Here is a 457,970-nt window from a genome sequence, read left to right on the forward strand (position 1 = left end):
TGCCGCGCCGCCAATTCCCCGCCGGCGACGTCGTCCACCGACACCGAGCTGGCGTCCTCCGCGGGCACCTTGCGGTCCACGAACACATACGGGATCCCGCTGCGCCGGAACGCCTGCATCGCGTCGCCCGCCGTGTCGACCGGGCTCAGCAGCACCCCGCGGACCCGCTGCTCGGCGAGCATCGCGAGGTAGGACGCCTCGGTCTCCACCCGCTGGCTGCTGTTGCAGGTGATGATGTTGAGGCCCTCGTCGTGCGCGGCCTCCTCGGCGCCGCGGGCGACGTCGACGAAAAACGGGTTGCCGAGGTCCAGCACCAGCAGCGCCAGGATCCGGCTGCGGCCCGCGCGCAGCTGCCGCGCGGACTCGTCGCGGACGTAGCCCAGCTCCTGGATCACCGACAGCACGCGGTTGCGCGTGGCGGCGGCGACCACGTGCGGCCGGTTGACCACATTGGACACCGTGCCGATCGAGACGCCGGCCTGCCTGGCCACGTCCTTGATGCCGACCACGGCCCTCATCTCCCCTCGAGAACTCAAGGCCCAGCGTAACACGCATATGAAACGTTTCAAGGACGAGGGTTCCCGGCGCGTCGGCGAGGATTCCGCCCGAGTGCGGGGGCTCCGAAAGCGAGGCCTGGCGGCGACGGTTTCCCGACGGTAGCCGAAACGGCCGGGCTCGGCCAGATCCGGCCCGGCGTGGCGCGGCCGGGGGTTGATTCCCTACGCTTCGACTGGTTACGCTCGCCCGGCCCGGTGATTGATACGTTTCAAGCCGAGGGTGCCCGCCACTGGACGGGCCGCCCCGCGTCAAGGAGGACGCCTTGGCCGTCAGCGTCGTCGCAGCTGTCCGCTTCGAACACCTCGATCCCGCGCTCGGCGTCGGCACGGCCGAACCGCGGATCTCCTGGCAGGTCCGGACCGAAGACCCGGGCTGGGCGCAGACCGCGTACGAGGTGGAGCGAGACGGCGGCGCCCCCGTCCGCGTCGAGTCCGCCGAGCAGGTGCTGGTGCCGTGGCCGTTCGAGCCGTTGGCTTCACGGGCGCGCGCCGTCGTCCGCGTGCGCGTCGCCTCGGGGGAGAGCTGGAGCGATTGGAGCGAGCCGACGGCCGTCGAGGCGGGACTGCTCGACGCGGGGGACTGGACGGCCCGGTTCGTCAGCCCGCGCACCATCGGCGCGATCGGCGGGCGCGCGCCCGTCCTGAGTCGCAAGTGGACACCGCGCGCGACCGTCGCGTCGGCGCGGCTCTACGTCACCGCGCTCGGCGTCCACTCGGCCACGCTCAACGGCTCGCGGATCGGCGACGAGGTGCTCGACCCGGGCTGGACCAGCTACCGGAACCGGCTGCGGTACCGGACCCACGACGTCACCGCGCTGCTCGCCCAGGGTGAGAACCGGCTCGAAGTGCTGCTGGGCAACGGCTGGTACCGCGGCCGCCTCGGCTGGACCGGCAAACGCGGCGTGTACGGCGACCGCGTGGCCCTGCTGGCACAGCTGGAAGTCCGCTACGACGACGGCACCACGGAGGTCGTCGCCACCGACGAGCAGTGGGCCGCGCACGAGAGCGCCGTCGTCGACAACGATCTCTACGACGGCCAGCGCACCGACCTCCGCCCGCATGAGTCCGTTGTGGACGGTGTGGAGGTGCTACCGGGCCCGCCTGGCGCGCTCGTCGCCCCGGACGGCCCGCCGGTCCGCGTGACGCAGGTGCTGCCGGCCCTCACCGTCTCGACCTCGCCGTCGGGCGCGACGCTGGTGGACTTCGGGCAGAACCTCGTCGGCTGGGTGCGGCTGAAGGTCCGCGGTGCGCGGGCCGGCCAGGAGGTGACCGTGCGGCACGCCGAAGTGCTCGAAGACGGCGAGCTGGGCACCCGGCCGCTGCGCAGCGCGAAGGCGACCGATTCGTACGTGCTCGACGACGCGGCCGAGGTGGTGCTGGCGCCGGAATTCACCTTCCACGGCTTCCGCTACGCCGAGGTCACCGGCGTCGAAGGCCTCGCCGCGGCCGACGCCGAGGCCGTTGTGGTGGGCAGCGACCTGCGCCGCACCGGCTGGTTCGGCTGCTCGGAGCCGCTGCTGGAGCGGTTCCACGAGAACGTGGTGTGGAGCATGCGCGGCAACTTCCTCGACCTGCCCACCGACTGCCCGCAGCGCGACGAGCGGCTCGGCTGGACCGGCGACATCCAGGTGTTCTCGCCGACCGCCTCGTTCCTCTTCGACACCGCCGGCTTCCTGTCGTCGTGGCTGAAGGACCTGGCCGCGGAGCAGTCCGACGACGGCTCGGTGCCGTTTGTGGTGCCCGACGTGCTGCACACCGAAGCACCCGCAGCGACGGCGTGGGGCGACGCGGCGACCGTCGTGCCGTGGGTGCTGCACCAGCGCTACGGCGACGTCGAGGTGTTGCGGCGGCAGTTCCCCAGCATGCGTGGCTGGGTCGACCGGATGGCCGCGGCGACTACTGACGGCGTCTGGGCGGGCGGCTTCCAGTTCGGCGACTGGCTGGACCCGGACGCGCCGCCGGACAACCCGTTCGCGGCGAAGACCGACCCGGACGTCGTCGCCACGGCTTACCTCGCGCACTCGGCGGGCATTGTCGCGGACGCCGCGCGCGTACTGGGCTTCGACGAAGACGCGGCGACGTACGCAGACATCGCCGCGCGTACGCGGGAGGCCTTCGCGCGGGAGTACGTCACGGCCTCCGGACGCGTCGTGAGCGACGCGCAGACGGCGTACGCGCTAGCGTTGGAGTTCGCGCTCCTGCCGGACGCCGGGCAGCGCGCCGTGGCCGCCGGCCGGCTCGCGGATCTGGTGCGCGCCAGCGGTTTCCGCATCGGCACCGGGTTCGTCGGGACACCGCTGATCGCGGACGCGCTGACCGCCTCGGGTGGTCCCGGCCTCGCGTACCGGCTGGTGCTGGAACGCGGTAACCCGTCGTGGCTCTACCCGGTGACCATGGGCGCCACCACGATCTGGGAACGCTGGGACTCGATGCTGCCGGACGGCTCGGTGAACCCGGGCGAGATGACGTCGTTCAACCATTACGCGCTCGGCGCCGTCGCGGACTGGCTGCACCGGACGGTCGCCGGGCTCGCGCCGTCGTCGCCGGGCTACCGCTCGCTGGAGGTCCGACCGCAGCCGGACGCGGCGCTGACCCACGCGTGGGCACGGCACGAGACGCCGTACGGCGAGGCCTCGGTGTCTTGGCGGCGCGAGGACCGCCGGTTCACGCTCGACGTCGTCGTCCCGGCGGGCGCTTCGGCCACCGTGCACGTGCCCGGCGCGGAGCCCGTCCACGTGACGCACGGGCGGCATTCGTGGACGGTGGCGGACCCTTGTGCCGGCGGTGAGGTCAAGCCGCGGACGGTGCGGGAGCTGATCGACGCGCCGGCGCTGTGGGCTTCGTACACCGACGTGCTGGTCGGTTTCGAGCTGGCCACCGACGCGGCCGACCTCGCCCGCCAGGCCGCGCCTTATCTGGACTTCGCCCCGGCCGAGCTGCCGGAGTTCCTGGCGCGCAAGGACTTCGCCGGGGCCGGCGCCCAGGCCCGGGCCGCGGTGGAGGCACTGCTGCCCGGCTGAGACTCCCGGCCTCGCAGCGTGGTTCGCGCCGGCTGGGGGAGCGAGGGGTGAGGGCGAGCCGCACCGCCGTCGTGGCTCGCCCTCACCCCTGGCCCTGTCCGGTTTCTGTCCGCCTGACCGGGCTTTCCCGCCGTTCGTCGGACGGATGGGCGGCTAGCATCAGCGTGGTTTGCTCATTCTGGGAGGAGCCCGGGTGCGGATTCTCGTTTTCCTGTCGACGGTCCTGCTGGCCTGGTTCCTGACCGGGGCGGTGGCCTCGGCCGGCCCGGTGCTGGAGGGCGATACGGACAACCCGGTCTCGCCCGCGCCCGCGGTCAGCCGCCCGGACACCCCGCACTGCACCGTCTCGCTGGCGGACAAGTTCCCGTCGAACGCGGCCGACGGCAGCCCGCAGACGTTCTCCGGCACGTTGACGCCGCCGAAGAGCTGCCCCGGGCCGTGGGCGAAGGTCGTGCTGGACCAGACCGTGACCGTCAGCGGCCGCCAGTACGACCGGATCGGTGACCTCCTGATCGGCGGCACCGAGGTGTGGTGGGGCACCACCGAGGAGCCCAGCGGCGAGGGCCACCGCGCGATCACGTACCACTTCGACAAGGACCTGACGCCGTACACCGCGCTGCTGCGCACTCCGCAGCCCTTCACCGGCGGCATCGGCAACTACACCTCCGACGTGTACACCGGCGTGTACGCGCAGACCGTCACGCTCACCTACTACCGCGCCGACCACGCGCACCCGGCGCCCGAGACCGCGGACCGCGTTGTCGGCTTCCCGCACGCCGACGCGTCGCCGGGCGCCGCGACCGTCCACTTCGCCGCGAAAGACCTGCCGCGCAACATCACCCGCGCCCGGCTCGAGGTGACGCTGGAGGGCGGCGCCTGCGACGAGCAGTGGTTCGACGACGTGCCCGACGAGGTCGCGGCGAAGTACCCGGCCGCGAACATGTGCGGGCACGGCCCGTTCCGCGAGGCGAACGCGGCCCTCGACGGCGCCCCGATCGGCGGCGTGCAGACGTTCCCGCACATCTACTCCGGCGGCATCGTGCCCACGCTGTGGCGGCCGGTGGTCGCGATCGGCACGTTCAGCCTGCACGCCGAAACGCTCGACCTCACGCCGTTCGCCGGGCGGCTCGTGGACGGCGGCGCGCACGACCTTTCGTTCACCGTGCCGGACATCGGCGGCTCCTGGAGCGTGGTGGCGACCCTGCTGCTCGACACCGACCAGCACGCCGCGCGCACGTCCGGCGCGCTGACGCAGGACGACGTCGCCCCGGTGGCGGCGAAGCAGACGGCGGTGAAGGACATCGCGGGCGGGGTGAACGCCACCGTGACCGCGCACCGCGACGACGTGACGGCGGGCTACGTCGACACCTCCGCGGGCCGCGTCTATACGCGGGTGGAGCGGACGCGGGACTACCGCAACAGCGACGACGTGACGGCCGCCGGCCTGACCCAGCACGTGGTGCAGTCCGACGCCGGAAAGCAGACCTCGGTGTCCACAGTGGACGGCAAGGTGCGCGCGGCGGCGCGGCACGACTGGTCGTACCCGCTCACGGTGGACGCCTCGGCGGCCAACTACGTCGACGACCAGAACTTCCGGCTCACCGGCGCGGTGGACATGACCATGCAGCTGTCGGACCTCACGGAGGAGGGACGCTCGTGGCGCCCGGTCTCGGGCTCGCGCGAGTGGCTGAGCTCGTCCGGGGTGCTGGCGCGCACGAACGGCGTCAACACGGAGTCGGACGGCAGCTCCCGCACCACGTACGCGGGCGCGGACGACCGAGGGCGGCCGTACTGGCACGCCATCACGACTGATCACGGCCTGGTCACGGCGGATGTCGGGATGCCGAACCGCGGGTGACGGCCGTCTCCGCCGTCATCACTCGTTCGGTGCAGTGGGGTAGTCTCGCCGCCATGGGGAGTCTCCGTTCGCGTGTCCTCGCCTGGGTCGGCCGCCGGTATCTCGCCCGGCAGCAGAAGCGGGGTTTCGACCTCGAAAAGATGGCCTTCCTGCCGGACACCGCGCTGATGCCGCTGCGCCGTGACGGCCTCGACCCCGTCGCCGAGCTGGGCGCTGCGCGGGCCGAGGCGCCGATCCGGAAGCTGGACATGCCGTTCGGCCTGAACGCGTGGCTCGTCACGGGGTACGAGGAGTCCAAGGCCGTCCTGGGCAAGGTGTCGGAGTTCAGCAACGACTTCACCAACCTGGTCGGCAACGCCGGCGTCACCGCGGACCAGAACCCGGGCGGCCTGGGCTTCGCCGACCCGCCGGTGCACACGCGGCTGCGCAAGCTGCTGACGCCGGAGTTCACCATGCGCCGGCTCAGCCGGCTGACCCCGCGGATCGACGCGATCGTGAACGAGCAGCTCGACGCGATGGCCGCCACCGAGGGCCCGGTCGACCTGTGGGAGCAGTTCGCGCTGCCGATCCCGTCGCTGGTGATCTGCGAGCTGCTCGGCGTGTCCTATGAGGACCGCGCCGACGTCCAGCGGCTGAGCACCGCGCGGTTCGACCTGTTCGGCGGCGCGGGCGCCTCGCTCGGCGCGATGTCGGAGTCGCTGGAGTACCTGCTGGAGGTCGTCCGCAAGCAGCGCGCGGAGCCGGGCGACGGCCTGCTCGGCATGCTGATCAAGGACCACGGCGACGAGATCAGCGACCAGGAGCTGGCCGGCCTCGCCGACGGCGTCCTGACCGGCGGCCTGGAGACCACCGCCAGCATGCTCGCCCTCGGCGCCCTGGTCGTCCTGCGCAACCCGGCGGCCTTCGACGCCGCCAACGGCGACGAAGACGCGGTGCACCGTTTCGTCGAGGAACTGCTGCGCTACCTGGCCGTGGTGCAGATGGCGTTCCCGCGTTTCGCCAAGCAGGACATCGAGATCGAAGGCGTCCACATCGGCGAGGGCGACATCGTGCTGGCTTCATTGTCCGGCGCCAACCGCGACGCGGTCCTGGGCGCCGACATGGAAAGCTTCGACCCCACCCGCGAGCCGACCTCGCACCTGGCGTTCGGCTACGGCGCCCACCGCTGCATCGGCGCGGAGCTGGCCCGCATGGAACTGCGCACGGCTTACCCGGCGCTGGTGCGGCGCTTCCCGAAGCTGCGCTTGGCGGTGGAACCGGAGGAACTGACGTTCCGCAAGGTTTCGATCGTTTATGGGCTGGATTCATTGCCAGTACTGGTGGACTGAGTCCGGCTGTTCACGGCTTGGTGGCTCGCGGCCGGGTCGCTTCGCCCTTCGGCGGTTCGACTGGCCGGGCGAGCCCGCGTTGCCGCTGATCGGCGCAGGCTCAGCGGCCCCTGCGAGGTGGCGAACTCGGCCGCAGTGGAGCCTGCTGCGTGCGGCGCGTTCCGTTGCGGTGCCGAGGACAAATGCAGGTTCAGCGAACCCCACGAGGCCGGAACTGGATGCTGATCCGCGGTCCCACCCCCTTGGCCGTCTTGGGGATCGCGTGTTCCCAGGTGCGTTGGCAGGAGCCGCCCATGATGATCAGGTCGCCGTGGCCCAGGGGGTAGCGGTGGGATTCGCCGCCGCCGCGGGGGCGTAGGGCCAGGACGCGGGGGGAGCCGACCGAGAGGATGGCGACCATGGTGTCCTCGCGGCGGCCGCGGCCGAGGTTGTCGCCGTGCCAGGCGACGCTGTCGCGGCCGTCGCGGTAGTAGCAGAGGCCCGCGGTGCGGAACGGTTCGCCCAGCGAGGCGGCGTAGTGCGCGCTCAGCGCCTCCCGTGCCGAGGTCAGCACCGGGTCGGGCAGGGGCGCGTCCTCGCCGTAGAAACACAACAGCCGCGGCACGGCCACGACCCGGTCGTACATCTGCCGCCGCTCCTCCTGCCACGGGACTTGCGCGGCGAGCCGGCTGAACAGTTCCCCGGACCCGGACAGCCAGCCGGGCAGCACGTCGATCCACGCGCCGTCGCCCAGCTCCGTGCGCCGGACCGCGCCGAGCGGGCCCAGCTCGGCCGGCCCGGAGTCGCCGAACAGCGAACCCTGCAGTGCCTGTGTCATGACGAGCAGTCTACACGATCACTCGAACATACGTTCGGGTCGGCCGGACATGGCACCCGGCCGCCGCCGTGGTTCAGGCCGGCAGCCGGCCCGCGACGACCGTGGCCGCCTTCATCACGAGGTCACACGCCTTGGCCTGGTCTCCCTCGTGCGAGGTGACCCCGACCCGCACGTACTCGTCAGCGGTCACGTCCATGAACACCATGCAGCTCTTCGCGGTGCCGACCTCCATGGGCGAGGTCGCCGCGTGGTGCCCGGCGATGTCGGGCAGCGGCTTGGCCAGGGAGCCCTCGAAGTCCATCTCGTGGCCTTCCTGGTCGTTGTCGATGATCGTGACGCTGTAGTCGTTGCCCGCGCACACCGGGTGCAGGTCCGTGCGGCGCTCCGGCGTGACGGTGGGGTCCTGGTCGAGCTCCGGCACGTCGGCCGGCTTGAGCAGGGTGCACGGATCGGTGCCCGCGAGCGGCGTGCCGGTCTTGCCGGAGCCACTCGCGGGGGCCGCGGCGCTGCTGTCCCCCGTCGCCGGGCCGGCGGAGCCCTGCGGGGACTTGTCGTTGCAGGCCGAGAGCCCCAGCGCACAGGCCAGGACCGCGGCCGCCACCATCGCACGTCGCATTGAGTTTTCCCTCGAATCCGGTTGTGTCTTCGACGACGGGCGCGAAAGCGCTACTTCTTCACCGGATAGGCCATCGGGGTCCGGTTGTCGCCGTCGGAGACGCCGATCGCCGCGTACTCGCTCACCCAGTACGGTTCGACACCGACCTCAGTGGACAGATCCTTCCCGGTCTTGGCGTCGAGCGTGATCGCCTTCCCGCCCTGGGTGGTGCCGTACAGAACACCGTGCCAGGCAACGAGAACGCCGGGCGCGACCCGGTTGGCGGCCTGGTCGGGCAGGCTCCAGAGCTTACGCGCGGTCGCGGCGTCATAACCGGTCAGCACCCCGGATGCGGAGCAGGTCAACACGGACTGCTGATCGTAGAAGCAGTCACCGTAGCTGGAGGCCGCATAGCCGTAGTCGCCGGTGAGCCGGGCCTTTTCGGCGCCGGTGGCGGGGTCGAGGAACACCAGGAACGTACCGCCGTGGACGTTCTGCTCGATCTGCGCCTTCTGGTCGACCACGACCAGCGCGGGATCGGACGAAACGAGGTCGAGCGAGTAGGAATCCTTGGCAGCGGTCCATTTCTCCTGCCCCGTCACGACGTCGAGGGCGGTGATCTGGCTCGTGGAGCTGGTCTTGTTGTACTGGACCCCCGCCAGGACGTCGCCGTGGACGCTGCCGCCGGTGTAGTCCGGGCGAGTCCACAATGTCTTGCCGGTGGCCGGGTCCAGGCCGACCGTGATGTGGGCCTCGTCCTTTTCGTAACTGGCGACGACGGCCTTGTCGGTAACCCCGACGACCTTGGTGACCGCGTTGGTGGCGTCGGCGTACTCGTCGGTGGAGACCTTGGTGTCGGCCTGCCACGCCTTCTTGCCGGTGGTGGCGTCGGCGGCGAGCACCGTCAGCGCGACGTAGCCGGGTGTCGTCCCCTGCTCGGGGAACTGGACCGGGACCGCCGCGGCGGCGAGCTTGTCCGTGACCACGGGCGGCCGCGGCGCGCTGGTGTTGACGAACGGGCCGCTCTGGTTGTTCGGGTCGGCGGGTGCGCCTTCGATCGGCGCGGCCCACTGCTGCTTGCCGGTGAGCACGTCCACGGCGGTCAGCCCGGTCGGCGCCACGATGTAGGCCGTGCGGTCGCGCAGGGTGAGGAACCGCGCGGTGACGCTGCCCCCGATGTTGGTGCTGAACGCCGTGGTGGGCAGGGCGACGCCCGCGGCCGCGTCGAACGCGGTGGGCGGGTCGGCCGTCTTGGCCGCCGGGGGTTGCCTGGAGGGGGTGACCACATCGGACTGGGGAGACCGGGGTGACTGCGGGCTCGGCCCGCTGCTGCAGCCACCGGCTGTGATCACCACCGCCAGGCAGGTCAGGATGGCTGGTACTCGCCGCATCTGTGTGTTCTCTCCCCAAAAGTGCTGCTCCGGGCGACCGGCCCCACAGTAGGCAAACGGGTCAAACAGCTTTCTAACACTCGCGTAAAGTACCGATCGGTTATGGACTTCTCAGTGCTCGGACCGGTGCGGGCGTTCCTGGACGGGCGCCCCGTTCCCCTCGGCGTGCGCAAGCAGCGGTTCGTCCTCGCGGTGCTGCTGCTGGAGGCCAACAAGCATGTGCCCGCGGACCGGCTGATCGACCTGATCTGGCCCGAAGGCGAGGCGCCGAACACCGCGCGGGCCGTCATCCACACCCAGATCAGCCGCCTGCGAGCGACCTTCGCCGGGAGCCAGGACGTCACGCTCGTGCGTGAAGGATCCGGCTACGAATTGCGCATCGATCCCCTGCGGGTCGACGTGTTCCGGTTCCGCGCCCTGTGCACGCGCGCCCGGGCCGCCATCGGGGAACGCCGGATCGAGCTGCTGGAGGAGGCGCTGGCGCTCTGGGAGGGCCCGGCGCTCAGCGCGCTGGCGACCGAGGACGTCCGGCTCCGGGTGGCCGCGCCGCTGGAAGAGGAGCGGCTGGGCGCGCTGGAGGACCGGTTCGAGGCGTACCTGGGGCTCGGCCGCGAGATCGAGGTCATCCACGAACTCGCCGAAGCGGGCGCCGAGCACCCGCTGCGCCAGCAGCTGGTGGCCAAGCTGATGCTCGGCCTGCACCGCCTGGGCCGCACGCCCGAGGCGCTGGCCGCCTACCAGCGGCTCTACCAGCAGCTCGACGAGGAACTGGGCATCGAACCGGCGCCCTCGGTGCGTCAGCTCCAGGTGCGGATCCTGCGTGACGACCCGTCGCTCCTGCCGTTCACCGGGCCCCGCCAGCTGCCGCCGGACGTCGACCACTACATCGGCCGTGACGATCACCTGGACACCCTCGCGGGCCTGTTCGATCCCGGCCGCCAGGGCCTGGCCGTGGTCGCGATCACCGGCAAGCCCGGGCTGGGCAAGACCGCGCTCGCGGTCCGGGCCGCGCACCGCCTGGCTGCGCGGTTCCCCGACGGGCAATTATTCGTCGACCTGCACGGCGCCGGCTCCCGGCCGCGTGACCCGGCGGAAGTCCTCGCCCGGTTCCTGCGTGACCTCGGGGTGGCCGGCCCGGATCTCCCGGCGTCGCTGGAGGAGCGGATCGGGCTGTTCCGCGACCGCACCGCGACCCGCCGCGTCCTGGTGGTCCTGGACAACGCGGCCGGCGAGGAGCAGCTGCGCCCGCTGGTTCCGGGGAGCCCGGAGTGCGGGGTGCTGATCACCAGCCGCCGCCGGCTGACCGGGCTGGACCTGCGTGGCCTGATCGACCTCGACGGCCTGGCCGACGCGGACGCCCTCGCGCTGCTGGCCGATCTCGAGCCCCGGGTCCCGGCCGGGGACGAGGCCGCCCGCAAGATCGTCCGGCTCTGCGGCGGCCTGCCGCTGGCGCTGCGGATCGTGGGCACGAAACTGCGGTCCCGCCCGCACCAGACGGTCGCCGATCTGGCCGCGCGGCTGGCGGACGAACGCGATCGGCTGGACGAGCTGGTCGGCGGCGACCGGGAGGTCCGGGCCAGCTTCCTGCTCAGCTACACCGGGCTGGAACCCGCGCAGCAGCGCGCTTTCCGGCTGCTGGCGGCCATGCCGGACACCGGTTTCGCGGCCTGGGCGGCGGCCGCGGCGCTGGGGGAGGGCCTCCGGGCCACCGAACGCCTGCTGGAAAGCCTGGTGGACGTCAACCTGCTGGAGTGCGGACGCGGCGAGTTCACCCCGACCCGGTACCACTTCCATGACCTGATCCGCTTGTACGCCAAGGAAAAGCTCTCGTCACCGGATCGCGCGGCGGTCTGGTCGAGGCTCACCGACGCCTACCTGTACCTGGGGAACCGCGCGGACGCCCGGCTGGAGTTCGGCGGCCTGCACCAGTTCACCCCGCCGCCGCTGGCGCTGGACGCGCCCCGGCTGGTGGACGACGTGGAGCGGAACGCGGCGGCCTGGCTGGCGGACGAGCACGCCGCGATCGTCCACGCGGTGGAACTGTCGGCGGCGGCCGGCGACGAGCTGACGACCTGCCGGCTCTCGGCGACCGTGGCGGCCTTCCTGGAGCTGCGCGCCCAGTGGAGCGACCTGAAGCGCGTGGCGGAGCTCAGCCACGCCGCGGCGACCGGAATGGACAGTCCATACTGGACTGCGTACGCCCTGTTCGCACTCGGGCTGGCGGCCAGGGAGACGCGGGATTTCGCGACCGCGGAGAGTTCCTTCCGGGCCGGCCTGGCGATCCTGCCGCGCGCGGGCGACCCGTTGCTGGAGGTCGTCACGCTGTTGTCGGTGGGGGTGTCCCACCGGCTGCTCGGGCGCTGGGACGAGGCGGCGGGGTTCTTCACCGGCTGTCTGTCCAGATTGGACTCCCTGGCCGCGCCCCGGTGGCGGGCCTACACCCTGCGCGAGTACGGGGTGCTGCACCGTTACCGGGGCGAATGGGCGAAGGCGAAGGAGCTCTTGACCGAGGCCATCACGACGTACCGTTCGCTCGGCGACACCAGGTGGGAGGCGGCGAGCGGCCGCGAACTCGGGATCATCCACCAGGACGAGGGGAATCACGCGGCGGCGGTCGAGCAGCTGACGGCCAGCCTCGAAGCCCTTCGGAGCGTGGGCGACCACCGAAGGGAAGGCGCCACGCTGCGCTGCCTCGGCTGGGTGGCGCTGGAGGCGGGCAACCTTCCCGAAGCCCTCGCGTATGCCCGGCAGGCCCGCGAAACCCTCGGGCAGACGCTGGACACCCACGGCCTGGCCTGCGCGGAAGTCCTGTTGGGCGACATCCACCTCGCCCTGGGCGACCCGGCAGAGGGGCGCGCGCACCTGGACCGGGGCGTGGCCTACCTCGATACCTCCGGCGATCCCCGGTGGCGCGGAAAGTCCTTGCTCAGCCTGGGCCGCCACCTGGCCGCGGTGGGCGATCACGCGGGCGCCCGGGCGGCGTGGGAAAAAGCATCGGACGACCTGTCCCGGATCGGCGCCCACGAAGCCGCGACGGTGCGTGCCCTGCTGGACCGGTGACGCCGTCTCAGGCCAGCTTCTCGACCAGTAACAGCACGCCGATCCCGATCATCGCGATGCCGGAAACCCGGATGACCACGCGGGCCGCGGCGGGGCGGGTTTGCAGGACGGCCCGGGCGCCGGTCCCGATGCCGGTGTAGACGATCGCGCAGCTCGTCGTGTGCACGAGGCCGAGCAGCACGATCTGCGCGGCGACCGGCCAGCCGCCGTCCGGGTGGGTGAATTGCGGCAGCAGCGCCAGGAACAGCAGGAACACCTTCGGGTTCAGCCCACTGGTGCCGGCGCCCTTGAGGAGCTGCCGCGGCCACGACCCGGGCTCGGTTACGCCGGCCGTCACGGTCGCGGAGCCGGTGAGCGTGGTGATCCCCAGCCACAACAGGTACGCGGCACCGGCCGCGGTCAGCGCGGTCATCGCCCACGGCGAGTCCGTGACAACCGTCGCCACGCCGGCCGCCACTACCGCGGTCGCCGCGAGGTGTCCGAGCAGCAAGCCGCTCACCGCGGGCAGCAAGGTCCGGTGCCGCAGTCCCGCCGCGATCGCGTACGCCCAGTCCGCGCCCGGCGTCAGGATGAACACCAGCGACACCGCCCAGAACGCCGCGACCGTGCCGAACGCCATGGCTGACCTCCTGATTCGTGACCTCTCAGAAGGTTATGAGTGACAGCGCGAAATGTGCTGCCAAGTCGTGCCGGTATAGCCTCGGTCCGTGGAAGGATTGTGGTGATGGACGCCGTTGATCGAAAGATTCTTGCCGAGCTGCAGCAGGACGGCCGGCTGACGGTCACGGAGCTGGCCGAGCGCGTGCGGCTGAGCCTGTCCCCGTGCCACCGCCGGCTGCGCGCGCTGGAGGCGTCCGGGGCGATCAGCGGCTACCGCGCGCAGCTCGACGCCAACGCGCTGGGCCTCACCTTCGACGCGCTGGTGTTCGTCACCATGAGCCGCGCCGACCGCGACGCCATCGACGCCTTCGAAGGCGCCGTCGCCGAGGTCGTCAACGTCTTGCAGGCCCAACGCCTGTTCGGCGACCCGGACTACCTGCTGCGGGTGGTCGCCCGCGACCAGAACGCCTTCCAGGAGCTGTACGACACCAGCCTGGCCACCCTGCCCGGCGTCCTGCGCCTCAGCTCGACCCTGGTGATGAAGACGATCGTTGACAGCCGGCCGCTGCCCCTCTGAACTGAGGCGGAGCAAGGGAGATATACGTGGACATGCGGGCGATCAACCGGTCGGTGATCGAGGAGTTCCGGGCCGCGGGCGGCACGGTGGGCGGCCACCTGACCGGCAAGCCGATGCTGCTGCTGACCACCACCGGCGCGCGGAGCGGGCAAGCCAGGACGACCCCGCTGGCGTACGTGGCCGACGGCGCGGACCTGGTGGTGTTCGCCTCGAACCTGGGCGCGCCAAGGGATCCCGACTGGTTCCGCAATCTGGCGGCCTGCCCCGACGTCACGGTCGAGCGGGGTGACGAGCGGTTCGCCGCCCGCGCGACGCCCGCCGTGGGGGCCGAGCGCGAGCGGCTGTACGCACTGTTCGTCTCCCGCAACCCCGGCACCGAGGAACACCAGGCCAGGGCCGGCCGGCTGATCCCGATGGTCGTGCTGCGCCGAAGCGCCGGGTAACGGCTAGCCGGGTCCGTCGCTGGTCGCGGCGAGCAGGGGGACCACCAGCTCGCTGATCGGGGTCGGGATGCCATGCGCTCGCCCGCGGCGGAGCACGATCCCGTTCCGGACGTCCCATTCGAGCGGCCGGCCCGCCTCCCGGTCGGTCAGGATCGACGTGCCCATGTCGGCCGGGTAGGAGCGGAAGGCGTCGATCATTTCCCGGGGCAGCTCGTCGCCGAGGTCGGCGCCCTCGGCCCGGGCCACGGCGAGGCACTCTCGCAGGTACGCGACGCCGAGTTCGGCGAGGTCGTCGCGGGCGAACACTCCGGCGCGCCGGCCGGTGAGCGCCATCAGGCCCGCGACCGCGTTCTGCAAGAGCTTGCGCCACGCCGGCGTCGTGAAGTCGGCGGCCAGCTCGACCGTGCACAGACTTCCGGACAGCGCCTCGGAAACCGCGTGCGCCGGCTCGGTGTCCGGCACGGTCAGGCGGGCCTTGTCGCGCAGCCAGACGGAGCCGTCGGGCTGGGTCTGCGCCGGGAACCAGACGATGCTGGGCAGCACCCGGCCGTGCGCGATATGCGCGCCCACAACGGTTTCCTGCTCGACCCCGTTCTGCAGCACGCAGACCACGGTGTCCGGCCGGCACAGCGCGGCCAGCCAGGGCGCGGCCGCCTCGACCTGTGTCGACTTCACGGCCAGGAAAACCAGATCGGCCGGGTCAGCGCCCTCGGCCGCGTCAACCTGGACGGGGCCGGGCACCACGATCTGGTACGCGTCGGCGTGGAGCTCGAGCTGGGCACGGGCGGTGCGGCCGTACAGCCTGGGCGCGAGCCCGACCTGGTGCAGCGCCGCCGCGATGGTCGTGCCGATCGCGCCCGGGCCGACCACGGCGACGTTCGGGGTCGTTGTCATGGGGTGATTGTGCCCACTGACCGTGCGTGATTCAGGCCCCGGGGCGGTTCGCGACCGGGATCACGATCGGGGTCTGGGTCGGGGAGGTGCCGTTGTTGAGGAACAGCATCGCGATGGCCCGCACGAACTGGTCGAACGCGTAGAAACCGACCGGCGCGACGGGCAGCAGTCCTTCACGGAAGGCGATGTAGGCCGGCCAGCCGGTGCGGACCGCGGCGGCGGCCAGGTAATCGCGGGGCAGCTCGAGCCAGTCGGCGATCTGGTCGTTGAGCACGTAGCGCACGAACTCGTTGAGAAACCCGCGCGTGACGCCCAGATCGAGCTGCGCGGTGAGCCCGAGCAGTTCCTGGGCGAGGCTCTTGCCCTCGGTGGTCGGGGTGAGGATGGGGGTCAGGACCTGCGCCGACTGCGCGTCCGCGTCCGCCCAGGTCTTCGGGATGAACTCGTCCCGCACGCCGAGCAGGTGGATGGCGACCTGCCACATGTGCAGGAACGCCTCCTCTTCCGCGGCCGTCATCGGCACGTGCCATTCGAGCAGCTTCCGGTGCACGAAGGTGCCGAGGCTGTGGAAGGTGACCAGGATGTCGCCGTTGCTGATCGGGACCTTCTCGTCGGAGACCGCCCGCCAGTGCGCGGACTGCGGCAGCAGGTGCCGCACCCCGGCGTGCACCAGCCGGGTTTTGTTGGCCGTGACCACGAACTGGCCGGCCGGCTGGAAGGCGGTCAGCTCGCTGAGTGAGGTTCCCCCTTCGGGCCGGACACTCTGAGCCCAGACAGTGGTCTGGGGAAGGATGTCCTGGTGCCACGTCCGTCGAAGTATCCCGAGCAGTTCCGCAAGGACGCAGTCGAGTTGGTCCGCAACTCTGATCGTCCGCTGCGCCAGGTCGCCCGCGACCTGGGCGTGAACCACGAGACCCTGCGCAACTGGGTCAAGACCGCCGAGAAGCAGGCCGGGCAACCGTCCGCTGTGTCGGGCGCCGATCAGGACGAGCTGCGGACACTGCGTAAGCGGGTGGCGGAACTGGAGGTGGAGAAGGAGATTCTGCGGAAAGCGGCCGCCTATTTCGCGAAGGAGATGGGTCGTTGACCTGCAGCTACCGGTTCATCTCCGAACACCGCGCCAGCTTCGCTGTCGCACTGCTGTGCCGGGTCCTGGGTGTCCGCCGCCCCGGGTTCTACGAATGGATCGCAGCCGCCCCTGTCAGGGCCGCGCACGCCGCGACCGAGGAGGAACTGGCCACCGAGATCGCCGAGGTCCACACCGAGCACCGTGGGCGCTACGGCTGCCCGCGGGTCACCGTCGAACTGCGCCGCCGGGGCCGGGTGGTCAACCACAAACGCGTTGAACGGATCATGCGCCAGCGCCGGATCGTCGGGCTGACCCGCCGGCGCCGCCGGTCCCTGACCAAGCAGGACACGACCGCCGCACCGGCACCAGACCTGATCAGCCGGGACTTCACCGCCGACGCTCCCGGCGAGCGGTTCGTCGGCGACATCACCTACCTGCCCACCCAGGAAGGATGGTTGTATCTGGCGACCGTGCTGGACCTGCATACCCGGGAAGCGGCCGGTCACGCGATGGCTGAGCACATGCGTGCCGAGTTGGTATGCGATGCGGTCGATCTCGCCGTGGGACGTGGTCTGACCAGTGCTGATGCGATCTTCCACTCCGATCGTGGTTCCCAGTACACCTCCTCGACCTTCCGCGCCGCACTCACGGCGGCGGGTATGCGGCCGTCGATGGGGCGGGTCGGGTCGTGCTACGACAACGCCGTCGCCGAGTCGTTCTTCGCGACCCTCAAAACCGAGATCGGGACCCAGGTCTGGGCCACCCGCGACGACGCCCGCCGGGCAGTGTTCGCCTACCTCAGCTACTACAACCACGACCGTCTACATTCGACACTCGGATACCGAACACCCCACGAAACCCGCATCAGCTATCGTCAACCTATCGCCCTCGCGGCATAAAACCCCGGTGTCCGGATCCCGGGGGGAACCTCAGAGGTCGTAACCGAAGGTGAAAGTCTTGGCCGCACGGTCTTTCATGTTGGCACCGCCCGCGGACCAGTAGACCGATTTGGCCTCACGCGGGATCACCGTGCTCATGATGCCGCTGCCCAGGCCGTACAGCATGAACAGGTAAGTGTCCTTGCGGCGGTTGAAATCCGCGGCGAGGCGCAGCTTCGCGGGGTCGGCCCAGGACGGCAGCCGGTTGGCCTTGCCAAGCCAGCCGACGAGGTCGGCAGGCAGCCCGGACGGCAGTGGATCACTGTTGTTCAGCCACGAATGGAGCGCGGTGTTCACTGCCGGAACCTGGCCGTTGTCGATCAGCGCGGCCACCAGGTAGTCCACCTCGTCGTCCCAGACTGACCACGGATCGGTGCCCGTGCCGGTTCCGGCCACCGAGCCCGAAGCCGCCCAGGCCCACGTCGGGGTGACGCTCACGGCACCGGCGAGGCCCAGTGCGGCGCCGAGGGTGAGGACCCTCCTCCTGCTGAGATCTTCCATTTACTTACCTGCTTCCCTGAGGCCACGTTGCCTGAGCACCGAGCCGTTTCAGCTGATGCGAGGGTGTTGCGGGTTCGTCGTGAGATGTGATTCTCCATTAACATAGCGACCCGGGTCACGGCTCGGCAAGAGCTGCTCGGCCGGAACCGGTACCGGCGGTCCGGCCGGGACGATCCCGGGCGCCGGGCCCGGCTCGTGATTGACTGGCGCGCATGGCCTTGTCCGCTCCCGCGCCGGCCCGGGCGCCGTGGTGACCTCCGAGCCGGCCGCGGCCGTCCGGCCGCGCAACCGCCGGCAGCTCATCGTCGAAGCGGCCGGCCGGGTGTTCAGCACGCGCGGGTACCACGCGGCGTCGATGGAGGAGATCGCTTCCGCCGTCGGGATCACCGCCGCGGCGCTGTACCGGCACTTCCCGAACAAGTACGCGCTGTTCACCGAGTGCGCGAACGTGATGGCGGACCGGCTCGTCGCCGCGCTCGACGAGGTGCCGCCCGACGCGGCGCTGGCCGAGACGCTGGCCGTCGTCACCCAGGTGACCGTCGCCCATCGCGCGTCCGGCGGGGTGTACCGCTGGGAGGCGCGCTACCTCGAGCGTGAGGACCGGCAGCGGCTCAAGGCGAAGTTCGCCCACGTCGTCGGCCGGGTCGTCGAGGTGCTGCGGCGCGAGCACCCGAGGCCCGACGGGGATCTGCGGGCGGTGGCCGCCCTCGGCGTGATCGGGTCGATCACCATGCACCACACCTCGATCGCGAACCGCCGGGTGGAAAGCCTGCTGCTGACTTCCGCCGTGCAGGCGGCCACCAGCGAAGCCGCCGGGAGGGCGCGCCGCGTCGAACTGCCCACTCTGCCGGTGCCCCGGACCCGGCGCGCGGAGATCCTGGCGGCCGCGATCCCGCTGTTCGAACGGGACGGGTTCGCCAACGTCACGAACGGCCGGATCGCCGAGGCGGTCGGGGTGACCACGTCCGCGATCTACCGGCATTACCCCGGCAAGGCCGACATCCTGGCCGCGGCCTGCCTCCAAGCTGCGGGCCTGCTGGCGCAAGCGGTGGACCGGAACCTGGACGGAGTGGCGGATCCGCGCGCGGCCGTGGTCGCGCTGGCGGCGACGTACGTGGCGTACAGCTTCGCCCACACCGCGCTCACCAGCGTCGCCGAGGCCGAGATCATCGGCATGCCGGCCGCGTTGCAACGGCCGGTAGTGCGTGCCCAGCGTGAGCACATCGCGGTCTGGGAACAGCAATTGCGGCTGGCCCGGCCGGACCTCGACCCGCGCCAGGCCCGCGTCCTGGTGCACGCGGGCTTCGGTGTGGTGGTCGAAGCCGGGCGCCGGCTGCGGTGGTCGGACACCGAGGACCATCGCGCTGCCGTCACCGCGCTGGTGGTGGCCGCGCTGGGCCTCGCGACGGGCTGAGGCCGGTCATTCCTCAACGGGCGCAGCCGGTTTCGGATGCGCGGTCACCACCAGCCGGTGCGTGCGCGCGCCCGGGGCCGCTTCGTCGTGGTAGCGCGAAACGAGGCCGGCGACGAGCGCGGTCAGGTCCTCGGTGAACGCCGCGCGGTCGCGCGCCGAGCCGAACGCGATCTCGGTGTCGAGGGTCAGCGTCGGCAACGGCTGTTCCGCGCGCGCGGCGCGGCGGACCAGGCCCGCGACTTCCCGCACCGTGCGTCCCGCGACGGCGAGCTGGTAGGCCGCCGACAGCCGGTCCGGCTCGATCGCGCTCTGCCCGGCCTCGCCGAGGGCGGCGGGGGAGACGAGGTACGACGCGGCGGTGGCGGTGAAGAGCCGCTCGGTCAGCCCGCCCCACTGGCGCGAGCCCGCGGGCTCGACCAGGCCGTGGGTTTCCAGCGCGCGCAGGTGGTAGTGCACTTTCTGCCGCGTCAGCCCGAGGCGCGCGGCGAGCGCGGCGGCGGACGCCGGCTCGGTCAGCGCCGCGAGCAGCCGTGCCCGCACCGGGTCCAGAGCGACGGCCGCCGCGGCCGGGTCCTCGATCACCTCGACGTCATGCATGTCCTTGAGCCAAGCAGTGACAAACAAAGTCGTCAAGGGCCCCGGAACGGGTGCTTGTCTGTTTCCGCCCGTGCTCGTACAGTCATCACGCAGGTCCTGCAGTGGTCTGGACCTGTCCACTACCGCCGCCCTGATTTGCCTGGAGGTTGGCTAGTGCGCAGAAGACTTCGGATCGGCGGAGTGCTCGCCGGAGCCCTGTTCGGCCTGGCGGCGCTGACCCCGGTCGCGAGTGCGCAGGTGGGTACGGGGCCGTGGAACCCCTGGTCGCCGGGCTATGCGGAGCAGGAGCGCGGGTGCGGCCAGATCAGCGGCCTCACCTTCCAGCTCACCTGCTCCACCGGCAGCGGTGACCAGCGCGCCGAGCGGCGGTACGACACCTACACCGGCGGCACGCACCAGTTCGAGGGCTCGTTCAAGATCACCAGCATGAGCGGCGCGCGGATCAGCGTGAAGCAGACCTTCCGCGACGGCTCGAACGCGGGACCGTACTTCCTGCTGGCGGTCGAAAAGGGCGGCCGGATGTACGCGGTGGAGGGCGGGCAGACGCTGGCCAGCGGCGCCACCGTCGGGACCTCCGTGCGGGTCAACACGATCAACCAGGTCGGCAGCACGCACAAGGTCTACATCAACGGGTCGCTCAAACAGACCGTCGACAGCCCGAGCGGCAGCTACTACGACAAGATCGGCTCGTACCGGACCTCCAGCGGGGCCGGCCCGATCACCGTGCAGTGGAGCGGCGTCAAGTTCTGGACGAAGTGACCCCGCGGGCGGTGTCCCCGGTGCCCGCCGGGGGCGCCGCCCACGCCGCGGGGGAGTCCCATGAGGACAGTCGCAGCCCGCTGGTGAACCGCCGTGGCGCGCCGGTCAGCGGATCGTCGAACTCGAGCGTCTTCGCCAGCAGCTGCAACGGTTTCGTGAAGTCGTCGAGCGGGGTTTCGGTGAGCACGGGGTAGAAGCCGTCGCCGAGGATGGGGATGCCGAGCCCGTTCAGGTGCACGCGCAGCTGGTGCGTGCGGCCGGTGGCGGGCACCAGCCGGTAGCGGCCCAGCCCGTCGCGGTGCTCCAGCAGCTCCACGTACGTCTCGGCGTTCACCTCGCCCGGAACCTCTTGGGCGGCAAGCACTCCGCGTTCCTTGACGATCCGGCTCCGGACCGTGCGCGGCAGCTCCAGCGCCGCGTCGTACGGCGCGATCGCCTCGTACTCCTTGTGCACCAGGCGATCGCGGAACATCGTCTGGTACGCCCCGCGCGCGGACGGGGTGATCACGAACATCACCAGCCCGGCCGTCACGCGGTCGAGGCGGTGCGCGGGCGACAGCGCCGGCAGGTCGAGGTCGCGGCGCAGCCGGACCAGCGCCGTCTCGAGGATGTGCTGCCCGCGCGGGATGGTCGCGAGGAAATGCGGCTTGTCGACCACGAGCAGGTGCTCGTCGCGGTGCACGACGGAGATGCCGAACGGCACCGGCACCTCGTCGGGCAGGTCGCGGTGGAACCAGATGAACGTGCCGGGCTCGAACGCCGTGCCGACGCCGAGCGGGCCGTCCGGGCCGAAGATCCGCTCCTCCCGCAGCATTTCTTCGATCCGCTCGGGCGCGACGCGGGGCAGTCGTTCGACCAGGTGCTCCAGCAGCGTGCCCCACGGTCCCTCGTCGGGCAGCCGCAGCCGGGCCGGGTCGAGCCCGTGGCGTGGCGGCAGCGGGGCCGCGAGCTTGCGTCTCATCGGACGCCGAGTCTACTTGTGAGTGTTTGTGACGGTTCTAACCGTCATGAACACTCACGAGCCGTTTTGCCGGTAGATCGCGATGTAGCGGGCCTTCGCCTCGGCGTCCGCGGCGTCGAACGCCTCCTTGCGGATGCGCTTGCCGGTGCCCGGCGGGAAGCCGTTGCGCGAGAGCCGGTGGTCGATGCTCTCCTCCATGTACGCGCAGGAGTAGAAGTACGCCACCAGCGCGGCCATCAGCACGATCGCCAGCCGGAGCTGGATCGGGCCGGGCAGCAGCAGCCAGACCAGGCACAGCGGCGCGATGCCGACCGAGCTGCGCAGCACGTGCCGCGCCTTCCAGTGCTTCGACGTGGTGTCGTGCAGGACCCAGTCGCGGTACCGCTCGGGCAGCCGGCCGCCCACGGCGTACCAGAACCAGCGGAGCACTCCGGGACGTGTCATCTCGTCCTCCATCCTCGAGTTCCTCGGCTGATTACAGTGTACACTAATGATTAGTGCACTAACGATTAGTGTAGTCCAGCCCACTCCGCTAAGGTGGCGCGACGCGAGAAGGAGGACCAGTGGCCGAGATCGACCTGGGCGAGGACCCGTTGAAACTCGACCGTCAGGTGTGCTTCGCGCTGTCGGTCGCTTCGCGCAGCGTGATCGCGATCTACCGGCCGCTGCTCGAACCGCACGGGCTGACGCACCCGCAGTACCTGGTGATGCTCGCGCTGTGGGAGAAGGCGCCGAGGTCGGTGAAGGACCTCGCCGCGGCGCTGCGGCACGAGCCCGCGACGCTGTCCCCGCTGCTCAAACGCCTGGAAGCGATGGACTACGTGACGCGCGGCCGCAGCCGTGCCGACGAGCGGCAGCTGACCGTCGAGCTGACCGAGAAGGGCCGGGCGTTGCGCGCGGAGGCGGAGAAGATCCCGTACCGCGTGGTCGAAACGCTCGGCATGGAGCTGTCCGAGCTGGAGGCCCTGCACGCCGCGCTGGGCCGGGTGATCGCGGCGACCGCATAAACGTTCATGTACGGCTCTTGTACGGCGGTCTTCCACGATGAGCGGGCGGGCGCCGTCGCAGCGGCCACGGGTCCCGCGTTCCGAAGGCCTCCTTCCGGCCCCCATCCGGGAGGGGGCCTTCGTCTTTGCCCGCGGGAGTACCCGGCGGTCCCGCGGCGTTGCTCCAAGCAGACGGACACCGGTCGGAAGGAGCGAGTGTGGGCGAGGAACTGAAGGTCCGGCTGGGGGTCGCGCCGGCGCCGGGCACGGGTCCCGCGGAGTTCGCGGGGCTGGCCGAGACGCTGGAGGCGGCGGGGATCGACTCGCTGTGGCTGTCCGAGCTGGTTTACGCGCCGGAGGTCGACCCGTTGATCGGCATGGCGCACGCGCTCGCCCGGACGAGCAAGCTGAAGGTGGGCACCGGCGTCGCCATCCTGCCCGGCCGCAACCCCGTGCTGGTGGCGAAGCAGCTGGTCACATTGGCCGGGCTGGCGCCGAAACGGGTGCTGCCGGTGTTCGGCCTGCGCCCGGCGAACCCGGCCGAGCACACCCTGTTCCCGGTGCCGGAAGGCAAGCGCGCCAAGGTGTTCGACGAGTCCCTGACCCTGCTGCGGCTGTTGCTGGAACAGGACGACGTGTCGTTCGACGGCGAGTTCTTCCAGGTCGACGGCATCACCATCGGCCCGCGCCCGGCCAAGCGGCTGGACGTGTGGCTCGGCGGCAGCGCCCCGGCCGCGCTGCGCCGCGCGGGACGGCTGTCCGACGGCTGGCTCGGCAGCTTCCACTCGCCCTCGCAGGCGCGGGCCGCCCGCGTCGCCATCCAGGACGCCGCCGCCGAGGCCGGCCGCGAGATCGAGCCCGACCACTTCGGCCTGAGCCTGCTGGTGGCCACTGAGGGCGTGCCGGAGCGAATGGTGGCCGCCGCCGCGCAACGGCAGCCGGGCACGCCGATCACCGAACTCGTCGCGACGAGCTGGGCCGAGGCCCGGCGCCTGCTGGAACAGCACATCGACGCGGGGCTGTCGAAGTTCGTCCTGCGGCCCGGGCACTCGGGCGACTACCAGCGGTTCCTCGACGGCTTCCAGCGCGAACTGATGCCGTTGCAGAACTGATCAGTCCAAGAATTCCAGCTGGACCGTCTTGCGGGGCATCAGCACCAGCGCCACGACGCTGAGCACGGCGACCCCGACCAGCGCGAGGAACACGTTGTGCGTGGCGTCCGCGAGGGCGCCACGCACGAACCCCGCGGCGGCCGAATGGTCGGCGTGGCCGCCGAGCACCAGGCTCGTGGCGTCCACGCTGTCCGGCAGCTTGCCAGCCAGCTCCGCGGGCGGGTTCGCGAAACGGTTCGCCAGGGTGGCGTTGGCGATCGCGCCGAACAGGGCCGCGCCGACCGCGCTGCCGAGGGATCGGCTGAACATGTTGGTCGCCGTCACCACGCCGCGCCGTTCCCAGCCGACGGTGGACTGCACGGCCACCACGGTCGGGCTCGCGGCCAGGCCCAGCCCGATGCCGAGCACGAACGACGAGCCGGCCGCGGCCCAGATCGACGAGTCCGGCCCGAGGGTGGTGGTCAGCACCCCGCCGACGATGATGAACACGGCGCCGATCAGCGCCGTGTCGCGGAACCCGATCTTCATGTAGATCCGGCCGGAGAGTGAAGCGGCGAGCGGCCAGCCGATCGTCAGCGCGGCGAGGGCGAACCCGGCGGTGAGCGCGCCGGTGCCGAGCACGCCCTGGGCGTACGTCGGCAGGTACGAGCTCAGCCCCATCATCACCGCGCCGACCACCAGCGCGACCAGGCTGCCGCCGACGAGCGTACGCCGGGTGAACACCCACAGCGGCAGCACCGGCTCCTTCGCCCGTTGCTCCACCAGCACGAACGCGATCAGCGCCAGCGCGCCGGCGGCGAAGATCAGCAGGCTCGGCGCCGACGCCCAGCCCCACGCGACGCCGCCTTCCAGCAGCGCGAGGATCAGCGCCGTGCAGCCGAAGGTGAGCAGCGCGGCGCCGGCGTAGTCGATGCGGTGCCGGCTGCGCTCCACCCGCTCGGTGAACTTGCGGTAGAGCATCCAGGCGGCGATCGCGCCCAGCGGCAGGTTGACGAAGAAGATCCAGCGCCAGCTCAGGTACTCGGAGAACACGCCGCCGAGCGTCGGCCCGACCACCGACGCGATGGCCCACACGCCGGCCAGGTAGCCCTGGACCCGCGCGCGCTCCTCGACCGTGTAGAGGTCGCCGACCATGGTCATGCTGATCGGCTGCACCGCGCCGGCGCCGATGCCCTGCACCGCGCGCGCCGCGATCAGCACCGGCATGCTCCAGGCCGCGCCGCACAGCACCGAGCCGACCAGGAAGGCCGCGATGCCGAAGAACATCACCGGGCGGCGGCCGAGCACGTCGGCGAACTTCCCATACAGCGGGACGGTGACCGCCTGCGTCAGCAGGTACACCGAGAACAGCCAGGGGAACTGCGAGAACCCGCCGAGGTCGCGGACCACGGACGGGACGGCGGTGGCGATGATCGTGCTGTCCAGCGCGACCAGCCCGGTACTGAGCATGACTGCCGCCAGGACCGGTCCGCGCTCGGACCGCAGGCCGACGCCCTTCTTGGCCGTACTGGCCGGGACCGCCGTGTTCATGCGCCCAGCTCGGCGACGTCGGATGCCGCGGCGGCAGGCTGGTTCATCGGTCGTCTGCTCCTCGGGGTGCCCATGGCTGGCTTCAACTCCTTCGCGTCGACAAGCATTCCACGAACGAGTGAAGGGTTTTCGCGGACGCCCGGCCCGACATGATGGGGGGATGGACACGTGGGTGCGGCCGATCCGCCGCGGATGGGTGGTGCGCGGTCGCGTGCCCGGGCCGGATGTCGACGAGTTCGCGGAGCCGGACGCCGTCGTCGCCGCGCTGGCGTCCCCGGAGGCGGCGGGGGACACGCTGCTGGCCGTGCAGCATCCGGCGCGGACGCCGGCCGCGCTCGCCCGCGGGCTGGACCTGAACGCCGCGCTGCCCTCGGCGCGCGCCGCGCTGGCCCGGATCCGGGCACTGCATTACCGGTCGCTGAGCGGCTTCGTCGCGGCGTACCGGATCGACGGCCCGGACGGGGCGGCGTCCGGGGTGCTGTGCCTGGTCGACCTGAGCGAGCTGAACTCGGGCCGCGCCCACGTGCGGCACACGGAGGAGGTGTACCCGCACGTGGTCGCGGAGCGCGCCGCCGTGCTGGCCGGCCTCGGCTGCGCGACGAGCGCGGCGATGCTGGTCCCGGCCGAGGACGGGGCGCTGCTGACCGAGGCCGTCGAATCGGCGTGCGCCGGGCTCGGCACACCGGATGTGTCCACTGTGGACCTCGCCGGCCGCCGGCACGAGCTGTGGGCGGTGCCGTCCGGGACCGTGCAGGCGCGCCTGCTCACCGCCGTGGCCCGGTCGGACCTGCTGGTCGCGGACGGCAACCACCGGGTCGCGGCCGCCGCGGCCACCGGCCAGGGCGCTCTGCTCGCGCTGGTCACGGCCGGGCCGCGGCTGGAGATCGGCGCGATCAACCGCGTCCTCACCGGGTTCTCCGCGGCGGAGCTGGCGAGCGCCTGGCGCGGGGCGGGTCTGGAGGTCACCGCGACGACGGACCGGACACCGCCTTCGTGCCCCGGCACAGTGGTGGTCCTGGCCGGCGACGAGGCCCTGCGCGTCACCCTGCCCGTGGCCGGCTCCCTGATGATCGACCACGAGGCGGTCGAGCGGGTGCTGTTCGGGCAGGCGCTGGGCGTGGACCCGGACGGGCCCGCGGTGCGGCCGCTGCCGGAGGGCCGCCCGGTGCCGCCGGGCGCGCTGGTCCAGCTCGCGCCCGTGCCGTTCGAGACGGTGCTGAAGGTCCACGCGGCGGGCCGGCGCCTGCCGCGCAAGGCCACCTACTTCACCCCGAAACCCCTGGGCGGGCTGGTGCTGGCGGAGATCTGACGGCGGCCGCTCAGGGGATGATGCCGCGTGACTCGAGCGCGTCGGCCAGGCGCTCGCGCAGCTCCTGGGCGGTGGCCTGCGGGTCGATTTCGGCGGGCGGGGAAAGGACTTTCGAGATCACCGTCGACAGGTTCTGGTACGCGGGGGTGAGCGGGCGGACGGCGGCGTCGCCGAGCGCGGTGCGGATGTCGTCCTTCATCGGGAACTGTTGCGCCATCGTGGGATTCGCGGTCGCGTCGGCGGGTTTGGCCGGGTCCAGCGGCTTGGTGTCACTGTAGATCGAGGAGAGGCTCGGCGGCTCGCCGTCGAGAAGCGCTTGGTACTTCTGGCTTTCCTCGTTGCGGAGGCAGAGCGCGGCCTCGAACGCCTCGCGTTTGTGCGGCGAATAGGTGCTGACGGCGAGGTTGTAACCGCCGATCGTCCCGTGCGCCTCGCGTCCGGGCACGGCCGCCGGGTACGGCGCCCACTTGATGTGGCTGACGTCCTGCGGCTTCTCCTGCGCGTAGGCCGCGTAGACGAACGGCCAGTTCAGCTGGAACGCCGCCTGCCCGCGCTGGAAGGCCTGGCGGACCTCGTCCTCCTTCTGGTTGGTCAGCGAGGGGTCGGTGATTCCGGTGCTGGCCAGGGTTTTCAGCAGCTGCAGCGCCTGGACGGCCCCGTCGTCCATCACGACGGACTTGCTGTCGCCGGACAGGATGTGCCCGCCCTCGGAGGCGACGAGGGTGTTGTAGAAGACGACCAGCCCCTCGTACTGCGCGCCGGTGAACACCACCTGGTACGGCTTGCCGGCGGCCTTGAGCCGCCGGGCCTGCGCCATCATCTCGTCGAACGTCCGCGGCGGCGCCGGGGTGAGACGGTCGTCGTACCAGAGCAGCTGGATGTTGGTGTTCTTGGTGGCGCCGTACAGCTTCCCGTTCCACTGGGCGGTGGCGAGCGGCCCCGGCAGCACGTCTTTGGTAGCGGCGGCGCGGTCCGCCCCGGTCCACGGGTCGATCCAGCCGGCCTCGGCGAACTCGGGGATCCAGGTGACGTCCAGCCCGAGCACGTCCATGGAGTCGTCCCCCGCGGCCAGCCGCCGCACCATCTGCTCCCGCTGCCCGTCGGCCGCGCGCGGCAGCTTGTTGTAGACGATCCGGTACCGCCCGGCCGCTTCCTGGGTGCATTTGTCGACGAGCGTCTGCATGTGGTCTTCGGGGGAGAGGTAGAGGTTGATCGTGGTCCCGCTTTCGGCCGAACACCCGGCCACCAGCGCCCCCGCCACGATCGCCGCCCCCGCGAGGGCCCGCCCGCGCCTGGTCCCCTGCCGCATGAGGCCTCCTCGCACCGATCACCCGTCGTAGCCGAGAAGCCTCACATCGTGGCCGGTTGCCTCTTTCGAGTCAAGACGCGAAATCCTGCAGGTCAACGCTCCCGCGGCCTAGGATCCACTCGTGAAGCTGCCCGTGATGCCGCCCGTGCGGCCGATGCTGGCCAAGGCCGTGCACGAGGTGCCGCGCGCCGGGGGACTGTGGTTCGAGCCCAAGTGGGACGGGTTCCGCTGTGTCGTGTTCCGCGATCAGGACGAGGTGGAGCTGGGCTCGCGCAACGACCGGCCGTTGACGCGGTACTTCCCCGAGCTGGTGCAGCTGCTCAAGGACGCCCTGCCGCCGCGGTGTGTCGTCGACGGGGAGATCGTGCTGGTGACGCCGCGGGGGCTGGACTTCGGGGCGCTTCAGCTGCGGCTGCATCCCGCGGCCTCGCGCGTGGCGAAACTGGCTGAGGAGACGCCGGCCAGCTTCATCGCGTTCGACCTGTTGGCGCTGGACGACCGGGATCTCACCGGGGAGCCGTTCAGCGAGCGGCGGCGGCTGCTCGAAGACGCGCTCGGCGGCGATCCGACCGGCGCACTGCAACGCGTCCACCTCACGCCGCTGTCCACCGACCCGGACACGGCGCAGGACTGGTTCACCCGCTTCGAGGGCGCGGGTTTCGACGGGGTGATGGCCAAACCCGCCGATCAGCCGTACGAGCAGGACAAGCGCGTGATGTGGAAGGTCAAGCACGAGCGCACGGCGGACTGCGTCGTCGCCGGGTTCCGGTGGCACAAGGACGGCGCCGGGATCGGGTCGCTGCTGCTCGGGCTGTTCGACGAGCGCGGCGAGCTGCACCACGTCGGCGTCGCCAGCAGTTTCACCGCGAAGCGGCGGCGGGAGCTGGTGGACGAACTCAAGCCGCTGACCGAAAACGCGCTCGACGGGCATCCCTGGCGGACCTGGGCCGAGTACCAGACCGCCGATGAGGAGACCGGGAGGCGGCCGGGCGCGAACAGCCGCTGGGCGCCGCAGAAGGACCTGAGCTGGGAGCCGGTGCGGCCCGAGTGGGTCGCCGAGATCCAGTACGAGCACCTGCAGGGCGGCCGGCTGCGGCACGGCGGGCGGCTGGTGCGCTTCCGGCCCGACCGCGAACCCGCGTCCTGCACGTACGCCCAGCTCGAAGAGGCGCCGCCGGCCGAACTGGCCGCGTTGTTCCGGGAGGCGAGATGATCCTCGACGTCGACGGGGTCGAGCTGACCGTGTCCAGCCCGGACAAGGTCTACTTCCCCGAGCACGGCGAGACGAAGCTCGACCTCGTCCGCTACTACCAGGCCGTCGCCGGGCCGCTGCTCGACCGGCTCGGCGGCCGTCCGCTGCTGCTGGAGCGCTACCCGGACGGCGCGGGCGGCAAGTCGTGGTTCCAGAAGCGGGTACCGAAGAACGCGCCGGACTGGCTCACCACCACCGTCGTCTCCACTCCGAACGGCACGACCAGCGACGCGCTCGTGGCCGCCGACCTCGCGCACGTGCTGTGGGCGGTCAACCAAGGCTGCCTCGGCTTCCACGTCTGGCCCAACCGCGCTGCTGCGCTGGATATCGCCGACGAACTGCGGATCGACCTCGACCCGTCACCCGGCATCGGTTTCCCGCAGTTGCGTGACGCTGCCGTGCTCGTACGCGCGTTCCTCGGCGAGCTGGGTATCGAGGCGTACGTGAAGACGTCCGGCTCCCGCGGTCTGCACCTGTACGCGATCCTCGAGCCGCGCTGGGACGGCTACCAGGTCCGCGCCGCGGCGGTCGCGCTCGCGCGGGCGCTGGAACGGCGGCACCCGGACCTGATCACCGCCCAGTGGTGGAAGGAAGAGCGCGGCTCTCGCGTGTTCGTCGACTTCAACCAGAACGCGCCGCACAAAACGGTGTTCGGCGCCTGGTGCGTGCGCCCGCGCGTCGGCGGCCAGGTCTCCACGCCGATCTCGTGGGACGAGCTCCCGACGATCGAACCGGACACCCTCACACTGTCCACCGTCCCGGCCCGCGTGGCGGCCGCCGGCGACCCGTGGGCCGGCGCGAACGACCGGCCGCAGTCGATCGAACCGCTGCTGGAGCTGTCCCGCGAGGACCTGGCGAGCGGGCTGATGGACGCGCCATGGCCGCCGGTCTACCCGAAGATGCCGAACGAGCCGCCGCGGGTGGCGCCCAGCCGGGCCAAGAAAAGCTCGTGAGTGTTCATGCCGGTTAGAACCGGCATAGACACTCACGACAACGGCAGGTCGAACGCCAGCTGCTCGGTCCGATCCAGTGCGGCGGTCGAGCCGGACAGGGCGGCGGCGCAGGCCGGGCACGGGGCGACGTCGTCGCGGGCGCTGAGGTCGATCGGCGTCCAGGTGCGGGATTCGCGGTCGCCGCAGGCCGAGGCGCGGTAGCGCAGGTCGCCGGAGCGGGTCATCAAATGGGCGACGGGGGAGTCGTCCGGCAGCGCGCCGACGAGGTACCAGCGCGTCGCGCCGAGGAGCGTGGACGGATTCGCCATGGAACTGTTCCTCCTGGGGAGGGCGGTTCAGCAGCTTTCCTTACACCACGGCCAGTGTCCGTCCGCATGCACGTGAATCCGTGCGTTTGCGCTCGTTCGGCGTGGCGCGCTCAGCCGTCCGGCTCGTCGAGGTAACGCAGGATCCGCAGCATGCCGCGCTCGTCCGGCGTGCTGTCGTCGGACAGACAGGCCTCGAGCCGGCGGGTGAGATCGGCGGCGTCGAACCCCGCGCCGATCAGCACCAGCTCGGTGCGCCGCGGCCGTCCCGCGGGCCAGGCGGACCGGTCGAACGCGACGAACCCGCCGACGGTGTGCAGCCCGAACCGCGACCGGACGCCGTTCGGGCCCAGGTCGAGGTGGCCTTTCACGCGGTACAGCCCGGCGGGGCGCTGCTCCAGGAAGTCCAGGAACCGCCGCGGCGAAAGCGGCTGCTCCGCGGTGAACGTGACGCTCTCGTAAGCCGCGTGCAGGTGCTGGGAGTGGTCGTCGGGCTCCCGCAGATCGTCGAACGAGAGCTGGCCGAAGCGCTCGCGCGGCCGCGGGTCGAAGAACAGCTCCGGGTCGACGCGGCCGTGGTCGGTGACCAGCAGCGGGACGCCCGGCGCCAGCTCCTCGACAGTGCCGCGCGTCTTGGCCAGCTCCCCGGCCGTCACGCGGTCGGCCTTGTTGAGCACCACCAGGTCGGCGACGCGCAGGTGGTCGGCGAGCTCGGGGTGGCGTTCGCGGGTGGCCGCGAACTCGGCGGCGTCGACGACTTCCGCGAGCCCGCCGTAGCGGATGCCGGGGTTGTCGCTGGCGATCATCAGCCGCACCAGGTCACGCGGCTCGGCGATGCCACTGGCCTCGACGACGATCACGTCGATGCCCGCTTCGGCGTCGGCGAGCTTGCCGAGCATGGCGTCGAGGCCGCTGGCGTCCACGGCGCAGCACAGGCAGCCGTTGCCGAGCGAGACCATGGTGTCCACCTGGCCGGAGACGGCGAGCGCGTCGATGTTCACCCGGCCGAAGTCGTTGACCACCACGCCGACCCGGGCGCCCTGGCGGTTGGCCAGCAGGTGGTTGAGCATCGTGGTCTTGCCCGAGCCCAGGAAGCCCGCGACGAGGACCACCGGGATCCGCTGCCTGGCCACCCGCACCCCTCCCTGCCGTCGCCGGGACCTTACCTTCCGGGCCCGCGAATACACCGCCAGACCCGCGGAAAGAAGACCGTTCGCCGAATACGTTCGAAAAGACGCATGGGTCCGCCGGAAACAGCGCGCCGCCCGGTGAGTCACCATTCAGTGGTTGTTTCCGCAGCGTGGTCGGGTAATCTACGCCGTCTGACCGGATCCCTTGGGGCTACAGGGTTTCTGATCATGACAGCGGAGGAGCGGTGTACTTTTCCGGCGTTTGGCGGGTTGTGTTCTCGGAGAGTGGAGTAGCCCGGTGACCATGGTGTCCACGCAGGTGATGCACGGTGTTCAGCTCGCGGAGGCCGAGGAATTCGTGCGGCTCTGCCACGCCGAGGAGGCGGTGCCGCCGGGGCAGCGCCTCGGCGAGCGGCTGGCGCGGATAGCCGACGAAATCGCCGAGACCGGCACCTATCGGCACACCCCCGCCGAGCTGGCGTACGGCGCGCGGGTGGCGTGGCGCAACTCGGCCCGGTGCATCGGCCGGCTCTACTGGCGCAGCCTGCGGGTCCGCGACCGGCGGCACGTGCGCGACGCCGCCGGCCTCGCCGGGGAGTGCGTGGCGCACCTGCGGGAGGCGACGCGCGGCGGGCGCATCCGTCCGACCATCACCGTGTTCGCGCCGGACACCCCGGCCGGGCCGGGCCCGCGCATCCACAACGCCCAGCTGGTCCGCTACGCCGGTTACCGGCTGGACGACGGCTCCGTGCTCGGCGACCCGCGGCAGGTCGACTTCACCCGGAGCGTGCGGGAGCTGGGCTGGCGGGGCCCGGAGCGCCGCGGCTCGTTCGACGTGCTGCCACTGCTGGTCGAGGCCCGCCCGGGCGAGCGGCGGCTGTTCGGCCTGCCCGCCGATGCGGTGCTGGAGGTGCCGCTGACGCACCCGGACCACCGCTGGTTCGCCGGCCTCGGGCTGCGCTGGCACGCGGTGCCCGCGATCAGCGACATGCCGCTGGAGATCGGCGGCGTGCGGTACCCGGCGGCGCCGTTCAACGGCTGGTACATGGCCAGCGAGATCGGCGCGCGCAACCTCGCCGACCCCGGCCGGTACGACCTGCTGCCGGTGGTCGCCGACCTGATGGGCCTGGCCACCGGCGACGACCGCACGCTGTGGCGCGACCGCGCGCTGGTCGAGCTGACCCTGGCCGTGCAGCACTCGTTCGACCAGGCCGGGGTCACCGTCGCCGACCACCACTCGGAGTCGCGGCGGTTCCTCGACCACCTCGAACGAGAGGAGCGAGCGGGCCGTTCGTGCCCGGCGGACTGGAGCTGGATCGTGCCGCCGCTCTCGGGCGCGCAGACCGCCGTTTTCCACCGCTACTACGACGAGCCGGACCCGGCGGCGCGGCCGGCCTTCCTACCGCCCGGCTGAACGGGAACGCCCGTTCGGCGGATCGTGGAAGACCGGGGGAGCCGCCGGTCCGCAGCGGGCGGAGAATGGGGTCATGACCGCAGTCCTCGTCGTCCACGCGGGCAAGAACGGCGGCACCCGGGAAATCGCCGAGGTGATCGCCGACGAGCTGCGCGCGCAGGAACTGCGGGTGGACGTGCGGGACGCGGCCGACGTCGCCGGGGTCACCGAGTACGCGGCGGTGGTGCTCGGCAGCGCGCTGTACTACTCGCGCTGGCGGCCGGAGGCGGTGCGGCTGCTGGAGCGGCACGTCGAGGACCTGCGGGAACGGCCGGTCTGGCTGTTCCACAGCGGCCCGTGCGGCCCCGGCGCGGCGATGGTCCAGGTCAGCCTGCCGGCGAAGGTCGCCTTCCTCGCCGCGCAGATCGACGCGGAGCGGACCGCGACCTTCGGCGGACGGCTCGACCCCGCCCGCGCGAGAGGGCTGGTCGCGCGATTCATGGCGTCGGGCCACCGGGCGGGCGACTTCCGCGACTGGGACCTGATCCGGGCCTGGGCCCGCGACGTCGGCCGCCGGGTCCGCACCCGCGTCCTGTTGTGACGTCTGTGTCGCTTTTGCTTGGTGTGACTGGTTTTCCCGTTCTGATTCCGAGTGTTGCCGACGTGCTGGGCCGGGTGTAAACCAAGCGGAGGCCGATTCCGAAAGAGAACGACGGGGGCTCGTGTGTCGGACAGCGCGGACAGCGTGGTGGCGAAGCCGGGTAAGCAGAAACTGACCTCCGACCAGAGGAACTCCTTCATCGCCGCGTCGCTCGGCTGGAGCATGGACGCGTTCGACTACTTCCTGGTCGTGTTCGTGATCGCCGACATCGCCAAGGACAAGTCCTTCGGCGCGACCGCGACGCAGCTGGCGTTCATCACCACCGCGACGCTGGTGATGCGGCCGGTCGGGGCGCTGGTCTTCGGCCTGTGGGCGGACCGCGTCGGGCGGCGGGTGCCGCTGATGGTCGACGTGATCCTGTACTCGGTGGCGGGCGTGCTGTGCGCGGTGGCGCCGAACTTCACCGTGCTGCTGATCCTGCGGTTCATCTACGGCATCGGCATGGGCGGCGAGTGGGGCCTGGGCGCGGCGCTGGCCATGGAGAAGATCCCGGTGGAGCGGCGCGGGTTCTTCTCCGGGGTGCTGCAGGCCGGGTACTCGGCCGGCTACCTGGTCGCGGCGCTGGCGTACCTGCTGTTCCACACCGCGCTGGGACTGGACTGGCGGTGGATCTTCGCGCTGAGCATCTTCCCGGCGCTGATCAGCCTGCTGATCCGGTCGCGGGTGAAGGAGTCGGAGGTCTGGGAGGCCGCGCAGGAGAAGATGCGCGTCACCAAGACGTCGGTGAAGGACGTGCTGCTCAACCGCAAGGTGATCCGCCGGTTCATCTACCTGATCCTGCTGATGACCGCGTTCAACTGGATGAGCCACGGCACCCAGGACGTCTACCCGTCGTTCCTCAAGGCCACCGAGCACGGCGGCGCCGGCCTGACCGCGGCGACGAGCACGTGGATCGCGGTGATCTACAACATCGGCGCGATCATCGGCGGGCTGACCTTCGGCGCGCTGTCGGAGAAGCTCGGCCGGCGGCGCACCATCGTCACCGCGGCGGTGCTGGGGCTGCCGATCATCCCGATCTTCGCGTTCGACCACGGTGCGGGCATGCTCGCGCTGGGCTCGTTCCTGATGCAGATCATGGTGCAGGGCGCGTGGGGCGTCATCCCGGCGCACCTGACCGAGATGTCGCCGGACGCGGTGCGCGGGTTCTACCCCGGCGTCACGTACCAGCTGGGCAACCTGCTGGCCGCGCTGAACCTGCCGATCCAGCAGAGCATCGCCGAGTCGCAGGGCTACACCGCCGCGCTGCTGTGGACGGTCATCCCGGCGCTGGTGCTGGTCGCGGTGCTGACCTCGTTCGGCAAGGAGGCCAAGTCGATCCGCTTCGGCGGCGATGCGGCTACGACGGCACCGGTGAGTGGTGGTTGATAATGGGTTGTCGGCAAATCTCGGCACAATAGAGTAGCCCGATGAAATCCTGATGAAACCGAATCTCTTTCGAATTAAAGCTCTTCGGTACGGTTTTTCCGGTCTGGTGCGGTTGCGCGAAAACCGCTAACATCGGAAACCGTTCAGCACGCTTGGCCTTTCGGCCGTCGTGTGTTATTCGGACTGTGCGCTATTCGGGGAGTGAACATGAGAAAGCTCGCGGCCGTACTGGCCGGTCTGCTGATGTCGGCGGGAATCGTGCTGGTGGGCGCGCCTTCGGCGTCCGCGGCTTCGTGCGACGGCACTTACACGATCGTGGTAGGCGGCTTCACCGACCGCGACTCGACGATCTTCACCGGCGCCGGCATCAGCCAGCGCGTCGGCTACTCGGCCGAACTCAACAGCCAGAGCGCCCGTCAGGGTGTGGACGAGTTGAACCGGCTGATCCGCAACCAGCGCGCGGCCTGCCCCGGCCAGCACGCGAAGGCGGTCGGGTTCTCCGAGGGCGCGGCGGTCGTGCACATCTGGGTGACGGAAAACTGGAAGACCTTCGACAACGTCAACGCCGTCCTGATCGCCGACCCCAAACGCGACCCGCACGGCCTCGGCGGCCCCGGCCTCGCGGGCCAGGCGCCGTCGGTGATCTTCGGCCCGATCGTCGGCTACCCGCTAGTTGGAGTCGACAGCTTCTTCGGCAACATTCCGACTGTTTCGCTGTGTACGGACGACATCATCTGTGACGAGGCCGCGGCTTCGGGGTGGATCGGATACGCGCAGCACAAGCACACGGAAAACTACAATTTCAACGTCGATGTGTACTCGGACAATGGCGTGGGGCAGTGGTTCAACGGGCAGTATTTCCCGGATAAGTAGGCGGCTGGGTTTTTGCGTTGTTGTGTCGCTCAGGGGTCCCGGCATGGTTGCCGGGGCCCCTGGTGGCTTTTTGGGTATTTGGTTTTGCCGGTGATGGGGTTCTTGGTGGTTCCTGCTGGTTCCTGGCGGTGGGGTAGGCGTTTCGCCTCGCTGTGGCTGTGTCGGTGTCGGTGCGGCAGTGACCGTGAGCGCTGCCCGCCCCTCTGAATAACCTGCCGAACACCTCTGACCTGCAGGGTTGCGTGCCGACATGGCGACGATATATCGTCGAAGTGTCGGCGATAGAACAACCCTTCAGGAGGACCTCATGACCAGCACAGCAGGCGGCGCCCACATCTTCGACGGCTTCGGCCCCGAAGACCGACACGGCCCCGACGACCACCACCCCCCTCGCCACCACAGCTCTCACGACGAGCGCGGCGCCTACAGCCACCCCGCTCCCGGCGCCCGACCGGGTCCTGACCACCGGTTCGGCTTCGGCCACCAGCACGGTTTCGGTTTCACCATGGGCCACCCGTCCGGGCCGTTCGGCGCCCGGCGCGGCCCCGGCAGCCCCCCACCCGACCACGGCGAGCCCCACGACCACAGCGGGCACCATGGCCCGGGTGGATTCCCGTTCGGACCGGGCCGGGATCCCCGATCAGGTGGGTTCCCCTTTGGCTCCGAGCACCACAGTCCTGGCGAAGTCCCCTTCAGCCGCGAGCACCACGGCGCCGGCGAGTTCCCGTTCGGGCCTGGGCATCACGGTCCTGGCGGCGCTCCCTTCGGCCATGGCGGTCACCATGGGCCGGGCGGGTTTCCGTTCGGGCCGGGTGGCGAGGGAGGGCCGGGTGGGTTCCCGGTCGAGGACGGGGAGCACGAGGAGTTCGTAAGGCCCGAAGGCTTCCCATTCGGGTACGACGCGGCACGGGGGCCGGGCGGGTTTCCGCCGCCGCCTCCGCCCCCGCCGCCGCCGGGTGGGCCCGGGTTTCCCGGTTTCCCCGGGTTTCCGGGATTTCCCGGTGGGCCGGGTGGTCCGGGTGGACCGCGGGGGATGTTCGGCGGGGGAGGGGCGCCGTGGGGTCGCGGGGCTCGCGGCCCGGCCCGGCCGGTGCGGCCCGCGGTGCTCGCGTTGCTGGCCGAGGAACCCATGCACGGATACCAGATCATGCAGGAGATCCGCCGCCGCACCGACGAAGAATGGCGGCCCAGCCCCGGCTCGATCTACCCGATCCTGCAGCAGCTCGAAGACGAGGGCCTGGTCCGCACCGACGAGTCGGGCGGGCGCCGCGTCGCGCAGCTGACCGAGGCCGGACGGGAGCACGTCGCCGGGCGGGAAGAGGAGTTCGCGGGGTTGTGGGAGTCCCGCGCCACCGACGACGACCCCAGCGTCGACCGGGTCCACGCCCTCTACAAGCAACTCGGCGACCTCTCCGGCGCAGCAGGCCAGGTCGCCTACACCGGGACCGACGCGCAGTTCGCCGAGGTCCGCAAGGTCCTCAACGAGGCCCGCCGCCGGATCTACGGTGTGCTGGCCGAGGACACCGTAGACTGACCCGGCAGCACAGGGCGGCGAGTCCACGATGGACTCGCCGTCCTCTTTCTTTATGCGCCAACGGCCGACTGTGTCGGTGTCCATATGCGGCCCAGCGGGCTGGCCGAACCGCAGCCGAACTGCGCCGGCGGCCGAATCCAGCCAGTGTCCTCAAACGACACTGGCTGCCCGTTCCACCAACGCCCGATACACAGTCTCAACCGCCGGACTCTGTTTCCGCTCAAGCCGCGCGAGCACCAGCACCCGGCTCAGCGCAGGCGCCTCCACCACCACAGTCCGGATGTCGTGACGGCCCTCCGTCAGACGACGCGGGACAAAAGCGATCCCCAGGCCACCACGGACCAAATCCAGAGCCATAGCCGGGTCAGCGACCTCGATGGCGACGTCGCGCTCCACACCGGCCTCCGCGAAGAGCTGATCCGTGCGAGTCCGGTTGGCCCAGCCGACCGGGAAGTCGATGAACGGGAAAGCCGCGAGGTCCGCGCACTGCAACGGCCGGTCCGGCAGGGGAGTGTCCAAAGCCGCGGCCAGTACGAGGTCCAACGTGCCGACCGGACTCACCCTGATCGACGCGACGGTCGTGTCCGGTGAGGGAATCAGCGCCAGGTCGAACGTGCCGTCGGCGATGCGGTCCAGGTGACGGTCGAAAGCCAGCGGCGAGGACTGGACGCGCAAGGCGATGCCCGGGTGCGCACGGCGGATCGCGCCGAGCACCTCGGCCAGCGGGAACGTGCCGGTGGACAGCACTGTGCCGAGGGTGACGGTGCCGTGCAGGCCACCGTCGAGGGAGTCGAGTTCGCGGCGGACGTCGCGGGCCGCGGTCACGATGGCGCGGGCCCGCTCCAGCAGGAGCCCGCCCGCGGCGGTGAGTTCGATGCGGTGGCCGATCCGGCGGAACAACGACTGCCCGAGTTCGTGTTCCAGGCGCCCGACCGCGGCTGACATCGTCGACTGGACCACGTGTTCACGCTGGGCGCCGCGGGTGAAACTGCCCTCGTCGGCGACCGCGATGAAGTAGACCAGCTGCTGAAGCTCCATACAGGCCAGTATCGCCGACGCCGATGGAAGCAGCGGAATCGTTCGTTGGACGCGCCCGGCACTCCCGATCGACGATGGACGGGCCGGCCCCCACGACCATCCACAAAGGAGCAGCAGATGCGCCTGATCGCACTGGAGGAAGCGTTCTCGATTCCCCGGCTCACCGCCCGCCACCCCGGGCTGACCGACCTCGGGCCCATCCCGGTCAGCCGCGAGTTCGGCCGGCACGTCGCTCGACGGCTGCCCGACTTCACCGAGTTGCGGCTGCCCGAAATGGACCGTTACGGCGTGGACACGCAGGTCCTGTCGCACACCGCCCCGGGCATCCAGGCCGACCTGACAGCCGAAGAAGCGGTCGACGCGGCCAGGTTCGCCAACGACTACCTGGCGAAAATCGTGGCCGCGCACCCGACCCGGTTCGCCGGTTTCGCGGCGCTGCCCATGCAGGACCCCAAAGCCGCGACTGCCGAACTGCGCCGCGCCGTCGGGGAACTCGGGTTTCGCGGGGCCCTGGTCAACGACCACACCGGCGGCCGCTACCTCGACGACCCCGTCTACGAACCGTTCTGGACCACCCTCGAAGACCTGGACGTCCCGCTCTACCTCCACCCGGGCGCACCCGCCGCCGAACGGTGGAAGGTCACCGACGGCGCCGCCGAGCTGATCGGGCCGACCTTCACCTGGGGCGCGGAGACCGGCGGGCACGCCCTGCGCCTGCTGTACTCCGGCGTCTTCGACCGGCACCCCCGCGCGCACCTGATCCTCGGGCACATGGGCGAGTACCTGCCGTTCATGCTGTCGCGCCTCGACTCCCGCTACGCCACCCTCGACCCCGGGCGCACCCTGGACCGCGCCCCGTCGGCGTACGTCGGCACGAACATCCTGATCACCATCAGCGGCGTCCAGTCCCCGGCCGCACTGGCCGGCGCGGTGCTGGCCATCGGCGCCGACGCGATCATGTTCGCGATCGATTATCCGTACGAGTACACGGAAGCGGCCACCACCGCGTTTGCCACAGCTCCGCTCAGCGACGCCGACCGGCACAAGATCGCGCACGGTAACGCCGAACGGCTGCTCAAGCTCCAGCCCTGATCAAGTCAACCGCGTAGGTGACGGCCCCGCCGCCCAACCCAAGTGGTCCGAGACCGTCACCGCGGCGGTCGCCGTGGCGTGGCCCGCGGCGGTCAGGCGGGGAGCCACCTGGACGTGCGGCGCTGACACGTTCAGCGCCGCCGCCACCCGGCCCCGGAAGTCGCGGATCGGGGCGGAGACGCCGGAGAGCCCGAGCTCGAATTCCTCTTCCACCCGGGCAAAACCGAGCGCCCTGGCTTCCTGGATCTTCGTCCACAGAGCCGGCAAATCGGTCAGCGACGGGAAGCGCACGGACAGTTCGTCCGGCGTCGCGTCCAGCAATAGGACGCGCCCGGCCGACGTGCGGTCGGCCGGGACGCCGCGGCCCTCCCAGCCGCGGACGCGGAACGAGTGGCCCGAGACCGAAAGCAGCGTCAGCACTTCCTGATCCCGCAGCACACACAGGTGCACGGTCTCCTCCAGTTCGGCCGAAAGCGCGCGCATCACCGGCTCCGCGGCCCGCGTCAGCCGGTCCTCCACCGTCCTCGCGACGAGCGAGAACAGCCGTCGCCCCATGCGGTACTCCAACGTGTCCGGGTCGCGCTCGACCACGCCCTCTTCGGCCAGCGCCTTGAGCGCGCGCGAGACCTGGCTCTTCTCCCGGCCGGTCAGCTGCGCCAGCCGGACGACGCCGAGCCCGCCCGCGCGCTGCCCCTCCTCCGACGCCAGCGCTTCGAGCAGGTCGAGGTCGCGGCGCAGGCCGTGGCCGGGATGACGGTCCATGGGCAGCAGCGTAAGCGAGTTGGCCTGAGCGCAACGCGCATTGCGATCTCCCCGCGTGGCTTGCCGTGGCGAGCGGGCCGCTCGTAGCTTCGGCAGGGAAGCGAAGGGACACCATGAAGATCACCGACATCACCCTCGACCGCTTGCGGCTGCGGCTGGACCCGCCGTTGCGCGCGGCGTGGGACCCGGAGCCGCGCCGCCATTTCGACGCCACGATCGTGCGGGTGCACACCGGCGACGGCGTCACCGGCATCGGCTCCGGCGACACCATGGCGGGCTTCGAGGCCGTCAAGCACCTGTTCGTCGGCCAGGACCCGCTGGACATCGTCCGCCACGTCAAGGCCATCGAGACGGCCAACTTCCACGGCGGCAGCTACTGGCCGCTGGAAGTCGCATTGTGGGATCTCATCGGCAAAGTCGCCGGGCTGCGGGTCGCGACGCTCTTCGGCAACGCCGCGCGGTCGGTGCCCGTGTACGCGTCCACGGCGGAGCTCAAGCCGCCGGCCGAACGCGTTGAATCCGCGTTCCAGGCACGCGAGGCCGGGTTCCGCGCGATGAAGATCCGCATCGACCGGGACCGCGCCGCCGAGGGCGTGGCGACGGTCGCCGCCGTGCGGGACGCGCTCGGGCCGGACTTCGAGATCATGGTCGACCTCAACCAGTCCTGGCGGATGGCGGGCGACACCGCGCCCGCCACGGACCTGGCCGCGACCCGGAAGCTGGTCCGCGGACTGTCCGAACTGGACGTGTTCTGGGTCGAGGAACCGTTGCCGTATCACGATCTCGACGGCTTCCGCACCCTGCGCGCGGACAACCCGGGCGTCCGGCTCGCGGCCGGGGAGATGCACCACTCGGTGCCGGAACTGCTGCGCTGTCTGGAGCAGGACGTGCTCGACGTCTACCAGATGGACGTCGTGCTGGCCGTCGGGATGCACCGCGCGCGGACGCTGGGGGAGCTGGCCCAGCTCAAGCACCGCGCGTTCACCCCGCACAGCTGGACCAACGGCATCGGCGTGCTGGCGAACCTGGCCGTCGCGGCCGGGATCGGCGGCGGGCCGTACTTCGAGTTCCCGTTCGACCCGCCGGGCTGGACGCCGCGACGCCGCGACTTCATGCTGGCCGAGCCCGTGACGGTCACCGCCGCCGGCGAGCTGGCGGTGCCGTCACAGCCTGGGCTCGGTTTCGAACTGGACGAGCAGGCCGTTGCCCACTGGCGGATCCGGGACTGACCAGGCTCCGCTAAGGCCTCCTTACCAGCGTGCGACGCGGGTAAGGAGGCCTTGACGGGCTTCGGGCGGGCGAGGGGCGACAAGCAAGCCCCGCCGCGTCAGCTCTTCAGGCCGTGCTCGATCGCCTCGATGATCCGCGGCCGCAGCTCGGCCGCGCTGATGATCGCGTCCACCGAGCCGACCTCGACCGCGCGCTGGATGCTGTGCACCCGGTCGAACTCCGCCGCCACCTGGCCCAGCTTCTCGGCGCGCACGCCGGACTGGACCTCGGCCAGCTCCGCGGTCAGCGCCGCGCGCTCGGCGCCGCTGACCTCGGTCAGGCGGGCCTGCAGCGAGGCCACGCGGGGGTCGTTCGCCGTGCGGGTGTTCACCTCGCCGGCGAACACCACCGCCGCGGCGGGCGCCCCGCCGAGCACGGAGGCGAACGAGCCCTCCAGCGCCAGCACCGTCATCTTCGGGTTCAGCGCCTTGGAGAACACCACGAACGCGCCGCCGTGGTAGCGGGAGATCACGGTGAACACGATCGGGCCGTCGAAGTTGACGATGGCCCGGCCGATCTCGGCGCCGTACTCCAGCTGCAGCTTGCGCATCGACTCCGGGGAGCCGTCGAAGCCGGACAGGTTCGCCAGCACCACGAGCGGGCGGTTGCCGCTGGCCGAGTTGATCGCGCGCGCGGCCTTCTTCGACGAGCGCGGGAAAAGCGTGCCCGCGGTGTAGGTGTCCGGGCCGTCGGTGGGAGGGAAGCCGCGGCGCGGCACCGAGCGGGACTCGATGCCGAGCAGGCAGACCGGGCGGCCGCCGATGTGCACGTCCTGCACCGCGGCGGTGTCCGCGTCCGCCATGCCGGCCCAGCGCTCCAGCACCGGGTGGTCCTGATCGGACAGTGCGCGCATCACCGTGCGGATGTCGAACGGCTTCTTCCGGTCCGGGTTGTGCTCGGCCGAGAAGATCTGGCCCACGGTGGTGAAGTCGCTGCCGACGATCGCGTGCGGGTAGTCCGAGACGTCACGGCCCGCGGGGTCGGTCGTCACGGCCTGGCGTGGCGAGGACTCGCCCGGCACCACGTACGTGTGCTCGTAGTGCGCCATCAGCACGTCACGCGCCCCGGCCAGGTTCGGCGCCCAGTACTGCGCCTGCCCGTTCGGGCCCATCACGCGGTCGTAGCCGCCGATGCCGAAGTTGTCCTCGGCCGAGACGCCGCCGGAGAAGTCCAGCGCGTCCTTGCCGGTCAGGACCATCGCCGAGTCCGGCGTCATCACCAGGATTCCCTTGGTGTGCATGAGCATCGTGGCTTCGGCGTTCCAGTACGGCTGCGCGCCCACGTTGATGCCGGCGACCACGATGTTGATCTCGCCGCCGCCCTGGGTGAACTCGACGATCCGCTTGAGCGCGGCCGCCACCCAGTCCATGTTCTCGGTGCCGGAGTCCATCGAGATCCGCGCGCCCGAGGACAGCGAGAACCACTCCAGCGGCACCTGCTTGCGCTCGGCCAGGTCCAGCGCGGCGATCACGCGGGCGCACTCGGGCTCGGACAGCGCGCCCAGCGCCTTCGTCGGGTCGCCCAGCAGCACCACCCGCTCGACGCCCTCGGGCACCAGCTTCGACGGCGTGCGCACGACCCCCGCGACGATCGCGGCCTTGTTCCCGCCCCGCGGCCGGTCCACCGGGACCAGCGCGCCGGCGTCGTCGAGGTCGTGCTCGACGAAGCTGCCTTCGCCGGCCAGCATCCCGGTCAGCTCGTACGGGTAGACGGTGTCGCGACGCGCCGCGCGCAGCACCTTCTGCCGGTAGCCGTCGAGCGGCTGCACCGGCTCGGTCGAGGGCTGGCCGACCGCGAGCCGCACGCCGGAGCCGACGTCGTTGCGGATCGTGACGGCCACCTCGGCCAGCTCGCCGGTCGCCGAGTCGCGCCGCCGGGCCAGGAAGAGGATCTCCTCCAGGCCCGCGCCCGCCGTGCTCGGCAGGACGCGCCGGGCGAGGTGGTTCAGCTCGTCCATGGTCAGCTCGGTCGGCGGCCACACGTACAGCACGATCCGGTTGGTGTCGAAGCGCTTCTTGGCCGGCCGCTGCGCCTGGATGTTGCGGATGGCGTCGAGGCAGCCGGCGAGGGTGTCCTCGGCGGCGGGCAGCGAAACGAGCCGCCCGTCGGCCTCGCGCAGCGGGGTGAGGTCGCGGACCTGCGCCATCGCGACCAGCCGCTCGTCGGCCGGGTTGGCCTTGGCCACGCACTTGAACAGGTACACCTCCTCGTCCGAGGAGGGCAGCCGGGTGAGGTCGAACTCCTGGAGCCGCTGCAGCTGCATGCGCTCGGCCACGCGCGGGTGCAGCCCGCGGATCAGTCGGTCCTCCGCGAAGCCCTCGCTACCGCGACGGAAGGTGAAGTGGTGGTGGAACACCGCGCCGCCGCCCCCGGCGACGGTGGTGGTGATCCGGTCGAGGTGCTCGGGCAGCGGGTGCGCCGAGATCGCCGCGCCGAGGCGCTCGGCCATCGCGTCCGCGTCGGGCTGGTCGGCCCAGCGCACGTAGAGGTCGGCGACCACGTGCGCGCCGGCTGCGGCGTCCCCGGCCAGCTCGCCGGCCGCGCGCACGGCGTCGGGCAGCTGCGCGAAGTCGACGGCGGTGGTGACCACCCGCGCCGGCTCCACGTGCTCGGCGGTGACGAACGTGCAGCCCGCGACGTCGCGCGAGCGGATGCCGGACAGGCCCTTGTTGCCGTAGTACCGGCGGGTCAGCACTTCCAGCAGCGGCGCCGGGTCGGTGCCCGGCCGGCCGATGCGCTGGCCGAGCAGCCGCACCAGCGGCTCGGAGCCGGCCACCATGGCGGCGATGCGCTCGGCGCGGTCCGGTGCGTCCGGCTGCCGGTCGAGGTGGCGCAGGCTCTGCCGCACCCCGGCGTAGACCTCCGCGCGGGCCCGGCGCAGCAGCGGCTGGGCGAACCAGCGGAACACCACGCCGCGGGCGAGGTCGCTGACCGCGGGGTACCGCACCTGCGTGGCGGCCACGAGGTGCTCCAGCGCCAGGCCGGCCTCCTCGCGCAGCGACTCGACGGGCGGTGCCTCGGTGAGCCACTGGCGCAGCAGCGCCGAGACGATCGCGACGTCGGACGAAGCCCGTTGCTGGGCCAGGAAAATCCGGAAGACCGCTTCCTCCAGCTCCGGCGTGCGCTCGAGGTCCGTGACGCCGTAGTGGCCGAGCACGCGGCGCAGCCGGTCCTGGAACGCGTCCGGCAGCCCGGCGCGCTCCACGTCGAGGCTCTGCAGGTAGCTGTGGAAGTACTCGCGGGCGCTGTGCACCGGCCGCTCGGCGCTGATGTCCTCGCCGGCCGGCTTGTTGCGGGTCAGCTCGGACAGGTCGGCGAACGTGCCCAGCAGCCCGACCTCGGCGGTCAGCGCGCGGCCGGGCTCGCCCAGCTCTTCGCGTGCGGCCAGGTAGCCGGTCAGCACGCGGCGCTGGTCGTGCGGGTCCACGTCGAAGCCGAGCAACAGGCTGCGCAGGTCCTGCAGGCCACGCTCGGCGCGGTCGGCGGCCGAAGCGGCGGCGGGCTCGGCGGGCAGCTCGATCTCGACGACCTCGTCGGCGGCCGCGGCGGTGTCGCCGGCGTCCTCCTCGTCGGCCAGCGGCTCCAGGCGCAGCAGCGCCGCGCCCGTCTCCACCTGGCTGCCGATCGACACCGGCAGCTCCCGCACGCGGGCCCGGAACGGCGCGCGCAGCACCGTTTCCATCTTCATGCTCTCCAGCACCAGGATCGGCGCGCCGCCGTCCACCTCGTCGCCGACGGAGACCGGGGTCGCGACCACCAGCGCGGGCGCGGGCGAGCGGACCACACCGCCCTCGTCGCGGCTGACGCGGTGCGTGACGCCGTCCACCTCGACCAGGTGGACCGGGCCGTGGGTGCCGGTGACCAGGCGGAACCGCCTGCCGTTCACGGTGATCTGGCCGGTGTGGGCGTCGAAGCGGTCGATCTCGACGTCGGCCGGGCTGACCTCGCCGCCGCCGCTGATGCCGACGCGGAAGCGCTTCTGGCCCACGCGGGCCACGGAAACCCGGTAGCCGACGCCGCGGAGCTTGAGGTCCAGCGGGCGGCCGCTCTCGTGCTGCACCTGCGGGCGGCCGCCGTGCGCGGTGGCCAGCAGGCGCTGGCGGGCGATCTCTTCCTCGTCCTCGTACGCCTCGATGGCGGCCGCGGCGAGCGCGATCGCGGAGTGCTTGCTGGTGACCAGCCGGCCCTCGCCGCGGACCCGGTCGATCCAGCCGGTGTCGGCGGTGGCGTCGATCACCTCGGGCTGGTCGAGCAGGTCGAGCACGAAGCTCTTGTTGGTGGCGCCGCCCTCGATGATCACGGTGGTCTCGCCGAGCGCGCGGCGCAGCCGGGCCAGCGCCTGGTCGCGGTCGCGGCCGTAGGCGATGATCTTGGCGATCATCGAGTCGAAGTCGGCCGGGATGGTGTCGCCCTCGCTCACGCCGGTGTCGACGCGGATGCCCGGGCCCGCGGGCAGCAGCAGCCGCGCGATGTGGCCGGGGGAGGGGGCGAAGTCGCGGTCCGGGTCCTCGGCGTTCAGCCGCGCCTCGACCGCGTGGCCGGACTCGGCCGGCTGCGGGCCCTCGAGCTTGCCGCCGCCCGCGACGTGCAGCTGCAGCTGCACCAGGTCGGTGCCGGTGGTGATCTCGGTGATCGGGTGCTCGACCTGGAGCCGGGTGTTCACCTCGAGGAAGGCGAACAGCTTTTCCCCGGGGTGGTAAAGGAATTCGACGGTGCAGGCGCCGCGGTAGTCCACCGCCACGGCGAGCCGTTCGGCCGACGTCTTCAGCTCGGCGGTCTGCTCGGGCGAGAGCACCGGCGAGGCCGACTCTTCGATGATCTTCTGGTTGCGCCGCTGCACGGAGCAGTCGCGGACGCCGAGCGCCCACGCTGTCTCGCCGTCGGAGATCACCTGGACCTCGACGTGCCGCGCGCCGGTGACCAGGCGCTCCAGGAACACGATGCCGGAGCCGAACGCGCGCAGCGCCTCCTGGCTGGTGCGCTCGTAGGCCTCGGTGAGGTCTTCGGCCGAGGCGACCATGCGGATGCCGCGCCCGCCGCCGCCCGCGGTGGCCTTGAGCATCAGCGGGTAGCCGATCTCGTCGCCGGCGCGCAGGGCGGCGTCCAGGCTCGCGACCTCGCCGCGGCTCCACGGCGCGACCGGGACCCCGACCTCCTCGGCGATCAGCTTCGCGCCGATCTTGTCCCCGAGCTTGCGCATCGCCTCGGCGCTCGGGCCGACGAACGTGACGCCGACCTTCTCGCACAGCTCGGCGAACGCCGGGTCCTCGGCCACGAAGCCCCAGCCGACCCACGCGGCGTCGGCCTTGGTCTCGACCAGCGCCTTCTCCAGCACGGCCAGGTCGAGGTACGGGCGCGCGGAAGCCGGGCCCAGCGGGTAGGCCAGATCGGCCTCACGGACGAACGTCGAGGACCGGTCCGCATCGGTGTAGAGGGCGACCGTCTCGATCCGCGCCCCGGTTTCCGCGGAAAGGTCCCGGACTGCGTGGATCAGCCGCATCGCGGCCTCCCCGCGGTTCACGATGGCGACACGACTGAACACCGACTGAGCCTCCCATGTACCCACGCGCAGCAGGCGACGTCCGGCCCCCGGATCGTCGCCTGCACTTGCTTACACCCTGCTCCCTTACCGGCCGGTACACCAATGTCGTGCATGGCGCATGCCGGAGCACCTGGATTGTGGGAACCAGCCAAAAAGCGGCCTGGGCCACACGGGTCCGGTCGCCGATCGCGCGAGGTTCGCCACAAATCACATCGAACAAGTTAGCGCGGCCCGGGTGGGGAAACCCCGTGACTAAGGGGCGGACAGGGGGTCTTCGCCGCCACGCTGGGTGGCGGCCACCCGCCGTTCAGCCCGGCGCCCGCTTTTTCACCTTGCCCCGGCTGCCCGACTTCACGAACGTGTGAGGCGGCGGCTGTGGATCTCGGCGGGCGATTTCCGCGGGGCCTGCCGTTTTCCGTGGCCCTGGGTCCTTCGGGAGGTGACCCTTGACACACCCACCCGGGTGGACCTACGTTCACCGGTAATCGATTTCTCGACGAGGGCCGCTCGCGCCGGGACGGGCGCGGGCGGGCGAGGGGCGAGGGCGGGAATGGGCGACGAGGACGTCGCGCTGGTCGAGCTGGCCGGCGTCAGCAAGGCCTACGGCGGGGTGCGTGCAGTGCGCGGTGTGGATTTCACCGTGCGGGCGGGGGAGGTGCACGCGCTGCTCGGGGAGAACGGGGCGGGCAAGTCCACCCTGATGAAGGTGCTCTCCGGGGAAGTGGCCGCCGAGCAGGGGACGATCCGGATCGCAGGGGAGGCGGTCCGGTTCGCCCGGCCGGCCGACGCGCAGCGGGCCGGCGTCGCGATGATCCACCAGGAATTGGACCTCGTGCCCGCGCTTTCGGTGGCGGAGAACGTTTTTCTCGGCCGTGAGCCGCACGCACGCGGGGTGCTCGACCGCCGCCGGATGCTGGCCGAAACCCGGCAGCTGCTCGCGCGCACCGGCGTCGGCTTCGACGCGGCCACGCCGGTGGAGCTGCTGCGCACCGGCGAGCGGCAGCTGGTCACCATCGCCAAGGCCCTCTCGCTCGACGCGCGGATCCTGATCATGGACGAGCCGACTTCGGCGTTGTCCCCGCACGAGGTGACGCGGCTGTTCGCGGTGATCGACCAGCTCCGCCGCGACGGCGTGGCCGTGGTCTACATCTCGCACCGGATGGAGGAGATCGGCCGCGTCGCCGACCGCGCGACGGTGCTGCGCAACGGCGAGGTGGTGGCCGAGTTCGACGCGCGCGAGCTGACGGCGGCGCAGGCCGCCGAGGCGATGGTCGGCCGCCCGGTGCACCTGATGTTCCATGCCGAGACCCGCGCGACGGTGACCGAGGACGTGCTCGAGGTGGCCGACCTGGTGGTCCGGCCGCGGGCCGGTCGGCGCGAGCCCGCCGGGATCAGCCTGCGCGTCGGGGCGGGCGAGATCGTCGGCGTCGCCGGGCTGCTGGGCTCCGGCCGCACAGAGCTGCTGGAGGCGCTGTACGGCGCCGGGCCGAAGGGCGTGCTGAGCGGCACTGTTCGCCTGCGGGGCAAGGACTTCCGGCCACGGTCGCCGCGCGCGGCGCTGCGGGCCGGCGTCGCGTACGTGCCGGAGGACCGGCGCGTTTCCGGGCTCGCGCTGGAGCATTCGGTGCTGGCCAACACCGTGCTGTCTATTGTGGACAAGCTGGCGCGGTTCGGCCTGGTGCCCGCCGCCCGCGAACGCGGCAAGGCCCGGGAGGCCGCGGGGCGCCTCGGCGTGAAGCTCACCTCGCTGGCCGACCCGGTCGGCGCGCTGTCCGGCGGCAACCAGCAGAAGGTGGTGCTGGGCCGGGCGCTGCTGACCGAGCCGGCCCTGCTGCTGCTCGACGAGCCGACCCGCGGCGTCGACGTCGGCGCCAAGGCCGAGATCTACCGGATCCTCGGCGAGATCGCGCGGACCGGCGTCGGCGTGCTGCTGGCCTCGTCCGAACCCGCGGAGCTGGTCGGCGTGTGCGATCGCGTGGTGGTGCTGCGCGGCGGGCGCAGTGTGGACGAGCTGGACACCGCGCTGGCCGGCGAGGCGGAGCTGCTCGCGGCGTCGATGGGAGATGTGCAGTGAAGGCCGTCGCGGTGCTCTTCCGGTTCCAGAGCGTGTTCGGGCTGGTCATCGTGTTCGCCGCGGCCGTGGCGTTTTCCCCGTCGTACGGCGGGAGCCTGGTCTTCCTGGGCGCCGACAACCTGTTCAGCGTGGTGCGCGCGATCTCCGAGATCGGCGTGATCGCGGTCGGCATGACCCTGGTGATCCTGGTCGGCGGGATCGACCTGTCCGTCGGCTCGGTGGTCGGGCTGGCCAGCGTCGGCATCGCGGAGCTGCTCACCGCCGACGACTGGGGGCTCGTCCCCGCGGTGTTGCTGATCCTCGCGATGGGCCTGGTTTTCGGCCTGCTGCAAGGGATCGCGAGCGCGCGGTTCCGGATCCAGGCGTTCATCGTCACGCTCGCCGGCATGCAGATCGCGCGCGGGCTGGCCCGGATGTGGTCCGGCGGCGAGGGCGTCTCGATCACCTACGGCAACGGCCCGGGTCAAGCGCCGGTGCCGTTCTCGCTGCTGGGCGAGCGGACTTTCGGTGGCGTGGTACCGATCCCGGCGCTGATCTTCGTGGTGGTCGCCGTGCTGGCCGTGGTGCTGCTGCGGGTCAGCGCGTTCTCCCGGCACGTCTACGCGATCGGCGGCAACGAGCGGGCCGCGCGCCTGTCCGGCGTGCCGGTGGCCCGGGTGAAGGTGCTCGTGTTCGGCATCTGCGGGCTGCTCGCGGCGCTGGCCGGGATCGTCCACGCGGGACAGCTGAACTTCGGCGGCCCCAACGACGGCGTCGGCTACGAGCTGAACGCGATCGCCGCCGTGGTGATCGGCGGGACCAGCCTTTCCGGCGGGCGCGGGTCGGTGCTCGGCACCGTGGCGGGCGCGCTGCTGGTCGGCGTGCTGGACAACATCCTGCAGCTCAACGATGTCGACTCCAACGTACAGCTGATCGTGGTCGGTGTGGTGATCGTGTTCGCCGCCGGGCTGCAGCGGCTGCGGCCGGCCTCGCTCGGCGCGGCCGGTGCCCCACCTCCGGCTGCCGTTCCCGAGCCGCCGGCGGACTCTCAAGCAGATGTTCAGGCAGGGAAGGGGAGCTGATGTCCAAGAACACCCGCCGCCTGGCGGTTCTGGTGGCCGCCGGGATGGCGCTGGCGGCCTGCGGCACCACCCACGAGAATGCGCCCGGCGCGTCGTCCGGCACCGCGCCGGCGCCGAAGGCCTGCAAGGGGCCCAGCGGCAAGTTCACCATCGGCATGAGCCAGGCGAACCTGGCCGAGCCGTACCGCGTGCGGATGGACGACGACATCCGCAAGGCGGCGGCGAGCGTGCCGCAGTTCACCGTCCACTACTCCGATGCCGCGCAGGACAATTCCAAGCAGGTGGAGCAGGTCAACACGTTCCTGACGCAGAAGATCGACCTGCTGATCATCAGCCCGAACGAGGCGACGCCGCTCACCGGCGTCGTCAAGCAGGCCTACGACCAGGGCATCCCGGTACTGGTGCTGGACCGCAAGGTGGACGGCGACGCGTACACCTCGTTCATCGGCGCGGACAACGTGGACATCGGGCGTCAGGCGGGGCAGTTCTTCGCCGAGAAGCTGTTGCCGCAGGGCGGAAAGGTGGTCGAGCTGAAGGGTCTCGCCGGCTCGACGCCCGCCAAGGAGCGCAGTGACGGCTTCGACAAGGGCATCGCGGGCAAGAACGTGAGCGTGATCGCGACGGCGGACGCGGACTGGTTGCGGGACAAGGGCCAGCAGCAGGCCGAGGCCCTGCTCAAGGCCCACCCGGACGCGCAGGCGATCTTCTCCGAGAACGACCCGATGGCCGAAGGCGCCCGGCTGGCCGCACAGAACGCGGGCAAGGCGGACCTGCCGATCGTCGGCATCGACGGGCTGCCCGTGCCCGAGGGCGGCATCAAGGCGGTGGAGGCCGGCCGGCTGTCGGCGACGTTCGTCTACCCGACGGGTGGCGCGGAAGCCGTTGCCGCGGCGAAGAAACTGCTCATCGACTGCCAGCCGGTGGCCAAGACGCAGACCCTCGGCACCCGGCTGGTGACCAAGGACAACGCGGCTGCTGTTTACGAGGAGTACAACCGCGGCTGATTGGGCTGGGTAGGGACAACTGCGGCTGAGCAGAGGGGAAGACATGGCTCGAATCGGCGTCCTGGCCATCTCCGACGGGCGCGACCACGTGCACCGCCGCAACACCGGGTTCATCCGGTCCAAACGGGACAGTTTCACCGCGGCGCTGGAGGCGGCGGGGCACGAGGTGGTCGTCGGGGACCTGGTGGCCACCAACACCGTCGCCACGGCGGCGGCGCGGGAGGTCGCGGCCGCGGGCGTGGACGTCACGGTCTTCTACTACGCGGTGTGGAGCTTCCCGCACTTCACCATGCTCGCCGCGGACGCGACCACGAGCCCGTTGCTGCTGGTCGCCAGCACCGACCCGGCCGAGCCGGGGCTGGTCGGCATGCTCGCGGCCGGGGGCGCGCTGGACCAGATCGGCCGGGCGCACACGCGTCTGTGGGGCGCGCCGGACGACGCGTCGCTGATCGCGGAGATCGGCGTGCGGGCGCGGGCCGCTTCGGCGGTGGCGTCGCTGCGCGGTTCGACGTTCGGGCGGTTCGGCGGGCGGCCGATGGGGATGAACACGGCCGTCGCGAACACCGACCAGTGGATGCGGCAGTTCGGCGTGGACGTCGAGGAGATCGACCAGTACGAGCTGGTGCTGCGCGCCGAACGGGCCGACGCCGCGGAGGCCGCCGGCGCGCGCGAGTGGCTGGAGCGCCTGGCCACCGTGCACTACGACGGCGAGAAGCTCACGCCCGAGCTGCTGGAGCGGCAGATCCGGTCGTACCTGGCGGTGCGCGACATCGTGGCGGAGCGCGGCATCGACTTCTCCGGCATCAAGGGCCAGCCGGAGCTGACGGAGAACTTCGCGACGATGGACGTCACGGAGGCGTTCCTGAACGACCCGTACGACTGGAACGGGCCCAAGGCCGTGCACGTCACCGCCACCGAGGCGGACATGGACGGCGCGTTGACCATGCAGCTGATGCACCGGATCACGGGCACGCCGGTGCTGTTCGCGGACGTCCGCCACTACCACGCCGACCGCGACATCTGGGACCTGTGCAATTCGGGCCAGCACGCGACCTGGTTCGCGGCGCGCAGCTCGGACCCGGCGGTGAACCTGGCGAAGGTGCACCTGTACCCGGAGGTGTTCTTCTTCCCCGCGGGCGGCGCCTCGGTGCAGCACATCGCCGCCCCGGGCGCGATGACCCTGGCCCGCCTGACCCGCCTCTCGGGCGCCTACCGCCTCCAGCTCTTCCAGGGCGACTTCGAGTCCTACGACGACGCGACCAACGCCGCCCTGGCCGCCTCCTCGACCCCGGAATGGCCCCACGCCTTCGCCCGCCTCGACGTGCCCGCCCCGACCTTCCTGTCGGGCTTCGGCGCCAACCACGTGCACGCCGTCCCCGGCGACATCCGTGCCGAGCTGCGGGCGGCGGCGGAGTTGATGGGGGTACGGGTCGAGGAGTGGAGCCGCACGGCCTGACGTTGCTGCCTGACCACACGGTCTGGCCGCACGGCCTGATCGCACGGCCTGATCGCGCAGGCGGTCGGCGACCGGGCCGGATGAGGTCTGGACCACGGCCAACCCGAGCCCAGGCTGCTGGGACCGGCTCGCCGAGACGAGCCCGCTGGGCTGGCTCGCTGATGCCTGCACGCTGGGCTGGCGCACCAGGGCCGGCTTGCCGAGACCGGCGCGCGAATGGGTCTGGACCTCCGTAGAGGCAGGCTGGCGGCGATCGTGGCCACGAGGGCCTGCCGCCGACCTCGACGCGCCGGATGCCTGGCTCCACCTGGCATTCGGCACGCGGCGTCCGCAGCCCGGCCCACAGCAGCCGGCCCGTGGCCATGGCGCCCTGGCCTGCGGCATCTAGCCGTGGAACTGTTGCCCGGGCCCGGCCCCGGCATCCGGGCGGTCGGTGTGGCGCTGGCTGTCCCACCAGCGAGCGCCATCTAGCCCGTGGGGTTGTTACCGGCCCCGGCCTCCAGGCCCCGGTGCCCGGGCAGTCGGTGGGGCGCGGCCTGCTCCAGCACCGACCGGCACGTCTCGTCGGCCGTGGGCGCCGCGTCTTGCTCTGCCGTGCGTGCGGCGCGTCTTGCCGGGTCATTCGCTGCGGCCAGGTCGCGCGACGCGCGCGGGCGGGAGGGGTTTTTCCGGGGGCGGGTCCTGTGGCCCTCGTCGCGATCGCTTGGCCGGGCCGGGGGCGGGGCTCACCATGGCTGAAGTGCGGGTGGCCCGATGCGGCCGCCGCCGAGACTCCCTTTCGAGTGGTCACTAATGCCGATGAGTGAGCGTATGAGACATAGGTCTCCACCAAAGGGGTGAAAGATCGACTGTCGGGCAGCTCGTAGTCTTACGGCGCGTTACTCATAGAGGAACATTCACGTTAGACCCCGAGAACGAATCAAGGAGGTACCGCCATGGGCACCGAGAGCCCCGCCGTCCGCGCGACGGTCATCTTCGGACTGCGCACGTTCGGGGCCGTCCCGCTGCCGGTGCGCGCCGACCTCGAGTACGACCCGTCGGACCCGTACGCGATCGCCGTGGGCTATCACGCCGGTCCGGGTGTGGTCCGCTGGCTCTTCGGCCGCGACCTGCTGGCCGACGGCCTGATCGCCCCCGCGGGTGACGGTGACGTCCGCGTCCGCCCGGCCGCCGACCCCGCGCGCGTGATCGTCGAGCTGAACGCCCCCGACGGCTCCGCCGTGCTGGAAGCCCCGGCCAGCGAGCTCGCCGACTTCCTCGACCGCACCTACGACGAGATCCCGGCCGGCGACGAGGCCCGCTGGTTCGACTTCGACCACGAGCTGACCAAGCTCGCGATGCACGACTGACCTCCCTGCACGGTGGGCGCGAGTGGCCCGCCGTACGGGGCGGGTGCGATCGACCTGCCGTCCGCGGCCGGGTATGGCCGCCCGCTTCATGGCCCGCCCGCTGTGTGACCGGCCCGCTCGCTTCACAACCAGCCCGCCGGCCTGGTGACTGTCCCGCTCGCTTCGTGACCGGCCCGCTCGCGTCGGTGCCGGATCTGCTCGGTCCGCGGCGGGATCCGTTCGGTGCGGCGACTGGATCCATTCGACCGTGGCCGGAGATCGGACGGTCCGCGAGTGGACCCGCCGGCCCTCGAATGTCACCCACGCCGGAATCCCGGCTACCTCGGCCGGAGTACGGGCGACCGTGTGATTCTCTAACCCTGCATCGACCGGATGGCGGAAGCCGCGTCAGAACTCGTTGAATACCGCAGAAACCGCGTACAGCCGCGACGCGCCCAGTCCCGTGGAACCAGCACCGAAACGTCGATTCCCTTGTGGTAAAACGACTTTCCCGCTACCCCGAAGCCGCTCCGGCGCGCTTTTCGCAGCGCACCCCTCCTGCCGCGGGCATTCGCCCCTGCGAGTGGCCCGGGTTGACCTGTGACCTCAGCGGCGTACGGTCGTAGCGGTTGGCTGTTGTTCAAAACCTGTGCTCCGGTCAGCGCCTCCGGCAGAACCCTGCGGAAGGAGCGCACCATGACTGCCCGGTTTTCCGTGTTCTCCGCCCCCACCGAGCTGACGGTCACCGTCACCGCGCGCGATGGCGTGCTGGTGCTGACCACGGTCGGTGACGTCGATGCCGCCAGCGTTCCCGCGCTCGGCGAGGCGCTGGTCACCGCGCTGGCCGGTGGCGTGCCGGTGATCGTCGACCTTTCCCGGGTCGAATTCCTCGGCTGCGCCGGGATTCGCGTGCTCTGCGAGGCCGCCGAGCGCGCCGACTCGCTCACGGTGGTGTCCGGCACCGCGCACGGCGTGCGGCGCTGCCTGGAGATCACCGACGCCGCCCTCCACCTGGCGATCCACGAGACGCTGGCCGAGGCGATTTCCCCTGTCCGGGACGGGGAATCGGCCACCTGATCGGGTCACGGCGTTTCGCCGCCGGTGGTCCCGGGTAGGCCGGGATCATGACCGCCAAGACCGAAAACGTCCCGGAAATCGTGCTGAACAACGGCGTCGGCATCCCGCAGTTCGGGTTCGGGGTCTTCCAGATCCCGCCGGAGGACACCGCCGCGGCGGTGCGGACCGCGCTCGAAGCGGGCTACCGCCATTTCGACACCGCGCAGCTGTACGAGAACGAGCAGGGGGTCGGCGACGGCCTCCGCGAGTCGGGTGTGCCGCGCGAGGAAGTGTTCGTCACCACCAAGCTCGCCAACGACGCGCACGGCCACGACAACGCCATCACCGCGCTGGAAGGCAGCCTGCAACGGCTCGGGCTCGATCACGTCGACCTCTACCTGATCCACTGGCCGCTGCCGCACCAGGACAAGTACGTGGCCACCTGGCAGGGTTTCGAAGACCTGCTGCGGGCCGGGAAGGCGCGCGCGATCGGCGTGTCGAACTTCCAGGTCGCGCACCTCGAACGGCTGGCCGCGGAGACCGCGACGGTGCCCGCGGTGAACCAGATCGAGCTGCATCCCGCGTTGCAGCAGACGGAATTGCGCGCGTACCACCGAGCGCACGGCATCGCCACGGAGGCGTGGAGCCCGCTCGCGCAGGGCGAGCTGCTGCAGGACCCGGTGCTCACCGACCTGGCCGGGAAACACGGGAAGACCGCCGCGCAGGTGGTACTGCGCTGGCACCTGCAGCTCGGGAACATCGTGTTCCCCAAGTCGAAAACGCCCGAACGCGTCCGCGAGAACATCGACGTGTTCGACTTCGAGCTGTCCGGCGACGACATGGAGGCGATCGGCAAGCTCGACGACGGCCACCGCACCGGCTTCGACCCGGACACCTTCCGCGGATAGCGTGCCGGTTTCCGTCCGCGGCCGGGCGGGTACCCCCAGTGGGAACGAGCTAGGAAGGAGCGCCCGGATGAACACCAATGCGTACCTGTCTTTCCTCGCCATCGGGATCGTGCTCGTCCTCATCGACGGGCAGGTCATCTACCGCAGTGGCCGGGGCTACTTGGAGAGTTCGTACGGCGACGCGGGGGCCGGCGCGTCGATGACCCGGCTGGTGACCGTGCTGTTCCATTTGGTGGCGCTGGGGCTGCTGGCCCTGCTGTCCACGATTCCCTTGGGGGACAGCGATCTTCCGGGGGTGGTGGGCCGGCTCGGCGCGCTGCTGCTGGTGCTGGCGATCATCCACGCCATCACGCTCGGCGTGCTGAGCCGCATTCGCGGCGAGCAGGTCGGCGAGGCCGTGGTGAACCGGCGGATGTCCCGCAGCGAGGCCGAGCAGCGCGGCGCCGTCGTCACCCCGGTGCCGGGCCAGGAGGGGAGCTACCCCGACGTGAGCCCGTCGCTGGAGCACCGCGCGCCGTACTCCACTCCCTAGGCCGTACTCCACTCCCTAGCCTGAAAGGAGAAGGTCCGGATACCGTCGTGGGTGTCCGGGCCTTTTCCTTGTGCGGTAAGGAAAATGGTCAGTCGGGGTTCACGGCGGAGCGGATCTCGTCGACGAAGCCCGGGCCGGACATCAGCACCTGGCTGCCGGGCTGCCGGTCCGAGGTGGCGGGGTGGGGTGAGGTCGGGGCGGCGCGGCGGGCCTGGGTGGTCTGTTCGCCCAGCTCGCGCAGTTCGTCGGCGCTGTGGGCCGCGCGCAGGCTTTCCACGACGCCGCGCTCGTCTTCGCGGATGTGCCGCCGGACGGCGCGGATAAGGGCGCTCACCAGGCGTTCGAACTGCGGTTCCTGCGGGCCGGCCGTTTCCAGCCGCCGCATCAGGTCGTCGGCCTCGGCGAGCTGCCTGCTGCCCGCCGCGCCGGGCAGGTGCCGCTGCTCGGCGACGGTGTGCCGCGCGAGCGTGGCCAGCAGGTGGTCGGTCAGGTCCTTGCGGTTCTCGGGGCTGCCCTGCCCGAGGTCCAGCTCGGTGCAGAGCCGGTCCAGGATCCGGTGGTCCTCGACGAGGAGGTCGGTCAGGTCGGTGCTGCTCATGCGATCGGGGTACCCGGTTGCGGAAAGGCGAATCGTCGGTGTGCGGCTCACCTGATCGTGGGTACCCCTGGAGGAGCAGCCGCCGACGGAGACGAGGAGTCACAGCATGAGAGGTCCGATCGCGGGGATCGAGCGCGAGCGCAAGTACGAGATCGGCGAGACGACCGGGATCCCGGCGCTGGTGGGCACCGGCCCGGTCCGCAGCCAGGCGGCGCCCGCCGAGCACTTCCTGGACGCCACCTACTACGACACCATCGGTTTCGCGTTGGCGCAGAAGGGAATCACGCTGCGACGGCGGACCGGTGGCGAGGACGCGGGGTGGCACCTGAAGCTGCCGATCGGCCCGGACACGCGTGAGGAGCTGGCCGTCCCGCTCGGCGCCGACGAGCTGAAGGTGCCGAAGGAACTGTCGCGGCTGGTGCGCGCGTACACGCTGGGCCATAAGCTGGTGCCGATCGCGCACCTCAAGACCGACCGCTTCGCGCACCAGCTCACCGACGGCGAGGGGCACCCCGTCGCGACGCTCACCGACGACCACGTCACGGGCGAGGCCGGCGGTGAGTCCGCGCGGCTGGACCGGTGGCGGGAGCTGGAGATCGAGCTGGCTCCCGAGGTCGCGCCGGACGTCCTCGACAAGCTGGAACGCGCGTTGACCGGCGCGGGCGCCAAGGCGTCACCATGGCCCTCGAAGCTGCGACGGCTGATCGGGGACCGGGTGCCCGCGCGGAAGAAGCCCGCCAAACGCCCCGACGCGGGCACGGTTGTGGTCGGGTACCTGCAGGAGCAGGCCGCCCGGTTGCGCCAGGCTGACGTGGGCGTGCGGCGGGATGCCGACGATTCCGTGCACCAGATGCGCGTGGCCGTGCGGAAACTGCGGAGCGCGCTGCGGACGTTCGAGTCCATTGTGGATGGTTCGGCGACGGCGGAGCTGAGGGCCGAGCTGAAGTGGCTGGGACAGCGGCTCGGGCCGGCGAGGGATCTGGAGGTCTCCGCGGACCTGGTGGCTGCGGGCCTGGACCGGCTGCCGCCGGAGCTGGTGGTGGGCCCGGTGCGCCAGTACGTGACGCGGTATTTCGCGCGGGAGCAGACCGTGGCGCGCGAACGGGTCGTGGAAACGGTGGACGGCAAGCGGTACCTGAGGCTGCTGCGGTCGCTCGACGCGGTGCTGTCGGAACCGCCGTTGACTGCTGTCGCGGGGAAGCCCGCGCGCAAGGGGCTGCGGAAGCCGGTGCGCGAGGCCGTGCGGAAGATGGAACGGGCGGAGAAGGCGTCGCGCGGGCTTTCCGGGAAGGCGCGGGAGGTCGCGCTGCACGGCGTGCGGAAGAAGGCCAAGCGGGTCCGTTATGCGCTGGACGTGGTGCGGCCGGTGGAGAAGGTGGGCGGCTGGCGCAAGCGCGTGAAGAGCGTGCTGCGGGAGCTGGGGCAGCACCAGGACGTGGTGATGAGCCGGGAAGTGCTGTACCGCCTGGGGATCGCGGGATTCGGGGACGGGGAGAACACGTTCACGTTCGGCGTGCTGCTCGGGCAGGGGGACGGGCTCGCGATGGGGCATCGGGCCGGCTTTGCGCGGGCTTGGCGGGGGTTGCGGGGGAAGAAACGGCCGGGGTGGGTTTCCTGAGCTGGACGCCGGTGAGGGGTTTGCGGCGGGAGCGGCTGTGTGGTTGTAGGGCGAGGAACAGGCTCGCGGCGAGGCACGTGGCTGTGCTGCGCGAACGGGCTTCCCGAGCCCGGGAAGTCGCGGGTGTGACCGCAAAGCGGCGTGGCCGTGGAGTCCGGGCAGTGGCGGCCGGGCATCGAGGCGGGAAGGTCTTCCCTCGGCACCCGGCCGCCACCTGCGGCCGGGCGGCTGCCGGTGGTCAGGCACCACCGGTAGCGGCGGCGGGGCGGTGCCGAGCGGGAAAGGTGTTCCCCTCCGATCGGCCGCCACCGGTAGCCGGGGTGGCTGCCGATGGTCAGGCGGCCACCGGTAGCGGCGGCTGCTGGGCGTGTCGAGGCGGGAAAGGCGTTCTCTCGGCGATCGGCCGCTACCGGTAGTCCGGGCTGCCACCAGTGGCCGGGCGGCTGCCAGTGGTCAGGCGGCCACCCGGTGGCGTCGGCCGGGCGGCTACCTGCCCAAAGCCTTCTTCAGTTCCTGCTTCGACATCGTCGAACGGCCGTGGATGTTGCGCTGTTTGGCCTCGTTGTAGAGCTGGTCCTTGGTCGGGCCGCCGGGGCCCTGGCGGTTGCCCGAGCGTTTGCCGCCGCGGTGCTGGGGGCTGACATCCTGGGTGGAGGTGCGGCTGGCTTCGCGGGATTCGCCGGATCGGGCGCGGTTCTTGTTCACCGTGCGGGCGGCGATCTCCTCGGCGCGGCCGGTACTGGCGCCGCGCTCGCGTTGGGAGTCCTTGATGTGCTCGTACTGACGTTCACGTTTGGCGTTCCAAGCTTGCTGCGGCATGGCGCTCCTTTCCTCGACCCGGCGGGTACCCCCGGGCTGCCGGGGGCTAAACATGCTGGTCAAGCGCTCGGAAAGGTGTCGTTGAACCGGCGGGCCCGATCATCCGTGTGATGGGATGACGGCGAACGGGGCAGGGAGGCCAGGATGCGGTTCCACCAGGACGGGCCGGTGGTGTTGGTGCTGCCGGGCAACGTCGACGACCTCACCGAGCCCAGCGGCGGCAACACCTACGACCGCCGGATGTGCGGGAGCCTGCCGGGCGCCGGGACGGCCGTGCTGGAGCTGGCCGTGCCCGGGTGCTGGCCCGAGCCGGGGCCGACGGCGCGGGCACGGCTGGCCGGGGCGCTCGCCGACCTGCCGGACCGGGCCACCGTGCTGCTCGACGGGCTGGTCGCCTGCGGGGTGCCCGAGATCCTCGCCCCGCACGCGCGACGGTTGCGGCTCGGCGTGCTCGTCCACCTGCCACTGGCCGACGAAACCGGGCTTGACCCGGAGCGCGCCGCCGAGCTGGAGGGTCTTGAGCGCGAGACGCTGCGGCTGGCCGGGCTCGTCGTGGCGACCAGTCCGGCTGCGGGGCGGGACCTGGTCCGGCGGCACGAGCTGGACCCGTCCCGCGTGCAGGTCGTGGCGCCCGGCACCGACCGCGCGCCGCTGGCGTCCGGGTCCGACGGCGTTTCCCGCCTGCTGTGCGTCGCCGCGGTGACGCCGCGCAAGGCGCAGGACCTGCTCGTGGAGGCACTGTCCCAAGTGGACGATCTCACGGCCGAGTGCGTCGGTTCCCTCACCCGGGAGCCGGACTACGCCGATGAACTGCGCTGGAACGTCAAGCGGCTCGGCCTCGACGGGCGCGTGCAGCTGACCGGCCCCAGGTCCGGCGCCGCTCTCGACGCCGCGTACGACACCGCGGACCTGCTCGTGCTCCCGTCCCACGCCGAGACCTACGGCATGGTCGTCACCGAGGCGCTCGCCCGCGGCATCCCGGTGCTGGCCACCGACGTCGGCGGGGTCCGCGACGCGCTCGGCACCTCGCCCGGCGGCACCGTGCCCGGCCTGCTCGTGCCGCCCGGTGACGTGGACGCGCTGGCGAGCGCCCTGCGCCGCTGGGCCGACGACGCCGATCTGCGCGACCGTCTTCGCGCCGCCGCGCAGGAGCGCGCCGGCACCCTCGAGGACTGGGACGGCGCCGCCCGCCGGCTCACCGAAGTCCTCACCCATTTCCGTTCTGTGTCCGTGCGGGACACCCGCACCCGGCCGGGGTCATGAACACGCTGTCGCGATGGTGTGTCCACGACCCCTCCAACCCGATCGAGGTGGCCTGAGAAATGCGCACGTTCTGGGTGTGGTTCCGCATCCTCGGCGGCTTCGCCATCCTCGGCGGGCTGGCCTGGCGGCTGGGCACCGGCGCGTTCCTGGAGGGGTTGCGGGTGATCGGCCCGTGGCCGCTGCTCGCCGCGCTCGTGCTGGGCCTGCTGACCACGGTGGCGAGCGCCTGGCGCTGGCGGCTCGTGGCGTCGCGGCTCGGGCTGCGGCTTCCGCTGCGTGACGCGGTGGGCGACTACTACCGCGCGCAATTCCTCAACGGCGTGCTGCCGGCCGGCGTGCTCGGTGACGTCCACCGCGCCGTGCAGCACGGGCGCAAATCCGGTGACGTCGGCCGTGGCGTGCGGGCGGTGGTGCTGGAACGGACGGCCGGGCAGGTGGCGGTCGTCCTCGCCGGGGTGGCCGTGCTGGTCTTACGGCCGGCGGTGGTGCCACCGGTGGCGCACGACGTGCTCGTGGTGTCCGGCGCGGCGGTGCTCACGATCGCCGTGGTGGTGCTGGCGGTGGCGTTCGCCAGTGGGCCGCGGTGGCTGGAGAGCCCGTCACGGTGGCGGCGCGCGTTCGCCGTCTCGATGGCCGACGTGCGCGCCGGGCTGCTCGGCCTGGGCGCCTGGCCCCGGGTGACGGCGCTTTCGCTGCTCGCGCTCGCCGGGCACCTGACGTTGTTCGTCGTCGCCGCGCGGGCTGCCGGCGTGACGGCCTCGCTCACGACCGTGCTGCCGCTGCTCGTGCTCGCGCTGCTGGCGATGGGCCTGCCGGTGAATGTCGGCGGCTTCGGACCGCGAGAAGGCGTTGCGGCGCTGGCATTCGCGGCGGCCGGGCTCGGCGCGCAGCTGGGCCTGACTGTGGCCGTGGTCTACGGCGTGCTCGGCCTGGTCTCCAGCCTGCCCGGCGGCGTGCTGCTGCTCGGCCACTGGCTCGGCAGCCTGCGCCGGACGTCGGTGCAGGCGGTTCGGCAGGTAACCGCTCGTGAGTGTCTATGCCGGTTCTAACCGTCATGAACACTCACGAGCTCTGATCGGCCCCGGCCCGAGTGGATCAACACCGGCGCTCTACCGTGCTCCCGTGCGGTTCGTGGTGGTCGTCTTCCTCCTGCTGGCCGCCTCGGCCTGCGCTTCGTCCGATGCGGCCGTGGGCGGGGGAGCCGTCGTGCGGACGACGGCGGGGCAGGTGCGCGGCACTGTCACCGAGGATTACCGGCTGTTCCAGGGCATTCCGTATGCCGCGCCGCCGGTGGGGGAGCGGCGGTGGCAGCCGCCTGCGGTGCCCGTGCCGTGGTCCGGTGAGCTGGACGCGACCAAGCCCGGGCCGCGGTGTCCGCAGGACAAGCCCGTCGACGGGGCGGCGACGAGTGAGAACTGCCTGTCGCTGAACGTCTGGACGCCGAAGAACGCCGGCCGGAGCCCCGTGCTCGTGTGGATTCACGGGGGCGCGTTCGTGAACGGCGGCGGCGACCGTTACGACGCGCGGGACCTGGCCACCCGCGGCGACGAGGTCGTGGTCACCGTCAACTACCGGCTCGGCGCCCTCGGCTTCCTGGCCGACCCCGCGCTGGCGCCCTCGGGCGAAGCCGGCAACTACGGGCTGCAGGACCAGCAGCAGGCCCTGCGCTGGGTGCGCGACAACATCGAGGCCTTCGGCGGCGACCCCGGGGCGGTGACCATCGCCGGCCAGTCCGCGGGCGGCATGTCGGTCTGCGACCACCTGGTGGCGCCGGGCTCACGCGGGCTGTTCCGCGCCGCGATGATCCAAAGTGGACCCTGCCAGGCGCAGGCGACGCTCGCCGGCGCGGTCAAGTCCAGTGTGGACTACACCAGCCGCCACGGCTGCACGGACCGGGCGACCGCGGCGGCCTGCCTGCGCGCGCTGCCGGTGGCGGACCTGCTGGACGCGCCACAGTTCTTCGCGGTCGCCGGGATCGGCATGCCCGGCCCGGTGGTCGGCGGCTCGGTGCTGCCGGTGGCGCCGCTCGACGGGTTCCGCCGCGGCGCGGCCGTGCCCGTGCCGGTGGTGGTGGGTACGACGCACGACGAGTTCACGTACTTCCTCGCGGAGCAGGTCGCGGCCACGAAGAAACCCCTGACACCGGACGGTTACGTCGCGGCCCTGACCACCGTCTTCGGCGACGGCGCTTCGGTGGCTTCGCACTACCCGCTCGCGTTGTTCGGCGGTGACGCTTCGCGCGCGTACGCAGCGGCTGTCACCGACAGCGGCTTCTCCTGCGCCGCGCAGGACATGGCGACGGCGCTGGCCGCGCGGGCACCGGTGTGGGCGTACGAGTTCAACGACCCGACGTCACCGGCCGCCGCCACGATCCACGCGCCGTTCCCGCTCGGCGCTTCGCACACGTTCGAGCTGCCGTACCTCTTCCGGTTCGACGGCCAGACAGGCCCGCTCTCCCCGGCGCAGCAACGGCTTTCGGACCAGATGATCACCAAGTGGACCGGGTTCGTGCGCTCGGGCGCCCCGCCGGACTGGCCGCGGTCCGGCGCCGTGCAGACGTTCCGCGCGGACGGCGTCGGCGTGACGAACTCCTTCGCCACGGATCACCGCTGCGCGTTCTGGAGCGGCTTCCCCCGGCGCTGACCCGGTTCCGGCAGGATGTCCGCCATGACGGTGACCGCAGCGGATCTCGACGTCGTCCTCGGCTGTTTCGACCAGGCGCTCCGGCGGGTCGTCGACCGGGACTGGACTCGCCAGGCCGGGGACGTCGAGTGGGACTGCCGGCACACCGCCGAGCACGTCGGCGACTGCCTGCTCTCCTACGCCGCCCAGCTGGTCACCGCGCCGGTCAAGGGATACGTGCCGATGCTCGCCACCGTGGAGGACGGCGCCTCGAACGCCGACGTGCTCGACGTGGCGCTCACCGGCGGGCGGCTGCTTGCCGCGGCCGTGCGGACGACCGGCCCGGAGGTCCGCGCCTTTCACCCGACCGGCCTAGCGGACGCCGCGGGCTTCGCCGCCATGGGCTGCGTCGAGCTGCTGATGCACGGTGAGGACATCGCCACCGGCCTCGGCGTGCCGGAGCGGATCGACCCGCCGCGCGACGTGTGCGCCCGCGTGCTCACGCGGTTGTTCCCGGAACAGCACGTCGAAGGCGACGCCTGGCAGGCGCTGCGCTGGTGTGCGGGCCGGATCGAGCTGCCGGGACGGCCACGGCGTACCGGCTGGAAATGGCGCGGCGCCCCCTTCGATGAGTGACCGGCCGCCTCGTCGGGTGAAGACGAGCGGCGCGGCGCCCCCTTCGGCGAGTGACCGGCCGCCTCGTCGGGTGAAGGACGGGCGGCGGGGCGCCCCCTTCGACGAGTGACCGGCCGCCTCGTCGGGTGAAGGACGAGCGGCGCGGCGCCCCGCTCGGTGAGTGACCGGCCGTCTCGCAGGGTGAACGCGGCTGCCCCGCCACGGTCACATCCGGTAGTCTTGACAGCCAGGTCGAGAGGCGCTGCAACGGACCAGGCGGTCCGCCACGCTCGGCCGCTCCGTTCGTGAAAGGGCGCCTCCGTGACCGATACGGAGGTGGCCGGTATGACGCAGAGCCTGCGGGACCTGCTCGACGAGCGAATCGTCGTCCTCGACGGCGCTTGGGGCACGATGCTGCAGGGGGCCGGGCTCACCCCGGCCGACTACCGCGCCGAGTGGCTGGACGGCCACGAGAAGGACGTCACCGGCGACCCGGACCTGCTCAACCTGACCCGCCCCGACGTGATCCTCGACGTGCACCGCCAGTACCTGGCCGCGGGCGCGGACGTGACCACCACCAACACCTTCACCGCCACCAGCATCGGCCAGGCCGACTACGGCCTGCAGGACCACGTGCGCGAGATGAACCTGCGCGCCGTGGCGCTGGCCCGCGAGGCCGCCGACGAGTTCGGCGGCCGGTTCGTGGCCGGCTCCATCGGCCCGCTGAACGTCACGCTCTCGCTCTCGCCGCGCGTCGAGGACCCGGCGTACCGCGCGGTTACGTACGAGCAGGTGAAGGCCTCGTACGCCGAGCAGATCAAGGCGCTCGCCGACGGCGGGGTCGACCTGCTGCTGATCGAGACGATCTTCGACACCCTCAACGCCAAGGCCGCGATCACCGCCGCCCGCGAGGTCGCGCCGGAGCTGCCGCTGTGGATCTCGGTGACGATCGTCGACCTGTCCGGCCGCACGCTCTCGGGCCAGACGGTGGAGGCGTTCTGGAGCTCCATCGCGCACGCCGAGCCGCTGGTCGTCGGCGTGAACTGCTCGCTCGGGGCCCAGGAGATGCGCCCGCACGTCGAGGAACTGGCGAAGATCGCGGGCACCTACACCGCGTGCCACCCGAACGCGGGCCTGCCCAACGCGTTCGGCGGCTACGACCAGACGCCGGAGGAGACCGGCGGCATGCTCGGCGAGTTCGCCGGCGCCGGCATGGTCAACATCGTCGGCGGCTGCTGCGGCACCACGCCCGCGCACATCGCGAAGATCGCCGAGGCGGTCAAGGGGCTGGCGCCGCGCGAGGTGCCCAGCACCGGGCACCAGACGCGGTTCAGCGGGCTCGAGCCGTTCAAGATCAGCGCCGACACCGGGTTCGTGATGATCGGCGAGCGCACCAACGTGACCGGCTCGGCGAAGTTCCGCCGGCTGATCGAGGGCGGCGACCACCAGGCCGCCGTCGACGTCGCGCTGGAGCAGGTGCGCGGCGGCGCGAACCTGCTGGACGTGAACATGGACGCGGACCTGCTCGAGTCCGAGGAGGCGATGACCACCTTCCTCAACCTGATCGCCACCGAGCCCGAGGTCGCGCGCATCCCGGTGATGGTCGACAGCTCCCGCTGGCGCGTGCTCGAAGCCGGGCTGCGCTGCCTGCAGGGCAAGGGCGTGGTCAACTCGATCAGCCTCAAGGAGGGCGAGGGCCCGTTCCTGGAGCAGGCCCGCCGCATCCGCGACTACGGCGCGGGCGTCGTGGTGATGGCGTTCGACGAACAGGGCCAGGCCGACACCGCCGACCGCAAGGTCAGCATCTGCGGCCGCGCGTACGACCTGCTCACCCAGAAGGCCGGGTTCGCGGGCGAGGACATCATCTTCGACCCCAACGTGCTGGCCGTGGCCACCGGCATCAGCGAGCACAACGGCTACGCGAAGGCGTTCCTCGAGGCGCTGCCGCGGATCAAGGCGCGCTGTCCGGGCGCGCACACCTCGGGCGGCATCTCGAACCTGTCGTTCTCCTTCCGGGGCAACAATGTCGTGCGCGAGGCGATGCACTCGGCGTTCCTGCTGCACGCCGTGCGCGCGGGCCTGGACATGGGCATCGTGAACGCCGGCCAGCTCGCCGTCTACGAGGACATCCCGAAGGACCTGCTGGAGCTGGTCGAGGACGTGCTCTTCGACCGCCGCGAGGACGCGACCGACCGGCTGGTCGAGTTCGCCGAGACGGTGAAGGGCAGCGGCACCAAGCGCGTCGTCGACCTGTCCTGGCGCGAAGCCCCGGTGGCGCAACGCCTTTCCCACGCGCTTGTGCACGGCATCGTCGACTTCATCGAGGACGACACGGAGGAGGCGCGGCAGTCGTTCGAGCGGCCCCTCCAGGTGATCGAGGGCCCGCTGATGGACGGCATGAAGATCGTCGGCGACCTGTTCGGCTCCGGGAAGATGTTCCTGCCGCAGGTGGTGAAGAGCGCGCGCGTGATGAAGCGCTCGGTGGCGTACTTGGAGCCGTACATGGAGGCGGAGAAGGAGAAGATGCGCCTCGAGGGCCGCATCGACACCTCCCGCGGCCAGGGCAAGGTCGTGCTCGCCACGGTCAAGGGCGACGTGCACGACATCGGCAAGAACATCGTCGGCGTGGTGCTGGGCTGCAACAACTACGAGGTGATCGACCTCGGCGTGATGGTGCCCGCGGCCAAGATCCTGGACACCGCGGTGGCCGAGAGCGCCGACGCGGTCGGGCTGTCCGGGCTGATCACCCCCTCGCTCGACGAGATGGTCAGCGTCGCGACCGAGATGCAGCGCCGCGGCCTGAAGCTGCCGTTGCTGATCGGCGGCGCGACCACGTCCAAGCAGCACACCGCGGTGAAGATCGCGCCGGCCTACGACCACACCACGGTGCACGTGCTCGACGCGTCACGGGTCGTCGGCGTGGTCTCCGACCTGCTCGACACCGACCGCGCGGACGCGCTCGCCACCGCGAACCGCGCCGATCAGCAGCGGTTGCGCGAGCAGCACGAGAACCGGCACAGCACGCCGCTGCTGACCGTCGAGCAGGCCCGGGCGAACCCGGAGGCGGTCTCGTTCGACGAGATCCCGGTGCCCGACTTCACCGGCATCCGCGTGCTGGAGCCCTCGATCGCCGAGCTGCGCGAGATGGTCGACTGGCAGTTCCTGTTCCTGGCCTGGGAGCTGAAGGGCAAGTACCCGGCGATCCTGGACCAGCCCGTCGCGCGGGAGCTGTTCGACGACGCGAACACGATGCTGGACGAGATCATCGCGGACGGCTCGTTCACCGCGCGCGGCACATACGGCTTCTGGCCCGCGCACGCCGAGGGCGACGACATCCTGCTCGAAGGCGAGTACGCGGACTTCAGCTTCCCCATGCTGCGTCAGCAGACCAAGAAGCCCGACGGCCGAGCGAACCGCTGCCTGGCCGACTACATCGCGCCCGAGGGCGACCACCTCGGCGGCTTCGCGGTCGCCATCCACGGCGCCGACGAGCTGGCCGCGCACTACGAGGCCGAGCACGACGACTACCGCGCGATCATGGTCAAGGCGCTGGCCGACCGGCTGGCCGAGGCGTTCGCCGAGTACATCCACCTGGAGGCCCGGCGGCGCTGGTTCGAGCCGGACGTCCAGCCGGACCTGGCCGACCTGCACGCGGAGCGCTTCCGCGGCATCCGCCCGGCGCTGGGCTACCCGGCCAGCCCGGACCACAGCGAGAAACAGGACCTGTTCACCCTGCTGGACGCGGAAAACCTCGGCATCCGGCTCACCGAGTCGTACGCGATGATGCCGGCCGCCGCGGTGAGCGGGCTGATCTTCGCCCACCCGGACTCGCGGTACTTCACGGTCGGGCGCCTCGGCCGCGACCAGGTCGAGGACTACGCCCGGCGGCGCGGCCTGGACCTCGACGAGATCGAGCGCTGGCTGCGGCCGAACCTGGCCTACTGAGGCCCTTCACGGCGAAGGGGGCTCTCGTGGTGAGAGCCCCCTTCGCTCGTGCTTACTGACCCTGGTGCTGCTGCGGGTACTGGCCGCCCGGCGGCAGCTGCTGCTGACCCTGCGGGTACTGGCCCGGCTGCTGGCCCTGGGGGTACTGCGGCTGCGGGTACGGCCCGGACTGCGGCTGCTGCGGGTACTGGCCCGGCTGGCCCTGGCCCTGCTGTTCCAGCCCGCCCTGCTGCTGCGCCACGATCTGGTCGGCCTGCTCGCGGGTGATCCGGTTCTGGCCGCCGCAGAAGGTGCACTGCGTGAGGTACTTGACGCTGATCGGGAAGAGCGGGATGAAGAACAGCGTGAACTTCGTGACGCGCTTGAGCACCGCGTGCGCGGCCGGATTGCCGCACCGGCCACAGAGGAAGGTCGCCAGCACCAGCTGGAACATCCTCGTCCGGTAACCCCAGATCACCATCGTGCGCTCCTGTACTCGAAACAGTCCGGTGGACAGTGTCACAGAGACGTCCCGCGCTGCGCGGCGGTTCCCGGGAAATGCTCGTGAGTGTTTATGACGGTTCTAACCGGCATGAACACTCACGACCTGCGCGGCAGCGGGACGGCGGCTAGTTTCTCCCCGTGGTCGGAATCAGCGCGGTGAGGTTCGGCGCGGTGGCGCTGCTCGGGCTCGTGGCCCTCGGCGGCGTCGCGCTGGTGGTGGCGGTCTCGCCCTGGTGGTGGTTCCTCGCCGGGCCGCTGCTGGTGCTCGCGCTGACCGGGGTTTACGACCTGGCCCAGCGCCGGCACTCGGTGCTGCGGAACTACCCGGTGCTCGGGCACGCCCGGTTCCTGCTGGAGGGCATCCGGCCGGAGCTGCAGCAGTACTTCGTGGAGCGCAACTTCGACGGGCGGCCGTACGACCGCGATGTCCGCAGCATCGTCTACCAGCGCGCGAAGGGCACGGACGCGGAGGAGCCGTTCGGCACCGAGCGCGACGTGTACGCCGACGGCTACGAGTTCCTGGTGCACTCGATGGCGCCGGTCAAGGAGCCGGAGACGCCGCCTCGGGTGCGCGTCGGCGGGCCGGATTGCACGAAGCCGTACGACATGTCGTTGCTGAATGTCTCGGCGATGAGCTTCGGGGCCTTGTCCGCCAACGCGATCCTGGCGCTCAACCGCGGCGCGGCGCTCGGCGGGTTCGCCCACGACACCGGCGAGGGCGGGCTCAGCGAGTACCACCTGCGCGGCGGCGGCGACCTGATCTGGGAGGTCGGCACCGGCTACTTCGGCTGCCGCACCGCCGACGGGGACTTCGACCCGGGCGCGTTCGCGGACAAGGCCGCCCAGGACGCGGTCAAGTGCGTCTCGCTCAAGCTCTCGCAGGGCGCGAAGCCCGGCATCGGCGGGGTGCTGCCCGGCAGCAAGGTCAACGCCGAGATCGCCCGGGTCCGTGAGGTGCCGGTGGGGCAGACGGTGATTTCCCCGCCGTACCACCGGGTCTTCTCGACGCCGCGCGAGCTGGTGCGGTTCGTGGCGCGGATGCGGGAGCTGGCGGGCGGCAAGCCGACCGGGTTCAAGCTGTGCGTCGGCTCGCGGCGGCAGGTGCTGGCGCTGTGCAAGGCGATGGCGGACGAGGGCGTGACGCCGGACTTCATCATCGTCGACGGGTCCGAGGGCGGCACCGGGGCGGCGCCGCTGGAGTTCGCCGACCACCTCGGCACGCCGCTGACCGAGGGCCTGATCACCGTCCACAATGCACTCGTCGGGACGGGTCTGCGCGACCGGATCCGCTTGGGCGCCAGCGGCAAGGTGGCGACCGGGGCGGACATCGTCAAACGGCTGCTGCAGGGCGCCGACTACACCAACGCGGCGCGGGCGATGATGTTCGCCGTCGGCTGCATCCAGTCGCAGCGCTGCCACACGAACAAGTGCCCGGTCGGCGTCGCCACCCAGGACCCGCGCCGCGGCCGCGCGCTCGAAGTCGGCGACAAGTCCGAGCGGGTGCGGCGTTACCAGGCCTCGACCGTCGAAGGCGCCGTCCGGATCATGGCCGCGATGGGCGTCTCGGACCCGGCCGGGCTTTCTCCGCACATGCTGCGCCGCCGGCTCGACCCGCACACCGTCCGCTCGTACGGGGAGCTTTACGACTGGCTCGAGCCCGGCCAGCTGCTGGCCGAGCCGCCGCAGGACTGGGCCGGGGACTGGAAGGCGGCCGACCCGGACCGGTTCACCGTGTAACGCGCTCCGGTGTATCGGTCCGGATTCGGGGCATAGGCCGATCGTGGTCCCGGGGCTAGGCTGAGCTGAGGTTGACGGGACAGGGCATGGTCCGGAAAGGCTGGATGTTCTGTCGAACGATGCTCTGTGGAACACAGTAGAGCGGGATACCACGCCGATGATGTCCGCCGACCGTCTGGGCGCCCCGGGCTTCCGGCTGCGGGTGCTGCTGATCGAGGACGACGACGGCGACGCGCTCCTGGTCGAGGAGATGCTCGCCGACGCGAAGCTCGCCACCACGCTCGCGCGGGTGCGGACGCTGGCCGGGGCGCTGGCCGGGCCGGTCGCCGTCGACTGCGTGCTGCTGGACCTGCAGCTGCCGGACGCGATGGGGCTGACCGGGCTGACCCGGCTGCTACGGCACACGCCCGGCACCGCCGTGGTGGTGCTGACCGGCCAGGACGACGAGGCCACCGGGGTCGCGGCGGTCGCCGCCGGCGCCCAGGACTACCTGGGCAAGGGCCAGGTCGACGGGCCGTTGCTGGGCAAGGCGCTGCGCTACGCCTGGGAGCGCAAGCGCGCCGAATTGGCGGAGCAGCAACTGCTCCAGCAGCAGCTGCTGGCCAGTGAGAACGCGCGCCTGGAGCGCGGGCTGCTGCCGACGCCGTTGCTCGCCGACCGCCACCTGAGCCTGGCCGCGAAGTACCGGCCCGGCCGCAACGGCTCGCTGCTCGGCGGGGATTTCTACGACGCCATCGAGCTGCCCGACGGCCGGGTGCAGCTGGTGATCGGCGACGTCTGCGGCCACGGCCCGGACGAGGCGGCGCTGGGCGTCGCGTTGCGCATCGCCTGGCGCGCGCTGGTGCTGGCCGGGCTGCCGACGGCCGAGGTGCTGGCCACCGTCGAGCGGGTGCTGGTCCACGAGCGGATCCGGCCGCTGTTCGCGACGCTGTGCATGGTCGAGGTCGCGCCCGGCCGCGATTCGCTCCGGATGAGCCTGGCCGGGCACCCGCCGCCGCTGGTCGCCACGCGCGACGGCGGCGGGCACCTGCTGCCAGGGGAGAAGCTGGGCGTGCCGCTCGGCCTGATCCCGGACGCGCGGTGGGATCCCCTCGACGTGGCGCTGGAGCCGGGCTGGTCGCTGCTGCTCTACACCGACGGGGTCTTCGAGGGCCGGGTCGGCGAGGGCCCGGCGCGCCTGGGCCACGAGAAGATGGCGGAGCTGCTCCTGCGGCTGCTGCGCGAGGCCGGTCCGGATGCCGACCGCGGCGTGGTGCTGGACCGGCTGATCACCCGCGTCGAGGAGCTGAACGCGGGCGCCCTCGACGACGACGTCGCCCTCGCCATGCTCACGCACGTTCCGGAGGCGGGCGGATGAACGGGGGCGCGGAATCGTCGTGGCCGATCCGCCGCTGGGTCACGCTGATCGCCATGACCGAGGCCGTGCTGCTGCTCGCGGCGCTCGCCGGCGGCGGGGTCGCGCTCACCAACCTGAACGGCGCCCGCACCCGGCTGCTGGACGAGACCGGGCCACAACTGTTGCAGGCCAACGCTTTGGCGCAGTCGCTGCTCAACCAGGAGACCGGCATCCGCGGGTACCTGCTGACCGGGCAGCGCGATTTCCTCCAGCCCTACATCGACGGCCGGCAGGCCCAGACCGACGCGGCGGAGGCGATGCGCGGCCTCGGCGCGACACCGGGCACGGAGACCGGCAACGACCTCGAAGGCGTGCTCCGGGCGGCGAAAGCCTGGCAGGACGTGGCCGCCGCGCCCGGCCTGGTCGGCTCCGACCGGCCGTCACCCTCGCAGGCGGACCGCGGCAAGACGCTGTTCGACCAGGTCCGCGCGAGCCTGGCGACGCTGAACGCGCACCTGTCGGCCGCCCGCGACACCGGCCGTGACGCGCTGAACGGCGCGTCCCAGGTGCTCACCGTGGCGCTGGCCGTGATCACCGTGCTGGTGGTGCTCCTGTTCGTGCTGCTCTACCTGTGGCTGCGCCGCACCATCACCCGGCCGATCACGCGGCTGGCCGAGGAGGTGCGCGTGGTCTCGGACGACGACCTGCACCACCCCGTGCTCGGCAGCGGGCCGCGTGAGCTGGTGAAGCTGGGCGCGGACGTCGAGGCGATGCGGCAGCGGATCGTCGACGAGGTCAGTGCACTGGAGCGCGCACACGCCCTGCTCGACGTCCGGACCCAGGCGCTGGAGCGATCCAACTCCGACCTGGAGCAGTTCGCGTACGTCGCCTCACACGACTTGCAGGAGCCGCTGCGCAAGGTGGCGAGCTTCTGCCAACTGCTGGAACGCCGGTACAAAAGGCAGCTGGACGAGCGTGGCGAGCAGTACATCGCCTTCGCCGTCGACGGCGCGAAGCGGATGCAGAGCCTGATCAACGACCTGCTCTCGTTCTCCCGCGTCGGCCGGCGCACCGGCGAGCCGGTGGTCCTCGACTCGGGCCGGCTGCTCGACCAGGCGCTCGCCAACCTCGCGGCGGTGCTCGAGGAGGCCGGCGCCCGGGTCGAGCGCGGCGAGCTGCCCGAGGTGCGCGGCGAGGAGTCGCTCCTCACCGCGGTGCTGCAGAACCTGGTGAACAACGCGCTGAAGTTCCACGACGACGAGCCGCCCGTGGTCCGCGTCGAAGCCGAGCGCGACGGTGCCGTGTGGCTGTTTTCCGTCACTGACAACGGAATCGGCATCGAAGAGCAGTACGCCGACCGCATCTTCGTGATCTTCCAGCGGCTGCACAGCAAGACCGCCTACGCCGGGACCGGCATCGGGCTGGCCATGTGCCGCAGGATCGTCGAGCACCACGGCGGGCGGATCTGGCTGGACACCGCGTACACCGGGGGCAGCCGCTTCCGCTTCACCCTGCCCGTGGTGGCCCAGAAGTCCACAGTGGACTCATTGCCCGGGAGCCGGAAAGAGGACGCATGACCGAGAGCTTCGGCCCGATCGACATCCTGCTCGTCGAGGACGATCCCGGCGACGTGCTGATGACGCGGGAGGCGTTCGAGCACCACAAGATCCGCAACCCGCTGTACGTGGTGTCCGACGGCGTCGAGGCGCTGCAGTTCCTGCGCCAGGAGGACCCGTACGCCGACGCGCCGCGGCCCGGGCTGGTCCTGCTGGACCTGAACCTGCCCCGCAAGGACGGGCGCGAGGTGCTGGCCGAGGTCAAGGCCGCGCCCGAGCTGCGCTGCATCCCGGTGGTGGTGCTGACCACCTCCGAGGCCGAGGAGGACATCCTGCGCAGCTACGACCTGCACGCCAACGCGTACGTGACCAAGCCGGTGGACTTCGACCGGTTTGTCGAGGTCGTCCGCCAGATCGACGATTTCTGGGTCACCGTCGTCAAGTTGCCCCGCTGAGCCGGTGGCGTGCGCGCGGTTGTTGCTGCACGATTGACATTCGTGATGTCTTCCCGGGATATTCCCGCCGCCCGCCCGGACAGCGGCGAGCTCCAGGTCACCGTGCGCTGGCGCGGTGACGCGGCGGTGGTGGCCGTGGCGGGTGAGATCGACCTGGTCACCGCGCCGGAATTCGACGAGGTCGTGGCCGGCGTCGTGGACCAGGGCCCGGCGGTGCTGGTGGTCGACCTGTGCGCGGTCTCGTTCCTCAGCTCGGCCGGCCTGCAGGTGCTCGCGGGCGCCCACCGGCGGCTCGGCGAGCGCGGCCTGCGGGCGGTCACCACCTCGACCGTCACGTCGAGGCCGTTCACCAGCACCGGCCTGGACACCTGGATCGGGCTGTTCGGCTCGGTCGACGAGGCGCTGGCCGCCACCCCGGGAACGGGGGAGTGAGCGTGCCGGTGACCGACGACGGCGCCTTGCCGGTCGCGCCCTTGCGCTGCGACGGCGTGCCGGCCGAGCCCCGCGCCCTGCGCACTCTGCGCCACCGGCTCACGGCGTGGGCGCTGGCGGCCGGCATCGAGCCGGACCTGGCCCAGGACATCGCGCTGGCCGGATACGAGGCGCTGGCGAACGTCGCGGACCACGCGTACCAGAACAACCACGGCGGCCTGGTGGACCTGGAGGCCTCGCTGGACGGCGGCCGCGTCGAGGTCGTGATCACCGACCACGGCCAGTGGCGCCCGCCGGTGGCCGACTCGGCCCGGGTGTCCTTGCGCGGGCGCGGGTTGATGCTGCTGCGCGCGAGCGCGGACGCCGCGGAGATCACCCCCGGCGCGGACGGCACTGTGGTGACCCTGGGCTGGAACCTGCCGGTCCCGTCGTCACACTGACGGGCTCGGCACCCCGGCCGCGCGGCGGCGCAGCAGGTAGCGCTGCACCTTGCCGGTCGGATTCCGGGGCAGGGCCTCGACGAACTCCAGCCGCCGCGGGTATTTGTACGGCGCGGCAAGGGATTTCGCGAAGTCCTGCAGTTCCGTGGCCTTGGCGGGCGATGGCGTGACACCCTCGCGCAGCACGACGTACGCGGCCACCACCGAGCCGCGGGCCTCGTCCGGGGCGGCGACCACCGCGCACTCCATGACGTCCGGGTGGCGCAGCAGTACTTCCTCGACTTCGGGGCCGGCGATGTTGTAGCCCGAGGACACGATCATGTCGTCGCTGCGGGCGCGGTAGTGGAAGTAGCCGTCCTCGTCGCGGGTGTAGGTGTCGCCGGTGAGGTTCCAGCCGTCCTGCACGAACACGGACTGGCGGTCGTCGGCGAGGTAGCGGCAGCCGGTGGGGCCCTGCACCGCGAGCCGGCCCGCGGTGCCGTCCGGGACCGGGTGGCCGTCCTCGTCGACGATGCGGGCGCGGTAGCCCGGCACGACGCGGCCGGTGGAGCCCGGGCGCGCGTCGCCGTCGGCGGCGGAGATGAAGACGTGCAGCATCTCGGTGCTGCCGATGCCGTCGATCAGCCAATGCCCGGTCGCTTCGTGGAAGTCGGTGGCCACCGCGGCCGGCAGCGCCTCGCCCGCCGACACCGCGCGCCGCAGCCCGCGCAGCAACGGCTTTCGATCGGAAGCCAGGATCGCGCGGTACGCGGTGGGCGCGGTGAACAGCACCGTGACGCCGTGCGCGGCCGCCAGCTCGGCCAGCTCCAGGGGAGTGGCCCGCTCGACCAGCAGCGTGGCCGCGCCCGCGTGCAGCGGGAACACCAGCAGGCCGCCGAGCCCGAAGGTGAACGCCAGCGGCGGGGTGCCGGTGAACAGGTCGTCCGGCTCCGGCTTCACCACGTGCCGCGAGAAGGTGTCCGCGATGGCGATCAGGTCGCGGTGGAAGTGCATGGTCGCCTTCGGGCGGCCGGTGGTGCCCGAGGTGAACGCCAGGATCGCCACGTCGTCGGCGGCCGTGGCCACGTCGTCGAACGTCGGCGGCTGCCCGGCACAGCGGGCGGCGAGGTCCTCGGGCGAGTCACCGCCGTACGCGAGCACGGGCAGGTCGAACGTCTGCAATTCCCCGGTATAGCGGTGATCGGACAGCGCGAGCGCCGGCGAGGCGGCCTCGATGATCTTCGTCAGCTCGTGCGCGCGCAGCATCGGCATGGTCGTGACGGCGACCGCGCCCGCCTTCAGCACGCCCAGCCAGCACGCGGCCAGCCACGGGGTGTTCGGCCCGCGCAGCAGCACCCGGTTGCCGGGCACCACGCCCAGCCCGGCCAGCGTCCCGGCCACCTGGTTCGCGTGGGCCAGCAGCTCGCCGTACGTCCACGTGGTGTCCGCGGACAACACCGCGCGACGCTCGGCGCCCCAGCGCGCGCCGGCGCCGTCCAGCAGCCGGGTCGCGGCATTGAGACGTGCGGGGTAGGCCAGCTCGGGCAGGTCGAAGACCAGCTCCGGCCACTGTCCGGCGGGCGGCAGGTTGTCCCGGCAGAAGGTGTCCACGTGGGCACTGGGCGAGAGCGGCACGGTAAACCTCGCTTCCGGTGCAGTCCGGCACCAGAACGCCACTGTAATACAGTTTACGATCGTCAGGAAGACGCAACAACGCTCAGTCCGTGGCGGGTGGTTTCCACACGTTGTCGCCCGTTGTGGTGACCGGGACGGGTGCGGTTTCCGTTGTGCCGTAATGGCCTGGTGGCAGCTTCCGCCGCTGTTGCGCGATGATCACCGCGGCCTGGAGCGCGAGGCACAGTGCCACGTAGCCGACGATCAGCCCGGTGAAGGCGTGCGGCTGGCGGCCTTCGTTGATGACGTCGAAGATCACCGGCACCGAGTAGATCGCGGGTGTGCTGGCCAGGATCGCCTCGCGGCGCAGCAGTCCGTCCGCGGCGAGGGAGCCGTCGTCTTCGGCGAGCACCGGCTGGCGCAGCGTGCTGCGCAGCACTACGCCGGTGCAGATCGCGCCCACCGCGAGCAGGCCGAGCCAGCTCCACGCGTACGTCCGCGCCCCGGCGGCGAACATCGACACCGCCAGCGCGGCCCCGCCGGCGAAGGTGACGGCCGCCGTCGCGACGTACCAGCCGTCGACCACTCCCGTCGGCCGGGCGACACCGGTGAGGGGATGGGGCACCAGCTCGACGAGATTGCGCTCGCGGAGCCGGCGGGCCCGCCACAGCCCGACCTGGATGGCGGCGTAGATGAAGAACATCGGGACGCTCTCGGTCATCTCCTCCCTGCGCACGCCCGGCAGCCACTCCAGGCTCAGATACGCCAGGGTGCCCACGACGGCGAGTACCGCGTACACCGGAAATGTGCGGAGCCACGTGCCGGGCGCGAGGTGGGCCGCGATCCGGATGGACAGCAGCCGCGTCGGCCGGTCCACCTCGACCCCGTGCCGGCGCAGCCACCTGCGCCCGGCGTCGAGCTCCGCGGACGACGGTTCGGCCGGCAGTCTTCGCCGGCGCGCCAGGAAGTTGTTCATGGCCTCACTCCCCCAGAAATCGGCCATCGGATACCCGATGGTCACACGATGGCCGAAACCTCGTCAACCACGCGGATCGACCGGGATGCAAGCGTGACCAGCGGGTTCCGGGGGAGCGCCGCCACTCCCGCCGCCGGGCGGCGAGGGGAGTGGCGGGCCGGGCTCAGGAGCGGGCGTCGAGGTAGGCCGGGTCCGGCGGCGGGATCGGGATGTCGGGCTGGCCGGCCAGCAGGTTGCTCATCGAGCTGAAGTACGGCGGCGCGGCGACCGTGCCACCGAACGCGCCGTGCCCGCAGTTGCCGAGGTGCACCGGGGTGCCCGGGCAGATCTCCGCCGGGTGCGGGCCGTCGGCGAAGACCATCGAGGACACCGCGTAGTTGTCCACCCCGCCGACGAACGCGACCGACTCGCTCTGCTGCGTGGTCCCGGTCTTGCCGATGTCGGGCCGGGTCCAGCCGGCGTTGCGCGCCGCGCTGGCCGAGGTGCCGATGGTGGTGTCCTGGCTGAGCCCGGACTCCAGCGTGGCCGCGACGCCCTGCGGGATCACCTGCTCGCAGGCCGGCTGCTGGACCGGCACCGGCTGCCCGTTCCGGTCGGTCACCGACAGGATCGGGTCCGGCGTGCACCAGGTGCCGCCGCTCATCAGCGTGGCCGACACGTTCGCCATCTCCAGCGGGCTGACCGGGCTGTTGCCGAGCGTGAACGACAGCAGGTTCTGGAAGTACGACGACTGCGGCTGGTTGTACTGCGGGTTCTTCGACAGCGCGTTGCCGGGGTCGGTGATCGGCGGGTTGCCCGCGTCGTTGGTCGCCAGGGTGTTGCGCAGCCCCAGTTTCCGCGCCATGTCCAGCACCGCGGGCATGCCGACCTGGCTCTCCAGGCCGACGAACGCGACGTTCGGCGAGGTGGCCAGCCCGTTCGCGACCGAGATCGGGTCCGGGTAGTTGGTGCCGTCGTTGCTGACCGGGTAGCAGTGGGTGTACTGGTTCGCGTTCGGCGGGGTGAAGCAGTTGCTCATCGGGTTGGGCAGCGGGGTGTTCAGCCCGGCCTTGCCCGCCACCATCGCGGCGGCCGTGGTGAAGATCTTGAACGAGGAGCCCGCGCCGAACTTGTTGCTGGCGTCGGCCACGATGTCGGTGGAGGTCTCGCCCTGCGCCGGGTCCGTGCCGTAGTTGCGGTTCGCCACCATCGCGAGCACCTGGTGCTGGCTGCTGCCCGGCTGGATCACGGCGAAGGTGTTGGCGACGCCGTCCTGCGTGGTCGGCACGTTCGCGTCGACCGCGTCCTTCACCACCTGGCTCACGTGCGGGTCCATCGAGGTCTTGATGACGTAGCCGCCGGTGTCGATCTGGTCGGCGGTGAGGCCGGCCTTCTCCAGGTAGTTCACCGCGTACGTGCAGAAGAACCCGGCGTCCGGCGCCGCGCCCATGCAGGTGCTCGGCGGCGTCTGCGGTTGGGTGCCGACCACGCCCAGCGGGGTCGCCTTCGCCGTGGCCGCGTAGGCCGCGGGCAGCGAGTGCGCGGTCACCATGGAGTCGATGACCACGTTGCGGCGTTTGAGCGCCTGGTCCGGATGGCTGTACGGGTTGTAGACGCTCGGGTTGTTCACCATCCCGGCGAGCAGCGCGGCCTGCGGCACGGTCAATTTGTCCGCTGTGGTCCCGAAATACGCTTGCGCGGCGGCGCCGATGCCGTAGACGGTGCCGCTGAACTCGACCACGTTCAGGTAATCGGCGAGCACGTCGTCCTTCGACACGGTCTGGCTCACCTGCACGGCCATCTTCGCCTCGCGCAGCTTGCGCGCCAGCGAGTCCTCGCGGTCCTGCGCCTGCGCGTTCTTGTTCCCGCGGTCGACCACGTTGATCAGGTAGTTCTTCACGTACTGCTGGGTGATCGTCGACGCGCCCTGGACGTTGCCGCCCGAGCTGTTGTTGACCGCCGCGCGCAGCATGCCCTGCGGGTCGACGCCGCCCTCGGTGTAGAAGCGGCGGTCTTCGATGTCGACGATCGCGGCCTTCATCGTGGTGGCGATCTGTGCCGCGGTGACCGGAACGCGGTATTGCGAGTACAAAGTCGCGATCGCGCCGCCATTCCGGTCCGTCACCGTTGTCACCAATGGCGGATCCGCGTGCGCGAGATCGGCCGAAATGGTGTCGACCGAATCGCTGACCTGATTGGACAGAACACCGGCGCCGATCGCGACCGGCGCCATGGTGCCGGCGACCAGGATCCCGGCCAGCACACACAATCCGAGAAACGGGGCGATCCCCCTGCTGCGAGCCACGGATGCCACGCTAGAACCGCCCGGGTGAGAAGAGCGTGGGGTGAGACGTTTCTTTCATCGGGCCAACCTTCCCAGCAGAGCCGACGCTACGCCGATCGCAATAGCAGAGGCACCTACTAAGACGCCGAAGTCCAGCCCGAGGTTGGCCGGTGTGCCGATAAGCAACCCGCGCAGGGCATCCACCTGATAGCTCAGCGGGTTGGCGTGGCTGAGCACCTTGAGCCGGCCGGGCATCAGGTTCACCGGATAGAGGGCGTTGGAGCCGAAGGACAACGGCATGGTGATGGCCTGCCATGGCCAGCAGCCGCAGCGGGTCCGCGGTCGGCCCGAGGCCGAGGATCGCGGACAGGATCAGCACCATCAGCGCCTGCACGAGCGCGCGCACCCCGGCGGCGAACGCCTTGGCCGCGACCAGCGCGGCCGGTGATTCCCGGATGTCCGGTGGGGCGCTCAGGCGGGTGGAGCGGGTGGCGCCGGATCGGCTGGCTCGGCCGGCTGCCGTTTGCCCGCGGACCATTCCAGCGACAGCTTGAAGTTCGCCTCCGTGGCCGCTTTCGCGATGACCACCCCGGCCTCGGCGGTGAGCTTCACGCCGAACTCGATCTTCACCGTGTCCGGCGGGGTGGCCAGGTCACGGATCTGGTGCAGCACCGTGGCGACAGCCGGTTTCACCCGCCGCAACGCCTCCTCGAGCGTCTCGGCGGAGTCGCGCACCACCGAGCCGGCCCGGCCGACCCGCTGCAGGCGCTGCTCGTCCTCGGCCACCTCGACCAGCACGGTGCTGCCGTCTTCCAGCGGCATTTCCACGACGGTGCCCACGGATCCTCCTGGTGCAGTCGGTCTTCGCCTCATCCGCACAGGCCAACTTATTACCGGAAGTGCCGGACCGGTGGCAGAACCGGACCGCGGGGACCCGTTTGCCGGAACCGGACCGCCGAACCCCGTCAGGACCCGTTAGCCGGACGCAGCGACCCGTCAGGACCCGTTCGCCACAGCTGAGCGTGGCTTGATCCAGCGGGCGATCCACTGCGCGGCCGCGACCAACAGCAGCGCCCAATAACCGAGGTGGGGCCAGATCGCGCCCACGATGAAGGACACCAGGAACGCCGAGCTGGTCAGCACGGAGTTGATCAGCCCCTGGTCGTCGACGGGCGGGGCGTCGCCGCGGACTTCGGGGCTGCGGCGGATGACCAGCACCATCGCGGTGTAGCAGAGGCTGTTCACCAGGATGGTGCCGATGTAGAACAGCACGGCGAACCGGCTGGTCTGGAAGCCGCCGACGATCTGCGTCGGGAAGGGCAGCAGGGCGACCGTGAAGATCCAGCCGAAGTTCAGGTAGACCAGTGCCGTGTTGTAGGCCTGGACGTGCTCGAAGATCTGGTGGTGGGCGTACCACAGGCGCGCGATGACCGCGAAGCTCAGCAGGAAGGTGTAGATCTTCCACTGGTTGTCAGTGAAGACCTGGATCGCCTCGGCGTGCTCGGCGCTCAGCTCCGGCACCAGCTCCGAAAGCGGCAGCACCAGCAGGGTCAGGGCGATGGCGGCGACGGCATCGGTGAAGAACACCAGCCGTTCGGGGGACCTCGTCTTCTCCACCGCGCGATCCAACCACCCCGCGCCGCAGGCCCGTCCGCGGGGGTGGAGTGTCCACTGAGGACGTCGGTCAGCGGGCCAGCGCCCGGGCCGCCGCGCGGGTGACGGCCGCGGCCACCGCGGCCAGCGCCGGCGAGTCCAGCTTCCACTGCTGCCAGTACAGCGGCACGTCCACCGGCCGGTCCGGCGCCAGGTCCACCAGCGGGCCGCGGCGCGCCAGCTGGGCCTCGGGCACCATGCCCCAGCCGAGCCCCGCGGCCACTGCCTCGGCGAACGACTCCGAAGCGGGCACGTAATGCCGCGTTCCACCCGAGGTGGGACGGCGGGTGAGGCCGCGCAGGAAGCGGTCCTGAAGGTCGTCCTTGCGGTCGAACAGCACGGCGGGCGCGTCGACGAGCGCGCGCGGGCCGTCGCCGAGCCAGCGTTCGGCGAACTCCGGCGACGCCACGGCGCGGTACCGCATCCGGCCCAGCCGCGTGGCCGTGCAGCCCTGCACCGGGTGGGGCGCGGACGTCACCGCCGCCATCACCAGTCCCTCCCGCAACAGCGCGGCGGTGTGGTCCTGGTCGTCGCTGCGCAGGTCGAAGCACACCCGCAAGTCGCCGGGCAGGTCGGCGAGCGCGGGCAGGAACCAGGTGGCCAGCGAGTCGGCGTTGACCGCGATCGGCAGCGTCGTCGGCGCGCCCGCCTCCGCCAGGCCCAGCTCCGCCCGGGTGTCGGCCTCCAGACGCGTGAGCTGGCGGGCGAACCGCACCAGCACCGCGCCGGACTCGGTGAGCCGCACCGGTTTCGACCGCTGGACCAGCACCCGCCCGGTGCGCTGCTCCAGGGCTTTCACCCGCTGGCTGACCGCCGACGGCGTCACGTGCAGCGCCGCGGCAGCCGCGTCGAAGGAGCCCTCGTCGACGACGGCGAGCAGCGTCCGGACCTGGTCGAGCGGCAGATCTGACATCACGATCGCTAATACTACGTAAGAATCTTTAGCTGGCCTCATGAAGGGCGGCGCGCTTACGTTCGACGGCGTGCTTCCTGTCCTCGCCGCCGGTTTCGGCACCAGCCTGTCCCTGATCGTCGCCATCGGCGCGCAGAACACCTTTGTGCTCCAGCAAGGCCTGCGCGGTGCCGCCGTGGTGCCGGTCGTGCTGGTCTGCGCGCTGTCGGACGCGGTGCTGATCGCCGCGGGGGTCGGCGGGATCGGCGCCGTGCTGGGCCGCTGGCCGGCCGCCGTCGGCGTGATCGGCGTGGCCGGCGGGCTGTTCCTGCTGGCGTACGGCTTCCTCGCCGCGCGCCGAGCGGTCCGGCCGGGCGCGCTGACCACCGGCTCGACCGAGGTGAAGTCCTTGCGCCGCACCGTGTTCACTTGCCTCGCGCTGACCTGGCTGAACCCGCACGTGTACCTGGACACCGTGCTGCTGCTCGGTTCGGTGGCCGCGGGGCACGGCGACGGCCGCTGGCTGTTCGGCGTCGGCGCGGTGCTGGCGAGCGCGTTCTGGTTCTGCGCACTGGGTTTCGGCGCGCGCCGGCTCGCGGGCGTGTTCGCGCGACCGGGCGCGTGGCGGGTTTTGGACGCGCTGATCGCCGTCACCATGGCCGCGCTCGGCGTCACGATGATCGCGGGACAGCTGTGATCAGGTTTGGGGCGAAACCGGCCACATGTCGTCGTTCAGCAGCCGCTTGAGGATCTTGCCGGTCGCGTTGCGCGGCAGCTCGGTCACGAAGAACACGTCCCGCGGCACGGCGAAGCGCGCGAGCTTCTGGTGGATGTAGTGCTGCACGTCCTCGGCGTGCATCCGCGCGCCGTCGCGGAGCACCACGTACGCGGCGAGCCGCTGGCCGTACTCGTCGTCGGGCACGCCCACCACCGCGGCGTCGGAGACCCCGGGCAGCGAGACGAGCGCTTCCTCGACCGGCCGCGGGAACACGTTTTCGCCGCCGGAGACGATCATCTCGTCGGCGCGGCCGGTGATGAACAGCCGTCCGCCGGCGTCGGTGTAGCCGATGTCGCCGGTGGCCATCAGGTCCTGCGCGCGCGGCACGCTGGAACCGTTGGTGTAGCCGTCGAAGAGCATGTCGTTGCCGACGAAGATCTGGCCCTCGTCGCCGGGCGGCACGAGCTTGCGGTCCTCGTCCAGCACGGCGATCCGGGTGCCCGGCGGGCAGCGGCCCGCGGTGGTCGGCGCGGCGCGCAGGTCGGCGGGGTCGGCGATGCTCGCCCAGGAGACCTCGGTGGAGCCGTAGAAGTTGTAGAGGATGTCGCCGAAGGTGTCCATGAACGTGGTCACGAAGGTGCCCGACATCGCCGAGCCGCTGCTGGCCACGATCCGCAGTGACGACAGGTCGTACCGGCTGCGCACGCGCTCGGGGAGGTCCTGGATGCGCTGCAGCATGATCGGCACGGCGAACAGCGCGTCGCACCGGTGCTCGGCGATCATCCGCAGCGTCTGCTCCGCGTCGAACCGGCGGATCAGCGAAAGCTCCGCGCGCAGCGCCATGCCGACCTGCATCGCGGCCAGGCCCCAGCTGTGGAACATCGGCGCCGCGACGGCGATCTTGTCCCTGGCGCGCAACGGGATCCGGGCCAGGATGGTCGCGGCGGTGCCGAGGCCCTTGGGCGTGGGGCGGCGCGCGCCCTTCGGCGCCCCGGTGGTGCCGGAGGTGAGCACGACGATCTGGCCGGGCCGCTCGCTCGGCTTCGGTCTGGTGGACGGGGTGTCGTGGATCAGCTCCTCGACGGTGCGGTAGCCCTGATCCGCGTCGTCCCAGGTGCTCACGCGCGGGAAGTCGCCGCGCACGTCGGAGATGGTCCGCGCGAACTCGTCGTCGGCCAGCACCGCGGCGGGGCGGTGGTCGGCCAGCACGTCTTCCACGGCGCTGGGGGACAGGCCGGTGTTGAGCAGGATGACGTCGGTGCCGAGCTTGCTGCAGCCGACGAACGCCTCGATCATCGCCGCGTGGTTGCGGCACATCAGCGCCACCCGCTGGCCGCCCCGGACGCCGAGCTTGGCCAGCGCGTTGGCCAGCCGGTTGCTGCGCTCGTCGATCTCGCGGAAGGTGCGGGTGTTGCGCTCGTCGTGCACCGCGACCTCGTCGGCGCCGCGCGCGGTGGCGGCCAGGTAACCGCCGGCGACGGTGGCGCCCCACTGCGAGAGCGAGTTCAGCTGGCGGACGACCTTGTCCGGCCGTCCCGCGGCGATCACGCCCGCGCGGACCAGGACGTTCGCCGTGCGCAGCGCGGTCGCGCGGTCCTGCGGGGGCGGGTCGGCGGCCTCGCCCGCGAGCTGCTGGTCGATCCGCCGCGTCAGGTCCTTGAGCAGGCTCTTGACCGCGGAGCGGGAGAAGAAGTCCCGGCGCTCCGGCGGTAAGGAAGGAAGCATCAGGCGCAGCACGATCTCCGTGCGGCCGCCTTCGATCGCGCGCAGCTCGAACGAGACCCAGTTGCGCTCGTCGGGCAGCCCGCACCAGACCACGTGCTCGTTCGGCCGGTACACCACCGCGTGGATGGTGCCCTCCACCAGCGTCTCGCGGTCCGGGGCCAGCCGGATCAGGCATCGTGGGCCGCGGCCGCGCGCGGCCGGTTCGGTTACTTCGCACCAGCTGATCGCCGGCACGAACCTCGGGTACAGCTCGGGCGACCCGATGATCTGCCACACCTGGTCGGGCGGATGCCCGGCCATCGCGCTCGCCTCGACTACATCGTCTCGCATGCGATCCGCCTCAGTCGCCGTGCGCGTTCTGCTCCCCGGTTCCCACCGGACACGCGTTCAGGTCCGGGGCACGCTATCAGCAAATGGGGCAGCTCTGGTACTCCGAACGACCCCGGATCCGCTGGGTGGGAATTTTCCCTCAGCAGGCCATGATCACGCTGCGGGCCTGGGCAGAGTGTGCTGCCCGGACGGGTTCACCCGCGGGTCCCATAATGTCCGGGTGGAGCAATTGGTCGAGGAGTACGGCCCCCGCTGGGAGCCCGGGCCGTACGAGCGGGGAACCGACGGCCCGCGGGTGATCCTGGTCGGCGTGGACACGTCCCAGACGGGCCTGCGCGCGGCGTCGTACGCGGGCGGCCTGGCCCGCCGCCAGAAGGCGCGGCTGGTGATCGTGTACGTCGCGGCGCCGTCGGTGTGGGCCGGGCTGGCCGCGGCCGCCGTGGCCGACATGCAGCAGCAGACCTTCGAGGAGGAGATCGAGGAGCTGCGCACGGAACTGCGCAACCGGGCCCACGAGCTGGGCGTGCCGATCACCTTCATGGTCCGCCGCGGCGAGGCCTTCCCCGAACTGCAGCAGGCGGCCATCGACGAGAGCGCGGACATGGTCGTGGTGGGCGCTTCCGAGCAGGCCGGCCACCGGCTGGTCGGCTCGGTGGCCAACCGGCTGGTCCGCGCCGCGCAGTGGCCCGTGGTCGTCGTGCCCTGAGTTTTCCCGGCTGAACCGGCGGCGTTGACAGCCGCCCGAGGTGCGGTAAGAATAATGAACCGGTAAGAAATTTGAACCGTTTGGGGGCGTCGCATGGATCCACAGGACGAGCTGTCGGGTGCGGCGGCGAAGCTCGGCGCGCTGGCCGGGGAACACGCCGCGGAGACCGAGCAGCGGCGGGCGCTGGCCCCCGCAGTGGTCGAGGCGGCCCGGACTTCGGGCCTGTTCCGCACGGGGCTGCCCAGGTCGCTCGGGGGAGCCGAGCCGTCCGCGGCGGCGGTGCTGCGGGCCGCGGAGAAGGTGGCCGAGAGCGACGCGTCGACCGGCTGGTGCCTCTCGATCGCCGCGACCAGCAGCCTGCTCGGCGCGTACCTGCCCGCGCAAGGCGGCCAAGAGGTCTTCGGTGACCCGGCTTCGATCGCCGCCGGGGTGTGGGCTCCGCGCGGGAAAGCGATCCCGGCCGGTGGCGGCGTCACGGTTTCCGGGCGCTGGTCGTTCTGCAGCGGGGTGCCGCACGCGGACTGGGCCTTCCTCGGCTGCATCCGGCCGGAGGGGGACGGCGGCCGGCTGGTCGTCGCCGCGATCCCGACCGCCGAGCTGACGGTCCACGACACCTGGCACACCTCCGGCCTGCGCGGCACCGGCAGCCACGACACCAGCGCGGACGAGGTCTTCGTGCCCGCGCACCGCCTGCTGTCCGTTGTGGACGGACCACCCGCGAACGCCGGTACGCTGCACCGGTTCCCGCTCTTCGGGTTCTTCGCCGCGTCGATCGCCGCGGCGGCGCTCGGCAACGCCCGCGGCGCCATCACCGAACTCGTCGAGCTGGCCGGGGCGAAGAACCCGAGCGGTTCGCGGCGCACGCTCGCCGAGCGCTCGGCCACGCAGGGCGCCGTCGCCGGGGCCGAGGCCTCGCTGCGCGCGGCCCGTGAGTTCTACTACCGCGCCATCGGCGACGCCTGGCAGGCCGCCGCTGCCGGGTCCGCGGTGATCGCCGAAGAGCTGCGACTGGCGTTGCGGCTGGCTTGCACCCATGCCGTCCGGACGTCGGCGGAGGTCGCGCGGACGATGTACGACCTCGGCGGCGGCTCGGCGATCTACGAGACTTCGCCGTTGCAGCGCCGGTTCCGCGACGCGCACACGGCCACCGCGCACTTCCAGGTCAACCCCGCCACCTACGAGCTGGCCGGCCGGGTCCTGCTCGGCCTCCCGGCGGACACGGCGCAGCTGTGAGCGGAATCGGGGTGGTGACGCCGTTCTGGCTCGACCGGCCGGACGCCGAGGCGGTCGAGATCGCCGTGGAGGCCGACCGCAACGGCTTCGGCGAGCTGTGGATCGGCGAGATGGCGACGTTCGACGCGTTCGCGCTGGCGACGGCCGTCGGGCTGCGGACGGAACGGATCGGCGTGCGCGTCGGCCCGTTGCCGATCGGCGTCCGCACCCCGGTTTCGATGGCGCTCGGCGTCTCGTCGGTGGCGGGGCTGACGCGGCGGCCGGTTGGGCTCGCGCTCGGCGGCTCGAGCCCGGTGATCGTCGGCCGCTGGCACGACCGGCCGTGGGAGCACGCCGCGGGCCGGATGCGCGAGACGGTCGGGGCGCTGCGTTCGGTCCTGAGTGGACAACGGCTTTCCGTTGCCGGGGAACACATCCGCAGCGGCGGGTTCCGCCTGCGCCAGCCGGTGCCGGAGCTGCCGATCACGGTGGCGGCGTTCGGCCCGGCGATGACCCGGGTGGCCGCGGAGGTGGCGGACGAGGTCGTGCTCAACCTGGTGCCGCCCGCGCGGGTCGCGGCGGCGCGGAAGGTCGTGGACGCGCACGCCGCTGCCGCCGGGCGGACACCGCCGCGGCTGGCGGTGTGGATCCCGGTGGCGCTCGACCCTGGCGCGGCCACGCGACGTCAGCTGGCCGCGCAGCTCAGTGTCTACCTGAGCCCGACGGGTTACGGCGAAATGTTCGCGTCGCTGGGTTACGGCTCGCTGGTGGCTTCGGCGCGGTCCGGTGCGTCGCGTGCCGAGCTGGCGGCCGCCGTCCCGCCGGAGCTGGCCGCGGCCGTCGGCGCGATCGGTGACGTCTCGCAGGTTCGCGCGCGGATCGCCGAGTACCACGCGGCCGGCGCGGACCACGTCGGCCTGGTCCCGGCGACGGCGGAAGACCCGGCCGGCCGGGCGCTGCTGCGTGAGCTGGCGCCGTGATGGCCGCGGAACACGAGCTGCGCCACCGCTTCACCGCCGAATCCGTCGGCCGGTCGCTGGAGGTGCTGGGCGAGCGCTGGACCCTGCTGATCCTGCGCGAGGCGTTTTTCGGCGTGCGGCGGTACGCGCAGTTCGCGCGCAACCTCGGCATCCCGCGCCCGACCCTGTCCGCGCGCCTGAAAAGCCTGGTGGAGCTGGAAGTCCTGGACCGCGTGGTGTACGCGACGGACCCGGACCGCTTCGAATACCGCCTCACCCCGGCCGGCAAGGCGATCTTCCCGGCCCTGGTCATCCTGATGCGCTGGGGCGACGACCACCTCCCGGCTCCGGACGGCCCGCCGTTGGTCCTGCGCCACAACCCTTGCGGTGAACCGGTTTCGCCGTATCTGGCCTGCCGCCACTGCGGCGAGGAGGTCACCACGGGGAACGTGACCCCGGAGCCGGGCCCGGGCTACCACGGCGGGTAACCCGGGCCTGGGACTCAGGCGCGGGTGAAGATCTGGGACCACTCCCAGCCGCAGCTAGCAGGGGTCAGTCCTCGCCGCCGTCGACGATCGTGTCCCAGTGGCGCTGGGCTTCGGTGCGCCATTCGGCGTAACGGCGGTGGAACAGGTCTGCTGCCTGGGCGCCGCTCCAGCGTTCGGGCAGCAGGTCGGGCGGGAGGCCGGGGTCGAGGAACGGGAAGCGGCGCCATTCGTGGATCAGGCGGGTTTGCGCCAGCAGCACGGCCTCGCCCGAGCGGGGTGCGAGGCCGGTGAACTCGTCGATGAACCGCTCGTAGTGGCGGTCCAGCTCGCTGAGGTCCCAGGCGCGCGCGGCCATCTGGTGCTCGTCGCCGATGTCCGCGTAGCCGGCGACGAACGACATCGCCTGGCCGCTGTCGGTCAGGTCCCCGACCAGCCGCGCGGCCTCGGCCTGCGCGGAGGTGTCCGGGCTGATCCACACCCCCGGCGCGGGCGAGCCGAAGCCCGCCCAGCTCAGCCGCGTGCGCATGCGGTGGCGCAGGTCGCGCTGGGTCTCCGGCACGGACACCAGCAGCACGAGCCAGCGGCGGTCCCATTCCTCGCGGCCGCGGCCGAAGCTGTAGATCCGCTCGGCGCCTTCGGTCAGCAGCCGCCGCCCCGGCGGGGTCAGCGACCAGCGCACGCGCCGTCCGGCCCGCTCGGACTGCAGCCAGCCCTCGCCCGAAGCCCGGGCCAGCGCCTGCCGCGCCGACTTCTCCTCGACCTTGAACAGGGCCAGCACGTCGACCAGCGTGGAGGTCCAGACCGCGTCCTGGCGCGGCAGCACGTACTCGCCGAGCACCGTCATCAGCAGCGACCGGGCACTGGTGTGCGCCAGCTCGCGCCGGCGGGTCACAGTGGGCCGGATAGCCGCCACGAGCGGATCACCGCCTTCCGACGAGACGGGGACGGGCGTCCGGCCAGGTTACCGCTCCGGCCCGGCCCGGACGCCCGGTTCCGGGACAATCCCCGGCCCGTTGTCACGGCGGGAAAGCCGCGGCGGGAAAGTCACGGCAGGAAGACCGCGGCGGCCTCGTCGGCGAGCACGGCGGCGCGCGGGGCGTCCGGATCGGTCTGGGCCAGGTGCGTCAGCCCGAGGATGGCCGCGTAGGCGACCCGCGCCCGGGACTCCGCCCGGGCCGGTGACAGGCCGAGCTCGCGGTAAGTCCGGGCCAGCAGTTCCAGCCGGGCCCGGTTCACCCGTCGGACCACGTCCTGGACCCGGGCGTCGTTCCGGTCGCCGAGCAGGCTCAGGTGCACCGACGGCGCCAGCGGCTGGACGGCCTGCACGACCGCGGTGAGCAGGTCGCGCAACCGCTGTGCCGGATCGGTGATCGCGGCGAACGCGGCGAGGCTCTCTTCGCCGTGGCTCCGCCCCCATTCGGCGAGCGCGGCCGCGATCAGCTCGTCCCGGTTCCGGTAGTGCGCGTAGAAACTGCCCTTGGTCACGCCGAGCGTCCGGGCCAGCGGCTCGACCCCGACCGCGGCCAGCCCGCCGTCCGCGATCGCCTGCAGTGCGGCCCGTGCCCAGTCCTGGGCGGACAGCCGGGGCGGCTTGCTCACCATGGGCAGGAGGATACGCGGGCGTATTGACCGGTCCGCGGACGCCGGATACGGTGGCGTATCCATACGCCACCGTATCCACGTGTCAGGAGCTATCCGATGGAGCACACCAGAATTCGCCGGGTGGTCACCGGCCACGACTCCGCGGGCCGGGCCCGGGTGGTCGACGACAGCGCGGTCGAGCCCATCACGTCCGAGCTGATGCCCGGCGCCGCCGTCTACCGGTTGTGGGGTGGCGACGAGCGGCCTGCGTTTCCGGACGACGGCTCGCCGCACCGCACCGAGGCGTACTACCCGCCCCGGAACGGATCGCGCTTCATGATCAACACCGTCGAGCCGGGCGAGCCGGTGCCGGCGCCCGGGCTCGACCGGGCCGCCGCCCTGGCCGAGCTGGAGCGGCTGATGCCGGGCGCGACGGCCGCGATGGAGTCCGGCGCCCCGGGGATGCACCGCACCGACAGCCTCGACTACGTCCTGGTCCTCTCGGGCGAGGTCACGCTCGAACTCGACGACGGCGAGCAGACGGTGCTGCGGGCCGGTGACGTGGTCGTGCAGAACGGCACCCGGCACGCCTGGCACAACCACGGCACCGAGCCCTGCACGATCGCCGGCGTGGCCATCGGCGCGGACCGCGTGTGCTGAGTCCTCAGAGGACGGCCACCACCAGTCCGGCCAGCCGCCCGGGCTCGGTGACGATCTCGATGCCGGTGATCCGGTCGCCGTCGATGGTGAACGCCATCGACGCCAGCAGCCGGCCCCGCGGGGCGACGACGAGGCCGGGCTTGCCGTCGACCAGGGCCGCGCGCGCGAAGGCGGCGCGGTCGGAGAACCGCCGCGCGCCGTTCGCCACCTGCTCGGCGCCGTGGACGATCGTGGAGTCGTCGCCGTCCACGCGCAGCACGACGTCGGGGTCGAGCACCGCGACGAGTGCGGTGAAGTCACCTTCGCGCGCGGCGGCGAGGAAGGCCTTGACGACCCGGCGCCGTCGGTCGAGGCCGGCGTCGGAAGCGGTGGTGCCGCCGCGGACCCGGCGGCGCGCGCGGCTCGCGAGCTGACGCGCGGCGGCCGGGGCGCGGTCCACGATCGGCGCGATCTCCTCGAACGGCAGCGCGAAGATGTCGTGCAGCACAAAGGCCAGCCGCTCGGCCGGGGTCAGGGTGTCGAGCACGACGAGCAGCGCGAGCCCGACCGAATCGGCCAAAACGGCCTCGTCCTCGGGATCGGTGCCGCCCGCCTGGTCCGGCAGCTCGTCCCCGGCCGGCTCCTCGCGCCGCGACGCCCGCGAGCGCAGCACGTCGAGGCACACGCGGCTGACCACGGTGGTCAGCCAGCCGCCGAGGTTCGCGACGTCCTCGGTGCCGGCGCGGCTGAACCGCAGCCAGGCCTCCTGCACGGCGTCGTCCGCCTCGGCCAGCGAGCCCAGCATCCGGTAGGCCACCGCCCTGAGGTGCGCGCGGTGGGTCTCGAACTGCTGCGCCGCCAGGTCCCACTCGTCCACTGTGCTCCTCCGGTCCGGGTGCTCTCCCCACTCTGACGCGCGCGGGCCCGCGATTGTGACTCAGGTGCGCGCCGGTCAGTGAGCGATGTCGGCGTCGAGCTCGAGAATCGCGCTCGCTACCTCGGATGGGAACAGCGTCGACCAGATGATCTCGCCAGGTGAGGGCTCCATTGCCGCAAGCGGAGACGGCTCAGGCTGCCAGGCGTCGGTCGCGATGCCGGGAACACAGTCGAGGAGCAGGGCGAAGATGGCCGGGTCGGGGCTGCCTTCGGCAAGAATCGCCAAGTATGCCTCGTGTCCGTCGTTGACATGGACATAAGCCTTGACGCGATGGTGCCGGAACTCGGCTACGGCGAGACGTCCGGTTGTGAGAGGCATGGCGATGAGACGAATCACCATTCGCTTCATTTCACGTCGCCAGGTGAGGGCTTGCTCGGCTGTGACACGCTTCCAGTCCCAGTCGCCAGGGAGGAGGCAAACGGTCGAGACAGTCTTGCCAACGGTGCATTCGCGCCGGATCGATTCGTAGAAGTCACGTTGTGGGCTGTCCGCCTGACGGTGCCCGGCCGCGCCGATCCACCACGCACCGGTACCCGGCGGAAGCCCGTTCGGCAGGTCGTTACCATGCAGTTGGGTGACGATGGCTCGCTGATCGCCGGTCTTGGCCTTGAACCACACACGATCGCTCAGTGACAAGATCCGCCGGGCTCCGCCTGCGTCCCGCTTCGCCGGGACCGCCTGTGCGGTGACGACGACCGGGCTGTCAATCTCGTCGAGGGGATGGCTGAGGTCCGGCAAAGGCAGGCCGAGATCGGCAAGGCATCTTTTGGTCGGGCGTACATCGACTGGGGCCTGAGTCATATTCGAAATGCTAGAGAACGTTCTGGCGGCATGATCAACCGCCATGTGCTGAGCTATTTCGGCAGGCCGCCGAGGTTGTCGAGCTCATCAGCGTCGAATCCGGTCATCAGGGAGATGGCAGCAGTATCGGAGCCGTTGAGTTGGCCGAGCGCGGTTTTGATCCCGGCGTTGATCTCGTCCCGGTGAGCGTCGACGTATTCGCGCACAGCAGCATCGACGATGTCCTTCTTCGAGCGCGACAGGAAGTGAGCCGCGTGGGACACAAGTTCATCGGTCGCGACATCTACCTTGATAGGCGAGGTAGCGGCAGCCATGACCGAACTCTCCTTGGGTGATGCGAGTGACCTTCTCTGGTACCAGAGTACCAGCGACTACCTGGGAAGGGTAGTGAGAGCGTCTGCTGGCGTCCCCGCAATCACAGTCGGGTGGAGCCGGGCAGGTGCGCGCCGCGTGACAGGTCCGTGCGACGGTGGGCGCGGGGAGCGCGGTGCTCCCTGGTCACCGAGAGGCTTTCCCTTGCCGGATCCCGAGTCCGTTGTCCTCCAGCTGCGCGCCGCCGGGTGCGTGTTCGCCGAGGAAGAGGCGCAGCTGCTCGTCGAGGCCGCCGCCACGGCCGATGAGCTGAACGCCATGGTCAAGCGCCGCGTCGACGGCCTGCCGCTGGAGCACGTGCTCGGCTGGGCGGAGTTCGCCGGGCGGCGGTTCGTGGTGGAGCCGGGGGTGTTCGTCCCGCGGCACCGGACCGAGCTGCTCGCGCGGCTGGCCACCGGGTTCGCGCGGCCCGGCGCCGTGGTCGTCGACCTGTGCTGCGGGTCCGGGGCGCTCGGCGCGGTGGTCGCCGCGGCCGTGCCGGTCGAGCTGCACGCCACCGACATCGAGCCCGCGGCGGTCCGGTGCGCTCGCCGCAACGTCGCAGGCCACGTCTACCAGGGCGACCTCTACGCGCCGTTGCCGAGTGAGCTGCGCGGACGCGTGGAGGTGCTGATCTCCAACGTCCCGTACGTGCCCACCGGCGAGATCGCCCTGCTTCCGCCCGAGGCGCGCGAGCACGAGCCGCGGGTGGCCCTCGACGGCGGCGGCGACGGGCTTGACGTCCTGCGCCGCGTGGTCACGCAGGCCCCGGGCTGGCTCGCGCCCGGCGGCCACGTGCTGTTCGAGACGAGCGAGGCCCAGGCGGCCCGAGCGGTGGCCGACGTCGAACGCGCGGGGCTGAGCGCACGAGTCGAGGAGTCCGAGGAGCTGGGGGCCACCGTGGTCGTCGGGCGGCGGGTCAACCCGTTGCTGCACAAGGAGTAATCCCTCCACCGGCGGTTCGCCGAGGGCGCGCGCGGGTATGTCGCCGGGGCTCGCGAGAGAAGGGACCTCGATGAAGGTTTACGCCGACCGCCCGGCCCGCCGCGCCGCCCAGCTCCTCGCCGATCTCTTCGCCCTCGGCCTCACCACCGCCGCGGTGTGGCTCGCCGTGCAGGTGCACACCGAGGTACTGCGGATGCGCGCGCCCGGCGACGGCCTCGTCGACGCGGGTTCGGGCCTGCGCAGCACGTTCGACTCGGCCGCCGGGAAAGCCGGCGGCATCCCGCTGATCGGCGACGCGCTGGCCGGGGCGCTGCACACCGGCTCCGCCGCCGGCACCAAGCTCGCCGACGCCGGGCACTGGCAGATCGACGCCGTCACCGACCTCGCGTGGTGGATGGCGGTGTTCGTGGTGGCGCTGCCGGTGGTGTTCCTGCTGGTCTCGTGGCTGCCGCTGCGCTGGCGGTTCACCCGCGGCGCGACCGCGGCCGCCCGCCTGCGCAGTCAGGGCGAAGACGGTCTCGACCTGCTCGCGTTGCGCGCTCTCGTCACGCGCCCGCTGCCGCGAGTGGCGAAGGCGGGTGAGCTGACCGCCGGCTGGCGCAAGCACGACCCCGCCGTGATCGACCGCCTCGCGGGCTGGGAGCTGCGACGGCACGGGTTGCGCTGACTGGCATTCGTGGCGTTGTCGATCACGACACGGATTCGTCTTGTCCTCGCACTGCACTCAAGGTGCCGCGCCGTTTAGGGTCGGGTCATGTTGGTCGGCCTGCTCACCCGGGAGTACCCACCGGACGTCTACGGGGGAGCGGGGGTGCACGTCGAGTTCCTCGCCCGGGAACTGCGGTCGCTGGTCGACCTCGACGTCCACTGCTGGGGCCCGGACCGTCCCGACGGCGCGCACGGGCACCGGGACCCGCACGAGTACAGCCAGCCCGCGTTCGCGACGATCGACATCGCCGTCTCGATGGCCGAAGCGCTGCAGGGCCACGACCTCGCGCACAGCCACACCTGGTACGCCAACCTCGGCGGCCACCTCGCGAAGCTCACCCACGGCATCCCGCACGTGATCACCGCGCACTCGCTGGAGCCGTTGCGGCCGTGGAAAGCCGAACAACTCGGCGGTGGCTACCGCGTTTCGTCCTGGATCGAGCGCGACGCCTACGAGGCCGCGGACGCGATCATCGCCGTCAGCGGCGGCATGCGCGAGGACGTGCTCCGCGCGTACCCGGCGGTGGACCCGGAGCGCGTCCACGTGGTGCACAACGGCATCGACACCTCGCTCTACCAACCCGATCCGGGCCAGGACGTGCTGCGCAAGCACGGCATCGACCCGGACCGGCCGTACGCGCTGTTCGTCGGCCGGATCACCCGGCAGAAGGGCGTGCCGCACCTGGTGCGCGCCGGGTTCGACCTGGCCGAGGACGTGCAGCTGGTGCTGTGCGCCGGCGGCGCCGACACCCCCGAGCTGGACGCCGAGTTCCGCGGGCTCGTCGCGGAGCTGCAGCGCACCCGCACCGGCGTGCACTGGATCCCGGAGATGCTGCCGCGCCCGGAGGTCGTCCAGCTGCTCACGCACGCGACGGTGTTCGTCTGCCCGTCGGTGTACGAGCCGCTCGGCATCGTGAACCTCGAGGCCATGGCCTGCGGCACGGCCGTCGTGGCGAGCGACGTCGGAGGCATCCCCGAGGTCGTCGACGACGGGGTCACCGGGCTGCTCGTGCACTACGACGAGGCGGACCCGGCGGTCTTCGAGGCGGAACTGGCCCGGCGGGTCAACGAACTCGTCGCCGACCCCGCCCGTGCCACCGGGATGGGCCTGGCCGGGCGGGCGAGGGCCGTGGGAGAGTTCGGCTGGGCCGCGATCGCCGCTCGGACGGTCGCGATCTACGAGGCGTGCGGGAGGGTTTCGTGATCGACGGATCCGACGTGCTGGGCATCGTCCTGGCGGGCGGCGAAGGCAAGCGGCTGATGCCACTGACCGCCGACCGCGCCAAGCCCGCGGTGCCCTTCGGCGGGGTGCACCGCCTGATCGACTTCGTGCTCTCCAGCCTGGTGCACGGCGGCATCCGGCGGATCTGCGTGCTCACCCAGTACAAATCGCACTCGCTCGACCGGCACATCAGCACTACTTGGCGGCTCTCGTCGCTGACCGGCGAGTACGTGACGCCGGTGCCCGCGCAGCAGCGGCTGGGCCCGCGCTGGTTCCAGGGCAGCGCCGACGCCATCCACCAGAGCCTGAACCTGGTCTACGACGAGCAGCCCGCCTACATCGCGGTGTTCGGTGCCGACAACATCTACCGGATGGACCCGCGGCAGATGATGGACGCGCACATCGCCTCGGGCGCGGGCGTCACCGTGGCCGGCATCCGCGTGCCGCGGGCCGAGGCGAGCGCGTTCGGCGTGATCCACACCGAGGACGGCACGAAGATCGACGCGTTCCTGGAGAAGCCGCAGGACCCGCCGGGCCTGCCGGGCTCGCCCGACGAGTCGTACGTGTCGATGGGCAACTACGTGTTCACCACGCAGGTGATGATCGACGCGCTGAAGGAAGACTCGAAGAACGTCGGCTCCAAACACGACATGGGCCGCGACATCATCCCGGCACTGGTGGAGAAGGGCGACGCGGCCGTCTACGACTTCAACGGCAACGAGGTCCCCGGCGAGACCGAGCGCGACCACGGCTACTGGCGTGACGTCGGAACCATCGACAGCTACTACGACGCCCACACCGACCTGATCTCGACGTACCCGATCTTCAACCTGTACAACCGGAAATGGCCGATCCTGGCCCACCCGGGCCAGCGCGCCGCGGCGAAGTTCGTCGAGGGCGGCACGGCCAACCAGTCGATCATCAGCAACGGCTGCATCATCTCCGGCGCCCAGGTGGTCGATTCGGTGCTGTCGCCGGACGTGCTGGTGGAAAACGGTGCTGTCGTGCAGGGTTCGGTGTTGCTCGACGGCGTCCGGGTCGGCCGCGGGGCTGTGGTCCGCCGCGCGATCCTGGACAAGAACGTCGTCGTGCCGCCGGGCGCCCACATCGGCGTTGATCTGACCCGGGACCGGGAGCACTACCACGTGAGTCCTGGTGGGATTGTGGTGCTGGGTAAGGGAGAACGGGCGCTGTAGGCCTGGTTTTCGGACACGGCGGCGGGGCCGCGCCCGTCCTCACTGGACCGGGCACGGCCCCCGCGTCGGCCTTCGGGCTTACTTGCGGTGCTTCTTCGTGCTGTCGTCCTGGATGTCGAACTGTTCCTTGCGCACCTCGCCGGTGACGGTCTGGTCTTCGGTGACCGTCTCGGTGCTCATGCGGACCCGTTCGACCGGCACGGTTTCCTTGTGCACCACGGCCTTCTCGGCGTGCAAGGTGAGGTCCTGCTCCTGTTCGCCGAGCTGGCCGTCCGGGCGGGCGCGGCCGTCGGTGATCGGCTCGCGCTCGATGCGGACCTCTTCGTGGCTGACCGGGACGGTGACCTGCTGCTCCTCGGTGACCACGTACTTGCGGAGGTGGACGTGCCCGGCCTCGACCTGCTCGGTGCCGATGTTCAGCCGCTCCTCCGAACGGATCATCTCGTTGTCACCGGTGTTCTTGCCGCTCTTCGCGGCCTTGTCCCGCTCGCCGGAGCGGCCGGACTGGGCTGCCTGGCCGGACTGGGCCCGGCCACCGGCCATGCGGTCCGACGCCATCCGGTTGCCGCCGTCCATGCCGGTTCCCGCCCTTCCGCCGGCCATGCCGCCCGCCGCGGCCATCCCGGTCTCGGCCGTGCGGTCGTCGCGGCCGCTGCGGCCGGACTTGCCGCCCGGGCCGGTGGTGCCGCGGCCGCCGTTCGCGTCGGGGGCGGTGCGGGGCATCGGCAGGCCGTAGTGGCGGTAGAGTTCGGCGCTCTCGCTGGAGGAGAGGTGACCGTCGGCGTCGATGCGGGGTGCCTCGGAGACCTGGTCCTTCGCGACGTTCACGTGGACGCCGTCGTCATCCAGGTTCGCGCCCGACAGCGGCACGAAGCTCTCCTTGCTGCCGAACAGCCCGGTCTTGACCGTGATCCACTCGGGCTCGCGTGTCGCGTCGGCGAGATAGACGTTCCCCACCTTGCCGATCTTGTGTCCCTCGGGATCGACTACGGCGGTGTCCATCAGCTGCTGGGGGTGCATGGTGCCGGCCATGTCTCTCGCGTCCTTTCTCGATCGGTGGTGCGCGTGCTCGTCGTCGAGCACCACCACCGTCGGACGCGTGGATGATCATGGCAACTCTCCGGTGCGCCGGAGGGTGACCCCGGAAAGTGGAGGTTTGACGCCGCCCGTCCGGGTAACGCACGCGCTTCCCGGACGGCCGCCCGGGATCGGGCCGGGACCGGGGCTCACCTCATTGGGTAAACCGGGGGACGGGCGCGGGTGGCGGAACCCGGTGTCCGCGCCGCTAGCCCCCAGGTGGAAGGTTTACGCAGGTCAGAATGGGTGGCGTAACCCTGGCGTTGGTTCTGCATGACCCCTGGCCAGGGGGACACGACGGCGGTGTACGCGATCTCGGGAAGGAGAGCCGCCCCCACATCGAGGGTGATTTGCCGGGCCTGTGATCTGCCGGACAGCGATGTCTTGTGTTCCCATTTCCTCCACCCTGGCATCGCCTCGATCCAGTCAGCGGGGACTCCGGTCCGCCGGCAAGTCGCTGGGGCCCTCTGCGATCGTGGTCACGACGCCGACGTGAGAGACAGCCATGACTGCCGCATTTTAAATGCGGAATGGCAGAACGACTATCAGCCGGGTTCTTGGCCGCATGGTGCGACCATCGAACTTCGCTACGATTCTTTGCTCATCTGGTGAATCGACTGATGGATGATCTGGAATCGTGATCTTACATGATTTGCCTGGAAGAATTTAGCGATTCCACGAGCCTGGGCTGGTGATGGCTGCGCGCCGGTCGTGGCGGGGATTGCACGTGGGGCGCCTGGCGGCGGGGCGAGCGGGGCCTTGAGCGTCGGCAGGTTTCGGCCGTCCGCGTCCGCCGATGGACGGCGATGCCGTATGGGATGACGAGCTGCGCAGGTTCGTGACTCCGGCGCCGAGTCGGCTGGGGCATCCGCTGGACGAGAGCATGAAGACATGGCAGATCGACTGGCGGGAGTACGGGTGTCCGCAGTGCGTCGCTGAGGGTGTGGCCGATCCGTTCTTCCGGTTGCAGACGCCCGCGCGGATCTGAGAAGCGCCGTGTGTCGGCGGTGGCATGCGGCTTGGATGTCGGCCCAGGGGCGGGCCTTGTCTCGGCTTCTCGGTAGCGCGCTGCTCATCTAGCGTTGCGCTGTGCAGCTTCCAATCTCGCATCTTGCAGCCGCGCGGTCACCTATAGTGGCAACTGTGAGTGAGAGGGAGGCAGACGCGGCGCTGGCGGTCCTTGCCTGGGAGGTGTGGCAGGGGTATCGCGGCCCGGGTGATTTCATGGACGGCTTCGCCAGTGCTGTGGTGTGGGCTCGGCGGAGCGAGCAGCCGGGTTTGCTCGTGACCGACACGGGTTCGCGAGGGCTCTGGATGCCGGTGTTCTCGACGCCCGATCGGCTTGCCGCACACGTAGGCGACGGCTACTTCTTCTCCGCGACGGGTGCAGAACTTTTGAGCCTGGTGCCGCCGGGGATCGGCTTGATGCTCGATCCGGACGACGAGCACCGGTTCCCTGTTCTGGCTCGGGTGGCTTCGCCTAATGATATCGCCGGCGCGTGGGCAGAGTTTGCGGGAGTACGACGCCGGTAGAACGGGTGATGGTTTCGGCCTGATTCCGATCCGGCCGGGACGGGGAGGGGAGACATATGGACGGTCCTGGATTCCATGTCGACATCGAGGTCCTGGAAACCGCGTCGAAGAACATGCAGGACCTCTGGCACAGCCAGGACGAGTTCGAGTTGCGCGGTCTGTGCGGCGAGCCGGAGCTTTACGGTCACGGCGGGGTGCACGACGCGCTGGCCGATTTCTGCGGGCAATGGAGCGTGGGGATGGATGCTTTGTGTGACCGCGCAAATGATCTCAGCGACTTGCTGGGCAAGGCCGCGCAGGCGTATCGAGCCGTCGAGCACACGAATACGACCGCGTTGAAGGTGGATCCGGGCACGGATGCCGTCACGCCTGATCCACCGACGGCTGGTTACTGATGAGCGAACTCGGCCAGACCTCGGATCCGAAAGCGTTGATCCCCGGCGACCCCGCCGCGGTCTTCGAGAACGTCCGGGTGCTGAAGGGGCGCGCGAACACCGTCACATCGGTCGGAGAGGCGCTGCAACGTATCGACACTGGCAGCTGGACGGGGTCGGCGTCAGACAAGTTCCACGAAGACCACCAGACCGAGGTGCCGCGTTGGCTGGAGGGTTCGGATTCCTTCCAGGACGCTGCCCAGGCGCTCGAAGATTTCGCCAACACCTTGTCGTGGGCTCAAGGCCAGGCTTCGGAGGCGATTGCCAAGTGGCAGCAAGGCGACGCCGCGACAGCCCAGGCGAAGGCGGCCCATGATCGGGCCGTCGCCGACGCCGGGACCAAGACGCGCGCGAACCAGCAGCACGGGGACCCGACAGTGGTCCAGCCGCCGGCGTTCGCCGACCCCGGCGAGGCCCAGCGACAGGAAGCGCGGGAGATGCTCGGAAGGGCACGGCAGCAGCTTCAGGACGCAGGAAACGGCTGCGCGGAGACACTTCGTCTCGAAGCGTCCCTTGCTCCGCAGGACTCGCAAAAGAAATCAGACAGTAACTTTTTCGGCGGCATCTGGGACACCCTCTCCGGGGCGGGCGAGGGGCTGTGGACGCTGGTTTCCGATCCTGCCGAGACCGTCGTGGCGATGGCGGACAACATCGCGCATCCCGTAGAGACGTTCAAGAACATCGTCGCCTGGGACGACTGGGCGAACGGGCACGGCGATCGCGCCCTCGGGAAGATGGTCGGCGGTGTGCTCCTGTTTGGCGCAGGTAAAGCCGCCAAGGACCTGCTCGGCAAAGGAGAACATGCTGGCGGCGAGCATGTGCCCGAGACGAAAGTCGCGAAGACGCGTGAAGAGCGAACCGCCGCAGTCCGCGACATCGTTACCGATGACAATGGCTCAATCCGCGGCGACCGGGGGAAGAACAGGGGTGTCAAGGTGGTCAACCAGTCCGAGCTGGCCAAGATGATGGACACTGCCCGCGCAAGGCTGGGTCCGCCGGACAAGGTTGCGCACACGCCCAAGGGGACGGTGGAAACCTGGACTATCAGCGATGATCCGCGAGCGTCGGTGACATTCCGGACCTACAGTGGCTCGGGCGGCGACACGCTCGATATCAACCGCGTGGAGGGCTTGAATAATGTCAAGCGGTATCACGTCGAGAGCGAGGGAAAGTAGTGAATACGCCAGTCGAGTTCGCGGACGACGTAGAGTACCTGGTCGAGTATGCCGGGGAGGACTGGGTGGGAATGTCGCCGGTGTCCGCGGTGGCGTCTGCGATGGCGGGAAAGGGTGCAGCCTTGGAGCAGCAGATATCAGCGTTGCTGACGTTGATCGGAGATCTCATGGACCGGGGCGCGGTCCCAGGCGACCTCGTCGAAGGCTATCCGGACTTTGTCCCTTGGGGCGGGACGAGGGACGAGATCCTGCAGCGGATCGCGCGTGAGACCCGCGCTCTCGGCGAACTACCGGACTCCGGCGAAGTCACGTGGCTGCACGTGGTCGGTGGCGACTCTCGCGCTTAGTAGTGAGCACAGCCGACGTCCCGCCGCCGCGCTCATGGCCACGCCTGATGATCGGCACTGGGGCTACCAGCTGTCGAGAGCGTCCGGGGTTCGCTCCGGCGCGATGTACCCCCGCTTGACTCAGATGTTGGACGAGGGCTGGCTGGAGGATGGTTGGGAGTCGGTCGATGAGGCCGGCGGCAGGCCGCCGCGCCGCTACTACACGCTCACGGCACCGAGCTGGCCCGCCACGCCGAGATCACCCTGGCCACCGACCTCGACATCTACTTCTGCGACCCGCACTCACCCTGGCAACGCGGCACCAACGAGAACACCAACGGGCTGCTCCGCCAGTACTTCCCCAAAGGCACCAACCTCTCGATCCACAGCCCCGAGCACCTCGCGGAAGTGGCCGCCGAACTCAACGACCGCCCCCGCAAGGCACTCGGCTTCGACACATCAGCCGAACGACTCAATGCACTACTGTCCTAAACAGAGCACGTTGCAACGACCGGTCGAATCCACCCGGTTAGAACCGTCATAGGCACTCACGACCGAACCCGGTCGAAAGGCAGCTGCAGCACCGGCCCCGGCCGGACGTCAGCCCCGCGGCGAACCAAGTCCACTTCGGACGGTGTCAGCGCCCGCCGGTAGAGCCGCGTGTCGTCCAGCGCGCCATTCAGGTGATAAGCGCCGTCGAGCCGCGCGCCCAGCCAGAGCTGGAACGAGACCGTCTGGCTGACCGAGCCGGGGGAGTCCGGCCCGTCGGCCACCTGCACCCCGTCGACCAGGATCGTCAGCCGCCCCCCGGTGCGCTCTAGGGCCACGTGGTGCCAGGCCTGGTCGTCGTAGGCCTGTGCGGTCGTCACGGACTTCGTGCCCGCCGCCGTGGTCATGGTGGCGATCAGCCGGTGCGACGCGGGTTCGCCGCGCAGCCACAGCTGCGGCGCCGTCGTGCCCATGCCGCCCAGCCAGAACAGCACCTGCGGATCCTTCACCGCGCCGTACCGGAACCAGGTGGTGAACGTGAAGTCACCCGAGCCCGGCAGCTGCGACGGCGAGTACGGCACGCGGACGAAATCGTCGACCCCGTCCAGCTTCAGCGCCCCGCCGAAGCGGCCCGACGTCACCGTGGCGCCGCCGAGGACCCGCGCGTCGGCGTGCGTCGCGGAGACGTCGGGCGTGCTGGGCCCGGCCGGGTGACGCCCGAGGTAAGCCTCGTCGAAGCGCGCGAAACGGATCTCGTCACGGGCGTCCACAGCGCCGCCTTCGTACATCAGGCCGATCTTCGCGTCCGGGTCGCGCTGATCGCTGAGCTGCACCAGGTCGGAATAGCCCGACCAGTCCGTGGTCACCCGCGTGCCCTGCTCGGCGTCCTCCCAGGTGCGGCCGTTGTCGTAGGACGAGCGGATCATCATCCACCGCCGGCGGTCGGTGTCCGACGGCGACGCGAAGAGGATCCGCTCCCCGCCCGGGCGCTGCAGCCGCAGCAGTGAGCCCTGCACCATCGGCGTGACCAGGTCGGGGATGGTGGTGAACTGCCGGCTGAACGTCTCGCCGCCGTCCCGGCTCAACGCGTAGTCACGATTGCCGACGTCGGTGCCGCCCTGCTCCCGGCCACCGGCGTAGATCGTGCCGTCGGGCAGCTCCACCACGCTGACTTCGGACGGCTTCTGCGTGTACGTTCCGCCCACCGGGTGCGGATAACTGTCGACGGCGCCGACGTGCCAGCTGGTGCCGTGGTCGTCGCTGTAGATCAGAGCGGCGTAGTTCTCGATCGAGTTGGTCCCGTCACTGCGCTCGGCGTTGACGCCGAACACGAGCCGGCCCGCGTGACGGCCCTTGGTCAGCTGGATGCCGTGCACCGGGCCCGAGGCGTACCACGAATCCCACGCCGGCAGCTTCGCCTGCGCGCTGATGTCGACGGGCGCGGACCAGGTCTTGCCGTCGTCGTCGCTGTACTGCGAGTGCGGGGTCCGCGGGCACGGGACGTCACAGGCCCTGTCGTCGTCGCGGCCCTTGTTGTACGTGGTGATCAAGACGATCCGGCCGGTGCGGCTGTCCACAATGGGCACCGGGTTGCCGTGGGTGTCGCCGCCGCCGGGGTTGACCACCTGGAGCGGGGACCAGGTCTTGCCGCCGTCGGCCGAGCGCTTGAGCACCAGGTTGATGTCGCCGGTGTCGCCGCAGTTGTCGACGCGACCCTCGGCGAATGCGAGCAGGGTGCCGTGCGTGCTGCGGACGATCGCCGGGATCCGGAAGCAGGCGTACCCGGTTTCCTGGTGGGGGTTGAACAGGACTTGCTGATCGAATTGCGGGACCGGAGCAGTGACTGGCGCGCCGGCCGTCGCCGCGCCGGGCACCAGCAGCCCGGACAGCAGCACGACGAAGGCCAGCCCCCAGCGGGCTATCACTCTCATCAGACGGTTTTCCCTTCACCTCGGGTCAGGACGGCCACCCCGCGCGGCGCCAGCGGCACCGCTTCGAGCGGACGGCCGGGATCGGTGAGCAGGTCACGGGCGGGCTCGGGCAGTGGCACGGTGACCGCCTCCGCGCCGTGGTTGAGCAGGAACAAGTAAGCGCTTCCCCCGGGCGTTTCCCGGACGGTCGCCTGCACGCCGTCGGGCAGCCCCGGCAGCACCGGCGTGACCCCGGCTTCGGTGGTGACGCGGTCGAACAGCGCCCGCATGGCCACCGGGTCCGGCCGCGTCGCGAGGTACCAGGCGACGCCGTCGCCGAACTCGTGCCGGGTCACCGCGGCGCGGCGCGCCAACGAGCCGTCGCCGAACGTCGTGACCACCGAGGCGCCCTCGGGCTCCACCCACTCGGACCAGATCGTGCCGGTCGCCGTTTTCCCTGCCGTGTCAAGGCTTGTCGAGCCGCCTTCGGGCAACGGCCAGAACTCGTCCACGCGCAGCCCCAGCACTTCGCGCAACGGGGCCGGGTAGCCGCCGAGGTACGCGCGGTCGTTCTCGTCCACGATGCCGGAGAAGAAGGACACCACCAGGTGCCCGCCTCCGGCCACATAGGACCGCAGGTTCTCCGCGACCCCGGCGTCCAGCAGGTACAGGTTCGGTACCACCACGAGCCGGTAGCCGGACAGCTCCCGCGTCGGCCGCACGACGTCGCAGGTGATGCCGGCGTCGAACAGCGGCGCGTAGTGCGCGAGGTGGGTGTCGAGCTGGCGCAGGTCGTCGGACGGGTGGGAGTCCAGTTCCAGCGCCCACCAGCTGGGCCAGTCGTGCAGGATCGCGACGTCGGCCTGCACCCGGCTGCCCGCCAGCCCGGGCAGCGCGGCCAGCTCGTGGCCCAGGTCCGCCACCTCGCGGAACGTGCGGGTCTCGCGGCCGCCGTGCGGCACCATCGCCGAGTGGAACTTCTCGGCGCCGCCGGAGGTCTGGCGCCACTGGAAGAACAGGACGGCGTCCGCGCCGCGCGCCACGGCCTGCCAGCTGCCCAGGCGCATGGCCCCCGGTGGCTTGGGACCGTTGCGGGGGCGCCAGTTCACCGCGCTCGGCGCCTGCTCCAACAGCATCCACGGCTGACCGTCCTTGGTGGATCGGACGAGGTCGTACGCGAACGCCGCCTCGACATGGCTGCGCGGTTCGTGCGGATCGGGATACGAGTCGAGGCTGACGATGTCCTCGTGCGGCGTCCAGGTGTGCCAGTCGAGCGCCTTCTGCACCAGGCCGACGAAGTTCGTGGTCACCGGCACGTCCGGGGTCAGGCGGCCGAGCACCTCGCGCTCGGTCAGGTAGCAGCCGAGGGAGGCGTCGGAGGAGAACCGGTGGTAGTCCAGCTGCTGCGCGGGGTTCGGGAACGTCGGGGCGACGCGCGGCGGCTCGATCTCCGACCAGTCCTCGTACCGCTGCGACCAGAACGTGGTGCTCCACGCCGCGTTCAACGAGTCCATTGTGGAGTACCGGCACTGGAGCCAGTGCCGGAAGTGCTCGGCCGACGCCTCGCAGTAACAGGCGCGGATGTGGCAGCCGAACTCGTTGCCGATGTGCCACAGGGCCAGCGCCGGATGCCCGGCGTACCGCGTGGCCAGCCGGTCGACGAGCCGGGCCGCGTGCTCGCGGAACACCTGGCTGGACGGGCAGAACTGCTGCCGCGCGCCCGCCGAGAGCCGGGTGCCGTCCGCGCGGACCGGCAGGATCTCCGGGTACTGGTGCGACAGCCACGGCGGCGGCGACCCGGTCATGGTCGCCAGGCAGACCGCGACGCCGTGGTCCGCGAGCTTGCCCATCACGGTGTCGAACCAGCCGAAGTCGAACTCGCCGGGCCGCGGCTCCACCTGCGCCCAGGAGTAGATCCCCAGGGTCACCATGGAGACGCCGGCCTCGGCCATCAGCTTCATGTCCTGGTCCCACACCTCGGAGGACCAGTGCTCGGGGTTGTAGTCGCCCCCGTAGTGGATCCGGTCGAAGGGGACCATCTAGAGCAACCCCGTTTCCGCGAGCTTCTCCTTGATGCGCAACAGTTCGTCGTCGTTCAGCGGCAGCTGTGGCGGCGCCGTGACAGCGTTGTCGATGAATCCGCGCATCTTCATCGCCGCCTTGAACGCGCCGAGCGCCGCCGAGCCGCGCCCCATCCGGCTCGGCGGCGCCACGTCCACGATGCCGAACAGCGTGAGCAGGCGTTCCTGCTCACGGCGCGCGGCGAGCGGGTTGCCGGAGCGGCAGTGGTCGTAGATCAGCACGAAGCCGACGGGGTCGACGTTGCCGAGCCCGGGCACGGCGCCGTCCGCGCCCAGGGTGAGCGCCGCGTCCACGAGCAGCTCCGAGCCGGTGAACACGGAGAACCGGTCGAGCCCGCGCTCACGACGGCCCTTGAGCACGAAGCGGAAGCCCGCCTCGTCGCCGCTGGAATCCTTCAGCCCGGCCAGCACCCCGGCTTCGGCCAGGTCGAGCACCAGATTCCGGTCGAGCTTGGTGTGCACGGCGACCGGGATGTCGTAGGCGAAGATCGGCAGCGCGGTCTGCTCGTGCAGCAGCCGGAAGTGCCGGTCGACCTCGGCCACGTGCGTGCGGGTGTAGTACGGCGCGGTGATCACGACCGCGTCGGCGCCGGCAGCCTCGGCAGTCTTCACGTGCTCGGCGACGCGCTGGGTCGTCATGTCGATACAGCCCGCCAGCACCGGCACGCGGCCGGCGACCTGGTCCACGGCCGTCTCGATGACCACGCGGCGCTGGGCGTCGGGGATGAACGCGACCTCGCCGGAGGAGCCGAGCACGAAGACACCGTGCACGCCCGCGTCGAGCTGGAATTCGATGTGCCGGCGCAGCGATTCGGTGTCGACGGTGAAATCGTCGTTGAAGGGCGTGCACAGGGGCGGGATGATGCCGGCGAACTTCTTCGCGGTCATGAGGCGTTCACTCCGGTGAGGGTCTCTGGGTGGATGCAGCGGTAGGCGTGCCCGCCGGCTTCGGCGAGCGGCGGCAGCGCTGCCGCGCACTCGCCGGTGGCCTTCGGGCACCGGGTGTGGAACGGGCAGCCCGGCGGCGGTGCCGTGGCGGACGGGACGGGTCCACCCAGGACGATCGGCTCGACCGGGTGCAGCAGGCTCGGCGTGGCCGAGAACAACGCCCGGGTGTACGGATGCCTTGCGCCGTCAGGAAGATCGGCGGCCGGCGCGGTCTCGACGACGCGGCCGAGGTACATCGTGACGATCCGGTCGCTCATCCGTCGCACGGTCTGAATGTCGTGCGAGACGAAGACCATCGCCAGCCCGAGCCGCTCGCGCAGGTCGATCAGCAGGTTCAGGATCTGCGCGCGGACCGAGACGTCCAGCGCGGACGTCGGCTCGTCCGCCACCAGCAGGTCCGGGCCCAGCGCGAGGGCCCGGGCGATCGCGACGCGCTGGCGCTGCCCGCCGGACAGCTGCGAGGGCACGGCGTCGGCCACGCTGGAGGGCAGCCCGACCAGGCCCATCAGCTCGCGCACGCGTTCCTCCCGCTCGGCGGGTGAGCCGACGTGGTGCACGTCGAGCGGGTCGCGCAGGATCTTCGCCACCGGCAGCCGCCGGTTCAGCGCCGTGGCCGGGTCCTGGAAGATCATCCCGACCCGGCGCCCGACGTCGGCCGCGCGCAATTCCGCGAGCGGCTTTCCCTGGTAGCGCACGGTTCCCGAGGTCGGGCGTTGCAGCCCGACCAGCACCTTGGCGAGCGTGGACTTGCCGCAGCCGGATTCGCCGACCACGCCCACGGTCTCGCCCGCCGAGATGGTCAGGTTGGCGTCGGTGAGCGCGTACACGCTGTCGCGCCCGAACAGGCCGGCTCCGCGGATTCGGTGCACCACATGCACACCGTCGACTTCGACCAAGCTCACACCGGCGCTCATACCTGTGCTCCTTCCGCGATCGCCGGTGTGGTGCGCTCGGCCGGGTAATGGCAGGCGACGACGTGCTCGGCGCTGTCCCCGGCCCGTTCCGGGGCCACCTCGAAGCAGTGCCCGCGCGCGGCCGGGCAGCGGGCGGCGAACCGGCAGCCGGGCGGGAAGTCCGCGGGCGCCGGGACCACGCCCTTGATCTGGGTGAGCGTGGCCTCGTGCTCCTCCAGCGACAGCACCGCGCCGAGCAGGCCGCGGGTGTAGTGGTGCCGCGGCGAGCCGATCACCTGCGCGGTGGCCCCGGTCTCGGCCACCTGCCCGCCGTACATCACCACCACGCGGTCGGCGATGTCCGAGACCAGCGCGAGGTCGTGCGAGACCAGGATCAGCGCGAAGCCCAGCTCCTCCTGCAAGCGCAGCAGCAGCGCGATGATCTGCGCCTGCACGGTCACGTCGAGCGCGGTGGTCGGCTCGTCGGCCACGATCAGCTGCGGGCTGCGGGAGAGCGCCATCGCGATCAGCACGCGCTGGCGCTGGCCGCCGGACAACTCGTGCGGGTACGCCCGCAGCGTGCGTCCGGGGTCGAGGTTCACCAGCTCCAGCAGCTCTTCCGGGGTGCGCGTGCCGCCGCGGCGGGTGAACTGCTTGAGCTGCGCGCGGATCGTCATCGCCGGGTTCAGCGAGCTGAGCGCGTCCTGGTAGACCATCGAGATGTCGTGGCCGAGGTGCCGGCGGCGGGTGCCCGGCTTCATGGTGAGCAGGTCCTCGCCGTCGAACCGGATCTCGCCGGAAAGCCGCGCGGTGCCCGGCTGGAGCCCCATGACGGACAGCGCGGTGAGCGACTTGCCGCAGCCGGACTCGCCGATCAGCCCGAGCACCTCGCCGGCCCGGACGGTGAAGGACACGTCGTCCACCACGTTCACCCCGTTGTGCCGTCCGGGGAACGCGATGGCGAGGTTCTTCACCTCCAGCACCGCCGGCCGCCCGGTCAGGTCGCGCGCCTTGGCCGCCAGCCGTTCGCCGGCCTCCAGCAGGCCCGCGATCGGCAGCACGGGGGCGGGGTTTTCGGTGCCCGCTATGGCTTTCTCGATCTCCTGCGCGACCGCGCCCGCCTTGGCGCCGCGGCCCGAGGGCGCCGCCCACGCGTCGGAGATGCCCTCGGACAGCACGTTCAGCGCCAGCACGGTGATCAGGATCAGCAGGCCGGGGAACAGCGTGGCCCACCAGCCGCCGGTCAGCACCAGGTCCTTGCCGTCGGCCAGCACCGAGCCCCACGACGGGTCCGGCGGCTGGATGCCCGCGCCGATGAACGAAAGCGAGGCCTCGAACACGATCGCGTCGGCCACCGTCACCGTGCAGTACACCAGGATCGGCGCGGCGGTGTTGACCGCGATGTGCCGGGTGAGGATGAAGAGCCGCTTGGCGCCGATCACGCGCTCGGCGGCCACGTAGTCTTCGCCGTACTGCGCGAGCACGTTCGCCCGCACCACCCGGGCCACCGACGGCATGTTCAGGAAGCCGATCGCCAGGATCAGCACCAGGATGCCGTGGCCGAACACGGCGACCAGCACCGCGGCCAGAGCGATGCCGGGGAACGCCATGATCACGTCCAGCACGCGCATCACCACGGCGTCGGTCCGGCGCCCCGAGGTCGCCGCGAACGAGCCGATCACCACGCCGGTCAGGAGCGCGAGCAGCGTGGCGCCGAGCCCGATCGCGAGCGACCAGCGGGTGCCGGCCACCAGGCGGGAGAAGACGTCCCGGCCGGACTGGTCGGTGCCGAACCAGTGCGCGGCGCTCGGGCCGCCGGTGTCGGTGCTGAGCGCGTCCGGGTTGTGCGTGGCCACCACCGTCCCGAGGATCGCGACGAGCACCAGCAGCGCCAGCACGCCGAGCGCGACCCACGAGGTGGCCGGGAGCCTGCGAAACCGGATGCCCGGGCGGGACAGGCGCTCGGTCAGGTTGGGTCGGATCACCGGGCGCATCACGAGTGGCTCCTCAGCCGCGGGTTGGCGATCAGGTACAGGACGTCGACGATCAGGTTCACCAGCACGAAGCCCAGGGCGATCGTGATGACGAAGCCCTGCACCTTGGCGGTGTCGCCGTCCTGCACGGCCTGGATCATGTTCTGCCCCATGCCGGGCAGCGCGAACATCGTCTCGATCACCACGGCCCCGCCGAGCAGGTAGCCCACGCGCAAACCCAGCACGGTCAACGGGTTCACGAGCGCGTTCCGCAGCACGTTGCGGCCCACCACGACCACCGGCGGCAGGCCGCCGCCGCGCGCGGTGCGCACGTAGTCCTTGTCCAGCTCCTCCACCATCGACGTGCGGATCACGCGCGTCAGCTGCGCGGCCACCGGCAGCGACAGGGAGATCGCGGGCAGCGCCAGCGAGTTCAGCCAGCCGGAGAACGAGTCGGCCGGGCTGACGTAACCACTGGTGGGGAACAGGCCCTGGCCCACCGCGAGCCACTGCACGAGCAGCAGGGCGATCCAGAACGCCGGCGCCGCGAGACCGGCGAGCGTGACCACCCGGATCAGGTGATCCGGCCAGCGGTCGCGGAACAGCGCCGAGGTCACGCCGAGCACGATCGACAGGACCAGCGCGATCAGCAGGCCGAGCAGGGTCAGCTGCACGGTGAGCGGCAGCGCGGTGGCGATGGTCTGCCCGACCGGCTCCTTGGTGATCACGCTGGTGCCGAAGTCGCCTTGCAGCAGGTGCCAGACGAAGTGCACGTACTGCAGCGGCAGCGGGTCGAGCAGGCCGTTGTCGGCCCGGAACTGCTGCAGCTGCGCGGCGGTCGCGTTCGCCCCGTTGAACGCAGCCAGCGCCGGGTCGACGGGGGAGAAGCGCATCACGATGAACACGAACAGGATCACGCCGAGCAGCAGCGGGATCAGGGCGAGGATGCGGCCGGCCAGCATCCGCACGACAACGGTCACGGGGGTCTCCTAACTCGGACCGGGGAGAGGGCTCGTGAGTGCCTATGCCGGTTCTAACCGTCATGAACACTCACGAGCCGGGCGCTCAGACCGGCTTGGCCTGGTTCAGGTAGAGGCCGGGGTAGCCCTGCGCGCGCACCCCGGTGATGGCCTTCGGGTCCCACGCCGTGCCCAGCTGGGTGAAGACGATCGGGTAGATCACCGCCTGCTCGGAGATCCGGTCGAGCAGCTGCTTGTACAGCCCGTTGCGCTTGGCCTCGTCGGTCTGCTGCGCCGCCTGGTCCTGCAGCGCCAGCAGGGCCTGGGCGTCGGCGTTCGTCCAGCGCGCGTACTTGGTCATCATCAGCGACTGCGCGTCGTAGTAGTAGCGGATGAGCAGGTCCGGGTCGTTGCCGAACTGCATCGGGTTGTTCGTGGTGGACACGACCTGGAAGTCGCCGCCGTTGTCCAGCTTGGAGAACAGCGCCTTGGTGTCCTGGGAGTCCAATGTGGTCTGCACGCCGACCGCGTCCCAGCCCTCCTTGATCACCTTCACGCAGTCGAGCACCAATGAGGTGTTGGTGGTGGACAAGGAGATCTTCAGCCCGGTGACGCCGGCCTCGGCCAGCAGCTGCTTGGCCTTCGCCGGGTCGTAGGCGAAGTCCAGCGCGGCCGGCTGCGACTCCGGCAGCTTCGGGTTGATGAACGACGTGCCCGGCGTGCCGGTGCCGCGCAGGCCGATGTCGATCATCTTCTTCTTGTCGATCGCGTAGTGCAGTGCCTGGCGCACGCGCTGGTCGCCGAACGGCGCGTGCGCGGTGTTGAACATCAGGTACAGGTTGTTGCCGCCGTCGGCGAACTCGACCGTGCGCCCGGCCTGGCGCAGCTGGCCGGCGTTGGCGGCCGGGATGTTCTCCACGACCTGCGCGTCCGGCTTCGCGCCGGAGATCGCGGCCACCCGCGGTGCGGAGTCCACGATGGACTTCCACAGCATCTTGTCGTACGCGGCCGGCCGGCTGCCGTTGTAGCCCGCGAACTTCTCGAACGAGGTGTGGCTCAGCGGCGCCTGCTCGGTGATCTTGTACGGGCCGGAGCCGACCACCTTGCCGGCCGCGGCGTCGGCCCATTTGCCCTCGTAGACGTGGCGGGGGAGGATCTTGCACGACTGGATGCGCTTGAGCGCGTACGGGAAGGGGAACCTCAGCACGAACTCGACGCTCCGGTCGTCGACCTTCTTCACCTCCTTCAGCCACTGGGAGAAGAAGCTGTGGATGAGCACGTTCTCCTTCTCGTCGAGGGTGCGGGCGTAGGTGAACACCACGTCGTCGGCGGTGACCGGCTGCCCGTCGTGCCATTGGGCGCCGTCGCGCAGCTCGAACTTGATGCTGGTGCCGCTCACGTCGGCGGGCAGCGCCTTGGCCAGGCCGGGGAACGGGTCGCGGGTGATCGGGTCACCCTCCACCAGGGACTCGTAGACGTGCAGGAAGGCGGCCATGGAGAAGGCCGACGCGGTCTGCAGCGGGTCCCAGGACTGGTTGTTGCCGTAGCCGACCACCGCGGTGACCAGGCCGGTGGAGCTGCCGGTCTTGTTGGTCGAGGCGGGCCCGCCGCACGCGGCCAGCGTCGACGAGAACGCCGCCGCGGCGCCTGCCATGCCGGTGTAGCGCAGCAGCGCGCGCCGGTTGAACGAAGGGCCGGTCCCCATGGCGGTTCGGGACATAGCGTCTCCTGACTCGATGTTGGTTCGCCCACCAGTAAGCTTTCCCAGAAGTAGGACATGGGACGTCCTATGACTTGGCCGAACCCTAGAACCCGCGGGGGTACCGGTCAAGGGGACCGAAGCACTTTCGCAACCCGGGCGTCACCGCGGGGAAACAAGCCGGGCATGACGTAGGATGTCCTGGCGATGGCGACGGGCCAGCGACCGAAGGACAGCCGGGGAGAGATGTTTTGGCGCGCCCTCAACGCAGTGAAGAGATCACCAAGCGGATCATCGACCTGATCATCGAGCGGGACCTCCCGCCGGGCGCGCCGATGCCCACGGAGCTGAGCCTGATGGACGACATCGGGGTCAGCCGCAATTCGATCCGGGAGGCAATCAAGGCGCTGCAGGCGCTGGGCATCGTCGAGATCCGGCACGGCTACGGCACGTTCGTCGGCTCCGCGGGCTCCGAGGCGCTCCAGACCTGGCTGCTGTTCCGCACGCGCACCCGCGGCGCGAGCGACGCCGGCCGGCTGCGCGACCTGCTGGAGGTCCGCGAGATGATCGAGACCGAGCTGACCAGCCGCGTCGCGCTGGACCACCGGCCCGAGCTGATCGGTGAACTGCAGGCCCGCGTCGCCCGGATGCGGCGGAAAGGCCCCGACTCGGCGGTCGCCGACCGCGAGTTCCACGACCTCATCTGCGCCGAGGCGGGCTTCGACCTGGCTCGCGAGCTGACCGGCCTGTTCTGGGACGTCTACCGGGCCGCGGAGTCCGAGCTGGGCGGGCCGCCGACCTCGGCCGCCGGCACCGCCAAACGGCACCAGGCGATCGTCGACGCGCTGGTCAGCGGCGACGCCGACGCTGCCGCGGAGGCCGTCCACCGGCACTTCGACGAGGTCCGCAAACGCGCGAAGGCCGGCCGTTACGGCGGCTTCGGCGAGGCCCGCCCGGTGCCCGCGGACTCGGCGTGACGCCGGAGATCGAGCTGCTGCCGCCGTCAGCAGCTGCGGAGGAAGACCTTGTCGGCGCGGTCACTGCGCTGGTGAACCAGGTCTACGCGGTCGCCGAGAAGGGCCTGTGGGCCGGGCCGGCGGACCGGACGACGGCCGCCGAGGTGGCCGGTCTGGTGCGCGCCGGGGAGATCGCCGTCGCGCGGATCGACGGCCTGCTCGTCGGCAGCGTGCGCATCCACCGGCTGGACGACGGCGCCGGCGAGTTCGGCCTGCTGGCCGCCTCGCCGGAGGTGCAGGGCGCGGGCATCGGGCGGGCGCTGGTGCAGTTCGCGGAGCAGTTCTGCCGCTCCGGGAAGTGCGCCGAGATGCAGCTGGAGCTGCTGGTCCCACGCGGCTGGACCCACCCGTCGAAGGAGTTCCTGGCCGGCTGGTACGGCCGCCTCGGCTACCGCGTGGTGGCGACCTCGACCATCGAACAGGCTTACCCGCATTTGGCCCCGCTGCTGGCGACGCCGTGCGATTTCCTGGTGTACCGCAAGGATCTCCTGGCCTGAAGCGGGTTCAGCCCAGGTAGAACTGCTTGCGTGCGCAGGGTGACAGGCCCGCCGCGGCGAGCGTGGTGAACAGCGGGTTGTCGAGGAACGTGGTCGGCCGGACGTGCACCACCGGCAGCCCGGACCAGGCCGGCAGCCGGTCCGAGAGCCGGCGCCGTCGAGGGCGCGGGCCACCTCGAGCGGCCGGGGGCGGTCGCCGACGACCACCTCGGCGCCGAGCGCGCGCAGTTCTTCGGCCCGCTGGTCCTCCCGCTGCACCATGGCGCGCACCGGCCTCCCCTCGGCCCGAGCCGCTCTGCCGAACGTGCGGTTGTGCCAGCCCGCTCGCGTCAGCGTCTGGTGTGAATTTTGACCAGGTGGTAGAAATCTTGCGACGCCGTCCTTCGCGGCTGTCGAACCCCGCGAGGCAAGGGAGCAGGAATGGGCAAGGTCTCCGTGCAGCTGTACTCGGTCCGCGACGTGTTCGCGACCGATCCGGCGGACGTTCTGCGGCGGCTGGCCGCCATCGGGTTCACCCAGGTCGAGCCGTACGGCGTGGTCGAAAACGTCGAGGCGCTCGCCGCCGGGCTGCCGGCCAACGGGCTCACCGCGCCGACCGCGCACGCGCAGCTGCTCGGCGTCGACCAGGAGGCCGTGTTCACCGCCGCGAAGTCGCTCGGCATCGAGGTGGTGATCGACCCGCTGGTCAAGCCGGAGAAGTGGCAGGACCCGGCCGACATCGCCGCCACCGCCGCCGCGCTGAACGCGGCCGCGAAGGCCGCCGCGGAGCACGGGATCACGGTCGGCTACCACAACCACTGGTGGGAGCTGGAGTCCCGGATCGACGGGCGCAGCGCGTTCGAGGTGTTCGCCGACCAGCTCGACCCGGTGGTCGCGCTCGAGGTCGACGCCTACTGGGCCACCGCGGGCGGCGAGGACGCGGCCGGGCTGCTCAGCCGGCTCGGCGACCGCGTGCGCGCCATCCACGTCAAGGACGGGGCGCTGGCCACCGACGCGTCCGGCCAGGTCCCGGCGGGCCAGGGCGCCCTGCCGCTCGAGGAGATCCTCGCCGCGGCGCCGGACGCGCTGCGCGTGGTGGAGTTCGACCGCTACGAAGGCGACATCTTCGAAGCCGTCGCGGGCAGCTTCGCCTTCCTCGCCGACGCCGAGAAGTGAGCACCGGGCCGGTCGGCGTCGGCGTGATCGGCGCCGGCGTCATCAGTGACACGTACCTGGAGAACCTCACCGCCTTCCCCGACCTGCGCGTGCTCGCCGTTGCGGATCTCGAGGTCGGACGGGCGGCGGCGCAGGCGGCGAAACACGGTGTGCCGCAAGGGACAACGGTCGCCGAGCTGCTCGCGCACCCGGAGATCGAGCTGGTCGTGAACCTCACGATCCCGGCCGCGCACGTCGAGGTCGGACTGTCCATTCTGGATGCGGGCAAGAGCGTCTGGGCGGAGAAGCCGCTGGCGCTCGACCGGCAGACCGGACGCAAGCTGCTGGATCGCGCGCGGGAGAAGGGGCTACGCGTCGCGAGCGCGCCGGACACCGTGCTCGGCGCCGGGCTGCAGACGGCCCGGCGCGCGGTGGACGCCGGCCGCATCGGCGAGCCGCGCACGGCGTTGGCCCTGTTCCAGACGCCCGGGCCGGAGAGCTGGCACCCGGCGCCGGAGTTCCTGTTCCAGGCCGGCGGCGGGCCGCTGCTCGACATGGGCCCGTACTACCTGACCGAGCTGGTCCAGCTCCTCGGCCCGATCCACCGGGTCACCGGGGCCGGGGGACAGGCGCGGGCGACCCGCGTGATCGGGTCCGGCCCGCGCGCGGGCACCGAGTTCCCGGTGACCGTGCCGACCACGGTGACCGCGCTCGTCGAGTTCACCCGGGGCGGCAGCGCGCAGGTGGTGCTCAGCTTCGACTCGGCGCTGGCGCGCACGGGTTTCGTCGAGGTGTCCGGCACGCTCGGCACCGCCGTGCTGCCCGACCCGAACCGGTTCGACGGTGTCACCCAGCTGCACCTGCTCGGCGCCGAGGAGCCGGAAGAGCTTGCCGCGCAAGGACATGCGGCCTCGCGTGGCACGGGCGCGCTCGAGCTGGCCCGCGCGATCCGGGCCGGCGTGCCGGAGCGCGCGTCCGGCGAGCTGGCCTACCACGTGCTCGACGCGATGCTCGCCATCGACGAGTCGATCACCCGCGGCCAGACGGTCGAGGTGGCCAGCACGGTCGAGGTGCCGCCCGCCCTGCCGGACGGCTGGGACCCGTACGCCGCCACGCTGTAGCCGGGGTGGCCGGAAGCGCCCCAATGTGGCGTTGGGTGCGTTGAGCGCACCGAACGCCACATTGGGGCGCATCGCGCCGGGACGTCTCAGCCGAGTGGCACGGTCAGCAGGCTCTGCAAGTAGAAGCGCAGGGAGCCGACGAGGTCGACGCGGTCGGGGGCGGTGAGCCATTGGACCTGGAGCCCGTCCATCAGCGCGATGAACGTCAGCGCCGCGTACTCGGGGTCGGTGCCCTCGCGCAGTTCGCCGCTCGCGGACAGCACGCGGAACGATTCGACGACGCTCTCGCGGGCCTGCTCGTAGTGGCGCTCGAAGTAGCTGTGCGCCGGGTGATCGGGCGCCACCGCCTCGGCGGCCAGCCGCGAGTACAGGTCGACGATGCCGGGGTGGCGCACGTTGTGCCCGGCCAGCGCGACGAAGTGGCGCAGCACCTCCAGGCCCGGGGGCACGTTCAGCTGCTCGCGCTCGGAGTCCTCGGCGTCCCGCCGCACCAGCACGGCGGCGAGCAGCGCCTCCTTGGTGGGGAAGTAGTACAGCAGGCCGGCGTGGCTGATGCCGACGCGCTTGGCGATCTCCCGCAGCGACGAACCGTGGTAGCCGGCTTCGCCGTACACGGTGGCGGCCGCGGAAATGATGTCCTCGCGGCGGATCCGGCCCTTGAGGTAGCCCCCGCTCACGGGGTGTCGATCGGTTCGGCGGCGTGCACCCGACCATCATGCCGCAGACCTAAAACGAACAATCACAGTGATTGTTCGAACAATTAGGTTGTACGAACTACCGGGTTCCGTGGCATCATCGACAGGACCACATCCCAGGAGGAACCGCCCATCATGAACGATCGCCCCCAGCGCACCGGGCTGCCGCGCGCGGCGCGCGTCGCGACCTGGACCTTCTTCGCCCTGAACGGGTTCGCGGTCGGCATGTGGGTGGTGCACATCCCCGTGGTCGAGCGCTCCACCGGCATCTCGCACAGCACGCTCGGTGTGCTGCTGCTGGTGCTCGGCGCGGCCGCGTTCGCCGGGATGCAGGTGGTGGGCCCGCTCGCCGACCGGTTCGGCCAGCGGCTGGTCCTGCCGGTGGCCGGCGTGCTGCTCGGCATCGCGCTGATCGGGCCGGGGCTCGCGGGCAGTTGGTGGTCGCTCGGCCTGACGCTGGTGGCGTTCGGGTTTTTCAACGGCTCGATCGACGTCGCGATGAACTCCCACGCCGTGGTCGTCGAGCGCGCCTACCCGCGGCCGATCATGGCCTCGTTCCACGCCATGTGGTCGATCGGCGGGGCGATCGCCGCGTTTGTCGGCGCGGCGGTGCTGAAGGCCGGGATACCGACGGCCGCCGCGCTGGGCGGCACCGGCGCGCTGTGTGTGGTCCTTTCCTTGGTGGCCGGGCGGTTCCTGCTCAACGCGGAACCGGCGAAGTCCGAGCCGGCGGAGACGGAGAAGGCGCCTGCCGAGCGGGTCCGGCCGCCGATGCGCCTGGTGTGGCTGCTCGGCGCGCTGGCGTTCGCGCTGATGCTGTCCGAGGGCGTCGCGAACGACTGGGCGGCGCTGCACCTGCAGGACGTGCTGGGCACCTCCGCGGCCACCGCCGCGCTGGGCTACGGCTCGTTCGCCGTCGCGATGACCGTGGGCCGGTTCGCCACCGACCGGGTGGCCGCGCTGGTCGGCCCGGCCGCGATCGTCCGGTACGGCTCGGCGCTGGCCGCTTTCGGGCTCGCCGTCGCCTCGCTCTCGCCGTGGGTGCCGCTCGCGCTGGTGGGCTGGGCGCTGTTCGGCCTCGGCCTGTCCGGCGGGGTGCCGCAGCTGTTCACCGCGGCGGGCAACCTCGACACCCGCAATTCCGGCGCGCTGATGGCGAAGGTGGTCGGCCTCGGCTACGTCGGCCTGCTGGCCGGCCCGGCCCTGATCGGCGGCCTGACCCGGTGGATGCCGCTGAACGTCGCGTTCGCCGTGCCGTTTGTGCTCTGTGTGCTGGCCGTGGTGTTCGCCCCGGTGCTGACTCAGCGCCGCGACCGCGAGCCGGCCGAAGTGAGCTGACCCGGGTTCACGGCGCTTCGGGGCAGCCCAGCAGCTTCCGATAATGGCCGCCTCCGGTCAGGGTGACCGGGGGCAGGGCGGAGTCCAGGTGCCGGACGGTGCAGGCGATCTGCTGAGTGGCCATTGTGGACAGTGCCAGGACGTCGAGGCCCAGCGCCACCGTGACCCCCGAGGCATCCACCGCGACCGACAGCGGCGCCGCGTTCCCGGGCACCTCGGTGGTCAGGCCCGCCGCCCGCTCGGCGTCGTCCGGCCCCGCGGCCAGCAGCCTGAGCAAGCCGGCCGGATCCGTCGGCGCCACATCCCGTCGCGCCGCGGTCGGCTGGCCCGCCAGCACGAAGTAGAGCGCCTCGCCGCCCGGCGGGCCCGAGACGACCGCCCCGCTCGGCGCCGGGCCGCCGGGGATCACCGCGCTGGGCCGCACCCCGCAGCCGGCCAGCACCACGACCGCCACGGCCGACATCCCGATCAGCCGGGCAGCGCGGTTGCCGCAGGCAGCGGATGACGCTTCCACTGCGCTCAGTGCGGTGGAAGCGTCATCCGCTGCATCGCGCTGCGGCGCGATTCCCGGGCCGGACACAGCGCGCTTTCCGTTGCGCATCAAGCACCTCCTGAGTCGTGGGGGAGCCGGACGGTGAAAGCGGCGCCGCCCTCGGGCCGGTTGGCCGCGGTGAGCGTGCCGCCGTGCAGTTTGGCGTTCTCCCAGGCGATCGCGAGGCCCAGGCCGCTGCCCTCGGACCGCGAACGCGCCGTGTCGGCCTTGTAGAAGCGGTCGAACACGTGGGGCAGGACGTCGGGATCGAGGCCGGGGCCCGCGTCGGTGACCTCGATCGTCAGCTGGTCCGGCTCGGCCGAAAGCCGCACCGTGACGGGTGGGGCGCCGTGGCGCAGCGCGTTGCCGACGAGGTTCGCGACGATCACGTCGAGCCGCCGCGGGTCCAGCCGCGCTCGGACGCCGGACGGCAGCTCGGTGGCCACCTCCGCCGCCCAGCCGCGGGCGCGCAGGGTGGCGCCGACGGCCTCGGCGACGTCGACGTCGTCCAGCGCCAGCGCGGCCGAGCCGGCGTCGAACCGGGTCACCTCGATCAGGTCGTTCACCAGCCGGGTGAGGTTGTGCGTCTCCTGGCTGACCAGCCGCGCCGCCTGACCGGCGGGCCCGGGCAGGGCCGCGGCCTCGGCGTCGAGCAGGTCGGTGACGGCGATCATCGCGGTCAGCGGCGTGCGCAGCTCGTGCGAGACGTCGGCGACGAACCGCCGCGCGTCCGCCTCCATCCGCTCCAGCTCGCCGACGTGGCGCTGGAGTGATTCGGCGGTGGTGTTGAACGTGCGGGCCACGCCGGCCAGCTCGTCGGACCCGCGCACCTCCAGCCGGGTCGCCAGCTCGCCCTCGCCCAGCCGGTGCGCGGCCCGGCGCAGCTCCTGCACCGGCCGCAGCACACTGCGCGCGGCCAGCAGCGCCAGCAGCATCGCGAGCACCAGCGCGCCGCCGCCGGTGAACCACGCGCTGCGCGCCAGGTCCGCGATGTTCACGGCTTCGGGCTCCAGGCTGCGCACCACGTACACCTCGATCCCGGACGCCCGCGTGCCGCCCGGCGCCGAAGAATCCTTGACCAGCAGCTGGGTGCCGATCACCAGCCCCGGATGACCGGCGTACACGATCCGCTGCCAGGCCACGATGCCGGTGCGCACTCGCGTGTGCAGTTCCGTGCTGACCAGGGCGGGGTCCAGGCCGCCGGCGGACTGCCCGCCGCTCTCCGCCACGGCCGAGTCGCCCCGGCCCGAGACGTGACCGGCCAGCTGCTCCAGCTCCGCGCGGGTCGGCGTGAGCGTCGGCAGCGGGTACAGCTGCTCGATCCGGTTCGTCACCTCGATCACGGCCTTGTCCTGCGCGCTCTGCAGGATCGTGGTGCGGGCCTGCACGTACCCGAAACCGGCGACGGCGGCCGCGGTGACCACACTCAGCAACGCGAACGCGGACAGCAGCCGCGTCTGCAAGCCCCAGTCGGACCATCCCTTCACAGGGGGCCGAACCGGTAGCCGAAGCCCCGCAGCGTCTGCACGTACACCGGCGCCGCCGGATCGTCCTCGATCTTCGAGCGCAGCCGCTGCACGCAGGCGTCGACGAGCCGCGAGTCGCCGAGATAACCCTGGTCCCACACCGATTCCAGCAGCTGCTGGCGGCTCAGCACCCGCCCGGGCGCCGCGGACAGCTCCAGCAGCAGCCGCATCTCCGTGGGCGCGAGGCCGACCGGCTCGCCGTTCTTGGCGACGACGAGCCCGGCCCGGTCGATGGTCAGCGCCCCGTGCCGTTCGGCTTCCGCTTTCGCCTCGGCCGGCCGCGGCTCGCTCGCGGTCCGACGGAGCACGGCGCGGATGCGGGCCTCCAGCACGCGGGCCTGCGCGGGCTTCACCACGTAGTCGTCGGCGCCGGCCTCGAGCCCGGCGACCACGTCGATGTCGTCGTTGCGCGCGGTCAGCATGATGATCGGCAGGTCGCCGCCCGCGCGGATCCGGCGGCACACCTCGAAGCCGTCCATGCCGGGCAGCATCAGGTCGAGCACCACCACGTCGGCGACGTCGGCGGTCAGGCGCTCGAGGCCCAGTTCCCCCGTCTCCACGGCTTCCACCGTGTGACCTTGGTAGGTCAGCGCGAGCTGCAGGCCGTCTCGCACGGCCTGGTCGTCTTCGATCAGCAACACCCGGGGCATGGGCTCCACTATTGCAGCGGCGCCTACGACCCGGTCAGCGGAGTGTCATCGTTCGGTAACAAGAGGCGATGCTTACGCGGCTGTTACCAAGCTGTCGACGGATGCGGACGGAGCACGGGCCGCCCGCGCATATTGGCCGCCGAGCATGAACCGCATGATCTTCTCCCGAGCCCGGCTCTACGCGGTGATGACGCGGCTGCTGGCCGTCCTGCTGCTCCCGTTCGCCTGCCTGCGCTCGCCCGGGCGGGCCCGCTACCTGGCCTGCCAGTGGGCGCTCGGCCTGCGGTTCCCGGCGGAGGACCTGAGCGGCCTGGTGCCCGCGGTCCGCGAGGCGTTCACGGCGGCGCGCACCGAGGCGTTCTGGCGTGACGACCAGCTGATCGGCCTCACCTCCGGCCATCGCGACGCGGCCGAGCAGCACCGCCTGTTCACCGACGAGGTCCGCCGAACCGGCTCGGTCCGCGAGGCCTGCCGCCTGGTGCTGCCGCCCGCGGAGTCGACCCACGTCAGTGGCATCGCCCTCGACGTGCGCCCGACCGAGGGCGCCGCCTGGCTGGAGCGCCACGGCGGGGTCCACCACCTGCACCGCCGCTACGACAACGAGTGGTGGCACTTCGAGTACCACCTCTGCCCGCCGCCGCGGCTGCCGTACCCGGGGGCCGGGGCGCCGGCGGACGGCCGTCCGCGCGTCCGCACGGGGGAATGGGTGGTGTGATCCTTTGTGGACAGTCGCTCAGAACCGGCGCGTGAACGGCAGCGGCTTGCGCATCCGGATCAGCAGCAGCAACGGCACCAGCACGTACGGCAGGTTGAAGGCGAGGAACTTGCCCGGGTTCCCGGTGCGCATCGCCGGGTCGCCGAAGAACTCCACGCCGAACACCACCACGCCGGTGAGCGTGACGATCATCGTCGCGTAGATCACCGCGAACAGCTGGATCCAGTTCCGCCCGGTCAGCAGGCAGTAGACGAGCAGCACGTAGAACGGCATGTAGACGAACGCCGAGAGGCCGGTGACGATCCGCATCCAGTCCGGCGGGTGCATGAACAGCACGTCGGCGTCGTGGGCGTACCAGTAGTTGGACTGCACGAAGAAGTTGCCGGACGGCTGCGAGAAGTCCACGCCGACGGTCGGCAGCAGGTCGCTGATCAGCGACGTCACGGTGAACGCGGCGAACAGGACCGCGAAGAAGATGTCGACCCGGCGCGCGTTCAGCGGCAGGTTCGCGGGGGCGGTCATGGGCGGATTCTAGGCAGCCGGAGCCGGGCCTCCCGGGCGGCGCGCCAGTAGAGTGCCCGCATGAACGCGTTTCTGGTCTGCCTCTGGGTGTTCGCGGGGGTCTGCGCCGTCTGCTGGCTGTTGTCGGTGCTCACGCGGGAGTACTCGTGGGTGGACCGGATCTGGTCGCTGGTGCCGGTGGTCTACGTCGCGATCTTCGCCGGCGCCGCCGGGTTCGCCGACCCGCGGCTGGACGTGATGTTCGTGCTCGTGGCGCTGTGGGGCGCGCGGCTGACGTTCAACTTCGCGCGCAAGGGCGGCTACGCGCGCGGCGGCGAGGATTACCGGTGGGCGGTACTGCGCGCGAAGATGCGGCCCTGGCAGTTCCAGCTGTTCAACCTGTTCTTCATCACGATCTACCAGAACGCGATCCTGCTGCTGATCACCCTGCCCGCCTGGACGGCGCTGGAGAACCGCTCGCCCTTCGGCGTCTGGGACGTCGTGGTCGCGGTGATCGGCCTGGCGTTCCTGGTCGGCGAGACGGTGGCGGACCAGCAGCAGTGGGACTTCCACCAGTGGAAGGCGCGCGAGCAGAAGGCGGGCCGGACGCCCGACCCGCGCTTCCTGCAGCGCGGCCTGTTCCGCTTCTCGCGCCACCCGAACTTCTTCTTCGAGCAGGCGCAGTGGTGGATGGTGTTCTTCTTCGGCGTCGTCGCGGCCGCGGCGATCACCTGGACGATCGCCGGCGCGGTCCTGCTGACCCTGCTGTTCGTCGGCTCGACCGTGTTCACCGAGAGCATCACGCGCAGCCGCTACCCGGAGTACGCCGACTACCAGCACCGGACGTCGCCGATCGTGCCGTGGTGGCCGCGGCGGGCTGCCGTCGAGGCCTGAAGAGCGGCGGCCTGAAGCCGCTCGGGTGTTGCAGGGCTCAGGCGTTGCGGGGCTTCAGTTCCGCCATGTCACCGAAGTCTTCACCAGGCACCTGGGTGTTGATGATCCGTGGGGTCGCCGAGATCGCGTCCGGCAGCATGGCCATGGCGGTCTTGAAGTGCTCCGAGCTGACGTGCGCGACGGCCGCCTCCTGGTCGCGGTAGCCCTCGACCACGACCCACTCGTTCGGGTCGTCGGCGCTGCGGGACCAGTCGAAGAAGAGGTTGCCCGGCTCCGCGCGGACGCCGGCCGTGAAGTCCGCGACGATCGAGAGCCAGTCGTCGCTCTTCTCCGGCAGCACAGGGAACTTGACGACGATGAAGATCATGACGGGTCCTTTCGTGATCGGGAGTCCGGCGTCCCCATCCTCCACCGGCGGGCGCGGGGCCGCGATCGGACCGCGCGGGTGATCTGGCGCACATCGGCCCGGAAGAGGTGAACCAGACTCGGGTTTTCGCCGTCATACCGGTGATTTCCGGCAGGGGGGCGGAATCCATCACGAACTGGGGGTTTGACTCATGATCGGTTTCGAGACCGACCTCGGCGACCTGCGCGGCGCGTCGGGGCTTGTCGGCAAGGCGGCCGACGGCGCGGCGACCGCGCGCGAAGGCGTCAAGAAGCTGGACGTCCCGGGTCCTTCGGGGCCCGCGGACCTGATCGGTTCGCTGATGCCGTTCGGCGGCGGCGCGCCGAGCGCGTTCGGCCGCTCGCTCGGGATGGGCGACGTGAAGTCGGCGTACGAGTACCACCGGCAGAAGGTGGAGGAGGCGCTGGCGAAGCTGGCGTTCACCACCCAGCAGTCGAGCCGGGCGCTGCTCGAGGTCGCGGACCTGTACGAGGAGGCGGACGCGGACGCGAAGAACCGCGTGAACCGCGCCGCCGCGCAGCTGGAGGGGAACTGACGTGGGCGACGACTACTTCGGCATCCAGTCCTCCTCCGGCGACGACGACCGCACGGCCTTGCTCGAGGGCGTCAGCGACGACCTGCTCGACGGCGCCAACGATGCGCTTGACGGCCTGCTGGCCCTGAAATACGGCGACTGGGCGACGTACAACCTGATGGGCGGGCTCTACGAACAGCAGCAGGAGGCGATCGCGGACGTCTTCCGCGAGTTCTCCCAGGCCGACATCGAGCCAGGCTCGGCGGACGGCCTCCAGTCCATGATCAACAGCTATGAGCAGGTGTGGAAGACGTTCGGCAACGAGCCGCTGACCGACCTCACCCGGGCGCGCCAGCAGATGGACTCGTGGCGCGGCGCCGCCGCCGAGAACGTCAAGACCTACCTCGACGAGCTGCACGCGACCTACGACCGGATGGCGACCGAGATCTCGGTGCTGGAGAGCGGAGTCATCGCCGCGCGCGACGCCGTGTGGGGCGCCCGCTCGGACCTGAACAGCCTCGCCGCCACGTTCAAGGACACGGCCCAGAAGTGGGCGGAGGAGAAGTCGAAGCAGGGCGAGATCTCGTGGTCGCGCGTGCTGGCCGCGGCCTTCGTCACGACGCTGACGACGATGCTGGTCGTCGCGGCCGCGCCCGCCGCGGTCGGGGTCGAGGTGACGCTGGCCGCCAAGGGCATCCAGGCCGCGGCCGCGGGCGCCGGCGCGGGGCTGAACGAGCTGACCGCCGAGCAGGGCACCGCCGTCGAAGGGGACAGCTCCAAGGAGATCTACGAGAGCTTCTTGGAGCACGTCGACAAGATCCGGACCGGGATGCAGGACTCCTCCGGCCGGCTGGCCGCGAACATCCGCGCGCACGGCGACCAGCTGCCGAAGATCCCGGCCCCGCCGGACGTGAGCCCCGGAGAATCCTTCGATCCCAGCAACTTCGAGACCTCGAACACCCCGAAGGGCACGGAGGACAACGTCCGCCGCGAGAACGTCGACATCGCCCCGGACGGCGGCCTGTCCCGCCCGATGACCCCGGGCAAGCTCGGCTGATGGCTCCACCGCCGCCCCCGCCCCCGGACCGCGATTCGCTGGTGACCGCCCTGTCCGCGCTGTCGGCCGATGTCACGTCGCCCGACGGCGCGGCGGGCGTCTCGGTGAACACCGACGGCGTGCTGACCGCGCTGCACCTGTCGGACGCGGTGCGCGAGATGGCCCCGCACGAGATCGCGGAGCTGGTGCTCCGGACCTACGCCGAGGCGCAGCGCATTTCGGCCCGCCGCACGGGGGAGCTGCTGGCGCCGCTGGGCACCACGGGTTACCTGATGGACCGCCTGCGGTGGCGGGCCGGGTTTTCCCCGGAGATTCCCGAAAACGAGGCCGCCGCCGAGAGTCCGGAAGATTCCCGGCCGAAGCCCGCTGTCCCCGGCGAATACCTGCGCGACCGCTCGGCCGACGTGGCTCCGGCGCCTCCCGAGCCCGGACCGGTCGCGGACGAGGACTGGTACGGCAAGGGCGTGCGCTTCGACCCGGCCTGGTGACCGGAACCGGTTTCCTCGACCGGCGTAGTCCTCAAAGGACGAGCGGTGCAGCGGATGACGCTTTCCCCGCACTGAGCGCAGCGAAAGCGTCATCCGCTGCGTCCATCCGGTTGCCTCAGCGGTCGTAATAGGACGACGGCGGCTGCGGCGGCTCGTTCCACTGGCGGGTCGGGGCGTCGGGCGAGCGGGTCTCGCGGCGCTTGCGGTGGTGCAGCGTGCGGGCGTTCGCGGCCATGCTGTTCACCACGATCGCGATCACCAGCCCGATCACCAGGTTGATCACGGCGGTCGCGATCTTCGCGCTCGGCTCGACCGTCAGGGTCAGCGGCAGCACGACCGCGATGAGCGTCACCAGCACCATGATCCAGCCGAAGAACTGCCCCGGCGCGGGCGTCGCGACGCTCAGCAGGTGCATCAGCCCGGTGGCGAGCAGCGCGGCGATCGCGGCGGCGATCGCGTACGTGGTGGTGCTCGCGTTCCCCCAGATGCCCTCGCCCTTCGGCGCGAGCACCGGGACCGCGAAGATGCCGCGGGCGATCAGCAGGCCGACGATGGCCACGAGCGCGGCCACCACCGCCGTCGCGACGCCGCCCGCCCAGAGCCGGGCCGCGTCCACCCCCGTCCGGACGTCGCGGTCGTAACCGCCGTTCTGCGGGTACTGGGCCATCATCACGGATCCCTCCGTTGCGCGAGCCGTACCGGGCTATTGTCCCGCTATCCGGCCTCGGGCGCTTGCTCCGCGGCCACGGGCCCGGGCAGGCCGCGCAGGCGGAACGCCAGCACGATCAGCATGACCCCGTACAGCACCGCGTAAACCCCGATCAGCACGGCGATTCCGAGCACGCCGGCGATGGGGTGCACGAGCACCAGGATCCCGGCGATCACGCTCAGCGCGCCGGCGACGATGAGGAACGCCTCGCCGGTGATCTGCTTGCGCAGCCGCACCGCCGCGATGATCTCCGCGACGCCGGTCACCACCGCCCACGCGCCGACCAGCGTCGCCAGCACGAGCACGGTCGTGCCCGGCCAGACCAGCGCGATCACGCCCGCGATCACGCCGAGCGCGCCGAGCAGCCCGTACGCGGCCCGTTGCGCGCCGTCTCCGGGCCGGAACGCCTGCACGATCGCGCTGATGCCGTCGAAAAGCGCGTACACGCCGAAGACGATCGCCAGCGCCAGCACGGTGACGCCGGGCCAGACCAGGGTGAGGATCCCGAACAGCACGGCGAACGCCCCGCGGACCGCGACCAGCGGCCAGGCCCGGCGGGGGTCGAGGGCGGATTCGGCCATGAACGCGGACATGTGCGGCTCCCGGGATGAGGACGAAGACCTGCGAAAACGCTAGCAGCGCCCGGGGTCCGAAGCACGGCTCCGCTGTTCACCCGATAGGTGTCCGAAATGGACGTCAGCCGGTCACCGGCAGTGCGGTCAGGCGCCAGGTGCCGGGGTCGGGGGCCCGGTGCGCGCCGGGCTCGGCGATGGCGAGCGCGGGGAACCGCCGCAGCACGGCGCCGAGCGCGACCTCCGTCTGGACGCGCGCGAGCGAGGCGCCGAGGCAGAAATGCGGGCCGTACGCGAAGCCGAGGTGCCCGGCGGGGGCGCGGCGGACGTCGAGCCGGTCGGGGTCGTCGAAGACGCGCGGGTCGCGGTTGACCGCCGCGATCGACGCGGTGACGGGCTCGCCCGCGCGGACCGGCACGCCGTGCAGTTCGAGATCTTCCGTCGCCTGCCGCGGAATCGTCAGCAGCGCGGGGCCGCACCAGCGGATCAGCTCGTCGACGGCGCCGGTCAGCAGCGCCGGGTCCGCGCGCAGGGCAGCCAGCTCACCCGGGTGGGCCAGCAGCGCCTCGATCGCGTTGGCGATCAGGTTCGCCGGCGTCTGCCCGGCCAGCACGAGCTGCCAGACGAGCGTGACCAGCTCCTGCTCCGCGAGCCCGTCCACGGTTTTGAGCAGGGCGACCAGATCGCGGCCGGGCCCCGCGACGATCTCGCGCGCGCCGTCGATGATGCCCGGCACCGCGGCGGCGAACCCCAGGCCCGCGCCCGCGAGGACGGTCCGGCCGTACTCGTGCCAGCGCGGCCGGTCGTCCTCGGGGACCCCGACCAGCTCGCAGATGACCTCCATCGGCAACGGCTGGGCGAAGTCCCGCAACAGGTCCACCGGTCCGTCGGCGGGCAGAGCGGCCAGCAGCCGTTCGACGATCCGCTCGATCCGCGGCCGGAACTCCAGCGCCCGGCGCGCGCTGAACGCGGGGGAGACGAGCCGGCGCAGGCGGCCGTGTTCCTCGCCTTCCATCTCCTGCATGGTGCGCAGGTACGGCACGTAGTGCTCGGGCACTTCGGGCCGCTGGTAGCTGCCGGCGCCGAGCGCGAGCCGCGGGTCGGTGAGCATCGCGCGGGCCTCTTCGTGCCGCGTCACCACCCACATCGGTCCGAAGCCGGTCAGCCGCGCGACCGGTCTGCGCTCGCGGGCGGCGCCGTACGCGGCGAACGGGTCCCGCTGCACAGCCGGGTCGGTCAGGTCGATGTCGGGCACTTGCTGGACGGGGGGCATCGGGTCTCCATTTCAGATGTTCAAATCAGATGGTCTCATCATATGCATGGTGGCGGTATCTTGGGCAAGACTTTCCGGGTGTTCCCGGGACATTCCGAGGCGAGGAGGACGATGGCCCGGCTGACCAGGGCGGAGACCCAGGAACGCAACCGCGCGAAGGTGCTCGAAGCCGCCCGTGACGAGTTCGCCGAGCGGGGCTTCCGTGACGCCAAGATCGACGTCATCGCCGAGCGCGCGGAGCTGACGCGGGGTGCCGTCTACTCGAATTTCCCCGGCAAACGGGCGTTGTACTTCGCGGTGCTGGCCGCGGCGGCGGAGCGGGAATCGGCCGAACCGCGGAGCCAGGAGCCTGGGCTCAGCGCCGCCGAAGCGCTCGGCGCCCTGGCCGGCGCGTGGGTCGCCCGGTTGCCGCTGGCCACCGACCCGGGGGCGAGGTTGGGCGCCGACCTGATGCCGGAAATCCTGGCCGACGAGCTGACCCGCCGTCCGTACGCGCAGCTGATGCGCTTCGAAGCGATCGTGCTCGGGCTGGCGCTGGAACGGCTGGCATCCCGGGACGGGCGGCTCGTGCGCGTCGCGGAGGCGGCGCTGACCACGCTGCACGGAGCGAGCCGGCTCGCGGCCGTCGCGCCGGGCTTCGGCGAGCCGTTCAACGTCGTGCGGGTGTGCGAGTCCTTGCCGGGCCTGGGTTTGCCGGACGAATGGCCGTCGGAGCCGCCGATCGTGGCGCAGGCCCGCTCGGTGGACGAGCAATGGACGCCGCTGTCGGCCGTCGACTCACTGCGGAATTCGGCTGCGGCATTGGACGGCGACGGCGTGGTGGCGGTGCTGGGTTTGCACCGGCTTTCCGCGGCGGAGGAAGCGATCCGCGCGGCTCCGGCTGGGGATGCGGTCACGATCGCTGTCGTGACGGGCGAGCCCGCGGAGCTGTCGCCGTTGACGCAGCTGGCCTTTGCGGAGCTGCGTGGTCATCTGAAGCAGGCGTTCCCGGCCTCGACGTGGCCACGGGCCCAGGTTGTCCGAGACGACGCCGGGGTGCTCGCGGCGGCGGCCGGCGTGACGGCGGTGAGCGACGCGACCGAGACGGCCGTGCGCGTCCGGGGCGGGCGGATTGTGTTGCGGGCAGAGGGTTTCGGCGCCTGTCACGCCGTGGCGACCGGCGCGGTCCGCCCTGGCTGACCCCGGTAACGAGACCGGGCTGCCGGTCCACAAGGGACCGACGGTCCGGCCTGTCTGAGCCCGCAAGCGAGACCGGGGCACAGGGGAGCGACGGACCAGCCGGGCTGAGCCCGGGAACGCCTGCCATCGCGGCGCCGTTCTTGCCGCACGGCGTGATGGTCGCCGGGCCTGCCGTGCGCGTCCGGGGCGGGCGGATTGTGTTGCGGGCAGAGGGTTTCGGCGCCTGTCACGCCGTGGCGACCGGCGCGGTCCGGCCTGGCTGACCCCGGTAACGAGACCGGGCCGCCGGTCCACAAAGGACCGACGGCCCGGCCGTCAAACGGAACTACAACCTCAGCCGATCTGGTAGCTGTACGGCAGGGTCGCAAGAACCTCGCCGGTGCCTTCCTGCGGCAGGCCGGTCACGCCGGTCGGCAGGGTGGGCACGGTCACCAGGTTCAGGTGGCCCGTCACCGCGGCGCCGTGCTTGCCCGACGGCGTGATGGTCACCGAAACGGTGACCGTCTGGCCCGGCTTCACGATCGTCGGGGTGCCGCCCGTGCCGTTGGGGTTCACGGACTGGTCGTACGGGTCACCGGTGGACGACGTCACGGCCGCGTCGAAGCCCGCGGTCTGGATCGACGCCGTGTACGAGGAGTGCCCGGCCGGCGCGCCCGACGGGCCGAACGGCCCGATCTCCTGGACGTCGGCGAACCAGACGCCCTTCGTGACGTAGCCCTGCTTCTCGCCGATCGTCGCGACGGAGACCGTGCTGCCCGCCTGCGCGGACTTCAGGTCGCCGAGCACGTCGATGCCCGCGGCCGAGCCCTGGATCTCCACCTGGGCCGGCACCGTCGACGAGGTGGCGACGGTGAACTTGCTGGTGTCCGGCGGAATCGAGTACACCGGGGCGTTGACGTTCAGCTCCGGCAGGTCCACCTCGGTCGAGCCGCCGATCGGCTGCGGCTGCAGCGTCTGACGGCTGTTGGTGCGGGCGTCGACGCCGATGGCGACCGGCTCGATCCCGTTGTTGCGCACCGTCACCGGGACGGTCACGGCCTGGCCCGCGGCCAGCTTCTTCGACGCCGAGTTCGGCAGCGCCGGGGCGCTGACCGACACCTGGTCGAAGCCCACCGTGCCGGTGAACGGCTGGTTGATCTGCTTGCCGGTCACCGGGTTCTGCACCACGACCACGAAGTGCCAGCGGCCCGGCAGCGGGTTCGCGTCGGTCAGCTGGAGCCCGGTGCCCTGCGACAGCTTGTTCGGCGCGCTGAGGAACGCGTTGCTGTTCACGTCCGCCAGCTCGCCGTTCGGGTCGACCAGCACGCCGTCGACGAGCGTGCCCGGGTCCTGCAGCTTCAGCGCGACGTCCAGGTCCTTCTTGCCCTTGGGCACGTCGAACTCGTAGCTGAAGGTCTGCGCCGGCGAAACCGCCCGCGCGTTGCCGCCGGTGATCGTGCCGCCGAAGCCGCCCGAGCCGTTTTTGGTCGGGATCAGCGAGCGCAGCACCGCGGACAGCGTGGTCTGGTGGCCGTCGGAGCTGCCGAAGGTCACCGAGTAGTCCGCGTCGCCGCCCGTGGCCGGGGTGGTCAGCGAGACCTTGACCGGCTTGGTCTGGCCCGGGTTCAGGCTCAGCACCTGCGGCGAGACCTGGCCGTACGGGACGGCCCGCTGCGTGTCGTTGCTCAGCTGGATGTCACCGGTGTAGCCGGTCGGGCCGGACGCGGAGTAGAGCACCGCGGTCCAGGTGCCGGCGACCGGGCGGGTGACGTCCACGTTCGCGTAGTTCGCCGTGGCCGCGCCACCCTGCGGACGGCTGTTGGCCACGAAGGTGCCGTCCGGCGCGATCAGCGTCAGCCGCACCACGGGGGTGACGGACTGGCCGTTGACCGTCTTCGGGCTGCCCTGCCACGCCATCCGCGAAAGCAGGCGCTGAGCCCCCGCGGGCACGCTGAAGGTGATCTTCTTGTACGCCCAGTCCTTGCCGTTGTAGTAAGGGAAAGTCGGCAGCTTGGCCGAGTCGAACGCGGTGGTCTGCGTCTGCGAGGACTGCGGCGCGAAGGTGCGGGTGCCGGCGCTCACCGTCAGCGGCTTGCTGCCGACGTTGGTCACCTTCACCGTGGCGTCCTGCGTGCTGCCCGGCGCGCCTTCCAGGGTGAGCTGGTCGGTGGAGAGGGCGATGTTCGACGCGGCGCCCGCCGGGGCACCGGTGGTGCCGGGCGAGGTCAGCGCCGCTTCGACGGCCGCGCGGGCGTCGAGCAGGCCGGAGCCCTGCTCGTCGGCGGGCAGGCCGAGGTCGTGCGCCGTGCCGGTGATGAACTGCTTCACCTGCGCGGGCGTCGGCGAAGCGCCGTGGTGCGTGCCGCGGTAGCCCTGGATGACCAGCGCGGCGACGCCGGCCGTCAGCGGGGCGGATTCACTGGTGCCGCCGAAGGATTCGAGGTCCGTCGGCTGCGGCACGGTCTTGAAGTTCCGGCACTCGGCGTACGCGGGCGCGCAGTCGGCCCAGTTGCCCTCACCGGGCGCGACCAGGTCGATCGTGCGGCCGTTCTGCGTGATGCCCGAGGACGACAGCGCGGAGATGTTGTCGCTGACCCACTTGCCGTTGGAGAACGGGAAAGCGGCGTAGGTGGTCTGCGCGTACAGCCGGTTGTCGGTGGTCGCGCCGGCCGAGATCACCAGCGGGTCGGTGGCCGGGCTGCCGATCGTCGAGGTGATGCCCGCGTCGCCGCTGGAGGCGGTGACGGTGACGCCCGCGGCGACGGCCTGGTCGTTGAACACCTGGAACAGGTTGCGGGAGCTGGCATCCGGGTACTGGTTCAGGCCCAGCGACTCGTTGATCACGTCGACGTGGTCGACGGTCACCGCGTAGTCGATCGCCTGCAGCACCGCGGAGTTCGTGGCGGTGGAGCCGAAGACGTTCAGGCCCACCAGGCTCGCGCCGGGGGAGACGCCCTTGACCACGATGTTGCAGCCCGCGGGCAGCGGGTGGTTCTCGTTCACGAACTTCGACAGGTCGTGCACGACCGTGCCCTGCGCGGCGATCGACGAGGCGTCGCCGAAAGCCTCCGCGCCGGAGTCGGTGGTGGCCGGGCCGTCACCGGAGAAGTCCTGGTAGTCGGAGAACACGTGGGAGCCGTCGGGGCGGATGAAGTCCGCGTAGTTCGGGTCCATGTTGTCCGCGAGGAAGGCGACCTTCACGCCCGAGCCGTTCGCCAGGTCCGAGGCGCTCTTCGAGCCGTCGGTGCTGTAGGCGTGGATCGAGGTCAGCGCCTCGGGCTCCAGCAGCGGCTTGGCCGGGTCGGCCGGGCAGATCGTGCCGGGCGCCTGGGGGTTCGCCTTGTCCTGCGCCTTCGGGGCCTTGCTGTCCGCGCCGGGCGCGGGCGTCGCGTCGGGCAGCGTCACCTTGCTGTCCGGCAGCACCTGGGCGACGGCCGGGTCCTGCGCCAGCTGCGCGGCCTGGGCCGAGGTCACGGTGGCGGAGAACGCGTTGCCCAGCGCGAAGTGCTTCACCTTGGCCGGGGCCGCGCCGGTGAGCTTGGCGAGCACCGACTCCTGCTGCTGGGTGGCCTCGGTGCGCCGGGTGCCCGAAGCCGCCTTGGTGGGCGGCGCGTCGGGGAGCTGGTTGTTGAGGACCACGATCACCGACTGCGGTGCGGCCTCGGCCGCGGTGGGGCTCGGCGCGGCGACGGCGGCCTGGCCAGTGCCCAGCTGAGTCAAGCTGGCCAAGGCCAAACCGCCCGTCGCGGCTATGACGAGGGCGCGAACGGATCGCGAGGAACGCCGCATGTGCAGCTCCCACTTCCTACTCGGAGGGTTTGAAAGTTACTGGCCCCGACGAAATCGGGCGCGGTTGTGCCCGCCTGATTTCCCTGTGGGAGAACTATTTCGGACCCCTCGTCGATCCACAAGCGACAATAGTGGTGAAGAATTCCGACAAAATGACCGAATTCCGCCCCGGATCGCCCCGCGAGTCCCTTTTGGTTTTTATGCGCTGTTTTCGAGAATTATATTCAGGTCACGGGAAGGTGACTGCGGGAGTTCCGCGCGATCACGAGGGTGCCCGCGAGCGCCACGACGACGAGACAGCCGAGCAATACTGGGTAACCGGCCACCCCGCTGAGCGCCGCGAGTAACGAAGGCAGCAGAAAACCGATATATGCCAGCGCGTAGTAAATACCGGTCAGCTCGGCGATCTCGTCCGGCCGTGCCAGGCGTTGCAGTTCAAGCAGCCCGGACACGACCGCGATGCCGTACGCCGTGCCGAGCACCAGCGCGGTGGCGAGCGCCAGCCACGGCGAGCGCACGGCGGCCGCGACCGCGCTGAGCGCGAGCCCGGCGCACAGCACGGTCATGCCGGTGAGCACCGCGCGGGCGCTGGTGGCGCGGTCCACGCGTTTCGCGATCGGCTGGATGCCGACACCCGCGCCGACCGCGCACACCGTCAGCAGCGTCGAGTAGGCGAGGGACCACGAGCCCAGCTGATCGTCGACCAGCTGCGGCATGATCGCGTACGCCACGCCGCACGAGCCGAAGATCCACGGCGCCATCGGCAGGATCACCCGGCGGAAGCGGGGATGCCGGGTGGTGACCGGCCGGACGCGGGCGGTTGCTTGGCCCAGCGTTTCCCGGCCGCGCAAGGCGAATCCCAGCGCCACCACGGCGAGTCCGATGTGGACGGCGAACGGCAGCACCATCGGCCACGGCGCCCATTGCGCGAGCACTCCGGCCGCGCCGGGCCCGATGCCGAGGCCGAGCGTGAGGCACAGCGCGGCGCGGCGGGTGCCGAGGTCGGGGGCGCCGCCCGGGACGGCGTCGGACAGCTCCTTGATCCAGGTCGAGCCGACGGCCATCGCCACCGCGACGGCCACCCCGGTGGCGAACCGCCCGGCGGCGATCCAGGCGACGCCGAGCGGGCCGAGCGCGATCAGCGTGCTGGCGACGAGGGAAAGCACCGTGCCGGCCAGCATCACCGGACGGCGTCCGTACCGATTGGACAGACGGCCGGACAGCAGCAGTCCGGGGACGAGCCCGATCACGTACGCGCCGAGCAGCGCGTCGACCGTGAAGGTGGAGTAGCCCGCGTCCTTGTACATCACCAGCAACGGGGTGAACTGGTTGCCGCCCCAGCCGCAGGCGAAAACCGCTGCGGCGGCGGGAAACCAGGCCGGGCGGGTGGCCGTGGTGGCGCTGTCGGCAGCCCGGGCGGCGGTGGTCGTCATCGGCGGTGGACCCCGTCCAGGTGCGCGCGCAGGGCGGGGGCGAACGCGTCGGCGTCGGCGGCCTCGATGATCGCGATCAGCGCGGTGTGCTCCTCGACCACCTCGGGCAGCCGGGCCGGGATCGGGCGCAGCGCGTGCACGTTCATCCGGCGCTGGCGGTCGGCGAGCGTGGCGTAGAAGTCGAGCAGCAGCGTGTTGCCCCCGGCGGCGACGATGGTGCGGTGGAACAGTTCGTCGGCCTCGGCGAACGCGGGCAGGTCGCCGGCGTCGGCGTGCGCGCGCTGCGTGTCGAGCACGGTGTGCAGCTGCTCCAGCGCGTCGGGGATCAGGTCGGGCCGGCGCGCGAGCCGCCGCACGGCCGCGGCCTCGACGGCCTCCCGCGCGTCGAGCACGTCTTCGGCCTCGCCCGGCGGCACGGGGACCACGACGGCGCCGCGTTTCGGGATCAGGTTCAGCAATCCCTCGACCTGGAGGCGCAGAAACGCTTCCCTCACGGGCGTCCGGCTGACGCCGAGGCGTTCCGCGATCTCGCCTTCGCTGAACAGGTGCCCGCCCGGCAGTTCGCCGGTGAGCACCAGTTCCTTGGTCAGCTGGTAGGCCCGGTCGGCGGCGGCGGTCTTCGCGGGGGTCATGATCAGGGACGCTAACATGCATCTCAGCTTGTATCTATGATGGGAGACCGGGTTCACTGACACAGGAAGTCAGCGGACCCGGCTTAGCGTCGCCGTCATGACCGATATCAACGCCATCGTGAACGATTTCGCCGCCGTCTGGAACGAGCCGGACGCCGAACTGCGCCGCGCCGCCGTCGTCCGCCTCTGGGACGAGGACGCGATCGAGTACACCACCGAGGACACCTACCGTGGCCACGACGAACTGGAGAAGCGGGTGGCTGCCGCGTACGAGCAGTTCGTCTCGCCGGGCGAGAGCATCTTTGTCGCCGGCGACGACGTCCGCAGCCACCATGGTGCGCTGATCTTCACCACTCATCTGGTGCCGGTCGGCGGCGGGAGTCCCCAGTGGAGCGGAACGATTGTCCTGCTGCTGACCTCCGCCGGCCGGATCGAGCGGGACTACCAGTTCCCGCCTGCGTGACCCTGTTGCTCCGGTGACGCCGCCCCCTCGGCAGGAGGAACTGCCGAGGGGGCGGAGAGCGTGCCCACGGCTTGTGCAATGTGACATACTACTGCCGTGACAGTGCGAGAACACCCGGACGTGCTGGTCGTCGGGGCCGGGGTGGTCGGGGCCGCGTGCGCGTACTACTGCGCGGCGGCGGGGCTGCGGGTCGCCGTGCTGGAGCGCGGGGGCGTCGCCGGCGGGACCACCAGCGGCGGCGAGGGCAACATCCTGGTGTCCGACAAATCGCCGAGCCCGGAGCTGGACCTGGCGCTGCTGTCGGTGCGGCTCTGGGGTGAGCTGGGCGAGCGGTTCGGGCCCGGCGCGTTCGAGCTGGAGCACAAGGGCGGGGTCGTCGTCGCGCAATCACCGGAAGCTGCTCGCGGGCTGGCCACGCTGACGGCGGAGCAGCGCGGGTTGGGCGTCGAGGCGGTTGATGTTTCCGCGGCGGAACTGGCCGAACTCGAGCCGAATCTGACGCCCGAGGTGAGCGCGGGTGCTTTTTATCCGCAGGACATGCAGGTGCAGCCGATGCTGGCTGCGGCTGAGTTGTTGCGTGCGGCGCGGGCACTTGGCGCCACATTGCACACCGGCACCGAGGTGCTCGCGTTCCGGAAACGGGACGGGGTGGTCACCAACCGCGGTGAGTTCTCGGCGCGGTGGGTCGTCAATGCGGCCGGGACCTGGGGCGGCCCGGTTTCCGAACTGGCCGGGGCGCCGATCCCGGTGCTGCCGCGGCGCGGGTTCGTGCTGGTCACCGAGCCGTTGCCGCGGGTGATCCGGCACAAGGTCTACACCGCGGACTACGTCGCGAACGTGGTGAGCGGCGACGCCGGGCTCGAGACGTCCGTGGTGGTCGAGGGCACGCGCGCCGGCACGGTGCTGATCGGCGCCAGCCGCGAGCGCGTCGGCTTCGACCGGGAGTTCTCGCTGCCGATCGTGCGCAAGCTGGCCGCGCAGGCGCTGGGCGTGTTCCCGTTCCTGGCCGACGTCGCCTTGCTGCGCAGTTACCTCGGCTTCCGGCCGTACTGCTCGGACCACCTCCCGGTGATCGGCGCCGACCCGCGCCGGCCCGGGCTGGTGCACGCCTGCGGGCACGAGGGCGCGGGCATCGGCCTGGCCGCGGCGACCGGCCACCTCATCGCCCAGCAGCTGACCGGAGCGACGCCGGACCTGGACTTGACGCCGTTCCGCGCTGATCGTTTCACCGAGGAGGTGGCGTGAGCACACAATCGCGAACGCCGCTCGCGCCACCGACCCGGGTGCGGGTGTCCCGCAGAGCACAGGAGGTGGCGTGAGCTTTACCTTCGACGGCAAGGAAATCGCGGCCGAACCAGGGCAGAGCGTCGGCGCTGCCCTGATCGCCGCGGGCTACCGCTCGTGGCGGACGACGCGGCACGGCGCCGCGCCGCGCGGGGTGTTCTGCGGCATCGGCGTGTGCTTCGACTGCCTGGTGGTCGTCAACGGCCGGCCGAACGAGCGCGCTTGCCTCACCGAGGCCCGCCCCGGCGACGACGTGCGGTCCCAGGAAGGAGCGGGTCGCGGTGACCTCACCTGTTGAGTCTGCTTACGACCTGGCAGTGCTGGGCGCGGGCCCGGCCGGTCTGGCGGCCGCTGTCACCGCCGCGCGGGCCGGTGCCCGGGTCGCGCTGGTCGACGCGGGGGATCGCGTCGGCGGTCAGTACTGGCGTCACCGCGAAGGCGACGACGGTGCGGGCCACCACCACTGGCAGACCCTGGTTCGCCTGCGGGATTCCTTGCCCCAGCTGGACTTCCTGGCCCGGCACGCGGTCTGGCACGTCGAGCGGTCCGGCGGCGGCTTCACCCTCCACACCAACCGCGGCGAGGTCCACGCCCGCACCTTCGTCATCGCGACCGGTGCGTACGACCGCCAGCTGCCGTTCCCCGGCTGGACCCTGCCGGGCGTCTTCACGGCCGGTGGCGCGCAGGCGTTGCTCAAAGGCCACGGTGTACGGGCCGGGAGGCGGGTCGTGGTGGCCGGGACCGGGCCGTTCCTGCTGCCGGTCGCCGCGGGGCTGGCGCGGGCCGGGGCGGAGGTGGCGGGGGTGTTCGAGGCCGGGTCCCCGGCTGGGTTCGCCCGATCGCCGCTGGCTGTGCTCGGCAGTCTCGGCAAGCTCGCCGAGGGCGTCGGGTACCTGAAAACCTTGGCGCGGAAAAGGATTCCGTACCGGACGCGTACGGCGGTCGTAGCCGCGCATGGTGACGAAGAAGTCCGTTCGGTGACCGTCGCAGCGCTCGATCGAGACTGGCGGATCGTGGCGGGCAGCGAGCGCGAGATCGCGTGTGACACCGTCGCGGTGGGGTACGGCTTCACGCCGCAGCTGGAGATTCCCCTGCAACTCGGCTGCGAAACCCGGCTCGGCGCCGACGGCAGCCTGATCGCGGTGGCCGACCACCAGCAGCGCGCCACCGTTCCCGGCGTGTACCTGGCCGGGGAGGTGTGCGGCGTCGGCGGGGCCGAGCTGTCCCTTGTGGAGGGTGAGCTGGCCGGCTTGCACGCCGCGCTCACCACGGCCGGCGCCGAGCCGGACCGGACCGTGCTCACGCGGTTGCTGAACCGCCGCGCGTCGGCCCGCGCCTTCGCCGGGGCGATGCACGCGGCGCACCCGGTCCGTCCCGGCTGGCTGAGCTGGCTCGACGCACCGACGCTGCTCTGCCGGTGCGAGGAGGTGAGCGTCGGGACCGTCCGCGACACCATCGCGGACCTCGGCGCGACGGACGCCCGCACCGTCAAACTGCTGGCACGCCCGGGAATGGGCCTGTGCCAGGGCCGGGTCTGCGGTTACGCCACCGCCTGCCTCACCGCCGCCGAGCAGGGGCGCGAGCCCACGGCGGCCGACCTCGCCGGACTGGCCGCGCGGCCGATCGCGCAACCGGTGCGGCTCGGGGATCTGGCAGATGGCTGACCTGGCACTGCGGCCGGTGGGTCTGCGATTACCGGAGGTAGCGGGTGACGCTTGCCCCACGCTGAGCGCAGCAAAAGCGTCATCCGCGGCAACCACCACGCTGCTCGCCGGGCTGGCCACACGGCCCATCGCGCAACCGGTGCGGCTCGGGGACCTCGCGGATGGCTGACCTGGCACTGTCCGAAGAGGACGAAGCGATGCTCGACGGCGCGAACGGTCCCGCGGCGCAGCTGTGCCTGCGGATGGTCGTCGCGCTCGCGCGGGTGCGCGGCGCGCCCCGGCTGCTGAGTGTCGCGTCGGCGCACGTCGACGGGTGCCTTTACCACGGGCAGGCCGGGCTGGACTTCGTCGAACGGCTCGCAGAGCTGGGCGGCCGGGTCGCGGTGCCGACCACGCTCAACGTCGGCTCGCTCGACCTCCGTCATCCCGACCTGGTCCACGCCGACGCCGAGACGACCGCGAACGCGCGCCGCCTGATGGCCGGCTACACCGCGCTGGGCTGCACCCCGACCTGGACCTGCGCGCCGTACCAGCTCACGCACCGGCCGTCGTTCGGCACGCATGTGGCCTGGGCGGAGTCCAACGCGATCGTGTTCGCCAACTCCGTGCTCGGCGCCCGCACCGACCGGTACGGCGACTTCCTCGACATCGGCGCGGCCATCACCGGCCGCGCGCCGGACGCCGGGCTGCACCAGGACGTCAACCGGCGCGCCACGGTCCGGCTCGACTGCGCCGGCCTGTCACGTCGGCTGCTCGTCGAGGATGCCGCGTGGGGAGTGCTCGGCCACCTCGCCGGACGCGTCGCGGGCAGTGGCGTGCCGGTGCTCACCGGGGTGCCGGACGGCGTGACCGAGGACCAGCTGAAGGCGTTCGGCGCCGCGACCGCTTCCAGCGGGGGAGTGGGCCTGTTCCACGTCGTCGGCGTGACCCCGGAAGCGCCGTCACTTTCCGCGGTGGCCCCAGCGGGCATCCCGGTCCGCGAGGTCGCCGCCGCGGACCTGCGTGCGATCCGCGACGAGCTGACCACCGCCAGCGGCGCCGGGATCGACGCGCTTTGCCTTGGCACGCCCCACTTTTCGGTCACCGAGTTCGCACGGCTGGCCGCCCTGCTCGGCGACGGCCCGCCGTTCCACCCCGGCGTGCGAGCGTGGGTGACGACCAGCCGCGCGGTCCTCGCGGAGGCCGAACGGCTCGGTTACGCGGAAACCACGCGCGCGGCCGGCGCCCGGATCGTGGTGGACACCTGCAGTTACCTCACCCCCGTCCTCGACGAGGAAGTCCGCACCGCGATGACGAACTCCGGCAAGTGGGCCTGGTACGCACCCGGCAACATCGGCGTGGCCGTCACGCTCGGCTCGATGGCCGAATGCGTCGCCTCGGCCCGCGCCGGCCACCTCATCCGGGACGAGGAACTGTGGGCGAGCTGACCGGCCGGACCGTTTTCCCCGGTGAGGCAACAGGCATTCCGCTGGTTCTCGACGCGCCGCTGTCTTTCTGGGGCGGCACCGACCTGACCGGGCGCATCGTCGACGAGCATCACCCACAGCGGGGCGCCGTGGTCACCGGGCGGGTGCTCGTGCTGCCGAAAGCGCGCGGGTCCAGCTCGTCTTCGTCGGTGCTGGCCGAGCAGATCCGCAGCGGCACCGGCCCCGCGGCGCTGGTCCTCACCGAGCCCGACGCGATCCTGATGCTCGGCGCCTGGGTCGCCGCGGAGCTGTACGGGCATCGGCTGCCGATCGTCGTACTGTCCGCAGAGGACTACGGACGGCTGTGCGCCCGCCCCGGCCCGGTGACCGTCGAGGCCGGGCCGGAGCGAGCCACGATCACCGCTGAAGCCGCACGATTCCCGCCTGGATGACGGTCGTCACCCCGGCGGCGGGCTCGGCGAGCACGTCCAGATCCTCCAGCGGATTCCCCCGGGTCAGCACGACGTCGCCAAGGGCGCCCGGTGCCAGCACGCCCAGCGAACCCTCCTGACGCAGCAGCTCCGCCGCGACCGTCGTGGCCGAGCGCAGCACCGCGCCGGGCGCCTGGACCTTGCCGCGTAACGAAAACTCCTCCGACTGCCGCGACTGCATGGCGCCCAGCAGATCGCTGCCGTACGCGATCCGGACGCCCGCCTCGTCGGCGAGCCGCAGGGCCTGGAACCCGTTCTCGCTGACCTGCAGGACCTTCGCGTACTGCTCCTCGGTGAACCCAAGTGCGCGGCTCTGCTCCAGCAACGCCTGGTAGGTCACCAGCGTCGGCACGTAATAAGCGTTGTGCCGCAAGAACAATTCGATCGACGTCGCGTCCAGCAGGTTGCCGTGCTCGATGGTGCGGACGCCGAGCTCCAGGCCGCGGTTGACGGCCTCGGTGGTGTACGCGTGGCCGGCCGTGTAGAGCTTCGCGGCGGCGGCCTCCTCGACGATCGCGCGCACTTCCTCGTCGGAGAACTGCAGTGAGTCGACGCGGTCGGTGTGGCTGGCGCAGCCGCCGGAGAGCATGAGCTTGAGGTGGTGCGCGCCGCGGCGGATCTCGTCGCGGGCGGCGCGGCGGACCTCGTCGACGCCGTCGCACACGCGGCCCAGCCCGGGCACCGCGTAATGCTGGTCGTGGACGTCGCGGCCCGCGGGGCGCAGGTCGCCGTGACCGCCGGTCTGCGAAAGCGCCTTGCCACCGAAGAAGATCCGCGGCCCGGCGAACAGGCCCTGCTCAACGGCGGCGGCCAGCCCGAAGTCCGCGCCGCCGACGTCGCGCACGCTCGTGAAGCCGCGCGCGAGCATGTCCTCGAGCAGGTGCGACGCCTGAGCCGTCACGTACGCGGGGGACCGGTCGGCGACCGAGCCGAGGTCCGCGCTCACCGCGGTCACGTGCACGTGGCAGTCGATCAGGCCCGGCACGGCGAACAGCCCGGTCGCGTCGAGCTCGTCCGCGCCGGCCGGGCCGCCGGGGTCGGCCGACACCGAGGTGATCCGCCCGGCGGTGATCCGGATGGCCTGGTCGGCCGACGCCGTTTCGCTTATCGGGTCGACGACGGTCGCGTGCCGGAGCACGAGGTCGGCAGTCATGCGTTACCTCCAGGGGTGCGGGACTTGATCGTCTCCTGCCCGATGGTCTCCAGCGAGCGGCCGGTGGTGCGCTGGCCGAACACCGCCACCACCACCGCCCCGAGCACCAGCAGGATCAGCAGCATGGTGAACACCCCGCCGAAACCGACGTTGCTGTACGAGAAGCCGATCACGATGGGCGCGGTGATGCCGCCGATCCGGCCGACGGCCGAGGCGACGCCGAGCCCGGTGGTCCGGATCATCGTCGGGTAGATCTCCGAGGTGTAGGAGTATTCGAGCGCCGCGTTGCCGTTCATGAAGAACGACAGCACGATGCCCCAGACCAGGATCTGCGTGCTGGTGCCGGAAAAAGCCAGGCCCAGCGCCCCGACCGCGCCGCCGGCCAGGTAGATCACGATCGTCCACTTGCGCTCGATCCGCTCGCTGACGAACGCCGCCGAGTAGTAGCCGGGGATCTGGGCCAGGTAGATGAGGATGGAGAACAGGAAGCTCTTCGAAATGTCGAAGCCCTGCTTCACCAGTAGCGACGGGATCCAGGTGAAGAAGCCGTAGTAGGTGAAGATCGCGACGAACCAGTAGACCCACGAGGTGATCGTGGTCTTGCGCAGCCCGCTCGACAGCAGGGCCTTGAGGTTGTCCACCACGCGCCCGGACGAGACGTGTACCTCCTCGACCTGGGCGGACGGCTGCGGCGCCGGCAGCGGCCCGACGCGGGCGCTGACCTGTCGTTCGATGTCGGCCACCACGCGCTCGGCCTCGTCGACCCGGCCGTGGACGTGCAGGAACCGCGGCGACTCCGGCAGCGATCGGCGCCACCACAGCAACATCACGATCGGCACGGCGGTGAGCACCTGCACCCAGCGCCAGCCGTGCGGCACGTCGCTCACCACGAAGTAGCCGAGCAGGCTCGCGAAGACGTATCCGAAGGCGAAGAACCCGGCCAGGGAGCCGATGTAGCGCCCGCGCACGCGTGAGGGCACGAACTCCGAGAGGTACGGCGCGATGATCGCGCTCTCCGCGCCGGTCCCCATGCCCGCCACGACACGGGCGATGAACAGCACTGCGAAGTTCGGCGCGGCCGCCGCGACCAGGCTGGCGGCGGCGTAGATGACCAGCGCGCTGACCATCACCGCGCGCCGGCCGATCTTGTCGCCCAGGATGCCGGCGCCGAGCGCGCCGAACAGGAACCCGATCAGCAGGCTGCTGCCCAGGATCCCGGTGGCCCCGCTGGACAGGCCCCACTCCTTGGTGACCGAGGGGAGGATGAACGCGACGATGGCGCCGTCCATCGCGTCGAAGGTGTAGCCGAGGCCGCCGGCGAACAGCAGCTTGTAGTGGAATCGGGAAACGGGCAGGCGTTCGAGCCGGGCCGCCATCAGGTGCGAGGTCAGCTTCGGGGTCGCGCCGGTCGTCTCGGTCATGGTGCCTCCATCGGCGTGAACGAGGTCAGGCCACTGTACAATGTCACATGGCACATGACACGATGAACTTTGCTCATCAAGGCCTGGTTCGTCAACGCTGGGTAACATCGAAAACCTGGAGGTCTCATGACGGGGCGCGAAAAGCCGTGGCACGGGGTGCTGGTCGCGACGGCCCTTCCGCTGCGCGGCCCGGAGTCGGGCGCGCTGACCGCGGACTTCGACGCCTACGCCGAGCACATCGCGTGGCTGGCGGCGAACGGCTGTGACGGCGTGACGCCGAACGGCTCGCTGGGGGAGTACCAGACCCTGAGCGTCGAGGAGCGGACGCAGGTCGTGCGCACCGCGGTCGACGCCGCGCCCGAGGGGTTCACCGTGATGCCGGGGGTCGCCGCGTACGGCGCGGCCGAGGCGCGGCGCTGGGCCGAAAACGCGGCCGAGCTGGGCTGCCCCGCGGTGATGCTGCTGCCGCCCAACTCCTACCGCGCCGACGAGCGCGCGGTGCTCGCGCACTACCGCGAGGTGGCCAAGGCCGGGCTGCCGATCGTGGCCTACAACAACCCGTTCGACACCAAGGTCGACCTGGTCCCCGAGCTGCTGGCCGAGCTGTACGCCGAGGGCCTGATCCAGGGGGTCAAGGAGTTCTCCGGCGACGTGCGCCGCCCGTACCGGATCGCCGAGCTGGCGCCGGGCCTGGACGTGCTGTGCGGTGCCGACGACGTGCTGCTGGAGCTGGCCGTGGCCGGTGCGCCCGGCTGGGTCGCGGGTTACCCCAACGCGTTCCCGAAGGCCACCACCGAGCTGTGGGCCGCGGCCTCGGCCGGCGACCTGGCGAAGGCGGTGCCGCTGTACCGGCTGCTGCACCCGTTGCTGCGCTGGGATTCGCGGACCGAGTTCGTCCAGGCGATCAAGCTGAGCATGGACATCGCCGGGCGGTACGGCGGCCCGTGCCGACAGCCGCGCGTGCCGCTGACACCCGAGCAGGAGAAGGCCGTCCGCCAGGCGACCGAACGGGCACTCGAGGAAGGGCTTTCCTAGACCATGCGCGCGAAGCGGCTGTTCCACGCCGTCGACTCCCACACCGAGGGCATGCCGACGCGGGTGATCACCGGCGGCGTCGGCGTCGTGCCGGGGGCCACGATGTCCGAGCGGCGCCAGTACTTCGTCGAGCACCTCGACCACATCCGGCAGCTGCTGATGTACGAGCCGCGCGGCCATTCGGCCATGAGCGGCGCCATCCTGCAGCCGCCGACCCGGCCGGACGCCGATTGGGGCGTGCTGTTCATCGAGGTCTCCGGCTGCCTGCCGATGTGCGGGCACGGCACCATCGGCGTGGCCACGGTGCTGGTCGAGACCGGCATGGTGGAGGTGACCGAGCCGGTCACCACGATCCGGCTGGACACCCCGGCCGGGCTGGTGGTCGCCGAGGTCGAGGTCGCCGACGGGGCCGCGCGGGCGGTGACGATCCGGAACGTGCCGTCGTTCTCCGTCGGGCTGGACCGCGAGGTGGACGTGCCGGGGCTCGGCCGGGTGCGGTACGACCTGGCCTTCGGCGGCAACTTCTACGCCATCGTCCAGCTGGCCGAGCTGGGCATCCCGTTCGAGCGGCAGGAAAAGCAGCGGCTGCTCGACGCCGGACTGTCCATCATGGACGCTGTCACCGAGCAGGACCGGCCGGCCCACCCGGTGAACGCGGAGATCTCCGGCTGCCACCACGTTTACCTCGCCGCGCCGGGCTCGACGGCCCGGCACTCGCGGCACGCGATGGCCATCCACCCCGGCTGGTTCGACCGTTCGCCGTGCGGCACCGGAACCAGCGCGCGGATGGCGCAGCTGCACGCGCGTGGCGAGCTGCCGCTGGACACCGAGTTCCGCAACGAGTCGTTCATCGGCACGCACTTCCTCGGCCGGCTCGTCGAAGAGACCACGGTCGGCGGCATCCCCGCGGTGGTCCCGAAGATCACCGGCCGGGCCTGGCTGACCGGCACGGCGCAGTACTTTCTCGACCCGGACGACCCGTTCCCGGCGGGATTCCAGCTGTGATCGGCTCCGTGGCCGGGGCGCCGCCGATGCGGGACGCGATCGACGCCCTGCGCGCCGCCCTGCTCGACGGGCTCGACCCAGAGCAGGACCCGCCGCGGTCGGTGGCCGAGGGGCCGCACGGGCAGCTGCTGCTGATGCCCGCGTTCTGGGGCCGGTACGCCGGCGTCAAGGTCGCCTCCGTCGCACCCGGCAACCCGGCGCTGGGCCTGCCGCGGATCCAGGGCGGCTACCTGTTGCTGGACGGGCCGACGCTCAGCCCGCTCGTGCTGCTGGACGCGGTCGCGCTGACCTCGGTCCGCACCGCGGCGGTGTCGGCGGTCGCGGCGGACGCGCTGGCGGAGCCGGACGCCGCGCGGCTCGTCGTGTTCGGCACCGGGCCGCAGGCGCACAGCCACGTCGAGGCCCTGCGCGCGGTCCGGCCGGTGCGGGAGCTGATCGTGGTCGCCCGCGACCCCGGCCGTACCGCGGAGTTCGTGGCGGGCTACCCGGAGCTGGCCGCCCGGGCGGGCACGGCCGCGGACGTCGCGGGGGCCGACCTCGTCGCCTGCTGCACCACCGCCCGCACCCCGCTCTTCGACGGCTCGCTGCTGTCGGACCACACGACTGTGGTTGCGGTCGGCTCGCACGAGCCCGACGCGCGGGAGGTCGACGACGTGACGGTGCGGCGCTCCACTGTGGTCGTGGAAGCGCGGGCGGCCGCACTGCGCGAGGCCGGCGACGTCGTGCTGGCCGTGCAATCGGGTGCGATCGGACCAGATGCGCTGCACACGCTGTCGGACCTCGTGCGGGGGAAGGCCGACGTGCCCGCGGGGCGGCCCCGGCTGTTCAAGAGTGTCGGCATGGCGTGGGAGGATCTGGTGGTCGCCGCGACGCGGCACGAAACCGCCAGGGGAGACCGACGATGACGATGGACGGCCACCAGTCGCTCGCGCTGCCCTCGTTCGGCGTCCAGCGGAACCTGCGCGAGAAGATCACGCAGACCCTGCGCGCGGCGGTGATCTCCGGCGAGCTGCGCGCCGGCGAGGTGCATTCCGCGCCGAGCCTGGCCGCGCAATTCGGCGTCTCGGCCACCCCGGTCCGCGAGGCGATGCTCGATCTGGTCAAGGAAGGCCTGATCGACACGGTGCGCAACAAGGGGTTCCGGGTCACCGAACCGTCCGAAAAGGACCTCGACGACCTGTCCGAGCTCCGCGCGCTGATCGAGGTGCCCACGGTCCGCCGCCTCGCCGAGACCGGCGTCGACCCGGCGGTGATCGCCGAGCTGCGCCCGCTGGCGCTGGGCATCGAGCGCGCGGCCGCCGAGCACGACCTCATCGCGCACGTGGCCACGGACATGCAGTTCCACCTCCGGCTGCTGGAGCAGGCGGGCAACCCGCACCTGGTCGAGACGGTGCGCGCGCTGCGCGCCCGGTCCCGCATCTACGGCCTGCGCAGCCTCGCCGAGCGCGACGAGCTGATCCCCTCCTCGGCCGAGCACGCCGAGCTGCTGGACCTCATCGAGGCCCGCGACGCCGACGGCGCCGAGGCACTGATGAACCGCCACATCCGGCACGTGCGCGGCATCTGGGCCCGCTGAGCGCTCCGGTGTGGGTTGGGTGGGCCGGGTTCACCGGCCGGCGAGGGGAGCACGTGATGGGAGAGGACCGGGCGGTCACCGCGGCGGAGCTGTTCCACGAGATCGGCGCCGGCTACGAGGCGGCGTTCGGCCGTCCGCCGGTGGTCGACGCGGCGGTGCGCGAGCTGCTGGCGGTGCTGGCGGAGCACGCGCGGGTGCTCGACATCGGCAGCGGTACCGGGCGGCCGGTCGCGGCGGACCTGATCACCGCGCGGAAAGCCTGATCAGTCCGGCTACCCCGCGAAGGCCCCCGCACCACTTTGGACGGTGCGGGGGCCTTCGCCGCGGGACGGCTTACTGCTGCTGGTCGCCGCCGCCGTTGAAGCGCTCCTTGAGCTTGTCGGCGCCCTGGTTGATCTGGTCGCTGTGCTTGCCGCCGGTCTTCTCGTCGGCGAACTGCGCGGCCTTGTCAACGCCCTGCCCGGCCTTGTCGGGGTTGTTGCCGGCGAACTCCTGGATCTTTTCCTTCGCCTTGTCGAACATGCCGTCCATGTTCCGCTCCTTTCGTCGTACCGGAATCCTGCGTGGACTCTTTCCGGGTACCCACCGGAAGCGGGCCCGGCCCGGGGTTCGCCGGATCGGGTGAGACGGGGCGGGACACGGTGGTGAGGCCGTCGACGAGCAGATCGGTGATGCGGAAAGCCTCCTCGTGCCAGCCGGGATAGGTGCGGGCGCCGCAGATCCCGCCCAGCGCGCGCAGCACGGTCTGCCCGGTGATGTCGCCGCGGACCACCCCGGTTTCCGCCCCCCGTTCGAGTAGCAGGTCGAGTGCGTCGCTGAGCTGTTCGCGGCCGCCGGTGAACACGGGGGAGTCGGTCGCCATGATGCTCTCGAGCGCGGCCGCCATGCCCTTGCTGACCGCGGCGTGCTCGACCACCCGCCGGAGGTACGCCGCGAGCGCGGCGCGTGGTTCCAGCTCGTCGAGCAGCTGCTGCGCGCTGTCGCAGACCTCGGTGACCTCCTGCCGGTAGACCTCCTCGACGACCGCGTCGCGTGTGTCGAAGTGCCGGTAGAGAGTGCCGACCGAGACCCCGGCGCGCTTGGCGATCTCCTCGACGCGGATGTCGGCCTCGCCGGCCGCGAAAGCGTCCCGGGCGACGGTGATCAGCGCCTCCCGGTTGCGGCGGGCGTCGGCCCGCAGCGGACGTGACATAAATCCCTCCCGGCACCAAAGGTGAACCACCCTCCGTATATTTCCGGAGGCAGGTTCACTTTAGCGGAAGGCGACAGTCATGGACGAGGGACTGGCAGGCAAGCGGGTACTGGTGACCGGCGGGAGCCGCGGCCTGGGGGCGGCGACCGTCCGGCGGTTCGCGGAATCGGGGGCGACCGTGCTGGCCGCCGCCCGGAACGCGCCGGCCGAGCCGTTGCCCGCCACTTTCATCCCCGGCGACCTCGGCACCGCGGCCGGGGCCGCGGCACTGGCCCGGCGGGTGCTCGACGAGGTCGGCGGCATCGACATCCTGGTCGACAACGCGGCGGCGGCCACCGGCCCGGTCGCGACTCTGGACCGTACCGACGAGTCCTGGCTGGCCGACCTCGACGCGAACCTGCTCAGCGCGGTCCGCCTCGACCGCGAGCTGGTGCCCGGCATGGTCGAGCGCGGCACCGGGGTGGTCGTGCACGTGTCCTCGATCGCGAGCCGGCTGCCGCAGAACCAGGAGGTCTCGTACGCGGCGGCGAAGGCCGCGCTCAACGCGTACAGCCGTACCCTGGCCGCCGAAGTCGGCCCCCACGGCGTACGCGTGGTGTGCGTCCTGCCCGGATTCATCGCGACGGAGGGCGCGCTGTCGCACCTCCAGCAGTTCGCGGACCGGCAGGGGATCACCATCGAGGAGCAGACCCAGCAGGTCGTCGAGCACCTGAACCTGCCGATGGGCCGCCCGGGCGAGCCCGAAGACGCCGCCGAGCTGATTGCGTTCCTGGCCTCGGCCCGCGCGAAATGGCTGACGGGCGCCCAATTCCGCGTCGACGGGGGCATCGTTCCCACGGTGTAGGCGGGCTGGGCTCGACGGCCTCCGTGCTCTTCTGGGTATCGTCGCCCGGTCGGGTAGCCGAGCCGAGGAGGGCACGTGGCGGGACCGCTGAGCGGGCTGAAGGTCGTGGAGCTGGCCGGAATCGGGCCGGGGCCGCACGCGTGCATGGTGCTGGCGGACCTCGGCGCGGACGTCGTGCGGGTGGAGCGGCCGGCGGGCTCGCTCGACTTCAGCGGGGGCAAGCCCGACCCCTTGCTGCGCGGGCGCCGGTCCGTCGCCGCGGACCTGAAGACGGCCGAGGGGCGCGAGTTGGTGCTGCGGCTGGCGGAGAAGGCGGACGTGCTGGTGGAGGGCCTGCGCCCGGGCGTCACCGAGCGCCTTGGCGTCGGGCCGGATGACTGTTTCGCCCACAACCCGCGGCTGGTTTACGGCCGGATGACCGGCTGGGGACAGGAAGGTCCGCTCGCGAAGCGGGCCGGGCACGACATCAACTACATCGGGCTGATCGGCGTGCTGCACGCGATCGGCCGCGAAGGCGAGCGGCCGGTGCCGCCGCTGAACCTGGTCGGCGACTTCGGCGGCGGCTCGATGTTCCTGCTCGTCGGCGTGCTTTCGGCGCTGTGGGAGCGGGAGTGCACCGGTCTCGGCCAGGTCGTCGACGCCGCGATGGTCGACGGCGCCGGCGTGCTCTCGCAGATGATGTGGGCGCTGCGCGGCCTCGGCTCGTGGTCCGACGAGCGCGGCACCAACCTCCTCGACGGCGGCGCGCCCTTCTACGACACGTACGTCTGCGCGGACGGCAGGTACGTCGCGGTCGGCTCGCTGGAGCCGCAGTTCTACGCGGCGCTGCTCGCCGGCCTCGAGCTGGACCCGGCTTCGCTGCCGCCACAACTGGACCGCGCGGGCTGGCCGACCCTGCGCGCGACCTTCACAAAAGCCTTCCTGGCCCGCACCCGCGACGAGTGGACCGAGGTCTTCGGCGACGTCGACTCCTGCGTCACCCCGGTCCTCACCCCGGACGAGGCCGCCGCACACCCGCACATCGCTGCCCGCAACGGCCTGATCGAACTCGACGGCATCCTCCAGCCCGCCCCGGCCCCCCGTTTTTCCCGCACCGCACCGGATCTGCCCACCCCGCCGGCGAAACCGGGCGCGGACACGGAAGCGGTGCTGGCTGATTGGGGCGTCTGAGCCCGCTCCGGTCCAGCTAGCGCGGCGGGCTAACGTGATGCGCATGGACCTTCCCGACGGCCTCCGCGCGCTGCTGGAGCAGCCCAGCCTGTGCTTCCTCGCCACCACGATGCCCGACGGCTCGCCGCAGCTGACCCAGACCTGGGTCGACACCGATGGCGAGCACGTGCTGGTCAATACCGTTCAGGGGCACCAGAAAGTGCACAACGTCCGGCGCGATCCGCGGGTGGCGCTCAACATCGTGGACGCCGCGAACCCGTTCCGCTACTACCGCATCCGCGGCCGGGTACTGGACATCACCACCGACGGCGCCGCCGAGCACATCGAGAAGCTCGCCCACCGCTACACCGGCAAGCCCTACGCCTCGTACGGCGGCCCCGGCCAGGTCCGCCTCCTGCTGCGCATCGAAGCCGACAAGATCGGCAAGATGGGCTGAGGCCCGCGCGAAAAAACGCCTACCCGTACAGCCGCACCGGCAAAGCCTGGTGCCCGTTGGCGATGAACGACGCCACTGGCACCAACTCGTCCGGCGCCACGTCCAGCGTCAGCCGCGGGAAGCGGGAGAACAGCGCGGGCAAGGCGAGTTCCGCTTCCATCCGGGCCAGTTGCGCGGCCAGGCAATAGTGCACGCCGTGGCCGAAGGCCAGTGACGCCTTGTCCTCGCGGGTGATGTCGAAGCGGTCGGCGTCCGGGCCGTGCCGGTGCTCGTCGCGGCCGGCGATGCCCAGGGAGGCCAGGATCGCGTCGCCCTCGTGGATCGTGGTGCCCGCCAGTTCCAGGTCGGCGACCGCGAACCGCAGCGGCAGGTGGGAAACCGGGGACTGCCAGCGCAGCACCTCGTCCACGACGTCGCTCCACGGGCGTTCGCCGTCGAGCACCAGGCGGAGCTGCTCGGGATGGCCGAGCAGCGCGGCGACGGAGTGGTCGAGCAGGTTCACGGTGGTCTCGTGGCCGGCCGTGATCATCAGGATCAGCGTGTCGACCAGCTCGGTCTCGGTCAGCCGGGAGCCGTCCTCGTCGCGGGCCGAGATGAGGACCGTGGCCAGGTCGTCGCCCGGGTCGGCGCGCCGGGCGGCCACGAAATCGCCCAGCAGCGCGTACATTCCTTCGACGTTGGCGGTCGCCTCCGCCGCGGACGCCGAAGTGTCGAACATGCCCCGGACCGCCGCGCGCAGCCCCGGCCGCACCGCGTCCGGCACGCCCACCAGCTGGCAGATCACCTCGATCGGCAACGGATAGCAGTAGCGCTCGCGCAGGTCGGTCGCGGCGGGGCCGGCGGCCAGCCCGTCGAGCAGGCCCGCGGCGATCTCGGCGATCCACGGGCGCAGACCCTCGATCCGCGCCGGGGTGAACGCCCTCTGCACCAGGGAACGCAGCCGCCGGTGCTCGGTGCCGTAGGCGGTGAACATGTTCTGCACCGAAACCCAGATGTGCAACGGCCAGTCGTCGGAGATCTCGCCGGCGCGGTAGGGCGGCCAGTGCCGCCGCGCGTCCTTCGACACCCGCGGGTCGCTGAGCAGCTTCCTCAGCGCCTGCTGGTCCGTGACGGCCCAGGCGAGCACCCCGCCGGGCAGCTCGACCTGCGTGACCGGGCCGCGGGCGCGGAGGCGGGCCCCTTCGCCGTGGACGTCGCGCGCGGTCGCGTCGAGGACGAAGGGCGGGGCGGTGTGCTGCATCGGCGGCTCTCCTGACCGGCCACCGGCGTGTCCACAATGGACAGAGGGGGACGCCGGTGAGATCCGACCAGAACTGTAACGCGCGCACCGCATCGCCCCCGCGCTTGCAGGGGTGGAAGATCAAGAACGGGGAAAGGGGTTGACGGCCCCAGGGGCCTGTTCAGCCGTCGGCGCGCCGCCGGTGCAGGGAAAACCGCTCGAACACCGAAAGCTCCCCGCTCGGCTTGTTCACGTTGTAGTACGTGACGTGCATGGTGGTCGTGTCACCGCGGTGGCGACCAGGGTCGACGGTGAACGCCGCGAAGCCGTACGGGTGATCCAGGTCCCGCACCGCGCTCCACACCGCCTGCTCCCGGACGTAGGTCGGCACCCGCTTGCCGGTCGGGCCGGCCTTCGCGGAGACGGCGGTGAGGACCTTTCCGGTGCCGTCCTTGAAGAAGCTGCCGTTCGTGGTGCCCGAGACCCCGCCGCCGCCGAGGATCATGTGCACGGTGCCGTGCGTGGCGTCGATGTTGTCGGTGGCCGTCGAGACCGGGTTCGGCGTGAGCGTCTCGCTGCCGGAAACCACGCCGCGCACGGCGAGGGACCGCTCGTAGTCGTGCTCGTGCCCGCACAGCACCAGGTCCACGCCGTACTCGTCGAACAGCGGCCCGTACTTCTCGCGCAGGCCGAGGTCGGCGCCGTTGGCGTCGGAGGTGCTGATCATCACCTGGTGCATCGCGACCACGATCCAGTCGATGTCGCGGGACGCGCGGGCCGCGGCCAGCTCCTTCTTCAGCCAGGCGAGCTGACGGCCGCCGGAGTAGCCGTTGACGTAGACGTCGCCGCCGTCCTGCAGGCAGTTGTCGTCGTTCTGCAGCACGATCACGCGCACCGCGCCGACGGTGAAGCCGTACCAGAGCCCGGCCAGCTCGGCGTCGGTCTCGGTGGAGGGCAGCTCGAAGTAGGCCTGGTACGCGCCGAGGCCGATGGCGCCGTTCTGCTTCTCGATCTCGTGGTTGCCCGCGGCGGGCATCCACGGCCGGTACCGCGCCGAGCGGGTGTTGTTGGTGAAGAAGTTGTTCCAGGTGCGCACCCGGTCGAGGTCGAGGTTCGCGTAGCAGAGGTCGCCGTTGAGCAGGTGGAACAGCGGCGCGACGGTCTCGATGCCGGTGACGATGTCCTTGGTCGCCGGGGTCGAGTTCGCGTCCAGGCCGACGCCGCCCGCGGCGTTCCAGGTCACCTGCGGCGCGGACTGGTCGCCGAAGCTGGTGAAGGTGAAGGCCGAGCGGCCCGACGGCGCGGTGCGGAACGTGCCCGCGTCCGGCGTCGCGCCGTCGTGCTGGGCGGCGTAGATGTACTCGGTGCCGGGGCGCAGCCGGTCCAGCTCGGCGTGGTGCACCCAGACCGTCCGCCCGGACGTGCCGTCGACGTAGGTGCGGGTGTCCGCCGGCGTGATCGCGCCGAAGCCGCCGTCGAGCGTGCCGTAGAGCACCCGCGGCCGGGCCACCGAGCCGTCGGTGATCCACGAGACCACCATCTGACGCGCCGGGTCACGGCCGAAGGTCAGGTGCAGGCCCTGCACGGGCGTCGCGCCGGTGCCGATCGACGGCACGAACGCAGCGCTCTGCGGAGCGGCATTGGCGATGCCGGTGCCGAGCAGCGGGGCGGCCGCTCCGGCCCCCAGCAGGCCGAGCGCACCACGGCGGGTGACGGTGTGTTTGCTGCTCTCGGACAAAGGGGGCCTCCTCGGCTTCGGCGCGAAGCGAACGTAAGCGCGTTGCCCGACGCGGCGGTGAACGCGAACTGTCGCCCGCGTGAAGTCCGCCGCGCCGCTGGGCCGGACGGTCCAATCTGGACACTCACGCTCGGAACTATTCGGGCATAACGGAATTTGTCACCCGTGTTACGAGCCGGTCGTACGAGGCGAGCGCCTCGGCCGGTTGAGCACCGGGCCGTGCGGGTCTTTGGCGGCGTCGTCCGACCGGCGCAGACGTTCTCCAGCCCGGTCAGGCTGCCGATCAGGCGGCCCGGAAGAAGGCGGCGGCCACGCCGACGAACGGCCGCGGCCGTTCGCCGGGGGAGACGGGGCATCGGGGACTCTCCTTCCCGCCCGCTGCGGGCGGTGTCGTCGGATGCCCTGAGGGTTGTTCCGGCCGATGCAGCCGGGGCGACACCGTGGTTACGGGCGGGGGAACACCGCGCGTCCCTTGCCTTCACCCGACCGGAGGAGTGCTGTCCCGGTGACCGGTGCCTGCCGCACTGCCATTTGTCATTGGTTGTCGCGTGCCGTGCTTGGATCGGTGGCATGAACCTGGGGAACGACCGCTTCGCCGCCGAGCTGCTCGCGCAGGCCGAGAGCTTCGCCGCACTCGTCACCGGCGCCGACCCGACCCGGCCGGTGCCGACGTGTCCGGAATGGACACTCGAGGACCTGGTGGCCCACGTCGGGCGCGGCCTGCGCTGGGCGGCGGCGGTGACCGCGCAGCGCACCTTCGTGCCGTTCGACCTCGTGCCGGAGGCGGCGCTGCCCGATGCGCCCGTGCCGTGGGTGCGCTCGGCCGCCGCGCTGCTGGTGTCGGCCGTCGCCGCGAACGGGGCCGGCAATCCCGCGTGGACCTGGGTCGAGGAGCAGCGCGCGGGCTTCTGGCTGCGCCGCATGACCCACGAGCTGGTGGTGCACCGCGCCGACGCGGCCGCCGCGCTGGACGCGCCCTACGACGTCGAGCCCGCCCTCGCCGCCGACGGCGTCACGGAGTTCTTCGAGCTGATCCCCGCCCGGCTGCGCGGCAACCAGTCCCCGGCTCTGCGGAACCTGGCCGGCAACGGCGAGACCCTCCAGCTGCACGCCACCGACGTCACCGGCGACTGGCGGCTCACCCGCACCCCGGACGGCCTCGCCGTCACCGACACCACCGGCCCCGCCGACGTCACCGTCCAGGCCCCGGCGTCCGACCTGATGCTGGTGCTGTATGGCCGCCGTCCCGTGTCAGAGGTGGAAGTGTTGGGGGATATGGCTTTGTTCGAGCACGTCCGTTCGAATTCGGCGTTCTGAGCATGCGGACTCCCCGCGCGGTGGTGTTCGACTGCGACGGCCTGGTGATGGACACCGAGCCGTGCTGGACGGTGGCCGAGACCGAACTGTTCGCCCGCCGCGGCCTGCCGTTCGGGCCGAGGCGTTGCCCGGCGCGCGTGAGCTGGTGGACCTGGTCGCGGAGCGGGTTCCGTTCGCCGTGGCCAGCAATTCCCCGCGCGCTCTCCTCGATACAGCGCTGGCCCGTGGTGGCTTCACTGTTGAAGTCAGCGTCGCCGCCGACGAGGTCGCCGCGCCCAAACCGGCGCCGGACAGGTACCTCGCCGCCTGTGCCGCGCTCGACGTGGCGCCGGGTGAGTGTGCGCGGCTGGCGTCCCGGCCGGATTCGAGGCCCGGAGGTCGGGATCGATTCAGTGGATCTCTGCTAGCCTCGCCGTGATTCGCGGCTCACCGTGGTGCCGCCTGTTGCCGCAGTGCCCACGGTTGTGTCGAAGGCGCTCCGGCGCCGACTTTCCGAGGAGCGAAATGACTGCCATCGTCCGGGTCAAGGGCCGTGAGGTGCTGGACAGCCGCGGGAACCCGACCGTCGAGGTGGACGTGGTGCTGGCCGACGGGTCCGTCGGCCGGGCGGCGGTGCCTTCGGGCGCCTCCACCGGTACCCGAGAGGCCGTCGAACTGCGTGACGGCGACAAGAAGCGGTTCCACGGCAAGGGCGTGCGCAAGGCCGTCGACGCCGTGAACACCGAGATCGCCGAAGCCGTCGTGGGCATGGACGCCGAGGCGCAGGCCGACGTCGACCGCGCCCTGATCGCGCTCGACGGCACCGCCAACAAGGCCCGCCTCGGCGCGAACGCGACGCTCGGCGTCTCGCTCGCCGTGGTGAAGGCCGCCGCGGCCGCCAACACCCTGCCGCTGTACCGCTACGTCGGCGGCGTTTTCGCGCACCTGCTGCCGATGCCGATGATGAACATCATCAACGGCGGCGCGCACGCCGACAACCCGATCGACTTCCAGGAGTTCATGATCGGCCCGGTCGGCGCCGAGACGTTCGCCGACGCCGTGCGCATGGGCTCCGAGGTCTTCCACACCCTGCGCAAGTCGCTGCACGAGGCGGGCCACAACACCAACGTCGGCGACGAGGGCGGTTTCGCGCCCCAGCTGGGCTCGGCCGACGAGGCGCTCGAGTTCGTCGTGCGCGCCATCGAGCAGACCGGCTACACCCCGGGCGAGGACATCGCGCTGCTGCTGGACCCGGCGGCGTCGGAGTTCTACACCGGCGAGGTCTACGACTACACCGGCGAGGGCCGCAAGCGCAGCATCGAGGAGCACGTCGCCTACCTCACCGAGCTGACCACCCGCTTCCCGATCATCTCCATCGAGGACGGCCTGGCCCAGGACGACTTCACCGGCTGGAAGCAGCTCACCGACGGCATCGGCGACCGAGTCCAGCTCGTCGGCGACGACCTGTTCTGCACCAACGTGGACATCCTGAAGGACGGCATCGAACGCGGCATCGCCAACTCGATCCTGATCAAGGTCAACCAGATCGGCACCCTGACCGAGACCCTCGACGCGGTCGAGACCGCGCACAAGGCGGGCTACTCGGCGGTCCTCTCCCACCGCTCCGGCGAAACCGAGGACACGACCATCGCCGACCTCGCCGTGGCCACCAACTGCGGCCAGATCAAGACCGGCTCGCTGTCGCGTTCGGACCGCACGGCCAAGTACAACCAGCTGATCCGTATTGAGGAGGAGCTGGGGACCGAGGCGCGTTACGCTGCTCGGTCGACTATTCGCGGGCAGCGCTGAGTCTGGTTGGTGATGGCGCCGGCGGGGTCTTGGACCTCGCCGGCGTTTTCTCTTTGTTTTGCCGGGAATCTTGCTTGGACTGCTTGCTGGGGTGACCGGTGGATGACGTCGGTGTCGCCGGGACTTGGCCGGGGATCACGATGCCAATCCGCGACGCCGACCGATGCCGGCGTGACCCGCGGTGCAGACCCACGACACTGCTTGCCCCGCGCTGTCGATTCGCGCCGCGCTGCCGCCCTGCGACGCCGATCCGCGACGGCGACTCTCGATGCCGACCCGCGACAGCGATTCGCGGCAGCGTCCGGCGATAGGGATCCGCGATGACGACTCTCGACAGCGAACCGCACCGCCGCCTCACGCCGGCGTCCGGCGATAGCGACCCGCGGCGCCGCCCCGCGGCGCCGCCCCGCGACGTCGATCCGCGACGTCGACCGGGGATTCCGACCCGCACCGAGTTGCCTGTCACCGGCGCCCACCCCCCCAGGCGTTCAACCCGGTCGCAGCCGTCCCGCTGCCGTGCCATCTCCCGCCGCTGCCTGAGCTGTTCGTGTTGCGCCGTCAGCGAAGTCCGGCCTGTGCCGCGATGTCGTCGGCGTAGGCCGAGACCCGCGTGTACACCCCGGGCTTCCCGGGTTTCGCGCATCCATCGCCGTAGGAGACGATGCCGATCAGCCTGCCGTCAACGACCAGCGGCCCGCCGGAGTCACCCTTGCACGCGTCGATGCCGCCCTCGGGGTACCCGGCGCACAGCATGCTCGACGGGCTGTGTTCCGGGTAACCGGTGCGGCAGCCAGCGTCACCCATCACCGGAACCACGGCGCGGCGCAGGTAATCCGAACGCTCGCCGCCGTCGGCGACCCGGCCCCAGCCCAGCACCGTGGCCTTGGTTCCGGCGGCGTACAGCCCCTCGTCGCGGCCGAGGTCCGCCGCACTCCCCGGCAGACGCCCGCGCACGGTCATCACCGCGACGTCGTCGCCCTTCCCCACCGCGGTGAACCGGGGATGCTGCCAAACCCTTGATACCGCAAGGGAAATCCCGGTGTCGTCCCGTCGGTCCTCCCGCCCGGCGACCACGCGCACCTTCGCCGCGTCCACCGCCGTGGCACAGTGCGCGGCGGTCACGATCGCCGACCTGCTGATGATCGTGCCACCGCAGTACTGAGTGCCGTGATCGTCCTCGAGGTACACGGCGTACGGGTATTCGGCCAGCGAAGCCTTCTCCCCGCCGACGACCGCGCCGGCTGGTGCGACCGGCCCGACCACCGCTGTCGCCGCGGCGAGCACCGTGCCGGTGAGCACTCTGGCCGACTTCTTGGACATCAGGCGAAACTCCTCAATAGAACGAAAAGGATGACAACACCTTAGTCGACAAACGATCCTCGCGATGTCCCTGGAACGGGTGGAAGTCGGGCCCAGCGCGCGACGCAGCTGTCGCCGCCCGGCATCGACCCGCTCGACGAACCGACGCTCCGGAACCCGTGCCGCCGAACGACAGCCGCAGTCTCATCCAGGCTCGCTCTGACCAGGTGTTTCTGTTGCTGTTAAAGGGTTTCTGCTTAGGGTGGCTGGTTTCTGGTGTACCTGTTCGAGTGATGACTCGAACAGGCGTTCGAGATACTGTGGTGGTATGGAAAGAACGGAGCAGGTGCCGGTGTGGCAGCTTTCCGAGGAGGAGCTGACCACGGAACTCTTGGCTGTGGAACGGATGTTGTGCCGCGGCTACGCGCGGATGCTGGAGGTGGTCGGTGAGGTAGACCGGCGTGGTGTGGCTGTGGGCAAGGGTTTCCGCAGCACCGCGGTCATGCTCGTGCGTGCGCTACGGGTGTCGCAGAAGGAAGCTCGCGCTCGCGTCACCCAAGCAACCACTGCGCTGCCGGTGATGCGGGCCGCCCTGGCTGCTGGTGACCTCAACCGCGAGCACGCCGCCGAGATCGCTTCCGTGCTGACTCACGCCCCCGACACGGTCACCTTCGACGACTTGGCTGACACCGAATCCACCCTGGTTACCCTGGCCCGTCAAGCCCCGCCCTTCACTGTGCGGAAAACGGCCCAGCGCATCCGTACCTACTGGGACTTCGACGGTGTCGATCCCGGCAAACGCGAGCAGGACTTGGCCCGGCCCCGTCGCGAGTTCCGCTTTACCCGCACCCGGGATGGCCGTATGCGGTACTCCGGTGAACTCGACGCCGAAATGGCGGACCTGACCGAACAACTCTTCACCGTCCTGGCCAAACCCGCTCCCGTTGACCCGTTCGGCAACCCCGACCCCCGCACCCGCTCCCAGCGCCAGGGCGACGCGATCGCCGCCATCCTGGACCTCGCCGCCCGCGCCCCCGAGGTGCCGGTCAAGGCCGGTGAACGCGTCGTCGCCACCGTCACCATCCCCCTGGCTGACCTGCAACGCCGCGCCGGCACCGTCACCCCCGACGGCCACACCCCCATGACCGTCTCCCAGCTACGCCGCTTGTGCTGTGACGCGAAGGTCCTGCCCGCCGTCCTCAACGGCGCCGGCGAAGTCCTGGACCTGGGTCGTGCCGTCCGCACCGCCACCCCCGCCCAACGACGAGCCCTAGCCGTGCGCGACAAAGGCTGCACCGCCCCCTGGTGCACCAAAGGCCCCAAATGGACCACCCCGCACCACATCGAGTTCTGGGCCAATCTCCAGGGTGGCCCCGGCGGACGAACCGACATCACCAACCTGGCCTCGATCTGCGAAGCCGACCACCGCATCGCCCACCACGAAGGCTGGACCATCCGACTCCGCAACGGCACCGTCGAATGGCTCCCACCAGCCTGGCTCGACCCCCAACGAAGACCCCTCCACAACACCACCCACCACCCACCCCACGCCCAAGCCGCCTGATGACGCACCGAGCGATCCCAGCCCAGTATCTGTCCCATGTGGACCGCGCGACCGACAGCGCTCAGCCATGTCTCGGCGTGGACGGCTCCGATTCCGTTGCCCCGGAACCCGGAACCCGGTGCCCACGCGCTCGACGCGCTATGGCCGATGGCCGGAAGCGCTGCGTGCTGCCGCCGGACCGGCGATGCCACCGTTCCCGATGCACTCACACCCGCGACCTCAGGATCCGCAACGCTTGCAAAGAACCAAATCCACCCCGAAATCCTCAAACGACGCCGGACTTTCGAACGAGCCATCGCTCCGACCGCCCATCGCCACCGTCGCCACCGTCGCCGCCTGACCGGCCGCAGACCCGCTGCCCGCCACGCACGGGACAACCCCCGAAACGCGGCACTCCGGTTGCAGCGGTCAGACCAGACCACCGCAACCGGAGCACACAACCACCGAACAAGCCTCAGCGAACAAACGCCAGCCAAGAGAACCTAGGAGCAGAGCGGCGCAACCGGGTTGTCAGATCCGGTCTGCACGTACGTGTCCGAGATGTACTCCCCGGTGCCGATGCGGTCCCAGATCGTGCTGGTGCCGAGTTTGCCGGTGACCGAGTCGCCGTTGACGTAGCACTCGATGGGGACCTTGGCGTAGTTCGCGGCGAGGCCCTTGATCGCGCCGGAGGTGGTGGCGCTGGCCCGGACGTTCACCGGGTCGCCGGCGGTACTGACGGTGCCGGAGGCGGCCGAGGTGCCCGTCCAGAGGTAGGTGACCTTCACGTTCCCGTTGTCGCCCAGTCCCAGGCCGGTGCCGAAGGTGCCGTCGGCCAGGTCGATGCCTGCGGGGTTGCCGACGGTGTAGCCGAGGTCGTCCTTCTTGTTGTTGTAGCCGTTGTGGTACGCGGCGTACGCCTCAGGCTGGCCCTGCGGCAGGTCCTTGTACTCCGAGCGCACCGAGGCCGGGTTCCAGTAGTCGTCCTTGGTGTTCCACGGGCCGACGTCCCACACCGGCGCGTACTCGCAGCGGCTGCCGTCGGTCCGGCACACCTTCACGCTGTAGGTGCCGGTGCCCTTGGCCGAGGTCGCCTTGCCCGAGGGCAGGGCGACGAAGTGGTCGTTGCTGGTGATCACGTGCCCGTTCGCGGTGGTGTGGCCGACGAGGCCTTCGCGGGTGGCGTAGATCGTGTAGGTCAGCGGCGTGGTCGCGGCCAGCGCGTCCGCCTGCGGGACCAGGCTGCCGCTCAGGTCGACCTCGCGCACGGTCGGACGGACGCCGTCGGTCTTGCTGGACAACGAGATTCGCGTCTGGACCACGGTCACCGCGTGGCTGAACGTGGCGGGTTGGGCAGCGGCGGGGATCCACTCAGTCCAGGCGTCGGAGTCCGAACCAGAGCGGCCACGGACATCGACCTCGACCTCCGTGCCCTTGGGCAGGTCCGCGGTCACCTTCGCGGTGACGCGGTTGACCGCGGAGGCCAGCGGCTGCTCGGCCGAGATCAGAAACCCCTCGCTGCCCGCCGTCATCAGGTCCGTTCTGTGCCAAGCGGAATCACTCAGCGTGAGTGCCCCGCCCGAATCCTGCACGTTGACGTCGTCACTGTCCACCTTGGACAGGTCGGCGCGCCAGGCGGGGGCGCCTCCGGTGGCGCCGGCGGGCACCGCGAACGCCGTGCTCCCGGCCGTGACCGCCCCGGCGGCCAGCAGTGCCGCGACCGCGCGGCGGACCATCACATTCCCGACCACGACCGTTCTCCATTCACTCGTTCGACGCGAATGTGGTGAAGCCTCTGCGGCAGCCGTACACGATCCGTACAACGTCGTCCCGGGACCATGTACGGCAATGTCCGATAGAATCAAGAAAACACGATTTGCCCGTAAAGCAGCGGCTTGTCCCCGTATACATCGGACGGTCCGGAAGCCGGTAGCGCCGAAGGTAGGGACCTGGCCGGGCCGAAGATCACGAACCGGGACAGCGGAGGGCCAGTTTCCGTGGACCTCATGGACAGGTGAGCCGTCGCCGGTGTAGTTGTGGGCACGTCGGGTTCGGAAAGAAAACTGGGGGCTGGTGATGGCGGGGTACCTGGTGCGCCGCATCCTGCAGTCGATCGTGGTGGTCGTGCTCGTCGCAGTCGTCACGTTCGTCCTGTTGCAGCTCCTGCCCGGCGGGCCGGCGCGCGCGATCCTGGGGCCGAAGGCGACGCCGCTGCAGATCAGCACCTTCCTGCACGACAACGGCTACGACCGGCCGCTGCCCGCGCAGTTCCTGACCTGGGCCGGCCACGTGCTGACCGGCGACCTCGGCTACTCCTACAAGCTCAACCAGCCGGTCACCGCCGTGATCGCCGATCACCTGCCCAAGACGATCCTGCTCATGACGCTGTCCACTTTGGTCGCTTTGGTGGTCGCGGTGCCGCTCGGGGTGTACCAGGCGCGCAAGCGCAACACCCCGGGTGACTACGTGGTGACGGGCCTGTCGTTCGCGTTCTACTCGATGCCGAGCTTCTTCCTCGGCGAGATCCTGGTGCTGCTGTTCGCCGTGCAGCTGCAGTGGTTCTCGCCGCTGGGGCCGAGCGGGGACTCGATCGGCGAGATCCTCACGCAGGCGCCCGCGCTGGTGCTGCCGGTGCTCACGCTGGCGCTGATCACGGTCGCCTCGTTCAGCCGGTACGCGCGCTCGTCGGTGATGGAGAACCTGAGCCAGGACTACGTCCGCACGGCGCTGGCCGGCGGCGCGAGCGACGGCAAGGTGCTGACCCGCCACGTGCTGCGCAACTCGCTGATCCCGATCGTCACGCTGCTCGGGCTGTCGCTGCCGCAGCTGTTCGCCGGCGCGCTGATCACCGAGCAGGTGTTCAACTACCCGGGCATGGGCTTCACGTTCATCCAGGGCGCGCAGGTGCACGACTACCCGCTGCTGCTGGGCATCGGGCTCGTGGTCGCGCTCGCGACCGTGGCGGGCTCACTGCTGGCGGACATCGGCTACGCCGTGCTCGACCCGAGGGTGAAGTACTGATGACAACCGAGGTGCCCGACCTGAAGGACCCGCCGCGCTCCGCGGCCCGGATGACGCTCCGGGCGTTCCGCGAGAACCGGCTCGCGGTGGCCGGGCTGGTGCTGATCGTCCTGTTCCTGCTCTTCTGCTTCGTCGGCCCGCTGATCTACCACACCGAGCAGGTGGCCACGAACCTGTCCGGCGCCAACCAGCCGCCGGGCGCGGGCCACCCGCTGGGCACCGACGACGTCGGTTACGACGAGCTCGGCCGGCTGATGGAGGGCGGCCGGTCCTCGCTGGAGATCGGCGTGGCCGCGGCCGTGATCGCGACGGTGTTCGGCACGCTGTGGGGCGCGATCGCCGGTTACGTCGGCGGGTTCGTGGACGCGGTGATGATGCGGGTGGTCGACACCTTCCTGGCCATCCCGACCCTGTTCCTGCTGCTGATCCTGGCGGCCATCTTCACCCCGACGGTCAGCCTGCTGATCCTGGTGGTGTCGTTCGGCGCGTGGCTCAGCCCGGCGCGGCTCGTGCGCGGCGAGACGCTTTCCCTGCGCACCCGCGAGTACGTGCAGGCGGTGCGGATGATGGGCGGCGGCCGGCGCCGGGTGGTGCTGCGGCACATCATGCCCAACGCCATCGGCACCATCGTGGTCAACGCGACCTTCCAGGTGGCCGACGCGATCCTGCTCGTCGCGTCGCTGAGCTACCTCGGCCTGGGCATCGCCCCGCCGCACGCGGACTGGGGCAACATGCTCTCCAACGGCACGGAGTTCGTGCAGAACGGCTACTGGTGGATGATCCTGCCGCCGGGCATCGCGATCATGCTCGTGGTGGTCGCGTTCAACCTGCTCGGCGACGCCCTGCGCGACGCGCTCGAAGTGCGGCTGCGGAGGCGGTGACTGTGAGCCCGGTACTCAGGCTGGAAGACCTGCGCACCACCATCGACGTGCGGGACGGCGTGGTGCGCCCGGTCGACGGCGTCACGCTCGAGGTCGGACGCGGCGAGCTGCTCGGCCTGGTCGGCGAGTCCGGCTGCGGCAAGACGATGACCGCGCTGTCGATCATGCGCCTGCTGCCCCCGGGCGGGCGGGTGGAGTCGGGCCGGATCCTGCTCGGCGACGACGACCTGGCGGCGATGACCGGGCCGGAGCTGCGCGCGGTGCGCGGCAAGCGGATCGGCATGGTGTTCCAGGACCCGATGACCTCGCTCAACCCGACTATCCCGATCGGCAAGCAGGTCACCGAGCCGCTGGAGCTGCACGAGCGGGTGTCGCGGGCGAGGCTGCGGGAGCGGGCCGTCGAGATGCTCGAGCTGGTCGGGCTGCCGGACGCGCGGCGCCGCGTCGACGACTACCCGCACCAGCTCTCGGGCGGCATGCGCCAGCGCGTGATGATCGCCCGCGCCCTGGTCTGCGAGCCGGAGCTGCTGATCGCCGACGAGCCGACCACGGCGTTGGACGTCACCGTGCAGCACCAGATCCTGGAGCTGATCGACGACCTGCGGCGGCGCCTGGGCATGGCCGTGATCCTGGTGACGCACGACCTCGGCGTGGTCGCGGGCCGCGCCGACCGGGTCGCCGTGATGTACGCGGGCCGCATCGCGGAGCTGACCGGCACGCGCTCGCTGTTCGGCAACCCTCGCCACCCGTACACCGAGGCGCTTTTCGAGGCGCTGCCGGAGAACGCGGCTGAGTCGGGGGAGAAGCTGTACAGCATCCCGGGGCTGCCGCCGGACCTGAGCGACCCGCCGGCCGGCTGCCGTTTCGCACCGCGCTGCCGGTACGCCACCGCAGAGTGCGTCGCGACCGAACCGCCGCTGGACGGCGAAGTCAAAGGCCACGAATACGCGTGTTTCCACCCGGTTGGCGAACCCGGCTTGACCGAGCCGTCGCGGGTGGTCCGGGTGCACGAGCGCGGCGGGGCTCCGGCGGACGACGGCAGCGGGGTCGAGTCCGCGCCGCTGCTGGAAGTCGAGCACCTGGTCAAGGACTTCGCCGTGACACGCGGCGCGGTGCTGCGGCGGAAGGCCGGCACGGTGTCCGCGGTCGCGGACGTGAGCTTCACGGTGGCGGCGGGGGAGACCTTCGGGCTGGTCGGCGAGTCCGGCTGCGGGAAGACCACCGTCGGACGGTCGGTCGTCGGGCTGGAGGAGCCGACGTCCGGGCGGATCCGGATCGCCGGGACCGAGCTGACCTCGTTGCGGGGCAAGGAACTCCAGCGGCGACGGCGGGAGACGCACCTGGTCTTCCAGGACCCGTACGCCTCACTCGACCCGCGGATGCGCGTCGGCGCCGTGCTGGCCGAGCCGCTGGAGATCCACGGCGTCGGCACCCGCGCAACGCGGGCCCGGCAGGCCCGCGAGCTGCTCGCCGAGGTCGGCCTGCCCGCCGGCGCGGCCGACCGCTACCCGCACGAGTTCTCCGGCGGCCAGCGCCAGCGCATCGGCCTGGCCCGAGCGCTGGCGCTGGAGCCGAAGCTGATCGTGGCCGACGAGCCGGTGTCGGCGCTCGACGTGTCCATCCAGGCGCAGATCCTGAACCTGATGAACGACCTGCGCTCACGGCACGGCCTGACGTACGTGTTCATCTCGCACGACCTGTCCGTGGTGCGCTACCTCGCACAGCGGATCGGCGTGATGTACCTCGGCAAGCTGGTCGAAGTGGGCCCGGCCGCCGAGGTGCACGGGCGGCCACGGCACCCGTACACCCGCGGCCTGATCGACACCGTGCCGGTGGCCGACCCGTGGGCCGAAGGGCGCGAAGGCGGGGTCACCGGTGAACTGCCCTCGGCGCTCGACCCGCCTTCGGGCTGCCGGTTCCGCACCCGCTGCCCGTTCGCGCAGGACGTCTGCGCCGCCGAGGAGCCCGTGCTGCGGACCTTCGGCGACGGGCACCAGGCCGCTTGTCACTTCCCTCTCGGGAACAGTCCACTCGAGCACAGTCCTCTTGAACACAGCCCCCTAGAAGACGACCCGCTGGAACACGCGGAAACGACCGTCTACCAAGGAGAGAACGGATGAGAATCACCAAGGCACTCGTGCTTCCCTTGGTGCTGTTGGCCGGCTTGGCGACGGCGTGCAGCGGCAGCAGTGGCGGCTCCGGCGGCGGCACCCCGACCGAGGGCGGCACCGCGGTGTTCGCCGAGGCGCCCGGCACCCAGCCGAACTGGATCTTCCCGTTCGTCGACTCGGCGCACAACAGCGGCTACGCCACCGGCGACCTCGAGCAGCTGATGTACCGCGAGCTGTACTGGTTCGGCGACGCGAGCGGCAGCACCGGCGTGAACACCACCAAGAGCCTCGCCGACCCGCCGGTGTTCAGCGACAACAACTCGAAGGTCGTCATCAACGTCAAGCCGTACAAGTGGTCCAACGGCGAGACGGTGAACGCCAAGGACGTCGTGTTCTGGATGAACATGATGTTCGCGGAGAAGTCGAACTGGTACGGCTACGTGCCCGGCCAGTTCCCGGACAACGTCAAGTCCGCCACCGCCACCGGGCCGCAGCAGGTGACGCTGCAGCTCACCGACTCGTACTCGCCGACCTGGTTCACCGGCCAGGAGCTGGCGCAGGTCGCGCCGCTGCCGATGGCGTGGGACAAGACCTCGGACGCCGCGGCGGCGGGCAGCGGCGGCTGCGCGGACGACCGCGCGAAGTGCGACGCCGTCTACAAGTACCTGTACAACAAGAGCAAGGACCTCTCCACCTACGCCACCGACCCGCTGTGGCAGGTCGTGGACGGGCCGTGGCACCTCACCGCGTTCGACGCCGAGGGCAACATCAGCTACGACCCGAACCCGAAGTACAGCGGCCCGGACAAGCCGCACCTGGCGCACTACAAGATGCAGCCGTTCACCAGCACCAGCGCGGAGTTCAACGCGCTGCGCAGCGGCAAGACCGTGAACGTCGGCGGGGTGCAGGGCGCGGACCTGCCACAGAAGAAGGCGTCGGAGAAGCTGCCGGCCACGAATCCGTTGCAGGCCAACTACAATCTGGTGCCCGCGTACGGCTGGGGCTGGAGCACGACGCTGCTGAACATGGACAACCCGACGTTCGGCGCGGCGTTCAAGCAGCTGTACGTCCGGCAGGCCATGCAGCAGACGCTGGACCAGGAGACCGACGTGAACGTCGCGTTCCGCGGTTACGGCGCGCCGACCACGGGGCCGGTGCCGGTCAACCCGGACAACGAGTACGTGACCGCGGCCGAGCGCGGCGCCGGCCCGTACCCGTTCGACAAGACGAAGGCCAAGGGCCTGCTCACCAGCCACGGCTGGACCCTGCAGAACGGCGCGATGACCTGCACCAGCGCCGGCACCGCGCCGAACCAGTGCGGTGCGGGCGTCACGGCCGGCACGCGGCTGGAGTTCTCGCTGCAGTACTCCACCGGCAACCCGGCGTACGGCCGGATCATGCAGCAGTGGAAGTCGGACGCCGCCGAGGCGGGCATCGTGTTCGACCTCAAGGGCCAGGAGTTCAATGCCCTGATCAACGACATCAGCAGCTGCCACGGCTCGGGCCCGACCTGTGAGTGGCAGATGGGCTTCTTCGGCTACCAGCAGTACAACGCGGTGCCGACGGGCGACCAGCTGCTGCTGCCCGGCTCGACCGGCAACATCGGCAACTACGACGACCCGCAGCTCGACAAGCTGATCCAGGCCACCCTGCACAGCGACGACAAGAACGCCTTCGCCGCGTACGAGGACTACGCGGTGAAGACCTTGCCGGGGCAGATCAACATGCCGCTGCGCACGTACATCGAGGTGGTGGACAAGAAGCTCGGCGGCGTGGCGTTCCCCGCCGTGCAGACGGCCCGCAGCCCGGAGGAGTGGTACTTCACCAAGTAAGCCCCGTGGGCGATACGAGCGGGAGGGCCGGCCTCCCCCTTCCGGAGGCCGGTCCTCCCGCTCGTCTCTATTGGACACCGTGAGTGCCGGTACGCGGGAGAGATCACGAAGGGTGACACTCGAACGGGTTACGGGCGGCTCCGGTTGTCCTTCGTTCGGCGGCGTCGCTCTACTCCGGGTGGCAGTAGCCTTCGCGCCATGGACGACCGTAGGACCGCTCGCCGGACGGTCCAGATGGCGAGCCTCGGTCTGGTGGCCGGGCTGGGTTTCCTGGTTTCGAGCCTGTGGTGGGCGGCGGCGGTGTGGTGGACCTGGCTGGCCGGCAGCCTGCTGGTGGGGCTGCTGACCTGGATCCTCGTCTTCGAGCTGATGCGCCTGCGCCGCGGCGGCGACTGAGCGGCCCGGGTTGCCTGAGCGTCCACTGTGGACGGATCTCGCTGCTCGACCGCGCGTGGGGGAGACCGGCGCGGGTACGCTGGCGGGCATGCCCAGGATCAGCGAGGCGCATCGGGAGGAACGCCGTCGGCACGTGCTGGTGTGCGCCTGGCGGTGCTTCGCGCGGGACGGGTTCCACGTGACGTCCATGGACGACGTGATCGCCGAGACCGGGATGTCCGCCAGTGGCGTTTACCGTTACATCAGCGGAAAAGACGAGCTGATCGAGGCGGCCGGGCTCGAAGCGGCGGCGATGTTCCGGACCGTGTTCGAGCGGCTGCTGGCGGCCGACGAGCCGCCGCGCCCGGCGGAGCTGGTCGCCGCGCTGGCCGCGGAACTGGGCCGCGGGCCGAACTCCGACCTGTCGCGGATCGCCATCCAGGCCTGGGCCGAGGCGCTGCGCAACCCGGCGGTGAACACCAACGCGCGGGCGTTCCACCTCGAGCTGCGCGGGCAGCTGGGCCGGCTCGTCCGCCGCTGGCAGGAGAGCGGCGAGCTGCCGCCCGGCGCCGACCCGGACGCGATCGGGCTGGCGCTCGCCACGCTGTTGCCCGGGCTGCTCGTCGCGCACCACGTCCTGGGCGGGATTCCGGTGGACGCGCTCGTCACCGGGCTGCGGGCGCTGGCCGGGAGTTCGTCCACATAGGACCCGGCTAGCCCCGGTCGGCCAGCAGGTCGCGGGTCAGCTCGAGGTGGCCGCGGTGTTGCGCCAGCTCCTCATAGATGTGCTGCAACGCCATGCCCTGGCTCTCGCCGATCGGGGTGCCGCGGTACTTCGGCGGGACCTCGCCGCGGCAGGGATCGGCCGGGACCGCCGCGGCGACGTCCGCCGCGAACTGCTCGCGCACCAGGCGCAGCCGCGCCACGAGCTCGTCGACCGGGCCGGAAGCGGTGAACTCCGCCGCGCGGTCGCGGGGCACGGCGCGGCCCGCGACGACGTGTCCGCCCCAGAAGGAGACGACGCCGAGGCAGTGCGTGACGATCGCGTACGGCGAGTTGCCGCCGGGCAGGTCCGGGCTGCGGTTCGCCCGCTCGTCGCCGAGTCCGATGAGGACGGCGGCCATCCCGTCCAGCGCGCGGTCGACGAAGTACAGGTATCCCTCCGTGGTGATCACGCCGGTGATCGTAGCGCCCGGCCGGCCGCCGAACTGTCCACAAAGGTCAGTTCAGCACGAGGTAAAGACTAGGCCGTTCAGGCTAAGATCACTACCACTGGTGATCGAGGCGACACAAGGAGCGATATCTCACAGGCGTCAGCCCTGTAAGACAAAGGATCACCGAAGGTAAATTTAGTTGTCGTACTACATCTACGCCGGGGATCACTGCCGCTCCCACACGCGCGTAATCGAAAGCCACGGGAGGGCTGACCCATGACGACCGCAAGCACGGCCACCGACGAGCGGCAGGAGGAGCGCGCCGCGGCGCTGTACGCCGGTGACCAGCAGGTTCGCGAGGCCGCACCGCTGGACTCGGTCACCGCGGCGATCCGGCGGCCCGGGCTGTCGCTGCAGCGGGTCGTCGCCACGGTCATGGAGGGGTACGCGGACCGGCCGGCGCTGGGGGAGCGGGCGATGGAGCTCGTCACCGACCCGGCGACCGGCCGCACCACGCTGGAACTGCTGCCGCGGTTCGAGACGATCACGTACGGCGAGCTGTGGGACCGCGTCGGCGCCGTTGTCGCCGAATGGCACCACGACGCGCAAAACCCGCTGGCGGCCGACGAATTCGTCGCCGTCCTCGGGTTCACCAGCACCGACTACGCGACCATCGACCTGGCCTGCACACGGATCGGCGCGGTCTGCGTGCCGCTGCAGGCCGGCGCGACCGCGGGGCACCTGAAGCCGATCATCGCCGAGACCGGGCCGCGGATTCTCGCGGCCAGCCTGGAAAACCTGGACGTCGCCGTCGAAGCGATCGCGGAAAGCGAGTCGGTGCGGCGGCTGCTGGTGTTCGACTACCACGCCGAAGTCGACGAGCAGCGCGAGCAGTTCGAGGCCGCGCGGCAACGGCTCGCGGAGTCCGGCAGCGCGGTTGTGCTCGACACGCTGGCCGACGTGATCGCGCGCGGGCGCAAGCTGCCGCCGGCGCCGGAGTTCGACCCGGGCCCGGCCGGCGACCGGCTCGCCCTGCTCATCTACACCTCCGGCAGCACCGGCACGCCCAAGGGCGCCATGTACACCGACCGGCTGGTGTGCGGGCTGTGGTTCGGCTTCTGGCCGGTGAAGACCGGCCGCGCGGTGCTGAGCGTCAACTACATGCCGATGAGCCACATCGCGGGCCGCGCGCTGCTGCTCGGCGCGATGGCCGACGGCGGCACCTCGTACTTCGTCGCGAAGAGCGACGTGTCCACGCTGTTCGAGGACATCGAGCTGGTGCGCCCCACCGAGTTGATGATGGTGCCGCGGATCTGCGACATGCTGTTCCAGCGTTACCAGAGCATGCTGGACACCAGCTCCGGCACCGAGGACGAGGTGAAAGCCCAGCTGCGCGAGAAGGTCCTCGGCGGCCGGCTGATCTGGGTGGGCTCCGGGTCCGCGCCGCTTTCGGCCGAGATGACGGAGTTCGTCGAGTCCTGCATCGGGCTCCCGCTGCACGACGGCTACGGCTCGACGGAGGCCGGCGCGGTCCTGCTGGACCACATCATCGGCCGGCCGCGCGTCACCGACTACAAGCTCGTGGACGTGCCCGAGCTGGGCTACTTCACCACGGACTCGCCGCACCCCCGGGGCGAGCTGCTGGTCAAGTCGTCGATGCTCGTGCCGGGGTACTTCAAGCGGCCGGACGCCACGGCCGAGGTGTTCGACGAAGACGGCTTCTACCGCACCGGCGACATCATGGCCGAGGTCGGGCCGGAGGAGCTGGTCTACCTCGACCGTAGCAAGAACGTGCTCAAGCTGTCGCAGGGCGAGTTCGTCGCGGTCTCCCGGCTGGAGGCGGTGTTCGCGACCAGCCCGCTGGTGCGGCAGATCTACGTCTACGGCAGCAGCGAGCGCGCGTACCTGCTCGCGGTGGTCGTGCCGACGGCCGCCGCGCTCGAGCGTGGCGGCGACCTGAAGGCGGCGGTGGCCGAGTCGCTGCAGCGGATCGCGAAGGAGGCGGACCTCAACTCGTACGAGATCCCACGGGACTTCCTGCTCGAGACCGAGCCGTTCACCCCGGAGAACGGCCTGCTGTCCGGGATCCGGAAGCTGTTGCGCCCCAAGTTGAAGGAGGTCTACGGCGAGCGGCTGGAGCAGTTCTACCAGGAGCTGGCCGACCGCGAGGCGAACGAGCTGCGCGCGCTGCGCCGCACCGGCCGCGACGAGCCGGTGTTCGACACCGTGGTCCGCGCCGCGCTGGCCGTGCTCAGCTCCTCGGCCGGCGAGCTGGCGCCGGACGTGCACTTCATGGACCTGGGCGGCGATTCGCTGTCCGCGCTGTCGTTTTCCACGCTGCTCAAGGAGATCTTCGACGTCGAGGTCCCGGTCGGCGTGGTGATCAGCCCGGCCAACGACCTGCGGCACCTGGCCGCGTACATCGAGGCGGCGCGCGAGTCCGGCACGCAGCGGCCGACGTTCGCCAGCGTGCACGGCGAAGGCAGCACCGAGGCCCGGGCCGCGGACCTCACCCTGGACAAGTTCATCGACGCGGAAACCCTTGCCGCGGCGAAGGGTCTGCCGCACCCGACCGGTCAGCCGAAGACCGTGCTGCTGACCGGTTCGAACGGCTACCTCGGCCGGTTCCTGTGCCTGGAGTGGCTGGAGCGGCTGGACGAAACCGGCGGCAAGCTGATCTGCATCGTCCGCGGCAGCACGGCCGAGGCGGCGCGCAAGCGGCTCGAGGACGCGTTCGACAGCGGTGACGCGGAGCTGCTGCGGCACTTCCGGGAGCTGGCCGCCGAGCACCTGGAAGTGCTCGCGGGCGACATCGGCGACGCGGACCTCGGCCTCGACGAGCCGACCTGGCGACGGCTGGCCGACACGGTCGACCTGATCGTGCACCCGGCCGCGCTGGTCAACCACGTGCTGCCGTACGACCAGCTGTTCGGGCCGAACGTGGTCGGCACCGCGGAGCTGATCCGGCTGGCGCTGACCACGCGGATCAAGCCGGTCACCTACCTGTCCACGGTGGGCGTGTTCACCGAGGAGGCCGCGGGCACCGACGAGTACTCCGACATCCGCGTCACCTGCCCGGTGCGCGCGATCAACGAGGAGTACGCCAGCGGGTACGGCACGAGCAAGTGGGCCGGCGAGGTCCTGCTGCGCGAGGCGCACGACCTGGCGCAGCTGCCCGTCGCGACGTTCCGCTCCGACATGATCCTGGCGCACAGCCGGTACGCGGGGCAGCTGAACGTGCCGGACATGTTCACCCGGCTGCTGCTCAGCCTCATCGTCACCGGCATCGCGCCGCGCTCGTTCTACGCCAGTGACCGGCCCGCGCACTACGACGGGCTCCCGGTCGACTTCACCGCCGAGGCCATCACGACGGTCGGGCTGGCCGAGGCCGAGGGCTACCGGACGTACAACGTGATGAACCCGCACGAGGACGGCATCTCGCTCGACGTCTACGTGGACTGGCTGAACGAGGCCGGCTACCGGATCCGGCGGATCGACGACTACGCCGAGTGGTTCACCCGGTTCGACAGCGCCCTCCGCGGCCTGCCGGAGCTGCAGAAGCAGCACTCGCTGCTGCCGCTGCTGCACGCGTTCGCCCGGCCGGCCGAGCCGGTCGACGGGGCCGGCGACATCCCGACCGAGCGCTTCCGCACGGCCGTCCAGACCGCGAAAGTGGGCGCGGACAAGGACATTCCGCACGTTTCGGCGGAGCTGATCCGGAAGTACGCGGCCGATCTGAAAGGTCTGGACCTGCTGCTGTGACTCTGGCGTAGTCCGTCAAGGCCTCCTTGCCAGCGTCCGACGCGGGTAAGGAGGCCTTGACGGACGACGGGGCACGCGGCGGGGTCTTGACTTCGCTGTGTGCCGGGTCCTACCGTCTGAGTCACTTCGGTAGGAATCTTTCCTAACCAATGGGCTCCTGCCGGGCACCGCCGCCTCGGTTTCCCCGTTGTCCCCGGAAGGATGACCCATGGTTAGTTCCGTGCGCCGAGCCCTGACGATCGCCGCGGCGGCGCTGCTGCCCGCGGTGGCACTCGCGGCCGGCGGTGTCGCCCAGGCGGCACCCCAGTCGTTCCCGGCGAAGTTCGCCGCGCCCTACCTCGAACTCAGCAGCGGGACGGTCGGCGACATGGCCGCCGACAAGAGCGCGTCCGGCGTCAGCCACTTCACGCTGGCGTTCCTGATCCCGCAGAGCGGCTGCACCGCCAAGTGGGAGAACGGCGATTACCCGGTCGGCAACTTCAAGTCGCAGATCAGCTCGCTGCAGTCGTCCGGCGGTGACGTGATCATCTCGTTCGGCGGAGCCCAGGGCGGTGAGCTGGCGCAGACCTGCAAGTCCGCGAGCAGCCTGCAGGCCGCGTACGCGAACGTGGTGAAGACCAACAACGTGCACCGGCTGGACTTCGACATCGAGGGCGGCCCGCTGGACGACACCGCGTCGATCCAGCGCCGGGACACCGCGCTGGCGGCGCTGCAGAAGGCCGACCCCTCGGTGCAGGTCGACTACACGCTGCCGGTCGACCCGAGCGGGCTGGAGGGCAACGCGCTCTCCCTGCTCAAGGACGCCAAGAGCAAGGGCGTGAAGGTCAGCACGGTCAACATCATGACCATGGACTTCGGCGACGGCGAGAACGCGCTCAACGACGCCGAGTCCGGGGCGAACGCCACCGCGAAGCAGCTCGCCAGCCTGTACGGCGAGTCCTTGTCGGCGGCGTGGGCGCAGCTCGGGCTGACCCCGATCGCCGGCAAGAACGACGACAACGAGAACTTCACCCAGGCCAACGCCAAGACGCTGGAGTCGTTCGCGGCGTCCAAGGGCGTGTCGCTGCTGTCGTTCTGGGAGGTCGACTCCTACGACAAGAAGGTCGGCTACGCGTACTCGAAGATCTTCGGCCAGATCTGACTGAGCGGCACCGAACGGCCCGGCCGGGCGCACCTGGCCGGGCCGTTTCGCGTCTCCGGCCGGGCCGCCGAAGCCCGGGCCTCACGTTTCCGGCAGTCTGGACGTCTTCACGGTGGAGGGAGCGCAAGGCGACCACCGGGAGCGAAGGGACGAGGGACATGAGTGTCCGGCACACGGTCGTGGACTCGCCGGTGGGCGAGCTGACGCTGGTCGCGGACGGCGACGCGCTCATCGGCCTCTACTTCGACGGGCATCAGCGCAAGCCGCGGCTGGACGGGCTCGGGCCGCGGGACGACCGCGGGTTCGGCGATGCCACGCGGCAGCTGCGTGAGTACTTCGCGGGCGAGCGGACCGAGTTCGACCTGCCGCTCGCGCCGCGTGGCTCGGAGTTCGAGCTGAAGGTCTGGGCACTGCTGACGAAGATCCCGTTCGGCGAGACGCGCACGTATGGGCAGCTCGCGGCGGAGCTGGGCGACCCCGGCGCCGCGCAGGCGGTCGGGAACGCCAACGGCTGGAACCCGATCAGCATCGTCGTGCCGTGCCACCGGGTGATCGGCGCGAGCGGCGGGCTCACCGGCTACGCGGGCGGCGTCGACCGCAAACGCTTTCTCCTCGGCCTGGAGGAGCCGCCGGCGGACGAGGACGGCAGGCTGTTCTGACCTTGAGCAGCAATGAACGCGGGGGAGGGGAGCGATGACGGGCCGCAACCGGGTGACGCCGACCGGGGAGATCGAGGAGTTCGCGCTGCGCGGCGCGTGGACGGGCAACCGCGGCATCCTCCACCGTGACCGCGAGATCGTCCGGTTCCACGCGAGCGACCTCTGGATCACCTGCGCGCTGGAGTTCCGCGGCCGGTGGCGTGAGCAGTGGCTGCCGAACCGCTGGACGCCGCTGTACTTCCACGACGAGGCGGTGGCGTTCGCCGCCGGGCACCGGCCGTGCGGCGAGTGCCGGCACCAGGATTACCGGGCCTACCGCGACGCTTGGGCCGAGGAGCTGCGCGTGGCGCCGCCCTCGGCGAAGGAGATGAACCGGCAGTTGCACAGCGAACGCCTCTTCCGCGGGACGCACCGGCGGCGCTTCCACGAGCTGCCGTGGGCCGGGCTGCCCGACGGTGTCTTCGTGCTGCGCGACGGAGTTCCCGCGCTGGTGCTCGGCGGGCACCTGGCCGAGTGGACCCGCGAGGGCTACGGCGCCCGCCGGCCGCGGCCGAAGGCGGGCACGGCGACGGTGGTCACGCCACCGTCCACAGTGGCCGTTCTACGCGCGGGCTACCCCGTGCAGGTCGACGACGGGGCGCGCCGGTGAGCGCGCGGCCGTTCGAGCGGGTGGTGGACGAGCACGGGCCGATGGTGCTGCGCGTCTGCCGCGCGGTGGTCGGCCCGGCCGACGCCGAGGACGCCTGGTCCGAGACGTTCCTGTCCGCGCTGAAGGCGTACCCCGAGCTGCCCGCGGACGCGAACGTCGAGGCCTGGCTGGTCACGATCGCCCACCGCAAGGCGATCGACGTGCTGCGCGCGCGGGCGCGGCGCCCGGTCCCGGTGGACGCGCTGCCGGAGGAGCCGAGCCGCACCGGCCGCCCGGAGGACTGGGACGGCGACCTGTGGCACGCGCTCGCCCAGCTGCCGGACAAGCAGCGGGTCGCGGTCGCCTACCACTACCTGGCCGGCTTCCCCTACCGCGAGGTCGCCGCGATCACCGGCGGCACCGCCGACGCCGCCCGCCGCGCCGCCGCGGACGGCATCAAAGCGTTGCGGCTGAAGGACTTGAGCGCGGCGGAGCCGGAAGGAGCACGCCCATGACTGAGTATTTTCAGACCGCGTCGTCCAAGGCCGAGCTGCCCGACGCCGAGCTGTTCACGGCCAAGCTGCTCGACAGCGTGCCGGGTCCGGACGAGGACACCACAGCGAGGCTGCGCGCCCGGCTCGCCGGGCTGGCCCAGCGGGACGGCCTGCTCGACGTCGCCTACCGCACTGTCGACTCGCCGGTCGGCCCGCTGCTGCTCGCCGCGACCGAGGAAGGCCTGGTGCGCGTGGCGTTCAGCGTCGAGGGCCATGACGACGTGCTGGCGGAGCTGGCCGGCGCGGTCAGCCCGCGCATCCTGGCCGCGCCCGCGCGGCTGGACCCGGTCGCCCGTGAGCTGGACGAGTACTTCGCCGGGCGGCGGCGCGCCTTCGACCTGCCGCTGGACTTCCGGCTGTCCAAGGGCTTCCGCCGCTCGGTGCTCACGCACCTGGCCGAAATCCCTTACGGCACCACGGAAAGCTACTCCCAGGTCGCTGCCGCTTCGGGCAGCCCGAAGGCGGTGCGCGCGGTCGGCACGGCCTGTGCGACGAACCCGCTGCCGCTGGTCGTCCCGTGCCACCGGGTGGTCCGCTCGAACGGCACCTCCGGGCGTTACCGCGGTGGAGAGGCCGCGAAGCTCACGCTGCTCACCCTTGAAGGCTCGTGAGTGCCTATGCCGGTTCTAACCGTCATGAACACTCACGAGCGGTAAGTCGACGCGCGCACCACCAGCTCCGGGGTGAACGTCACCTGCTGGTGCTCGTGGCCGGGGTCGGCGGTCTCCTGCATCAGCAGCTCCGCGGCCGTCCGGCCGAGCCGGCGCCGCGGCTGGCGGACCGAGGTCAGCGGCACGGTGGCGGCCGCGGCGAACTCGATGTCGTCGTAGCCGACGATGGCGAGGTCGTCCGGGACCCGCAGGCGCAGTGCCGCGCACGCCTGCAGTAAACCCAGCGCCAGCAGGTCGTTCGCGCAGAACGCCGCGGTCGGGCGGGACGAGGCGGGCAGGCCGGCCAGGCGCTGGCCCGCGTTGCCCCCGTCGGCCACGCCCATCTGCGACGTGGTCAGGTCGACCAGGTGGTCCGGGCCGAGGCCGGCCGCGCGCAACGCCCGCAGCGCGCCCTCGCGGCGGTCGCGCACCTGGCCGATGCCCAGCAGCCCGCCCACGAACCCGATCCGCTCGTGTCCCTGCTCCACCAGGTGCCGCACCGCGATCTCGCCGCCCACCACGTCGTCCACGGCCACCGAGCAGTGGCTGGCCGTGGGCCGGGTGCGGTCGACGATCACCAGCGGCGTGCCGCGCCGGGCGATCTCGTCGAGCTGGGGCGAGCGGGGGTCGACGGGCGTGATCAGGATGCCCTGCACCCGCTGCTGTTCCAGCCGGCCGAGGTAGGAAGCCTCGCGTGTGGCCAGATTGGCGCTGTTGCACAGGAACAGCGAGAGGTCTTCCTCGTCGGCCGTGTCCTCCATGCCCGCGGCGACGTCGGTGAAGAACGGGTTGCGGCCGTCGAGCATCACGTACGCGAGCACGCGGCTGTGCCCGACGCGCAGCTGCCGCGCCGATTCGTTGCGCACGAACCGAAGCTCGGCCATCGCGGCCTCGACCTTCGCGCGGGTGCCGGGGCTGACCCGGTCCGGCCGGTTGAGCACGTTGGAGACCGTGCCGAGGGAGACCCCGGCCGCGGCCGCGACGTCCTTGATGCCGGCGGCGCGGGCCTCGGCGGGCCCGGGCTCGTGGGGGTCTTGCACCGTCATCGCGGCCCTTCGTGTCTTGCCTGCCGGCCGCGGCCCGCTGCCGGGCGTGCCGGTGAGCGGGAAGTCAAACCGGGAGAATTCGCCCGGGGCCGACTGAAAAATCGTTTCATTTACGGTTTTCTCGCGTCATTGACTTCACCTTCTGACGCATAGTAGCGTCACCGCGCCAGGTTTGTGAAACCTTTCAATCCGGAGGTCCGCGATGACGCGGCAGGAGCCGGGCCGCGAGCCCCTGTTGGAGGTCCGCGGCGTGACCAAGTCGTTCGGCGCGGTCGCGGCGGTGGCCGGGGTGTCGTTCCCGCTGTACGCCGGCGAGGCCCACGCGCTGGTCGGGGAGAACGGCGCGGGCAAGTCGACCATCGTCAAGATGCTCGCCGGGGTGCACCGGCCCGACGAGGGCACGCTGCTGCTGGATGGTGAGCCGGTCGCGTTTTCCTCGCCCGCCGCGGCCAAAGCGGCCGGCATCGCGGTGATCTACCAGGAGCCCACCCTGTTCCCGGACCTTTCGGTGGCGGAGAACATCGTGATGGGCCGGCATCCGCGCAAGGCGCTCGGGATGATCGACCGCGCCGCCGTCCGCGCCGAGGCCGAGCGGCTGTTCGCGCGGCTGGGCGTGCGGATCGACCCGGCCCGCCCGGCGCGCGGGCTGTCGATCGCCGACCAGCAGATCGTCGAGATCGCCAAGGCCCTCAGCGCGGACGCGCGGGTGCTGGTGATGGACGAGCCCACCGCGGCGCTGAGCCTGGTCGAGGTCGAGCGGCTGTTCTCCGTGGCGCGCGCCCTGCGGGACGAGGGCGCGGCGATCATGTTCATCTCGCACCGGTTCGAGGAGATCACCGAGCTGTGCCAGCGCGTGACGATCATGCGCGACGGCAAGCACGTCTCGACCGACCTGGTCGACGAGGTCACTGTCGAGGAGATGGTGCGCCGCATGGTCGGGCGCGAGCTGGACAAGCTGTTCCCCAAGCAGGACGTCGAGCCCGGCGCGGTGGTCCTCGAGGTGGAAGGCCTGGCGCGCGAAGGGGTTTTCCGCGACATCTCGTTCTCGGTGCGGGCGGGCGAGATCGTCGCATTCGCCGGGCTGGTCGGCTCGGGCCGCTCGGAGGTCGTGCAGGCGGTGTTCGGAGTGGACGAACGCGACGCCGGAGTGGTGCGGCTGAACGGGAAGAAGCTGCGCGCCGGCTCGCCGCGCGCCGCGATGTCCGCGGGAATGGCGCTGGTGCCGGAGGACCGGCGGCAGCAGGGCCTGGTGATGGACCTGTCGATCGAGCGGAACGTGACGCTGCCGCGTTCGCGCGCGCTCTCGAAACTCGGCCTGCTGCTGGGCCCCGGTGAACGGCGGGAAGCGTTGCGCTGGACCGAGCGGCTGCGCACGAAGTACCGGCGCCTCGGCGATCCCGTCGGCACGCTTTCGGGCGGCAACCAGCAGAAGGTGGTGCTGGCCAAGTGGCTCGCGATGGCGCCGAAGGTGCTCATCGTGGACGAGCCGACGCGCGGCATCGACGTCGGTACCAAGGCCGAGGTGCACCGGCTGATGTCCGCGCTCGCGGCCGAGGGCGTCGCCGTGGTGATGGTGTCCTCGGAGCTGCCGGAGGTGCTCGGCATGGCCGACCGGGTGCTGGTCATGCGCGAGGGCCGGATCGTGGCCGAGATCGCGCGGGCCGCGGCGACCGAAAGCTCGGTGATGTTCGCGGCCATGGGACAGGAAGCAGCAGCGTGAGCACGACCAAGACGGACCCGACGGGCGAGATGGCGGTGCCCCGCGAGCTGGCGCCCACCCGGAAATCCTTGCTGGGCGGCCTTTTCCGGGCACGCGAGTCGGGCATCGTGCTCGCGCTCGTGGTGCTGGTGGCGTTCACCGCGACGCAGAACCCGAGGTTCCTGTCCGGGCAGAGCATCCGCGACATCCTGCTGGGCACGGCGATCCTGGCGGTGCTGGCGGTCGGGCAGGCGGTGGTGATGATCACCCGCAACATCGACCTGTCCGTCGGGTCGGTGCTGGGGCTCTCGGCGTTCGCCGTCGGCACGCTGCTGCGCGGGAACCCGGGCCTGCCGGTGGTCGTGGCGCTGCTGGCCGGGCTCGCGGTCGGCGCGGTCTGCGGACTGGTCAACGGCGCGGTGGTCCGGTTCGGCCAGGTGCCCGCGCTGGTGGTCACGCTCGGCACGCTGTACGCGTTCCGCGGCGTCAGCTACTTCTGGGCCGGCGGCCAGCAGATCAACGCCGACCAGCTGCCGGGCTCGTTCCTCGGCTTCGGCGACTCCGCGGTGCTCGGCGTGCCGTGGCTGGTTTTGATCGCGGTGGTGGTGATGGTGGTGGCCGGCGTGGTGCTGCGGAACTACCGCGGCGGCCGCGAGCTGTACGCGATGGGCTCGAGCCCGCAGGCGGCCCGGCTGGCGGGCATCAAGGTCGGCCGCAACACCACCGTCGCGTTCCTGGTCAGCGGCGCGCTCGCGGGCCTGGCGGGGGTGCTGTTCGCGGCGCGGTTCGGCACCGTCGACGCGGCCGCGGGCACCGGGTACGAGCTGAACGTGGTCGCCGCCGCGGTGGTCGGCGGGGTCGCGGTGTTCGGCGGCAGCGGCTCGGTGTGGGGCGCGAGCCTCGGCGCGCTGCTGCTGACCGTGATCGGCAGCGCGCTGGCCGTGCTGGACATCAACCAGTTCTGGCAGCAGGCGATCGTCGGCGCGCTGATCCTGCTGGCGATCGGGGCGGACCGGCTGGTCGCGGTCCGCGTCGCGCAAGCACTGAAGAAGAAGGATTCCCATGTCTGACGCCGTAGTGCCCCGTGGCCGGCCGGCCTGGCTCTCGCGCCTGGCGAGCTGGGACGCCGCGGTCATCCTGGTCACGATCGTGGTGCTGCTGGTCGCCTCCGGCGTGGTCGACAACTTCGGCACCGGCCGCAACTACACCTTCCTGCTGCTGGACCTGCTGCCGATCGCGCTGATCGCGCTGCCGATGACGTTCATCATCGTCACCGGCGAGATCGACCTCTCGGTGGCGAGCACGCTCGGGCTCACCTCCGCGGTGATGGGCTCGCTGTGGAACGCCGGGCTGACGATCGAGTCGATCATCCCGATCAGCATCGTGCTCGGCGCGATTCTGGGCGCGGTCAACGGCTTCTTCGTCACGATGCTCAAACTGCCCTCGCTCGCCGTCACCATCGGCACCATGGCGCTGTACCGCGGCCTGGCCTTCGTGGTGCTCGGCGACGGCGCGGTGGCCGACTTCCCGCGCGCCTACACCTCGTGGGTCACCGGGACCCTCGGCGGCGGCCCGATCCCGAACGTGCTGGTGCCGCTGGCGGTGCTGGCCGTGGTCTTCGGCGTGGTCCTGCACGCCACGCCGATCGGGCGCGCGGTGTTCGCGGCCGGCGCGAGCGAGCAGGCCGCGCGGTTCGCCGGCGTCCGCACCGGGCGGCTCAAGTTCTGGCTGTACGTGGTGTGCGGCGCGATGTCCGGGCTCGCCGGGGTGCTGTGGACGCTGCGCTATTCCAGCGCCCGCGCGGACAACGGCTTCGGCATGGAGCTCGCCGTGGTCGCCGCGGTGCTGCTCGGCGGCGTGTCGATCTTCGGCGGCAAGGGCACGCTGCCGGGGGTGCTGGCCGGCGTGGTGCTGCTGGCCGGGCTGCAGAACGCGCTGCGGCTGCAGGACGTCTCGAACGAGGCGCTCAACATCGTCACCGGGGTGCTGCTGATCGTCTCGGTGCTGCTGCCCAACATCGTCTCCTCCGCCCGCGCGGCCCTGCGGCGCCGGCGAAGGCGATCCCCGTCCCCGGACCCCGGAGCGCTCGCCGGGATCGAGCAGTGATCAGAAAGGTGACGAAGATGTCCCGTCGATTTCTCACCGGCGCGCTCTCGGCGGCCACCGCGGCCGGGCTGGTGCTCAGCCTGACCGCCTGCGGTGGCACGACCAAGAACGACAACTCCGGCTCGGGGCCCGCGCAGTCCACCGCGGCCGCGAACCCCAATGCCGCGACGAAGCAGGGCGTCAAGATGGCGTTCCTGCCCAAGCAGCTGAACAACCCGTACTCCGACATCGAGGTGGGCGGCGGCAAGGCCGCGCTCGACGAGCTCAAGGGCGCGTACAAGCTGGTCGGGCCCAACGACGCCAGCGCCTCGTCCCAGGTCAGCTACATCAACACGCTGATCCAGCAGCAGCAGGACGTGATCGGCATCGCGGCGAACGACCCGAACGCGGTCTGCCCGTCGCTGAACCAGGCCCGCAGCGCCGGCATCAAGGTCGTCACGTTCGACTCCGACTCGGCGAAGGACTGCCGCGACCTGTTCATCAACCAGGCCTCCACGCAGGGCATCGGCGAGCAGCTGGCGAAGCAGGCCAAGGACCTCTCCGGCGGTTCGGGCGAGATCGCGGTGCTGTCCGCGACCCCCAACGCCACCAACCAGAACGCCTGGATCCAGGTGCTCCAGCAGCAGCTGGCCAAGCCGGAGTACGCGAACCTGAAGCTGGACAAGATCGCCTACGGCAACGACGACGACCAGAAGTCGTTCCAGGAGGCCCAGGGCCTGCTGCAGTCGTTCCCGAAACTGAAGGTGATCGTCTCGCCGACCACCGTGGGCATCGCCGCCGCCGCGCGTTACGTCAGCAGCTCGAGCTACAAGGGCAAGGTCGCGGTGACCGGGCTCGGCACGCCGAACCAGATGCGCGCGTTCGTCAAGGACGGCACCGTGAAGCAGTTCGCGCTGTGGAACCCGGCGGACATCGGCTACCTCGCCGCGTACGCCGGCGTCGCGCTCAGCTCCGGCCAGATCACCGGGGCGCCGGGGCAGAAGTTCAAGGCAGGCAAGCTCGGCGAGTACACCGTCGGGGCCAACGGTGAGATCGTCCTCGGCCCGCCGACCGTGTTCGACGCGAGCAACATCGACAAGTTCAACTTCTGACGCGGTGCCCCGGCCGGGCTCCGGCCCGGCTGGGGTCCACAAAGGACTGAAATGGCGCGTTACTGCTTCTGCCTCCAGGTGAAGCCCGAGCGGATGGCCGAGTACGCCGGACGGCACCGCTCGGTCTGGCCGGAGATGCGGGCCGCGCTGTCGGAAAGCGGCTGGCACAACTATTCGCTGTTCCTGCGTGAGGACGGCCTGCTGATCGGCTACGTCGAGGCCGAGGACCTGGCCGAGGCGCAGGCCACGATGGCCCGCACCGAGGTGAACGCCCGCTGGCAGGCGGAGATGGCCGGGTTCTTCACCGGGCTCGGCGGGCGGGGGCCGGATGAGGACCCGTGGCTGCTGACCGAGGTCTTCCACTCTGCTTGACAAAACAGCGCTTGAGGAAAGCAGCGCCCAGCAATCCAGCGCGTAAGCGCCAGACGAGGAAAGACGTGATCGACTTGTCCGACCTGACGGCCGTGAAATCCGCTCTGCGGGCGCAGCGGATCGAGACGCCCTCCTGGGCGTTCGCCAACTCCGGCACCCGGTTCAAGGTGTTCCCGCAGGCCGGGGTGCCGCGCACGCCCGAGGAGAAGATCGCGGACGCGGCGACGGTGCACCGGTTCACCGGCGCGGCCCCGAGCGTCGCGCTGCACATCCCGTGGGACCGGGTGGACGATTTCGGCGCGCTGACCCGGTACGCCCAGGACCTCGGGGTCGAGGTCGGCGCCATCAACACCAACGTCTTCCAGGACGAGGACTACAAGCTCGGCTCGGTGACCAACCCGGACCCCGGGGTGCGCCGAAAGGCCACCGATCATCTGCTCGAGGCGATCTCCATCATGGACGCCACCGGCTCGCGTGACCTGAAGCTGTGGTTCTCCGACGGCATCAACTACCCCGGGCAGGACGACATCCGCGACCGGCAGGACCGGCTGGCCGAAGCGTTGCGCGAGGCCTACACCCGGCTCGGCGAGGATCAGCGGATCCTGCTGGAGTACAAGCTGTTCGAGCCCGCGTTCTACGCCACCGACATCCCGGACTGGGGCACGGCGTACGCGCATTGCCTGGAGCTGGGCGAGCGGGCGACGGTGTGCATCGACACCGGGCACCACGCGCCGGGCACGAACATCGAGTTCATCGTCGCGTTCCTGCTGCGGGCGGGCAAGCTCGGCGCGTTCGACTTCAACTCGCGCTTCTACGCCGACGACGACCTGATGGCCGGCGCCGCCGACCCGTTCCAGCTGTTCCGGATCATGTACGAGATCGTCCGCGGCGGCGCGCTCGACCCGGCCTACGGCATCAAGTTCATGCTCGACCAGTGCCACAACATCGAGGCGAAGATCCCGGCGATCATCCGCTCGGTGATGAACGTGCAGGAGGCCACCGCCAAGGCGCTGCTGGTCGACCGCGACGCCCTGCGCACGGCCCAGCGCGAGGGGAAAGTGCTGGAGTCCAACGCGATCCTGATGGACGCGTACAACACCGACGTCCGCCCGATCCTGGCCGAGCTGCGCACCGAGGCCGGCCTGGACCCGGACCCGATCGCGGCCTACCACCGCAGCGGGTACCAGGAGAAGATCGTCGCGGAACGAGCCGATGGCCAGCAGGCCGGATGGGGGGCGTGAGGGTGACCGTGCCCGAAGAGCTGGTGGCGCGCAGCAACGCGCTCGGCGCCGATCCGCGCAACACCAACTACGCCGGGGGCAACACCTCGGCCAAGGGGTCCACAGTGGACCCGGTCACCGGCGGGCCCACGGAACTGCTGTGGGTCAAGGGCTCCGGGGGAGACCTCGGCACGCTGACCGAGGCCGGGCTCGCCGTGCTGCGGCTGGACCGGCTGCGCGCGCTCGTCGAGGTCTATCCCGGCGTCGAGCGCGAGGACGAGATGGTCGCCGCGTTCGACTACTGCCTGCACGGCCGGGGCGGCGCGGTCCCGTCGATCGACACCGCGATGCACGGGCTGGTCGACGCGCCGCACGTGGACCACCTGCACCCGGACTCGGGCATCGCGCTGGCCACCGCGGCCGACGGCGCCGCCCTGACCAAGGAGTGCTTCGGCGACCGCGTCGCGTGGGTGGACTGGCGGCGGCCCGGGTTCCAGCTCGGGCTGGACATCGCGGCGGTCAAGGCGGCCAACCCGCAGGCGATCGGCGTGATCCTCGGCGGCCACGGCGTCACCGCCTGGGGCGCCACTTCCGAAGAGTGCCGGCGGAACTCGCTGGAGATCATCCACACCGCGGAGAAGTTCCTCGCCGAGCGGGGCCAGGCCGAGCCGTTCGGCGCCGTCGTGCCCGGCTTCGAAGCACTGTCCGAAAAGGACCGCCTGGCCCGGGCGGCCGCGCTGGCGCCGGTGGTCCGCGGGCTGGCGTCGACCGATCAACGCCAGGTCGCGCACTACACCGGGAGCGAGGTGGTGCTGGAGTTCCTGGCACGGGAGAAGCTCGCGCCGCTGGCCGCGCTCGGCACCTCGTGCCCGGACCACTTCCTGCGCACCAAGGTCCGCCCGCTGGTGGTCGACCTGCCGGCCACCGCGCCGCTGGAGGACGTCGTCGCGCGGCTGAAGGAATTGCACGCCGAGTACCGCACCGAGTACCGCGCCTACTACGAGCGGCACGCGACGCCGGACAGCCCGGCGATGCGCGGTGCCGACCCGGCGATCGTGCTGGTGCCGGGGGTCGGGATGTTCTCCTTCGGCAAGGACAAGCAGACCGCGCGGGTGGCGGGGGAGTTCTACGTCAACGCCATCAACGTGATGCGCGGCGCCGAGGCGGTGTCCACGTACGCGCCGATCGCGGAGAGCGAGAAGTTCCGCATCGAGTACTGGGCGCTGGAAGAGGCCAAGCTGAAGCGGCTGCCGAAGCCGAAACCGCTGGCCGGGCGGATCGCGTTGGTCACCGGGGCTGGTTCGGGGATCGGGAAGGCGATCGCCGAGCGCCTCGCGGCCGAGGGCGCGTGTGTCGCGATCGCGGACCTGAACGCGGACGCGGCGGCCGAAGTGGCGCAAGGCATCGGCGGGCCGGACAAGGCCGTCGCGGTGACCGCGGACGTCACCGATGCCGGCGCCGTGCAGGCCGCGGTGGACGCGACCGTGCTGGCATTCGGCGGGATCGACCTGGTGGTGAACAACGCCGGGCTGTCCATCTCGAAGCCGTTGCTGGAGACCACCGAACGCGATTGGGACCTCCAGCACGACGTGATGGCCAAGGGCTCGTTCCTGGTCTCGCAGGCCGCGGCGAAGGCGATGGTCGCGCAGGGCATCGGCGGCGACATCGTGTACATCTCGTCGAAGAACTCGGTGTTCGCCGGGCCCAACAACGTCGCGTACGGCGCGGCGAAGGCCGACCAGGCGCACCAGGTCCGGCTGCTGGCGGCCGAGCTGGGCGGGCACGGCATCCGGGTCAACGGCGTGAACCCCGACGGCGTCGTCCGCGGCTCCGGCATCTTCGCCGGCGGCTGGGGCGCGCAGCGGGCCGCGGTGTACGGCGTGCCGGAGGAGAAGCTCGGCGAGTTCTACGCCCAGCGCACCATCCTCAAGCGCGAGGTGCTGCCCGAGCACGTGGCCGCCGCGGTCTTCGCGCTCACCGGCGGCGACCTGACCCACACCACCGGGCTGCACGTGCCGGTGGACGCCGGCGTGGCCGCCGCGTTCCTTCGCTGAGGCTCGCACCGCGGAGACTCCGCCCGCTGAGGCTCCGCCCGCGGGAGGCTCGCACCACCGGAACGCAGCGGATGACGCTTTCGCTGCACTCGGCGCAGGGAAAGCGTCATCCGCTGCAACAAGACACGACAGGAGAGAGGGCACCATGACCGACACACTCGACGGGATCGGCCGGATCACCCCGCGCCGCACCCGCGTCGGCCTGGTGGCCGGCGGGCTCGGCGCGTACTGGCCGCAGTTCCCGGAGCTGCTGCCGCAGTTGCAGGCCTCGGCGCGGCGGGTGTCCGCACGACTGTCCGATATGGACTGTGAGGTGATCGACGCCGGCTTCGTCTCCGACGCCCAGGAAGGCGCGGCGGCCGCGGAGAAGCTGCGAGTGGCCGATTGCGACCTGATCATCGGGTTCCTCACCACGTACCTGACCTCCAGCATGCTGGCCCCGATCGCGCAGCGCAGCGGCTCGCCCGTGCTGCTGCTGAACCTGCAGCCGACCGAGGCGATGGACCACGCGAGCTTCGACACCGGCGCATGGCTGGCATACTGCGGCGCCTGCCCGTTGCCGGAGATGGCGAACACCTTCCGGCGCGTCGGCGTCGAGTTCCGCTCGGTGTCGGGGTACCTGGAGGACGAGCGGGCCTGGACGCGGATCGGGCGGTGGATCAAGGCGGCGGGCGTGCGGGCGGCGTTCCGGCACGGCCGCCACGGCCTGCTGGGCCACCTGTACCCGGGCATGATGGACGTCTCCACAGATCCCACGCTCGTCTCGGCGCAGCTCGGCGGGCACGTCGAGATCCTGGAGGTCGACGACCTGCGCGTGCGCGTGGAGCAGGTCACCGAGGCCGAGACGAGCGAGCGGATGGCGCTCGCGCGCAAAGTGTTCACTGTGGATGATTCCGTAGCGGACGAAGACTTCGCCTGGGGCGCCCAGGTTTCCGTCGCGCTCGACCGGCTGGTGGCCGACTTCGGCCTGGACTCGCTGGCCTACTACCACCGCGGCCTCGACGGCGAGACGCACGAGCGCGTCGGCGCTGGCTTCATCCTCGGCGCCTCGCTGCTCACTGCGCGCGGCATCCCGGCCGTCGGGGAGTACGAGCTGCGCACCTCGCTGGCGATGCTCCTGATGGACCGCCTCGGCGCGGGCGGCTCGTTCACCGAGCTGCAGGCGCTCAACTTCCGCGACAACGTGGTGGAGATGGGCCACGACGGCCCCGCGCACCTGGCGATCAGCGCGAGCCGGCCGCTGCTGCGCGGGCTCGGGGTGTACCACGGCAAACGCGGCTGGGGTGTGTCCGTCGAGTTCGACGTGAAGCACGGGCCGGTGACGTTGTGCGGCCTCGCGCAGGGGCGCGACGGCACGTTCTCGATCGTCGCGTCGGAGGGCGAGGTGGTGCCCGGCCCGCTGCTGGAGATCGGCAACACCACCTCGCGCGTCGACTTCGGCTGCGACCCGGGGGAGTGGACCGACGCGTGGTCGGCCAGCGGCATCGCGCACCACTGGGCGCTGGGCACCGGGCACCGGGTCGGTGAGCTGACCGCGGTGGCCGACCTGCTGGGGCTGGACCTGACCGTGGTGCGGGTGTGAAACGGCTGGCCGCGGTCGACCTGGGCGCGTCCAGCGGGCGCGTGATGGCCGGCTCGGTCGGGCCGGGGCACCTGGCGATCGAGGAGGTGCGGCGCTTCCCGAACGGCGCCGTGCGCGCGGCCGGGACGCTGTACTGGGACGTGCTCGGCCTGCACCGCGAAATCCTCGCCGGCCTCGGCGAGGCGCACCGCGCCGGACCGCTGGACGGCATCGGCATCGACTCGTGGGCGGTGGACTACGGGCTGCTCGACGCGCACGGGAACCTGCTCGGCAACCCCGTGCACTACCGCGACGCGCGCACCGAAGGCGTGCTGGAGCGCGTCGTGCGGACGGTGCCGGAGCGGGAGCTGTTCGACGTCACCGGGCTGCAGCAGCTGCCCTTCAACACGCTGTACCAGCTGGTGTCCGAAGCCGACCGGCTGAACACCGCGTCCACCCTGCTGCTGATCCCGGACCTGCTGGCCTACTGGCTCACCGGGCAGGCCGGGGCCGAGCACACCAACGCCTCCACCACACAGCTCTACGACGTGCGAGCGCGGGCCTGGGCGGTCGAGCTGGCCGAGCGCGTCGGCATTCCGGCCCGGCTGCTGCCGCCGTTGCGCGAGCCGGGGGAGCGGATCGGCACGCTGCTGCCGGACCTGGCCGCCGAGCTGGCGCTGCCGGAGCTGCCGGTGGTCGCGGTCGGCTCGCATGACACCGCGTCGGCCGTGGTCGCGGTGCCGGCCGAGCCCGGCGCGAATTTCGCGTACATCTCGTCGGGCACCTGGTCGCTGGCCGGGCTGGAGCTGGACCGGCCGGAGCTGGGCGACGCCGCGCTGGCCGCGAACTTCACCAACGAGGGCGGCGTCGACGGCACGATCCGGTTCCTGCGCAACGTGATGGGCCTGTGGGTGCTCACCGAGACCCTGCGGACGTGGGCCGCCCGGGGCGAGCGGGCCGAGCTGGCCGAGGTGCTCGCCGAAGCCGCCGCCGCGCCGCCGCTCGCCGCCGTGGTGGATGTGGACGCGCCCGCGTTCCTGCCGCCCGGGGACATGCCGGCGCGCATCGCCGCCGCCTGCCGGGAGACCGGGCAGCGGCCGCCGGAAACGCGCGGCGAGGTCGTCCGGTGCATTGTGGACAGTCTCGCGCTGGCCTACCGCCGCACGGTCCGGCAGGCCGCGCGCCTGGCGGGCCGGACGGTCGACGTGGTCCATGTCGTCGGCGGCGGCGCCCGCAACACCCTGCTGTGCCAGCTGACCGCCGACGCGTGCGAGGCCCCGGTGCTGGCCGGGCCGGTCGAGGCAGCCGCGCTGGGCAACGTGCTGGTGCAGGCCCGTACGCTGGGCGCCGATCTGCCGGATCTGGACGCGATGCGCGAGTTGATCCGTCGGACACAGCCGCTGCGCCGGTACCTGCCTACGGGCGGGGACTGGGCCGCGGCCGAAGCGCGGCTGCACTCTGCGGATGCGTGAAGACCCGCCTGTTTCGGCGTGAGCCTGCCTCCTGCGCGGTGTTGTTCACGCGCGCCCATGCGGTGCTCGGCTGCCTCCGTCCACATCGGACGGAGGCAGCACGAGCGCACGAGAGGTCAGGCGCCGGCACTCATGGTGGTCAGCGTCTGGACCGCGCTCTTCGCCGCGGCTTCGTCGGCCGGATCCGGTTGCGCGAGGGTGTGCTGCGTGCAGCCCAGCAGCTGCAGCGACGCCCGCAACCGCAGCGTCAGGAAACGCAGCAGGCCGACGCCGGTCGCGGAGTCGGGGGACGGGGCGTTGCGCAGCAGGGTCCGGTCGGCCGTCAGCCGGGGCAGCCCGACGGTGCGCAGATCGCGGCAGTAGGCCCGGGTGGTGTCGGTGCGGGGGTTCAGCGCGGGCTGGTCGACCCCGGCCCGGTACAGGTTCGTCTTGCGCACGTTCGGGACCCCGTTGACGAGGGTCATCGGGTCCCCCGGCGGCACCAGCGCGACCGGCGCGGGCTGGTGCGCCGCGGCCTGCAGCTCGTTCAGCGCGAGTGAGGTCGTGCTGCCGGTTCCGGTGGTGAGGTCCTTCGCGGTGAACGGTGTGCAGCCGAAAGCCGGATCGACGAACGCGTCCAGCAGCCGGTTGTCGCTGCCGTTGGCCAGTGTCGTCACCGGGCCGAGCTGGGCGGAGCCCGCGGTGCCGTCCTGCGCGGTCCGCCCGTCCTGGGTGGCCACGTAGGTGGTCGTCACGTTGTCGCTCTGGTCCTGGTCGACGAGGGAGAAGTCCCGCGTGGTCGGGCAGGGGTGCCCGTCGCGGGCGACCCCGAGCGCGGGCACGGTCAGCTTGCCCGCGCGCTCGGCCGCGCCGGTGGCGGCGAAGAACCGGGCCGCCCCGCACTGCGCGAACTGACCGAAGGGGGAGCCCGCGACGCCGTTCACGCACTGGCCGCTGCGCAGGGAGCCGCCGGTGCCACCGAGGGTCAGCGTCCCGCCGTTGCTGCCGAACCACAGCCCGACCACGGCGCCCGCGGGCAGGACCGGGACCACGGGCGGGGCGGCGGGGGCGGTCCCGTCGTCGATCACCAGCGGCCGGTAGACCGACAGCGCGCCCGTGGCCGGATCGAGGACCGTGGCCTCGACGAACGCCGACTGCAGCGGGTTCGCCTCGGTGCAGGGCCCGTCGGCGGGGTTGGTCGCGCTGAGCCGGTACGGCGTCGCCAGGCCGTTCGCCGAAAGCGGGTTCGCGGGTACGGAAACGGTGCACGCCGGGTTCGGCACGGCCACCGTCGCCGGCGAGGGCGTCCTGGGTGCGGCCACCGCAACGCCGATCACGGCCAGTGACAAGGCGGCGACTGTCGCGCCCAGCCGGATCGGCGTGACCTGGCCGAGCAAGCGTGCTTTTCGATGATCAGGATAGTGTTTCGGCACCGTGCTGCCTTTCTGCGGATTGGGGAAGTCCCTCACCCGGCGAAGGACGCTAACACGGATAACGGAATGATCACATTGCTTCCGGTAAGAATATTTACCGTGACCTCCGAATAACGCTCCGGAGTCTATGAAGTCGGGACGGAAACCTTCCTAAGCACGGGTTTTGTGGTGTAACTTGGCTGCCCGTAACCCGTTAGTGATCTGCTGTGTCGCGTGGAGTCTTGTGTGTTTACTGATCTTTCACTCAGCGTCCTCGCGGACTCGCCACATGATCTCGGTGTGCACGAGGTCGCCGCGCTTTCGGCCCGGTTGTCCTTTGCGTTCCTTTGCCTCGGCCTGTCCTGGGGCGTGTTCACCAGTACCGGCTGGCTGGAGCGGCTGACCGGTCGGCAGGCCACTCGCAGTAGTCACCAGGTGCTGGTGACCACGGCGCTCGCCTTCGGGATGCTGCACGCGCTGGCCTTCCTGCTGATGTGGGACCGGCCGTTCTCGCTCGCCGCGCTGACCATCCCGATGTGGTTCGGCGGCTGGGGCGAGGCCGCCGGGGTCGCCGGGCTGGAGCTGATGCTGGCCGTCCTGGTGTCCACCGGGCTGCAGCGGTTCCTGCGCTACCGGCGATGGCTCGCGGTGCACCGGCTGGCCTACCCGGCGGTCGCGCTCTGCGTGGCGCACGCGTTCGTCGGAGCCTGGGTCGACGGCCACCTGGCCGGGTTGTGGCTGGCCGGGCTGCTGTTCGCCGTGCCCGCGGCGCTGACCGCCGTCCTCCGGTTCCTCTCGCCCGGCGTGCTCGCCGGGCTCGGGCTGCTGGAGGCGCGACGGTGACGGGCCGCGTACGGGTCAGCGTCGACAACCACCGGTGCCACCGCTACGGGCTGTGCCAGACCGAAGCGCCCGCTGTGTTCGAGATCGGCCAAGACGGGCGCCTGCGGTACCAGCGCCGTCCGGTGGACAGCGAGCGGGCGCCGGTCCTGATGGCGGCGCGCTGCTGCCCGATGCAGGCCATCACGATCGAGGAGCGGGACGCGTGAGCCGCGAGCGGATCGTCGTCGCCGGGGCCGGGCTGGCGGGCCTGCGGGCCGCCGAACGGTTGCGGGAGCTCGGTTTCGAGGGCGAGCTGGTGATGATCGGCGACGAGCCGCACCGCCCGTACCGCCGGCCCGCGCTGTCGAAGGAGTTCCTGCTCGGCGAGCTCACGGCGCGCGAGCTGGACCTGCGCAGCTACGAGGAGCTCGACGCCGTCTGGCGGCTCGGTGCGCGGGTCGAGGGGCTGGACCCCCGGCGGCGGACCCTCGAACTGCCGGGCGGCGAGCCGATGACCTACGACGGGCTGGTCATCGCCACCGGAGTGCAGGCCCGGCACCCGCCGGGCCTGCCGCTGCACGATCCGCGGGTCCGGGCCTTCCGGACGCTCGAAGACGCGCTGGCCCTGCAGCGTGCGCTGCGCGCGAGCGACCTCCCGGTCCTCGTCCTCGGGGGCGGGTTCATCGCGAGCGAACTGGCGGCGGCCCTGCGCGGCTCGGGCCGCGACGTGGTTTTGGTCTCCCGGTCCCCGGTGCTGATGGGCCCGGCCTTCGGCGACGAGCTCGGCGCCGCGGTGGGCCGGCTCCACGAGTCCCGCGGGGTCCAGCTGGAGCTCGGCACCCAGGTGTCCAACTGGCTGCTGCGGGACTGGGGAGTCGGCGCCCACCTGTCCACCGGAAGGCTGGTCGTCGCGGGCGCGGTGGTGATCGCGAACGGCAGCGTGCCCGCGACCGGGTTCCTGCGCGGCTCGGGCCTGGACGTGACCGACGGGGTGCTCGCGGGACCGGCCTGTCACGTCGACGGTGCCGAGGACGTCGTGGTGGCCGGTGACGTCGCGCGCTGGCCGAACCTGCGGTTCGACGAAGTGCCGCGCCGGATCGAGCACTGGCTCAACGCGGTCGAGATGGGCCGCGCCGCGGCCGACGGCCTGCTCGCGGGGCCGGCGTCCGCGGCCCCGTACTGCCCGGTGCCGCGGTTCTGGTCCGAGCTCTACGGCATTCGCTTCCAGTCCGCCGGCATGCCCGGCCTCGGTGACCACACCATCCCGCTGGGCGGCGACCCGGTGCGGCGCAGCGGGGTGCTGGGCTATCGCGACGACCGCGGGCTGCTCGGGGTGATCGGCCGCGACAGCCCCCGCAAGATGGTGAAGTGGACCAGCCTGCTCCAGCAGGGGCGGCGCCCGCGCGTCCGGCGGCACCCAGCGCGTTCCGCCGGCGTCGCGTGATCCCGGCCCCGGTGTGGCGTTGAGTGCTCCAGCCGGCCAGACCGGGCAGGCCGGGCGTCCGGAAAGACTTCGGCTTCCCGTCCGTTGTGCACGGAGCGGGCGTACTGGTTCCGGCCCGGTGCATTGTGGACAGTCTCGCGCCGGACCGTCCGCCAGGCCGTGGTGCGGGCGGCCGTGACCAGTAGCATCAGCGGCGACCGGTCACGAGAAAAGGGGAGCGATGCCCGCCGAACTGGAGCTGATCCGCGCGGAACTGGCAGCCGACCCGGACAACGCCTGGGCGCGGGAGCTGGGCTACGAGCCGGTGTTCGCGGCGGCGCCGGGCGCGCGGATCGCGCTGATCGGGCAGGCCCCCGGCCGCAAGGCGCAGGAGAGCGGCGTGCCGTGGGACGACGCGAGCGCTGTTGCCAATTCGACCGGAAGCAGGCGGACACGGGCTGCAGCCGATCGGCTTGCCGGAACCGTTTCCGCCGTGGCTGTAGTCGGATTGGCAACGAACTGCACAGTAAGCTGCGTGAGTGGCTCGGCGTGACCGACGAGCAGTTCTACGACCCCGCGCTGTTCGCCATCCTGCCCATGGACTTCTACTTCCCCGGCAAGGGCGCCTCCGGCGATCTGCCGCGCAAGGACTTCGCGCCCCGCTGGCACCCGCGGCTGCTCGGCCGGCTGCCGGACATCGCGTTGACGCTGCCGGTCGGCGGGTACGCGCAGAAGTTCTACCTGGGGGCCTCGGCCGGGACGAACCTGACCGAGACCGTCCGCGCGTACCGGGATTACCTGCCGTCGAAGCTGCCGCTGGTGCACCCGTCACCGCTGAACTTCCGGTGGCAGAAGAAGAATCCGTGGTTCGAGGCCGACGTCGTGCCCGCCTTGCGCGCGAGGGTGCGTGAAGTGCTCGCCTGAGGCGGTCCACTGTCCACTGTCCACTGTGAATAGTGGACAGTGGACGGCATCAGGCGCGGATCGGCCGGTGCAGCTCGTCCCAGGAAGGCACGCGCGGGGCGAAACGCAGTGACAGCCCGGCCTCGGCTGGGGTCCGGTCGCCCTTGCGGGCGTTGCAGCTGCGCGCCGTGCCGCCGCACGCCGCGACCGTGTTGAGCCAGCTGGTGCGCTCGCCGCCGCGGGACAGCGGCAGCACGTGGTCGACCGTGGTGGCGCGGCGGCCGCAGTAGGCGCACTCGTGGCCGTCCCGCTGCAGCACGCCCCGGCGCGACCAGCGCGGCGGGCCGGAGTAGCGCCACTTCATCACCACGTAGCGCACCAGCCGGACGACCTTCGGGCGCGGGAACAGCCCGCCGAAATCGGTGCCGTCGGTCTCGTGGACCACCGCCACGTCGCGCACCAGCATGCGTATCGCGTGGGCGACGGACACGGTGTGCAGGGGCTCGTAGCCGGCATTGAGGACCAGTACTCCCATGGCGACGGGCACCTCCCTTCGGGATTCGGGCGAGCGGGACTCGGGCGGGTGAAAACGAAAAAAGCCGCCCGGCTCGGTTTCCCGACGGGCGGCTCCCTGCGTGCGACGCGCTGGGCACGTCACGGCGGGGAGCCTGGGTTCGCTAGGGCACACAACGGGCAAAGCTCGTCGCACACGAAGGCGCGCGTGCGGCTGCGCGCCTGGTGCATGGCCTTGCCGGGCATCGGGGACTCCTCGTTCGCGGACGTGGTCATCATGACCGACGCCGGACCGGCCCGTCAACGCCGATAACGTTGCGGTTGCCAGGTCAGGCGCTCAGGCGGGGCCGTTGGCATCCATTGTGGACATCTCCGGCGTCAGCGCGGCACCGTGGACAGGAGCAGTGCGAACGCGTCCTCGACGGCAGGCGCCAGCGCCTCCGGGTCCGGCCCGGCGACGGCGCGGCCCGAGCGGACACACGCCAGCGCGAGGTGGGCGGCCACCGTCGCCTCCAGTTCGGGCATGCCCTGGGCCCGCAGCGTGCTGACCATCGCGTCGGCCAGGTTCAGCAGCTTGCGTTCGCTGCGGTCGTGCAGCTCCGGGTTGTCGCTGACGAGCTGCATGTGCAGGCGGTAGCGCTTCGCGTCGGCAGTGATCGCCTCGCAGATCGCGCGGACGGCGGCCCTCGACTGGTCCAGCGCCTCGCGCAAGGTGGGCGGGGTTTCGGCGGGCTCGGCTCGGAGGCTGAGCAGCCAGTCGGTCATCTCCCGCTCATCGGCGAACAGCACCTCCTGCTTGTCGCCGAAGTAGCGGAAGAACGTGGTGCGGCCGACCTCCGCGCGTTCGGCGATCTCCGTGACCGTCACGTCGGCGAAACCGCGCTCGGAGAACAGCGCGAAAGCCGCGTCGACGATGGCCTCCTGAGCTCGCCGGCGTTTGCGCTCACGGAGCGGGGGCAGCGGTGGCATCCGCCCAGGCTAGCCGATCCGGTCCTGGATCCTGTACGGTACTGAGTACCAATTAGTTCTCAGTGCCAGAGGTCGCCGTGGACACGAGCACCGTCCTGATGACGGGAGCGGGCCGGGGGATCGGGCGGGTCGCCGCCGAGCGCATCCTGCGCGCGCGGCCGGACCTGCACCTGCTGGTGACGGCCCGAGGCGACGGGGGCCCGGCGCTCGCCGCCGCATTGGCCGAGGCCACGGGCAATCCGAACGTCTCGGGGTTGTCCTGCGATCTGGCGTCGATGGCGTCGATCCAGCGTGCGGCCGCGGAGGCCGGCGCCCGGCTCGATGCCGGTGATCTGCCGCCGCTGAGCGGTTTCGCCGGCAATGCGGGCATGCAGCTGACCACCCGCACCCGGGCGACCGGGGACGGGATCGAGCCGACGTTCGCGGTCAACGTGCTGGCGAACTACCTGTTCGTCCGGCTGCTGTGGGACCGGTTCACCGTGCCGGGCCGGATCGTCGTGACCGGCAGCGACACGCACTTCGGCGACCTGCGGCACAACCTGGGGCTGGTGCCCGCCCCACGCTGGGAGAGCGTCCGCGAGCTGGCCACGCCGCGCGAGGGGGCGAAGGCGGACACCGCGCGCGAGGGCCGGGCCGCCTACTCGACCAGCAAACTGGCGGTGGCCTACCTGGTGCACGCGCTGGCGCGCCGGCTGCCGGACGGCGTCGACGTGTACAGCTTCAACCCCGGTTACGTGCCGGCCACCGGCTTGTTCCGCGAAGCCGGCCCCGTCGTCCGCTTTCTCTCGCGAACGCTGATGCAGGGCTTCACCGCCACGCCGTTCGCACACTCACCCGTCACGTCCGGCGCCCTGCTCGCGGAGGCCGTCGCCGGGCCCCGCCCGGGCGAGACGGGTGCGTACATCGACCGTGACGCCGTCGTCCCGTCCTCGGCCGAGTCCTACGACCAGGCCCGCGAGGAAGAGCTGTGGGCGACGGCGGCCGAGCTGTGTGCGCTGCCGGTCGAAGTCGCTTGATTTCTTGCCGGGCAAGGGATTCCGTCGTCAGCGGCCGTACAGCTCGGTCAGCAGCGCGACGGCCTCGGGGATGGCCGGGTGCGGGTCGCGGCGGGGCCAGGCCAGGTGCACCGGCACGGGCGCGGCGTCGCGGACGCGGCGGTAGACGATGCCGTCCCGGCGGTACTGCGTGACAGTGGCGTGCGGGGTGATCCCGACGCACCGGCCGGTCGCGATGGCGGCGAGCCAGTCGTCCACATCGTGGGTTTGCTCGACCCGCGGGCGCGCCTCCTCGGGCCACAGGTCGACCGTGGTGGTGCCGGTGCGGCGGTCGATCACCAGCTCGCGCCCGGCGATCTCGGCGAGCGTGACCGTGCGGCGGCGCGCCCACGGGTCGTCGGCCGCCATGGCGCAGTAACGGGCTTCGTAGCCGACGGTGCGGTGGGCGTAGTGGCGCGGATCGACCGCGGTGCGCAGCACGCCGACGTCGCACAGGCCCTCGGCCAGGCCGCTGGTCGGGGTGTTGGTGCGGACCACGAGGAGCTCGACGTCCGGGTGCCGCGCGGCCCAGCGCCGCTGGAACTCGGCGGTGTGGCGGCCCAGCGCCGACCAGGCGTGCCCGACCCGCAGCCGGGTGTGGCCGGTGCTGGCCTCGCGGACCAGTTCGTCGGCTTCGGCGAGCAGGTGCCGGGCGCGCGCGAGGACCTGAACGCCCGCGGTGGTCGGGACGACGCTGCGGCTCGTGCGGTGCAGCACCCGCACGCCGAGCACCCGCTCCAGTGCGAGCAGCGTCCGCGACACCGCGGCCTGCGACACCCCCAGCTCGACCGCCGCGTCGGTGAACGTGCCGGTGTCCACGATCGCGGCCAGGCACCGCAGGTGGCGCAACTCCAGATCCATGCGTTCAGCGTATAGGTGCGTCGTTTCATGCATTTTGCGCATGGACGGCCGGGGCGCACGCTCGAGCCATGACGACAACCGAACGCGCGCCCGCGACGCCGCCGCAGGAGCGCCGCGCCGCCGGGGTGGCGCTGATGCTGGGCAGCGCGCTGGCCAACCAGACCGGTGCGGCGGCCGGGGCCCTGGCGTTCCCGGTGGTCGGCCCCGTCGGCGTGGTGGCGGTGCGGCAGTGGGTGGCCGGCGCCCTGCTGCTGGCCGTCGGACGGCCGCGGCTGCGCTCGTTCACCGCGCGGCAGTGGCGCCCGGTCCTGGCGCTGGCGGCGGTGTTCGGCACGATGAACCTCACGCTGTACTCGGCGATCGACCGCATCGGCCTGGGGCTGGCGGTGACGCTGGAGTTCCTCGGCCCGCTCGCGGTGGCGCTGGCCGGCTCGCGCCGGAAGCCGGACCTGATCTGCGCGCTCGCTGCCGCCGGGGCGGTGGTGGTGCTGGCCCGGCCGCAGCCCACCACGGATTACGTCGGCATCGGCCTGGCGTTGCTGGCCGCGGCCTGCTGGGCCGGCTACATCCTGCTGAACCGGACCGTCGGCCGCCGCCTGCCCGGCGTCCAGGGCACCGCGGCCGCGGCCGGCGCGTCCGCAGTGGTCTATATCCCTGTGGGCTTGCTCGTCTTCGCGCACCACCCGCCGACGGCGGCCGCGCTCGGACAGGCACTTGTCGCGGGGGTGCTTTCCTCGGCCGTCCCGCTCCTGGTCGACCTGCTGGCGCTGCGCCGGGTGCCCGCCGCGTTTTTCGGGGTGTTCATGAGCGTCAACCCGGTGCTGGCGGCGCTGGTCGGTCTGGTCGTGCTCCACCAGCAGCTCGATTTGGCCGCGTGGGTGGCGACCGCGGTGATCGTGGCGGCCAACTCGGTGGTGGCCGCGAGACGAGCGCCGGCGGTGTCATAATCGACACAGTGTTGATTTAACCCGACGTGACGTAGAGTCGGGAACATGACCACTCGAACCTTCCTGATCACCGGTGTCAGCAGCGGCCTCGGCCGGGCCTTCGCGCAGGGGGCGCTGGAGGCCGGGCACACCGTGGTCGGCACCGTCCGCAAGGAGGCCGACCTCGCGGCCTTCGAGGCGCTCGCCCCGGGCCGGGCCCACGCGCGGCAGCTCGACGTCACCGACGACCACGCGGTGCCGGCCGTGGTGGGCGAGGTCGAGCGGACCGTCGGGCCGATCGACGTGCTGATCGCGAACGCCGGGTACGGCCACGAAGGCGTGTTCGAGGAGTCGCCGATCTCCGAACTGCGCGCGCAGTTCGACGCCAACGTGTTCGGCGTCGCCTCGACCGTGCAGGCGGTGCTGCCGTCCATGCGGAAACGGCGCTCGGGGCACATCTTCGCGGTCAGCTCCATGGGCGGGCTGATGACCGTGCCGGGGCTGGCCTACTACTGCGGCAGCAAGTACGCGGTCGAGGGCATGCTGGAAACCGTCGCCAAGGAGGTGGCCGGGTTCGGCGTGCACGTCACGATCCTCGAGCCCGGCTCGTTCCGCACCGACTGGGCGGGCCGCTCCATGGTCCGCAGTGAACGGTCCATTGTGGATTACGACGAGCTCTTCGAGCCCATCCGCGCGGCCCGGCAGGCCGCGAGCGGCCACCAGCTGGGCGATCCGGCGAAGGCCGCCGAGGCGGTGCTGCAGGTGATCGAGTCGGAGCAGCCGCCGGTGCACCTGGTGCTGGGTTCGGACGCGCTGCGCCTGGTCGCGGCCGGCCGCTCGGCCGTCGAAGCCGATTTGCGGGATTGGGAGGGCCTTTCGCGCTCGACGGACTTCCCGGACGGCCACGAGATCGCGTCGAACCGGCCGTGACCGGGCCGGGGAAACGGCGCTCGACACCGACCAAGGGGGACCGCCGGGAGCAGGCGATCCTCGACGCGGCCGAGGCGCTGCTGGAGTACGAGAGCGTCGAGCTGATGACGGTGGAGACGATCGCCAAGGGGGCCGGGATTTCGCGTGCCTCCCTGTATTTCTACTTCGGCTCCAAGCACGAGGTGCTCGCGGCGTTGGTGGCGCGCACGGTTGCCGTGCTGCGTGAAGACGCGCTCGGCGCGGCCGGCGACACCGTCTCCAGTCCGGAAGAGACGGTCCGCGAAGCCGTGCGGCGCACCGCGAAACAGTGGCGTGAGCACGGTTTGGTGATGCGCGCGGCGGTGGACTTTTCCGCCGCGGTTCCGGAAATCGCCGAGCTGTGGCAGGGCACGGTCGCCTCCTACGCCGAGGCGATGGCTCGCGTCATGGTGCGTGGCGGAGTTCCGGACGAGAAAGGCCCCGAAGGCGCGGCCGCGTTGGCGCGCGGCCTCTGCTGGATGACCGAGCGAACGTTCTACTGGGCCTCGGCCCGTCCGCGCGACCTCCGCGCGGCGACCGAGACCTGCGCCCAGATCTGGCTGCGGGTGCTGGCTTCCGCCGAAAGGGACTGAACAACGGGGAAATGTGTCCGTTCAGCCCTACTTTCGTGCTGGGAAAAGCTACTGTGCCGGTAGATACCAAACCGACCGGAAGTAAGCACCTGGGGCAGGTCTGTCGCCGTTGCCGGTCGGCTTACTTCCGGTCTTTTTGGTAATACGTATTAGCGTCTTGCCTTTGTCTCGCGTGGCTGCCTAACGTCGTGGCCACGCCGGACGAAGGAGTTCACCGATGGTCTTGTCGCGACGCGGGATGCTGTTCGGGACCGTGGGGCTGGGCGCCACGCTGGGGCTCGGGTTGACGCTGCCTGGCGGGGTCGCCGCCGCTTCCGTCGCTCCGCCGGCCGGGCCGTTCCCGGCTCTGCCGCCGCTGCCCGCCGGGGCCCCGGTGCGCAAGCTGTTCAGCCCGCTGGAGCAGCGTTTCGGGCCGTACCTGGCGATTCTGCCCGGCATGGTGAACGACATCGAGGTGACCGACCCCGCGACGCTCGGCTATATGGGCGGCGGCTGGTGGCGCACACCGAGCGTGCCGACGAACGCGCGGGTGCAGGAGCACGTGTTCACGCTGAGCTGGTTCCACGCGAACGCGCGCTCATGGAACCCGTACTCCGGCAACGCGGCGTTGCTGAAACGGCTTGACGCGGCCATCGCGCATTACCTGAACCTGCAGCACGCCGACGGGTCGTGGCCCGAGTACAGCGTGACCGAGCAGTCCAAGGCCGCCACCGGGTTCGGCCTCGGTTACCTCGCCAAGACGCTGGCCAACCTGCGCCAGGCGAACGCGCTGCCGACGCGCCGCGGTCAGATCGGCACCGCGCTGCACCAGGGCATGACCTGGTTCCTCGACCCGGCCAACCCGATCTGGGAATCGCCGATCCACTACGCCAACCAGAACACGTCCGGCCTCGCCAGTTCCACCCGCGCGTTGCAGCTGAACCCGGACGCGGCGATGCAGGCGAAACTGGCCGGCCGCATCGCCTATCTCGCGGCGCACGGGCAGAGCCCGGCCGGGTTCTTCTACGAGCCGACCGGGATGGACATCAACTACAACTTCGAGGTGATGATCCCGGAGCTGGCCGAGATCTACGTGCTCACCGGGGACAAGACCGTGCTCTCGATGGCTTCGAAGTTCGCGAGCTGGTTCGGCTACAACGTCGTGCGCGAGCCGGACGGCACCGGTTCGCTGACCTACGTCGGCATGTCCGCGCGCACCACGGTGACCGGCTACGACAACGTGATCCCCGACCCGGACCGGACCAACCTCGGCTCGTTTTTCGTCCCGGAGGTCCCCGCGCTGGCCCCGTTCTTCACCTCGGCCGAGGACCGCGCCGCGACGAGGGCGGAGTGGGCGGCCGCGTCCGGCCCGGCGCCGGGACTGGCCAAACAGGACACTTCGCCGCGCATTCTCGCGCACGCGCCGTACGGGGAGTCGTTGCCCTCCAAGGCGGCCAAACAGGCGGCGATCGCCCAACTGCCCTACCTGGCGAGCACGGACTTCGCGGTGCAGCGCCGGGACGACCTGACGAACCAGGCCTACACCTTCATCCGGCGGCCGGCGCTGTACCTCGCCGCGTTCTTGGGCACCCGTCCGTCTTCGGAGGTGCGCGGCTCGGCCGGGCTGCTCTGGCACCCGGCCGCGGGCACGCTCGTGCAGAGCCAGCAGGACGACACGCAGTGCTGGGCGAGCCTGCTGCCCAACGGGAATCCGGACGCGCGCAGCAACCTCGACGCCACCTACCAGGTCGGCGGCCGGGCCTGGGACGGGCAGCGGATCGTGCCCGGCAGCGCGCCGGTGGTGGTGGACTACGCCCTGCCGGACGGCCGGATCCACACCACGCTGACCGTCACGCCGAACACCGTCACCCGCGCGGTGCAGGGGACCAGCGCGCTCACCGAGCAGGTCCCGCTGGTGCTCAAGCCGGCCGACACGGTGTCCTTTTCGGACGGAACCCCGATCGGCTACGGCCGGAACTCCGCCGCGACCGCGACCGGCCTGACCATCCACCGCGGCAGCCAGGCGATCACCATCAGCTGGGGGACCGCCCTCGCCGCCTCGGTCACGGCGACCGCGGTCAACATCCTCTCCACCGGCGGCCGCCGTATCCACGTGCTGCGCGTCCCGCACGGCGGCACGCTCAGCACCGTGATCACCCTGCCCTGACCCGGCCCGCCGGCCCGCCGGCCGCCGCCCGCCGCCCGCCGCGGGCTATGCGGGCGGAAACAGCGGGGCCCGGCCCAGCGGCGTCAGCGGATGGCGGCGCGGTAGGAGTGGGTGCCCGGTGTCGCGGGGTGGGCCAGCCGTGCGCGGCTCCCGTTCAAGGGCTCGTGAGTGTTTATGACGGTTCTAGCCGTCATAAACACTCACGAGTCTACTCAGGCCGCGCCGGTGATCTGCTCGTTCAGGTAGAGGAACGTGCCGATGCCGTGGAAGTCGTTGGTGGCCCGGGGCCGCGCGAGGTAGAACGGCGCGTCGCCGACGTTCGTGCCGACGCCGATCTGGGTGATCTGCGTGGCGCCGCCGTCGGCGATCGAGACGCGGTCGCGCACGCCGGCGTACCCGGCGTCCACTACCGGCTGGTAGTCCTTGCCGAGGTAGCCGCGCTGGATCCCGCGGGAAAGCGTGTAGGTGAACAGGCTCGAGCACGAGGTCTCGGTCCAGTTGCCGGCCAGAGTCGGCTTGACCGGCAGCTGAAACCACCGGCCGGTCGCGGGGTCCTGCCACTTGCGGAAACCGTCGGCGAGGTAACGCACGATGCCGGCCAGCGCGCCGCGGTCCGGCGCGGTCTGGGGGAGCGCGTCGAGTACATCGACGGTCGCCGCGCCGAACCAGCCGACCGCCCGGCACCACACTTCGGGGGAGTTGCCCGTGGCCGGATCGGACCAGCTCGCTTTATGCGTTTCGTCGTAGGCGTGATACAGCAGGCCGCCGGGATTACGCAAGTGACTGAAGTAGGTAAGCAGTTGCTTTGCCGCTTGCGTGGTGCCGAAGGAATCGCCGGTGTCCGCGCCGTAGTGCGCGAGGAATGGGGTGAGCATGAACGCGCCGTCGGCCCAGAGCTGCCCGGTCAGGCCGGTGTTGTGGATGAACCCGCCGTCCGAGGTCTTCGGGTAGCTGTCCAGTCGCGTGCGGATGCGCTGCGCGGCCAGCGAATAACGCGGGTCGCCGGTCTGCTGCGCGAGGATCAGGAAGACGTTGCCGGCGAGCATGCTGTCGAGATCGTTGTAGGCGTTGCCGGTGCTGCCGTCCGGCTTGACCTTCGCGGCGCCCCAGTCCTCGATGTAGTCCACGTAGCGGGAGTCGTGGGTGCGCTGGTAAACGCGGTACAGGCCGAGCAGGAACAGGGCGTCGGTGTAGCCCAGTCCCAGCGAGGCGGCGGGATGCGCGCCGATCGTCGAATCCGCGACGGCGCGGGAGAGGTCGGCGCGGGTCGCGGCCGAGGCCGCCACCGGCGCCTGAAGCAGGCCGACGGCGACGAGAATGGTGCACAGTAAACGGAAAACGGTACGGGTCGCCAAGGGGAACCAGCTCCTTTGCCGGGGTACTGCGGTGATCTTCGGCGGGATTCGCCGAAACGGTCAACCGCCCGCCGGGGAAAAGAACCGGACAGAAAACGGGACTGATATATCGATGGGGGCGCCGTTTTCATTGACTTCCCCGGCCGCGGGCCGCTTCCCTGTTCGTGGTGCCCTGGTCGCGGGGCGCCTCGCTTCGGCTGGAGGAGCCCACCATGGTCCTGGCCCGGATCGCCCGACTGTCCGCGGTCCTCTTGCTGGCCCTCGCGGCGCTGATCGTCCCGGCCGCGACGGCCACGGCCGTCACCGCCACCGATGTCTCGGTGAACGGGACGGCGACCGGCCGGACCTTCGACGGCCTCGGCGCGATCAGCGGGGGCGGCGGCAATTCCCGGCTGCTGCGCGACTACCCGCCGGAGCAGCAGGCGCAGCTGCTCGATTACCTGTTCAAGCCTGGTTACGGCGCCGCGGTGCAGCTGCTGAAGCTGGAGATCGGCGGCGACGCGAACTCCACCGACGGCGCCGAGCCCAGCCACGAGCACGTGCGCGGCCAGGTGAACTGCGACGCCGGCTACGAGTTCTGGCTGGGGGAGCAGGCGGTCGCGCGCAACCCGGGGATCAAGCTGGTCGCGCTGCCGTGGGCCGCGCCCGGCTGGATCGGCGGCGGGAACTTCTGGTCCCAGGACATGATCGACTACGACATCTCCTGGCTCGGCTGCGCCAAGCAGCACGGGCTGACCATCAGCTACCTCGGCGGCTGGAACGAAAAGGGCCACAACACCGCCTGGTACAAGGATTTGCGCACCTCGCTCGACGCCAACGGCTACGGCTCGGTGCAGATCGTCGGCGACGACACCGACTGGGGGACCGCCGACGACATGCTGTCCGACCCGGCCTTCGGCAAGGCGGTCGGCGTGGTCGGCGCGCACTACCCGTGCGGCTACCTGTCCGACGCGACCTCGTGCGCGTCCAGCGCGAACGCGGTCGCGACCGGGAAACCGCTGTGGGCCAGCGAGTTCGGCTCCCAGGACCAGGACTCCGGCGCGCAGCCGCTGATCCGCAGCGTCACCCGCGGCTACCTCGACGGGCAGATGACCGGCTTCATGAACTGGCCGATCATCGCGTCGCTGTACCCGAACCTGCCGTTCGACACCGTCGGCCTGGCGACGGCGAACTCGCCGTGGTCGGGCTCCTACCAGCTGGGCAAGAACCTGTGGGCCACCGCGCAGGTCACGCAGTTCACCCAGCCCGGCTGGAAGTTCCTCACCGGCTCCGCGAGCGGCTACCTCGGCGGCGACCGCGCGAACGGCAGCTACATCAGCCTGAAGCCGGGCAACGGCACGGATTACTCGACGATCTACGAGACGACCAGCGCCACCAGCGCGCAGACCGTGAACGTCAAGGTCTCCGGCGGGCTGGGCACCGGCGCAGTGCACGTGTGGTCGAGCGACCTCGGTTCGAGCAACCAGGCGGACTACTTCGTCAAGCAGGCCGACGTGACCCCGCAGAACGGCTCGTACTCGCTGACGCTGCAGCCCGGCCGGGTCTACTCGGTCACCACCACGACCGGGCAGGGCAAGGGCACCGCGACCGCGCCGCCCGTGCACGGCCTGCCCCTGCCGTACGCCGACAATTTCGACGGCTACCCCACCGGCACCGAGGCGAAGTACTTCTCCGACATGCAGGGCGCCTTCGAATCCCGCCCCTGCGTCGACGGCCGCAGCGGGCAGTGCCTGCAGCAGGTCGCGCCGGTCAAGCCGATCGAATGGCAGGGCGACAGCGACGCGTACGGCCTGATCGGCGATCTGAACTGGCGGGACTACAGCGTCGCGGTCGACGTGGACCTGCGGCAGTCCGGCACCGTCACCCTGCTGGGCCGGGCGAACACCCAGAACCGGCCGCAGAGCCGTCAGGCCGCCTACCAGCTGCGCCTGGACGAGCGGGGCGCCTGGTCGATCGCGAAGAACGACAGCAACGGCCAGCTGACCACCCTGGCTTCGGGCACGGCCGCCGCGCCGGGGCTGAACTCGTGGCACCGCGTCGGCCTCAGTTTTTCCGGCGACGACATCACCGCGACGCTCGACGGCGCCACGCTCGGCACCGCCGCGGACAGCTCGTTCCCCGCGGGCCAGGCCGGGTTCGGCGTCGTCGGTTACCAGACCGACCTGTTCGACAACCTGTCGCTGGCCGCGGCCCCGCCCGGCAACCACAGTGGTGTCCTCAAAGGACTGGAGTCCGGGATCTGCGCGGACGTGCCGAAGGTGAGCGACCAGAACGGCACCGCGATCGCGCTGTGGGACTGCAACGGCGGCGTGAACCAGCAGTGGACGGCCACCCCGGCCGGGCAGCTGATGGTGTACGGCACCAAATGCCTCGACGGGACCGACCCCGCGGCCGCCCAGATCCAGGACTGCACCGGCGCGGCCGCGCAGAAGTGGGACCTGAAAGCCGACGGCACCGTGGTGAACGGCGGCTCGGGCCAGTGCCTGACCGCGTCCGGCACCGCGCCGGCCGACGGCCTGGGCACGGCGTCGTGCACCGGCGCCCCGAACCAGGGCTGGTCCCGCAGCCCGGCGCCGAGCATGCTCCAGGGCCAGGCGTCCGGCCGCTGCGCGGACGTGCCCGCGGGCGACTCGACCCCCGGCACCCGCCCGACATTGTGGGACTGCCACAACGGCAGCAACCAGGAATGGACGTCCACCGCGACCAACCAGCTGACCGTGTTCGAAAACCGGTGCCTCGACGTGGTCGGCGGCGGCACGGCCGACGGCACCCCGCTGCAGATCAGCGAGTGCACCGGCAGCGCGGCCCAGCAGTGGCGGGTCCGCTCGGACGGCGCCGTGGTGAACGTCGCGTCGGGCCAATGCCTGGACGCCGCGGGCGGCGGCACCGCGGACAGCACCCCGCTGGTGGTTTCCGGCTGCACCGGATCAGCGAGCCAGAAGTGGGCGCGCGTCTGAGCTGTTTCGTAACGCCGGGGGACCGGCGAGCGACCGCGTCGGCAAAGGGCTTGGCACAGCCGATCCGGCGGGAGTCGAACGATGGCGGACAACGAGCAGTCAGCGAACTACGAGACGGCGCCGCTGAACCTGGACGAGACCCTCAACCAGGGCACGACCTACAACCCCGGCGTCCCGGTCATCCGCACCGGGACGGTGCCCGATCCCACTGAACCGGAGCCCGCGGCCCCGGCCGCGAATCCGGAGCCGAAGCCGGAGACGAGCGGCGCGTAACCATGGTGCCCTCGACCTCCGGTGGCCTGGTCGGGCTCCTGCTGGTGCTGGCGCCGGGGATCTGGTACGAGCTGATCCGCCAGCGCTCCCGCCCGGGGCGAGGGGATTCCACCTTCGTGGAGGTTTCCCGCATCCTGCTGGCGGGGGTGCTCGTGAGCCTGACCGTGCTGATCCTGCTCGGCGGCTTCCGCACCATCGACCCGCGGCTGCTCGCCGACCCGCAGGCGCTGCTGTCCCAGCCGGGGTATCTGGCCGGGCACCTCGGCCTCCTGACCTGGACGTTGGCCTGCTTCCTGGTCCTCGCCATGACGATCCCCGCCGTGTGGCTGTACACCACGCCCGGGCGGAACGCGCACGCGGAGATCCGGCAGGAAAGCCTCTGGGTCTCCTACTTCGACCGGATACCGCGGCAGGACGCGCACGAGAAAGGCTTGCCACCGCCCGAATTCACCTACCTGCAGGTGCGCATGGCCAGCGGCGTGCTCTACCGCGGGCGCCTCGCCGCCTACGACAACGGCCTCGGCCTCGACGACCGGGAGCTGACTCTGAGCCAGCCGAATCTGATCACCAAGCCGGTCGGTGAACCCTGGTCGTCGCTGGCGCCGGACGGGTGGAGCGTGGTGATCATCCGGGGCACCGAGATCAAGGACCTCTGGGTCCTCAACTACGCCCCGGACGACGGTCCCGCTCCGGCCCGGCGCCGCCGGGTGCCGCGGATCCCGGCCCACTGGCGGCTGGTGGTCCTGCTGGCCCTGGAACTCCTGGCGCTGGGCCAGCTGGCAGTCCTCGGCCGATGAGCGCAAAACCCTGACCGCGCCGCAAATTCGCTGCTCAGCCCGTGAGCCAACGGCCGCCCTGACCGGCGGGCCGGCCCCGGACGGCACCCGCCTGCTGAGCGAGGGGAGCGCCGCGGCGATGGCCGCGTTCCAGGCCGACCTGCCCGACAAACACGCGCTGGGCGATTCGTGGGGCCTCGGCTGGATCCGGTACGACTGGGCCGGCCACCGGCTGATCGGGCACGACGGCAACACCATCGGCCAGTCGGCGTTCCTGCGGCTGCTGCCGGAGCAGGGCCTCGCCGTCGCGCTGCTCACCAACGGCGGCAGCCCCCGCGACCTTTACCAGGACCTCTACTGCGAGGTCTTCGCCGAACTGGCGGACGTCGAAATGCCGTTGCCGCTCACGCCGCCCGCGGAGCCGGTGACCGTTGACTTCGAACCGTTTCTGGGCACGTACGAGCGGGCCGGTGCGCTGGTGGCGGTGTTCCGCGGCGAGGACGGGGCGCGGCTGCGCCACACGGTCACCGGCGCGCTTGCCGAAATGCTGCCGGAAAAGGTGCAGGAATACGCGCTGGTGGCGGTCGAATCGGGTTTGTTCGTGGTCCGGTCCACGGTGGGCCGGGGCTGGCTCCCGGTCACCTTCTACGCCTTGGCCACCGGCGAGGAGTACCTCCACTTCGGCGGCCGCGCGACTCCGAAGGTCCATTAGCCCGCCCCGTGTACGCCTTGGAGGCCTTGTCACGTTTGCTCTAAAGAGTGATTTCGGTGGACACTTTCAGTGAGTGAACGTGGCACCTCGTAGTGACTTTCGGTCACTGTCGGTCAAAGCGAGCCTGTGACCACCGGGTATCCGCAGGTCCGGCGGCAAATCCCTAGTGCCCCTAATCGGCCGGGTGCCGAAGCCCCCTAGTGGTGCTCCGCAAAACCCGGGGTGGCCCCCGTTGGCCCCCGGATGGCGCCGCCCTAAGTTCGTCCCGGAGCCACCGGCTCGTCGGCATGTCCGGCGGTGCTGACCACGGTGCCGATCATTACCACTGCCGATCTGTTGTCATTATCAGGAGAATTGAACTATGGGCCCGGTGCAGACGCTGCACGAATTCGCGTTGAATCTTCTCAGCGACCCGCAGGCACTGGCGGAGTACAACGCCAACCCGCAGGCTGTGCTGAACGGCGCCGGTCTGGGGGACCTGAGCGCGGCGGACGTCCACGACATCATGCCGCTGGTCATGGACACCGCGCCGCTGCCGGCCGCCGGCTCGCCGGCCGGGTTCGCGACCGGTGACGTCACCGGCACGCTGGACCACGTCACCGCGTCCGCGCCCCAGGCGGCGGAAGCCGTCCACAGCGCCACGGGCGCCCTCGGCGGCGAGTCCGGCGTTCTGACCGGGGTCTTCGGCGCGGTCAGCGACATCGCCGACCAGACCGGCCTCAACACCGCCACGCACGGCGCGCTCGGCGACGTCTCCGGCATCGTGGACAGCGTCGCCGGCGCCACCAGCGGCGTGCCGCTGGTCGGCCCGCTGGTCGACGCCGGCGCCATCGACCTGCAGCACACCGTCGGCGCGGTGGGCGATCACCTCTTCGACGGCAAGCTGGTCGGCAGCGTGGTCGACGCCACCACCAACCACCTCGGCGACGCCCTGCTGTGGAAGGCCGCGGTCACCACCGTCGCCCAGGTGCCTGCCGTCGGCGGTCCGCTGAGCGGCGTGGTCGAGGACGTCCGCGTCGGCGGCAGTAGCCTGCTCGGCCAGGTCAACGGGGTCATCGGCTCCACGCCGGTCGGCGTCAACGCCGAGAACATCCAGCCGCACGGCGACTTCGGTGCCGCCGGCGACCTGTCCGGCTCGCTGGACCACGCCGTCTCGGCGCTGCCGGTCGGCCTTCCGGCGCTGCCCGCGGTCCCGGCCCTGCCGGCGGTCCCGGGTGCCTCGGTCCCGGGTGTCCCGGCGGTGCCCGGCGTCCCCGCGCTGCCCGCGGTTCCGGCTCTGCCGGCCATCCCGGGCACGCCGGACGTCTCGTCCACCGTCGGCTCGGTCACCCACACCCTCGCCGGTGCCACCGCGCACCTGCCGATCGCCGGCGACGCGGTGAACCACGCGCTGGCCGCGGCCGGCGAGCACGCTGACACGGGCATCCGCAGCGACGCGCCGACCAGCGACCTCACCAGCACCTCGCACACCGGCGACCTGGTCAGCAACGTGGAGAACCACGCGCACGACCTGACCGCCGGCCTCGACCTGCACCACGGCGTCGAGAGCGCGCTGGGCGACCTGCACATCGGGCACTGAAATCTCGGGCACTGATTCCTGAGTTCGGGCACTGGAACGGGCCCGGGCCTTCCGCCAAGGGAGGCCCGGGCCCGCTTTTGCGCTCGTTGCTTCAGCTCTCGCCGGCCGAACGCGGTTCGGCCAGTGCGTCGGCGCAGACGGTGAGATCGCGGCGCAGGCGGTCCTGCGCCGCGGTGGAGAGCGGCGTGAGCATCCGCTGTTCGACCGACTTCACGAGGGTGCTGGCTGCCCGAAGCTGCTCCCGGCCCGGCGGGGTGAGCCGGCTGGGCAAGGCCCTGCCGTGCGGGGTGCTCGCCGGCCGGGCGACCAGTCCACGGTCCTGTAGCCCGCGCAGCACCAGGTTCATCGACTGGCGCGAGACGAACACGGCACGCGCCAGCTCCGCGTTGGACAGTCCCGGTTGCCGTGCGAGCACTTCGAGGCACGCGTACTGCGGCACGGTCAGGCCCAGCGGACGCAGTTCCGCGTCCATGCGCGTGCGCAGCGCGGCGGCCGCCCGTTTCAGCACATAACCCACGACCTCGTCCAGTGGACCGTCCGGCTCGGCTTGACTCATGTCAACATGATGACATACAGTGACCTATGTCAGCACATTGACACCCATCGCGGAGGGCAGCATGAACGTGACCGGACCCGATTTCCTCGCCCCGCAGGTCCGCCTGGACGCCGCGTCCCCGCGCCCGGGAGCCGGGATCCTGCCGTGGCTGTGCTGCGATGACACGCAAGCACTGCACGGCGAGGCCTGACGGCGGAGGGAGCGAACCATGACCGGCCACACGGTGAACGTCGACGTACTCGGACCTTGGTCGCTCGAAACGTGCAAGCGGTTCTGGGAGGGCTTCGCCCCCGCCGCGCTGGCAGCCCAGCACGCTCCGGCCGAGCTGTGGACGGTGTTCTGCGTCGAGGGCGACTGGAGCCGCGCGGAGGCGCGGGTCGCCCAGCACGGCGGCTCCGCCCGGATCACGGTGACCGGCGACGGCGACCTCGACGCCGCAGTCCGGCAGGTTTGCCGGTTCCTGTCCCTGGACGTCGACGCCCGCGGCTGGCCCGAGGTGGCGCGCCGCGACCGGGTCATCGCCCACGCGCAGGAGCGGCTGCCCGGCCTGCGGCCCTGCGGTTTCCATTCCCCCTACGAGGCCGCGGCGTGGGCCGTGCTGTCCCAGCGGATCCGGATCGGCCAAGCGGCCCGGCTACGCGAGAACCTCATCCGCGACCACGGCCAGGGCGGCGCCTTTCCCACCCCCGGAGCGGTGCGCGGCCTCGATCTCGACCTGCCCGGCCGCAAGAGCGAATACCTGCACGCCGTCGCCGAGGCAGCCTTGGACGGACACCTCGACGGCGACCAGCTCCGGGCGATGAATCCCGACGACGCGGTCCGCCGCGTGCAGGAGGTGAAGGGCCTTGGGCCATTCGCCGCCGAACTGGTCGTCCTCCGCGGCGCCAACGCCCCGGACCTGATCCCGCACCATGAGCACCGGCTCGACAACGAGATCGTCCAGCAGTACGGCCCCGGCCACACGCTGGCCGAGGTGTCCGGCGCCTGGCGGCCGTTCCGCACCTGGGCCTCGGTCCACCTGCGCACCCTGCGCGAAGAACGGACCCACGAAATCGCCGGGCAGACGCGGGCCTGAACCGCACCACAGCCGGCCGCCTCAAGGTGCCGGGATCGCTTTTCCTTTCCTCGCACCGTGTTTGCGCAATGCATCCGAGTCTGCGCCTTCACCACCGTCCGTCGTCGGGCTTACAGCACGCCTGGGAACCGGCGGCGGTGTGGACGGCCAGGTTGCCGGGTACTGGTCCGGTGCCGGTGCGTACGACCGGGTCGTCGGATGCTGGGCCGACGGCGGTGCGCTTGATCAGGTCGCCAGGCAGCGAGACCGGTGCGGTTTGCGTGATCAGGCCGCCGTCCGCACCGGCCGACGTTGCGGCCGTCACGCCTCCGCTCACCACCAGTGCCGCAGTCAGGCCGAGGACCACCGGCCATCGCGTCCGCCTGATCACTGCTGGCCTCCCGTCGCCGATACCACGAACGGTAGCCGCGCGGACGCGGCCTGGCGTCATCAGAAAGGCGGACCGGCCGTCCTCATCGGGGCGGACCAGCGCGGCGTCTCAGGACCCGGGCTCACGCACCCAATGTGGCGTTGGTTGCGTCCAACGCACCGAACGCCACATTGGGGCGGTTCAGGCTCAGCCGAGGCGGCCCTGGCGGGCCCGGAATTCGTCCAGTTCACGACGTTCGCGCTTGGTGGGGCGGCCGGCGCCGCGTTCCCGGCGGGCGACGGGGATCGAGGCTTCCGGCGGCGGGGCCGGGGTCCGGTCGATCAGGCAGGTGGCGGCGTCCGGGGCGCCGACGCGTTTCTGGATCACCCGCGCGACCTCGACGATCCGGGTGTGCTGCCCGTTGCGCAGCCGCACCTCGTCGCCGGCCACCACGGAGGTGGCGGGCTTGGCGGGACGGTCATTCACCCGGACATGCCCGCCCCGGCACGCCGCGGCGGCATCCGCGCGCGTCTTGGTCAGCCGCACCGCCCACAGCCACCGGTCCACTCGGGTCGATTCCACTGGTCCATGATGGCCCGTTTCCGCGGGCGGCGCGCTGCTGGGGCCGGACGGGTCGGTGGCCCGCCCACGGATGCAGCCGGTTTCCGCGTGTGGTGCGCTGCCGGGCAAGGTCTCACACTGGCTCAGGTGACCGCACCCGACTTCGACGAAAACACCCTCCGCGCACTCGCGGACGAGGGCAACGAAACCGCGCTCGACCGGCTGGCCGACCTCGCCGACGCCCGCGGCGACCTCGACCAGCTCTCCGAACTCCTCGACGAAGGCAGCGAGCACGCCGGCCGCCTGCTCACCCGCCGCGCCGTCGCGAGCCGGGAGCTGCGTGAGCTCCAACGACTCTCCGACGCCGGCAGCAGCGAAGCCGAAACCGAGCTGGAACGGCTCCTCCGCGGCGAGTGATCAGGCTGGGCCCGCGATGGTGAGATCCGTGCGGTCCACCGCATCGAAGCGCACGAGGAACTGTTGCCCGACAAAGGGAAGCTCCAGCCGCGAGACGGTGTGGCGGGTCGTCGCGGTGAAGGCGGGAGTGCCGTCGGACGGGGTGACCTGGAGGGTGAACTCGACCTTCGGGTTGTCGTTCGTGGTGATGCCCGTGTCGCGGAACGCGGTGACGGTCGCGGTGCCGGGCACCCCGGCCCGCAGCAGCCGCTTGCGCCGGCGCGAACTCCGGACCACCCCGCGCACGACCAGCACGACGAGCCCGGCGATGACCACGGCCTGGCCGCCGATCCACAGCCCGAGGTTCGCGTCGAAGCCGAAGTACATCATCACTCCGCCGCCGATGAGGAGCAGCAGGCTGATCAGGCCCATCTCCGAAACCCGTTCCGCCCAGACCCGGTTCGCCACCGGGGTTTCGCGGCCGATGATAGAGGGACCGAACCGCGGCGAAAGTGAACTTTCAGGCCCGGGCCCGCCGCAGCCCGGCGATCCGGCGGGAGATCGGGTCGAACTCGCTGACCTTCAGCGCGGCCAGCAGCCCGAACGACACCCCGGCGCCGACCAGCCCCTCCAGCGGCAGCCGGACGATGGCCTGCCAGCTGGGGCCGAGCGAGGCGGGCACCCCGAGCCCGGCCAGGTACGCCGCGCCGGCGCCGAGCGCGCTGACCGCGGTGGTGACCAGGATGACGCGCAGCGCGCGCCGGCTGCGCAGGTGGCCCAGGCGCACCCACAGCCACACCTGCCCGACGACCGCGCCGATCACGTACGTCGCGCCGTTGACCAGCATCGCGCCGAGCACGATGTGCTCACGGTCGAGCACGCCCTGGCAGAGGAACAGCATCGGGATCTTCACCGCGGTCATCACGATCATGATCAGGGTCGGCGTGCGGGCGTCCTTCATCGCGTAGAAAACCCGCAGCTGCAACAGGACCATCGCGTACGGCAGCAAGCCGAGTGCGGAGATGGCCAGGGTCTGGCCGAGCCGGTCGGCGTCGGCGAGCGTGCCCCGGCCCCAGGTGAAGATCGCGATCCCGATCGGCGTGCCGATCACCGCGAGCACGGCGGTGCACGGCAGCAGCAGCACGGTGGAAAGCCGGGCGGCGTAAGAAAGATCGCCCACCAGGCGCGGGGTGTCGCCGTCCGCGGCGGCCCGGCTCATCCGCGGCATGAACGCGGTCAGCAGCGAGACGCCGATGACGCCGTACGGAAGCTGGAACAGCAGCCACGCGTAAGTGTACGCGGTGACGCCGCCGCTGGTGCCGCTGGTCAGCACGTTGGTGTTGACCACCAGCCCGATCTGGCTCACCCCGACGTAGCCCAGGATCCACGCGGCCAGCCCGCCGAACTCCTTCAGCCGCGGGTCGATGCCCCAGCGCCAGCGGAACCGGAAACCACTGCGCAGCAACGGCGGGATCAGCACCACGGCCTGGCAGACGATGCCGAGCGTCACCCCGAGCCCGAGCACCAGCAGCTTCGGGTCGCCCATCCGGACCGGGCTCAGCGAGATCTCGCCGGGCACCAGGTAGAACACGCCGAGCGTGACGAGCACAACGAGGTTGTTGAGCACCGGCGCCCAGGCCGGCGGGCCGAAGACGTTCTTGGCGTTCAGGATCGCGGCGAACAGCGCGAACAGGCCGTAGAAGAAGATCTGCGGCAGCACCAGGTAGCCCAGCGCGGTGGTCAGCGCCGGGCTGGTGTCGGGGGAGGAGCTGTCCACATAGAGCAGGGTGAACAACGGCGCGGCGGCGACGGCGCAGGCCGTGCCCAGCGCGAGCAGCACCAGCGCCATGGTGATCAGCCGCTGCGCGTACGCCTCGCCGCCGTCGGGGTCGTCGTGCGAGCGGACCAGCAACGGGATCACCACACTGGACAGCACCCCGCCCAGCAGCAGCTCGAACACCATGTTCGGCAGGGTGTTGGCGATGTTGAACGAGTCGTTGACCACCCCGGTGCCGATGATCAGCGCCAGCGCGATCTTCCAGCCGAACCCGGTGATCCGGCTGACCAGCGCGGCGACCGCCAGCCGGCTGCTGGACTGGGCCACCGAGCCGGCCGGCCCGATCGGCGACGGCGGCGCCTGCGGGACCGCGACCTGCACCGCGATCTCCGTGTAGGAGCGGGGCACGTCGAGGTCCCGCGTCGGCCAGTGCGCGCCGCCGGGCAGGCTGAGCTCGGACGCGTCGAAGGCGATGAACGCCGTCGCCTCCTCGGGGCGGGGCGGGGTCCGATCGTCTTGCTGCATGAGACGACCCTGCCAGCGGGCGTGACGGCTGTCGACGCCGACCGGCCGGGCCTGCCCGTTCCTGCCGTGCGCAGGGGGCCGCATCAGGGCATTCGTGCCCAGAAGTCCAGGCTGTGCGCTGTGACGTAGTCGACGCCGCCGATCCGCCCGGGCGCCAGCGCTTGGACGTGCCCGGCGCGGGGCCAGTCCGGCAGGCCCAGCAAGGCCGGGTCGCCATGGCGGGCGAAAGCCGTCCAGTACCGGTTCATCTGCTCCGCCAGTTCCTGTTGCGCCGCCGGCAACGCCGGGCCGCCGGGGAGATCGAACTGGTACGCCAGTTCGCTGCCGTGCTGGGCGCCGGAAGGAAAGCCGGGGAACAGCACGGGCGCGTCCTCGTCGGCGAACTCGTACAGCCAGGTTTCGGTGTGCGCGGCGAGGATGCGGCTCAGTTCCCAGACCGGCCCGGCCCAGGCGCGGTCGGTGCTGACCCGCGCCCAGGCGAGGCTCGGGGTGGCGAAACTGCCGACGGGATAACGCGCGGCGACCTCGTCCGCGGCGTCGCCGAAGGCCCCGGCCAGCAGCTGCGGGTAGCTCTCCGCGGTCACGGGATTACCGGCCAGCCCGGCGAAAAAGCGCGCTTCGTCCCGGGTGGTGCCCAGCATCAGCGGCATCCGCTGGAACCGGCCGGCGGCCAACGCGTCAGCGGGCGATTCGGGCAGGACACCGCCGCCGAACGCGGGCCGGATGAACGCGCCCGACACCGGGAGCAGGTCCGCCACCGGAACCTGGCGGAGCTGCGCCAGCGCCGATTCGGCGTCACTGCCCGGCTCGACCCAGCCGTGCTCGATCGCCACGGCGGCGCCGAGCTGCTCCAGCTCCGCCACCGGCGACCACATCGGCGGCAGCGCCGGGAGACCGGGCATGAACAGGTGCGCGGGCGTCGGGCCCAGCGCCCCGAACACGCTCTGCAGAACCGCGCGGTGGAACAGCCCGGCCGAGCCGGGCGCGGTGAGGTGCGCCGCGACGGTGAGCGCCCCGTGGGACTCGCCGACCAGCGTCACGTTCGCCGGGTCTCCGCCGAACCGCGGGATTTCCCGCTGCACCCAGCGCAGCGCGGCCTGCTGGTCCTGCAGGCCGAACGTGCCGCTCTCGTCGAGGCCGGGGTGCCCGAACCAGCCGAGCGCGCCGAGCCGGAAGTTCGGCGCCACGACCACGACGTCGCCGGTGACGGCGAGCCGCCGGGGGTCGTAGCCGGCCGCGGTCCCGTTCGTCCCGCCGCCGCCGTGCAGCCAGACCAGCACCGGGCGTCCGGCGCGCGGGGCGGCGGGCACGGTGACGTTCAGCGTCAGGCAGTCCTCGTCGAGCGAGGCGGCGGCGTCGAACGCCTGCGCTGTTTGCGGCGCGGGCGCTCCGGGCTCGGTCGCGTCGCGGACTCCGGACCAGGGCTCGACCGGCGCGGGCGCGCGCCACCGCCGTTCGCCGACGGGCGCCGCGGCGTACGGGATGCCCTGGAAGGAGTGGTGGTCGTCGCGCCGGAGGCCGCGGACGGTGCCGTCGGTCAACTGGACGGTCACGGGCTCGGTCATCGGGTGCGCTCCGTCGGTGACAATACGATCATATTGCTACCTTAGCCGCACGAGCTCAGTGCTGTCGCGGGGGTTTCCGCCGGCGCGTGGTGAACACCGTGCCGATGGCCTTGTCCAGCACCTCGCGGGCCGGGAACGCGTCCGCGCCCGAGAGCGCGACCTGATCGGCCAGGCCCTGGGTGGTGGCGAGGATCAGGCGGGCGGCGAGCGCGGAGTCGACAGTGGACTCGACTTCGCCGCTCTCCTTGCCGCTTTCGATCACCGACATGACGTACTCGAGCAGCCCGCCACCGGACCGCCGGGCGACGGTGGCGAGGCCGGGATCGTGGTGTGCCTGAGCCTGTAATCCTTGCCGTACGCGGTATTCGAGGTCCCGCTCCGCGTCGAGGGGCAGCAGTTCGACGAGGGTGTCGAGCAGGACCTCCGAGACCGGGCTCCCGGCCGCCTCGCCGCCCCGCACGCGGACCCGCACCCGCTCGCTCATCCGGGCCACGGCGTCCTCGTAGGCGAAACGCAGCAGCGCGTCCTTGCCCGCGAAGTAGTGCTGGATGAGCCCGACGGACACCCCGGCCTCACCGGCGACGCGAGAGAACGACACCGCGCCGAACCCTTCGGCGGCCAGTAACCGCTGGAACGCCCGCGCGATCTGCGCCCGCCGCTGGTCGTGATCGACTACTCGTGGCATGACGGAGATCATACAGTCATATGGGAACCACGCGGCCCGAAGACCCGCTGCGTTTGGGATACCATACGTCTGTGGCGGAACTGATTCTGGCGAATGTCCGCCCCTGGGGCGGCGAGGCTCGCGACGTGCTGGTCCGGGACGGGGTGATCGCCGAGGTCGTCCCGGCGGGGCAGGGGCAGGCGCCGGGAACCCGGGTCGACGGCGGTGGCCGGCTCGCGCTGCCCGGGTTCGTCAACGCGCACGCCCACGTGGACAAGAGCTGGTGGGGCCAGGACTGGGTGTCCTACGGCGGCGAGCCGACCACCCAGGGCCGGATCGCGCACGAGCGGGCCGAGCGGGACCAGCACGGCATCCCGAGCGTCGACGGGGTGGTGGCGGTGCTGCGGGAGTTCCTGCGGCACGGCACCACGGCCACCCGGTCCCATGTGGACGTTGACCTCGGCGTCGGGCTGACCGGCATCGAAGCGGTCGCTGAGGCGGCCGCGGTCCTCGGCGGCGCGGTCGAGGTGGAGGTCGTCGCCTTCCCGCAGGACGGGGTGCAGCGCCGTCCCGGGGTTCTCGACCTGCTGGACCGGGCGGCTGCCGCCGGGGCGGCCGGCATCGGCGGGCTCGACCCGGCTTCGATCGACCGTGATCCGGTGGCGCAGCTGGACGGGCTGTTCCGGATCGCCGAACGGCGCGGCGTCGGCCTCGACATCCACCTGCACGACAGCGGCGAGCTGGGCGCGTTCCAGTACGAGCTGATCATCGACCGGACCCTGCAGACCGGGCTGCAAGGCCGCGTCACGGTCTCGCACGGCTTCGCGCTGGGCGAGCTGCCGGAGCCGCGCCAGTCCGCGTTGCTCGACCGGCTGGCCGAAGCCGGCATCTCGTGGGCGACGGTCGCGCCCGTCCGCACCGCCCCGCTGCCGTGGCGCGGCATGGCCGAGCGCGGCATCCCGATCGGCCTGGGCACCGACGGCATCCGCGACCTGTGGTCCCCGTTCGGCGACGGCGACCTGCTCCGCATCGCGCTCGGCTTCGCCCGGCTCCACGGCCTGCGCACCGACGAAGATCTCAGCTACGCGGTCGAACTCGCCACCGTCCGCGCTGCCGGTTTCGTCCACCGCGCCCGCCACGGCATCGAGCCCGGCGCCCGCGCCGACGTGGTCCTGCTCGACGCGCAGAACGTCCCCGACGCCCTGGTCCGGGTCCCGCGCCGGGCCTTGGTGATGGCTGGCGGCGAGATCGTCGCGCGCGACGGGGAGTTGACGCTCTAGCAGTAGCCTGAGCCGAAACACCGTCCTGAGGGGGAACCGTGACGACACTCGAGAACCGGCCGAACACCGCGTTGCTGGTCATCGACGTGCAGGTGGACGTGGTGGCCGAGGCGTACGAGCGGGACAAAGCCGTCGCGAACATCGCCGGGCTGGTCGAGCGGGCGCGGGAGGACGGGGTGCCCGTTGTATGGGTGCAGCACTCCGACGAGGAGCTCACGCCCGGCAGCGACGGCTGGCGGATCGTCCCCGAACTGGAGCCGCGTGAGGCCGAGCCGGTCGTCGGGAAGCTGTACGGCGATGCCTTCGAGGACACCACACTCGAGACCGTGCTGGCGGACCTCGGCGCCGGGCAGCTGATCGTCACCGGCGCGGAGACCGACGCGTGCATCCGCTCGACCCTGCACGGCGCCTTCGCCCGCGGCTACGACGCGCAGCTGGTCTCCGACGCCCACACGACCAACGACCGCACCGCCTGGGGCGCGCCGTCGCCGGAGCTGGTCATCGCGCACACGAACCTGTACTGGACGCACCAGTCCGCGCCCGGCCGGACCGCCGGCACGGCCACGGCCGCGGACGTGCGGTTCCGCGGCTAGGACTCGTGAGTGGCTATGACGGTTCTAACCGTCATGAACACTCACGAGCTCAGGCCCGGAGTGCTCGGTACTCGTCGACCCGGGCCACCACCGTCGCGTCCACCTTGCTGGGGTGGCCCGCGTCGAACGGCGGCTCGGGGTCGTACTCGATCAGGGTCTGGCTGGCCTTCGCCGCGGTGGTGTCCACGAGCAGCTCCACCAGCCGCAGCGCCATGTCGATGCCGGAGGAGACACCCGCGGCGATGAGCAGGCGCTGGTCCAGGTGCTCGATCACGCGCCGGTGCACGGGTTTCGCGCCCAGCTCGGCCAGTTTGTCCATGGCGCCCCAGTGTGTGGTCGCCTCGAGCCCGTCCAGCAGGCCCGCGGCGGCGAGGATCAGGGAGCCGGTGCAGACGGACGTGGTGAAGCGGGCGCCGACGTAGGTGTCGCGGGCCCAGTCGACGAGCGGGCCGCCGTCGAGCAGCGACCGGGTGCCGACGCCGCCCGGCACGACGACCACGTCGGGGGAGGGCACCTCGTCGTAGGTGGCGTCGACGGTGAGCCCGAGGAAGCCGTTCTCCGTGCGGATTTCACCGCGCCGCTCGCCGACGAACACCAGGTCCAGCGACGGGATCCGCTGCAGCACCTCGTACGGGCCGATGGCGTCGAGCGCGGTCATCCGGGGGAAAGCGGCGATCGCGACCTGCATGGGCAGTCCTTTCAGGACGGTCCGGCGGCGAAGTGCCGCCGGTAGTGGGCGGGCGGCACGCCGAGGCGTCGCACGAACGCCCGGCGCATGGTCTCGGCGGTGCCGAAGCCGGTGCGGACGGCGACCACGGTCACCGGCGCGGGCCCGGACTCCAGGAGCCGGCGGGCGGCGTCCACACGCACCTGCTCCACGTAATCGCCGGGCGGGCAGCCGAGTTCGCGGGCGAACTCGCGGCTGAAGTGGCGCTCGCTCATGCCCGCGTGCGCGGCGAGGGCGGGCACCCGCAGGTCGGTGTCCGGATGGCCGTGGATCAGGTCCTGCGCCTCGCGGATGCCGGGCTTGCGGGCCGGCTCCGTCCACACTGGACCGGCGTACTGGCTCTGCCCTCCCGGCCGGCGCAGGGACACGACCAGCGAGCGCGCGACCTGCTGCGCGACGTCCACGCCGTGGTCGGCCTCGACGAGCGCGAGCGCGAGGTCGATGCCCGCGGTGACGCCCGCGGACGTCCAGACCCGGCCGTCGCGCACGAAGAGCGGGTCGGGCCGCACGTCGACTTCGGGGTAGGCGGCGCCGAGCTGCCCGGCGTACATCCAGTGGGTGGCGGCGGCGTGGCCGTCGAGCACCCCGGCGGCGGCGAGCGGGAACGCGCCGGTGCACACCGAGACGACCCGCGCGGACCGGTCGGCCGCACTGCGCAGCCAGCCGACCAGCTCGTCGTCCGGGGGCAGGTCCCGCGCGCCGGTCCCGCCGGGCACGAGCAGGGTGCCGATCTCGCCGGACGACGGCAGCGGGCCGTCCGGGACGAGCTTCAACCCGCCGTCCGTGGTCACCGGCTCCGGCGTGGCGGCGACCAGCCGCACGGCGTAACCCGGGGCGTCGCCGAGCCGCCGGGTGGCGTACGCCAGCACTTCGTGGGGCCCGGTGACGTCGAGCACCTGCACGCCGTCGAAGACGGGGATCAGGACCAGGTGTTCTCGCACCTCACCAGCGTCGCACCGGGCGGCGGTGGCAGCAATGACGGGTATCCCACCGATCCGGCCATGGGCGTGTCCCCTGCGGGCCGCCCCGGGTGGGGCCGTACCGTCGGGTGGGTCCCGAGGAGGTGCTGGTGGTTCGGATTTCGGACCGGGCGTGGCCGTCGACGGTGGTGCCGAGCGACGAGCACGAGCGCGCCCAGGCCACCGGCCTGCTGTTCCGCCGCATGGGCTGGGTGACCGAGCGGCTCACCCGCGACGAGCGCGAGGACGTCGACCGCCAGCTCGACTTCTGGTACGGCAACGGCTACTGCCCGGACGCGCTGCTCGTCGCGCTGGGCGCCCTGCCGGACGGCACCCGGCAACGGCCGCGCGGGGCGTCGGAGCGGCCGGGGGACTTCCTGCGCTCGCGGCTGAACGGCTGGTTCCGCGACGAGGCCCAGGCGTCGATGACCGACGTGCTGGAGCCGCCCCGGCAGGGCCAGACGTTCGAAGCCTGGTTCGCCGCGAGCCGTCGGCGGGCGCTCGAGGAGGGCAGCTACCGGCGGCGTCCGCAGCTGTCCGAGTCCGGCACCAAGGCCCGTGAGGAAGCGCGTGAGTTCGCTGCGTCGCGCCGGCGCGACCCGATCGCCCGGCTGCGCGAGAGCGAACGGCGGCGGGCGGAGGCGTTGGAGAGCCTCAAAGTCCCGGGGGTGGAGCCCGCGCGTGACGCCGTGGTCCCGCTCGCGCCGCCCGAGGTGCGGTCCACGCCGCGGATGGTCGCCAGCTTCGCCGGTCGCCAGTCCGTCGCCGCCCGCTCGCCCCAGGTCGTGCGGATCGTGGAACGGCTTCGCGCCGAGAAGCGCGGGCCGTCGAAAGCCGAGCTGGCCGTGCTCCGCAACGCGGTGCGCGACGCCCACCACAACGCCGGCATCGGCACGCTGGAGGCGGCGAGCGCCGAGGTGAGCGACGAGGCCGGTGTGCTCACTCCCGAGGGCGTCCGCATTCTGGCGTTCCTCGACCAGGCCAGCGCTTCCCAGCTGCCGCTCGACGCGATGGTCGCGATCCTGACGCTGGCCGTCGACTCGCCGTTCCCGCCCCAGGACTGAAAGAGGTTCTCCGCAGCCATGGATCAGCAGACCATGGTTGCGCCCTTCGGATCCCGCCACGCTGGGGGAGAACCGAAGGGAAGGACTACGAAGATGAAGCAGACTCCGAATACGGTTTTCCTGACCGGGGCGACCTCGGGCATCGGGCTCGGGCTGGCGCTGCGGCTGCACGACCTCGGCAACAAGGTGATCATCAGCGGGCGCCGCAAGGACCTGCTCGACCGGATCGCCGCCGAGCACCCGGGGATCGAGACCGTCACCCTCGACGTCGCCGACCCCGCGCGGATCGCGGAGGTGGCCGACGAGGTCACCCGCGCCCACCCGGAGCTGAACGTGGTGGCCACCGTCGCCGGGATCATGCTGCCGGAGCGTCTGCTGGACCCCGCGCACCTGGCGACCGCCGAGGCGACGGTGGAGACCAACCTGCTCGGCACGATCCGGGTCCTGTCGGCGTTCCTGCCGTTCCTCGCCGAGCAGCCGGAGGCCGCGGTGATCACGGTCAGCTCGGGTCTGGCGTTCGTGCCGCTGCCGTTGACGCCGACCTACGCCGCCACGAAGGCCGCGATCCACTCGTACACCGAGTCACTGCGCGTCCAGCTGGCGGACACGCCGGTGCGGGTCTTCGAGCTGGCCCCGCCCGCCGTGCAGACCGCGCTGATGAACCAGGAGAACGACGAGAACGCGATGCCGCTGGAGCCGTTCCTCAGCGAGACGATGGACCTGCTCACCACCCAGGAGGACGGCGAGCTTCTGGTCGAGACGGTGAAACCACTGCGCTACGCCGAGCGTGACGGGTCGTACCCGCAGATTCTGGCTCAGCTGAGCCACTACTGAGCTGCGTGTCTGCGGCGGCCCGGACTCCCGGCGGCTTCGCCTGTTTGCGCCCCAATATGGCGTTCGGTGCTCCGGCCCTGCCCCACCACCACCCTCAACGGAGGCGCTCCACGCCCAGCCTTGATTCCACGCACCGAACGCCACATTGGGGCGCATCGGGCCAAGTCGATCGGCGGCGGATCGGCGGGGATCAGCTGGGGCGGCAGCGGTCAGCGGCGCGGGCGCAACGCCGCCAGCACCGCGCCCAGGCTCGGCAGCCAGCGCTGGCGCGGGTCGGGGGCGGTGAGCCATTCCACGGCGACGCCGGTGGGGCGCGGGCCGATCGGCAGGGGGACCAGGGCGCCGCAGTCGAGCAGTTCCACGTCCTTGGGCAGGGTGCCGCGCGGGGGGACCAGGCCGTCGGTCTCGGCGAGCAGCGCGGCCCGCGCGCCGTGCTGGGTGGGCAGGGTCAGGGCCGGGCCCTGGCAGCCCGTCGCGGCCAGCCGCTGCAGCACCGGGGTCGCGGTCAGCTTCGGCAGGGTGACCGCGCAGAGCCCGTTTTCCAGCACCAGGAACAGCCCCTGCCCGCGCCACTGGACCGACCAGCCGAACAGCCGCCCGTAATACGCGTCGAAACGCTCGGACTCCGGCCGCGTGGCGCCGGTCGGCTGGAGCTGCTGGTCGAGGGTCATCGTCGACGCCTTCCACTCGGTGGGGAGGGCTCGGGCGGCCTGGCTCCCGGTACCCGTCGCCCAGTCTAACGGCACTCAGTGCCACTAGCAAGACGGGCTGCTACCGTTCCGGACCATGACGGAAACGCCGCGCCGCTCGCCGGCCACGCGGGTCGGGGCCACCGCCGCCGGCCGCCGGGAGCTGCGCCGGGCGCTGGCGGCGGCCGCGATCGACCTGTTCGTGGCCCAGGGCTACGAGGCGACGACCGTCGACGAGATCGCCGCCGCGGCGGGTGTCGGGCGGCGCACGTTCTTCCGTTACTTCGACGCCAAGGACGACGTCATCTTCGCCAACCACGACGAGATCGTGGCGGAGATGGAGCGGGTGTTCGACACCGCCGGCCCGGGCGGCGACCCGGTCGAGGTGGCCTGCGCGACGGTCGGCCTGGTGCTCGACTACTACGCCGCGGACCTCGACGTCTCGGTCAAGCGGTTCGCGCTCACCCGCACCGTGCCTTCCTTGCGGGACAAGGAGGTCGCGACCGTGGACCGGTACCAGCGCGTGCTCGCGCGCTACCTCCGGCGGCGGTTCGCCGAGCAGGGCGACGACTCCGCGGACCTGCGCGCGGCCGTCGCCGCCGCCGCGATCGCCGCGGCCAACAACCACGTGCTGCGCAGCTGGCTGCGCAGCGGCGGCGAGGACGACATCGCGGCCAGCGCGGCGCACGCGTTCGGGCTCGTCGCGGCCGCCTTCCGTCAGCCCGGAACTGCGGGCGGGCCGGGGAGCGAGGCCGACGGGACCGCCGGCGGGAGCGCCACCGTGGTCGCCGTGATGAGCACCGCGACGCCGCTGCACGAGGTCGTCGCGCGGGTCGGCGCGGCCCTGCGCAGCGCCGGCGCCGATCCGGGACAAGTGCACTCAGTGCCGTAAGACCCCGAGTCTCGAAACGACGGAAGCGCCGCCGGCCCGTGCGGACCGGCGGCGCTTCCGTGTTTTCTCGTCAGTGCACTGTGGACGGAGCTGGGGGAGCCGGGGTTACGGCGCCTGGTCCAGCTGGGTGGCCTTCACCGCGTTGCCGACCTGGGTGCAGTCGGCGGTGGTGGTGCCGGCGACGCCGGTCTGGGCGTTGGTGCTGCACGCGGAGTTCAGCGCCGTGCCCAGGTCCTTGAAGGTGGACGTCGGGCGGAGCAGGTTCTCCACCTTCCACCAGAGCGCGATCGCCTTGTCCTCGCCGAGGCCGGTGACGGTCTGGCCGTTGAAGCTGTCGCCGTCGGTGATCAGGTAGTCGACCTTGTCGACGACACCCGCGTCGATGTGCGGGTCGCCGTTCTCGTCGGTCCAGTACTGGCCGTTGACGCGGTCCGGCCCGGGGCCCTCGCCCGAGTTGGCGGGGTTCTTCATGTCACGCACCTGGCCGATGGACGAGCCCGCGCCCATCATCCAGCGGTTGGCGCCCTGCACGTTGGCGTCCTTGGCCTTGAACGCGATGAACTGGCCCATCACGTCGGACATGCCCTCGTTCAGCGCGCCCGCGTAGCCGCTGCCGAGCTGCGAGGTGTGCTGGGTGACGCCGTGGGTGAGCTCGTGACCGGTGATGTCCATCGTGGTCACGCCCTCGCCGAAGGCCATCTGCTCGCCGTCCCAGAAGGCGTTGGCCCACGGGCACTGCTGCTGGCCGTTCTGGGTCTCGCACATGCGGACGGTGCCGCGCAGCGCCTTGCCCTTGCCGTCGCCGTAGTCGGCGCCGATGTTGGCGGTCAGGTCGTACGAGGCGGCGCTGGTGTAGAAGTCCTGTGCCGCGCCGAAGAAGTCGTAGACGTGGTTGACGTCCTCGGTCGCGACCGGCGCCTGGCCCTCGGTGCGGGTGATCTTGAACGCCTGGCCGGCGCCGCAGCGGATGTCCTCCAGCGTGGCGGTGTCCAGGTCGACGACTTTGCGGTTGGCGTCGCAGACCTCGCGGTTCACGCCCGCGTGCTTCGTCTCGCCCCACACGGTCAGCACCTGGCCGCTGCCCGCGCCGACCACCGCGGTCCACTTGTCCTCGGGGTCGATCCCGTTGACGGGCACGAAGTAGGTGGGCACGGCGGTGGCGTCCTTGCTGTCGCCGCCGAGGCTCGCGTCGTACCAGTACGCCTGCTCGGCGCCGGCCTTGAGGCCAGCGACCTTGCCGGCCTTCTTCGTGACGGCGTCCAGCGCCGCCTTCGAGGCCCGTGCCTGCGCCCCGCGCGCGTCGGCGGGGAAGGCGCCTTCGCTGTGCTGGGTGGTCTTGCCGAGGGCGGCGAGCAGCGCGCCGCGGGAGTCGAGGTCCTGCACGATCTGCGCGCCGTACACCGGCACGCCGCCGATGGTCTGCTGCAGCCGCGCGACGTTGCCGCCCGGCAGCGCCTGCACGCCCGCCAGCTTCAGGTCACCGACGCCGAGGCCGAACTGCTTCGCCAGTCCCGCGATGTGGGAACCGGCCGCCGCGGCGACGTTCCCGGCCTGGGCCTGCGCGGCGGCCAGCGGCGCCGCCGGGCGGACGGCGATGACGTGGCCCTGCGAGTCGGTGCTCACCTGGTCGGTCTGCTGGGTGGCCGCGGTGGCCGCGCCACCCGCCGCCACCAGGAGTGACGACGTGGCCAGGGCCGTCGTCAGGACAGCCAGCCGTTTTGAGGACATGGATCACCTTCCGCGTAGTGGGTCATCCCGAGTGACCCGCTGCGGGCAGTTTCGATAACGGCGCGGCCGGTAATCAGGGCCGAAAGTAGGGAGTGGCGGCGAGACCAGCCGTTGGATAGAAACCGTATAAAACGGACAGTCCTAACCGGATTTCCCTGGTGTGGCACGAATTATTGCCGACTTGCAGTGGGAACCGTTGTCGGAAAGGTGATCATGCGGTGCTCCTTTGTGGACGCACCGGCGATGGGTCAGGCGCGGTGGTACTGGGCCGGGGTGGCCACTTCGCCGCCCAGCTCGGCCGCGGCGTGGCGAGCCCAGTACGGGTCGCGCAGCAGTGCCCGGCCCAGCAGGACGGCGTCGGCGCGGCCGTCCGCCACGATCTCGGCGGCCTGCCGCGGCTCGGTGATCATCCCGACGGCGGCGACCGGCAGGCCGGTTTCGGTGCGCACGCGCTCGGCGAACGGCACCTGGAAGCCCGGCGCGGCCTCGATCTTCGCGTCCGGCGCGTTGCCGCCGGTGGACACGTCGAGCAGGTCGACGCCGCGGGTCAGCAGTTCTTTGGCCAGCCGCACGGTTTCGTCGGCGGTCCAGCCCTCGCGGGGGTCGTCGGCGTTCTCGCTCAGCCAGTCCGTCGCGGAGACGCGGAAGAACACCGGCAGGTCCTCGGGCCACACGGCGCGCACCGCGTCGACGACCTCCAGCGCGAAGCGGATGCGGCCCTCGAACGAGCCGCCGTAGCCATCGGTGCGCCGGTTGGTGAACGGCGAAAGGAACTGGTGGATCAGGTAACCGTGCGCCCCATGGATTTCGGCGACGTCGAACCCGGCGGCGCGAGCCCGTTTGGCGGCTTCGCCGAACTGGCCGACGATCTCCGCGATTTGTTCCGTGGTCAGCTCTTCCGGCGTCGTGGAGGCTTCGGCGAACGGCACGGGGCTGGCGCTCACCGGCGTCCAGCCGTGCTCGGCGTCGGCCGGGATCGGCGCGCCGCGGTCGACCCAGGTGCGCTCGGTGGAGGCCTTGCGGCCCGCGTGTGCGAGCTGGATGCCCGGCACCGTGCCCTGCGTGCGCAGGAAATCGGTGATCCGCCGGAACGCGGCGACCTGGGTGTCGTCCCAGATGCCGAGATCGTACGGGCTGATCCGGCCCTCGGGGCTGACGGCGGTGGCCTCCGTGAGGATGAGCCCGGTCCCGCCGGCCGCGCGGGAGGCGAGGTGGGCGAAGTGCCAATCGGTCGGGACTCCGGCGAGCTCCCCGGCGGGCGCCGCGCTGTACTGGCACATCGGCGCCATCCAGACCCGGTTCGGGAAGGTCAGCGACCGGAGGGTGTACGGCTCGAACAGCGTGCTCATACGGGCGGCTCCGCGAAGTGTGCTGGGTGCGCAGCCGCTAGCCGCGACAGCGCTCTACCGGCTTCGACAATAATTGCCGACGCGAAGTATTTTCAAGGGATCAGCCCAGTGCTGTGGATCATAGGATGCCGGGCGGACGCTTCACGCAGGCGCCCGGGGAACGGTGGTCGCCGCGGGAAACGGCGGTCGCTGGGAGGAACACTCGCCGGATTGCCGCCAGCCGCTCGGTGACCGTGGCAAAACTGTGCGCCCCCGCCCCGTCCCGCCATCATTCGAGCGGCGCGTCCACCGGCTCCATGTAGAAGCGCGTCCGGGTGATCAGCCCGTCTTCGACCACCATGACGATCACGCCCCGCTGGTGGAACCGGGCGCCGTCCGGACCGGTGCCGTCGAACTCCCACTCCGCCCAGGCCTCGTCCCCGGCGTGGGCGCGGCCGGTCACCGTGGCCTGGATGTCCGGAAGGTCGCGAGGAGCGTCTCCCAGTTGCGCCGCACCTGGTCCCGGCCGGTGAACGAACGGGACGGGTGTGCCGGGAAGGTGCTCTCGTACACCGGCGCGAAACACGCGGTCAGCGCGTCGAGGTCGTGCCGGTTGATCGCGTCGGCCAGGCGGTCGGCCACGGGGAGTGTCATGCGTCCTCACCCTGGTCGCGCTGCCTGAGCCAAGATGTGCCCCGGGACACGGCGCCGGGCGTGAGTATCCACAAGGGACACTCACGACCGGCCGATCTGTGTCAGCGCAACGCGTTCACCGTCACGGTCAGCGTATCGGGGTCACCAGCCTGGACGGCGCCGCTGAAGTCCGGGCCGGGGGAGACGTCGTCGTACGGGAACGCGTAACCCCGGTTGTCCGGCAGTTTGCTGTGCACGATGCGGGCGTAGTGGTTGGTCTCGGCGGCCTGGTAGAACTTCGCCGGGTCCTCGCCGGTCGGCTGGTTCGCGTTGTCCAGCAGGGTGGTGCGGTTCAGCGCGGCGGCCAGGCGCGGGATGATCGCCTTGCGGGCGTCGCTGTCGCCGGCCTTGATCGCGAACGGGCCGCTGTCGCAGCTCCACACGTCGGCCGTCACCGGTTTGGTGAAGGCCTCGCCGTTGTTGAACGTCAGCACGCCGTCGGAGCCGACGCGGCCGGTGAACACGCCGAGGCCGGGCACCTGCGTGTCGACGGTCAGGTCCGTGCCGGTGTACTTCTGCCACGCCTGGTCGATGTAGCCGTCGAGGTACCCGCTGAACTGGTCCGCGCGGTAGTGCGCGCTCAGCGCCCGCACCGGCCTGCCGTCCGAGCCGGCCTCGATCAGCGAGCTCCAGGCGCCGCCCTGGGTCTTGAGCGCGTCGGCGATCGGGTCCAGCGATTTGGCCGGCAGGCCCGGCACGGTCTGGTCGCCGGAGCCGGCGGTGGTCAGGTGCAGGCCGAGCGGGATGGCGACGAAGTCGACGTAGCTGATGTTGGCGAACAGCACCGCGTCGTTGAAGGTGAACTCGCAGAACGACCAGTTGCGGTTGTAGTTCGCGTCGCCGCTGTTGAGGAAGCTCGGGTGCACGAGCGCGGGGCCGGGGTTGACGAAGAAGTCGAGCTTGTCGTCGGTGACGAAGTAGACCCGCGCGCCGGCCATCTTCGGCACGTTCACCTGCGAGAGCGTCTTGATCGGGATCGCGCAGTCCTCGCCGAGCGGCGTCTGCTCCGCCGACGGCGACGGCGGGTAGTACGGCGAGCCGTCGGCCTTCAGCACCACCAGCTTGTTGTCGGGCGTCGTGCCGGTGACGTAGGCGTAGGTGGCGCCCGCGCCGGTCTGATCGTCGAACGCCAGCTTGAAGGTGTCCGGGGTGGCCGCGGTGCGGTTCAGGGCCGCCGACGCAAGGCCGTTGCCCCACAACGGAAAGGTGGCCGCGGCCGCGGACGCGCCGAGAAAAGCTCGCCGGGAAATCAAGGAAACCGCCTCCAGGGATAGCGCTGTTGATCGGTTCAGTGCCGGGCACCGTAGCCACGCGTGGAAGCGAAGGTCAACGAATAACCGCGGGCTTGACCCTTTTTGTCAGTGAATTACGGACGGAAGTCGGTAGTCCCGCGAACCGGCCCGCAAGGTCTGGACCACCTGGGTGAGCCGTCAAGGACTCCTTGCCCGCGTCCCGCGCCGGTAAGGAGTCCTTGACGGCGCGGGCAGCGGCAGGTGGAGCCGCTGTCAAGGTGCTAATACGTATTAGTCCCGCCATCACCCAGAATCGGACAGAATCCGCCGCCGAGGTTGACGGAGACGGTCGCGTCGCAGAGCCTTCGCTAATCCGCATTAGCGACGAGGAGGTGCGCGCAGGTGGCAGCGCGAGGCAGGACGCCGCGGCAGGCGGACATCGCCCGGATCGCCGGGGTCTCCCAGGCGACGGTGTCCGTCGTCCTGGCCGGCAACCGCGGCGTGCGGATGGCCGAGGCCACCCGGCACCGGGTGCTGGAGGTCGCCGAACGGCTCGGTTACGTGCCGCACCCGGTCGCGACGCGGCTGGCGTCGGCGCGGTCGAACATGCTGGGGCTCTACACCTTCCGCACCACGTTCCCGACCGACACCGCCGACTCGTACCACCCGATCCTGGCCGGGGTCGAGGAGGAAGCCGCCGCGCTGGGGCAGGACCTGATCCTGTTCACCGGCACCGCCGGGTCCGGCGCGCTGCGCGAGGCCGCGATCCGCCGCACCCGGATGGCCGACGGCTGCCTGTTCTTCGGCCGGCACGTGCCGGAGGAGCCGGTGGCGCGGCTGGTCGACTCCGGCTTCCCGTTCGTCTACATCGGACGGCGGCCGGAGCTGGGCGGGCGGATCCCGTACGTCGGGGCCGATTACGTCACCGCGTCGGCGGAGGTGCTGCGGCGGCTGACCGCGCTGGGGCACCGCGAGATCCGGTACGTCCGCGAACTGGACGAGGCCCCCTCGTCCAGCGACCGGCAGCGCGGGGTGCTCGAAGCGGCGCCGCGCACGGAGATCGTGCGGGTCGGCGGGCCGGAGGTGCACCCGGACACGGTGCGGGGCTGGGTCCGCGACGGCGTCACCGCCGTGGTGGTCGAGGGCACCGACACCGGGGCCGCGCACGCCGCGGTGCGCACTGCCGTCAAGGCCGCCGGACTGTCCACTCCGGACGATCTCTCACTGGCCGTGCTCGGCGGCCCGCCCGGGGTGAGCGGGTTCGCGGTGCCGATGCGGGAGATGGGCCGGTGCGCGGTGCGCCTGCTCGTCGACCTCGTCACCGAGCAGGACACGACGCCGCAGCAGCTGCTGTGGTGCCCACCGGTGGCCGGCGACTCCGTCGGCGCACCACGATCCCGTTAGGACGGAGCATGGCTGAACTCGGCACCGAGATCCTCGTGGCAGGCGGTGGCACCGGTGGCGTGGCCGCGGCGCTGGCCGCCGCCGGAGCGGGGCATCGGGTCGTGCTGACCGAGGAGACCGACTGGGTCGGCGGCCAGTTCACCGCCCAGGCGGTGCCACCGGACGAGAACCCGTGGATCGAGCGCTTCGGCGGCACAGCCTCGTATCGGGGCTTCCGCGAAGGGATCCGCGACTACTACCGGCGGCACTACCCGCTGCGGGCCGAGGCCGCGCGGCTGGCGGACCTCAACCCCGGCGCGGGACGCGTCAGCAAGCTCTGCCACGAGCCGCGGGTCGCGCTCGCGGTGCTCGAATCCCTGCTGGCGCCGCACCGTTCGGCCGGGCGGATCACCGTGCTCACCGGGCACCGGCCGGTCTCGGCCGACGTGACCGGCGACCGGGTCGACGCCGTCACGTTCGAAGGCCCGGACGGAGAGCACACCACGGTGCGGGCCGATTATGTGCTGGACGCGACCGAAAACGGCGACCTGCTGCCGCTCGCGGGCGTCGAGTTCGCCGTCGGCGCCGAGTCGCGCGACGAGCACGGCGAACCGCACGCGCCGGAGCGGGCCGACCCGGGGAACTTGCAGGGTTTCACTTACTGCTTCGCGGTTTCCCACCACACCGGCCAGGACCACGTGATCGACCGGCCGTCGATGTACGGCTTCTGGCGCGACTACCGGCCGGAGTTCTGGCCTGGCCCGCTGCTCGGCTTCCTGGCGCCCGACCCGCGCTCGCTGGAGCCGGTGCCGCGCACCTTCGACCCGAATCCGGACACCGATCCGCTGGCCATCAGCGCCGACCAGAGCGCCGACGCGGGGGACAAGGAGCTGTGGGGCTTCCGCCGCATCCTGGCCCGCGGGCTGCACCGGCCCGGGGCGTTCGACTCCGATCTGACGCTGGTCAACTGGCCGCTCAACGACTACTGGCTGCGGCCCGGCCTGGAGATCGACGGCGTCAGCACGGCCGAGGACGTCACGCGCGCCCACTACGAAGCCAAACAGCTGTCGCTTTCGGTGCTGTACTGGCTGCAGACCGAGGCCCCGCGGCTCGACGGCGGCACCGGCTTCCCCGGCCTCAAACTGCGCCCGGACGTCGTCGGCACGAAGGACGGCCTCGCGAAGTCCGCGTACGTCCGCGAGGGCCGGCGCATCCGCGCGGTCACCACGGTGGTCGAGCAGGACGTGTCGCTCGACCTGCTCGGCGCGACCGGGCGCAAGTCCCATGTGGACTCGGTCGGCGTCGGCAGCTACCGGCTCGACCTGCACCCCTCGACCGCCGGTGACAACTACGTCGACGTGCCGAGTGTGCCGTTCGAGATCCCGCTCGGCGCGCTGCTGCCGCGGCGGATGCGGAACCTGCTGCCCGCGGGCAAGAACATCGGCACCACGCACATCACCAACGGCTGCCACCGGCTGCACCCGGTGGAGTGGAACGTCGGCGAGGTCGCCGGCCACCTCGCGGGCTTCGCGCTGCGGCGCGGCGGCGAACCCCACCAGGTTCGTGAAGACCCGAAGCTGTTCGACGAGTTCGCCCGCCTGCTCGACCAGGCCGGCGTCGAGCGGCGCTGGCCCGAAGTCCGCGGCTACTGAAGGCCCCATTCCCCAGGAGGTATGGACAATGACGGTCCATCCCGGTCCCGTGCGGATCGGCATCGACGTGGGTGGCACGTTCACCGACGCGGTCGCCGTGGACGCGCACTCGTTCGAGCTGCTCGGCCAGGTGAAGGTGCCGACCAGCCACGACCACGCCGACGGCGTCGCCCACGGCATCCTGGAGGCGCTGGAGAAACTGCAGGCCGAGGCCGGGATCGGCGCCGGGGACGTGTCGTTCCTCGCGCACGGCACCACGCAGGCGACCAACGCGCTGCTGGAAGGCGACGTCGCGACCGTCGGCATCGCGGGCATCGGCGCGGGCTTCGACGGCTTCGCCACCCGTCGGCTCGAGGCGCTCGGCAAGATGGAGCTGGCGCCCGGCCGTCGGCTGCCCCTGCGGTACGCGGCCGTGCGAGACCTCGGCGACGCCGACGCGGCCGTCACTTCGCTGGTCGAGCAGGGGGCCGAGGTGGTGGTGGCCGTCGAGCCGTTCAGCGTCGACGATCCCGAGGGCGAGCGCGCGGTGGTCGCCGCGGCCCGGGAGCGCGGGCTGCTCGCGACCGCGACGCACGAGATCACCAGCCTGTACGGCCTGACCAAACGGGCCCGGACGGCGGTGCTGAACGCGGGCATCATGCCGCGCATGGTGTCGACCGCCGATCTGGTCGAGGCCAGCGTGCAGCGGGCGGGCATCACCGCTCCGCTGATGGTGGTCCGCGGCGACGGTGGCGTGATGTCGCTGCCGGAGATGCGCCGCCGTCCGCTGCTGACGGCGCTGTCCGGGCCGGCCGCGGGCGTGGCGGGCGCGCTGATGGGGGAGAAGCTCAGCGAGGGCGTTTTCCTGGAAACCGGCGGGACTTCCACCGACATCAGCGTGATCCGCCGCGGCCGCGTGCCGGTGCGGCACGCTCAGCTCGGCGGGCGGGAGACCTACCTGCCCGCGCTGGACGTCCGCACGGTCGGCATCGGCGGCGGCTCGCTCGTCCGGTTCTCCGGCCGCGCCGTCACCGAAGTCGGCCCGCGCAGCGCGCACATCGCGGGGTTGCCGTACGCCTGCTTCGCGCCCGCTTCAGCGCTTACCGGCGCGAAGCTGGTGACGGTCTCACCGCGTCCGGACGACCCGGACGACTACGTCGCGCTCGAAGCAGCGGACGGCCGCCGGTACGCGCTCACGCTCACCTGCGCGGCCAACGCACTCGGCGTCGTGCCCGCCGGTTCCTACGCCCGCGCCGAGCCGGAAGCCTCGCGTCTCGCGGTGCAGCCGCTGGCCGAAGCGCTGGGGTTGCCCGTGGCGGAGGCCGCGCGGATTGTCTTGCGCCAGGCCGTGAAACCGGTGCGCGCGGTCGTCGAGATGCTGGTCCGCGAGTACCGCCTCGACCACCCGTCGCTGGTCGGCGGGGGCGGCGGCGCGGCGGCGGTGACGCCGTTCCTCGGCGAGGAGACCGGACACGACTGGCGGATCGCGGCGCACAGCGAGGTGATCAGCCCACTCGGCGCGGCGCTGGCGCTGGTGCGCGAGTCGGTCGAGCGGATCGTACCGGGTCCGTCCAATGCGGACATACTGGCCGCCCGCGCCGAGGCCGAGGCGGCGGTGGTCGCGCAGGGCGCGGACCCGGCCGGCGTCGAGGTGGACGTGACGGTGGACCCGACCCGCAACCTGATCCGCGCGGTCGCCACCGGGGCCACGGAGCTGCGCACCAAGGATCGTGCGTCCACTGTGGACGAAAAGGCGATGCGGGACGGGGTGGCGCGCAGCCTCGGCGTGCCGCTCGGCGAGGTGGCGGAGCTGGCCACGACGGCGCAGCATCGCGTGTTCGGCGCCCGCTCCCGGCGTCCGGGCTGGCTCGGGCGGTTCGCCGCGCCGGTGGAGCACGTGCGGGTGGTCGACGCCGAGGGGGTCGTGCGGCTGCACAGTGCCGGGGCGCTGGTCGAGAAGACCGACGTCGGCGCCGCGCCGGCCCGCCTCGCCACGCTTGTCGACAAACACACTCGGTACGGCGACGGCGGTTCGCGCGCGCCCGCGGTGTGGCTGCTGGTCGGGCCGAAGATCGCCGACCTGTCCGGGGTGCTCGACCGCGACCAGCTCGTGGCGCTGATCGGCGCCGAGCTGAAGACCCGGGCGGCGGACGAGCCGGTCGTCGCGATTCTGGAGGACCGGCGATGAACACCCCGAAGACTCGTGAGTGTTCAGACCGGTTAGAACCGTCATTGCCACTCACGACCGACCTGGACCTGGCCGTCGCCCTGCTGCGCGCGACGCCGACCCACGAGAACCGGTCCGAGGCGCAGTTGCGTGGTTGGGCTTCGATCGCACTGGCGTACGGCGACGAGCTGGCCGCTATGCCCGGCGACGAAGACGTCCGGATCGTCGAGCGCGACGGCGGTGTCCGCGACGGTGAGCTGCTGCTCGCCGAGTACCGCCGCGCCACCGTCACGCTGTACCGGGATGCGTTGTCCCGTATGGAAAAGCTGGCCGCGCGCAAGGGCTGGGACGTGACGCCCGAGTGCCTGCGCAAGGCCGCCGTGGCGCACGAGCTGGCGCACCACCGGCTCGACGTGCGGGAGCTGAACCGCCGGCTCGGGCACACCGCCGCGCGGCTCGGCCCGTTCCGCGTCCGGGGTCATGTGGCCGGCGCGGACGAGATCGTCGCGCACCGTTTCGCTCACTTACGCAGCGGCCTGGGCGTCAGCCCGCTGCGGCTCACCGCCGCGCTCGCCGAAGGGAACCGCTGATGGGTATCGCGATCCTGGCCCTGATGGCCGTCGGGGTGGTGCTGATGCTGACCCGGGTGCTGCCCACCGCGTTCGCGCTGGTGCTGCTGGCGCTCGGAATCGCGCTGCTGGCCGGGGCGCCGCTGTCCGGCGGCAAGAACGACATCCTCACCAGCGTGCTGCAGACCGGCTCCGCCGCGCTGGCCTCGACGATGATCGCGGTGCTGCTGGGCTCGTGGCTCGGCACGCTGATGGACGAGACGGGCATCGCCGCCACACTGGTGCGCAAGATCGTCGAGTTCGGCGGCGAGCGGCCTTCGATCGTGGCTCTGGGTGTGTTCGCGGTGTCGATCCTGTGCGGCAGTATCACCGGCTCCGCGCCGGCCGCGATGCTGGCCGGAGTGGTCGGCATCCCGGCGATGATCGCCGTCGGCGTCACGCCGGTGGTCGCGGGCGGCACGGTGCTGATGGGCATCTCCGCGGGCTCGCCGCTGGAGCTGCCGGTGTGGCAGTTCCTCTCCGACGCGCTCGGCGCCCCGGTCGGCGACGTCAAGGCGATCATGGTGAAGCTGTTCCCGATGGCGCTGGTCGTCGGCATCGCGTACGTGCTCATCGAGACCCGCCGCCGCGGCACCCGGCACGCCTGGGCGGTCCGCCTGGACCGGCCGAAGGCGCGGGTCCGCCGGGGCGACGCGCCGTGGTACGCGCTGATCACGCCGCTGGTGCCGATCGTGCTGGCGCTGGGCTTCGCGGTGCCGATCGTGCCGTCGCTGCTGGTCGGGATCGTTTACGCGCTGGTGACCACCACCAAGTGGGGCGAGCTGAACGGCCGCGCGCTGCGCTCGTTGTACAAGGCGTTCCATGTCGCCGCACCGCCGATCGTGCTGTTCATCGCGATCGGCATGCTGCTCGCCGCGGTGAAGCTGCCGGGCGCGAAGAGCGCGCTGACGCCGATCGTGTCCGCGATCAGCCCGGCGTCGGCCGTGTGGTTCGTGGTGGTGTTCGTGGTGCTGGTGCCGCTGTGCCTGTTCCGCGGCCCGCTCAACGTGTTCGGGCTCGGCGCCGGGGTCGCGGGCGTGCTGGTGACCGGCGGGATCTACCCGCTGTCCGCGGTGGTCGGGCTGATGGCCTCGTACAACCAGGTGTTCAGCGTGTCCGACCCGACCAGCACGCAGACCGTGTGGGCCGCGCAGTACTCCGGCGTCCGCCCGGAGAAGGCGATGATCTCGACGCTGCCCTACACCTGGGTCGTCGCGCTCGGCGGGATGGTGCTCACAGCGGTGCTGTACTTGTGAGTGCTGTACCTGTGAGCACCGCGTCCGACGGGGTGCGGCTCGAGTCGGCGTGGCACCCGGGCGGGCCGTCCGCGGTGGTGCTGGCGCACGGCATCACCGGCGATCTGACCGAGCAGGGTTTGTTCGTGACCCTGGCGGAAAAGCTTGTGGCGGCGGGGTTTTCGGTGCTGCGGTTCTCGTTTCGCGGGCACGGGGCGAGTGCGGGACGGCCTCGTGACATGACCGTGGCGGGGGAGTTGCTGGACTTGCGCGCCGCTGTTTCGGCTGCTGGGGTCGCTGGCGGTCCGGTGTCGGTGGTCGCGTCGAGTTTCGGCGCGGTGAGCACCACGCTCTCGCTCGCCACGCTGCCGGTGCGGTCGGTGGTGCTGTGGCAGCCGGTGCTGGACCTGCGGCGGACGTTCCTGGAGCCGGAGCTTCCGCGCGGGATCAAGCTGTACTCGGACCGTTCTTCGTTACGGGAGAAGGGTTTCCTCGACATCGAGGGCCGGTTCGAGCTGGGTGCGCCACTGTTCGAGGAGTTCACCCGGTTGGACCCGCGGGCCGCTTTCCTGGCTGCCGCCCAGCCCGCGCTGGTGATTCACGGCGACGCGGACGAGCACGTCTCACATGAAATCGCGCGCGCCACTGCGGCTGCCCGCCCCGGGACCGAGTGGCGGTCGGTTCCCGGTGCTGGACACGGTTTTCGCGGCCACGGCCCGGAAGTGATCGCGACGACGGTCACCTGGCTGGCCTCACGCGCCGGCTAGTGCTTTGCGCCCCAATGTGGCGTTCGGTGCGCTGGACGCACCGAACGCCACATTGGGTGCGTTCAACGCAACCAACGCCACATTGGGGCGCTCTGGCTTGGGGCGCGCCGGCTTCAGCCGACCTGCAGGTCGATGCAGGAGTAGAACGCGTTGGCCGTGTCGGCGATGTTCCACACGGCCAGCACGGTCTGCCGTCCGGTGTGGCCGCTGAGGTCCACCTGGTGCGAGACGGTCTCCGGCGGCTGCTGGTTGTGGCCGTCGAAGCTGGCCACCAGGTCGTTGCCGACGTAGTACTCGTAGCTGGCGGTGCTGTGCCGGGCGGTGAACGTCCAGGTGAACGTCGCCGTGGTGCCCACCGGGGTGGCCTGCCAGCCCTTGCTGTCGTCGTTGAGGTCGGCGAACTGGGCCAGGCCGCCGTTGCAGCTGTGCAGGCCCTTGGGGCCTTCGACGCTCTGGGGCTCGTAGGTGATCTGACCGCACGAGACCGTGTGCTGCGCGCACTGCGCCTGCCGGCTGGCGGGGGAGTTGACGTACCCGTGCGCACTCGCGATCCCGGCCGGACTGACCAGGACGAGCACCGGTGCGAGCACGGCGCCCGCTAGTGCGGGGAGAAGTTTCCGGTTCGCTTTCATACCAGCTCCTTCGGGGAAGGCTCGCTCCCCGCCACGGCGTTGTGGCACGGCGTTTCGGCAGGACAGACAACGGCACCGGGCCGGTTCGGTGGAGTGCCGGGGCGGGAAGGTGCTCGAGCGAAGGGGAATTTGTGGTCTAGACCATACGCCGTACGACCGGCAAAGGTCAACAGCTGGCAAAATACCCCCACTCGTTGGTAAGAAGCCAACCGGTGCCCGGGTCAGTCCTCCAGCAGGGTCCGCAGCGCCCGGCGGAACTGGCCGGCCGCGCTGGGGCTGAGCGCCGCGAGGAACGTCTTCTCGGCTTTCCGGTAGGCGACCGTCGCGGCGTCGTAGGTCGTCAGCCCTTGTTCGGTGAGCTCGACGACGTTCCGGCGCCGGTCGGCCGGATCCGGTTGCCGCCGGACGATGCCCTTGTCCTCGAGCGCGTCCAGCAGCGCGACCATCGTCGTGCGGTCGATGCCGAGCGTCTGCGCCACCTGCAGCTGGGACGCCGGCTCCCGGTGGGCCAGTACCCGCAGCGTCCCGAGGTCTTTGCCGTCGATGCCGAACGGGGCGAGCGCGGTGTCCGTCAGCGCCGTGAACTTCAGGTTGACGTGCTTGAGGAGGTAGCCCAGCACGTCGTGCGGGTCGGCGCCGGGGCTCGCTTCGGTGGACACGGGCGTCACTTTACGCTTAAGCTGATCGTCAGTAGTGCTGATGATCAGCGCTAAAACCAGATCGGCGACAACCCGGAAAGGCACGACATGATCCTCGTTACCGGGGGCCTCGGTTTCATCGGCTCCCACACCGTCCGCGCGCTCGCCGAGGCCGGGCAGGAGTGCGTCCTGCTCCAGCGCCGCGGCCCGCAGCTCCCGCCGCACCTGGCCGATTTGCCGGTGCACGTCGTCCAGGGCGACGTCGCCGACCTCGACGCGTTGCTCGCCGCCGGCAAGCAGTACCCGATCACCGGGATCGTCCACCTCGCCACCGCGCTGCCGTGGAAAACCACGGAGGCGGACCCGATCACCGACACCGGCCGGGCGCTCGAGGCGTTCCTCAACATCGTCCGCGCCGCGCAGACCCTGGGCGTGCGGCGCATCGTCACCGCGAGCACCATCGGCGTCTACCACGGCGCGGCCGAGGGGGCGCTCACCGAGGACCAGCCCCTCTCCTTCGACTACCTCCACGTGATCCCGACGTTCAAGAAGATCACCGAGCTGCTCGCCGGCCACCTCTCGCACGTGACCGACGTCGAGATCGTCAACGCCCGGATCTCCGGCACCTGGGGGCCCGGGGGACACCTGCCCGACCCGTTCTTCGCCGCCTCGGCGCTGGCGCTGGCCGCCGCCCGGCGAACCGCGCCCGATCTGTCCGGGCTCCTCGTGCCGCCGCACGCCGAGGACTCGCTCGACCTGCTCTACGTCAAGGACACCGGCCGCGCGCTGGCGCTCCTGCAACTCGCCGGCGAGCTGCGCCACTCGACGTACAACATCGCTTCCGGCCGTGCCACCAGCAATACCGACGTGCTCACCGCGATCGAGTCCGTCGAGCCCGGCTTCCACTTCGAGTTGCCCTCGGCCGGGCCGCGCCCGGTGAACTGGCTCGACATCACGCGGCTGCGCGAGGACACCGGATTCGAGCCCCGGTACGGCACCGCCGCCGCGGCCGCCGAGTACATCGCCTGGCTCTGCGCCGGAAACGAGCGGTGAAAGCTCACGCCCGCCCCGAAAGCAGCTCGAACGCCTGCCACATCCCGGCGTACCGGCCTTCGCGGGCGAGCAGCTCGTCGTGGCTGCCGGTTTCGGCGACGCGGCCGCGGTCGAGCACCACGATCCGGTCGGCGGTGCGGGCGGTCTGCAGGCGGTGCGCGATGACGATGGTGGTGCGGCCGTGCGCGAGGGTCTGCATGGCCGCGGCCACGCGGGCCTCCGCGGCGAGGTCGAGGTTGGACGTCGCCTCGTCCAGCAGCAGGATCGCCGGGTCGACGAGCTGGGCGCGGGCCAGCGCGAGCAACTGTCGCTGCCCGGCGGAAAGCGACCGGCCGCGTTCGGCGATCTCGTGCCGGTAGCCGCCGGACAGCGACGCGACGAAATCGTGCGCGCCGACCGTGCGGGCGGCCGCCTCCACCTCCGCGTCAGTGGCCTCGGCCCGGCCGTACGCGATGTTGTCGCGGACGGTGCCGGTGAACAGGAACGCCTCCTGCGGAACGTAACCCAGCTGGCCGCGGTAGCCGGCGAGGTCGAGTGAACGCAGGTCGTGCCCGTCGACCCGGACGACGCCGGCATCCGGGTCGTAGAACCGCGAAAGCAGCTTGATCACGGTGGACTTGCCCGCGCCGGTCTCGCCGACCAGCGCCACCGTCTCGCCCGCGGCGATGGTCAGATCGATCTCGCGCAACGCCTCCGGCGGCTTGGCCCCGGGGGCGAGCGAGCCCGCCATCAGCCGCGGGTCGGCCGGGCCCCGGCGTTCCCCGGTGGTCCGCGCGGGGGCGGTCGGGTAGGAGAACCGAACGTCGCTGAAGGTGATCTGCCCGTGCAACCGGCCCGGGTCGACCGGGTCGGCGGGCGGCGGAGTGAGTGTCTCCAATCGCATCAGCTCGGCGATGCGGTTGACCGAGATCCGCGTCTGCAGCCAGGAGTCGAACACCTGCGAGAGCTGCTGGATGGGGGAGAAGAACAGGTCGATGTAGAGGATGAACGCGATCAGCGCGCCCGCCGTCAAGTGTCCGGAGTGGATCATCCCGGCGCCGACGCCGAGCACGATCGCGTCGGCGCCCGCGGAGAGGAACTGCACGAACGGGAAGTACGTCGCGGCGAGCCGCTGGGCGGAGAACCGCGAGTCGAGGTAGTCGCGGCCGAGCCGGCGGAACCGGCGCACCGTCTCGTCTTCGTGCGCGAAGGCCTGCGATTCGCGGACACCGGAAAGGCTTTCCTGGAAGTCCGCGTTGACGATCGCGACGCGGTCGCGGGCCACGTCGTACAGCCGGGCCGCGCGGCGGCGGAAGATCACCGTCGCGATCGCCAGCGGGATCACCACGGCCAGCGTGCACAGGCCCAGCTCCGGGTTCACCACCACGAGCGTGACCCCGACCCCGCCGAAGGTGACCAGCGCGACCAGCGCCGAGAGCAGCCCGTTTTCGATCAGCGACTCGAACTGGTCGACGTCGGTGGTCATCCGGGTCATGATCCGGCCGGCCATCTCGCGCTCGTAGTAGTCGAGCGAAAGGCGTTGCAGCTGCGCCCAGATCCGGATCCGCAGCGACAGCATCACCCGCTGCGCGGTCCGGCCGGTCACGAAGGTCTCGGCGACCTCGTCCAGCAGCGCGGCGAGCGTGATCACCAGGAACAGCCCGGACGCGGTGAACAGCACCACCTGCGAGCCCTGCAGCACGCCGTCGTCGATGCCGGTCTTCACGAACACCGGACCGATCACGGAAGCGACGGCGTCGACGACCACCAGCAGCAGGCCGAGCAGCAGCGGCAGGCGGAACTGCCGCAGGATCGAGCCGAGCGAGAACCCGCGCTGCTGCTGGGATTCCTCGGCCAGATCGACGTCGGCGAAGTCGCGGATCGGCTTCAGCTCTTCGACGCGGGCGAGCAGGTCCGGCGTCGGCGGCAGCGCACTGCGCCAGCTGCCGCCCGCCGAGCCGCCCAGCCCGCTGCCGAGGCTCGGCGCGCGGGTGTTCGCGGTGGCCAGGCGCCCGCCGTTCCCTTGTGCCGCCGGGCTTTGCCACGCGGACTCGGTGATCGTGCTCAGCACTTCGATGCGGTCGCCGACCTTCTCCGCGGCCGCCTCGTCCAGCCCGGTCAGCAGGCTGCGGTAGAGCGCGCTGCGGGCCACCAGCTCCTCGTGGCTGCCCTGGTCGGCGACCACGCCGCCGTCCAGCACGACCACGCGGTCGGCCAGGTGCAGCGTCGAGCGGCGGTGCGCGACGAGCAGCGTGGTGCGCCCGGCCAGCACGGTGCGGAGCGAGGAGTTGATGGACTCCTCGGTGTTCGCGTCGACGGCGCTCGTGGCGTCGTCCAGCACCAGGATCCGCGGGTCGGTGAGGATCGCGCGGGCCAGCGCGATCCGCTGCCGTTGCCCGCCGGACAGCGAGAGCCCGCGTTCGCCGACCACCGTGTCGTAACCCTGGGCGAGGGCGGACACGAAACCGTGGGCCTCGGCCACTTCCGCCGCGGCGATGACCTCCTCGTCGGTGGCGCCGGGGCGGCCGTAGGCGATGTTGGCGCGGATGCTGTCGGAGAACAGGAAACTCTCCTCGAACACCACGCCGACCTGTGAACGCAGCGACTGGAGCTTCAGCGAACGGACGTCGTGGCCGTCCACCAGGACCGCGCCGGAAACCGGGTCGTGGAAGCGGGAGACGAGCATGGTCGCGGTGGTCTTGCCGCTGCCGCTCGGGCCGATCAGCGCGACGCGCTCGCCGGCGCCGATGTGGAGATCGAAGCCGCGCAGCACTTCCGCGTCACCGGAGTATCCGAAGTGGACGTTGTCGAAGCGGATCTCGCCGCGGGCCGGCGGCAGCTCCACCGCGTCCGGCGGGTCGGCGATGGCGGGCGGCAGGTCGAGCAGCTGGAAGATCCGCTCGACGCCGGCCCGGGCCTGCTGCCCGATCGACAGCACCGCGGCGAGCTGCCGCGCGGGCGCCATCATCTGCCCGACGTAGGTGGAGAAGGCCAGGAACGTGCCGAGGCTCAGCTCGTGGCGCAGCGCCAGCCAGCCGCCGAACACCAGGATCGCCACCTGCCCGAGCGACGGGATCGCTTGCAGCAGCGGCTGAAACCGCGCCTGCAGCCGGACCGCGCGCAGCTGCGTGCCGTAGAGATCGCCCGCGGTGTCCGCGACGCGCTTCAGCTCACGGTCTTCCTGGCCGAACGCCTTGACCACGCGGACGCCGTTCACGTCCTCGTCGACGATCTGCACCAGGTCGCCCTCACGCTGCTGCGCGGCCCAGGTCGCGGGGAAGATTCGCCGCCGCATCCGGTACGAGACGACCAGCAGCAGCGGCACGACCACCAGGCTGACCAGCGCGAGCAGCGGGGACAGGACCAGCATCACGCCGAGGGAAAGCAGGAGCAGCAGGATGTTCCCGCTCAGGATCGGCAGCAGCCCGAGCAGGCCCTGCACCAGTGCGGAGTCCGACGTCGCCCGCGCCACCAGCTGCCCGGTCGGCATCCGGTCGAGGTTCGCGAAGTCCATGCGCTGCAGGTGGGCGTGCATCTCGTTGCGCAGGTCGTACTGCACAGCCAGCGCCACCCGCCCGCCGCGGTAGCGCCGCTGGTACGCGAACATAAAGGCGGCCGCGGCGACCACGAGCAGCGCGACCAGCCACGGCCACAGCTCGGCGTTGTCGCTCAGGATCACCCCGTCGACGATCTGGCGCTCCAGCAGTGGCACCACGGTCTGGCACGCGCTGCCGAGCACGGCGGCGCCGAGCGCGATCACCAGCTCGCGCCGGTGCCGCAGCACGTAGCCGCCGAGCCGGCGCAGCCAGCGCGACTTTTCCGCCGGGGTGTCCGCTTTCGCGGTGATCTGGGAGGTTTCGGTGTCGGTGCTCACCGGGGCTGGGTCATCGGTGTGGTCCCTGCTTTCTCTGCCATGACTTCGTCGATCGCCGAGCCGAGCCACCCCAGCGCCTCCAGCAGCCGGTCTCCGTCCGGGGTGCGCGCGGCCAGGCCGGTGACGCGCTCGACCATCTCGGCCTCGGTCCGCGCGAGCAGCTCCTCGCCTGCCGGGGTGAGTGACAGCGCGGTCGCCCGCTGGTCGCCGTCGACGTCGCCGCGCACCAGGAGGCCGCGTTTCGTCAGCGCCTCCACAGCGGAGCTGATCGCCGGGCGCCCGAGTGCGAGCCGTTGCGCCACACGGGAAGCACGCTCGTCTCCCGAGGCGATGGCGGACAGCACGCGGTAGTGCGCCAGGTTCAGCTCGGCGGACGAGCGCTCCAGCACGCGCGAGGCGCGGGCCAGCGCCCGCACGGCCTGCACGGCCTTGGTCCCGGAGGGCGGGGTGATCGTCATGCCCTCGACGGTACCCCAGGATGGTTCGATCGTCGAACAAGTTTTCCGGGAGGGTGAAACCGAATCGAATTCGGTAGCCTGGCGTGCGCGCGGCGGTGTTGCCGTGTGGCAGAACGAGGTTCGGAGGTAGTACGGGCGATGAGCTTCAACCTGGCCACCATGCTGCGGGAGTCGGCGCTCGCCGAGCCGGGCAAGGACTTCCTGCGGTTCCCGACCGGCGCGCTCAGCTACGCCGAGGTCGACGAGGTGTCCGGCCGTGTCGCGGCGGCGCTGCGGGCGCGCGGCTACCGGCCGGGGGACAAGGTGGCGCTGCAGCTGCCGAACATCCCGGAATTCGTGTCCGCCTACTTCGGCATCCTCAAGGCCGGGCTGGTGCTGGTCCCGCTGAACCCGCTGCTCAAGGCCGGGGAGATCGCCTACCACCTGGCGGATTCGGACGCCCGGCTGCTGATCACCGGCGCGTTTTCCGCCGAAGAGGCCCGGACCGCGCTCGCCGAGGTGCCGGGGGTGGCCGCGGTGCTCGTCGGCGAGGTCGACGCGACCGGCTGGCCGGACGGCACCGGCGCGTTCGCCGAGCTGCTCGCCGCCGAGGGCGACGACGAGATCCACCCCGGCGCGGCCGACGACACCGCGGTGCTGCTCTACACCAGCGGGACCACCGGACGTCCGAAAGGCGCCGAGCTGTCCCATTTCTCGCTGTACATGACGTGCACCATCGGAGGCCAGACGTTCGGCACCGAGCCCGATGACGTGGTGCTCGCCGTGCTGCCGTTCTTCCACGTCTACGGCCTGTCCAGCATCCTCAACGGCGCCGCGCGGCACGGCCGGACCATCTCCGTCGTGCCGAGGTTCGAACCGAAGGCGGTGCTGGCGGCGATCGAGCGCGACCGCGTGACGATCATGGCCGGCGTGCCCACGATGTACCACGCGCTGGCCGCGGCCGACAGCTCCGGTTACGACACGTCCAGCCTGCGCATCGGCAGCTCCGGCGGGGCGGCGATCCCGGAGCAGGTGCTGCGCTCGTTCGAGGCGAAGTTCGGCATCCCGGTGCTGGAGGGCTACGGGCTTTCGGAGTCCTCGTCGACCGCGACCGTCAACCCGGGCGCGGACCGGCGCAAGCTGCTGTCCATCGGCAAGCCGATCTGGGGCGTGCAGCTGCGGATCGTCGACGAGGACGACCGCCCGCTGCCGCCCGGCGCGGAGCACGTCGGCGAGATCGTGCTGCGCGGGCACAACATCACCAAGGGTTACTACAAGCGCCCGGAGGAGACGGCGAAGGCGTTCCGCGGCGGCTGGTTCCACACCGGCGACCTCGGCTACGTCGACGAGGACGGGTTCGCGTTCGTCGTGGACCGCAAGAAGGACCTGGTGATCCGCGGCGGTTACAACGTCTACCCGCGTGAGGTCGAGGAGCTGCTCTACACGCACCCGGCCGTCGCGGAGGCCGCCGTGCTCGGCGAGCCCGACGACCGGCTGGGCGAGGAGGTCGTCGCGGTCGTCTCGCTGAAGCCCGGCGCCGTCGCCGAACCCGACGAGATCGTGGCCTGGGCGAAGGAACGTATCGCGGCGTACAAGTATCCGCGCCGGGTGCGGATCATCGACGAGCTGCCGAAGGGGCCGACGGGGAAGATCACGAAGCTGCTGCTGCGGGAGAAGTCTTGAGCGGTTAGGGCTGGTTCGCGCGCCGGCGGGCGCGGTAGGCGGCGGCCTTCATCTTGTTGCCGCAGGTGATCATGCTGCACCACTCGCGGCGGAACCCGCGGGAGCGGTCGAGGTAGACCTGGGTGCACTCGGGGCGGCCGCATTCCTTGAGCAGGCCGGCGTCGGAGCCGCCGAGGATTTCGACGCCGGCGCGCGCGATCGCGGACAGCGCCTGCTCGGTGGTGGCCGCGACCCGGCGGCCCTGGTGGGTGAGCCGGGGGACCACCGGCGGCCGGCTCGCCGCGCGGTTGACCACCGTGAGCGCCTCGTCCACATAGGACTGATGTCGGAGCCGGGCGGCGACCAGCGCGTAGATCGCCTCGCGCAGGCGCAACGCCGCCGCGAGGTCCCGGCTCGTCGAATCCGGGCGGAAGTCCGCCGTGCCGGATTCGACGAACCAGGCGTCCAGGCTGCTTGGTGAGCACAGTTTCTCCAGCGGGTCCGGGTTGCGCCGGGCGCGCAGCGTGCCGACGAAGTCCAGCGCCGGGTTCTCGCAGGGGAAGGCGTGCTCCATCGATTCAGGTTGGCAGGGGGTGAATCGGCGCGCAACAACCGTTCTGACCGGTTATGGTTTTCGCCAGTCTTTCCGTGTCATCCTGGGCCGGTGACCGCTCCTGATGACCCGGCTCCCGATGGCCCGGCTGCTGTGACCGGGCTGCGTCCGCGTGACTTCGTCGGTTATGGCCGGTACCCGCCGCAGGTGCGGTGGCCCGGCGGCGCGAAGGTCGTGGTGAACGTGGTCGTCAACTACGAGGAGGGCGCCGAATACTCGATCCCCGACGGTGACGGCCGCAACGACGGCTGGGGCGAGTACGCGTACGAGGTCAGCCCGGAGGTCCGCGACCTCGGCACCGAGACGCACTACGAGTTCGGCAGCCGGGTCGGGATCTGGCGGCTGGCGCGGATTTTCGACCGTTATGACGTTCCGGTGAGCGTCGGCGCGTGCGCGGTGGCGCTGGAGCGGAACCCGGCCGTGGCGGAGTGGATCCGCGAGCGCGGCCACGACGTCGTCGGCCATGGCTGGCGCTGGCTGGACTATTCCCGGATGTCCCTTCCGGACGAACGCGACCACCTGCGCCGCGCGATCGATTCGCTGGAGCGCACGATGGGCCAGCGTCCGCGGGGCTGGTACGTGCGGTCGTTCCCGAGCGAGCGGACGCTGGACCTGCTGGTGGAGGCGGGCGGCTTCCTGTACGACTCCGACCCGTGCAACGACGAGCTGCCGTACTTCACCGAGGCGGCCGGCCGTGAGCTGCTGATCGTGCCGTATTCCAAGGTGTACAACGACACCCGCTACCTGCTGAGCCCGACTTACGGCTCGCCCGCGCAGTTCTTCGAGAGCCTCCGCCTGGGCCTGGACTACTTGTGCGAGGAGGCCGACGACGGCGTCGGCGCCCGCATGATGACCGTCGGCCTGCACCCCCGCTGGAGCGGCCAGGCCAACCGCGCGGCGGCAATCCGTGACTTCATCGTGTACGCGGCGGAGAAGGAGGGCGTCCGCTTCATGCGGCGGCTGGATATTGCACAGTGGTGGCTGGATCATCACACGGAATGGACGTGACCCTTATGCGCAGCGACTTCAAGACGGTGCCGGTGGACGGTGGCTCCCTCGCCGTCGAGGTGGCGGAGTCCGATTCCGTGCCCGTGCTGGCGATCCACGGCGTGACGAGCAACTGCCGCCTGTGGAACTGGCTGCGCGCCTCGGCTCCGGACTTGTCACTGGTGATGCCGGACTTGCGCGGCCGGGCGGGGAGTTTCGGCGTGCGTGGCCGTTCTTCGCTGCGGCAACACGCGGAGGACATGGTGCGGGTGCTGGACGCGTTGGGCTTGGACGCGGTGGCCGTCTGCGGTATGTCGATGGGCGGTTTCGTGGCCGTCGAGCTGGCGACGGAGTGGCCGGACCGGGTGCGCGGGCTGGTTTTGGTGGACGGTGGGCTGCCGATGTCGGCGCCTGCGGGGCTTACTCCGGAGATGTTACCTGCTGCGTTCGCGCCCCAGCTGGGGCGGCTTGCTCGGTCGTTTGAGGGTGTTGACGAGTATTTGGCGTACTTCACGCGGAATAGTCCGCTGCTTGATCCTGCTGATCCGCTGCTGCGGGATAATCTTGCTCACGATTTGGTTGGCGGGCGAGTGCGGCTGAGTTCTGAAGCTGTGCTGTCGGATGCTGAGGATGTCTTTTTTGGCGAGTCCTCGTGGTTGGGCTTGGCTGGGCCGGTTGAGCTGGTGTGTGCTGAGTGGAGTGTTGGGCCGGATACTCCGCCTGCTTATCCGGATGGGGCTTTGGCCGGGTTCCGCTCTCAGCTGCCGACCCTCCGCGAGCCCCGGCGGATAGCAGGCACAGACCACGCGGCGACGATCATGACCCACGCTGGCGCCGCGGTGGTCGCCGACGCAATCCGCGATGTGATGGCTGACTAGCGTTTGGGCCGACGGATCCCGGGGCCGCATAGCGTGACACCCGGCCCGAGTTTGTCGGTACCTGTCACTACGACGTCTCGCTCAAGTTGAATGGTTATTTGCCGGTCGGTGAACGGAGTCGGATCGAGTTCGCCGCACGACCATGGTCGTAGCGACCATGGTCGTGCTAGCAAACAGCCTGGCCGATCAGTGCCCGACAGCGGCGCGCACGGTCTCCTTCAGCGAGCCCAGCGTGGCGATCACCGCGGTCGGCTCGTAGCCGCAGTGGGCCATGCAGTTGTCGCAGCGGGGATCCTTGCCGCGGCCGAACTTGTCCCAGTCGGTTTCCTCGATCAGCTCCTTGTAGGTCTTCGCGTAGCCGTCGTCGAGCAGGTAACACGGGCGCTGCCAGCCGAGCAGCGAGTAGGACGGGATGCCCCACGGCGTGCACTCCAGCTCCCGCTTGCCCTCGAGGAAGTCGAGGAACACGGGGGAGTGGTTGAGGCGCCAGCGTTTCCGGTTGCCGCCGCCGAACGCCTTGGCGAACAGCTCCCGCGTCGCCTGCACGCCGAGCCAGTGGTCCTGGTCCGGCGCCTTCTCGTAGGCGTACGCGGGGGAGATCTGCATGTTGTCCACGCCCAGCTCGTTCAGGTAATCGAGCACGCCGACCACGTCCTCGGCGGAGTCGCCGTCGAAGAAGGTCGTGTTCGTCATCACCCGGAACCCCTTCTCCTTGGCGAGCTTGATCGCGTCGACCGCGGCCTGGAAACCGCCGGCCTTGCGCACCGACTCGTCGTGGCGCTTCTCCAGCCCGTCGATGTGCACCATCCAGGCGAAGTTGTGGTGCGGCTTGAACTTGTGGATGTGCTTGGGCAGCAGCAGGGCGTTCGTGCAGAGGAAGACAATCTTGCGGCGGTCCAGCAGCTGCTGCACGATCTCGTCGATCTTCGGGTGCATCAGCGGCTCACCGCCCGCGATCGACACCATCGGCGCGCCGCTCTCCTCGATGGCGCCGACCGCCTGCTCCACCGGCATCCGCTGCTTGAGCAGCGTGTGCGGCTGCTCGATCTTGCCGCAGCCCGCGCATTTGAGGTTGCAGGCGAACAGCGGCTCCAGCTCGACCAGCAGCGGGAACTTCTCCTTCCGCAGGACCTTCTGCTTCATCAGGTAGCCGCCCAGCCGGACGGACTGACGCAACGGCATGGCCATCGCTCAGAGCACCTCCCGAGGTAGAGTGAAAGTGATTTGCTCCTCCGTCAGCCGGCGTTCGGCGACGGTCACCGGCCCCAGCCCGCCCAGCGCCGCCACGACCTCGTCCACGAGGTGCGGCGGGGCCGAAGCGCCCGCGGTGAGGCCGATCGTGCGGACGCCGGCGAGGCGGCGCAGGTCCAGGTCGGCGGCGCCGTCCACGAGCACGGCCGGGGTGCCCTCGCGCTCGGCCACCTCCACCAGGCGGCGCGAGTTCGATGAGGTGCCGGAGCCGACCACCAGCACCAGGTCCGTTTCGCGGGCGATCGCGCGCAACGCCTGCTGCCGGTTCGTGGTGGCGTAACAGATGTCGTCCTTACGGGGCGCGGAAAGCCCGGGGAACCGCTCGCGCAGCACGGACGCGATCTCCTCGGCCTCGTCCAGCGCCAGCGTGGTCTGCATGGTGTACGCGACGCGCGCGGGGTCCCGCGCGGTGACGGCGCGCGCGGCCGCCACGTCGCCGACCACCACCACGTCTTCCGGCGCCTCCCCGACGGTGCCTTCTACCTCCTCGTGCTCCGCGTGCCCGATGAGGAACACGGTGTCGCCGCGCCCGCTGTACCGGCGGACTTCGTTGTGCACCTTGGTCACCAGCGGGCAGGTCGCGTCGATCACCGCGAGCCCGCGGCCGGCGGCGTCATGGCGGACCGCGGGCGTCACGCCGTGCGCGGCGAGCACCAGCGTCGCGCCTTCCGGCACCTCGGCCACCTCGTCGACGAACACCGCGCCGCGCTCCTGAAGCCGCCGGACCACGTGGGTGTTGTGGACGATCTGGCGCCGCACGTACACCGGCGCGCCGTGACGGTCCAGCGCACGCTCGACGATGTCGATCGCCCGCTCCACCCCGGCGCAGAACGAACGCGGCCCGGCCAGCAGCACGTGACGGCCGCCGGTGGCCGAGGCCCACGCGGTGAGCGCGGGGACCGCCGCGCGCAGGCTGCGCAAACCGGCCAGGCCGTTTCCGAGTGTGGCGGGCCGTAACAAGGGTGCGCCCACGGTGTCCACGATGGACCGGACGACGGCGAACGGCTCACCCTCCGCCGCCAGCCGATGTGACTCCATGTCGACGGCGAGCGCCCCGGTTCCGCCCAGTTCCGCGCGTTCCCGCTCGGTGACGACGTGGTCGGTGCCCAGTATGGGTCCGATGTGTACGGTGAGGCCGAGTCTTCGCAGTGCACCGGACAGCAGGGGAGCGGACGGCACGGGCATGGTCCCGTCCGGGCCGCGGACCTCGTCGGCCACCACGAGGTCGCCGGGCCGCACATGCGGGACGAGCCCGCCGCCGATCCCGGCGACGATCCGTGGACCGGCCGGGAGCCGGGACGCCGTGGTCGCCGCCCGGCGCGGGCCGAGTCCGGTGTGGACGGTGGGCAGCTCGCGCCGGGCCGCGCGGAGAGCGGCCTGCTCGATCCGCAACGGCGCGCAGAGCAGGACTCGTGAGTGTTCATGACGGTTAGAACCGTCATAGCCACTCACGAGCCGCTCCGCACGTATCGGCCCAGCGCGGACAGCGGGAACACCACGCGGTAAAGGTGATACGACAGGTAGAAGTCGCCGGGGAAGCCGGTGCCGGTGTGCTGCTCCTCGTCCCAGCCGCCGTCCGCGCGCTGGCGTTCGACCAGCCAGTGCACGCCGCGCTCGGTCGTCTCGGCGTCCCGTTCGCCGGCCGCGAGCAGGGCCAGCAGGGCCCACGCGGTCTGCGACGGCGTCGACTCGCCCCGCCCGGCCCACGCCGGATCGCGGTAGGAGCGCAGGTCTTCACCCCAGCCGCCGTCGGTGTTCTGGTGCTCGGCCAGCCAGGTGACGGCGCGGCGGATCCGCGGGTCCGAGCCGGGCATTCCGGCGGCGACCAGCGCGGGCACGGCGGCGCCGGTGCCGTACACGTAGTTCGCGCCCCAGCGGCCGAACCACGAGCCGTCCGGCTCCTGATGGTCCAGCAGCCAGCGCACCCCGCGACGGCACTCGCGGCTGCCGGTTTTCCCTTCCGCCGCCAGCATTTCGACGACGTGCGCGGTCACGTCCGCGGACGGCGGGTCGATCACCGCGCCGAAGTCGCAGAACGGCAGTTTCGTCGCGAGCACCTGGGTGTTGTCGGCGTCGAACGCGCCCCAGCCGCCGTCGCGGGACACCATGCCCTCCAGCCACTCGACGCTGCGGTCGATCGCGCCGCGCAGCCGCAGGTGGTCCGGTTTGCCGAGGCGCCGCAGCGCGAGCACGACCTCGGCGGTGTCGTCGGTGTCCGGGTAGCCGTCGTTGGCGAATTCGAAGGCGAACCCGCCGGGCTGGACCGACGGGCGGCGCACCGTCCAGTCGCCGGGCACCCGGATCTCCTCGCCCAGCAGCCATTCCCCGGCCTTGACCAGCGATTCGTCTCCGGGGGAGACGCCCGCGTCGAGCAGTGCGGTCATGGCCAGCGCGGTGTCCCACACCGGGGACTGGCAGGCCTCCAGCCGCCGGACCCGGCCGGTGGCGGTCTCCTCGTGGATGGTGAACCCGTCGAGGCCTTCGAGCCCGGCCTTGAGCGCCGGGTGGTCCAGCGGGTAGCCGAGCAGGTGCAGCGCGAGGATCGAGTACACCCACGGCGGCTGGATGCCGCCCCAGGACCCGTCGGCCTCCTGCCGCGCCAGGATCCACTCCGCGGCCTGGCGCAGCGCGACCTTGCGGACCGGGTTGAACGGCAGTTTGGCGTACGCGTGCAGCGCGGTGTCGAGGTGCTGGAACACCCCGTCCCAGGTCCACGGCGGCGCGGTCTTGCGCGGCTGCTTCCCGGCCCGCAGCTCGTCCACGCCGAACGGCAGCTGCCGCACCGGCTTCAGCGTCGCGACGACGGTGAGGGGCACGATCGTCTGCCGGGCCCAGCAGGCGAAGTCGTAGACGTTGAGCGGGAACCACGACGGCAGGAAGATCAGCTCCGGCGGCAGGTTCGGCAGCTCGTCCCACGACCACAGGCCGAACAGCGCCAGCCAGATCCGGGTGAACACCCGCGTGCCCTCGAGGCCGCCGTGCCCCCGGATGAACTCCGCCGCGGGCATCAGCCACGGCGCGTCGGCCGGGTCGCCCGCCAGCCGCAGCGCGACCCACGCCTCGACCGTGGTCGACAGGTCGGCCGGGCCGCCGGGGAAGGTGGCCCAGGTGCCGTCGGCGCGCTGCTGCGAGCGGATCCACCGCGCCGACTCCTCGGCCACCCGCGGGGTCAGGATGCCGAGGAAATGGCGCAGCAGCAGGTCTTCCGCGTCCATCGTGACGTTGGTGGCCAGCTCGCCCTTCCACCAGCCCGCGGCTTCCTGCTCCCCGCGCAGGAAGCCGATGCCGGCGGCCACGGCGTCTTCGGCGGATCGCTTGGGCGCGGAGTCCGAAGTGGACGATTCCGGTACGGTCTGGGTCATCACGCCTCCCGGCCGACGATGAACCTGGCGATTTCGATCAGCTCGGCGCGCGGTCCGGCGGGCAGCCCGGCGATCGCGGCTTCGGCGGAGGCCACGCGGCGGGCGGCTTCAGCCATCGCCCATTCCCGTCCGCCCGCGGACTCGACCAGGCCGGCGACGCGCGCCAGCTCCGTGTCGTCGCCGGTTTCGGTCCCGGCCAGCCAGCCGGCCAGCTCACGCGCGGTGGCCCCGCCGTGCCCGGTCGCGTACGTGATCGGCAGGGATTTCTTGTGCGCCCGCAGGTCCGAGAACACCGGCTTGCCGGTGACCGCCGGGTTGCCCCAGATGCCGAGCACGTCGTCCACCAGCTGGAACGCGAGGCCGATCTCCTCGCCGTACTCCGTCAGCGCGGCGATCACAGCGGCGGGCGCGCCGGCGAGCACGGCGCCGATGGCCGCGCTGGCCGAGAGCAGGGCGCCGGTCTTGCCGCCGGCCATGGTCACGCACTCCGGCAGGGTGACGTCGTCGCGCTGCTCGAATCCGACGTCCAGGAACTGCCCGTGGATCAGCCGCCGGGTGGTCCCGGCCAGCAGCCGCCCGGCGGCGATCGCGTGCGGGGAACCGCTGTCCAGCACCACTTCCTGGGCCAGCGCGAGCATCGCGTCGCCGGTCAGGATGGCGCTGGCCGCGCCGTAGAGCGACCAGACGGTCGGGCGATGGCGGCGCTCGGTGTCACCGTCCATCAGGTCGTCGTGCACCAGCGAGAAGTTGTGCACCAGCTCGACGGCGACCGCGCCGGGCACCCCCGTTTCCGGGGACGCGCCGGCGGCCTGCGCGGACAGCACGGCGAGCGCGGGGCGGACGGCCTTGCCGCCGTTTCCCTGCACCGGTACGCCGTTCGCGTCGGTCCAGCCGAGGTGGTACGCGCTGATCGAGCGGCTGCTCTCGTCCAGCCGCTCGACGGCCGCGCGCAGGGCGGGTGTGACCGTGTCGCGGCACCGGGCCAGTGAGCCCGGGGCCGCGGGCGCGGCAGTGGGTCGCATGGTGGCGGTCATGCTCCGACTCCCTCCTTCACGTCATGGGTGTGCTCTTCGAGGAGGGCGGTCGCGGCGGCCGCACCGCTGCGCGCGGCGCCCTCCATGGTCGCGGGCCAGCCGGTGGCGGTCCACGCCCCGGCGAGGAACAGGCCGCGCTCGGCGGTCGCGGCGGGCGGCCGCAGCGACGCGGTTCCGGGGCTGGGCCGGAAGGTCGCGTGCCGTTCACGGGTGACGAAGAAGTCGAGCACCTCGGCCCGACCGGTTTCGGGCAGCAGGCCGGTCAGCTCGGGCAGCAGCCGCTCGCGCAGCGCCGCGGCCGGCAGGTCGATCAGGCCGTCGGCGGCCGAGAGCGACATCGCCAGGTACTGGCCGCTGTCCAAACCGGACTGCCGGGTGCGGTCGAACACCCACTGCACGGGCGTGCGGACCCCGGCCGCGAACGGCTCGTCCAGCACCCGGCGGTCGAGCACCACGTGCACGTTGACGATCGGGGAGCTGCCGAGCCCGCCGGACCAGCCGGGCGGCAGCTGTATGGCGCCGTCCGGGGCCAGCTGCTCGGTCACCGGCGGCGGGGTGGCCAGCACCACCTGCCCGAACCGGTCCTCGCCGCTGTCGGTGCGCACGCGCCAGCCGCGCCCGCACCGTTCGATCGACCGGACTTTGACGCCGGTGCGGACCTCCGCGCCGGCCTCGGTCAGCCGCGCCAGCGCCGGGCCGCCGTGCAGTTCGCTCAACGGCACCAGCGACCAGCCGATGTCGGCGGCGGCGGGATCGGTGAGCAGGCCCTCCTGGAACACGGTGGCGGCCAGGCTGAGCGACGCTTCGTCCGCCGTGGCGTTCAGCGTCGCGACGCCGACGAGGTCCCACAGCACCTCGATCGCGGCGGCGCTCTGCCCGTGCCGGCGCAGCCATTCGCCGAACGACTGGCGGTCCGTGCGGTCGTCGGCCGGGTCGACGCGCTTGAGCGCCAGCGCCGCCAGCGCGAACCGCGCGCGGTCCAGCGGGCGCAGATGTTCGTACCGCAGCAGTGAAGCGGCCAGGTGCAGGGGAGCGGGCAGGTCGCCGCGGCGCAGCCAGGTCGTCGCGGCCGAGCCCGGGGTGCGGATCGGGATCGCGAGGCGTGGCTGGAGCGCCACCCGGTCGGCGACGCCGAGCCGGTCCAGCAACGCGAGATAAACCGTGCAGCAACGCAGGAACACGTGCTGCCCATTGTCCACATGCAACTCGCCGCGGGTGAACGAGTGCGTCAGCCCGCCCAGGTGCGGACGCCCTTCGTACAGCGTCACGGACCGCCCCGCGTCCACGCAGCGCAACGCCGTGGCGATCCCGGCGAGACCGCCCCCGATCACCGCGACGGTGCCTGTTGCCGCCTCGGCGGGGTCATTCACCGCGGGCTCCCCAGCAGCGCGCGCACGGCGACCACGGCCTTTTCCCGCCCCGACAAGGAAAGCCGGCGGTCGAACACGCGTGAGGGCTGCTCGTCGATCCGGTCGAGCAGGGTGCGGTAGATGCCGGACATCGCCGTGCAGCAGGCCGCGCTGCGCCGGTCGAGCGACGGGACCAGGCGCAGGCCGTCGCCGTACCAGCCGCGCGCCCGAGCGGCGGCGTCGTGGACCAGCGCGGTCAAGCCGCCTTCAGGGTCCTGGAGCCGGCCGTCCTCGCCGACGGCCAGCTCGACGCCGAACCGGTCGAGGTCTTCCTTCGGCAGGTAGACGCGGCCGTTGAGCAGGTCTTCGCGGATGTCACGCAGGATGTTGGTCTGCTGCAACGCGATGCCCAGCTGGTCGGCGTACGTCGCGGCCTCGGGCTCGGGCAAGCTGCCGAACACGCCGAGGCACAGCCGGCCGACCGAGCCGGCCACACACCGGCAGTACTCCACCAGGTCTTCGAACCGCACGTAATGCCGGCCGGTCACGTCCATCTCGACGCCGTCGAGCAGCTCCTCGAACGCGCCCAGCGGGATCGGGTACCGGCGCGCGGCGTCCGCGACCGCGACGTACACCGGCTCGGTGCTGGCCCCGAGGTCGCCGAGCGACTTGCGGACGCCGGCCAGACCGGACAGCTTCTCCTCGGTCGGCAGGTCGCCGTCGCCGATGTCGTCGACGATCCGGGCCAGCGCGTACACCGCGCAGAGGGCGGCGCGCTTGTCCGGTGGCAGGAGCCGGATCCCGTAATGGAAGTTGCGCGCTTGCTCCTTGGTGACCTGCGTGCAGTACGCGTACGCGTCTTCGATCGTCGTGGTCATCCGGACCGCCTCCCCGCCTTCGGTTCGCGCTGTGATTTGCCGATTCCCAGCCACATCAGCCAGCCCAGGACCCCGGCCTTCGACGGCCGCGCCTGGGTGCCCAGCACGTCGCCGCCGGTCGCGCGCAGGGCGTCGACCGTCGCCAGCCCGCCGGCCACGAACCCGCCGACCGCGAGCCGCGCCCAGCCGTGGAGCTGCCCCACCAGCGGAGCGCCGCTGCCCAGGAGGGCGGCGGCGCGGTCGATCTCGAAGCGCATCAGCTCTCTGAACTCCCGGGAGCCGGGCGCCGCGCCCAGCTCCGCCTCCGTGACCCCGAACGCGGCCAGGTCTTCCTGCGGCAGGTAGACCCGGTCGTCGGCGAAGTCCTCGGCGACGTCCTGCCAGTGCTCCACCAGCTGCAGCGCGGTGCAGACCCGATCGGACAGTTCCGCGGCCCGCTCGTCGCGCACGTCGAACAGCCGCAGCACGATCCGTCCCACCGGATCGGCCGAGAGCCGGCAGTACGCCAGCAAGTCCTCGTACGCCGGATACCGCGTCACGTGCTGGTCCTGCAGATTCGCCTCGACCAGCCGGCTGAACGGCTCGGCGTCGACCCGTCCGCCGTGGATCGCCGGCAGCAGGCCGCGGATCACCGGGTGCGTGGGCTCGTCGTCGTCCCAAGCACCGGCCAGTTCCTCGCCGAAGGCCTTCAGCTGGGCCACCCGGTCGCCCTCGGCTTCGTCACCGAGGTCGTCGATCGTGCGCGCAACCGCGTAAACCGCGGTGAGGTCGGCGCGCAGTTCCCGGGGCAGCACACGCAGGGCGACCGGGAAGTTCTCGGCCTGCCGCTTGGCCCGCAGACCGGCGACTTCACGGCCTTCGGGTTGGTGACGTCCAGGTGCAGTGGGACTCATCCGCCTCAGTCTCGCTCGCTCGGATGGGCGGCTTCTGCGGCCGGGAGGAGAATTTTCCCGGCTTCGACTTGGCACGAACGGACAAAATGGGGCGAGGATAAGGCCGACCGAACCCGTTGACCTGCTATCACTGGGGAAGGGCGAGCTGCGCGCATGGGATCAGACCAGGTGGCCCTATTGGGTGAACTCGAAACCAAGGTGAGCAGGCGGCTGCCTGCCATCCTGAACGAGGTGCGGGACCTGCTCGTGGAGCAGCACCCCGACTACGCGGCGTTCCTCACCGAGGAGCTGGCGGAGGTCGTCACGGCCAGCGCGGGTTTCGTGAGCCGGCTGATCAGCGTCGCCGAGTCCCCTGAGGACAAGCTGCCCGAGCTGGGCTCCGGCGTCGAGCAGGTGGTGTTCGAGGAGATCGGGCGAACGCAGTACCGCCAGGGCCGCCGGGTGACCAGCCTGCTCGCCGCGTACCGGGTCGGCGCCCGCGTCGCGTGGCGGCACGTGTCCGAGGCGGCGCTGGAGCTGGACGTGCCGGCCGAGCTGTTCGCCTCGCTCGCCACCACGGTGTTCGCGCTGGTGGACCAGCTGTCCGAGTCCTCGCTCCACGGCTACCTGCAGGAGCAGTCGGACGCCGTGCGGGCGCGGGAGAGCCTGCGCGACGAGCTGAGCGAGCTGCTGCTGTCCGACCGCGCCGACCAGGCCGCGGTCCGCTCGGCCGCGGTGCGGGCCGACTGGCGGATCCCGAAGTCCGCGGCCGTCGTGCTGGTCGAGGGCGACAACGAGCTGGGCCGGGAGCTGGTGTCCCGGCTCGACGACACCTGCCTGCGGCTGCGGCGCCCGGGACTGTTGGTCACGATCGTGCCGGATCCGGCCGGCCCGGGGCGGCGCGCGTGGCTGGCCAGGGCGCTGCGCGGGGCGGGCGCGGTGGTCGGCGCGTCGGTGCCGGTGGACCGGCTGCCGGCCAGCCTGCGCGTCGCCGAGGTGACCGCCCGGCTGCGCCGCGACCACCTGCTCAGCGACGACCCGGTGTTCGCCGACGAGCACCTCGACGCCATCATCGTGCACCGCGACGACCGGCTGCTCGACGTGCTGCGCCGCCGCTGCCTGGCCCCGCTCGACGAGCTGAACGACTCCTCCCGCGAACGGCTTTCGACCACGCTCACCTCCTGGCTGCTGCACCTGGGCGACCGCAAGGCCGTGGCCGAAGACCTGCACATCCACCCGCAGACGGTGTCCTACCGGCTCGGCCGGCTGCACACGCTGTTCGGCCCCCAGCTGGACGACCCGGCCACCCGCGCGACGCTGATGCTGGCCCTGGCGTGGGGCCCGCCCGGCTCGGACTCGTGAGTGTTTATGACGGTTAGAACCGTCATAAACACTCACGAGTCCGAGCCGGGCGTCAGCTGGAGGCGCCGAACTTGGTTGCCAGGGTGCGGTAAACGCCGGGGACCGCGCCGCGCAGCGCGACGGGCAGGCGCAGCCAGCGGGGCACGTAGTAGTCACCGGGGCGGGCCGCTGCGCGCACCACCGCGGCGGCGACCCGGTCGGCGGGCACCGGCCGCGGGGTCGTGCGGGAGTAGGGCGTGCCGCGGCGCTCGAAGAACGCCGTCCGGACCACTCCGGGCACGACCACCCCGACGTCGACGCCGGTGCCGTGCAGTTCGTAACGCAGGCTGTCGGCGAAGGCGTCGAGGCCGGACTTCGTGGCCGCGTACACCGCTTCGCCCGCGACGCCGGTGCGGCCCGCGATCGACGTCACGAACACGATCCGGCCGTGGCCGCGCGCGAGCAGGCCGGGCAGCAGCGCGCGGGTCAGCTCCAACGGCGCGGTCAGGTTCACCGCGATCAGGCGTTCCAGCTCGGCGTCGGAGAGGCCCGGCAGCGGCCCGGCCCAGCCGAGGCCGGCGTTGTTGACGAGCACGTCCACCTGCCCGGTGACCGCCAGCGCGCGCTCCGCGAGCCCCGCCGCGGCGCCCGGCTCGGCCAGGTCGGTGTCGAGCGCGGTGCCTCCGGTTTCGGTGGCCAGCGCGGCCAGACGCGCACGGTCACGGCCATGTAGCAGGACGTGCGCACCCGCGGCGGCGAACCGCCGGGCCGCGGCCTCGCCGATGCCCGAGGACGCGCCGGTGACCAGCACCGTCCCGCCGGCGGGACCGGGCATCAGAGCCCCGGCACCGCGGCCGGGCGCGCCCCCATCCGCAGCACGATGCCCTCGGAGCGCAGCGACCGCCGGAACCACCACAGCGAGGCGGCGATCGTGATACCCACCAACGTGTAAGAACCGGCGGTGCTGACCATCAGGAAGTTGCCGACGGTGGCCTTGGCCAGCATCAGCAGCGTGCCCGCGCCGTTGACCGCGAAGACCAGGGCCCAGAGCAGCGAGACGCGCTGGAAGAAGCGGCGCATGCCGGGGTGGCCGGACAGCGTGTCCGGGAACGCGCAGAAGTCACCGGCCAGCCGCGCGAGCAGCGGCCGGTTGAACGGCGCGGACACCAAGAACAGGCTGGCTACCACGAAGTTCTGTAATGTCGGCTGCAGGAAGTAAAGAAAGGTGCTGCCGGTGGCCAGGCCGAGTACGGTCCTGGCGATCAGCAGCGCGGTGGTGAGCAGCAGGACCGCGGGTATGCGTTTGCGCAGGACCAGCCGGGCGATCAGCACGGTGGCCGACCAGCAGAGCGCCGCGAGGACCCCGCTGTCGAAGCTCACCAGCGTGAGGAGGAGGTAGAACAGCCCGGCCGGGATCAGCGTCGACTCCAGCAGATGCCGTCCCCCGCCGAACACGAGGTTGCCGAGCGAGGGGAGGTCGATCGTCATGGAGTGTCGCATGCAGCTGAAGTACCTCCGGTACGGGGCAGCCGTCCCCTCGGTGTCACGGAAAGCCCGGGTGTCACTGAACGCCTGGCCTTGGGCACCCGGGAGCCGGGAAACTCAGGCGGCCGGGAGTTTACACAGCATAGGCACGCCGGATGGGGATGGTGTGAGGTGACTGCTCCGTGAGCGCGACCGGGGTGTCGCTGTTCGTGGCCGTTCCGGCCGCGGTGGCCGGCGCGGTCTGCATCGGCCTGGCCAGCGCCGCGCAGGCCAGGGCCACCAAAGAGGTGGAGACCGGCAAGCCGCTGGACCTCACCCTCTTCCGCCGGCTGGTCGGCCGGCCGCTGTGGCTGATCGGCATCGCGGCGACCGTGCTCGGCCTCGGCCTGCAGCTCGCGGCGCTGGCGTTCGGGCCGCTGCTGCTCGTGCAGCCGTTGCTGATCACTTCACTGATTTTCGCCGGGCTGGCCTCGGCGCGGTTCGAGAAGCGCCTGCCGGACCAGGTGATGGTCGGCGGCTCGGTGCTGTGCGTGGTCGGGCTCGCGGCGTTCATCCTGGTCGCCCGGCCCAGCGGCAACGGCGACGTGCTGGTGACCGGGCCGGCCTTGCTGCCGCTGGGCATCGCGCTGGCCGCGGTCACCGCGGCGGGCATGGTGCTCGCCGCGTTCACCGGCTCGGGCTCGCTGCGCACGCTCGGCCTGGCCGTGGCCACCGGGGTGCTCTACGGCCTGACCGCCGGGCTGATGAAGGTGGTCGCCGGCCAGTTCCGGGTCGGCTTCGACGAGCCGTTCCGGCACTGGACCCTGTACATCGTCTGCGTGATCGGCCCGTTCGGCTTCCTGCTCAGCCAGAACACGTTCCAGCAGGGCCGGTTCCTCACCCCGGCGCTGGCCGTGATCACCGCGCTCGACCCGCTGGTGGGCGTCGCGATCGGGCTGTCCTGGATGGGCGAGTCGGCCAACGGCAGCCCGCTCGCGCTGGCCGGCGAGGCGGCCGCGGGGCTGGTGATCGTGGTCGGCATCGCGCTGCTGGCCACCCGCGCCTCGCATCTGTCCGCCGCGCCGGAGCCCGCCGAGGCCACCGATTCTTCGGAGTCTTCAGGGACCGGATCGGACCCCGAAGACGGGTACGGTCTGGCCGGATCCACCTGTTAGTCCCGCGGTGGCCGACCGCCGCACCGCACCGGCGAAGGGGGCGCGTTGGAGCGCGTGCTGATCGTCTCGGCGAACATCGGGGAGGGGCACAACGCCACCGGGCGCGCGCTGGAGGGCGCCGTGCGGGAGCGCTGGCCCGGGGCCACCGTGCAGTGGCTCGACACCCTCGACGTGCTCGGGCCCGGCTTCGGGCCGCTGCTTCGCCGCACGTACGTGGCGAACGTGGAGAGCACCCCCTGGCTGTACGAGTTCTTCTACACCGCGATCTGGCGGATCGCCTGGTTCGCCGCCGTGACCCGGCGCCTGGTCGGCGCGTGGTCCGGCCGCCGGCTCGCCCGGCCGGTCGCCCGCTTCGCCCCGGACGTGGTGCTCTCGACGTACCCGATGGCCACGGCCGGGCTGGCCTGGCTGCGCCGCCGGGGACGGCTGGACGCGCGGATCGGCGCCTGGGTCCCGGATTTCGCGCCGCACCCGTTCTGGGTCTACGGCTCGGCGGACCTCACGCTGGTGATGCACGACGTCGCGGTGGGCCCGGCGCGGCGCTGCTCGCTGTCCGCCGCGGTGGCCGTGTCCGCCCCGCCGGTGCGCGCCGAATTCCGTCCCGGCGACCGCGCGGGCGCCCGCCAGCAGCTCGACCTGCCGCCGGATGCGTTCGTGGTGCTGGTTTCCTGTGGCTCACTGGGTTTCGGTGATCTCCGCAAGACGGTGCTGGAGCTGCTCGGCGCGCATCCGGACGTGCTGCCGGTCGCCGTCTGCGGCCGTAACGAGGCGCTCGTGCGGAAGCTGCGGCAGATCGGCGACCCGCGGCTGCGCGTGCTCGGCTGGACCGAGGAGATGGCCCGCTACACGATCGCCGCCGACGTGGTGGTGATGAACGCCGGGGGCGCGACCGGGCTGGAGGCGCTCGCGTGCGGGCGTCCCGTGCTGATGCACCGCCCGATCGCCGCGCACGGCAAGGCGAACGCCCGGCTGATGGCCGAGGCCGGGCTGGCCCTGGTGTCCGAAAAGGACGGTGAGCTGGCAGCGACCGTCCAGGTGCTGCTGGCCGAGCCGGACCGGCTCAAGTCGATGGCCGAGGCCGCGACGCGGCACTGCGAGTCGGCGACCCCGCTGACGACGGTGCTCGAATCGTTGGCGGAAGGCCCGCGAAACCCGGCGCCGCAGCGGCTGCGCGCGGAGGACGCGTTGTTCCTCCACGTGGCCACTCCTCAAGTGCCGCAACAGGTCGGGGCAGTCCTGATGCTCGACCCGAAGGCCGACGGCACCCCGGCCACCCGCGCCGACGCGGCCCACCTGCTCGCCGCGCTGCCCGGCCTGCGCGCCCGATTGCTGCCCGGCGGTGGCCTCTGGCGCGCGAAGTGGCAGGAGGACCCGGCCCGCGATGTCGAAGACATCCTCACCGAAGCCGAGGCCGAACCCGGCGCGGACTTCGAGACGGCGCTGACGGCGGAGATGGACGCCTTCTTCTCCATCGGGGTCCCGCCGGAGCACCCGTGCCGCGCACGGCTGGTCACCGGGCTGGCCGGCGGCCAGGGCGCGTTGCTGATCGCGTTGCACCACGCGGCGAGCGACGGGATCGCGGTGATCGGCGCGCTGGTCGGCCAGGCGCGGGGCAAGGCTCCTCTGATCGTGGCGCCGCCCGGGCGTACAACCGTGGCGCACCGGCTGAAAGCAATCACGCGGCCTCGTTCGGCGGCGAAGTCCGAAGCGGCGCGGCTGGCAAGCGGGGTCTGGGCGCTGGCCCGGGCCGGCACCGCGCCGCGCGTGCGCTGGGAGACCGGGATCGACGGCCCGGAGCGGCATTTCGCCCGCGCGCACCTGTCGGCGCCGGAGGTGCGGGCGGCGGCGCGGCGGCTCGGCGTGCCGACCACGCACCTGGTGCTGGCGCTCCTGGCGGAGGCGCTGCACCGGGAACTCGGGGCGGGCGCGCCGGAACGCGTGCGGGTGCTGATCCCGATGTCCATTCGCGACACCGGCACGTTCCGGCAATTGGGCAACCACACCGGCGCGGCGTCGGTGGACCTGCCCGCCGGCCCGATGCCGTTGCCGCAACGGGTGACCGAGACCCGCGATTCGCTACGGAACCAGGTCGGCCGGGGCGCCCCGCGCGCGGGCAACGCCGTGGTCCGGGTGCTCGGCGTGCTGCCGCCGTGGCTGCACCGCCGGCTGGCCCGCCTGGTCTACCGCGGCACGTGGTTCAGCATGATCGCCTCGGTACTGCCCGGGGCGCGCTCGCCGGTGTCGCTGAACGGTTCGCTGATGCGGACGGTCTACCCGGTGCTGTCGCTCGCGCCGGGTGTCCCGGTCGCGGTCGGCGTGATGACTTGGGCGGACCGGTTCACCGTCTGTGTCACGGTTCCTGCCGCGCACGCCGCCCGCGGCGACCGCCTGGCTGCCGGGGTCACCGAGGCCTTCGCGGACCTCCAAGCTCGTGAGTGTTCATGACGGTTAGAACCGTCATAAACACTCACGAGTCCTTGAAGAAGTGCGTCGACGGCCGGGGAACCTCTTCACCGTCAACGAAAATGTCCAGCTTCTCGTTGTAAAAAGACACCAGCCCGGCAATCGGAGTCATCGCCACCGTCGGGAAGTCGTACGCCCAGGCCAAATCCTGGTGCAGAGTGTCGCCAATGCGCACAGACCAGTAGCCAGTCGTGCGCCCCTTGTACGGGCAGGCCGTGACCGTGGTGGTCGGCACGAGGTGGGTGAAGCCGACCTCGGTGCGGTTGAAGTAGTAGCGCGTCGGCAGGCCCGTCTCGAACAACAGCACCGGCGAAGACGACTCCGCGAGCGTCACGCCTTCCAGCGCGACGCGGACGTGGCGGGTCGAACGCAGCGCGTCCACTCGCGTGTACGGGTTGCGCGGGTGCACGAAGACCTCTTCGTCCTCCTCGAACCACGAGTCGAGCGCTTCCCACTCGAAACGCACGTAGCCCGCCAGGCCGGCGACGGCGTCTTCGCCGTAGACGCGGGCCGCCGCGGGCTTCACGACTTCGCCGACGCGCAGGGCGTGACGACGGGCGGTGCCGCGCTTGAGCCGTTGCGGGTGGTCCTCGTCGACGAGCAGGCCGGGCTTGACGTCCGCGACCGGGATGTAGAACTGCGGGTACGGCGGCCATTCCCACACGTACAGCGCGCGCGTGGTGTCCAGCACCACCTGGCCGCCCAGGGTGGCGCGGATACGGCGGGGCACCGGCTCCACATGGTCGGTCTCGGTGATCATCGCCGGGTAACCGGGCACGGCTGCTCCTTGGAAGTCGGGACGCTCGGCAAACGCGAACGGCGCGCGAACCAGAGGGGGTCCGCGCGCCGCCGTTGATGGCCGTCAAGGCCTCCTTACCCGCGTCGGGCGCTGGCAAGGAGGCCTTGACGGCGGGTCAGGCCGTGGCCCGCTTCGGCAGCTTCCAGCCGGGGCGGGGGAAGTGGCAGGTGTAGCCGTTCGGGTACTTCTGCAGGTAGTCCTGGTGCTCGGGCTCGGCTTCCCAGAAGTCGCCGGCCGGGGTCACCTCGGTGACGACCTTGCCGGGCCAGAGGCCGGAAGCCTCGACGTCGGCGATGGTGTCCACGGCGACCTGTTTCTGCTCGTCGTCGGTGTAGAAGATCGCCGAGCGGTAGCTGGCGCCGAGGTCGTTGCCCTGGCGGTCCTTGGTGGTCGGGTCGTGCACCTGGAAGAAGAACTCCAGCAGGTTCCGGAAGTCGGTCCGCTCGGGGTCGTAGCCGACCTCGATGGACTCGGCGTGGTTGCCGTGGTGCCGGTAGGTGGCGTTGGGCACGTCGCCGCCGCTGTAGCCGACCCGGGTGGTCACGACACCGGGCTGGTGGCGGAACAGCTCTTCCATGCCCCAGAAGCAGCCGCCGGCGAGAATCGCCTTTTTCGTAGCCATGGGTATCTCCTTACTCGCTCTCGGCGGTGGTGAAGAGGGTCCGGTACGCGCCGTAGCCCTCCTTTTCCAGGTCGTCGAGGTGGATGAAGCGCAACGACGCGGAATTGATGCAGTATCGCAGACCGCCGCGGTCGGCCGGGCCGTCCTCGAAGACGTGCCCGAGGTGGCTGTTGCCGTGCATCGACCGGACCTCGGCGCGGATCATCCCGAGGCTGAAGTCCTTCTTCTCCACCACGTTCGCCTGCTCGATCGGCTTGGTGAAGCTCGGCCAGCCGGACCGGCTGTCGTACTTGTCCACCGAGGCGAACAGCGGCTCGCCGGAGACCAGGTCGACGTAGATCCCGGGCTCCTTGTTGTCCCAGTAGACGTTGTCGAACGGCCGCTCGGTCCCGTCCTGCTGGGTCACGCGGTACTGCTCGGCGGAAAGGCCGGCGACGGCTTCCGGGTTCCGGCGGTACTGCGCCTGCTCCTGGGACGTCTGTTCGTGGGACACAGCTCTCCCTTCACGGCCTCTCGGCGCGGGCTGGGGAACCAGGTGAAACGCACCTGGACGTGCAGTCACAAAGACAACGTACGGCGGTTTTCTATTCCGCCGCCGCCCGATGGCCGCCGCTGTCGGAGTTTCGTAAGGTCTGCCGCCGGTCGCCGCCCAGCACGCCCTCGTCCAGGAGGTCGAGCAGGGTGCGCAGCGCGCGGCTCGGCGGCCGCCCGGCGTGGGACACGGCGGTGAGCGGCCAGGTGAAGCCCACGTCGGTGAGCGGCACCACGGTGGTGCCGGGCACGGACAGCGGCACCACGTCGGGGGCCACCGCGACGCCGAGGCCGGCGGCGACGAAGCTGGGCACCGTGCGCAGGTCCGCCACCTCGACGGTGACGCGCCGCGGCGAGCCCAGCGCGGCGAAGGCCCGGTCGACGGCGATCCGGTTGCCGAACCCGCGCGGGGTGTCGACGAACCGCTCGCCGGCCAGGTCGGCCAGCCCGATCGCCGTCCGGCCGGCCAGCTCGTGGTCCGAGGGGACCAGCGCGTGGTACGGCACGGCGAGCAGCTCCCGCACGGCCAGCCCGGCCAGCTCGGCTTCGGGCAGGCCCAGCAGCGCCACGTCGAGGCGGCCGTGGCGGATGTCCTCGGCCAGGCCGGTGGAGCCGGTGGTGGACACCGTGACGTGCAGGTCCACCAGCGGGTGCTGGGTGTGGAAGGCGCCCAGCAGCGCGGGCAGGTCCAGCGCGCCGATGCTGCTCATGGTCCCGATTCGCAGGCTCCCGCGCAGCCCGGCGGAGGCCTCCTGCACCACCGAGCGCGCCCGGTCGACGGCTTCGAGCGCGGCCTTGGCCTCGGGCAGGAACGCGAGCCCGGCCGTGGACAGCGCGACCCGGCGCGTCGACCGGTCGAACAGGGTCGCGCCCAGCTCGGTCTCGAGCGTCCGGATCGTCGCGGACACGGTCGACTGCACGGTGAACAGCCGCTGGGCGGCGCGCGTGAAGCTCAGCTCCTCGGCGACCGCGACGAAGTACTCCAGCTGACGGGTCTCCACGGCCTCGATTATCGCCCCTGGCGATAACTCTGACCACTATTTTTCGTTGGACCGGATGAGTCGGCTCCGGCATCGTGGAAGGCACCAGCTTCTCCCGGAAGGCCACCATGCTCGACATCGCACCGCGCGCCCTGTCCCCGCTCCGGCGCGTCAGCCACGGCGGGGGATTCCGCGTGATCGCCTTCGCGTTCGCCGTGTCCCTCTCGTTCTCGACGTTGCCGACACCGCTGTACGCGTTCTACCAACAGCGAGACGGCTTCCCGACCTTCGTGGTCACCGTCGTCTTCGCCGCGTACGCGGTCGGCGTGATGGCGAGCCTGTACCTCGCCGGGCACGTCAGCGACTGGCTCGGCCGGCGCCGCGTGATCCTCGCCGCGACACTCGCCGAAGCGCTCTCAGCGGTGATTTTCCTGGTGTGGCCCGAAGTTCCCGGCCTCATCCTCGCCCGGCTGGTGTGCGGCGCCGGGATCGGCGCGCTGACCGCGACCGCCACCGCGCACCTTTCGGAGCTGCGCGCGGTCGCGCGGCCGCAGGAGGACCCGGGCCGGGCGGGCCTGGTCGCCACCGTGGTCAACATGGGCGGCCTCGCGCTCGGCCCGCTGGTCGGCGGCTTCTTCGCCCAGTTCGCGACGGGGCCGCTGACCACTCCGTTCCTGGTGTACCTGGTGCTGCTGCTGGTCAGCGCGCTCGCGGTGAGCCTGGTGCCCGAGACCGTGGAGCGGCGCGAGGAACGCCCGGCGTACCGGCCGCAGCGGGTCTCACTGCCGCCCGCGGCCCGGCCCGCGTTCTTCGGCGCGGCCATCGGCGTCTTCGCCGCGTTCGCGATCACCGGGCTGTTCATGGCGCTCGCGCCGACGCTGCTGGCCCAGGGCCTGCACGAGTCGGGCCGGCTGCTGGCCGGGGTCGCCGCGTTCTCGATGCTCGGCTCGGCCGCGCTCGCGCAGCTGCTGTTCGCGCCGATGGCGACCGGGCTCCAGCTGCGGATCGGTTACGCGTCGATGGTCGCGGGCCTGGTGGTGCTGCCGGTTTCGGTGTTCCTGCCGACGCTCTGGCTGTTCTTCGCCGGCAGCATCCTCGCCGGGACCGGGGTCGGGCTGGGGTTCCGCGCTTCGGTCGGGACTGTCGCCGCGCTGGCCGACCCGCTGGCCCGCGGCGAGGTGCTGGCCGCGCTGTTCCTCGCGGCGTACGCGGGGCTCGTGGTGCCGGTGCTGTCCGTCGGGCTCGCCGTGGTGTGGGTGCCGAGTTCGGTGGCGCTGCTCGGTTTTTCGGTGGCCGAGCTGGTGCTGCTGGGCTTCTCCGCCCGCCGCGCGCTCAGCGGGGCAGCCGCCCGGCGGTGAGCCGGACGGTAAACCCGTCGTCGTCGCGCACCATCGCGACGTGCTCGCACAGCTGGTGCGCCAGCCACAGCCCGAGCCCGCCGTCGGTGCGGTCGGCCGCGGGCAGCAGCCCGGCGAACGGGTCGGCCGGGCCGGAGCCGGTGTCGTGCACGGTGACCACGGCGTGGCTGTCGTCGGACCACAGCCGCATCCGGACCGGGCCGCGGCCGTGGCGGTGCGCGTTCGTCACCACCTCGCTGACCGACAGCACCAGGTCGTCCAGCGCGTCCGGGGACAGCGCCGCCCGGTTCGCGTCGGTCACCGCGCGCCGCGCGACCGCGGGCTCCGGGTCGGCCAGGTCCAGCTGCGGCGGCCGGAGCTGGACCGGGTGCGGCGGCACCGGCCACGGCGCGGTGAGGAACGCCCGCGGCTCGATGTAGTCCTCTGTGGACACTCCGTCGGGGCCGGTGACGACCGGGTGCGTGCGCCGGACGTCGTCGAGCACGTGCGGCGGCGCCACCCGGGTGTCGTAGGCGCAGAGCGTGCGCACCGGGAATTCGGCGTACGCGTGGTTCACCGCGGACTCGTACCGCGCCCACCAGTCCCAGGAATAGCCGAACGCGACCGGCGGCAGCTCGCCGACGATGCGGATGTCCGAGGCGCCGGCGGCGACGTAGTCCGCCATCCGCTTCCGGTACGCCTTGAGCACCGAAGCCGGGCGCGCGTACAGGTCCCCGGCGGCGACGAAGGTGAGCCCGGCCGGGTCCGTCATGGCCTCGTACACCAGCTCGGCGCGCCGCGGCTCCAGCGACACCAGCGCCGGTTCGCCGGCCTTCAGCCCGGCTTGCAGGAACGGCACGGCGATGGCCAGGAACTCTTCGTCGGACGAATGGCAGAAAGCCTGGTGGTCGCTGTGCGCCCGGCGTGCCTCGGGCAGGGCCGTCACGCGCGGTGTCCCGCCGGCCGGACCGAAGGCTTGGCGGGCAGGGCGCGGCCACGCGGGCACTGAACGTGCTTCTCGCGGGGGATCCCGGGCCGGCCCGGCAGCTGCATGGCGGGCAGCTTACGCCGCCGGGTTCCGGTCACCGGTCACGCGCCGTGTTCCAGTGCATGGTCACCGTGGTGCCGTCCGGTCGCTGCGTGTATTCGCTGGTGTCGGCGAGGCTGCGGATCAGCACCAGGCCCCGGCCGCGCAGGCCGTGGGTGTCCTCGGGCACCTTCCAGGTGCCGTAGTCGGTGACCACCACGGTGATCTCGCCGTCCCGGATCGTCGCGAGCACGTCGAGGACGCTGTCCGGGCGGCCCCGGTAGGCGTGTTCGGCGGTGTTGGCCATCGCCTCGTAGCTGGCCATGACCACGTCCTCCTGCAGCTCGACGCCGAGGCCGAGCCCGGACACCCAGTGGGCCAGCGCTCGGCGCAGCTCGATCAGCGGCTCCGCGGCGGCGGCGACGCGGCGGCGGAACTCCGGCGGGGGAGTGGGGCGCCCGTCCGCGACGGGGCCGCTCACGCCGCGCCGCCGGACCGGTGGTGCACGTGGATCAGGGCGATGTCGTCGTCGTGGCGGCCGCCGGTGAGGTCGTGGACCAGCCGGTCCCACGCCGCCTCGGCGCCCGGGCCCGCACGCAGCCCGCCGAGCGCGGTCAGCAGCCGCTCGATGCCCAGCGTGAGGTCGCGGGTGCGGCCCTCGACCAGTCCGTCGGTGTAGAGCACCAGGCCGGTGCCGGGCGGGAATTCCGCTTGCCGCTGCGGGAATTCCCGGCCGACGCCGAGCGGCTGCGCCAGCGCCTCGCCGATCTGCTCCGGTGGGCGGCCGGGGTGCAGCAGGATCGCCGGCAGGTGCCCGGCGTTGGCGTAGGTGAGCGTGCCGGCCTCAGGGTCGTGTACGGCGTAGAAGCAGGTGACGAAACCGGCGTCGGTCAGGATGCCAGTGAGCTGGGAGACGTGACCCAGCAGCTCCGACGGCGCCAGCTCCAGCAGCGCGTACGAGCGGATCGCGGTGCGGACCTGGCCCATCACGGCGGCCGCGGTGACGCCGTGGCCGACCACGTCGCCGATCACGAACGCGGTGCCGCCCGAGGCCAGCCGGATCACGTCGAACCAGTCGCCGCCGACCTTCACGCCGGTGGCCGCGGGCAGGTAGCGGGTGACCAGGTCCAGGCCCGGGATCTCCGGCGTGGCGGACAGCATGCTGCGGGACAGCTCGGTGGCCAGGTGCCGCTCGCGGTCGTACAGCCGCGCGTTGTCCATCGCGATGGCCGCGTAGCCGGCGATGCCCTCGGCCAGGTACTCGTGCCGCTCGGTGAACCGCCCGGTCGCCGGGTGCCCGAAGAAGAACCCGCCGAGCACCTCGCCGCTGGTCGGGCTCACCACCGGCACCGCGAGGTAGCTGCGCACGGGCAGGTGGCCCTCGGGCATCCCGTGGTACGGCGCGTTGTGGCCGAACCGCGGGTCGGCGGTGATGTCGTCGCTGCGGACGGTGCCGTCGCCGTCGAAAGTCGGGGCGAACACGGCGGTGTTGCGCGGCATCGGGAAGCGGGAGAACGCCTCGCGCGGCACCCCGGAGAGCGTGTACAGCGTGTAGGACTCGCCCTCCGCGTCAACGAGGTTGTAGAAGAACGCGCCGAAGTGCCCGCTGGTGGCCGTAGTGGCGGCGTCGGTGGCGTCCTGCACCAGGCGGTCGATGTCGAGCTGCGCGGTGAGCCGCCGCCCGATCGCGTGCAGCGCGTCGAGGAGCCCGGCCTCGGCCCGCAGCTGCCGGACGGTGCGGGCCAGCCCGGTCGTCGCTGCGGTGATCCCGGCCGCCAACGGGGCGAGTGCCTGCCCGCCGGGGGCGCGGCTGACCAGCAGGACGGACTCGTCGGCCAGCACCACGGCGCCGGTGACGGAGTGCGGGTCCGGGACGAGCGCGGCCAACGCTGTCTCGTCGGGGACCACCACGGCGTCCTCACCGCGGAACCGCGCGGCCTGGTCGTCCGTCAGCGGCTGGACCGACACGGCAACGGCATCGCCGGCACTGTCCACGAGCGACTTCAGCACCGCGTCTGCGATCGGGCCGAGCCCACCGGCGGTCATCTCTCCGCCAACGCGGCGGCCAGGGTCGGGAAGACGGCCAGCTCGTCGGTCAGCCGCGTCATTTCCAGCGGCCGCAGCGTGAGCCGCCCGCTCGCGACGACCCGCACGGCCGAGGGCGCCGCGTGCCGGTGCGCCCGCACCAGCACGGCCATGCCCGCCGACGCCAGGAAGTCCACCGCGCTCAGGTCGATCACCAGCAGCCGCGGACCGGACCGGGCCGCGCGGTCCAGCAGCCGCTGCAGCTTGGGCGCGAGGGCGAGGTCCAGCGCGCCGCTCACCTGCAGGACCGTCGCGTCGCCGTCGCCGGCCAGCACCACCGAGCCCGCGGGGGTCTCCGCCCGGCCGAGCGGTTCCGGCCCAGAGTCAGCCATCCGCCAATAGTGCCAAGCGCGGCGCCCGCGCGCCTGGTCATCTTCGCGAAAGGCGCCGGTTCGGCGTAACCCGGCCGTTCGCCCCGGCCCGCCGGGGCCCGGCTAGCCTTGGGCGGTGTCACCGGATCCGCGGGCCCGAGCCCGCCTGAGCAGGCTCGAGGCCCTCACAGATGCCGCACTCGGGCATCTGGAGCTGGGGAAGCTCTTGCACACGATGCTCGAGCGCGTCCGGGAGCTGCTCGGTGCCGATACCGCCACCGTGCTCGCGTACGACGACGAAGCGCGGCAGCTGACGGCCATCGCGGCCGCGGGCATCGAGGAAGAGGTCTTCCAAGGCGTGCGGGTGCCGATGGGGGCGGGGTTCGCGGGGCGGGTCGCCGCGTCCCGGGAGCCGGTGGTGATCCGCCGCGGTGACGGGTCGCCGGTGGTCAACACCCTGCTGTGGGAGCGCGGCCTGGTGACCATCCTCGGCGTCCCGATGCTGGTGGGCGACGAGCTGGTCGGGGTGCTGCACGTCGGCTCGGCCGAGGCCCGGGTCTTCGGCCCCGACGACATCGACCTGCTGCGGCTGGCGGCTTCGCGGCTGGCACTGGCGATGCGCGTGGAGGTGGCGAGCGCGGACCGGGCCGCCGCCTCGGCGTTGCAGCGCAGCCTGCTCCCGACACGGCTGCCGGCCGTGCCCGGGCTGGAGTTCGCCGCGCGGTACGTGCCCGGTTCGGGCACCGCGGTCGGCGGCGACTGGTACGACCTGTTCCCGCTGCCCGACGACCGGCTGGGCGTGGTGATGGGCGACGTCGCCGGTCACGGTCTCGGTGCGGCCGTGGTGATGGGACGGCTTCGCAGCGCGCTGCGGGCGTACGCGCTGGAGTCCGACAGCCCGGCCGAGGTGCTGTCGAAGCTCAGCCGCAAGGCGAACCACTTCGAGCACGGCGTGATGGCCACCGTCGCGTACGGCATCGTCGGGCCGGGCCACGACCGGCTGGTGCTCTCGCTCGCCGGGCATCCGCCGCCGGTGCTCGCGGAGCCGGGCTGCCCGGCGCGACTGGTGGACGTGCCGCCGGACGTCCCGGTCGGGCTCGGGCTGGCCACCTCCGGCCGTCGCGACACCGTGATCGGGTTGCCGCCGGGGAGCCTGCTCGCCCTGTACACCGACGGTTTGGTCGAGCGCCGCGGCGAGATCTTCGACGAGGGATTACGGCGGCTGGTCGGCGCCGTCACCACGGGCGCCCCGGAAGCGGTGTGCGCACGGGTGATGTCGGCACTGGTCGGGACCACGGCGGCTGAGGACGACGTCGCGCTGCTCGCGGTGAGCCGGGCTGGCTCGCTGTAGCGCCGATTTCCCTTGGCACGAATGGGATTCCGGCCCGGCGTCGCGGCAGTCGGGAAATGTCCGTACAAATTGGACCGACATTTCCCGGGAATTGTCCGAACCGACCAGGATGTGAAACCGGTTGGCCCCCACCGGTTTCCGGCTTAACTTTCGGTGCGCGGCGGATCCTGCCCGCCGCAGCGCGACGAGGGGAGCCGGGGCGTGGCGACGGGCGAGATCACGGCGATGGCACCGGTCGGCCTCGGCTGGCTCGTCACCCGGATCGGCGAACGGACGGCCCGCGGCATCGCGAGCGCCGTCTCCGGGCTGATCCGCGACGGTGAAATGCTGCCTGGCGCCCGTCTTCCGACCGTGCGCGCGCTGGCCGCGGAGCTGTCCGTCAGCCCCACCACGATCGCCGAAGCGTGGGCGCAACTCCGCACGGCCGGGCTGATCGGCACGGGACGGCGGCGGGGCACGACCGTGCTGGCGCCGCCGGCCGGCCCGGCGGCGACGCGGTCGTTCGAAGGCTGGCGCACCGTCGACCTCGAGCACGGCCTGCCCGACGCGGCGCTGCTGCCGCCGCTGGAGGACGCCGTCGCCGCGGGGGTGCGCACGGAACGGTTGAACAGCTCCTCCAAGGACTTCATCACCCCGCGGCTGCGCGCGGCGGTGAAGCCGACGTGGCCGTTCCCCGCCGACGCCTGGACGGTCGCGGCGGGCGGGCACGAGGGCATCACGCTGGCCTGCCAGTCCGTCGCGCGTCCCGGCGACGTGATCGCGGTGGAGGAGCCGACCGCGCCGTGGCTGCTGGAAATGCTGCGCCGGTCCCGGATCCACGTCGTCCCGGTGGCCTGCGACGAGGACGGCCCGCGGCCGGAATCGCTCGCGGCCGCGCTGGCGCACCGGCCGGTCGCGTTCGTCTATCAGCCGCGGGCCCATGTGCCGCTGGGCCATTCGGTGCCCGCCGGCCGCGTCGCCGCGCTGGCCGGCGTGGTGGCCGCGGGCCGCGCCGGGCCGATCGTGATCGAGTACGACGACCTCGGGCCGCTGGCGTCCGCGCCCGCCGCCAGCGTCGGCACGCACCTGCCGGACCGGGTTCTGCTGGTTCGCTCGTACTGCACGGCGTTCGGCCTGGAGCTGCGCAGCTGCGTGCTCGCGGGCGCGGCTCCGTTGGTGGAGCGGGTGCGGGAACTTCGGACGTTCGGCCTGGTCTGGTCGAGCCGCATCCTCCAGGACGCGCAGGCGTTCCTGCTCACCGACCCGGCCACTGGTGTGCTCCTGCGCCGCGCGCGCCAGCGTTACGCCGAGCGCCGGGCCACACTGGCGAATGCGTTGGAGGACAACGGGATCCGGGTCTCCCGGGCCGACGGGCTGGCGCTGTGGGTCCCGGTGCCGGACGAGACCCGCACGCTCGTCACCCTGGCGGCGAACGGCGTCTCGGCCGGCCCCGGCACCCGCTGCTTCGCCCGTCAGCCGCCCGCGCCGCACATCCGCGTGGCGATCGGGCAGCTCCCCGACGACCCGGCATTGGTGGCCGACCTCGCGACGATGATCGCCACGGCCGCGGACCGGCGTCCGCAGCGCTCGGCCTGAGCCGCACCCGCCGTTTGGGGCGGAACGACGGGACCCGGCCGGACGCGCGAGCGGAAGGGCCGCGCCGGCACCCGGCAGGTGCCCGGCGGTGCTCAGCCCCACTGGTACTTGAGGAACTTCCCGTCCATGGTGACGACCACGCGCTCGCCGCCCGGGTCCTCGCGGCGGCCGACGTCGATCTTGAAGTTGATGGCGCTCATGATGCCGTCGCCGAACTGCTCGTGGATGAGCTCCTTGATGGTCGGCCCGTAGACCTGCAGGACCTCGTAGAAGCGGTAGATCGTCGGGTCGGTCGGCACCGGGTCGGCCAGTGCGCCGCGGGTCGGCTGGAGCCGCAGGGCCGCCTCGACGTCCTCACCGAGTTCCAGCACCTGGGCGGCTTTCGCGGCCGTCTCGGCGGGCACCGGGTGCTGCCCGAGCAGCGCCGAGGTGGTCCACGCCAGCGGCGCGTCGAGCGTTTCGGCCAGTTGCGCCCAGGTCAGGCCGAGCCGGGTCTTGGCCGCGAGCACCGCGTCGGCCGCTTCCTGTTTCGTCGTCATGCCCGGCACGCTAGATCACCCGGTCCGTCTGGACCAGCGCCTCGCGGCTGTTCGCCTTAGGCGAGAGCGGTGGCGGCCGGGCCGGGCGGGCGTCAGGGTGGGGGCATGAGGCTTCTTGTGTTGGGCGGAACGGTTTTCGTCGGGCGGACGGTGGCGGCGGAGGCGCTGCGGCGCGGCCACGAGGTGGTGTGCGCGGCGCGCGGGGAGTCCGGCACGGTGCCCGACGGCGCCAAGCTGGTGCGCGTCGACCGGGACGCCGAGGACGGGCTCGCGCCGCTCGAGGGCGAGGAGTTCGACGCGGTCGTGGACGTCGCGCCGCTTTCGTTCCCGTGGGTGACGCGGGCGCTGAGCGCGCTCGCGGAACGCGCCGGGCACTGGACATTCGTCTCCACGGTGAGCGTCTACACCGACACGGAGACCCGCGGGCAGACCCCGGCCACCGGGGCGCTGCACGAGCCGCTTGAACAGCACGCCACGGTCGAGCAGCTGCGCGCCGAGGGCGGCGCCGAGCTGTATGGCGCGATCAAGGTGGCGTCCGAGAACGCGGTGCGCGCGGCGCTGGGGGAGCGCGCGTTCGTGGTGCGGCCCGGCCTGATCACCGGCCCCGGCGACGGCAGCGACCGGTTCGGCTACTGGCCCGGCCGTTTCGCCCGCGGCGGGCGCGTGCTGGTGCCGGCGTCGGACCGGCCCGTGCAGTACCTCGACGTGCGTGACCTCGCCGAGTGGATCGTCACCGCCGCGGAAACCAGGCTGGGTGGCACTTTCGACGGCGTCGGGCCGGTTCTGCGGCTCGGCGAGCTGCTGGCGGACATCGCCGCGGCGGTCGGCGGTGGCGCCGAGTTGGTGCCTGCTATGGACGAACAGCTGACGGCCGCGGACGTCAATCCGTGGAGCGGGCCGCGTTCGCTGCCGCTGTGGTTGCCGGGTGACCACGCGGGTCTCGCTTCGCACGATCCGGCGCCGTCGCTCGCGGCGGGCCTGCGGATCCGGCCACTCGCCGACGCTGTGGCGGGTGCGCTCGACACGGAACGGGCGCTTGGCCTCGATCGCGAACGGCGCTCGGGGTTGTCTTCGGCAGAGGAAGCGGAAGTGTTGGCTGGGCTGTGAAACGGTGCGTCGATCGTCTGTAGTGGACTGTCGTGGATCTAGTCCTCAGTGGACGAATCAGCTGGCGGCGAGCCACTTCGCGCGTGCACCGGGGCCCTGCACCCAGCAGCCGCCGGACGGGGCGTCGGCCTGCTCGTCGTCGGGCAGGGCGAGCAGCTGGGGGAACACCTCGGCGGCGGTGCCGGTCGTGCGCCACAGCCAGGTCCGCGGGGTGAGCACCTGCTCCTCGGTGCCGGGCAGGCGCGCGGCGGTGACGTCGTCCTCGGCGTTGAGCCGGATCACGTCCACCACCGAACCGTGGGCCCGCACGCCGACGACGGCGAGCACCTCGCCCTGTGCGTCGGCCGGGTGCACGAACTGGTAACCGCGGGAGATCAGTTCCCGGAGGCCGGCCTCGACGTCGAACGGAGCTGGCTCGGTCATGGCGCCCGCCTTCCGGTCCGGTGTGTGCCGCCGTGGCCACGGCGTTCGCTTCGTCCCCTTGATGATCGGGACGCTAGCACGCTCACCCATTAGAGTGAGTGGACGTACTTTGTTTTCTAGCCGAAAGTTTGATGTTCTGTAGAAGTCGTGACACCTTCAGCAAAAGTGCACTCACCGGTACCCGAACCGCGCGGGTTGGCTGGTTCGACAAGATCGCGACGTTTCTGTCTTTGACCGTAGAGTGACACTTTGCTCGACAAGTGTCACCACGGTCGAGTGGCAAGCCTGTTGGCAACCTGGCAAAGACGGCTAGCCTGGATGCCGTCGCGCCGGGTTCCGGGAACGCGCCGATGCCCGGCCGGTCCGTGGTCGATCGTGCCGCTCCTGCCGCCGACATCACCTGGGGTCCGTGATGGTCCAGTACACGCTGGTCGTCGGTGGTCTGCCGCTGGCCGGCGCGCCCGCCTACCTGGCCTTTCTGCTGCACCGGCGCCGCTGGGGCACCGCCCGCCCGCCACTGTCGGCCGACGAACTGCGCGCGGTCGCCGACGTGCTGCCCCGGACCCGCCCCGTCCTCCCGCCCGCTGAGGACTCCGGCGTGCCGATGGCGGAGCAATGCGAGCCGTGCCTGAGCCGCCAGGCGCCGGTCATCCCCGCGCCCCGCCGCCCGGAATCCGTCCCGGTGGAACGCGCCGGAGTCGCCTGACCCCCGGCGTCAGCGCGCCCTTCGCGGCGCCCCGAACCGAGCCGGAACGCCGGGGGAGAACAACACACTCACCGGTTCCCCGCTCACCGGTACACCCGCGGCGGCCACCAATTCGTCGGAAAGGTGCAGCAGCGTCGCGCGGTGCAGGGGCCACTGCGGATGGTCGTTGGGCACGTACAACGTGCGGCCGTGCCAGCTGACGTGCAGGCCCCAGCGCGCGGTCAGGAACTGCTCCAGCTCTGTGGGCTCCTGGATCGTCGGCCCAGTTCGCACCGTCAGCGTGCTTTCCGTGCCCCGCCACCGCGTCCGGCGGCGGTAAGTGAACACGTCGCCGTCCCGGCGAAGGCGCATCGACGACCACCGATACGGCAGTGAGAACCCCAGCCGCCCGGCCAGCGCCGGAACAAGCCGCGCCGCGTCCAGCGACCGGAACACCACCCCGCGCCGACCGGCGGCGTCCACCGAGTAGAGCCGCACGTTCGTCTCGCAGAAGCTCCCGAAGTACGGCACCGCCGGCCCGCCGAACGGCCGCACGCGGTCCATCCGAAACGGCACGAGCCCGACGTAGGTGACCCCGCCCAGCACGTCCGGCCGCGTCCCCGCCGGAAGCAGCCCCGCTACCGCCGCCGGCTCCACCGCCCAGTGCACGAACGTCAGGTCCCGCCACCACTGCGCCAGCACCCCCCGGCCCACCCGCCGAGGGCTCGTCACACTGATCGGCTCCACGACGTCGTCCACCGGCCCCACGCTACGGACCGGGGCGGCCTGCACGGCGGGCGCCATGCCGAGCGGCCGATCGTCCACTGTAGACAGAAGGAAGGCGGGACCGCCCCCAGGACGGCCCCGCCTCCCGGTCCGGGGTCAGCCGCAGTGGCCGGAGGGGGCGTCGAACTTCGTGGTGCCGATCGAGCCGCCCCAGGTGACGCACTGGCCGGCCGCCGAGGCGGTGACCGGGCCGGCGAACCAGGAGTACGAGCCGGAGTCGGTCTGGCGGGTGCTGCCGGCCACCTGGAGGTACGCGGTGGTCGCCGTGGCGGTGCCCGCGGCGGCCGCCTTCATGGTGCTCACGCAGTTCTTCCCGTTGGCCGCGTTGTAGGACAGGTAGACCGTGCCCTCGGTGCCCAGCGAGCCCTTGTCGATCACGCTGTAGCCCGCGCCGCAGGCCGGGCGCCGAGCTGGGCGTCGGTGAAGGTGGCCCAGCGGATCGAGGAGTACGGGCTGGTCGAGCCGGCCTCGAACAGGACGCCCGCGGTGCTGGCGGTGGCCGTGGTGCCGAGCGAGATGAGGTCGGAGTAGGCCGTGTCCTGGCTCCACACCAGGAATCCGTCGGTGTCGCCGGTCCAGCTGCCGCCCTCGTCGAACGAAGAGCGGATGCGCAGCGCGTGCCGGTCATCGCAGACCGACGGGCCCGCGAACAGCAGCCTCGTGTACTGGCCGCCGGTGTCGGGGGTGCTCATCGCGACGGTCGAGCCCTGCACGTCCGGGGTCTTGGCCAGGCCGGGCTCGGTGACGAACTTCTGGCTGAACGTCTGCCCGCCGTCCGAGCTGATCGCGTACGCACGCTCCACTGTGGAGCACATGGTGCCCGAGTTGTTGCGCGCGGACGCGTAAATGCGGCCGTCCGGCAGCTCGGTGAGGCTGATCTCCTGCGGGTTGAGCGTGGTGCTCGCGTCGGTGGCGCCGCGGTGCCAGGTGGCGCCCCGGTCGTCGCTGTAGACGATCGAGCCGGTGCCCGGGGAGGTGGTGCTGAGCTGGTAGCTCATCCCGGCGACGATCCGTCCTTTGTGGGCACCGCGGGTCAGCACCGAGGCGTGCGACGGCCCGGTCGCGAGCCAGCCCGGCGCGGTGGTGAAGCCCAGCTGCGTGGTGAGCACCTGCGGCGCGGCCCACGTGGTGCCGTTGTCCTTGCTGATGCTGACGCGCGGCGTCCGCCCGCACGAGGCGTGCGGCGCGATGCACTGCATCACCGAGAGCAGCACGACGCGGCCGTCCGGCTCGTCCGCGGTGGGCGGGAGGACTACCGGCGTCGGGTTTCCCTTGGTGTCGCCGAAGCCCTGGATGACGATCTGCGGGGCGGACCAGGTCTTGCCGTTGTCCTTGGAGCGCTTCACGACGGTGTCGATGTCGCCCGCGTCGGCGCAGCTGTTCTTGCGGCCCTCGGCGAAGGCGAGCAGATCGCCGTTGTTCGCCTTGACGATCGCCGGGATGCGGAAGCACGAGTAGCCGTTCGTGCCCGCCTGGTACACCACGGTGCTGGCCGGGTCGGCCGAGGCGGCGGGGACCGCACCCGGGACCGCGGCCAGCGCGGCGGCCCCGGCGAGGCCCGCGAGCAGCGCCCGCACGGCACGTCTGATCTTCACTGTCGGTCTCCGTCCTGGGAAGTGAAAGTGCTTCCCAGGCTGCGGCGCCGCCGTACACGCCCCGTACAACTGCGCCGGAAACCCCTTTGTACCAACGGAAGGAGTTTCCCTTACGGAGACCTCGCCGTTATCATCCCACGTCCTACCTCGGGCCTACTGGGCCAGCCGGGGGAACAGCGCCTCCGCCGAAGTGCGGTGCACGGCGGCCAGCCCGTCCGCCGGCAGGTCCTCGTACGTGTCCAGCCAGTTGTCGAACTTCCGGCGTGACGGGGCGGGGTTGAAGGGGAAGTCGCTGCCGTACAGGACGTGGCCCGGGGCGGCGAAGACGAGCAGCGACGGCAGGGACGTCGGCGTGGAGGACAGGGCCGTGTCGAAGTAGAAGCGGCGCAGGCCTTCGAAGATGCTTTCCTCGGTGGTGCCCGGGTTGAACATCGACGCGAAGGTGAAGCGGTGCGCGGCGTAGGGCAGGAACCCACCGGCGTGCGAAAGGATCACGCGCAGCCTCGGGTGCCGGTCGAAGACGCCGTTGGCCACCAGGTGCAGCGCGCTGCGCGTGGTGTCGAACGGGAAGTCCAGCACCGGGCTCGGCAGGCCCTCGAGCCGGGGCATCGGCGGTTCCGCGGGGTGCACGAACACCACCGCCGAGCGCGCGTCCAGCTCTGTCCACAGTGGCTCGTACGACGGGTCGCCCAGGTAGCGCCCGTGCGCGTTGGACAGCACCACGACGCCGTCCGCGTGCAGTTCGTCCAGCGCGCGCACCGCTTCGGCGGTCGCGCCCTCGACGTCGGGCAGCGGCAGCACGGCGAACTGCCCGAAGCGGCCGGGCCGGTCCTTGACGAGTTCGGCGTGGTAGTCGTTGGTCGCCCGGGCCAGCTCGCGCGCCTCGGCGTCGTCGCCGAAGTGGACGCCCGGGGCGCTGATCGACAGCACGCCGGTGGCGATCCCGGCCTCGTCCATCATCGCGAGCGCGGCGGCGGGGTCCCAGTCCGGGATCGGCCAGCCGCCCGGGGTCTGTCCGCGCTCCTCGAACGCGCGCCGGTACGCGGGCGGGAGCAGGTGCTGGTGGACGTCGATCTTTCCGCTCATAGTCGCTAGGCTCCTAATAGATAGGTTGCTAACTATTGTGCTGCTAAGGTACCACTCGTGAAGCCCACCGCGCTGTCCGATGCCGAGGCGGACGAGATCGCCCAAGCCGCCGACGACCTGTTCTTCGCCATGCGCAAGGCGCGTTCGGCGGGCGCGGACCAGGACGGCGGCCTGTCGTTGCCGCAGCTCACCCTGCTGGAGCCGCTGGCGGTCGAGGCCGAGCTGCCCGTGGGCCGCCTCGCGGCCGCCGCCGACGTCACCATCCCCACCGCCACCCGCATGCTGCAACAGCTGGAGGGCGCCGGCATGGTCACCCGGCGCCGCCACCCGGACGACGAGCGGAAGGTCCTGGTCGGCCTCACCGCCGACGGCGGCACCCGGCTGACCCGGCTCCTGGCCCGGCGGCGCGAGCGCCAGGCCCGCGCGTTCGCCGAGTTCAGCCCGGCGGAGCGCCGCCAGCTGGTCACGCTGCTCGGCCGGCTGACCGGGGTGATGAAGGAATTCCGCTGAGCGGTGAACCGGACGGCGCGCGCCCTCGTGTAGGGAGAACTGCTCCGAGGGAAAGGATTCTCGTGTCCCCCTTCACCCGTTTCCGGTCGCGCCCCGCTCCCGGGCCGTCCGCCGAGTCGCCCGACGCCGAGCTGCCTGACGAGGAGCTTCCCGACGAGGAGCCGCCCACGCGCACGCGGACCCGGCGGGTGGCAGCGGTAGTGCTGACCGTCGTGGCCGCGTTGCTGGTGCTGTTCAGCCTGCTGGCCCCGATCACCCTGGCCGCCCTGACACCCGCCGCGTTCCTGCGGCTGCCGGTGGAAGCGCTGGTGGTCGCCGCGCTCGCGCTGGTGCTGCCGCCGCGCTGGCGGAAGGTGCTGGCGGTGGTGGTCGGCGCCGTGCTGGGGGTGCTGACCGTGCTGAAGGTGATCGACCTGGGCTTCGACGAGGTGCTGAGCCGGCCGTTCGACCCGATCCTGGACTGGAGCTTCGTCAGCGCCGGCCTGGACTTCCTGGCCGGTGAGCTGGGCGGGCCGGGCTCGATCGCGGCCGCGGCGGGAGTCGTGCTGGTGATCCTCGCGGTGGTCGTGGGCACCACGCTCGCCGTGTTGCGCCTGACGCGGCTCGCGGCCGGGCGGCGCACCGGCTCCACCCGCGTGATCGCCGTGCTCGGCGTGGCCTGGATCGCCTGCGCGGTGACCGGCGTCGAGCTGGCGCCCGGGCAGCCCGTCGCTTCGCGCAGCGCCGCCAACTTCGCGTACGCCGACCTGCGGCAGGTGGGCACGGATCTGAACGACAGCCAGCAGTTCGCGGCGCAGATGGCCGCCGACCCGTTCGGCGCCACTCCGGGAAACCAGCTGCTGAACGGCCTGCGCGGCAAGGACGTGCTGCTCACCTTCGTGGAGAGCTACGGCCAGTTCGCGATCCAGGGCTCCGACCTCGCCCCGGCGATCGACAAGCAGCTGGACGCCGGCACCGCCACCCTGCGTGACGCCGGGTTCTCCGCGCGCAGCGCGTTCCTCGATTCGTCCACTTTCGGCGGTGGCAGCTGGCTCGCGCACTCCACCGTGCAGTCCGGCACCTGGGTCGACAACCAGCAGCGGTACAACAACCTCCTGGCGAGCGACCGGCTTTCGCTGACCCGCGCGTTCGGCCGGGCGGGCTGGAAGACGGTGCAGGACGTGCCCGCGCACACCCAGCCGTGGCCGGAAGGCAAGTACTACGGCTTCGAGCAGTACTACGACGCGCACGGCGTCGGCTACCAGGGCCCGGGCTTCGCCTACGCCACGATGCCCGACCAGTACACGTTTTCCGCGTTGCAGCGCAACGAGCTGGCCGCCAAGGACCGCCGTCCGGTGATGGCCGAGATCGACCTGGTGTCGAGCCACGCGCCGTGGTCGCCGCGTCCGTCCCTTGTGGACTGGAACAAGGTCGGCGACGGCTCGGTCTTCGACCCGATGCCCGCCGCGGGACAGGCCCCGGAATCGGTCTGGCGCGACCCGAACGCCATTCGCGCGGCGTACGGCGCGGCGATCCAGTATTCGCTCGACACCCTGGTCTCGTACCTGAAGACCTACGGCACGGAGAACACCGTGCTGATCTTCCTCGGTGACCACCAGCCCCCGGTGGTCACGCCGCCGGGCGTCTCGCACCAGGTGCCGATCACCATCGTGGCGAAGGACCCGGCCGTGCTGGACCGCATCAGCTCCTGGCACTGGCAGGACGGCCTCCGCCCGAGCCCGGCCGCGCCGGTCTGGCACATGGACGCCTTCCGGGACCGGTTCCTGACGGCGTTCGCGAAGTAGCGTGCCGCTCCCGCGCCGGGCCGCGGGATCGGGGAAGCTGGTGGGGTGAGCAGTGAAACCCCGGAACGGCAAGAGAGCCCGGCGGCGGGCTACCGGCGATCGGCCGGGTCGGCGCGCGGGGAGGCGCGCCGGCGCGAGCTGCTGGAGCGGGTGACGGACGACCTGGCCGTCAACGGGCTCGTCGACTTCTCGCTGCGGCGCGCCGCGCGCGCCGCGGGCGCCACGCACAAGGTGCTGCTCTACCACTTCGACAGTGCGGAGGACCTGCTCGGCCGGGCCGTCTTCACGCTGCGCGAGCGGCGGATCGGCAACGCGATGGCGGCCATGGCCGAGGGGGCCGAGCGGCGCACGCTGGCCGAGCGGGTGCGCGTCGCGTGGCACACCCTGCGCGACGAGGAGCCCGGGCTTCGGCGGGTGCTCGACCAGGCCATCGGGCTGGCCATGTACGACCCCGCGCGGTACGGCGACCTCGGCCACGGCGCTTCGGGCCAGTACCTGCCGCTGCTCGTTTCGTACTGCCCCGAGCAGTGGACCGAGTCACGCAAGCTGGAGGTGGCGCAGATGGTCCTCGCGACCCTGCGCGGCTTCATCGTGCACCGCGCCATCGGCGGCGATCCCGAAGGCGCCGCGGCCGGCTTCGCGGCGCTCGTGCGCGCGCTGGACCACGAGGAGGCCTGAGCCGGCGGGACCATGGACAGTTTGCGAACCACGTGGTTCACTTCTCTCGGCGAGACAAGTCCGGGAGGCAGTCATGCAGCGCGAAAAAGTCAGGTTCGACAGCAACGGGACGGAGTGCGTCGCCTGGCACTACCCGGGCACGAACGGCGCGTGCCTGGTCATGGCGGGCGGCTTCGGCGTGACCAAGGAGCCCGGCACGGACCTGTTCGCGAACCGGTTCCAGGAGGCGGGATTCGGCGTGCTGGCCTTCGACTACCGCCACCAGGGCGAGAGCGGCGGACAGCCGCGCCAGGTCACGCGGGTGGGGGAGCAGCTGGCCGACTGGCACGCCGCGGTCGGGTTCGCGCGGACGTTGCCGGGGGTCGACCCGGAGCGCGTGGGGATCTGGGGGTTCTCCGCGTCCGGCGGCCACGTTTTCCTGGTGGCCGCCCAGGATCCGCGGCTGGCGGCCGCGATCGCGCAGACGCCGAACGCGGACGGCCCGGCCACCGCCCGCAATGCCGCGCGGTACCAGAAACCGTGGACCATGCTGCGGTTCACCGGACGCGGGATCCTCGACGCGCTCGGCAGCCTGATCGGGCTCCGCCCGCGGCTGGTAGCGCTGGCCGGGCCGCCCGGCACCGTGGCGCTGCTGACCACGCCGGACTCGCTTGACGGCGAGCGCGCGCTGCGCGCCGAACGGTACCCGGACTGGGAGCAGACCGCGGCCGCCCGCTCGGCGCTGCGGATGACGCTGTACCGCCCCGGCCGCGCGGCGCCGCGCGTGTCCTGCCCGCTGCTCGTGGTCGTCGCCGACCAGGACCGGTCGGCCCTCGCGGAGCCGGCCGTCGTGGCCGTCGGCCGCGCGCCCCGGGGTGAGCTGGTGCGGGTGCCCGGCGGCCACTACGCGCCGTTCCTCGACGAGCACGAGCACGTCGTCGACGCCGAGGTTTTCTTTCTGCGGCAGCATCTTCTGGCTCCGGCGCGGACTGCTCCCGCCTGATCCGGTGTGTTCAGTGTTCCAGTGGGACCGCGGTCATGCCGGTGAAGCGGGGTGATTCCGCCTCGTCGAGCATGGCCGCGGCGACGGTCGCGCGGCTGATCCGTGCGGGGAAGAGCCGCTTCGGGACGTCGCCGAGACCGAGGGTGCGGCGGGTGCTGCTCACCGGACCGGCCGAGAGCGGACCGGCGTGGAACACGGTGCCGCCCGCGGCCAGGATCGCGGTGTCGGCGCCGACCTTGTCGGGGATTTCCTTGCGCAGGAACAATTTCAGCAACGCCCGGGTCACCGGGCCCGCGGCGGCGCCCGACGCGCCGGTGCCGAAGGCGCCCAGCCACAGCACCCGGCCGGGGCGGGCGGCCAGCACTGCTTGCGCGCCCGCGGTCAGTGTGCCGGACGGGCCGCCGGCGGCGGCGCCGAGGCCGGACAGCACCACCTCGGCGCCCCGCAGGGCCCGGGCGACGGACTCCGGATCGTGGACGTCGGCGGCCACCCGGCGCAGCCGCCCCGAGTTCGCCGAGTTCACAGTGGCTTCGGCAGCCCCGGCAGCCCCGGCAGCCCCGGCAGCCCCGGTAGCCCCGGCGACCCCGGTAGCTCGTGCGGCTCCGGTAGTTCTGGCAGCCCCGGCTGCTCCGATGTCGATGCGTTCGGGTCGCCGGGCGATGGCGGTTACGGTGTGCCCGCGGGCCAGCGCCTGGCGGGTCAGCTCCAGCCCGGTGCCGCCCGAGGCGGCGAGGATCGTCAGCTCCATGGTGATCAGTCCACTGCAGACAGGACGGTGACCGCGGCCTCGTGCAGCGCGGGCGCCGCGACGAGCAGGTCCGGGCTGCCGGGACGCCAGGGCGAGCCGTCGATCCGGGTCACCGCCGCCCCGGCCTCGGTGGCCAGCAGGACCCCGGCGGCGATCCCGGACAGCACCGGCTCGTACTGCCAGAACACGTCGTTCTGGCCGTTCGCGAGCAGCAGCAGCGGGAACGTCGACGGCACGGCCACCCGCACCAGCAGCGCACGTCCGAGCATGGCCGTCACCGAATCGCCGATCCGGCGGTACGTGCGCTCCTGCCCGGGCTCGGCCTGCCCGGTGGTGGCGATCGCCGCGTCGAGGTCGCGCTTCGCCGAAACGCGCAGCGGCGCCGCGTTGAGCCAGGCGCCCTCGCCGCGCGCGGCGGTGTAGGTGAGGTCGCCGACCGGCTGGTGCACGACGGCGAGCACCGGCTCCCCGTCTCGCAGCAGGGTGACGGTCACGGCCCACTCGGCCAAGCCGTGCACGTGGTTGACGTTGCCCTCCACCGCGTCGACCGCCCACCACTCGCCGGGTGGCAGCCCGGTCGTCTCGTGTTCTTCTTCGACCCAGCCGGCGCCGGGCCGGGCGGCCGTCAGGTCGGCGCGCAGGCCGTCGAGGGCCACGGCGTCGTTGTGCCGGACCGTCGCGGCCATCGCGGCGCGGTCGGCCGGGCGTGCGTCGGGGGAGTGGATGGCGAGCAGTCGTGCGCCGGCCTTCTTGGCGGCTTCAGCGACGGCGGTGTGCAGGTTCATGAGGTGCCTCCGGGGGTTTCGGTGATCTCCTGCCCCCGACGCTATGGCCGTCCAGTCATGACTTCCAGTGCAATCTCGGCAACTCAACAGTTACCCTCGTGCAGGTGGATCTCAACCTGCTCGTCGCCCTCGACGCCCTGCTCGAAGAAAACAGCGTCGCCGCGGCCGCCGACCGGCTCCGGCTCTCCGCCCCGGCGATGAGCCGCACCCTGGCCCGGATCCGGCGGGCGACCGGCGACGACATCCTGGTCCGCACCGGCCGCACGATGAGCCCGACGCCGCGCGCGCTCGAACTGCGCGACGAGGCGCACGAGCTGGTCCGCCGCGCCGCCGCCGTGCTCACGCCCACGCGGGAGCTGGACCTGGACGGCCTCGAGCGCGTGTTCACCGTCCGCGGGCACGACGCGCTGGTCGACGCGCTGGCGCCGCTGCTGGTCGGCGCGCTCGCCGAGGCGGCCCCGCGGGCCGGGCTGAGGCTGCTGGCCGAAACCTCGGCCGACAGCACCGATCTCGCGCGCGGCCACGTCGACCTGGAGGTCGGCGCGACCCGGCCGGGACGGCCCGAGATCGCGGCCGAGACGATCGGGGCGGACCGGGTGGTGGCGGCGATGCGGCGCGGTCACCCGCTCGCCGAAGGCGACCTCACGCCGGAGCGGTTCGCCGCCGCCGCGCACGTGTCGGTCTCGCGCCGCGGCCGTCGGCACGGCGCCATCGACGAGGCGCTGACCGAGCTCGGGCTAAGCCGCCGGGTGATCGCGTCGCTGCCCACCAGCGCGGCCGCGCTGGACCTGGCGGCAGGCAGCGACCTGGTGGCGGTCGTCACCGAGCGCGTGTGCCGTCCTTTGTGGACGAAGCGGGGCCTGGTGGTCCGGCCGCTGCCGTTCACCCTGCCGCCGGTGCCGGTGGTGCTCGCCTGGCACCACCGGCACGACAGCGACCCGGCCCACGCGTGGCTCCGCAGCGAAGTCCGGCGCGCGCTGGAAACCGTGGTCGCGCCGGACCGACTCAAGCGGTGACGAGCCGGTCCTCCCGGGCGACCGCGCGGCGGTCGGACCGGCCGGACAGCAGCGCCAGGCCGAGCGCGAGCACCGTCATCACGGCGCCGACCCAGTTGGTCGACGCGTAGCCGTAACCGGCCGTGATCACCACGCCGCCCAGCCACGCGGCGAGCGCGTTGCCGAGGTTGAACGCGCCGATGTTCACCGCCGAAGCGACGGTCGGGGCCGCCTCGGCACTGGCCAGCATCCGCATCTGCAGCGGGGGCACGGTCGCGAAACCGAAGCCGCCCAACAGGAACAGCGTCACGATGGCGGGCACGGCGGCGTGCGCGGTGAACGCGAACACGGCCAGCACCACGGCGAGCGTGGCCAGCGCCGTGTACAGCGTCGGCATCAGCGCGCGGTCGGCGAACCGGCCGCCGAGCAGATTGCCCAGCACCAGCCCGACGCCGAAGAGCACCAGCAGCCAGCTGACCGCGCCCTGCGGCAGCCCGGCGACCTCGGTCATCATCGGGGCAATGTAAGTGAAAGAGGCGAACACGCCGCCGAAGCCGAGCACCGTCGTCCCGATCGCCAGCCACACCCGCGGGTGGCGGAACACCGCGAACTCGGCGCCGATGCGGGCGTTCACCGGCAGCGCGGTGTCCGGCACGAGCGCGGCCACGCCGATCAGGCCGAGCACCCCGAGCCCGGCGACGACCCAGAACGTCGCGCGCCAGCCCAGGCCCTGGCCGATGAACGTGCCCATCGGCACGCCGAGCACGTTGGCCAGCGTCAGCCCGGTGAACATCAGCGCGATGGCGCTGGCCTTCTTCTCGGGCTTGACCAGGTCGGCGGCCACCACGGCGCCGACGCCGAAGAACGCGCCGTGGGTGAGCGCCGCGACGATCCGGCCGGCCATCAGCGCGCCGAAGCTCGGGGCCAGCGCGGACAGCACGTTGCCGGCGATGAACAGGGCCATCAGCAGCAGGAGCAGGTGCTTGCGGCGGATGCGGGTGCCGAGCGCCGTCATCGGCAGCGCGCCGGCCGCCACGCTCAGCGCGTAACCGGTGATCAGCCAGCCCGCCGCCGGAATGGACACGCCGAAGTCGGCGGCGACCTCGGGCAGCAGCCCGGCGATCACGAACTCCGTGGTGCCGATGCCGAACGCGCCGATGGCCAGCGCGAGCAGAGCGAGCGGCATGGTGCTTCCTCCTGTGACTGTGTGCGTGAGAACTACCGTCGCTTACAATAGTTGCACACGCCTGATATATGCCAGAGCTGACTACAGGTGTGATCGGTTAAACTCGGCGGCGGCCGGACCGTGGTGCCGGCGCCGAAGGAGGTCAGGCCATGTCGTTGTCCGACGACGCCGAGGAAGCCCGCGCCCAGGGCTGGCGCACGCTCGCCGCGCTGCACGCCCGGCTGGAGAGCCGGATCGAGCGCGGCCTGCAGGCGGGGCACAAGCTGGGCGTGAGCGAGTACAGCGTGCTCGACCTGCTCAGCCGCCAGGACGGCTGGCACATGCGGATGCAGCAGCTCGCGCGCGCCGTGGTGCTCAGCCAGAGCGCGACCACCCGCCTGGTCGCCCGGCTGGAGAAGCAGGGCTACCTCGCCCGCTACCTGTGCGAGGACGACCGCCGCGGCATCTACACCGAGGTCACCGACGCCGGCCGCGCGCTGCTGGCCGAAGCCCGGCCGACGCACGACACGGCGCTGCGCGAGGCGCTGGAGGAGGCCGCCGAGATGCCGGAGCTGCGCTCGCTGGTCGAGGCCGTGACCCAGCAGACGCTGGCGCGCGGCTGACCGTCCTGCGTCTTGGTGGCGAAACCCTTCGGGCCGACCACGAAGACACCGCGCCGCGCGGCTGAAACGCTGGGGTCCCCGGCGAAAGGACGTCGCTCATGCGCTCGGCGAAGAAGCTGCTCGCAGTGGTCGCGGCTGTGCTCGTGGCCCTCGGCTCGGCGACCGGCCCGGCCGGCGCGGACGGGGTGAAAAAGGGTGTCAGCGCGGCGAATTTCGACGGCGTGACCGCGGCGCTCTCGGACGTGCGGGCGGGCTGGTTCTACACCTGGGCGTCGGACCCGCAGGGCATCAGCGCGCCGCCCGGCGCGGAGTTCGTCCCGATGATCTGGGGCCAGGGCTCGGTGACCCAGGCCCAGCTCGACGCGGCCAAGGCCAACGGCACCACGCTGCTCGGGTTCAACGAGCCGGACCTCGACGGCCAGGCGAAGATGTCCGTCGACACCGCCCTGAGCCTGTGGCCCCAGCTGGAAGGCACCGGGCTGCGGCTCGGCGCGCCCGCCGTGGCGTTCGGCGGCGACGTGGCGGGCGGCTGGCTCGACCAGTTCATGAGCGGGGCGCGGGCGCGCGGCTACCGCGTCGACTTCATCCCGCTGCATTGGTACGGCGGGGACTTCTCCAGCGCGGCCACGGGGGAGCTCCAGTCGTACATCGAGGCCGTGCACAACCGTTACCAGCTCCCGATCTGGGTCACCGAGTACGCGCTGACCGACTTCTCCGTGTCGCCGCCGCGGTACCCGTCTTCGGCCGAGCAGGCCGACTTCGCTGCCCAGTCCGCGGCGATGCTCCAGGGTCTGTCCTATGTGGAGCGTTACGCCTGGTTCTCCCTGTCCACCACGACCAGCCCGACCGGGCTGTACACCGGCACCACGCCGAACGAAACGGGCGTCGCCTACCGCGCAGCGGGCTAGGGCTCGTGAGTGTTCATGACGGTTCTAACCGTCATGAACACTCACAAGCCCTTTCTCAGCACTAGGATCGCCGACATGGATCTCGGGCTGGCGGGCCGGACCGCCGTGGTGTGCGCGTCGACGCAGGGGCTCGGGCGCGCGTGCGCCGTCGAACTGGCGCGGGCCGGCTGCACGGTGGTGGTGAACGGGCGGACGGAGTCCTCGACCACACAGGCGGCCGAGGAGATCGCGGCCTCGGCCGGGGCACCGGTGGTCGCCGTCGCGGCCGACCTGGACACCCGCGCTGGGCAGGACGCGCTGCTCGCCGCCGCCGGCCCGGTCGACATCCTGGTGAACAACAACGCCGGGCCGCCGTTCCGCGACTTCCGCGAGGTCGACGAGGAGGCGCTGCTCGCCGGGGTCAAGGCGAACATGGCCACGCCGATCCGCCTGGTCCAGCAGGTGGTGGACGGCATGGTCGAGCGCCGCTTCGGCCGGATCGTCAACATCACCTCGGGCTCGGTGAAGATGCCGCTGGCCGGGCTCGACCTGTCCAGCGGCGCGCGGGCCGGGCTGACCGGCTTCCTCGCCGGCGTGGCGCGGTCGGTGGCCCACGCGAACGTGACGATCAACTTCCTGCTGCCCGGCTCGTTCGACACCCGGCGGCTGCGCGCGGGCCAGGCGGCGGCCGCGGAGGCGCAGGGGCTTTCGATGGACGAGGCCGCGGACCAGGCTCGGGCCGGCATCCCGGCCGGCCGGTTCGGCGACCCGGCGGAATTCGGCGCCGCGTGCGCGTTCCTGTGCTCGGACCGCGCGGGGTTCATCACCGGGCAGAGCCTGCTGATCGACGGCGGGGCGTACCCGGGCGTGCTCTGATCCGGCGCCGAAGTACGGCAAGGACTCCTTGCCCGCGTCCTGCCCCGAAGACAGGCAAGGACTCCTTGCCTGCGTCCTGCGCCGGTAAGGAGTCCTTGCCGGGTTCGCCGGGAAAGGGGCCGCCGGTGGCCTCCGTCTCACTTCCCGGGACAGGTCAGGTCGGGGCGGCTAAGTTGCGTGGTGCAACCCACTCCAATCGGGAGGCCTCGTGAGCACGACCACGTTCGCCGCGGTGTCCGCCGTGAAGCAGCGGTCCGAGCACGTCTTCGACGTCGACCTCAGCTCGCAGTGGACGATCGGCGGCCGGCTCAACGGCGGTTACCTGCTGGCGGCGATCGGGCGGGCCGCGGGCGCCGTCGGCCCGCATCACGACGTCCTCGCCGCCAGCGCGCACTACCTGCGCTCGCCCGAGGCCGGCCCCGCCGAGGTGGAGATCGAGCCACTGCGCGCCGGCCGCAGCGCGAGCCAGGTGCGCGCCCGGCTGGTGAAGGACGGCGTGCCGTGCGTCGAGGCGCTGCTGACCCTCGGGACCTTGCCGGCGGAAAGCCAGGTGCGCTGGGCCGGCGGCGTGCCCGACCCGCAGCTGACCGACCCGGCCGGCGGCATCCGCGTGCCGGGCAGGACCCCGACCGGGATCACCGCCGCGATCTTCGACGAGATCGCGGCCCGGCTGGACCCGGAGAGCGGCCGGACGTTCCTCGAGGGCCCGCGCGGCCTCGGCGAACTGCGCGGCTGGCTCAGCCTGCCGGGCGACGAGCCGTTCGACCCGGTTTCGCTGCTGTTCGCCGTGGACTCCTTTCCGCCCGCGACCTTCGACATCGCCGTCAGCGGCTGGGTCCCGACCTTCGAGCTGACCGCCTACGTCCGCGCGCGCCCGGTGCCCGGCCCGGTCCGGGTGCTGCACCGCGCGCAGCTCATCGCCGACGGGCGCGTCGACGAGTCGTGTTTCGTCTGGGACCGGACGGGCCGGCTGGTCGTGCAGTCCACGCAGCTGGCCGGGATCCGGCTGGACTGAGCCGGAAAGGCAGCCCGGGAAAGCAGCCCGGAAAGCCTGGTCAGCCGGTCGGATCCGGCTTCCCGGCGCCGAGCAGCAGACCGGTGACCCGGCCGTCGGTCAGCACCCACGCGGCGTCGTGCGCGCCGATCCTGGCCGTGGCCGCCCGCCGGCTCTCGCCGAGGCCGACCGCCGGCAGCGGCTCCGTGACCTGGCCGGTGATCGGGTCCTCGCGCCGGACCAGGCCGGCCGCTTCGGCCGCGCGCAGGCGGCGGACGTCGAGGGTGCCGGTCACCTCCGCGGCCGCCGGTGCGCCCGTGACGCCCGGCCGCGGCACCGTCACCGCCCACAGCTCGCCCGGGCCAGGATGGTCGAGGGCTTCGCCGACCGAGGCCGTCGAGGGCAGCCACGAACACGGGCCAGCGGCTTCGGCGACGGTCGGCTCGTCGTGCACGTCCTCGAGGAAACCGAAGCCGCGCAACCATTCGTCGTCGTAGTACTTGGACAGGTACGAGCGCCCGGAGTCGGGCACGACGACCACCACGAGGTCGTCCGGCGAGAGCGTGGCGGCCAGCCGCAGCGCCGCGGCGACGGCGGTGCCCGCGGACGCCCCGAGCAGCAGCCCCTCCTCGCGAGCCAGCCGCCGGGCGGTGAGGATCGACTCGCGGTCGCCGATCGGCTCGACCACGTCGAGCACGTCGCGGTGGTAGGACTCGGGCCAGAGGTCCTCGGCGGTGTCCGGGTGCAGGTAGTGCCCGATGCTCTCGACGAAGTACGGGCTGCCGTCGCCGCCGGAGTACACGGAGTGGTCCGGGTCGGCGCCGATCACCCGGACGCGCCCCGCACTGGCCTCTTTCAGGTAGGCACCGGCGCCGCTGATGGTGCCGCCGGTGCCGATGCCCGCGACGAAATGAGTGACGCGCCCGCGGGTCTGCCGCCAGATCTCCGGGCCGGTGCCCTCGTGGTGCGCCGCGGGGTTGGCCGGGTTGTCGTACTGGTTCGCCAGCCAGCCGCCGCTCTCTTCGGCGATCCGCCGCGCCAGCTGGGAGACGTGCGCGGGGTCCTCCCGCGGCACCGCGCCGGGCGTGACCACGACCTCGGCGCCGTACGCTTGGAGGATCAAGGTTTTCTCGCGGCTGCTCTTGTCCGGCACCACAACGGTCAGCCGGTAGCCGCGCTGCGCGGCGACGATCGCGAGGCCGATGCCGGTGTTGCCGGACGTCCCCTCGACGATGTGCCCGCCCGGCTTCAGCTCCCCGCTGCGCTCCGCGGCGAGCACCATCGACAGCGCGGCCCGGTCCTTCACGCTGCCGCCCGGGTTCAGGAACTCGGCTTTCACGTACACCGGCGCTCCGCCTTCGGGCGCGACGCGCGCCAGGCGGATCAACGGCGTGCCCCCGATCGCGTCGAGCACCGAATCGAAGGCGTCCACCTCGGTTTCAGTCACCGGGCCAGCCTAGCCGTGATCGCGGCTTGGTGTCTTTGTGCCATTGTGCCTGCGAACAAACCCCGCTTTCCCAGCGCCCGGAATCCGTTGACGCGCCGGGAGAACCGCGGAAACCATCGGGGTCTCACCCCCGATCGGAACGGAGTCCATTGTGGTCAGTACGGAGAAGGGTGCCGCGGAATGGCTGGCCGTGGCGAAGGACGTCGCGGACAAGCTGGCGGTCGACGCGGTCGAGCGCGACCGGGCGAACGAGACGCCGCAAGCGGAGGTCCGGCTGCTCAAGGAGGCCGGGCTGGTCACCCTGCTCGGGCCGCGGGAGCACGGTGGCGGCGGGCAGAGCTGGGACACCGCGTACCGCGTCATCCGGGAGGTCGCGCGCGGCGACGGCTCGATCGGGCAGCTGCTCGGCTACCACTACCTGTGGGCGTGGGCGGCGCGGCTGGTCGCGACCGAGGCGCAGATCGCGGCCGTGGAAGAGCTGTACACCAGCGAAAACTACCTCTTCGGCGGCGCGGTCAACCCGCGTGACGGGGATCTGACGATCACCGACGAAGGTGACGAGATCGTCTACAATGGACGAAAATCGTTCTCCACCGGCAGCAAGGTCTCGGACCTGACCGTGCTCGAAGGCGTGCTCACCGGCACCGAAGACCACATCTTCGCGATCGTGCCCTCGGCGCAGGAGGGCATCGTCTTCCACGACGACTGGGACAACATCGGCCAGCGGCTCACCGAATCCGGCAGCGTGTCGATCACCGGCGTGCGCGTGCCGTGGGCGAGCGCCGCCGGGTACGTGGACAAGGAATTCCGGCCGCTCACCTACAACACGCTGAACGTGCCGGCCATCCAGCTCGTCTTCGCGAACTTCTACCTCGGCATCGCCCAGGGCGCCCTGGAAACGGCGGCGGCCTACACCCGCGGCCACACCCGGGCCTGGCCGTACGGCGGCGACAAGAAGGAATCGGCCGCCGAGGAGTGGTACGTCCTCGACGCTTACGGTGACCTGCAAGCGAAACTCTGGGCCGCGGAAGCGTTGGTGGACAAGGCGGGCGCGGCGATCTCCCGCGTGCTGCACGCCCCGCGCGAGGAGGTGACCCCGCAGGCGCGCGGGGAAATCGCGGTGCTCATCGCCGCCGCCAAGCAGCGGGTGATCGACACCGGGCTGGAGATCGGCACCAAGGTCTTCGAGGTCACCGGCGCGCGGGCCAGCGCGTCGAAGATCGGGCTGGATCGCTTCTGGCGCAACCTGCGCACGCATTCCCTGCACGATCCGGTGGCCTACAAACGCCGCGAGGTCGGCGCGTACACGCTGCTCGGCGAGCTGCCGGAGCCGACCTGGTACACCTGATCCCCGCGCGGCGCCGGGCGACCTGCGGTTTTCCCCGGAAAACCGGGTTCGGGGCGCAGGCCGCGGCGGCGGCGCCTAGGGTGTCGGCCATGGCCGATCGTGCGCTGTGCCTGGAGCCGGTGGAGCTTTCCGGGCGGGAGCGGTCCGTGCTGCGGAGCGTCGCCGCCCGTGGCTCGGGATCGTCGCTGACCTGTGAGCTGGAGGCCGGGCACGGCCACGAGCACGCGGCGTCCGTCGAGGACGGGTGGTGGCTGCGCTGGTGGCCGGGCCGCCGGGTGCTGGAGAGCCGCGCGGCCTGCGCGATCGCGGCCGACGGGGGCGAACGCTGCCGGGTGCCCGCCGGGCATGAGGGCGGGCACTCGTTCGACTTCGCCGTCCGCCCGGACGGTGAAGCGGCGGACCAGGTCGTGGCCGACGCCGGGTGGCGCGGGGGCCGCCGGTAACGTTGCCTCACATGCGTGAAGGCTTCCAGGACGACCTCGGCCGGCTCCACGGCCGGCTGGCCGCGATGTCCGAGGGCGCGGCGGAGGCGATGCGCGGGGCGACCCGGGCGCTGCTGGCCGCCGACCTGCGGCTCGCCGAACAAGTGATCAGCGCGGACAGCGAGCTCGACGACCTGCGCTCTTCCTGCGAGGAGGAGGCGTACTCGCTGCTCGCCTTGCAGGCTCCGGTGGCGGGTGACCTGCGCCTGGTGCTCGCGGTGGTCTACTGCGCGGAGAAGATCGAGCGGATGGGCGACCTCGCCGCGCACGTCGCCAGCATGGCCCGCCGCACCCACCCGGACCACGTGGTGCCCGCCGAGCTCGAGCCGGTGTTCCGGGAGCTGGGCGAGGCCACGTCGCACATGGCCGACCGGATCGCCGAGCTGGTGCGGACCGGTGCCAAGGGCGGCCACGCCGAGCTGAGCCACGCGGACGAGACCGTCGACGCCCTGCACGCGCGGGTCCTGGCCACCATCACCGCCGAAGGCTGGGAGCACGACCAGCGCACGGCCGTCGGGCTGACGCTGGTGACCCGGTTCTACGAGCGGTTCGCCGACCAGACCGTCTCGGTCGCCAAGCGCCTGGACTTCGCCGCGACGGGCGACCTGCCCGACTGACGTCCGGCTTCCGGCTCAGCGTGGCCGCGGCGGCTGTTGCTGCGGTCGCTGGCGGGGGAGCGGCGGCTGGTCGGGGCGCGGACGGACCGGCCGGTCCACCGGCTGCTGCTGAGCGAGAGCCCGGCGAGGCGGCTGGGCCTGCGGTCGAGGCTGGCTCTGCGGCTGGCGCGGCGGTTGCGGCTGCGACCGGCGTTGCGGATCGGGCTGGCGCAGGTGCTGGTCCGGCTGCGACAGGCGGGGCTCCGGCAGCGGACGCGTCCGTCGGTCGGCAGTGGGATTCCGGCGCCCGGCAACGGGATTACCGCGTCCGTCGCCCGACGGCCGCCCGGCGGGCACGCGGTCGATCAGCTCGGTGCGGTCGTCGTCGGCTGAGTACGGCTCGGCGGGCTCCGGGGGAGTGCCCAGCAGCCGCCACGGCACGCGGCCGGCGAAGCGCTCGACCAGCCCCGTCGCGCGATCGAGCGCGAACCGGTGTGCCAGCCACGCGAAGGCCGCGCCGAAGAAGAGCCCGCCCAGCACGTCGTGCGGGAAGTGCGCCCCGACGAACACCCGCGAGAACGCCATCAGCGCGGCCAGCGAGAGCAGCCAGGGCATCGCCCGTCGCCACGCGTACACGGCGCCGAGGGCAGCGGACGCGGCGATCACGGAGTGGTTGCTCGGGAACGACCAGTCCCCGGGGGCCGGGCACTCGCCGATGTAGGAGTCCACGGGCAGCCCACGGCACGGCCGTTCCTCGTGGACCATGGTCTTGAGGACCTCGCTGAACAGGTACGCGGCCAGCGTCCCGGCCGGGACGAGCAGGGCCAGCGCCATCCGCTCGGCCGAGCCGCTCGCGCGCGCCCGCCACCACAGCAGCGCCACCAGCGGGACGACCAGCAGCAGCCCGTACTTCGTGTAGGCCAGCAGCAGCCCCTGGACGAAGCCGGGGCTGTGGACGCCGAGGCTGGTGATAGCGTCGTACAATCCGCTGCCGGAACTCGACGCGTGACTCCACGCAGTCGTCATTCAGCTCTCCTTCACCGTCTGTTCGCCGGGTGGCCATGCCGTGTTCAGCTGAAGAGCACGAGATTACGACCTCGTGATCAAGCTCGGCGCAGCGGGGTTCTGTCCACTGTGGACGGCGTGAAGTGACGGTGTGGTGGAGCGCTGGCGAGATCAGGCGCGGGAGAAATCAGGCGCTGGGGAGAACTGCGCCTCCGGGGAGCGCCCCGACGGCGCTCCCCGGAGGCGGGTCAGGAGCTGACCGCGGTCGGGGCGGTCCGGGTGGTGGTCAGCAGCCCGGACAGGACCCGGCCGAGGGCGAAGCGGCCGGGGCCGGTGAAGACCAGGACCAGCAGCGTCCAGCTGAACAGGGCGGCGGCCTCGCCGCCGTTCTGGATCGGGAACGGGCCGTTGGCCACGTGCACGGTGAAGTAGGCGAAGGCCATCGAGCCGGAGCCGATCAGGGCCGCGGCCCGTGTTCCGATGCCGAGGCAGACCAGGGTGCCGCCGACCAGCTGGATCAGCGCCGCCCACCAGCCGGGCCAGGTGCCCACCGTGGCGGCCCCGTGCGCGCCGAGCACGCCGAAGATGGTTTTCACGCCGTGGCAGGCGAAGAGGAAGCCGATGACGATGCGGAAGAGCCCGATCGCGTGCTCGCGGGTCGCGTCCAGCCGGTGCATTTTTCCTCCACAAAGGACAGTGAACGGGGTACCGGCCAGTGGGACGTGCCGCCGGTCGGGCGACGGTGGTCAAGTGGTCCAGACCAGTGGTCCGGTCAGCGCTGAACGGACGCGGTTGTGGTGGGAGCACTCAGATATACCGGTCGGGTACGGCGGCTCGATACCTGCGAAAGTCCCGTCTCGACTGGTGAATTGCCGATACTTCGACGAAACATAAGGCCCGGACCGGGTGTCGTGACCCTTATTCGGGCGCGGCAGGGGTGGGTCAGGCCGAGGTGGCCGGGGCGAGCAGCCGGTAGCCGGCGTTCGCGGAGAACTCGGCGGTGAGCGCGTACCGGTCGCCGCGGACCAGGGTGTGCCGCCATTCGACGGGACGCCCCTTGGTGTGGCTGAGCCGGTTGATGGAGAACGCGGCGACGTCGTGGGCGCAGTGCAGCTGGTTGCGCTCGGCGGCGGTGGGGATGACCGCGTGCACGTCCTCGCGGCCGTGGTCCATCCGGATGCCGGTGCGCCGCGAAAGCTCGGCGTACAGGCCGGTGTGGGTGAAGTCGGCTTCGAGCAGGGGGGCGGCGAGGTCGGCGGGCAGCCAGACGCGGTCCAGCGCCAGCGGCTCGTCGCCGGCCAGCCGCAGCCGCTCGAGGTAGACGAGCGGGGTGGAGGCCTCGAGCTCGAGGCGCTCGGCGACCAGGGCGTCGGCGCGGGTGTCGAAGGCGCGCACCACGCTGTGCTGGGTGAGCCCGGCGGCCTCGACGGACGCGAAGAGGCTGTACAGCGCGCCCATCGGCACGGTGATCTCCGGCGGCGGCGCGACCCGGGGCTGGCGGCCGCGCTCGGCGACGATCACCCCGTCGGCGCGCAGCTGGCGCAGGGCCTGGCGCACCGTGTGCCTGCTCACGCCGTACTCCTCGACCAGCGCCAGCTCGCCGGGGAAGCCGCCGGCGAACTCGCCGGCATCCAGCCTGGTCAGGAGCTCCTGCTGGAGCTGACGCCAGAGCGGGTCCGGGCCGACCCGGTCGAGCGTGCGTGCGGCCATGCCACCCTCCCGGCTCCGCTGCGTTGTCTCCCGGTGACTCTACCGCTGGTCGTATGTCCGGACATGCGCTAACGTAAATGTACGTACATTTACTGAGGCAGGGAGAGCGCGATGACGGCGACCCAGGAGACCCGACCGGCGCCGGCTCCGGAGCGGCCGCCGGTCCGGCGTGTCACCGGGCTCGTGGTCGCGCTGCTCGTCGCCGGGGTCGCGACGGCGCTGGGCACGCTGGTACCGATCGTCGGCGGGCCGGTGTTCGGGATCCTGCTCGGCGCGCTCGCCGCGGCCGTCGTGCCGGCCCTGCGCGCGCCGCGGTTCGAGCCCGGCTACGCGGTGGCGGCCAAGCCGGTGCTGCAACTGTCCATTGTGGTCTTGGGCACCGGGCTTTCGCTGCAGCAGGTAGTTCGCGTCGGTGGCCAGTCGCTGCCGGTCATGCTGGGCACGCTCGCCGTCGCGCTCGGCGGGGCCTGGCTGCTCGGCCGGTGGCTCGGCGTGCGCGGCGACACGCAGATCCTGATCGGCGTCGGCACGGGCATCTGCGGCGCGTCGGCGATCGCCGCCACCACGGCCGTGATCAAGGCCAAGCAGGCGCAGGTCGCTTACGCCATCGGGACGATCTTCACCTTCAACATCGCGGCGGTGCTGCTGTTCCCGCCGATCGGGCACCTGCTCGGGATGAGCCCGCACGCGTTCGGTCTCTGGGCGGGCACCGCGATCAACGACACCTCCTCGGTCGTGGCCGCGTCCTTCGCGTACGGCGGCGACGCGGGCTCGTACGGCCTCGTCGTGAAGCTCACCCGCACGCTGATGCTGATCCCGATCGTGATCTTCCTGGCGGTCCGCACGGCGCGCCGCGACGCCCGTCTCGCGGCGGCGGAACGCGGTGAGGCGAGCGCCGGTTTCAGCCTGCGCGCCATGCCGTGGCGCAAGATCGTGCCGCTGTTCCTGATCGGCTTCATCGCCGCCGCGACGCTTGACAGCCTCGGCGTGATCCCGCAGTCCTGGCATCCCGCGCTGTCGGCGCTGGGCACGTTCCTGATCACCACGGCGCTGGCCGGTATCGGGCTGTCGCTGCGGCTCGCGGACATGCGCCGCGCCGGGAGCCGGCCGTTGCTGCTCGGCGCGCTGCTCTGGGTCGCGGTGGCGCTGAGCAGCCTCGGGCTGCAGGCGCTCACCGGCACCATCTGAGTTGTTCACTCGGTCACCGAACTATCTTTCGCGGTTATCTAGGGTTTATGGTGAAGATGTAGTTCTGTTGAAGAACGAACTCGGAGGTGTCCGGCGTGCTGCTGGAGGAGCGGCCTCGGCCGCGGGTGGTGCGGGAGCACCGGAACGCGGGCTGGTTCGCGGTGGGCGCGGTGTGCTTCGGCGCGTTCATGGGGCAGCTCGACGCCAGCATCGTCACGCTGACCTTTCCGGCGCTGCAGTCCGAGTTCTCCGCGCCGCTGGCCGCGGTGCAGTGGGTGTCGCTGTCGTACCTGCTGAGCCTGGTCGGGCTGCTCGCGGCGGTCGGGCGGATCGCGGACGCGGCCGGGCGCAAGCTCACCTACGTCTACGGCTTCGGGGTGTTCACCGCGGCGTCGATCGCCTGCGGGCTGGCGCCCGGGCTGGGCTGGCTGATCGCGTTCCGGGTGCTGCAGGCGGTCGGCGCGGCGATGCTGCAGGCCAACAGCGTCGCGCTCGTCGTCACCAGCGTCCCGGCGGCGCGGCGCCGCGCGGCCCTCGGCGTGCAGGCGGCCGCGCAAGCGCTCGGCCTCGCGCTGGGGCCGGCGGTCGGCGGGCTGCTGGTGAACACGGCCGGGTGGCGCTGGGTCTTCCTGGTCAACGTGCCGGTCGGGGTGCTCGGCCTGGTCGCCGGGCGGCTGCTGCTGCCGCGCACCCGTGAGCGCACGCCGCTGGGCCGGTTCGACGGCGCCGGGGTCGCGCTGCTGGCGACGTCGACGACCGCGGTTCTCCTGGCGCTGTCCGGGCTTTCCGGCCTGCCGCTGCCGGTGCCGCTGCTGGTGGCCGTCGCGGTGCTCGCCGCGGCCGGGTTCGTCTGGCGGGAGGCGCGCGCGAGCAGCCCGGTGGTGCGGCTTTCGGTGCTGCGGCCGCGGGCGGTGTCGCTCGGGCTGGTGGGCGCGATGTGCGGGTACCTCGTGCTGTTCGGGCCGCTGACGTTGCTGCCGCAGATCGGCGGCGCGCGCGGCTCGACCGGACTGGTGCTGACCGCGCTGCCGGCCGGGTTCGCCGTCGCCGCGCTGGCCGCCGACCGCGTGCTGCCGGCGGCGTTCACCACCCGTGCCCGCTCGGTGGTCGGCGCGGCGGTCGCCGTCGCGGGCTGTCTCGCGCTGCTGGGCGCGAGCGGGCCGTGGACCGGGGTGTCGCTGTTCGTCGCGGGGCTGGGTCTGGGACTGTTCATCCCGGCCAACAACGCGTCCATCATGGGCGCGGTCCCGGACAGGATGTCGGCGACCGGAGGAGGACTGGTGAACATGGCCCGTGGGCTGGGCACCGCGCTGGGTGTCGCACTGGTGACGTTGTGTCTCCACTGGAGCCCTTTGACGAATGGAGGTTCGGCCCTGGCCCTGGGCGTGCTCGCCGCGGCGGGGGTGCTCGCCGGCGTCACGGGCGCGCTGGTCCGGGGGACCGCGCGGTGACCGACGAGACGGCGCTGGCCGAGGTCGTCGCCCGGCTCCGGCGGGCCATGCGGCGCGCGGCGCGCGGTGCGGACCCGGACAACCCGCTTTCGGTCGCGCAGCTGGAACTGTTGTCCTGCATCGGGGAGAACCCGGGCGCGCGGCCGAGCCGGCTCGCGCAGCTGCTGAAGCTGGCGCCCAACTCCGTCACCACCATGGCCAACGGCCTGCGCGCCCGTGAACTGGTCACGCGAACCGGCGGGGGCGAGGACCGGCGGACCGTCGCGCTCTCGCTGACCCCCGCGGGCGAGGACGCCGTGCGGCAGTGGCAGGCCCACAACGCGGAAATCCTCCACGCGGCGACGGAACGGCTGCACCCGGCCTGGCAGCACCTGCTCACCGCATCGTTGCCCGCACTGCGCGAACTGGTCGCGGCGATCGACGAGCTGGTGGAGGAGTAGCGAAAGGGGAGCGTTCACCTCTTTCCCTTTCCAAGGTATAGCGCACCGGGGGGCTTGCCGCAAGACCCGGGTGGTACCGCAGAATCGTCGTCCTCAGCCGGAATTCGGTGAAAAGGGGAACAACGAGTGCGAGTGCTGTTGTCGACGTACGGGTCGCGCGGAGACGTCGAACCGCTGCTGGCGCTGACCGCCCAGCTGCGGGCGCGGGGCGCGGACGTGCGGGTGTGCGCGCCGCCGGACTTCTCTGCGCTCTTGGCTGACGCCGGGGTGATTTTGGTGCCGGTGGGCCCTTCGGCGCGTTCGCTGATGAAGCAGGTGGCGGCGCCGTCGTCCCTGCCCGAGCGCGCGGCCCAGGTGATCGCCGCGCAGTTCGAGGCGATCACCCCCGCGGCCGCGGACTGTGACGTCCTGGTGGCGACGGGCATGCTGCCGGCCGCGGCGGGTGCGCTGTCGGTGGCCGAGAAGGTGGGCATTCCGTCGGTGTACGTGAGTTTCCAGAAGCTGGTGCTGCCCTCCCCGGACCACCCGCCGATGGCGTACCCGGGGCGGCCGTTCCCGCCGGGCGTGCGGGACAACCGGGAGCTGTGGGAGCTGGATGCCTTGAGCGTCAACGCCTTGTTCGGGGAGGCGTTGAACGGATGCCGGGTGAGGAACGGGCTGGCGCCGGTGGGGCAGGTGCGGGATTACGTGATCGGTGCGCGGCCATGGCTGGCGGCGGATCCGGTGCTGGACCCGTGGTCGGCGGGCTCGGACGTGGCTGTCGTGCAGACCGGCGCCTGGTTCCAGCGCGACGACCGCCGGCTCCCGGCCGACCTGGAGGCTTTCCTGGCCGACGGCGCGCCGCCGGTGTACGTGGGCTTCGGCAGTATGCCCATGCAGGGCACGGAAAACCTGGCCAAGGTGGTCGTCGAGGCGGTCCGTGCCCAAGGCCGCCGCGCGATCGCCTCGCGAGGCTGGGCCGACCTGGCCCTGGACACGGACGACTGTTTTGTCCTCGGCGAGGCCAACCACCAGGCCCTGTTCCCGCGCGTGGCCGCCGTCGTCCACCACGGCGGCGCGGGCACCACCTCGACCGCCACCCGGTCCGGCACGCCCCAGGTCGTGGTCCCCCAACTGGCCGACCAGCCGTACTGGGCGCGCCGGGTCGCGGACCTGGGCATCGGCGTAGCCCACGACGGCCCGGCACTGACGTTTGAGTCCCTGTCCGCGGCGCTCCGGACGGCTCTGGCGCCGGAGATCCGGGTCCGGGCTGCTGCCGTGGCGGCTACCACCGGGACCGACGGGGCGGCGGTGGCTGCGGAGCTACTGGTCGCGATGGTCAACCGGGACGGTGCGCACGTGCCTGGGTGACCCTGGCGGGTGCGGGTCGGCCGAGGAGTTGCGCGTGCCCGGGCGGGCGTGGGGTCGGCCGGGGGAAGTGCTTGTGCCCCGGCGGATTCGGCAGGCGCTGGTTCGGCTGGGGGAGCGCGTGGACCCGGCGAGTACGGGTCTGCGGAGAGGGGCGCGCGTGCCTCGGCGTGCGCGCGGTCAGCTGGGAGGAAGTGGCTGCGCCCAGGCGAACCTGGCGAGTGTGAGGCCGGCCGGAAGGAACTGCCTGTGTCCGAGTGAACCAAACCAGCCGGATTCCGCAGGATCGCCGACTCGCATCAGCACCAAAGCCCCACCCATTCCGCACCGACGCAACCGGGCCCGGAAACAAGCACCCGCCACCAGGGCTTGACAAAGGGTGGACAATAAAAAATCGGCGTGTCTTCCACAGTTTCCTCAAAGACCCGTGGAATACCCGCCGTCGATAACATCAGAATAGCCGCTGTGAGGGGTTTGTGTCAACTCAGGGGTACGAAGAGGAATTGCAGTCCGAGCGAGGCTACGTGGCCGGACTCTACGCGAGGCTCGACGCGGAGCGGGCGCGGGTGGAGGGGGAATACACGACGGCGCTGGGGGGTAACGGCGGGACGCCGATGGAGCGGGACGTCGAGGTGCGGGCGCGGGCTCGGGAGATGCGGCGGCTGGACGTGGCCGACGACGGGTTGTGCTTCGGGCGGTTGGACGCGCTTTCCGGGGAACGAGCCTACATCGGCCGGATCGGGTTGTTCGACGAAGACGAGGCGTACGAGCCGGTGCTGCTCGACTGGCGGGCGCCGGCGTCGCGGGCGTTTTACGTGGCCACGGGGGCCAGTCCGGAGAATGTGCGGCGGCGGCGGCAGTTCCACACGCGCGGGCGGCGGGTGGTCGATTTCACCGACGAGGTGCTCGGCCGTCCCGGGGCGGGGGAGCACGGGGACGCGGCGCTGCTCGCGGCGGTCAACGCGCCGCGCGGGGAGGGCATGCGCGACATCGTCGCGACGATCCAGGCGGAGCAGGACCGGATCATCCGGCTCGACCATCCCGGCGTGCTGGTCATCGAGGGCGGGCCGGGCACCGGGAAGACCGTGGTGGCGCTGCACCGCGTCGCGTACCTGCTGTACACGCAGCGGGAGCGGATGGAACGGCACGGCGTGCTCGTGGTCGGGCCGAATCCGGCGTTCCTGGACCACATCGGCCGCGTGCTGCCCTCTCTGGGCGAGTCCGACGTGGTGTTCATGACCGCCGGCGACCTCGTGCCGGGCCTGCGCGTGACCGCCGAGGACGGGCCGGAAGCCGCGCGGCACAAGGGTTCGCTCAAGATCCTGGACGTGCTGAAGGCGGCGGTCGCGGACCGCCAGAAGCTGCCGGCGGAGCCGATCCCGATCCGGCTCAAGGACGTCACGGTGCGGATCGACGCGGAGACCGCCGAGTGGGCCCGCGACGAGGCACGCGCGAGCGGGCAGCCGCACAACGAGGCGCGCGCGGTGTTCGCCGAGATCGTCACGTACGTGCTCACCGAGCGGGCGATCGGGCGGATCGGCAAGGGCTGGCTGACCCGCGACGACCGCGAAGAGTGGGAGAGCATGCGGGCCGACCTGATCAAGGAGCTGGCCGACGACGCCGAGTTCACCGCCGCGCTCGACCAGCTCTGGCCCCGGCTGACCCCGGAAGCCCTGCTGTCCCAGCTGTACGCGTCACCCGAGCGGCTGCGCGCGGCGGGCGCAGACCCAGCCCTGCACCGCGCCGACGGGGCGGCCTGGACGGTGTCGGACGCGCCGCTGCTCGACGAGCTGGTCGACCTGCTGGGCCACGACAAGTCGGCGGAACAGGCCGCCGAACGGGCCGCCGCGCGCGAGCGGAGGGCCGAGGCCGAGTACGCCGCCGGCGCGATGGAGATCCTCAAACTGGACCGCGAGGAGCTGGACGAGGACATCGGGCTGGTCGCCACCGACCTGCTCGACGCCGGGGACTTGGCGGAGCGCTTCGTCGAGGCCGACACCCGCACCCTGGTCGAACGGGCGAGCGCGGACCGGGACTGGACCTACCGGCACGTGGTGGTCGACGAGGCCCAGGAACTGTCCGAAATGGACTGGCGGGCGCTGATGCGGCGCTGCCCCAGCCGATCCTTCACGGTGGTGGGCGACCTGGCCCAGCGCCGGTCGGCGGCCGGGGCCACCTCCTGGGGCGCGATGCTCGAGCGGTACGTGCCGGATCGCTGGGTCTACCGGTCGCTGTCGGTGAACTACCGGACCCCGGCGGAGATCATGGCCGTCGCGGCCACGCTGCTGGCCGAGTTCGCGCCCGGGGCCGAGCCGCCGGAGTCGGTCCGCGCGTGCGGCGTCCAGCCGTGGTCCCGGCAGGTCACCGGGGACGAGCTGGCCGAGGCCATCGACGAGTTCGTCCGGGACGAGGCCGGCCGCGAGGGCACCAGTGTGGTGATCGGGCCGCCGGGGGTGCCGGGCACGATCCCGGCATCGGAGACCAAGGGGCTGGAGTTCGACGCCGTCCTGGTGGTGGACCCGGACCGGATCCTCGCCGACGGTCCGCGCGGCGCGGCCGAGCTGTACGTCGCGCTGACCCGCGCGACCCAGCGCCTCGGCGTCCTGCACCAGGGCCCGTTGCCGCCGGCTCTGAGCGGGCTCACGGAAATCGGCACCGTTCAAGATCGGGTGAGCACACAGTCGCCGCAGACGCCGCCGGTGCCAGAGGGAGCGACGCGGTAGATCAGACAGCAGCTGCGCCGGCGGAACCGGCCGTCGGCGCGGGTGCTGGTACCGCTCAGCGGCGCCTGGTCGAGCAACGCCGTGGCCAGGGTCTGCACCCGGTCCGTCCACTCAGGACGGTCAGCGGCCAGCATGGTGGCGGCGCCGTTCACGGCGGAGGCCACGTTGCCCCACAACACCTGGCCGGACAACGGGAACAGCCCGGTGATCCGCCGGATCGGGCCGTCGAGGACCGACTCGGCCAGCGCGTCGGCGAGCGCGCCGTCCGGGGGCGGCCCGGACGGCGGCCGCACCGACAGCGGGACCGCGCCGCCCGGCACCGGCTCCCACCAGGTCCCGGCGAGGTCGAGCACCGTCCCGTCGCGCACGGCGAACGCGAGCGTGGGGGACAGGAGCCGCGCCACCAGGCCGAGGTGGGTCACGGACGCCGCGACCCGCCACTCGACGGCGTCGTCCGGGCGGCCGCCGGCCAGGGCGGTCCGGACGCCGGCGATGCGGGCGCCGAGCATGCTCTCGTCGGTCAGCAGCTCGTCGAGCGGGCGCCACGGCGGTGTGGCCGTGGCGCCCGTGACGTGCGTGTGTACCGCGAAAAACGGGCCGAGCCCGGTGAAATCGTCCGTCACGCGGCCTGCGTGGCGGTGGCCCGGCGCTCGCGGCCGATCAGCCGTTCGGCGAGCGGGCCGAACGACAGCCCGAGCACGCCCCACAGGATCACCTGCGCGATGACCGAGTTGAAGCGGAAGTCGAAGAGCGTGTCGGCCGGGAAGCCCGGGTAGACGATCGCGCCGGCCGGATTCTTCAGTGGCAGCGGGGTTTCCGTGGGCTGGACGCCGTACTGGGCGACGTTCGCCGCGAGGTGCCCGAGCGGCGGCAGCACGGCCATCAGGATCCCGATCACGACCACGAACGCCGCGGCCGCGATCAGCGAGGCGTTCCAATTCCCCAGTCGTGGGGCCAGCCGCCGGCCGAGCCAGACCGCGGCGGCGAGGAACACCAGCGAGCCGACGACCATGACCAGGTACAGCGCGCCGCGGTCGCCGATGGTGTCCGGGTGCCCGATGGACGGCGGGTTGGCCGGGTACTTCAGGAACGGCACCAGGTACAGCCCGAGGAACCCGCCGCCGGCCACCAGCAGCGCCAGCGTGCGCGGCCGCACCTTGCCGACGCGGCCGAGGCAGACGGTGTAGACGACCGTGAACAGCAGGCCCATGGCCAGGCCGAACAGGATCATCCCGGCGCCGATGCCGACGTTGGCCTGCACGGCGCGGCTGAACAGCTCAGGGCCTTCCTCCGCGGCGGGCTGCCCGGCGGCCTGGTCCAGCGCGGCCTGCGCCGCGTCCCGGCCGCTCTCGTAGTCGATCGCCGCCTGGATCTGAGGTTCGGCGAAAACGCGGGCGAAGACGAACGCCAGCAGTCCCGCGAAGGCGCCGGTCAGCGCGCCGCGCAGGAGGAGTTTCTTCTCCATGTCGGTGGTCCCGTTTCTTGGTGTGGCTCAGACGGGCTCAGTGACAGGGGAAGCCGAGGAAGTGCCGGGAGTCGTGCACGAACTCGTGGATGTGCATGTCGCTGCCGAACACCGAGGTCGCGCCCTGGTCGATGCCGATGAAGTAATACAGGGCGAGGGCCAGGAAAGTTGCTCCGGCGAGCCAGAGCACCGCCTTGGTCACGGGCAGGACGACCGGGGTCGAGGATTCGGCCGGAATGGCGGTCATGGGGCCTCCTTCAGGGGATAACGCGTCCCACATCGGCTGGAGCTGCCCGGCGGTTCCTCGACCTGACTCGCCTGCGGCTGCACGGAGACAGCTGCGGGCACACAGTGGCGCGACCGTGCCGGAATCTCACCGGCTTCGGGAAACCGCCGCGCCGCACGACAGTACGTCGCGGTGTGTGAGGGCGTCAATTGTCGTTGTGACCACAGTCCGCCGGTTCAGTCAGTCGGACTAGCTATAGTCGGACGTCCTAGTGTTCGGCGAGAGGCTTGCACCCCATGAGCTACGAGACCATCACCGTCGGGCGGCCGGAGCCGCGGGTCGCGCTGATCACGCTGGACCGGCCGAAGGCGCTGAACGCGCTGAACCTGCGGGCCATGGGGGAGATCACCGCGGCGGCGGCCGAGCTGGACCGGGACCCGGACGTCGGCGCGATCGTGCTCACCGGCTCGGACCGGGCGTTCGCGGCCGGGGCCGACATCAAGGAGATGGCGCCGCTCTCGTTCGCCGAGGCCTACGCGGCCGACTGGTTCGCGGGCTGGGACGCGCTCGCCCGCGTGCGCAAGCCGCTGGTCGCGGCGGTCGCCGGGTACGCGCTCGGCGGCGGCTGCGAGCTGGCGATGATGTGCGACCTGCTGATCGCGGCCGACACCGCGAAGTTCGGGCAGCCCGAGATCACCCTCGGCGTCATCCCGGGCATGGGCGGCTCGCAGCGGCTGACCCGCGCGGTCGGCAAGGCGAAGGCGATGGACCTGTGCCTGACCGGCCGAATGATGGACGCCGAGGAGGCCGAGCGCGCCGGGCTGGTGTCGCGGATCGTGCCGGCCGCGGACCTGCTCACCGAGGCGGTGGCCGTCGCCGCGAAGATCGCGAGCATGTCCGCGCCCGCGACGATGATGGCCAAGGAAGTCGTCAACCGCGCCTTCGAAACCGGGCTGGCCGAGGGGCTGCTGTTCGAACGCCGGGTCTTCCACTCGACGTTCGCCACCCACGACCAGAAAGAGGGCATGGCCGCGTTCGCGGAGAAGCGGACGCCGGAGTTCCGGCACGCCTGAGCCCGCTCAGCCCGCCGACCGGCCCGCGATCCAGTACGACTGGGTGAAGCTGCAGGACCGGTCGAGGCCGAGGTGCTCGCGGAACACCGGGCGCAGCGCCTTGACCAGCGTGCGCTCGCCGGCCGCCCAGGCGCGCGAGTCCAGTGGCAGGGCCGGATGGTCCTTGTGGCCGTCTTCGAGGTAGACGCGGACGGCGACGGTGTCCGGCACGTGCGCCAGCCAGCTTCTGGCGGCAGGCGGCCGTTAAGCCCGTCGCTGGCATGAGCACGAGCGCACCCGCGGCTGGCGGATCACCGCGCGGGAAGCCTGAAGCGCCGAATTTTCTTGGCGTCCGGTCAGTCGAGCGCCGAGTTCTTCGTCTCGGGCGCCCACAGCACCGAAACGACCAGCCCGATCACCAGCACCACGGTCAGGATCAGCATGGTGGGCGAGAAGCCGATCCCGTCCAGGCTCAGCGGCAGCAGGAAGGTGCCGATCGCCGAGCCGATCCGGCTGAGGCCGTTGAGCAGGCCGACGCCCGAGCTGCGCAGGTCGGTCGGGAACAGCTCCGGCGGGTAGACCTGGTCCAGGTTCACCGCCGCCGACATGGTGAAGGTGAAGACCAGGAACAGCGGGAACAGCAGCGCGGTCGGCGCGTCCGGCCAGATCGCCATCGGCGCCATGGACACGATCAGCACCACGAACGACCAGATGGTCAGCCCGCGCCGGCTCGACTTGGCGACCAGCCACAGGCCGCCGAGGCTGCCCGCGAGCAGGAACAGGTTCAGCAGGCCGTCGCTGGTCGTGTCCTCCTCGCCGACGCCCATCTTGAGCAGCACCAGCGGCAGGAAGGTGTAGATGGCGAAATACGGCACCACCTGGGCGTTGTAGAAGATCGCGCCGAAAGCCGTGTTGCGCCGGTACTTCGGGCCGAACAGCTCCCGATAGGACACTCGCCGCGCCGCGCGGTACGTGCGGACCAGCGACTCGAACGCGCCGTCGTCGCCGCCCAGCCGGCGCACCACGGCTCGCGCCTGCTCGACCCGTCCCTGCGTGAGCAGCCACCGGGGCGATTCCGGCACACCGATCCGCAGCAGCACCACCGCGATCGCGGGCAGGCTGCTCGACGCCAGCAGCCAGCGCCACGAGTCGCCGCCGAGGGAGACCACGTAGTTGCCGAGGAAAAACGCCGCCACGTAACCCACGGTCCACAGCACGGTCAACGAGGCCAGCAGCCCGCCGCGGTACTTGCGCGGCACGAACTCCGCCACCAGCGTCGGCCCCAGCGCGTAATCCGCGCCGATGCCGATACCGATGAGCAGTCTCAGCACGAACAGCTGCACCGGGTCGTGCACGAAGAACTCGGCGGCGGACGCGACGGCGATCAGCAGGAAGTCCACTGTGTACAGCCGCTGCCGTCCGACCTTGTCGGCCGCCCAGCCCACCACGATGCTGCCCAGGAAGATCCCGATCAGCGCGGACGCGCCGAGCAGCCCCTCCCACACCGTGCCGAAGCCGAGCTGGGCGGCGATCACCGGCAGGGCGATGCTGATGATGCCCAGCTCGTAGCCGTCGGAGTAGTTGGCGCAGAAGGTCAGCGCGGTGATGCGGACGTGGAAGCGATTGAGCGGGACGTCGTCGAACACTGGGGAGTCTGACGCTGCGGCCTCTCCTTCCTCTTTATTCGGGGAGGAAGAGGTCTTGCTCTGCGGCATAGTCTTCGAAGCCTTCCAGTCGTTGCCGGGCCAGGGCGCCGGCCGCGTCGGCCATCGCCTCGACCAGCGCCACGGTCAGCGAGACGACCGCGGCGTGGGAGTCGAACACGAACTCGGACGCGACGGCCGCGCTGAGCACGTCGTCGGCGTACGGGGTGAGCGCCGAGACGGGCCGGTCCGTGATCAAGAGGGTGCGCAGGCCCAGGGAACGGGCCTGCTCGAGGGCGGCGGCGCTCTCCCGCGGGTAGCGGGGGAGCGCGACCACGACCAGGGTCCGCGCGCCACACCGGTCGGCGTGGCGCAGGGAGTCGCCGAAGACGCTGCCGGAGTCGGTGAGCAACCGCACGTCCGGGTGGATTTTGGTGGCCAGGTAAGCGAAAGACGCGGCCTGCGCGGCCGAGACCCGGTAGCCGGCCACGACCAGCGGACGGGATTCCATCAGCCCCGCGGCGATGGTGCGCAGCCGCGTGTCGTCGGCCAGCTGCGCCCGCAGCGCGGTGAGGTTGCGCAGGTCGGCGTCGATGGCGTCCTGGAACTTGGTGCCGCCGGCCTCGGGCTGGGGCAGGGCCGCGGCGTCGCGCAGGTAGCGGCGGAAGCCGGCATACCCGTCGAACCCGAGCAGCGCGACGAACCGGGTCACCGACGGCTGGCTGACCTGCGCGTACTCGGCGAGCTCGGCGCTGGTGAGCGCCGCGGCGTCGGCCGCGTGGTCGGCCAGGTAGCTGGCGATGCGCCGCTGCGCCGGGGTCAGCCGGTGAGCGGTGAGCAGTTCGTGCAGCGACCGGGACACCCGGGCCTCCGTCCTTGCCATCGTGGCGAATGAATAGTTTCATGTCACAATAGGAATGAATGAAAACTTGTCAAGAGGGATGGCGATGACCGACACCAGCCGGATCGAGATCAGCGGGGCCGGGCTCCGGTGCGCCGACGTGGTCCGTGTGGCGCGGCGCAGCGCGTGGACGGAGCTGGCCCCGGACGCACTGGCCCGGGCGGGGCAGGGGTACGAGCTGGCCGTCGAGCTCGGCGCCAAGCGCGCGGTGTACGGCCGCACGACCGGCGTCGGCGCGAACCGGCACACCGTGGTCGACCCGGAGTCCGCCGACCACCACGGCCTGCGCCTGCTGCGCAGCCACGCGAGCGGCACCGGCGAGCCGCTGCCCGACGACGCGGTGCGCGCGGTGATGGCGATCCGCCTCAACCAGCTCGCCGCCGGCGGCAGCGGGGTGCACCCGCGGCTGCTGGAGGCGCTGGCGACGGCGTTGCGGGTCGGCGCGCTGCCGCTCGTGCACTCACGCGGCGCCATCGGCACCGGCGACCTGACCGCGCTCGCGGAGATCGCGCTGACGCTGGCGGGCGAACTGCCGTGGGCGGCGGGAAACCTCGACCCGCTGGCGATCAGCCCGGGCGACGCGCTCGCGTTCATCTCCAGCAATGCCGCCACTCTGGCCGAAGCCGTGCTCGCGTGGCACGACCTGACCCGTCTGCTGGCGGCGAGCCACGTGGTGACCGCGCTGACGTTCTGCGCGCTCGGCGGTTCGGCGGAGGCCTACTCGGAACGCGTGCACGCCGCCCGCCCGCATCCCGGCGCGGTGCGGTGCGCCGCCGAACTGCGCCGCCTGCTGACCGCCGCCGGCGACCTGCCCGACGGGCGGCGGCTGCAGGATCCGTTCGGGCTGCGGGCTTTCCCGCAGGTTCAGGGACCGGCGCTGGACGCCGCGGCCGCCGTCGAGCGGGTGCTGGGCATCGACCTCAACGCGGCCGCGGAAAACCCGCTGATCGACATCGAAACCGAGCAGGCGTATCACCACGGCCAGTTCTCCACGGCCTATGTCGCGCTCGCGTTCGACCACCTCCGCGCGGCGCTGCACCACGTCGCGGAGCTGTCCACCGCGCGCCTCGGCGACCTGGTCGAGCCGGACCTCAGCGGCCTGCCGCCGTTCCTGAGCGAGGGGCCGGCGGGCAGCTCGGGGATCATGATCCTCGAGTACGTCGCCCACGACGCGCTGGGCACGCTGCGCCACGCGGCCTCGCCGGTCACGCTCGGCACCGCCGTGATCTCCCGCGGCCTCGAGGACCACGCCAGCTTCTCGACGCACGCCGTGCGCAGCACCGTCGCCGCCACCGCCGCGTACCGGACGGTGCTCGCCTGCGAACTGCTCGCCGCGGTCCGGGCGCTGCGGATGGCGGGGACGGAACTGCCGGACACGCCGTTGCGCGAGGCCTTCCGGCTGGCCGTGGGCAGCCTGCCGTACATCGGGGAGGACCACCCTCTGAGCGCCGAAATCGGTCAGGCGGAACGGTTACTGGACCGGCTCGCGGTGCTGTGAGCCCGCCGGTCCAGCCCGGCTACGCCGGGTGGAGCGCCGGTGCTGCGGGTAGCGGATGACGCTTTCCCTGCACTGAGTGCGGTGAAAGCGTCATCCGCTGCACCGAGCCGGCCCGTTAGCCGGGCAGGTCGGCCGTGGTCAGCTCGGCCTTGGCCATGGTGTTGTCGAAGTAGGCGGGGAAGACCAGCCCGTGGCCGGCGGCGACCTCGTCGGCGGCCTCGATCCGCACCGACCAGCCCTGCTCGCGCAGCCAGGTGGCGGGGTCGCGGCGCGGGGCGGTGTTGAGCAGGCCGTCCATCTCGACGCCGACGCGCTCGTCGGCCTTCAGCTGCCGCATCATCCGGTTCATCGCCTCGAGGTCGCCGCCGGGGACCTGTTCGATGCCGATCCGGCTGCCCGGCGCGGACCGCGTGTTGATCACGTCGAACAGGTCTTCTTCGGCCTGCGGGGGCAGGTACGGCAGCAGGCCCTCGGCGAGCCAGACGGTCGGGCGTGACCGGTCGAAGCCGGCTTCTTCCAACGCGGCGGGCCAGTTGTCGCGCAGGTCCGCGGCGACCGGGTGACGGCGGCACTGCGGGCGGGCGCCCAGGTCGTCGAGCACCTGCTGCTTGAACTCCAGCACGCGCGGCTGGTCCACCTCGTAGACGTCCCGTCCGGTCAGGTCCAGGCGGTAGGCACGCGCATCCAGCCCGGCCGCGACGATGACGACCTGCGGCGCGTCGCGGCCGGCGATGAGGTCGTCGAAAAAGCGCGAGCGCAGGCCCATGTACGTGGCCATCGCGGCCCACATCTCGTCGTCGCCGGCGTCGTCCGGTCCGGTGGGCATCGGCCGCGGCGGGTTCGCCGCGCGCACGAACGCGGCCGCGAACGGGTCGTCGACCAGCCCGCCCTCGGAGCCGGTCGCGATCGCCCGCGCCGAAGCGACGGCCAGCGCGGTCAGCCCCACACCGCTGGTGATGCCCCATTGCTCGTGCGTTTCGGTCATCGGTGCCCCTCTCTCCGCCCGGATTTCGGCACCCAGCATGGCACTGTGCAATCGATCGGGTGCGCACGGTGAGCGAAATGCCCGACTTGATCTTTGTGGCCCATGTCACCATTCAGGGGAATCCGTAAGAACTCGGCAAGCGGTTCCGGCGCTTCGCGTGGCGTACAAAGGGACGCAGAGGTGATGCCCGTGTCCGTCGTACGGCGTGAACGGCAGTGGCGATGGGCGGTGGTGGCCGTGGTGGCGGTGCTGCTGGTCGCCGCGCCGCTGGTCGCCGGGGCCGTGGGGCCGTCCGGGCCCTCGGTGGACGCCGGGCGGCTGCGGGACCTGGTGCAACGGTCGGATTCGGTGATGTACGAAGGCGATGCGCAGAGCACCGGCTCGCTCGCGTTGCCGCAGCTGCCGAACCTCGCCGACGTTTCGGCGCTGTTCGCCGGGACCACGACGATGCGCGCCTGGTACGCGGGGCCGGACCGGTACCGCGTCGCCACGCTGACCACCGCGGGCGAGCGCGACGTCTACCGGCTGCCGCAGGGCGAGTACACCTGGGATTACGGCGCGAACATGCTGACCGAGCTGGCCGGTCAGCCCGCCGTCCGGCTGCCGCGCGCGAGTGATCTCCTGCCGCCCGAGCTGGCGCGCTGGATCCTGCGCTCGGCGCCGGGCGAGGCTGTCAGCACACTGCCCGCGCGCCGCGTCGCCGGGATCGACGCGTCCGGGCTGCGGCTGGTGCCCGCCGACCCGGACACCACGATCGGGCGAGTGGATCTCTGGGCCGACCCGGTGAGCGGCCTGCCCGTGCGCGTCGAGGTGACCGCGCGCGGTCAAGAGAATCCCGTGCTGGTCACGAGTTTCGACGACGTCGAGCAGCGACCGCAGGTGGTCGACACTCCGCACGCGGCGCCCGGCAGCGGCTTCACCGTGACCAACGCGCCGGACATCTCCAAGGCGCTCGGCTCGCTCGGACGGGTGCGGCTGCCCGGCACTCTCGCGGGAAAGCCGGTGCGCCAAGCGGAATTCGGCGGCGTCGAGGGCGCGGCGCTGTACGGCTCGGGGCTCTCGACCTTCGCTGTCGTCGGTGTGCCCCGCAACGTCGCGGACGCGGCGGCCGATGCCGCGTCGAAAGCGGGCGGTACCAAATCAGGAGACACGGTGCTGCTGTCGATCACGCCGCTTTCGCTGGCCATCGTCCGCCCGCCCGGCACGCGCCGGTCGTACCTGCTGGCGGGCCCGGTGTCGACGCCGGTGCTGACGTCCGCCGGCGACGATCTGGCCCGGCTGCGCCGGAGCGGCCGATGATCGTCACGCGCGCGTTGACCAAGCGCTACGGACGCACGCTGGCGGTCGACGCCGTCGACCTGGAGGTGCGCGAAGGCGACCGCTACGGCTTCCTCGGCCCGAACGGCTCCGGCAAGACCACGCTGGTCCGGATGCTGCTCGGACTCGTTTACGCCACCAGCGGCGAGATCGAGCTGCTCGGCCGCCCCGTGCCGAAGCGGGTCTCGGAGGTGCTGCCGGAGGTCGGCGCGCTCGTCGAGGGACCCGGCGCGTACGCGCATCTCTCCGGACGGCGCAACCTCGCTCTGCTGGACGCTTCGGGGCGCGGCGGGGGACGGCGGACGCGCCGCCGCCGGATCGAGGAGGCGCTGGAACGCGTCGGGCTGGCCGGGGTCGACCGGCGGCCGGTGAAGGCGTACTCGCTCGGCATGCGCCAGCGGCTCGGGCTGGCGGGCGCGCTGCTCAACCGGCCCCGGCTGCTGGTGCTCGACGAGCCCACCAACGGCCTCGACCCGCAGGGCATCCGGGAGATCCGCGAGCTGCTGGTCGAGCTGAACCACAACGGCACCACGGTGTTCCTGTCCAGCCACCTGCTGGCCGAGATCGAGCAGCTGTGCACCCGCGTCGGCGTGGTCGACCGCGGCCGGCTGGTGCTGGAGGACGATCTCGCGGCGTTGCGGGCGGAAACCGGGCGGGTGCTGCTCGGCACGCCGGACGCGGCGGCGGCCGTCGCGGTGCTGGACGGGCGCGTCGAGCACCGTGACGGCGACAAGTTGCTGGTGCGCCACGGAAATCCCGCGGAGCTGAACGCGCTGCTCGTCGCCGAGGGTGTGCCCGTCACCTCGCTGCAGGCCGAGCGGCGGACGTTGGAACAAGTGGTGCTGGACGTGACCGGTGACGGCTCCGACCGGTTCGGGGACCGCCGATGATCGGCGTCGAACTGCGCAAGCTGGTGCTGCGGCCGCGAGTCTGGGTGAGCGTGCTGCTGCTCTGCCTGCTGCCCGCGATCGTCGGCGTTTTCCTGGCCACGGCGGACTTCGCGCCGCCGCCGGGGCAGGGCGGCGCGTTCCTGTCCGCGGTGGTCAGCGACGGCTCGCTGTTCCCGGCGGCCGCGCTCGCCTTGGTGCTGCCGCTGTTCCTGCCGATCGCCGTCGCCGTGGTGGCGGGCGATTCGGTGGCGGGCGAGGCGGCCGGCGGGACGCTGCGGTACCTGCTGGTCCGGCCGTCGGGGCGGACGCGGCTGCTCGCGGCGAAACTGGTGGCGCTCGCGGTGTACGTGACCGGCGCGATCGTCATCGTGGTGCTGACTTCGCTAGTGGTCGGGGTGATCCTGTTCGGCACCGGCGGGCAGGCGGTGGGCCCGGGAGGGCAGACGGCCGCCGCGGTCTCGCTTTCGGGCTCGTCGCTCACTTCTTCGGGGCTCGGGCTGCGGCTGCTCGGCGCGGTCGCGTACGTGGTGCTGTCGATGCTCGGCTTCGCCGCGATCACGATGTTCCTGTCCACCCTGACGGATTCGGCGCTGGGCGCCGCGCTCGGCGGGCTGGCCGTGCTGATCACCAGCTCGGTGCTGGAGACGCTCGACGCGGCCGCGCCGGTGAAGCCGTACCTGCCGACGCACTACTGGCTCTCGTGGATCGACTTCTTCCGGGATCCCGTGCTGTGGCGCAACATCGACCACGGGCTGCTGCTGCAAGCGGGTTACATCGTGGTCTTCTTCGGTGCGGCGTGGGCGAATTTCGCGACCAAGGACGTCACGAGCTGAGGCATCGGTCCGGTGCTTTGAGCGGTGCCGTGCCGAGCACCTGCAGGACCAGCGCGGTGACGGCCGGGTCGGTGGGCAGGTCGCCGTGCGCGGCGGTGTCGGCGGGGCAGATCCCTTGCAGGGCAACGTTCACCGCGCCGTCGAGCCGGGCCGACTCGGGCGGGGTGACGGTCTCGTCGCGCTCCGTCCACACCGAAAGCCACGGCAGGCCGGACGGGAGCGGCGGCAGCCGGCTGAGCAGGGGACTGCCGGGGATCAGCTGCTGACACGCGGTCGGGCACGCGCCGGGGACCAGCCCGCCGCCCGCCGCGGCGAGGCCGGTGCCGTGCATCGGCGCGCCGAGCGTGACGACGCGGCGGGCCTGGTGCTCGCCGCCGTCCCGCGCCACCCAGAGCCGCGCCACCACCCCGCCGGCCGAATAGCCGATCACGTCGACGGACGGGGCGCCGTTCACGTACGCGCGCTCCACCGCGTCGGCGAGGACGCCGACCTGCTGCTCGAGGTCACCGGTCCCGTCGCCGACCAGGGTGAGCACCTGCGCGTCGCGGCCGGTCGCCCGGTGGATCCGGTCGGCGAGCTGCAGCAGCCCGCCGCGCCCGCCGCCGTAACCGGGCACCATCAGCACCGGGCCGGGCCGGTCCTGGGCGGGACTGCCGGACTCGGGCGCGGCGCTGGATCCGGCCGTGGTCAGCACCGCGGCGACCACCCCGGCAACGGCCACCAGCGCCACGCCGCCGAGCAGCAGACGGCGGCGGGGGCTCAGGGCGCGCCAGGGGTTCCGCATACCTCCATGGTGCCTGTGCTGCTGAGGTGATGCGCCCCAATGTGGCGTTGGGTGCGTTGGGCGCAACGAATGTGGCGTTCGGTGCGTTGAGCGCACCCAATGTGGCATTGGGGCGCTGCGCCGGGTCAGGCGCCGGCGGCCTCGCGCTGGATCTGCTCGAACTGCGCGCCCATCGCGGCGGACAGGGCCTGGGCGGCGGACAGCGGGCGGACCATCACCGTCAGCTCGTCGACCAGGCCGTTCTCGTCGAGGTGGAGGAAGTCGGCGCCCTCGACCCGGGTGTCGCCGATCCGGGCTTCGAAGACCAGCGCGTGGGCGCGGCCGTCTTCGCCGCTCAGCTCGCGCACGTAACGGAAGTCCTCGAACACCCGCAGCACCCCGCGCAGGATCGCGGCCGTGATCGCCTTGCCCGGGTACGGCCGGAACGCCACCGGGCTGGTGAACACGACGTTCTCCGCCAGCGCCGCGGCGATCGCGTCCGGATCGCGTGCCTCGACGGCTTCGCGGAAGCTCTTCATGCCCTACCTCGATCTTCTCGGCTCGGATGGCTGTCCCGGACAGCTTAGGTGCCGGCCGAGTCCTCTGTGGCCGCTGCCGAGCTTGTCACGGTGGCGCCGGGGTTGGCCGGAATGTCCTTGTCCACGGCGATTTCCGGCCGCTGGCGGGGATCTTGGCGCCGGTAGGCTGGCGACGTCAGCAAGATCGGCGAACAGGAGTGCGCATGAAGATCGGGATCGGCCTGCCGAACCAGGTGCGGGACATGGACCCCCGGGTCCTGCCCGGATGGGCGCGGCGGGCTGAGGAGGCGGGGTTCTCGACGTTGGGCACGGTGGGGCGCACGGCGTACCCCGGCGTGATGGACACTGTCGCGCTGGCCGCGGCCGCGGGCGCGACCGAGCGGATCGGGCTGCTCAGCAACGTGATGCTCGCGCCGGTGTGGCCGCCGGTGCTGCTGGCGAAGGAACTCGCCGGCATCGACGGCGTCTCCGGGCACCGCCTGACGCTCGGCCTCGGCATCGGCGCCCGCGAGGACGACTTCGTCGTGGACGGGCTGGGCCCGAAGGGCCTCGGCAAGCGGATCGACGCCGACCTCGAGACCTACCGGAGCGTCTGGGACGCGGAGCCCATCGGCGGCGGGGTCAACCCCGCGGTCCCGCCGGGCACGCGCCGGGTGCCGCTCCTGTTCGGCGGCGGGGCACCGGCTTCGTTCGCCCGGATGGCGCGGTGGGGCGAGGGGTACGTCGGCGGTTCCATGCCGCCGGAGATGGTGGCCGGTTCGTTCGACCAGGCCCGCGCGGCGTGGAAGGAAGCGGGCCGCGAGGGATCGCCCCGGCTGGTGGCGATCGCCTACTTCGCGCTCGCGGACCCAGAGCAGGGCCGCAGCAAGGTGCACGACTACTACAGCAACTTCGGCGATTTCGCCGACATGATCGCCAGCGGCATCCGAAGCACGGCCGACGACCTCCGCAAGGCGGTTTCGGACTTCGCGGACCTCGGCGCGGACGAACTGATCTTCAACCCGGCCACCGACAACCCGGCCGATATCGAAGCCCTCGCCGAAATCGTGCTGTAGCTCGTCGCGGCTTTGCGCCCGGCCCTGCTCTGGTTCAGGGGGCCGGGCGCAGGGCGTCTTGCAGGGCGGCCAAACCGACCGGCCCGACCGCGAGCGCGTCGTGGTGCCAGTCGCGGAGCGTGAAGCCCGGGCGGGACGACGCTTCCTCACGGGCCTGGAGCCACGCGCGTTCGCCGAGTTTGTACGCGATGGCCTGGCCCGGCCAGCCCAGGTAACGCACCACCTCGGCGTGGACCTGGTGCGGGGCGGCCAGTCCGCGTTCGCGCAGGATGTGGCAGGCGGTGTCGAAGTCCCAGCGGGAGCCGTCCGGTAGGGGCAGGTCCAGGTGGGCGCCGATGTCGATGACCACGCGGGCGGCGCGCATGGCCGAGCCCGACAGCATGCCCAGGCGGGTGCCGGGTTCGGCGTACCAGCCGAGTTCGTCCGCCAGGCGCTCCGCGTACAGCGCCCAGCCCTCGGCGTGACCGCTGACCGAGTAGACCCGCGCGAAGCGGCTGACCCGGTCGGCGGCCAGCTTCGCGGTGCCGACCTGCAGATGGTGGCCCGGCACGCCCTCGTGGAACACCGTGGTCAGCTCACGCCAGACGGTGAACCGCTCCCGCCCGCCCAACGGCCACCACGTGCGGCCCGGACGGCCGCCGTCCTCACTGGGGCCGGTGTAATACGGGGCGCCGGACGCCGAGCCCCGCGCGATCGTCACGTCCAGCGTCCGCAGGGGTTCCGGGATGTCGAAGTGCTCCGCCGCTGCTCCCAGGGCGTGCTCGTGGGCCGCGCGGAGCCAGTCCACATAGGACTCTTCGCCTGTGACGCTGTACGCGGCGTCCAGGATTTCCTGCGCCTGCGCGACACTCGCGCCCGGGCGCACCCGCGCGGCCTCCGTCGCCAGCTCGCTCTCGATCCGTGCCAGCTCGGCCCAGCCCCACTCGTAGGCCTCGGCCAGGTCGACGTCCGCGCCCAGGCTCAGCCGCGCGCCCGCCGCGTAACGCTCAGCGCCGACGCCGTCCACCTCGCTCGCGCGGGGCGCGTACTCGTCACGCAAGTAGGTGGCCAGACCGGCGTACCCGCGGTAGGCGGCGTCGGCTGCGGCGCGCAACTCGGTGGTCAAGGGGCCGTCGCCGTAACCGTCCAGGAGGGTCTCGTGCACTCCGGCGTAACGGTCGGCCTGCGCGGCTGCCTCCAGCGCCTGGCGCCGCGCGGCGGGCAGGCCCCGGTCGAGGCCCTCGCCCAGCGCCGAACGCCAGCCGGCCAGCATGGGCTCCACCCCGGCCAGCCGCAGGGCGATGACGTGCCAGTCTTCGTCGCCGGTGCGCGGCAGCATGTCGACGGAATCGCGCACCGAGGTCAGGATCCCGAAATGCGCCTTGACCGTGCGCAGCGGCTCGCCCAGATCGTGCCACGCGAGCTGCGCCTCGAGCCGTTCCCGCAGATGCGCGCCCGCGATCCGGTCCTGCTCCGACTCCGGTGTGAGCGCACCCAGCGCGGCGAGCGTGCGGCGGGCCAGCTCGGCCCTCGCTTCGACGCCTTCGGGGCCGTAATCGGTGAGCGCGGCCGGATCGGCAGCGATCCCGCGCATCGTCGCCATCACCGGGTCCAGTGCGGCTTCGGCGGTCACATGGTCGTCGGAGAGCTGGAAGATCGGCGTCACCGGGCCACGCTATACCCGGGTCTGGTGGGTCCGGCAAACGATTGGCGCTAGCTGGGTTCACGGCGACCGGACCGCGCTGACCGGTCGACGCTTGCCCGGGGCTGGGCTGCCCGGGCCATGCCTGCTGGACGACGTTGCCCGGTCAGCGCTTCCCGGGCCCGCCCCGATCCGGTCGGCGCGGATCGAGTCCACATCGGACAGCGCGGGCGGTCAGTGGGCGGTCAGTGGCCGGATCGGTCGCTGACGAGGCCGTCGGCCGGTTTGAGGCCGAGGACTTCCAGGAGCAGGGCGCAGTCCTCGGCGTCGGTGGATCTTGACGCGACTGTGCGGGCGCAGCGGTGACGTTGCTCCGGCGTGAGGCCGAACGGGTCCGGCAGCGGCACCGGCTCGGACGGCGGCCACTTCGACGCGTGCCGGGCCGGCTTCACCGTTCGCTCCGGGGCGTGTCCGGCGGGCGGGCGTCCAGGATGTCGGTGGCGCGCACCAGATCGGCGGGGGAGTCCGCGGCGGCTTCGTACGGCCGGACGGGCACCCAAGTGGTCCCCGTGTGCTCATCCCGAAGACTGCGGCCCGCGACCGTCCCGCCACGCTCCTGCCAACCCGGCGCCGGGACCTTCGCGGCACTGCCACGGGCGCTGGAGCCATAGCTGCCAGAGGCGGCACGGTAGCTGCGATGGATGCGGCAGCGATAACGGACCTGCCAGCCCGGCGGGTAACCGCCACCATGCCGGGTGGGCCAGGCCCGCTCCCCGGGAGCAACGGTGTCCGGCCGCCCCGCGGCCACCGCACTCGGCCGCCCCGAATCCGCTGCCTCAGTCATGGTCGGCTCTTCGGCTCGTCCGGCGACCTGGCCAGCGGGGAAGGGGCTGGGAAGGATCGGAAGGATCGCGTGGGCTGTTATCCGCCAAGAGCACCTGCTCGCTCCGCTCTGCTCGGGACGCGTTTCGGGTCGCCGAGGTCCGGGGCGGTGTTCCAGAGTAGGCGCCGTGACGGCCGCATGGCTCGGCCAGCCGGGTGGTTCACGAATGGATCAACGGTAAAGGTAGGAACTCTACTCACGGTAGGGCGGCAAAAACCCGGCCCGAACCTGTCCCGTATTGTCCGGAAAACCCCATCGCGCCCCAAGAATGACCAGGATCCAGCCTCGCGAAGGTAGTTACGGACGACCCAGGTGTGACTATATTCATCTGATGTCTATCCGCTGACCTGTCGGAGAGCCTGATGCGAATCGTCACCGTTGCCGCGCACCTGGTCACCGCTGTAGCCACCGTCGCGGCCGTCGGCGCCGTCCCGGGGAGAGCGCCCGATCTGCTTTACGCCGCGCCGTCCGGGCACGGCTCGTCCTGTAGCGCCACCGCTCCGTGCGATCTGGCCACCGCGCGCGACCACGTTCGCGGGCTGATCCCGCATGCGCAGGGCGACGTCGTGGTCCAGCTGAGTGGCGGGACCTACCGGCTGACCGCGCCGTTGCGGCTGGGCGTGCAGGACTCCGGCACTCCCGGCCACCAGGTCGTCTACCGCGCCGCGCCCGGGCAGAAACCGGTGCTCAGCGGTGCGATCCAGGTGACCGGCTTCCAGAAGACCGACGCAGCCAAGAACATCTACCGCGCGACGGTGCCGAAGGGGACCGCGAGCCGGAACCTGTTCGTCGACGGCGTTCGCGCGCAGCGGGCCCGCTCGGCGCAGGACCCCGGCGGGTTCTCGGCGACGGCCACCGGGTTCGCGACCGCCGACCCGGCCTACACCTCGTGGACCAACGCGAGCCAGGTCGAGGTCGTCGCGAACAACGCGTGGAAACAGCTGCGCTGCCCGCTGGCCTCGATCACCCCAGGCGCGTCCGGCGGCTCCGCGCTGACCGTCGACCCCGGCTGCTGGAACAACAACCACAGCGCGGTCCCGAACCCGGGCTTCCCGTTCAACGGCGCGGGCCTGCCCACGCTCGACCGCGTCACCTGGCTCGAAAACGCCTACCAGCTGCTCGGCACCCCCGGGCAGTTCTACCTCGACAGCGCCGCCGGCTACCTCTACTACGTGCCGCGCCCCGGCGAAGACCTGGCGAAGGCCGACGTCGAGCTGCCCGTCGCGTCCGAGCTGCTCGACCTGTCCGGCACGCCCGGGCACCTCGCGCCGCTGAACGACTCGGACTGGCGCGCCACCTACACCGGCACCTGGAGCTACTCCTCGGGACGGCCGACCGGCGACCTGGGCGGCGACGTCCACTACACGCAGCAGAACGGCGACGCCGTCTCGTACGCCTTCACCGGCACCGGGCTCCAGATCCTCACCGAGACCAACTCCGACGAGGGCGACCTGGACGTCTACGTCGACGGCGCCAAGGTCTCCACGGCTTCGGCCAAGAGCGCCGAGCGGCTCGCGCAGCAGGCCATCGTCTCGGTCACCGGGCTGCCGCAAGGGAAACACACCGTGCGCGTGGTCAAAACGAGCGGTGACTACCTGCTCATCGACGGCTTCACCGTGATCCCCGACGTGATCGCGCCCGTACACGACATCTCCTTCAGTGGCTTGACTTTCGCCGGCACCGCCTGGAACACGCCGACCACCGCCGGTTACGTCGACAACCAGGCCGGCGTGCTGTGGGACCCGGCAACGCACGCGCCGATCCGCATCCCGGCCGCCGTGCGGGTGCACCGGGGCGCGCGGATCGCGTTCACCGGCGTCACCGTCCAGCACACCGGGACCGCGGGCATCGACTTCGCCGACCAGACGCAGGACTCCACACTGTCGGGCAGCTCCATCACCGACACCTCGGGCGGCGGGGTCGCCGTCGGCGAGGTCGACGACTACTACCAGACCCAGCCCGCGCTGATGACCAGCGGCAACACCGTGTCCGGCAACGTCATCCAGCACCCCGGGCAGGAGTACCAGGACGCGGTCGGCGTCTGGGTGGGCACCAGCCGCGGGACCACGCTGGCGCACAACGACATCGGCTACACGCCGTACTCCGGCGTCTCGATCGGCTGGGGCTGGGGCTGGGCGTCGAGCTGCGCGCTGCAGGCGAAACAGGGCCTGCCCGACCCGTGCAAACATGGCACCACCTACACCGGCGGCAACCACGTGACCGCCAACCACGTGCACAGCGTGATGGGCGTGCTGAACGACGGCGGCCCGGTCTACACCCTCGGCGGCCAGTCGTCCGGCTCGGACTTCACCGGCAACGTGCTGGGCGAGTGCGTCAACGGCTGCAACGAGATCTACCACGACGAGGGCAGCTCGCTCTGGGACACGCACGGCAACGTGGTGCGGATGAGCAACGGCTCCCCGTGGCTGCACCTGTGGACGCCGACCATCCACGACGACCACATCTACGGCAACTACTCCGACACCGCCCAGTACCAGAACAACGGCACCAATATCACCCTCGAACAGTCCACAGTGGTCCCGGACGGGCGCTGGCCCGCGGCGGCGCAGGCGATCATCGACGCCGCCGGCCCCGGCACCCCGCCCGGCCCGGTGATCGACGACGACGACCTCCGGATCGCCTACCTCGGCACCTGGTCCTCCAGCGGCTCGCGCAACGACGGGGACCTCGAAAACGGCGTGCACTACAGCCAGCAGAACGGCGATTCCGCGGCCATCACGTTCACCGGCACCGGGATCAGCTTCCTCACCGAGACCAATTCCGACGAGGGCGATATCGCCGTCACCCTCGACGGGGTTTCGAAAGGAACGGTCAGCGCGAACACTGCCCAGCGGCAAGCTCAGGTCCCCGTTTATTCGGTGACCGGGCTCGCTGCCGGACAGCACACGCTGACCGTTTCGAAAGCGAGCGGAACCTATTTCCTGGTGGACGGGTTCCGTATTTCCTGAGCCTGCCGTCAAGGCCTCCTTGCCTGCGTCGGACGCGGGTAAGGAGGCCTTGACGGACTTCAGCAGCTCAGCGGGTCAGCAGCCGCAGGTCGATCGCGTCGGCCATGGCCTGCATGCCGGCCTCGTTCGGGTGCAGGTGGTCACCCGAGTTGAAGGCCGGCCGCAGCGCCGCCGGATCGGAGGGGTCTTGCATCGCCTGGTCGAAGTCCACGACGCCGTCGAACGCCCCGCTGGTGCGGATCCAGGCGTTCGCCGCCTGGCGGATCGCCTCGGCGGGCGGGCTGTAGTAGTCCGCGCCCTTGTCCGGCAGCATGGTGCCGCCGATGATCCGCACGCCGGCGCGGTGCGCCTGGTCGATCAGCGCGCGGTAGCCGTTGATCAGGTCCTGCGCGGTGAGCGGCGCGCCGTCCGGGCCGGCGTTGTTGCCGATGTCGTTGATGCCCTCCATCAGGATCACCGTGCGGACGCCGGGCTGGGCCAGCGCGTCGTGGCCGAACCGCTTCAGCGCGCTGACGCCCTGCCAGATGTTCGGCACGTCGGTGAGCACCCGGTTGCCGCCGAGCCCGGCGTCGACCACGGCGGTCGGGCGCGGGCCGGCGAGCCGGCGGGCCAGGTCGTCGGGCCAGCGGTGGTACACGCTCGCGGGCGTGTTGTAGCCGTCGGTGATGGAGTCGCCGAACGCGACGACGGTCCCGGTGGCGGCGGGGGAGAGCACGTCGAGCCCGGCCAGGTAGTACCAGGAAGTCGTTGCGGTGACGTAGTTCCCGTCCTCGTCCTCGGCCGCGTGGTTGCCGGGCTTGGACAGGTAGGAGACGTCGAACGCGTCCGAGTGCCAGGTCGCCGAGCTGGTGGCCTGCGGCAGGTAGAGACTCACCAGCACGTTCTGCTCGGCGCGCACGGGCATCGGGATCGGATCGCTGACCACCTCCTGGCCGGCCGGGATGGTCAGCGTCCGCGCGTGCGAGAACGTGACCGCCCGCTGCGACCCCGCGACCGCCGTCGCCCGGTCCGCCTGCAGGCCCACGCTCACCGCGCCGACGGCCAGGGGGGTGGTGCCGCGCAGATTCGACAGGTGCAGGCGTAGGCCCGCGCCGCCGACGCTCGGGTGGGCCACCATCCGCAGTGTCTGATCGGTGAAGTTCGGCCCGCCGATGGTCATGCTCGGGGACCAGGAAGAAATCCACGGTCCATTCGGATGAGCCGCCGCGGTGGCATTATTCGTGCTGCCCATTATTCCCAGAATTACCGCCATCGCGCACAGCAATGTCTTCTTTGTCATCACTGGTAATCGCCTTTTCTTTCGGGGAAATACAGTATTACCTTTTTCCGGCCCGAGAGGAAAGACTTGTTTCCGGTCCGCGTCAGCGATGGGGGTAATGGGCGGCGAGGGCGGCCCAGACCTCGAGCACGTCGAGCGCCTGCCGTGGGCTCGCGGCGGCGAAGCGGACGGTGCGCCCGTCGAGCCGCTCGGTGCCGGGGACGCGGGCAGCCAGGTCCGCCGCGCCGTTGGGCCGCAATTCGGCCTCGACGAGAAGTTCGTCCGGAATGGACAGCGGCCGGACGGCGCCGGACAGGGCGTTCCGGACCGCCCGCGCGGCCCCGTCGGTGATGGCCTCGCGGGCGACCGCGGGGTGACGGCTGCGCGCGGCGGTGCGGCCGAGTGCGGTTTTCACCGGGACGGTCACCACGCCGGGGAAGACGCGCTCCGCGTGCGCGCAGACCACGTCGTCGCCGGTGACGAGACCGACCGGCACGCCGTGCTCCGCGGCGATCAGCGCGTTCAGATCCGCTTCGCCGATGGACACCCCGCCGAGCCGGACGTCGGCGAATCCACTGCCGCTGAAGGTGTGCGCGAGCACGCCGGCCGGATCGGCGGCCCCGGCGTGGTAGCCCACCAGCAGCACGACACCACGGCCGGACGGCAGCTCCTGCATCATGCCGAGCGGCGTGGGCTCGCCGATCACGTACTCGGCGCGCCGGTCGAGCCGCTCGCCGAGCAGGTTGTCCGCCGGGCCGTGGCTGTCGTTGACCACCACGGACGTCGCGCCGCCGTCGAACGCCCCGGCCACCGCGGCGTTGGCCTCGGCGGTCATCAGCTCCCGCGCCGCCGGGTAGTCCCGGCCGCCGGGCCCGATCTGCTGGCGCGTGGCGATGCCCGCGACGCCTTCCAGGTCCACCGAAATCAGCACGTCCACAGTGGCCACCCCAGTCGTTTGTCCTGACCGGAGGCTACCCGCGGATCGTGGTCAGCCGCGGCCCCACTTCTGGTTGCCGTTGCCCGAGCAGGTCCAGATCTCCAGCGGCGTGTTGTCGGCCGTGCCGGCGTTCTTGGCGTCCAGGCAGGTGCCGGACGCGACGTTGACGACCGTCCCGTCGCTGTGCACCCGCCACTGCTGGGTGTTGCTGGTCCCGCAGGTCCGGATCTCCACGCCGGTGCCGTCCGCGGTCGCGCCGCCGATCAGGCCGAGGCACTTGGTGTCGTAGACGGTCAGCTGGTTGGAGTGGTTGGACGTCCAGGTCTGGTTGTCCGAGCCGTAGCAGTCCCACAGCGCGGGCTGGGCGCCGTCGTCCCGGCTGGCCGCGGGCACGTCCACGCACCGGCCCGAATCCTGTCCCTTGAGTGGGCCCGCGGCATCTCGGCGGGCCCACTTCTGGTTCGCGCCGCCCGTGCAGGTCCACAGCTCCAGCGGGGTGCCGTTCGCGTAGGACTGGCCGGTCGCGTCCAGGCAGGTGCCGGAGGCGGCGTTGACCACCGAGCCGTCCGGTTTGACCGTCCACTGCTGGCTGCCGCTGCCGGAGCAGTCCTCGATCACGGCCTGGGTGCCGTTGACGGTGGCGCCGCCGGCAGTGTCGAGGCATTTGGTGCCGTAGACCATCAGCTGCTTGGCCGGGGTGGACGTCCAGATCTGGTTGCCGCCGCCGTTGCAGTCCCACAGGTCGACGACGGTGCCGTTGGCCTGGCTCAGCGCCGGGACGTCCGCGCACAGGCCGGAGTTCTGGTCCTTGAGGAAGCCGCTGACCGAGCCCGCGGCGTTCGGCGTCACCGACAGGTTGTCGAACTGGTCGGTCTGGTAGCCGACCACGCCGAGGCCGACCTGGCCGGTGGGATAGGAGTTGTCGTGGACGGTGCCGAGCGTGGCGCCGTCGAGCTTGGCGGTGATCTCGTCACCGGAGAAGCCGAGCGACAGGTTGTGCCAGCTGTTCAGCCCCGGCGCCGCGTGAGTGCCCGAGAGCAGCGTGGTGAGGTTTCCGGAGCTGGTGTTCTTGGTGATGGACCACGCCCCGTTGTCGCCGATCCGCAGCTCGTACGCCGCCTGATGGCTCTGCGGCCGGGTCTGGGTGTTGGCCCGCCCGAGCAGTTCCGCGGTGCCGGCCTGCTGGAGGTCGACGTCCGCGCTCACCGTGTAGTCGGCCCAGCTCGGATCCCCGGCCAGGGTGAAGGCGTCCGAATCATCCTGCCATTCGATCGGCTTGACCGGCGTGACCTGCTGCACGCACTGGCCGGACCGCCCGGCCGCGCAGGGCCGCACCTCGTACGAGCCCTGCATGTCGGACAGGTACTTCGCTTCGGTGTTCGTGGCGTCGTTGTCGAAATTGTCGCTGTACGGCAGGGCGAGCGCGTGGTCGGCGGGCGCGGTCGCGGCGCCCTTGCCCTGGCCCGTCGTCGTGGTGACGGTGTAGGCGTAACCCGGCTGCATGGTCAGCGAGTACGAGCCGTTGCTCGGCATGAGGTCCTGGGTGTGGATGAAGTCCGTCGACGCGCTGGGGTGGTTCACGTTCGTGGCCCACACGTGCACCGGGCCGGTGGACAGGCCGCCCTTGACGGTGAAGTTCGCGGTCTGCGCCGCCGTGGCCGTGGTGGTCTCCAGCACGGTCGAGTAGTCCGTGCCGTTGGGAGACTTCAGCGTCACGTAGCTGCCGTTGGACTCGGCGCCGCCGAGGTGGCCGGACGCGGAGTCGATGAACTTCCAGCCCGGCTGGGCGAACTGGGTCACCTGCGCGGTGGCCCAGGTGTTCTCGCCGACGCTGTAGTGCCCGGACCACGGGGAGTTCGCCGTGGACAGACCCACTGTCGCGTAAGGAAGATTGGGGTAGATCGCGGCGAGCAGCGGCCAGTTCAGGTACGCGGTCATGTCGGCGTCGACGTAGCCGCGGGTGATCGAGCGGATCAGCGCCGGTGCGCCCGCGTTCATGTCGATCGAGCCGTTTTCACTGGCCCACAAGGGTTTTCCGTTGTTCTTCGCGGCATCGGTGCTGGAGCAGCTGTTCGCGCTGCCGCCGTCGCCGCCCTCGCAGGGATAGTGTGCGCCGATGATGGACACCGCGTTGTTGAACGCCTGGTTGGACGCCATGTCGTCGGCGACGCCCCAGCCGCTGTCGTCGCCGACGATCTGCACGCTCGAGTACCCGGCGTTGTTCAGGGCCGAGCGCAGCTGGATGTACCAGTTCACGTCGTGCCCGCGCTCGTTCCAGCCGCCGAGGTAGTCGATGGTCAGCCCGTTCTGCTTGGCGCAGCCCAGCCAGGTGATCAGGTAGTCGATGGTGTCGCTCGACCAGAACCCGCCGTTGATCCAGCCCGGCGCCGCCCAGGCGAGCGCGGAGAGCTTGATGCCCGGGTTGCGCGCCTTCGCCTGCTTCATCAGCCAGAACTCGTAGCCGGCGGTGCAGTTGACCTGGCCCTTGACGTGCTCGACCGACGGCTCGGAGCCGTCCGTGGAGTTGGCGTCGCCGCCGATCTCCGCCTTGAGGATCTGCAGGTTCGCGCCGTAGTCAGGCTTGAACAGGTAGTCGAGGATCTGCGCCTGCTGGGCGGCCGGATACTCGGTCAGCAGCCGGGAATTCCCGCCACCGCCGCTGATCGCGCCGATGCCGTCGAACGTCCGCCCGCCCTGGCCGCCGTCCACGGTCACGGACGTTTCGGTGGCGGCGGCCTTCGCCGGATCGGCCTGTACGGGGGCCGCGGTCGAGGAGAGGGCGCCGGCGAGCAGCGCCATGATCCACAACGGGGCAAGTCTGCGTGAACGGGACACCGGTGGCCCACCTCCACTTGAGGGATGGTGAACAGTGTGCAGTTGTGTGTGTTTGACGGTCAAGAACCCCCACAGGTCAAACATAGACAAACATCCCCCGGCTGGGCGGTTGATGTGGGTTCGCGGCCCGACTGAGAGGCCGTCGGTGCTGGTACAGACCAGTCGGAACCGTCACGCCCCGGCCGCCGGGATCGGAAACCGCCGGTGCCGATTTACTTACCGTCGCCGTGTTATGGGTGCTTGACACGAATACCGGGCCGAGATCACACTGAGCGCCATCGTCCCGGAACGGCCGGCGACCTTTTCTTCCTGACCCTGCGGTGCGGCTCCAGGCGTGCTCGCGGTCATTTCTTGGGCATTCGGAGAGGGGCTATTGTGAACGCGCGAAAAATCGGCAGAAAAACGGCGGTCGCGGTTATCTGCGGAGTCGCGGTGTCGGCTGCATTGGGCGTGTCGGCCGGGTCGGCCTCGGCAGCCCCGCAAGTGACTGGAGCGCACAGCTCGGTCGCCGCGAAGCCGCAGTTCCGGCAGCTGATCGGCCATGTCATCGCCAGCGGGTATTTCGAGGCCAGCGCGCCGGTCGCGGGCAACTACGCGATCGAGTACGACGTGACCAAGGGCATCGTCTACTACGACACGCTGATCGACGGAGTGGGGCTCGGCTCCGCGGGTGGCCCGGCCGGCACCACCAATCACACCGCGGCCACGCCGTTGACCGCCGGCGGTCATCTGGTGAATGTCGCCGGGGGTGAGGGAACCGGCGAAGCCGACCTCTATCTGGTGCAGATATCCTGACCGGAAAAAGCGGGAATCGCGGGTATTCCCGGGCTTTTATTCGACGATTCTGATAGCGCTGAATCCTGCGCGCGTGCGTTTCCGGCTGGGTGAGCCAACGAGGGAGAGGTCGGCGTGACTGTTCGTTCGGGTCGTGTTGGTGCACGAAAGTACCTGTCCGTACTCGGCGCGATCTTGCTGTGCGCCGCCTTCTCCGTCGGGGGAGCAGGACCGGCCGCCGTCGCGGCTCCGGCCGATTCGACGCTGCCGTGTGACATCTACGCGTCGGCGGGCACGCCGTGCGTGGCGGCGCACAGCACGACGAGGGCCGTGTTCGCCGCCTACAACGGGCCGCTTTATCAGGTCACGCGGGCCTCGGACGGGGCGGCGCAGGACATCGGGCTCCTGTCGGCCGGCGGGTACGCCGACGCGGCGGCCCAGGATGCGTTCTGCGCCGGCACCACCTGTCAGATCACCAAGATCTACGACCAGACCGCCAACCACAGCGACCTCACCCCGGCGCCGGGCGGCACGGCGAACAACGCGGCGGACCGCGGCGCCGACGCGAGCGAGCTGGCGGTGACGGCGGGCGGTAACAAGGTCTACGGCGTCTGGACCTCACCCGGCGTCGGCTACCGGTACAACGGCGTCGCGAAGGGCGTCGCGACCAACGGCGCGCCCGAAGGCGCGTACATGGTGGCCAGCGGCACCCATGTCGGCAGCAACTGCTGCTTCGACTACGGCAACGCCGAGAGCAGCCCCGCCGACAACGGCAACGGGCACATGGACGCGGTCAGCATCGCGACCACCTGTTACTTCCAGCCGTGCAGCGGCGCCGGCCCGTGGGTCGAGGCCGACATGGAGAACGGCATGTTTCAAGGCGCCGACGGCTCCAATACCGCGAACACCGGCAACAGCAGCCCGTACGTCACCGCCATGCTCCGGAACGACGGCCAGACCACCTATTCCCTCCAGGGCGGCGATTCCCAGTCCGGCGGCCTGTCGACCTGGTGGAACGGCGCGTTGCCGAACCGCGGCGGCTACCGGCCGATGCAGCAGGAGGGCGGCATCATCCTGGGCATCGGCGGGGACAACAGCAACTGGAACATGGGCACCTTCTTCGAGGGCGTGATGGTCGCCGGCTTCCCGGGCGACGCCACGGAGAACGCGGTGGCGGCGAACGTCGCCTCGGTCGGCTACTCCGGTCAGACGAACGTCCCCAACGGCCCGCAGGGGACCATCTCCGGCCCGGGCGGGCAGTGCGTCGACGCGGCCGGTGACGACACCGGCGTCAACGGGACCGCCGTCCAGCTGTGGAACTGCCAGAGCTACGCGGAGGACCAGTACTGGACGCACCAGCCGAACGGCTCGCTGAGCACCATCGGCCGCTGCCTCGACATCACCGGCAACAGCACGGCTTCCGGCGCGCTCGTCGAGCTGTGGGACTGCACCGGCGGCGGCAACCAGGAGTGGCAGCCGCAGCCGGACGGCTCGCTGCTCAACCCGCGGTCCGGTCTCTGCCTGGACGATCCGGGCGGCAACACGGCCAACGGCACGCAGCTCGAGATCTGGACCTGCACCGGTGGCGCCAACCAGCAGTTCACCCTGCACAGCGGTTCCTGACGCCGGAGGGAAAAGCGCATGGACAAGATGCCTCGCCGCCGTTTCGTGGCCTTGGCCGCGGGAGCCACGGCCGGAGCAGTGGTTTCGCCCCTCGGCCTGGCCGCGGCCGCGCCGGGCGGACCGGCCCCGGCGGACACCGGCGGGTTCGTCTACCCGGTGCCCGGGCAGACGACCGGCCCTGGCGTCCTACCGGCGAAACCCGCCAGCGTGGAATACCTGGGGCGACAGGACTACGGCACCGAGGTGGCCCGGGATCTCGGCTTCTCCGGCGTCCTGAATGGACAGTCTGTGTGGACGTTCGGCGACACCCTGCTCCCGGACGGCAACGGCGGTTACGCGCTGGTGGCCTCCGACAGCGTCGGGCTCGGCGACTCGGCGAACCCGCTGCGGGTGTACGACCGGGCCGACTCGTCCGGGCCGACCGAGTGGATCCCGCTCAACGACGCGGAAAACGCCAACGGCGGCCTGGGCCGCTACGGCATGGGCGGCACGAACGTGATCGAGTACGCGCCCGGCCAGGGGCTGGTCTGGTACCTGAAGAACGACCGCGGTTCGAACGGGCAGGGCATCGTCGGCGCAGGCGTGGCGACGGTCGGCATCGGCCCGTACGGCCCGATCGCAACCCGCACGAGTGACACGATGTGGGGCCCGACCGAACCGTGGTGGGGCGACAACGGGGTCACCTACAACCCGCTCGACGGCAAGGTCTACGTCTACGGCCACGGGCCTGCGCCGTTCTCCAACAACGTGTACTTGGCCCGCGCCACCGCGGCGAACGCGACCGACGTGTCCGCCTACGAATACTGGGACCAGTCCGCGAAGGTGTGGACACCGCGGCGGTTCAGTCTCAGCGGCGCGTTCGGCACCGTGGTGCTGTCGGACGCGTTGGCCATCTTCCCGAACGGCGAAATCGGCCAGTCCAACGCGTTCTGGAGCAATCACTACAACACCTGGATGTACGTGGCCGGCGCGAATGTGGGCTACAGCGACATCATGGTGTCGACCGCGCCCAACCTCGAAGGCCCGTGGACCACCCCGGTCACGATCGCGTCCACCTGCCCGGGCGGCAGCTGCGGACTCCGTTACGCCATCGCGCCGCACCCGGAGTACGACCCCTCCGGCGCCACGATCCTGGTCACCTGGACCGATTCCAACGTGATCTACACCGCCCGCGTCCACTGGCAGTGAGCGCTCAGGAATTCACGTACGCCAGCACAGCCAGCACCCGCCGGTGGCCGCTGTCGCCGGCGGGCAGGCCGAGTTTGCGGAAGATGTTCCCGATGTGCTTGGTCACCGCGCGCTCGGTCACGACCAGGCGCCGGGCGATGGCGAGGTTTTCGTGCCCCTCCGCCATCAGCTGCAGCACTTCGTGTTCGCGCGCGGTCAGCGAGTCCAGCGGGTCGTGGCGGTTCATCAGCTGGGTGACGACCTCCGGGTCGAGCGCCGTGCCGCCCGCGGCCACGCGCTCCAGTGCGTCCAGGAATTCCTCGACGCGGCCGATCCGGTCCTTGAGCAGGTAGCCGGTCCCGTTGGCGCCGGTCGCCAGCAGCTCGGTGGCGTACGCCTGCTCGACGTACTGCGAGAGCACCAGGACCGGCAACCCGGGCAGCTGCTTGCGGGCCTCGACGGCGGCGCGCAGGCCCTCGTCGCGGAAGGACGGGGGCATCCGGACGTCCAGCACGGCGATGTCGGGCCGGTGCTTCAGCAGCGCGGGCACGATCTCCGGCCCGCTGCCGGCCACCCCGGCGACCTCGTGCCCGGCGCTCTTGACCAGGAGCACGATTCCCTCGCGCAGCAACGTGTTGTCCTCGGCGATCACTATCCGCATGGCAGCCGCACCTCGATCGTGGTTCCCCCGTCGGCCGGGCTGGTGATGTGCGCGCTGCCGTCCAGCGCGGCGACGCGGCGCCGGATGCCGACCAGGCCCGAGCCCGAATCCGGGTCCGCGCCGCCCTGCCCGTCGTCGCGCACGACGATGCGCAGCTGCGCCCCGTCACCGTCCACAGTCACCTCGGCGTGCCCGGCGGTGCTGTGCTTGGTCACGTTCGTCAGCGACTCGGCGACGACGAAGTACGCCGCGGCCTCCACCGGCGCCGGCGGGCGCGGCAGATCGTCCGGAATGGACACCGACACCGGGATCCGCTGCCCGCCCGCGAGCGCGTGCACGGCGCCGCCCAGCCCCCGGTCGGCGAGGATCGGCGGGTAGATGCCACGGATGACGCCTCGCAGGTGCCCGAGCGAGTCCTCGATCCCGCTGCGCGCGTCCTGCAGCAACGACAACGCGGCCGTCGGCTCGGCCCGCAGCGCGCGCTCGGCGAGGCCCAGCCGCACGGCGACCGACACCAATTGGGCCTGGACGCCGTCGTGCAGATCGCGTTCGATGCGGCGCAGCTCCGCGCCGTGCGATTCCAGCGCCTCGGTGCGGGTTTCGGTCAGCCGCTCGACCTGCTGCTCCAGCCGGGCCCGCTCGGTCGGGCGCAGCAGCGTCCCGGCGAACCGGACCTGGCCGCGGGCGGCGAGCGGGATGAGCCACCAGAGCAGGGCCACGTACCCCGCGGTCTGCACGAACGGCCAGGTCAGCGCCTCCGGCCAGGTCCGCACCTCGATGACCGCGGTGACCGTGCCCGGCGGCAGCAGCTGCCACCACAGCGGCATGGTGAAGCTGTACGGGATCGAGGGCCAGAGCGCGACCGCGGTCACCCCGACGAACAGGCCGGCGATGCTGTGCCCGAACAGCCAGGCCAGATCGCGCCAGGCGGCCGGATCGGTCAACGCGGTCCGGACCCGCCGCCAGTGGCCGCCGTCGAGCTGCCGGTACGGCCGGGGCACGTCGTGGCCCAGCAGCGGCCGGACCCGCTTGCGCTCGGCCTCGGCCAGCCATCGCACCGGGGCCAGCGCGCCGGGGTAGACCACAATGGCCAGCAGGAGCAGCGGGGTGAAGGCGAGGCCGAGGATCGCGGGCACGGCGGTCCCCAGGCCGCCGAAGAGCACCCTCGTCGCGTCTGCGCTGCGCTTGATCGCAGTTCTCATCTCGCTCCCCGGGTGCCCGCTTGACGTGCGGTGACGGGGGCGGACTCTACCGGGCACCCCGGCGGGGGTGTAGCTGGCTACACCACCGTTCGGGGTGCAGGAGCCGCTGTGCGCCAACCCTTCCCCTCTTAGCGTCGGAATCACCGGCTGACGGGGAAGGAAAACGAAGATGAGCAGGACACTGGGGGACTCCCTCACCATCGCGGTGCGGATGGAATCCGTGCGCAAGACCTACGGCAGCGGCGACACCGCCGTGCACGCGCTGAACGGGGTGTCGATTGCCTTGCGGCGCGGGAGTTTCACCGCCGTGATGGGCCCGTCCGGCTCGGGCAAGAGCACCTTCCTGCACTGCGCGGCCGGCCTCGACCGGCCGACCGCGGGCCGGGTCCTGCTCGGGGACACCGAGCTGACCGGCCGCCGCGAGGCCGAGCTGACCGAGCTGCGCCGGCAGCGGATCGGGTTCGTGTTCCAGGCCTACAACCTGCTGGACGCGCTCACCGTCGAGCAGAACATCCTGTTGCCGCTGCGGCTGGCGAACCGGCCGTTCGAGCCGGAGTTCCTGGCCGAGGTGGTGCGCTCGGTCGGGCTCGACGTGCCGCTGGACCGGCGGCCCGGCAAGCTCTCGGGCGGCCAGCAGCAGCGTGTCGCGATCGCCCGCGCGCTGATCACCCGGCCGGACGTGATGCTCCTGGACGAGCCGACCGGCGCGCTCGACACCCGCACGGCCCGGCAGGTGCTGCTGGCGCTGCGCCACGCCGTGGACCGGTGGGGGCAGACCGCGCTGATGGTCACGCACGACCCGGTGGCGGCCTCGTTCGCCGACAAGGTCGTGTTCCTCGCGGACGGGCAGCTCGTGGGCGAGCTGGAGCGGTGTTCGCCCGAGCAGATCGCCGAGCGCATGACGCACCTCGGGGAGTGGTGACGGACGTGTTCGCTCTGTTCCCCTTGTCCTGGCAGATGATCCGCGCGCACCGCGCGGGCTTCGCGGCGGCGTTCGTCGCGGTGTTCTTCGGCTCGGCCCTGATCACGGTGTGCGGGGTGCTGATCGATTCGGGCCAGCGCGCCGGCATCGCGCCCGAGCGTTACGCCGCGGTCCCGGTGGTAGTCACCGCGCCGCAGTCGGTGACCGACAAAGACGGGATGGCGCAACGGTTTTCCGAGCGGGTCCCGCTCCCGGCGTCGGACGCCGAAGTGATCGGGAAGGTGCCCGGGGTCCGCTCGGCGATCGGGGACGTCAGCGTGCGGGCCGGGTTGCGCACGGCGAGCGGCACCACGCCGTTGAGCGTGCACGGCTGGTCCGCCACCGGGTTCGGGCCGATTGCCTTGGCCGACGGGCGCGCTCCCGCCGCTGCGGACGAAGTGGTGCTCGACGCCGCGGCCTCGGTGCGCACCGGCGACACCGTCGACATCGAGGTCGGCTCGGTCGCCACCCGGTTCCGGGTCGTCGGCACCACCGCCGCGGGTTCGGGAACGGCGTTCCTCACCGACGAACGGGCGCGGCGGCTCGCCGGCCGCCCGGACCAGGTGGACGCCGTCGGCGTGCTCGCCCAGCCGGGCGTCGACGCGGACGAGCTCGCCACGCGGATCCAGGCGGCCGTGCCCGGGGTGGTCGCCGCCGTCGGGAACGACCGCGCGGACGCCGAATTCCTGGACGTGGGCGCGGCGCGCTCGTTCCTGGTCCTGATCGCCGCCTCGTTCGGCGGCACCATGCTGATGATCGTGCTGCTGGTGGTGGCCGGCACGCTCGGGCTGGCCGTGCAGCAGCGGCGCCGCCAGTTCGCCCTGCTGCGGGCGATCGCGGCGACCCCGCGCCAGCTGCGCCGCCTGATCGGCGCCGAAGCGGTGCTGGTTTCGGCCGTGGCGTCGGTGCTCGGCGCGCCGTTCGGCCTCGGGCTGAGCCTGGTGCTGCGCAACGAGCTGGCGGACCTGGGCGTGGTCCCGGCCGGGTTCCGGTTCGCCTACGGCCCGCTGCCGATCCTGGCCGCGGTCGCCGCCTGTGTGCTCACCGCGCTGGGCGCCGGGCTGGTCGCGGCCCGCCGGGCGGCGCGGATCAGTCCCATCGCGGCGCTGGGCGAGGCGGCCGTGGAACCGCCGCGGCTCGGCCGGGGACGGCTGATCGCCGGCTGGCTGCTGGTCGTCGCGGGCGTGCTGGCCGGCGGGGTCTTGCCGCTGGTGCTGGCCGGTCCGGCCGCGACCGGCGGCGCGGCGGGCTCGGTGCTGCTGCTGGTGATCGCGGTGGCGCTGCTCGGCCCGCGGCTGCTGACCGCGACCGCCGGGCTGTTCCGCGGAGTGGGCCTCGGCCGCGGCGCCGCGGGTTACCTGGCCGGCGCCAACACCCGGGCCCACGCCCGCCGGCTCGGCTCGGCGACCACACCGTTGATCATGGGCGTGGCGCTGGCCGCGGTGCAGATCTTCACCTCGACCACCACGGCGGGCGCCGCCCAGCACCAGGCCGAAACCGGCCTGGTCGCGGACCGGGTGCTCGTCGCCGAGAACGGCGTCTCGCCCGCCGTCGCCGGTGCTGTGCGGACCGCGGCCGGCGTCGCGGCGGCGGTCCCGGTGGCGCGGACCGGCGTGCAGGTGACCTACCGGCAGTTCGGGGACGAGACGATCGAGCCCGCGAGCGCGCTGGGCGTCACCCCGGACGGCCTGCGCGACGTGCTGAACCTGGACGTCCGCCGCGGTGACCTGGCCGGGCTGACCGGCGACACGGTGGCGGTGAGCCAGTTCGCGGCCGACACCTACGGCGTCGACGTCGGCGGGACCCTCGACCTGCGCCTCGGCGACGGCACCCCGCACCCCGCGCGGGTGGTCGCGGTCTACGGCAGCGGGCTCGGCTTCGGCGACCTGGCACTGCCGCACGACCTGGTCGTCGCGCACACCACTTCCCGGCTGGACACGGAAATCCTGGTCGCGAAGACGCCCGGCACCGCCGACGCCGCACTGGACACCGGCCTGCATTCGGCGCTCGCGGCGCACCCCGAAGTCCGCGTTTCGGGCCGCGACGCGTTCGCCGGCGGCCAGGACACCGCGGCGAACGGGCAGTCGACCGTCGTGCTGCTGCTCAACCTGGTACTGCTCGGGTTCATCGCGATCGCGGTGGTCAACATCCTGGTGCTGGCCACGGCGGCGCGGGTCCGCGAGTTCGCGCTGCTGCGCCTGGTCGGCGCGAAACCCCGCCAGGTGCGGGCGATGATGCGCCGTGAAGCGGGGGTTGTGGTCGTGGCTTCGGTGGTGCTCGGCTCCCTCGCCGCGCTCCCGCCACTGCTCGGGGTCAGCGTCAGCCTGACCGGGTCCCCGATGCCCACCGTGCCGCCCCTGGTCTACCTCGCGATCGCCGGTGTGGCCGCGCTGCTCGGCTGGGCGTCGATCGCCATCCCGACCCGCTTCGCCCTGCGCCCGGCCCCGATGGCCGCCCTGCGCACCGGCGAATGACAGTCCTCTGTAGACAGACGAGTTCCCTGGAAAGGACGCTGTGATGATGGTTCCCGGCCAAGTGGGCGCCGAAGCCCGCCTCGCGCCGACCGGTCTGCGCGGCCTCATCGGCCGGCGCCGGCTGACGAGTTTCTTCGTGCTGGCGTTCGGGTTGAGCTGGCTCGCCTGGACCCCGTACGTGCTGTCCGGCAACGGGCTGGGCGTGCTGCCGTTCCGGTTCCCGGTCGTGCTCGGCACGACGCAGGTCTTCGGCGTGCTGCCCGGCGCCTACCTCGGCCCGATCCTGGCGGCGTTCATCGTCACCCGGGTCGCCGAGGGCCCGGCCGGGATCCGGCGGTGGGCCGGCCGGCTGCTGAAGTGGCGGGTGAACTGGCGCTGGTACGTGGGGGTCCTGCTCGGCGTGCCGCTTTCGCTGACCGTGGTGAGCATTCCGTTCGCGGGCGGCCTGGCGAACGTCCACCTGCCGGCGGCGGCGGTGCTGATCGCCTACGTGCCCGCACTGGTCTTCCAGATGATCACGACGGGCCTCGCCGAAGAGCCGGGCTGGCGCGATTTCGCGCTGCCCCACCTGCAGCCGCGGTTCGGCGCGCTGCGCGGCACCCTGATCCTCGGCCCGCTGTGGGGCGCCTGGCACCTGCCGCTGTTCCTGAGCGAATGGGGCGGCTGGCCGCACGTCGACTGGGTGCAGCCGGTCGAGTTCATCGCCACCGCCATGGTGTTCAGCCTGGTCATGACCTGGGTGTTCAACCGCACCGGGGAGAGCCTGCCGCTGGCCATGCTGCTGCACACCAGCGTCAACAACTTCTTCTCGGTCGCCTGGGCGGAGATCTTCCCGACGGTCGACGCGCGCGGCGCGGCCCACATCCAGCTGATCACCGCCAGTGTGGTCGCCGCCGTGCTGCTGATCTCGACCAAGGGACGGCTCGGGTACCGGGGGCAGCCAACTGCTGTCCACAGTGGACTGTAGGCCGGGCTACTCCTCCGGGACGTCGACCGGGGCCCACAGGCTGGGCAGGTTCACCACCACGCCCTCCTGGCTGCTGCGGGCGATGACCACCACAGCGGGCTCGCCGGTCGGGTTCTCCTCGCGGTGCGGGACGTACGGCGGCACGAACACGTAGTCGCCGGGCCCGGTCTCCAGCCGGATCTCCTCGTCGCCGTCGGCGAAGACGAAGACCGGGTGGCCGGACTTGACGTAGATCGCGGTCTCGGCCTCGCCGTGGTGGTGGTCGCCGGAGTTGGTGCCGGGCGCGACGTGGGTCTCTCCCATCCACACCTTCCGAGAGCCGACGGACTTGCCCGAGATCGCCTCGAGCCGGCGCATCCCGCTGGTCTGGGTGGTGTCGCCGGTCAGGTCGGCGCCGCGGATGTGCCGCAGCGGCTGGTGCCAGTGGTCGGTCATGGGCCTTCCTCGTCTGCTCGATGCGGGTGGGCGCCCGCCATCATCCCCGGATCGGCGGGCGGGCGCCCGGGCGAGCGCGACCGGGAAGCGGGGACGGGCCTTTCGGACATGAAACGGCGCGGCGCTCCCCAACCGTGTCCGGCGATGGCATGTTGGTGCTGGGGATCCGGCTCGGGAAGGGTGCTAGGCGGACATGGCGGACAGGTTCGAGTTCACGCTCGACGTGGTCGAGGCGCTGGTGGTCGGCCAGGCGACCGGCGGCGACATCCGGCAGTTCCCGTTGCGGATCGGCACGGTGCCCGCGGACCCGGTGCGGTTCGTGCGCGTCGCGACGCAGGTCTACCGGAGCATGGAGGAGCGGCGGCTGTCCGTGCAGGGCGAGCTGCACCCGGCCGTGCGCACCGCGTTCGGGCTGCTCGCCGAATCGCGCGTGGCGGTGGCGGTGACCGGGGTCGACGGCCTCGGCTCCGACCTGTCGGTGCTCGCGCTGACCGACGGGCGCCAGGCACTCGGCATCACGCAGGACCCGCGTTCGGACGAGCTGACCTTCTCGCTGTTCCCGGACGAGGACCTGGTGGAGGTCATCACCGGCGTGCTGCCCGCGGCCCGCGCGGCGACCACCCCCGCGCAGACGGTGCACCGGGAGGCCCCGCAGGAGGTGTCGGCGATGACGGCGCGGCGCCGCGCCGAGGCCGCCGAGGACAAGGACGAGACCGACGCGTTCGGCAGCCTCCGCATCGTCAAGACCCGCTCCGGCCGGGCCCGGGCCCGACAGGGCGAGCAACCCGGCGGCGACGTGCTGCAGCAGGTGCTGGCCGCCCCCCGCCTGGGCGGCGGCCACATCCTGACCACCGGCCGAGGCCGTTTCGGCGAGCTTCGCACCGGCGACCCGATGAGCTGGCTGGACACCGAGGACGGCCGCTACCTCGTCCACACCACCACCGGCCACTCCGGCGAACTGAGCGCGAACTACGTACCGGCCGGCCGCGCGGGCGTGGCCCGTGCGGTGCAGCAGGCGATTTCCGCGGTCTACTGACGCTCTACTGTGGACTGATCGCGGCCGGCACCGGACGAACCGCGCCGGCGCGGCTAGGCTGGAGGCTATGAAGGGGCTGCTCCTGCGACTGTCCGCCGTCGATGCCGATGCGGAGGCCGCAGTGCGGGTGATCGCGTACTTCGACGAGCTGGTCGCGCACCGGGCGAGCCTGCCGGACCTGGTGCGTTCGGCGGCGGCGCTGGCGGAGTGCCCGGCCGGGCTGCGTCACGAAAACGGGTCCGACCTGCGCTTCGGCCCGGACGGCACGGTCCCGGCCGAACCGGAGCCGCCGACCGCGGTGTCCTCGGCGGTGGAACCCGGCGGCCGCGTCTGGTTGGAGCGCCCGGCGCCCGGCCCCCTCGACGACCTCGTCCTGGAGCGGTTCGCGATCGCCGCGCGGCTGCTCGCCCGTCCCGGCCCCGCGGCGGCCGCGCCCCACCTGGCCGATCCCGCGCTGGTCGAGCTCGTGCTGGGCGAGCAGGCCGCAGACGAGGACCGCGCACGGGCGCTGGTGCTGCTCGGCCTGGCCGCGGGCAAAGCGCTGCGCGTAGTCGCCGTCGGCACCGAAGACGGCGGCGACCCAGGCGCGGCGGCCGTCGCGCTGATGGCCCGCGGCGGAGCCCTCCCGACAGCTCGGGTGGCGGTGGTCGGCGACGTCGCGGCCGTCCTGCTCCAACCGCGTGAAGGCGCGGGCGCCGTCGTCACGTCACTGCGAGCCGCGCTGGCCGAACGAGCGCGCGAACGCAGCGCGACGGGCTCGGTCCGCGTCGGCGTCGGCGACCCCGTCGACGGCCTCGAAGCCCGCCGCTCCTGGCTGCAAGCACGACTGGCCGAGCGCTTCGCCGTCCCCGGCGCGGAACCGGTGATCGTCCACGACGAACTCGGCTCCCTGACCCTGCTGGCCGAACTCCCGCCGGAGCGCCTGCGCGCCCAATCCGACGTCCGCGCCCTCGACGACCTGGCCGCCACCCCGGCCGGCGCCGCCGACGTCGCCACGCTGGAAGCCTTCTGCCGCACGGGATCCCTGCGCCAAGCGGCCCTCGCGCTGCACCGCCACCACAGCTCGGTCGCCGGCCGGCTCGCCCACGTGGAGGACGCCCTGGGGTTGCGCCTCGATGACCCCGGCGACCGCTTCCGCGCCCGGCTGGCCTTGCTCGCCCGCCGTCTGGCCGCCCGCGGCTGACCCGCCGAAAAGCCGTTGAGGACTCCTCCCCTCAAGGCAGGCAAGGAGTCCTTAACGGCCGCTAGACCAGCTCGGCGCCCAAAGCCCGGGCCAGCACGGCCTTCGCTTCGGCGGCTTCACGACGCGAGATCGTCGCGTGTTTCATCAGGCCCGAGCCGTGGAAGGTGCCCGGGAACAGGTGCAGCTCAGTGGTGACCCCGGCGGCCAGCAGACCCTGCGCGTACGCGATGCCCTCATCCCGCAGCGGGTCGAATTCCATCACCGAAATGTAGGCCGGCGGCAGCCCGGTCAGGTCCGTCGCGCGGCCCGGCGCAGCGTGCACCGGGACGCCTTCGGTGCCGCGGACGCCCGGGCCGAGGTAGGAGTCCCAGCTGAATTCCGCGCGCGGCCGGTTCCACAGCGGGGTGTCGACGAACTTGCGCATGCTCGGCGTCTCCAGCCGGTCGTCGATCTCCGGCACACCCAGGAACTGGAACGCGATCGCCGGGCCGCCGCGGTCGCGCGCCAGCAGGGCCAGCGCGGCACACAGCCCACCACCGGCGCTGACGCCGTGGATGACGATGCGCTCCGGGTCGATCCCCAGGTCACCGGCGTTCTTGGCGGCCCACACCAGCGCCGCGTAACAGTCTTCGAGCCCGGACGGGTAAGGCGCTTCGGGCGCGAGGCGGTAGTCCACCGAAACCACGACGACACCGAGGTCGCGCGCCAGCCCGATGTTGCCCTCATTGCCCATTTCCGCGTCGCCGACGATGAAGCCGCCGCCGTGCACGTCGAAGAGCAGGGACGGGGTCGTGATCCGGTCCGGGGTGTAGACGAGCACGCGCACGTCCGGCGCGCCGTCCGGTCCGGGTACCTGCTCCTCGCGCACGGTGACGCCGGTGGCGTCGATCTCGCCGCCCATCGACGCGAGCAGCTCCTTCATGCGCAGGCGGGCCGCGGGCAGGTCGGAGAAGTCCTGCTCGGGGATCATCGGAATCGCCGCGGCGAGCTCCGGGTCGAGTGCGTAGGCCATCGGGCTTCCTCCTTGAAGTCGTCCTGCCGTCCATTCTGGCCGTACGGGCGGCCGGGCGTACCCGACGAGCGTCGCCGGGCCGGGCCCCCGCGGCCGACATCCGCGCGTCCGGCCCGATAGCGTGGGGCGGTGGAGATCTCTGAGTTCGGTTCCTGGGCCACGCCGATCACGGCGGAGCTGATCACCCGGTCGGCGGCGCGCGTGACGGATGTGCGGGCCGACGGCGACGCGGTCGTCTGGTCGGAGGCGCGTCCCGAAGAGGGCGGCCGGGTCCAGCTGGTCCGCCGCGCCGCCGACGGGACCCTCACCGAGCTGCTGCCCGAGGGCTTCGACGCGCGCACGTCCGTGCACGAGTACGGCGGCGGCGACTGGTGGGTCCGCGACGGCGTCGTCTGGTTCGCGAACTGGCGCGACCAGCGCCTGTACCGCCTCGACGGCGGCGAGCCCGAAGCGCTGACCCCCGAGCCCCAGGTGCCGCGCGGCGACCGGTACGCCGACGGCGGCTTCAGCCCGGACGGCACCCGCCTGGTCGTGGTCCGCGAACGGCATCCGGCCGGCGGCGGGGGAGCCGCCGACGTCCGCAACGAACTGGTCGAACTTCACCCGGACGGGTCGTCGGGCGTCCTGGTGAGCGGCCCCGATTTCGTTGCCGCGCCGCGGTTTTCCCCGGACGGGCGCCGGCTCGCCTGGATTTCGTGGGATCACCCGGCCATGCCGTGGGACGACACCGTGCTGACCGTGCGGGACCTCGGCACCGGCGAGGACACGGTGGTCGCGGGCGGCCCCGGCGAGTCCGTCACGGAGCCCCGCTGGCTGCCTGACGGCACGCTGCAGTTCATCTCCGACCGCACCGGCTGGTGGAACCTGTACCGCTGGACGCCCGGCGGCGGGGTGGAGCCGGCCGTGGTGCTGGACGCCGAGATCGGCGTCGCGGGCTCGGCGCTGGGCCCGGCCCGGTACGCCACGCTGCCGGACGGCCGCACGGTTTTCGCCCGCTGGAGCGGCGGCCTGGACGGCCTCGCGGTCGCGGCCGCCGACGGCACCGTGACCGAGCTCGGCCTGCCGTTCACCGTGATCCGCGCGGTCCGGGCCACCGGGACCGGCGAGGTCGTGGTGCTCGCCGGCTCGCCGACCACGGAGCCGGGGGTCTACGCCGTCACGGCGGAGGGAGCGGTCCGGACCCTGCGCGAACCCCGTGACACGGGCATCGACCCGGGCTACCTGTCCGTGCCCGAGGCGATCGATTTCCCTTCCGGCGAAAGGGTTTCGCACGCGCTGTTCTACCCGCCGGCGAACCCGGCCCACGCCGGGCCCGAGGGCAGCCGGCCGCCGCTGATCGTGATCGTCCACGGTGGACCGACGGCGAGCGCGGCCCCCGTGCTGTCGCTCGGCGTGCAGTACTGGACCAGCCGCGGGTTCGCCGTGGTGGACGTCAACTACGCGGGCTCGACCGGGTTCGGCCGCGCGTACCGCGACGAGCTGCGCGGCACCTGGGGCGTGCTCGACGTGGCCGACTGCCTGGCGGCCGCCCGCTGGCTCGCGGCCGAGGGGCGCGTCGACGGGGAGAAGCTGCTGATCCGCGGCGGCTCCGCGGGCGGGTACACCGTGCTGGCCGCGCTGGTGCGCGAGGACACGCCGTTCGCCGCCGGCACCGACATGTTCGGCATCGCCGACCTCGAGGCGCTGGCCGCCGACACGCACAAGTTCGAAAGCCGCTACCTGGACCGGCTGATCGGCCCGTACCCCGAGGCCCGCGAGGTGTACGTGGACCGCTCGCCGATCCACCGGGTCGACGCGTTCGCCCGGCCGCTGCTGGTGCTGCAGGGCGCCGACGACCCGGTGGTGCCGCCGAACCAGTCCGAGCTGATCGTCGACGCCCTGCGCGCGCGGAAGGTCCCGGTCGCGTACCTGCTGTTCGAAGGCGAGCAGCACGGCTTCCGCCGGGCGGAGACCCTGCACCGCTCGCTCGACGCGGAACTCAGCTTCTACAGCCAGATCTTCGGTTTCCCGCTGCCCGCGGGAGAGGTCATCGAGCCGGTCGAGGTGGAGAACCTGCCCTGAGGGCTCAGGAGTTCTTGCCCGGCAGCGCGAGCCGGAAGATCTTGCGCACCACCGAACCGAGCTGCTTCGACAGCGAGCCGGTGTTGTACGGCAGCCCGTACTTCTCGCAGATCGCGCGGACCTCGCCGGCGATCTGCGGGTAGCGCCGCGACGGGATGTCCGGGAACAGGTGGTGCTCGATCTGGTGGCTGAGATTTCCCGACAGCAGGTGGAAAAGCGGGCTGCCGCTGATGTTGGCCGAGCCGACCATCTGGCGCAGGTACCAGCCGCCGCGGCTCTCGTCCTCGGCCTGCTCCTCGGTGAACACCTCGGCGCCGTCGGGGAAGTGGCCGCAGAAGATGATCGAGAACGCCCACAGGTTGCGCACCAGGTTCGCGCTGACGTTCGCCGCCAGCGTGAGCGGCGCCAGCGGCCCGGTCAGGGCCGGGTAGAGCAGGTAGTCCTTGCCCGCCTGGCCGGCCACCTTGCGCAGCATCGGCCCGAGCAGCGGCCGGACGTCGGACCAGCCCCGCTCGCCTTGCACGATCCGGTCGGCTTCCAGGTCGTGCAGCATGATGCCGTACTCGAAGAACAGCGCCTGCGCCGCGGCGTAGACCGGGTTGCCGAGGTAGTACGGGTGCCACGGCTGGTCCTCGGTGATGCGGAGGATGCCGTAGCCGACGTCGCGGTCCTTGTCGAGGATGTTGGTGTACGTGTGGTGCATGAAGTTGTGCGAGCGGCGCCACTGGCCGCTCGGGCAGACCATGTCCCATTCGAAGGTCTGCGAGTTGAGCGCGGGGTCCTTCATCCAGTCGTACTGGCCGTGCAGGACGTTGTGGCCGATCTCCATGTTGTCGAGGATCTTCGACACCGACAGGGCGGCGACCCCGCCGAGCCACGCGGGCGGGAACCAGCCGGCGAACAGCAGGACGCGGCCGGACACCTCGCACAGCCGCTGCACCGCGATCACCTTGCGGATGTAGTCGGCGTCGACGGCGCCGAGGTCGTCGACGACCCGCTGGCGCAGCGCGTCGAGTTCCTCGCCCATCTCGTCGATGAGCGAGGGGCCGAGCTGGGCGGTGGTCATCGTCATAAGCGTCTCCTCGGGTGGAGCGAGGTGGGCACGCCGTGGCAGCACGGCGGAAGGGAAAGGGCGGATCCCCGGGCGGCGTTGCCGGAAAAAGGGGCTTCAATGTCGCGCGCGGCGCGGGACGTCGTCGGCGGGTCCGCGGACGCTCAGACCGCCGAGGGTAGCCGCTGCCCCGGCCGGCCGGGCTCGGCAAACGGGTAACTGTGCCTCGGGTGGGCAGGGTCACCACGGCTTTCGTGCTCCCGGCTGACGGAGACGTGGACGGCCACCCCGGGCGTTCCAGCCGGTTTGTCCCGGAGGGGCAACGCGCCGAGCGCCGCGCGGATCCCGGGTTCGACCGCCGCGACGGACAACCGGAAACCCTCGGCCGCGGCGTTTTCCCCGGCCTCACGCAGCGCGGCCAGCGACGCCTCGCCGAGGCCTTCGCAGGCGGTCAGGTCGACCACTAGCAGGCTCCAGCAGAGTTTTCGCGCTTCGGCGAGTTGTTCGGCCACAGCGGCGTCACCGGCCTCGTCGAGCCGGCCCGCCACCGTGACGGTCACCGTCCCCGGGCTGATCCTGGTGGCCACGGTCGCGACCCGCTCGGCGTGCCCGGGCTCGGGCGGCGGGGCGACCTTCGAGGGCACTGTTTCGTGGGTTGACGATCTGCGATTCACCGGTCTGTGGTGCACGACGGTCATCGGGACCTCCTGGCTGGAGCGGTCACGGCCAGGGACTGGGGTCATGGTGACGGAAATCAAGTGTAAGCCGTCCGCGCCGGGCCGGTTTCGTGACTTGCCCCGGCGGGGCACCAGGACGATGCTGAACGGGGTAGTCGCCGTCGGCGACCATGCCGAGGGGTGGTCATGAGGGACACGTCGGCCGGACGGGCCGATCTGGGTGGGTTTGCCGGAATCCGGGGGCGTCGGTGAGCTGGCCGGACACCCCGGAGGGGGCGTCGCCGGAGGGGCGGACCGGCGTCCTGCTCGTGGGTACCCGCGGCGGAGACGGTCCCGGTGAAGTGCTGCTCAAGATCCGCGGCGGCACCGAAACCTACCGGGCCTACTCCGAAGTACCACTCCCGAAGGGGACGACCGTGCTGGTCGTCGAGCAGCGCCCGCACCGCGCCGTCGACGTCGTGGCTTGGACGGAACCCTTCACCCCGTAGCTAGGAGAGAACGAAGATGTTCGGATACCGAGTGCCCGCGCCCGACGAGGCGATGCTGATCTCCGGCGGCAAGCGCGGGAGTTCGGGTGAGGGGCCGTTCCGCGTGGTCACCGGGCACGGCGCGTTCATCATGCCGTTCTTCCGCAAGGTCCGGTTCCTGACGTTGAGCATGGCCGAGGCGGAGGTGTCGGAGACCTGCGTGACCAAGCAGGCGATCACGCTGAACGTCCGCGCGGTCATCGCGTTCAAGGTCGGCAACGACACCGAGAGCATCGTCAACGCCGGCCAGCGGTTCCTTTCGGACCAGGGGCAGATGTCGGTGCTGACCGGGCGGATCTTCGCCGGGCACCTGCGCTCGATCGTCGGGTCGATGACGGTGGAGGAGATCGTCACCGAGCGGCAGAAGCTGGCCACCGAGGTGCTCGACGGCTCGGCCGCGGAGATGGCGAAGATCGGCCTCACCATCGACTCGCTGCAGATCCAGTCGATCGACGACATGAAGCTCGGCTACATCGCCGCGATGGCCGCGCCGCACAACGCCGCCATCCAGCGCGAGGCGCAGATCGCCCAGGCGCGCGCCGACCAGGCCGCGGCCGAGGCGGCGCAGGAGTCGCACCGGCGGCAGGCGGAGTACTCGCGCAAGACCGCCGTCGTGCAGGCGCAGTACAAGGCCGAGGTGGACAAGGCGCAGGCCGAGGCCGCCCAGGCCGGCCCGCTGGCCGAGGCGACCGCGCAGCGCGAGGTGATCAACGCCCGTACCGAACTCGCCCAGCGCGAAGCCCTGCTGCGTCAGCAACAGCTGGTGACCGAGGTCGTCCGCCCGGCCGAGGCGCAGGCGGAGCAGGTGCGCGTGATGGCCCGCGCGGACGCCGAAGCGATGGAGATCAAGGCCGCGGCCGCCGCGTCGCACAACCGCGTCGCGCTCGACCGCCTGGTGATCGAGCAGCTGCCGGAGATCGTCAAGGAGGCGGCGCGCGGCCTCAGCGGCGCGCAGGTGACTGTCCTCAATGGAGCGGACGGCCTCGGCGAGATCGCCGCCGGACTGGTCAGCCAGGGCATGGCGATCCTGGACTCGGTCAAGGCCGGCATCGGCCGCCCGTCTTCGGGCGACGCGGAGCCGTCGGCCCCGGCGGACAACCACGCCGCTTCGGATCAGAGCAAGCCCGCGATCGAGCGCTGATTTTCTGAAGGCCACCGCGCTTGCGGTGGCCTTCAGCGGTCGCTTCGCCGGAGCGCCACGGCGACGAGCAGCGCGACCGCGACCAGAGCAGCGCTGGTCCAAACCGGACCGAGATCACCACTCCCGGCTCCGAGCACGCCCGCCGCGATGGCCGGCCCGCCCGCCGCGCCGACGTTGAGCGCCGCGGTGGCGTATGAGCCGGCCATGGTCGGCGCGCCCGCGGATTCGTACAGCACTCTGGCGATCAGCGTGCTGCCCAACGCGAACGACAGCGCTCCTTGGACGAACACCAGGGCCAGCAAGGCAACCGGGCCGGCGGCCAGCGCGGCCATGGTGAGCCAGCCGAGCAACAGCAACGGCCCACCCACCGCGATCACCAGGCCGGGCCGCCGATCGGACAACCGCCCCGCCCCGGTGACCCCGGCGAACGACCCGAGCCCGAAGAGCACCAGCGCGACCGGCACCCAGGGTTCGGCCAGCCCGGCCGTGCCGGTGACGATCGGGGCCAGGAAGGTGAACGTCGCGAAGGTGGCTGCGTTGACGAGCGCGCCGAGGACCATGGTGAGGGCCAGGCGGGGGTTGGCCAGCTGGCGGATCTCGGCTCGTAGCGAGGGTGCTGGTTTTTGTTCTGGTGACTGGGGTTTCGGCGGTTGAATGTGGCCGGCTCCCAGTTCTGGGGCTGCGTTGGCAGGAAACCCTTTCACCACACCGAAAGCCGCGGGCAGGCACAGGATCGCGATCGCCCAGAAGGTGGCCCGCCAGCCGAGCAAAGTGCCGAGGACCGCGCCGCCGGGGACGCCCGCGATGGTGGCCACTGTTGTCCCGGCGAGCAGGATCGCCAATGCCCGTCCCTTCCGGTCCGGGGCGACCAGTGCGGCCGCGGCAGTCAGGGCCGCCGCCAGGAAACCGGCGTTCGCCAGCGCGGCGACGACGCGGGTGACCAGCAGCGCCGGAAAGCTCGTCGTGACAGCGCCCGCGAGATGAGCCGCGGCGAACACCAGGACGAAACCGAGCAGCGAGGCACGGGCGGGCCACCGTCGCGCGAGTGCGGCCGTCAACGGCGCACCGACGGCCATGCCGATCGCAAAAGCCGAGGTCAGCAGCCCGGCAGTGCCGATCGGCACACCAAGCCCGTTGGCGATGTCCGGCACCAATCCGGCGAGCATGAATTCCGAAGTGCCCATCGCGAAGACGGCTACAGCGAGGAGGTAGAGGGAAAATGGCATCAAAGGCTCCGAGGTGAGAGAGAACGACCAGGCGTCTCGTCACCGCGGTCAGCACCCCTGAGCGCTCGCACCGAACCCGCCAAGGGGTGTCAGTGGTTCAGGGCGCAGTTATCGGTCCCGTGGCGGGGGAGCGGCGTGCACTCCCCGGCAGGGGACTGTCAGTGGTTCAGGGGGCTGACGGCGTGACCGAAAGCCCCCACCGTGTCCGCCTCAGGGCTCGACATGGCGCCCACGGTACTCACCGTCGCCGGTCGCCGCGCAACCGGATTTCACTGCTCCGTCGCGGTGCACTGTTGCCGTGGCCGCCGAGTCCATCGGGTCCGGAGAGCCCGCCGCGACAACCGAGTCCGCCGAAACCGCAGCCACCTCCCGACGCAACCGAGTCAACGCGACCCCGGCCAGCACCACCGCCATCCCGACCCCAGCCCGCAACCCGATCGCCTCATGAAGCACGATCGCGCCCAGCGCCACGGACACCACCGGCAGCAGATAACCAACCGTCGCGGCGTTGGTGGCGCCTTCGTCCGCGATGATGCGGTACGTGAGGTGAAAAGTGAGCCCCGTGGCGAACACCCCCAGCGCGACGATGGCGACCAAACCCACCACCGTGAGCCGGATCGGCGTGAAGCCAGTCGGCAAGGCCAGTGCGGACAAACCCGTCGCGGCGGTGAGCTGGGCTGACGACAGGGACAGCGTCGGCACGCCCCGGCCGACCAGATGCCGTCCCATGTAAGCGAAGCCGACCGCGTAACTGGTGGCCGCGGCGCACAGGGCCAGCCAGCCCCAGCCGGCCGTCCCGGCTGATGCCCACGGGGCGAAGATCAGGACCGTCCCGGCGAAGCCGAGCAGCAGCCCGGTCAAGCGCGCCGGGCGCAGGCGGCGTTCCGAGCCCAGGAACAGGCCGATCAGCAGGGACCACAGCGGCGTCGTCGCGCTGAGCACGCCGGCCACGCCCGAGCCGACGGTCTCCTGGCCCACGCTGAACAGGAAAAAGGGCAGCGCGTTGCAGAAGAACGCGGCCACGACCAGGTGCCCCCAGATCCGCCACCCGCGCGGCAGCCGTCGCCGCCCGACCGCGGACGCGACGATCAGCGTCACCGCACCCAGCGCGCACCGCAGGAAGGTCACCTGCGCCGGCGAGAACGCGGCCAGCGCCAGCTCGATCCAGAGGAACGTCGACCCCCACACCAGGGCCAGCACCGCCACCCGGGCCACCGCCCAGGCCCGTTTTCCTTGTGTCATGAGAAAAACCCTGCCCGCGCCGGACGACGGCGACAAGCGCGAACTGCTTCACCACCGTTAAGCCGGACTACATAGTCCACATCGGACAGTTCAGCCGTGTCGCCCGGCCGGCAGCGCGTCGTCGAGGGTGGCGACGATGGTGAGTACCCGGTCGAGCGCGGAGATCTGCAGGACGCGCAGCACCGCACGGTTCTGGGTGACGATCTTGAACGCGGCCGCCCGCTCGCGGCACCACTCCTCGAGCTGGACGAGCACGGTCAGCCCGGCGGAGTCCAGGAACGTCACGCCGGTGAACTCGAGGATCAGCAACGCCGGGGCGGGCCCGTCGGGCGCGGCCTCCGCCCGCAGCAGCGGCGCCGTGGACACGTCGACCTCGCCGACGGCGTGCACCAGCCAGGTGGTGCCGAGCCGTTCGCCGGAAAGGCGCAACAGCGGGGGTTCGGTGCTCTCCATCGTGACGGCCTCCTGGGCCGGAACGGCGGCCGAGGAAACCAGCCTACGGCCTCACCGCGCCAGCGCTGGTAGCCGGGCTGTGCCGTGGCGGGAGATTCAGCCGATCGCCATCCCGCTGACGATGCGGCCCTGGTCGTTCCAGCCGCGGTGGCTGTCGCCGCCGTGCCAGGAGTACAAGGTGGCTGTGTCGGGGTCGCCGATGAGGCAGTCGGCGCTGCCGTTGCCACGGCAGGTTCAGCCGATCGGCACCCCACTCGCGATCCTGCCCTGGTCGATCCAGCCGCCGTGGCCGTCGCCGCCGGACCAGGAATACAGGGTCGCCGCGTTGGTGTCGGGGTCGCCGAAGACGTAGTCCGCGCTGCCGTCGCCGGTCGCGTCGGCCAGGCTTACGCGGTCGGCGGTCGTGGTGAGGCCGGTTGCGACCTGGCCGTAGGGGATCCAGGCGCCGTGGCCGTCGCCGCCGCGGTTCAGGTACAGGGTGACGGCGCCGTTGTCGGCGATCGTCAGGTAATCGGCGCGGCCGTCGCCGTCGAGATCGGCGAACCGCACGCGGGACGGGTCGGTGGTGGTGCCGGTGGCCACCTGGCCGAGCCCGATCCAGCCGCCGTGACCGTCGCCGCCGCGGTTGAGGTACACGGAGACGGCGCCGTTGTCGGCGATCGTCAGGTAGTCGGTGCGGCCGTCGCCGTCGAAGTCGGCGAACCGCACCCGGGAAACGTCCGTGGTGGTCCCGGTGGCGACTTGGCCGAGATCGGTCCAGCCGCCATGACCGTCGCCGCCGCGGTTCAGCCGCACCGAGACGGCGCCGTTGTCGGCAATCGTCACGTAGTCAACTCGGCCATCTCCGTCGAAATCGGCGAACCGCACCCGCGACGGGTCCGTGGTGGTCCCGGACGTGACCGGGCCGAGCACGTCCCAGCCGCCGTGCCCGTCGCCGCCGCGGTTGAGGTAGGCCGAAACCTCGCCGTTGCTGGCGACGGTGAGGTAGTCGGCGCGGCCGTCACCGTCGAAGTCCGCCCAGCGCACCTTGCCCGAGCCGCCCGCCTCGGTGCCCGCCGCCAGCGGGGGACGGCCGGTGACCACACCGTCGGTCCAGGCCTGGTCCAGCGCGCCGTAGAGGCTCTGCGCCATCCGCAGGTAACCGGCGTCGTCCGGGTGCAGCCCGTCGGCCATCTCGGCCGAGGTCAGCGCGGGCGGGTCGACGTACCGCATCTGGTGGCCCGCCTGCTGTTCGGCCGCCTGGAACCCCTTGACCCGGCTGTTGAACGCCGCGACCTGGCCCTGCAGCCCCGGCGTGGTCGGGATCAGCCCCAGCACGAGCACCGCGACGCCAGGATGGTCGGTGAAGATCCGGTCGAGCAGCGCCCGCAGGCGGTCCGGCGCGCCGGGCAGGTCGATGCCCCGGTTGAGGTCATTGATCCCGAGGTGCAGCAGCACGACGTCGGGCCGGGCGTCGGCCACCCAGCCGTCGATCCCGGCGGCGATCTCGTCGATCGTGTAACCGCTGTGCCCCTCGTTCGCGGGCGCGACCAGGCTGCCGGACGCCTGGCTCCCGACGAACCGCGCGGCGTAGCGCGACTGCCCGCCGATCATCGTCCACAGTGGAGCGCGGTACGACGAATTCGTCGCACTCCCCACGCCCCAGGTGATCGAGTCGCCCAGCGGCATGACCCGGACGACGGGCGCGAGCGCCGCCGCGCCGGCCGGGACGACCACCGCGGCGAGCCCGGCCAGCACGACGGCGGCGAGCGTCAGCAGGCGGCGCATCTCAGGACGCCGCGTTCATGACGTCGAGCGCGCTCTGCTGACGCGCGGCGTCGATCTTGTCCAGTGGCCCGGACCAGCGCAGGCCGTACTGGTCAAGGGAATTGCGGTCCGAGCCGTACGCCCGGTCGGCCTGGCGTTTCAGGTAAGCGGTGTACGGATGGTCGGACAGCGCCGCGTTCAGCGCGGCCAGCCCGCGCGCGTCGGCGCCCTTGAACGACGGCCCGTCCCCGCCGCAATCGCCGGTCTCACAGGGGTCGCGGAGGATCCCGTCGGAGGTGTTGAGCGAGCCGGACGTGGTGTTCGCGTCGCCGAGCTGGCGCGCGGTGGTCAGCAGGGAGCTGTCGCCGGTGGCGCGGTTCAGCTCCGTCAGCGCGTTGATCAGCACGCCCTGGTTGTACGACCACACCGTGCTTCCGTTGTTCTTGCAGGTGTTCAGGTCCGTGCCGTCGTTCACCAGGTTCGAGCCGTTGACCATGCCGGTGCCCTGGAACCAGCTCCAGCCGCTGCGCGCGCGGCCGAGGTAGGTGCTGTCGCCGGAGACCCGGTTGTGCAACGCGGCGTTCAGCTGGATGTAGAGCGAGTTCGCGATGGCGTTCTTGTACGTCTTGGCGGTGCTCCACCAGACCCCGCCGCCGCAGGTGTTGTCCCAATAGGACGCCATGTAGTCCGCGTCCGACCGGGCGGTGGACAGGTAGCGGCTGTCGCCGGTCAGGTCGTACGCGGCCACCCAGGCCAGGCCCCACCAGCCGGTGTCGTCGATGTAGTCGTTGCGGAACTGGCCCAGACCGCTGTTGACGTTCAGGTCGTAGGTGCGCCCGATCGCGTAGTTGTAACTGTTCATCCCGGTCACCTTGATGTTGCCGATGACCGCGGTCAGCGCGTTCGCCGAGTTCCACCAGCCGGTGGTCGAGAACAGGCCGGTCTGGAGGTTGTAGAACATCATCTGCGCGGTGGCCGCCGCGGTGCGCCGCTCGCCGGCGTTCCACGGGGTGCGCGCCCACGAGGTGCACGCGATGTCCGCGCGGTCGCCGGCTTTGCCGCAGGCCCGCAGCGCGCCGACGCCGAGGTTGTTCCAGTCGTCGACGTTGTACATCAGCGTGCGCCAGCCGGTCTGCCCGGCCGGGGTGACGGTGTCGCCCAGCTTGCTGCCCGAGGCCCAGCTCTGGCCGCCGTCGAAGGAGCGGTCCAGCCACACCTCGTCGCCCGGGTTGCCGGTGCCGATCGAGGCCCAGCCCATCGCGTCGGTGTCGTCGAAGTGCAGCACGATCGACCGGGAGAACAGGGTGACCGAAAGCGGGGTCCGGTCGCCGGGGGACAGCGCGGGATCGGCGGCGTCGCAGCGTTTGTTGCAGATCGCGGCCTGCACAGCGGGGGTCTTCGGCGGCGTGGAAGTGGGCGCGGGCTGGTGCGGCCCGGGCGCGTGTGCCGGGGGAGTGCTGCTGGTCGGGGGAGTGGGCGCCGGGGGAGTGACGGGCGGATGCGCGGCCACGAGGAGCTGGGCGGCCAATGCGGTGGCGGTCATGAGGATGCGCACGGAGGCGGGTCTGAACCGGGCAGCGGGCATGACGGTCCTCCTCGTGGGGACACGAGAGCGGCCTCCCGGAACAGGGGAGGCAGCGAGAAGACCGCACGGGCCCGGCGGTGGGTTCGATTCAGCGTGACTCGCGGATTGCCGCTGTGTCAACGAAAACCGGGGAAACTGGTTCAGACAACTTTCTGTCCGGTCCGCCCGCCGATCCTTCGGTGCGACCGTAGCGACAGGACTGCCGGTGAGCGGGACAATGCCCGCCGCTCACCCGGTGCCCGGTCAGGGCGAAAGCTCTTCCAGCGCCCGGTTCCGCGCCCGCGGGGTGAACTGCGCGAGCGCCGCGGCGACGACCAGGAACCCGGAGACGAGCAGCAACGCGGGCAGCGGGGCGAGCTTCGGCACCAGCGGCGCGATGACCAGCACGCCCATCGCGCCGCCGAGCACGCCGAGGCCGTCGACGAGCCCGAATCCCGCGGACCGGATCCGCGTCGGGAAGCTTTCGGCGGACAGCGCGAAGGTCGGCGGCACCCAGACGTTGAACCCGAAGAACACCAGGAACGAGCCGGCGAACGCCCAGCCGATCGACGAGCCGAGCGTGGCGATGACCACGGCGCCCAGCACCGTCAGCGCCGCCCCGACCGGCAGCCAGTAACGGCGTTCCAGTGCCTCGGAGAACCGCGCCGAGAACAGGCCCTGCACGAAGAACCCGATCCCGCCGACGGCCGAGATCATGCCCGCGACCGGCGCGGTGAAGTGCAGCGTGGTCAGCACGACGGTCGACCCGGTGGAGTAGCCGAAAACCGTGGCGTAACCGAAGAACCACATGGCCACCAGCAGCAGAGCGCGGCGCCGGTAACGACTGTCCCGCAACAGATCCCGGTACGCGCGGGCGGTGCCGACGGGCCGGGCTGGAGGCGCGGTCGCGGGGGCCGGGTCGGTCAGTGGACCGCGGCGCAGCGCCCGGGCTTCGGCGCGGGTGACCACGGCGTCGGCCTCGGCGAGCCGGCCGTGCTCGACCAGCCAGCGCGGCGATTCCGGCAGCCGCAGCATCGCCAGCACCGCGAGCGCGGCCAAGGCGAACGCGAGCCAGTAGATCCAGCGCCAGCCCTGCTCGAACCCCGGCCCGGCCACGGCGATCGGCAGCCCGGCCGGGAACGGCGCGGGCTCGGTCGTGAGCACCAGGCCGAGCCCGATGCCGACCATCGCGCCGAGTGTGCACAGCACAAACGTGATCGCGGTGTAGCGCGCCCGGGCCGCCGCCGGGGCCAGCTCGCCGACGTAGGTGTTGCCGATCGCGAGCGTCGCCCCCATGGCGACGCCGGTGATCGCGCGCCCGGCCACGAAGACCCCGTAATCACCGGCCAGTGCGGTCACCAGTGAGCCGGCCACCGAGAACGAGAGCGCGACCAGCAGCGCGTTGCGCCGCCCGAACCGGTCGGACAGCGGGGCGACGAACAGCCCGCCGAGCAGGTACCCGGCGAGGTACACGCACACCGGCAGGGTCAGGAATCCTTGTGCGGTACCGGGAGTGCAGCCCGGCCGGACGGCGACGCAGGTCTGGATGAACGAGACGTTGATGTCGAAGTTGCCGTAGAAGATCACGAACATCGCCAGCCCGACCACGCCGGTGGCGGCGCCGGCGAGCGCGCGGCGCGGCAGCCGTTCGAGCCGGGCGACGATCTCGGCCGCGGGTTCGTGCTCCGGCCCGGTCCGTGGTGCCGCACTGGACATCGGTGCTCCCTCGATCGGCGCTGATCCGGCAGGTGCCCGAAAAGGTAACTTGTCCACGAGATCGTCACAAGAGTCACAGACGAAATCGTTGACAATATGGTGTACGGTGCCGGGTGTCTTCGCGAGAACGGAGCACGGAAGTGGCCATACCATCCCGGATCGCCCACCTCGGGCACGTCGAGCTGCTCACCCCGGAACCCGAACGCAGCCTCTGGTTCTTCACCGAGATCCTGGGCCTGACCGAGCACAGCCGCGACGGCGACTCGGTTTTCCTCCGCACCTGGGACGACTACGAGCTGTACAGCCTGGTGCTCACCGCGCACGAGACGTCCGGGCTGCGCCGCACCGCGTTGCGCACCACGGGACAGCGTGAGCTGGACGAACTGGTCGCCGCGGCCGAGGCGGCGGGGCGGGGCGGGCGCTGGCTGGGGCCGTCGGCCGGGCTCGGCCCGAGCTACCTGTGCACCGACCCGGACGGCCACGAAATCCGGCTGTACTGGGAAACCGAGTGGTACCAGGCACCCGAGGGGCTGCGGCCGTCGCTGAAGAACCAGGCGCAGGCGTACCCCGGCCGCGGCGTGGGCGTGCGGCGGCTCGACCACGTCAACTTCCTTGCCGCCGAGCCCGGTCCGAACGGCGAGTTCGTCCAGGACGTGCTGGGCGGGCGCGTGACCGAGCAGATCGTGAACGACGACGGGTCCGTCGCCGCGCAGTGGCTGACCTTCACCAACAAGTCCTACGACCTCGTGTACACCGGCGATTGGACCGGCAGCAACGGCCGCCTGCACCACCTCGCGTTCGCCGCCGACACCCGCGAGGACATCCTGCGCGCGGCCGACATCTGCCTCGACCACGACGTGTTCATCGAGACCGGCCCGCACAAACACGCCATCCAGCAGACGTTTTTCCTCTACGTGTACGAGCCGGGCGGCAACCGCGTCGAGCTGTGCAACCCGCTGACCCGGCTGATCCTGGCGCCGGACTGGCGGCCGATCACCTGGACGCAGGCCGAGCGCGCGAAGGGGCAGGCCTGGGGGCTGAAGACGATCGAGTCGTTCCACACCCACGGGACCCCGCCTGTTGAAGAAGTCCCTGTGGCGGAGGCTTAGGATCGGCCCCGTGCCGCCCGACTCGCCGCCCCCGGGGTTCGTCCTGCTGGAGTCCTCGCCGTTCGTCGAGCAGGTGGGGCCGATCTACCGCAACGGCGAAGGCCGGCTCGGGGTCCGCGTCCGCCCGGCGCACACCAACACGATGGGCTCGGTCCACGGCGGTTTCCTGATGACGGTGGTCGACATCGCCGCCGGTCAGGGCGCGCGGCGGGCCATCGGCGCCGGCTCGGTGGTCCGCACGGTCAGCACCAACGTCGACTTCCTGGCCACGGCGGGCGTCGGCAGCTGGCTGGAGGCCGACCTCACGGTGGACCGCATCGGGCGCCGTACCGTTTTCACCTCGTGCCGCGTGACGTCGGGGGAAACGGTGGTCGCGCGCGCGACCGCGGTGCTCATGCGCGGATAGCACCCGGTCGAGTGGTCGCCGATTCTTTCACTCTCTGATGCCGGATCGGCGCGACGCTCCCCGTAGTGGAGCAGCAGATTTCCGGCGATCGTCGGCACAATCGAAATTCGGGAGTCCTGGAACCACCCGGATGCCGCAGTCGTTAATCTGGCTCGCTCACTCCATCGGGCGACGGATGATAGCTTTCCGTGAGATTAATCCGCGGGGCCGTCATTGTGTTTCGCGCGTTCTCGGGACACGGTCGGAATCGTCGTTTCCGCTGAAGTCGAGGAGTGCCATGAAACGGAAAATAGCCGGTCTGGCTGCGTCGATTATCGCCCTGGTCTGCCTGGTCGCCGCCCCGGCTTCCGCGGCAGGCCCCGGCCAAGACCGGCCCGGGTGCTTTTCCGAGACCTACTCGGTCGCATTCGGTGTGGGCATCGCGGTGAACTGCGGTTTCGGCGAGGGGCCCGGATACCGGGTCGTCGCCCATTGCTCGAGTGGTGAGAACTTCTGGTACTCCCTGGGGACTTACGTGCCCTACGATTTCGGTCCTTCGGTCGCCAAATGCGAGGGCGGGCTCTTCTCCCCGGCCTCACTGGGCGGTTATCACATCGTCGAGTACTGACCGTCGACGAGTGACAATCGTGGATTGCTGAAGACTGCCGTCGTGTGGCCGCTTCCGGGCGAAGCGGCCACACGGGTCTCGCGCTGACCTGCCAGCTCCACGAGTCCCCCTCGAAGCCATGGTCACTTCACGTCAGCTGACGAAGCGGCGATCGAGCATAAACTGCGCTGAAGAGCATCGTCAACCACGATGTCCGGTTTGCCGAAGATCGCCTTCACCCCAGCTGACGCCCGGTAGGGTGCGGCCATGCCCGACACGCTCGCCGCCAAGGTGGATCACCTGTTCAGCACCGTGCGGCCGCGTGAGGGAAACGAGTACTCGTTCGAAGAGGTCGCCGAGGGCATCCGAGCCAAAGGCGGCCCCACGATCTCCGCGACCTACCTCTGGCAACTGCGAAAAGGCCTGCGCGACAACCCGACGAAGCGGCACCTGGAGGCCCTCGCGGGCTTCTTCGGCGTGCCACCTGCCTACTTCTTCGACGACGCGGAGGCCGAGCGGATCAACGCGGAGCTGACTTTGCTCAGCGCCCTGCGTGACGCCCCGGTCCGGCAAATCGCCTTGCGCGCCAATGGTTTATCCCCGAAGAGCCTCGAGGCAATCGCCGACATGGTCGACCGGGTCCGCCAACTGGAAGGCCTGCCCGACCCGGACGCGGACCAGTGACCGGTTGCGGCGACCGGCTCGGGCCGGTTGCCGAATCCTGTGATCGGCGGACCGGCGGAGCGAGCTGGCCCGGCGACCGTCGGCCCAGAGCAGCAGCAAAATCCGGCGACCGTCGGCTCGTGATCGGGCTCGGTGACCGGCTCGGGGCCGTGACCGGGCGCGTCGCCCGGCGGTTCGAGGCGGCGACCGAATCCGGTGATCGGCGGCTCGGGACAGTGGCCGGATCCGGCGACCCTAGGTTTGGGGCGGTGGCCGGGTACGGCGACCGTCGGCTCGGCGCAGCGTGCTGCTCTGGCGACTGGCGGCCCAAGGCGGCAGCCGAATCCGGCGACCGTCGGCTCGGGCGGTGACCGGGCTCGGCGACCGGCTCGGGGCCGTGACCGGGCGCGGTGACCGTCGGCTCCGCAAGCGGTGTGCCGCCCGGCTGCGCGACCTGCCGATGCCGGTGCCGTTCGACGTGCGGGTGCTCTGCGATCAGGTGGCGCGGCACCGCGGCCGCCCGATCCGGCTGGTGCCGATGGCCGGGCTGACCGGCGTCTGCGGGCTGTGGCTGGCCACCGATGAAGCAGACTTGATCTGTTATGAGGCAGCGACCAGCCCACCGCATCAGGACCACATCATCCTGCACGAGCTGGCCCACGTCCTGTGCGACCACTACCCCTCGTCCCTGCCGGAAGGCGCCGCCTCGCTGCTGCCGAGCCTCGACCCCGCGATGGTCCGGCGCGTCCTCGCCCGCGCCGGCTACTCGACCGAGGAGGAGCGCGAGGCCGAACTGCTGGCATCCCTCATCCGGCAGCAGGCCCGCACAGGCGGCACCCCCGCCGACCGGCTCCGCTCGGCGCTAGGGGGCGCCGATGCCTGAATGGCTGCTCCGGCGCCGCCGGGTGATGCTGACGGTGCGGCTGCTGCGATACCGCCAGGTGATGCCGGGGGAGTGGTTCTTGTGGGACAGCCCGGTGGTGCTGGCGGAGCGGTTGTTGCGGGACGGCCCGGTCGTGCCAGGGAGGTGGCTGCAACGGGACGGCCCGGTGATGCAGGGGAAGTGGCTGCTCCGGCACCACCAGGCCAGGCCGGGGGAGCAGCTGCAGCACAGCCCGGTAATGCCAGGAGACCCCGATGCCTGAATGGCTTCTCCACTACGCCCCAACCCTCCTGGCCTGGCTCCTCTTCACCACCCGCCGCGGCGGCGACCCCGGCCGTCGCGCCGTCCGCCAGGTGTTCCTCGGCCTCGCCGTCTCCCTGACCGCCCTGACCCCCGCCGGGCACGCGGTGATCCGCGCGGTCACCGGCGCCCCGGACCTCCCACGCCTGGTCGGGCACGCGGGCATGCTCTACGCCGCGTGGTCGGCCCAGCGGCTCCTCGCCCACCTGAACGGGATCCGCCCGCCGCGCGCGCAGGGCTGGTGGATCGGCGGCATGTTCGCCGTAATGTGCGTGCTCTTCGCGCTCATGCCCGACCTGAAACCTCAGTCTCCGTGGGTGATGGAGTACTGCTTCGCTTACGCCGCGGCGCAAATTCCGGCCTTTGTCGGCGTGATTCGGCTGGGCCTGCGGTACACGCGCCTGGCGTCCTTGCGCACCGGTCTCTACCTGGCCGTCGCGGGTACCGCCGCCGGGATCGGGTACCTGGTGAACAAGACGGTGCTGGCCGCCGCGCCGCGCTGGGGTTTCGAGTACCCGCTCGGGCACGCGTTCCTGATGTCCAAAGCACTGCCCGCCGCCGCGCACCTGCTGGTGCTCGTCGGCGTCACGCTGCCCGGGGCCGTGGCCTGGCTGGGCCGCTGGCTGCGGTACCGCCGCCTTCGTCCACTGTGGACGGCGCTGTACCGGGCCGACCCGGCGATCGCGCTGGACCCGCGCCGGCTGGTGCCGTGGGGCCTGCGGATGCGCCTCTACCGGCGGGTGATCGAGATCCGCGACGGGCTGCTCGCGCTCCAGCCCTACCGGGACCCGGCCGTCGCCGTCGCCGCGCGGGAAAGCGGGATCCGGGACGGGCTGCGCGGACGTCGGCTGGACGCGGCGGTCGAGGCCGCCGCGGTTGCCGCCGCCTTGAGCGCGCGGGCGGACGGCGTGGTGCCGGGCGCCGCGGAAAGCATCGGGCCCGGCGGCGAAGACCTCGACAGCGACACCGCGTTCCTGAGTGAGGTCGCCGTCGCCTATCGCCGCGGCGCGGTTGCCGTGCGTTGACGAGCCAGGTCTTTGTCAAAGTATTGACCGAGGGCCGGACGCGCGGAAAGGTCGGATGTCAGGTCCAGGTTGGTCGGTTTCTGCCGTGGGAGGCACCCGGTGCGGTACAGGTTCATGGCGGCGGTCCTGGCGACGGCGGTGCTCGGCGCGCCGAGTGTCGCCGCGGCGGCCCCGGCGGGGGCGCCTGCCGAAGCGCAGCTGGTCAGCGACCCGGCGTCGTACGTCGACCCGCTGATCGGCACCGGCAGCGGCGGCGGTTCGGTCGGCGAGATCAACAACTTCCCGGGCCCGGCGACGCCGTTCGGGATGATGCAGTTCTCCCCAGACACCCAAGGCTCGTACGCCGGCTACCAATATCACAGCGATCAGATCCGAGGTTTCAGCCTCGATCACGCCTCGGTCGGCTGCACCGCGTTCGGTGACGTGCCGATCCTGCCGGTGACCGGCGACGTCGGCGCGGCGCCATGGGACCGCGTCGAGCACTTCACCCACGACGACGAACAGGCCGCGCCCGGCTACTACGCCGTGACGCTCGCCGATTCGAAGGTCCGCGCGGAGCTCACCGCCACCACGCGCACCGGCCTGGCCGCGTTCACCTTCCCGGCCGGCGCGAACGCGCAGGTGCTGGTCAAGGGCGGCGCCAGCCTGGCCGGCGACTCCCACGCGGACCTGAAGGTCACCGGCGACCGCGAGGTCAGCGGCTCGGCGACCACCGGCAACTTCTGCGGCAAGGGCAACAAGTACACCGTTTACTACGACGTCACGTTCGACCAGCCGTTCACCGCGCACGGCACGTGGGACGGCACGTCGGTGAAGCCGGGCACGGACGCGGTCGACTCGCCGAAGGCCGGCGCGTACCTGACCTTCGGCTCGCAGAAAGTGGTGCACGCCAAGGTTTCGATGTCGTACGTGAGCGTCGACGGCGCGAAGGCCAACATGGCGGCGGAGATCCCGGGCTGGGACCTCGGCGCGGTGCGTCAGTCCACAAGGGACGCCTGGTCGGCCACGCTCGGCAAGATCAAGGTGGCGGGCAAGGACCCCGCGGAGCTCAGGACCTTCTACACCTTCCTGTACCACTCGCTGATGCACCCCAACACTTTCAACGACGTCGACGGCCGTTACATCGGCTTCGACGACAAGGTCCGGACGCTGCCCGCCGGGCACACGCAGTACGCCAACTTCTCCGATTGGGACACCTACCGCACGCTCGCGCCGTTGCAGGCCATGCTGTTCCCCAAACAGGCCAGCGATATGGCGCAGTCGCTCACGAACGACGCGGTGCAGGGCGGCTGGTGGCCGCGCTGGCCGATGGCGAACGACTACACCGGCCAGATGACCGGGGACAGCTCGGTGGCGCTGATTTCGAGCCTGTACGCGTTCGGCGCGCGGGACTTCGACGTCAAGACGGCGCTGAAGTACCTGGTCAAGGGCGCGACCTCGGTGGACGAGACGCCCGGCGCGTACCAGGAGCGCCGGGGCGTCGCGGACTACGTGGCCCGCGGTTACATGCCGAACAACGACGCCTCGCGCGGCGACCACGCGCGCGTCGGCGCGTCGATCACCCTGGAGTGGGCGATCGACGACTTCGCGATCGCGCAGTTCGCGCAGGGCATCGGCGACCGCGACGTCGCGCGTGAGTTCACCCAGCGCGGCCAGAACTGGCAGAACATCTTCAACCCGGCCACCGGCTACCTGCAGCCGCGCGGTGAGGACGGCCGCTTCCCGGACGGCCCGGCCTACCAGCCCCCGCCGCCGGGTGAATTCGGCCAGGACGGCTTCGACGAGGGCAACGCGGCGCAGTACACCTGGCTGGTCCCGCAGGACCCGGCCGGCCTGGTCACCGCGATGGGCGGCCCGGCGAAGACCGCGGCGCGGCTGGACACGTTCTTCCAGCAGCTGAACGTCGGCCCGAACGAGCCGTACATGTGGGCCGGCAACGAGCCGGACTTCGGGGTGCCGTGGCTGTACAACCACGTCGGGCAGCCGTGGAAGACACAGCAGGTGGTGCGGCAGATCGCGACCTCGCAGTTCAGCGCCACCCCGGACGGCGAGCCCGGCAACGACGACCTCGGCGCGCAGTCGTCCTGGTACGTCTGGGCCGCGCTCGGCATCTATCCCGGCACGCCGGGCACTTCGGATCTCGTTGTGCACAGCCCGTTGTTCGAGCGCGCGGTGCTCACGCTGCCCACCGGGCGCACTATCGACATCCGCGCGCCGAAGGCGTCGGCGACCACGCCGTACGTCCAGGATCTCCGGCTGAACGGCGCGGCGTGGAACCGCACGTCGCTGCCCGCCGGCACCGCGCACGACGGCGCCCGGCTGGACTTCGCGCTGGCCGCGCAGCCGGACAAGGGCTGGGCCGCGGGCAGCCAGCCACCGTCCTATCGGGACAGTGAACAGCCGTTCCTGGCGTCGGCGGACAACCAGCTGACGGCCGCGCCGGGCTCGACGGGCCAGGCCACGATCACCGGCCAGCGGCTCGGCGGCCACGACCCCGCTCTCGACGTCACCGTCCAGTCGCCCGCGGGCCTGACCGCCACTGCGCCGCGGCAACTCCGGCTGGACGATCGCACGGGCGGCGGGAGTGTGAAGCTGACGGTTTCCGTGCCCGCCGGAACGCCCGAGGGCTACTACCCGGTGCCGGTGACCGTCCGCGGCAGCGGCCGCACGGTGACGACTTCGGTGATCGTGCTGGTCGCCCCGAAGGGCAGTCTCACCGCCGCGTACACCAACCTCGGTATCTCCGACGACGGCGACGCCGGCTCGGCGAACTTCGACACCGCGGGCAACAGTTTGTCGAGGCAGGCACTGGCGGCGGCGGGCCTGGCCGGCGGCAAGACGGCACAGGCCGTGGGCACGACCTTCACCTGGCCCGCGGCGCCCGCGGGCCGTCCGGACAACGTCGTGCCTGCCGGGCAGGTGGTCACTCTCGCGCCTGCCGCCCGGTTGTCTTTCATTGGCACAGCAACAAATGGCGACCACCGGGGGACCGCCACTGTGACGTTCACCGACGGCACCACTGCCCAGACGGACCTGTCGTTCGGTGACTGGGTGCTGCCTGGTGGGGGTACGGATCCGGTCTACGGCAACACTTTGGTCGCGCGTGCCGCGTACCGGAACCAGCCTGGGGGTCCGGGCGGTCCGGCTTCGATCTACGCTACGTCACCGTTTGTGGTGCCGGCGGGAAAGCAGCTGGCTTCGGTGACTTTGCCGGTTGAGGCGGATCTGCATGTGTTCGCGGTGGGGCTGGGTTGAGGTTCTTGCTGGTCTGATCCTGGAGGTTTGTTGCTGTTAAAGGGTTTCTGCTTGCGGTAGGTGGTTTTGAGCTGTACACCTTCGTGTGATGCATCGAACGAATGTTCGATTTAAGATGGTGTCATGGAAAGAACGGAGCAGGTACCGGCGTGGCAGCTTTCCGACGGGGAGCTGACCACTGAGCTCTTCGCCGCCGAGCAGGCGTTGTGCCGCGAGTACGCGCGGATGCTGGACTTGGTCGGCGAGGTCGACCACCGTGGTGTGGCTGTGGACAGGGGTTTCCGTAGCACCGCGGTGATGCTGGTGCGCGCTTTACGGGTCTCGCAGAGGGAAGCGCGAGCGCGTGTCGCCCAGGCAACCACGGCACTGCCTGTGCTGCGGATCGCTCTGGCTGCTGGTGATCTCAACCGTGAACATGCGGCCGAGATCGCTTCTGTCCTGGCTCAAGCTCCCGACTCGGTGACTCCGGATGACCTGGCCGACAGCGAAACCACCTTGGTCGCGCTGGCTCGTCAAGCCCCGCCCTTCACGGTGCGGAAAGTAGCCCAGCGGATCCGGTCCTACTGGGACTTCGATGGTGCCGACCCCGACAAGCGTGAGCAGGACTTGGCCCGTCCGCGGCGGGAGTTCCGTTACACCCGTACCCGGGACGGGCGAATGAGGTACAGCGGTGAGCTTGATGCCGAGATGGCGGACCTCACCGAACAACTCTTCACCGTGCTCGCCAAACCCGCTCCTGCGGATCCGTTCGGCAACCCCGACCCCCGCACCCGATCCCAGCGTCAAGGCGACGCGATCGCTGCCGTGTTGGATCTTGCTGCCCGTGCGCCTGATGTTCCGGTCAAGGCCGGGGAACGTGCCGTCGCGACCGTGACCGTCACCCTGGACGATCTCGAACGCCGCGCCGGTACCGTCGTCTCCGACGGTCACACCCCGATGACCGTGTCCCAGCTTCGCCGCTTGTGCTGTGACGCGAAGGTCCTGCCCGCTGTTCTCAACGGCGCCGGTGAGGTGTTGGATTTGGGTCGCGCCGTCCGTACCGCCACTCCCGCCCAGCGACGAGCGTTGGCGGTGCGGGACCAGGGCTGCACCGCACCGTGGTGCACGAAAGGTCCGAAGTGGACAACACCGCATCACATCGAGTATTGGACCAACCTCAACGGCGGCCCTGGCGGACGGACTGACATCGGGAACCTGGCGTCGATCTGCGAAACCGACCACCACATCGTCCACCACGAAGGCTGGGACATCCGGCTCCGCAACGGAACCGTCGAATGGATCCCACCAGCCTGGATAGATCCGCAACGAAGACCCCTCCACAACACCGCCCACGACCCACCCCACGCCCAGGCCGCCTGATGATGGGCCCATCCGCGATACAACCATCACGTGGCCTCCGGTCCACATCAGACACCACCGACATCGATTCTTCAGGATGGAGGACAGACCAAAGCCCAGTGCGGCCGCAGGGACCTGCCCTTGAGAATGAGCCGCCCCGAAACCTCCGAACAGCGATTCGCCAAGATCCGCTTCCCGCCCTCGGACGACGACGTCGTGCCCATGCGCGCTCCCGCCGGATTCCTCAGCCACAGATCCACAACGATCACAGCCCCATGGCCCGCGTCCTGCCGTCGCCGCGAGCAGGTCCGCGAGTTCACGGTGGTTTCGGTCCTGCCGCCACAGTCCACCCTTTGCCTTTCCCAGCAACGGTTCCCGTACCTGGAGCGTGGTCCCCAGCCTCAGCGGCTGCGGACCACCCGGCGTTCGTCCCAGACGGGTTCCGGGGTTTCGCGGACCACGCCGTCCGAGCCGAAGACCAGGTAGCGGTCGAAGGACTTGGCGAACCAGCGGTCGTGGGTCACGGCGAGCACGGTGCCTTCGTAGGCCTCGAGGCCGTCCTGCAGGGCTTCGGCGGATTCGAGGTCCAGGTTGTCCGTCGGCTCGTCCAGCAGGAGGGCGGTGGTGCCGGCCAGTTCCAGCAGCAGGATCTGGAACCGCGCCTGCTGGCCGCCGGACAGCTTGTCGAAGGGCTGGTCGCCGTGGCGTTCCAGTTCGTAGCGGCGGAGCACGGCCATGGCGGAGCCGCGGTCCTTCGCGTGAGCTGTCCACAGGATGTCGACCAGGGGACGGCCGGTCAGCTCCGGGTGCGCGTGCGTTTGCGCGAAGTGGCCCGGCACGACCCGCGCGCCGGTCTTCCACAGCCCGGTGTGCGCGACGTCCCCGCCCGCCAGCAGGCGCAGGAAATGCGACTTGCCCGAGCCGTTGGACCCCAGCACCGCGACCCGCTCGCCGAAGAAGACCTCCAGCGAGAACGGCTTCATCAGCCCGGTCAGCTCCAGGTTCTCGCAGGTGACCGCGCGGACGCCGGTGCGGCCGCCGCGCAGGCGCATGCGGATGTCCTGGCGCCGCGGCGGCTCCGGGGGCGGGCCGGCCTCCTCGTACTTGCGCAGCCGGGTCTTGGCGGCCTTGTAACGGGACGCCATCTCGTCGCTGCGGGCGGCGTACTGCTGCATGTCCAGGACGAGCTTCCGCAGCTGCGCGTGCTTCTCCTCCCAGCGCCGCTTCAGCTCGTCGTAACGGGCGAACCGCTCCTGCCGCGCCTCGTGGTAGGTGGCGAACCCGCCGCCGTGCACCCACGCGTCGGAGCCGGCCGGGCCGGGCTCGACGCTGACGATCTTCTCCGCCGCCCGCGCGAGCAGCTCCCGGTCGTGCGAGACGAACAGGACGGTCTTCCTGGTCTCGTGCAGCCGTTCTTCCAGCCAGCGCTTGCCGGGCACGTCGAGGTAGTTGTCGGGCTCGTCCAGGAGCAGCACCTCGTCCGGGCCGCGCAGCAGCGCTTCGAGCACCAGGCGTTTCTGCTCGCCGCCGCTGAGCGTGCGCACCTGGCGCCACTGCGCTTTCTCGTACGGGACACCGAGCGCCGCCACCGTGCAGACGTCCCAGATCGTCTCGGCCTCGTAGCCCTGGGCCTCCGCCCAGTCGCTCAGCGCCTGCGCGTACTTCATCTGCGCGGCCTCGTCGTCGACGGTCATGATCAGCTCTTCGGCTGCGTCCACGGCCGCCGCGGCCTCGCGGATACGCGGCGGCGCGACCGAGACCAGCAGGTCCCGCACCGTCCGCTCGTCCCGTACCGACCCGACGAACTGCGCCATCACGCCCAGCCCGCCCGAGGACGCCACCGTGCCCTGATGCGGCTGCAGGTCACCGGCCAGCAGGCGCAGCAACGTCGTTTTGCCCGCGCCGTTCGGGCCGACCAGCGCGACCACGGCCCCGTCCCCGACCCGGAACGAGACGTCGCCGAGCAGCGGCCGACCGTCCGGCAGGTAATAGTCGACGTGCGCCGCCTCGAGATGACCCATGGACGCGGAGTCTACGGACCGGCCCGCCCGCGGTGCCTCCCGTTTTCCCGGCGCGGCGCCCGGGCCGGGGTCAATGCCGCCCGGGCGCCGGGTTCCCGGCCAGCATCGGCAGCGCCACGAAGTCGGCCAGGGCCTGCTGGCCCGCGATGTTGGCGTGGATGCCGTCGCCGTTGTCATACGACGGGTCGATCCGGTTCGGCGAGATCGGGTCGGCGAGCACCTGGTCGAAGTCGATGGTGGCGGTGCAGGTGCCGGAGCAGTTGTTGCCCTGCTTCACGAACAGGCCGACGGTGTGCCGGTCGCGGTTGTTCTGGTCGGAATAACCCGGCCGGGGCGTGATCGGGGTGACGTAGACCTTGATCCCGGCATCGCGCAGGCGCTGGAAGACCTGGTGGTAGCTGTCCAGGATGGGGGCGGACGTGCAGCTGTCCGCGAGGTCGTTGGTGCCGTAGTAGTAGATCACCGCGGTGACGCCGTGCAGCGCGAGCACGTCGCGGTCGAGCCGGCTCAGGGCGTCCAGGCCCTTGACGCCCTCGGGCATGCCCGGGCAATTCGCCGCGCTGGTGGTGCCGCCGATGCCGGCGTTGGCCACGGCCAGCTGACCGGTGGCAGGGAGCGAAGCGACGATGCGCCGCGCCAGGTCGTCGGCCCAGCGGCGGTTGGTGCCGGTTTCGGTGCAGCCCGGCCCGCAGTTGGTGCTGCCGGTGCCGTCGACCACCGAGCTGCCGAACGGCACGATCGTGCCCGTCAGCCGGGGGTTGTGCACGTCCACGGCACTGACCAGGTAAGTCGCGCCGGTCTTCTGCGTGTACGCGGCGCCGTCGGCGTCCGCGACGTGCGAGCCGGAGCCGGACGGCGTGAGGTAGTTGTCCCGCAACGCCGACGAGTGCTCACCCGGCACGGCGGTGCCCGCGACGTACAGGCTGATCGCCACGTCCCGGTCCGGCGAGGTGGCCAGGGGAGTGTCGTCGCTCCAGACCTCGCCGCCCGCGGGCACCGTGACGGACGGGCTGCCGCCGAAGGTGACCGGCGCCGGCGCGGTGACCGCCGACGCGCCCGCGCTGATCCCTGCCGTGGCCTGGTCGACGGTCAGCGGCGCGGTGCCGAAGGTGTTCTGCACGCGCACCCGGATCGCGTCGCCGCCCTGGCTCAGGTGCGTGATCATGCGCAGCGACTGGTGGTTCAGCGTGACGCCGGCCAGGTCCTGCTGCGACTCGGCCCACGAGGTGAACCACGTCTGGGCGGCGCCCTCGGCTGCGGTGGAGGAGCCGAACAACGTGGTGAGCGCCAGAGCGGCCGCCGCGGCCAGGGTGATCGTTTTTCCGCTGAGTCCCATGGCTTGTCCTCTCAGAGGGCGAGAGCGAGGTGCACGGTGTGGTGGCCGGTGGCGCCGGCGGGCAGCAGCGGGCGGCCGGGGCGTCCGTCCACAGTGCACGAAACGACCCGGGTGCCGGCGCCGTCGAGGACGAGGTCCACGGTGGCTTCGCGGTAGCGCAGGCCCAGCAGGCTGACCCGCCCCCAACCCTCGGGCAGGCACGGCGCGAACCGCAGGCCGTCCTCGGTGAAGTCCAGCCCGCACAGGCCGGAATAGAGCAGCCGCAGGAACCCGCTGGCCGACCAGGCCTGGTCCGGCTGGGAGGTGAACTGCTCGAGCTCACCGCTGCCGCCGGTCTGCCAGCCGCCCTGCACGGCGCCGGTGCGCGCGTCGTAGATCTCGTAGAAGTTGCCGCCGGTGCCCGAAACCAGCGTGGCCAGGTCGGTGACGGCGCGGCCGAACAGGTCCGCCCGGCCGCCCGCCGCGGCGGCGTGCCCGAAGAACGAGTGCACCATCGGCCAGACGACGGTGTTGTGCCGCCCCGGTTTCTCGTCGCTGAACATCGGGAAGTGCGGCCGGCTGTTGGCGATCCCGTGCGGCTCCCACTGGGCGTTCGCCAGCACCTGCCGCGTCCGGCCGGCGTCGGTCACGCCCAGCAGCACGGCGAACGCGAGCCCGGCGCCCTCCTGTGAGACGTCCAGCTGCCCGGCCAGCGGGCAGGTCCCGTGCACGAAGTAGCCGAAGGCGTCGCCCTGCCACAGACGGGTGTTGATCGCCGTCCGCAGCTGCGCCGCGTCGGCCCGGTGCGCGGCGTCAGGCTTGCCCAGCACTCGCGCCATTCCCGCCAGCGCGAGAAAAGCGCCGTGGTAAAGGCAATTCGTGGACAGGCACAGGAGCTTGGCCGCGTCCGGGTAGTCGAGCACGAACGACGAGCGGATGCCCGGCTGCCACGGCGGCGCCGGGTAGCCCGCGATGCCGTCGTTCATGAAGCTGGGCCCCTCGAACAGCCCGGCGGCGGCGTTGAAGTTCGCGGCTTTGCGCGCGGCGACGGTGTTCACGCCGATCCCGTACGCGTCGGCCAGGAATTCCGCGTCCCCGGTGACCAGGTAGTGGTGCCAGGCGCCGAGCACCCAGACGATCTGGTCCCACCACTGGTTGTCCTGCTGCACGATCAGGCTGCCGTCGGCGCGTTTGTCCACAACGGACAGCAGTGTGTTCCGGCCGACCGCCGCGCTGAGCAGGCTGCCGGCGTTCCACGCGTTCACCGCCGCGTCGCGCGTCCAGCGCTGCGGTGACGGGTAACCGCCGCCCGCGCGGATGAACGTGCCGGGCGGGTAACTCAACCGGCCCGAATGGTTGTACGTCGGGGGATCGGCGTACGCGGTGTTGATGCCGACCAGGTCGGTGAGCGCGGATTCGTGGAGCGCGCCCAGCAGATCGCGGGTCGTGGGCTCGGCGAAGACCAGCGACGGCAACGTGTAGTCCACCCGCAGCTGCGATGCCTGGCCGGGCGGATGGGTTTCTTCGCCAGCAGACGCGGGTGACGCGCCGAGCCCGGCGGCTCCGACCCCCGCGGCCCCGGCCAGGGCGAGGAAGCCCCTTCGGCCGACCTTGACTTCGTCGTCGCTGCCGGTCATCGCACTCCCCGCTCGGTGACATCCGCTGTGAAATCGTTGTCAAGTGGGACGTTCACGATGCTAGGGGCGCATTCGGCCGGCGGGCAACGGTTCTGTCCGGTCTTGTCCGCTTGTCGCCCGGGCTCAGGCCCGGATGGCCGCACGGCGGGAGGCCCCGGTGGGCGGCTCCCGCCGTGCGGGGGACTCAGCCGGTCGCGAGGACCTTCAGGCGGGAGATGTCCGCGCTGAAGCTGTCCTGGTCGATCGGGGTGGAGCTGTACTGCCAGAAGGTGTAGAAGCCCCACTTGTACGGCAGCGTGCCCGCCGAGGAGGCGTAGCGCGCGACCCAGAGCGGGTTGGTGGAGCTGAAGTCGCCGCCGTTGCCGGTGCACTGGCTCCACCAGCTGGTGGCGGTGTAGATGACCGGCCAGCGCGTGGTCTTCTTGTGGTACTCGTCGCTGAACGCCTTGATCCAGGCGACCATCGCCGAGGTGCCCAGCCCGTAGCAGGCCGAGTTCGGGCCCCACTCGATGTCCAGGGTGCCGGGCAGGGTCTTGCCGTCCTTGGACCAGCCGCCGCCGTGCGCGACGAAGTAGTCCGCCTGCGCGGCGCCGCCGCTGAGGTCCGGGCGGCCGTAGTGGTAGGCCCCGCGGATCATGCCGACGTTGTACGAGCCGTTGTACTGCTGGGTGAAGTACGCGTTGGTGTAGCCGGTGCCCTCGGTGGCCTTGACGTACGCGAACTTCTTGCCGGCGCTCCAGTAGGAGGCCCAGTTGACGTTGCCCTGGTAGGAGCTGACGTCGATGCCCGGCACGCTGGCGTCCACACTGGACGGAACGGCGCCGGGCGACGGCACGCCGTCGTGCGCCCGGATCGCGGCGCCCATCTCGTGGTTGTCGGACGTGTCGACGGCCTTGGTGCTGGCAGCCTGTGCGCCGCCCGCGGTCACGACCGTCACGGCGGCCGAAACGGCGAGCGCGGCGCCGAGCAGGCGGCGCCACCCCCATCTTGCTGATGACATGGATGTTTCCCTTCGAGTGCCCTCGCGAAGCGCGGCTTTGCAGGGCCGCGCGGCCTTGATTCTGTTACACCGATATGTGGAATGTCACTGCTCCATGTGAACCAATTTTCGGATAAGCGCGGACCAGGTCAATCGGTGACAGGGCGGTCCGGTGTCGTTTGATGTGCACTGTCGCAAATTGAGACCGGCGAGTTGCCCCGGATGCGGTGTGGTGAACGTCCCGCCCCCGCCACGACAGGAGCGTCCACGGATGTCCCAGCAGACCCACGAAGTGGCACCCCCGTCGAGCGCGCGGCAGCTGCGGACCCCCTCGGCGCTGGCGCTGGCCGACCTGGCCGCGATCTTCGACGACCTCCAGTTCACCTTGCGCTGCTGCGAGCGCCTGCTCACCGAGCTGGAACGCGACGGCCTCGACGCCGTGCTGGTCGAGTCGCTGTGGGTCTCGGCGCTGAACTCGTACGCGCGGTGCTTCCGCCCCGGCGAGCGCGGCATGGGCCTGACCGAAAAAGACCTCGAGGCGACGGGCGTGCAGGGCGAGGTCGTCGAGTGGCACGGCCTGCTCGGCCGGATCCGCGACTTCTCCCTCGAGGGCGCGGTCAACCCGCGCGAGGCTTATTCAGTCGGCGTTTCGCAGGCGTCGAGCGGACGGCCCGAGGGCATCGTCATCACGTCGGTGCCGCACCCGCTGGTCGACGAGGTGACGGTCCGCCAGACCGGCCGGCTGGCCTTCGAGCTGAGCCGCCTGCTGGACGAGCGCATCAAGGCGCACCAGAAGAAGGTCTTTGCCGGGGTTGAGGAAATGTCCGCGGAGCAGCTCAGCGCGTTGCCCGCCATCGAGGTGACTGCGGCGCTCTGAAGCCGTCAGAGCTGGACATCGGCCGCGGCGAACAGCGTGCGGGCGCACAGGTCCCGCAGTTCGTCCTGGGTCACCGTCTGGTGGTCGAGCCAGTGCAGGATCGCCTCGCTGACGAACATCAGCCAGCCGCGCACGGCCAGGCGCGTGGCTTCGGTGACGGTGGTCAGCTCGCCGAGCGCGGTCAGGATCCGCTCGGCGTTGGTGGCGGTGGCGACTTCGCGGATCTCCTGGATCTCGCGGTCGGTCCCGCCGGCGGCGCGGTGCACGATCCGGTAGCCGTCCGGGTGGGTGCGGGCGAACTCCAGGTAGACGTCGAGACCCGCGCGCAGCTGTTCGGCGACCGGCAGCGCGGGGTCCGGCTCGCTCATCGCCAGCAGCTGGTCCCGCTGGGTGCGCACGACCTCCGCGAAGAAGTCCTTTTTCGTCGGGAAGTAGTGGTACAGCAGGCCGCGTGAGACCTCCGCGATCTCGGCGACCTCTTCGATCCAGACCTCGTCGTACTGCCGTTTCGAGAACAGCCCGGCCCCGATGGCCAGGAGCTGCTCCCGCCGTTCCCCGGTGCTCAGCCTGGTCCGCATCGGGCCAGCTTACTTGACATGGGTTCAGTACGGCGGGATCGTGACGTTATTGGATCTGGGTTCAATAGGAGGCGTTCGTGGACACCACCGGCATCCCGCACCGACCGGGCCGGCTGCCCGTGCTCGGTGACCTGATCGGGTCGAACCCGCGCACGCCGCTGCAGGACACCGTGCGGCTCGGCCGGCAGCTGGGTCCGATCTTCACCCGGCGGCTGGTCGGCCTCGAGCTGGTCTTCGCCTCCGGGATCGACCTGGTGACCGAACTGAACGACGAGAAGCGGTTCACCAAGCACGTCGGCCTCGGCGTCCGGAACCTCCGCGCGGTGGCCGGCGACGGGCTGTTCACCGCGTACGGCACCGAGCCCAACTGGCGGTTCGCGCACGACATCCTGATGCCCGCGTTCACCGGCGAGGCGATGCGCGGCTACCACCCGATCATGGTCGACGTCGCGCGGGAGCTGGTCGCCTCCTGGGACGCCAAGGACTCGGCCGACGTCTCCGCGGACATGACCCGGCTGACGCTCGAGACCATCGGCCGCGCCGGTTTCGGCTACAGCTTCGGGTCCTTCGAACGCGAGGAGCCGCACCCATTCGTCACGGCGATGACCCGCGCGTTGCGCTTCGCCCAGATGCAGGGGATCAAGCTGCCGTTCGTCCGCCGCGCGCTGGCGGGCTCGGTGCAGCAGAACCAGGCCGACATCGCGCTGATGACCAACGTGGTCGACGAGGTGATCGACGCCCGCCGCCACGACGACGAGCCGGGCCGCGACATCCTGGGGCTGATGCTCAGTCAGAGCCACCCGGAGACCGGCGCGAAGCTGGACCCGGTGAACGTCCGCAACCAGGCGATCACCTTCGTCGTCGCCGGCCACGAGACGACGTCGGGCGCGCTGTCGTTCGCGTTGTACTACCTGACCCGGCACCCGGAACTGCTCGAGCGGGCGCGCGCCGAGGTGGACGCGGTGTGGGGCGACCGCGAGCCGGCGTTCGCCGACGTGATGAAGCTCCGTTACGTCCGCCGCGTGCTCGACGAGTCGATGCGCCTGTGGCCCACCGCCCCCGGGTACGCCCGTGAGGCGCGTGAGGACACGGTGCTGGGCGGGCGGTACCGGATGCGCAAGGGTGATTGGGTACTCGTGCCGCTGCCGTTGCTGCACCGCGACCCGAGCGCGTGGGGCCCGGACGCGGAGTCCTTCGACCCGGACCGCTTCGAGCCCGCGGCGGTGAAGAAGCGCCCGGCCCAGGCGTACAAGCCGTTCGGCACGGGGGAGCGGGCGTGCATCGGCCGCCAGTTCGCGCTGCACGAAGCCGTGCTGGCGCTGGGCATGGTGCTGCAGCGGTACGACTTCACCCCGGACCCGGCGTACCGGCTGAAGATCGCCGAATCCCTGACACTGAAGCCGGAGGGCTTCCGGCTCGGCATCCGGCCCCGCACGACCGCCGGGGCTCGGCCGGCCGCGGCTTCGCAGACCGTCTGAGTCCTGTGTAGACGGTGTTCGCGCAAAACCGTTCGACGGCGCGGCGCGGGCCTGTCACAGTGGCGCACTATGACTGGTGCCGAGTTGGTGACCGCCGCGGACGTGCGGCTCATGCAGGGCCTGGCGCAGCGGATCACCGCCGGCCGGCTGGACCTGGTGAACAGTGAGGCGACGTTCGGCGAACTGGCCTGGAACTGGGGAATGGGGCACGCCCGGCGCGGCAGCACCTGGCCGCGCCGGCTGTGGTTCGACGGCGGGGACCTGGTGGCGTGGGGCTGGGCCTATCTGCCGCACCGGGTGACGCGCGGCGACGGCTCGGTGAAGGACGTCACCGGGGCGAATCTGGTGTACCAGGTCGATCCCGGCCACGCGGGGCTGATCGACGAGGTCATCGACTGGTTCGACGGCGTGGCGGCGGGCGTCGAGCGCACGGTGTCGCCGAGCGCCGTCGACAAGTTCGCCCTGGAGCGCTGGGCGGCGCACGGTTATCAGCCCGACCAGGCCGCGCTCGCCGACAACGGGTCGTGGCACCTGTACACCGAACGGGACCTCATCGAGGTGGCCGAACCGGTGCTGCCGCCCGGATTCCGGTTCCGCGACGCGGGGGAAGCCGGACCTGAGGCCGCCGTCCAGGCCCATGTGGACGCCTGGGCGCCGTCGGCGTACTCGGCCGAAAGCTACGCGGGCGTCCAGCAGACCCCGGGGTACCGCGGCGACCTGCACCTCCTGGTCGAGGCGCCGGACGGGACGATGGCCTCCTCGACGATCATGTGGTTCGACGAGGTGAACAAAACCGCCGAGTTCGAGCCTGTCGGAACGCACCCGGACTACCGGCGGCTGGGGCTGGGCCGCGCGATGATGCTGCACGGGATGCGCCGGGTGCGGGACGCCGGGGCCACGCACATGACGGTCGCCTGCCTGGGCGGTTCGGGGCATCCCAAGGCCTGGGGGCTGTACCGGAGCCTCGGGTTCCGGGAGCTGACCCGGGACGCGCCGCTGATCAAGACCGTCTAGCGCACACCAGTCAGCCGACGGTAGCGGCGCGGGCCTGGGCGATGAACGCGTCCAGCACCCCGTCGCCGACCAGGGCCTGCCGGACGCCCCACGGGTTGGTGTTGCCGGTTCGGACCGCTTTCGCTTGCGTGGTAAGGGAATCCGCCGACGCGGTGAGCCGCTGAGCCGTGGCCGTGTCGCCGTGGGCCGAGGCGACGAGGGCGTCGAGCTGGTCGGCCATGGCGCTGCCCCACAGCACGGTGGCGTCCAGCCAGGGCTTCGCCTCGTCGACGAACGCGGGGATGACCTGGCCGCCGCGGATGACCGCCGGGGCATCCTTGATCCGCTGGGCGTAAGGCCGCAGCTCGCGCGCCGCGCCGTCGTGGTCACCGGCGTTCCAGCGCTGCCAGAACGACGCTGTTTTCGCCGCGAGCGCCGGGGCTTGCGGCTGCCACGGGGTGGGATCCGACGACGGCGCCAGGTGCTCCAGGTCGGCGAACACCTGCATGGCCGCGCCGGCCCGGGGATCGCCGCCCGCCATCCGGCGCAGGGCCAGCGGCCACGAGCGCTCCGGCGAGTAGGCCGCGTCGTTCCAGGCGAAGTCCGTGGCGCCGAACTCGGCGATCTCGCTGGCCGCCTCCTGGTTCATCGGGTTCGACACGATCCCGTTGAGGTACTGGGAAAGGCCGGCCTCGCGGTGCCCGTACGGCGCGAGCAGCAGCCGCCCGGCGGACTCCTCGTAGTCGTTCACCGGGTAGTTGTCCCAGAGGAAGACCTTGCGTCCGTACAAAGTGGACACCTGCTGGGCCTGCGCGTTGGTGATGCTGGACGGCACCACCGCGGTGCCGGTCCACTGCACCACCACGGTCGGGTCCAGGTGCTCGCGCAGCTCGGTCTTGTACGGCGAGTCCGCGAGGTCGCTGTACTCGGTCGGCACCGTCTGCAAGGGCCGCGCGCCGTCGTGGGTCTTGATGAACTGCGAGGTGACGGTGTTGAGCAGCGTCACCTGCGCCTTGCCCGCGGCGGCCTGGCCGGGGGCACCGTAGGCGGTCTGGTCGGCGTCGCAGTTCCACTTCGTGTACGAGATGTCGTCGAAGGGCATGGAGAACGACCGGACGCCGAGGTCGTAGACCGACTGGAGTTTCGCGGTCAGCGCGGTGAAATCGGCGGGCGAGGAGAAGCAGATCGAGACGCCGGGCGAAAGCGCGTACGTGAAGTCGACGTGCTGCGATTCGGCGGCTTGCACGAGCTGGCCGAGCGTCGCCAGTTCGTCGGCGGGGTACGGGTCGCGCCAGCGCGAGCGCAGGTACGCGTCGTCCTTCGCGCTGTAGACATAGGAATTCGCCTTGACCTCACTGAGGAAGCTGATCTGACGCAGCCGGTCCTCGGCGGTCCACGGCGGGCCGTAGAACCCTTCGATCGAGCCGCGCAACGCCATGTTCGGCCAGTCCCGCACGGCGGCGCCGCTCACCGCCCAGCCGCCGCCGGACCGCACGAACAGCTGGCGCAGCGTCTGCACGCCGTAGTACTGCCCGGCCCCGTTCCGGCCGCCGACGGCCAGTTCGGCGGGCTTCGGCGAGCGCAGCGCGTACCCCTCGGGCTGGCTCGGCACGGTCAGCGAGCCCAGTGCCGTGACGATGTCCGGCCGTTCTGCCGCGCCGAGGCGGATCACCAGCCGGCCGTGACCGGTGGGCTGCCCGGGCGGGACCGTCGTCACCGAGCGAACGCCGTGCTGCTGGAGCAACGTCGTGAGCAGGTCCTTCGCTGCCGGGTCTGTGGCGCTGTCGGTGACGAGCACGGCGGAGCTGGGCACCCGCACGTCCGCGGAACCCCGGGTCACGGACTGTGGTGTCGGCGCGATCGGGGGCAGCGCGATGGTCGCCGCCGCGGCGGCCGGGGGCGCGCCGATAGCCAGCGACGAGGTGGTGGCACCGGCCACGACAACGGCGGCGAGCAGGTGGAGACGCATCCTGGTGGGGACAGGCATGGGGGATCCTCAACTCTCAGCCGGGCGGGGGAGCGGTGCGGTAGAGCGCGAAGGTGGCCAGGTACGGGGTGGCTCGCGCCTGGGTGACGATCACCCGCACGCGGTCCGCGGTCACCGGCGCCGGCAGCGTGACCAGGCGGGTGTAGCCGACGGTGGTCACGGTGGCGACCGTCTGCCAGGCCCCGTCGACCTTCGCCTGCACGGTGGCGCCTTCGACGTGTTGGCCGCGGCTGATGTCCTCGCCGAGGCGGATCTGGTCGAACGTCGTGGGCCGCGGCAATGGCAGGTCGAGCGTGCCCTCCCGCGCGCCGTGGGGCGGGGACCACGAGGTGGTGAGCGAATCGTCGGTCACGGCGGCGACCGGCGGCGGGGCGCCCGGCCCGGGTTTTGCGAGGTTAACGGCCTGGGTCGCCGCCACCGACGCGCCGAAGCCCGCGAGCGCGGCGCTGTCCTTGGGCGGCACGATTCCGTCCTTGCTGGGCGGCACATTCAGCAGCAAGGACGAGTTGCGTCCGACCGTCCGCCGGTAGATGTCGACCAGCTGCGCCGCGGTCTTCGGCTGTTCGCTCGCGTGGAAGAACCAGCCCGGCCGCAGCGAGACGTCGGACTCCGCGGGCGCCCATTGCAGGTACCGCACGGAAGGGTCGGCGAGCACTGCGCGTGAGCCGAGATCGTCCGCGGTCGCCCCGCCGATGAACAGCTCCTCGTTGTGCGCGGTCTCCGGATCGCCGGACGTCGGCAGCGGGCTCCACTCCGTCTCCCGCGCCTGGCCCGACTCGTTGCCGACCCAGCGCACGCCCGCGGGGCCGGCGAAGGTGACCGTGTCCGGCGACAGCGCGTGGATCATCCGGAACCAGGTGGTGAAGTCGTAGTCCTCGCTGATTCCGTTGTCCCGCCAGGGGTTCGCGCCGTCGAGCCACAGCTCGTCGATCGGGCCGTACTGGGTGAACAGCTCGTACAGCTGGTTGAGGTAATAGCTGTTGTAGTCGTCCTCGCGGACGGTGAAGCGGGGCAGCTTCCCGCTCGCGAGCGCGCCCGCGCGGTCGTCGCCGGGCACCAGGCTCGGGATGGTGCGCTGGGTGACCGCGCTGCCCGAGCCGTACCGGCCCTGTCCCGACGGCGCGAAGGCGCGGTCCTCGTACGTCGCCTGCTCCTCGATCGACAGTGGCTGCCCGGCGGCGACCTTGGCCTCGATCCGCTGGACTTCCTTGGCGAAGAACGACGCGGGCAGCTCGGCGCCGTCCGCGGGGGAGAGGTAAACGCCGACCTTCAGCCCGGCCGCGCGGGCGGAATTGACGTAGTCGCGCAGGAGGTCGCCGCGCGGGTTGGCGCAGCCGGCGGCGCGGACCTGCCAGAAGGCCGACGGGTCCTGCGCGCGGGCTTGCTGCGCGCCGTCGCGGGCCGGGTTTTCCCCGGTGCAGCCCTGGATCCACCACGGGCTGGCGATCACCGAATGGTTCGAATAACGGGTCGGGTAGAGCACAAAACCGTCGTGGTGCTTGACGGTCAGCATCACCTGCGTGATGCCGGCCGCCTTCATCGAACGCATCCACTGGTCCGTGTCGGCCCGCTGCGGCGAGAACGTCGACTCCCGCTCGGCGCCCGAGCCCCACTCCCGGTCGGTGAAGGTGTTCATGCCGAAGTGCGTGAACCCGGTGACCGGCCGTTGCTGCCAGGCCAGCTGCCCGGCGCGCGGCACGACGGCAGCCGCCTTGGCCACGATCCGGTCCATCCCGTCGCAGGGTTGCACCGGAATGATCGCGGCGGGCCGGATCGGGCCGGTGCAACCAGCTGTGTTGTCGACGGCTTCGGCCGGTGGGCTGCTCAGCCCGAGCGCGGCCAGCGCCAGCACGCTCAAAACCAGCGTCCCCCGGCGCGTCGAGATCGGCATCGGCCCCTCCTGACGGTCCCCGCAGCCCCGTGCCTGGTGAATCTTTCGCACACTAGGTCGGGAATCCGTCGGATGTCTAGACCTGAGCGGATGAGACCCGCGAGCGTCGCCCGGATGCCGATCGGTGGATCGATTCCGTTCGCTGGTCAGGTTTTATCCGAGGGGTGACCACTGCGGCAGACGGGTGACGATCAGCGCCGGGGACCGGCATTGGTCAGATCACCGGCGCTCACTGTCCACTGTAGACAGGACGGCGCCGGAGCCGGGCGTCGGCCAGCGCGGGGGAGCGGTAGCCGGTGTCGGCCGGGTTGAGGTCGGTGCCCGGGGCCACGATCTCGTCGATGCGGTCGAGCACGGCCTCGTCCAGCGTCACCTCGGCCGCGCCCAGCTGGCTTTCCAGGTGCGCCAGGGTGCGCGGCCCGATCACGGCGGCGGTGACGGCCGGGTGCCGCACCACAAACGCCAGCGCCAGGTGGATCAGCGGCAGCCCGGCCTCGTCGGCCAGCTCGGCCAGCGCGGTGGCGGCGTCGAGCTTGGCGCGGTTGCCTTCGACGGACAGGTCGTAGTGCGCGTGAGTGGTCGGGTGCGGCATCTTCTCCGTGCGGCGGCTGGTCAGCTCGCCGGACCCGGCGCGCCACCGGCCCGAAAGCCACCCGCCGGCCAGTGGACTCCAGGCCAGCACGCCCAGGCCGTACTCGGCGCAGGTGGGCAGGACCTCGTTTTCCACGCTGCGCGTCAGCAGCGAGTACGGCGGCTGCTCGCACACGAACCGCTCCCGGTTCCGGCGCTCGGCGGCCCACTGCGCTTGCACGATCGAGGCGGGCGGGAACGTCGACGAGCCGAGGTAACGGACCTTTCCCTGGCGCACCAGGTCGGTCAGCGCGCCGAGCGTCTCGTCGATCGCGGTGCCGGGATCGGGCCGGTGGACCTGGTAGAGGTCGAGGTGGTCGGTGCCCAGCCGGCGCAGGCTGTCCTCGCAGGCGCGCATGATCCAGCGCCGGGAACTGCCGCGCTCGTTGGGATCCGCGCCCATCGGCGAGTTCACCTTGGTGGCCAGCACCACGGAGTCACGGTGCCCGGCCAGCGCCTTGCCGACGATCCGCTCCGACTCGCCGTTCGAGTAGACGTCGGCGGTGTCCACGAAGTTGATCCCCGCGTCGAGGGCGGTGTGCAGGATCCGGGTGGTGTCCTCGTGATCGGGGTTGCCCCAGGCGCCGAACATCATCGTGCCCAGGCACAGGGGGCTGACCTTGACGCCGGTCGTGCCCAGGTTCCGGTACTCCATCTGGTTGACGCTCGCTTTCGCTGTGATCAGGGTTTCTTGATCACAGCAGCGGGGGCCCCGGGACGGTAGGCACATCGTGGCGCCGTTTGGCACGATCCTCGCGACCTGGCCGGGATTGCCGCGGCGCCCCGTTCCGTGCTTGGCTCATCGTGTGGATCTCCGCGACGAGCTGAACGAGCTGATCACGCGGCACACCGGGCGCGGCACGCTGCGCAAGCGGCGGATCACCGAAGACGCGTCGGTCACCTTCGCCAGCGAACGCACCGAGCCGATCGCGGTGATGTCGGAGCCCTCGCTTGCGGTGGTGGGGCAGGGCGTCAAGCGCACGGCGCTGAACGGCACGCCGTACGACTACCGCGCGGGCCAATACGTTGTCGTCCCGGTCGACCTGCCGGTGATCGGCCAGGCGCTGGCGGCGAGCCCGGCCGAGCCGCTGCTCGTGTTCAGCTTGACGCTGCGGCCCGCGCTCATCGCGTCCCTGCTGCTCGAGACGGGTGAAGCCCCGCCCGCGCCCGCGTTCGGCGGCCTGGTGATCAGCGACGCGACCACGGACCTGCTGGACCCGGTCGTCCGGCTGCTGCGCGCCGCCGGCCATCCCGACGACCTGCGGGTGCTCGGGCCCGGGCTGGTGCGGGAGATCCACTGGCGCCTGCTCACCGGTGAGCAGGGCGGGCTGGTGCGCCGGATCGGCCTCGCCGACGGCAGCCTCGCGCACCTGACCCGCGCCATCCGCTGGCTGCGCGAGCACTACGACGAGCCCGTGCACGTCGCCGACCTCGCGCGCCTCGCGGGCATGAGCCCCTCGACGTTCCACCGGCACTTCCGCGCCACCACCTCGATGACGCCGATCCAGTTCCAGAAGCAGATCCGCCTGCAGGAGGCCCGCGCCCGCCTCGCGGCCCGCCCCCGCAGCATGGCCGAAGTCGGCCACCTCGTCGGCTACGACAGCCATTCGCAGTTCACGCGCGAATACCGCCGCGCCTTCGGCCTCACCCCCGGCCGCGACGCCGAACGCATGCGGACCGGCACCTTGGCCCCGGACCCGATCGGCTGAGGTGGTGTCTGACAACCCGGCCAGTCCCGCTGAATGAGTCGCGGCCCGGCCCGCCCGCTGAGCGAATCCACCCCACGCGACATCGATGTCAGCATGGCCGATTCTTGTCTCCCTTGTCGTCTTGACCTGCTCGCGAGTCGCGGCGGAAGCTTCCTGGCAACGTTGTCAGTCGTCGGTGCCGACGCCTCGCCAGGGGGCGCGGGCAGGCGGCTGCCGCTGAGCGAACGGAGCCCTCATGGCGCACGACCACGGTGACGGAACGGACCAGGAGCAGGCGCTCTCCCGGCGGCGCGTCCTGGCCGCCGGGACCGGTCTGCTGGCCGGGTTCGGGCTGGCGGCCGTGCTGCCCGGGGTCGCCTCAGCGGTCACCGCCACGGAGACCGCAGCCGGGCAGGCCGCCGGCGGCCACGGCGCGACCGACCTCGCCCTGTTCCGCCCAGTCCAGGTGTCCTCGACCGACTACGCCGCCACCCCGGCCGAGTTCGCGGTGGACGGCCTCGCCCAGGTCGGCGTGGCGGGCTCGGGCTGGCGGGCCGCGCCGGGCGACGGGCCGTGGATCGTCGTCGACCTGCAGGGGCAGTGCCAGATCAGCTCGGTGGTGCTGACCTTCGAGGCCCGCCCCGGCGACCCGGCCTTCGACGGCAGCGGCTCCCGGACCAACACCAAGGGCAACGAGATCCAGTCGAGTTACGCGGTCGCGCTCGACCTCGACGTCTCCGCCGACGGGAAGTCCTGGCGCACCGTTCACCACACCGATTCCGGCACCGGGGGAGTGCAAACGATCCCGCTCGCCCCGGCCGTCAGCGCTCGCTGGGTGCGCCTCTCGGCGTCCCGCCTCTCCACGACGAACCCGTTGGGAATCAACGGTTTCCAGGTCTACGGCACCAGCCGCGAGGCCCGTCCGCCGGTGCACGGCTGGACCAGCTGGCCGGTGCGCGAGCACGACGACCCGCCCGCGCTGAACGTGGCCGCCGACGGCTCCGTGCCGCTCGAATCCGGCTGGGTGCTGACCATGCAGGACTGGGCGCCCAGCACCGATGGCGCGGTGCTGTCGGGACCCGGCGTCGACACTCGCGGCTGGCTGCCCGCGACGGTCCCGGGCACGGTGCTCGCCTCGCTGGTCGAGCAGGGCCAGCTGCCGGACCCGGTGGCGGGCATGAACAACATGCACGTGCCGGAGGCGCTGTCCCGGCACGACTGGTGGTACCGGCGCCGCTTTACCGTGCCGCGCGGCCTCGACACCGGCGCGGGACGCCACGTCTGGCTGGAGTTCGACGGCGTCAACCACGAGGCGGACATCTGGCTCAACGGCGCCCGCGTCGGGAGCCTGGCGCACCCGTTCGGCCGAGCGGCGCTGGACGTCACCGCGGCGCTGCACCGCACCGGCGACCAGGCATTGGCCGTGAAGATCGCGCCGATTCCGCTGCCGGGCAGCCCCGGCGACAAGGGCCCGGCCGGACAGTCCTTCGTGGACGCGGGAACCACGATGTTCGCCAGCTCGCCGACCTACCTCGCGGTGTCCGGCTGGGACTGGATGCCCGCCGTCCGTGACCGCGTCTCGGGCATCTGGAACCACGTCCGCCTGCGCTCCACCGGCGACGCGGTGCTCGGCGACGCCCGCGTGGACACCGTGCTGCCGAACCTGCCGGACACCGGCACCGCCGAGGTGACGATCTCGGTGCCGGTACGCAACTCCGGCGCCGTCGCCCAGCGTGTGCAGGTCACCGCCGAGTTCGACAGCGTCCGCGTGAGCACCACCGTCACCGTCGCGCCCGGCCAGGAGACCGCCGCCGTGTTCGCCCCGGCCGCATTCCCGCAGCTGCGGCTGAAGAACCCGAAACTGTGGTGGCCCAACGGATACGGCGACGCCGCCCTGCACGACCTCACCCTGACCGCGGCGCTCGGCCAGACGGTCAGCGACCGCAAGAAGGTGCAGTTCGGCCTCCGCAAGATCGACTACCAGTACGACCAGCCGATCGTCATCGTCGACGGCCGGGCCGACCAGAAGGTCGCACTCGGCGCGCAGAACGCCCGGTACGTCCGGATGCAGGGCGGCAAACGCGCCACCGGCTGGGGCTTCTCGCTGTGGACACTGTCCGTTGTGGACAGCAAGACGCCGGGCACCGACCTGGCGCTGCACAAGACGGCGACCTCGTCCTCGGTGGCCGACGGGAACCCGCCCGCCAACGCCGTGGACGGCGACCCGCAGACCCGCTGGACCTCGGCGTACCAGGACGGCGAGTGGATCCAGGTCGACCTCGGCGCCGCCACCGCGTTCGACCAGGTGGTGCTCACCTGGGAGACCGCCTACGCCGCGACGTTCAAGATCCAGGTCTCCCAGGACGGGACCACCTGGACCGACGCCGCTTCGGTGGACAACTCGGCCAAGCCGCTGACCATCCTGGTCAACGGGGTCAAGATCTTCATCCGCGGTGGCAGCTGGGGCTGGGACGAGCTGCTGCGCCGGATGCCGGCCGAGCGGATGGACGCGGTGGTGGCGATGCACCGCGACATGAACTTCACCCTGATCCGCAACTGGGTCGGCTCGTCCTACCGCGAGGAGCTGTTCGCCGCCTGCGACAAGTACGGCATCCTGCTGTGGAACGAGTTCTGGGACGGCTGGTCCACCGACCCGGCCAACCACGACATCTACCTGGCGCAGGCCGAGGACACCGTGCTGCGCTACCGCCACCACGCCTGCGCCACGGTCTGGTTCGGCTGCAACGAGGGCAACCCGCCGACGGTGATCGACCAGGCGCTGCGCGCGATCGTCACGCAGAACACGGACCTGCTGTACCAGAGCAACTCCGCGGGCGGCGTGATCACCGGCGACGGCCCGTACCACTGGCTCGACCCGAAGCAGTACTTCACCGGTGAAGCGACCGGCGGGAAGTCCGGCTTCTGGAGCGAGATCGGCCTGCCGACGGTGTCGGTGGCCGAGAGCATGCGCAACCTGGTCGGGAAGGACGACCCGGGCTGGCCGATCGGCGCCCCGTGGTTCCTGCACGACTGGTCGTCGAACGGGAACCAGTCGCCGCAGACCTACCTGGCGGCGATCGACGCCCGGCTCGCGCCGTCGACCAGCCTCGAGGAGTTCTCGCGCAAGGCGCAGTTCGTCAACTACGAGAGCATGCGCGCGATCTTCGAGGCGTGGAACGCCAAGCTGTGGAACGACGCCACCGGCGTGCTGCTGTGGATGTCGCATCCCGCGTGGCACAGCACGGTCTGGCAGACCTACGACTACGACCTCGACGTCAACGGCAGCTACTACGGCTCGCGCAAGGGCTGCGAGGCGCGCCACGTGCAGGCCGACCTCTCGACCTGGCAGGTGATCGCGGTCAACCACACGCCGGCCGCGCTGACCGGCGCGACGGTCACCGCGCAGCTGTACGGCCTCGACGGGCAGGCCCTGGGCGCGCCCTCGGTGCAGAAGGTCGACGTGGCAGCGATTTCGACGGCGCCGGCGTTCACCGTGCCGTTCGCCGCCGACCAGCCCGCGCTGCACCTGCTGCGGCTGCGGCTGACCGGCGCCGACGGCACGGTGATCTCGGAGAACACGTACTGGCGCTATCGCACCGACACCGCGATGCAGGGCCTCAACCAGCTCGCCCGGACCCAGCTTTCGGCCGATCTCAAGGCAACCGGCCGCGGCGGCTACACGGCGACCGTGCGCAACACCGGACGGACGGCCGCCGCGATGGTCCGGCTGTCGCTGCGCGAGCGCAACGGCACCGACCGGGTGCTGCCGACCCTCTACGGCGACAACTACTTCTGGCTGCTGCCAGGGGAAAGCCGCCCGATCACGGTCGAGCCGCACCGCGCGGTCGACCACCCCCGGCTGCGGGTGGAGGCCTACAACGTGTCGGCGAAGCTGGCTTGAGCCGCTGCGCCTCCGCTGAACAGGGACATCAGACGGTGGGGTGAGCCGGCGCCGAACATGAGTTCGTGGAGTTCGGCGCCGTCCGCGGTGGCCGCGCCGGAGCGGGGGAACATGGCCGGCTCGTACTCGGCGAGGGCGGCCTCGGGGTCGTCCGGGTGCGCGGCCAGGGCCTGGCCGAGTTCGGCGCCGTCGAGCATGGCCAGGTTGGCGCCCTCGCCGTTCGGCGGCGCGAGGTGCGCGGCGTCGCCGAGCAGCGTCACCCCTTTTACTCGTTCCCATCGGTGCCCGACCGGCAGCGTGTAGAGCGGGCGCAGGACGGGCGCGACGTCGCTTTCGGTGATCAACGCGGTGACTTCCGGGTCCCAGCCGTCGAATTCCCGTGCGATCCGGGGGGTGGCGGCCGCGTCGCCGAAGTCGATGGCGGCGAACCAGTCCAGCGGCTGGCTGAGCGCCACGTACGCGTGCAGGGTGTCACCGCGCTCGCGGTGGGCCATGATCCCGGTGCCCGGCGCGAGCGTCATCAGGCTCCCGCCGCCGACCGCTTTCGCCGCGGCGGGATGCCGGGTGTCGGCCTCGAACAGGTAGGTCTCGACGTAGGACATGCCGCTGTACTCGGGCGTGGCGTCCGACAGCAGCGGCCGGACGCGGGACCACGCGCCGTCCGCGCCGACCAGCAGGCTCGTGGTGACGGTGGCGCCGTTGTCGAAGGTCACCTCGTGACGGCCCTCGCCGAGGGCCCGCACGCCGTTGACCTTGTGTCCCCAGTGGACAGTCCCGGCCGGGAGCGAGTCGAGTAGCGCCTGCCGCAGCTCGCCCCGTTGGACTTCGGGTCGTCCGCCGCTGTCGTCGTCGGGTTCTTCGTGCAGGACAGTGCCGTCCGGGCTGAGTACCCGCGTCGCCTGGCGGCCCTCCAGGATCAGGCTGCGGAATTCGCCGGTCAGGCCGGCCGCCGCCAGGGCCGCCTGGCCGGTGTGCTCGTGGATGTCGAGCATTCCGCCCTGCGCGCGGGCTTTCGGGGAGGCTTCGGCTTCGTAGACCGTGACCGGGATGTCGTGGACGTGCAGGACGCGGGCGAGGACCAGGCCGCCGAGGCCGGCGCCGATGATCGTGACCGGGGTTTTCATGGTGGGCTCCTTCGGGTTATGGAATGTCGTTCCAGAACCATCGTGGAGCACCGTTCCAGAACTGTCAACCCGAGAGTGCCCGGCTCCAACGCCGTCAAGGCCCCCTTCACCGCGTAGGACGCGGGTAAGGAGGCCTTGACGGCAACGAGCCGTTCAGCCGGCGAACGCCGTGGCGCCGGGCACCGCGTCCAGCAGCTGCCGGGTGTAGGGGTCCGAAGGCGCGGTGAGGACCTCGTCCACCGGCCCCTGCTCGACCACATGGCCGTCCTTCATCACCAGCACGTGGTGGGCGAGCGCGCGGACCACGGCGAGGTCGTGCGAGATGAACAGGTAGCTCAGCCCCAGCTCGCGCTGCAGCTCGGCGAGCAGGCCGAGGATCTGGTCCTGCACCAGGACGTCCAGTGCGGACACCGCCTCGTCGCAGACGACCAGCCGCGGGTCCAGCGCCAGCGCGCGGGCGATCGCGACCCGCTGGCGCTGGCCGCCGGACAGCTCGTTCGGGTAGCGCTGGGCGAGCGCGGCCGGCAGCGCGACCTGGTCCAGCAGCTCCGCCACCTTCACCCGCCGCGAGGCCCGGTCGCCGACGCCGAAGGTGCGCAACGGCTCGGTGACGATCCGCTCGACCGTCCACATCGGATCCAGCGAGGCGTACGGGTCCTGGAACACCGGCTGCATGGTCTGCCGCGCCGCCCGCAGCCGCGCGCCGCGCAGCCCGGCCAGCTCCTCGCCGTCGAGCCGGATCCGGCCGTCGGTCGCGGGCACCAGGCCCAGCACCATCCGCGCGGTGGTGGTCTTGCCCGAGCCGGACTCGCCGACGATCGCGGTGGTGCGCCCGCGCTCGACGGTGAACGAAACGTCGTCCACCGCGCGCAGCACGCCGCCTTGTCCTCGACTGTGCCTTCTAGGGAGTGGGTACTCCTTGGACACGTGCTCGACCTCGAGGACCACGTCCGAAGCGGACACCGGCCGTCGTCGGGGAGTCTTGAGCGACGGCGCCGCGGCCACCAGCCGCTGGGTGTACTCCTCGCGCGGCGCGGTCAGAACCTGTTTCGCCGCACCGGTTTCGACGATCTCGCCCTCGGACATCACCACGACCCGGTCGGCCCGCTCCGCCGCCAGCCCCAGGTCGTGGGTGACCAGCAGCAGCGCCGTGCCCAGCTCGCGGGTCAGCCCGTCCAGGTGGTCGAGGATCTGCCGCTGCACGGTGACGTCGAGCGCGGAGGTCGGCTCGTCGGCGATCAGCAGGTCCGGCCGGCAGGCCAGGCCGATCGCGATCAGCACCCGCTGGCGCATGCCGCCGGAGAACTCGTGCGGGTACTGCCGCGCCCGCCGGGCCGGCTCGCTCAGCCCGGCCTGCCCCAGCAGCTCCACTGCCCGGGCCCAGGCCTCCCGGCGTCCGCAGATCCGGTGCGCCAGCAGGGTTTCCGCGACCTGGCGGCCGACCCGCGAAACCGGGTTGAGGTTCGACATCGGGTCTTGCGGCACCAGGCCGACCTCGCGTCCGCGCAACTGCCGGAGCCGCTTCTCGCCCGAGTGTGTGATGTCCTCGCCGCGCCAGCGGATGGTGCCGCCGGTGACGTGGCCGGACCCGGGCAGCAGGCCCATCACGGCGTGCGCGGTGGTCGACTTCCCGGAGCCGGACTGGCCGACGACGGCGACGCGTTCACCGGGCGCCACGCTCAGGCTCACGCCCCGCACCGCGGGACTGTCCCCAAAGGACACTTCGAGGCCGGTGATCTCCAGCAGCGGCTCGGTCATGACGGTCCCCTTCACCGGCTGGTCTTCGGGTCGAGCGCGTCGCGCAGGGCGTCGCCGAACAGGTTGAAGCCCAGGCAGATCACGGCCAGCGCGATGCCGGGGAAGATGCCGGGCCACGGCGTGCGGAACAGGTACTGCTGGGCGTCCGACAGCATGATGCCCAGGCTCGGGTCGGGCGGCTGGATGCCCAGGCCGAGGAACGACAGGATCGCCTCGCCCAGCACCGCCGCGGGCATGATCACGGTGGCCTGCACGATGATCACCGGCAGCGCGTTGGGCAGCACGTGCTGGCCGAGGATCCGCCACGGCCCGGCGTGCATGGTGTGCGCGGCCAGCACGAAGTCGGTTTCCTTGAGCCGCAGCGTTTCCGCCCGCACCACGCGGACCATGGTCGGGATCTGCGCGATGCCCAGCGCGACCGCGGCGTTGGCCAGCCCACCGCCGTTGATCGCGGCCAGCCCGACGGCGAGGATCAGGAACGGGAACGCCAGCATCAGGTCCGCCAGCCGGGAGACGAGCGCGTCCAGCCAGCGCCAGTACCCGGAAAGCAGCCCCAGCGGCACGCCGAGGACCACCGCGAGCAGCACCGACAGCGCGCCGACCTCCAGTGATGCGCGGGTGCCGTAGAGCACGCGGGACAGGATGTCGCGGCCGAGGTCGTCGGTGCCGAGCCCGAAGCCGACCGTGCCGGGCTGCTGGAACGGCGTCGAGAAGTGCACCTCGGCCGGTGCGTACGGCGCGAGCAGCGGCGCGAACACCCCGGCGACCAGGACGATCAGCAGCAGCACCCCGCCGGCCACGCCCATCGGGTTCCGCACCAGCCGTCCCAGCGTGCGCCCGCGGACCCGGGCCAGGGGGATGGGGGTGCCGGCGTCGATGGTCATCGGGTCCTCCCGGAGACGCGCATACGTGGGTCGATGACGGTGTAGAGGAAGTCGACCAGCAGGTTGATCACGATGTAGGCGCTGGTGATCACCAGGACCACGGCCTGGATCACCGGGTAGTCGCGGGTGAACACCGAGTCGAGGGTGAGCTTGCCGATGCCGGGCAGGCTGAAGATCCGCTCGGTCACCACCGCGCCCGCGATCAGCCCGCCGAGCTGGAGCCCGACGATGGTGGTGACCACGATCAGGCTGTTGCGCAGGGCGTAGCGGAAGACCACCGCGCCGCGGCCGAGGCCCTTCGCCCGTGCGGTGCGGACGAAGTCGGCGGTCAGCGTCTCCACCATCGACGAGCGCGTCTGGCGCTGCACCACGGCGGCGTGCGCGAGGCCGAGGATCACCGCGGGCAACGTGAGGTAGTAGAGCCCGCGTAACGGTTGTTCGAACGGCGAGACGTAACCGGAGGCGGGGAACCAGCCCAGCTGCACGGACAGGTAGAGCACGGCGAGGATGCCGAGCCAGAACGTCGGGATCGACAGGGCCAGCAGCGAGAAGCCGTTCGCGGCCCACTCCGGCCAGCGGCCGCGTGAAACCGCCGCGACCACGCCGCCGGCCATGCCCGCGAGCACCGCGATGACCATCGCGAACACCGCCAGCTGCACGGTCACCGGCAGTGTCGCGCCGATCATCTCGCGCACCGGCGTCCCGGTCCGGACCGACTTGCCGAAGTCGCCGGTCAGCGCGTGGCCGACGAACTTGAAGTACTGCACAGGAAGCGGGTCGTCCAGGCCGAGCTGGGCGCGCACCGCCGCGATCGCCGCGGGGTCGGCCTGCTCGCCGGCCATCGCCGTCGCCGGGTCGCCGGGCAGCGCCCGCACCCCGATGAACACCACGACCGACGCGAGCACCAGCGTCAGCGCGGACTGCCAGAGGCGGTGGAGCAGGTGGCGCAGCACGGCTCAGCCCTCCTGGTTCTGCAGGTACGCGGCCTTGCCGAGCCGCACCACGCCGTCGGAGTACACCTCGACGCCCGCGATCCGGGTGGACCGCACGGTCAGGTTGCGCAGGCGGTAGGTGTAGACGATCGGGTTCTGCTGCTGGATCAGCTGCACCGCCTGCCCGTACAGCGCGGCGCGCTCCTTGACGTCGATGCTGCGGGAGGCGGCGCCGAGCAGGTTGTCCAATGTGGACGAGTTGAACCCGCCGTAGTTGCCGCCGGCGCCGGTGGAGAGGAACCGGGCGGTGTTCGCGTCCGGATCGACGCGGCCGGACCAGCCGAGCATCAGCGCCTCGAACGTGCCGCGCTTCTGCACGTCCAGCAGCGTCGAGTACTCGACCGGCACGATCTTCAGGTCGAACCCGCCCTCGGCGACGCTGGCTTGCAATGCCTGCGCGTACCGGAGCTGGTCCTGGGTGTTGGAGACCTGCATCGAGACGGGGTAGGGGATGGGTACCCCAGCCTCGTGCAGGAGCTGGCGGGCCTTCGCGGGATCGAAGGCGGGACAGGCGTTGCTGGCGGCCGAGGCGTACGGCGTCGCCGGCGCGATCGGCGAGCAGGCGGGGTCGAACCAGTTGTTGAAGACCGTGTCCACCAGCGTCTGCCGGTCGATCGCGAGGGAGAACGCCTGGCGTACGCGGGGGTCCTTGGCCAGCGGTGTGTAGATCGGCTTGGTGGGCTTGCCGACGCCGTCGACGTTTCCGGTGTTGAGCGTGACGCCCTGGTAGCCCAGCGACGGCGCCTGCAGCACCTTCAGATTCGGGTCCTTGGCGAGCGCGTCGACGTCCTGCGGCGAGATGGTGTCGGCGACCTGGATGTCGCCGGAGCGCAGGTTCGCGGCGCGGATGTTGGCGTCGGCCATGATCCGGTAGGTGATCTTGTCCAGGTGGACGTCTTTGGCGTCGTAGTAAAGCGGGTCTCGGGTCACGGTGATCGAGGTCTGCGGCACGCGCCCGGCGAACTTGAACGGCCCGACGCAGACCGGGTGGTCGCCGAAGCCGTCGCCCTCTTTCGCCAGCGCGGCGGGCGACATGATCATGCCGGCGCGGTCGGCGAGCGCGGCGGTGATCGGCGCGAACGGGCGTTTGTAGTGCAGCACCACGTGGCTCACGTCGGTCGCCTGGATGCTCTTGACCGGCCCCATTTCGCTGGTGCGCTGGGAGGTCTTGAGCGAGAAGTGCCGCTGCAGGCTGGTCGCGACCGCCTTCGCGTCGAACGGCGTGCCGTCGGCGAACACGATGCCGGTGCGGACGCCGATGGTGACGGTGAGGCCGTCGGGGGAGACCGTCGGCAAGGTGGTCGCCAGCTGCGGGACCACGTCGCCGGCCGAGTTCAGGTCGTAGAGCTTCTCGCAGATCGTGCTCATCACGTAGCGCGTGTAGAGCGAGCTGGACGTGGTCGGGTCGAGGCGGTCGGGCTCCGCGGACAGGCCCATCACCAGCTCGCCCCCGTTCGTCACCCGCTGATCGCCGATCGGGGTGCCGAAGTCGTTGTGGTGCTCGCTGCGACCGCTCACGTGCTGCACCGGCACACAGGCCGTCAGCGTCGCCGCCGCCAGCACGGCGAGGGCCGCGTAAAGGGACCGGGGGGACATGGCGAACAAACTACGGCGGTTTTTCCCCGACGTCGTTTCCCTGGTGTTAATCCGTGTTAATATCGTTATGCATTAAAATGGCAGGAAAAACAGCGGACCGGCGATTTCGGCCCGCTGTTTTCCGGCGGTTCGGTCATTATCTCCCAGCGGCGTATCCCTGCATTCCGCGGGGGTTCGCCGCGCCCGAGAGCACGCCGGTCTCCGGGTCGCGCGCGACGGCGCACAACCGGCCTTCGGACCAGGGTTCTCCCACGGTGACCACGTGTCCGCGGTGCTCCAGGGAGGCGATCACGTCGGCGCCGAACCGCGATTCCACGGTCACGCTGCCGGGTTCCATCGTGCGCGGGTAGAACGAACTCGGGAAGCTGTCGGTGTGCCAGTTCGGCGCGTCGATCGCGCCTTGCAGGTCGAGTCCGCCGCGCACATTTTCGCGCAGGGCGACGGCGAGCAGGAAATGCGTGCTCCACTGGTCCTGCTGATCGCCGCCGGGGGTGCCGAACGCCATTACCGGGACGCCGTCGCGAAGGGCCAGTGAAGGCGTCAGCGTGGTGCGCGGGCGCTTTCCGGGGGCGAGCGAGTTGGGCAGGCCCGGGTCGAGCCAGGCCATCTGCAGCCGGGTGCCGAGCGGGAAGCCGAGGCCCGGGATCACCGGGTTGGACTGCAGCCAGCCGCCACTGGGCGTCGCCGCGATCATGTTGCCCCACCGGTCGACCACGTCGACGTGGCAGGTGTCACCGCGCGTCGCGCCGTCCTTGGCGACGGTCGGCTCGCCCGCGCCCACCGGCGTCACGACCGCGCCGCCGGCCCCGACGTACTCGACGTGCCGGGCCAGCCGCGGCTCCCGGCCGTCCGGACGTCCCGGGCGCAGCTCGTGCGAGGCCTGGTCGCCGATCAGCCGGCGGCGGATTTCGTTGTACTGCGGGGAAAGCAGGGTCTCCAGCGAGACGTCCGAGCTGTCGCCGTACCACGCTTCGCGGTCGGCCATCACGAGCTTCGTGCCCTCGATGAGCGTGTGGTAGTAGTCCGGCGTGGCGTAGTCCAGCTCTTCGGGCAGGAGCGCGAGCTGTTGCAGGAGCACGGGACCTTGGCTCCACAGGCCCGCTTTCGCGATGGTCCAGCCGTTCCAGGTGTGCGTGACCGGGTCCTCGTACACCGCCTCGTAGGTGGCCAGGTCCTGGCCGGTGAGGGTGCCGGCGTGCCGCTCGCCGGAGGTGTCCATGGTGGGCCGCGCGGAGAACTCGGCGATGGCCTCGCCGATGAAGCCCTCGCGCCAGACCTTGCGCGCGGCGTCGATCTGCGTCTCGCGGCCCGGGCCTGCGGCCTCGGCCTCGGCGAGCACCCGGCGCCAGGTGCCGGCGAGCGCGGGGTTCTTGAGCAGCGCGCCCGCCGCCGGCGCCTTGCCGTCGCGCAGGTAGACCTCGGCCGAGCTGGTCCACTCGGTCTCGAACAGCTCGCGCACGGTCTCGACGGTGGCGCCGACGCGGTCGACCGCGGGATGCCCGTTCGCGGCGTACCCGATCGCGTAGCCGAGGACGGTGCGCAGGGGCTTGGTGCCGTGGTCGCGCAGCAGGAGCAGCCAGGCGTCGAACGCGCCCGGGATCGCGGCGGCCAGCGGGCCGGTGCCGGGGACCAGGTCCAGCCCGAGCGAGGTGTAGTGCTCGATGGTCGCCCCGGCGGGCGCGGGCCCCTGTCCACAGAGGACCTTCGGCGCGCCGCCCGCGGGGGCGACGATCATCGGCACGTCGCCGCCCGGCCCGTTCAGGTGCGGCTCGACCACGTGCAGCACGAAGGCGGCGGCGGTGGCCGCGTCGTAGGCGTTGCCGCCGTCCTCGAGGACCGCCATCGCGGCGGCGGAGGCGAGCCAGTGGGTGGACGAGACCATGCCGAAGGTGCCCTGCAGGGTGGGACGCGTCTGGAACATGCCTGCATCCTCGCGCGCGAGGTGGGTGTACGTCCAAGACATGTGGGACACCATTCCGATAGCGTCATGCTATGGAACGCCGCCAGCTGGAGTACTTCGTCGCGATCGTCGAGCACGGCGGCTTCACCCACGCCGCGAAGGCATTGCGGGTGGCGCAACCCTCCTTGTCGCGCGCAATCGCCAAGCTGGAGCACGAACTGGACGTCGAGCTGTTTCACCGGGTCGGCCGCAACGCGGTGCTCTCCAGCGCCGGCCAGCTCATGGCCGACCGGGCCCGCCTGGTCCTACGCGACCTCGACGCGATGCGCGCCGCGGCCCGCGCAGTCGGCGACGGCCTGGTCGGCCGCGTCGACGTCGCCGCCACCTCGTCCTCGGCACTGGAACCAGTGATCAGCATCATCGCCGAACTGCGCGAACGCCATCCGGGGGTACTGGTGAGCACGTCTTCGGCGCTGTCCGCGGCGGAGGTGGTGGCGATGGTGCTGCAGGGCCGGTGTGAGGCTGGGGTTTGCGGGAGTGCTGAGCGGCCTTCTGGGCAGGGGCTGGTGGCGCACCATTTGCGGGATGAGGAGTTTCTGCTGGTCGCGCCGCCGGGGACGAGCCTCGGCGGAGGTGCCTCGGATGGCACTGTGGGGTGGCAAGATCTCGAGGGCATGCGGTTCGTGGTGACCAAACCGGCCACCGCGGTACGCGCGTTGTTCGACCGCCTGGCCGCGAGTGTCAGCGAAGTGTCCATCGCTGCCGAGGTGGGGGACCGCAGTGTGGTCCTGCCGATGGTCCTGCGCGGCATCGGCGCCGGCCTGATGCCGGACGGCTGGGCGGACCTGGCCCGCCGGGCAGGCGCCGAGGTCCACCGTTTCTCCCCGCCGGAACGGCTGCCGCAGTGGCTCGTGCACCGCTCCGGCCCGATCACCGCGGCGACCCAGGCCTTCCTGGACACCACCCTGGCCCGGCCTGCCTGACCACCCGGCCGCTCCCGCCGGGCCCAACGTGAGGTTCCCCCTGGGCGGTGGACACCGAGCTAGCAGGACTGCGGTCCTGCTGGAAGGATGTCCGTTATGCCTCCTCGTAAGCGTCGGTCGTACACGGCCGAGTACAAGATTGAGGCTGCGCATCGTGTGATCGACTCCGACCGCACGATCGCCGAGGTTGCCCGTGAGCTGGGGATCGATCCGGGGATGTTCAGTGTCTGGGTCAAAGACGAACGGCGGAGGATCGCCGCCGCCGGGGTCCACGGCGAGAAACCCCTGGAAGCTGCAGAGCAAGCCGAACTGCTGCGATTGCGCAGGCAGGTGGCCGAGCTGGAGAAGGACAACGCGTTCTTGGTAAAAGCGTCGGCGTACTTTGCCGCGATGCAGAAGAACCCGCGAGGTTCGATCTGATGGCGAAGTACGCCGGCCCCGACGAGCCCGCCGGCTCCACACCACCCGAGGGCACACGGTTCTCTGTCCTGCGCATGGCGCGGCTGCTCGGTGTCTCGACGTCCGGCTACTACGCGTACATGAAACGTTCCGCAGCAACGATGTTGACGCCCCGGCGGCAGCGCCGCGCTGATCTGGCGGTGAAGATCCTCGACGTACACACCGAGTCCGACGGTACCTACGGGTCCCCGCGGATCACCGCCGAACTACGGGCACGCGGTGAAACAGTGAACGAGAAAACCGTCGCGGCAATCATGGCCGGAATCGGGATCGAGGGCATCAGTCCCCGCACCTTCAAAGTCCGCACCACGGTGGTTGACCCGGCGGCGTCGTTTCCGCCGGATCTGGTGCGACGCAACTTCGACCAGGGCAAGCTCGACGCGGTCTGGCTGACCGACATCACCTACCTCACCTGCGGTGAGGGTGATCTGTACTTGTGCGCGATCCGCGACGGGCATTCCCGCCGCGTGCTCGGGCACATCGTCGCCGACCATATCGGTGCTGACATGGTCTGTGAGGCCATCGACGCGGCGGTGGCCTGCCGCAGCCGCGGTGTCGCCGGCACAGTGCTGCATTCCGATCGCGGTGGGGAATTCACGGCCGGGTTGACGGCGCGAGCCTGCGACCGGTACGGGTTGAAACGGTCGATGGGTGAGACCGGTATCTGCTGGGACAACAGCCCCGCGGAATCGTTCTGGTCAACGTTCAAGCACGAGTACTTTTACCGCCACACGTTCACAGTCAAGGCAGAACTTGTTGCTGCAGTTGACAAGTGGATCGGTCGGTACAACAATGAGAGGCGTCACTCGGCTATCGGGATGCTCAATCCTGTGTGCTACGAACAGTCCCTGACAGGCGCAGCGAAAGCTGCTTGAAGACCTGTCCACTGTTCGGGGGGAACCTCACCGCCCGAGTCTCGGATGCTCTGAAGGCCACCTTGAGGGCATCTGCGTCTCTGAAGGTGGCCTTCAGAGCATCACCGCGAACCCAACAGGGTGTCCTGACACTGTGGACGGTACCGCCGTTCAGCCGAGCCACCACGAAAACCACAGCCCCCATCGGCTTACGACGGAAGTCGCGTTCTTCCTTTACCGACCATCGTCGGGTACCGGGTAATCACTCACAGCCGTGAAAGTGGGCGCGTCCTTCACTGTCCCCGTCGCCGCGTGGCCTGGCCCGCGGTTGGAGGTAGATCCCAGTGCGTAAAGCCCGTGTCGCCGCGGTTCTGTCCGGAGTGGCCCTGTTCTCGCTGGCCGCGGCCGGGACCTCGGCCGCCGCCCAGCCGCGCATCATCGACGGCGGCAACGCCGACTCGCTGCACGGTGCCGCCCGGATGTTCGCCGGTGGCCAGGAACTCTGCTCGGCGACGATCATCGCGCCGGACTGGATCCTCACCGCGCGCCACTGCACCCAGGGCGCCGGCGGCCAGCAGATCAGCTTCCACATCGGCAGCCTCGACCAGACCCAGGGCACCTCGGTGAACGCGACCGAGGTGCACGAGTCGACCGACGCGGACATCTCGCTGGTGAAGATCGACCAGCAGGTGCAGACCGACTACGCGCCGCTGGGCAGCGAGGGCGACGTCAAGGTCGGCGACGAGGCCCAGGTCTACGGCTGGGGCGCGACCTGCACGGACAAGCCGGAGATCGAGTGCCAGTCGCAGCAGCTGAAGGTGGCCAAGGTGAACGTCACCTCCATCGACTGCCCCGACGGCGCGGCCGGCACCTCGGTCTGCGCGAACCGCGGCGACGGCATCACCGCCGGCGGTGACTCCGGCGGTCCCATGTACGCCAACGGAAAGCAGGTCGGCGTCGCCTCGACGAGCGACCGCCAGTCCTACACCGCCTACATCAACGTCACGCTCTACCGCGACTGGATCTCCTCCGTCGCGGGCGTCTGAGTCACTTTTTCCAGTGCCGGCGCCGGTTTTTCCGGCGCCGGCACCGGCGTGTCTCCTTTTGTCGGACCCCTCCGCTACGGTCATGCGGACCGAACGAGTCGATCTTGAGGAGGACCGGGAAACGTGACCGAACCCGCCGTCCCGCTGCGCGTGCTGTTCTGCATCGGGGTCAACCAGAACTTCTTCGACCTGCCCACCGACGGGATCGGCGTCGTGTGGCAGGCCTTCTCCGCCATGCTGCGCGACCTCGCCGCGCTGGACGGGGTCACGGTGCTCGGCACGATCGACGACGACCAGCACATGGTCGGCCCGTCCGCGGCCTGGCCGTGGACCTGTTACGTGCTGGCCGACGTCGCCGACCAGCCGGCCGTCGTGCGGGCGTGCAACCTGTTCCGCACCACCCCGGTCGGCGAGCACGCGCTCTGGCGGTACATGCGGATCGAGGCGCGGATGGGCCGCGAGCTGACCATCCCGGCCGCCGTCACCCTGCCGGACGCCGCGGCGGGTGACCGGTGACGGCGTCGCGGGTCGCGGTCGTGACGGGCGCCGCGCGCGGGCTCGGCCGCGTGATCGCCGGGCGGCTGCACGAGCAGGGCTACCGCGTCGTGCTGACCGACCGGGCGGAAGAGGCGGTGCGCGAGGCCGCGAACGAGCTCGACCCCGACGGCACGACCGCGCTGGCACTCCCGCTCGACGTGCGCGACAAGGCGGCGTTCGAGCGTGCCCGGGATGAGGCGGACCGTCGCTGGGGCCGGATCGACGTGCTGGTCAACAACGCGGGAATGTCCACAGTGGAGCCACTGATGGAGATCAGCCCGGAGAGCTTCTCCGCGGTGGTGTCGGCCAACCTCGACGGGGCGTTCCTCGGCAGCCAGGTCTTCGGCGCCTATTTCGCCGAACGGGGTGCCGGCCGCATCGTCAACGTCGCCTCGCTGGCCGGGCAGAACGGCGGGACCGCCACCGGCGCGCACTACGCCGCGGCCAAAGGCGGAGTGGCCACGCTGACCAAGGTGTTCGCGCGCGAGCTGGCCGGCCGCGGGGTCACGGTGAACGCCGTGTCGCCCGGCCCGCTCGACCTGCCGGTGGTGCACGAGTCCGTGCCCGCGGACCGGCTCGCGGAGATCAAACGCTCGATTCCCGTCGGCACGCTGGGCTCGCCGCTGTTCGTGGCCGACATGGTGGCGCTGCTCGCGGCGGAGCACGCCGGCTTCGTGACCGGCGCCTGCTGGGACGTCAACGGTGGCCTGTACCCGCGCTGACGTCCTCGCCTGCGGCCGGTGGCGGGGTATTCTGGCTTGCGGGTGAGCGTCATTGAAGGACGAGCATCGGCCTGACGACGGGTCGGTAGAGGTGCCGAACTTCCGGGGGCGGCAGGCCCTCGACGCGTGGCTTTCCGGCCACGACGCGGGATTGTTGTTGCAGGGCCCCGATCCCGACAGTCCCCACGCGGTGTTGAACGGGGTCGTGGTGGCGCAGCTGCCCGCCGCGGGCGCCCGCCTTTCCCGCTGGGACCCGGTGACAGTCTGGGTCACCGACGCCGGCGACCCAGCCGGCGTCCGCGAACCCCGCCGTCCCCTCCCGGACCTCTGGGAGAACACCGCAGCCCGCGAACCAGACGAGGACCTGGACGAGGCCTGAGCCGGGAGTTCCGGCCCGCGGTGATCCTTGTGTCAGGCAGGGTCAGTCGGTGCCCGACTCCATCGCTGCGTGGTCAAGCAACTCGTCGTCGCCGGAGACGCGGCCTCGGGAGGCGATGGCTTCGGCGCCGCCTTGGGGCATGGCGCCGATGAGGCCCGTCGAGGCGGCTTGGGCGGCCCCGATGAGGGCCGGGTGGGAGGTGCTGCCGACCATGCCGAGGCTGGCGTACTGCTCCAGTTTCGCGCGGGAGTCGGCGATGTCGAGGTTGCGCATGGTCAGCTGGCCGATCCGGTCCACAGGGCCGAACGCCGAGTCCTCGGTGCGCTCCATCGACAGCTTGTCCGGGTGGTAGCTGAACGCCGGGCCCGACGTGTCGAGGATCGAGTAGTCCTCGCCGCGGCGCAGGCGCAGCGTCACCTCGCCGGTGATGGCGGTGCCGACCCAGCGCTGCAGCGACTCGCGCAGCATCATCGCCTGCGGGTCCAGCCAGCGGCCTTCGTACATCAGCCGGCCGAGGCGGCGGCCTTCGTTGTGGTAGCTGGCGACGGTGTCCTCGTTGTGCACCGCGTTCACCAGCCGCTCGTAGGCCGCGTGCAGCAGCGCCATGCCCGGGGCCTCGTAAATACCGCGGCTCTTCGCCTCGATGATGCGGTTCTCGATCTGGTCGGACATGCCCAGCCCGTGCCGTCCGCCGATCGCGTTGGCCTCCAGCACCAGGTCGACGGCGGTGTCGAACTTCCGGCCGTTGATCGTGACCGGGCGGCCCAGCTCGAAGCCGATCGTGACGTCCTCGGGCGCGATCTCGACGGCGGCGTCCCAGAACCGCACGCCCATGATCGGCTCGACGATCTCGACACTGGTGTCGAGGTGCTCGAGCGACTTGGCCTCGTGCGTCGCGCCCCAGATGTTCGCGTCGGTGGAGTAGGCCTTCTCGGTGCTGTCGCGATAGGGCAGGTCGTGCGCGACGAGCCACTCGGACATCTCCTTGCGGCCGCCCAGCTCGGTGACGAAGTCGGCGTCCAGCCACGGCTTGTAGATCCGCAGGGAGGGGTTGGCGAGCAGGCCGTAGCGGTAGAACCGCTCGATGTCGTTGCCCTTGAAGGTGGACCCGTCGCCCCAGATCTGGACGTTGTCCTCCAGCATCGCGCGCACCAGCAGCGTGCCGGTGACCGCGCGGCCGAGCGGGGTGGTGTTGAAGTACGGGCGGCCGCCGGAGCGGATGTGGAACGCTCCGCAGGTCAGCGCCGCGAGCCCCTCTTCCACGAGGGCCTCACGGCAGTCGACCAGCCGCGCGATCTCCGCGCCGTAGGCGTGGGCGCGCCCGGGCACCGACGCGATGTCGGGCTCGTCGTACTGGCCGATGTCCGCGGTGTAGGTGCAGGGCACCGCGCCTTTGTCGCGCATCCACGCGACCGCCACAGACGTGTCGAGGCCGCCGGAGAAGGCGATCCCGACGCGCTCGCCGATAGGGAGGGAAGTGAGCATCTTGGACACGCGAATGATTATGCACGACGATGCATCATCGTGCAATTCGGGGCCCGGAACATCGTCGCGGCCGGCCGGGTTTCTGCGGGTTTACCCGGCGGAACACCCGACGGCGCCGGCGGCTTCCGCGGCCGGGCCGGGTGCCGGCAGCAGCCATTCGGTGAGCACGCGGGTGGCGGCGGTCGTGAGGGCGGTGCCGGCCCCGGCCGCGGCGTCGCGCAGTGGCTGGGGGTGCAGGCCGAGCGCGGTGAGGGACTGGGCGTGGCCGATCAGCCACCGTTCCAGCACACGCGGGTCGGCTTCGAGGTGGAACTGGAGGCCGAGCACGTGCGCGCCGACGGCGAACGCCTGGTTCGGGCACGCCGGCGTCGAGGCGAGCCGGACCGCGCCAGCCGGGATGTCGAACCGCTCCTGGTGCCAGTGCAGCACCGGGACGTCCGCGAGGTGCCGCAACGGCGAGCGGAGCCCTTCGTCGGTCAGGGTCAACGGCGTGTAGCCGATTTCGCTGTGCCCGGCGGCCTTGACCGCGGCGCCCAGCGCGCGGGCGAGCAGTTGCGCGCCCAGGCAGATGCCCAGCGTGCGCCCGCCGCGGCGGACCCGCTCCCGGATGGCCTCGACCTCGGCGGTGAGGAACGGGTAGCGCCCGGCGTCGGCGGCCCCGATCGGCCCGCCGAGCACCACGAGCAGGTCGGCCTCCGCCGCGGTCTCGGCGCTGATCTCGTGGACCCCGGCGTCGAGGTACAGCACGTCGTACCCGAGGCGGTTCAGCACCGGCTCGATCAGGCCGAGGTCCTCGAAGGCGACGTGGCGGACGGCCAGTGCGGTCTGGGTCATCGGTGGTCCTTCCGAACGACGCGGCGGGGTCGAGGATCGCGCAGGTGGCCGAAGCCAAGTAGAGCACGGCGACGGCGGCCTCCCCGGAGGTGCCGACCCGCGCCAGCGGGCGCTATTTCCCCAGGGTTAAGCCATTTTCGGCCGGTTTCCCCGCCGGCTGCCTGGCGATCACGGGCCCCGGCGCGACCGAGGTCACAACGATCACGCGCGCGACGGCCGTCGACTGTCCGAGCGCGTGCGGCGGCCCGGCTCGCCTCATCGCGCGGTGACGGGAGGGGGCGGGGCATCGGGGCGGCTCCTCGGATCCGGCGGCTTCATGATCGTGCCGGAGCCGATGTCCGAATGTCAACATTAAAACGGGTGCTGTGAGTGACGCCGCAAGCGCGGTGAGTGGTCCGTTGACGAAAGCGTCCGAAGTGGACGGTGACCTGCTCAAGAGGGGGATTTCTCTTCCCACTTAACGGTATAGCGCACCCCGGGGCTTGCCGCAAGGCCCGTCGGACGGCGCATAATCGCTGCTCCGCGAGCCGCGCGGGCGGTTCGCGGGTCGATGAACGAGGGGATTCCTGATGCGGGCACTGCTGTCGACGATCGGTTCGCGGGGCGACTTCCAGCCGTTGCTGGCGCTCGGGGTGCAGCTGCGCGAACTCGGGCACGAGGCGCGGCTGTGCGCGCCGCCGGACTTCCGAGGGCTGGCCGAGGAGCACGGCCTGCCGTTCGTGCCGCTGGGTCCCGAGTTACAGCCCGGCGAAACCGCGAACCAGGCACCGAAGAAGCTCACGATCGACGAGCTGCGGGCGCTGGTGCCGGCCACCGTCGCCGGTCAGTTCGAGACGGTGGGGGAGGCGGCCGAGGGCTGCGACGTGATCGTGGGCTGCAACCAGCTCCAGGTCGCCGCTCGGTCGGTGGCCGAGCTGCGGGGCATCCGGTACTTCTTCGCCGACTACAGCCCGGTCAGCCTGCCCTCGCCGCATCACGCGCCGCCGCCGTTGCCCGGGCGCCCACCGGCCGACCCGGACGCCGACGACCGCACGCTGTGGGCCCAGGAGATCGAACGCCGCAACGCCACCTGGCGCACCGCGCTCAACGAGCAACGCGCGGCAGTCGGGCTCGGCCCGGTCGACGACGTCCTCGGCCACATCCTGACCGACCGGCCCCTGCTGGCCGCCGATCCGGCGCTGGCGCCATGGTTGCGACCGTCCGATGTGGACGTCGTGCAGACCGGTGCCTGGATCCTGCCCGACCGGCGGCCGCTGCCTGCCGAGGTGACGAACTTCCTCGCGGACGGCGAACCGCCGGTCTACTTCGGCTTCGGCAGCATGCGCTCGCCGCGGGCCCTGGGCCGGGCGGCGGTCGAGGCGGCCCGGGCGCTCGGGCGTCGCACGATCGTGCTGCGCGGCTGGGCCGGGCTGGCCTTGCCGGACGACGGGCCGGACTGCCTGGCCGTCACGGAGCTGAACCTGCAGGCGCTGTTCCCGCGCGTCGCCGCCGTTGTGCACCACGGCGGCGCGGGCACCACGACCACCGCCAGCCGCGGCGGCGCGCCGCAGGTCGTGGTGCCGCACCACTACGACCAGGACTACTTCGCCCGCCGCGTCCAGGATCTCGGCATCGGCACTGCGCACGCGGGCGCCGAGCCGACCGCCGATTCCCTGGCCGCGGCGTTGAAGCAGGTCCTTCAGTCCGATGTGGAGAGTCGGGCCCGGTCGTTCGCCGCCGAGGTGCGCACGGACGGCGCTAAGGTCGCCGCGGAGCTCATCGTCTGAAGTGTTACTGCGCGACGGCCATCACCTGGTCCATCCCGCCGTCCGCGCGCCATTTCCGCAGCAGTTCCTGCAGCGCCAGCGGCCCGTCGCCGAAGCCGTAGGACCCGCCGCGTGCGCCCGGCCGGCCTTCGTTGTTGTAGTAGCCGGGCGTGCAGGCGAGCAGGAACTCGGTACGGTCCTTGGCTTTTCCGCGGATCAGCTCGATCCACGCGTCCTCCGCCTCGGCGGTCGGCTCGACCCGGTCCACGCCGCGCTTGCGGGCCTCGGCCACGATTTCGCGGATGTGCGTGGCCTGCTGGTCGAGGCCGTGCACGAAGTTGATCGTGCTGGCAGTCTGGAGCTGCCCGACGTGGAACAGGTTCGGGAAGCCGTGGCTGGAGAAGCCGTGCAGTGTCCGGATGCCGTTCCGCCAGTGCTCCAGCAACGCGACGCCGTCGCGGCCGACGACCGGGAGGCGGCCGGTCATCATGTCCGTCGCGCCGAGCTCGAAGCCGGTCGCGAAGATGATGCAGTCGACCTCGTGCTCCTGGCCGCCGGCCACCACGGTCTTGCCGGTGATCCGCTCGACGCCGCCGGTGTCCGCGGTGTCGACCAGGGTCACGTTGGGGCGGTTGAACGTCTGGAGGTAGTGGTCGCTGAACGTCGGCCGCTTGCACATGTAGCTGTACCAGGGCTTGAGCGCCTCCGCCGTCGCCGGGTCCCGGACCACGGCTTCGACCCGGTCGCGCAGCTCGTTCATCTTCTGGAAGTCGACGAGTTCGCCGACGCGGTCGCGTTCCTCCTCGGGCAGATGGGCGTACGCGTCGGTGGGGATGATCTTCTCGAGCAGCCGGGCGCTGCCGGTCCAGCCGTCGGCGATCAGGTCCTGTTCGACCTGCCCGCCGGTGATGATCGTGAGGAAGTTGTCCCGGCGGGCCTGCTGCCAGCCCGGCGCGAGCGAGCGCGCCCACTCCGGGTCGGTGCGGCGGTTGCCGCGCACGTCCACAGTGGACGGCGTGCGCTGGAAGACGTACAGGTGCTTGGCATCGCGTCCCAGGTGCGGCACGACCTGGATCCCGGTGGCGCCGGTGCCGATGAGCGCGACGCGCTTGTCGGCCAGCCCGGTGAGGCCGCCGTCGGCGGTGCCGCCGGTGTAGCCGTAGTCCCAGCGGCTGGTGTGGAAGGTGTGCCCCTCGAACGTCTCGATACCCGGGATGCGGGGGAGCTTGGGCCGGTCGAGCACGCCGCTGGTGACGACCGCGTACTGCGCCCGGATGACGTCCCCGCGGTCGGTGCGGACGGTCCACTGCACCGAGTCCTCGTCCCAGCTCAGCCCTTCGACGGCGGTCTGGAAGCAGGCGTCGCGGTAGAGGTCGAAGTGCCGGCCGATCGCCTGGCAGTGCCGCAGGATCTCGGCGCCGGGCGCGTACTTCCACTCGGGGAGGTAGCCGAGTTCTTCCAGCAGTGGCAGGTAGATGTAGGACTCGACGTCGCAGTGGATGCCGGGGTAGCGGTTCCAGTACCAGGTGCCGCCGAAGTCCCCGCCCTTCTCGATCACCCGGACGCGGGACAGGCCGGCCTCGCGCAGCCGCGCCGCGGCGAGCAGCCCGCCGAAGCCGCCGCCGACGACCACCGCGTCGACCTCGTCCTGCAACGGCTCACGGGTGAAATCGGCGGCGGTGTACGGGTCCTCGGCGTAGTAGCCGAAGTCGCCTTCGGCCCGCTGGTACTGGGCGCTGCCGTCGGGGCGCAGCCGCCGGTCGCGCTCGGCACGGTACTTGGCGCGCAGCGCGTCCGGGTCGAAGCCCGGGCCGGACGGCGCCGAGGGGGTGCTGGACATGGGGTGGCCCTCCGGGGTCGGTGATCTCCGCTGAATTCCAGGTAACCCACTAACGCGGTGTTAGTCAAGCAGGTGATTTAAACTCGCGGTAGGCTTCCCGCCCATGGACGACACTCCGAACGACACCGCGGCGGAGAGGGGAACCGGGTGGCGGGAACGGATCACCCCGGGCCGGTTCGACGGCCGGACGGTGATCGTCACCGGGGCCGGTTCCGGCATCGGCCGGGCGACCGCCTCACGGATCCTGCGCGAGGGCGGCCGGGTGATCGCGGCCGACGTTTCCGGCGACCGCCTGGACGCGTTCACCACGGAGTTCGCCACGGAAGCCGGGTCCGCCGCGCTCGTCACCGTGGCCGCGGACATCACCGACGCGGCCGGCGTCGAGCGGATCGTGACCGCGGCCGGGCCCCGGATCGACGGGCTGGCCAACGTCGCCGGCATCGTCGACGACGACTCGCCGGCCCACGAGATCAGCGACGAGGTCTGGCAGCGGGTCTTCGCGGTCAACGTGGACGGCACGTTCCGCCTCATCCGCGCGGTCGTGCCCTCGATGCTGGACGCCGGCGCCGGCTCGATCGTGAACGTCGCGTCCGAAGCGGCGCTGCGCGGCTCCACTGCCGGGATCGCTTACACCGCCTCGAAACACGCGGTCGTGGGCATCACCCGCAGCTGCGCGTTCATGTACGGGCCGCAGGGCCTGCGGGTCAACGCCGTCGCCCCGGGCGCGGTCGCCACCGGGATCGCGCGGATCGGCACGCCGTCGGAGTTCGGGCAGCGGCGGATCCGAGACTTCCTCCCGCTGATCCCGTCCATCGCGCAGGCCGAGCAGCTCGCGGCCTCGATCACGTTCCTGCTCAGCGACGACGGGGTCAACGTCAACGGTGCCGTGCTGCCCTCCGACGGCGGATGGGCGGTGCAGTAGCGATGAAGCTCGAACAAGTGGCGCCGGAGCTGCGGTCCCGGGCGCGCTGGATGCCGCGCGTCTCGATGCGGCGCCCGTGGGTGCGCCGGCTGGGCCGGGCGCTGACCAGGCGGATGCGTGCGGTGGAGGTGCCCGGCGTGCGCCTCGAGACGGCGGACGGGGTCCGGGTCTACCGCCCGGACGACGTCCGCTCGGACGCGGCGCTGCTGTGGATCCACGGCGGGGGACTGGTGGCCGGAAGCGCGGTGTCGGACGACCGGTTCTGCGGCGAGACCGCCCGTGAGCTGGGGATCACCGTCGTGTCGGCGGAATACCGGCTGGCGCCCGAAAACCCGTGCCCAGCGGCGATCGACGACTGCCATGCCGCGTGGACGTGGCTGCAGAAGCAGGCCGGGTCCCTCGGCGTCGACCCGGCCCGGGTGGTGGTCGGCGGGCAGAGTGCCGGTGGCGGACTGGCCGCGGCGCTGGTGCAACGGCTGCACGACGAGGGCGGCCCGCAACCGCTCGCGCAGTGGCTGTTCTGCCCGATGCTCGACGACCGCACCGCCGCCCGCCGGGACCTCGACCGCGTCGGGCACCTGGTGTGGGACAACCGGCTGAACCACTTCGGCTGGCAGTCCTACCTCGCCGCCGAGCCCGGGGTGTCGAAGGTGCCGCGTTACGCCGTGCCCGCGCGGCGCGGCGACCTCAGTGGACTGCCGCCCGCCTGGATCGGCGTCGGCGACATCGACCTGTTCCACGACGAAGACCACGCGTACGCCGAACAACTGCTCGAGGACGGGGTCGAGACGCGGTTCCACCTCGTGCCCGGCGCGCCGCACGGGTTCGAGGCCTGGGCGCCCGGCACCGACCTGGCCCGGGCGTATCTGGCCGCGGCCCGAACGTGGCTGCGGGCGCGCACGTAGGATCTTCCCCGGCGAAAAGGTGGTGGTTTATGACCGAGAGAACCGTCCGGATGGACCGGGCCGGCGCGACGCGGGAGGCGATCCTCGGCACGGCGGAACAGCTGTTCGCCGAGCACGGGGTGCACGCGGTGTCCAACCGGCACATCAGCGAGGCCGCGGGCCAGGGCAACAACGCCGCGGTGAACTACCACTTCGGCACCAAAGTGGACCTGGTCCGCGCGATCATGCGCAAGCACACCGCGCGGATCGAGGTGCTGCGCACGGAGATGGTCGACGCGATGCCCGCTGGCCCCGGCCTGCGCGAGTGGGTGGCCTGCCTGGTCCGGCCGACCACCACCTACCTCGACGAGCTCGGCGTGCCGAGCTGGTTCGCCCGGTTCGGCGCGCAGATCATGACCGACCCCGCGCTGCGCGAGATCATGGTCACGGAGTCGCTTTCCTCGCCGGTGCTGGCCCACGCGGTCGACGGGCTGAACCGCTGCCTGCCCCAGCTGCCGCCGGAGGTCCGCGCCGAGCGCGCGGACATGATCCGCCAGCTGATGATCCACGTGACCGCCGAACGCGAGCGCGCCCTCGCCGAGGGCACGCCTACTCCGCGAGCGACCTGGGCGGACGCCGCGACGGGCCTGATCGACGGCATCACCGGGCTGGCGCTGGCGCCGGTCACGCGCTGAGCCCGGCCCGGTACGTCCACAGTGGACGCACCGGGCCGGGGACCACCGTCAGGCGAGGGTGATCGCGTACAGCTCGGCCCTGGGGTCGTTCGGCAGCGTCAGCGACTGGAGCGTCTTGCCCGGGTCCAGGGCGGCCTGGACCCCGAAGAGCCGGACCGGCGGGCCGTCCACCCCGCTGCCCGCCTTGATCCGGTGCGGCAGGTCGAGCACGACGGTGCTGCCCGCCGGCGTCGAGCCCGCCCAGTCGCCGAGCGTCACGCCGAGGGCCGCGCTGCTGCCGTCGGTGTAGTGCGCGGTCAGCGTGGTCGTCACCGGGCCGCTGTGCGAGGAGCCGACGATCCGCAGCGACCCGTGGCTGCCCGCCGGGACCAGCAGCGACTGGCCGCGGGCCTCGACGAAGTTCGCCGCGGTGCCGCTCGCGTCCGGGGCGGCGTAGGTGACGCCGTCCCACACGACCGGTCCGGCCGGCGGCAGCAGGTCCGCGTCGTAACTCCAGCCGGAGCCGTCGAAGTTGCCCTCGGTGGACGCGGCGACTGTGGCCGTGCCGTCGTGGTTGCGGTCCCGGCTCAGGTCGACCGCGCACGCCGTGCCGGACGTCGCCGCGCAGACCGCAGGCGCCCGCACTTCGACGCTCACCGGCCGTGTGACGGTGTTCGCGCCCAGCCCGGAAGCCTTGACCTGCAACGGATAGCTGCCCAATGGGGTCCCCGCCGGCACCGTCACGGCCAGCGAAACCGGTTGCTGCACCGGCAATCGGCCCGACCACTGGAGCAGCGGGTTCCGTGGCTTCGTGGTCACCTTCCAGCCCTGCGGCGCGGTGGTGGTCACCGTGACCGGCTGCACCAGCGGGCTTTGCGTCAGCACGTCCAGGTTCAGGTTCACCTGCTGCGCCTGGTCCGACGCGGGGATCACGACCGAGCTTTGGCCCAGCGAAGCGTCGACGTGGCTGCGCAGATCACCGACCGCGTTGTTCACCGAAGGCGGCTCGGCGTTCGCCGACGTGCCCCACTTCGACGGGATGGCGCCGACTTTGTGCGTCAGCGTGCCGCCGTGGGAGATCGCGGACCAGTCCAGCCAGGTCTGCCGGACGTCACGGCCGTTCAGCGAAACGCTCTGCACGTACCGGTTCGTGTCGCTCGCGCCCGGCGCGGAAACCGTGAGCGTGCCGCCCTGCGAGCTGCCGTACTGTCCGATCCGGACGGTCGCCGAATCGAACTGCGGGCTGGACACCGCGAGGAAGTTCGAGCCGCTCATCGTCGGGTACAGCCCGAGCGAGGAGAACACGTACCAGGCCGACATGGTGCCGAGGTCGTCGTTGCCGGTCATGCCGTCCGGGCCGGTGGTGAACAGCGTCATCGCCGCCCGGACCACGGTCGCGGTCTTGGCCGGCGCGCCGACCCAGTTGTACATGTACGGCGCCAGCAGGTCCGGCTCGTTGTTCGGGTTGTAGGTGGGCTTGCCGTAGTAGTCGTACGGGCTGGCGATCCAGTCGTTGCGCGCGGTGCCCGCCGGGTCGGCGAGCAGCTTGTCGTAGGCGAAGAAGGAGTCCAGCCGCTTCTGCGTCGTCGCGCGCCCGCCCATCAGCGACACCAGCCCGGCCGGGTCCTGCGGCACGAGCCACTGGTACTGGTAGGCGCCGCCCTCGTGGAACTGCTGGTCGGCGTCGACCGGGTTGTACGGCGTCAGCCAGGTGCCTTCGGTGGTGCGCGGGCGGAACGCCTGCGTCGAGGAGTCCCAGAGGTTCTTGTACCACTGGCCGCGGTCGGCGAACATCCGCGCGTCGGCGGTGTGGCCGAGGCCCTTGGCCATCAGCGCGAGGGCCGCGTCGGCCGCGGAGTACTCCATCGTCGCCGAGGCCGGGTGGTTGCAGTCGTTGTCGCCGCCCTTGGCCGCGCAGTCCGTGCCGAGGGTCAGGCCGCTGGGGATGTAACCGCGGTCGTTGTAGTAGTTCACGCCGGAGCGCCCGTTGTACGGCGAATCGGCGGGCGGCGTGCTCGTGGCGTTCTTCTTGAGCAGCGCGTACGCCTCTTCCTCATGCCCGGCGAGCAGGCCCTTGGACCAAGCCTCGACGAGGAACGGCGTCACCGGGTCACCGGTCATGATGTTGGTCTCGCTGCCGGCCAGCGCCCAGCGCGGCAGCCAGCCGCCGTCACGCCCGATCGCCACCACGGACAGCGCGACGTCTTTCGCCACTTGAGGTTCGAGCATCTCCAGCAATTGGTTCTGCGGCCGATAGGTGTCCCAGAGCGAGAAGTTCTGGTACGGCGTGTAACCGCTCGCGGTGTGCACCTTGCCGTCGAAGCCCGTGTACGCGCCGTCGGTGTCGCCGGCCAGGTTCGGGTGCAGCTGCGAGTGGTAGAGAGCGGTGTAGAACGCCGTCTGCCGGTCCGCGGTGCCGCCGGAGATCTTGACCGCGCCGAGCCGGTCGGCCCAGGCCTGGTGCAGCGCCGTGCGGGTGGCGTCGAAGTCGTACGAGTCACCGGTTTCCGCGGTGAGGTTCTTCCGCGCGCCCTCGGGGCCGGTGTAGGACAGGCCGACCTTGACCGTGACGTCGCGGTCGGTCGTCGCGTCGAAGCTCGCCCACGCGCCGTTGCCGCCGGTGCCCGCCGCGTCCCGGCTGCCCGGCGTGCGCGTCGAGCCGCGCCAGGTGCCGAAGGAGCTGAACGGCCGGTCGAACGTCGCGGTGAAGTACACCGTGTGCTCGTCGTGCCCGGCGCAGAACCCGCCCGCGCGCACGCGGCCCTCCAGCGTCCGGTCGCCGACCACGTGGATCTCGGAGTCCTTGACCGACTGATTGGCCTGGCCGGTGTTGAACAGGACGTTCGCGGCGCCGGTCGAGGGGAAGGTGTAGCGCTGCCAGCCGGTGCGCGCGGTGGCGGTCAGCTCGGCGTTGATGTCGTACTTTTTGAGGCCCACGCGGTAATAACCGGGCTCGGCGTGCTCGTCGTCGTGCGTGTAATCGGACTTGTAGACGTCCTTGTCGACGCTGTCGACGGCGCCGGTGGTCGGCATGATCGGCAGCTCGCCCATCACCCCGCAGCCGACGCCGGACAGGTGCGTCTGGCTGAAGCCGTAGATGGCGTTCTGCTGGTAGTCGTAGCCGCCCTGGCCGCCGGTGTCGGGGCTGACCTGCACCATCCCGAACGGCGCGCTGGCCCCGGGGAAGGTGTTGCCGAAGTTCTCCGTGCCGACGAACGGGTTCACCTGCGCCACCGGATCGGCGGCCGGGGCGGGTTGCGCCCCGGCCGTGGCGGGCGCCAGCGCGGCGAACACCAGGCCCGCGACCGCGAGCGCGGCCGCCCGTCTGCTCTGCGTCCTCATGGGGCCGCACCTCCCAGAAGCGATGACATCGTTGTCAAAACCGAACCCGGTGCCGGGTTCGCGAACGGAGAGCAGCTTTACATCTCGAGGGGCATTTGCAAACCCCGTGACCGGTCAATCCGTTGTCAGGACTGACGGGACACGGGGTTTGGCTGTCGCGGCGGGGTGGCTACGCGTCGATCGGCTCGCGGAGGCGGCCGCCGTCGACTTCCCAATTCTGCAAGGCTTTCTCGCCCGCGGTGAGCAGCTCCGGACCCGGGTCGCCCTCGAGCAGTGCTTCGGGACTGCGGTGGTCGTCGCGGTGGGCTGCGGTCATCAGGATGCCATGCGCGACAACAGGATCTGTCTCCGGCGGCACGACGAGCAGGGTCAAGCGGTGCCGCTCCCACGCGCCGATCACGGTCACCGTGGCGGCGGGCTGCGACCGGAAGCCCTCCAGACGGACGTCGGCGTCCTCGATGCGGAGACGGCGCGGTGTCCTTGGCCAGGCGGCGAGGTTGAAGGTCACGCGTTCGACCTGTTCCAGCCGCACGGCCAGCACCGTCAGCAGGGACGGCAGCTCGGCGGCCAGGTCGCGGGAACGGGGCCACCACGCGCCGTCCACGTACCCGGTCCGGGGCGCTTTCGGCTTGAGGCGCAGGCGGACCTGGTGGCGGGGCGACTCGGGCACCGGTGTTTCGGTGCAGGGATCCGGCTTCATGGTGGGTTCACTGTCCTTCGCGGCCGGAGCTTCCGTTGCCGGACGCCGCCAGCGGGACGATCGCACCGGTCTCCGCGGGCTTCGGTACAGCAGGATTCGGTACAGCGGGATTCGGTGCAGCAGGGTTCAGCGCAGCAGGGTTCGCCGCGGCCGTCTCGCGGGCCAGGAACGAGCCCAGCTCCCCGATGGTGCTCATCAGCGGCGCGGGGAACACGACGGTGGTGTTCTTGTCCACGCCGATCTCCACCAGGCTCTGCAGATTGCGCAGCTGCAAGGCGAGCGGGTGCGCCATCATGGTGTCCGACGCGTCGCCCAGCGCGGCCGCGGCCAGCGACTCGCCCTCGGCGCTGATGATCTTGGCGCGCTTCTCGCGCTCGGCCTCGGCCTGCCGGGCCATCGCGCGTTTCATGGTGTCGGGCAGCTGGATGTCCTTCAGCTCCACGAGCGTGACCTCCACGCCCCAGTCGAGCGTGGTGACGTCGAGGATCTCGCGAATGCCGGAGTTGATGCTGTCGGTCTCGGACAGCGTCTCGTCCAGCGTGTGCCGGCCGACGACCTTGCGCAGGGTGGTCTGGGCGATCTGGTCGATCGCGGCGTAGACGTTCTCGATCGCGACCACGGACTTCACCGCGTCGGTGACCCGGAAGTACGCGACGGCCGAGACGTCGACGCTGACGTTGTCGCGGGTGATGATGCCCTGCGACTGGATCGGCATGGTGATGATCCGCAGCGGGACCCGGCGCAGCACGTCGACCACGGGGATGATCAGCCGCAGCCCGGGCTCGCGCACGCCCTGCACCCGGCCGAGCCGGAACAGCACCCCGCGCTCGTACTGCTTGATCACCCGCACCGTGGCGGCCAGCAGGATCAGCAGCACCACGACGATGACGACGATGATGACGATGTTCATGGCGCTCCTTACGAAATGGCGTCAGTCGGTGATGGTCATCCGGTTGTCGACGGCGGTCACGCCGGGGGCGAACCAGGCGGTCTGCTCGGCCGAGCGCCGTTCGGCGGCGGTGGGCACGTCGCCGGTCAGGGTGACCTGGGTGCCGTCCACGCCGACCTCGACGTGCTGGGACATCTCGGGCATGTGCCGGGTCAGCGCGGCGGTGATCTTCGCCTGCATCTCGGCGGGCGCGGCGGTGGCCGCGGGCCGCAGCGAGATCAGGTTCCGCACGCCGCTGATGCCGGGCAGGCCGGCCACGGCGTTGCGGGCGGCTTCGCGCTGGAACTGCCACGGCACGGCGCCGCGCAGGGTGAGCACGTGGTCGCGGACCTCGACCTGCACGGAGTTCTTCGGCACCACCACGGAACGGCGGTCGAAGATGATCATGGCCTCGCGGGTGAGGTCCGCGTCGTCGGGGACGTCGTGGCCGTGGCGCACCACGATCTTGTCCGCGGTCACGGTCACGCCGTGGACCCGGGTCGCGGCGCGCAGTGCCTCTTCCTTCTCCGGATAGGTCCCCACGTGCCCCGACAGCGTCGCCTCGCCGTCGGTGACGGCCACGCCGATCTCCTCGGCGTTCACACTCGGAGTCCAGGCGAGCTCCTCGTTGACGTCGGTCCGGAGCTGGTGGTCGGGCCGGTGCTGGGTCTGGGTCATTCCTTCACGGTGGCCTCGCCCGCTCCCGCGGCGTAGGGCCGCTGGGCCTTTCTTGCAGGGCCCTTCGGCGCGCCGGGCGTAACCTGGCGGGGTGGCCGACCCGCGCGTGATCACGGTGTTCCTGGTCGACGACCACGAGCTGGTGCGCCGTGGCGTCGCCGAGCTGATCGACGACGAGGACGACCTGACGGTGGCCGGCCAGGCCTCTTCGGCCGCCGAGGCGCTGGCCCGGGTGCCCGCGCTCCGCCCGGACGTCGCGGTGCTGGACGTCCGGCTGCCCGACGGCGACGGCGTCGAGCTGTGCCGCGAGCTGCGGGCCAAACTGCCCGGGCTGCGCTGCCTGATGCTCACCTCGTTCACCGACGAGCAGTCGATGGTCGACGCGGTGCTCGCGGGCGCCGACGGGTACGTGATCAAGGACGTCAAGGGACTCCAGCTGGTCGAGGCCATCCGCCGGGTCGGCGCGGGTGGGAGCCTGCTCGACGAGCGCGCGGTGGCGGCGCTGGTGGCGAAGCTGCGTCAGGGCGCGGGGGAGCCGGGCCCGCTGGCCGGGCTGACCGCGCAGGAGCGGGTGCTGCTCGACCTGATCGGCGAGAGCCTGACCAACCGCGAGATCGCCGAGCGGATGTTCCTGGCCGAAAAGACCGTGAAGAACTACGTTTCGCGGCTGCTGGCCAAGCTGGGCATGGAACGGCGGACCCAGGCCGCGGTGCTCGTCACCGGGATCCACGACGAGCAGCGCCGCCCGGGCGGCTGATCACCGCAGGCCCGCGGAGAACGGGTGCTCGTCACTGGTCACGACGTCCTCCAGCCGGACCGGGGTGAACGGCTCGACCGGCGCGCCGTGCCCGAGCCGCAACATGACCTGGGGCCACAGGCCGCCGCCGAGCAGTTGCCGTAGCTCGCGCCGCGGCCCGGGCTGGGCCATCACGGTGGACCACAGCACCGAAGACAGGCCCGAAGCCGTCGCGGTCAGCAGGACGCGCTGCATGGCCTGGCCCGCCTGAAGCAGCGCGAGATTGGTGTCGTGCAAGGAACCCACGACCACGAGCAGGCGGTCCGGCTGCACGTCGAAGTCCGTCCGGTCGCCGGTTTCCGGCGCCGCGCGGTCCATGATTTCGCGCAGCAGCGGGATTTGCCCGGGCTCGACGGTGGCGAGCCACGACCGCTCGATCTCCGCGGCCCGGCGCAGTTCCCGCTGGACCTCCGGCGGGACGGCCGCGGAGGTGAACGGGGGCCGGTTGCCGCGGCGGACCGGGATCGCCTCGGCCAGCCGGCGGTCCACCGGCGAGACCGGCTCGTGCCCGCGGGGGCACACGACCGCCAGCAGGTCCGGGCGTCCCGCCATCGGCAGCAGCCGCACGTCGGGGTGGCTGCCGTGGGCCTTGATCGCCGCCCGGAGGTTCAGCAGCGCCACCCCGCAGCTCAGGAGCTGCTCACGCCGCTGCGGGCCGTCGTCGATGTCCGCGTACAGCTCGATCGCCCCCGGCGTGCACTGGAACCGCCAGGGCCGGGCGCCCCGCAACGGCGGCGGGGTGGTCGCCATGACGAGGATCTGCCGTACCTGCTCGGTGCTCAGGTGCCCCACGGGCATCACGCCGGTTTTCATCCACTGCTCCCTGGATCGTGTGAAGTTCGGGCTGACCATCCGCCACGGCGGCGCCGGGGGCCCAGTGCCGAACGTCCCGCGTCGCGCGGCGAAGGTCGCCGGTTTCCGGTCGGGCCCGCTCCGGTGTGCGAGGGTGGGCCCATGGCCGACGCCGATTTCCGGCCGGCCGGGCCGCCCTTCGACCGGGGCGAGGCCTCGTCGGTGCGCGCCCGGATGGACGCGCTGCTTTCGGCCGTGCTGGCGTTCTCCGCGCGCCCGGAGCTGGAGCACACCGCCGACCGGATCGTGGCCACGGCCGTGGACCTGGTCGGCGCCCGGTACGGCGCGCTGGCCGTGCTCGACGAGGACGGGACGACCACCGAGTTCGCCGTCGCGGGCCTGGACGACGAGGCCCGCGACCGCGTCGGGCCGCCGCCGTCCGGGCACGGGGTGCTCGCCGAGATCGCCGACGGCCCGCTGCGCGTGGACGACCTCGGTCCGCTCGAGCTGCCCGCGGGCCATCCGCCGGTGCGGACTTTCCTCGGCGCTCCGTTACGGGCCCGCGGCGTCCTGCTCGGCCGGCTTTACTTGGCGGGCAAGCGATCCGGGCCGGGATTCACCGAGGACGACGAGCGCGCGATCGTCGCGCTCGCGGGCGCGGCCTCGATCGCGGTGGACAACGCGCGGCTGCACGCGGAGGCCCGCGACCGGCAGCGGTGGCTGGAGGCGACCGGCGAGATCTCCTCGGCGTTGCTGAGCGGCACCGACGTGGTCGAGGTGCTGCGCCTGGTCGCCAGCCGCGCGGTCGAGCTCACCGGCGCCGACGACGCGTTGATCGCGCTGCCGGTCGAGCCGTCCGGCGCCCTCGTCGTGACGGTGTGCGCCGGCCCGCACGCCGACGCGCTGACCGGCCGCCGGATCCCGCTGGAGGGGTCCACCTCCGGCGCGGTGCTGCGCGATCACGCGCCGCGCAACGTGCCCCGCCTGGAGTTCGACCTGACCGGCGCCGCGGGCCTGGGCCCCGCGCTGGCGGTCCGGCTGCGGTCGGGGGAGTCGACCGCCGGCGTGCTGCTGGCCGTCCGCGCGCCCGGCGCGGCGAGGTTCGACGAGCACCAGCTGCAGATCGTCTCCGCTTTCGCCGACCAGGCGGCGCTGGCGCTGCGGGACGCGGAGAGCCAGTCCGCGCGCCGGGAGCTGGCGCTGGTGGTGGACCGCGACCGGATCGCCCGCGACCTGCACGACCACGTGGTGCAGCGGCTGTTCGCGGTCGGCCTGTCGATGCAAGGGACCCACCGGCGCACGGACTCGCCGGTCGTGGCCGAGCGGCTGACCCAGCACATCGGGCAGCTCCAGGAGGTCATCGAGGAGATCCGCAGCGCGATCTTCGACCTGCACGCCGCGCCGGGCCGCAAGCAGGGCCTGCGCGCGAGCCTGCAGCACGCCGTCAGCGACACGACCGGCGATGCGGACATCCGGACCACAGTGCGGATTTCCGGTGCGCTCGACCGCGTGCCCGCCGGGCTGGCCGAGCACGCCGAGGCGGTGGTCCGGGAGGCGGTCAGCAACGTGCTGCGGCACGCGAACGCGGCCGAGCTGGCCATCACCGTGTCGCTGGACGACAACCTCGTCATCGACGTCTCCGACACCGGGTCCGGCCTGCCGCCGGCCGTCGTGCGCAGCGGGCTGCGCTACCTCGAACAGCGGGCGGCCGAGGCGGGCGGCAGCTTCCGGCTGGAGCGCCGCGAGTCCGGCGGGACCCGTCTCGTGTGGACGGTCCCGGTTCCCTGAACCCGTTCGGCGGCAACGGATCGACGGCACCATTGAGCACGCGCTGGCCGGGATCTCAGTGGTCTTGCCTCCCAGCGCTGGTGACCGCGCTGGTGCCGTGACACACTGGAGGTCCAACGTTCCCATGGCGCCCCCACGGCGCCGGCTCCGGACCGCGGCGGGGACGCCGACGCCGCTACCACCGGATTGCCGAAGGGGATCGCGCCGATGCCGAGCACTGCCGTGCCGTCGTATGGCCTGCCGGGCGTGCCTCGCGAGACCCTGACCGGGCGTGCAGCGGAAGTTCCCGGTGCCCGGTGACCGAGGTCGAGGTGCTGCGGGCGAGTGTGCTGGCCGCGCTCGGCGAGGGCGGGGCCGGTCGCGGGGTCGACACCGTCGGACGGGTGTGCCGCGCCTGCGTCCGGCTGTTGCCGGTGGACGGGGCCGCGGTGTCGGTGATGGCCGACGCCGGACGGCGGGAGCTGGTCTACGCCAGCGACGAGGTGAGCACCGCATTGGCCGAGCTGCAGTTCTCCCTCGGCGAGGGCCCGTGTTTCGAGGCCCACCGCACCGGCGGCCCGGTGCTGGTGCCCGACCTCGCGGCCGGGCTGGTGTCCGGCTGGCCGATGTTTGCCGCCGAGGCGGCGGGGCACCCGGTGGGGGCGCTGTTCACCTTCCCGCTGCAGATCGGCGCGGTCCGGGTGGCGACCCTGGACACCTACCGCGCGACGCCCGGTCCGCTCACCCCGGCGGAGCTCGCCACGGCACTGCGGGTGGCCGACGTGGCCGCGCTCGCCTTGTCCGGGCTGCAGGCCGACGGCACGGGCTGGCTGGACGGCGACGGGCCGTGGCTCGCGGCGTCGGTCATGCGGCACCGGGAGGTGCACCAGGCCACCGGCATGCTGATCGCGCAGCTGGACGTTTCGGCCGCCGGCGCGCTGGCGCGGATGCGGGCCTATGCGTTCGGCCACGGCCGTCCGCTGGCCGAGGTCGCCGCCGACATCGTCGCCGGGCGGCTGGAGTTGGACGCCGACCCGGGGCAGGGACCACTATGAAGGCAGCGAGCAGGAATCCAGGTGATGGCAGGCATGGCCGATCGTGAACGACAGGTGACCCGGGCGTTCGTCGCGCTGGCCGACACACTGGTCGACGACTACGACATCGCCGATCTGCTGCACACGCTGGTCGGGCAGTGCGTGGCGCTGCTCGACGTCGCCGCGGCCGGGCTGACGCTGGCCGACGAGCGCGGCAGCCTGCAGGTGCTGGCCTCCTCCACCGAGCAGGCCCGGCTGATCGAGCTGTTCCAGCTCAACATCGACGAGGGCCCGTGTGTCGACTGCTTCACCGGCCAGGTGCCGGTGCTGGTCGCCGACATCGCCGCCCAGTCCGCACGCTGGCCACGGTTCGCGGCCGAGGCGGCCCGCGACGGGTTCGCCTCGGTGCACGCGCTGCCGCTGCGGCTGCGGAAGCAGACCATCGGCGCGCTGAACCTGTTCGGCCACCGTCCGGGCGAGCTCGGGGCCGACGATCTCGGGCTGGCGCAGGGCCTGGCCGACACGGCGACCATCGGCATCCTGCAGGAGCGGGCCATCCGGCGCGGGGAGATCCTGTCCGAGCAGCTGCAGACCGCGTTGAACAGCCGGGTGATCATCGAGCAGGCCAAGGGCGTGCTCTCGGTGGTCGGCGGGCTGGCCATGGACGACGCGTTCAGCGTCCTGCGCGACTACTCCCGCAGCACCAACTCCCGGCTGAGCGAGGTCGCCCGCGCCCTCGCCGACCGGACACTCGATCCGAGGGTCTTGCTGACCCGTTCGGCGGCGCGCGAGCGCTGAGGCGGGATCGGGCCTTCGAAGGGAACATCATGGAAGTCCAGATCAGCACCGACAACAACGTGCACGGCGGGGACGAGCTGAACCAGTACGTCGAAGCCGAGCTGCGGTCGGCGCTGTCGAGGTTCAGCGACCACCTGACCCGGCTCGAAGTCCACCTGGGTGACGAAATCGCTTCCGGCGCCGAAGGCGTGGACCGCCGATGCGTGATCGAAGCCCGCCCCGCCGGCCGCCCGCCCGTCGCGGTCACCCACCACGCCGGCTCGGTCGACGAGGCCCTCGGCGGCGCGGTGCGCAAACTCGAAAGCCTGCTCGAGACCAAATACGGCCGCACCGACCACCGCAAAGGCGGCGACTCCATCCGCCACAGCCCCACCGGCGATCCACGATGAGATCGCGCGCCCGCGCGCGGCAGGCGTAGGCTTCGGCCAAGACCCCAGACCTCGGTACCACCGATCGGCCGCCCCGCGGCAGCCGACGACCGAGGAGGGCCGGACCTTGGGGAGAAACCCACGTTGGCCGAGCCCTGCCGGACCATGAGCCGGGCATTGGTGACTGGGCGGTCGCACTCGCGCGGGGTGGCTGTTGCGGGTGGACGGGTCTTTGTTCGCGACGCGCTCGTTTGGCTGGATGCCGCTCGCGCCAGGATCCGCGGTGATACCGATGAGGGCCCGGTCGTCGTCTGGCCGGGCGCCGTTCGCGCCGTGGCCAAGATCCGCGGCGACACTGGCGGGACCCTCGCGCTCGTCTGGCCGGATATCCGTTCTGCTGCGCCGAGGATTCGCCGCGACACCGGCGGGACCTTCGCGCCTGCGCGACCGGGCGCCGTTCGCGTTGTGGCCAAGATCCGCCGCGCCAACCGGCGCCCCATTTCCGGCACGCCACAGGCGCTCCGGCCGAGACCGGCCGGCCTCGGCCACGAGCCCCGCACCGGGCACCCACCCCCGGCGCCGCACGTGATCTCCCCCTGACACCCCGGACCGACCACCGCATCCACCGCACCCCTCGCGGTGCCCGGCCGTCGCCGGCTTCCGGCACCCGTTCTACTCGGAGGTCCACAATGGACTACGTCATACCCGCCGCCCGCCCGGAGCCGGGCCGGACCCGGGGCAGCGATTACGCCGAGCTGTCCGAACTGGTGAAGGAAGCCGGGCTGCTGCGCCGCCGTCCGTACTACTACGCGCTGCGGGGCGGGGTGACCCTGCTGGTGTTCGCCGGCGCCTGGGTGCTGTTCGCGTTGCTGGGCGGCACCTGGTGGCAGATGGGCACGGCGGTGCTGCTGGCCGTGGCGTACACGCAGCTGTCGTTCCTCGGCCACGATGCCGGGCACAAGCAGATCTTCCGCGGCCGCCGCGCCAACGACGCGGTCGGCTCGGGACTGGCCGGACTGGTCGGCCTCAGCTACGGCTGGTGGGTCGGCAAGCACAACCGCCATCACGCGAACCCGAACGTCGAGGGCGCCGACCCGGACATCGACATGCCCGCGCTCGCGTTCAGCGCCCCGCAGGGCCAGGGCCGGACGGGGTTCCTGCGCTGGATGGCGAAATACCAGGCGTTCCTGTTCTTCCCGCTGCTCCTGCTGGAAGGCCTCGACCTGCACTGGTCCGGCATCAAAGCGGTCTGGAACGGGGGACTGCGAGCCCGGCGGCTCGAGGCGGCACTGCTGACCGTCCACATCGGAGGGTACCTGGCCGCGGTGTTCCTGGTCCTGCCGCTCGGCCAGGCTTTGGTGTTCATCGCGGTGCACCAGGCCCTGTGGGGTGTCTACATGGGATGCTCCTTCGCGCCCAACCACAAGGCCATGCCGCACCTGGAGGAAGGCCACCAGCTGGACTTCCTGCGCCGCCAGGTGCTGACCTCCCACAACGTCAACGGCGGCCGCTGGGTGGTCGTCGCCCTCGGCGGCCTGAACTACCAGATCGAGCACCACCTGTTCCCGAGCATGCCGATGTCGACGCTGCGCCGGGCCCAGCCGCTCGTCCGCGAGTTCTGCGCCGCGCACGGCATCAGCTACAGCCAGGGCGGACTGCTGGCCTCCTACCGGCAGATCCTGCGTCACCTGCACGAGGTCGGCGCCCCCTTGCGCGCCGCCGACGCCGCCCGGCCACGGCCCTAGCCCGGTCCACCCCAACCGATTCCGTCTGACCGTCCCGCCCGTCGATCGTCGCCAGCCGATCCCAGCCTCCCTTCCCGCTCCGCCGATTCCGGCCCGATCCGAACGTTGAGGTGCGCCATGCTCACTCGAACCGTCGTCACCGTTCTGGTCGTGCTGGCGGTCGCGTTCGGGGCGGTGGGGCTGGTGGCGATCCCGCCCGGCGCGCTGGCCGGGTGGGTGCTGCTGGCCGGGGCAGTGGGCCTGATCGTCTGGCAGGGGGTCGGGCATCTGCCGGAGAATCGGTTCGTGGCGCGGCCCCGGCGGCCGGCCTGGTGGGCCGGCGTCGCAGCGGCGGCGTTGTGCTTGACCTTCTGCCTGGCGGTCACCGGTCTGGTCGCGGTGGCCGGCGCTGCCACGGCCGTGAGTTCGACGTTGCTGCTCCTGGCCGTCGCGGCCTGGGCCGGGTGGCGTTCCACGCCGGCGAAGACACCTCGGGCCGAGGTGCCGCCCGTGCGCTTCTCGGTGGTCCCGCCGCCGCTCGTGGCCGCGGACCTTGCCACCGACGAACTGTGCGTCGCCTGGCGCCGGAGTTACCTGGAGTTGCTGCGGGCCGTCGACGAGCCGACGCGGCAGCGGGTCGTCGTGCAGCGGCAGGAGTACCTCGACGAGCTGGAACGCCGTGACAGTCTCGGCTTCGCCCGCTGGCTCGACAGCGGCGCCCGCGCCGGCAGCGACCCCCGGCGATTCCTCACCAGCGGCGGCTGACGGTGACCGAACTCGAAGCCTGGGCGACCGCGAGACCCTTGGCCTGGAGCGACAGCAGCCGCGCAGTACTCCACGACGCTCTGGCCCGGGCCACGCCGCAACCGTGGCCCGTCGACCTCGGCGACCAGGAAGTCGTGTTCCGCGAGCCATCCGGCGGGCAAGCCCTCGACAGCGCGGCTTTGTATCGCTGTGGTGCCGCGCTGGCAGCAGCGTGGACGGTCCTGCGAGTCCTCGGCCACGACCTCGTCGCCGAATTCCCCCAGGAGCCGGGACAGCTCGCCGTCCTGCGCGTGATCGGCCGCAGCTCACCGGCCGCCCAGGATTGGCGGCGCTACGCGGCGATCAGGGACCTAACCACGCCAGACGCCGTCCTGACACCCGCACCGCCGGCCGCAGTGCAGGCGATCATCGACGACGGCGCGTGGCCGGAAACTGCGCTGGAGATCGTGGACGACAGCGCCTGGCCGGACCCGGACCGTCCACAATGGCCATTCACGCCCGGGTCCGCGATCCTGGTGCTCACGAACGGCAACGCCCGCTGCCACCACGTCCTGGCCGGGGCCGCGGTGCACCGGGCACGGCTTTCGGCCGCCGCGTCCGGCTTCCGCGCCGAGGTGATCACCGGCCCACGGCCGCGCGCTGTGGCACTGCCCGGCTTCCCCCACGCGCTGCTGCGGTTCGGCGCCCCCGGCTGAATCCGCGGGCCGAACCCGCATCCCCGCGCGTGATGCCTGATGGGACGTCGGCGATGCTGTGTGTGTGGAGTACGTGTCGAGAGTGCCGCGACCGCCGCTGGACGGGCTGATCGACGACCTCTACTACCTCGACGGCGCACCCCCGTACGCGCGGCTGACCTTGCCGCCGATGCCGTCGGCGTTCCTCATCGTCAACCTCGGGGCTCCGTTCCGCATCCGCGCCGGCACCGACCTCGAGACGGCCGAGTACGCCGACGGCTGCGTGGTCACCACGCCCACCCGCGCGTTGGAATTCGGCTACCCGCTCCGGACGCGGTCCATCGGCGTGCACTTCAAGCCCTGGGGGCCGGCGCCGTTCCTGCCGATGCCCGCGGCCGAGCTGTGCGACCGGCCGGTGACCTTGGAGCAGGTCTGGGGCCGGCCCGCCACCACCGAGCTGCGCGACCGGCTGGCCACGGCGGACGGACCGCAGGAGATGCTGACCCTGCTCGAGGAAGAGCTGATGCGACGGCTGCGCGAGACCGACGGCCTGGGGCTGGTCCGCCACGCGAGCAGCGTCATCGCGACGACCAGCGGGGCGGTGGCGATCGGCGACCTGAGCGTCGCGGCCGGGGTCAGCACCACTCATCTGGCGCAGCGGTTCAAGGAACTCATCGGTGTCACGCCGAAGCGGCTGGCCCGCACCCACCGCTTCGCCGCCACCGTGTTCGCGATCGACCCCGCCGGGCCGATCGACTGGGGCGCCCTCGCCGGTGGCGCGGGCTACTTCGACCAGGCCCACTTCGGCCACGAGTTCCGCGCGTTCACCGGGCTCACGCCGACCCGGTACCTCGAAGTCCGGCGCCGGTTCCTGCTCGAACATCCCGGCCACGTGCTGGACAGCTGGCCGCTGCCGGTCGATTGAATTCTTACAAGAGCGGCAGCTCGCGACGCGCTAGTTTGGGGCACCCGAAACAGAGGAGAGCCCCGTGGGCAAGGTCGTCATGTACAGCTCGGTGTCGGTGGACGGCTTCGTCGCGGACGAGCACGACCAGCCCGGGCCGCTGTTCGACTGGCTGTCCGGCGGTGACATCCCGCTGGACGAGAGCGGCTACGTGAAGGTGTCGCAGACCTCCTACGACTACACCCGGCCGTACTGGGACCAGATCGGGACGACCATCGTCGGCCGCCACGTCTTCGACCTGACGGACGGCTGGGACGGGAAGCCGCCGAGCGGGATCGACCACGTGGTCGTCGTGACCCACCGGCCGGCGCCCGAGGGCTGGGACCCCGGGGCGCCGTTCCACTTCGTCGACGGCGTCGAGGCAGCCGTGGCCAAGGCGCAGGAGCTTGCGGGGGACCGCATCGTCGAGGTCGCCGCCGGCGACGTCGGTGGCCAGGTGCTGGCCGCGGGCCTGGTCGACGAGGTGCGGATGGACGTCGTGCCCGTCGTGTTCGGCTCCGGCAAGCGCTACTTCGGGTCGGTCGAGGCGCAGCACCTGCTGGAGGATCCTGACGTGGTTCAGGGGAACCGGGTGCTTCACCTGCGCTACCAGGTGAAGCCCTAGCCGGACGGGGTTTAGACGCCAAGCCGGGGCCCGGAAACAAGACCGGGCGAGCCGCACAGCGCGGCTCGCCCGGACAACCCAGCCGGAAACTCAGGCTCCGGGACCGGAGTAGATCTCGCTCTGCGGCGGGTCCGTCACGGTGACCGGCTTGTCCCAGTCGCTGAAGTTCATCGTGCCCTTGCCCGCCTGCTGCAGGAGCAGCAGGTAGTGCGGCTCGTCGGCGGCGACGTACGCGGTGCCCTCCGAGCTGTTGTACTTCAGCACCGAGGCGCCGTTGACGGTGCTCTTCTCGCCGCCGCTGAAGGTCGTCGTGCCGAGGGAGCCGACGGTGCCGTTGATGAAGGTGCTGTAGTCCAGGAACTCCTTGAAGGCGTCGCCGATGCCCGCGCCGATCTGGGAGGTCGACGGGACCCACTTGTCCTTCAGCTGCGCCACCACGCTGGACCCGGCCGGGATCCCGGCCTCCTTGATCAGCGAGTCGGTGAACCGGAAGTAGTACTTGTCCTTGATGCGCAGGACCGGCACCGCGACGCCGTCCTTGTCGACCGTGCCGCTCGCGCCGTCCTTGCTGAGCTTCAGGTCGAGCTTCACGGTGCCCGCGTCCGAGACGGTGCCCGAGACGTGCACCGAGGAGGCCTGCTTCGCGGCGTCGCTCACCGCGGTGCCGACCTTCGAGGCGGCCAGCACGGCCGGGGCGGCGGACGACGAGGCGGCGGCCGGGGCGGCGGACGGCGTCCCGTTGGTGGGCGAGCCGGCGCAGGCCGTGCAGAGGACGGCGATGGCTCCGGCGGCGGCGAGCGCGCCCGGGCGTAGACGGATCATGTGCGGAAATCCATTCGTGAAAGCCCAGGTACTCCCCCGGGACCCGATCGAGTATCGCCCATAACGGTGATTCGTTACCGATCGGCCGTACTGAGGGTGACCACGGGGCTGTTCTCCACCCCTCGGCCCGCCGGGTGGAGACGGTTCTCCACCCGGGATACGGCCTCGGGCGCACGACTCGCGCGGCCCGGATCCCTAGCGTTGTCCGCATGACGGGGACACCAAGGATCGCGACCATCCGAAAAGGACAGTCGCCGGGGTGCGGGCCCGTGGAAACCACCGAGCGAAGGGGAATTCCCGTGGTTGAGACAACCGACACGGCAGTGGGGCGCACCGAGGGCACGGCGGGCCGGTCGCTCCGGAACCCGGCGACCAAGACCATGCTGAAGACCTTCTTCTGGGACTTCGGCCCGCCGGTGATCGTGTACTTCCTCGCGCAGCTGTTCGGGGCGAGCACCTACGTCGCCCTGCTGGCCGGCACGGTCGTGTCGGGGGCGCGGGTGCTCTGGGTCGCGGCCCGGCAGCGGCAGCTCGACCCGTTCGCCCTGTTCCTGCTGATCATGTTCGGCGTGGGCCTGCTGCTGACCTTCGTGACCGGCGACGTCCGCTTCATGCTGGCCAAGGACTCGGCCACCTCGGCCGTCTCCGGGCTGATCCTGCTGGGCAGCTGCGTGATCGGCCGCCCCCTCGTCTACTACGCGGCCAAGCGGATGGCCGTGTCGTCCGGGCGGCAGGCGGAGTTCGCCGCGACCGCGCAGACGCCGCCGATGCGGCAGCGCTGGCTCCGCATCTGCCTGGTCTGGGGCTTCGGGCTGCTCGCCGAGTCCGCCGTCCGGATCCTGGGCATCTACGTGCTGCCGCTGGACGTCGCGGCCGACCTCTCACAGGTGCTGCAGATCGGCGTCATCGCCGCGCTGCTGTTCTGGACCGTCCGCTCGGCGAAGCGGCCGATCGCCGTCCCGGCCGCGCGCTGACCCGGCCCCACCCACTCAGGAAGACGGGAACGAAGAAATGAGCGGAACCCTGCAAGTGGTGCTGATCGTCGCGGCGATCGCCTACATGCTGATCCGGCGGCTGGCCGGGGAGCCGGCCGAAGCCAAGCGGATGCTGATCCTGCCGGCGATCCTGACCGTCATCGGCATCACCAACCTCGACGGCCTGAGCCACTCCGGCACGGCGGTCCTGTTCCTCGTCGGGACGCTGCTGATCAGCGTGGTCCTCGGCGCCCTGCGCGGCGCCAGCATCCGGCTTTCGCGGCGGAACGGCATCGTTTTCATGCGCTACACCTGGGTGACCGTCGTGCTCTGGGTCGCCAACATCGCGGTGAAGTTCGGCGGGAACCTGCTGCTCGGCGCGATCGACAAGAGCGACGCGGCGGCCCTGGGCAACACGGTGCTCCTGACCCTCGGCGTCGGCATGCTGCTGGAGGGCGTGGTGGTGCTGGGCCGGGCGCTGCGCAGCGGCGAGCAGGTCATCTGGGCCCAGGGCCGGGACGGCGCGCCGCACCAGACCTCGCCCTGGCTCGACGACCTCCAGCGGCAGTTCGCCCGCCGCGGCCGCGACTGACGAGCCCGCCCGGCGGGGCGGCGCCCAGCCGTTGCCAATCCGACCGGAAGCAGGCGGATACGCATCCGCCGCCGATCTGCTCGCAGGGACCTGTTTCCGCCGTGGCTGTAGTCGGATTGGCAATGAACAGCACAGTAGGCTGTGAAACGACCGAGACGACATCGAGGACGGCCATGGAGCAGGTGCGGACGCCGCGGACGCGGCCGGGCCGGAGCGCCGAGGACCTGCTCCGGCCGTTCGTCCTCGCCGCGCTGGTCGTGATCACCTCGGTCCAGTTCGCCACCCGCCAGGTCGTTTCCCCGGCGCTCGCGGCCACGCTGCTCGCGGTCGTCGTGCTGCTGCTGGCCGCCGCTTTCCTTCCCTGGACCCGGATCCCGGTGGCCGGCCAGGTCGCCCTCGCGCTGACCACCTCGATCCTTTCCGCGATCCTGCTGCCACTGGCGCAGTCGACGATCGCGCCGGGCTTCGCGTTCATCGCGTCGGTGGTCGCGGGCGAGAAGCTCGCCTCCCGCCGCGCGGCGGCCGTGGTCGCCGCCGTCGGCGCCGTCACCACGGCCGTCGCCGTCTGGCTGGTCGAGGACATCGACCCGGTGGACTCGGGCTGGCCGTGGTGGCTCGGCCTCGCCGTGGCCGCGCCGGTCTACCTCGGCATCTCCCGCCAGAACCACCGTGACGCGGTGCGGAACGCGGAACGGGCGTACCGCTCGGAGGCCCGCGAAGTGGCGCTGCTGGAGCGTGGCCGGATCGCCCGCGAGATCCACGACGTGCTGGGGCACTCGCTCTCGGGCATCTCGCTGCAGCTGGACCTGGCCGATGCGTTGCACGGCAAGGGCCGTGACGGTGAGGCGAACCTGGCCGTCCGGCGGGCCCGCGCGCTGGCCGTCGACAGCATCGCCGAGACCCGGCACGCGATCGAGGCCCTGCGTGAGGACTCCCTGCCGTTGAGCCGGACGCTGGAGCTGATGGCGCTCGGCGACTCCGTCCCGCTGGCGGTGACGGGGGAGCAGTGGCCGGTGCCGACCGAGATCGCGCACGCGGTGATCCGGGCCGCTCAGGAAGCACTGGTCAACGCCGCGAAACACGCGCCCGGCGCGGACCGGTCGATGACGCTCCGGTACACCCCCGGCACGGTCGGCCTGACCGTCGCGAACGGTCCCGCGGCGCGTGAGCCCCGCCCGGGCCCCGCGGCCGGCGGCGGCATGGGGCTGGTCGGCATGCGGGAGCGGATCGCGCTGCTGGGCGGCACATTGAAAGCCGGTCCGGGCGCGGACGGGGCGGGCTGGATCGTCGAACTGGAGATACCGAAGTGACTCTTTCCCTTGTCGTGGTGGACGACCAGGCCTCGGTGCGGGAGGCGCTGGCGGTGATGCTGGACCTCGCGGACGGCATCAGCGTGGTCGCGACCGCCACCCACGGGGGTGAGGCGGTGGAGGCCGTCGAGCGGCACCAGCCGGACGTGGTGCTGATGGACCTGCACATGCCCGTGATGGACGGCGTCGAGGCGACCGGGCGGATCAAGGCCGCCCGGCCGTCGGTGCAGGTGGTCGTGCTGACCACCTTCGACGACGACGAGTCCATCCTGGCCGCGCTCGAGGCCGGTGCCAGCGGCTACCTGACCAAGGAGGCCGACCGCGCGAAGATCGAGCAGGCGGTGCGCAGCGCGGGCGCCGGCCAGGTCGTGCTGGCCCCGGAGGTGCAGCGCCGTCTGCTTTCCCTGGCCACGCGCCGGTCCCGGCCCGCCGAGGAGCCGGAATTCGGCTTCACCGCACGGGAAACCGAGATCCTGGGCCTGATCGGCGAGGGCCTGCGCAACCCGGAGATCGCGGGACGGCTGTTCATCAGCGAGGCCACCGTCAAGACCCACATCAACAACCTCTTCGCCAAAGCGGGCTTCCACTCCCGCGCCGACGCCGTCCGCTACGCCCTGAACACCGCCGAGCCGGGCGGGTACCGGCGCCAGGACTGACCCCGGGCGGCGCCCGGCCGAAGCGCCCCAACGTGGCGTTGGTTGCGTCCAGCGCACCGAACGCCACATTGGGTGCGTCCAGCGCACCGAACGCCGCATTGGGGCGGGTCCGCGTGCGGAGGCGAGCGGCCCGGAGATCTGCGAAGCTGCGGCCATGACCTCTCGGAAGTCTTCCCCGTGGCTCAGCTGGACCACGCTGGCGCCGGTGATCGCGGTGGTCGCGCTGCTGCTGACCTGGGGCCGCACGCTCGGGACCCTGCCGGTGGTCGTGGTCGCGGTGGTGCTCGCGGCCGCCGTGCTGGCGGCGGTGCACCACGCGGAGGTGGTGGCGCACCGGGTGGGGGAGCCGTTCGGGTCACTGGTGCTGGCGGTCGCGGTGACGGTGATCGAGGTGGCGCTGATCATCACGCTGATGATCTCCGGCGGCCCGAAAACCGGCTCGCTGGCGCGGGACACCGTGTTCGCCGCCGTCATGATCACCTGCAACGGGATCCTCGGGCTGTCGCTCCTGGTGGGCGCGTGGCGCAATCCGGTGACCGTGTTCAACGCTGAGGGCTCGGGCTCCGCGCTCGGCACCGTCGCGGCGCTGGCGACGCTCTGCCTGGTGCTGCCCAGTTTCACCTCCGCCCGGCCGGGGCCGGAGTTCTCGCCGACGCAGCTGGGCTTCGCCGCGATCGCCTCGCTGATCCTGTACGGCATGTTCGTGCTCACCCAGACGGTGCGGCACCGCGACTTCTTCCTGCCCGTCGACGCCGAGGGCGCGGTGCTGGAGGACGACGAGCACGTCGCCCCGCCGACCACGAAAGCCGCCCTGACCAGCCTCGGGCTGCTGCTGGTGGCGCTGGTCGCGGTGGTCGGGCTGGCGAAGGTGGAGTCGCCGGCGATCGAGTCCGCGGTGGCCGCGCTGGGGTTCCCGCAGTCGTTCGTCGGCGTGGTGATCGCGCTGCTCGTGCTGCTGCCCGAGACGATCGCCGCGGCCAACGCCGCCCGCCGTGGCCGCGTCCAGGTGAGCCTCAACCTGGCGCTGGGCTCGGCGATGGCCAGCATCGGGCTGACCATCCCGGCGATCGCGATGGCGTCGATCTGGCTGTCCGGGCCGTTGGAGCTCGGCCTGGACCCGACCCAGATCGTGCTGCTGGTGATCACCGTGGTGGTGGGGGTGCTGACGGTCGTGCCCGGCCGCGCCACCCGGCTGCAGGGCGGCGTGCACCTGGTGCTGCTGGCGGCGTTCGTGTTCCTCGCGGCGCTGCCCTGACCGGGGCCGCCGTAAACTCGCCCGTACCGGCGGGTTTCCAGGAGGACAAGGCGCATGGCACGACGCGGTGACGCGCTGCGGGAGCACATCCTGTGGGCGGCGAAGGACGTCTTCATCGAGACCGGCTTCGAACGCGCGTCGATGGACGTCGTGGCCGCGCGGGCCGAGACGTCGAAGCGCTCGCTGTACGCGCACTTCGAGAGCAAGGACAAACTGTTCCTCGCCGTGCTCGACCTGGTGCGCGAGCTGTACTTCGAGCAGCTCAAGACCCCGCGTGACTACGCCGCGGACGCGACCGAGGCGACCGTGCTGTTCTGCGGCCGTTTCCTGCAACTGCTGCTGTGGCGCTCCGCGCTCCGCACCTGCCGGCTGAGCATGACCGAGGCCGAGCGCCTGCCGGAGGCGGCGGCCCGCTACTACGACGCGATCTTCGCCACGCCGCAGGAGCGCCTCGCGGCCTTCGCCGGGGAGTCGTTCGACCTCGGCCCGGACGCGGCCGCGAATCTGGCCCGCGAACTGCTCGGGCGCACGGTCTACCCGCGGCTCTTCCGGGCCCTGCTCGGCGTCGAGCCGCCGCTGGACGAGCGGCCTGACGAGGGGTCGATCGCCGCAGACGTCGACCTCGGCGCGATCCGGCGGGCGCTGGCGGACCTGCTGGCGGGAACCGCGCTAGGGTCGTGCGCGTTGGAAAAGCAGTGATCAAGACACCGGAGTGAAGGACGAAGTGCAGGGGATGGCGACGACGAGGGAGTCCGGCTCCGCGGTGGACGGCGACGCGGACGGGTTCACGGTGCCCGCCGGGTTCCTGATGGTGTACAAGTTCGCCATCGAGGAGCTGATGACGAAGCTGCGCATCCTCAGCGAGGAGTTCGACTTCGCCCACCGGCACGACCCGATCGAGCACATCAGCAGCCGGGTCAAGCGGCCCGCGGCCATCGGGCAGAAGCTGCGCCGGCGCGGCCTGGGCACCGACCCCGCGACCATCACCGAGCAGCTCGACGACATCGCCGGCGTGCGCGTGGTCTGCCCGTTCCTGTCCGACGTCTACCACGTCGCGCGGATGCTGACCGGCCAGGACGACGTGGAGCTGGTGCGCAGCAAGGACTACGTGGCGAACCCGAAGGACAACGGCTACCGCAGCCTGCACCTGATCGTGCGGATCCCGGTGTTCCTGTCCGACCGGGTGGAGAAGGTCAAGGTCGAGGTGCAGCTGCGCACCATCGCGATGGACTTCTGGGCCACCCTCGAGCACAAGCTGAACTACAAGTACACCGACCGGCTGCCCGAGGACTTCGCCGGCGAGCTGGCCAGCACCGCGGTGGTGGCCGCGCAGCTGGACACCCGGATGCAGCAGCTGCACGAGCGCATGCGCGGCGCGAACAGCTTCCTCGCCCCGCTCTGACCGTCCTTTTCGGACTGGCCGGTTTTCTGGGACACTGGGTGCTGCTCGGTGTGACGGCAGCGGCACGGAGCGCGACAGGGTCGCTCGGCTGCGGCCGGGGATGGGGGAGCGCGTGGGCAGGTTCGTGCAGGTCGGGCTGGTTGTTGTGATGCTCGGGTCTTTGGCCGGGGCGTGCGGGCAGCCGCCGGGGTCTGGGTCCAGCCAGACGACCGTCACGCAGACCGTCACCGAAACGGCCGGTCCCTCCGCGGCCCCGGTGCCGTCGGCGGAGGGGGACATCGTGGTGCCGGACGTCTCCGGCATGAACCACCAGGACGCGCAGAACAAGATGCAGGCCGCGGGCCTCTACAACCTCCGCGAGGTCGATTCCACCGGCAAGCACCGGGCGATGATCCTCGACCGCAACTGGTGCCAGACCGGCCAGGACCCCAAGCCGGGCGCCAAGGTCGGGAAGCAAGCAGTGATCACCCTGTACGCCCGCAAGTGCGACGAGCACTGAACCCGGCGCTGTCCGTCCCTATCGGACAGTGAACGGGCGGCCGGGTCTGCGACCGTGGCGGCGTGTCCCGAGTGACTCTGGCGTGACTGTGTGCCTGCTCACGGTGACGCGCCGTTTTTGTCGGTGGTGACCCGTATCCTGATCCGGTGAGCAGTCGACGGGTTCGATCCCCGCCTGCGCCCCCCATTCTTCCCGTGAGCGCCCCACGGCGCGGATCTGCAGGAGCCCCACGCATGACGCACACCACGAACGCCTCCTCACCGGCCAGAGAGCGCGCACCGTCCGCGCCCGGGCTGTTGATCGCGGTGCTGGTCGGATCGGCCTTCGTGATGATCCTCAACGAGACGATCCTCAGCGTCGCGCTGCGCGACCTCACCGCCGACCTCGGCGTGCCCACCACCACGATCCAGTGGCTGACCAGCGGATTCCTGCTCACCATGGCGGTGGTCATCCCGACCACGGGCTTCCTGCTCGAACGGTTCAGCCCGCGCAGCGTGTTCCTCTTCTCGATCTCGGCGTTCAGCCTCGGCACGCTGCTGTGCGGCGTGGCGCCCGGGTTCGGGCTGCTGCTGGTCGGCCGGATCGTGCAGGCCTGCGGCACAGCGGTGATGCTGCCGCTGCTGATGACCACGGTGATGCGGCTGGTGCCGGTGCACCGCCGGGGCGCGATGATGGGCACGATCAGCATCGTCATCGCCGTCGCGCCGGCGATCGGGCCGACCATCGGCGGCGCGGTGCTGTCCTCGCTGGGCTGGCGCTGGATGTTCTGGATCGTGCTGCCGCTCTCGCTCGCCGCGCTGGTGATCGGCGCGGTGCGGCTGCGGATCAGCAGCGAGACCCGCGCGGTGCCGCTCGACCTGGTGTCGGTGCTGCTGTCCGCGATCGGGTTCGGCGGGGTGCTGTACGGGCTGTCGACGGCCGGTGAATCCGCTGGCGCGAAGCCGTTTGTGCCGCCGTGGGTGGCCATCGTGGTCGGGGTGGTCTCGCTGGTGGTGTTCACCTGGCGCCAGCTCCGGCTGCAGCGCCGTGACCGGGCGCTGCTGGACCTGCGGCCGTTCACGCACCGCGGGTTCGTGGTGGCGCTGGTGCTGACCGCGCTGCTGTTCATGTGCCTGATCGGCGCGGGCGCGATCCTGCTGCCGCTGTACCTGCAGACCGTGCTGCACACCTCGACCCTGGTGAGCGGCCTGGCCGTGCTGCCCGGCGGCCTGGTCCTCGGCCTGCTCGGCCGCCCGGTCGGCGCCTGGTTCGACAAGGTCGGCTCCCGCCCGCTGGTCATCCCGGGCTCGGCGGCCATGGCGGTCGCGCTGTGGCTGTTCACCACGCTCGGCCCGGGCTCGCCGCTGATCGCGGTGATCGCCATCCACGTGCTGCTGATGGCCGGGCTGGGCCTGATGATGACCCCGCTGATGACCGAGTCCCTCGGCGTCCTGCCCGACCACCTGTACTCCCACGGCAGCGCGATCCTCTCGACCCTGCAGCAGGTCGCCGGCGCCCTCGGCACCACCGTTTTCGTCACCGTCGCCACCCTCGCGAGCGCGAACGGCTCCGCGGCCAGCCCGGACTCCTCAGGCCTGCACGCGTCGTTCATCGTGGCCGGCTGCATCGGCGTCGCGGCCTTCGGCATGTCCTGGCTGGTGCGCTCCACCGGCGGCACCTCGGAGCCCGCACCCGAGCCTGAGCCGGAACTGGAGGCGAAACAGTCCTGAGTGGTGCGCCTGCCTCGGCAACGGCCCCCGCCGCCGTTGCTGGGCACCCCGTCTCGAGCGGTGTGCCCGCTCGGTAACGGCCACTGTTGCCGAGACCGAGGCACGCCGTCTTTTGCGGCCCTGCCTAGCCGCCCTGCCCAGCGGCCGTACCCGGCTACGGCGGCCGTACCTGATGCGCCGCAACAGAATTCTCGGCCGCGCGGCACGTCGGGGCCTACGCCTACGCCGGAGCAGTCCTGAGTGGTGAGGCCCGGCAACGGCCACTGCCGCCGCTGCCGAGGCCCACTGCCCTTAGCGGCCTTGCCTAGCCACCGTCCTTAGCGGCCGTATCTGGCCGCGGTGGCCATACCTGATGCGCCGCAACAGAATCTTGGCCGCGTGGCGCCTCGGAGCCTGTGCCTGAGCCGGAGCTGGAGGCGAAACAGTTCTGAGCGGTGAGCCTCGGCGACGGTCATCGTCGCCGTTGCCGAGGGCCACTGCCCTTAGCGGCTTTGCCTAGCCGCCGTATTTAGCGGCCGTACCTGACCGCGGTGGCCGTACTTGATGCGCCGCAACAGAATCTCCGGCGCGCGGCACTTCAGAGCCCGAGCGCGAGCCGGAGTTGGGGGGCGAAAGTGAAACAGTCCTGAGTGGCGAGCCTCGGCAACGAGCACGACTGCCGTCGCCGAGGCCTACCACTTTTGGCGGCCTTGCCTGGCCACCGTACCTAGCGTTGGCGACCGTAAGTGAGGCGCCGCAACAGGATCTCGGCTGGGCCGCGGCAGGAGCGGCGTTGCATGAGATACGCGCCCACCACGGACAACACCCACACGCCCAGTCCGCAGCCGGCGGCGATGAACGTTGTGCTGCCCCGGCCGTCGCCGAGGGCGAGCAGGAACGGTGAAGCCAGGACCAGCCACGCCACCGTCTGGAAGAGGTAGCCGCTGAGCGAGCGCTGGCCCAGTGCCGCGACGGCGCCGATCACCAAGTTGTCGCGCGGTGCCGCCATGGTCTTCGACAGCCGGTGCGCGAGCAGTCCGAACAGGCAGAGGTAGCCGATGCCACCGAAGAAGCCGGAACCTTCGTAGAGCAGCTTGATCGCCGGGCCGATGGCCGGGTCGACGGTCAGGAACCCGCCGCCGAGCAGGCCCATCGGCAGCCCGCCCAGCACGGCGACACCGAGGCCGAAAACCGCCCCGAGGCGCAGCCCGCGCAGGTGCTTCGCGGGCTCCTCCAGCACGCGCCGTCGTGCGGCCCAGGCGCCGACCCATACGAACAGGATGAACGGCAGCATGCTGAGCACGGTCCCCGGCCATTCCGTGAGCCGGTCCGCCACCGCCGTGCCGAAGCTGCCGGCCGCCATCGAGGGAGAGTCCTGGGTGGGGGCCGTGGACAGCCCGGACGTGCCGGTCGCCAGTCCGGTCACCACGACCACAGCCAGCACGACGACGGCGCAGGCGGCGAAGCCGAGATACCAGAGCGGCACCCGGTAGAGCCGGTCCCCGCGGCGCAGCAGGAGCAGGGTGAACACGATCCCGACCAGTCCGTACGCGCCGAGGATGTCCCCGGCGAACAGCAGGATCCCGTGCACCAGCCCGAAAACGAACAGCCACGCGTTGCGCCGGACCAGCACGCGGCGCACCGCGGCCGGCGCGCTCCCCGCCGCCTCCTGCCGTCGCGCGAGCTGGACCAGCGCGTAGCCGAACATGATCGCGAACAGCGGGATTCCCCTGGAGTGCACGAACAGGAACAGGAACACCGTGTAGACGCCCTCCGCGCCGTCGGGTGTCTTGTCCAGCCCTGGCCCGGTCGCGAAGAAGACCGAAGCGCTGTTGGCCAGCGCGATGATCAGCAGCATCGCCCCACGCGCCAGGTCGGGCGCCAGAGCGCGTTCGCCCGGGCGCACCGGGCCGCGGACGGCTCTCGGCGCGGCGGGATGGGTCTCAGTAGCCATGGTTTCCCCCGATAGTCATTAGTGTACGTCGGATACTATCCCATGGATACTAAGTCGTGCGCAATGATGGCCGGCAGAGGTCGTCGATTCACCGGAGGAAGCGGACCGTGACGGAGACAGGGAAGGTGCCCGCGGTGCTGGCGCGCCTGTGGCGGCTGCCGGCCGGGCCGCGGCTCGGCCGTCCCGCCGAGCTGGACGTGGACCGGGTCGTGCGCGCGGCGGTGGACCTGGCCGACCGCGACGGGCTGGACGGCGTCACGCTGCTGAAGGTCGCGCAGGAACTGGGTGTCACGAAGATGTCCCTGTACCGGCACGTCGGCTCGAAGGGCGAGCTGTTCGGGCTGATGGCGGACTTCGCCACCGGCGCGCCCCCGGAGATCGACGCCCCGGACTGGCGCGAGGAGGCCCGCCAGTGGGCGCGCGCCCACCGCGACATCTACCGGCGACGGCCGTGGATGGTGCACCTGCCCGTTTCGGGCCCGCCCGGTGGTCCCCACGCGATCGGCTGGATGGACACCCTGCTGCGCGTGCTGCGCGGCACCGGCCTCGACTGGGCGACAAAGGTGAGCGTGCTGAACCTGCTCGGCGGCTACGTCCGCCAGTCCGCCCTGGTGACGCAGCAGTTGGCCGAGGGCCGCCGAGACTCCGGCCGCGAACAGGCCGAGATCGAACAGGACTACGGCCGGTCACTGATCCACCTGGTAGACCACAACCGCTTCCCGGACGCGGCGGAGCTCTTCGCCTCCACCCTGTTCGAAGCGCCCGGTGCCGCGGCTGGAGACACAGACCCGGGGGGCCGGGAGTTCGAATTCGGCCTGGACCTGATCCTCGACGGCCTCGCCGCAACCATCGCCAGGGTCTCCGCCGCCGGATGACGGCTGCGCGGACCGCCCGCAGCGGCCGGATCGGCCTGCGTTGGCGGAACCGCCCTCCGGCGGCGGGATCAGCCTGCGGTGCGGGATCGGCCTGCGGCGGCGGGAGCGGGACTGGCCCGGGGTGGCTGAACCGGCCCGTGGCGGTGGGGACTGGCCTGCGGCAGCTGCGGCGGGACAGGCCTGGGGGGTGGCGGTTCGGACCGCCGTGGCGGGATCGGGCGCGTGTTGGCGGGATCGGGCGGGGGGCGGTGCGGAACTGGGCCGCGTCCCGAATGCCTTGCGTGTCAACAAAAAAAGCCCGGGCCGGCCGGCGCAGTGCCGACCGGCCCGGACCGGGCCTCAGAACCTCAAAGCCTCAGAACTTCAAGAGCCTCAAGACCACCAACCGCAGAACTCAAACTCAGCCGAGGTCGAAGCGGTCGTTGCTCATCACCTTGTCCCACGCGGCCACGAAGTCGCGCGCGAACTTTTCCTTGGCGTCGTCGCTGGCGTAGACCTCGGCGAGGGCGCGCAGTTCCGAGTTGGAGCCGAACAGCAGGTCGACGCGGCTGCCGGTCCACTTGACCGCACCGGAGGCGTCGCGGGCTTCGAAGCTTTCCGGGTGCGGGCCGTCTTCCGCGGGCTTCCACTCCGTGCCCAGGTCGAGCAGGTTGGCGAAGAAGTCGTTGGTCAGCGTGCCCGGGGCCGAGGTGAACACGCCCGCCTTGGACTGCTGGTGGTTCGCGCCCAGCACCCGCAGGCCGCCGACGAGCACGGTCATCTCCGGGGCGCTCAGGTTCAGCAGGTTGGCGCGGTCGACCAGCAGGTACTCCGACGGCAGCCGGTTGCCCTTGCCGCGGTAGTTGCGGAAACCGTCGGCCGACGGCTCCAGCGGCGCGAACGACTCGGCGTCGGTCTGCTCCTGCGACGCGTCGGTGCGGCCCGGGGTGAACGGCACCGGCACCTCGAAGCCGGCGTCCTTCGCGGCCTTCTCGACCGCGGCGACGCCGCCCAGCACGATGAGGTCGGCCAGCGAGATCTTCTTCCCGCCGGTCTGCGCGCTGTTGAACGACTCCTGGATGCCCTCGAGCGTGCTGAGCACCTGGGTCAGGGTCTCGGGCTCGTTGACCTCCCAGCCGCGCTGCGGCTCGAGGCGGATGCGCGCGCCGTTGGCGCCACCGCGCTTGTCACTGCCGCGGAACGTCGAGGCCGAAGCCCACGCGGTCGAGACGAGCTGCGCGACGGTCAGGCCCGAGCCGAGGATCTGGGCCTTGAGGTCCGCGATCTCGGCGTCGCCGACCAGCTCGTGGTCGACGGCCGGGACGCGGTCCTGCCAGATCAGCTCCTCCTGCGGGACGAGCGGGCCGAGGTAACGCTGGATCGGGCCCATGTCGCGGTGGGTGAGCTTGAACCAGGCGCGGGCGAACGCGTCGGCGAACTGGTCCGGGTTCTCGTGGAACCGCCGGGAGATCTGCTCGTACACCGGGTCGACGCGCAGCGCCAGGTCGGTGGTCAGCATCATCGGCGGGCGCACGAGCTCACCGGTCTCGGGGTCCGGGATGGTGTTCGCCCCGGCGCCGTCCTTCGCCACCCACTGGTTGGCGCCGGCCGGGCTCTTCGTCAGCTCCCACTCGTAGCCGAACAGGTTGTCGAAGAACTGGTTGCTCCAGCGCGTCGGCGTGGTGGTCCAGGTGACCTCGAGGCCGCTGGTGATCGCGTCGCGGCCCTTGCCGCTGCCGAAGGAGTTCTTCCAGCCGAGGCCCTGCTCCTCGAGCGGGGCGCCCTCGGGCTCCGCGCCGACGTGCTCGTCCGCGTCGGCCGCGCCGTGGGTCTTGCCGAAGGTGTGCCCGCCGGCGATCAGCGCGACGGTCTCCTCGTCGTTCATCGCCATGCGGCCGAAGGTCTCGCGGATGTCGCGCGCCGAGGCGAGCGGGTCCGGGTTCCCGTTGGGGCCCTCGGGGTTGACGTAGATCAGGCCCATCTGGACGGCGGCCAGCGGGTTCTCCAGCTCGCGGTCGCCGGTGTAGCGCTCGTCGCCGAGCCAGGTGCGCTCCGGGCCCCAGTACACGTCCTCGTCGGGCTCCCACACGTCCGCGCGGCCGCCGGCGAAGCCGAAGGTCTTGAAGCCCATGGTCTCCAGGGCGCGGTTGCCGGTGAAGATCATCAGGTCGGCCCACGAGATCTTGCGGCCGTACTTCTTCTTGACCGGCCACAGCAGCCGGCGCGCCTTGTCCAGGTTGCCGTTGTCCGGCCAGCTGTTCAGCGGCGCGAAGCGCTGCATGCCGGCGCCGGCCCCGCCGCGGCCGTCGTCGATGCGGTAGGTGCCCGCGCTGTGCCACGCCATCCGGATCATCAGCGGGCCGTAGTGGCCGAAGTCGGCGGGCCACCAGTCCTGCGAGGTGGTCAGCACGGCGTCGACGTCGGCGGCCAGCGCGTCGAGGTCGACGGTCTGGAACTCGGCCGCGTAGTCGAAGTCGCTGTCCATCGGGTCGGCCACGGCCGGGTGCTTCCGCAGGATCTTCAGGTTGAGCTGGTTGGGCCACCACTCACGGTTGCTGCCGCCCTCGGTGGGGTGGCCGAAGCGCCCGGCCGAGACCGGGCAGCCGCCCGCGCTCTCCTCGTTCATCTCGCCGACGACGGCGTCAGGGCTGTCAGACACAGAAATCCTTCCGGTTTCGGTGGTGGTGCTCAGGATGTGAGCGCGGTGCAGTCGGGACACAGGCCCCAGAAGATGACCTCGGCTTCGTCGATCGTGAACCCGTGATCATCGGAGGCAGTCAAGCAGGGCGCGGGACCCACGGCGCAGTCGACGTCGGCCACCACCCCGCACGAGCGGCACACGACGTGGTGATGGTTGTCCCCGACGCGCGCCTCGTACCGCGCGACGGAGCCCGGCGGTTCGATCCGCCGCAGCAGGCCCGCGGTGGTCAGTGCCCGCAGCACGTCGTAGACGGCCTGGTGGGAGACCCCGCCGAGGTCGTCCCGCACGACGCCGATGATCGAATCGGTGTCGGCGTGCGGGTGGTCGTGGACCGCGGACAGCACTGCCAGGCGTGGGCGGGTCACGCGCAGGGAGACCCCGCGCAGCATCCGCTCGAAGTCCGAAGCCGTGGGCACGGCCGAAGTCTGCCGCATTTTCTGGAGTCAATCAAGTTCAGCGGCCGATGCGCGAGTCGTTCGGGTGACATACGGGCGTGGATTCGCGAGCTTTCGGCCGTGATGTCCGGCGAGCGGCCGGACCAGACGACTCAAGCAATGCGGCGCGGCCGGCTCAGTCGGAAGGCCCGCGCAGGGTCAGCATCACCCGGAGCACGTGCTCGACGGCGGCCGGGAACACCGCGGCGCGCAGCTCGCCGCGGGTGGCCAGGTTCCGGGCGGCGAAGTCCAGCATGTGGTCCGGACCCAGCCGCCGGACCAGCACCGCGGCCAGTTCCTCCAGCTCCAGGCCCGGGTGGTCCAGCCGGGTCAGGGCGAGCTCGACGATGAGTTCCTCGTCGGTCATCGTCCCCGGTTCCGAGCCGGGCGGCCCACCCGGGCCTGTTTCGCCTTGGTCCTGTTCCACACCGTCGAGCTTAGCGATTTTCCGGCGGTGGCCGGTCGGTCAGGCGCGCGGGTCGAACGGGATGCCGCTGGGCTTGGCCGCGGTGAGCAGGTCCTCGAACCGGCCGTCGCTGATCTTGATGGTGGCGGCGCCGAAGTCCGCGCTCATCAGCTTGTCCCGCAGCGCGGTGCTGGGCCAGCCGTCCCAGCCGACGATCGGGGGCTGGCGCCAGGTGTGGTAGTAGTTCTCCGGCGGCTCGTCGTTCCCGTTGGCCAGGCGGAAGAAGTGCGTGCCGATGCCGTCCTTGTGGTAGACGGCCTTGGGGTGCGTGCCGTCGAAGAGCACCTGCGAGCGCGGGTAGGTGACCTGGCTGCTGTGCTGGGTGGTGCTCACGTACTCGACCTGGTTGGTCGACTGGTTGATCCAGGAGATCACGTGCTCCCAGTCGTGCCGGTGGCCGCCGAGGCCGCTGCCGTCGACGGCCTGGTCCTTCTCGAAGTAGCTGGCGTAGATCACCGCGCACCAGCCCTGGTTGCACTTCGACCGGGCGTAGGTCTGCGAGTTGTCCAGGTCGGACTGGTCGTGGCAGTTGCCGTTGACCGCGCCGGTGGTGTTCAGCCCCGGCGCGAGGGTGCCGTCCGGCCCGATGGCGGGGGTGGCGTAACAGCCGTCGCCGTCGTAGTCGTAGGCCGGGGAGAACGAGGCCTCGTAGCCGTTCGCGTTCTGCGGCAGGTTGTGCGGCGGGTCGGCGTACGCCGCCGACACGGGGACCAGCACCGCCAGTGCGGTGAGGCCGAGCACCGTCCCGATCCGGGAGCGCACGCGCCTGGCCGATAGCTTCGTCATGTCTGTTTCCTTGCCTCGACGCCGTTTTACCTGGGTCCTTTCTCCCGGTCCGGCGGCGGTCCTGTCCAGGCCAGGCCCGCTCAGCGGGAATGAAAAAACGGCCAACCCCAGTGAAACGGCCGGGTCAGGCCCGGTCGGCCGGCGCGAGGTCGATCCAGTAACGGCGCACCGGGCGGGCGGTTTCGAGCACCCCGCCGTTGAGCTCGATCGTCTTGGCGGAGGCCAGGTTTCCCGCCTCGCAGACCAGCAGGACCCGGCGCAGGCCCGCGGCGCGCGCGAGGCCGAGCATGCGGCCCAGCGCCCACGAGGCCAGGCCGCGGCGGCGCGCGGACGGGCGGATGCCGTAGCCGATGTGGCCGGCCCGGCGGGTGAAGTCGTCGTCGCGGTGCCGCAGCGCGATCCCGCCGAGCACCCGGCCGTCCTCGACGATCCACCGGAACGTGCAGCGCGCGCGGGCCGGGTCCGGCTCGTCGGCGAGCGACGCCACCCAGGCCGCGAATCCGGACGGCGACTCGACTTCGTCGTCGGGGTCCAGCCCGAACCCGTCCTCGTGCGTGCCGGGGCCCCACTCGTGGTGCGCCTCCAGCCAGGCCGCGTGCAGCCGGGCGGTGGGCGCGATCAGCTCGGGCATGAGCCGAGGCTACCGGGGCAGGGGCGGGGTTTCAGTGCACCAGCACGATCTTCCCGCGCGCGTGCCGGCTTTCGCTCAGTTCGTGCGCGGCCGCGGCTTCGGTGAGCGGGAACGCCGCGGCGACCGGGATCCGCAGCCGTCCCTCGTCGGCGAGTTTCACTGCCAGCGCCAGCGCGTGCACGGCGAGGGGATCGGCGTTGCCCATGGTCTTGCCGGTTTCGTCGGACGGCGCGCCGTGCGACAGGTGCACGCCGTGGGCCGCCGCGGTGGTGTCGGCGATCGTCACGACCCGCGCGGCGCCCGCGATGGCGACGAGGTCGGGCAGAGAACCGCCGGCGCAGTCGAACACCGCGTCCACTCCGGACGGTGCCAGCGCGTGGATTCGTTGCTGCAGACCGGTTCCATAGGTCGTCGGCACCGCGCCGAGGGAACGGAGGAACTCGTGGTTGCGTTCGCTCGCCGTGCCGATGACGGTGGCCCCGCGGGCGACCGCGAGCTGGACGGCGACCGTGCCGACCCCGCCGGCCGCGCCCTGCACCAGCACGGTGTGCCCGGCGCCGACTCCCAGCCGGTCCAATACCCGGGTGGCCGACTCGACGGCTCCCGCGGCGCCGCCCGCTTCTGCCCAGCTCCACGCGGACGGTTTGGGGGCCCAGGCGGACAGGGCGGCGAAGTCGGCGTTGGCGCCGCGCGCGGTCATCGTGGTCCAGCCGAACACCTCGTCGCCGATGGCCACGCCGGTGACGCCTTCGCCGACCTCGTCCACGACTCCCGCGGCGTCGAACCCGGTCCGGTAGGGGAACTCCGGCGTCACCGCGTCCCGCATCGCCCCGGAGCGGATACGGACCTCGCCGGCCGAAAGCCCGGAGGCCCGTACGGCGATGCGGATTTCACCCGGTCCGGCGTGCGGCTCCGCCACTTCGGCGACGCGTATTACTTGGGTGGCCGGACCGTAACCGGTGAATTCGATGGCTCTCATGAATCGAACGTAACCAGGGCACTCCGCCCGGTTGGCTAAAGTGAGAGTGGTGACGGCTCAAGTGGGAACGCGGCTCCGCTCGGACGCCCGCGACAACCGCGGGCGCATCCTCGCCGCTGCCCGCGCCGCCTTCGCCGCGGAGGGCTTCGCGGTGCCGATCCGCGAGATCGCCCGCCGTGCCGGGGTCGGCGTCGCGACCGTCTACCGGCACTTCGAGACCAAGGAAGCCCTGCTGGCCCAAGCTTTCGCCGACGAGCTGACGCCGTGCTCGGCGATCGTCGAGGAGGGCCTCGCCGCGGCCGACCCGTGGCGCGGGTTCAGCCTGGTGATCGAGCGGCTGATGGAGGTCCACGCCCTCGACCGGGGCCTCGCGCGTGTGTTCACGGCGCGGTTCCCGGCCCCGGCCGAATTCGCCGAGGACCGCAACCGGACGCTGCGCCTGCTGCTCGAACTGGTGCGGCGCGCCAAGGAAACGGGCGCCCTGCGCGCGGACTTCGTGCTGGAGGACATCAGCCTGGCCCTGATGGCGAACGAGGGCATCCGCGCCGAGTCGCCGCAGGCCAGAGTGGCGGCTTCGCGGCGGTTCGCTGCGCTGATGATCCAGTCCTTCCAGGCGGAACCGGTGGTGGCCGCGCTTCCGCCGGCGGTGCGGTTGCCGGTTTCGCGGCGCACCAAGAGCTCGTGAGTGTTCAGGACGGTTAGAACCGTCCTGAACACTCACGAGCTTTACTTCAGCTGCGCCCCCAGCCGCTGGGCCGCGGCGACGACCAATCGCCCCAGCCGGTCCGGGTCCGGGGCCTCGAACAGCGAGAGCCCGATGCTGGTCTCGGCCGTGTCGCGGCCGGTCGGGACCACGGCGGAGATCCCGGTGATGCCCGGCGCTATCTCCCCGGTCGACACGGCGTAACCGCGTTCACGCGCCCGCGCCACCTCTTCGCGCTCGTCCGGGAGCGCGGGGTGGGCCGCGAGCATGGCCAGCCCGGCCGAGCCGCGGCCGATCGGGTCCAGCTGGCCGGAGCGGAAGGCGACGTGCATTCGCGCCTGGCGCGGCTCGACGATCATCAGCATCCGGACCTGGTCCGCGTTCTCGCGCACGACCAGGTGCGCCGAGGCCTCGGCCGCGTCCGTCAGCTCCTCCAGCACGGGGCGGGCGAGCGTCCGCAGGTCCTGCTCGACCGGCTCGGCCAGGCGCACCAGGCCGGTGCCCAGCGAGATTCGCTTGAACCGGTCCCGGCGGCAGAGGTGGTGCGCCTCGAGCGTGCGGACCAGCCGGTGCGCGACCGTCCGGTGCACCCCGATGCCCTCGGCGATCTCGGTCAGCGACAGCCCCTGCGGGTGCGTGACCAGCAGCTCCAGCACCTGCAGCCCGTGGTGCAGCGTTTTGGACGTGCCCGACGCCGGAGCGTCCAAGGCCCCGCCCGGATCCGGAATGGACACACGACTCCCTTGACTACCGCCGATGGCGCGACCTACTGTCTCCATCATATTCGCACACTGCGTGCGAATATAGCACGTTCGCCGGCGACGGGACAACGGAGGTTCCGCATGACAGAAGAAGTCGCAGCCGCGGACGTGCTTGCGGTGCACCAGCTCTACGGCCGCCAGAGCCACGCGATCGACTCGGGCCGCGCGCACGAGTGGGCCGCGACCTTCACCCCGGACGGCGAGTTCGTCTCGCCCAGTTACCCGGCGCCGTCGGTCGGAACGGCGGAGCTGGTCGCGTTCGCTGAGCGGTTCCACGCCGGTTGCCTGGCTTCGGGCGAGACGCTGCGGCATGTGATCAGCACCGTCGACGTCCGCCCGGGCTCCACAGAGGACGAGCTGTCCGCCCGCGGGTACCTGCAGATCATCGGCGGGTCCCCGTCGCGGCTGCACCGGCTGACCGTGGTCGCCGACGAACTGCGCCGCACCGCCGACGGCTGGCGGATCCGGCGTCGCACCGTCCACCGCGACGCTTGAACAGCCGCAGTACCAAAGAAAAAGGAGAACAAGAGCCATGACGAGCTACGAGCCCACCGGCCCCGGGCGGGTGCTGCACCAGCCGGTGACCGCCCGCTACCCGGAGCTGCCGGGCAAGGTCGCGGTGATCACCGGCGCGGCCCGCGGGATGGGCGCCCGGTTCGCGGCCGGACTCGCGACGCAGGGCGTCGACGTCGTCGCGGGCGATATCAACGGCGAAGCCATGACCGCCACCGCGGAAGAACTCAACGCGGCTACCGATTCGCTGGAGGACAAGCCCGGCCGGATCGTCGCGTCCACTGTGGACGTCACGAAGCCCGGGGACCACCTCGCGCTGGCGCAACGGGCGGTCGAGGAGTTCGGCCGCATCGACTTCTGGGTCAACAACGCCGGGATCTTCCCGTTCGCGGAGGTCGCGGACATCTCCGCCGAGCAGATCCGCGCGACCCTGTCGGTGAACGTCGAGGGCGTGCTGTTCGGCGCCCAGGCGGCGGCCGCGCACCTACCGCCCGGCGGCGCGATCGTGAACATGTCCTCGGTGTCCGCCGTCCGCGTGCGCCGGGGCCGCGGCGCCTATTGCAGCTCCAAGGCCGCGGTCGCGCACCTGACCGAATCGCTCGCGGTCGAGCTGGGGGACCAGGGGATCCGCGTCAACGCGATCGCGCCCGGCTACATCGACACCGAGATGACGCGGTGGATCCAGGACGACGCCCCGGCGCTGGCGAAGGCGCTCGAAGCCGTGCCGCTGCACCGGATCGGCTCACCGGAGGAGGTCTTCGGGGTGCTGCTGTTCCTGCTTTCGGACAGCGCGCGGTACGTCACCGGGCACAGCATCGCGGTCGACGGCGGCTCCCGGCATGTCTGAGGCCCGCGAAGCGGTGCGTTACCCGGACGTCGTGCTGGTCACCGGCGCGGCGAACGGGATGGGCGCCGGCCACGCCCGCGCGCTCGGCGCCCGCGGGGTGCACGTGTGCGCCGCGGACGTGGCCGACGCGTCCGGGGTCGTCGGGGAGATCACCGCCGCGGGCGGCTCGGCGTCGGCGCACTCGCTCGACGTCACCGATCCCGCGCGGTGGGCGGCGCTGGTCGACGAGATCCGCGTCGACCACGGCTCGCTCGGCGGGCTGGTCAACAACGCCGGCATCTCCCGGCGGCTGGAGTTCATGGACACCACCACCGAGGTCTGGGACCGGGTGCTGGCGGTCAACCTGTCCGGCCCGTTCCACGGAATACGGGCCGCGGCGCCGCTGATCCGCGACTCCGGCGGCGGCTCGATCGTCAACATCTCGTCGATCTCCGGGCAGATCGGCTACTTCTCGCCCGCGTACTCCTCGAGCAAGTGGGGCCTGACCGGGTTGTCGAAATCCGCGGCCGGAAACCTGGCCAGCTGGGGCATCCGGGTCAACTCGGTGCACCCCGGCCTGGTCGGCACCGCCCTGCTGGCCACAGCGGAGGCGTTCGTCGAGTCCGCTGTGGACAGTATCCCCGCGGGCCGGATGGGCACGCCGGAGGAGATCACCGACGCGGTGCTCTTCCTGCTCTCGGACCGCTCCACCTACCTGACCGGGAGCGAGGTCACGGTCGACGGCGGCCTGGTCTCCAACGGTCTCTACCACCGCATCCTCGCGGGAGCCGGAGGTGACCTCGGATGAGCGAGAACCAGGTCGACGTCGTGGTGATCGGGGGCGGCGGGGCGGGGCTCGCCGCCGCCGTCTCCGCGGCCGAGCACGGCGCGTCCGTGCTGCTGTTCGAAGCCGAGCGCGAGCTGGGCGGTTCGACGCAGCTGTCCGCGGGCATGCTGACCGCGGCCGGCACCAGCGTGCAGGCCGGGCTCGGCGTCGAGGACAGCGCGGAGAAGTTCTTCCAGCACTACCAGGACCTCAACCAGTGGCTGCTGAAACCCGGCCTGGTGCGCGCGTTCTGCGAGCACGCCGGGCCTTCGGTCGAATGGCTGCTCGGGCTCGGCGTCGAGATTCCCGCGAAGGTGTCGCACGACGCGCACACGCCGGGGCTGACCCGGGCGGGCGTGGAGGACGTCTGGCGCGGGCACGTGCCGAAGGACCAGGGGTACGGGCTGGTCCAGGTGCTCGACCGGGCGCGGCGGCGGCTCGGCGTCGAGGCGGTGCTGAACACCCGCGTCGAACGGTTGCTGGTCGACCGCGGCCGGGTCACCGGCGTGGTCGCGGACGGGATCGACGTGCGGGCCGGCGCGGTGGTCGTGACCACCGGCGGGTTCGCCCAGGATCCCGCGCTGCGCGCCCGGTACTACCCGGACGCCGAGGCGGCGGGGGAAGACCTGTTCGTCGTCGCGGCCCCGGGTTCGCGCGGCGACCACTTCGGGTTCGGCGAGCAGGTCGGCGCGTCCGTCACGGGTGAGGACTGGGGCCTGCTGCTGCCCACGGCCTACTTCCAGCGGCTGCACCACTGGCAGTCCGGATTCCCGCCGCTGTCCCGGGTCCTGGTCAACTCCCGCGGCCGCCGCTTCATGGACGAGGACGCCTCGTACGCGGTGTCCAGCGGCATCATCACCGCCCAGAACGGTCCCGTGTGGACGGTCTTCGACGAGCGCGCGCGGGCCGGTCTGCCCCCGGGGTACGCGCACTGGGACGCCGCGCACGTGCTCGCCGAAGCCGACGCCGGGCGCACCTTGCGCGCGGACACCCTCGAGGAGCTGGCCGGGAAGATGGGCGTGCCCGCGGACGCCCTGCGCGCGACCGTCGAGCGCTGGAACACCCAGCTCCCGGCCGGCGGCGAGGACCCGGAGTTCCTGCGGCACCGCACCTTGGCGGCCAAGGGCGTGACCCGGCCGCCGGAGCCGATCGGGCAGCCGCCGTTCCACGCGGCGCGCACGTTGCCCGCCGAGCTGGTCTGCACCCACGCGGGCCTGGAGATCAACGCCGGTGCCGAAGTCCTCGACGAGCGGGGGAACCGGGTCCCCGGGCTGTTCGCCGCGGGGGAGGCGGGCGCCGGGGTGCTCGGCCCGCGGTACGTCGGGGGCGGCAACGCCGTCGCCAACGCCATCACCATGGGCCGGATCGCCGGCCGCGCCGCTTCGGGAACTGCTTCGGGAACTTGAGCGCCACCCAGAGTTTTCACTCACCGTCGAGGAGAAACCACATGTCCGTGCACACCGGCCCCGCCCCGGCCGACAGCGAGCTGGGGAGGCGCACCGTCCGCAAGGTCGCGGTGCGGATCATGCCGATCATCGGCCTGCTCTACGTCTTCAACTACATGGACCGGGCCAACATCGGCTACGCCCAGCTCGGCATGGCCAAGGAGCTGACCATCACCGCCGCGACGTTCGGCGCCGCGTCGGCGATCTTCTTCCTGGCCTACGTCGTGTTCGAGATCCCCAGCAACATGGTGATGAAGAAGGTCGGCGCGCGGCTGTGGCTGAGCCGCATCGCGGTCAGCTGGGGCATCGTGACCGTGCTGACCGGGTTCGTCGCGAGCGTGACGCACCTGGTCATCGCGCGGATCCTGCTCGGCGTCGCCGAGGCCGGGCTGTTCCCGGGGCTGCTGCTGTACCTGACCCTGTGGTTCCGCGGCAAGGAGCGCGGCCGCGCCATCGCCGCGCTCGCGCTGGCCCAGCCGATCGCGCTGATCCTGGGCAGCCTCACCGGCGGCTGGATCCTCGACCACGTGCACTGGCTGAACCTGAGCAGCTGGCAGTGGGTGTTCGTGCTGCAGGGCGTGCCCGCGGTGCTGATCGGCGTGGTCACGTTCTTCTACCTGCCGGACCGGCCCGCCGGCGCGCGGTTCCTGACCAAGGAAGAAAGCACTTGGCTGCAGGCCGAGATCGACAAGGAGTACGTGCCGGAGGAGAAGGAGACCTTCCTCGGCCAGCTGCGCGCGATCCGCGACGGCAAGGTGCTGCACCTGGCGTTCTCGAACCTGTTCATCGCCTGCGGCCTGTACGGGCTGACGTTTTTCCTGCCGCTGATCGTCAAACAGCTCGACCCGAAGTACGCGTCGACCAACATCGGCCTGCTGGGCGCGATCCCGTACGTGGTGGGGGCGGTGGGCATGCTGCTGCTGGCCCGCAACTCCGACCGGACAGGCGAGCGCAAGGGCCACGTGATCGCGCTGGTGCTCGTCGCCGCGGTCGGGTTCTTCGGCGCCATCCAGTTCAAGTCCGTGCCGGTGCTGTCGCTGGTCAGCCTTTCGCTCGCGGCGATCGGCGTGCTCGGCTACCTCGCGCCGTACTGGGCGATGGCGTCGAAGGTGCTGTCGAAGGAGCACACGGCGGTCGGACTGGCGGCGATCAACTCGATCGCCGCGCTGGGCGGGTTCTTCGGGCCCTACGCGATCGGGCTGGCCGCGACCGACACCGACGTCACGGTCGGGCTGTACTTCCCGATCGGCTGCCTGGTGCTGTCGGCGATCATGCTCGCCTTCCTCAAGGTGCCGCGGGAGACCGGGACCCGGGGCGAGCGAAAGTAATTCAGACCTTGACTTTCTCGCGGGGCCGGTCCGGGTTAGGGTTCGCCCATGCCCGAGTCGCCCGCCGAGCTGGACTTCTGGTCGTTCGTCGCGCTCGCCAACCGGCGGCTGCACGAGGAGTACGGCTTCCGCCACCAGCTGGCCACCGAGGTGCTGCTGACCCTGAACCGGGCCTCGGACCTGGTCACCTACGACCTCGAGGCGGCGGTGCACCGGCCCCGCGGGCGGTCTTGGTCGGGCTTCCGGCTGCTGTTCGTGGTCTGGCTGGCCGGCCCGCTCGAGCCCAAGGAAGCGGCCCGGCTGACCGGAATGAGCCGCGCCGCCGTGTCGAACCTGGTGAAAACGCTCGTCGCGGACGGCCTGCTGGACCGGACCCCGGCCGAGCACGACGGGCGCTCCGTGCGGCTTTCCCTGACTGAGGCCGGGCACACCGAGATGGTCGAGGTGTTCCGTGAGCACAACGAGCGCGAGTTCAGCTGGACGAACGCGCTGACCGAAGCCGAGCAGCGTGTGCTGGTGATGCTGCTGGACAAGCTGATCACCAGCCGCGCGGAGTTCGACGCCCGCAGCCGCAGCTAGCGCGGACGCCCTGTGCAGCGGATGACGCTTTCCCTGCGCTGAGTGCGGCGAAAGCGTCATCCGCTGCACTCGGGCCGGCTCGGCCCTTTCGGTAGGAGCCGCGCGGGGCTAGCCTGGGTTCGGGGTAGTTAATACTTTGATCAGTTGGTTTTTACTACAGTGGAAAGGCGGCCATGGCCTACTACCGCAGTGCGGGCAGCATCCCGCCGAAGCGCCACACCCAGCACCGCACGCCCGAGGGTGGGCTCTACCGCGAGGAGCTGATGGGGGAGGAGGGCTTCTCCTCGGACTCGTCGCTGCTGTACCACTGCGGGGTGCCGTCGGCGATCGTCGACGCGACGCCGTGGGAGCTGCCGGACCAGACGCTCACCGAGAACCGCCCGCTGGTCCCGCGCCACCTGAAGCTGCACACGCTGTTCCCCGGCGAGGACTGGAAAAGCACCGACGCGGTGACCGGCCGCCGGCTGGTGCTGGGCAACGGGGACGTGCGGATCTCCTACGTCGCCGCCGGGGAGTCCTCGCCGCTCTACCGCAACGCGATCGGCGACGAGTGCGTGTACGTCGAGTCCGGCGAGGCGCGCGTCGAGACGGTGTTCGGCGTGCTCACCGCGCGGCCCGGCGACTACGTGATCCTGCCCCGCGCGACCACCCACCGCTGGGTGCCGACCGGGACGGAACCGTTGCGCGCCTATGCGATCGAGGCGAACTCGCACATCGCGCCGCCCAAGCGCTACCTCTCGCGCTACGGCCAGCTGCTGGAGCACTCGCCGTACTGCGAGCGGGACATGCACGGCCCGTCCGAGCCGCTGGTGGCCGAGGACGGCGGTGACGTCGAGGTGCTGGTGAAGCACCGCAGCACCCGCGGCATCACCGGCACTCGCTACGTCTACCCGACGCACCCGTTCGACGTGGTCGGCTGGGACGGCTGCCTCTACCCGTACACCTTCAACGTGGCCGATTTCGAGCCGATCACCGGGCGGGTCCACCAGCCGCCGCCCGTGCACCAGGTGTTCGAGGGCAACAACTTCGTGATCTGCAACTTCGTGCCGCGCAAGGTCGACTACCACCCGCTGGCCGTGCCCGTGCCGTACTACCATTCCAATGTGGACTCCGACGAGGTGATGTTCTACTGCGGCGGGAACTACGAGGCGCGCAGGGGATCCGGCATCGGCCAGGGCTCGATCAGCCTGCACCCGGGCGGGCACAGCCACGGCCCGCAGCCGGGCGCGATGGAACGCTCCCTGGGCGCCGAGTTCTTCGACGAGCTGGCCGTCATGGTCGACACCTTCCGCCCGCTGGACCTCGGCGAGGGCGGCCTGGCGAGCGAGGACCCCGGGTACGCCTGGACCTGGGCCGGCCGGGGCCCCGCATGACCGGGCCGCTCCCGCTGTTCGCCCGCGGGATGCTCGACGACGCCGCGGTGTTCCCGCCCGGGCTGGCCCCGCTGCCGGACGCGGTGGTGGCGCACCGTGGGCACGAGGCCGCTTGGTACGGCGGACTGGTGGGGCCGTTGGTGATTGCGGGTTCCGCACTGGGCGAGCTGGCTGAGGTGCTGCGTGCGGATGGTGCCGCGGGTGGTCCGGCCCGCGGCTCCGGCGATGGGGACTCGGCTGCCGGAGGCTCTGGGGCTGAGGGTTCGGCGGCGGGCGGTGCTGCTGCTGCGGTTTCGGCTGCTGGAGGCGCTGCCGTTGAGGCTTCGGTGGCGGGCGGTGCTGCTGCGGTTTCGGCGGCCGGAGGCTCTGCGGCCGGCGGCCAGTTGCGGCTCGCACTGACCTTCCCCGGCGGGCCAGCGCGGGTCGCCGAGGCGCTGGAGGCTTGTGCGGCGCTGCCGGTTTCCTTGGCGGCGCTGGAAATCGCCGTCCCGGAGGGGATGGAGCCGGGTGAACTGCTTGCGGCGCTTGACACTGCGATACCTGAGGCGGCCGAAGCCGCGGGGCTCGAGGTCTTCGTCGAGATTCCCCGTGACGCGCGGCGGGATCCGTTGCTCGCCGCGCTCGCGGGCACCCGGTACCGGGCGAAGTTCCGGACCGGCGGGGTACGGGCGGAGCTCTACCCCGACGAAGCCGAGCTGGCCGCCGCCGTCCTCGTGGCCGTCGAGGCCGGAGTGCCGTTCAAGGCGACCGCCGGGCTGCACCACGCCCTGCGCAACACCGACCCGGAAACCGGCTTCGAGCAACACGGATTCCTCAACCTCCTGCTCGCCGCCGACGCCGCCGGCCGCGCCACCGAGGAGGCTGCCGCCGATCGCAGTGGCGTTGCCGGTGAGACCGCGGCCGCCCAAGCGGCCGACCAAGCGGGTGCCGACCGAGCCAGCGCTGCTGGTGCCGGTGAGGCTGCTGCCGCCCAAGCCGCCGCCGATCGCACCGGCGCCGTCGAAACCATCCGGGACCTGCTCGCCGAGCGGGACGGCGCCGTCGTCGCGGGGCGGGTGCGGGAGCTGGGGCCGGAGCGGACCGCCGCGGCGCGCGCCCGGTTCACCTCGTTCGGCACCTGTAGTGTCACCGACCCGCTGACCGAGCTGGCCGGACTCGGCCTGCTCACCGAACCCGGAGGAGCCGCATGACCGCGCTCGACCTTCCCGCCGGCTCGCTGTTCGGGCCGGAAAACCTGCCCTACGGCGTCTTTTCCGTCGGCGGGGACAGCCCGCGTGTCGGGGTGCGCGTGGGCGATTCGGTGGTCGACCTGGCCGTGGCGCTCGGTGACGAGGTGTTCGCCGCGCCGACGCTGAACCCGTTCATGGCGCAGGGTTACGAGCGCTGGGTGGCGGTCCGCGAGCAGGTCACCGCACTCATCGCCGGGGACGTCCCGGACCGCGCCGTCCACCCGGTCGACAGCGTGCGGCTGCACCTGCCGTTCGAGGTCGCCGACTACGTGGACTTCTACGCTTCCGAGCACCACGCGTCGAACGTCGGACGGCTGTTCCGGCCGGACGCCGAGCCGCTGCTGCCGAACTGGAAGCACCTGCCGGTCGGCTACCACGGGCGGGCCGGCACCGTACTGGTGTCCGGCACGGACATCGTGCGCCCGAGCGGGCAGCGCAAGGCGCCCGGTGACGCGCTGCCGTCGTTCGGGCCCAGCATCCGGCTGGACATCGAGGCGGAGCTGGGATTCGTCGTCGGCACCGGCACCCCGCTGAACACCCCGGTCCCGGTCGACGAGTTCGCCCGGCACGTGTTCGGCGCGGTCCTGCTCAACGACTGGTCCGCCCGCGACATCCAGGCCTGGGAGTACGTGCCGCTCGGCCCGAACCTCGGCAAGAGCTTCGCCACGTCGATCTCGCCGTGGGTGGTGCCGATCCTGGCGCTGGAGGCCGCGCGCGTGCCGCTGCCCGGCCAGACCGACCCGGAGCCGTTGCCGTACCTGCGGGAAAGCCGCCCGTGGGGGCTCGACATCGACCTGGCCGTCGAGTGGAACGGCGAGGAGGTCAGCCGCCCGCCGTACCGCGAGATGTACTGGTCGCCCGCGCAGATGCTGGCGCACATGACGGTGAACGGCGCTTCGTCGCGCACCGGCGACCTCTACGGCTCCGGCACGATTTCCGGGCCGGCCAAGAATCAGCGCGGCGCCTTCCTCGAGCTGACCTGGGGCGGCAAGGAACCGGTCACGGTCAAGGGCGAGGAGCGCAGCTTCCTGCTCGACGGCGACGAGGTCGTCATCACCGGCACCGCCCCCGGCGTGAACGGCGGCCGCATCGGCTTCGGCGAGGTCCGCGGGCGGATTCTGCCTGCGGGGTAAGCCAAACCGTCAAGGACTCCTTAGCCGCGTCCCACGCCGGCAAGGAGTCCTTGACGGCGGATCAGCGGTCGTCGCAGCAAGGGCGCGCGCACATGCCGCGCCACAGCAGGTCGGCCAGATCGGCCGCGAGGCTGCGCCATTCGCTTTCCGGGTTGAGGAACAGCATCCCGACCAGCCCGCGCAGCACCGTCTCCGGGGCCAGGCCCGGGCGGACGGTGCCCGCCTCGACGTTCGCCGCCAGCAGCGTGCCGACCGCGTCGACCATGGCCAGGTACGGGTCCATCGGCAGCTCGCCGCGGGACGCGGTCGCGGTGCGCAGGGCGTTGGCCAGGCCGCGCTTGGTCATCATGTAGTGCGCCACGTGGTCGGTGGCCCAGAGCCGGAACGCCTGCTCCGGCGGGTGCTGTTCGAGCAGCCGCGGCACGATGTCCACGATCTGCTGCACCTCGCGCCGGTAGACCGCCAGGATCAGCGCCTCCGGGGTGGGGAAGTGCCGGTACACGGTGCCGACGCCCACCTCGGCCCGCTTCGCGATGGCGTTGAACGAGACCTCTTCCGACCGGGCCAGCGAGTCCGCCGCCACGGTGAGGATGCGCTCGTGGTTGCGCCGGGTGTCCGCGCGCCGCGGGCTGACCGATCCGGTTGTCATCGTCCCTCCCGTTGATCTCCGCTCCGGTGAGATGTTAGTCCACGCAAGCACTTGACCTGGAGCAACTCGAGGGTGAGAAGGTTCATTGCGAAGCGGATTCGGATCCGCTAACCTCGCGTCGAGGGGTCGACCGGATAAATATCCGATCTGCGAGGGGCGATCTGCCCGGACGTTCTGCGGGAAAGAGATGTAGTGGACATCGTACTCGAAGTCAATGGCGCGACGGAGCGCCTCAACGTCGATCCGGGAGTCACCCTGCTGGACGCGCTGCGGGAGCGGCTGTCGGTCACCGGCCCGAAGAAGGGCTGCGACCGCGGCCAGTGCGGGGCCTGCACGGTGCACGTCGGCGGCCGCCCGGTGCTGGCCTGCCTCACCCTCGCCGCCTCGGTCCGGGAGCCGGTGACCACGGTCGAAGCACTGTCCACAGAGGACGAGCTGCACCCGGTCCAGCAGGCCTTCCTCGACCAGGACGCACTGCAGTGCGGGTTCTGCACCTCGGGCCAGCTGATGTCGGCCGTGGCCGCGGTGGAGCAGGACGTCGAAGACGTGCGGGAGTTCATGTCCGGCAACCTCTGCCGCTGCTCGGCGTACCCGAACATCGTCGCGGCGATCGAGCAGGCGAGGCGGGCCGATGCGTCCGTTTGAGCTGACTGCCCCCACCACCGTCGAAGACGCGCTCGCCGGGAGCGGCACCTTCCTGGCCGGCGGCACCACGCTGGTCGACCTGATGAAGCTGAACGTGCTGACCCCGCAGCACGTACTGGACATCAACCAGGTCCCGTTGCTGGGCATCGAAACCGGCGACGGGCTGCGGTTCGGCGCGCTGGAGCGGATGGCCGACATCGCCGCGCACCCCGGCGTGTACCCGATGATCTCCCGGGCGCTGCTGCTGAGTGCTTCGCAGCAGATCCGGAACATGGCCAGCATCGGCGGGAACCTGTTGCAGCGCACCCGCTGCTCGTACTTCCGCGACGTCGCCATGCCGTGCAACAAGCGGGAGCCCGGCAGCGGCTGCCCGGCGATCTCCGGCGCCAACCGGATGCACGCCGTGCTCGGCACCAGCGACGCCTGCGTGGCCACCCACGCCAGTGACGTGGCCGTCGCGCTGGTCGCGCTCGACGCCGAGCTCGTGCTCGCCGCCGGGGACGGCACCCGCGTGGTGAAGCTGGCCGACTTCTACCGGGAACCCGGCGAGACCCCCGAGGTGGAGAACGACCTGCGCCCCGGCGAGCTGATCACCGAGGTCCGGGTGCCGCGGCTGGACTGGGCCGGGAACTCGACCTACGTCAAGGTGCGGGACCGGCAGTCGTACGAGTTCGCGCTGTGCTCCATCGCGGTCGCGCTGGACGTGCAGGACGGCCGGATCGCCGACGCCCGCGTGGCGGCCGGCGGGGTCGGGACCGTGCCGTGGCGGCTGCCCCGGGTGGAGGCTGCCCTGCGGGGCGCGCCGGTCACCCAGGAGTCCTTCGAAGCCGCCGCCGCGGTGGCCGCCGAGGGCGCGCGTCCGTTGTCCGCCAACGGTTTCAAACTGCCACTGCTGCGCCGGACGATCGTCCGCGCGCTGCTCGAACTGACCGAGGGGAACCGCTGATGCTCGCTCGGGTGGACGGGCCGCTGAAGGTCACCGGCCGGGCCGGCTACGGGCTGGATCGCACCTTGCCCGGCATGGTCTACGGCTACGTCGTGGTCAGCACGATCGCCCACGGCGAGATCGAGTCCATGGACGTGACCGCGGCCAAGAGCGCGCCCGGGGTGGTCGGCGTGTACTCGCCGTTCGACCCGCTGGCGCTGCGCACCGCCAGCTCGCCGATGTTCGGCGAGACCTGGGTTCCGTTGCAGGACAAGGAAGTCACCTACTACGGCCAGCCGATCGGCTTTGTCGTGGCGGAGAGTTTCGAGCAGGCCCGCGACGCGGCGATGCTGGTCCGCGTCTCGTACCGTCCGCTGCCGGCACTGACCTCACTGGCCGAGGGCCTGGCCACGGCCGAGGACGCGCCGGAGTCGCGTGGGGTGCCCTCGTCGCTGGCCGTGCTCGCGCCGGACGTCGAGTCCATTGAGGACGCACTGGCCGCGAGCCCGGTGGTCGTCGAGGCGACGTACTCCACCGCGACCCAGAACCACGCCGCGATGGAGCCGCACTCCGCGGTCGCGGTGTGGGAAGACGGCGTCATGACGGTGTACAGCGGGAACCAGGCCTCCCACCTGCACGCGATGGAGCTGGCCAGCGCGCTGGAGCTGGAGCCGTCCGCGGTCCACTCGGTGAACCCGTTCGTGGGCGGGGCCTTCGGCGGCAAGGGGCGGACGGCCTCGCCGGCGTTCCTGGCGGCGGCCGCGGCGCGGGCGCTCGGCCGTCCGGTCAAGGCCGCGCTCACCCGGGAACAGGTCTTCACCGCGACCGCCGGCCGCGCGGCGACGGTGCAGAAGATCGCCCTCGGCGCGGAGCGGGACGGCACGCTGATCGCGCTGCGCCACGACTCGTGGTGCAGCACCGACGCGCAGCGGTCGTTCGTCGAGCCGACCTCGCACGGCACCTCGCGCGAGTGGTACGCCACGCGGAACCTGGCCATCAGCCAGAAGATGGTGCCGCTGAACATCCCGCCGACCACGTTCATGCGCGCGCCGGGCGAGGCGCCCGGCTCGTTCGCGCTGGAGAGCGCGATCGACGAGCTGGCCGTCGCGCTGGAGATGGACCCGATCGAGCTGCGGCAGCGCAACAGTTCGACCGCGCCGCCCGGCAAGGACCTGCAGTGGTCGAGCAAGCACCTGGACGAGTGCTTCCGCGTCGGCGCGGCGCAGTTCGGCTGGACGCACCGGCGGCCGGGCGGGCGCACCGAGGGCGACTGGCTGGTCGGCATGGGCGCGGCCACCGCGATGTTCCCCGCCCTGCGCTTCCCGGCCACGGTCGGGATCACGCTGCGGGACGACGACACGGCCGAGGTCGCGACCAGCGGCGCGGACCCGGGGACCGGCCTGCTGACCGTGCTTTCCTTGGTGGGCGCGGAATCCCTGGACATCGCGGCGGAGCGGATCGTCCCGCTGCTCGGTGATTCCCGGCTGCCGCCGGGCGGGCTGTCCGGTGGCTCGACGGCCACCGCGAGCGTGGGGACGGCGATCATGATCGCCGCGGCCCAGGCGATCGACGAACTGCTGGCCCTGGCCTCGGCCCCGGGCGCGCCGTTCGACGGGCAGGACGCCCTGTACGCGGACGGGCGGGTGCTGGCCGGCGGCCGGTCGATGACCTTCGGCGAGCTGCTGCGGGCCCTGGACCTCCCGTCCTTGCACGTGACGGGTTCCTCGGCGCCGGGCGAGGAGCTGACCAAGCACTCGTTCAGCTCGTTCGGCGCGCAGTTCTGCGAGGTCCGGGTGCACAAGTGGACGCGTGAGGCCCGGGTGTCCCGGATGCTCGGCGTGTTCGACGGCGGCCGGATCATCAACGGGCAGGCCGCGCGCAGCCAGATCCTGGGCGGCATGATCTGGGGCGTTTCGGCCGCGCTCCACGAGGGGCTGGAGATCGAGGCGAACGGCCGGCTGGCCAACGGCGATTTCGCCGGCTACCTGCTGCCGGTGAACGCGGACATCCCCGAGGTCGGCGTCCACTTCGTCGAATACCCGGACACGCTGCACAACGCGGTCGGCGCCCGGGGCCTCGGCGAGATCGGCACCGTGGGCGTGGCGGCGGCGGTGGCGAACGCGATCGCCAACGCGACCGGCATCCGGGTCCGGCACATCCCGATCATGATCGAGGACCTGCTGCCCGAGGAGTGACGCGCGGTGCGCGGAACCGGGCCGGTTCCGCGCACCGGCGGGCTCAGGCGAACGGCCCGTCGTTGCCGAACGCGTGCGCGGCGAAGCGCTCGCCGATACGGCGGTGGGCCGCGGTGTCCGGGTGGAGACGGTCGGGCAGCGGCAGCTCGGCGGCGTCCGCCTCGCCGTAGAGGTCAAGACCTTCGAGGTAGTACAGCGCGGGATCGTCCGCGGCGCGCTGCGCGACGATCCGGGCCAGCTCCTCGCGGATCACCTTGAGGGTCAGCTTCCCGGCCGCGCGCTCGGCCGGGTCCCCGGTGGCGGCGAACTGGAGCACGCCGGAGCTGAAGTCGACCGCGCCCGGCCCGGGGGTGTCCTCGTGGATCGGGCAGAGGATCGGGGAGACGACCAGCAGCGGCGTGTCCGGGTGGCCCTCGCGGATGGTGTCGAGGAAGCCGTGCACGGCCGGGCCGAACGCGCGCAGCCGCATCACGTCGGCGTTCACCAGGTTGATGCCGATCTTGACGCTGATCAGGTCCGCCGGGGTGTCCCTCAGGGTCCGCGCGGTGAACGGGTCGAGCATCGCGCTGCCGCCGAAGCCGAGGTTGACCAGGTCCACCCCGCCGAGCGACGCGGCCAGCGCGGTCCAGGTGGTGGCCGGGCTCGCGGCGTTGGAGCCGTGGCTGATCGAGCTGCCGTGGTGCAGCCAGACGCGGCGGTCACCGCGGGGCACGGCCTCGACCGGGGCGTCCGTGCGCAACTCGGCCAGCTCGGTGATTTCGGTGTGCGGCAGCCAGATCTCGACGTCCTTGACCCGGCCCGGCAGGCCGTCGAACCGGACCGTGCCGACCGGCCCGTCCTGGGTCTCGGCGGTGCCGGTGGCCATGTCCAGCAAGAGGACCTTGCCGCCGGTGGTGCTGGCCTGGCCGGCGGGCTCGCCGTCGACGAGCAGGTCGTAAACGCCGTCCGGGCGCGGCGGGATGTCGCGGTAGCCGACTCGGGTGCGCAGCGTGTCCAGCTCGAGTGCGGTGGCGGCGGTCCGGAACACCAGCCGGACCCCGGCGGGCTGGGCCTCGGCCATGGCCAGCTGCCCGTCGGACCACTGCGCGCGGGCCCAGGCCGGCAGCCGGTGCGGCGCCAGGCCGTGCTCGGTGGGCTCCAGCTCGAGCGCGCCGCGCACCAGGTCCGCGGTGATGGGGGTGGTGATCCAGCTCGTCGCGGGGGAGCCGGGGGCGGGTGGAGAGGTCATGATCGGAGTCTGCCGAGCGGGCCGGTGATCCGCACTTCGTTTACCCGGCGGCCCGGCCCTGAAGGCCACCATGAGAGACGTTGATGCCCTGAAGGCCACCTTCAGAGACGTATATGCCCTGAAGGTGGCCTTCAGGGCATATACGTAGCACGGGGTGCCGGAGCGGTGACCCGGTGAAGGAGGAGTTCGCCCAACCTTCTCCAGTAGGTTGTGTGCCCGCCCCCGGCTGTGATGAGACTGGGCGCATGACCGACCTGAACCGCCGCCGGTTCCTCCAGGTGGCCGGCGGTACCGCCGCCGCGTCCATGATGTCCGGCAGCATCGCCCGAGCCGCCGCCATCCCGGCGAATCACCGCACCCGCAGCCTGCAGGATGTCGAGCACGTTGTCGTGCTGATGCAGGAGAACCGCTCGTTCGACCACTACTTCGGCACCCTGCGCGGGGTCCGCGGCTTCGGCGACCCGCGCCCGGTCACGCTGCCCAGCGGCAAGCCGGTGTGGAATCAGCCGGACGGGGCCAAGGACGTGCTGCCGTTCCGGCCCGAGGTGAGCAACCTCGGGCTGCAGTTCGTGCAGGACCTGCCGCACGGCTGGAGTGACACCCACTCCGCGTGGAACGGCGGGAAGTACGACAACTGGGTGCCCGCCAAGGGCACCACCACGATGGCCCACATGACCCGCGACGACATCCCGTTCCACTACGCGCTGGCCGACGCGTTCACCATCTGCGACGCCTACCACTGCTCGATGATGGGGTCCACCGACCCGAACCGGTACTACATGTGGACCGGCTACACCGGCAACGACGGCGTCGGCGGCGGCCCGGTCCTGGGCAACGACGAAAAGGGCTACGGCTGGACGACCTACCCCGAGCGGCTGGAGCAGGCCGGGGTGTCGTGGAAGATCTACCAGGACATCGGCGACGGCCTCGACGCCGCCGGCTCGTGGGGCTGGATCCCCGACGCCTACCGCGGCAACTACGGCGACAACTCGTTGCTGTACTTCAACCAGTACCGCAACGCCAAGGCCGGCGACCCGCTGTACGACAAGGCGCGGACCGGGACGAACGTGAAGAACGGCGACGGCTTCTTCGACGTGTTCAAGGCCGACGTCAAGGCCGGGAAGCTGCCGAGCGTCTCGTGGGTGGTCGCGCCCGAGGCGTTCACCGAGCACCCGAACTGGCCCGCCAACTACGGCGCCTGGTACGTCTCGCAGGTGCTCGACGCGCTCACCGCCTCGCCCGAGGTGTGGAGCAAGACCGCCCTGTTCATCACCTACGACGAGAACGACGGATTCTTCGACCACGTCGTGCCGCCGTACCCGCCGGCCACCGCCGCGCAGGGCGGCTCGACGGTCGACACGAAGTACGAGATCAACGACTCGCTGCCGTACGGGCTGGGCCAGCGCGTGCCGATGCTCGTGGTGTCGCCGTGGAGCAAGGGCGGGCGGGTGTGCTCGGAGGTCTTCGACCACACCTCGATCCTGCGGTTCCTGGAGCGCCGGTTCGGTGTGCGGGAGACCAACATTTCGACCTGGCGCCGCGCGATCACCGGTGACCTCACCTCGGCGTTCGACTTCTCCGGCACCGACACCAAGGTGCCGAGCCTGCCCTCGACCGCCGCGTACGTCCCGCCGGACCACGACCGGCACCCGGACTACAAGCCGGTGCCGCCGGGCAACCCGGCCCTGCCGAAGCAGGAGCCCGGCCAGCGGCCCGCGCTGCCGCTGCCGTACGACTTGGCCGCCGACGGGACGGTCGACCAGGGCAAGCTGACGGTGAAGTTCGCCAGTCACGGCGCGGCCGGGGCGGTCTTCTACGTCACCTCGTCCACGGACAAGAACGGCCCGTGGAGCTACACGGTCGGCGCCGGGCAGCAGACCTCCGGCAGCTGGGCGGTTTCCGGGAACTACGACTACACCGTGCACGGCCCGAACGGCTTCTTCCGCCAGTTCACCGGGCCGGGCGCCGGCGTCGAGGTCACCGCGGCCAACGCGCGCCGCGGCGGGGGTCTCACGCTGGTCCTGGCCAACAAGGGCACGGCCGCGGTCACCGTCGCGGTCCGCGCCGCCGCCGGGTACGGCTACGCCGGGCCCGCGACGCACTACCTCCGCCCCGGTGCCCGGACGGAGCACACGGTCCGCACCGGCGCCACCGCGGGCTGGTACGACGTGACCGTCACGGCCGGGTCCACCATCCGCCGGCTGGCGGGGCACGTGGAATGCGGGTCGCTGAGCCTCACCGACCCGGGTATCCGGAGCCACTGACGTAACAAAAAGGGCCGTGCTGGCCGGTTCGGACGGCACGGTCCTTTTTGGTCAGTGGGGGGCCTCGGCGAGGAAGGCGAGCAGCGCCGCGGTCAGCTCGGCGGGCGCGTCCTCCTGCACGAGGTGGCCCGCGCCGGCGATGGGCTCCAGCCGTGCGCCGGGGATGCGGGCGACCAGCTCGGGCCCCTTCGCCGGGGGAATCCAGGCGTCGTCCTGGCCCCAGCAGACGAGCACCGGGATCGCGATTTCTCCGTACCGGTCCTGTATTTCATCGGTGAAACGCTGGTCGGCTTGGGCGATCTGCCGATAGAAAGCGGGCTGGCCGGTTTCGCCGAGCCAGGGTTCCACGAGCCGTTCGAGCGCCGCCGGATGAAGGCCGGCGCTGCTCGCGGAGCCGACGTACTCGCGCGCCAGCGCGCCGTGCAGCGCGGGCGGAAGCTGCTCGAAGACCTCGGCGTGCTGCCCGACGAGCCGGAAGAACGGCGAGCCCCACGGCGCGAGCGCGACCGGGTCGACCAGCGCGAGCGCACGGTAATCGTTGCCGTGCAACAGATGCGCTCGCAGGGACACGGCCCCGCCGAAGTCATGCGCGACGACCAGCGGCCGGTCGAGCCCCCAATGCGCCAGCAGTTCGGTGAAGACCCGGCCCTGGGCCGCGAGCGAGACGTCCTGGCCCTCGGCCTGTTCCGAAGCCCCGTACCCGGGCATGTCCCAGACGAACACGTGGTGCCGCCGGGCGAGCGACCGCGCCACCGCTCGCCAGACATAGGACGAAAACGGCGTCCCGTGCAGCAGGACAACCGGATCCTGCCCCCGCGGCCCCAGCTCGGCCCACCGGACTTCGCCGGCGCTGCTGGGAAAGGTCTCGGGCAGCTGCCATTCACTCACGGAAGCGGTTCCTCTCGGACGGGTCTGCTCACCCGATCATCCACGAGCTGTGGCGGCAACCGGTTTCCTACAGCTCGATCCGGGTCCCCATCACCACCGTTCGGTCGACCGGTAGCCGGAACGAGGCGGCCTGCGAAGCAGCGTTGTGGGCGAGCCCTATGAACAGCCGCTTCTGCCAAGTCGGC

At 71.5% G+C, this 457,970-nt stretch carries 418 protein-coding genes and 6 pseudogenes (2 of these 424 only partly in view); 243 read left to right on the plus strand and 181 right to left on the minus strand.

What is annotated here, in order from left to right; genetic code table 11:
* Positions 1–509 carry the 5' portion of a LacI family DNA-binding transcriptional regulator gene (locus OG371_RS32460; protein ID WP_329073335.1) on the minus strand. The gene continues 490 nt to the left of window position 1, outside the view, so 509 of the gene's 999 nt are visible here — the first part of the coding sequence; it begins with the start codon at positions 507–509; its stop codon lies beyond the left edge, outside the window.
* Positions 510–820: 311 nt separating this feature from the next.
* Between OG371_RS32460 and OG371_RS32465 the strand changes: the two genes are divergently transcribed.
* From OG371_RS32465 to OG371_RS32475, 3 genes are all read left to right on the plus strand, one after another.
* On the plus strand, positions 821–3,577 hold the full coding sequence (locus OG371_RS32465; protein ID WP_329059352.1) for a glycoside hydrolase family 78 protein: 2,757 nt from the start codon (positions 821–823) through the stop codon (positions 3,575–3,577).
* A 193-nt stretch (positions 3,578–3,770) separates the two neighbouring features.
* Entirely contained in the window at positions 3,771–5,435 is a 1,665-nt protein-coding gene (locus OG371_RS32470) for a peptide-N4-asparagine amidase (RefSeq protein WP_329059354.1), read from the plus strand.
* 53 nt (positions 5,436–5,488) lie between these two features.
* Positions 5,489–6,763 (plus strand): cytochrome P450, encoded by a 1,275-nt coding sequence (locus tag OG371_RS32475; RefSeq protein WP_329059356.1) that lies wholly within the window; start codon positions 5,489–5,491, stop codon positions 6,761–6,763.
* Positions 6,764–6,953: 190 nt separating this feature from the next.
* Here the strand turns inward: OG371_RS32475 and OG371_RS32480 are convergent, their stop codons facing one another.
* From OG371_RS32480 to OG371_RS32490, 3 genes are all read right to left on the minus strand, one after another.
* Complete coding sequence (locus OG371_RS32480) at positions 6,954–7,580, minus strand: alpha-ketoglutarate-dependent dioxygenase AlkB family protein (RefSeq protein WP_329059358.1); 627 nt, start codon at positions 7,578–7,580, stop codon at positions 6,954–6,956.
* Between the two features lie 73 nt (positions 7,581–7,653).
* Positions 7,654–8,196 (minus strand): DUF3558 family protein, encoded by a 543-nt coding sequence (locus OG371_RS32485; protein WP_329059360.1) that lies wholly within the window; start codon positions 8,194–8,196, stop codon positions 7,654–7,656.
* 50 nt (positions 8,197–8,246) lie between these two features.
* On the minus strand, positions 8,247–9,566 hold the full coding sequence (locus tag OG371_RS32490) for an outer membrane protein assembly factor BamB family protein (protein ID WP_329059362.1): 1,320 nt from the start codon (positions 9,564–9,566) through the stop codon (positions 8,247–8,249).
* A gap of 102 nt (positions 9,567–9,668) precedes the next feature.
* Here OG371_RS32490 and OG371_RS32495 point away from each other — a divergent pair, with 102 nt between their 5' ends.
* Entirely contained in the window at positions 9,669–12,626 is a 2,958-nt protein-coding gene (locus tag OG371_RS32495; protein ID WP_329059364.1) for an AfsR/SARP family transcriptional regulator, read from the plus strand.
* Positions 12,627–12,633: 7 nt separating this feature from the next.
* On the opposite strand, the gene OG371_RS32500 is transcribed toward OG371_RS32495, so the two are convergent.
* A complete protein-coding gene (locus tag OG371_RS32500; protein ID WP_329059366.1) occupies positions 12,634–13,245 on the minus strand; it encodes a LysE family translocator in 612 nt (203 codons plus the stop codon).
* 105 nt (positions 13,246–13,350) lie between these two features.
* On the opposite strand from OG371_RS32500, the gene OG371_RS32505 reads away from it, so the two are divergent.
* A complete protein-coding gene (locus OG371_RS32505; protein WP_329059368.1) occupies positions 13,351–13,803 on the plus strand; it encodes an Lrp/AsnC family transcriptional regulator in 453 nt (150 codons plus the stop codon).
* Between the two features lie 32 nt (positions 13,804–13,835).
* Complete coding sequence (locus tag OG371_RS32510; protein ID WP_329073336.1) at positions 13,836–14,246, plus strand: nitroreductase family deazaflavin-dependent oxidoreductase; 411 nt, start codon at positions 13,836–13,838, stop codon at positions 14,244–14,246.
* A gap of 3 nt (positions 14,247–14,249) precedes the next feature.
* Here the strand turns inward: OG371_RS32510 and OG371_RS32515 are convergent, their stop codons facing one another.
* Entirely contained in the window at positions 14,250–15,140 is an 891-nt protein-coding gene (locus OG371_RS32515; RefSeq protein ID WP_329059370.1) for an oxidoreductase, read from the minus strand.
* Between the two features lie 31 nt (positions 15,141–15,171).
* Positions 15,172–15,885, minus strand: a pseudogene (locus OG371_RS32520) (oxygenase MpaB family protein); the annotation flags it as partial.
* 54 nt (positions 15,886–15,939) lie between these two features.
* On the opposite strand from OG371_RS32520, the gene OG371_RS32525 reads away from it, so the two are divergent.
* Together OG371_RS32525 and OG371_RS32530 are read left to right on the plus strand one after the other, a co-directional pair.
* Entirely contained in the window at positions 15,940–16,227 is a 288-nt protein-coding gene (locus tag OG371_RS32525) for a transposase (protein ID WP_329057890.1), read from the plus strand.
* A complete protein-coding gene (locus tag OG371_RS32530) occupies positions 16,224–17,108 on the plus strand; it encodes an IS3 family transposase (protein WP_329057889.1) in 885 nt (294 codons plus the stop codon). The genes OG371_RS32525 and OG371_RS32530 overlap by 4 nt, the downstream gene beginning before the upstream one ends.
* Positions 17,109–17,141: 33 nt before the next feature.
* Here the strand turns inward: OG371_RS32530 and OG371_RS32535 are convergent.
* Positions 17,142–17,648 (minus strand): annotated as a pseudogene (locus OG371_RS32535) (oxygenase MpaB family protein); the annotation flags it as partial.
* Between the two features lie 250 nt (positions 17,649–17,898).
* Between OG371_RS32535 and OG371_RS32540 the strand changes: the two are divergent.
* The gene (locus tag OG371_RS32540; protein WP_329059372.1) at positions 17,899–19,062 is read left to right on the plus strand and encodes a TetR/AcrR family transcriptional regulator; all 1,164 of its coding nucleotides are present in this window, start codon (positions 17,899–17,901) and stop codon (positions 19,060–19,062) included.
* A 6-nt stretch (positions 19,063–19,068) separates the two neighbouring features.
* On the opposite strand, the gene OG371_RS32545 is transcribed toward OG371_RS32540, so the two are convergent.
* Positions 19,069–19,659, minus strand: coding sequence for an ArsR/SmtB family transcription factor (locus tag OG371_RS32545; RefSeq protein ID WP_329059374.1), 591 nt, complete (start codon positions 19,657–19,659; stop codon positions 19,069–19,071).
* 153 nt (positions 19,660–19,812) lie between these two features.
* Between OG371_RS32545 and OG371_RS32550 the strand changes: the two genes are divergently transcribed.
* Complete coding sequence (locus OG371_RS32550) at positions 19,813–20,418, plus strand: hypothetical protein (RefSeq protein WP_329059376.1); 606 nt, start codon at positions 19,813–19,815, stop codon at positions 20,416–20,418.
* Here OG371_RS32550 and OG371_RS32555 read toward each other — a convergent pair.
* Both OG371_RS32555 and OG371_RS32560 read right to left on the minus strand, forming a co-directional pair.
* Complete coding sequence (locus OG371_RS32555; RefSeq protein WP_329059378.1) at positions 20,399–21,379, minus strand: RluA family pseudouridine synthase; 981 nt, start codon at positions 21,377–21,379, stop codon at positions 20,399–20,401. The genes OG371_RS32550 and OG371_RS32555 overlap by 20 nt on opposite strands.
* Positions 21,380–21,433: 54 nt before the next feature.
* Complete coding sequence (locus OG371_RS32560; protein ID WP_329059380.1) at positions 21,434–21,823, minus strand: DUF5313 domain-containing protein; 390 nt, start codon at positions 21,821–21,823, stop codon at positions 21,434–21,436.
* Positions 21,824–21,942: 119 nt separating this feature from the next.
* On the opposite strand from OG371_RS32560, the gene OG371_RS32565 reads away from it, so the two are divergent.
* Positions 21,943–22,386, plus strand: a complete 444-nt coding sequence (locus OG371_RS32565; RefSeq protein ID WP_329059382.1) for a MarR family winged helix-turn-helix transcriptional regulator — start codon at positions 21,943–21,945, stop codon at positions 22,384–22,386.
* Positions 22,387–22,583: 197 nt separating this feature from the next.
* Positions 22,584–23,477 (plus strand): TIGR03854 family LLM class F420-dependent oxidoreductase, encoded by an 894-nt coding sequence (locus tag OG371_RS32570; RefSeq protein ID WP_329059385.1) that lies wholly within the window; start codon positions 22,584–22,586, stop codon positions 23,475–23,477.
* Here OG371_RS32570 and OG371_RS32575 read toward each other — a convergent pair whose 3' ends face one another.
* The gene (locus tag OG371_RS32575) at positions 23,478–25,007 is read right to left on the minus strand and encodes an MDR family MFS transporter (protein WP_329059387.1); all 1,530 of its coding nucleotides are present in this window, start codon (positions 25,005–25,007) and stop codon (positions 23,478–23,480) included. It lies immediately after the preceding gene.
* Positions 25,008–25,167: 160 nt separating this feature from the next.
* Between OG371_RS32575 and OG371_RS32580 the strand changes: the two genes are divergently transcribed.
* Positions 25,168–26,316, plus strand: a complete 1,149-nt coding sequence (locus tag OG371_RS32580) for a DUF1015 family protein (RefSeq protein WP_329059389.1) — start codon at positions 25,168–25,170, stop codon at positions 26,314–26,316.
* 10 nt (positions 26,317–26,326) lie between these two features.
* Here the strand turns inward: OG371_RS32580 and OG371_RS32585 are convergent, their stop codons facing one another.
* On the minus strand, positions 26,327–27,625 hold the full coding sequence (locus tag OG371_RS32585) for an ABC transporter substrate-binding protein (RefSeq protein ID WP_329059391.1): 1,299 nt from the start codon (positions 27,623–27,625) through the stop codon (positions 26,327–26,329).
* A gap of 121 nt (positions 27,626–27,746) precedes the next feature.
* Between OG371_RS32585 and OG371_RS32590 the strand changes: the two genes are divergently transcribed.
* Positions 27,747–28,838, plus strand: a complete 1,092-nt coding sequence (locus tag OG371_RS32590) for an ATP-dependent DNA ligase (protein WP_329059393.1) — start codon at positions 27,747–27,749, stop codon at positions 28,836–28,838.
* Entirely contained in the window at positions 28,835–29,830 is a 996-nt protein-coding gene (ligD, locus tag OG371_RS32595; protein WP_329059395.1) for a non-homologous end-joining DNA ligase, read from the plus strand. Before OG371_RS32590 ends, ligD begins: the two co-directional genes overlap by 4 nt.
* Before the next feature lie 32 nt (positions 29,831–29,862).
* On the opposite strand, the gene OG371_RS32600 is transcribed toward ligD, so the two are convergent.
* Both OG371_RS32600 and OG371_RS32605 read right to left on the minus strand, forming a co-directional pair.
* Positions 29,863–30,138: a hypothetical protein gene (locus tag OG371_RS32600; protein ID WP_329059397.1), complete on the minus strand. Its 276-nt coding sequence runs from the start codon at positions 30,136–30,138 to the stop codon at positions 29,863–29,865.
* A 110-nt stretch (positions 30,139–30,248) separates the two neighbouring features.
* On the minus strand, positions 30,249–31,268 hold the full coding sequence (locus OG371_RS32605) for a CobW family GTP-binding protein (RefSeq protein WP_329059398.1): 1,020 nt from the start codon (positions 31,266–31,268) through the stop codon (positions 30,249–30,251).
* Positions 31,269–31,569: 301 nt separating this feature from the next.
* Between OG371_RS32605 and OG371_RS32610 the strand changes: the two genes are divergently transcribed.
* The 4 genes from OG371_RS32610 to OG371_RS32625 all read left to right on the plus strand — a co-directional run bounded on the left by OG371_RS32610 (position 31,570) and on the right by OG371_RS32625 (position 35,557).
* Complete coding sequence (locus OG371_RS32610) at positions 31,570–32,679, plus strand: nitric oxide synthase oxygenase (protein WP_329073337.1); 1,110 nt, start codon at positions 31,570–31,572, stop codon at positions 32,677–32,679.
* A gap of 73 nt (positions 32,680–32,752) precedes the next feature.
* Positions 32,753–33,259, plus strand: coding sequence for a flavodoxin domain-containing protein (locus tag OG371_RS32615; RefSeq protein WP_329059400.1), 507 nt, complete (start codon positions 32,753–32,755; stop codon positions 33,257–33,259).
* 222 nt (positions 33,260–33,481) lie between these two features.
* Complete coding sequence (locus OG371_RS32620; RefSeq protein WP_442876192.1) at positions 33,482–34,684, plus strand: MFS transporter; 1,203 nt, start codon at positions 33,482–33,484, stop codon at positions 34,682–34,684.
* Between the two features lie 171 nt (positions 34,685–34,855).
* A complete protein-coding gene (locus OG371_RS32625; protein ID WP_329059402.1) occupies positions 34,856–35,557 on the plus strand; it encodes a cutinase family protein in 702 nt (233 codons plus the stop codon).
* Between the two features lie 640 nt (positions 35,558–36,197).
* On the opposite strand, the gene OG371_RS32630 is transcribed toward OG371_RS32625, so the two are convergent.
* Positions 36,198–36,329 (minus strand): hypothetical protein, encoded by a 132-nt coding sequence (locus OG371_RS32630; RefSeq protein ID WP_329059404.1) that lies wholly within the window; start codon positions 36,327–36,329, stop codon positions 36,198–36,200.
* A 261-nt stretch (positions 36,330–36,590) separates the two neighbouring features.
* Between OG371_RS32630 and OG371_RS32635 the strand changes: the two genes are divergently transcribed.
* A complete protein-coding gene (locus OG371_RS32635) occupies positions 36,591–37,091 on the plus strand; it encodes a PadR family transcriptional regulator (protein ID WP_329059406.1) in 501 nt (166 codons plus the stop codon).
* 150 nt (positions 37,092–37,241) lie between these two features.
* On the opposite strand, the gene OG371_RS32640 is transcribed toward OG371_RS32635, so the two are convergent.
* Positions 37,242–38,129 carry a LysR family transcriptional regulator gene (locus OG371_RS32640; protein WP_329059408.1) on the minus strand — a complete coding sequence of 296 codons (888 nt, stop codon included), beginning with the start codon at positions 38,127–38,129 and terminating at the stop codon, positions 37,242–37,244.
* Positions 38,130–38,246: 117 nt separating this feature from the next.
* Here OG371_RS32640 and OG371_RS32645 point away from each other — a divergent pair, with 117 nt between their 5' ends.
* Entirely contained in the window at positions 38,247–39,221 is a 975-nt protein-coding gene (locus OG371_RS32645) for an amidohydrolase family protein (protein WP_329059410.1), read from the plus strand.
* Here OG371_RS32645 and OG371_RS32650 read toward each other — a convergent pair whose 3' ends face one another.
* Positions 39,222–39,983, minus strand: coding sequence for an IclR family transcriptional regulator (locus OG371_RS32650; RefSeq protein ID WP_329059412.1), 762 nt, complete (start codon positions 39,981–39,983; stop codon positions 39,222–39,224).
* Between the two features lie 113 nt (positions 39,984–40,096).
* Here OG371_RS32650 and OG371_RS32655 point away from each other — a divergent pair, with 113 nt between their 5' ends.
* The gene (locus tag OG371_RS32655) at positions 40,097–41,212 is read left to right on the plus strand and encodes a mandelate racemase/muconate lactonizing enzyme family protein (RefSeq protein WP_329059413.1); all 1,116 of its coding nucleotides are present in this window, start codon (positions 40,097–40,099) and stop codon (positions 41,210–41,212) included.
* Between the two features lie 98 nt (positions 41,213–41,310).
* Here OG371_RS32655 and OG371_RS32660 read toward each other — a convergent pair whose 3' ends face one another.
* The gene (locus OG371_RS32660; protein ID WP_329059415.1) at positions 41,311–46,794 is read right to left on the minus strand and encodes an ATP-binding protein; all 5,484 of its coding nucleotides are present in this window, start codon (positions 46,792–46,794) and stop codon (positions 41,311–41,313) included.
* Positions 46,795–47,344: 550 nt separating this feature from the next.
* On the opposite strand from OG371_RS32660, the gene OG371_RS32665 reads away from it, so the two are divergent.
* The 8 genes from OG371_RS32665 to OG371_RS32700 all read left to right on the plus strand — a co-directional run bounded on the left by OG371_RS32665 (position 47,345) and on the right by OG371_RS32700 (position 56,213).
* Positions 47,345–48,868: a sugar ABC transporter ATP-binding protein gene (locus OG371_RS32665; protein WP_329059417.1), complete on the plus strand. Its 1,524-nt coding sequence runs from the start codon at positions 47,345–47,347 to the stop codon at positions 48,866–48,868.
* Complete coding sequence (locus tag OG371_RS32670) at positions 48,865–49,929, plus strand: ABC transporter permease (protein ID WP_329059419.1); 1,065 nt, start codon at positions 48,865–48,867, stop codon at positions 49,927–49,929. The genes OG371_RS32665 and OG371_RS32670 overlap by 4 nt, the downstream gene beginning before the upstream one ends.
* Complete coding sequence (locus tag OG371_RS32675; RefSeq protein ID WP_329059420.1) at positions 49,929–50,933, plus strand: substrate-binding domain-containing protein; 1,005 nt, start codon at positions 49,929–49,931, stop codon at positions 50,931–50,933. Before OG371_RS32670 ends, OG371_RS32675 begins: the two co-directional genes overlap by 1 nt.
* Before the next feature lie 43 nt (positions 50,934–50,976).
* The gene (locus OG371_RS32680; RefSeq protein WP_329059423.1) at positions 50,977–52,389 is read left to right on the plus strand and encodes an L-fucose/L-arabinose isomerase family protein; all 1,413 of its coding nucleotides are present in this window, start codon (positions 50,977–50,979) and stop codon (positions 52,387–52,389) included.
* Positions 52,390–53,324: 935 nt separating this feature from the next.
* Entirely contained in the window at positions 53,325–53,738 is a 414-nt protein-coding gene (locus tag OG371_RS32685) for an SsgA family sporulation/cell division regulator (RefSeq protein WP_329059425.1), read from the plus strand.
* A 675-nt stretch (positions 53,739–54,413) separates the two neighbouring features.
* Positions 54,414–54,794 carry an STAS domain-containing protein gene (locus OG371_RS32690; RefSeq protein WP_329059427.1) on the plus strand — a complete coding sequence of 127 codons (381 nt, stop codon included), beginning with the start codon at positions 54,414–54,416 and terminating at the stop codon, positions 54,792–54,794.
* A gap of 47 nt (positions 54,795–54,841) precedes the next feature.
* Positions 54,842–55,681, plus strand: a complete 840-nt coding sequence (locus OG371_RS32695) for an aldo/keto reductase (RefSeq protein ID WP_329059429.1) — start codon at positions 54,842–54,844, stop codon at positions 55,679–55,681.
* Positions 55,682–55,748: 67 nt separating this feature from the next.
* Complete coding sequence (locus tag OG371_RS32700) at positions 55,749–56,213, plus strand: hypothetical protein (protein ID WP_329059431.1); 465 nt, start codon at positions 55,749–55,751, stop codon at positions 56,211–56,213.
* 88 nt (positions 56,214–56,301) lie between these two features.
* On the opposite strand, the gene OG371_RS32705 is transcribed toward OG371_RS32700, so the two are convergent.
* Positions 56,302–56,811 (minus strand): hemerythrin domain-containing protein, encoded by a 510-nt coding sequence (locus tag OG371_RS32705; RefSeq protein ID WP_329059433.1) that lies wholly within the window; start codon positions 56,809–56,811, stop codon positions 56,302–56,304.
* Positions 56,812–56,917: 106 nt separating this feature from the next.
* Between OG371_RS32705 and OG371_RS32710 the strand changes: the two genes are divergently transcribed.
* Complete coding sequence (locus OG371_RS32710; protein ID WP_329059435.1) at positions 56,918–58,429, plus strand: CYTH and CHAD domain-containing protein; 1,512 nt, start codon at positions 56,918–56,920, stop codon at positions 58,427–58,429.
* 486 nt (positions 58,430–58,915) lie between these two features.
* On the opposite strand, the gene OG371_RS32715 is transcribed toward OG371_RS32710, so the two are convergent.
* Positions 58,916–59,248, minus strand: coding sequence for a plasmid stabilization protein (locus tag OG371_RS32715; protein ID WP_329059437.1), 333 nt, complete (start codon positions 59,246–59,248; stop codon positions 58,916–58,918).
* A 144-nt stretch (positions 59,249–59,392) separates the two neighbouring features.
* On the opposite strand from OG371_RS32715, the gene OG371_RS32720 reads away from it, so the two are divergent.
* From OG371_RS32720 to metH, 5 genes are all read left to right on the plus strand, one after another.
* Entirely contained in the window at positions 59,393–60,511 is a 1,119-nt protein-coding gene (locus OG371_RS32720; RefSeq protein WP_329059440.1) for a glycosyltransferase family 4 protein, read from the plus strand.
* Positions 60,512–60,570: 59 nt separating this feature from the next.
* Positions 60,571–61,560, plus strand: a complete 990-nt coding sequence (locus OG371_RS32725) for a lysylphosphatidylglycerol synthase transmembrane domain-containing protein (protein WP_329059441.1) — start codon at positions 60,571–60,573, stop codon at positions 61,558–61,560.
* 73 nt (positions 61,561–61,633) lie between these two features.
* Positions 61,634–63,154: a carboxylesterase/lipase family protein gene (locus OG371_RS32730; RefSeq protein WP_329059443.1), complete on the plus strand. Its 1,521-nt coding sequence runs from the start codon at positions 61,634–61,636 to the stop codon at positions 63,152–63,154.
* 24 nt (positions 63,155–63,178) lie between these two features.
* Positions 63,179–63,769: a maleylpyruvate isomerase N-terminal domain-containing protein gene (locus OG371_RS32735; RefSeq protein ID WP_329059444.1), complete on the plus strand. Its 591-nt coding sequence runs from the start codon at positions 63,179–63,181 to the stop codon at positions 63,767–63,769.
* A gap of 324 nt (positions 63,770–64,093) precedes the next feature.
* Positions 64,094–67,693 carry a methionine synthase gene (gene metH / locus OG371_RS32740; protein WP_329059445.1) on the plus strand — a complete coding sequence of 1,200 codons (3,600 nt, stop codon included), beginning with the start codon at positions 64,094–64,096 and terminating at the stop codon, positions 67,691–67,693.
* Between the two features lie 52 nt (positions 67,694–67,745).
* On the opposite strand, the gene OG371_RS32745 is transcribed toward metH, so the two are convergent.
* Positions 67,746–68,153: a zinc-ribbon domain-containing protein gene (locus tag OG371_RS32745; protein ID WP_329059446.1), complete on the minus strand. Its 408-nt coding sequence runs from the start codon at positions 68,151–68,153 to the stop codon at positions 67,746–67,748.
* A gap of 161 nt (positions 68,154–68,314) precedes the next feature.
* On the opposite strand from OG371_RS32745, the gene OG371_RS32750 reads away from it, so the two are divergent.
* The 6 genes from OG371_RS32750 to OG371_RS32775 all read left to right on the plus strand — a co-directional run bounded on the left by OG371_RS32750 (position 68,315) and on the right by OG371_RS32775 (position 74,132).
* Entirely contained in the window at positions 68,315–69,913 is a 1,599-nt protein-coding gene (locus tag OG371_RS32750) for an FMN-binding glutamate synthase family protein (RefSeq protein WP_329059448.1), read from the plus strand.
* A 160-nt stretch (positions 69,914–70,073) separates the two neighbouring features.
* The gene (locus OG371_RS32755) at positions 70,074–71,270 is read left to right on the plus strand and encodes a PP2C family protein-serine/threonine phosphatase (protein WP_329059449.1); all 1,197 of its coding nucleotides are present in this window, start codon (positions 70,074–70,076) and stop codon (positions 71,268–71,270) included.
* The gene (locus OG371_RS32760; RefSeq protein WP_329059451.1) at positions 71,267–72,826 is read left to right on the plus strand and encodes a sensor histidine kinase; all 1,560 of its coding nucleotides are present in this window, start codon (positions 71,267–71,269) and stop codon (positions 72,824–72,826) included. Before OG371_RS32755 ends, OG371_RS32760 begins: the two co-directional genes overlap by 4 nt.
* Positions 72,823–73,260: a response regulator gene (locus OG371_RS32765; RefSeq protein WP_329059452.1), complete on the plus strand. Its 438-nt coding sequence runs from the start codon at positions 72,823–72,825 to the stop codon at positions 73,258–73,260. The genes OG371_RS32760 and OG371_RS32765 overlap by 4 nt, the downstream gene beginning before the upstream one ends.
* Positions 73,261–73,305: 45 nt before the next feature.
* A complete protein-coding gene (locus OG371_RS32770) occupies positions 73,306–73,692 on the plus strand; it encodes an STAS domain-containing protein (protein ID WP_329073339.1) in 387 nt (128 codons plus the stop codon).
* 2 nt (positions 73,693–73,694) lie between these two features.
* On the plus strand, positions 73,695–74,132 hold the full coding sequence (locus OG371_RS32775; RefSeq protein WP_329059454.1) for an ATP-binding protein: 438 nt from the start codon (positions 73,695–73,697) through the stop codon (positions 74,130–74,132).
* On the opposite strand, the gene OG371_RS32780 is transcribed toward OG371_RS32775, so the two are convergent.
* The 7 genes and pseudogenes from OG371_RS32780 to OG371_RS32810 form a co-directional block, all read right to left on the minus strand.
* Positions 74,124–75,746: an AMP-binding protein gene (locus OG371_RS32780; RefSeq protein WP_329059455.1), complete on the minus strand. Its 1,623-nt coding sequence runs from the start codon at positions 75,744–75,746 to the stop codon at positions 74,124–74,126. The two genes, OG371_RS32775 and OG371_RS32780, sit on opposite strands and share 9 nt — an antisense overlap.
* An 82-nt stretch (positions 75,747–75,828) precedes the next feature.
* Positions 75,829–76,701, minus strand: coding sequence for a hypothetical protein (locus OG371_RS32785; protein WP_329059457.1), 873 nt, complete (start codon positions 76,699–76,701; stop codon positions 75,829–75,831).
* 163 nt (positions 76,702–76,864) lie between these two features.
* Entirely contained in the window at positions 76,865–78,994 is a 2,130-nt protein-coding gene (locus tag OG371_RS32790; protein WP_442876012.1) for a transglycosylase domain-containing protein, read from the minus strand.
* A gap of 45 nt (positions 78,995–79,039) precedes the next feature.
* Positions 79,040–79,406 (minus strand): annotated as a pseudogene (locus OG371_RS32795) (ABC transporter permease); the annotation flags it as partial.
* A gap of 29 nt (positions 79,407–79,435) precedes the next feature.
* Positions 79,436–79,804: a CU044_2847 family protein gene (locus OG371_RS32800; protein ID WP_329059458.1), complete on the minus strand. Its 369-nt coding sequence runs from the start codon at positions 79,802–79,804 to the stop codon at positions 79,436–79,438.
* Positions 79,805–79,960: 156 nt separating this feature from the next.
* On the minus strand, positions 79,961–80,581 hold the full coding sequence (locus tag OG371_RS32805; RefSeq protein ID WP_329059459.1) for a TMEM175 family protein: 621 nt from the start codon (positions 80,579–80,581) through the stop codon (positions 79,961–79,963).
* Between the two features lie 67 nt (positions 80,582–80,648).
* Positions 80,649–81,530: a LysR family transcriptional regulator ArgP gene (locus OG371_RS32810; protein WP_442876193.1), complete on the minus strand. Its 882-nt coding sequence runs from the start codon at positions 81,528–81,530 to the stop codon at positions 80,649–80,651.
* 40 nt (positions 81,531–81,570) lie between these two features.
* On the opposite strand from OG371_RS32810, the gene OG371_RS32815 reads away from it, so the two are divergent.
* Complete coding sequence (locus OG371_RS32815; RefSeq protein WP_329059462.1) at positions 81,571–82,206, plus strand: LysE/ArgO family amino acid transporter; 636 nt, start codon at positions 81,571–81,573, stop codon at positions 82,204–82,206.
* Here the strand turns inward: OG371_RS32815 and OG371_RS32820 are convergent, their stop codons facing one another.
* Entirely contained in the window at positions 82,207–84,282 is a 2,076-nt protein-coding gene (locus tag OG371_RS32820; protein WP_329059463.1) for an AMP-binding protein, read from the minus strand. It lies immediately after the preceding gene.
* 220 nt (positions 84,283–84,502) lie between these two features.
* Here OG371_RS32820 and OG371_RS32825 point away from each other — a divergent pair, with 220 nt between their 5' ends.
* The 4 genes from OG371_RS32825 to OG371_RS32840 all read left to right on the plus strand — a co-directional run bounded on the left by OG371_RS32825 (position 84,503) and on the right by OG371_RS32840 (position 87,647).
* The gene (locus OG371_RS32825; protein ID WP_329059464.1) at positions 84,503–84,988 is read left to right on the plus strand and encodes a universal stress protein; all 486 of its coding nucleotides are present in this window, start codon (positions 84,503–84,505) and stop codon (positions 84,986–84,988) included.
* A gap of 93 nt (positions 84,989–85,081) precedes the next feature.
* Entirely contained in the window at positions 85,082–86,221 is a 1,140-nt protein-coding gene (locus OG371_RS32830) for an acyl-CoA dehydrogenase family protein (protein WP_329059465.1), read from the plus strand.
* Positions 86,218–87,180: an LLM class F420-dependent oxidoreductase gene (locus tag OG371_RS32835; protein ID WP_329059466.1), complete on the plus strand. Its 963-nt coding sequence runs from the start codon at positions 86,218–86,220 to the stop codon at positions 87,178–87,180. The genes OG371_RS32830 and OG371_RS32835 overlap by 4 nt, the downstream gene beginning before the upstream one ends.
* Entirely contained in the window at positions 87,180–87,647 is a 468-nt protein-coding gene (locus OG371_RS32840; protein ID WP_329059468.1) for a winged helix-turn-helix transcriptional regulator, read from the plus strand. The genes OG371_RS32835 and OG371_RS32840 overlap by 1 nt, the downstream gene beginning before the upstream one ends.
* Positions 87,648–87,711: 64 nt before the next feature.
* Here the strand turns inward: OG371_RS32840 and OG371_RS32845 are convergent, their stop codons facing one another.
* Positions 87,712–88,539: a PaaX family transcriptional regulator gene (locus OG371_RS32845; protein WP_329059469.1), complete on the minus strand. Its 828-nt coding sequence runs from the start codon at positions 88,537–88,539 to the stop codon at positions 87,712–87,714.
* Between the two features lie 152 nt (positions 88,540–88,691).
* Positions 88,692–89,249: a TetR/AcrR family transcriptional regulator gene (locus OG371_RS32850; protein ID WP_329059470.1), complete on the minus strand. Its 558-nt coding sequence runs from the start codon at positions 89,247–89,249 to the stop codon at positions 88,692–88,694.
* A gap of 96 nt (positions 89,250–89,345) precedes the next feature.
* Between OG371_RS32850 and OG371_RS32855 the strand changes: the two genes are divergently transcribed.
* Complete coding sequence (locus OG371_RS32855; RefSeq protein WP_329059472.1) at positions 89,346–89,888, plus strand: cupin domain-containing protein; 543 nt, start codon at positions 89,346–89,348, stop codon at positions 89,886–89,888.
* A gap of 4 nt (positions 89,889–89,892) precedes the next feature.
* Here OG371_RS32855 and OG371_RS32860 read toward each other — a convergent pair whose 3' ends face one another.
* The 3 genes from OG371_RS32860 to OG371_RS32870 all read right to left on the minus strand — a co-directional run bounded on the left by OG371_RS32860 (position 89,893) and on the right by OG371_RS32870 (position 91,919).
* Positions 89,893–90,744: a sigma-70 family RNA polymerase sigma factor gene (locus OG371_RS32860; protein ID WP_329059474.1), complete on the minus strand. Its 852-nt coding sequence runs from the start codon at positions 90,742–90,744 to the stop codon at positions 89,893–89,895.
* A 75-nt stretch (positions 90,745–90,819) separates the two neighbouring features.
* Positions 90,820–91,605 (minus strand): hypothetical protein, encoded by a 786-nt coding sequence (locus tag OG371_RS32865; protein WP_329059477.1) that lies wholly within the window; start codon positions 91,603–91,605, stop codon positions 90,820–90,822.
* Between the two features lie 53 nt (positions 91,606–91,658).
* Positions 91,659–91,919, minus strand: coding sequence for a hypothetical protein (locus OG371_RS32870; RefSeq protein ID WP_329059478.1), 261 nt, complete (start codon positions 91,917–91,919; stop codon positions 91,659–91,661).
* Between the two features lie 202 nt (positions 91,920–92,121).
* Here OG371_RS32870 and OG371_RS32875 point away from each other — a divergent pair, with 202 nt between their 5' ends.
* The 4 genes from OG371_RS32875 (at position 92,122) to glgC (ending at position 96,027) form a co-directional block, all read left to right on the plus strand.
* Positions 92,122–92,901 (plus strand): putative protein N(5)-glutamine methyltransferase, encoded by a 780-nt coding sequence (locus tag OG371_RS32875; protein WP_329059480.1) that lies wholly within the window; start codon positions 92,122–92,124, stop codon positions 92,899–92,901.
* Positions 92,902–92,971: 70 nt separating this feature from the next.
* Positions 92,972–93,568: a hypothetical protein gene (locus OG371_RS32880; RefSeq protein WP_329059482.1), complete on the plus strand. Its 597-nt coding sequence runs from the start codon at positions 92,972–92,974 to the stop codon at positions 93,566–93,568.
* A gap of 87 nt (positions 93,569–93,655) precedes the next feature.
* Positions 93,656–94,813 carry a glycogen synthase gene (gene glgA / locus OG371_RS32885; RefSeq protein WP_329059483.1) on the plus strand — a complete coding sequence of 386 codons (1,158 nt, stop codon included), beginning with the start codon at positions 93,656–93,658 and terminating at the stop codon, positions 94,811–94,813.
* Positions 94,810–96,027, plus strand: a complete 1,218-nt coding sequence (gene glgC, locus OG371_RS32890) for a glucose-1-phosphate adenylyltransferase (RefSeq protein WP_329059485.1) — start codon at positions 94,810–94,812, stop codon at positions 96,025–96,027. The genes glgA and glgC overlap by 4 nt, the downstream gene beginning before the upstream one ends.
* A 78-nt stretch (positions 96,028–96,105) precedes the next feature.
* Here the strand turns inward: glgC and OG371_RS32895 are convergent, their stop codons facing one another.
* Positions 96,106–97,059, minus strand: coding sequence for a PRC and DUF2382 domain-containing protein (locus tag OG371_RS32895; protein ID WP_329059486.1), 954 nt, complete (start codon positions 97,057–97,059; stop codon positions 96,106–96,108).
* Positions 97,060–97,900: 841 nt separating this feature from the next.
* Here OG371_RS32895 and OG371_RS32900 point away from each other — a divergent pair.
* The 6 genes and pseudogenes from OG371_RS32900 to OG371_RS32925 form a co-directional block, all read left to right on the plus strand.
* The gene (locus OG371_RS32900; protein WP_329059488.1) at positions 97,901–98,092 is read left to right on the plus strand and encodes a hypothetical protein; all 192 of its coding nucleotides are present in this window, start codon (positions 97,901–97,903) and stop codon (positions 98,090–98,092) included.
* 155 nt (positions 98,093–98,247) lie between these two features.
* Positions 98,248–98,637 carry an SseB family protein gene (locus tag OG371_RS32905; RefSeq protein WP_329059490.1) on the plus strand — a complete coding sequence of 130 codons (390 nt, stop codon included), beginning with the start codon at positions 98,248–98,250 and terminating at the stop codon, positions 98,635–98,637.
* Between the two features lie 56 nt (positions 98,638–98,693).
* A complete protein-coding gene (locus OG371_RS32910; RefSeq protein WP_329059492.1) occupies positions 98,694–99,032 on the plus strand; it encodes a hypothetical protein in 339 nt (112 codons plus the stop codon).
* Positions 99,032–100,246, plus strand: a complete 1,215-nt coding sequence (locus OG371_RS32915; RefSeq protein WP_329059493.1) for a putative T7SS-secreted protein — start codon at positions 99,032–99,034, stop codon at positions 100,244–100,246. The genes OG371_RS32910 and OG371_RS32915 overlap by 1 nt, the downstream gene beginning before the upstream one ends.
* On the plus strand, positions 100,246–100,593 hold the full coding sequence (locus tag OG371_RS32920; protein WP_329059494.1) for a hypothetical protein: 348 nt from the start codon (positions 100,246–100,248) through the stop codon (positions 100,591–100,593). Before OG371_RS32915 ends, OG371_RS32920 begins: the two co-directional genes overlap by 1 nt.
* A gap of 210 nt (positions 100,594–100,803) precedes the next feature.
* A pseudogene (locus OG371_RS32925) lies at positions 100,804–101,064 on the plus strand (IS30 family transposase); the annotation flags it as partial.
* Between the two features lie 56 nt (positions 101,065–101,120).
* Here the strand turns inward: OG371_RS32925 and OG371_RS32930 are convergent.
* The 7 genes from OG371_RS32930 to OG371_RS32960 form a co-directional block, all read right to left on the minus strand.
* Positions 101,121–102,992 (minus strand): sialidase family protein, encoded by a 1,872-nt coding sequence (locus tag OG371_RS32930; RefSeq protein WP_329059495.1) that lies wholly within the window; start codon positions 102,990–102,992, stop codon positions 101,121–101,123.
* Positions 102,992–105,010: a beta-galactosidase gene (locus OG371_RS32935; RefSeq protein ID WP_329059496.1), complete on the minus strand. Its 2,019-nt coding sequence runs from the start codon at positions 105,008–105,010 to the stop codon at positions 102,992–102,994. The genes OG371_RS32930 and OG371_RS32935 overlap by 1 nt, the downstream gene beginning before the upstream one ends.
* Positions 105,011–105,940 (minus strand): dihydrodipicolinate synthase family protein, encoded by a 930-nt coding sequence (locus OG371_RS32940; protein ID WP_329059498.1) that lies wholly within the window; start codon positions 105,938–105,940, stop codon positions 105,011–105,013.
* On the minus strand, positions 105,937–106,914 hold the full coding sequence (locus OG371_RS32945) for an ABC transporter ATP-binding protein (RefSeq protein ID WP_329059499.1): 978 nt from the start codon (positions 106,912–106,914) through the stop codon (positions 105,937–105,939). The genes OG371_RS32940 and OG371_RS32945 overlap by 4 nt, the downstream gene beginning before the upstream one ends.
* Positions 106,911–108,887, minus strand: a complete 1,977-nt coding sequence (locus tag OG371_RS32950) for a dipeptide/oligopeptide/nickel ABC transporter permease/ATP-binding protein (protein ID WP_329073341.1) — start codon at positions 108,885–108,887, stop codon at positions 106,911–106,913. The genes OG371_RS32945 and OG371_RS32950 overlap by 4 nt, the downstream gene beginning before the upstream one ends.
* Positions 108,887–109,846, minus strand: coding sequence for an ABC transporter permease (locus OG371_RS32955; RefSeq protein ID WP_329059501.1), 960 nt, complete (start codon positions 109,844–109,846; stop codon positions 108,887–108,889). Before OG371_RS32955 ends, OG371_RS32950 begins: the two co-directional genes overlap by 1 nt.
* Before the next feature lie 85 nt (positions 109,847–109,931).
* Positions 109,932–111,545 (minus strand): ABC transporter substrate-binding protein, encoded by a 1,614-nt coding sequence (locus tag OG371_RS32960; protein ID WP_329059503.1) that lies wholly within the window; start codon positions 111,543–111,545, stop codon positions 109,932–109,934.
* Between the two features lie 230 nt (positions 111,546–111,775).
* Here OG371_RS32960 and OG371_RS32965 point away from each other — a divergent pair, with 230 nt between their 5' ends.
* The 4 genes from OG371_RS32965 (at position 111,776) to OG371_RS32980 (ending at position 115,292) form a co-directional block, all read left to right on the plus strand.
* On the plus strand, positions 111,776–112,501 hold the full coding sequence (locus OG371_RS32965; RefSeq protein ID WP_329059505.1) for a FadR/GntR family transcriptional regulator: 726 nt from the start codon (positions 111,776–111,778) through the stop codon (positions 112,499–112,501).
* Entirely contained in the window at positions 112,498–113,037 is a 540-nt protein-coding gene (locus OG371_RS32970) for a GNAT family N-acetyltransferase (RefSeq protein WP_329059506.1), read from the plus strand. The genes OG371_RS32965 and OG371_RS32970 overlap by 4 nt, the downstream gene beginning before the upstream one ends.
* A gap of 420 nt (positions 113,038–113,457) precedes the next feature.
* The gene (locus OG371_RS32975; protein WP_329059507.1) at positions 113,458–114,192 is read left to right on the plus strand and encodes a sugar phosphate isomerase/epimerase family protein; all 735 of its coding nucleotides are present in this window, start codon (positions 113,458–113,460) and stop codon (positions 114,190–114,192) included.
* Positions 114,189–115,292: a Gfo/Idh/MocA family protein gene (locus OG371_RS32980; protein ID WP_329059508.1), complete on the plus strand. Its 1,104-nt coding sequence runs from the start codon at positions 114,189–114,191 to the stop codon at positions 115,290–115,292. Before OG371_RS32975 ends, OG371_RS32980 begins: the two co-directional genes overlap by 4 nt.
* A gap of 86 nt (positions 115,293–115,378) precedes the next feature.
* Here the strand turns inward: OG371_RS32980 and OG371_RS32985 are convergent, their stop codons facing one another.
* The gene (locus OG371_RS32985; RefSeq protein ID WP_329059510.1) at positions 115,379–115,969 is read right to left on the minus strand and encodes a TetR/AcrR family transcriptional regulator; all 591 of its coding nucleotides are present in this window, start codon (positions 115,967–115,969) and stop codon (positions 115,379–115,381) included.
* Positions 115,970–116,122: 153 nt separating this feature from the next.
* On the opposite strand from OG371_RS32985, the gene OG371_RS32990 reads away from it, so the two are divergent.
* Complete coding sequence (locus tag OG371_RS32990; RefSeq protein WP_329059511.1) at positions 116,123–117,325, plus strand: MFS transporter; 1,203 nt, start codon at positions 116,123–116,125, stop codon at positions 117,323–117,325.
* 7 nt (positions 117,326–117,332) lie between these two features.
* Here OG371_RS32990 and OG371_RS32995 read toward each other — a convergent pair whose 3' ends face one another.
* The 3 genes from OG371_RS32995 to OG371_RS33005 form a co-directional block, all read right to left on the minus strand.
* On the minus strand, positions 117,333–117,839 hold the full coding sequence (locus OG371_RS32995; protein WP_329059512.1) for a hypothetical protein: 507 nt from the start codon (positions 117,837–117,839) through the stop codon (positions 117,333–117,335).
* Positions 117,840–117,925: 86 nt separating this feature from the next.
* The gene (locus tag OG371_RS33000) at positions 117,926–119,344 is read right to left on the minus strand and encodes a HAMP domain-containing sensor histidine kinase (protein ID WP_329059514.1); all 1,419 of its coding nucleotides are present in this window, start codon (positions 119,342–119,344) and stop codon (positions 117,926–117,928) included.
* On the minus strand, positions 119,341–120,033 hold the full coding sequence (locus OG371_RS33005) for a response regulator transcription factor (protein WP_329059515.1): 693 nt from the start codon (positions 120,031–120,033) through the stop codon (positions 119,341–119,343). The genes OG371_RS33000 and OG371_RS33005 overlap by 4 nt, the downstream gene beginning before the upstream one ends.
* A 154-nt stretch (positions 120,034–120,187) precedes the next feature.
* Between OG371_RS33005 and OG371_RS33010 the strand changes: the two genes are divergently transcribed.
* Positions 120,188–120,748 (plus strand): D-alanyl-D-alanine carboxypeptidase family protein, encoded by a 561-nt coding sequence (locus OG371_RS33010; RefSeq protein WP_442876013.1) that lies wholly within the window; start codon positions 120,188–120,190, stop codon positions 120,746–120,748.
* 18 nt (positions 120,749–120,766) lie between these two features.
* Here OG371_RS33010 and OG371_RS33015 read toward each other — a convergent pair whose 3' ends face one another.
* Positions 120,767–121,270 (minus strand): EXPERA domain-containing protein, encoded by a 504-nt coding sequence (locus tag OG371_RS33015; RefSeq protein WP_329059517.1) that lies wholly within the window; start codon positions 121,268–121,270, stop codon positions 120,767–120,769.
* Positions 121,271–121,330: 60 nt separating this feature from the next.
* On the opposite strand from OG371_RS33015, the gene OG371_RS33020 reads away from it, so the two are divergent.
* Complete coding sequence (locus OG371_RS33020; RefSeq protein WP_329059518.1) at positions 121,331–122,143, plus strand: DUF1295 domain-containing protein; 813 nt, start codon at positions 121,331–121,333, stop codon at positions 122,141–122,143.
* 37 nt (positions 122,144–122,180) lie between these two features.
* On the opposite strand, the gene OG371_RS33025 is transcribed toward OG371_RS33020, so the two are convergent.
* The gene (locus OG371_RS33025; protein ID WP_329059519.1) at positions 122,181–122,510 is read right to left on the minus strand and encodes a putative quinol monooxygenase; all 330 of its coding nucleotides are present in this window, start codon (positions 122,508–122,510) and stop codon (positions 122,181–122,183) included.
* 190 nt (positions 122,511–122,700) lie between these two features.
* Between OG371_RS33025 and OG371_RS33030 the strand changes: the two genes are divergently transcribed.
* From OG371_RS33030 to OG371_RS33040, 3 genes are read left to right on the plus strand one after another with little or no spacing between them, the layout of a single operon-like run.
* Complete coding sequence (locus tag OG371_RS33030; RefSeq protein WP_329059521.1) at positions 122,701–123,084, plus strand: hypothetical protein; 384 nt, start codon at positions 122,701–122,703, stop codon at positions 123,082–123,084.
* A gap of 1 nt (position 123,085) precedes the next feature.
* A complete protein-coding gene (locus OG371_RS33035) occupies positions 123,086–124,120 on the plus strand; it encodes a hypothetical protein (RefSeq protein WP_329059522.1) in 1,035 nt (344 codons plus the stop codon).
* On the plus strand, positions 124,120–124,608 hold the full coding sequence (locus OG371_RS33040) for a YbaB/EbfC family nucleoid-associated protein (RefSeq protein ID WP_329059524.1): 489 nt from the start codon (positions 124,120–124,122) through the stop codon (positions 124,606–124,608). Before OG371_RS33035 ends, OG371_RS33040 begins: the two co-directional genes overlap by 1 nt.
* 115 nt (positions 124,609–124,723) lie before the next feature.
* On the opposite strand, the gene OG371_RS33045 is transcribed toward OG371_RS33040, so the two are convergent.
* The 3 genes from OG371_RS33045 to OG371_RS33055 form a co-directional block, all read right to left on the minus strand.
* A complete protein-coding gene (locus OG371_RS33045) occupies positions 124,724–125,275 on the minus strand; it encodes a DUF6069 family protein (RefSeq protein ID WP_442876194.1) in 552 nt (183 codons plus the stop codon).
* A 47-nt stretch (positions 125,276–125,322) separates the two neighbouring features.
* Entirely contained in the window at positions 125,323–125,910 is a 588-nt protein-coding gene (locus OG371_RS33050; protein WP_329059525.1) for an HdeD family acid-resistance protein, read from the minus strand.
* A 103-nt stretch (positions 125,911–126,013) separates the two neighbouring features.
* On the minus strand, positions 126,014–127,162 hold the full coding sequence (locus OG371_RS33055; protein WP_329059527.1) for a cytochrome P450 family protein: 1,149 nt from the start codon (positions 127,160–127,162) through the stop codon (positions 126,014–126,016).
* 111 nt (positions 127,163–127,273) lie between these two features.
* On the opposite strand from OG371_RS33055, the gene OG371_RS33060 reads away from it, so the two are divergent.
* Positions 127,274–128,341, plus strand: a complete 1,068-nt coding sequence (locus OG371_RS33060; protein WP_329059529.1) for a TetR/AcrR family transcriptional regulator — start codon at positions 127,274–127,276, stop codon at positions 128,339–128,341.
* Positions 128,342–128,674: 333 nt separating this feature from the next.
* Here OG371_RS33060 and OG371_RS33065 read toward each other — a convergent pair whose 3' ends face one another.
* The 3 genes from OG371_RS33065 to OG371_RS33075 all read right to left on the minus strand — a co-directional run bounded on the left by OG371_RS33065 (position 128,675) and on the right by OG371_RS33075 (position 134,174).
* Positions 128,675–132,049 (minus strand): S8 family serine peptidase, encoded by a 3,375-nt coding sequence (locus OG371_RS33065; protein WP_329059530.1) that lies wholly within the window; start codon positions 132,047–132,049, stop codon positions 128,675–128,677.
* Positions 132,050–132,333: 284 nt separating this feature from the next.
* Positions 132,334–133,542, minus strand: coding sequence for an MFS transporter (locus OG371_RS33070; protein WP_329059533.1), 1,209 nt, complete (start codon positions 133,540–133,542; stop codon positions 132,334–132,336).
* Positions 133,539–134,174 (minus strand): GntR family transcriptional regulator, encoded by a 636-nt coding sequence (locus OG371_RS33075; RefSeq protein ID WP_329059535.1) that lies wholly within the window; start codon positions 134,172–134,174, stop codon positions 133,539–133,541. Before OG371_RS33075 ends, OG371_RS33070 begins: the two co-directional genes overlap by 4 nt.
* Before the next feature lie 97 nt (positions 134,175–134,271).
* Here OG371_RS33075 and OG371_RS33080 point away from each other — a divergent pair, with 97 nt between their 5' ends.
* The 6 genes from OG371_RS33080 to OG371_RS33105 all read left to right on the plus strand — a co-directional run bounded on the left by OG371_RS33080 (position 134,272) and on the right by OG371_RS33105 (position 139,443).
* Complete coding sequence (locus tag OG371_RS33080) at positions 134,272–134,637, plus strand: hypothetical protein (RefSeq protein WP_329059536.1); 366 nt, start codon at positions 134,272–134,274, stop codon at positions 134,635–134,637.
* A 96-nt stretch (positions 134,638–134,733) separates the two neighbouring features.
* A complete protein-coding gene (locus OG371_RS33085; protein ID WP_329059538.1) occupies positions 134,734–135,882 on the plus strand; it encodes an NAD(P)/FAD-dependent oxidoreductase in 1,149 nt (382 codons plus the stop codon).
* 70 nt (positions 135,883–135,952) lie between these two features.
* Positions 135,953–136,219: a (2Fe-2S)-binding protein gene (locus OG371_RS33090; protein WP_329059539.1), complete on the plus strand. Its 267-nt coding sequence runs from the start codon at positions 135,953–135,955 to the stop codon at positions 136,217–136,219.
* Complete coding sequence (locus tag OG371_RS33095) at positions 136,203–137,585, plus strand: FAD/NAD(P)-binding oxidoreductase (protein WP_329059540.1); 1,383 nt, start codon at positions 136,203–136,205, stop codon at positions 137,583–137,585. The genes OG371_RS33090 and OG371_RS33095 overlap by 17 nt, the downstream gene beginning before the upstream one ends.
* A gap of 161 nt (positions 137,586–137,746) precedes the next feature.
* Entirely contained in the window at positions 137,747–139,012 is a 1,266-nt protein-coding gene (locus OG371_RS33100) for an aconitase X catalytic domain-containing protein (RefSeq protein WP_329059542.1), read from the plus strand.
* Entirely contained in the window at positions 139,000–139,443 is a 444-nt protein-coding gene (locus tag OG371_RS33105; protein ID WP_329059543.1) for an aconitase X swivel domain-containing protein, read from the plus strand. The genes OG371_RS33100 and OG371_RS33105 overlap by 13 nt, the downstream gene beginning before the upstream one ends.
* Here the strand turns inward: OG371_RS33105 and OG371_RS33110 are convergent.
* Positions 139,409–140,635 carry a metal-dependent hydrolase family protein gene (locus tag OG371_RS33110; protein WP_329059544.1) on the minus strand — a complete coding sequence of 409 codons (1,227 nt, stop codon included), beginning with the start codon at positions 140,633–140,635 and terminating at the stop codon, positions 139,409–139,411. The genes OG371_RS33105 and OG371_RS33110 overlap by 35 nt on opposite strands.
* The gene (locus OG371_RS33115; RefSeq protein ID WP_329059545.1) at positions 140,632–142,056 is read right to left on the minus strand and encodes an MFS transporter; all 1,425 of its coding nucleotides are present in this window, start codon (positions 142,054–142,056) and stop codon (positions 140,632–140,634) included. The genes OG371_RS33110 and OG371_RS33115 overlap by 4 nt, the downstream gene beginning before the upstream one ends.
* A 126-nt stretch (positions 142,057–142,182) precedes the next feature.
* Here OG371_RS33115 and OG371_RS33120 point away from each other — a divergent pair, with 126 nt between their 5' ends.
* The 5 genes from OG371_RS33120 to OG371_RS33140 are packed head-to-tail and all read left to right on the plus strand — an operon-like array spanning position 142,183 to position 145,935.
* Entirely contained in the window at positions 142,183–143,091 is a 909-nt protein-coding gene (locus tag OG371_RS33120) for a dihydrodipicolinate synthase family protein (RefSeq protein WP_329059546.1), read from the plus strand.
* A 3-nt stretch (positions 143,092–143,094) separates the two neighbouring features.
* A complete protein-coding gene (locus OG371_RS33125; RefSeq protein ID WP_329059547.1) occupies positions 143,095–144,096 on the plus strand; it encodes a proline racemase family protein in 1,002 nt (333 codons plus the stop codon).
* A complete protein-coding gene (locus tag OG371_RS33130; protein ID WP_329059549.1) occupies positions 144,093–145,001 on the plus strand; it encodes an ornithine cyclodeaminase family protein in 909 nt (302 codons plus the stop codon). Before OG371_RS33125 ends, OG371_RS33130 begins: the two co-directional genes overlap by 4 nt.
* On the plus strand, positions 144,998–145,672 hold the full coding sequence (locus tag OG371_RS33135; RefSeq protein WP_329059550.1) for a GntR family transcriptional regulator: 675 nt from the start codon (positions 144,998–145,000) through the stop codon (positions 145,670–145,672). Before OG371_RS33130 ends, OG371_RS33135 begins: the two co-directional genes overlap by 4 nt.
* A 56-nt stretch (positions 145,673–145,728) precedes the next feature.
* Entirely contained in the window at positions 145,729–145,935 is a 207-nt protein-coding gene (locus tag OG371_RS33140; RefSeq protein ID WP_329059551.1) for a hypothetical protein, read from the plus strand.
* A 70-nt stretch (positions 145,936–146,005) separates the two neighbouring features.
* On the opposite strand, the gene OG371_RS33145 is transcribed toward OG371_RS33140, so the two are convergent.
* Together OG371_RS33145 and OG371_RS33150 are read right to left on the minus strand one after the other, a co-directional pair.
* Positions 146,006–146,203 (minus strand): antitoxin, encoded by a 198-nt coding sequence (locus OG371_RS33145; protein WP_329059552.1) that lies wholly within the window; start codon positions 146,201–146,203, stop codon positions 146,006–146,008.
* Positions 146,121–146,864, minus strand: coding sequence for a TetR/AcrR family transcriptional regulator (locus tag OG371_RS33150; RefSeq protein ID WP_329059555.1), 744 nt, complete (start codon positions 146,862–146,864; stop codon positions 146,121–146,123). Before OG371_RS33150 ends, OG371_RS33145 begins: the two co-directional genes overlap by 83 nt.
* Before the next feature lie 79 nt (positions 146,865–146,943).
* Here OG371_RS33150 and OG371_RS33155 point away from each other — a divergent pair, with 79 nt between their 5' ends.
* The 3 genes from OG371_RS33155 to OG371_RS33165 all read left to right on the plus strand — a co-directional run bounded on the left by OG371_RS33155 (position 146,944) and on the right by OG371_RS33165 (position 149,314).
* Positions 146,944–147,708: an oxidoreductase gene (locus tag OG371_RS33155; RefSeq protein WP_329059556.1), complete on the plus strand. Its 765-nt coding sequence runs from the start codon at positions 146,944–146,946 to the stop codon at positions 147,706–147,708.
* A 75-nt stretch (positions 147,709–147,783) separates the two neighbouring features.
* Positions 147,784–148,878 (plus strand): CaiB/BaiF CoA transferase family protein, encoded by a 1,095-nt coding sequence (locus OG371_RS33160; RefSeq protein ID WP_329059557.1) that lies wholly within the window; start codon positions 147,784–147,786, stop codon positions 148,876–148,878.
* A gap of 43 nt (positions 148,879–148,921) precedes the next feature.
* Positions 148,922–149,314, plus strand: a complete 393-nt coding sequence (locus tag OG371_RS33165) for a PPOX class F420-dependent oxidoreductase (RefSeq protein ID WP_329059558.1) — start codon at positions 148,922–148,924, stop codon at positions 149,312–149,314.
* Positions 149,315–149,333: 19 nt separating this feature from the next.
* Here OG371_RS33165 and OG371_RS33170 read toward each other — a convergent pair whose 3' ends face one another.
* A complete protein-coding gene (locus OG371_RS33170) occupies positions 149,334–150,554 on the minus strand; it encodes a cytochrome P450 family protein (RefSeq protein WP_329059559.1) in 1,221 nt (406 codons plus the stop codon).
* A gap of 160 nt (positions 150,555–150,714) precedes the next feature.
* A complete protein-coding gene (locus OG371_RS33175) occupies positions 150,715–152,271 on the minus strand; it encodes a purple acid phosphatase family protein (protein ID WP_329059560.1) in 1,557 nt (518 codons plus the stop codon).
* A gap of 570 nt (positions 152,272–152,841) precedes the next feature.
* Here OG371_RS33175 and OG371_RS33180 point away from each other — a divergent pair.
* The 3 genes from OG371_RS33180 (at position 152,842) to eno (ending at position 155,376) form a co-directional block, all read left to right on the plus strand.
* Positions 152,842–153,588: a maleylpyruvate isomerase family mycothiol-dependent enzyme gene (locus OG371_RS33180; RefSeq protein WP_329059561.1), complete on the plus strand. Its 747-nt coding sequence runs from the start codon at positions 152,842–152,844 to the stop codon at positions 153,586–153,588.
* A complete protein-coding gene (locus tag OG371_RS33185; protein ID WP_329059562.1) occupies positions 153,506–154,006 on the plus strand; it encodes an HAD family hydrolase in 501 nt (166 codons plus the stop codon). Before OG371_RS33180 ends, OG371_RS33185 begins: the two co-directional genes overlap by 83 nt.
* 86 nt (positions 154,007–154,092) lie before the next feature.
* Complete coding sequence (eno, locus tag OG371_RS33190; RefSeq protein WP_329059564.1) at positions 154,093–155,376, plus strand: phosphopyruvate hydratase; 1,284 nt, start codon at positions 154,093–154,095, stop codon at positions 155,374–155,376.
* A gap of 558 nt (positions 155,377–155,934) precedes the next feature.
* On the opposite strand, the gene OG371_RS33195 is transcribed toward eno, so the two are convergent.
* Positions 155,935–156,696 (minus strand): S1 family peptidase, encoded by a 762-nt coding sequence (locus OG371_RS33195; protein WP_329059566.1) that lies wholly within the window; start codon positions 156,694–156,696, stop codon positions 155,935–155,937.
* 307 nt (positions 156,697–157,003) lie between these two features.
* Between OG371_RS33195 and OG371_RS33200 the strand changes: the two genes are divergently transcribed.
* Positions 157,004–158,239 carry an HNH endonuclease signature motif containing protein gene (locus OG371_RS33200; RefSeq protein WP_329059568.1) on the plus strand — a complete coding sequence of 412 codons (1,236 nt, stop codon included), beginning with the start codon at positions 157,004–157,006 and terminating at the stop codon, positions 158,237–158,239.
* A gap of 482 nt (positions 158,240–158,721) precedes the next feature.
* On the opposite strand, the gene OG371_RS33205 is transcribed toward OG371_RS33200, so the two are convergent.
* Positions 158,722–159,969 (minus strand): hypothetical protein, encoded by a 1,248-nt coding sequence (locus OG371_RS33205; RefSeq protein ID WP_442876014.1) that lies wholly within the window; start codon positions 159,967–159,969, stop codon positions 158,722–158,724.
* Positions 159,970–160,294: 325 nt separating this feature from the next.
* Here OG371_RS33205 and OG371_RS33210 point away from each other — a divergent pair, with 325 nt between their 5' ends.
* The 6 genes from OG371_RS33210 (at position 160,295) to OG371_RS33235 (ending at position 167,144) form a co-directional block, all read left to right on the plus strand.
* Positions 160,295–161,239: an ABC transporter permease gene (locus tag OG371_RS33210; protein WP_329073344.1), complete on the plus strand. Its 945-nt coding sequence runs from the start codon at positions 160,295–160,297 to the stop codon at positions 161,237–161,239.
* Positions 161,239–162,120 carry an ABC transporter permease gene (locus tag OG371_RS33215; RefSeq protein WP_329059570.1) on the plus strand — a complete coding sequence of 294 codons (882 nt, stop codon included), beginning with the start codon at positions 161,239–161,241 and terminating at the stop codon, positions 162,118–162,120. The genes OG371_RS33210 and OG371_RS33215 overlap by 1 nt, the downstream gene beginning before the upstream one ends.
* A 2-nt stretch (positions 162,121–162,122) precedes the next feature.
* Positions 162,123–164,240, plus strand: coding sequence for an ABC transporter ATP-binding protein (locus OG371_RS33220; protein WP_329059571.1), 2,118 nt, complete (start codon positions 162,123–162,125; stop codon positions 164,238–164,240).
* The gene (locus OG371_RS33225; RefSeq protein WP_329059573.1) at positions 164,237–166,063 is read left to right on the plus strand and encodes an ABC transporter substrate-binding protein; all 1,827 of its coding nucleotides are present in this window, start codon (positions 164,237–164,239) and stop codon (positions 166,061–166,063) included. Before OG371_RS33220 ends, OG371_RS33225 begins: the two co-directional genes overlap by 4 nt.
* A 198-nt stretch (positions 166,064–166,261) precedes the next feature.
* Entirely contained in the window at positions 166,262–166,459 is a 198-nt protein-coding gene (locus OG371_RS33230; RefSeq protein WP_329059574.1) for a hypothetical protein, read from the plus strand.
* 88 nt (positions 166,460–166,547) lie between these two features.
* Positions 166,548–167,144 carry a TetR/AcrR family transcriptional regulator gene (locus OG371_RS33235; RefSeq protein ID WP_329059576.1) on the plus strand — a complete coding sequence of 199 codons (597 nt, stop codon included), beginning with the start codon at positions 166,548–166,550 and terminating at the stop codon, positions 167,142–167,144.
* Between the two features lie 7 nt (positions 167,145–167,151).
* Here OG371_RS33235 and OG371_RS33240 read toward each other — a convergent pair whose 3' ends face one another.
* Positions 167,152–167,613 (minus strand): mycothiol transferase, encoded by a 462-nt coding sequence (locus OG371_RS33240; protein ID WP_329059577.1) that lies wholly within the window; start codon positions 167,611–167,613, stop codon positions 167,152–167,154.
* 255 nt (positions 167,614–167,868) lie between these two features.
* On the opposite strand from OG371_RS33240, the gene car reads away from it, so the two are divergent.
* The 6 genes from car to OG371_RS33270 all read left to right on the plus strand — a co-directional run bounded on the left by car (position 167,869) and on the right by OG371_RS33270 (position 174,947).
* The gene (gene car / locus OG371_RS33245; protein ID WP_329059579.1) at positions 167,869–171,354 is read left to right on the plus strand and encodes a carboxylic acid reductase; all 3,486 of its coding nucleotides are present in this window, start codon (positions 167,869–167,871) and stop codon (positions 171,352–171,354) included.
* Positions 171,355–171,562: 208 nt separating this feature from the next.
* Complete coding sequence (locus OG371_RS33250; RefSeq protein ID WP_329059580.1) at positions 171,563–172,495, plus strand: chitinase; 933 nt, start codon at positions 171,563–171,565, stop codon at positions 172,493–172,495.
* A gap of 158 nt (positions 172,496–172,653) precedes the next feature.
* Positions 172,654–173,154 carry a methylated-DNA--[protein]-cysteine S-methyltransferase gene (locus tag OG371_RS33255; RefSeq protein ID WP_329059581.1) on the plus strand — a complete coding sequence of 167 codons (501 nt, stop codon included), beginning with the start codon at positions 172,654–172,656 and terminating at the stop codon, positions 173,152–173,154.
* 34 nt (positions 173,155–173,188) lie between these two features.
* A complete protein-coding gene (locus tag OG371_RS33260) occupies positions 173,189–173,803 on the plus strand; it encodes a hypothetical protein (protein ID WP_329059583.1) in 615 nt (204 codons plus the stop codon).
* Positions 173,800–174,297, plus strand: coding sequence for an RNA polymerase sigma factor (locus OG371_RS33265; protein WP_329059584.1), 498 nt, complete (start codon positions 173,800–173,802; stop codon positions 174,295–174,297). Before OG371_RS33260 ends, OG371_RS33265 begins: the two co-directional genes overlap by 4 nt.
* The gene (locus OG371_RS33270; RefSeq protein WP_329059585.1) at positions 174,294–174,947 is read left to right on the plus strand and encodes a methylated-DNA--[protein]-cysteine S-methyltransferase; all 654 of its coding nucleotides are present in this window, start codon (positions 174,294–174,296) and stop codon (positions 174,945–174,947) included. The genes OG371_RS33265 and OG371_RS33270 overlap by 4 nt, the downstream gene beginning before the upstream one ends.
* A gap of 32 nt (positions 174,948–174,979) precedes the next feature.
* Here OG371_RS33270 and OG371_RS33275 read toward each other — a convergent pair whose 3' ends face one another.
* Entirely contained in the window at positions 174,980–176,032 is a 1,053-nt protein-coding gene (locus OG371_RS33275) for a LacI family DNA-binding transcriptional regulator (protein ID WP_329059586.1), read from the minus strand.
* Positions 176,033–176,234: 202 nt separating this feature from the next.
* Here OG371_RS33275 and OG371_RS33280 point away from each other — a divergent pair, with 202 nt between their 5' ends.
* The 9 genes from OG371_RS33280 (at position 176,235) to OG371_RS33320 (ending at position 187,607) form a co-directional block, all read left to right on the plus strand.
* On the plus strand, positions 176,235–177,752 hold the full coding sequence (locus OG371_RS33280) for a sugar ABC transporter ATP-binding protein (RefSeq protein WP_329059588.1): 1,518 nt from the start codon (positions 176,235–176,237) through the stop codon (positions 177,750–177,752).
* A 29-nt stretch (positions 177,753–177,781) separates the two neighbouring features.
* Positions 177,782–178,801: an ABC transporter permease gene (locus tag OG371_RS33285; RefSeq protein WP_329073345.1), complete on the plus strand. Its 1,020-nt coding sequence runs from the start codon at positions 177,782–177,784 to the stop codon at positions 178,799–178,801.
* A complete protein-coding gene (locus tag OG371_RS33290) occupies positions 178,794–179,837 on the plus strand; it encodes an ABC transporter permease (protein ID WP_329059589.1) in 1,044 nt (347 codons plus the stop codon). Before OG371_RS33285 ends, OG371_RS33290 begins: the two co-directional genes overlap by 8 nt.
* A 17-nt stretch (positions 179,838–179,854) precedes the next feature.
* On the plus strand, positions 179,855–180,928 hold the full coding sequence (gene rhaS, locus OG371_RS33295; RefSeq protein WP_329059590.1) for a rhamnose ABC transporter substrate-binding protein: 1,074 nt from the start codon (positions 179,855–179,857) through the stop codon (positions 180,926–180,928).
* A 51-nt stretch (positions 180,929–180,979) separates the two neighbouring features.
* Positions 180,980–181,300 carry an L-rhamnose mutarotase gene (locus OG371_RS33300; protein ID WP_329059591.1) on the plus strand — a complete coding sequence of 107 codons (321 nt, stop codon included), beginning with the start codon at positions 180,980–180,982 and terminating at the stop codon, positions 181,298–181,300.
* A 65-nt stretch (positions 181,301–181,365) separates the two neighbouring features.
* On the plus strand, positions 181,366–182,541 hold the full coding sequence (gene rhaI / locus OG371_RS33305; protein ID WP_329059592.1) for an L-rhamnose isomerase: 1,176 nt from the start codon (positions 181,366–181,368) through the stop codon (positions 182,539–182,541).
* The gene (locus tag OG371_RS33310) at positions 182,529–184,574 is read left to right on the plus strand and encodes a bifunctional aldolase/short-chain dehydrogenase (RefSeq protein ID WP_329059594.1); all 2,046 of its coding nucleotides are present in this window, start codon (positions 182,529–182,531) and stop codon (positions 184,572–184,574) included. The genes rhaI and OG371_RS33310 overlap by 13 nt, the downstream gene beginning before the upstream one ends.
* 145 nt (positions 184,575–184,719) lie before the next feature.
* Positions 184,720–186,156: an L-fucose/L-arabinose isomerase family protein gene (locus OG371_RS33315; protein ID WP_329059595.1), complete on the plus strand. Its 1,437-nt coding sequence runs from the start codon at positions 184,720–184,722 to the stop codon at positions 186,154–186,156.
* Positions 186,157–186,161: 5 nt separating this feature from the next.
* Positions 186,162–187,607 (plus strand): rhamnulokinase, encoded by a 1,446-nt coding sequence (locus OG371_RS33320; RefSeq protein WP_329073346.1) that lies wholly within the window; start codon positions 186,162–186,164, stop codon positions 187,605–187,607.
* 116 nt (positions 187,608–187,723) lie between these two features.
* Here OG371_RS33320 and OG371_RS33325 read toward each other — a convergent pair whose 3' ends face one another.
* Positions 187,724–188,983 (minus strand): hypothetical protein, encoded by a 1,260-nt coding sequence (locus OG371_RS33325; protein WP_329059597.1) that lies wholly within the window; start codon positions 188,981–188,983, stop codon positions 187,724–187,726.
* Positions 188,984–189,298: 315 nt separating this feature from the next.
* Between OG371_RS33325 and OG371_RS33330 the strand changes: the two genes are divergently transcribed.
* The 5 genes from OG371_RS33330 (at position 189,299) to OG371_RS33350 (ending at position 192,167) form a co-directional block, all read left to right on the plus strand.
* Entirely contained in the window at positions 189,299–189,841 is a 543-nt protein-coding gene (locus OG371_RS33330; RefSeq protein ID WP_329059598.1) for a ferric reductase-like transmembrane domain-containing protein, read from the plus strand.
* On the plus strand, positions 189,838–190,047 hold the full coding sequence (locus OG371_RS33335) for a ferredoxin (RefSeq protein ID WP_329059599.1): 210 nt from the start codon (positions 189,838–189,840) through the stop codon (positions 190,045–190,047). The genes OG371_RS33330 and OG371_RS33335 overlap by 4 nt, the downstream gene beginning before the upstream one ends.
* Positions 190,044–191,264 carry an NAD(P)/FAD-dependent oxidoreductase gene (locus OG371_RS33340; protein WP_329059600.1) on the plus strand — a complete coding sequence of 407 codons (1,221 nt, stop codon included), beginning with the start codon at positions 190,044–190,046 and terminating at the stop codon, positions 191,262–191,264. The genes OG371_RS33335 and OG371_RS33340 overlap by 4 nt, the downstream gene beginning before the upstream one ends.
* A 220-nt stretch (positions 191,265–191,484) precedes the next feature.
* On the plus strand, positions 191,485–191,796 hold the full coding sequence (locus tag OG371_RS33345) for a hypothetical protein (RefSeq protein ID WP_329059601.1): 312 nt from the start codon (positions 191,485–191,487) through the stop codon (positions 191,794–191,796).
* Positions 191,793–192,167 carry a uracil-DNA glycosylase family protein gene (locus tag OG371_RS33350; RefSeq protein WP_329059603.1) on the plus strand — a complete coding sequence of 125 codons (375 nt, stop codon included), beginning with the start codon at positions 191,793–191,795 and terminating at the stop codon, positions 192,165–192,167. Before OG371_RS33345 ends, OG371_RS33350 begins: the two co-directional genes overlap by 4 nt.
* A 49-nt stretch (positions 192,168–192,216) precedes the next feature.
* Here OG371_RS33350 and OG371_RS33355 read toward each other — a convergent pair whose 3' ends face one another.
* Complete coding sequence (locus OG371_RS33355; protein ID WP_329059604.1) at positions 192,217–192,681, minus strand: HNH endonuclease; 465 nt, start codon at positions 192,679–192,681, stop codon at positions 192,217–192,219.
* Between the two features lie 356 nt (positions 192,682–193,037).
* Positions 193,038–193,628 carry a TetR/AcrR family transcriptional regulator gene (locus tag OG371_RS33360; protein WP_329059606.1) on the minus strand — a complete coding sequence of 197 codons (591 nt, stop codon included), beginning with the start codon at positions 193,626–193,628 and terminating at the stop codon, positions 193,038–193,040.
* A 77-nt stretch (positions 193,629–193,705) separates the two neighbouring features.
* Between OG371_RS33360 and OG371_RS33365 the strand changes: the two genes are divergently transcribed.
* On the plus strand, positions 193,706–194,644 hold the full coding sequence (locus tag OG371_RS33365) for an SDR family NAD(P)-dependent oxidoreductase (protein ID WP_329059608.1): 939 nt from the start codon (positions 193,706–193,708) through the stop codon (positions 194,642–194,644).
* 27 nt (positions 194,645–194,671) lie between these two features.
* Here the strand turns inward: OG371_RS33365 and OG371_RS33370 are convergent, their stop codons facing one another.
* Positions 194,672–195,523: a LysR family transcriptional regulator gene (locus tag OG371_RS33370; protein ID WP_329059610.1), complete on the minus strand. Its 852-nt coding sequence runs from the start codon at positions 195,521–195,523 to the stop codon at positions 194,672–194,674.
* 68 nt (positions 195,524–195,591) lie between these two features.
* Between OG371_RS33370 and OG371_RS33375 the strand changes: the two genes are divergently transcribed.
* The 4 genes from OG371_RS33375 (at position 195,592) to OG371_RS33390 (ending at position 200,136) form a co-directional block, all read left to right on the plus strand.
* Entirely contained in the window at positions 195,592–196,470 is an 879-nt protein-coding gene (locus OG371_RS33375; protein WP_329059611.1) for an EamA family transporter, read from the plus strand.
* A 45-nt stretch (positions 196,471–196,515) separates the two neighbouring features.
* A complete protein-coding gene (locus tag OG371_RS33380) occupies positions 196,516–197,379 on the plus strand; it encodes an oxidoreductase (RefSeq protein ID WP_329059612.1) in 864 nt (287 codons plus the stop codon).
* Positions 197,376–197,990, plus strand: coding sequence for a TetR/AcrR family transcriptional regulator (locus OG371_RS33385; RefSeq protein WP_329059613.1), 615 nt, complete (start codon positions 197,376–197,378; stop codon positions 197,988–197,990). Before OG371_RS33380 ends, OG371_RS33385 begins: the two co-directional genes overlap by 4 nt.
* A gap of 217 nt (positions 197,991–198,207) precedes the next feature.
* Positions 198,208–200,136: a hypothetical protein gene (locus OG371_RS33390; protein WP_329059614.1), complete on the plus strand. Its 1,929-nt coding sequence runs from the start codon at positions 198,208–198,210 to the stop codon at positions 200,134–200,136.
* Between the two features lie 212 nt (positions 200,137–200,348).
* Here OG371_RS33390 and OG371_RS33395 read toward each other — a convergent pair whose 3' ends face one another.
* The gene (locus OG371_RS33395) at positions 200,349–201,491 is read right to left on the minus strand and encodes a glycoside hydrolase family 88/105 protein (RefSeq protein ID WP_329059615.1); all 1,143 of its coding nucleotides are present in this window, start codon (positions 201,489–201,491) and stop codon (positions 200,349–200,351) included.
* A 212-nt stretch (positions 201,492–201,703) separates the two neighbouring features.
* Between OG371_RS33395 and OG371_RS33400 the strand changes: the two genes are divergently transcribed.
* From OG371_RS33400 to OG371_RS33420, 5 genes and pseudogenes are all read left to right on the plus strand, one after another.
* Positions 201,704–204,448, plus strand: a complete 2,745-nt coding sequence (locus OG371_RS33400; RefSeq protein ID WP_329059618.1) for a ricin-type beta-trefoil lectin domain protein — start codon at positions 201,704–201,706, stop codon at positions 204,446–204,448.
* Between the two features lie 81 nt (positions 204,449–204,529).
* Complete coding sequence (locus OG371_RS33405) at positions 204,530–204,721, plus strand: hypothetical protein (protein WP_329059619.1); 192 nt, start codon at positions 204,530–204,532, stop codon at positions 204,719–204,721.
* Between the two features lie 2 nt (positions 204,722–204,723).
* Complete coding sequence (locus OG371_RS33410) at positions 204,724–205,518, plus strand: DUF6338 family protein (RefSeq protein WP_329059621.1); 795 nt, start codon at positions 204,724–204,726, stop codon at positions 205,516–205,518.
* A pseudogene (locus OG371_RS33415) lies at positions 205,472–206,209 on the plus strand (serine hydrolase); the annotation flags it as partial. The gene OG371_RS33410 and the pseudogene OG371_RS33415, both read left to right, overlap by 47 nt.
* Before the next feature lie 361 nt (positions 206,210–206,570).
* Positions 206,571–207,788: an IniB N-terminal domain-containing protein gene (locus tag OG371_RS33420; protein WP_329059623.1), complete on the plus strand. Its 1,218-nt coding sequence runs from the start codon at positions 206,571–206,573 to the stop codon at positions 207,786–207,788.
* Positions 207,789–207,879: 91 nt separating this feature from the next.
* Here OG371_RS33420 and OG371_RS33425 read toward each other — a convergent pair whose 3' ends face one another.
* Positions 207,880–208,344: a MarR family winged helix-turn-helix transcriptional regulator gene (locus tag OG371_RS33425; RefSeq protein WP_329059625.1), complete on the minus strand. Its 465-nt coding sequence runs from the start codon at positions 208,342–208,344 to the stop codon at positions 207,880–207,882.
* A 61-nt stretch (positions 208,345–208,405) separates the two neighbouring features.
* Here OG371_RS33425 and OG371_RS33430 point away from each other — a divergent pair, with 61 nt between their 5' ends.
* On the plus strand, positions 208,406–208,534 hold the full coding sequence (locus OG371_RS33430) for a hypothetical protein (RefSeq protein WP_329059627.1): 129 nt from the start codon (positions 208,406–208,408) through the stop codon (positions 208,532–208,534).
* Positions 208,535–208,552: 18 nt separating this feature from the next.
* Positions 208,553–209,419 carry a DNA-3-methyladenine glycosylase family protein gene (locus tag OG371_RS33435; RefSeq protein ID WP_329059629.1) on the plus strand — a complete coding sequence of 289 codons (867 nt, stop codon included), beginning with the start codon at positions 208,553–208,555 and terminating at the stop codon, positions 209,417–209,419.
* An 88-nt stretch (positions 209,420–209,507) separates the two neighbouring features.
* On the opposite strand, the gene OG371_RS33440 is transcribed toward OG371_RS33435, so the two are convergent.
* A complete protein-coding gene (locus OG371_RS33440) occupies positions 209,508–209,789 on the minus strand; it encodes a hypothetical protein (RefSeq protein WP_329059630.1) in 282 nt (93 codons plus the stop codon).
* 186 nt (positions 209,790–209,975) lie between these two features.
* Complete coding sequence (locus tag OG371_RS33445; protein WP_329059632.1) at positions 209,976–210,350, minus strand: RNA-binding S4 domain-containing protein; 375 nt, start codon at positions 210,348–210,350, stop codon at positions 209,976–209,978.
* 126 nt (positions 210,351–210,476) lie between these two features.
* Here OG371_RS33445 and OG371_RS33450 point away from each other — a divergent pair, with 126 nt between their 5' ends.
* Positions 210,477–210,746, plus strand: coding sequence for a hypothetical protein (locus OG371_RS33450; RefSeq protein WP_329059633.1), 270 nt, complete (start codon positions 210,477–210,479; stop codon positions 210,744–210,746).
* On the opposite strand, the gene OG371_RS33455 is transcribed toward OG371_RS33450, so the two are convergent.
* The 4 genes from OG371_RS33455 to OG371_RS33470 form a co-directional block, all read right to left on the minus strand.
* Complete coding sequence (locus OG371_RS33455; RefSeq protein ID WP_329059634.1) at positions 210,747–211,193, minus strand: hypothetical protein; 447 nt, start codon at positions 211,191–211,193, stop codon at positions 210,747–210,749.
* 52 nt (positions 211,194–211,245) lie between these two features.
* Entirely contained in the window at positions 211,246–213,027 is a 1,782-nt protein-coding gene (murJ, locus tag OG371_RS33460; protein ID WP_329059635.1) for a murein biosynthesis integral membrane protein MurJ, read from the minus strand.
* Between the two features lie 83 nt (positions 213,028–213,110).
* A complete protein-coding gene (locus OG371_RS33465) occupies positions 213,111–214,592 on the minus strand; it encodes a carboxylesterase/lipase family protein (protein ID WP_329059637.1) in 1,482 nt (493 codons plus the stop codon).
* A 55-nt stretch (positions 214,593–214,647) separates the two neighbouring features.
* A complete protein-coding gene (locus OG371_RS33470) occupies positions 214,648–215,277 on the minus strand; it encodes a TetR/AcrR family transcriptional regulator (protein WP_329059638.1) in 630 nt (209 codons plus the stop codon).
* Between the two features lie 71 nt (positions 215,278–215,348).
* On the opposite strand from OG371_RS33470, the gene OG371_RS33475 reads away from it, so the two are divergent.
* Positions 215,349–216,536, plus strand: a complete 1,188-nt coding sequence (locus OG371_RS33475; RefSeq protein ID WP_329059640.1) for an amidohydrolase — start codon at positions 215,349–215,351, stop codon at positions 216,534–216,536.
* Positions 216,537–216,574: 38 nt separating this feature from the next.
* Positions 216,575–217,129 carry a cysteine hydrolase family protein gene (locus OG371_RS33480; RefSeq protein ID WP_329059642.1) on the plus strand — a complete coding sequence of 185 codons (555 nt, stop codon included), beginning with the start codon at positions 216,575–216,577 and terminating at the stop codon, positions 217,127–217,129.
* Positions 217,130–217,178: 49 nt separating this feature from the next.
* Here OG371_RS33480 and OG371_RS33485 read toward each other — a convergent pair whose 3' ends face one another.
* Entirely contained in the window at positions 217,179–217,817 is a 639-nt protein-coding gene (locus OG371_RS33485) for a DJ-1/PfpI family protein (RefSeq protein WP_329059643.1), read from the minus strand.
* A gap of 11 nt (positions 217,818–217,828) precedes the next feature.
* The gene (locus OG371_RS33490; RefSeq protein WP_329059645.1) at positions 217,829–218,797 is read right to left on the minus strand and encodes a GlxA family transcriptional regulator; all 969 of its coding nucleotides are present in this window, start codon (positions 218,795–218,797) and stop codon (positions 217,829–217,831) included.
* A gap of 128 nt (positions 218,798–218,925) precedes the next feature.
* Between OG371_RS33490 and OG371_RS33495 the strand changes: the two genes are divergently transcribed.
* Positions 218,926–219,879 carry a hypothetical protein gene (locus OG371_RS33495; protein ID WP_329059646.1) on the plus strand — a complete coding sequence of 318 codons (954 nt, stop codon included), beginning with the start codon at positions 218,926–218,928 and terminating at the stop codon, positions 219,877–219,879.
* A gap of 93 nt (positions 219,880–219,972) precedes the next feature.
* Positions 219,973–220,713, plus strand: a complete 741-nt coding sequence (locus OG371_RS33500; protein ID WP_329059648.1) for an SDR family oxidoreductase — start codon at positions 219,973–219,975, stop codon at positions 220,711–220,713.
* A gap of 209 nt (positions 220,714–220,922) precedes the next feature.
* Here OG371_RS33500 and OG371_RS33505 read toward each other — a convergent pair whose 3' ends face one another.
* Positions 220,923–221,384 (minus strand): hypothetical protein, encoded by a 462-nt coding sequence (locus OG371_RS33505; RefSeq protein ID WP_329059649.1) that lies wholly within the window; start codon positions 221,382–221,384, stop codon positions 220,923–220,925.
* Between the two features lie 115 nt (positions 221,385–221,499).
* Here OG371_RS33505 and OG371_RS33510 point away from each other — a divergent pair, with 115 nt between their 5' ends.
* Positions 221,500–222,294, plus strand: coding sequence for a TetR family transcriptional regulator (locus tag OG371_RS33510; RefSeq protein WP_329059651.1), 795 nt, complete (start codon positions 221,500–221,502; stop codon positions 222,292–222,294).
* Between the two features lie 105 nt (positions 222,295–222,399).
* On the opposite strand, the gene OG371_RS33515 is transcribed toward OG371_RS33510, so the two are convergent.
* The 4 genes and pseudogenes from OG371_RS33515 to OG371_RS33535 all read right to left on the minus strand — a co-directional run bounded on the left by OG371_RS33515 (position 222,400) and on the right by OG371_RS33535 (position 227,296).
* A complete protein-coding gene (locus OG371_RS33515) occupies positions 222,400–224,022 on the minus strand; it encodes a M4 family metallopeptidase (protein WP_329059653.1) in 1,623 nt (540 codons plus the stop codon).
* Between the two features lie 248 nt (positions 224,023–224,270).
* A complete protein-coding gene (locus OG371_RS33520) occupies positions 224,271–225,371 on the minus strand; it encodes an NADH:flavin oxidoreductase/NADH oxidase (protein WP_329059654.1) in 1,101 nt (366 codons plus the stop codon).
* Positions 225,372–225,639: 268 nt separating this feature from the next.
* Positions 225,640–226,004, minus strand: a pseudogene (locus OG371_RS33525) (nuclear transport factor 2 family protein).
* 101 nt (positions 226,005–226,105) lie between these two features.
* Complete coding sequence (locus OG371_RS33535; RefSeq protein ID WP_329059657.1) at positions 226,106–227,296, minus strand: glycoside hydrolase family 64 protein; 1,191 nt, start codon at positions 227,294–227,296, stop codon at positions 226,106–226,108.
* A 381-nt stretch (positions 227,297–227,677) separates the two neighbouring features.
* Here OG371_RS33535 and OG371_RS33540 point away from each other — a divergent pair, with 381 nt between their 5' ends.
* Genes OG371_RS33540 through OG371_RS33565 form a run of 6 tightly spaced genes read left to right on the plus strand, consistent with a single transcriptional unit; the run spans position 227,678 to position 235,066 of the window.
* Positions 227,678–228,679, plus strand: a complete 1,002-nt coding sequence (locus OG371_RS33540) for a LacI family DNA-binding transcriptional regulator (protein ID WP_329059659.1) — start codon at positions 227,678–227,680, stop codon at positions 228,677–228,679.
* Between the two features lie 8 nt (positions 228,680–228,687).
* Complete coding sequence (locus OG371_RS33545; RefSeq protein WP_329059661.1) at positions 228,688–230,310, plus strand: FAD-dependent oxidoreductase; 1,623 nt, start codon at positions 228,688–228,690, stop codon at positions 230,308–230,310.
* 28 nt (positions 230,311–230,338) lie between these two features.
* The gene (locus tag OG371_RS33550) at positions 230,339–232,477 is read left to right on the plus strand and encodes a hydantoinase/oxoprolinase family protein (RefSeq protein WP_329059662.1); all 2,139 of its coding nucleotides are present in this window, start codon (positions 230,339–230,341) and stop codon (positions 232,475–232,477) included.
* Between the two features lie 44 nt (positions 232,478–232,521).
* The gene (locus tag OG371_RS33555; protein ID WP_329059664.1) at positions 232,522–233,046 is read left to right on the plus strand and encodes a hypothetical protein; all 525 of its coding nucleotides are present in this window, start codon (positions 232,522–232,524) and stop codon (positions 233,044–233,046) included.
* Entirely contained in the window at positions 233,046–234,320 is a 1,275-nt protein-coding gene (locus OG371_RS33560; protein WP_329059665.1) for a transporter, read from the plus strand. The genes OG371_RS33555 and OG371_RS33560 overlap by 1 nt, the downstream gene beginning before the upstream one ends.
* Before the next feature lie 11 nt (positions 234,321–234,331).
* A complete protein-coding gene (locus OG371_RS33565) occupies positions 234,332–235,066 on the plus strand; it encodes an alpha/beta hydrolase family protein (RefSeq protein WP_329059666.1) in 735 nt (244 codons plus the stop codon).
* A 113-nt stretch (positions 235,067–235,179) separates the two neighbouring features.
* Here the strand turns inward: OG371_RS33565 and OG371_RS33570 are convergent, their stop codons facing one another.
* Positions 235,180–235,698, minus strand: coding sequence for a lytic polysaccharide monooxygenase auxiliary activity family 9 protein (locus OG371_RS33570; RefSeq protein WP_329059667.1), 519 nt, complete (start codon positions 235,696–235,698; stop codon positions 235,180–235,182).
* 221 nt (positions 235,699–235,919) lie between these two features.
* A complete protein-coding gene (locus OG371_RS33575; RefSeq protein WP_329059668.1) occupies positions 235,920–236,357 on the minus strand; it encodes a MarR family winged helix-turn-helix transcriptional regulator in 438 nt (145 codons plus the stop codon).
* Between the two features lie 87 nt (positions 236,358–236,444).
* Here OG371_RS33575 and OG371_RS33580 point away from each other — a divergent pair, with 87 nt between their 5' ends.
* Positions 236,445–237,389 carry an NAD-dependent epimerase/dehydratase family protein gene (locus OG371_RS33580; RefSeq protein WP_329059670.1) on the plus strand — a complete coding sequence of 315 codons (945 nt, stop codon included), beginning with the start codon at positions 236,445–236,447 and terminating at the stop codon, positions 237,387–237,389.
* A 4-nt stretch (positions 237,390–237,393) separates the two neighbouring features.
* Here OG371_RS33580 and OG371_RS33585 read toward each other — a convergent pair whose 3' ends face one another.
* A complete protein-coding gene (locus OG371_RS33585; protein ID WP_329059671.1) occupies positions 237,394–241,242 on the minus strand; it encodes an ABC transporter ATP-binding protein in 3,849 nt (1,282 codons plus the stop codon).
* Positions 241,239–241,700: a MarR family winged helix-turn-helix transcriptional regulator gene (locus OG371_RS33590; RefSeq protein WP_329059672.1), complete on the minus strand. Its 462-nt coding sequence runs from the start codon at positions 241,698–241,700 to the stop codon at positions 241,239–241,241. The genes OG371_RS33585 and OG371_RS33590 overlap by 4 nt, the downstream gene beginning before the upstream one ends.
* A 138-nt stretch (positions 241,701–241,838) precedes the next feature.
* On the opposite strand from OG371_RS33590, the gene OG371_RS33595 reads away from it, so the two are divergent.
* A complete protein-coding gene (locus OG371_RS33595; RefSeq protein WP_329059674.1) occupies positions 241,839–243,362 on the plus strand; it encodes a long-chain-fatty-acid--CoA ligase in 1,524 nt (507 codons plus the stop codon).
* Between the two features lie 4 nt (positions 243,363–243,366).
* On the opposite strand, the gene OG371_RS33600 is transcribed toward OG371_RS33595, so the two are convergent.
* A complete protein-coding gene (locus OG371_RS33600) occupies positions 243,367–243,915 on the minus strand; it encodes a CGNR zinc finger domain-containing protein (RefSeq protein WP_329059675.1) in 549 nt (182 codons plus the stop codon).
* Between the two features lie 90 nt (positions 243,916–244,005).
* On the opposite strand from OG371_RS33600, the gene OG371_RS33605 reads away from it, so the two are divergent.
* Positions 244,006–244,962 (plus strand): polysaccharide deacetylase family protein, encoded by a 957-nt coding sequence (locus OG371_RS33605; protein WP_329059676.1) that lies wholly within the window; start codon positions 244,006–244,008, stop codon positions 244,960–244,962.
* Positions 244,953–245,819, plus strand: a complete 867-nt coding sequence (locus OG371_RS33610) for an alpha/beta fold hydrolase (protein WP_329059677.1) — start codon at positions 244,953–244,955, stop codon at positions 245,817–245,819. Before OG371_RS33605 ends, OG371_RS33610 begins: the two co-directional genes overlap by 10 nt.
* 186 nt (positions 245,820–246,005) lie before the next feature.
* Here OG371_RS33610 and hpnH read toward each other — a convergent pair whose 3' ends face one another.
* Genes hpnH through hpnC form a run of 7 tightly spaced genes read right to left on the minus strand, consistent with a single transcriptional unit; the run spans position 246,006 to position 254,586 of the window.
* On the minus strand, positions 246,006–247,007 hold the full coding sequence (gene hpnH / locus OG371_RS33615) for an adenosyl-hopene transferase HpnH (RefSeq protein ID WP_328608557.1): 1,002 nt from the start codon (positions 247,005–247,007) through the stop codon (positions 246,006–246,008).
* Between the two features lie 3 nt (positions 247,008–247,010).
* Positions 247,011–248,522 (minus strand): 4-hydroxy-3-methylbut-2-enyl diphosphate reductase, encoded by a 1,512-nt coding sequence (ispH, locus tag OG371_RS33620; RefSeq protein ID WP_329059678.1) that lies wholly within the window; start codon positions 248,520–248,522, stop codon positions 247,011–247,013.
* Positions 248,519–250,432 carry a squalene--hopene cyclase gene (gene shc, locus OG371_RS33625; RefSeq protein ID WP_329059679.1) on the minus strand — a complete coding sequence of 638 codons (1,914 nt, stop codon included), beginning with the start codon at positions 250,430–250,432 and terminating at the stop codon, positions 248,519–248,521. The genes ispH and shc overlap by 4 nt, the downstream gene beginning before the upstream one ends.
* On the minus strand, positions 250,432–251,466 hold the full coding sequence (locus OG371_RS33630; protein ID WP_329059680.1) for a polyprenyl synthetase family protein: 1,035 nt from the start codon (positions 251,464–251,466) through the stop codon (positions 250,432–250,434). Before OG371_RS33630 ends, shc begins: the two co-directional genes overlap by 1 nt.
* Positions 251,463–252,836, minus strand: a complete 1,374-nt coding sequence (gene hpnE / locus OG371_RS33635; protein ID WP_329059681.1) for a hydroxysqualene dehydroxylase HpnE — start codon at positions 252,834–252,836, stop codon at positions 251,463–251,465. The genes OG371_RS33630 and hpnE overlap by 4 nt, the downstream gene beginning before the upstream one ends.
* The gene (hpnD, locus tag OG371_RS33640; protein ID WP_329059682.1) at positions 252,833–253,693 is read right to left on the minus strand and encodes a presqualene diphosphate synthase HpnD; all 861 of its coding nucleotides are present in this window, start codon (positions 253,691–253,693) and stop codon (positions 252,833–252,835) included. Before hpnD ends, hpnE begins: the two co-directional genes overlap by 4 nt.
* Positions 253,690–254,586, minus strand: a complete 897-nt coding sequence (hpnC, locus tag OG371_RS33645; RefSeq protein WP_329059683.1) for a squalene synthase HpnC — start codon at positions 254,584–254,586, stop codon at positions 253,690–253,692. The genes hpnD and hpnC overlap by 4 nt, the downstream gene beginning before the upstream one ends.
* 168 nt (positions 254,587–254,754) lie before the next feature.
* Between hpnC and OG371_RS33650 the strand changes: the two genes are divergently transcribed.
* Positions 254,755–255,927, plus strand: a complete 1,173-nt coding sequence (locus OG371_RS33650; protein WP_329073347.1) for a PucR family transcriptional regulator — start codon at positions 254,755–254,757, stop codon at positions 255,925–255,927.
* 52 nt (positions 255,928–255,979) lie between these two features.
* Here OG371_RS33650 and OG371_RS33655 read toward each other — a convergent pair whose 3' ends face one another.
* Entirely contained in the window at positions 255,980–256,741 is a 762-nt protein-coding gene (locus OG371_RS33655) for an SDR family NAD(P)-dependent oxidoreductase (RefSeq protein WP_329059684.1), read from the minus strand.
* Positions 256,741–257,394, minus strand: coding sequence for a VC0807 family protein (locus OG371_RS33660; protein WP_329059686.1), 654 nt, complete (start codon positions 257,392–257,394; stop codon positions 256,741–256,743). Before OG371_RS33660 ends, OG371_RS33655 begins: the two co-directional genes overlap by 1 nt.
* 179 nt (positions 257,395–257,573) lie before the next feature.
* Between OG371_RS33660 and OG371_RS33665 the strand changes: the two genes are divergently transcribed.
* Both OG371_RS33665 and OG371_RS33670 read left to right on the plus strand, forming a co-directional pair.
* A complete protein-coding gene (locus OG371_RS33665) occupies positions 257,574–258,545 on the plus strand; it encodes a DMT family transporter (protein WP_329059687.1) in 972 nt (323 codons plus the stop codon).
* Positions 258,546–258,599: 54 nt separating this feature from the next.
* Positions 258,600–260,990 (plus strand): WS/DGAT domain-containing protein, encoded by a 2,391-nt coding sequence (locus tag OG371_RS33670; RefSeq protein WP_329073348.1) that lies wholly within the window; start codon positions 258,600–258,602, stop codon positions 260,988–260,990.
* Between the two features lie 22 nt (positions 260,991–261,012).
* Here OG371_RS33670 and OG371_RS33675 read toward each other — a convergent pair whose 3' ends face one another.
* From OG371_RS33675 to OG371_RS33690, 4 genes are all read right to left on the minus strand, one after another.
* Positions 261,013–261,786: a DUF427 domain-containing protein gene (locus OG371_RS33675; RefSeq protein ID WP_329059688.1), complete on the minus strand. Its 774-nt coding sequence runs from the start codon at positions 261,784–261,786 to the stop codon at positions 261,013–261,015.
* Between the two features lie 136 nt (positions 261,787–261,922).
* Positions 261,923–262,429 (minus strand): peptide-methionine (S)-S-oxide reductase MsrA, encoded by a 507-nt coding sequence (gene msrA, locus OG371_RS33680; RefSeq protein WP_329059689.1) that lies wholly within the window; start codon positions 262,427–262,429, stop codon positions 261,923–261,925.
* Positions 262,430–262,439: 10 nt separating this feature from the next.
* The gene (msrB, locus tag OG371_RS33685) at positions 262,440–262,922 is read right to left on the minus strand and encodes a peptide-methionine (R)-S-oxide reductase MsrB (protein WP_329059691.1); all 483 of its coding nucleotides are present in this window, start codon (positions 262,920–262,922) and stop codon (positions 262,440–262,442) included.
* A 91-nt stretch (positions 262,923–263,013) separates the two neighbouring features.
* Entirely contained in the window at positions 263,014–263,961 is a 948-nt protein-coding gene (locus OG371_RS33690; protein WP_329059692.1) for a LysR family transcriptional regulator, read from the minus strand.
* A gap of 74 nt (positions 263,962–264,035) precedes the next feature.
* On the opposite strand from OG371_RS33690, the gene OG371_RS33695 reads away from it, so the two are divergent.
* The gene (locus OG371_RS33695; RefSeq protein WP_442876015.1) at positions 264,036–265,298 is read left to right on the plus strand and encodes an MFS transporter; all 1,263 of its coding nucleotides are present in this window, start codon (positions 264,036–264,038) and stop codon (positions 265,296–265,298) included.
* On the opposite strand, the gene OG371_RS33700 is transcribed toward OG371_RS33695, so the two are convergent.
* The 4 genes from OG371_RS33700 to OG371_RS33715 form a co-directional block, all read right to left on the minus strand.
* Positions 265,273–266,223: a sensor histidine kinase gene (locus OG371_RS33700; protein ID WP_329059693.1), complete on the minus strand. Its 951-nt coding sequence runs from the start codon at positions 266,221–266,223 to the stop codon at positions 265,273–265,275. The genes OG371_RS33695 and OG371_RS33700 overlap by 26 nt on opposite strands.
* A 136-nt stretch (positions 266,224–266,359) precedes the next feature.
* Entirely contained in the window at positions 266,360–266,785 is a 426-nt protein-coding gene (locus OG371_RS33705) for an ATP-binding protein (RefSeq protein ID WP_329059694.1), read from the minus strand.
* The gene (locus OG371_RS33710; RefSeq protein ID WP_329059695.1) at positions 266,782–268,350 is read right to left on the minus strand and encodes a PP2C family protein-serine/threonine phosphatase; all 1,569 of its coding nucleotides are present in this window, start codon (positions 268,348–268,350) and stop codon (positions 266,782–266,784) included. The genes OG371_RS33705 and OG371_RS33710 overlap by 4 nt, the downstream gene beginning before the upstream one ends.
* Positions 268,347–268,721, minus strand: coding sequence for an STAS domain-containing protein (locus tag OG371_RS33715; RefSeq protein ID WP_329059696.1), 375 nt, complete (start codon positions 268,719–268,721; stop codon positions 268,347–268,349). The genes OG371_RS33710 and OG371_RS33715 overlap by 4 nt, the downstream gene beginning before the upstream one ends.
* Before the next feature lie 115 nt (positions 268,722–268,836).
* Here OG371_RS33715 and OG371_RS33720 point away from each other — a divergent pair, with 115 nt between their 5' ends.
* On the plus strand, positions 268,837–270,051 hold the full coding sequence (locus OG371_RS33720; protein ID WP_329059697.1) for a PP2C family protein-serine/threonine phosphatase: 1,215 nt from the start codon (positions 268,837–268,839) through the stop codon (positions 270,049–270,051).
* 201 nt (positions 270,052–270,252) lie between these two features.
* On the plus strand, positions 270,253–271,626 hold the full coding sequence (locus OG371_RS33725) for an aminotransferase class I/II-fold pyridoxal phosphate-dependent enzyme (protein WP_329059698.1): 1,374 nt from the start codon (positions 270,253–270,255) through the stop codon (positions 271,624–271,626).
* A gap of 92 nt (positions 271,627–271,718) precedes the next feature.
* Here OG371_RS33725 and cynS read toward each other — a convergent pair whose 3' ends face one another.
* A complete protein-coding gene (gene cynS, locus OG371_RS33730; RefSeq protein ID WP_442876016.1) occupies positions 271,719–272,174 on the minus strand; it encodes a cyanase in 456 nt (151 codons plus the stop codon).
* A 96-nt stretch (positions 272,175–272,270) separates the two neighbouring features.
* Here cynS and OG371_RS33735 point away from each other — a divergent pair, with 96 nt between their 5' ends.
* Positions 272,271–273,272 (plus strand): NAD-dependent epimerase/dehydratase family protein, encoded by a 1,002-nt coding sequence (locus OG371_RS33735; protein WP_329059700.1) that lies wholly within the window; start codon positions 272,271–272,273, stop codon positions 273,270–273,272.
* A gap of 57 nt (positions 273,273–273,329) precedes the next feature.
* On the opposite strand, the gene OG371_RS33740 is transcribed toward OG371_RS33735, so the two are convergent.
* Positions 273,330–273,695 (minus strand): hypothetical protein, encoded by a 366-nt coding sequence (locus OG371_RS33740; protein ID WP_329059701.1) that lies wholly within the window; start codon positions 273,693–273,695, stop codon positions 273,330–273,332.
* 409 nt (positions 273,696–274,104) lie between these two features.
* Between OG371_RS33740 and OG371_RS33745 the strand changes: the two genes are divergently transcribed.
* On the plus strand, positions 274,105–274,401 hold the full coding sequence (locus tag OG371_RS33745; protein ID WP_329059702.1) for a hypothetical protein: 297 nt from the start codon (positions 274,105–274,107) through the stop codon (positions 274,399–274,401).
* Between the two features lie 9 nt (positions 274,402–274,410).
* On the opposite strand, the gene OG371_RS33750 is transcribed toward OG371_RS33745, so the two are convergent.
* From OG371_RS33750 to OG371_RS33765, 4 genes are all read right to left on the minus strand, one after another.
* Complete coding sequence (locus OG371_RS33750; RefSeq protein ID WP_329059703.1) at positions 274,411–275,139, minus strand: YqjF family protein; 729 nt, start codon at positions 275,137–275,139, stop codon at positions 274,411–274,413.
* Between the two features lie 123 nt (positions 275,140–275,262).
* Complete coding sequence (locus tag OG371_RS33755) at positions 275,263–275,544, minus strand: hypothetical protein (RefSeq protein WP_329059704.1); 282 nt, start codon at positions 275,542–275,544, stop codon at positions 275,263–275,265.
* Positions 275,541–276,761 carry a sialidase family protein gene (locus OG371_RS33760; RefSeq protein ID WP_329059705.1) on the minus strand — a complete coding sequence of 407 codons (1,221 nt, stop codon included), beginning with the start codon at positions 276,759–276,761 and terminating at the stop codon, positions 275,541–275,543. Before OG371_RS33760 ends, OG371_RS33755 begins: the two co-directional genes overlap by 4 nt.
* Positions 276,762–276,914: 153 nt before the next feature.
* Entirely contained in the window at positions 276,915–277,847 is a 933-nt protein-coding gene (locus tag OG371_RS33765; RefSeq protein WP_329059706.1) for an amidohydrolase family protein, read from the minus strand.
* Between the two features lie 57 nt (positions 277,848–277,904).
* Between OG371_RS33765 and OG371_RS33770 the strand changes: the two genes are divergently transcribed.
* The 4 genes from OG371_RS33770 to OG371_RS33785 all read left to right on the plus strand — a co-directional run bounded on the left by OG371_RS33770 (position 277,905) and on the right by OG371_RS33785 (position 281,801).
* Complete coding sequence (locus tag OG371_RS33770) at positions 277,905–278,357, plus strand: MarR family winged helix-turn-helix transcriptional regulator (protein ID WP_329059707.1); 453 nt, start codon at positions 277,905–277,907, stop codon at positions 278,355–278,357.
* Between the two features lie 62 nt (positions 278,358–278,419).
* The gene (locus OG371_RS33775) at positions 278,420–280,141 is read left to right on the plus strand and encodes a sulfatase-like hydrolase/transferase (RefSeq protein ID WP_442876017.1); all 1,722 of its coding nucleotides are present in this window, start codon (positions 278,420–278,422) and stop codon (positions 280,139–280,141) included.
* 45 nt (positions 280,142–280,186) lie between these two features.
* Complete coding sequence (locus OG371_RS33780; protein WP_329059708.1) at positions 280,187–280,819, plus strand: TetR/AcrR family transcriptional regulator; 633 nt, start codon at positions 280,187–280,189, stop codon at positions 280,817–280,819.
* Positions 280,820–280,892: 73 nt separating this feature from the next.
* Positions 280,893–281,801 (plus strand): alpha/beta hydrolase, encoded by a 909-nt coding sequence (locus tag OG371_RS33785; RefSeq protein ID WP_329059709.1) that lies wholly within the window; start codon positions 280,893–280,895, stop codon positions 281,799–281,801.
* Between the two features lie 10 nt (positions 281,802–281,811).
* On the opposite strand, the gene OG371_RS33790 is transcribed toward OG371_RS33785, so the two are convergent.
* Entirely contained in the window at positions 281,812–282,549 is a 738-nt protein-coding gene (locus tag OG371_RS33790; RefSeq protein ID WP_329059710.1) for an NAD(P)-dependent oxidoreductase, read from the minus strand.
* Between the two features lie 5 nt (positions 282,550–282,554).
* Positions 282,555–283,334 (minus strand): inositol monophosphatase family protein, encoded by a 780-nt coding sequence (locus OG371_RS33795; protein ID WP_329059711.1) that lies wholly within the window; start codon positions 283,332–283,334, stop codon positions 282,555–282,557.
* A gap of 104 nt (positions 283,335–283,438) precedes the next feature.
* On the opposite strand from OG371_RS33795, the gene OG371_RS33800 reads away from it, so the two are divergent.
* Positions 283,439–284,350: a LysR family transcriptional regulator gene (locus OG371_RS33800; RefSeq protein ID WP_329059712.1), complete on the plus strand. Its 912-nt coding sequence runs from the start codon at positions 283,439–283,441 to the stop codon at positions 284,348–284,350.
* Here the strand turns inward: OG371_RS33800 and OG371_RS33805 are convergent.
* Complete coding sequence (locus OG371_RS33805) at positions 284,340–285,515, minus strand: MFS transporter (protein ID WP_329059713.1); 1,176 nt, start codon at positions 285,513–285,515, stop codon at positions 284,340–284,342. The genes OG371_RS33800 and OG371_RS33805 overlap by 11 nt on opposite strands.
* 149 nt (positions 285,516–285,664) lie before the next feature.
* Here OG371_RS33805 and OG371_RS33810 point away from each other — a divergent pair, with 149 nt between their 5' ends.
* The 4 genes from OG371_RS33810 to OG371_RS33825 all read left to right on the plus strand — a co-directional run bounded on the left by OG371_RS33810 (position 285,665) and on the right by OG371_RS33825 (position 288,895).
* The gene (locus OG371_RS33810) at positions 285,665–286,117 is read left to right on the plus strand and encodes a MarR family winged helix-turn-helix transcriptional regulator (protein WP_329059714.1); all 453 of its coding nucleotides are present in this window, start codon (positions 285,665–285,667) and stop codon (positions 286,115–286,117) included.
* 98 nt (positions 286,118–286,215) lie between these two features.
* Positions 286,216–287,025 carry a glycoside hydrolase family protein gene (locus OG371_RS33815; protein ID WP_329059715.1) on the plus strand — a complete coding sequence of 270 codons (810 nt, stop codon included), beginning with the start codon at positions 286,216–286,218 and terminating at the stop codon, positions 287,023–287,025.
* A 75-nt stretch (positions 287,026–287,100) separates the two neighbouring features.
* Complete coding sequence (locus OG371_RS33820; protein WP_329059716.1) at positions 287,101–287,880, plus strand: SDR family oxidoreductase; 780 nt, start codon at positions 287,101–287,103, stop codon at positions 287,878–287,880.
* A 208-nt stretch (positions 287,881–288,088) separates the two neighbouring features.
* On the plus strand, positions 288,089–288,895 hold the full coding sequence (locus OG371_RS33825; protein WP_329059717.1) for a thioesterase family protein: 807 nt from the start codon (positions 288,089–288,091) through the stop codon (positions 288,893–288,895).
* A gap of 40 nt (positions 288,896–288,935) precedes the next feature.
* Here the strand turns inward: OG371_RS33825 and OG371_RS33830 are convergent, their stop codons facing one another.
* A complete protein-coding gene (locus OG371_RS33830; protein WP_329059718.1) occupies positions 288,936–290,321 on the minus strand; it encodes a PLP-dependent cysteine synthase family protein in 1,386 nt (461 codons plus the stop codon).
* A 151-nt stretch (positions 290,322–290,472) separates the two neighbouring features.
* Here OG371_RS33830 and OG371_RS33835 point away from each other — a divergent pair, with 151 nt between their 5' ends.
* The 3 genes from OG371_RS33835 to OG371_RS33845 all read left to right on the plus strand — a co-directional run bounded on the left by OG371_RS33835 (position 290,473) and on the right by OG371_RS33845 (position 292,768).
* A complete protein-coding gene (locus OG371_RS33835; RefSeq protein WP_329059719.1) occupies positions 290,473–291,669 on the plus strand; it encodes an acyl-CoA dehydrogenase family protein in 1,197 nt (398 codons plus the stop codon).
* An 89-nt stretch (positions 291,670–291,758) separates the two neighbouring features.
* On the plus strand, positions 291,759–292,112 hold the full coding sequence (locus OG371_RS33840; RefSeq protein WP_329059720.1) for a hypothetical protein: 354 nt from the start codon (positions 291,759–291,761) through the stop codon (positions 292,110–292,112).
* An 11-nt stretch (positions 292,113–292,123) separates the two neighbouring features.
* Complete coding sequence (locus tag OG371_RS33845; RefSeq protein ID WP_329059721.1) at positions 292,124–292,768, plus strand: phosphate signaling complex PhoU family protein; 645 nt, start codon at positions 292,124–292,126, stop codon at positions 292,766–292,768.
* Positions 292,769–292,783: 15 nt separating this feature from the next.
* Here the strand turns inward: OG371_RS33845 and OG371_RS33850 are convergent, their stop codons facing one another.
* From OG371_RS33850 to OG371_RS33860, 3 genes are all read right to left on the minus strand, one after another.
* Positions 292,784–293,773 carry a phosphatase PAP2 family protein gene (locus tag OG371_RS33850; RefSeq protein WP_329059722.1) on the minus strand — a complete coding sequence of 330 codons (990 nt, stop codon included), beginning with the start codon at positions 293,771–293,773 and terminating at the stop codon, positions 292,784–292,786.
* A 227-nt stretch (positions 293,774–294,000) separates the two neighbouring features.
* Positions 294,001–294,429, minus strand: coding sequence for a DoxX family protein (locus OG371_RS33855; RefSeq protein ID WP_329059723.1), 429 nt, complete (start codon positions 294,427–294,429; stop codon positions 294,001–294,003).
* Positions 294,430–294,694: 265 nt separating this feature from the next.
* The gene (locus OG371_RS33860; RefSeq protein WP_329059724.1) at positions 294,695–295,462 is read right to left on the minus strand and encodes a GntR family transcriptional regulator; all 768 of its coding nucleotides are present in this window, start codon (positions 295,460–295,462) and stop codon (positions 294,695–294,697) included.
* A 111-nt stretch (positions 295,463–295,573) separates the two neighbouring features.
* Between OG371_RS33860 and OG371_RS33865 the strand changes: the two genes are divergently transcribed.
* The 5 genes from OG371_RS33865 to helR all read left to right on the plus strand — a co-directional run bounded on the left by OG371_RS33865 (position 295,574) and on the right by helR (position 302,611).
* Complete coding sequence (locus OG371_RS33865; protein WP_329059725.1) at positions 295,574–296,650, plus strand: YeiH family protein; 1,077 nt, start codon at positions 295,574–295,576, stop codon at positions 296,648–296,650.
* Positions 296,651–296,745: 95 nt separating this feature from the next.
* The gene (locus tag OG371_RS33870) at positions 296,746–298,101 is read left to right on the plus strand and encodes an MFS transporter (RefSeq protein WP_329059726.1); all 1,356 of its coding nucleotides are present in this window, start codon (positions 296,746–296,748) and stop codon (positions 298,099–298,101) included.
* Positions 298,098–298,541 (plus strand): MarR family winged helix-turn-helix transcriptional regulator, encoded by a 444-nt coding sequence (locus OG371_RS33875; protein ID WP_329059727.1) that lies wholly within the window; start codon positions 298,098–298,100, stop codon positions 298,539–298,541. Before OG371_RS33870 ends, OG371_RS33875 begins: the two co-directional genes overlap by 4 nt.
* Before the next feature lie 126 nt (positions 298,542–298,667).
* Positions 298,668–299,891 carry a glycosyltransferase gene (locus tag OG371_RS33880; RefSeq protein WP_329059728.1) on the plus strand — a complete coding sequence of 408 codons (1,224 nt, stop codon included), beginning with the start codon at positions 298,668–298,670 and terminating at the stop codon, positions 299,889–299,891.
* A gap of 473 nt (positions 299,892–300,364) precedes the next feature.
* Positions 300,365–302,611: an RNA polymerase recycling motor ATPase HelR gene (helR, locus tag OG371_RS33885; RefSeq protein ID WP_329059729.1), complete on the plus strand. Its 2,247-nt coding sequence runs from the start codon at positions 300,365–300,367 to the stop codon at positions 302,609–302,611.
* Here the strand turns inward: helR and OG371_RS33890 are convergent.
* Genes OG371_RS33890 through OG371_RS33900 form a run of 3 tightly spaced genes read right to left on the minus strand, consistent with a single transcriptional unit; the run spans position 302,548 to position 304,323 of the window.
* Complete coding sequence (locus OG371_RS33890; RefSeq protein ID WP_329059730.1) at positions 302,548–303,234, minus strand: (2Fe-2S)-binding protein; 687 nt, start codon at positions 303,232–303,234, stop codon at positions 302,548–302,550. The genes helR and OG371_RS33890 overlap by 64 nt on opposite strands.
* Positions 303,231–304,076 carry a CbtA family protein gene (locus tag OG371_RS33895; RefSeq protein WP_329059731.1) on the minus strand — a complete coding sequence of 282 codons (846 nt, stop codon included), beginning with the start codon at positions 304,074–304,076 and terminating at the stop codon, positions 303,231–303,233. Before OG371_RS33895 ends, OG371_RS33890 begins: the two co-directional genes overlap by 4 nt.
* Positions 304,077–304,113: 37 nt before the next feature.
* A complete protein-coding gene (locus tag OG371_RS33900; protein ID WP_329059732.1) occupies positions 304,114–304,323 on the minus strand; it encodes a CbtB domain-containing protein in 210 nt (69 codons plus the stop codon).
* Between the two features lie 275 nt (positions 304,324–304,598).
* Here OG371_RS33900 and OG371_RS33905 point away from each other — a divergent pair, with 275 nt between their 5' ends.
* Positions 304,599–305,375 (plus strand): enoyl-CoA hydratase, encoded by a 777-nt coding sequence (locus OG371_RS33905; RefSeq protein ID WP_329059733.1) that lies wholly within the window; start codon positions 304,599–304,601, stop codon positions 305,373–305,375.
* A gap of 6 nt (positions 305,376–305,381) precedes the next feature.
* Here OG371_RS33905 and OG371_RS33910 read toward each other — a convergent pair whose 3' ends face one another.
* The 3 genes from OG371_RS33910 to OG371_RS33920 form a co-directional block, all read right to left on the minus strand.
* Positions 305,382–305,585, minus strand: coding sequence for an SIP domain-containing protein (locus OG371_RS33910; RefSeq protein ID WP_329059734.1), 204 nt, complete (start codon positions 305,583–305,585; stop codon positions 305,382–305,384).
* 125 nt (positions 305,586–305,710) lie between these two features.
* Positions 305,711–307,000, minus strand: a complete 1,290-nt coding sequence (locus OG371_RS33915) for an MFS transporter (protein WP_329059735.1) — start codon at positions 306,998–307,000, stop codon at positions 305,711–305,713.
* A gap of 34 nt (positions 307,001–307,034) precedes the next feature.
* Positions 307,035–307,880: a MurR/RpiR family transcriptional regulator gene (locus OG371_RS33920; protein ID WP_329059736.1), complete on the minus strand. Its 846-nt coding sequence runs from the start codon at positions 307,878–307,880 to the stop codon at positions 307,035–307,037.
* A 64-nt stretch (positions 307,881–307,944) separates the two neighbouring features.
* Between OG371_RS33920 and OG371_RS33925 the strand changes: the two genes are divergently transcribed.
* Positions 307,945–309,396, plus strand: coding sequence for an aromatic amino acid ammonia-lyase (locus tag OG371_RS33925; RefSeq protein ID WP_329059737.1), 1,452 nt, complete (start codon positions 307,945–307,947; stop codon positions 309,394–309,396).
* Positions 309,397–309,511: 115 nt separating this feature from the next.
* On the opposite strand, the gene OG371_RS33930 is transcribed toward OG371_RS33925, so the two are convergent.
* Complete coding sequence (locus OG371_RS33930; protein WP_329059738.1) at positions 309,512–310,381, minus strand: SAM-dependent methyltransferase; 870 nt, start codon at positions 310,379–310,381, stop codon at positions 309,512–309,514.
* A gap of 183 nt (positions 310,382–310,564) precedes the next feature.
* Here OG371_RS33930 and OG371_RS33935 point away from each other — a divergent pair, with 183 nt between their 5' ends.
* From OG371_RS33935 to OG371_RS33945, 3 genes are read left to right on the plus strand one after another with little or no spacing between them, the layout of a single operon-like run.
* Positions 310,565–311,680, plus strand: coding sequence for a hypothetical protein (locus tag OG371_RS33935; protein WP_329059739.1), 1,116 nt, complete (start codon positions 310,565–310,567; stop codon positions 311,678–311,680).
* Positions 311,677–312,588, plus strand: coding sequence for an ABC transporter ATP-binding protein (locus OG371_RS33940; RefSeq protein ID WP_329059740.1), 912 nt, complete (start codon positions 311,677–311,679; stop codon positions 312,586–312,588). Before OG371_RS33935 ends, OG371_RS33940 begins: the two co-directional genes overlap by 4 nt.
* Positions 312,585–313,421 (plus strand): ABC transporter permease, encoded by an 837-nt coding sequence (locus OG371_RS33945; protein WP_329059741.1) that lies wholly within the window; start codon positions 312,585–312,587, stop codon positions 313,419–313,421. Before OG371_RS33940 ends, OG371_RS33945 begins: the two co-directional genes overlap by 4 nt.
* Here OG371_RS33945 and OG371_RS33950 read toward each other — a convergent pair.
* Together OG371_RS33950 and OG371_RS33955 are read right to left on the minus strand one after the other, a co-directional pair.
* Entirely contained in the window at positions 313,411–314,205 is a 795-nt protein-coding gene (locus tag OG371_RS33950) for an esterase/lipase family protein (protein WP_329059742.1), read from the minus strand. The genes OG371_RS33945 and OG371_RS33950 overlap by 11 nt on opposite strands.
* A gap of 125 nt (positions 314,206–314,330) precedes the next feature.
* Positions 314,331–314,723, minus strand: coding sequence for a nuclear transport factor 2 family protein (locus tag OG371_RS33955; RefSeq protein WP_329059743.1), 393 nt, complete (start codon positions 314,721–314,723; stop codon positions 314,331–314,333).
* Between the two features lie 203 nt (positions 314,724–314,926).
* On the opposite strand from OG371_RS33955, the gene OG371_RS33960 reads away from it, so the two are divergent.
* Positions 314,927–315,778, plus strand: a complete 852-nt coding sequence (locus OG371_RS33960) for an LLM class flavin-dependent oxidoreductase (RefSeq protein WP_329059744.1) — start codon at positions 314,927–314,929, stop codon at positions 315,776–315,778.
* Between the two features lie 34 nt (positions 315,779–315,812).
* Here the strand turns inward: OG371_RS33960 and OG371_RS33965 are convergent, their stop codons facing one another.
* Both OG371_RS33965 and OG371_RS33970 read right to left on the minus strand, forming a co-directional pair.
* Entirely contained in the window at positions 315,813–317,423 is a 1,611-nt protein-coding gene (locus OG371_RS33965) for a DUF885 domain-containing protein (protein WP_329059745.1), read from the minus strand.
* Positions 317,424–317,644: 221 nt separating this feature from the next.
* Positions 317,645–317,851, minus strand: a complete 207-nt coding sequence (locus OG371_RS33970) for a hypothetical protein (RefSeq protein ID WP_329073467.1) — start codon at positions 317,849–317,851, stop codon at positions 317,645–317,647.
* Positions 317,852–318,644: 793 nt separating this feature from the next.
* Here OG371_RS33970 and OG371_RS33975 point away from each other — a divergent pair.
* Complete coding sequence (locus OG371_RS33975) at positions 318,645–321,251, plus strand: hypothetical protein (RefSeq protein ID WP_329059746.1); 2,607 nt, start codon at positions 318,645–318,647, stop codon at positions 321,249–321,251.
* Between the two features lie 67 nt (positions 321,252–321,318).
* Here the strand turns inward: OG371_RS33975 and OG371_RS33980 are convergent, their stop codons facing one another.
* The 3 genes from OG371_RS33980 to OG371_RS33990 all read right to left on the minus strand — a co-directional run bounded on the left by OG371_RS33980 (position 321,319) and on the right by OG371_RS33990 (position 326,281).
* Entirely contained in the window at positions 321,319–322,410 is a 1,092-nt protein-coding gene (locus OG371_RS33980; protein ID WP_329059747.1) for an SGNH/GDSL hydrolase family protein, read from the minus strand.
* 202 nt (positions 322,411–322,612) lie between these two features.
* Entirely contained in the window at positions 322,613–323,446 is an 834-nt protein-coding gene (locus OG371_RS33985; RefSeq protein ID WP_329059748.1) for a M55 family metallopeptidase, read from the minus strand.
* A gap of 51 nt (positions 323,447–323,497) precedes the next feature.
* The gene (locus tag OG371_RS33990) at positions 323,498–326,281 is read right to left on the minus strand and encodes a ricin-type beta-trefoil lectin domain protein (RefSeq protein WP_329059749.1); all 2,784 of its coding nucleotides are present in this window, start codon (positions 326,279–326,281) and stop codon (positions 323,498–323,500) included.
* Between the two features lie 375 nt (positions 326,282–326,656).
* Here OG371_RS33990 and OG371_RS33995 point away from each other — a divergent pair, with 375 nt between their 5' ends.
* From OG371_RS33995 to OG371_RS34005, 3 genes are all read left to right on the plus strand, one after another.
* Positions 326,657–327,076 (plus strand): hypothetical protein, encoded by a 420-nt coding sequence (locus OG371_RS33995; RefSeq protein ID WP_329059750.1) that lies wholly within the window; start codon positions 326,657–326,659, stop codon positions 327,074–327,076.
* Positions 327,077–327,190: 114 nt separating this feature from the next.
* Positions 327,191–328,678, plus strand: coding sequence for an arabinofuranosidase catalytic domain-containing protein (locus tag OG371_RS34000; RefSeq protein WP_329059751.1), 1,488 nt, complete (start codon positions 327,191–327,193; stop codon positions 328,676–328,678).
* An 18-nt stretch (positions 328,679–328,696) separates the two neighbouring features.
* Positions 328,697–329,866 carry a DUF4185 domain-containing protein gene (locus tag OG371_RS34005; RefSeq protein ID WP_329059752.1) on the plus strand — a complete coding sequence of 390 codons (1,170 nt, stop codon included), beginning with the start codon at positions 328,697–328,699 and terminating at the stop codon, positions 329,864–329,866.
* 4 nt (positions 329,867–329,870) lie between these two features.
* Here OG371_RS34005 and OG371_RS34010 read toward each other — a convergent pair whose 3' ends face one another.
* Both OG371_RS34010 and OG371_RS34015 read right to left on the minus strand, forming a co-directional pair.
* Positions 329,871–330,506: a response regulator transcription factor gene (locus OG371_RS34010; RefSeq protein WP_329059753.1), complete on the minus strand. Its 636-nt coding sequence runs from the start codon at positions 330,504–330,506 to the stop codon at positions 329,871–329,873.
* A complete protein-coding gene (locus OG371_RS34015; protein ID WP_329059754.1) occupies positions 330,497–331,708 on the minus strand; it encodes a sensor histidine kinase in 1,212 nt (403 codons plus the stop codon). Before OG371_RS34015 ends, OG371_RS34010 begins: the two co-directional genes overlap by 10 nt.
* 169 nt (positions 331,709–331,877) lie before the next feature.
* On the opposite strand from OG371_RS34015, the gene OG371_RS34020 reads away from it, so the two are divergent.
* From OG371_RS34020 to OG371_RS34030, 3 genes are read left to right on the plus strand one after another with little or no spacing between them, the layout of a single operon-like run.
* Entirely contained in the window at positions 331,878–332,630 is a 753-nt protein-coding gene (locus tag OG371_RS34020; RefSeq protein WP_329059755.1) for an ABC transporter ATP-binding protein, read from the plus strand.
* A gap of 5 nt (positions 332,631–332,635) precedes the next feature.
* Entirely contained in the window at positions 332,636–335,143 is a 2,508-nt protein-coding gene (locus OG371_RS34025; protein ID WP_329059756.1) for an ABC transporter permease, read from the plus strand.
* A gap of 43 nt (positions 335,144–335,186) precedes the next feature.
* Positions 335,187–336,110, plus strand: coding sequence for a CPBP family intramembrane glutamic endopeptidase (locus tag OG371_RS34030; protein WP_329059757.1), 924 nt, complete (start codon positions 335,187–335,189; stop codon positions 336,108–336,110).
* A gap of 6 nt (positions 336,111–336,116) precedes the next feature.
* Here OG371_RS34030 and OG371_RS34035 read toward each other — a convergent pair whose 3' ends face one another.
* Entirely contained in the window at positions 336,117–336,545 is a 429-nt protein-coding gene (locus OG371_RS34035; protein WP_329059758.1) for a cupin domain-containing protein, read from the minus strand.
* Between the two features lie 193 nt (positions 336,546–336,738).
* Between OG371_RS34035 and OG371_RS34040 the strand changes: the two genes are divergently transcribed.
* Positions 336,739–337,581, plus strand: coding sequence for an ESX secretion-associated protein EspG (locus OG371_RS34040; protein ID WP_329059759.1), 843 nt, complete (start codon positions 336,739–336,741; stop codon positions 337,579–337,581).
* A gap of 67 nt (positions 337,582–337,648) precedes the next feature.
* Positions 337,649–338,764 (plus strand): PucR family transcriptional regulator, encoded by a 1,116-nt coding sequence (locus OG371_RS34045; protein WP_329059760.1) that lies wholly within the window; start codon positions 337,649–337,651, stop codon positions 338,762–338,764.
* 61 nt (positions 338,765–338,825) lie between these two features.
* Here the strand turns inward: OG371_RS34045 and OG371_RS34050 are convergent, their stop codons facing one another.
* Positions 338,826–339,776 carry an alpha/beta hydrolase gene (locus OG371_RS34050; protein WP_329059761.1) on the minus strand — a complete coding sequence of 317 codons (951 nt, stop codon included), beginning with the start codon at positions 339,774–339,776 and terminating at the stop codon, positions 338,826–338,828.
* Positions 339,777–339,905: 129 nt separating this feature from the next.
* Between OG371_RS34050 and OG371_RS34055 the strand changes: the two genes are divergently transcribed.
* Complete coding sequence (locus tag OG371_RS34055; RefSeq protein ID WP_329059762.1) at positions 339,906–341,837, plus strand: S9 family peptidase; 1,932 nt, start codon at positions 339,906–339,908, stop codon at positions 341,835–341,837.
* 4 nt (positions 341,838–341,841) lie between these two features.
* On the opposite strand, the gene OG371_RS34060 is transcribed toward OG371_RS34055, so the two are convergent.
* A complete protein-coding gene (locus OG371_RS34060) occupies positions 341,842–342,909 on the minus strand; it encodes a fatty acid desaturase family protein (RefSeq protein ID WP_329059763.1) in 1,068 nt (355 codons plus the stop codon).
* A gap of 143 nt (positions 342,910–343,052) precedes the next feature.
* Positions 343,053–343,532, minus strand: a complete 480-nt coding sequence (locus OG371_RS34065) for an STAS domain-containing protein (protein ID WP_329059764.1) — start codon at positions 343,530–343,532, stop codon at positions 343,053–343,055.
* 281 nt (positions 343,533–343,813) lie between these two features.
* On the opposite strand from OG371_RS34065, the gene OG371_RS34070 reads away from it, so the two are divergent.
* Together OG371_RS34070 and OG371_RS34075 are read left to right on the plus strand one after the other, a co-directional pair.
* Positions 343,814–344,053 (plus strand): hypothetical protein, encoded by a 240-nt coding sequence (locus OG371_RS34070; protein ID WP_329059765.1) that lies wholly within the window; start codon positions 343,814–343,816, stop codon positions 344,051–344,053.
* Between the two features lie 16 nt (positions 344,054–344,069).
* Complete coding sequence (locus OG371_RS34075) at positions 344,070–345,233, plus strand: SPFH domain-containing protein (protein WP_329059766.1); 1,164 nt, start codon at positions 344,070–344,072, stop codon at positions 345,231–345,233.
* Between the two features lie 32 nt (positions 345,234–345,265).
* Here the strand turns inward: OG371_RS34075 and OG371_RS34080 are convergent, their stop codons facing one another.
* From OG371_RS34080 to OG371_RS34105, 6 genes are all read right to left on the minus strand, one after another.
* Positions 345,266–346,459, minus strand: coding sequence for a Cmx/CmrA family chloramphenicol efflux MFS transporter (locus OG371_RS34080; protein ID WP_329059767.1), 1,194 nt, complete (start codon positions 346,457–346,459; stop codon positions 345,266–345,268).
* A gap of 210 nt (positions 346,460–346,669) precedes the next feature.
* The gene (locus OG371_RS34085; protein WP_329059768.1) at positions 346,670–347,701 is read right to left on the minus strand and encodes a DMT family transporter; all 1,032 of its coding nucleotides are present in this window, start codon (positions 347,699–347,701) and stop codon (positions 346,670–346,672) included.
* Positions 347,702–347,791: 90 nt separating this feature from the next.
* Positions 347,792–348,154 (minus strand): anti-sigma factor antagonist, encoded by a 363-nt coding sequence (locus tag OG371_RS34090; protein WP_329059769.1) that lies wholly within the window; start codon positions 348,152–348,154, stop codon positions 347,792–347,794.
* A 234-nt stretch (positions 348,155–348,388) separates the two neighbouring features.
* Positions 348,389–349,921: an FG-GAP-like repeat-containing protein gene (locus OG371_RS34095; protein WP_329059770.1), complete on the minus strand. Its 1,533-nt coding sequence runs from the start codon at positions 349,919–349,921 to the stop codon at positions 348,389–348,391.
* Between the two features lies 1 nt (position 349,922).
* Entirely contained in the window at positions 349,923–351,485 is a 1,563-nt protein-coding gene (locus OG371_RS34100) for a glycoside hydrolase family 76 protein (RefSeq protein WP_329059771.1), read from the minus strand.
* Between the two features lie 243 nt (positions 351,486–351,728).
* A complete protein-coding gene (locus OG371_RS34105; protein ID WP_329059772.1) occupies positions 351,729–353,180 on the minus strand; it encodes an MFS transporter in 1,452 nt (483 codons plus the stop codon).
* Between the two features lie 140 nt (positions 353,181–353,320).
* Here OG371_RS34105 and OG371_RS34110 point away from each other — a divergent pair, with 140 nt between their 5' ends.
* The 3 genes from OG371_RS34110 (at position 353,321) to OG371_RS34120 (ending at position 355,302) form a co-directional block, all read left to right on the plus strand.
* The gene (locus tag OG371_RS34110; protein WP_329059773.1) at positions 353,321–354,289 is read left to right on the plus strand and encodes a VOC family protein; all 969 of its coding nucleotides are present in this window, start codon (positions 353,321–353,323) and stop codon (positions 354,287–354,289) included.
* A gap of 10 nt (positions 354,290–354,299) precedes the next feature.
* Positions 354,300–354,695, plus strand: a complete 396-nt coding sequence (locus OG371_RS34115) for a PaaI family thioesterase (protein WP_329059774.1) — start codon at positions 354,300–354,302, stop codon at positions 354,693–354,695.
* Positions 354,696–354,972: 277 nt separating this feature from the next.
* Positions 354,973–355,302 (plus strand): hypothetical protein, encoded by a 330-nt coding sequence (locus tag OG371_RS34120; RefSeq protein ID WP_329059775.1) that lies wholly within the window; start codon positions 354,973–354,975, stop codon positions 355,300–355,302.
* A gap of 122 nt (positions 355,303–355,424) precedes the next feature.
* Here the strand turns inward: OG371_RS34120 and OG371_RS34125 are convergent, their stop codons facing one another.
* Positions 355,425–355,550 carry a hypothetical protein gene (locus tag OG371_RS34125; protein WP_329059776.1) on the minus strand — a complete coding sequence of 42 codons (126 nt, stop codon included), beginning with the start codon at positions 355,548–355,550 and terminating at the stop codon, positions 355,425–355,427.
* Here OG371_RS34125 and OG371_RS34130 point away from each other — a divergent pair.
* The 6 genes from OG371_RS34130 (at position 355,549) to OG371_RS34155 (ending at position 362,766) form a co-directional block, all read left to right on the plus strand.
* Positions 355,549–355,965, plus strand: coding sequence for a helix-turn-helix domain-containing protein (locus OG371_RS34130; protein ID WP_329059777.1), 417 nt, complete (start codon positions 355,549–355,551; stop codon positions 355,963–355,965). The two genes, OG371_RS34125 and OG371_RS34130, sit on opposite strands and share 2 nt — an antisense overlap.
* A gap of 346 nt (positions 355,966–356,311) precedes the next feature.
* Positions 356,312–356,827 (plus strand): hypothetical protein, encoded by a 516-nt coding sequence (locus OG371_RS34135; RefSeq protein WP_329059778.1) that lies wholly within the window; start codon positions 356,312–356,314, stop codon positions 356,825–356,827.
* Positions 356,820–357,089 (plus strand): hypothetical protein, encoded by a 270-nt coding sequence (locus OG371_RS34140; protein ID WP_329059779.1) that lies wholly within the window; start codon positions 356,820–356,822, stop codon positions 357,087–357,089. Before OG371_RS34135 ends, OG371_RS34140 begins: the two co-directional genes overlap by 8 nt.
* Positions 357,082–358,152, plus strand: coding sequence for an MAB_1171c family putative transporter (locus OG371_RS34145; protein ID WP_329059780.1), 1,071 nt, complete (start codon positions 357,082–357,084; stop codon positions 358,150–358,152). The genes OG371_RS34140 and OG371_RS34145 overlap by 8 nt, the downstream gene beginning before the upstream one ends.
* A gap of 99 nt (positions 358,153–358,251) precedes the next feature.
* Entirely contained in the window at positions 358,252–361,407 is a 3,156-nt protein-coding gene (locus OG371_RS34150) for a GH92 family glycosyl hydrolase (protein ID WP_329059781.1), read from the plus strand.
* A gap of 123 nt (positions 361,408–361,530) precedes the next feature.
* Positions 361,531–362,766, plus strand: coding sequence for a DUF222 domain-containing protein (locus tag OG371_RS34155; protein ID WP_329059782.1), 1,236 nt, complete (start codon positions 361,531–361,533; stop codon positions 362,764–362,766).
* A 380-nt stretch (positions 362,767–363,146) separates the two neighbouring features.
* Here OG371_RS34155 and OG371_RS34160 read toward each other — a convergent pair whose 3' ends face one another.
* The 4 genes from OG371_RS34160 to OG371_RS34175 form a co-directional block, all read right to left on the minus strand.
* Positions 363,147–364,766 carry an ABC-F family ATP-binding cassette domain-containing protein gene (locus tag OG371_RS34160; RefSeq protein ID WP_329059783.1) on the minus strand — a complete coding sequence of 540 codons (1,620 nt, stop codon included), beginning with the start codon at positions 364,764–364,766 and terminating at the stop codon, positions 363,147–363,149.
* Between the two features lie 70 nt (positions 364,767–364,836).
* Positions 364,837–366,102 (minus strand): GDSL-type esterase/lipase family protein, encoded by a 1,266-nt coding sequence (locus tag OG371_RS34165; protein ID WP_329059784.1) that lies wholly within the window; start codon positions 366,100–366,102, stop codon positions 364,837–364,839.
* Between the two features lie 11 nt (positions 366,103–366,113).
* Complete coding sequence (locus tag OG371_RS34170; RefSeq protein WP_329059785.1) at positions 366,114–367,718, minus strand: MGH1-like glycoside hydrolase domain-containing protein; 1,605 nt, start codon at positions 367,716–367,718, stop codon at positions 366,114–366,116.
* A 184-nt stretch (positions 367,719–367,902) separates the two neighbouring features.
* Entirely contained in the window at positions 367,903–368,718 is an 816-nt protein-coding gene (locus tag OG371_RS34175; RefSeq protein WP_329059786.1) for a GH25 family lysozyme, read from the minus strand.
* Positions 368,719–368,968: 250 nt separating this feature from the next.
* Between OG371_RS34175 and OG371_RS34180 the strand changes: the two genes are divergently transcribed.
* Positions 368,969–369,574, plus strand: a complete 606-nt coding sequence (locus OG371_RS34180; protein WP_329059787.1) for a hypothetical protein — start codon at positions 368,969–368,971, stop codon at positions 369,572–369,574.
* A 5-nt stretch (positions 369,575–369,579) separates the two neighbouring features.
* Here the strand turns inward: OG371_RS34180 and OG371_RS34185 are convergent, their stop codons facing one another.
* Complete coding sequence (locus OG371_RS34185; protein WP_329059788.1) at positions 369,580–370,152, minus strand: TetR/AcrR family transcriptional regulator; 573 nt, start codon at positions 370,150–370,152, stop codon at positions 369,580–369,582.
* A gap of 77 nt (positions 370,153–370,229) precedes the next feature.
* On the opposite strand from OG371_RS34185, the gene OG371_RS34190 reads away from it, so the two are divergent.
* Both OG371_RS34190 and OG371_RS34195 read left to right on the plus strand, forming a co-directional pair.
* A complete protein-coding gene (locus OG371_RS34190; RefSeq protein ID WP_329059789.1) occupies positions 370,230–371,630 on the plus strand; it encodes a cytochrome P450 in 1,401 nt (466 codons plus the stop codon).
* Positions 371,631–371,699: 69 nt separating this feature from the next.
* Positions 371,700–372,644 (plus strand): GNAT family N-acetyltransferase, encoded by a 945-nt coding sequence (locus tag OG371_RS34195; RefSeq protein WP_329059790.1) that lies wholly within the window; start codon positions 371,700–371,702, stop codon positions 372,642–372,644.
* 10 nt (positions 372,645–372,654) lie between these two features.
* Here the strand turns inward: OG371_RS34195 and OG371_RS34200 are convergent, their stop codons facing one another.
* The 3 genes from OG371_RS34200 to OG371_RS34210 form a co-directional block, all read right to left on the minus strand.
* Complete coding sequence (locus OG371_RS34200; protein WP_329059791.1) at positions 372,655–374,610, minus strand: beta-N-acetylhexosaminidase family protein; 1,956 nt, start codon at positions 374,608–374,610, stop codon at positions 372,655–372,657.
* A 16-nt stretch (positions 374,611–374,626) separates the two neighbouring features.
* On the minus strand, positions 374,627–376,501 hold the full coding sequence (locus OG371_RS34205) for an alpha-L-fucosidase (RefSeq protein WP_329059792.1): 1,875 nt from the start codon (positions 376,499–376,501) through the stop codon (positions 374,627–374,629).
* Between the two features lie 229 nt (positions 376,502–376,730).
* Entirely contained in the window at positions 376,731–377,786 is a 1,056-nt protein-coding gene (locus OG371_RS34210) for an aldo/keto reductase (RefSeq protein ID WP_329059793.1), read from the minus strand.
* A gap of 151 nt (positions 377,787–377,937) precedes the next feature.
* Between OG371_RS34210 and OG371_RS34215 the strand changes: the two genes are divergently transcribed.
* Both OG371_RS34215 and OG371_RS34220 read left to right on the plus strand, forming a co-directional pair.
* The gene (locus tag OG371_RS34215) at positions 377,938–378,840 is read left to right on the plus strand and encodes an AraC family transcriptional regulator (RefSeq protein WP_329059794.1); all 903 of its coding nucleotides are present in this window, start codon (positions 377,938–377,940) and stop codon (positions 378,838–378,840) included.
* Positions 378,841–379,075: 235 nt separating this feature from the next.
* On the plus strand, positions 379,076–382,720 hold the full coding sequence (locus OG371_RS34220) for a discoidin domain-containing protein (RefSeq protein ID WP_329059795.1): 3,645 nt from the start codon (positions 379,076–379,078) through the stop codon (positions 382,718–382,720).
* On the opposite strand, the gene OG371_RS34225 is transcribed toward OG371_RS34220, so the two are convergent.
* From OG371_RS34225 to OG371_RS34250, 6 genes are all read right to left on the minus strand, one after another.
* Positions 382,693–383,844, minus strand: a complete 1,152-nt coding sequence (locus OG371_RS34225; RefSeq protein ID WP_329059796.1) for an FAD-dependent oxidoreductase — start codon at positions 383,842–383,844, stop codon at positions 382,693–382,695. The genes OG371_RS34220 and OG371_RS34225 overlap by 28 nt on opposite strands.
* Positions 383,845–383,997: 153 nt before the next feature.
* Positions 383,998–385,602 (minus strand): ABC transporter ATP-binding protein, encoded by a 1,605-nt coding sequence (locus OG371_RS34230; RefSeq protein WP_329059797.1) that lies wholly within the window; start codon positions 385,600–385,602, stop codon positions 383,998–384,000.
* Between the two features lie 11 nt (positions 385,603–385,613).
* On the minus strand, positions 385,614–386,486 hold the full coding sequence (locus OG371_RS34235; RefSeq protein WP_329059798.1) for an ABC transporter permease: 873 nt from the start codon (positions 386,484–386,486) through the stop codon (positions 385,614–385,616).
* Positions 386,483–387,439 carry an ABC transporter permease gene (locus OG371_RS34240; protein WP_329059799.1) on the minus strand — a complete coding sequence of 319 codons (957 nt, stop codon included), beginning with the start codon at positions 387,437–387,439 and terminating at the stop codon, positions 386,483–386,485. Before OG371_RS34240 ends, OG371_RS34235 begins: the two co-directional genes overlap by 4 nt.
* A 3-nt stretch (positions 387,440–387,442) precedes the next feature.
* Entirely contained in the window at positions 387,443–389,074 is a 1,632-nt protein-coding gene (locus OG371_RS34245; RefSeq protein WP_329059800.1) for an ABC transporter substrate-binding protein, read from the minus strand.
* Positions 389,075–389,210: 136 nt separating this feature from the next.
* On the minus strand, positions 389,211–390,995 hold the full coding sequence (locus OG371_RS34250; RefSeq protein ID WP_329059801.1) for a gamma-glutamyltransferase family protein: 1,785 nt from the start codon (positions 390,993–390,995) through the stop codon (positions 389,211–389,213).
* A gap of 71 nt (positions 390,996–391,066) precedes the next feature.
* Here OG371_RS34250 and OG371_RS34255 point away from each other — a divergent pair, with 71 nt between their 5' ends.
* The 7 genes from OG371_RS34255 (at position 391,067) to OG371_RS34285 (ending at position 395,954) form a co-directional block, all read left to right on the plus strand.
* Complete coding sequence (locus OG371_RS34255) at positions 391,067–391,957, plus strand: LysR family transcriptional regulator (protein ID WP_329059802.1); 891 nt, start codon at positions 391,067–391,069, stop codon at positions 391,955–391,957.
* A gap of 96 nt (positions 391,958–392,053) precedes the next feature.
* The gene (locus tag OG371_RS34260) at positions 392,054–392,377 is read left to right on the plus strand and encodes a transposase (protein ID WP_329057474.1); all 324 of its coding nucleotides are present in this window, start codon (positions 392,054–392,056) and stop codon (positions 392,375–392,377) included.
* The gene (locus OG371_RS34265) at positions 392,377–393,291 is read left to right on the plus strand and encodes an IS3 family transposase (RefSeq protein ID WP_329057475.1); all 915 of its coding nucleotides are present in this window, start codon (positions 392,377–392,379) and stop codon (positions 393,289–393,291) included. The genes OG371_RS34260 and OG371_RS34265 overlap by 1 nt, the downstream gene beginning before the upstream one ends.
* Positions 393,292–393,614: 323 nt before the next feature.
* A complete protein-coding gene (locus tag OG371_RS34270; protein ID WP_329059803.1) occupies positions 393,615–394,316 on the plus strand; it encodes a S1 family peptidase in 702 nt (233 codons plus the stop codon).
* 123 nt (positions 394,317–394,439) lie between these two features.
* Complete coding sequence (locus tag OG371_RS34275; protein ID WP_329059804.1) at positions 394,440–394,832, plus strand: hypothetical protein; 393 nt, start codon at positions 394,440–394,442, stop codon at positions 394,830–394,832.
* A complete protein-coding gene (locus OG371_RS34280) occupies positions 394,829–395,575 on the plus strand; it encodes an SDR family NAD(P)-dependent oxidoreductase (RefSeq protein ID WP_329059805.1) in 747 nt (248 codons plus the stop codon). The genes OG371_RS34275 and OG371_RS34280 overlap by 4 nt, the downstream gene beginning before the upstream one ends.
* 91 nt (positions 395,576–395,666) lie before the next feature.
* On the plus strand, positions 395,667–395,954 hold the full coding sequence (locus OG371_RS34285; protein ID WP_329059806.1) for a PASTA domain-containing protein: 288 nt from the start codon (positions 395,667–395,669) through the stop codon (positions 395,952–395,954).
* 42 nt (positions 395,955–395,996) lie between these two features.
* Here the strand turns inward: OG371_RS34285 and argG are convergent, their stop codons facing one another.
* Both argG and OG371_RS34295 read right to left on the minus strand, forming a co-directional pair.
* Entirely contained in the window at positions 395,997–397,448 is a 1,452-nt protein-coding gene (gene argG, locus OG371_RS34290) for an argininosuccinate synthase (protein ID WP_329059807.1), read from the minus strand.
* An 81-nt stretch (positions 397,449–397,529) separates the two neighbouring features.
* Entirely contained in the window at positions 397,530–398,273 is a 744-nt protein-coding gene (locus OG371_RS34295) for a glutamine amidotransferase (protein WP_329059808.1), read from the minus strand.
* 569 nt (positions 398,274–398,842) lie between these two features.
* Here OG371_RS34295 and OG371_RS34300 point away from each other — a divergent pair.
* Entirely contained in the window at positions 398,843–400,039 is a 1,197-nt protein-coding gene (locus OG371_RS34300; protein WP_329059809.1) for a glycosyltransferase, read from the plus strand.
* 4 nt (positions 400,040–400,043) lie between these two features.
* Here OG371_RS34300 and OG371_RS34305 read toward each other — a convergent pair whose 3' ends face one another.
* Positions 400,044–401,858: a flavin-containing monooxygenase gene (locus OG371_RS34305; RefSeq protein ID WP_329059810.1), complete on the minus strand. Its 1,815-nt coding sequence runs from the start codon at positions 401,856–401,858 to the stop codon at positions 400,044–400,046.
* Between the two features lie 103 nt (positions 401,859–401,961).
* On the opposite strand from OG371_RS34305, the gene OG371_RS34310 reads away from it, so the two are divergent.
* The 3 genes from OG371_RS34310 to OG371_RS34320 are packed head-to-tail and all read left to right on the plus strand — an operon-like array spanning position 401,962 to position 404,359.
* Positions 401,962–402,780, plus strand: coding sequence for an SDR family NAD(P)-dependent oxidoreductase (locus OG371_RS34310; protein ID WP_329059811.1), 819 nt, complete (start codon positions 401,962–401,964; stop codon positions 402,778–402,780).
* 2 nt (positions 402,781–402,782) lie between these two features.
* Positions 402,783–403,685, plus strand: coding sequence for an alpha/beta hydrolase (locus OG371_RS34315; protein ID WP_329059812.1), 903 nt, complete (start codon positions 402,783–402,785; stop codon positions 403,683–403,685).
* 29 nt (positions 403,686–403,714) lie between these two features.
* On the plus strand, positions 403,715–404,359 hold the full coding sequence (locus tag OG371_RS34320) for a TetR/AcrR family transcriptional regulator (protein ID WP_329059813.1): 645 nt from the start codon (positions 403,715–403,717) through the stop codon (positions 404,357–404,359).
* 48 nt (positions 404,360–404,407) lie between these two features.
* Here the strand turns inward: OG371_RS34320 and OG371_RS34325 are convergent, their stop codons facing one another.
* The 4 genes from OG371_RS34325 to OG371_RS34340 form a co-directional block, all read right to left on the minus strand.
* A complete protein-coding gene (locus tag OG371_RS34325) occupies positions 404,408–407,680 on the minus strand; it encodes a GH92 family glycosyl hydrolase (protein ID WP_329059814.1) in 3,273 nt (1,090 codons plus the stop codon).
* 169 nt (positions 407,681–407,849) lie between these two features.
* On the minus strand, positions 407,850–408,380 hold the full coding sequence (locus tag OG371_RS34330; protein WP_329059815.1) for a DUF5994 family protein: 531 nt from the start codon (positions 408,378–408,380) through the stop codon (positions 407,850–407,852).
* Between the two features lie 7 nt (positions 408,381–408,387).
* Positions 408,388–409,290, minus strand: coding sequence for a slipin family protein (locus OG371_RS34335; RefSeq protein ID WP_329059816.1), 903 nt, complete (start codon positions 409,288–409,290; stop codon positions 408,388–408,390).
* 21 nt (positions 409,291–409,311) lie between these two features.
* Positions 409,312–409,986 (minus strand): BON domain-containing protein, encoded by a 675-nt coding sequence (locus OG371_RS34340; RefSeq protein WP_329059817.1) that lies wholly within the window; start codon positions 409,984–409,986, stop codon positions 409,312–409,314.
* 106 nt (positions 409,987–410,092) lie between these two features.
* Here OG371_RS34340 and OG371_RS34345 point away from each other — a divergent pair, with 106 nt between their 5' ends.
* Positions 410,093–410,743 carry a response regulator transcription factor gene (locus OG371_RS34345; protein WP_329073351.1) on the plus strand — a complete coding sequence of 217 codons (651 nt, stop codon included), beginning with the start codon at positions 410,093–410,095 and terminating at the stop codon, positions 410,741–410,743.
* On the opposite strand, the gene OG371_RS34350 is transcribed toward OG371_RS34345, so the two are convergent.
* On the minus strand, positions 410,744–411,595 hold the full coding sequence (locus tag OG371_RS34350; RefSeq protein ID WP_329059818.1) for a hypothetical protein: 852 nt from the start codon (positions 411,593–411,595) through the stop codon (positions 410,744–410,746).
* Between the two features lie 141 nt (positions 411,596–411,736).
* On the opposite strand from OG371_RS34350, the gene OG371_RS34355 reads away from it, so the two are divergent.
* The 9 genes from OG371_RS34355 (at position 411,737) to OG371_RS34395 (ending at position 420,272) form a co-directional block, all read left to right on the plus strand.
* Positions 411,737–413,362 carry a GAF domain-containing sensor histidine kinase gene (locus OG371_RS34355; protein ID WP_329059819.1) on the plus strand — a complete coding sequence of 542 codons (1,626 nt, stop codon included), beginning with the start codon at positions 411,737–411,739 and terminating at the stop codon, positions 413,360–413,362.
* A gap of 296 nt (positions 413,363–413,658) precedes the next feature.
* Positions 413,659–414,396, plus strand: coding sequence for a GAF and ANTAR domain-containing protein (locus tag OG371_RS34360; protein ID WP_329059820.1), 738 nt, complete (start codon positions 413,659–413,661; stop codon positions 414,394–414,396).
* 33 nt (positions 414,397–414,429) lie between these two features.
* Positions 414,430–415,173 (plus strand): GAF and ANTAR domain-containing protein, encoded by a 744-nt coding sequence (locus tag OG371_RS34365; RefSeq protein ID WP_329059821.1) that lies wholly within the window; start codon positions 414,430–414,432, stop codon positions 415,171–415,173.
* A 29-nt stretch (positions 415,174–415,202) separates the two neighbouring features.
* Positions 415,203–415,562 (plus strand): HPF/RaiA family ribosome-associated protein, encoded by a 360-nt coding sequence (locus OG371_RS34370; protein ID WP_329059822.1) that lies wholly within the window; start codon positions 415,203–415,205, stop codon positions 415,560–415,562.
* Positions 415,563–416,230: 668 nt separating this feature from the next.
* Positions 416,231–417,286, plus strand: a complete 1,056-nt coding sequence (locus OG371_RS34375) for a fatty acid desaturase family protein (protein WP_329059823.1) — start codon at positions 416,231–416,233, stop codon at positions 417,284–417,286.
* A 117-nt stretch (positions 417,287–417,403) separates the two neighbouring features.
* The gene (locus OG371_RS34380; protein ID WP_329059824.1) at positions 417,404–418,030 is read left to right on the plus strand and encodes a hypothetical protein; all 627 of its coding nucleotides are present in this window, start codon (positions 417,404–417,406) and stop codon (positions 418,028–418,030) included.
* 2 nt (positions 418,031–418,032) lie between these two features.
* Positions 418,033–418,725 carry a hypothetical protein gene (locus OG371_RS34385; RefSeq protein WP_329059825.1) on the plus strand — a complete coding sequence of 231 codons (693 nt, stop codon included), beginning with the start codon at positions 418,033–418,035 and terminating at the stop codon, positions 418,723–418,725.
* 82 nt (positions 418,726–418,807) lie between these two features.
* Positions 418,808–419,629 carry a helix-turn-helix domain-containing protein gene (locus tag OG371_RS34390; protein WP_329073352.1) on the plus strand — a complete coding sequence of 274 codons (822 nt, stop codon included), beginning with the start codon at positions 418,808–418,810 and terminating at the stop codon, positions 419,627–419,629.
* Between the two features lie 64 nt (positions 419,630–419,693).
* Entirely contained in the window at positions 419,694–420,272 is a 579-nt protein-coding gene (locus OG371_RS34395) for a dihydrofolate reductase family protein (RefSeq protein WP_329059826.1), read from the plus strand.
* Positions 420,273–420,362: 90 nt separating this feature from the next.
* Here OG371_RS34395 and OG371_RS34400 read toward each other — a convergent pair whose 3' ends face one another.
* Entirely contained in the window at positions 420,363–421,094 is a 732-nt protein-coding gene (locus OG371_RS34400) for a hypothetical protein (RefSeq protein WP_329059827.1), read from the minus strand.
* Between the two features lie 299 nt (positions 421,095–421,393).
* On the opposite strand from OG371_RS34400, the gene OG371_RS34405 reads away from it, so the two are divergent.
* From OG371_RS34405 to OG371_RS34445, 9 genes are all read left to right on the plus strand, one after another.
* Positions 421,394–422,068, plus strand: coding sequence for a VC0807 family protein (locus OG371_RS34405; RefSeq protein ID WP_329059828.1), 675 nt, complete (start codon positions 421,394–421,396; stop codon positions 422,066–422,068).
* 37 nt (positions 422,069–422,105) lie between these two features.
* Positions 422,106–422,660 (plus strand): DUF1453 domain-containing protein, encoded by a 555-nt coding sequence (locus tag OG371_RS34410; protein ID WP_329059829.1) that lies wholly within the window; start codon positions 422,106–422,108, stop codon positions 422,658–422,660.
* A 173-nt stretch (positions 422,661–422,833) separates the two neighbouring features.
* Entirely contained in the window at positions 422,834–423,970 is a 1,137-nt protein-coding gene (locus OG371_RS34415) for a sensor histidine kinase (protein ID WP_329059830.1), read from the plus strand.
* Positions 423,967–424,626 (plus strand): response regulator transcription factor, encoded by a 660-nt coding sequence (locus tag OG371_RS34420; RefSeq protein ID WP_329059831.1) that lies wholly within the window; start codon positions 423,967–423,969, stop codon positions 424,624–424,626. The genes OG371_RS34415 and OG371_RS34420 overlap by 4 nt, the downstream gene beginning before the upstream one ends.
* Positions 424,627–424,780: 154 nt before the next feature.
* A complete protein-coding gene (locus tag OG371_RS34425; RefSeq protein ID WP_329059832.1) occupies positions 424,781–425,881 on the plus strand; it encodes a calcium:proton antiporter in 1,101 nt (366 codons plus the stop codon).
* 54 nt (positions 425,882–425,935) lie between these two features.
* The gene (locus tag OG371_RS34430) at positions 425,936–426,580 is read left to right on the plus strand and encodes a TetR/AcrR family transcriptional regulator (protein ID WP_329059833.1); all 645 of its coding nucleotides are present in this window, start codon (positions 425,936–425,938) and stop codon (positions 426,578–426,580) included.
* A gap of 109 nt (positions 426,581–426,689) precedes the next feature.
* Positions 426,690–427,283 (plus strand): GTP pyrophosphokinase, encoded by a 594-nt coding sequence (locus tag OG371_RS34435; RefSeq protein WP_329073353.1) that lies wholly within the window; start codon positions 426,690–426,692, stop codon positions 427,281–427,283.
* Between the two features lie 112 nt (positions 427,284–427,395).
* The gene (locus OG371_RS34440; RefSeq protein ID WP_329059834.1) at positions 427,396–427,782 is read left to right on the plus strand and encodes a PASTA domain-containing protein; all 387 of its coding nucleotides are present in this window, start codon (positions 427,396–427,398) and stop codon (positions 427,780–427,782) included.
* A gap of 233 nt (positions 427,783–428,015) precedes the next feature.
* Entirely contained in the window at positions 428,016–429,491 is a 1,476-nt protein-coding gene (locus tag OG371_RS34445; protein WP_329059835.1) for an MDR family MFS transporter, read from the plus strand.
* A 706-nt stretch (positions 429,492–430,197) separates the two neighbouring features.
* Here OG371_RS34445 and OG371_RS34450 read toward each other — a convergent pair.
* Positions 430,198–431,424: a DUF418 domain-containing protein gene (locus tag OG371_RS34450; protein WP_329059836.1), complete on the minus strand. Its 1,227-nt coding sequence runs from the start codon at positions 431,422–431,424 to the stop codon at positions 430,198–430,200.
* A 107-nt stretch (positions 431,425–431,531) separates the two neighbouring features.
* On the opposite strand from OG371_RS34450, the gene OG371_RS34455 reads away from it, so the two are divergent.
* Complete coding sequence (locus tag OG371_RS34455) at positions 431,532–432,299, plus strand: TetR/AcrR family transcriptional regulator (RefSeq protein WP_329059837.1); 768 nt, start codon at positions 431,532–431,534, stop codon at positions 432,297–432,299.
* 400 nt (positions 432,300–432,699) lie between these two features.
* Here OG371_RS34455 and katG read toward each other — a convergent pair whose 3' ends face one another.
* The 6 genes from katG to OG371_RS34485 all read right to left on the minus strand — a co-directional run bounded on the left by katG (position 432,700) and on the right by OG371_RS34485 (position 438,275).
* Positions 432,700–434,937 carry a catalase/peroxidase HPI gene (gene katG / locus OG371_RS34460; protein WP_329059838.1) on the minus strand — a complete coding sequence of 746 codons (2,238 nt, stop codon included), beginning with the start codon at positions 434,935–434,937 and terminating at the stop codon, positions 432,700–432,702.
* A gap of 29 nt (positions 434,938–434,966) precedes the next feature.
* Positions 434,967–435,413, minus strand: coding sequence for a Fur family transcriptional regulator (locus OG371_RS34465; RefSeq protein ID WP_329059839.1), 447 nt, complete (start codon positions 435,411–435,413; stop codon positions 434,967–434,969).
* A gap of 136 nt (positions 435,414–435,549) precedes the next feature.
* Positions 435,550–435,780 (minus strand): hypothetical protein, encoded by a 231-nt coding sequence (locus OG371_RS34470; RefSeq protein WP_329059840.1) that lies wholly within the window; start codon positions 435,778–435,780, stop codon positions 435,550–435,552.
* A 99-nt stretch (positions 435,781–435,879) separates the two neighbouring features.
* On the minus strand, positions 435,880–436,665 hold the full coding sequence (locus tag OG371_RS34475) for an NPP1 family protein (protein WP_329059841.1): 786 nt from the start codon (positions 436,663–436,665) through the stop codon (positions 435,880–435,882).
* Between the two features lie 124 nt (positions 436,666–436,789).
* Positions 436,790–437,296 (minus strand): GNAT family N-acetyltransferase, encoded by a 507-nt coding sequence (locus OG371_RS34480; RefSeq protein ID WP_329059842.1) that lies wholly within the window; start codon positions 437,294–437,296, stop codon positions 436,790–436,792.
* 31 nt (positions 437,297–437,327) lie between these two features.
* Positions 437,328–438,275, minus strand: coding sequence for an NADP-dependent oxidoreductase (locus tag OG371_RS34485; protein ID WP_329059843.1), 948 nt, complete (start codon positions 438,273–438,275; stop codon positions 437,328–437,330).
* A 49-nt stretch (positions 438,276–438,324) separates the two neighbouring features.
* Here OG371_RS34485 and OG371_RS34490 point away from each other — a divergent pair, with 49 nt between their 5' ends.
* The gene (locus OG371_RS34490; RefSeq protein ID WP_329059844.1) at positions 438,325–438,960 is read left to right on the plus strand and encodes a TetR/AcrR family transcriptional regulator; all 636 of its coding nucleotides are present in this window, start codon (positions 438,325–438,327) and stop codon (positions 438,958–438,960) included.
* A 41-nt stretch (positions 438,961–439,001) separates the two neighbouring features.
* On the opposite strand, the gene OG371_RS34495 is transcribed toward OG371_RS34490, so the two are convergent.
* A complete protein-coding gene (locus OG371_RS34495) occupies positions 439,002–439,712 on the minus strand; it encodes an IclR family transcriptional regulator (protein WP_329059845.1) in 711 nt (236 codons plus the stop codon).
* Positions 439,713–439,820: 108 nt separating this feature from the next.
* On the opposite strand from OG371_RS34495, the gene OG371_RS34500 reads away from it, so the two are divergent.
* The 9 genes from OG371_RS34500 to fahA all read left to right on the plus strand — a co-directional run bounded on the left by OG371_RS34500 (position 439,821) and on the right by fahA (position 448,991).
* A complete protein-coding gene (locus OG371_RS34500; RefSeq protein ID WP_329059846.1) occupies positions 439,821–440,234 on the plus strand; it encodes a nuclear transport factor 2 family protein in 414 nt (137 codons plus the stop codon).
* Positions 440,235–440,271: 37 nt separating this feature from the next.
* Positions 440,272–441,099, plus strand: a complete 828-nt coding sequence (locus OG371_RS34505; RefSeq protein ID WP_329059847.1) for an SDR family NAD(P)-dependent oxidoreductase — start codon at positions 440,272–440,274, stop codon at positions 441,097–441,099.
* Positions 441,092–441,886, plus strand: a complete 795-nt coding sequence (locus OG371_RS34510; RefSeq protein ID WP_329059848.1) for an SDR family NAD(P)-dependent oxidoreductase — start codon at positions 441,092–441,094, stop codon at positions 441,884–441,886. Before OG371_RS34505 ends, OG371_RS34510 begins: the two co-directional genes overlap by 8 nt.
* Positions 441,883–443,310 (plus strand): FAD-dependent oxidoreductase, encoded by a 1,428-nt coding sequence (locus OG371_RS34515; protein WP_329059849.1) that lies wholly within the window; start codon positions 441,883–441,885, stop codon positions 443,308–443,310. Before OG371_RS34510 ends, OG371_RS34515 begins: the two co-directional genes overlap by 4 nt.
* Before the next feature lie 41 nt (positions 443,311–443,351).
* On the plus strand, positions 443,352–444,677 hold the full coding sequence (locus tag OG371_RS34520; protein ID WP_329059850.1) for an MFS transporter: 1,326 nt from the start codon (positions 443,352–443,354) through the stop codon (positions 444,675–444,677).
* Between the two features lie 48 nt (positions 444,678–444,725).
* Positions 444,726–445,256 carry a MarR family winged helix-turn-helix transcriptional regulator gene (locus OG371_RS34525; RefSeq protein ID WP_329059851.1) on the plus strand — a complete coding sequence of 177 codons (531 nt, stop codon included), beginning with the start codon at positions 444,726–444,728 and terminating at the stop codon, positions 445,254–445,256.
* A 173-nt stretch (positions 445,257–445,429) separates the two neighbouring features.
* Positions 445,430–446,629, plus strand: coding sequence for a homogentisate 1,2-dioxygenase (locus OG371_RS34530; protein WP_329059852.1), 1,200 nt, complete (start codon positions 445,430–445,432; stop codon positions 446,627–446,629).
* A gap of 326 nt (positions 446,630–446,955) precedes the next feature.
* Positions 446,956–447,819: a hypothetical protein gene (locus OG371_RS34535; protein ID WP_442876195.1), complete on the plus strand. Its 864-nt coding sequence runs from the start codon at positions 446,956–446,958 to the stop codon at positions 447,817–447,819.
* A complete protein-coding gene (fahA, locus tag OG371_RS34540) occupies positions 447,816–448,991 on the plus strand; it encodes a fumarylacetoacetase (protein ID WP_329059854.1) in 1,176 nt (391 codons plus the stop codon). Before OG371_RS34535 ends, fahA begins: the two co-directional genes overlap by 4 nt.
* A gap of 61 nt (positions 448,992–449,052) precedes the next feature.
* Here fahA and OG371_RS34545 read toward each other — a convergent pair whose 3' ends face one another.
* The gene (locus tag OG371_RS34545; RefSeq protein WP_329059855.1) at positions 449,053–449,640 is read right to left on the minus strand and encodes a TetR/AcrR family transcriptional regulator; all 588 of its coding nucleotides are present in this window, start codon (positions 449,638–449,640) and stop codon (positions 449,053–449,055) included.
* A 192-nt stretch (positions 449,641–449,832) separates the two neighbouring features.
* Between OG371_RS34545 and OG371_RS34550 the strand changes: the two genes are divergently transcribed.
* From OG371_RS34550 to OG371_RS34560, 3 genes are read left to right on the plus strand one after another with little or no spacing between them, the layout of a single operon-like run.
* Positions 449,833–450,285: a (2Fe-2S)-binding protein gene (locus OG371_RS34550; protein ID WP_329059856.1), complete on the plus strand. Its 453-nt coding sequence runs from the start codon at positions 449,833–449,835 to the stop codon at positions 450,283–450,285.
* Positions 450,272–451,231: an FAD binding domain-containing protein gene (locus OG371_RS34555; RefSeq protein WP_329059857.1), complete on the plus strand. Its 960-nt coding sequence runs from the start codon at positions 450,272–450,274 to the stop codon at positions 451,229–451,231. Before OG371_RS34550 ends, OG371_RS34555 begins: the two co-directional genes overlap by 14 nt.
* The gene (locus OG371_RS34560) at positions 451,231–453,405 is read left to right on the plus strand and encodes a xanthine dehydrogenase family protein molybdopterin-binding subunit (protein ID WP_329059858.1); all 2,175 of its coding nucleotides are present in this window, start codon (positions 451,231–451,233) and stop codon (positions 453,403–453,405) included. Before OG371_RS34555 ends, OG371_RS34560 begins: the two co-directional genes overlap by 1 nt.
* A gap of 43 nt (positions 453,406–453,448) precedes the next feature.
* Here the strand turns inward: OG371_RS34560 and OG371_RS34565 are convergent, their stop codons facing one another.
* Entirely contained in the window at positions 453,449–454,633 is a 1,185-nt protein-coding gene (locus OG371_RS34565) for a GDSL-type esterase/lipase family protein (protein ID WP_329059859.1), read from the minus strand.
* A 245-nt stretch (positions 454,634–454,878) separates the two neighbouring features.
* Between OG371_RS34565 and OG371_RS34570 the strand changes: the two genes are divergently transcribed.
* The gene (locus OG371_RS34570) at positions 454,879–456,897 is read left to right on the plus strand and encodes a phosphocholine-specific phospholipase C (protein WP_329059860.1); all 2,019 of its coding nucleotides are present in this window, start codon (positions 454,879–454,881) and stop codon (positions 456,895–456,897) included.
* Between the two features lie 51 nt (positions 456,898–456,948).
* Here the strand turns inward: OG371_RS34570 and OG371_RS34575 are convergent, their stop codons facing one another.
* Entirely contained in the window at positions 456,949–457,785 is an 837-nt protein-coding gene (locus OG371_RS34575; protein ID WP_329059861.1) for an alpha/beta fold hydrolase, read from the minus strand.
* Positions 457,786–457,852: 67 nt separating this feature from the next.
* On the minus strand, positions 457,853–457,970 hold the 3' portion of the coding sequence (locus OG371_RS34580) for a potassium transporter Kup (protein ID WP_329059862.1). The gene runs 1,817 nt beyond the window's last position; 118 of the gene's 1,935 nt are visible here — the last part of the coding sequence; its start codon lies off the right edge, out of view — the gene reads right to left on this strand; it ends in the stop codon at positions 457,853–457,855.

Origin of the sequence: Amycolatopsis sp. NBC_01480 (assembly GCF_036227205.1) — a bacterium.
Lineage (GTDB): Bacteria > Actinomycetota > Actinomycetes > Mycobacteriales > Pseudonocardiaceae > Amycolatopsis.

Bases quoted from the DNA above. Each gene is read 5' to 3' on its own strand.
- OG371_RS32475 (WP_329059356.1), top strand. From the start codon at position 5,489: ATGGGGAGTCTCCGTTCGCGTGTCCTCGCCTGGGTCGGCCGCCGGTAT.
- OG371_RS32480 (WP_329059358.1), bottom strand. From the start codon at position 7,580: ATGACACAGGCACTGCAGGGTTCGCTGTTCGGCGACTCCGGGCCGGCC.
- OG371_RS32485 (WP_329059360.1), bottom strand. From the start codon at position 8,196: ATGCGACGTGCGATGGTGGCGGCCGCGGTCCTGGCCTGTGCGCTGGGG.
- OG371_RS32490 (WP_329059362.1), bottom strand. From the start codon at position 9,566: ATGCGGCGAGTACCAGCCATCCTGACCTGCCTGGCGGTGGTGATCACA.
- OG371_RS32495 (WP_329059364.1), top strand. From the start codon at position 9,669: ATGGACTTCTCAGTGCTCGGACCGGTGCGGGCGTTCCTGGACGGGCGC.
- OG371_RS32500 (WP_329059366.1), bottom strand. From the start codon at position 13,245: ATGGCGTTCGGCACGGTCGCGGCGTTCTGGGCGGTGTCGCTGGTGTTC.
- OG371_RS32505 (WP_329059368.1), top strand. From the start codon at position 13,351: ATGGACGCCGTTGATCGAAAGATTCTTGCCGAGCTGCAGCAGGACGGC.
- OG371_RS32510 (WP_329073336.1), top strand. From the start codon at position 13,836: ATGCGGGCGATCAACCGGTCGGTGATCGAGGAGTTCCGGGCCGCGGGC.
- OG371_RS32515 (WP_329059370.1), bottom strand. From the start codon at position 15,140: ATGACAACGACCCCGAACGTCGCCGTGGTCGGCCCGGGCGCGATCGGC.
- OG371_RS32545 (WP_329059374.1), bottom strand. From the start codon at position 19,659: ATGCATGACGTCGAGGTGATCGAGGACCCGGCCGCGGCGGCCGTCGCT.
- OG371_RS32555 (WP_329059378.1), bottom strand. From the start codon at position 21,379: ATGAGACGCAAGCTCGCGGCCCCGCTGCCGCCACGCCACGGGCTCGAC.
- OG371_RS32560 (WP_329059380.1), bottom strand. From the start codon at position 21,823: ATGACACGTCCCGGAGTGCTCCGCTGGTTCTGGTACGCCGTGGGCGGC.
- OG371_RS32575 (WP_329059387.1), bottom strand. From the start codon at position 25,007: ATGAACACGGCGGTCCCGGCCAGTACGGCCAAGAAGGGCGTCGGCCTG.
- OG371_RS32580 (WP_329059389.1), top strand. From the start codon at position 25,168: ATGGACACGTGGGTGCGGCCGATCCGCCGCGGATGGGTGGTGCGCGGT.
- OG371_RS32585 (WP_329059391.1), bottom strand. From the start codon at position 27,625: ATGCGGCAGGGGACCAGGCGCGGGCGGGCCCTCGCGGGGGCGGCGATC.
- ligD (WP_329059395.1), top strand. From the start codon at position 28,835: ATGATCCTCGACGTCGACGGGGTCGAGCTGACCGTGTCCAGCCCGGAC.
- OG371_RS32600 (WP_329059397.1), bottom strand. From the start codon at position 30,138: ATGGCGAATCCGTCCACGCTCCTCGGCGCGACGCGCTGGTACCTCGTC.
- OG371_RS32610 (WP_329073337.1), top strand. From the start codon at position 31,570: ATGGTGTCCACGCAGGTGATGCACGGTGTTCAGCTCGCGGAGGCCGAG.
- OG371_RS32615 (WP_329059400.1), top strand. From the start codon at position 32,753: ATGACCGCAGTCCTCGTCGTCCACGCGGGCAAGAACGGCGGCACCCGG.
- OG371_RS32620 (WP_442876192.1), top strand. From the start codon at position 33,482: ATGGACGCGTTCGACTACTTCCTGGTCGTGTTCGTGATCGCCGACATC.
- OG371_RS32630 (WP_329059404.1), bottom strand. From the start codon at position 36,329: ATGGCCGAAGGGAGCGCCGCCAGGACCGTGATGCCCAGGCCCGAACGG.
- OG371_RS32635 (WP_329059406.1), top strand. From the start codon at position 36,591: ATGTTCGGCGGGGGAGGGGCGCCGTGGGGTCGCGGGGCTCGCGGCCCG.
- OG371_RS32640 (WP_329059408.1), bottom strand. From the start codon at position 38,129: ATGGAGCTTCAGCAGCTGGTCTACTTCATCGCGGTCGCCGACGAGGGC.
- OG371_RS32645 (WP_329059410.1), top strand. From the start codon at position 38,247: ATGCGCCTGATCGCACTGGAGGAAGCGTTCTCGATTCCCCGGCTCACC.
- OG371_RS32650 (WP_329059412.1), bottom strand. From the start codon at position 39,983: ATGGACCGTCATCCCGGCCACGGCCTGCGCCGCGACCTCGACCTGCTC.
- OG371_RS32655 (WP_329059413.1), top strand. From the start codon at position 40,097: ATGAAGATCACCGACATCACCCTCGACCGCTTGCGGCTGCGGCTGGAC.
- OG371_RS32665 (WP_329059417.1), top strand. From the start codon at position 47,345: ATGGGCGACGAGGACGTCGCGCTGGTCGAGCTGGCCGGCGTCAGCAAG.
- OG371_RS32675 (WP_329059420.1), top strand. From the start codon at position 49,929: ATGTCCAAGAACACCCGCCGCCTGGCGGTTCTGGTGGCCGCCGGGATG.
- OG371_RS32680 (WP_329059423.1), top strand. From the start codon at position 50,977: ATGGCTCGAATCGGCGTCCTGGCCATCTCCGACGGGCGCGACCACGTG.
- OG371_RS32685 (WP_329059425.1), top strand. From the start codon at position 53,325: ATGGGCACCGAGAGCCCCGCCGTCCGCGCGACGGTCATCTTCGGACTG.
- OG371_RS32690 (WP_329059427.1), top strand. From the start codon at position 54,414: ATGACTGCCCGGTTTTCCGTGTTCTCCGCCCCCACCGAGCTGACGGTC.
- OG371_RS32695 (WP_329059429.1), top strand. From the start codon at position 54,842: ATGACCGCCAAGACCGAAAACGTCCCGGAAATCGTGCTGAACAACGGC.
- OG371_RS32700 (WP_329059431.1), top strand. From the start codon at position 55,749: ATGAACACCAATGCGTACCTGTCTTTCCTCGCCATCGGGATCGTGCTC.
- OG371_RS32705 (WP_329059433.1), bottom strand. From the start codon at position 56,811: ATGAGCAGCACCGACCTGACCGACCTCCTCGTCGAGGACCACCGGATC.
- OG371_RS32710 (WP_329059435.1), top strand. From the start codon at position 56,918: ATGAGAGGTCCGATCGCGGGGATCGAGCGCGAGCGCAAGTACGAGATC.
- OG371_RS32715 (WP_329059437.1), bottom strand. From the start codon at position 59,248: ATGCCGCAGCAAGCTTGGAACGCCAAACGTGAACGTCAGTACGAGCAC.
- OG371_RS32720 (WP_329059440.1), top strand. From the start codon at position 59,393: ATGCGGTTCCACCAGGACGGGCCGGTGGTGTTGGTGCTGCCGGGCAAC.
- OG371_RS32725 (WP_329059441.1), top strand. From the start codon at position 60,571: ATGCGCACGTTCTGGGTGTGGTTCCGCATCCTCGGCGGCTTCGCCATC.
- OG371_RS32735 (WP_329059444.1), top strand. From the start codon at position 63,179: ATGACGGTGACCGCAGCGGATCTCGACGTCGTCCTCGGCTGTTTCGAC.
- metH (WP_329059445.1), top strand. From the start codon at position 64,094: ATGACGCAGAGCCTGCGGGACCTGCTCGACGAGCGAATCGTCGTCCTC.
- OG371_RS32745 (WP_329059446.1), bottom strand. From the start codon at position 68,153: ATGGTGATCTGGGGTTACCGGACGAGGATGTTCCAGCTGGTGCTGGCG.
- OG371_RS32755 (WP_329059449.1), top strand. From the start codon at position 70,074: ATGTCCGCCGACCGTCTGGGCGCCCCGGGCTTCCGGCTGCGGGTGCTG.
- OG371_RS32760 (WP_329059451.1), top strand. From the start codon at position 71,267: ATGAACGGGGGCGCGGAATCGTCGTGGCCGATCCGCCGCTGGGTCACG.
- OG371_RS32765 (WP_329059452.1), top strand. From the start codon at position 72,823: ATGACCGAGAGCTTCGGCCCGATCGACATCCTGCTCGTCGAGGACGAT.
- OG371_RS32770 (WP_329073339.1), top strand. From the start codon at position 73,306: ATGTCTTCCCGGGATATTCCCGCCGCCCGCCCGGACAGCGGCGAGCTC.
- OG371_RS32785 (WP_329059457.1), bottom strand. From the start codon at position 76,701: ATGAACAACTTCCTGGCGCGCCGGCGAAGACTGCCGGCCGAACCGTCG.
- OG371_RS32810 (WP_442876193.1), bottom strand. From the start codon at position 81,530: ATGTCAGATCTGCCGCTCGACCAGGTCCGGACGCTGCTCGCCGTCGTC.
- OG371_RS32815 (WP_329059462.1), top strand. From the start codon at position 81,571: ATGAAGGGCGGCGCGCTTACGTTCGACGGCGTGCTTCCTGTCCTCGCC.
- OG371_RS32820 (WP_329059463.1), bottom strand. From the start codon at position 84,282: ATGCGAGACGATGTAGTCGAGGCGAGCGCGATGGCCGGGCATCCGCCC.
- OG371_RS32830 (WP_329059465.1), top strand. From the start codon at position 85,082: ATGGATCCACAGGACGAGCTGTCGGGTGCGGCGGCGAAGCTCGGCGCG.
- OG371_RS32840 (WP_329059468.1), top strand. From the start codon at position 87,180: ATGGCCGCGGAACACGAGCTGCGCCACCGCTTCACCGCCGAATCCGTC.
- OG371_RS32850 (WP_329059470.1), bottom strand. From the start codon at position 89,249: ATGGTGAGCAAGCCGCCCCGGCTGTCCGCCCAGGACTGGGCACGGGCC.
- OG371_RS32855 (WP_329059472.1), top strand. From the start codon at position 89,346: ATGGAGCACACCAGAATTCGCCGGGTGGTCACCGGCCACGACTCCGCG.
- OG371_RS32865 (WP_329059477.1), bottom strand. From the start codon at position 91,605: ATGACTCAGGCCCCAGTCGATGTACGCCCGACCAAAAGATGCCTTGCC.
- OG371_RS32870 (WP_329059478.1), bottom strand. From the start codon at position 91,919: ATGGCTGCCGCTACCTCGCCTATCAAGGTAGATGTCGCGACCGATGAA.
- OG371_RS32880 (WP_329059482.1), top strand. From the start codon at position 92,972: ATGAAGGTTTACGCCGACCGCCCGGCCCGCCGCGCCGCCCAGCTCCTC.
- glgA (WP_329059483.1), top strand. From the start codon at position 93,656: ATGTTGGTCGGCCTGCTCACCCGGGAGTACCCACCGGACGTCTACGGG.
- OG371_RS32895 (WP_329059486.1), bottom strand. From the start codon at position 97,059: ATGGCCGGCACCATGCACCCCCAGCAGCTGATGGACACCGCCGTAGTC.
- OG371_RS32900 (WP_329059488.1), top strand. From the start codon at position 97,901: ATGGACGGCGATGCCGTATGGGATGACGAGCTGCGCAGGTTCGTGACT.
- OG371_RS32910 (WP_329059492.1), top strand. From the start codon at position 98,694: ATGGACGGTCCTGGATTCCATGTCGACATCGAGGTCCTGGAAACCGCG.
- OG371_RS32915 (WP_329059493.1), top strand. From the start codon at position 99,032: ATGAGCGAACTCGGCCAGACCTCGGATCCGAAAGCGTTGATCCCCGGC.
- OG371_RS32930 (WP_329059495.1), bottom strand. From the start codon at position 102,992: ATGAGAGTGATAGCCCGCTGGGGGCTGGCCTTCGTCGTGCTGCTGTCC.
- OG371_RS32935 (WP_329059496.1), bottom strand. From the start codon at position 105,010: ATGGTCCCCTTCGACCGGATCCACTACGGGGGCGACTACAACCCCGAG.
- OG371_RS32940 (WP_329059498.1), bottom strand. From the start codon at position 105,940: ATGACCGCGAAGAAGTTCGCCGGCATCATCCCGCCCCTGTGCACGCCC.
- OG371_RS32945 (WP_329059499.1), bottom strand. From the start codon at position 106,914: ATGAGCGCCGGTGTGAGCTTGGTCGAAGTCGACGGTGTGCATGTGGTG.
- OG371_RS32950 (WP_329073341.1), bottom strand. From the start codon at position 108,887: ATGCGCCCGGTGATCCGACCCAACCTGACCGAGCGCCTGTCCCGCCCG.
- OG371_RS32960 (WP_329059503.1), bottom strand. From the start codon at position 111,545: ATGTCCCGAACCGCCATGGGGACCGGCCCTTCGTTCAACCGGCGCGCG.
- OG371_RS32975 (WP_329059507.1), top strand. From the start codon at position 113,458: ATGGGCAAGGTCTCCGTGCAGCTGTACTCGGTCCGCGACGTGTTCGCG.
- OG371_RS32990 (WP_329059511.1), top strand. From the start codon at position 116,123: ATGAACGATCGCCCCCAGCGCACCGGGCTGCCGCGCGCGGCGCGCGTC.
- OG371_RS33005 (WP_329059515.1), bottom strand. From the start codon at position 120,033: ATGCCCCGGGTGTTGCTGATCGAAGACGACCAGGCCGTGCGAGACGGC.
- OG371_RS33010 (WP_442876013.1), top strand. From the start codon at position 120,188: ATGATCTTCTCCCGAGCCCGGCTCTACGCGGTGATGACGCGGCTGCTG.
- OG371_RS33015 (WP_329059517.1), bottom strand. From the start codon at position 121,270: ATGACCGCCCCCGCGAACCTGCCGCTGAACGCGCGCCGGGTCGACATC.
- OG371_RS33020 (WP_329059518.1), top strand. From the start codon at position 121,331: ATGAACGCGTTTCTGGTCTGCCTCTGGGTGTTCGCGGGGGTCTGCGCC.
- OG371_RS33025 (WP_329059519.1), bottom strand. From the start codon at position 122,510: ATGATCTTCATCGTCGTCAAGTTCCCTGTGCTGCCGGAGAAGAGCGAC.
- OG371_RS33030 (WP_329059521.1), top strand. From the start codon at position 122,701: ATGATCGGTTTCGAGACCGACCTCGGCGACCTGCGCGGCGCGTCGGGG.
- OG371_RS33040 (WP_329059524.1), top strand. From the start codon at position 124,120: ATGGCTCCACCGCCGCCCCCGCCCCCGGACCGCGATTCGCTGGTGACC.
- OG371_RS33045 (WP_442876194.1), bottom strand. From the start codon at position 125,275: ATGGCCCAGTACCCGCAGAACGGCGGTTACGACCGCGACGTCCGGACG.
- OG371_RS33050 (WP_329059525.1), bottom strand. From the start codon at position 125,910: ATGTCCGCGTTCATGGCCGAATCCGCCCTCGACCCCCGCCGGGCCTGG.
- OG371_RS33055 (WP_329059527.1), bottom strand. From the start codon at position 127,162: ATGCCCCCCGTCCAGCAAGTGCCCGACATCGACCTGACCGACCCGGCT.
- OG371_RS33060 (WP_329059529.1), top strand. From the start codon at position 127,274: ATGGCCCGGCTGACCAGGGCGGAGACCCAGGAACGCAACCGCGCGAAG.
- OG371_RS33070 (WP_329059533.1), bottom strand. From the start codon at position 133,542: ATGACGACCACCGCCGCCCGGGCTGCCGACAGCGCCACCACGGCCACC.
- OG371_RS33075 (WP_329059535.1), bottom strand. From the start codon at position 134,174: ATGACCCCCGCGAAGACCGCCGCCGCCGACCGGGCCTACCAGCTGACC.
- OG371_RS33080 (WP_329059536.1), top strand. From the start codon at position 134,272: ATGACCGATATCAACGCCATCGTGAACGATTTCGCCGCCGTCTGGAAC.
- OG371_RS33100 (WP_329059542.1), top strand. From the start codon at position 137,747: ATGGCTGACCTGGCACTGTCCGAAGAGGACGAAGCGATGCTCGACGGC.
- OG371_RS33110 (WP_329059544.1), bottom strand. From the start codon at position 140,635: ATGACTGCCGACCTCGTGCTCCGGCACGCGACCGTCGTCGACCCGATA.
- OG371_RS33115 (WP_329059545.1), bottom strand. From the start codon at position 142,056: ATGACCGAGACGACCGGCGCGACCCCGAAGCTGACCTCGCACCTGATG.
- OG371_RS33120 (WP_329059546.1), top strand. From the start codon at position 142,183: ATGACGGGGCGCGAAAAGCCGTGGCACGGGGTGCTGGTCGCGACGGCC.
- OG371_RS33125 (WP_329059547.1), top strand. From the start codon at position 143,095: ATGCGCGCGAAGCGGCTGTTCCACGCCGTCGACTCCCACACCGAGGGC.
- OG371_RS33135 (WP_329059550.1), top strand. From the start codon at position 144,998: ATGACGATGGACGGCCACCAGTCGCTCGCGCTGCCCTCGTTCGGCGTC.
- OG371_RS33140 (WP_329059551.1), top strand. From the start codon at position 145,729: ATGGGAGAGGACCGGGCGGTCACCGCGGCGGAGCTGTTCCACGAGATC.
- OG371_RS33145 (WP_329059552.1), bottom strand. From the start codon at position 146,203: ATGGACGGCATGTTCGACAAGGCGAAGGAAAAGATCCAGGAGTTCGCC.
- OG371_RS33150 (WP_329059555.1), bottom strand. From the start codon at position 146,864: ATGTCACGTCCGCTGCGGGCCGACGCCCGCCGCAACCGGGAGGCGCTG.
- OG371_RS33155 (WP_329059556.1), top strand. From the start codon at position 146,944: ATGGACGAGGGACTGGCAGGCAAGCGGGTACTGGTGACCGGCGGGAGC.
- OG371_RS33165 (WP_329059558.1), top strand. From the start codon at position 148,922: ATGGACCTTCCCGACGGCCTCCGCGCGCTGCTGGAGCAGCCCAGCCTG.
- OG371_RS33170 (WP_329059559.1), bottom strand. From the start codon at position 150,554: ATGCAGCACACCGCCCCGCCCTTCGTCCTCGACGCGACCGCGCGCGAC.
- OG371_RS33180 (WP_329059561.1), top strand. From the start codon at position 152,842: ATGAACCTGGGGAACGACCGCTTCGCCGCCGAGCTGCTCGCGCAGGCC.
- OG371_RS33185 (WP_329059562.1), top strand. From the start codon at position 153,506: ATGGCCGCCGTCCCGTGTCAGAGGTGGAAGTGTTGGGGGATATGGCTT.
- eno (WP_329059564.1), top strand. From the start codon at position 154,093: ATGACTGCCATCGTCCGGGTCAAGGGCCGTGAGGTGCTGGACAGCCGC.
- OG371_RS33195 (WP_329059566.1), bottom strand. From the start codon at position 156,696: ATGTCCAAGAAGTCGGCCAGAGTGCTCACCGGCACGGTGCTCGCCGCG.
- OG371_RS33200 (WP_329059568.1), top strand. From the start codon at position 157,004: ATGGAAAGAACGGAGCAGGTGCCGGTGTGGCAGCTTTCCGAGGAGGAG.
- OG371_RS33210 (WP_329073344.1), top strand. From the start codon at position 160,295: ATGGCGGGGTACCTGGTGCGCCGCATCCTGCAGTCGATCGTGGTGGTC.
- OG371_RS33215 (WP_329059570.1), top strand. From the start codon at position 161,239: ATGACAACCGAGGTGCCCGACCTGAAGGACCCGCCGCGCTCCGCGGCC.
- OG371_RS33225 (WP_329059573.1), top strand. From the start codon at position 164,237: ATGAGAATCACCAAGGCACTCGTGCTTCCCTTGGTGCTGTTGGCCGGC.
- OG371_RS33230 (WP_329059574.1), top strand. From the start codon at position 166,262: ATGGACGACCGTAGGACCGCTCGCCGGACGGTCCAGATGGCGAGCCTC.
- OG371_RS33235 (WP_329059576.1), top strand. From the start codon at position 166,548: ATGCCCAGGATCAGCGAGGCGCATCGGGAGGAACGCCGTCGGCACGTG.
- car (WP_329059579.1), top strand. From the start codon at position 167,869: ATGACGACCGCAAGCACGGCCACCGACGAGCGGCAGGAGGAGCGCGCC.
- OG371_RS33250 (WP_329059580.1), top strand. From the start codon at position 171,563: ATGGTTAGTTCCGTGCGCCGAGCCCTGACGATCGCCGCGGCGGCGCTG.
- OG371_RS33255 (WP_329059581.1), top strand. From the start codon at position 172,654: ATGAGTGTCCGGCACACGGTCGTGGACTCGCCGGTGGGCGAGCTGACG.
- OG371_RS33260 (WP_329059583.1), top strand. From the start codon at position 173,189: ATGACGGGCCGCAACCGGGTGACGCCGACCGGGGAGATCGAGGAGTTC.
- OG371_RS33270 (WP_329059585.1), top strand. From the start codon at position 174,294: ATGACTGAGTATTTTCAGACCGCGTCGTCCAAGGCCGAGCTGCCCGAC.
- OG371_RS33275 (WP_329059586.1), bottom strand. From the start codon at position 176,032: ATGACGGTGCAAGACCCCCACGAGCCCGGGCCCGCCGAGGCCCGCGCC.
- OG371_RS33280 (WP_329059588.1), top strand. From the start codon at position 176,235: ATGACGCGGCAGGAGCCGGGCCGCGAGCCCCTGTTGGAGGTCCGCGGC.
- OG371_RS33285 (WP_329073345.1), top strand. From the start codon at position 177,782: ATGGCGGTGCCCCGCGAGCTGGCGCCCACCCGGAAATCCTTGCTGGGC.
- OG371_RS33290 (WP_329059589.1), top strand. From the start codon at position 178,794: ATGTCTGACGCCGTAGTGCCCCGTGGCCGGCCGGCCTGGCTCTCGCGC.
- rhaS (WP_329059590.1), top strand. From the start codon at position 179,855: ATGTCCCGTCGATTTCTCACCGGCGCGCTCTCGGCGGCCACCGCGGCC.
- OG371_RS33300 (WP_329059591.1), top strand. From the start codon at position 180,980: ATGGCGCGTTACTGCTTCTGCCTCCAGGTGAAGCCCGAGCGGATGGCC.
- OG371_RS33310 (WP_329059594.1), top strand. From the start codon at position 182,529: ATGGGGGGCGTGAGGGTGACCGTGCCCGAAGAGCTGGTGGCGCGCAGC.
- OG371_RS33315 (WP_329059595.1), top strand. From the start codon at position 184,720: ATGACCGACACACTCGACGGGATCGGCCGGATCACCCCGCGCCGCACC.
- OG371_RS33345 (WP_329059601.1), top strand. From the start codon at position 191,485: ATGCCCGCCGAACTGGAGCTGATCCGCGCGGAACTGGCAGCCGACCCG.
- OG371_RS33355 (WP_329059604.1), bottom strand. From the start codon at position 192,681: ATGGGAGTACTGGTCCTCAATGCCGGCTACGAGCCCCTGCACACCGTG.
- OG371_RS33360 (WP_329059606.1), bottom strand. From the start codon at position 193,628: ATGCCACCGCTGCCCCCGCTCCGTGAGCGCAAACGCCGGCGAGCTCAG.
- OG371_RS33370 (WP_329059610.1), bottom strand. From the start codon at position 195,523: ATGGATCTGGAGTTGCGCCACCTGCGGTGCCTGGCCGCGATCGTGGAC.
- OG371_RS33375 (WP_329059611.1), top strand. From the start codon at position 195,592: ATGACGACAACCGAACGCGCGCCCGCGACGCCGCCGCAGGAGCGCCGC.
- OG371_RS33380 (WP_329059612.1), top strand. From the start codon at position 196,516: ATGACCACTCGAACCTTCCTGATCACCGGTGTCAGCAGCGGCCTCGGC.
- OG371_RS33390 (WP_329059614.1), top strand. From the start codon at position 198,208: ATGGTCTTGTCGCGACGCGGGATGCTGTTCGGGACCGTGGGGCTGGGC.
- OG371_RS33400 (WP_329059618.1), top strand. From the start codon at position 201,704: ATGGTCCTGGCCCGGATCGCCCGACTGTCCGCGGTCCTCTTGCTGGCC.
- OG371_RS33405 (WP_329059619.1), top strand. From the start codon at position 204,530: ATGGCGGACAACGAGCAGTCAGCGAACTACGAGACGGCGCCGCTGAAC.
- OG371_RS33410 (WP_329059621.1), top strand. From the start codon at position 204,724: ATGGTGCCCTCGACCTCCGGTGGCCTGGTCGGGCTCCTGCTGGTGCTG.
- OG371_RS33420 (WP_329059623.1), top strand. From the start codon at position 206,571: ATGGGCCCGGTGCAGACGCTGCACGAATTCGCGTTGAATCTTCTCAGC.
- OG371_RS33425 (WP_329059625.1), bottom strand. From the start codon at position 208,344: ATGAGTCAAGCCGAGCCGGACGGTCCACTGGACGAGGTCGTGGGTTAT.
- OG371_RS33430 (WP_329059627.1), top strand. From the start codon at position 208,406: ATGAACGTGACCGGACCCGATTTCCTCGCCCCGCAGGTCCGCCTGGAC.
- OG371_RS33435 (WP_329059629.1), top strand. From the start codon at position 208,553: ATGACCGGCCACACGGTGAACGTCGACGTACTCGGACCTTGGTCGCTC.
- murJ (WP_329059635.1), bottom strand. From the start codon at position 213,027: ATGCAGCAAGACGATCGGACCCCGCCCCGCCCCGAGGAGGCGACGGCG.
- OG371_RS33465 (WP_329059637.1), bottom strand. From the start codon at position 214,592: ATGACCGAGCCCGTGACCGTCCAGTTGACCGACGGCACCGTCCGCGGC.
- OG371_RS33470 (WP_329059638.1), bottom strand. From the start codon at position 215,277: ATGCCACGAGTAGTCGATCACGACCAGCGGCGGGCGCAGATCGCGCGG.
- OG371_RS33485 (WP_329059643.1), bottom strand. From the start codon at position 217,817: ATGCAGGTCGCGATCGCCGCTTTCCCCCGGATGACCGCGCTCGACGCC.
- OG371_RS33500 (WP_329059648.1), top strand. From the start codon at position 219,973: ATGAAGCAGACTCCGAATACGGTTTTCCTGACCGGGGCGACCTCGGGC.
- OG371_RS33505 (WP_329059649.1), bottom strand. From the start codon at position 221,384: ATGACCCTCGACCAGCAGCTCCAGCCGACCGGCGCCACGCGGCCGGAG.
- OG371_RS33510 (WP_329059651.1), top strand. From the start codon at position 221,500: ATGACGGAAACGCCGCGCCGCTCGCCGGCCACGCGGGTCGGGGCCACC.
- OG371_RS33515 (WP_329059653.1), bottom strand. From the start codon at position 224,022: ATGTCCTCAAAACGGCTGGCTGTCCTGACGACGGCCCTGGCCACGTCG.
- OG371_RS33520 (WP_329059654.1), bottom strand. From the start codon at position 225,371: ATGAGCACGCTGTTCGAGCCGTACACCCTCCGGTCGCTGACCTTCCCG.
- OG371_RS33545 (WP_329059661.1), top strand. From the start codon at position 228,688: ATGGCTGAACTCGGCACCGAGATCCTCGTGGCAGGCGGTGGCACCGGT.
- OG371_RS33550 (WP_329059662.1), top strand. From the start codon at position 230,339: ATGACGGTCCATCCCGGTCCCGTGCGGATCGGCATCGACGTGGGTGGC.
- OG371_RS33560 (WP_329059665.1), top strand. From the start codon at position 233,046: ATGGGTATCGCGATCCTGGCCCTGATGGCCGTCGGGGTGGTGCTGATG.
- OG371_RS33570 (WP_329059667.1), bottom strand. From the start codon at position 235,698: ATGAAAGCGAACCGGAAACTTCTCCCCGCACTAGCGGGCGCCGTGCTC.
- OG371_RS33580 (WP_329059670.1), top strand. From the start codon at position 236,445: ATGATCCTCGTTACCGGGGGCCTCGGTTTCATCGGCTCCCACACCGTC.
- OG371_RS33590 (WP_329059672.1), bottom strand. From the start codon at position 241,700: ATGACGATCACCCCGCCCTCCGGGACCAAGGCCGTGCAGGCCGTGCGG.
- OG371_RS33595 (WP_329059674.1), top strand. From the start codon at position 241,839: ATGAGCTTCAACCTGGCCACCATGCTGCGGGAGTCGGCGCTCGCCGAG.
- OG371_RS33600 (WP_329059675.1), bottom strand. From the start codon at position 243,915: ATGGAGCACGCCTTCCCCTGCGAGAACCCGGCGCTGGACTTCGTCGGC.
- OG371_RS33610 (WP_329059677.1), top strand. From the start codon at position 244,953: ATGGACGTGACCCTTATGCGCAGCGACTTCAAGACGGTGCCGGTGGAC.
- hpnH (WP_328608557.1), bottom strand. From the start codon at position 247,007: ATGGCCATGCCGTTGCGTCAGTCCGTCCGGCTGGGCGGCTACCTGATG.
- shc (WP_329059679.1), bottom strand. From the start codon at position 250,432: ATGACCCAGACCGTACCGGAATCGTCCACTTCGGACTCCGCGCCCAAG.
- OG371_RS33630 (WP_329059680.1), bottom strand. From the start codon at position 251,466: ATGACCGCCACCATGCGACCCACTGCCGCGCCCGCGGCCCCGGGCTCA.
- hpnD (WP_329059682.1), bottom strand. From the start codon at position 253,693: ATGACCACGACGATCGAAGACGCGTACGCGTACTGCACGCAGGTCACC.
- hpnC (WP_329059683.1), bottom strand. From the start codon at position 254,586: ATGAGTCCCACTGCACCTGGACGTCACCAACCCGAAGGCCGTGAAGTC.
- OG371_RS33655 (WP_329059684.1), bottom strand. From the start codon at position 256,741: ATGCCCGGTCCCGCCGGCGGGACGGTGCTGGTCACCGGCGCGTCCTCG.
- OG371_RS33660 (WP_329059686.1), bottom strand. From the start codon at position 257,394: ATGACGATCGACCTCCCCTCGCTCGGCAACCTCGTGTTCGGCGGGGGA.
- msrA (WP_329059689.1), bottom strand. From the start codon at position 262,429: ATGGCTACGAAAAAGGCGATTCTCGCCGGCGGCTGCTTCTGGGGCATG.
- OG371_RS33710 (WP_329059695.1), bottom strand. From the start codon at position 268,350: ATGACCGCCGGTGGGCTCGGCCCGATCGCAGACGCGGTGCTGAAGTCG.
- OG371_RS33715 (WP_329059696.1), bottom strand. From the start codon at position 268,721: ATGGCTGACTCTGGGCCGGAACCGCTCGGCCGGGCGGAGACCCCCGCG.
- OG371_RS33735 (WP_329059700.1), top strand. From the start codon at position 272,271: ATGAGGCTTCTTGTGTTGGGCGGAACGGTTTTCGTCGGGCGGACGGTG.
- OG371_RS33740 (WP_329059701.1), bottom strand. From the start codon at position 273,695: ATGACCGAGCCAGCTCCGTTCGACGTCGAGGCCGGCCTCCGGGAACTG.
- OG371_RS33765 (WP_329059706.1), bottom strand. From the start codon at position 277,847: ATGAGCGGAAAGATCGACGTCCACCAGCACCTGCTCCCGCCCGCGTAC.
- OG371_RS33785 (WP_329059709.1), top strand. From the start codon at position 280,893: ATGCAGCGCGAAAAAGTCAGGTTCGACAGCAACGGGACGGAGTGCGTC.
- OG371_RS33790 (WP_329059710.1), bottom strand. From the start codon at position 282,549: ATGGAGCTGACGATCCTCGCCGCCTCGGGCGGCACCGGGCTGGAGCTG.
- OG371_RS33795 (WP_329059711.1), bottom strand. From the start codon at position 283,334: ATGAACCTGCACACCGCCGTCGCTGAAGCCGCCAAGAAGGCCGGCGCA.
- OG371_RS33805 (WP_329059713.1), bottom strand. From the start codon at position 285,515: ATGCCGCTCGCTCTGCTCGCGCTGGCCATCGGCGCGTTCGGCATCGGC.
- OG371_RS33810 (WP_329059714.1), top strand. From the start codon at position 285,665: ATGTCGTTGTCCGACGACGCCGAGGAAGCCCGCGCCCAGGGCTGGCGC.
- OG371_RS33815 (WP_329059715.1), top strand. From the start codon at position 286,216: ATGCGCTCGGCGAAGAAGCTGCTCGCAGTGGTCGCGGCTGTGCTCGTG.
- OG371_RS33820 (WP_329059716.1), top strand. From the start codon at position 287,101: ATGGATCTCGGGCTGGCGGGCCGGACCGCCGTGGTGTGCGCGTCGACG.
- OG371_RS33840 (WP_329059720.1), top strand. From the start codon at position 291,759: ATGGCCGATCGTGCGCTGTGCCTGGAGCCGGTGGAGCTTTCCGGGCGG.
- OG371_RS33845 (WP_329059721.1), top strand. From the start codon at position 292,124: ATGCGTGAAGGCTTCCAGGACGACCTCGGCCGGCTCCACGGCCGGCTG.
- OG371_RS33850 (WP_329059722.1), bottom strand. From the start codon at position 293,773: ATGACGACTGCGTGGAGTCACGCGTCGAGTTCCGGCAGCGGATTGTAC.
- OG371_RS33855 (WP_329059723.1), bottom strand. From the start codon at position 294,429: ATGCACCGGCTGGACGCGACCCGCGAGCACGCGATCGGGCTCTTCCGC.
- OG371_RS33860 (WP_329059724.1), bottom strand. From the start codon at position 295,462: ATGGCCGCACGCACGCTCGACCGGGTCGGCCCGGACCCGCTCTGGCGT.
- OG371_RS33865 (WP_329059725.1), top strand. From the start codon at position 295,574: ATGACGGCGACCCAGGAGACCCGACCGGCGCCGGCTCCGGAGCGGCCG.
- OG371_RS33895 (WP_329059731.1), bottom strand. From the start codon at position 304,076: ATGGAGAAGAAACTCCTCCTGCGCGGCGCGCTGACCGGCGCCTTCGCG.
- OG371_RS33900 (WP_329059732.1), bottom strand. From the start codon at position 304,323: ATGACCGCCATTCCGGCCGAATCCTCGACCCCGGTCGTCCTGCCCGTG.
- OG371_RS33905 (WP_329059733.1), top strand. From the start codon at position 304,599: ATGAGCTACGAGACCATCACCGTCGGGCGGCCGGAGCCGCGGGTCGCG.
- OG371_RS33920 (WP_329059736.1), bottom strand. From the start codon at position 307,880: ATGGCAAGGACGGAGGCCCGGGTGTCCCGGTCGCTGCACGAACTGCTC.
- OG371_RS33925 (WP_329059737.1), top strand. From the start codon at position 307,945: ATGACCGACACCAGCCGGATCGAGATCAGCGGGGCCGGGCTCCGGTGC.
- OG371_RS33930 (WP_329059738.1), bottom strand. From the start codon at position 310,381: ATGACCGAAACGCACGAGCAATGGGGCATCACCAGCGGTGTGGGGCTG.
- OG371_RS33935 (WP_329059739.1), top strand. From the start codon at position 310,565: ATGCCCGTGTCCGTCGTACGGCGTGAACGGCAGTGGCGATGGGCGGTG.
- OG371_RS33940 (WP_329059740.1), top strand. From the start codon at position 311,677: ATGATCGTCACGCGCGCGTTGACCAAGCGCTACGGACGCACGCTGGCG.
- OG371_RS33945 (WP_329059741.1), top strand. From the start codon at position 312,585: ATGATCGGCGTCGAACTGCGCAAGCTGGTGCTGCGGCCGCGAGTCTGG.
- OG371_RS33950 (WP_329059742.1), bottom strand. From the start codon at position 314,205: ATGCGGAACCCCTGGCGCGCCCTGAGCCCCCGCCGCCGTCTGCTGCTC.
- OG371_RS33955 (WP_329059743.1), bottom strand. From the start codon at position 314,723: ATGAAGAGCTTCCGCGAAGCCGTCGAGGCACGCGATCCGGACGCGATC.
- OG371_RS33960 (WP_329059744.1), top strand. From the start codon at position 314,927: ATGAAGATCGGGATCGGCCTGCCGAACCAGGTGCGGGACATGGACCCC.
- OG371_RS33975 (WP_329059746.1), top strand. From the start codon at position 318,645: ATGCGAATCGTCACCGTTGCCGCGCACCTGGTCACCGCTGTAGCCACC.
- OG371_RS33980 (WP_329059747.1), bottom strand. From the start codon at position 322,410: ATGACCATCGGCGGGCCGAACTTCACCGATCAGACACTGCGGATGGTG.
- OG371_RS34005 (WP_329059752.1), top strand. From the start codon at position 328,697: ATGGACAAGATGCCTCGCCGCCGTTTCGTGGCCTTGGCCGCGGGAGCC.
- OG371_RS34010 (WP_329059753.1), bottom strand. From the start codon at position 330,506: ATGCGGATAGTGATCGCCGAGGACAACACGTTGCTGCGCGAGGGAATC.
- OG371_RS34015 (WP_329059754.1), bottom strand. From the start codon at position 331,708: ATGAGAACTGCGATCAAGCGCAGCGCAGACGCGACGAGGGTGCTCTTC.
- OG371_RS34020 (WP_329059755.1), top strand. From the start codon at position 331,878: ATGAGCAGGACACTGGGGGACTCCCTCACCATCGCGGTGCGGATGGAA.
- OG371_RS34030 (WP_329059757.1), top strand. From the start codon at position 335,187: ATGATGGTTCCCGGCCAAGTGGGCGCCGAAGCCCGCCTCGCGCCGACC.
- OG371_RS34035 (WP_329059758.1), bottom strand. From the start codon at position 336,545: ATGACCGACCACTGGCACCAGCCGCTGCGGCACATCCGCGGCGCCGAC.
- OG371_RS34040 (WP_329059759.1), top strand. From the start codon at position 336,739: ATGGCGGACAGGTTCGAGTTCACGCTCGACGTGGTCGAGGCGCTGGTG.
- OG371_RS34045 (WP_329059760.1), top strand. From the start codon at position 337,649: ATGAAGGGGCTGCTCCTGCGACTGTCCGCCGTCGATGCCGATGCGGAG.
- OG371_RS34050 (WP_329059761.1), bottom strand. From the start codon at position 339,776: ATGGCCTACGCACTCGACCCGGAGCTCGCCGCGGCGATTCCGATGATC.
- OG371_RS34060 (WP_329059763.1), bottom strand. From the start codon at position 342,909: ATGACGATGACCACCGCCCAGCTCGGCCCCTCGCTCATCGACGAGATG.
- OG371_RS34075 (WP_329059766.1), top strand. From the start codon at position 344,070: ATGTTCGGATACCGAGTGCCCGCGCCCGACGAGGCGATGCTGATCTCC.
- OG371_RS34080 (WP_329059767.1), bottom strand. From the start codon at position 346,459: ATGCCATTTTCCCTCTACCTCCTCGCTGTAGCCGTCTTCGCGATGGGC.
- OG371_RS34085 (WP_329059768.1), bottom strand. From the start codon at position 347,701: ATGACACAAGGAAAACGGGCCTGGGCGGTGGCCCGGGTGGCGGTGCTG.
- OG371_RS34090 (WP_329059769.1), bottom strand. From the start codon at position 348,154: ATGGAGAGCACCGAACCCCCGCTGTTGCGCCTTTCCGGCGAACGGCTC.
- OG371_RS34095 (WP_329059770.1), bottom strand. From the start codon at position 349,921: ATGCGCCGCCTGCTGACGCTCGCCGCCGTCGTGCTGGCCGGGCTCGCC.
- OG371_RS34100 (WP_329059771.1), bottom strand. From the start codon at position 351,485: ATGCCCGCTGCCCGGTTCAGACCCGCCTCCGTGCGCATCCTCATGACC.
- OG371_RS34105 (WP_329059772.1), bottom strand. From the start codon at position 353,180: ATGTCCAGTGCGGCACCACGGACCGGGCCGGAGCACGAACCCGCGGCC.
- OG371_RS34120 (WP_329059775.1), top strand. From the start codon at position 354,973: ATGAAACGGAAAATAGCCGGTCTGGCTGCGTCGATTATCGCCCTGGTC.
- OG371_RS34130 (WP_329059777.1), top strand. From the start codon at position 355,549: ATGCCCGACACGCTCGCCGCCAAGGTGGATCACCTGTTCAGCACCGTG.
- OG371_RS34125 (WP_329059776.1), bottom strand. From the start codon at position 355,550: ATGGCCGCACCCTACCGGGCGTCAGCTGGGGTGAAGGCGATCTTCGGC.
- OG371_RS34140 (WP_329059779.1), top strand. From the start codon at position 356,820: ATGCCTGAATGGCTGCTCCGGCGCCGCCGGGTGATGCTGACGGTGCGG.
- OG371_RS34145 (WP_329059780.1), top strand. From the start codon at position 357,082: ATGCCTGAATGGCTTCTCCACTACGCCCCAACCCTCCTGGCCTGGCTC.
- OG371_RS34155 (WP_329059782.1), top strand. From the start codon at position 361,531: ATGGAAAGAACGGAGCAGGTACCGGCGTGGCAGCTTTCCGACGGGGAG.
- OG371_RS34160 (WP_329059783.1), bottom strand. From the start codon at position 364,766: ATGGGTCATCTCGAGGCGGCGCACGTCGACTATTACCTGCCGGACGGT.
- OG371_RS34165 (WP_329059784.1), bottom strand. From the start codon at position 366,102: ATGGGACTCAGCGGAAAAACGATCACCCTGGCCGCGGCGGCCGCTCTG.
- OG371_RS34170 (WP_329059785.1), bottom strand. From the start codon at position 367,718: ATGACCGGCAGCGACGACGAAGTCAAGGTCGGCCGAAGGGGCTTCCTC.
- OG371_RS34175 (WP_329059786.1), bottom strand. From the start codon at position 368,718: ATGTCATCAGCAAGATGGGGGTGGCGCCGCCTGCTCGGCGCCGCGCTC.
- OG371_RS34180 (WP_329059787.1), top strand. From the start codon at position 368,969: ATGTCCCAGCAGACCCACGAAGTGGCACCCCCGTCGAGCGCGCGGCAG.
- OG371_RS34185 (WP_329059788.1), bottom strand. From the start codon at position 370,152: ATGCGGACCAGGCTGAGCACCGGGGAACGGCGGGAGCAGCTCCTGGCC.
- OG371_RS34195 (WP_329059790.1), top strand. From the start codon at position 371,700: ATGACTGGTGCCGAGTTGGTGACCGCCGCGGACGTGCGGCTCATGCAG.
- OG371_RS34200 (WP_329059791.1), bottom strand. From the start codon at position 374,610: ATGCCTGTCCCCACCAGGATGCGTCTCCACCTGCTCGCCGCCGTTGTC.
- OG371_RS34205 (WP_329059792.1), bottom strand. From the start codon at position 376,501: ATGCCGATCTCGACGCGCCGGGGGACGCTGGTTTTGAGCGTGCTGGCG.
- OG371_RS34210 (WP_329059793.1), bottom strand. From the start codon at position 377,786: ATGGAGTACCGGAACCTGGGCACGACCGGCGTCAAGGTCAGCCCCCTG.
- OG371_RS34220 (WP_329059795.1), top strand. From the start codon at position 379,076: ATGGCGCACGACCACGGTGACGGAACGGACCAGGAGCAGGCGCTCTCC.
- OG371_RS34225 (WP_329059796.1), bottom strand. From the start codon at position 383,844: ATGAAAACCCCGGTCACGATCATCGGCGCCGGCCTCGGCGGCCTGGTC.
- OG371_RS34230 (WP_329059797.1), bottom strand. From the start codon at position 385,602: ATGACCGAGCCGCTGCTGGAGATCACCGGCCTCGAAGTGTCCTTTGGG.
- OG371_RS34235 (WP_329059798.1), bottom strand. From the start codon at position 386,486: ATGACCATCGACGCCGGCACCCCCATCCCCCTGGCCCGGGTCCGCGGG.
- OG371_RS34245 (WP_329059800.1), bottom strand. From the start codon at position 389,074: ATGTCCCCCCGGTCCCTTTACGCGGCCCTCGCCGTGCTGGCGGCGGCG.
- OG371_RS34250 (WP_329059801.1), bottom strand. From the start codon at position 390,995: ATGTTCCAGACGCGTCCCACCCTGCAGGGCACCTTCGGCATGGTCTCG.
- OG371_RS34255 (WP_329059802.1), top strand. From the start codon at position 391,067: ATGGAACGCCGCCAGCTGGAGTACTTCGTCGCGATCGTCGAGCACGGC.
- OG371_RS34260 (WP_329057474.1), top strand. From the start codon at position 392,054: ATGCCTCCTCGTAAGCGTCGGTCGTACACGGCCGAGTACAAGATTGAG.
- OG371_RS34265 (WP_329057475.1), top strand. From the start codon at position 392,377: ATGGCGAAGTACGCCGGCCCCGACGAGCCCGCCGGCTCCACACCACCC.
- OG371_RS34295 (WP_329059808.1), bottom strand. From the start codon at position 398,273: ATGACCCAGACCGCACTGGCCGTCCGCCACGTCGCCTTCGAGGACCTC.
- OG371_RS34300 (WP_329059809.1), top strand. From the start codon at position 398,843: ATGCGGGCACTGCTGTCGACGATCGGTTCGCGGGGCGACTTCCAGCCG.
- OG371_RS34305 (WP_329059810.1), bottom strand. From the start codon at position 401,858: ATGTCCAGCACCCCCTCGGCGCCGTCCGGCCCGGGCTTCGACCCGGAC.
- OG371_RS34310 (WP_329059811.1), top strand. From the start codon at position 401,962: ATGGACGACACTCCGAACGACACCGCGGCGGAGAGGGGAACCGGGTGG.
- OG371_RS34315 (WP_329059812.1), top strand. From the start codon at position 402,783: ATGAAGCTCGAACAAGTGGCGCCGGAGCTGCGGTCCCGGGCGCGCTGG.
- OG371_RS34320 (WP_329059813.1), top strand. From the start codon at position 403,715: ATGACCGAGAGAACCGTCCGGATGGACCGGGCCGGCGCGACGCGGGAG.
- OG371_RS34325 (WP_329059814.1), bottom strand. From the start codon at position 407,680: ATGAGGACGCAGAGCAGACGGGCGGCCGCGCTCGCGGTCGCGGGCCTG.
- OG371_RS34330 (WP_329059815.1), bottom strand. From the start codon at position 408,380: ATGAAGCCGGATCCCTGCACCGAAACACCGGTGCCCGAGTCGCCCCGC.
- OG371_RS34335 (WP_329059816.1), bottom strand. From the start codon at position 409,290: ATGAACATCGTCATCATCGTCGTCATCGTCGTGGTGCTGCTGATCCTG.
- OG371_RS34340 (WP_329059817.1), bottom strand. From the start codon at position 409,986: ATGACCCAGACCCAGCACCGGCCCGACCACCAGCTCCGGACCGACGTC.
- OG371_RS34350 (WP_329059818.1), bottom strand. From the start codon at position 411,595: ATGAAAACCGGCGTGATGCCCGTGGGGCACCTGAGCACCGAGCAGGTA.
- OG371_RS34355 (WP_329059819.1), top strand. From the start codon at position 411,737: ATGGCCGACGCCGATTTCCGGCCGGCCGGGCCGCCCTTCGACCGGGGC.
- OG371_RS34365 (WP_329059821.1), top strand. From the start codon at position 414,430: ATGGCCGATCGTGAACGACAGGTGACCCGGGCGTTCGTCGCGCTGGCC.
- OG371_RS34370 (WP_329059822.1), top strand. From the start codon at position 415,203: ATGGAAGTCCAGATCAGCACCGACAACAACGTGCACGGCGGGGACGAG.
- OG371_RS34375 (WP_329059823.1), top strand. From the start codon at position 416,231: ATGGACTACGTCATACCCGCCGCCCGCCCGGAGCCGGGCCGGACCCGG.
- OG371_RS34380 (WP_329059824.1), top strand. From the start codon at position 417,404: ATGCTCACTCGAACCGTCGTCACCGTTCTGGTCGTGCTGGCGGTCGCG.
- OG371_RS34400 (WP_329059827.1), bottom strand. From the start codon at position 421,094: ATGATCCGTCTACGCCCGGGCGCGCTCGCCGCCGCCGGAGCCATCGCC.
- OG371_RS34410 (WP_329059829.1), top strand. From the start codon at position 422,106: ATGAGCGGAACCCTGCAAGTGGTGCTGATCGTCGCGGCGATCGCCTAC.
- OG371_RS34415 (WP_329059830.1), top strand. From the start codon at position 422,834: ATGGAGCAGGTGCGGACGCCGCGGACGCGGCCGGGCCGGAGCGCCGAG.
- OG371_RS34425 (WP_329059832.1), top strand. From the start codon at position 424,781: ATGACCTCTCGGAAGTCTTCCCCGTGGCTCAGCTGGACCACGCTGGCG.
- OG371_RS34430 (WP_329059833.1), top strand. From the start codon at position 425,936: ATGGCACGACGCGGTGACGCGCTGCGGGAGCACATCCTGTGGGCGGCG.
- OG371_RS34435 (WP_329073353.1), top strand. From the start codon at position 426,690: ATGGTGTACAAGTTCGCCATCGAGGAGCTGATGACGAAGCTGCGCATC.
- OG371_RS34445 (WP_329059835.1), top strand. From the start codon at position 428,016: ATGACGCACACCACGAACGCCTCCTCACCGGCCAGAGAGCGCGCACCG.
- OG371_RS34450 (WP_329059836.1), bottom strand. From the start codon at position 431,424: ATGGCTACTGAGACCCATCCCGCCGCGCCGAGAGCCGTCCGCGGCCCG.
- OG371_RS34465 (WP_329059839.1), bottom strand. From the start codon at position 435,413: ATGCGGCAGACTTCGGCCGTGCCCACGGCTTCGGACTTCGAGCGGATG.
- OG371_RS34470 (WP_329059840.1), bottom strand. From the start codon at position 435,780: ATGACCGACGAGGAACTCATCGTCGAGCTCGCCCTGACCCGGCTGGAC.
- OG371_RS34475 (WP_329059841.1), bottom strand. From the start codon at position 436,665: ATGACGAAGCTATCGGCCAGGCGCGTGCGCTCCCGGATCGGGACGGTG.
- OG371_RS34480 (WP_329059842.1), bottom strand. From the start codon at position 437,296: ATGCCCGAGCTGATCGCGCCCACCGCCCGGCTGCACGCGGCCTGGCTG.
- OG371_RS34485 (WP_329059843.1), bottom strand. From the start codon at position 438,275: ATGAGAGCCATCGAATTCACCGGTTACGGTCCGGCCACCCAAGTAATA.
- OG371_RS34500 (WP_329059846.1), top strand. From the start codon at position 439,821: ATGACAGAAGAAGTCGCAGCCGCGGACGTGCTTGCGGTGCACCAGCTC.
- OG371_RS34505 (WP_329059847.1), top strand. From the start codon at position 440,272: ATGACGAGCTACGAGCCCACCGGCCCCGGGCGGGTGCTGCACCAGCCG.
- OG371_RS34510 (WP_329059848.1), top strand. From the start codon at position 441,092: ATGTCTGAGGCCCGCGAAGCGGTGCGTTACCCGGACGTCGTGCTGGTC.
- OG371_RS34515 (WP_329059849.1), top strand. From the start codon at position 441,883: ATGAGCGAGAACCAGGTCGACGTCGTGGTGATCGGGGGCGGCGGGGCG.
- OG371_RS34520 (WP_329059850.1), top strand. From the start codon at position 443,352: ATGTCCGTGCACACCGGCCCCGCCCCGGCCGACAGCGAGCTGGGGAGG.
- OG371_RS34525 (WP_329059851.1), top strand. From the start codon at position 444,726: ATGCCCGAGTCGCCCGCCGAGCTGGACTTCTGGTCGTTCGTCGCGCTC.
- OG371_RS34530 (WP_329059852.1), top strand. From the start codon at position 445,430: ATGGCCTACTACCGCAGTGCGGGCAGCATCCCGCCGAAGCGCCACACC.
- fahA (WP_329059854.1), top strand. From the start codon at position 447,816: ATGACCGCGCTCGACCTTCCCGCCGGCTCGCTGTTCGGGCCGGAAAAC.
- OG371_RS34545 (WP_329059855.1), bottom strand. From the start codon at position 449,640: ATGACAACCGGATCGGTCAGCCCGCGGCGCGCGGACACCCGGCGCAAC.
- OG371_RS34555 (WP_329059857.1), top strand. From the start codon at position 450,272: ATGCGTCCGTTTGAGCTGACTGCCCCCACCACCGTCGAAGACGCGCTC.
- OG371_RS34560 (WP_329059858.1), top strand. From the start codon at position 451,231: ATGCTCGCTCGGGTGGACGGGCCGCTGAAGGTCACCGGCCGGGCCGGC.
- OG371_RS34565 (WP_329059859.1), bottom strand. From the start codon at position 454,633: ATGACCTCTCCACCCGCCCCCGGCTCCCCCGCGACGAGCTGGATCACC.
- OG371_RS34570 (WP_329059860.1), top strand. From the start codon at position 454,879: ATGACCGACCTGAACCGCCGCCGGTTCCTCCAGGTGGCCGGCGGTACC.